This is a genomic window from Empedobacter sp. EJD.6dd, from assembly GCF_057369435.1.
On sequence record NZ_CM170667.1, the window covers coordinates 2,536,671 to 2,998,043 of the forward strand.

391 protein-coding genes, 13 tRNA genes, 3 rRNA genes, 5 pseudogenes and 2 riboswitches (1 of these 414 cut by a window edge) are annotated in these 461,373 nt (G+C 31.5%); of the genes and pseudogenes, 255 read left to right on the plus strand and 157 right to left on the minus strand.

Translation table 11 applies throughout. The features are described from left to right. On the plus strand, positions 1 to 329 hold the 3' portion of the coding sequence (locus AC2I98_RS11980; protein ID WP_486411904.1) for a hypothetical protein. 277 nt of this gene lie to the left of the window's left edge; 329 of the gene's 606 nt are visible here — the last part of the coding sequence; its start codon lies off the left edge, out of view; its stop codon occupies positions 327 to 329. 40 nt (positions 330 to 369) lie between these two features. On the opposite strand, the gene AC2I98_RS11985 is transcribed toward AC2I98_RS11980, so the two are convergent. The 5 genes from AC2I98_RS11985 to AC2I98_RS12005 form a co-directional block, all read right to left on the minus strand. Next, complete coding sequence (locus AC2I98_RS11985) at positions 370 to 1,809, minus strand: T9SS type A sorting domain-containing protein (RefSeq protein ID WP_486411905.1); 1,440 nt, start codon at positions 1,807 to 1,809, stop codon at positions 370 to 372. A gap of 130 nt (positions 1,810 to 1,939) precedes the next feature. Then, positions 1,940 to 2,422: an inorganic diphosphatase gene (locus AC2I98_RS11990; RefSeq protein WP_038336778.1), complete on the minus strand. Its 483-nt coding sequence runs from the start codon at positions 2,420 to 2,422 to the stop codon at positions 1,940 to 1,942. Between the two features lie 29 nt (positions 2,423 to 2,451). Further along, complete coding sequence (locus AC2I98_RS11995; protein ID WP_486411906.1) at positions 2,452 to 4,989, minus strand: DUF5686 family protein; 2,538 nt, start codon at positions 4,987 to 4,989, stop codon at positions 2,452 to 2,454. A 77-nt stretch (positions 4,990 to 5,066) separates the two neighbouring features. Beyond that, the gene (locus tag AC2I98_RS12000; protein ID WP_019974766.1) at positions 5,067 to 6,044 is read right to left on the minus strand and encodes a pyruvate dehydrogenase complex E1 component subunit beta; all 978 of its coding nucleotides are present in this window, start codon (positions 6,042 to 6,044) and stop codon (positions 5,067 to 5,069) included. Between the two features lie 158 nt (positions 6,045 to 6,202). Further along, complete coding sequence (locus AC2I98_RS12005; protein WP_486411907.1) at positions 6,203 to 6,457, minus strand: TM2 domain-containing protein; 255 nt, start codon at positions 6,455 to 6,457, stop codon at positions 6,203 to 6,205. 176 nt (positions 6,458 to 6,633) lie between these two features. Further along, a riboswitch (cobalamin riboswitch) is annotated at positions 6,634 to 6,808 on the plus strand. Between the two features lie 33 nt (positions 6,809 to 6,841). Between AC2I98_RS12005 and AC2I98_RS12010 the strand changes: the two genes are divergently transcribed. Together AC2I98_RS12010 and AC2I98_RS12015 are read left to right on the plus strand one after the other, a co-directional pair. Next, on the plus strand, positions 6,842 to 8,650 hold the full coding sequence (locus tag AC2I98_RS12010; protein WP_486411908.1) for a TonB-dependent receptor: 1,809 nt from the start codon (positions 6,842 to 6,844) through the stop codon (positions 8,648 to 8,650). A 4-nt stretch (positions 8,651 to 8,654) separates the two neighbouring features. Continuing rightward, entirely contained in the window at positions 8,655 to 9,740 is a 1,086-nt protein-coding gene (locus tag AC2I98_RS12015; protein ID WP_486411909.1) for a YncE family protein, read from the plus strand. 33 nt (positions 9,741 to 9,773) lie between these two features. Here the strand turns inward: AC2I98_RS12015 and AC2I98_RS12020 are convergent, their stop codons facing one another. Next, a complete protein-coding gene (locus AC2I98_RS12020; RefSeq protein ID WP_486411910.1) occupies positions 9,774 to 10,679 on the minus strand; it encodes an EamA family transporter in 906 nt (301 codons plus the stop codon). A gap of 76 nt (positions 10,680 to 10,755) precedes the next feature. On the opposite strand from AC2I98_RS12020, the gene AC2I98_RS12025 reads away from it, so the two are divergent. Further along, positions 10,756 to 11,196, plus strand: a complete 441-nt coding sequence (locus tag AC2I98_RS12025) for a nucleoside deaminase (protein WP_486411911.1) — start codon at positions 10,756 to 10,758, stop codon at positions 11,194 to 11,196. Here the strand turns inward: AC2I98_RS12025 and AC2I98_RS12030 are convergent. Beyond that, on the minus strand, positions 11,193 to 11,939 hold the full coding sequence (locus tag AC2I98_RS12030) for an alpha/beta fold hydrolase (RefSeq protein WP_486411912.1): 747 nt from the start codon (positions 11,937 to 11,939) through the stop codon (positions 11,193 to 11,195). The genes AC2I98_RS12025 and AC2I98_RS12030 overlap by 4 nt on opposite strands. 48 nt (positions 11,940 to 11,987) lie before the next feature. Between AC2I98_RS12030 and AC2I98_RS12035 the strand changes: the two genes are divergently transcribed. The 3 genes from AC2I98_RS12035 to AC2I98_RS12045 all read left to right on the plus strand — a co-directional run bounded on the left by AC2I98_RS12035 (position 11,988) and on the right by AC2I98_RS12045 (position 14,600). Beyond that, positions 11,988 to 12,467: a hypothetical protein gene (locus AC2I98_RS12035; protein ID WP_486411913.1), complete on the plus strand. Its 480-nt coding sequence runs from the start codon at positions 11,988 to 11,990 to the stop codon at positions 12,465 to 12,467. Between the two features lie 27 nt (positions 12,468 to 12,494). Continuing rightward, positions 12,495 to 13,076: a hypothetical protein gene (locus tag AC2I98_RS12040; RefSeq protein ID WP_486411914.1), complete on the plus strand. Its 582-nt coding sequence runs from the start codon at positions 12,495 to 12,497 to the stop codon at positions 13,074 to 13,076. A 90-nt stretch (positions 13,077 to 13,166) separates the two neighbouring features. Then, positions 13,167 to 14,600 carry a M28 family peptidase gene (locus AC2I98_RS12045; protein WP_486411915.1) on the plus strand — a complete coding sequence of 478 codons (1,434 nt, stop codon included), beginning with the start codon at positions 13,167 to 13,169 and terminating at the stop codon, positions 14,598 to 14,600. A 69-nt stretch (positions 14,601 to 14,669) separates the two neighbouring features. Here AC2I98_RS12045 and trxA read toward each other — a convergent pair whose 3' ends face one another. The 5 genes from trxA to AC2I98_RS12070 all read right to left on the minus strand — a co-directional run bounded on the left by trxA (position 14,670) and on the right by AC2I98_RS12070 (position 17,454). Then, a complete protein-coding gene (trxA, locus tag AC2I98_RS12050) occupies positions 14,670 to 15,026 on the minus strand; it encodes a thioredoxin (protein WP_486411916.1) in 357 nt (118 codons plus the stop codon). A gap of 236 nt (positions 15,027 to 15,262) precedes the next feature. Further along, on the minus strand, positions 15,263 to 15,898 hold the full coding sequence (locus tag AC2I98_RS12055) for a suppressor of fused domain protein (protein ID WP_486411917.1): 636 nt from the start codon (positions 15,896 to 15,898) through the stop codon (positions 15,263 to 15,265). A gap of 83 nt (positions 15,899 to 15,981) precedes the next feature. Then, a tRNA-Met gene (locus tag AC2I98_RS12060) sits at positions 15,982 to 16,054 on the minus strand. A 6-nt stretch (positions 16,055 to 16,060) separates the two neighbouring features. After that, a tRNA-Met gene (locus AC2I98_RS12065) sits at positions 16,061 to 16,133 on the minus strand. Positions 16,134 to 16,302: 169 nt separating this feature from the next. Beyond that, complete coding sequence (locus tag AC2I98_RS12070) at positions 16,303 to 17,454, minus strand: LOG family protein (protein ID WP_486411918.1); 1,152 nt, start codon at positions 17,452 to 17,454, stop codon at positions 16,303 to 16,305. A 113-nt stretch (positions 17,455 to 17,567) separates the two neighbouring features. Continuing rightward, a riboswitch (adenosylcobalamin (AdoCbl) riboswitch) is annotated at positions 17,568 to 17,716 on the plus strand. A gap of 79 nt (positions 17,717 to 17,795) precedes the next feature. Between AC2I98_RS12070 and AC2I98_RS12075 the strand changes: the two genes are divergently transcribed. Next, positions 17,796 to 18,209: an acyl-CoA thioesterase gene (locus tag AC2I98_RS12075; RefSeq protein WP_486411919.1), complete on the plus strand. Its 414-nt coding sequence runs from the start codon at positions 17,796 to 17,798 to the stop codon at positions 18,207 to 18,209. Between the two features lie 121 nt (positions 18,210 to 18,330). Further along, the gene (gene tnaA / locus AC2I98_RS12080; RefSeq protein ID WP_486411920.1) at positions 18,331 to 19,707 is read left to right on the plus strand and encodes a tryptophanase TnaA; all 1,377 of its coding nucleotides are present in this window, start codon (positions 18,331 to 18,333) and stop codon (positions 19,705 to 19,707) included. A gap of 31 nt (positions 19,708 to 19,738) precedes the next feature. Here the strand turns inward: tnaA and AC2I98_RS12085 are convergent, their stop codons facing one another. From AC2I98_RS12085 to AC2I98_RS12095, 3 genes are all read right to left on the minus strand, one after another. After that, positions 19,739 to 20,443: an SDR family oxidoreductase gene (locus AC2I98_RS12085; protein ID WP_486411921.1), complete on the minus strand. Its 705-nt coding sequence runs from the start codon at positions 20,441 to 20,443 to the stop codon at positions 19,739 to 19,741. Between the two features lie 7 nt (positions 20,444 to 20,450). Beyond that, positions 20,451 to 21,227 (minus strand): SH3 domain-containing protein, encoded by a 777-nt coding sequence (locus AC2I98_RS12090; RefSeq protein WP_486411922.1) that lies wholly within the window; start codon positions 21,225 to 21,227, stop codon positions 20,451 to 20,453. A 63-nt stretch (positions 21,228 to 21,290) separates the two neighbouring features. Further along, on the minus strand, positions 21,291 to 22,067 hold the full coding sequence (locus AC2I98_RS12095; protein WP_486411923.1) for an enoyl-CoA hydratase/isomerase family protein: 777 nt from the start codon (positions 22,065 to 22,067) through the stop codon (positions 21,291 to 21,293). Between the two features lie 254 nt (positions 22,068 to 22,321). On the opposite strand from AC2I98_RS12095, the gene AC2I98_RS12100 reads away from it, so the two are divergent. The 12 genes from AC2I98_RS12100 to AC2I98_RS12155 all read left to right on the plus strand — a co-directional run bounded on the left by AC2I98_RS12100 (position 22,322) and on the right by AC2I98_RS12155 (position 29,438). Further along, the gene (locus AC2I98_RS12100) at positions 22,322 to 23,716 is read left to right on the plus strand and encodes an anthranilate synthase component I family protein (RefSeq protein WP_486411924.1); all 1,395 of its coding nucleotides are present in this window, start codon (positions 22,322 to 22,324) and stop codon (positions 23,714 to 23,716) included. Positions 23,717 to 23,718: 2 nt separating this feature from the next. After that, positions 23,719 to 24,282, plus strand: coding sequence for an anthranilate synthase component II (locus AC2I98_RS12105; protein ID WP_486411925.1), 564 nt, complete (start codon positions 23,719 to 23,721; stop codon positions 24,280 to 24,282). A 4-nt stretch (positions 24,283 to 24,286) separates the two neighbouring features. Further along, complete coding sequence (gene trpD, locus AC2I98_RS12110) at positions 24,287 to 25,273, plus strand: anthranilate phosphoribosyltransferase (protein WP_486411926.1); 987 nt, start codon at positions 24,287 to 24,289, stop codon at positions 25,271 to 25,273. Next, positions 25,270 to 26,055, plus strand: coding sequence for an indole-3-glycerol phosphate synthase TrpC (trpC, locus tag AC2I98_RS12115; RefSeq protein ID WP_486411927.1), 786 nt, complete (start codon positions 25,270 to 25,272; stop codon positions 26,053 to 26,055). The genes trpD and trpC overlap by 4 nt, the downstream gene beginning before the upstream one ends. Next, a complete protein-coding gene (locus tag AC2I98_RS12120) occupies positions 26,052 to 26,723 on the plus strand; it encodes a phosphoribosylanthranilate isomerase (protein ID WP_486411928.1) in 672 nt (223 codons plus the stop codon). The genes trpC and AC2I98_RS12120 overlap by 4 nt, the downstream gene beginning before the upstream one ends. An 11-nt stretch (positions 26,724 to 26,734) precedes the next feature. Then, positions 26,735 to 27,919, plus strand: coding sequence for a tryptophan synthase subunit beta (gene trpB, locus AC2I98_RS12125; protein ID WP_486411929.1), 1,185 nt, complete (start codon positions 26,735 to 26,737; stop codon positions 27,917 to 27,919). Between the two features lie 60 nt (positions 27,920 to 27,979). Continuing rightward, a tRNA-Pro gene (locus tag AC2I98_RS12130) sits at positions 27,980 to 28,054 on the plus strand. A 48-nt stretch (positions 28,055 to 28,102) separates the two neighbouring features. Further along, positions 28,103 to 28,177: transfer RNA gene (locus AC2I98_RS12135), tRNA-Pro, on the plus strand. Between the two features lie 25 nt (positions 28,178 to 28,202). After that, positions 28,203 to 28,276, plus strand: a tRNA-Arg gene (locus AC2I98_RS12140). A gap of 19 nt (positions 28,277 to 28,295) precedes the next feature. After that, a tRNA-Ser gene (locus AC2I98_RS12145) sits at positions 28,296 to 28,379 on the plus strand. Between the two features lie 20 nt (positions 28,380 to 28,399). Further along, positions 28,400 to 28,474: transfer RNA gene (locus tag AC2I98_RS12150), tRNA-Pro, on the plus strand. A gap of 49 nt (positions 28,475 to 28,523) precedes the next feature. Then, positions 28,524 to 29,438, plus strand: coding sequence for a hypothetical protein (locus AC2I98_RS12155; RefSeq protein WP_486411930.1), 915 nt, complete (start codon positions 28,524 to 28,526; stop codon positions 29,436 to 29,438). A 36-nt stretch (positions 29,439 to 29,474) separates the two neighbouring features. Here AC2I98_RS12155 and AC2I98_RS12160 read toward each other — a convergent pair whose 3' ends face one another. Both AC2I98_RS12160 and AC2I98_RS12165 read right to left on the minus strand, forming a co-directional pair. Continuing rightward, positions 29,475 to 30,377: a ketopantoate reductase family protein gene (locus AC2I98_RS12160; protein ID WP_486411931.1), complete on the minus strand. Its 903-nt coding sequence runs from the start codon at positions 30,375 to 30,377 to the stop codon at positions 29,475 to 29,477. A 72-nt stretch (positions 30,378 to 30,449) separates the two neighbouring features. Further along, the gene (locus AC2I98_RS12165) at positions 30,450 to 31,607 is read right to left on the minus strand and encodes a hypothetical protein (protein ID WP_486411932.1); all 1,158 of its coding nucleotides are present in this window, start codon (positions 31,605 to 31,607) and stop codon (positions 30,450 to 30,452) included. 188 nt (positions 31,608 to 31,795) lie between these two features. Between AC2I98_RS12165 and AC2I98_RS12170 the strand changes: the two genes are divergently transcribed. The 6 genes from AC2I98_RS12170 to AC2I98_RS12195 all read left to right on the plus strand — a co-directional run bounded on the left by AC2I98_RS12170 (position 31,796) and on the right by AC2I98_RS12195 (position 41,015). Next, a complete protein-coding gene (locus AC2I98_RS12170) occupies positions 31,796 to 33,220 on the plus strand; it encodes an amino acid permease (protein ID WP_486414079.1) in 1,425 nt (474 codons plus the stop codon). 191 nt (positions 33,221 to 33,411) lie between these two features. Beyond that, positions 33,412 to 34,461 (plus strand): glycosyltransferase family 9 protein, encoded by a 1,050-nt coding sequence (locus AC2I98_RS12175; protein WP_486411933.1) that lies wholly within the window; start codon positions 33,412 to 33,414, stop codon positions 34,459 to 34,461. A 113-nt stretch (positions 34,462 to 34,574) separates the two neighbouring features. Beyond that, positions 34,575 to 35,288 carry a glycosyltransferase family 2 protein gene (locus AC2I98_RS12180; RefSeq protein ID WP_486411934.1) on the plus strand — a complete coding sequence of 238 codons (714 nt, stop codon included), beginning with the start codon at positions 34,575 to 34,577 and terminating at the stop codon, positions 35,286 to 35,288. Beyond that, positions 35,288 to 35,923: a lipid-A-disaccharide synthase N-terminal domain-containing protein gene (locus tag AC2I98_RS12185; RefSeq protein ID WP_486411935.1), complete on the plus strand. Its 636-nt coding sequence runs from the start codon at positions 35,288 to 35,290 to the stop codon at positions 35,921 to 35,923. The genes AC2I98_RS12180 and AC2I98_RS12185 overlap by 1 nt, the downstream gene beginning before the upstream one ends. After that, positions 35,907 to 37,538, plus strand: a complete 1,632-nt coding sequence (locus AC2I98_RS12190) for an ArnT family glycosyltransferase (protein ID WP_486411936.1) — start codon at positions 35,907 to 35,909, stop codon at positions 37,536 to 37,538. The genes AC2I98_RS12185 and AC2I98_RS12190 overlap by 17 nt, the downstream gene beginning before the upstream one ends. A gap of 108 nt (positions 37,539 to 37,646) precedes the next feature. Continuing rightward, entirely contained in the window at positions 37,647 to 41,015 is a 3,369-nt protein-coding gene (locus AC2I98_RS12195) for a hypothetical protein (RefSeq protein ID WP_486411937.1), read from the plus strand. A 52-nt stretch (positions 41,016 to 41,067) separates the two neighbouring features. Here AC2I98_RS12195 and AC2I98_RS12200 read toward each other — a convergent pair whose 3' ends face one another. The 4 genes from AC2I98_RS12200 to AC2I98_RS12215 all read right to left on the minus strand — a co-directional run bounded on the left by AC2I98_RS12200 (position 41,068) and on the right by AC2I98_RS12215 (position 50,648). After that, a complete protein-coding gene (locus tag AC2I98_RS12200; protein ID WP_486411938.1) occupies positions 41,068 to 43,431 on the minus strand; it encodes a TonB-dependent receptor domain-containing protein in 2,364 nt (787 codons plus the stop codon). Positions 43,432 to 43,627: 196 nt separating this feature from the next. Beyond that, a complete protein-coding gene (locus AC2I98_RS12205; RefSeq protein ID WP_486411939.1) occupies positions 43,628 to 45,730 on the minus strand; it encodes a hypothetical protein in 2,103 nt (700 codons plus the stop codon). Positions 45,731 to 45,813: 83 nt separating this feature from the next. Then, the gene (locus tag AC2I98_RS12210; protein WP_486411940.1) at positions 45,814 to 48,177 is read right to left on the minus strand and encodes a hypothetical protein; all 2,364 of its coding nucleotides are present in this window, start codon (positions 48,175 to 48,177) and stop codon (positions 45,814 to 45,816) included. A gap of 260 nt (positions 48,178 to 48,437) precedes the next feature. Continuing rightward, positions 48,438 to 50,648 (minus strand): NADP-dependent isocitrate dehydrogenase, encoded by a 2,211-nt coding sequence (locus tag AC2I98_RS12215; RefSeq protein ID WP_486411941.1) that lies wholly within the window; start codon positions 50,646 to 50,648, stop codon positions 48,438 to 48,440. 337 nt (positions 50,649 to 50,985) lie between these two features. On the opposite strand from AC2I98_RS12215, the gene AC2I98_RS12220 reads away from it, so the two are divergent. The 9 genes from AC2I98_RS12220 (at position 50,986) to AC2I98_RS12260 (ending at position 60,436) form a co-directional block, all read left to right on the plus strand. Further along, entirely contained in the window at positions 50,986 to 51,933 is a 948-nt protein-coding gene (locus AC2I98_RS12220) for an endonuclease/exonuclease/phosphatase family protein (RefSeq protein ID WP_486411942.1), read from the plus strand. Between the two features lie 28 nt (positions 51,934 to 51,961). Next, on the plus strand, positions 51,962 to 52,435 hold the full coding sequence (locus AC2I98_RS12225) for an Lrp/AsnC ligand binding domain-containing protein (RefSeq protein WP_486411943.1): 474 nt from the start codon (positions 51,962 to 51,964) through the stop codon (positions 52,433 to 52,435). A 9-nt stretch (positions 52,436 to 52,444) separates the two neighbouring features. After that, positions 52,445 to 53,188, plus strand: coding sequence for a deoxyribose-phosphate aldolase (gene deoC, locus AC2I98_RS12230; protein ID WP_486411944.1), 744 nt, complete (start codon positions 52,445 to 52,447; stop codon positions 53,186 to 53,188). 213 nt (positions 53,189 to 53,401) lie between these two features. Beyond that, positions 53,402 to 54,265, plus strand: coding sequence for a helix-turn-helix domain-containing protein (locus tag AC2I98_RS12235; protein WP_486411945.1), 864 nt, complete (start codon positions 53,402 to 53,404; stop codon positions 54,263 to 54,265). A 170-nt stretch (positions 54,266 to 54,435) separates the two neighbouring features. Then, positions 54,436 to 54,978, plus strand: coding sequence for a hypothetical protein (locus AC2I98_RS12240; protein WP_486411946.1), 543 nt, complete (start codon positions 54,436 to 54,438; stop codon positions 54,976 to 54,978). A gap of 51 nt (positions 54,979 to 55,029) precedes the next feature. Then, positions 55,030 to 55,836 carry a fimbrial biogenesis chaperone gene (locus tag AC2I98_RS12245; RefSeq protein ID WP_486411947.1) on the plus strand — a complete coding sequence of 269 codons (807 nt, stop codon included), beginning with the start codon at positions 55,030 to 55,032 and terminating at the stop codon, positions 55,834 to 55,836. Then, entirely contained in the window at positions 55,826 to 56,851 is a 1,026-nt protein-coding gene (locus AC2I98_RS12250; protein ID WP_486411948.1) for a hypothetical protein, read from the plus strand. Before AC2I98_RS12245 ends, AC2I98_RS12250 begins: the two co-directional genes overlap by 11 nt. 6 nt (positions 56,852 to 56,857) lie before the next feature. Continuing rightward, the gene (locus AC2I98_RS12255) at positions 56,858 to 59,671 is read left to right on the plus strand and encodes a carboxypeptidase-like regulatory domain-containing protein (protein ID WP_486411949.1); all 2,814 of its coding nucleotides are present in this window, start codon (positions 56,858 to 56,860) and stop codon (positions 59,669 to 59,671) included. A 39-nt stretch (positions 59,672 to 59,710) separates the two neighbouring features. Continuing rightward, positions 59,711 to 60,436 (plus strand): DUF4184 family protein, encoded by a 726-nt coding sequence (locus AC2I98_RS12260; protein WP_486411950.1) that lies wholly within the window; start codon positions 59,711 to 59,713, stop codon positions 60,434 to 60,436. Here the strand turns inward: AC2I98_RS12260 and AC2I98_RS12265 are convergent. From AC2I98_RS12265 to AC2I98_RS12275, 3 genes are all read right to left on the minus strand, one after another. After that, positions 60,414 to 61,022, minus strand: a complete 609-nt coding sequence (locus AC2I98_RS12265) for a hypothetical protein (protein WP_486411951.1) — start codon at positions 61,020 to 61,022, stop codon at positions 60,414 to 60,416. The genes AC2I98_RS12260 and AC2I98_RS12265 overlap by 23 nt on opposite strands. Before the next feature lie 94 nt (positions 61,023 to 61,116). Beyond that, on the minus strand, positions 61,117 to 62,184 hold the full coding sequence (locus tag AC2I98_RS12270; protein WP_486411952.1) for a diphosphomevalonate decarboxylase: 1,068 nt from the start codon (positions 62,182 to 62,184) through the stop codon (positions 61,117 to 61,119). Between the two features lie 14 nt (positions 62,185 to 62,198). Further along, the gene (locus tag AC2I98_RS12275) at positions 62,199 to 63,200 is read right to left on the minus strand and encodes an NAD-dependent epimerase/dehydratase family protein (protein WP_486411953.1); all 1,002 of its coding nucleotides are present in this window, start codon (positions 63,198 to 63,200) and stop codon (positions 62,199 to 62,201) included. 308 nt (positions 63,201 to 63,508) lie between these two features. On the opposite strand from AC2I98_RS12275, the gene AC2I98_RS12280 reads away from it, so the two are divergent. Together AC2I98_RS12280 and AC2I98_RS12285 are read left to right on the plus strand one after the other, a co-directional pair. Then, entirely contained in the window at positions 63,509 to 66,640 is a 3,132-nt protein-coding gene (locus AC2I98_RS12280) for a SusC/RagA family TonB-linked outer membrane protein (RefSeq protein WP_486411954.1), read from the plus strand. A gap of 11 nt (positions 66,641 to 66,651) precedes the next feature. Continuing rightward, positions 66,652 to 68,136, plus strand: coding sequence for a RagB/SusD family nutrient uptake outer membrane protein (locus AC2I98_RS12285; RefSeq protein ID WP_486411955.1), 1,485 nt, complete (start codon positions 66,652 to 66,654; stop codon positions 68,134 to 68,136). An 83-nt stretch (positions 68,137 to 68,219) separates the two neighbouring features. Here AC2I98_RS12285 and AC2I98_RS12290 read toward each other — a convergent pair whose 3' ends face one another. Further along, on the minus strand, positions 68,220 to 69,122 hold the full coding sequence (locus AC2I98_RS12290) for a CorA family divalent cation transporter (RefSeq protein WP_486411956.1): 903 nt from the start codon (positions 69,120 to 69,122) through the stop codon (positions 68,220 to 68,222). Between the two features lie 129 nt (positions 69,123 to 69,251). Between AC2I98_RS12290 and tyrS the strand changes: the two genes are divergently transcribed. From tyrS to AC2I98_RS12305, 3 genes are all read left to right on the plus strand, one after another. Continuing rightward, positions 69,252 to 70,547, plus strand: coding sequence for a tyrosine--tRNA ligase (gene tyrS, locus AC2I98_RS12295; protein ID WP_486411957.1), 1,296 nt, complete (start codon positions 69,252 to 69,254; stop codon positions 70,545 to 70,547). A 135-nt stretch (positions 70,548 to 70,682) separates the two neighbouring features. Continuing rightward, the gene (locus tag AC2I98_RS12300) at positions 70,683 to 71,075 is read left to right on the plus strand and encodes a glycoside hydrolase family 20 zincin-like fold domain-containing protein (RefSeq protein WP_486411958.1); all 393 of its coding nucleotides are present in this window, start codon (positions 70,683 to 70,685) and stop codon (positions 71,073 to 71,075) included. After that, entirely contained in the window at positions 71,053 to 72,942 is a 1,890-nt protein-coding gene (locus tag AC2I98_RS12305) for a glycoside hydrolase family 20 protein (protein ID WP_486411959.1), read from the plus strand. Before AC2I98_RS12300 ends, AC2I98_RS12305 begins: the two co-directional genes overlap by 23 nt. A 55-nt stretch (positions 72,943 to 72,997) precedes the next feature. Here AC2I98_RS12305 and trpA read toward each other — a convergent pair whose 3' ends face one another. Next, positions 72,998 to 73,765 (minus strand): tryptophan synthase subunit alpha, encoded by a 768-nt coding sequence (gene trpA, locus AC2I98_RS12310; protein WP_486411960.1) that lies wholly within the window; start codon positions 73,763 to 73,765, stop codon positions 72,998 to 73,000. Position 73,766: 1 nt separating this feature from the next. After that, positions 73,767 to 74,972, minus strand: coding sequence for an endonuclease/exonuclease/phosphatase family protein (locus AC2I98_RS12315; protein ID WP_486411961.1), 1,206 nt, complete (start codon positions 74,970 to 74,972; stop codon positions 73,767 to 73,769). A gap of 79 nt (positions 74,973 to 75,051) precedes the next feature. Here AC2I98_RS12315 and AC2I98_RS12320 point away from each other — a divergent pair, with 79 nt between their 5' ends. The 6 genes from AC2I98_RS12320 to AC2I98_RS12345 all read left to right on the plus strand — a co-directional run bounded on the left by AC2I98_RS12320 (position 75,052) and on the right by AC2I98_RS12345 (position 88,878). Further along, positions 75,052 to 77,862, plus strand: a complete 2,811-nt coding sequence (locus AC2I98_RS12320) for a carboxypeptidase regulatory-like domain-containing protein (protein WP_486411962.1) — start codon at positions 75,052 to 75,054, stop codon at positions 77,860 to 77,862. Positions 77,863 to 77,883: 21 nt separating this feature from the next. Next, complete coding sequence (locus tag AC2I98_RS12325) at positions 77,884 to 79,266, plus strand: DUF5689 domain-containing protein (RefSeq protein ID WP_486411963.1); 1,383 nt, start codon at positions 77,884 to 77,886, stop codon at positions 79,264 to 79,266. A gap of 392 nt (positions 79,267 to 79,658) precedes the next feature. After that, the gene (locus AC2I98_RS12330) at positions 79,659 to 82,682 is read left to right on the plus strand and encodes a SusC/RagA family TonB-linked outer membrane protein (protein WP_486411964.1); all 3,024 of its coding nucleotides are present in this window, start codon (positions 79,659 to 79,661) and stop codon (positions 82,680 to 82,682) included. A 13-nt stretch (positions 82,683 to 82,695) separates the two neighbouring features. Continuing rightward, the gene (locus AC2I98_RS12335; RefSeq protein ID WP_486411965.1) at positions 82,696 to 84,183 is read left to right on the plus strand and encodes a RagB/SusD family nutrient uptake outer membrane protein; all 1,488 of its coding nucleotides are present in this window, start codon (positions 82,696 to 82,698) and stop codon (positions 84,181 to 84,183) included. Positions 84,184 to 84,477: 294 nt separating this feature from the next. Continuing rightward, positions 84,478 to 87,498: a SusC/RagA family TonB-linked outer membrane protein gene (locus tag AC2I98_RS12340; RefSeq protein WP_486411966.1), complete on the plus strand. Its 3,021-nt coding sequence runs from the start codon at positions 84,478 to 84,480 to the stop codon at positions 87,496 to 87,498. Positions 87,499 to 87,510: 12 nt separating this feature from the next. After that, entirely contained in the window at positions 87,511 to 88,878 is a 1,368-nt protein-coding gene (locus tag AC2I98_RS12345) for a RagB/SusD family nutrient uptake outer membrane protein (RefSeq protein WP_486411967.1), read from the plus strand. A 74-nt stretch (positions 88,879 to 88,952) separates the two neighbouring features. Here the strand turns inward: AC2I98_RS12345 and AC2I98_RS12350 are convergent, their stop codons facing one another. The 4 genes from AC2I98_RS12350 to AC2I98_RS12365 are packed head-to-tail and all read right to left on the minus strand — an operon-like array spanning position 88,953 to position 91,782. Further along, complete coding sequence (locus AC2I98_RS12350) at positions 88,953 to 89,906, minus strand: YheT family hydrolase (protein WP_486411968.1); 954 nt, start codon at positions 89,904 to 89,906, stop codon at positions 88,953 to 88,955. Positions 89,907 to 89,908: 2 nt separating this feature from the next. Then, on the minus strand, positions 89,909 to 90,211 hold the full coding sequence (locus AC2I98_RS12355; protein WP_486411969.1) for a DciA family protein: 303 nt from the start codon (positions 90,209 to 90,211) through the stop codon (positions 89,909 to 89,911). Next, on the minus strand, positions 90,208 to 91,287 hold the full coding sequence (gene recF / locus AC2I98_RS12360; protein ID WP_486411970.1) for a DNA replication/repair protein RecF: 1,080 nt from the start codon (positions 91,285 to 91,287) through the stop codon (positions 90,208 to 90,210). Before recF ends, AC2I98_RS12355 begins: the two co-directional genes overlap by 4 nt. A gap of 21 nt (positions 91,288 to 91,308) precedes the next feature. Further along, positions 91,309 to 91,782 (minus strand): cupin domain-containing protein, encoded by a 474-nt coding sequence (locus AC2I98_RS12365; RefSeq protein ID WP_486411971.1) that lies wholly within the window; start codon positions 91,780 to 91,782, stop codon positions 91,309 to 91,311. Positions 91,783 to 91,967: 185 nt separating this feature from the next. On the opposite strand from AC2I98_RS12365, the gene hisS reads away from it, so the two are divergent. The 3 genes from hisS (at position 91,968) to AC2I98_RS12380 (ending at position 95,086) form a co-directional block, all read left to right on the plus strand. Further along, a complete protein-coding gene (hisS, locus tag AC2I98_RS12370) occupies positions 91,968 to 93,587 on the plus strand; it encodes a histidine--tRNA ligase (RefSeq protein WP_486411972.1) in 1,620 nt (539 codons plus the stop codon). 41 nt (positions 93,588 to 93,628) lie between these two features. After that, positions 93,629 to 94,549 carry a PfkB family carbohydrate kinase gene (locus AC2I98_RS12375; protein ID WP_486411973.1) on the plus strand — a complete coding sequence of 307 codons (921 nt, stop codon included), beginning with the start codon at positions 93,629 to 93,631 and terminating at the stop codon, positions 94,547 to 94,549. A 93-nt stretch (positions 94,550 to 94,642) separates the two neighbouring features. Then, the gene (locus AC2I98_RS12380) at positions 94,643 to 95,086 is read left to right on the plus strand and encodes a hypothetical protein (protein WP_486411974.1); all 444 of its coding nucleotides are present in this window, start codon (positions 94,643 to 94,645) and stop codon (positions 95,084 to 95,086) included. Positions 95,087 to 95,127: 41 nt separating this feature from the next. Here AC2I98_RS12380 and AC2I98_RS12385 read toward each other — a convergent pair. The 3 genes from AC2I98_RS12385 to AC2I98_RS12395 form a co-directional block, all read right to left on the minus strand. Further along, positions 95,128 to 95,201 (minus strand) — tRNA-Arg (locus AC2I98_RS12385). A gap of 85 nt (positions 95,202 to 95,286) precedes the next feature. Then, on the minus strand, positions 95,287 to 95,883 hold the full coding sequence (locus AC2I98_RS12390; protein ID WP_486411975.1) for an LURP-one-related family protein: 597 nt from the start codon (positions 95,881 to 95,883) through the stop codon (positions 95,287 to 95,289). A 78-nt stretch (positions 95,884 to 95,961) separates the two neighbouring features. Beyond that, positions 95,962 to 96,657: a YjjG family noncanonical pyrimidine nucleotidase gene (locus tag AC2I98_RS12395; protein ID WP_486411976.1), complete on the minus strand. Its 696-nt coding sequence runs from the start codon at positions 96,655 to 96,657 to the stop codon at positions 95,962 to 95,964. A gap of 51 nt (positions 96,658 to 96,708) precedes the next feature. Here AC2I98_RS12395 and AC2I98_RS12400 point away from each other — a divergent pair, with 51 nt between their 5' ends. The 5 genes from AC2I98_RS12400 to AC2I98_RS12420 are packed head-to-tail and all read left to right on the plus strand — an operon-like array spanning position 96,709 to position 103,011. Beyond that, positions 96,709 to 97,959 carry a lipopolysaccharide biosynthesis protein gene (locus tag AC2I98_RS12400; RefSeq protein WP_486411977.1) on the plus strand — a complete coding sequence of 417 codons (1,251 nt, stop codon included), beginning with the start codon at positions 96,709 to 96,711 and terminating at the stop codon, positions 97,957 to 97,959. 5 nt (positions 97,960 to 97,964) lie between these two features. Then, positions 97,965 to 99,833, plus strand: a complete 1,869-nt coding sequence (asnB, locus tag AC2I98_RS12405) for an asparagine synthase (glutamine-hydrolyzing) (protein WP_486411978.1) — start codon at positions 97,965 to 97,967, stop codon at positions 99,831 to 99,833. Next, positions 99,823 to 100,953, plus strand: coding sequence for a glycosyltransferase family 4 protein (locus AC2I98_RS12410; RefSeq protein ID WP_486411979.1), 1,131 nt, complete (start codon positions 99,823 to 99,825; stop codon positions 100,951 to 100,953). The genes asnB and AC2I98_RS12410 overlap by 11 nt, the downstream gene beginning before the upstream one ends. Beyond that, the gene (locus AC2I98_RS12415) at positions 100,950 to 102,197 is read left to right on the plus strand and encodes an oligosaccharide flippase family protein (protein ID WP_486411980.1); all 1,248 of its coding nucleotides are present in this window, start codon (positions 100,950 to 100,952) and stop codon (positions 102,195 to 102,197) included. Before AC2I98_RS12410 ends, AC2I98_RS12415 begins: the two co-directional genes overlap by 4 nt. A gap of 1 nt (position 102,198) precedes the next feature. Then, positions 102,199 to 103,011: a class I SAM-dependent methyltransferase gene (locus AC2I98_RS12420; RefSeq protein WP_486411981.1), complete on the plus strand. Its 813-nt coding sequence runs from the start codon at positions 102,199 to 102,201 to the stop codon at positions 103,009 to 103,011. Here AC2I98_RS12420 and AC2I98_RS12425 read toward each other — a convergent pair. The 10 genes from AC2I98_RS12425 to AC2I98_RS12470 all read right to left on the minus strand — a co-directional run bounded on the left by AC2I98_RS12425 (position 102,995) and on the right by AC2I98_RS12470 (position 112,301). Continuing rightward, positions 102,995 to 104,215 (minus strand): reprolysin-like metallopeptidase, encoded by a 1,221-nt coding sequence (locus tag AC2I98_RS12425; RefSeq protein ID WP_486411982.1) that lies wholly within the window; start codon positions 104,213 to 104,215, stop codon positions 102,995 to 102,997. The genes AC2I98_RS12420 and AC2I98_RS12425 overlap by 17 nt on opposite strands. Before the next feature lie 23 nt (positions 104,216 to 104,238). Then, positions 104,239 to 105,510 carry a protein O-mannosyl-transferase family gene (locus AC2I98_RS12430; RefSeq protein WP_486411983.1) on the minus strand — a complete coding sequence of 424 codons (1,272 nt, stop codon included), beginning with the start codon at positions 105,508 to 105,510 and terminating at the stop codon, positions 104,239 to 104,241. Further along, on the minus strand, positions 105,507 to 106,274 hold the full coding sequence (locus tag AC2I98_RS12435) for a hypothetical protein (RefSeq protein ID WP_486411984.1): 768 nt from the start codon (positions 106,272 to 106,274) through the stop codon (positions 105,507 to 105,509). Before AC2I98_RS12435 ends, AC2I98_RS12430 begins: the two co-directional genes overlap by 4 nt. Positions 106,275 to 106,369: 95 nt before the next feature. Next, entirely contained in the window at positions 106,370 to 107,599 is a 1,230-nt protein-coding gene (locus AC2I98_RS12440) for a polysaccharide deacetylase family protein (protein WP_486411985.1), read from the minus strand. Positions 107,600 to 107,627: 28 nt separating this feature from the next. After that, complete coding sequence (gene radC, locus AC2I98_RS12445; RefSeq protein ID WP_486411986.1) at positions 107,628 to 108,329, minus strand: RadC family protein; 702 nt, start codon at positions 108,327 to 108,329, stop codon at positions 107,628 to 107,630. Continuing rightward, positions 108,307 to 108,777, minus strand: coding sequence for a hypothetical protein (locus tag AC2I98_RS12450; protein WP_486411987.1), 471 nt, complete (start codon positions 108,775 to 108,777; stop codon positions 108,307 to 108,309). Before AC2I98_RS12450 ends, radC begins: the two co-directional genes overlap by 23 nt. A gap of 78 nt (positions 108,778 to 108,855) precedes the next feature. Further along, positions 108,856 to 110,538 (minus strand): glutamine--tRNA ligase/YqeY domain fusion protein, encoded by a 1,683-nt coding sequence (locus tag AC2I98_RS12455; protein ID WP_486411988.1) that lies wholly within the window; start codon positions 110,536 to 110,538, stop codon positions 108,856 to 108,858. A 67-nt stretch (positions 110,539 to 110,605) separates the two neighbouring features. Further along, positions 110,606 to 111,190, minus strand: coding sequence for a hypothetical protein (locus tag AC2I98_RS12460; RefSeq protein WP_486411989.1), 585 nt, complete (start codon positions 111,188 to 111,190; stop codon positions 110,606 to 110,608). Between the two features lie 34 nt (positions 111,191 to 111,224). Next, a complete protein-coding gene (gene rimM, locus AC2I98_RS12465; protein WP_486411990.1) occupies positions 111,225 to 111,749 on the minus strand; it encodes a ribosome maturation factor RimM in 525 nt (174 codons plus the stop codon). Positions 111,750 to 111,773: 24 nt separating this feature from the next. After that, entirely contained in the window at positions 111,774 to 112,301 is a 528-nt protein-coding gene (locus tag AC2I98_RS12470; RefSeq protein WP_486411991.1) for a 30S ribosomal protein S16, read from the minus strand. Between the two features lie 169 nt (positions 112,302 to 112,470). Between AC2I98_RS12470 and AC2I98_RS12475 the strand changes: the two genes are divergently transcribed. Both AC2I98_RS12475 and AC2I98_RS12480 read left to right on the plus strand, forming a co-directional pair. Continuing rightward, positions 112,471 to 113,070, plus strand: coding sequence for an HD domain-containing protein (locus AC2I98_RS12475; protein ID WP_486411992.1), 600 nt, complete (start codon positions 112,471 to 112,473; stop codon positions 113,068 to 113,070). Between the two features lie 41 nt (positions 113,071 to 113,111). Then, positions 113,112 to 114,704, plus strand: coding sequence for a S41 family peptidase (locus AC2I98_RS12480; RefSeq protein WP_486411993.1), 1,593 nt, complete (start codon positions 113,112 to 113,114; stop codon positions 114,702 to 114,704). 94 nt (positions 114,705 to 114,798) lie between these two features. Here AC2I98_RS12480 and AC2I98_RS12485 read toward each other — a convergent pair whose 3' ends face one another. Next, on the minus strand, positions 114,799 to 115,410 hold the full coding sequence (locus tag AC2I98_RS12485; protein ID WP_486411994.1) for a class I SAM-dependent methyltransferase: 612 nt from the start codon (positions 115,408 to 115,410) through the stop codon (positions 114,799 to 114,801). 238 nt (positions 115,411 to 115,648) lie between these two features. On the opposite strand from AC2I98_RS12485, the gene AC2I98_RS12490 reads away from it, so the two are divergent. The 3 genes from AC2I98_RS12490 (at position 115,649) to AC2I98_RS12500 (ending at position 116,992) form a co-directional block, all read left to right on the plus strand. After that, positions 115,649 to 115,903 (plus strand): hypothetical protein, encoded by a 255-nt coding sequence (locus AC2I98_RS12490; protein WP_486411995.1) that lies wholly within the window; start codon positions 115,649 to 115,651, stop codon positions 115,901 to 115,903. A gap of 74 nt (positions 115,904 to 115,977) precedes the next feature. Beyond that, entirely contained in the window at positions 115,978 to 116,736 is a 759-nt protein-coding gene (locus AC2I98_RS12495; protein WP_486411996.1) for a peptidase associated/transthyretin-like domain-containing protein, read from the plus strand. 58 nt (positions 116,737 to 116,794) lie between these two features. Next, positions 116,795 to 116,992: a hypothetical protein gene (locus tag AC2I98_RS12500; RefSeq protein ID WP_486411997.1), complete on the plus strand. Its 198-nt coding sequence runs from the start codon at positions 116,795 to 116,797 to the stop codon at positions 116,990 to 116,992. A gap of 207 nt (positions 116,993 to 117,199) precedes the next feature. Here AC2I98_RS12500 and AC2I98_RS12505 read toward each other — a convergent pair. The 4 genes and pseudogenes from AC2I98_RS12505 to hflX all read right to left on the minus strand — a co-directional run bounded on the left by AC2I98_RS12505 (position 117,200) and on the right by hflX (position 121,344). Further along, a pseudogene (locus AC2I98_RS12505) lies at positions 117,200 to 118,398 on the minus strand (IS256 family transposase). A 173-nt stretch (positions 118,399 to 118,571) separates the two neighbouring features. Beyond that, positions 118,572 to 119,579 carry an FAD:protein FMN transferase gene (locus AC2I98_RS12510; RefSeq protein ID WP_486411998.1) on the minus strand — a complete coding sequence of 336 codons (1,008 nt, stop codon included), beginning with the start codon at positions 119,577 to 119,579 and terminating at the stop codon, positions 118,572 to 118,574. Between the two features lie 175 nt (positions 119,580 to 119,754). Beyond that, positions 119,755 to 119,874, minus strand: a pseudogene (locus AC2I98_RS12515) (GIY-YIG nuclease family protein); the annotation flags it as partial. Positions 119,875 to 120,120: 246 nt separating this feature from the next. After that, the gene (gene hflX, locus AC2I98_RS12520) at positions 120,121 to 121,344 is read right to left on the minus strand and encodes a GTPase HflX (protein ID WP_486411999.1); all 1,224 of its coding nucleotides are present in this window, start codon (positions 121,342 to 121,344) and stop codon (positions 120,121 to 120,123) included. Positions 121,345 to 121,481: 137 nt separating this feature from the next. On the opposite strand from hflX, the gene AC2I98_RS12525 reads away from it, so the two are divergent. From AC2I98_RS12525 to AC2I98_RS12590, 14 genes and pseudogenes are all read left to right on the plus strand, one after another. Then, on the plus strand, positions 121,482 to 122,369 hold the full coding sequence (locus AC2I98_RS12525; protein WP_486412000.1) for a T9SS type A sorting domain-containing protein: 888 nt from the start codon (positions 121,482 to 121,484) through the stop codon (positions 122,367 to 122,369). 379 nt (positions 122,370 to 122,748) lie between these two features. Further along, on the plus strand, positions 122,749 to 123,606 hold the full coding sequence (gene hisG / locus AC2I98_RS12530; RefSeq protein WP_486412001.1) for an ATP phosphoribosyltransferase: 858 nt from the start codon (positions 122,749 to 122,751) through the stop codon (positions 123,604 to 123,606). Positions 123,607 to 123,676: 70 nt separating this feature from the next. Continuing rightward, positions 123,677 to 124,960, plus strand: a complete 1,284-nt coding sequence (hisD, locus tag AC2I98_RS12535) for a histidinol dehydrogenase (protein ID WP_486412002.1) — start codon at positions 123,677 to 123,679, stop codon at positions 124,958 to 124,960. A 111-nt stretch (positions 124,961 to 125,071) separates the two neighbouring features. Then, entirely contained in the window at positions 125,072 to 126,115 is a 1,044-nt protein-coding gene (hisC, locus tag AC2I98_RS12540) for a histidinol-phosphate transaminase (protein ID WP_486412003.1), read from the plus strand. Positions 126,116 to 126,308: 193 nt separating this feature from the next. After that, positions 126,309 to 126,665: a four helix bundle protein gene (locus tag AC2I98_RS12545; protein WP_486412004.1), complete on the plus strand. Its 357-nt coding sequence runs from the start codon at positions 126,309 to 126,311 to the stop codon at positions 126,663 to 126,665. A 40-nt stretch (positions 126,666 to 126,705) separates the two neighbouring features. Then, entirely contained in the window at positions 126,706 to 127,839 is a 1,134-nt protein-coding gene (gene hisB, locus AC2I98_RS12550) for a bifunctional histidinol-phosphatase/imidazoleglycerol-phosphate dehydratase HisB (RefSeq protein WP_486412005.1), read from the plus strand. 94 nt (positions 127,840 to 127,933) lie between these two features. Continuing rightward, a complete protein-coding gene (hisH, locus tag AC2I98_RS12555) occupies positions 127,934 to 128,512 on the plus strand; it encodes an imidazole glycerol phosphate synthase subunit HisH (protein ID WP_486412006.1) in 579 nt (192 codons plus the stop codon). Between the two features lie 122 nt (positions 128,513 to 128,634). After that, positions 128,635 to 129,354 (plus strand): 1-(5-phosphoribosyl)-5-[(5-phosphoribosylamino)methylideneamino]imidazole-4-carboxamide isomerase, encoded by a 720-nt coding sequence (hisA, locus tag AC2I98_RS12560; protein WP_486412007.1) that lies wholly within the window; start codon positions 128,635 to 128,637, stop codon positions 129,352 to 129,354. A 119-nt stretch (positions 129,355 to 129,473) separates the two neighbouring features. Beyond that, positions 129,474 to 130,226 carry an imidazole glycerol phosphate synthase subunit HisF gene (hisF, locus tag AC2I98_RS12565; RefSeq protein WP_486412008.1) on the plus strand — a complete coding sequence of 251 codons (753 nt, stop codon included), beginning with the start codon at positions 129,474 to 129,476 and terminating at the stop codon, positions 130,224 to 130,226. Further along, a complete protein-coding gene (hisIE, locus tag AC2I98_RS12570; RefSeq protein WP_486412009.1) occupies positions 130,223 to 130,834 on the plus strand; it encodes a bifunctional phosphoribosyl-AMP cyclohydrolase/phosphoribosyl-ATP diphosphatase HisIE in 612 nt (203 codons plus the stop codon). The genes hisF and hisIE overlap by 4 nt, the downstream gene beginning before the upstream one ends. Positions 130,835 to 131,013: 179 nt before the next feature. Next, a complete protein-coding gene (locus AC2I98_RS12575; protein WP_486412010.1) occupies positions 131,014 to 132,477 on the plus strand; it encodes an ankyrin repeat domain-containing protein in 1,464 nt (487 codons plus the stop codon). 29 nt (positions 132,478 to 132,506) lie between these two features. After that, complete coding sequence (locus tag AC2I98_RS12580; RefSeq protein ID WP_486412011.1) at positions 132,507 to 132,989, plus strand: DUF2271 domain-containing protein; 483 nt, start codon at positions 132,507 to 132,509, stop codon at positions 132,987 to 132,989. Between the two features lie 9 nt (positions 132,990 to 132,998). Then, positions 132,999 to 135,197 (plus strand): PepSY domain-containing protein, encoded by a 2,199-nt coding sequence (locus AC2I98_RS12585; RefSeq protein ID WP_486412012.1) that lies wholly within the window; start codon positions 132,999 to 133,001, stop codon positions 135,195 to 135,197. Between the two features lie 174 nt (positions 135,198 to 135,371). Beyond that, positions 135,372 to 136,574 (plus strand): annotated as a pseudogene (locus AC2I98_RS12590) (IS256 family transposase). A 323-nt stretch (positions 136,575 to 136,897) separates the two neighbouring features. Here AC2I98_RS12590 and AC2I98_RS12595 read toward each other — a convergent pair. Next, on the minus strand, positions 136,898 to 137,203 hold the full coding sequence (locus AC2I98_RS12595; protein ID WP_486412013.1) for a hypothetical protein: 306 nt from the start codon (positions 137,201 to 137,203) through the stop codon (positions 136,898 to 136,900). Positions 137,204 to 137,760: 557 nt separating this feature from the next. Here AC2I98_RS12595 and AC2I98_RS12600 point away from each other — a divergent pair. Further along, positions 137,761 to 138,468: a DNA alkylation repair protein gene (locus AC2I98_RS12600; RefSeq protein WP_486412014.1), complete on the plus strand. Its 708-nt coding sequence runs from the start codon at positions 137,761 to 137,763 to the stop codon at positions 138,466 to 138,468. A gap of 67 nt (positions 138,469 to 138,535) precedes the next feature. Here AC2I98_RS12600 and AC2I98_RS12605 read toward each other — a convergent pair whose 3' ends face one another. After that, a complete protein-coding gene (locus tag AC2I98_RS12605) occupies positions 138,536 to 139,243 on the minus strand; it encodes a Crp/Fnr family transcriptional regulator (protein ID WP_486412015.1) in 708 nt (235 codons plus the stop codon). Between the two features lie 75 nt (positions 139,244 to 139,318). On the opposite strand from AC2I98_RS12605, the gene AC2I98_RS12610 reads away from it, so the two are divergent. The 13 genes from AC2I98_RS12610 to AC2I98_RS12670 all read left to right on the plus strand — a co-directional run bounded on the left by AC2I98_RS12610 (position 139,319) and on the right by AC2I98_RS12670 (position 157,726). Then, the gene (locus AC2I98_RS12610; RefSeq protein WP_486412016.1) at positions 139,319 to 141,715 is read left to right on the plus strand and encodes a heavy metal translocating P-type ATPase; all 2,397 of its coding nucleotides are present in this window, start codon (positions 139,319 to 139,321) and stop codon (positions 141,713 to 141,715) included. A 97-nt stretch (positions 141,716 to 141,812) separates the two neighbouring features. Then, complete coding sequence (gene ccoS, locus AC2I98_RS12615) at positions 141,813 to 141,959, plus strand: cbb3-type cytochrome oxidase assembly protein CcoS (RefSeq protein WP_486412017.1); 147 nt, start codon at positions 141,813 to 141,815, stop codon at positions 141,957 to 141,959. Beyond that, positions 141,959 to 144,226 (plus strand): cytochrome-c oxidase, cbb3-type subunit II, encoded by a 2,268-nt coding sequence (gene ccoO, locus AC2I98_RS12620; protein WP_486412018.1) that lies wholly within the window; start codon positions 141,959 to 141,961, stop codon positions 144,224 to 144,226. Before ccoS ends, ccoO begins: the two co-directional genes overlap by 1 nt. Further along, the gene (locus tag AC2I98_RS12625; RefSeq protein ID WP_486412019.1) at positions 144,226 to 144,426 is read left to right on the plus strand and encodes a cbb3-type cytochrome c oxidase subunit 3; all 201 of its coding nucleotides are present in this window, start codon (positions 144,226 to 144,228) and stop codon (positions 144,424 to 144,426) included. The genes ccoO and AC2I98_RS12625 overlap by 1 nt, the downstream gene beginning before the upstream one ends. Then, positions 144,423 to 145,370 carry a cbb3-type cytochrome c oxidase N-terminal domain-containing protein gene (locus AC2I98_RS12630; protein WP_486412020.1) on the plus strand — a complete coding sequence of 316 codons (948 nt, stop codon included), beginning with the start codon at positions 144,423 to 144,425 and terminating at the stop codon, positions 145,368 to 145,370. The genes AC2I98_RS12625 and AC2I98_RS12630 overlap by 4 nt, the downstream gene beginning before the upstream one ends. Before the next feature lie 104 nt (positions 145,371 to 145,474). Continuing rightward, complete coding sequence (gene ccoG, locus AC2I98_RS12635) at positions 145,475 to 146,956, plus strand: cytochrome c oxidase accessory protein CcoG (protein ID WP_486412021.1); 1,482 nt, start codon at positions 145,475 to 145,477, stop codon at positions 146,954 to 146,956. 4 nt (positions 146,957 to 146,960) lie between these two features. After that, entirely contained in the window at positions 146,961 to 147,404 is a 444-nt protein-coding gene (locus AC2I98_RS12640) for a FixH family protein (RefSeq protein WP_486412022.1), read from the plus strand. Continuing rightward, entirely contained in the window at positions 147,389 to 148,105 is a 717-nt protein-coding gene (locus tag AC2I98_RS12645) for a sulfite exporter TauE/SafE family protein (protein WP_486412023.1), read from the plus strand. The genes AC2I98_RS12640 and AC2I98_RS12645 overlap by 16 nt, the downstream gene beginning before the upstream one ends. A 56-nt stretch (positions 148,106 to 148,161) precedes the next feature. Continuing rightward, complete coding sequence (locus AC2I98_RS12650; protein ID WP_486412024.1) at positions 148,162 to 149,112, plus strand: YrzE family protein; 951 nt, start codon at positions 148,162 to 148,164, stop codon at positions 149,110 to 149,112. Positions 149,113 to 149,193: 81 nt separating this feature from the next. After that, positions 149,194 to 149,775 carry a Holliday junction branch migration protein RuvA gene (gene ruvA, locus AC2I98_RS12655; RefSeq protein WP_486412025.1) on the plus strand — a complete coding sequence of 194 codons (582 nt, stop codon included), beginning with the start codon at positions 149,194 to 149,196 and terminating at the stop codon, positions 149,773 to 149,775. Then, entirely contained in the window at positions 149,775 to 156,953 is a 7,179-nt protein-coding gene (gene sov / locus AC2I98_RS12660) for a T9SS outer membrane translocon Sov/SprA (protein WP_486412026.1), read from the plus strand. The genes ruvA and sov overlap by 1 nt, the downstream gene beginning before the upstream one ends. Before the next feature lie 19 nt (positions 156,954 to 156,972). Further along, on the plus strand, positions 156,973 to 157,353 hold the full coding sequence (gene gcvH, locus AC2I98_RS12665) for a glycine cleavage system protein GcvH (protein ID WP_486412027.1): 381 nt from the start codon (positions 156,973 to 156,975) through the stop codon (positions 157,351 to 157,353). Then, complete coding sequence (locus AC2I98_RS12670) at positions 157,346 to 157,726, plus strand: VanZ family protein (protein WP_486412028.1); 381 nt, start codon at positions 157,346 to 157,348, stop codon at positions 157,724 to 157,726. Before gcvH ends, AC2I98_RS12670 begins: the two co-directional genes overlap by 8 nt. 695 nt (positions 157,727 to 158,421) lie before the next feature. On the opposite strand, the gene nadE is transcribed toward AC2I98_RS12670, so the two are convergent. Next, the gene (nadE, locus tag AC2I98_RS12675) at positions 158,422 to 159,216 is read right to left on the minus strand and encodes an NAD(+) synthase (protein WP_486412029.1); all 795 of its coding nucleotides are present in this window, start codon (positions 159,214 to 159,216) and stop codon (positions 158,422 to 158,424) included. A gap of 100 nt (positions 159,217 to 159,316) precedes the next feature. Between nadE and gldB the strand changes: the two genes are divergently transcribed. The 6 genes from gldB to AC2I98_RS12705 all read left to right on the plus strand — a co-directional run bounded on the left by gldB (position 159,317) and on the right by AC2I98_RS12705 (position 163,781). Continuing rightward, positions 159,317 to 160,366 (plus strand): gliding motility lipoprotein GldB, encoded by a 1,050-nt coding sequence (gene gldB, locus AC2I98_RS12680; protein WP_486412030.1) that lies wholly within the window; start codon positions 159,317 to 159,319, stop codon positions 160,364 to 160,366. Between the two features lie 17 nt (positions 160,367 to 160,383). Then, positions 160,384 to 160,710 (plus strand): gliding motility protein GldC, encoded by a 327-nt coding sequence (gldC, locus tag AC2I98_RS12685; RefSeq protein WP_038335027.1) that lies wholly within the window; start codon positions 160,384 to 160,386, stop codon positions 160,708 to 160,710. Between the two features lie 97 nt (positions 160,711 to 160,807). Further along, positions 160,808 to 162,124 (plus strand): TolC family protein, encoded by a 1,317-nt coding sequence (locus tag AC2I98_RS12690; RefSeq protein ID WP_486412031.1) that lies wholly within the window; start codon positions 160,808 to 160,810, stop codon positions 162,122 to 162,124. Between the two features lie 11 nt (positions 162,125 to 162,135). Next, positions 162,136 to 162,603, plus strand: a complete 468-nt coding sequence (locus AC2I98_RS12695) for a hypothetical protein (protein ID WP_486412032.1) — start codon at positions 162,136 to 162,138, stop codon at positions 162,601 to 162,603. A 102-nt stretch (positions 162,604 to 162,705) separates the two neighbouring features. Beyond that, positions 162,706 to 163,377 (plus strand): tRNA (adenosine(37)-N6)-threonylcarbamoyltransferase complex dimerization subunit type 1 TsaB, encoded by a 672-nt coding sequence (gene tsaB / locus AC2I98_RS12700; RefSeq protein ID WP_486412033.1) that lies wholly within the window; start codon positions 162,706 to 162,708, stop codon positions 163,375 to 163,377. Between the two features lie 17 nt (positions 163,378 to 163,394). After that, positions 163,395 to 163,781 carry a DUF423 domain-containing protein gene (locus AC2I98_RS12705; RefSeq protein WP_486412034.1) on the plus strand — a complete coding sequence of 129 codons (387 nt, stop codon included), beginning with the start codon at positions 163,395 to 163,397 and terminating at the stop codon, positions 163,779 to 163,781. Between the two features lie 45 nt (positions 163,782 to 163,826). On the opposite strand, the gene AC2I98_RS12710 is transcribed toward AC2I98_RS12705, so the two are convergent. Further along, positions 163,827 to 164,327: a hypothetical protein gene (locus tag AC2I98_RS12710; RefSeq protein ID WP_486412035.1), complete on the minus strand. Its 501-nt coding sequence runs from the start codon at positions 164,325 to 164,327 to the stop codon at positions 163,827 to 163,829. A 160-nt stretch (positions 164,328 to 164,487) separates the two neighbouring features. After that, positions 164,488 to 165,174, minus strand: a complete 687-nt coding sequence (locus AC2I98_RS12715; RefSeq protein WP_486412036.1) for a YceI family protein — start codon at positions 165,172 to 165,174, stop codon at positions 164,488 to 164,490. 146 nt (positions 165,175 to 165,320) lie between these two features. Here AC2I98_RS12715 and AC2I98_RS12720 point away from each other — a divergent pair, with 146 nt between their 5' ends. Continuing rightward, positions 165,321 to 166,304 carry an ABC transporter ATP-binding protein gene (locus AC2I98_RS12720; protein WP_486412037.1) on the plus strand — a complete coding sequence of 328 codons (984 nt, stop codon included), beginning with the start codon at positions 165,321 to 165,323 and terminating at the stop codon, positions 166,302 to 166,304. Between the two features lie 43 nt (positions 166,305 to 166,347). Here AC2I98_RS12720 and AC2I98_RS12725 read toward each other — a convergent pair whose 3' ends face one another. From AC2I98_RS12725 to AC2I98_RS12735, 3 genes are read right to left on the minus strand one after another with little or no spacing between them, the layout of a single operon-like run. Beyond that, positions 166,348 to 167,124: an alpha/beta fold hydrolase gene (locus tag AC2I98_RS12725; protein ID WP_486412038.1), complete on the minus strand. Its 777-nt coding sequence runs from the start codon at positions 167,122 to 167,124 to the stop codon at positions 166,348 to 166,350. 3 nt (positions 167,125 to 167,127) lie between these two features. Beyond that, entirely contained in the window at positions 167,128 to 167,853 is a 726-nt protein-coding gene (locus AC2I98_RS12730; RefSeq protein WP_486412039.1) for a pyridoxine 5'-phosphate synthase, read from the minus strand. Positions 167,854 to 167,862: 9 nt separating this feature from the next. Further along, positions 167,863 to 169,122, minus strand: a complete 1,260-nt coding sequence (locus AC2I98_RS12735) for a mechanosensitive ion channel family protein (protein WP_486412040.1) — start codon at positions 169,120 to 169,122, stop codon at positions 167,863 to 167,865. Positions 169,123 to 169,188: 66 nt separating this feature from the next. Between AC2I98_RS12735 and AC2I98_RS12740 the strand changes: the two genes are divergently transcribed. The 7 genes from AC2I98_RS12740 (at position 169,189) to AC2I98_RS12770 (ending at position 181,583) form a co-directional block, all read left to right on the plus strand. Next, positions 169,189 to 169,674, plus strand: coding sequence for a DUF456 domain-containing protein (locus AC2I98_RS12740; RefSeq protein ID WP_486412041.1), 486 nt, complete (start codon positions 169,189 to 169,191; stop codon positions 169,672 to 169,674). Positions 169,675 to 169,784: 110 nt separating this feature from the next. Next, a complete protein-coding gene (gene rimP / locus AC2I98_RS12745) occupies positions 169,785 to 170,246 on the plus strand; it encodes a ribosome assembly cofactor RimP (RefSeq protein WP_486412042.1) in 462 nt (153 codons plus the stop codon). A 14-nt stretch (positions 170,247 to 170,260) separates the two neighbouring features. After that, positions 170,261 to 171,496: a transcription termination factor NusA gene (nusA, locus tag AC2I98_RS12750; protein ID WP_486412043.1), complete on the plus strand. Its 1,236-nt coding sequence runs from the start codon at positions 170,261 to 170,263 to the stop codon at positions 171,494 to 171,496. Positions 171,497 to 171,559: 63 nt separating this feature from the next. Continuing rightward, entirely contained in the window at positions 171,560 to 174,649 is a 3,090-nt protein-coding gene (gene infB, locus AC2I98_RS12755) for a translation initiation factor IF-2 (RefSeq protein ID WP_486412044.1), read from the plus strand. 237 nt (positions 174,650 to 174,886) lie between these two features. Continuing rightward, positions 174,887 to 177,688 carry a TonB-dependent receptor gene (locus AC2I98_RS12760; protein WP_486412045.1) on the plus strand — a complete coding sequence of 934 codons (2,802 nt, stop codon included), beginning with the start codon at positions 174,887 to 174,889 and terminating at the stop codon, positions 177,686 to 177,688. A gap of 77 nt (positions 177,689 to 177,765) precedes the next feature. Continuing rightward, on the plus strand, positions 177,766 to 179,433 hold the full coding sequence (gene ggt, locus AC2I98_RS12765) for a gamma-glutamyltransferase (protein WP_486412046.1): 1,668 nt from the start codon (positions 177,766 to 177,768) through the stop codon (positions 179,431 to 179,433). A gap of 185 nt (positions 179,434 to 179,618) precedes the next feature. Beyond that, on the plus strand, positions 179,619 to 181,583 hold the full coding sequence (locus AC2I98_RS12770; protein ID WP_486412047.1) for a GEVED domain-containing protein: 1,965 nt from the start codon (positions 179,619 to 179,621) through the stop codon (positions 181,581 to 181,583). A gap of 74 nt (positions 181,584 to 181,657) precedes the next feature. Here AC2I98_RS12770 and AC2I98_RS12775 read toward each other — a convergent pair whose 3' ends face one another. Together AC2I98_RS12775 and AC2I98_RS12780 are read right to left on the minus strand one after the other, a co-directional pair. Further along, positions 181,658 to 181,939 carry a GNAT family N-acetyltransferase gene (locus tag AC2I98_RS12775; RefSeq protein WP_486412048.1) on the minus strand — a complete coding sequence of 94 codons (282 nt, stop codon included), beginning with the start codon at positions 181,937 to 181,939 and terminating at the stop codon, positions 181,658 to 181,660. Between the two features lie 25 nt (positions 181,940 to 181,964). After that, positions 181,965 to 182,837, minus strand: coding sequence for a pirin family protein (locus AC2I98_RS12780; RefSeq protein ID WP_486412049.1), 873 nt, complete (start codon positions 182,835 to 182,837; stop codon positions 181,965 to 181,967). A 363-nt stretch (positions 182,838 to 183,200) separates the two neighbouring features. Between AC2I98_RS12780 and AC2I98_RS12785 the strand changes: the two genes are divergently transcribed. Further along, positions 183,201 to 183,812 carry a hypothetical protein gene (locus tag AC2I98_RS12785; protein ID WP_486412050.1) on the plus strand — a complete coding sequence of 204 codons (612 nt, stop codon included), beginning with the start codon at positions 183,201 to 183,203 and terminating at the stop codon, positions 183,810 to 183,812. A 16-nt stretch (positions 183,813 to 183,828) separates the two neighbouring features. On the opposite strand, the gene AC2I98_RS12790 is transcribed toward AC2I98_RS12785, so the two are convergent. From AC2I98_RS12790 to hutH, 5 genes are all read right to left on the minus strand, one after another. Then, positions 183,829 to 184,098, minus strand: a complete 270-nt coding sequence (locus AC2I98_RS12790; protein WP_486412051.1) for a hypothetical protein — start codon at positions 184,096 to 184,098, stop codon at positions 183,829 to 183,831. A gap of 106 nt (positions 184,099 to 184,204) precedes the next feature. Continuing rightward, complete coding sequence (hutU, locus tag AC2I98_RS12795) at positions 184,205 to 186,184, minus strand: urocanate hydratase (protein ID WP_486412052.1); 1,980 nt, start codon at positions 186,182 to 186,184, stop codon at positions 184,205 to 184,207. 99 nt (positions 186,185 to 186,283) lie between these two features. After that, a complete protein-coding gene (locus AC2I98_RS12800) occupies positions 186,284 to 186,664 on the minus strand; it encodes a ribosomal maturation YjgA family protein (protein WP_486412053.1) in 381 nt (126 codons plus the stop codon). 1 nt (position 186,665) lies between these two features. After that, positions 186,666 to 187,217, minus strand: a complete 552-nt coding sequence (locus AC2I98_RS12805) for a hypothetical protein (RefSeq protein WP_486412054.1) — start codon at positions 187,215 to 187,217, stop codon at positions 186,666 to 186,668. 12 nt (positions 187,218 to 187,229) lie between these two features. Then, complete coding sequence (hutH, locus tag AC2I98_RS12810) at positions 187,230 to 188,777, minus strand: histidine ammonia-lyase (RefSeq protein WP_486412055.1); 1,548 nt, start codon at positions 188,775 to 188,777, stop codon at positions 187,230 to 187,232. A 99-nt stretch (positions 188,778 to 188,876) separates the two neighbouring features. Between hutH and folE the strand changes: the two genes are divergently transcribed. From folE to AC2I98_RS12850, 8 genes are all read left to right on the plus strand, one after another. Next, positions 188,877 to 189,554 carry a GTP cyclohydrolase I FolE gene (gene folE / locus AC2I98_RS12815; RefSeq protein WP_448344435.1) on the plus strand — a complete coding sequence of 226 codons (678 nt, stop codon included), beginning with the start codon at positions 188,877 to 188,879 and terminating at the stop codon, positions 189,552 to 189,554. A 17-nt stretch (positions 189,555 to 189,571) separates the two neighbouring features. Further along, the gene (gene cysS / locus AC2I98_RS12820) at positions 189,572 to 191,044 is read left to right on the plus strand and encodes a cysteine--tRNA ligase (protein ID WP_486412056.1); all 1,473 of its coding nucleotides are present in this window, start codon (positions 189,572 to 189,574) and stop codon (positions 191,042 to 191,044) included. Between the two features lie 139 nt (positions 191,045 to 191,183). Beyond that, positions 191,184 to 194,321: a SusC/RagA family TonB-linked outer membrane protein gene (locus AC2I98_RS12825; protein WP_486412057.1), complete on the plus strand. Its 3,138-nt coding sequence runs from the start codon at positions 191,184 to 191,186 to the stop codon at positions 194,319 to 194,321. 11 nt (positions 194,322 to 194,332) lie between these two features. After that, complete coding sequence (locus AC2I98_RS12830) at positions 194,333 to 195,778, plus strand: RagB/SusD family nutrient uptake outer membrane protein (protein ID WP_486412058.1); 1,446 nt, start codon at positions 194,333 to 194,335, stop codon at positions 195,776 to 195,778. A gap of 104 nt (positions 195,779 to 195,882) precedes the next feature. Further along, positions 195,883 to 197,847, plus strand: coding sequence for a putative porin (locus AC2I98_RS12835; RefSeq protein WP_486412059.1), 1,965 nt, complete (start codon positions 195,883 to 195,885; stop codon positions 197,845 to 197,847). Between the two features lie 110 nt (positions 197,848 to 197,957). Beyond that, entirely contained in the window at positions 197,958 to 198,995 is a 1,038-nt protein-coding gene (locus AC2I98_RS12840) for an alpha/beta hydrolase (RefSeq protein ID WP_486412060.1), read from the plus strand. 18 nt (positions 198,996 to 199,013) lie between these two features. Next, positions 199,014 to 200,075, plus strand: a complete 1,062-nt coding sequence (locus AC2I98_RS12845) for a DUF2891 domain-containing protein (protein ID WP_486412061.1) — start codon at positions 199,014 to 199,016, stop codon at positions 200,073 to 200,075. A gap of 86 nt (positions 200,076 to 200,161) precedes the next feature. Next, positions 200,162 to 200,458: a hypothetical protein gene (locus AC2I98_RS12850; protein WP_486412062.1), complete on the plus strand. Its 297-nt coding sequence runs from the start codon at positions 200,162 to 200,164 to the stop codon at positions 200,456 to 200,458. A 65-nt stretch (positions 200,459 to 200,523) separates the two neighbouring features. Here the strand turns inward: AC2I98_RS12850 and dusB are convergent, their stop codons facing one another. Then, complete coding sequence (gene dusB / locus AC2I98_RS12855) at positions 200,524 to 201,519, minus strand: tRNA dihydrouridine synthase DusB (RefSeq protein ID WP_486412063.1); 996 nt, start codon at positions 201,517 to 201,519, stop codon at positions 200,524 to 200,526. 32 nt (positions 201,520 to 201,551) lie between these two features. Between dusB and AC2I98_RS12860 the strand changes: the two genes are divergently transcribed. The 9 genes from AC2I98_RS12860 (at position 201,552) to AC2I98_RS12900 (ending at position 207,800) form a co-directional block, all read left to right on the plus strand. Then, a complete protein-coding gene (locus AC2I98_RS12860; RefSeq protein ID WP_486412064.1) occupies positions 201,552 to 201,767 on the plus strand; it encodes an AtpZ/AtpI family protein in 216 nt (71 codons plus the stop codon). Positions 201,768 to 201,771: 4 nt separating this feature from the next. Beyond that, a complete protein-coding gene (locus AC2I98_RS12865) occupies positions 201,772 to 202,152 on the plus strand; it encodes a hypothetical protein (RefSeq protein ID WP_486412065.1) in 381 nt (126 codons plus the stop codon). 78 nt (positions 202,153 to 202,230) lie between these two features. Then, positions 202,231 to 203,364, plus strand: coding sequence for a F0F1 ATP synthase subunit A (gene atpB / locus AC2I98_RS12870; protein ID WP_486412066.1), 1,134 nt, complete (start codon positions 202,231 to 202,233; stop codon positions 203,362 to 203,364). Between the two features lie 54 nt (positions 203,365 to 203,418). Then, complete coding sequence (gene atpE / locus AC2I98_RS12875) at positions 203,419 to 203,628, plus strand: ATP synthase F0 subunit C (RefSeq protein WP_013598300.1); 210 nt, start codon at positions 203,419 to 203,421, stop codon at positions 203,626 to 203,628. A 96-nt stretch (positions 203,629 to 203,724) separates the two neighbouring features. Further along, the gene (locus AC2I98_RS12880) at positions 203,725 to 204,219 is read left to right on the plus strand and encodes a F0F1 ATP synthase subunit B (RefSeq protein ID WP_486412067.1); all 495 of its coding nucleotides are present in this window, start codon (positions 203,725 to 203,727) and stop codon (positions 204,217 to 204,219) included. Between the two features lie 2 nt (positions 204,220 to 204,221). Beyond that, positions 204,222 to 204,782 carry an ATP synthase F1 subunit delta gene (gene atpH, locus AC2I98_RS12885; protein ID WP_486412068.1) on the plus strand — a complete coding sequence of 187 codons (561 nt, stop codon included), beginning with the start codon at positions 204,222 to 204,224 and terminating at the stop codon, positions 204,780 to 204,782. Between the two features lie 11 nt (positions 204,783 to 204,793). After that, positions 204,794 to 206,368: a F0F1 ATP synthase subunit alpha gene (atpA, locus tag AC2I98_RS12890; protein ID WP_486412069.1), complete on the plus strand. Its 1,575-nt coding sequence runs from the start codon at positions 204,794 to 204,796 to the stop codon at positions 206,366 to 206,368. A 71-nt stretch (positions 206,369 to 206,439) separates the two neighbouring features. Next, entirely contained in the window at positions 206,440 to 207,312 is an 873-nt protein-coding gene (gene atpG, locus AC2I98_RS12895; RefSeq protein WP_486412070.1) for an ATP synthase F1 subunit gamma, read from the plus strand. An 89-nt stretch (positions 207,313 to 207,401) separates the two neighbouring features. Further along, positions 207,402 to 207,800: a hypothetical protein gene (locus AC2I98_RS12900; protein ID WP_486412071.1), complete on the plus strand. Its 399-nt coding sequence runs from the start codon at positions 207,402 to 207,404 to the stop codon at positions 207,798 to 207,800. 165 nt (positions 207,801 to 207,965) lie between these two features. Here the strand turns inward: AC2I98_RS12900 and glyA are convergent, their stop codons facing one another. Next, positions 207,966 to 209,240: a serine hydroxymethyltransferase gene (gene glyA / locus AC2I98_RS12905; RefSeq protein ID WP_486412072.1), complete on the minus strand. Its 1,275-nt coding sequence runs from the start codon at positions 209,238 to 209,240 to the stop codon at positions 207,966 to 207,968. A gap of 689 nt (positions 209,241 to 209,929) precedes the next feature. Here glyA and AC2I98_RS12910 point away from each other — a divergent pair. From AC2I98_RS12910 to AC2I98_RS12985, 16 genes are all read left to right on the plus strand, one after another. Continuing rightward, positions 209,930 to 210,988 carry an anhydro-N-acetylmuramic acid kinase gene (locus tag AC2I98_RS12910; protein WP_486412073.1) on the plus strand — a complete coding sequence of 353 codons (1,059 nt, stop codon included), beginning with the start codon at positions 209,930 to 209,932 and terminating at the stop codon, positions 210,986 to 210,988. 94 nt (positions 210,989 to 211,082) lie between these two features. Beyond that, positions 211,083 to 212,243: a Na+/H+ antiporter NhaA gene (gene nhaA, locus AC2I98_RS12915; protein ID WP_486412074.1), complete on the plus strand. Its 1,161-nt coding sequence runs from the start codon at positions 211,083 to 211,085 to the stop codon at positions 212,241 to 212,243. Between the two features lie 102 nt (positions 212,244 to 212,345). Continuing rightward, a complete protein-coding gene (locus AC2I98_RS12920) occupies positions 212,346 to 213,566 on the plus strand; it encodes a bifunctional folylpolyglutamate synthase/dihydrofolate synthase (protein ID WP_486412075.1) in 1,221 nt (406 codons plus the stop codon). 328 nt (positions 213,567 to 213,894) lie between these two features. Next, positions 213,895 to 215,253: a hypothetical protein gene (locus AC2I98_RS12925; protein ID WP_486412076.1), complete on the plus strand. Its 1,359-nt coding sequence runs from the start codon at positions 213,895 to 213,897 to the stop codon at positions 215,251 to 215,253. Between the two features lie 44 nt (positions 215,254 to 215,297). Continuing rightward, positions 215,298 to 219,122 carry a carbohydrate binding domain-containing protein gene (locus AC2I98_RS12930; protein ID WP_486412077.1) on the plus strand — a complete coding sequence of 1,275 codons (3,825 nt, stop codon included), beginning with the start codon at positions 215,298 to 215,300 and terminating at the stop codon, positions 219,120 to 219,122. Positions 219,123 to 220,113: 991 nt separating this feature from the next. Beyond that, positions 220,114 to 221,632, plus strand: a 16S ribosomal RNA gene (locus AC2I98_RS12935). Positions 221,633 to 221,739: 107 nt separating this feature from the next. Beyond that, positions 221,740 to 221,813: transfer RNA gene (locus AC2I98_RS12940), tRNA-Ile, on the plus strand. 16 nt (positions 221,814 to 221,829) lie between these two features. Beyond that, a tRNA-Ala gene (locus AC2I98_RS12945) sits at positions 221,830 to 221,903 on the plus strand. A gap of 231 nt (positions 221,904 to 222,134) precedes the next feature. Next, a 23S ribosomal RNA gene (locus tag AC2I98_RS12950) occupies positions 222,135 to 224,921 on the plus strand. A 228-nt stretch (positions 224,922 to 225,149) separates the two neighbouring features. After that, a 5S ribosomal RNA gene (gene rrf, locus AC2I98_RS12955) occupies positions 225,150 to 225,258 on the plus strand. Together the 16S, 23S and 5S rRNA genes with 2 tRNA genes alongside form the textbook arrangement of a ribosomal RNA operon. A 632-nt stretch (positions 225,259 to 225,890) precedes the next feature. Further along, positions 225,891 to 227,270, plus strand: coding sequence for an NAD(P)-binding domain-containing protein (locus tag AC2I98_RS12960; RefSeq protein WP_486412078.1), 1,380 nt, complete (start codon positions 225,891 to 225,893; stop codon positions 227,268 to 227,270). A gap of 131 nt (positions 227,271 to 227,401) precedes the next feature. Next, entirely contained in the window at positions 227,402 to 228,010 is a 609-nt protein-coding gene (locus AC2I98_RS12965) for a trimeric intracellular cation channel family protein (protein WP_486412079.1), read from the plus strand. A gap of 49 nt (positions 228,011 to 228,059) precedes the next feature. After that, positions 228,060 to 228,665 carry a trimeric intracellular cation channel family protein gene (locus tag AC2I98_RS12970; protein ID WP_486412080.1) on the plus strand — a complete coding sequence of 202 codons (606 nt, stop codon included), beginning with the start codon at positions 228,060 to 228,062 and terminating at the stop codon, positions 228,663 to 228,665. Positions 228,666 to 228,667: 2 nt separating this feature from the next. Further along, on the plus strand, positions 228,668 to 229,609 hold the full coding sequence (gene hutG, locus AC2I98_RS12975) for a formimidoylglutamase (RefSeq protein WP_486412081.1): 942 nt from the start codon (positions 228,668 to 228,670) through the stop codon (positions 229,607 to 229,609). Between the two features lie 124 nt (positions 229,610 to 229,733). Then, complete coding sequence (locus AC2I98_RS12980) at positions 229,734 to 230,600, plus strand: sigma-70 family RNA polymerase sigma factor (protein WP_019975176.1); 867 nt, start codon at positions 229,734 to 229,736, stop codon at positions 230,598 to 230,600. Positions 230,601 to 230,655: 55 nt separating this feature from the next. Beyond that, a complete protein-coding gene (locus tag AC2I98_RS12985) occupies positions 230,656 to 231,495 on the plus strand; it encodes a hypothetical protein (protein ID WP_486412082.1) in 840 nt (279 codons plus the stop codon). A gap of 32 nt (positions 231,496 to 231,527) precedes the next feature. Here the strand turns inward: AC2I98_RS12985 and mgtE are convergent, their stop codons facing one another. Beyond that, positions 231,528 to 232,847: a magnesium transporter gene (gene mgtE / locus AC2I98_RS12990; protein ID WP_486412083.1), complete on the minus strand. Its 1,320-nt coding sequence runs from the start codon at positions 232,845 to 232,847 to the stop codon at positions 231,528 to 231,530. Between the two features lie 98 nt (positions 232,848 to 232,945). Here mgtE and AC2I98_RS12995 point away from each other — a divergent pair, with 98 nt between their 5' ends. The 7 genes from AC2I98_RS12995 (at position 232,946) to AC2I98_RS13025 (ending at position 238,617) form a co-directional block, all read left to right on the plus strand. After that, entirely contained in the window at positions 232,946 to 233,335 is a 390-nt protein-coding gene (locus AC2I98_RS12995; RefSeq protein WP_486412084.1) for a hypothetical protein, read from the plus strand. A gap of 60 nt (positions 233,336 to 233,395) precedes the next feature. After that, positions 233,396 to 233,989 carry a hypothetical protein gene (locus AC2I98_RS13000; RefSeq protein WP_486412085.1) on the plus strand — a complete coding sequence of 198 codons (594 nt, stop codon included), beginning with the start codon at positions 233,396 to 233,398 and terminating at the stop codon, positions 233,987 to 233,989. Positions 233,990 to 234,077: 88 nt separating this feature from the next. Then, positions 234,078 to 234,725, plus strand: coding sequence for a ribulose-phosphate 3-epimerase (rpe, locus tag AC2I98_RS13005; protein WP_486412086.1), 648 nt, complete (start codon positions 234,078 to 234,080; stop codon positions 234,723 to 234,725). A 183-nt stretch (positions 234,726 to 234,908) separates the two neighbouring features. Further along, positions 234,909 to 235,409 carry a regulatory protein RecX gene (locus AC2I98_RS13010; protein WP_486412087.1) on the plus strand — a complete coding sequence of 167 codons (501 nt, stop codon included), beginning with the start codon at positions 234,909 to 234,911 and terminating at the stop codon, positions 235,407 to 235,409. 92 nt (positions 235,410 to 235,501) lie between these two features. Next, positions 235,502 to 236,149: a DUF2306 domain-containing protein gene (locus AC2I98_RS13015; RefSeq protein WP_486412088.1), complete on the plus strand. Its 648-nt coding sequence runs from the start codon at positions 235,502 to 235,504 to the stop codon at positions 236,147 to 236,149. A gap of 23 nt (positions 236,150 to 236,172) precedes the next feature. Then, on the plus strand, positions 236,173 to 236,745 hold the full coding sequence (locus AC2I98_RS13020) for a hypothetical protein (protein WP_486412089.1): 573 nt from the start codon (positions 236,173 to 236,175) through the stop codon (positions 236,743 to 236,745). Positions 236,746 to 236,775: 30 nt separating this feature from the next. After that, on the plus strand, positions 236,776 to 238,617 hold the full coding sequence (locus AC2I98_RS13025; RefSeq protein WP_486412090.1) for an alpha-L-fucosidase: 1,842 nt from the start codon (positions 236,776 to 236,778) through the stop codon (positions 238,615 to 238,617). A 20-nt stretch (positions 238,618 to 238,637) separates the two neighbouring features. Here the strand turns inward: AC2I98_RS13025 and AC2I98_RS13030 are convergent, their stop codons facing one another. The 7 genes from AC2I98_RS13030 to lepA form a co-directional block, all read right to left on the minus strand. Then, positions 238,638 to 239,270: a CatA-like O-acetyltransferase gene (locus AC2I98_RS13030; RefSeq protein ID WP_486412091.1), complete on the minus strand. Its 633-nt coding sequence runs from the start codon at positions 239,268 to 239,270 to the stop codon at positions 238,638 to 238,640. A gap of 22 nt (positions 239,271 to 239,292) precedes the next feature. Next, positions 239,293 to 240,183, minus strand: coding sequence for a DMT family transporter (locus tag AC2I98_RS13035; RefSeq protein ID WP_486412092.1), 891 nt, complete (start codon positions 240,181 to 240,183; stop codon positions 239,293 to 239,295). Positions 240,184 to 240,245: 62 nt separating this feature from the next. Next, positions 240,246 to 241,784, minus strand: a complete 1,539-nt coding sequence (locus tag AC2I98_RS13040) for a serine hydrolase (RefSeq protein ID WP_486412093.1) — start codon at positions 241,782 to 241,784, stop codon at positions 240,246 to 240,248. A gap of 45 nt (positions 241,785 to 241,829) precedes the next feature. Then, positions 241,830 to 242,174: a DUF4260 domain-containing protein gene (locus AC2I98_RS13045; RefSeq protein ID WP_486412094.1), complete on the minus strand. Its 345-nt coding sequence runs from the start codon at positions 242,172 to 242,174 to the stop codon at positions 241,830 to 241,832. A 79-nt stretch (positions 242,175 to 242,253) separates the two neighbouring features. Further along, complete coding sequence (locus AC2I98_RS13050) at positions 242,254 to 244,263, minus strand: TonB-dependent receptor domain-containing protein (RefSeq protein ID WP_486412095.1); 2,010 nt, start codon at positions 244,261 to 244,263, stop codon at positions 242,254 to 242,256. Positions 244,264 to 244,346: 83 nt separating this feature from the next. Continuing rightward, positions 244,347 to 244,700 carry a hypothetical protein gene (locus AC2I98_RS13055; RefSeq protein WP_486412096.1) on the minus strand — a complete coding sequence of 118 codons (354 nt, stop codon included), beginning with the start codon at positions 244,698 to 244,700 and terminating at the stop codon, positions 244,347 to 244,349. A gap of 122 nt (positions 244,701 to 244,822) precedes the next feature. Then, entirely contained in the window at positions 244,823 to 246,619 is a 1,797-nt protein-coding gene (gene lepA, locus AC2I98_RS13060) for a translation elongation factor 4 (protein ID WP_486412097.1), read from the minus strand. A gap of 247 nt (positions 246,620 to 246,866) precedes the next feature. Here lepA and AC2I98_RS13065 point away from each other — a divergent pair, with 247 nt between their 5' ends. Together AC2I98_RS13065 and AC2I98_RS13070 are read left to right on the plus strand one after the other, a co-directional pair. Next, positions 246,867 to 247,646 carry a glycosyl hydrolase 2 galactose-binding domain-containing protein gene (locus AC2I98_RS13065; protein WP_486412098.1) on the plus strand — a complete coding sequence of 260 codons (780 nt, stop codon included), beginning with the start codon at positions 246,867 to 246,869 and terminating at the stop codon, positions 247,644 to 247,646. Positions 247,647 to 247,667: 21 nt separating this feature from the next. Further along, positions 247,668 to 249,344: a glycoside hydrolase family 2 protein gene (locus AC2I98_RS13070; RefSeq protein WP_486412099.1), complete on the plus strand. Its 1,677-nt coding sequence runs from the start codon at positions 247,668 to 247,670 to the stop codon at positions 249,342 to 249,344. Here the strand turns inward: AC2I98_RS13070 and AC2I98_RS13075 are convergent. Beyond that, positions 249,334 to 251,190, minus strand: coding sequence for a helix-turn-helix transcriptional regulator (locus AC2I98_RS13075; protein ID WP_486412100.1), 1,857 nt, complete (start codon positions 251,188 to 251,190; stop codon positions 249,334 to 249,336). The genes AC2I98_RS13070 and AC2I98_RS13075 overlap by 11 nt on opposite strands. A 238-nt stretch (positions 251,191 to 251,428) precedes the next feature. Between AC2I98_RS13075 and AC2I98_RS13080 the strand changes: the two genes are divergently transcribed. The 4 genes from AC2I98_RS13080 to prfH all read left to right on the plus strand — a co-directional run bounded on the left by AC2I98_RS13080 (position 251,429) and on the right by prfH (position 255,102). Continuing rightward, a complete protein-coding gene (locus AC2I98_RS13080; protein ID WP_486412101.1) occupies positions 251,429 to 251,749 on the plus strand; it encodes a magnetosome magnetite crystal formation protein family in 321 nt (106 codons plus the stop codon). 571 nt (positions 251,750 to 252,320) lie between these two features. Beyond that, on the plus strand, positions 252,321 to 253,082 hold the full coding sequence (locus tag AC2I98_RS13085; protein ID WP_486412102.1) for a hypothetical protein: 762 nt from the start codon (positions 252,321 to 252,323) through the stop codon (positions 253,080 to 253,082). Positions 253,083 to 253,084: 2 nt separating this feature from the next. Beyond that, the gene (locus AC2I98_RS13090; protein WP_486412103.1) at positions 253,085 to 254,476 is read left to right on the plus strand and encodes an RtcB family protein; all 1,392 of its coding nucleotides are present in this window, start codon (positions 253,085 to 253,087) and stop codon (positions 254,474 to 254,476) included. A gap of 5 nt (positions 254,477 to 254,481) precedes the next feature. After that, entirely contained in the window at positions 254,482 to 255,102 is a 621-nt protein-coding gene (gene prfH, locus AC2I98_RS13095; RefSeq protein ID WP_486412104.1) for a peptide chain release factor H, read from the plus strand. A 36-nt stretch (positions 255,103 to 255,138) separates the two neighbouring features. Here the strand turns inward: prfH and AC2I98_RS13100 are convergent, their stop codons facing one another. The 6 genes from AC2I98_RS13100 to AC2I98_RS13125 form a co-directional block, all read right to left on the minus strand. After that, complete coding sequence (locus tag AC2I98_RS13100) at positions 255,139 to 259,977, minus strand: DNA repair ATPase (RefSeq protein ID WP_486412105.1); 4,839 nt, start codon at positions 259,975 to 259,977, stop codon at positions 255,139 to 255,141. A gap of 86 nt (positions 259,978 to 260,063) precedes the next feature. Then, a complete protein-coding gene (locus AC2I98_RS13105; RefSeq protein WP_486412106.1) occupies positions 260,064 to 262,148 on the minus strand; it encodes a flotillin family protein in 2,085 nt (694 codons plus the stop codon). Positions 262,149 to 262,248: 100 nt separating this feature from the next. Continuing rightward, on the minus strand, positions 262,249 to 262,941 hold the full coding sequence (locus AC2I98_RS13110; RefSeq protein WP_486412107.1) for a hypothetical protein: 693 nt from the start codon (positions 262,939 to 262,941) through the stop codon (positions 262,249 to 262,251). Positions 262,942 to 262,960: 19 nt separating this feature from the next. Next, positions 262,961 to 263,155, minus strand: a complete 195-nt coding sequence (locus AC2I98_RS13115) for a DUF4177 domain-containing protein (RefSeq protein WP_486412108.1) — start codon at positions 263,153 to 263,155, stop codon at positions 262,961 to 262,963. A gap of 12 nt (positions 263,156 to 263,167) precedes the next feature. Then, positions 263,168 to 263,872 carry a PspA/IM30 family protein gene (locus tag AC2I98_RS13120; protein ID WP_486412109.1) on the minus strand — a complete coding sequence of 235 codons (705 nt, stop codon included), beginning with the start codon at positions 263,870 to 263,872 and terminating at the stop codon, positions 263,168 to 263,170. A gap of 13 nt (positions 263,873 to 263,885) precedes the next feature. Beyond that, the gene (locus AC2I98_RS13125; RefSeq protein WP_486412110.1) at positions 263,886 to 264,278 is read right to left on the minus strand and encodes a type III secretion system chaperone family protein; all 393 of its coding nucleotides are present in this window, start codon (positions 264,276 to 264,278) and stop codon (positions 263,886 to 263,888) included. 93 nt (positions 264,279 to 264,371) lie between these two features. On the opposite strand from AC2I98_RS13125, the gene AC2I98_RS13130 reads away from it, so the two are divergent. Beyond that, on the plus strand, positions 264,372 to 265,031 hold the full coding sequence (locus AC2I98_RS13130) for a helix-turn-helix domain-containing protein (protein WP_486412111.1): 660 nt from the start codon (positions 264,372 to 264,374) through the stop codon (positions 265,029 to 265,031). Between the two features lie 168 nt (positions 265,032 to 265,199). Here the strand turns inward: AC2I98_RS13130 and AC2I98_RS13135 are convergent, their stop codons facing one another. Continuing rightward, on the minus strand, positions 265,200 to 266,408 hold the full coding sequence (locus AC2I98_RS13135; RefSeq protein ID WP_486412112.1) for an acyltransferase family protein: 1,209 nt from the start codon (positions 266,406 to 266,408) through the stop codon (positions 265,200 to 265,202). 119 nt (positions 266,409 to 266,527) lie between these two features. On the opposite strand from AC2I98_RS13135, the gene aspA reads away from it, so the two are divergent. Beyond that, positions 266,528 to 267,916: an aspartate ammonia-lyase gene (gene aspA, locus AC2I98_RS13140; protein WP_486412113.1), complete on the plus strand. Its 1,389-nt coding sequence runs from the start codon at positions 266,528 to 266,530 to the stop codon at positions 267,914 to 267,916. Positions 267,917 to 267,992: 76 nt separating this feature from the next. On the opposite strand, the gene AC2I98_RS13145 is transcribed toward aspA, so the two are convergent. Then, a complete protein-coding gene (locus AC2I98_RS13145; RefSeq protein WP_486412114.1) occupies positions 267,993 to 269,135 on the minus strand; it encodes a DEAD/DEAH box helicase in 1,143 nt (380 codons plus the stop codon). 243 nt (positions 269,136 to 269,378) lie between these two features. Here AC2I98_RS13145 and AC2I98_RS13150 point away from each other — a divergent pair, with 243 nt between their 5' ends. Both AC2I98_RS13150 and AC2I98_RS13155 read left to right on the plus strand, forming a co-directional pair. Further along, positions 269,379 to 270,554 carry a trans-sulfuration enzyme family protein gene (locus AC2I98_RS13150; protein ID WP_486412115.1) on the plus strand — a complete coding sequence of 392 codons (1,176 nt, stop codon included), beginning with the start codon at positions 269,379 to 269,381 and terminating at the stop codon, positions 270,552 to 270,554. Positions 270,555 to 270,644: 90 nt separating this feature from the next. After that, positions 270,645 to 271,157 carry a hypothetical protein gene (locus tag AC2I98_RS13155; protein WP_486412116.1) on the plus strand — a complete coding sequence of 171 codons (513 nt, stop codon included), beginning with the start codon at positions 270,645 to 270,647 and terminating at the stop codon, positions 271,155 to 271,157. Positions 271,158 to 271,194: 37 nt separating this feature from the next. Here the strand turns inward: AC2I98_RS13155 and AC2I98_RS13160 are convergent, their stop codons facing one another. Further along, positions 271,195 to 272,211 (minus strand): threonine aldolase family protein, encoded by a 1,017-nt coding sequence (locus AC2I98_RS13160; protein ID WP_486412117.1) that lies wholly within the window; start codon positions 272,209 to 272,211, stop codon positions 271,195 to 271,197. A gap of 94 nt (positions 272,212 to 272,305) precedes the next feature. On the opposite strand from AC2I98_RS13160, the gene AC2I98_RS13165 reads away from it, so the two are divergent. From AC2I98_RS13165 to AC2I98_RS13175, 3 genes are all read left to right on the plus strand, one after another. Continuing rightward, positions 272,306 to 272,977 (plus strand): response regulator transcription factor, encoded by a 672-nt coding sequence (locus tag AC2I98_RS13165; protein ID WP_486412118.1) that lies wholly within the window; start codon positions 272,306 to 272,308, stop codon positions 272,975 to 272,977. A 1-nt stretch (position 272,978) separates the two neighbouring features. Then, the gene (porY, locus tag AC2I98_RS13170; protein WP_486412119.1) at positions 272,979 to 274,253 is read left to right on the plus strand and encodes a PorY family sensor histidine kinase; all 1,275 of its coding nucleotides are present in this window, start codon (positions 272,979 to 272,981) and stop codon (positions 274,251 to 274,253) included. A gap of 64 nt (positions 274,254 to 274,317) precedes the next feature. Further along, positions 274,318 to 274,746 (plus strand): PepSY-like domain-containing protein, encoded by a 429-nt coding sequence (locus AC2I98_RS13175; protein ID WP_486412120.1) that lies wholly within the window; start codon positions 274,318 to 274,320, stop codon positions 274,744 to 274,746. A gap of 54 nt (positions 274,747 to 274,800) precedes the next feature. Here the strand turns inward: AC2I98_RS13175 and AC2I98_RS13180 are convergent, their stop codons facing one another. Then, positions 274,801 to 275,448, minus strand: coding sequence for a protein-L-isoaspartate(D-aspartate) O-methyltransferase (locus AC2I98_RS13180; RefSeq protein ID WP_486412121.1), 648 nt, complete (start codon positions 275,446 to 275,448; stop codon positions 274,801 to 274,803). 71 nt (positions 275,449 to 275,519) lie between these two features. Here AC2I98_RS13180 and AC2I98_RS13185 point away from each other — a divergent pair, with 71 nt between their 5' ends. Both AC2I98_RS13185 and AC2I98_RS13190 read left to right on the plus strand, forming a co-directional pair. Continuing rightward, a complete protein-coding gene (locus AC2I98_RS13185) occupies positions 275,520 to 276,524 on the plus strand; it encodes a Gfo/Idh/MocA family protein (RefSeq protein WP_486412122.1) in 1,005 nt (334 codons plus the stop codon). Between the two features lie 71 nt (positions 276,525 to 276,595). Then, positions 276,596 to 277,486: a 3-hydroxyacyl-CoA dehydrogenase family protein gene (locus AC2I98_RS13190; RefSeq protein WP_486412123.1), complete on the plus strand. Its 891-nt coding sequence runs from the start codon at positions 276,596 to 276,598 to the stop codon at positions 277,484 to 277,486. 77 nt (positions 277,487 to 277,563) lie between these two features. Here AC2I98_RS13190 and tpx read toward each other — a convergent pair whose 3' ends face one another. After that, positions 277,564 to 278,064: a thiol peroxidase gene (tpx, locus tag AC2I98_RS13195; RefSeq protein ID WP_486412124.1), complete on the minus strand. Its 501-nt coding sequence runs from the start codon at positions 278,062 to 278,064 to the stop codon at positions 277,564 to 277,566. Between the two features lie 112 nt (positions 278,065 to 278,176). Between tpx and AC2I98_RS13200 the strand changes: the two genes are divergently transcribed. The 4 genes from AC2I98_RS13200 to AC2I98_RS13215 all read left to right on the plus strand — a co-directional run bounded on the left by AC2I98_RS13200 (position 278,177) and on the right by AC2I98_RS13215 (position 284,867). Continuing rightward, positions 278,177 to 279,358 carry a pyridoxal phosphate-dependent aminotransferase gene (locus tag AC2I98_RS13200; protein WP_486412125.1) on the plus strand — a complete coding sequence of 394 codons (1,182 nt, stop codon included), beginning with the start codon at positions 278,177 to 278,179 and terminating at the stop codon, positions 279,356 to 279,358. A 203-nt stretch (positions 279,359 to 279,561) separates the two neighbouring features. Then, positions 279,562 to 279,635: transfer RNA gene (locus tag AC2I98_RS13205), tRNA-Met, on the plus strand. A gap of 148 nt (positions 279,636 to 279,783) precedes the next feature. Then, the gene (locus tag AC2I98_RS13210; protein WP_486412126.1) at positions 279,784 to 280,836 is read left to right on the plus strand and encodes an NAD(P)/FAD-dependent oxidoreductase; all 1,053 of its coding nucleotides are present in this window, start codon (positions 279,784 to 279,786) and stop codon (positions 280,834 to 280,836) included. 158 nt (positions 280,837 to 280,994) lie between these two features. Continuing rightward, on the plus strand, positions 280,995 to 284,867 hold the full coding sequence (locus AC2I98_RS13215; protein WP_486412127.1) for a TIM-barrel domain-containing protein: 3,873 nt from the start codon (positions 280,995 to 280,997) through the stop codon (positions 284,865 to 284,867). Between the two features lie 34 nt (positions 284,868 to 284,901). Here AC2I98_RS13215 and AC2I98_RS13220 read toward each other — a convergent pair. Beyond that, a pseudogene (locus AC2I98_RS13220) lies at positions 284,902 to 286,259 on the minus strand (IS3 family transposase). A 272-nt stretch (positions 286,260 to 286,531) separates the two neighbouring features. Between AC2I98_RS13220 and AC2I98_RS13225 the strand changes: the two are divergent. After that, complete coding sequence (locus AC2I98_RS13225; RefSeq protein ID WP_486412128.1) at positions 286,532 to 288,007, plus strand: T9SS type A sorting domain-containing protein; 1,476 nt, start codon at positions 286,532 to 286,534, stop codon at positions 288,005 to 288,007. A gap of 39 nt (positions 288,008 to 288,046) precedes the next feature. Here AC2I98_RS13225 and AC2I98_RS13230 read toward each other — a convergent pair whose 3' ends face one another. Beyond that, the gene (locus tag AC2I98_RS13230) at positions 288,047 to 289,492 is read right to left on the minus strand and encodes a hypothetical protein (RefSeq protein ID WP_486412129.1); all 1,446 of its coding nucleotides are present in this window, start codon (positions 289,490 to 289,492) and stop codon (positions 288,047 to 288,049) included. 223 nt (positions 289,493 to 289,715) lie between these two features. Here AC2I98_RS13230 and AC2I98_RS13235 point away from each other — a divergent pair, with 223 nt between their 5' ends. From AC2I98_RS13235 to AC2I98_RS13255, 5 genes are all read left to right on the plus strand, one after another. Beyond that, positions 289,716 to 290,048: a 2Fe-2S iron-sulfur cluster-binding family protein gene (locus tag AC2I98_RS13235; RefSeq protein WP_486412130.1), complete on the plus strand. Its 333-nt coding sequence runs from the start codon at positions 289,716 to 289,718 to the stop codon at positions 290,046 to 290,048. 85 nt (positions 290,049 to 290,133) lie between these two features. Next, on the plus strand, positions 290,134 to 292,965 hold the full coding sequence (gene polA / locus AC2I98_RS13240) for a DNA polymerase I (RefSeq protein ID WP_486412131.1): 2,832 nt from the start codon (positions 290,134 to 290,136) through the stop codon (positions 292,963 to 292,965). A 140-nt stretch (positions 292,966 to 293,105) separates the two neighbouring features. Beyond that, positions 293,106 to 294,146 carry a hypothetical protein gene (locus tag AC2I98_RS13245; protein ID WP_486412132.1) on the plus strand — a complete coding sequence of 347 codons (1,041 nt, stop codon included), beginning with the start codon at positions 293,106 to 293,108 and terminating at the stop codon, positions 294,144 to 294,146. A gap of 6 nt (positions 294,147 to 294,152) precedes the next feature. Beyond that, positions 294,153 to 295,187: a hypothetical protein gene (locus AC2I98_RS13250; RefSeq protein ID WP_486412133.1), complete on the plus strand. Its 1,035-nt coding sequence runs from the start codon at positions 294,153 to 294,155 to the stop codon at positions 295,185 to 295,187. A gap of 16 nt (positions 295,188 to 295,203) precedes the next feature. Then, positions 295,204 to 295,938 (plus strand): GLPGLI family protein, encoded by a 735-nt coding sequence (locus AC2I98_RS13255; RefSeq protein WP_486412134.1) that lies wholly within the window; start codon positions 295,204 to 295,206, stop codon positions 295,936 to 295,938. 66 nt (positions 295,939 to 296,004) lie between these two features. On the opposite strand, the gene AC2I98_RS13260 is transcribed toward AC2I98_RS13255, so the two are convergent. The 5 genes from AC2I98_RS13260 to recQ form a co-directional block, all read right to left on the minus strand. Then, entirely contained in the window at positions 296,005 to 296,754 is a 750-nt protein-coding gene (locus tag AC2I98_RS13260; protein ID WP_486412135.1) for a class I SAM-dependent methyltransferase, read from the minus strand. A 34-nt stretch (positions 296,755 to 296,788) separates the two neighbouring features. After that, positions 296,789 to 297,598 (minus strand): type I methionyl aminopeptidase, encoded by an 810-nt coding sequence (gene map / locus AC2I98_RS13265; protein WP_486412136.1) that lies wholly within the window; start codon positions 297,596 to 297,598, stop codon positions 296,789 to 296,791. After that, a complete protein-coding gene (locus AC2I98_RS13270; RefSeq protein WP_486412137.1) occupies positions 297,595 to 298,017 on the minus strand; it encodes a BT0820 family HAD-type phosphatase in 423 nt (140 codons plus the stop codon). Before AC2I98_RS13270 ends, map begins: the two co-directional genes overlap by 4 nt. Before the next feature lie 25 nt (positions 298,018 to 298,042). Further along, on the minus strand, positions 298,043 to 299,578 hold the full coding sequence (gpmI, locus tag AC2I98_RS13275) for a 2,3-bisphosphoglycerate-independent phosphoglycerate mutase (RefSeq protein WP_486412138.1): 1,536 nt from the start codon (positions 299,576 to 299,578) through the stop codon (positions 298,043 to 298,045). A gap of 65 nt (positions 299,579 to 299,643) precedes the next feature. Next, on the minus strand, positions 299,644 to 301,845 hold the full coding sequence (recQ, locus tag AC2I98_RS13280) for a DNA helicase RecQ (protein ID WP_486412139.1): 2,202 nt from the start codon (positions 301,843 to 301,845) through the stop codon (positions 299,644 to 299,646). 164 nt (positions 301,846 to 302,009) lie between these two features. Here recQ and AC2I98_RS13285 point away from each other — a divergent pair, with 164 nt between their 5' ends. From AC2I98_RS13285 to AC2I98_RS13310, 6 genes are all read left to right on the plus strand, one after another. Next, entirely contained in the window at positions 302,010 to 302,975 is a 966-nt protein-coding gene (locus tag AC2I98_RS13285) for a KpsF/GutQ family sugar-phosphate isomerase (RefSeq protein WP_486412140.1), read from the plus strand. A 4-nt stretch (positions 302,976 to 302,979) separates the two neighbouring features. Continuing rightward, complete coding sequence (tatC, locus tag AC2I98_RS13290) at positions 302,980 to 303,813, plus strand: twin-arginine translocase subunit TatC (protein WP_486412141.1); 834 nt, start codon at positions 302,980 to 302,982, stop codon at positions 303,811 to 303,813. Positions 303,814 to 303,881: 68 nt separating this feature from the next. Beyond that, positions 303,882 to 304,628, plus strand: a complete 747-nt coding sequence (locus AC2I98_RS13295; RefSeq protein ID WP_486412142.1) for an electron transfer flavoprotein subunit beta/FixA family protein — start codon at positions 303,882 to 303,884, stop codon at positions 304,626 to 304,628. Between the two features lie 26 nt (positions 304,629 to 304,654). Continuing rightward, complete coding sequence (locus tag AC2I98_RS13300; RefSeq protein ID WP_486412143.1) at positions 304,655 to 305,611, plus strand: electron transfer flavoprotein subunit alpha/FixB family protein; 957 nt, start codon at positions 304,655 to 304,657, stop codon at positions 305,609 to 305,611. A 108-nt stretch (positions 305,612 to 305,719) separates the two neighbouring features. Further along, positions 305,720 to 306,352, plus strand: coding sequence for a bifunctional nuclease family protein (locus AC2I98_RS13305; protein WP_486412144.1), 633 nt, complete (start codon positions 305,720 to 305,722; stop codon positions 306,350 to 306,352). 18 nt (positions 306,353 to 306,370) lie between these two features. After that, complete coding sequence (locus AC2I98_RS13310) at positions 306,371 to 307,705, plus strand: MFS transporter (RefSeq protein ID WP_486412145.1); 1,335 nt, start codon at positions 306,371 to 306,373, stop codon at positions 307,703 to 307,705. Between the two features lie 65 nt (positions 307,706 to 307,770). Here AC2I98_RS13310 and AC2I98_RS13315 read toward each other — a convergent pair whose 3' ends face one another. The 5 genes from AC2I98_RS13315 to AC2I98_RS13335 form a co-directional block, all read right to left on the minus strand. Then, positions 307,771 to 308,256, minus strand: a complete 486-nt coding sequence (locus tag AC2I98_RS13315) for a dihydrofolate reductase (protein ID WP_486412146.1) — start codon at positions 308,254 to 308,256, stop codon at positions 307,771 to 307,773. Positions 308,257 to 308,322: 66 nt separating this feature from the next. Next, a complete protein-coding gene (locus tag AC2I98_RS13320; RefSeq protein WP_486412147.1) occupies positions 308,323 to 310,845 on the minus strand; it encodes a M1 family metallopeptidase in 2,523 nt (840 codons plus the stop codon). Between the two features lie 91 nt (positions 310,846 to 310,936). After that, complete coding sequence (locus AC2I98_RS13325) at positions 310,937 to 311,362, minus strand: hypothetical protein (RefSeq protein WP_486412148.1); 426 nt, start codon at positions 311,360 to 311,362, stop codon at positions 310,937 to 310,939. Between the two features lie 62 nt (positions 311,363 to 311,424). Next, entirely contained in the window at positions 311,425 to 314,025 is a 2,601-nt protein-coding gene (locus AC2I98_RS13330; RefSeq protein ID WP_486412149.1) for a zinc-dependent metalloprotease, read from the minus strand. Between the two features lie 63 nt (positions 314,026 to 314,088). After that, positions 314,089 to 314,883, minus strand: coding sequence for a thymidylate synthase (locus tag AC2I98_RS13335; RefSeq protein WP_486412150.1), 795 nt, complete (start codon positions 314,881 to 314,883; stop codon positions 314,089 to 314,091). A 44-nt stretch (positions 314,884 to 314,927) separates the two neighbouring features. Here AC2I98_RS13335 and AC2I98_RS13340 point away from each other — a divergent pair, with 44 nt between their 5' ends. Further along, the gene (locus tag AC2I98_RS13340) at positions 314,928 to 315,191 is read left to right on the plus strand and encodes a hypothetical protein (protein WP_486412151.1); all 264 of its coding nucleotides are present in this window, start codon (positions 314,928 to 314,930) and stop codon (positions 315,189 to 315,191) included. On the opposite strand, the gene AC2I98_RS13345 is transcribed toward AC2I98_RS13340, so the two are convergent. After that, entirely contained in the window at positions 315,192 to 315,926 is a 735-nt protein-coding gene (locus AC2I98_RS13345) for a DUF3667 domain-containing protein (protein WP_486412152.1), read from the minus strand. A 205-nt stretch (positions 315,927 to 316,131) separates the two neighbouring features. Between AC2I98_RS13345 and rlmB the strand changes: the two genes are divergently transcribed. Both rlmB and AC2I98_RS13355 read left to right on the plus strand, forming a co-directional pair. After that, positions 316,132 to 316,881 (plus strand): 23S rRNA (guanosine(2251)-2'-O)-methyltransferase RlmB, encoded by a 750-nt coding sequence (gene rlmB / locus AC2I98_RS13350; RefSeq protein WP_486412153.1) that lies wholly within the window; start codon positions 316,132 to 316,134, stop codon positions 316,879 to 316,881. Between the two features lie 16 nt (positions 316,882 to 316,897). Next, a complete protein-coding gene (locus AC2I98_RS13355) occupies positions 316,898 to 317,215 on the plus strand; it encodes a hypothetical protein (RefSeq protein ID WP_486412154.1) in 318 nt (105 codons plus the stop codon). A gap of 35 nt (positions 317,216 to 317,250) precedes the next feature. On the opposite strand, the gene AC2I98_RS13360 is transcribed toward AC2I98_RS13355, so the two are convergent. Both AC2I98_RS13360 and xrtF read right to left on the minus strand, forming a co-directional pair. Next, positions 317,251 to 317,697 (minus strand): exosortase F system-associated membrane protein, encoded by a 447-nt coding sequence (locus AC2I98_RS13360; protein ID WP_486412155.1) that lies wholly within the window; start codon positions 317,695 to 317,697, stop codon positions 317,251 to 317,253. Continuing rightward, positions 317,687 to 318,229 carry an exosortase family protein XrtF gene (gene xrtF, locus AC2I98_RS13365; protein ID WP_486412156.1) on the minus strand — a complete coding sequence of 181 codons (543 nt, stop codon included), beginning with the start codon at positions 318,227 to 318,229 and terminating at the stop codon, positions 317,687 to 317,689. Before xrtF ends, AC2I98_RS13360 begins: the two co-directional genes overlap by 11 nt. Positions 318,230 to 318,323: 94 nt before the next feature. On the opposite strand from xrtF, the gene AC2I98_RS13370 reads away from it, so the two are divergent. The 4 genes from AC2I98_RS13370 (at position 318,324) to gyrB (ending at position 322,027) form a co-directional block, all read left to right on the plus strand. Next, positions 318,324 to 318,770 (plus strand): GAF domain-containing protein, encoded by a 447-nt coding sequence (locus AC2I98_RS13370; protein ID WP_486412157.1) that lies wholly within the window; start codon positions 318,324 to 318,326, stop codon positions 318,768 to 318,770. Positions 318,771 to 318,776: 6 nt separating this feature from the next. Continuing rightward, positions 318,777 to 319,403 carry a 16S rRNA (guanine(527)-N(7))-methyltransferase RsmG gene (gene rsmG, locus AC2I98_RS13375; RefSeq protein WP_486414080.1) on the plus strand — a complete coding sequence of 209 codons (627 nt, stop codon included), beginning with the start codon at positions 318,777 to 318,779 and terminating at the stop codon, positions 319,401 to 319,403. A 43-nt stretch (positions 319,404 to 319,446) separates the two neighbouring features. After that, complete coding sequence (locus tag AC2I98_RS13380) at positions 319,447 to 319,881, plus strand: hypothetical protein (protein ID WP_486412158.1); 435 nt, start codon at positions 319,447 to 319,449, stop codon at positions 319,879 to 319,881. 202 nt (positions 319,882 to 320,083) lie between these two features. After that, positions 320,084 to 322,027 (plus strand): DNA topoisomerase (ATP-hydrolyzing) subunit B, encoded by a 1,944-nt coding sequence (gene gyrB / locus AC2I98_RS13385; protein WP_486412159.1) that lies wholly within the window; start codon positions 320,084 to 320,086, stop codon positions 322,025 to 322,027. Positions 322,028 to 322,092: 65 nt separating this feature from the next. Here the strand turns inward: gyrB and AC2I98_RS13390 are convergent, their stop codons facing one another. The 5 genes from AC2I98_RS13390 to AC2I98_RS13410 form a co-directional block, all read right to left on the minus strand. After that, positions 322,093 to 322,695: a hypothetical protein gene (locus AC2I98_RS13390; RefSeq protein ID WP_486412160.1), complete on the minus strand. Its 603-nt coding sequence runs from the start codon at positions 322,693 to 322,695 to the stop codon at positions 322,093 to 322,095. A gap of 59 nt (positions 322,696 to 322,754) precedes the next feature. Continuing rightward, positions 322,755 to 325,031 carry a cation:proton antiporter gene (locus AC2I98_RS13395; protein WP_486412161.1) on the minus strand — a complete coding sequence of 759 codons (2,277 nt, stop codon included), beginning with the start codon at positions 325,029 to 325,031 and terminating at the stop codon, positions 322,755 to 322,757. A 98-nt stretch (positions 325,032 to 325,129) separates the two neighbouring features. Beyond that, the gene (locus AC2I98_RS13400) at positions 325,130 to 325,852 is read right to left on the minus strand and encodes a LytR/AlgR family response regulator transcription factor (protein WP_486412162.1); all 723 of its coding nucleotides are present in this window, start codon (positions 325,850 to 325,852) and stop codon (positions 325,130 to 325,132) included. Beyond that, a complete protein-coding gene (locus tag AC2I98_RS13405; protein ID WP_486412163.1) occupies positions 325,821 to 326,579 on the minus strand; it encodes a sensor histidine kinase in 759 nt (252 codons plus the stop codon). The genes AC2I98_RS13400 and AC2I98_RS13405 overlap by 32 nt, the downstream gene beginning before the upstream one ends. 93 nt (positions 326,580 to 326,672) lie before the next feature. Continuing rightward, positions 326,673 to 328,295, minus strand: a complete 1,623-nt coding sequence (locus AC2I98_RS13410; RefSeq protein ID WP_486412164.1) for an ABC-F family ATP-binding cassette domain-containing protein — start codon at positions 328,293 to 328,295, stop codon at positions 326,673 to 326,675. A 66-nt stretch (positions 328,296 to 328,361) separates the two neighbouring features. Between AC2I98_RS13410 and smpB the strand changes: the two genes are divergently transcribed. Both smpB and AC2I98_RS13420 read left to right on the plus strand, forming a co-directional pair. Beyond that, positions 328,362 to 328,814: an SsrA-binding protein SmpB gene (smpB, locus tag AC2I98_RS13415; RefSeq protein WP_171621839.1), complete on the plus strand. Its 453-nt coding sequence runs from the start codon at positions 328,362 to 328,364 to the stop codon at positions 328,812 to 328,814. A gap of 66 nt (positions 328,815 to 328,880) precedes the next feature. After that, positions 328,881 to 330,383, plus strand: coding sequence for an OmpA family protein (locus tag AC2I98_RS13420; RefSeq protein ID WP_486412165.1), 1,503 nt, complete (start codon positions 328,881 to 328,883; stop codon positions 330,381 to 330,383). 102 nt (positions 330,384 to 330,485) lie between these two features. On the opposite strand, the gene AC2I98_RS13425 is transcribed toward AC2I98_RS13420, so the two are convergent. Next, on the minus strand, positions 330,486 to 332,117 hold the full coding sequence (locus AC2I98_RS13425) for an ABC1 kinase family protein (RefSeq protein WP_486412166.1): 1,632 nt from the start codon (positions 332,115 to 332,117) through the stop codon (positions 330,486 to 330,488). Between the two features lie 242 nt (positions 332,118 to 332,359). On the opposite strand from AC2I98_RS13425, the gene rpsA reads away from it, so the two are divergent. The 3 genes from rpsA (at position 332,360) to AC2I98_RS13440 (ending at position 335,879) form a co-directional block, all read left to right on the plus strand. Then, entirely contained in the window at positions 332,360 to 334,192 is a 1,833-nt protein-coding gene (gene rpsA, locus AC2I98_RS13430) for a 30S ribosomal protein S1 (RefSeq protein WP_486412167.1), read from the plus strand. A 188-nt stretch (positions 334,193 to 334,380) separates the two neighbouring features. Beyond that, complete coding sequence (locus AC2I98_RS13435; RefSeq protein ID WP_486412168.1) at positions 334,381 to 334,857, plus strand: Lrp/AsnC family transcriptional regulator; 477 nt, start codon at positions 334,381 to 334,383, stop codon at positions 334,855 to 334,857. A gap of 14 nt (positions 334,858 to 334,871) precedes the next feature. Beyond that, positions 334,872 to 335,879 (plus strand): EamA family transporter, encoded by a 1,008-nt coding sequence (locus AC2I98_RS13440; RefSeq protein ID WP_486412169.1) that lies wholly within the window; start codon positions 334,872 to 334,874, stop codon positions 335,877 to 335,879. A gap of 55 nt (positions 335,880 to 335,934) precedes the next feature. On the opposite strand, the gene AC2I98_RS13445 is transcribed toward AC2I98_RS13440, so the two are convergent. From AC2I98_RS13445 to AC2I98_RS13485, 9 genes are all read right to left on the minus strand, one after another. After that, positions 335,935 to 336,150, minus strand: a complete 216-nt coding sequence (locus AC2I98_RS13445; protein ID WP_486412170.1) for a hypothetical protein — start codon at positions 336,148 to 336,150, stop codon at positions 335,935 to 335,937. A 283-nt stretch (positions 336,151 to 336,433) separates the two neighbouring features. Next, positions 336,434 to 337,558 (minus strand): 3,4-dihydroxy-2-butanone-4-phosphate synthase, encoded by a 1,125-nt coding sequence (ribB, locus tag AC2I98_RS13450; protein WP_486412171.1) that lies wholly within the window; start codon positions 337,556 to 337,558, stop codon positions 336,434 to 336,436. 10 nt (positions 337,559 to 337,568) lie between these two features. Beyond that, entirely contained in the window at positions 337,569 to 339,029 is a 1,461-nt protein-coding gene (locus AC2I98_RS13455) for an LptF/LptG family permease (protein ID WP_486412172.1), read from the minus strand. Positions 339,030 to 339,032: 3 nt separating this feature from the next. Continuing rightward, positions 339,033 to 339,662 carry an outer membrane lipoprotein periplasmic chaperone LolA1 gene (gene lolA1, locus AC2I98_RS13460; RefSeq protein ID WP_486412173.1) on the minus strand — a complete coding sequence of 210 codons (630 nt, stop codon included), beginning with the start codon at positions 339,660 to 339,662 and terminating at the stop codon, positions 339,033 to 339,035. Positions 339,663 to 339,695: 33 nt separating this feature from the next. Further along, complete coding sequence (locus AC2I98_RS13465) at positions 339,696 to 342,257, minus strand: FtsK/SpoIIIE family DNA translocase (protein WP_486412174.1); 2,562 nt, start codon at positions 342,255 to 342,257, stop codon at positions 339,696 to 339,698. A gap of 176 nt (positions 342,258 to 342,433) precedes the next feature. Further along, entirely contained in the window at positions 342,434 to 343,681 is a 1,248-nt protein-coding gene (locus AC2I98_RS13470; RefSeq protein WP_486412175.1) for an amidohydrolase, read from the minus strand. 6 nt (positions 343,682 to 343,687) lie between these two features. Then, the gene (locus AC2I98_RS13475; RefSeq protein ID WP_486412176.1) at positions 343,688 to 344,359 is read right to left on the minus strand and encodes an ankyrin repeat domain-containing protein; all 672 of its coding nucleotides are present in this window, start codon (positions 344,357 to 344,359) and stop codon (positions 343,688 to 343,690) included. 56 nt (positions 344,360 to 344,415) lie between these two features. Further along, the gene (locus AC2I98_RS13480) at positions 344,416 to 345,747 is read right to left on the minus strand and encodes an amidohydrolase (protein ID WP_486412177.1); all 1,332 of its coding nucleotides are present in this window, start codon (positions 345,745 to 345,747) and stop codon (positions 344,416 to 344,418) included. A 113-nt stretch (positions 345,748 to 345,860) separates the two neighbouring features. After that, positions 345,861 to 346,721 carry a helix-turn-helix domain-containing protein gene (locus tag AC2I98_RS13485; RefSeq protein ID WP_486412178.1) on the minus strand — a complete coding sequence of 287 codons (861 nt, stop codon included), beginning with the start codon at positions 346,719 to 346,721 and terminating at the stop codon, positions 345,861 to 345,863. 144 nt (positions 346,722 to 346,865) lie between these two features. On the opposite strand from AC2I98_RS13485, the gene dnaX reads away from it, so the two are divergent. The 3 genes from dnaX to AC2I98_RS13500 all read left to right on the plus strand — a co-directional run bounded on the left by dnaX (position 346,866) and on the right by AC2I98_RS13500 (position 349,587). Further along, positions 346,866 to 347,954 carry a DNA polymerase III subunit gamma/tau gene (dnaX, locus tag AC2I98_RS13490; RefSeq protein WP_486412179.1) on the plus strand — a complete coding sequence of 363 codons (1,089 nt, stop codon included), beginning with the start codon at positions 346,866 to 346,868 and terminating at the stop codon, positions 347,952 to 347,954. Positions 347,955 to 348,085: 131 nt separating this feature from the next. Then, complete coding sequence (locus AC2I98_RS13495) at positions 348,086 to 348,598, plus strand: hypothetical protein (protein ID WP_486412180.1); 513 nt, start codon at positions 348,086 to 348,088, stop codon at positions 348,596 to 348,598. A gap of 41 nt (positions 348,599 to 348,639) precedes the next feature. Beyond that, positions 348,640 to 349,587 carry an FKBP-type peptidyl-prolyl cis-trans isomerase gene (locus tag AC2I98_RS13500; RefSeq protein ID WP_486412181.1) on the plus strand — a complete coding sequence of 316 codons (948 nt, stop codon included), beginning with the start codon at positions 348,640 to 348,642 and terminating at the stop codon, positions 349,585 to 349,587. 67 nt (positions 349,588 to 349,654) lie between these two features. Here AC2I98_RS13500 and AC2I98_RS13505 read toward each other — a convergent pair whose 3' ends face one another. From AC2I98_RS13505 to AC2I98_RS13525, 5 genes are all read right to left on the minus strand, one after another. Next, positions 349,655 to 350,143, minus strand: a complete 489-nt coding sequence (locus AC2I98_RS13505) for a TlpA family protein disulfide reductase (RefSeq protein ID WP_486412182.1) — start codon at positions 350,141 to 350,143, stop codon at positions 349,655 to 349,657. Between the two features lie 120 nt (positions 350,144 to 350,263). Beyond that, entirely contained in the window at positions 350,264 to 352,432 is a 2,169-nt protein-coding gene (locus AC2I98_RS13510) for a TonB-dependent siderophore receptor (RefSeq protein WP_486412183.1), read from the minus strand. A gap of 134 nt (positions 352,433 to 352,566) precedes the next feature. Continuing rightward, complete coding sequence (gene rsmD, locus AC2I98_RS13515) at positions 352,567 to 353,109, minus strand: 16S rRNA (guanine(966)-N(2))-methyltransferase RsmD (protein WP_486412184.1); 543 nt, start codon at positions 353,107 to 353,109, stop codon at positions 352,567 to 352,569. Continuing rightward, positions 353,085 to 353,876, minus strand: a complete 792-nt coding sequence (locus tag AC2I98_RS13520) for a DUF3822 family protein (RefSeq protein WP_486412185.1) — start codon at positions 353,874 to 353,876, stop codon at positions 353,085 to 353,087. The genes rsmD and AC2I98_RS13520 overlap by 25 nt, the downstream gene beginning before the upstream one ends. Positions 353,877 to 354,029: 153 nt before the next feature. Then, positions 354,030 to 354,629, minus strand: coding sequence for a YdcF family protein (locus tag AC2I98_RS13525; RefSeq protein WP_486412186.1), 600 nt, complete (start codon positions 354,627 to 354,629; stop codon positions 354,030 to 354,032). Positions 354,630 to 354,663: 34 nt separating this feature from the next. Here AC2I98_RS13525 and kdsB point away from each other — a divergent pair, with 34 nt between their 5' ends. The 10 genes from kdsB to AC2I98_RS13575 all read left to right on the plus strand — a co-directional run bounded on the left by kdsB (position 354,664) and on the right by AC2I98_RS13575 (position 363,387). Further along, the gene (gene kdsB, locus AC2I98_RS13530) at positions 354,664 to 355,407 is read left to right on the plus strand and encodes a 3-deoxy-manno-octulosonate cytidylyltransferase (protein ID WP_486412187.1); all 744 of its coding nucleotides are present in this window, start codon (positions 354,664 to 354,666) and stop codon (positions 355,405 to 355,407) included. Positions 355,408 to 355,552: 145 nt separating this feature from the next. Further along, positions 355,553 to 356,104, plus strand: a complete 552-nt coding sequence (locus AC2I98_RS13535) for an HNH endonuclease (protein WP_486412188.1) — start codon at positions 355,553 to 355,555, stop codon at positions 356,102 to 356,104. Between the two features lie 65 nt (positions 356,105 to 356,169). Further along, complete coding sequence (locus tag AC2I98_RS13540; RefSeq protein ID WP_486412189.1) at positions 356,170 to 356,853, plus strand: LolA family protein; 684 nt, start codon at positions 356,170 to 356,172, stop codon at positions 356,851 to 356,853. A gap of 106 nt (positions 356,854 to 356,959) precedes the next feature. Beyond that, positions 356,960 to 358,921: a site-specific recombinase Gcr gene (locus AC2I98_RS13545; protein WP_486412190.1), complete on the plus strand. Its 1,962-nt coding sequence runs from the start codon at positions 356,960 to 356,962 to the stop codon at positions 358,919 to 358,921. A 7-nt stretch (positions 358,922 to 358,928) separates the two neighbouring features. After that, entirely contained in the window at positions 358,929 to 359,372 is a 444-nt protein-coding gene (locus AC2I98_RS13550; protein ID WP_486412191.1) for a deoxycytidylate deaminase, read from the plus strand. Beyond that, positions 359,373 to 360,956, plus strand: a complete 1,584-nt coding sequence (locus AC2I98_RS13555; RefSeq protein WP_486412192.1) for a S41 family peptidase — start codon at positions 359,373 to 359,375, stop codon at positions 360,954 to 360,956. Next, on the plus strand, positions 360,957 to 361,844 hold the full coding sequence (xerA, locus tag AC2I98_RS13560; RefSeq protein WP_486412193.1) for a site-specific tyrosine recombinase/integron integrase: 888 nt from the start codon (positions 360,957 to 360,959) through the stop codon (positions 361,842 to 361,844). It begins immediately after the preceding gene. Positions 361,845 to 361,892: 48 nt separating this feature from the next. Then, entirely contained in the window at positions 361,893 to 362,408 is a 516-nt protein-coding gene (locus AC2I98_RS13565) for an NUDIX hydrolase (RefSeq protein WP_486412194.1), read from the plus strand. Positions 362,409 to 362,497: 89 nt separating this feature from the next. Continuing rightward, on the plus strand, positions 362,498 to 363,022 hold the full coding sequence (locus AC2I98_RS13570; RefSeq protein ID WP_486412195.1) for a DUF4136 domain-containing protein: 525 nt from the start codon (positions 362,498 to 362,500) through the stop codon (positions 363,020 to 363,022). Between the two features lie 5 nt (positions 363,023 to 363,027). After that, complete coding sequence (locus tag AC2I98_RS13575) at positions 363,028 to 363,387, plus strand: hypothetical protein (protein ID WP_486412196.1); 360 nt, start codon at positions 363,028 to 363,030, stop codon at positions 363,385 to 363,387. A 413-nt stretch (positions 363,388 to 363,800) separates the two neighbouring features. Here the strand turns inward: AC2I98_RS13575 and AC2I98_RS13580 are convergent, their stop codons facing one another. From AC2I98_RS13580 to AC2I98_RS13590, 3 genes are all read right to left on the minus strand, one after another. Further along, entirely contained in the window at positions 363,801 to 364,274 is a 474-nt protein-coding gene (locus AC2I98_RS13580; RefSeq protein ID WP_486412197.1) for a GNAT family N-acetyltransferase, read from the minus strand. Positions 364,275 to 364,358: 84 nt separating this feature from the next. Continuing rightward, positions 364,359 to 364,886: a hypothetical protein gene (locus tag AC2I98_RS13585; protein WP_486412198.1), complete on the minus strand. Its 528-nt coding sequence runs from the start codon at positions 364,884 to 364,886 to the stop codon at positions 364,359 to 364,361. 10 nt (positions 364,887 to 364,896) lie between these two features. Continuing rightward, positions 364,897 to 365,661: an exodeoxyribonuclease III gene (locus tag AC2I98_RS13590; protein WP_486412199.1), complete on the minus strand. Its 765-nt coding sequence runs from the start codon at positions 365,659 to 365,661 to the stop codon at positions 364,897 to 364,899. A gap of 112 nt (positions 365,662 to 365,773) precedes the next feature. On the opposite strand from AC2I98_RS13590, the gene AC2I98_RS13595 reads away from it, so the two are divergent. Then, positions 365,774 to 366,529 (plus strand): head GIN domain-containing protein, encoded by a 756-nt coding sequence (locus tag AC2I98_RS13595; RefSeq protein WP_486412200.1) that lies wholly within the window; start codon positions 365,774 to 365,776, stop codon positions 366,527 to 366,529. Between the two features lie 90 nt (positions 366,530 to 366,619). On the opposite strand, the gene AC2I98_RS13600 is transcribed toward AC2I98_RS13595, so the two are convergent. Then, positions 366,620 to 368,020 (minus strand): OmpP1/FadL family transporter, encoded by a 1,401-nt coding sequence (locus AC2I98_RS13600; RefSeq protein WP_486412201.1) that lies wholly within the window; start codon positions 368,018 to 368,020, stop codon positions 366,620 to 366,622. Positions 368,021 to 368,040: 20 nt separating this feature from the next. After that, the gene (locus AC2I98_RS13605) at positions 368,041 to 369,354 is read right to left on the minus strand and encodes a hypothetical protein (RefSeq protein WP_486412202.1); all 1,314 of its coding nucleotides are present in this window, start codon (positions 369,352 to 369,354) and stop codon (positions 368,041 to 368,043) included. A 103-nt stretch (positions 369,355 to 369,457) separates the two neighbouring features. Here AC2I98_RS13605 and proS point away from each other — a divergent pair, with 103 nt between their 5' ends. Continuing rightward, positions 369,458 to 370,936, plus strand: coding sequence for a proline--tRNA ligase (proS, locus tag AC2I98_RS13610; RefSeq protein WP_486412203.1), 1,479 nt, complete (start codon positions 369,458 to 369,460; stop codon positions 370,934 to 370,936). Between the two features lie 36 nt (positions 370,937 to 370,972). Here the strand turns inward: proS and AC2I98_RS13615 are convergent, their stop codons facing one another. Next, the gene (locus AC2I98_RS13615; RefSeq protein ID WP_486412204.1) at positions 370,973 to 371,299 is read right to left on the minus strand and encodes a hypothetical protein; all 327 of its coding nucleotides are present in this window, start codon (positions 371,297 to 371,299) and stop codon (positions 370,973 to 370,975) included. 238 nt (positions 371,300 to 371,537) lie between these two features. Between AC2I98_RS13615 and AC2I98_RS13620 the strand changes: the two genes are divergently transcribed. Further along, a complete protein-coding gene (locus AC2I98_RS13620; RefSeq protein WP_486412205.1) occupies positions 371,538 to 374,051 on the plus strand; it encodes a TonB-dependent receptor domain-containing protein in 2,514 nt (837 codons plus the stop codon). A gap of 77 nt (positions 374,052 to 374,128) precedes the next feature. Here the strand turns inward: AC2I98_RS13620 and mscL are convergent, their stop codons facing one another. From mscL to AC2I98_RS13645, 5 genes are all read right to left on the minus strand, one after another. Further along, positions 374,129 to 374,512 (minus strand): large conductance mechanosensitive channel protein MscL, encoded by a 384-nt coding sequence (mscL, locus tag AC2I98_RS13625; RefSeq protein ID WP_486412206.1) that lies wholly within the window; start codon positions 374,510 to 374,512, stop codon positions 374,129 to 374,131. Between the two features lie 31 nt (positions 374,513 to 374,543). Beyond that, positions 374,544 to 375,440: a prolipoprotein diacylglyceryl transferase gene (gene lgt / locus AC2I98_RS13630; RefSeq protein ID WP_486412207.1), complete on the minus strand. Its 897-nt coding sequence runs from the start codon at positions 375,438 to 375,440 to the stop codon at positions 374,544 to 374,546. Beyond that, a complete protein-coding gene (yidD, locus tag AC2I98_RS13635; RefSeq protein ID WP_486412208.1) occupies positions 375,440 to 375,673 on the minus strand; it encodes a membrane protein insertion efficiency factor YidD in 234 nt (77 codons plus the stop codon). The genes lgt and yidD overlap by 1 nt, the downstream gene beginning before the upstream one ends. Before the next feature lie 91 nt (positions 375,674 to 375,764). Beyond that, positions 375,765 to 376,271, minus strand: coding sequence for a thioredoxin family protein (locus tag AC2I98_RS13640; protein ID WP_486412209.1), 507 nt, complete (start codon positions 376,269 to 376,271; stop codon positions 375,765 to 375,767). Positions 376,272 to 376,329: 58 nt separating this feature from the next. Then, positions 376,330 to 376,734 carry a hypothetical protein gene (locus AC2I98_RS13645; protein WP_486412210.1) on the minus strand — a complete coding sequence of 135 codons (405 nt, stop codon included), beginning with the start codon at positions 376,732 to 376,734 and terminating at the stop codon, positions 376,330 to 376,332. A 113-nt stretch (positions 376,735 to 376,847) separates the two neighbouring features. Here AC2I98_RS13645 and AC2I98_RS13650 point away from each other — a divergent pair, with 113 nt between their 5' ends. The 3 genes from AC2I98_RS13650 (at position 376,848) to AC2I98_RS13660 (ending at position 379,090) form a co-directional block, all read left to right on the plus strand. Further along, positions 376,848 to 378,128, plus strand: a complete 1,281-nt coding sequence (locus AC2I98_RS13650; protein WP_486412211.1) for a replication-associated recombination protein A — start codon at positions 376,848 to 376,850, stop codon at positions 378,126 to 378,128. Positions 378,129 to 378,301: 173 nt separating this feature from the next. Beyond that, positions 378,302 to 378,721: a type II 3-dehydroquinate dehydratase gene (locus tag AC2I98_RS13655; RefSeq protein WP_486412212.1), complete on the plus strand. Its 420-nt coding sequence runs from the start codon at positions 378,302 to 378,304 to the stop codon at positions 378,719 to 378,721. 45 nt (positions 378,722 to 378,766) lie between these two features. Then, positions 378,767 to 379,090: a hypothetical protein gene (locus AC2I98_RS13660; protein WP_486412213.1), complete on the plus strand. Its 324-nt coding sequence runs from the start codon at positions 378,767 to 378,769 to the stop codon at positions 379,088 to 379,090. Between the two features lie 36 nt (positions 379,091 to 379,126). On the opposite strand, the gene yihA is transcribed toward AC2I98_RS13660, so the two are convergent. Further along, positions 379,127 to 379,759 carry a ribosome biogenesis GTP-binding protein YihA/YsxC gene (gene yihA / locus AC2I98_RS13665; RefSeq protein ID WP_486412214.1) on the minus strand — a complete coding sequence of 211 codons (633 nt, stop codon included), beginning with the start codon at positions 379,757 to 379,759 and terminating at the stop codon, positions 379,127 to 379,129. A 2-nt stretch (positions 379,760 to 379,761) separates the two neighbouring features. Then, the gene (locus tag AC2I98_RS13670; protein WP_486412215.1) at positions 379,762 to 380,544 is read right to left on the minus strand and encodes an alpha/beta fold hydrolase; all 783 of its coding nucleotides are present in this window, start codon (positions 380,542 to 380,544) and stop codon (positions 379,762 to 379,764) included. Between the two features lie 261 nt (positions 380,545 to 380,805). On the opposite strand from AC2I98_RS13670, the gene mraZ reads away from it, so the two are divergent. From mraZ to AC2I98_RS13745, 15 genes are all read left to right on the plus strand, one after another. Next, positions 380,806 to 381,276 carry a division/cell wall cluster transcriptional repressor MraZ gene (mraZ, locus tag AC2I98_RS13675; RefSeq protein WP_486412216.1) on the plus strand — a complete coding sequence of 157 codons (471 nt, stop codon included), beginning with the start codon at positions 380,806 to 380,808 and terminating at the stop codon, positions 381,274 to 381,276. Continuing rightward, a complete protein-coding gene (gene rsmH, locus AC2I98_RS13680; RefSeq protein ID WP_486412217.1) occupies positions 381,260 to 382,168 on the plus strand; it encodes a 16S rRNA (cytosine(1402)-N(4))-methyltransferase RsmH in 909 nt (302 codons plus the stop codon). The genes mraZ and rsmH overlap by 17 nt, the downstream gene beginning before the upstream one ends. A 7-nt stretch (positions 382,169 to 382,175) precedes the next feature. Beyond that, complete coding sequence (locus AC2I98_RS13685; RefSeq protein WP_052217625.1) at positions 382,176 to 382,535, plus strand: FtsL-like putative cell division protein; 360 nt, start codon at positions 382,176 to 382,178, stop codon at positions 382,533 to 382,535. Next, on the plus strand, positions 382,513 to 384,495 hold the full coding sequence (locus AC2I98_RS13690; protein WP_486412218.1) for a penicillin-binding protein: 1,983 nt from the start codon (positions 382,513 to 382,515) through the stop codon (positions 384,493 to 384,495). Before AC2I98_RS13685 ends, AC2I98_RS13690 begins: the two co-directional genes overlap by 23 nt. Further along, on the plus strand, positions 384,492 to 385,955 hold the full coding sequence (locus AC2I98_RS13695) for a UDP-N-acetylmuramoyl-L-alanyl-D-glutamate--2,6-diaminopimelate ligase (protein ID WP_486412219.1): 1,464 nt from the start codon (positions 384,492 to 384,494) through the stop codon (positions 385,953 to 385,955). Before AC2I98_RS13690 ends, AC2I98_RS13695 begins: the two co-directional genes overlap by 4 nt. Before the next feature lie 3 nt (positions 385,956 to 385,958). Then, entirely contained in the window at positions 385,959 to 387,200 is a 1,242-nt protein-coding gene (gene mraY, locus AC2I98_RS13700) for a phospho-N-acetylmuramoyl-pentapeptide-transferase (protein WP_486412220.1), read from the plus strand. Between the two features lie 2 nt (positions 387,201 to 387,202). After that, complete coding sequence (gene murD, locus AC2I98_RS13705; protein WP_486412221.1) at positions 387,203 to 388,537, plus strand: UDP-N-acetylmuramoyl-L-alanine--D-glutamate ligase; 1,335 nt, start codon at positions 387,203 to 387,205, stop codon at positions 388,535 to 388,537. Between the two features lie 15 nt (positions 388,538 to 388,552). Further along, positions 388,553 to 389,752, plus strand: coding sequence for an FtsW/RodA/SpoVE family cell cycle protein (locus AC2I98_RS13710; RefSeq protein WP_486412222.1), 1,200 nt, complete (start codon positions 388,553 to 388,555; stop codon positions 389,750 to 389,752). Next, entirely contained in the window at positions 389,724 to 390,830 is a 1,107-nt protein-coding gene (gene murG / locus AC2I98_RS13715; protein WP_486412223.1) for an undecaprenyldiphospho-muramoylpentapeptide beta-N-acetylglucosaminyltransferase, read from the plus strand. Before AC2I98_RS13710 ends, murG begins: the two co-directional genes overlap by 29 nt. Further along, positions 390,830 to 392,170, plus strand: a complete 1,341-nt coding sequence (murC, locus tag AC2I98_RS13720) for a UDP-N-acetylmuramate--L-alanine ligase (RefSeq protein WP_486412224.1) — start codon at positions 390,830 to 390,832, stop codon at positions 392,168 to 392,170. Before murG ends, murC begins: the two co-directional genes overlap by 1 nt. Before the next feature lies 1 nt (position 392,171). Continuing rightward, complete coding sequence (locus tag AC2I98_RS13725) at positions 392,172 to 392,903, plus strand: cell division protein FtsQ/DivIB (RefSeq protein ID WP_486412225.1); 732 nt, start codon at positions 392,172 to 392,174, stop codon at positions 392,901 to 392,903. Further along, complete coding sequence (gene ftsA / locus AC2I98_RS13730) at positions 392,890 to 394,347, plus strand: cell division protein FtsA (protein WP_486412226.1); 1,458 nt, start codon at positions 392,890 to 392,892, stop codon at positions 394,345 to 394,347. The genes AC2I98_RS13725 and ftsA overlap by 14 nt, the downstream gene beginning before the upstream one ends. Before the next feature lie 55 nt (positions 394,348 to 394,402). Beyond that, positions 394,403 to 396,241: a cell division protein FtsZ gene (ftsZ, locus tag AC2I98_RS13735; RefSeq protein ID WP_486414081.1), complete on the plus strand. Its 1,839-nt coding sequence runs from the start codon at positions 394,403 to 394,405 to the stop codon at positions 396,239 to 396,241. Positions 396,242 to 396,342: 101 nt separating this feature from the next. After that, complete coding sequence (locus AC2I98_RS13740; RefSeq protein WP_486412227.1) at positions 396,343 to 396,795, plus strand: GatB/YqeY domain-containing protein; 453 nt, start codon at positions 396,343 to 396,345, stop codon at positions 396,793 to 396,795. A gap of 323 nt (positions 396,796 to 397,118) precedes the next feature. Next, a complete protein-coding gene (locus tag AC2I98_RS13745; RefSeq protein ID WP_486412228.1) occupies positions 397,119 to 397,640 on the plus strand; it encodes a septal ring lytic transglycosylase RlpA family protein in 522 nt (173 codons plus the stop codon). A 129-nt stretch (positions 397,641 to 397,769) separates the two neighbouring features. Here the strand turns inward: AC2I98_RS13745 and mqo are convergent, their stop codons facing one another. From mqo to AC2I98_RS13760, 3 genes are all read right to left on the minus strand, one after another. Further along, a complete protein-coding gene (gene mqo / locus AC2I98_RS13750) occupies positions 397,770 to 399,245 on the minus strand; it encodes a malate dehydrogenase (quinone) (protein ID WP_486412229.1) in 1,476 nt (491 codons plus the stop codon). 120 nt (positions 399,246 to 399,365) lie between these two features. Then, entirely contained in the window at positions 399,366 to 399,860 is a 495-nt protein-coding gene (locus AC2I98_RS13755; RefSeq protein WP_486412230.1) for an RDD family protein, read from the minus strand. A 77-nt stretch (positions 399,861 to 399,937) separates the two neighbouring features. Next, positions 399,938 to 401,419, minus strand: a complete 1,482-nt coding sequence (locus AC2I98_RS13760; RefSeq protein ID WP_486412231.1) for a hypothetical protein — start codon at positions 401,417 to 401,419, stop codon at positions 399,938 to 399,940. 148 nt (positions 401,420 to 401,567) lie between these two features. On the opposite strand from AC2I98_RS13760, the gene AC2I98_RS13765 reads away from it, so the two are divergent. The 4 genes from AC2I98_RS13765 to leuB are packed head-to-tail and all read left to right on the plus strand — an operon-like array spanning position 401,568 to position 405,851. Beyond that, positions 401,568 to 402,743, plus strand: a complete 1,176-nt coding sequence (locus AC2I98_RS13765) for a 2-isopropylmalate synthase (protein WP_486412232.1) — start codon at positions 401,568 to 401,570, stop codon at positions 402,741 to 402,743. Then, positions 402,740 to 404,125: a 3-isopropylmalate dehydratase large subunit gene (gene leuC, locus AC2I98_RS13770; protein ID WP_486412233.1), complete on the plus strand. Its 1,386-nt coding sequence runs from the start codon at positions 402,740 to 402,742 to the stop codon at positions 404,123 to 404,125. Before AC2I98_RS13765 ends, leuC begins: the two co-directional genes overlap by 4 nt. 12 nt (positions 404,126 to 404,137) lie before the next feature. Further along, entirely contained in the window at positions 404,138 to 404,740 is a 603-nt protein-coding gene (gene leuD / locus AC2I98_RS13775; protein WP_486412234.1) for a 3-isopropylmalate dehydratase small subunit, read from the plus strand. Beyond that, the gene (gene leuB, locus AC2I98_RS13780; RefSeq protein ID WP_486412235.1) at positions 404,727 to 405,851 is read left to right on the plus strand and encodes a 3-isopropylmalate dehydrogenase; all 1,125 of its coding nucleotides are present in this window, start codon (positions 404,727 to 404,729) and stop codon (positions 405,849 to 405,851) included. Before leuD ends, leuB begins: the two co-directional genes overlap by 14 nt. A 79-nt stretch (positions 405,852 to 405,930) precedes the next feature. On the opposite strand, the gene groL is transcribed toward leuB, so the two are convergent. From groL to miaB, 9 genes are all read right to left on the minus strand, one after another. Further along, positions 405,931 to 407,556 carry a chaperonin GroEL gene (groL, locus tag AC2I98_RS13785; protein ID WP_486412236.1) on the minus strand — a complete coding sequence of 542 codons (1,626 nt, stop codon included), beginning with the start codon at positions 407,554 to 407,556 and terminating at the stop codon, positions 405,931 to 405,933. Between the two features lie 118 nt (positions 407,557 to 407,674). Further along, on the minus strand, positions 407,675 to 407,953 hold the full coding sequence (locus AC2I98_RS13790; protein ID WP_313360746.1) for a co-chaperone GroES: 279 nt from the start codon (positions 407,951 to 407,953) through the stop codon (positions 407,675 to 407,677). A 158-nt stretch (positions 407,954 to 408,111) separates the two neighbouring features. Further along, complete coding sequence (locus AC2I98_RS13795) at positions 408,112 to 410,358, minus strand: zinc-dependent metalloprotease (protein ID WP_486412237.1); 2,247 nt, start codon at positions 410,356 to 410,358, stop codon at positions 408,112 to 408,114. 6 nt (positions 410,359 to 410,364) lie between these two features. Beyond that, entirely contained in the window at positions 410,365 to 410,787 is a 423-nt protein-coding gene (locus AC2I98_RS13800) for a hypothetical protein (protein WP_486412238.1), read from the minus strand. Between the two features lie 107 nt (positions 410,788 to 410,894). Continuing rightward, complete coding sequence (gene secG, locus AC2I98_RS13805; RefSeq protein ID WP_486412239.1) at positions 410,895 to 411,254, minus strand: preprotein translocase subunit SecG; 360 nt, start codon at positions 411,252 to 411,254, stop codon at positions 410,895 to 410,897. A gap of 4 nt (positions 411,255 to 411,258) precedes the next feature. After that, positions 411,259 to 412,386: a tetratricopeptide repeat protein gene (locus AC2I98_RS13810; protein WP_486412240.1), complete on the minus strand. Its 1,128-nt coding sequence runs from the start codon at positions 412,384 to 412,386 to the stop codon at positions 411,259 to 411,261. A 23-nt stretch (positions 412,387 to 412,409) separates the two neighbouring features. Beyond that, a complete protein-coding gene (locus tag AC2I98_RS13815) occupies positions 412,410 to 412,919 on the minus strand; it encodes an LptE family protein (RefSeq protein WP_486412241.1) in 510 nt (169 codons plus the stop codon). A gap of 1 nt (position 412,920) precedes the next feature. Next, a complete protein-coding gene (locus tag AC2I98_RS13820; RefSeq protein ID WP_486412242.1) occupies positions 412,921 to 414,192 on the minus strand; it encodes a sigma-54 interaction domain-containing protein in 1,272 nt (423 codons plus the stop codon). Between the two features lie 114 nt (positions 414,193 to 414,306). After that, positions 414,307 to 415,752, minus strand: a complete 1,446-nt coding sequence (miaB, locus tag AC2I98_RS13825) for a tRNA (N6-isopentenyl adenosine(37)-C2)-methylthiotransferase MiaB (RefSeq protein ID WP_486412243.1) — start codon at positions 415,750 to 415,752, stop codon at positions 414,307 to 414,309. Positions 415,753 to 415,878: 126 nt separating this feature from the next. Between miaB and AC2I98_RS13830 the strand changes: the two genes are divergently transcribed. The 8 genes from AC2I98_RS13830 (at position 415,879) to AC2I98_RS13865 (ending at position 425,723) form a co-directional block, all read left to right on the plus strand. Beyond that, positions 415,879 to 416,697, plus strand: coding sequence for a hypothetical protein (locus tag AC2I98_RS13830; protein ID WP_486412244.1), 819 nt, complete (start codon positions 415,879 to 415,881; stop codon positions 416,695 to 416,697). Positions 416,698 to 416,782: 85 nt separating this feature from the next. Further along, positions 416,783 to 419,317: a type I DNA topoisomerase gene (gene topA / locus AC2I98_RS13835; RefSeq protein WP_486412245.1), complete on the plus strand. Its 2,535-nt coding sequence runs from the start codon at positions 416,783 to 416,785 to the stop codon at positions 419,315 to 419,317. Next, positions 419,317 to 420,468, plus strand: coding sequence for an arginase family protein (locus tag AC2I98_RS13840; RefSeq protein WP_486412246.1), 1,152 nt, complete (start codon positions 419,317 to 419,319; stop codon positions 420,466 to 420,468). The genes topA and AC2I98_RS13840 overlap by 1 nt, the downstream gene beginning before the upstream one ends. 107 nt (positions 420,469 to 420,575) lie before the next feature. Then, positions 420,576 to 422,015 (plus strand): T9SS ring complex lipoprotein PorK/GldK, encoded by a 1,440-nt coding sequence (porK, locus tag AC2I98_RS13845; RefSeq protein WP_486412247.1) that lies wholly within the window; start codon positions 420,576 to 420,578, stop codon positions 422,013 to 422,015. Positions 422,016 to 422,049: 34 nt separating this feature from the next. Further along, the gene (gene porL / locus AC2I98_RS13850) at positions 422,050 to 422,721 is read left to right on the plus strand and encodes a type IX secretion system motor protein PorL/GldL (RefSeq protein WP_486412248.1); all 672 of its coding nucleotides are present in this window, start codon (positions 422,050 to 422,052) and stop codon (positions 422,719 to 422,721) included. Between the two features lie 50 nt (positions 422,722 to 422,771). Beyond that, a complete protein-coding gene (porM, locus tag AC2I98_RS13855; protein WP_486412249.1) occupies positions 422,772 to 424,340 on the plus strand; it encodes a type IX secretion system motor protein PorM/GldM in 1,569 nt (522 codons plus the stop codon). A gap of 22 nt (positions 424,341 to 424,362) precedes the next feature. Beyond that, positions 424,363 to 425,265 (plus strand): type IX secretion system ring subunit PorN/GldN, encoded by a 903-nt coding sequence (gene porN / locus AC2I98_RS13860; protein ID WP_486412250.1) that lies wholly within the window; start codon positions 424,363 to 424,365, stop codon positions 425,263 to 425,265. Positions 425,266 to 425,339: 74 nt separating this feature from the next. Next, complete coding sequence (locus tag AC2I98_RS13865) at positions 425,340 to 425,723, plus strand: hypothetical protein (RefSeq protein WP_486412251.1); 384 nt, start codon at positions 425,340 to 425,342, stop codon at positions 425,721 to 425,723. Positions 425,724 to 425,891: 168 nt separating this feature from the next. Here the strand turns inward: AC2I98_RS13865 and AC2I98_RS13870 are convergent, their stop codons facing one another. After that, on the minus strand, positions 425,892 to 426,944 hold the full coding sequence (locus AC2I98_RS13870) for an endonuclease/exonuclease/phosphatase family protein (RefSeq protein ID WP_486412252.1): 1,053 nt from the start codon (positions 426,942 to 426,944) through the stop codon (positions 425,892 to 425,894). A 73-nt stretch (positions 426,945 to 427,017) separates the two neighbouring features. Between AC2I98_RS13870 and AC2I98_RS13875 the strand changes: the two genes are divergently transcribed. Beyond that, the gene (locus tag AC2I98_RS13875) at positions 427,018 to 428,076 is read left to right on the plus strand and encodes an NAD(P)/FAD-dependent oxidoreductase (protein ID WP_486412253.1); all 1,059 of its coding nucleotides are present in this window, start codon (positions 427,018 to 427,020) and stop codon (positions 428,074 to 428,076) included. An 11-nt stretch (positions 428,077 to 428,087) separates the two neighbouring features. Beyond that, positions 428,088 to 428,555 carry a hypothetical protein gene (locus AC2I98_RS13880; protein WP_486412254.1) on the plus strand — a complete coding sequence of 156 codons (468 nt, stop codon included), beginning with the start codon at positions 428,088 to 428,090 and terminating at the stop codon, positions 428,553 to 428,555. Position 428,556: 1 nt separating this feature from the next. On the opposite strand, the gene AC2I98_RS13885 is transcribed toward AC2I98_RS13880, so the two are convergent. From AC2I98_RS13885 to AC2I98_RS13895, 3 genes are all read right to left on the minus strand, one after another. Continuing rightward, a complete protein-coding gene (locus AC2I98_RS13885; RefSeq protein WP_486412255.1) occupies positions 428,557 to 428,865 on the minus strand; it encodes a hypothetical protein in 309 nt (102 codons plus the stop codon). A gap of 61 nt (positions 428,866 to 428,926) precedes the next feature. Continuing rightward, positions 428,927 to 429,148 carry a hypothetical protein gene (locus AC2I98_RS13890; RefSeq protein ID WP_486412256.1) on the minus strand — a complete coding sequence of 74 codons (222 nt, stop codon included), beginning with the start codon at positions 429,146 to 429,148 and terminating at the stop codon, positions 428,927 to 428,929. 19 nt (positions 429,149 to 429,167) lie between these two features. Then, a complete protein-coding gene (locus tag AC2I98_RS13895; protein ID WP_486412257.1) occupies positions 429,168 to 429,755 on the minus strand; it encodes a hypothetical protein in 588 nt (195 codons plus the stop codon). Positions 429,756 to 429,862: 107 nt separating this feature from the next. Between AC2I98_RS13895 and AC2I98_RS13900 the strand changes: the two genes are divergently transcribed. The 7 genes from AC2I98_RS13900 (at position 429,863) to AC2I98_RS13930 (ending at position 434,092) form a co-directional block, all read left to right on the plus strand. Beyond that, positions 429,863 to 431,779 (plus strand): ABC-F family ATP-binding cassette domain-containing protein, encoded by a 1,917-nt coding sequence (locus tag AC2I98_RS13900; RefSeq protein WP_486412258.1) that lies wholly within the window; start codon positions 429,863 to 429,865, stop codon positions 431,777 to 431,779. Between the two features lie 110 nt (positions 431,780 to 431,889). Continuing rightward, the gene (locus AC2I98_RS13905) at positions 431,890 to 432,249 is read left to right on the plus strand and encodes an AIM24 family protein (RefSeq protein ID WP_486412259.1); all 360 of its coding nucleotides are present in this window, start codon (positions 431,890 to 431,892) and stop codon (positions 432,247 to 432,249) included. After that, on the plus strand, positions 432,224 to 432,586 hold the full coding sequence (locus AC2I98_RS13910; RefSeq protein WP_486412260.1) for an AIM24 family protein: 363 nt from the start codon (positions 432,224 to 432,226) through the stop codon (positions 432,584 to 432,586). The genes AC2I98_RS13905 and AC2I98_RS13910 overlap by 26 nt, the downstream gene beginning before the upstream one ends. Then, on the plus strand, positions 432,586 to 433,098 hold the full coding sequence (locus AC2I98_RS13915) for a DNA-deoxyinosine glycosylase (protein WP_486412261.1): 513 nt from the start codon (positions 432,586 to 432,588) through the stop codon (positions 433,096 to 433,098). The genes AC2I98_RS13910 and AC2I98_RS13915 overlap by 1 nt, the downstream gene beginning before the upstream one ends. Before the next feature lie 136 nt (positions 433,099 to 433,234). Further along, positions 433,235 to 433,307 (plus strand) — tRNA-Gly (locus AC2I98_RS13920). Positions 433,308 to 433,331: 24 nt separating this feature from the next. After that, positions 433,332 to 433,415 (plus strand) — tRNA-Leu (locus tag AC2I98_RS13925). A gap of 68 nt (positions 433,416 to 433,483) precedes the next feature. Continuing rightward, positions 433,484 to 434,092: a DUF6331 family protein gene (locus AC2I98_RS13930; protein ID WP_286483761.1), complete on the plus strand. Its 609-nt coding sequence runs from the start codon at positions 433,484 to 433,486 to the stop codon at positions 434,090 to 434,092. A 52-nt stretch (positions 434,093 to 434,144) separates the two neighbouring features. Here the strand turns inward: AC2I98_RS13930 and rho are convergent, their stop codons facing one another. Then, entirely contained in the window at positions 434,145 to 435,788 is a 1,644-nt protein-coding gene (gene rho / locus AC2I98_RS13935) for a transcription termination factor Rho (RefSeq protein ID WP_486412262.1), read from the minus strand. Between the two features lie 175 nt (positions 435,789 to 435,963). Between rho and AC2I98_RS13940 the strand changes: the two genes are divergently transcribed. The 4 genes from AC2I98_RS13940 (at position 435,964) to prfA (ending at position 441,043) form a co-directional block, all read left to right on the plus strand. Beyond that, positions 435,964 to 436,377, plus strand: a complete 414-nt coding sequence (locus tag AC2I98_RS13940; protein ID WP_486412263.1) for a DUF4293 domain-containing protein — start codon at positions 435,964 to 435,966, stop codon at positions 436,375 to 436,377. A gap of 261 nt (positions 436,378 to 436,638) precedes the next feature. Next, entirely contained in the window at positions 436,639 to 438,825 is a 2,187-nt protein-coding gene (locus tag AC2I98_RS13945; RefSeq protein ID WP_486412264.1) for a glutamine synthetase III family protein, read from the plus strand. Positions 438,826 to 439,010: 185 nt separating this feature from the next. Continuing rightward, positions 439,011 to 439,844 carry a T9SS type A sorting domain-containing protein gene (locus AC2I98_RS13950; protein WP_486412265.1) on the plus strand — a complete coding sequence of 278 codons (834 nt, stop codon included), beginning with the start codon at positions 439,011 to 439,013 and terminating at the stop codon, positions 439,842 to 439,844. 107 nt (positions 439,845 to 439,951) lie between these two features. Continuing rightward, complete coding sequence (gene prfA, locus AC2I98_RS13955) at positions 439,952 to 441,043, plus strand: peptide chain release factor 1 (RefSeq protein ID WP_486412266.1); 1,092 nt, start codon at positions 439,952 to 439,954, stop codon at positions 441,041 to 441,043. Between the two features lie 54 nt (positions 441,044 to 441,097). Here prfA and AC2I98_RS13960 read toward each other — a convergent pair whose 3' ends face one another. Then, the gene (locus AC2I98_RS13960; RefSeq protein ID WP_486412267.1) at positions 441,098 to 441,634 is read right to left on the minus strand and encodes a hypothetical protein; all 537 of its coding nucleotides are present in this window, start codon (positions 441,632 to 441,634) and stop codon (positions 441,098 to 441,100) included. A 253-nt stretch (positions 441,635 to 441,887) separates the two neighbouring features. On the opposite strand from AC2I98_RS13960, the gene AC2I98_RS13965 reads away from it, so the two are divergent. Further along, complete coding sequence (locus AC2I98_RS13965) at positions 441,888 to 442,352, plus strand: Dps family protein (RefSeq protein ID WP_486412268.1); 465 nt, start codon at positions 441,888 to 441,890, stop codon at positions 442,350 to 442,352. Between the two features lie 109 nt (positions 442,353 to 442,461). Here the strand turns inward: AC2I98_RS13965 and AC2I98_RS13970 are convergent, their stop codons facing one another. Both AC2I98_RS13970 and AC2I98_RS13975 read right to left on the minus strand, forming a co-directional pair. Continuing rightward, the gene (locus tag AC2I98_RS13970) at positions 442,462 to 442,788 is read right to left on the minus strand and encodes a YegP family protein (protein ID WP_486412269.1); all 327 of its coding nucleotides are present in this window, start codon (positions 442,786 to 442,788) and stop codon (positions 442,462 to 442,464) included. Positions 442,789 to 442,910: 122 nt separating this feature from the next. Continuing rightward, entirely contained in the window at positions 442,911 to 444,860 is a 1,950-nt protein-coding gene (locus tag AC2I98_RS13975; RefSeq protein ID WP_486412270.1) for a KUP/HAK/KT family potassium transporter, read from the minus strand. A gap of 326 nt (positions 444,861 to 445,186) precedes the next feature. On the opposite strand from AC2I98_RS13975, the gene AC2I98_RS13980 reads away from it, so the two are divergent. The 7 genes from AC2I98_RS13980 (at position 445,187) to AC2I98_RS14010 (ending at position 453,897) form a co-directional block, all read left to right on the plus strand. Beyond that, positions 445,187 to 445,648 (plus strand): MarR family winged helix-turn-helix transcriptional regulator, encoded by a 462-nt coding sequence (locus AC2I98_RS13980; RefSeq protein ID WP_019976592.1) that lies wholly within the window; start codon positions 445,187 to 445,189, stop codon positions 445,646 to 445,648. Then, positions 445,632 to 448,031, plus strand: a complete 2,400-nt coding sequence (locus AC2I98_RS13985; protein ID WP_486412271.1) for a 3-hydroxyacyl-CoA dehydrogenase/enoyl-CoA hydratase family protein — start codon at positions 445,632 to 445,634, stop codon at positions 448,029 to 448,031. Before AC2I98_RS13980 ends, AC2I98_RS13985 begins: the two co-directional genes overlap by 17 nt. A 39-nt stretch (positions 448,032 to 448,070) precedes the next feature. Further along, the gene (locus AC2I98_RS13990) at positions 448,071 to 448,421 is read left to right on the plus strand and encodes a four helix bundle protein (protein ID WP_486412272.1); all 351 of its coding nucleotides are present in this window, start codon (positions 448,071 to 448,073) and stop codon (positions 448,419 to 448,421) included. A gap of 52 nt (positions 448,422 to 448,473) precedes the next feature. Next, a complete protein-coding gene (locus AC2I98_RS13995) occupies positions 448,474 to 449,655 on the plus strand; it encodes an acetyl-CoA C-acyltransferase (protein WP_486412273.1) in 1,182 nt (393 codons plus the stop codon). An 87-nt stretch (positions 449,656 to 449,742) separates the two neighbouring features. Further along, positions 449,743 to 451,545, plus strand: coding sequence for an acyl-CoA dehydrogenase family protein (locus tag AC2I98_RS14000; protein ID WP_486412274.1), 1,803 nt, complete (start codon positions 449,743 to 449,745; stop codon positions 451,543 to 451,545). Between the two features lie 498 nt (positions 451,546 to 452,043). Next, the gene (locus AC2I98_RS14005; protein WP_486412275.1) at positions 452,044 to 452,724 is read left to right on the plus strand and encodes an SIR2 family NAD-dependent protein deacylase; all 681 of its coding nucleotides are present in this window, start codon (positions 452,044 to 452,046) and stop codon (positions 452,722 to 452,724) included. Between the two features lie 39 nt (positions 452,725 to 452,763). After that, positions 452,764 to 453,897, plus strand: a complete 1,134-nt coding sequence (locus AC2I98_RS14010; protein ID WP_416402994.1) for a M28 family peptidase — start codon at positions 452,764 to 452,766, stop codon at positions 453,895 to 453,897. A gap of 1,011 nt (positions 453,898 to 454,908) precedes the next feature. On the opposite strand, the pseudogene AC2I98_RS14015 reads toward AC2I98_RS14010, so the two are convergent. After that, positions 454,909 to 456,007, minus strand: a pseudogene (locus AC2I98_RS14015) (nuclease/transposase family protein). A gap of 2 nt (positions 456,008 to 456,009) precedes the next feature. After that, complete coding sequence (locus tag AC2I98_RS14020) at positions 456,010 to 456,792, minus strand: RNA polymerase sigma factor (protein WP_486412276.1); 783 nt, start codon at positions 456,790 to 456,792, stop codon at positions 456,010 to 456,012. Between the two features lie 2,332 nt (positions 456,793 to 459,124). Between AC2I98_RS14020 and AC2I98_RS14025 the strand changes: the two genes are divergently transcribed. Beyond that, entirely contained in the window at positions 459,125 to 459,472 is a 348-nt protein-coding gene (locus AC2I98_RS14025) for a helix-turn-helix domain-containing protein (RefSeq protein ID WP_280050365.1), read from the plus strand. Positions 459,473 to 459,493: 21 nt separating this feature from the next. Here AC2I98_RS14025 and AC2I98_RS14030 read toward each other — a convergent pair whose 3' ends face one another. Beyond that, positions 459,494 to 460,333 carry a tyrosine-type recombinase/integrase gene (locus AC2I98_RS14030; protein ID WP_448352935.1) on the minus strand — a complete coding sequence of 280 codons (840 nt, stop codon included), beginning with the start codon at positions 460,331 to 460,333 and terminating at the stop codon, positions 459,494 to 459,496. Between the two features lie 215 nt (positions 460,334 to 460,548). Between AC2I98_RS14030 and AC2I98_RS14035 the strand changes: the two genes are divergently transcribed. Then, positions 460,549 to 461,250, plus strand: a complete 702-nt coding sequence (locus AC2I98_RS14035; RefSeq protein WP_486412277.1) for a DUF6994 family protein — start codon at positions 460,549 to 460,551, stop codon at positions 461,248 to 461,250. Positions 461,251 to 461,373 lie beyond the last annotated feature (123 nt).

Genomic DNA, 461,373 nt, shown 5'->3' on the forward strand with positions numbered 1-461,373 from the left:
ATTATTTTTCACCTAAAATTGTAAAAGAGGATAATCCAGCAATAAATTTAGTTGAGGATAGATGGTTTCTTGTGGAAAAAAAATATAATGGAAGATTTATTTTTCCAGTAAATATTAAAATTAAATCTTCTGAAATTAATAATTATCTTTTAGGAGTACAAACAAGTTTTGATGAAAGCTCTTGTGAAGAAAAATATTCATACTTTGATCTATTAAAGGTAAAAGAAACTTCTTATCAATATATTTATCTAATTGATAAAAAAATAAAATTACCAAAATCAACTACCTTTAAAAATGAATCTTTGAATTATATTATTTATTATAAATAAAAAGGATCTTATTCGAGAATAAGATCCTTTTCGTTTTAAATTATTTCACCAAAATCTTTGAAGATGTTTGATTCGTTTTCAGAATATAAACTCCTTTTGGTAAATTAGTTTGAACATTATTTTGTCCAATTTTTAATTCTCCTTGATGAATTAATCGTCCATTTATATCAAAAATCTGATAAGGTGATTTTTCTTTTGTATCTACAGTGAAAGTGCCATTATTTGGATTTGGATAAAGCTTAATCTTATCTAATTTTACTTCATTTGTCCCTAAAAGGCATGCATAATTAGAATAATCTACTAAGCCTAAAGCAGGATTATCAGGTTTATGAAAAATAACATTTTCTACTCTTTCGTCGGTTAAAATAGGATCCCAACAATTTCCTTTTGCAGGTATATCGTTTGCAGAATTATTGTACAACGCATAATCTACACCAGTATTTCCATTATTTTCAAATACATTATATCCATTTGTCATGTCTATATTAGTTCCATTGCCAATAATAGTGATTCCCCACAAATTTCCTTTGATCGTATTTCCTTTGATCGTAACAGAAGTCTTTGGTGCTGTAGCCGTTTGAGAAATTGAAATTCCACTTCCACCAGAGTTTGGTAAATTCTCTGTATTGTTATTTTCGATTATATTATTAATAATATTTCCTCCCGCTGTAACTCCAGTGATCGTAATTCCGTAACGATTATCTCTAATTGTATTATTTTCTATTTGTGCAAAACTAACTACATTCAATAAACTAGAAACAGATATTCCACCAACACGAGTATTTGCTCTATTTCCTATAATTGTATTATTTCTAATAATAGTTGTTTGATTTTCACCACTTGGGCCCATATTAATTTGCGGACGATTAGAATTTTCCTTGTTATTATCTTCTAAATAATTATTTTCAAATGTTAACGCCACACTTTGATTTGCGCCTGAACCTACAACTGGTGTAATGTTGTGTTTAAAAATAGAATTTTTAACAATTGGGTTTCCTCGAGAGAAATTGATTGCACCACCAGTAGATGCACCACCATATTGATATGAAACCTCAGAATCGCTCATTGTAAAAGCTTCGTTTAAAACACGAATTCCTCCACCATAAAGCATCTTAAAATGATTAAAATTTGCAACAGCAGTTTCTTCTAATCGAATACCTTTAAAATAAGTAGTTCCTGGATTATCAGACGTAAATAGAACTTCTTTCGGAGCATTGACCTCTATTTTACCTGCAACAGTAATTAATTTTCCTTCAGAAATAATCAATTTATAATCTGCATCAGATAAAAAGGTATCGTTTGCTGAAATTGTTAAATCATTTATCAATAAATAACTATTTGAAGCTTGGTCAAAAGTGATGTCATTGGTTAAGGCATCAAGATCTGCAATGCGATAAGTTTTTCCATCGTTTGGTGTTGTGTATTGCGCAAAAATAATCTGCCCTAGCAATGCTAAGGTAAGTGTAAAAGTTTTCTTCATAATTCACTAAGTATTAATTAAGATGAAATTAGTAACTTAAATTTGAATTACAAAAGGAACCTTGTTAAAAGACTTTATAAAAAATAGTCCTCAATTATGAGGACTATTTATATGAAATGATGATTATTTCTTAGTGAGCTGGCACAAAACGCTCTCTTGCGTCTTGTAATAATTGTTCTGCTTCTGCTTTATCACCGTAACCTTCGATTGTTGTTGTCTTATTTTCTAAGTCTTTATAAACTCTGAAAAAGTGCTCAACTTCTTTCAATGTATGAGGATTCATATCAGTGATGTTTTCTAATTGGTTCCAAGTTGGATCAGCAACTGGTACACAAATTAATTTTTCATCTTGTCCTTTGTCATCAGACATTTTAAGAACACCGATTGTTTTTACTTCGATTACACATCCAGGAACTGTTGGCTCTGTTAAGAAAACTAACACATCAATTGGATCTCCATCTAAACCTAATGTATTTTCAACAAAACCATAATCTGCTGGGTAAAACATTGGAGAATATAATACGCGATCAAAACGAATTCTTCCTGTTTCGTGATCCATTTCGTATTTATTACGAGATCCTCTAGGGATTTCTATAATTGCATCAAAAGTCATTGTAATATTCTTTTTTTATTATTTATTTTCTAAAAATTCCAATCTAAACCGATTGTGATGCCAAATTTACGAACATCTGGCAAATTATTATAATTTCCGCGCCAATTAAAATCAACTCGAATAGGTCTAATGTTTCCAAAACCAATGTTTTCGATTCCAAACCCGTATTCATAGTAGATTTGTTGATTAGGAGCAAAGTATTGTATTGTTGAATGGTTGATTGCTTTACTTTTTTCGGAAATATCTCCGTAAGCTGCACGTAAGAAACCAACTTCTCTTAATTTTAATTTTTTGATTAATGGAACTTTATTCAATATCCAACCATTAAAGTGATGTTCCCAGTTTAATGTTGCATATTCGTCTGTTACAAATTCATAGTAATCTAACTGAGAAAATGTCCCATAAACTTGTCCATAACTTTCATTTCCTGGTATTGCACTCATTAATGATAACGGAACACCTTGAAAAGTTTTTCCTGCTTCAATTGTTACCAAAGATTTCCCAAAAGAACCAATTAAAATTGGTTGAGTGTATAAGAATTGTAATTTATCGTATTCAAAATCTGAATTAATTACACCTTTCAATCCTTTTGTATAACGTAACATCAACGTTGGAGCAAGTGTTGTCATTTCGTAACGATCAATCCCATATTGTGAATATTTAGCACCTGGACGAGCAATTATCGAAACACTAACGCTTGAGTTTGTTAACGTTTCTTTTATTTGTCCATTTTTATCATAAGCGATTGAGAAATGTTCTGCATCAGCTGGTTTTATTAATTGATAATTTCCATCAACACGGAAAGTTACATTTTTCCAAGGTTCTATTGAAGCATATACATTTGTCAAATTATTGTTACTTAGATAAGTATTATCTCCTTGATTAATAATAGAAGAAGAAGCAAAACTACGTGTCATGATTCCGTCCGAAGACGTTAACGTAGCAGCCAATTGTTCTACATCGCGTTTTGTTCCAATTCCGACTTGAAAACGATTGTATTTATTGAACATATAACGGAAATCTGCTCCATATTTGAATTTATCATCTCCAAAACCATAAGCCAAGAAACCTTGTGCGCGCCACATATCATTTTGCGAAAAATAGGTACGAGCACCTGCTCTTAAGCGAAAACCTTCGATTTGATTGTATCCAAAAGATGAATATAAATTCCCAATATCAATCGCATTTCCAACATTGTAATATCCTGATCCAAAAATCTCTATAGCCTTTACAATATTATTAAATTTTGGAACTTTATTTAATTGTTCTAACGTTTCGTAAATGCCTTCTTGATCTTTTGTTAAAGCTTCTGGACGGCTTTCTGCCCAAAACTGATTATCTTTTTCGTTTAGTGCTGCTTTTGCAGGATCTAATTTCTCGTAATAATATGCTTCGGGATGTGTAGTATTGAAATCGTAATTGTAATAATTAACTGTTTTATGCGCAAAAATTCCTTTCGCACTTTCTTTTTTACTCAACAACGACATATCCAACATTGCATATTCTTTCTTAGGATAAAAAATAGAGTCGTTTGGTATATCATATTGTAAATTCATGAAAATATTTCGCACAAAATTTACATTCATTTCTTTCGTTGTTTCCATCACAACTTCCTTCACTGCATAAGCATCTTTTGAAATGTACAATTCACCTTTGAAAGTTAATTCACCTTCACGACGAGGATAATATTTGATACGATAAGATTCAACACCATCTACATCAACTGTGTCTTTCAATTCGTAATCATACACTGCAAAACCATCAGTTGCAATAGGACTAACGAATTTGATATCTAAAATATTCACACGATTATCATAAATATCAATATCTCTAAAAAGATTTTTTACAGTTGAGGCTACAACTTCGTTTTTCTCGAAACCAGAAGTTTTATTCGCAATTAATTCACGACGTTCTTTTGTAGAAGGTTTGTTAATACCAGAAATTTTATAAATTGATTCATTTAAAAAAGCAGGTAAATATGTTTTTCCATTGATAGAAGATGTATCAACCTTTTCAAAAACAAACTCCATCCCTTTAAAAATTTTACGTTTCATAAAAGCTGAATCGATATTACTGATATCAAATTGCAACTTTTCATATTCATCGTATTGATAATGAGGGGTCAATTTTAATCCGTTTTTCTTTTTACGTTTCCATACTTCTCGTAAAATAGCATATGCTGGATTTTCTTTCTTTTTAAGTCGTTTTTTCTTTGCCGAAATAACTGCTTCTTTCAGTTCTACTGATTGGTCATCATCAGTTTCTGTTTCATCTGCAGCTAAAAATAATTGTGCAACGAAATTGTAATCAATTTTATTTTCGATTACATAATCAGCTGTTTCGTAACCATTTTTAGAAACAACTATTTTTTCAGTATTTGATGTAGATTCAATATAAAAAGTACCATCAGAGTTTGATGTAGCACTAACTTTTAATTCTGGTAATCGAATATCTGCATAAGGAATTGGTTTCAACGTTTCAGAATCGATTACCTTTCCTTGAATTTTTACTTGCGCGTGTACAGACGCTAAAACAACTATAAAAAAAGCTGTTATATAACTTTTCATCAATAAGATTTGGTTAAAAAAATAAAGCCTAGCAAAATGCATGCTAGACTTTACAAATATAGTTGATAAATCTTATATTATTTATACATAACTGATTTTACAGCTTCTATAACATCTTTTGCATTTGGAATCCAAGTCTCGTATAAGTTTGGAGCATAAGGTGCTGATGTATCTTTAGTTGTAATACGTTTGATTGGTGCATCTAAATAATCGAATGCTTTTTGTTGTACCATATATGTAATTTCAGATGCTACTGAAGCAAACGGCCAAGCTTCTTCTAAAACTACCAAACGATTTGTTTTCTTAACTGATTTGAAGATTGTATCATAATCTAATGGACGAACTGTACGTAAGTCAATCACTTCTACAGAAATTCCTTCTTTAGCCAATTCATCTGCAGCGATATAAGCTTGCTTAATAATCTTACCAAAAGAAACTAATGTAACATCTGTTCCTTCACGTTTGATTTCAGCTTTACCAATTTCGATCGTGTATTCTTCGTCTGGCATTTCCATTTTATCTCCATACATCTGTTCAGATTCCATGAAAATTACTGGATCGTTATCACGAATTGCAGATTTTAATAAACCTTTTGCATCGTAAGGGTTTGAAGGTACTATTACTTTAAGACCTGGTACATTTGCATACCAATTCTCGAAAGCTTGAGAGTGTGTTGCGCCTAATTGTCCTGCAGAAGCAGTAGGTCCTCTAAATACGATTGGACAGTTGAATTGTCCTCCTGACATTTGATAAATTTTTGCAGCGTTATTGATAATTTGATCAATAGACACTAACGAGAAGTTGAAAGTCATATATTCTACGATTGGACGACATCCTGTCATTGTAGAACCAATAGCGATACCAGAAAAACCAGCTTCTGCGATTGGTGCATCAATTACACGTTCTGGACCAAATTCGTCTAACATTCCTTTCGAAGCTTTATAAGCACCGTTGTATTCTGCTACTTCTTCTCCAATTAAAAAAATAGATTCATCGCGACGCATTTCTTCACTCATTGCCTCTGCGATTACTTCTCTAAATGTTTTTATTGCCATTTTATGCGATTTCGTTCTTTATTATATTTTTTCCTAAAGCAAATGTAATAAAAAACTTGCGAATTATTTAAAACGAATTGATTCAATAAAAAAAATCCCAAAAATAACTTTAGATTTTTTTGGGATTAAAATATTTAAAAAAGAATGTAATTCGATTTTTAGAACCAACCTTTGTGTCCTTCTACATATATTTTGTCAAACTCTTCATCAGATTTAGTTAAATAGATAATCCCTTCGATTAATCCAGTCAAACTACCAATAGTACCACATGTTACAAGACTTAAAATTAATTGAATTGTTCCTTCTTTTGTGTAACCTAAATAAAATTTATGTACAGCAAAAACTCCTAAAATAATTCCTAAAACTCCTGCAATAAGTTTTTTCTCTGATTTGTACGGCTGATTGTTTTCCATAGTCTTAAAGTTTTTAAATAAAAAATTGTTGTTGTTGGTTACAAATTTAATTTCTTCATCTTTATTAAAAATCACTAGATATAATGATTTTGAATATTGTACAAATAAAATAAATCTGGTATTAATTTAAGGTTAACGATTTAACAATCTACTTATTATAAAATCAAACGCTTTTGTTTACATTTGCACAAAATGGTGCTCAAAGAGTGAGTTAAAAGGGAATTTGGTTCAATTCCAAAACTGTCCCCGCAACTGTAAATTCTATACACTTTTTTCTCAAATTCATTCAGAATTAAGAAGAATAAAAAGATTAGAATAAGTCAGGAAACCTGCCATAATTAACTAATAATAGAAAATGTTTTCGGAGGAAAAACAGATTTTAATATGAAAAAATTTTTTCTTTGTTTTAATTTGGTTGCAGGAATTGCTTTTGCACAGACAGATACCATCAGTTTGAAACCTTTGATTATGAATGATATTTTTCTTAAAAATCATTATCAATCTCAAAGTGTCATCAAATTAAATGATAGCATTTTAGAACAAACCCCTAATCAACTAACTCAAGTTTTACAAGCTCAAACACCAATTTATTTTAAAGAAAATGGTCGAGGAATGGTTTCTTCACCATCTTTTCGTGGAACTTTGGCTTCACACACGGCTGTCGTTTGGAATGGAATAAATGTTAATTCGCAAACTACTGGTCAAACAGATTTCAATTTATTTTCGAGCAACTCTTTTGATGGAATTCTTGTAAAACCAGGTGGTGGAAGTATAGCATATGGAACAGGTTCTATTGGAGGAACAATTCATTTATTAAATCAATTTGATTACAACAAAGGTTTTCAACAGAAAATCAATTTAGGTTACGGAAGTTACGATACATGGTCGGGAAAATATCAATTAAAATATAGTTCAGAAAAATTTAGTTCTTCGGTAGATTACGAACGAAATCAATCAGATAATGATTATAAAATTCCGAATCATATGAAGAAGAATTTGAACGGAAAATATTATTTCAATACAATTAACGCAAATTTTGGGTATAAAATTAATCCTAAAAATGAATTGAAACTTTATTCGATGATCAATTTTGGAAAGCGTGAATTTCCTTTAGTTGATACAAATTCAACACCTTCTGGATATAAAAATCAGGATTATCGTCTAATGACAGAATGGAATTTTAATCCAAATGAAACATGGCAATCGCAATTAAAATTAGCTTATATACGAGAAGAAAGTAGTTATTTTAACAATATTCACACATCTTATTCTGATGATTTACAAGTCGATAATTATCTGTTAAAATATTATTTGAGCCATCAATTGACCCATAATTTCGAGTTAGCTGTTTTGTCGGAAGCAAATTACAGTCAAGGAAGTGGAAATAATTTAAGCAAAAGCGATCAAAATTCATTCAATTTTGCATTAATCGCGAAACATAAATTATCAGAAGTATTGAAATACGAAGCGAGTATTCGTCAAGATTTTTCGGATAAATATCAAAATCCTTTCATCTATTCGTTAGGGTTCAATTATCGACCGATTAATTTTTATCAATTAAGAGGAAATGTTTCGAAGAACTTTAGAAATCCGACATACAATGATTTGTTTTGGAAAACTGGTGGTAATCCAGATTTGAAATCAGAATCAGCTTATCAGTTTGAAATTGGAAATGATTTTATCAGCAAAAACCTAAACATTCAAACCAATATTTTTTACAATAGTTTGAATGATATGATTCAGTGGATTCCAAGTCAATCAAATTCCTCTTTTTGGGTTCCTCGCAATATAAGTAAAGCTGAAACTTATGGATTGGAAGTGATTGGAAAATACAAATGGAATGCATTTTCTTTTCATACGACCTATGGATTTACCAAAACAAAAGATAAATCGAAAAACAAAGAATTGATGTATTCGCCAAATCATAAATGGACTGCGAGTGCGCAATATACTTACAAACAGTTATCTGCTTTTGTACAAAATATTTATACGAGTAAAGTCTTTACTGATTCGGAAGAAGAAAAAACAATTGATGCTTTTTGGTTAACGAATTTAGGTTTAAATTATACTATTTCACCACTTTACAACGTTTCTGTTAGAGTAAATAATTTGTTTAATCAACAGTATCAAACGCAAGAAAATCGTTGGCAACCAGGCACAAATTATACTATACAAATAAAAATAAAATTTTAAAACTATGACTAAATTTAAAGCTATCGCTCTTATAGCTTTAGCTGGAGTGTTTTTACAATCTTGTTCAAATGATGATGATGGACCAAACAATGATCCAGAAAATGGAAATTATGCGAAAGGAATTTTTATTTTGAATGAAGGAAAATATAATGCTGGAAATGCAGATATTACTTATTACGATCCAAGTACTATAGTAGGAGATAAAAATCCTTTTCAGGAAATTTTCAAAAAAGCGAATTCAAGAAATTTAGGAGATGTTGCTCAAAATATGGTTATTAAAGGAAATAAAGCCTATGTTGTGGTTAATAATTCTAATAAAGTTGAAATTGTTGACAATACAAATTTTAAAAGTGTAGCAACTATTACAGATAATATTCTTAACCCGAGATATATTGTTACTGATAATAAATATTTTTATGTTTCTAACTGGGGTGATTCACAAAATCCGAATGACGATTACGTAGCTATTTATAATTTGTCTGACAATAAATTTGTAAAGAAAATAAGTGTTTCTGAAGGACCTGGTCACATTATTGTTGACAACAATAAACTATATGTTGCATACGAAGCGAGTGGAAGAAATGGGGTTTTTGGTAAATCTGTAGATGCTATTGATTTAGATACATCTATAAAAACTAATTATCCAGTAGGAGATTCACCGACGGATATGGTAAAAGTAGGAAGTAACTTATTTGTGCTTTCTCAAGGAATTATTGATTGGGAAAAAGGGATTAATACGACTGGAGGAACTTTAACTCGAATTAATTTAACAAATAATGTTTCAACAGCTATGCCTTTTGACAAAACTGAGCATCCTGATTTTTTGATTGAAGATGGAGGATATTTGTATTACTCATTAAATAAAGATATTTATAAAATGTCTATTAATGCAGCTTCTTTACCTACAGCAAGATTATTCAAATCTACTGCAACATATATTTATGGATTAGAAGTTAAAAATAATTCAATCTATGTTTTAGATGCAAAAAACTTTGCAAGTGCAGGGAGTTTGTTAATTTATAATACTGCAGGTGCATTACAAAACGAAATAGTAACTGGAGTTGGACCAAATTCAGTTTACATTAAATAACGATTTAAGTAAAAACATAAAAAAATCCGAAAGTTAACTTTCGGATTTTTTTATGTTTTTTAATTTGAAAATTGTCTGCGAATTAAATACGATAATTGCTAAAAGTATCAAGCTGTAACCAATCATTTGCATTGGCGAAACAGCTTCTTTGTAATAGAAAATTGCCAAAACAAAATTCATAATGGGATTCAAATAGATTAAAATTCCAACTGTTGAAGAATCAATTCCTTTAACTGCAAAATTGTTCAAAAACATTGGAATTATGGTAAACAAAACAACAATCATCATAATACATTGATAAAAAATTGTTTCGGTCGGAATTGGTCCCGAAAACATAAAAATCAAAGGCAACATCAAAATCGCAACGATTAATAGTTGTGTCATTAATAGATTGAAACTATCAAAAACATTCAAACTTCTCTGAATGATGATATACAACGCAAATGTACAAGCTACAATCAAACTATAAATTAAATCTAAAAAATGACCTATAGAAAGAACGAAGCAAGCTAAAAGACTAATTCCTACAGCAATCCATTTTATTTTGGTCAAATGTTCTTTCAGAATTATAAACGCCAAAACAGTAGTAATAATCGGACAAACTAAGTAAGAAAGCGATGCCGCTTGCACACTAATATGATTCATCACAATAATAAACATCAACCAATTGGTCATCAAAATCAGCGAACCTCCAATAATTAGACTACATAATTTCTTCTGTTTCTTTTTCTCAAAAGACTTGAATAAATTCCAATCCGCTTTTATTTTATTTCGACGAAACCCAATGTTGATGATGACTAAAAAGAAAACGGAAACATACAATCTAAAAAATAAAATATCCAAAGGTGGATAATCTGCAATTGGTTTTAATCCGAAACTAAAAAATCCCCAAATAAAGTAGGTAACAATGGCTGCAATGATATATTTTGATTGATTCATAAAGTGGCGTCAATTTGTACAAATGTATCGAATATCCAAGTTGGAAATGACTATTTTTGCTTTAAATTTTATAGAAATGGAAAATCTTTTCACCGACGAATATTTTATGAGAATTGCCTTTAATGAAGCTGTAACGGCTTTCGAAAGAGACGAAATTCCAGTTGGAGCTGTAATTGTTTGCAATAACAAAATTATTGCAAAAGCGCATAATTTAACTGAAACATTAACCGATGTTACTGCACATGCAGAAATGCAAGCCATTACATCTGCTGCGAATTATTTAGGCGGAAAATATTTACAAGATTGTACTTTATATGTCACTTTAGAGCCTTGTGTTATGTGCGGTGGAGCATTGTATTGGAGCCAAATCTCGAAAGTTGTTTATGGTGCATCTGATGAAAAAAGAGGCTTTAAAGCAAAAATTGGCGAATTACATCCAAAAACTGAAATTGTATCAGGAATTATGGAAGAAGAATGTGGACAATTAATGAAAGAATTTTTTATCAGAAAGCGTTAAATAGATTTTAGAATCGATAAAACTTCATCATAATTTTCCATAAAAGCCATATGTCCTCCATCAAATTTATATAAATGAATATTAGGCAAATCTGGAATTAAAGTTAAAAATAATTCTGGATTGACTGTTTCGTCATTCATTCCTACAATAATGTAAATACCACCTTTAAAATCATACAAAATAGATGAGCGATCTGGTCGCTCGCGCATTCCTTTTAAGGCAGCACAAACTCCTTCTATTGGAGTTGTTAAAGCAATTTCTTTTACAAATTTTAATTCCTCTTTAAAATTTTCGCGATGATGATTAGCAAACAAAGCAGGCATACTAAAACTGACTAATGCATTAAAATTTCGGCGAGCGGTTTCGCAAGCTTTCAAACGTTGATTTTTCTTCGCTTCATCATCTGGCAAAGTAGACGAGTTAACCAAAACAATATTTTCTACTCGTTCAGGGAAAAGTTCAGCTAAAGCGCAAGTCACATATCCTCCCATTGAATGTCCTATAAAAGTTGCTTTTTCAATTTTCAATTCATCCAGAACATCTATTACCTCATCAGCCATCTCTTCCATTGTATAGATATCACGTAAGTTTTCAGAATTTCCATGACCAGGTAAATCAATCGTAATGATTTGATAATGTTGTTTTAAATCATTTTGTAAACGAATCCATATTTTATGATTCTCTAAAAATCCATGTAAAAACACCAAAGGCTTCCCGTTTCCTATATTTTCGTAATACAACATATAATTTGGATCAGAATTTGTAATTAACTAAAACACAAATTTACAATAATGAAAAAATATAAACCCATTATTATTCTATCCATTGCCATAGGCGCTATTTTCATTTATTGTATGACCAATAATAAACCTATTACCATGGGAGAGGTTACGAATAAAGAAATCAGAAAAGATTCTTCTGTAAAAGAAATTGCATTAGCCACTCCTGTAATTTATAATAATTCGGAATTGAAACTTATAAACGGACAAGGTGAATTTGAAATAGAAAAATTTGCGAAAGAGGATCAAATGTTTAGTTTTAGAAATGATTCTTCAAAATTTGTTTCAATTCAACTCATTCCACAAAATAATCAAGCAAATATTAGAATCAATCAAATTATTTCTCCAAATAACAAAAGTGATGGTCCTTTTGGAAGAGAAATCAATTATGATTTGACTGAAAAAGGTTTATATCAAATAAAAATTGGAGAAAGTTTAATGCAAGGAGATCCATTTGAAGGAAAATATACCTTGAAATTGCAGTTAAAATAGTTACTTTTACAACAGAATTTTGCTGTTATGAAATGGACTTTTATTGCTTTTGTTACCTTATTAACTTTTTATAGTTGTGAAGATAAATCTACCCCTACAATTTATCCAAGCAAAATTGGAGTAGATTCTGCATATAAAAATTTGGTGAAAAATGATAAACCAATTGTAGGAGATGTGATGAAAGAGGAAGAAAAACCTATGAAATCTACTAAGAAGGTAGTGAAAACTATACCTCAAAAAATTGCATCTAATACAGATAAAATTGTTCCGTTAAGCGCAAATAATACAACCGAAAATTTGGAAGTAAGTTATGCTAAAGCAAAAGCAGAACCTACAAAGTTAGCTGGACAAACCAATACATTTACGTTTAATGCTGACTCTGCAAAAAAAGTTTGGATTAAAGTTTCAGCACAAGATTCAACAGCTAATATTCGAATTAATCACATCAAAGGACCTGTCGATTCTATCAAAGGTGGACCTTTTGGAAAAGAAACTATTTTCGATTTACCTGCGCGTGGCGTATATCAATTCTCGATTTCTGAAAAACCAACAAACGCTAAACCTTATGCCGGAAAGTATAAAGTCGAGTTGAAATTATTATGGAAATAGAATTTTATTCTGTCATTTCATCTAGAAATTTTCTAAAAATTTTATCAACTATTTCCAAAATCCTTTTTAAGTTTATGGAAATACTCACACATGAAATCGAAATTATTATTCACTCTTGGTTTAATCTCAACAACCATAAGCTTATCAGCTCAAACAAATGAACAAGTCTTGAGTTTGATTAACAATGAAGTGCAACAAAATTCTGAAGCTTATCAACAATTAAAAAAAGCAACTGAAACAATTGGTCATCGTGCTACAGGAACAGAAAATGGAAAGAAAGCAGAAGAATATGCTGCAAATTTATTACGTTCTTATGGTTACGATGTGTCTTTTCAAGAATTCACTTTTAGTGGATGGAATCGTAAGAGTTTAGATCTTAAAATTAATAATCAACCAATAAAAGCGGTTGCTTTGGCTCATTCTCCTGCAAATGTTAAGCTTTCTGGAGAACTGATTGATTTAGGAAATGGACTTGAACAAGATTACAAAAAAATAGGTGATAAGGTAAAAGGAAAAATTGTTTTTGCAGCACTTGGTTTGTTAGATGGAACATCTAAAGAAATTGAAAATCTACATCGTTCCGAAAAAACTGCATTAGCAGAAAAGTACGGAGCAAAAGGAATTATTTTATTTAATCGTCCTGCTGGTGGTATTTTATTAACAGGAACAGCCTCGGTTACGGGAGATATTATTAAGATTCCTGCCATTAATATCAGTTTAGAAGACGGTTTAAAAATTAAAGAAAATCTATTAAAAGGAAAAGAAATAGCGAAAATCGAAATGAAAAATGATGTTGGACAAATGAAAGGTCGTAACATTATTGCAAAAAAAATCGGTTCGAAATTTCCAAATGAAAAAATTGTTTTAGGAGGTCATTTAGATAGTTGGGATTTAGCAACAGGAGCTATTGATAATGGTGTTGGAAGTTTTTCTGTGATTGATATTGCACGAACATATAAAAAATTAAATCTTGAAAATGATCGAACTATTGAGTTTGTTTTATTCATGGGTGAAGAAGTTGGTTTGGTAGGATCTAAATATTATGTCAATCAAGCGTTGAAAGATGGTTCTATTAATCAAATTAAAGCAATGTCGAATATGGATATGACAACAAATCCTAAGTCATATTATTCGACAATGGAAAGTAATTTACCTATTTTATCAAATTATGCAAAAGATGTTCAAAAAGTGATACCAGATTTTAAATTGAAAACATTTGCAAGTGTAGATTTACATTCCGATCATCAGCCATTTATGTTACAAGGTGTACCAATTATTGGATTATCGGATAGTCAATTTGCTAAAGGAGCTTTAAATTGTTATCACGCGAATTGCGATACTTTTGATTACGTGGAAGAAATTGGATTGAAGAATAATGTAATTTTAGAAACCTATTTATTGTATCAATTGAGTAATTTGAAAGAAATTCCTTCAAAACATTGGAATGAACAAGAGATAAAAGAAGCTTTAATCAAAGGAAATTTAGAAACTCCACTTCGTATTTCAGGCGATTGGAGATGGTAATAAATAAAAAATCCTTCAGAATTTCTGAAGGATTTTTTATTTTACTTCGGTTGAAACACAAACCTGTTTTTAAATATACTTTTTTATCACCTCAACCAATTGTTCTTTTGGTCGAGCACCACTTTGTTTCCAAAGCAACTCACTATTCTTAAAAATAGCAAACGTAGGAACTCCTTGCACTTGGTAACGTGCTGCTAAATCTTGATACTTGTCAATATCTACTTTTAGAATTTTGACATCATCACCCAATTCTTCTTTTACTTGTTGTAATATCGGTCCCATCATTTGACAAGGTCCACACCACGTTGCAAAAAAATCTAAAAGAACGGGTTTATCTGAATTAATTATTTCTTCGAAAGTCATCGTTTTTGATTCTTGTTCTTTAGTTGATTTATCTTTATTTCGATTGAATAAATTTTTAAACATTTTACTATTTTCTTCTATAAAGTTACAAAAAAAAGCACTCCCGAGAGAGTGCTTCATAATTAGCTTTACTAATTATTAACCTAACCTATGAAAAATTTATTCTACTGTTAGTGCTACTAACGTCTAGATATAATCAAAACAAATACCAAGTTTAAAATACTGACATAGTGTTTTTTACATTTAACATAATTTAAGAAATAGGCTAACGTAAATATCTTTTAATTGAATAATAATTGTTATAATTCGCAAACAAATTTTGGGTTAACTGACTTTATTTCAGTGATTACTGACATTATTTCTTCTTTAGTAGAATTAGCTTCTAATCTTTTCAATTGTTCAGCATTTAGTCCTATCATTTGAATAAAAGTTACCTTACCATGAGGCGTATCGATTTCATCTAAATCAACATCTTTGATAAAAGCCAAACCAACAATATCTGTTTCAGAATCTGAACGAATTGGACCTCCTAATGGTAAAAATTGATATTCATCAAACCAAACTTTTGTTTCGTTTACAAATCGACCCAAGTTATTCATCAACTGAACCACCCAAAACGGATCTTCACCATTATCTTCTTTTACAGGTTTTACTCGGAAAGAGAATTCAAACCCCCATTTACTAAAATCTCCACCAACACTTTCCTCAGAATAGTATAAATGTGACATACCATAACTCACCAAATGATGATAACCATTAACATCAAAAACAGCAACACCATCAATAGGGTCGTCTCCTCCTTGAAAAGACATGACTTGTGGAGAATAAAAACGAGGTTCTAAAGTTCCATAAACTTCTTTTAAACGCTTTTCTATAGCAATTCCTCCAACAGCTTGATCTGATTTATATTGTTTTTTATATTCTTCTAAATTCATCTTACAAAAATAGTTTATCCAATTCAATTCCTAAAGTTAAGACATAAAAAAAGAGAGCTTCTGTTTAGAAACTCTCTTGCTAGTAGCGAGGACCGGACTCGAACCGATGACCTTCGGGTTATGAGCCCGACGAGCTACCTACTGCTCCACCTCGCGATTTAGTAGCGAGAACAGGACTCGAACCTGTGACCTTCGGGTTATGAGCCCGACGAGCTACCTACTGCTCCATCTCGCGTTATTGGACTGCAAATATACGTTCATTATTTTAAATACCAAATGTTTTGCAACTTTATTTTATTTTATTCGGTCAGAATACAAATAAAAACCACTTAAATGTATTTAATTCAATAATTTAAGTGGTTGTAAATATTTGAAAAATATTTTGAATTAATTCTAAAATAATTTTAATCTGCTTTGATTGGTGGATGTTTTTCGATAAAATCTATTGCTAAATCAGCACTATCAGTCAAAAATAACAACTCTTTGTATGTGCGACCAGTTGCTAATTGATGCAAAACAGAATAAATTCCTGTGTCTTCTACGTATCTTTTTTTACTCAAAAAAATCATCGGACTATAATAGCCTGATGTTCCATAATGGTTTTGAGCAGCTTCCTGAAAAATCTCTTGTGTTGTCCCAGCACTTCCCGGAGCGTAAATTAATCCAAATAAACTAATCGTTAACAACATATCTTCTCTAATACTATTCGAAAAGTATTTTGCAATATTTGTTGCAAATAAATTACTTGGCTCGTGACCATAAAACCAAGTAGGAATTGCTAAACTTTCTGCCCCATTTGGATAAAATTCTAAAACTTTCTGTGCATTCGTCATAAAGTTTTTTGCTAGATATTCCGTTTTATTGTCGTCTACAAAATCTAAATCAGCCAAAATATTAATTGCATTCATTAAATCTTCATCCGAATAATTTGCCATATATGCACCTAAATTTGATGCTTCCATAATACCTGGACCCCCACCAGAAACTACAAAATATCCTTTTTCAGTTGCTAATTTTGCTGCTTTAGCTGTTTCGTTATAAAATTCAGAATTACGCGCAGTGGAATGTCCTCCCATAAAACCAACCACTTTTTTCTTTGTCATTCCGTTTTCATCATATTCTAAAATTCTACGCAAACCATCATCAATTGAAAGATCATGTAAACGCTGTGCTAATGCTTCTGAAACAGATGGATTATATTTATGTTTCTTAAAATGCTTGTAAATTTTCAAATCAATGCTTTGATCATTATTTGGATCATAACCTTGCATCAACTCTTGCCAAGTATATAATTTACCACGATATGGGTTATAAGGAATTGCTTCGAATTTCGGATAAATAAATGCGCCACGTTCTATTAAATGAATAGCTTCATTTTGCTTAAACTTACATCCTAAGAAAGATGTATTACATAAGTTATACTCTTCCCAATTTACTTTTTGACGTAAAAAACTTACATCTTGTATAACTTTATTAGTCAAATCATTTGTCTGCTCTACTAATTCGTTCCATTCGGTTAGATTATGAATTAAATCTTTGATTGGTTTTATTTTCATTTCTTAAACTTCTTACTTCATATAAATTTCGGAAGTTGAATTTACACGAATTATTCCAAACCGGCGAATTCATCAGAATAAATCTTAAAATTTCATTTTTCTAATTTATATTTGCACCATATTCGTACTCAAATTATTGGGGAATCGTGTGCAAGTCACGAACTGTCGCGCAACTGTAAATCAATTTGTTTGATAAGTCAGAGTACCAATAGTTGAGATAATCATTAAAATAAACTTTCGCGAAAAAAGTAAAATTATGTGTATGAAAACATCAAACCACCACAAAAATACATTATCACAAAAATTAATTTAAATAAAAAGTAACGTGTAAATATATGATAATGGAAGTGGACAAAACACCAAGAGAAGAGTTGATAGAACAACGTATCATCAATTCTGAAACTCGTATTTTCAAAGCTGTTTTTCCTGGAGATACAAACCACCACAACACCATGTTTGGAGGTTCGGTAATGTATTTAATGGATGAAATTGCTTTTATGACGGCAACTCGTTTTTGTCGTAAACCTATTGTTACAGTAAGTAGCGATAAAATTGATTTTAAGCACTCAATTCCTGCAGGTACTATTGTCGAAATGATAGGAAAAGTTGTACGCGTAGGACGTACAAGTTTAGATGTGCAAGTTGATGCTTATATTGAAAGTATGTATAGAGATGGACGAGATAAAGCAATCTCTGGAACATTTACGTTAGTTGCGATTAACGAAAACAAAAGACCAGTTCCTGTTATTGACTAACAACGAGCTATAGAAAAATTTAAAATCCTTTATCTGTTTGATAGAGGATTTTTTTATGTTTTTAATTAATTAATTGATAATATTCTAAAGGTTTCTTAGTTTTACACTAAACACAAAAAGAATGAAATTACCTTTTGCCGAGCCATTTCGAATAAAAATGGTCGAAGAAATTTATCAATCTACTCCCGATGAACGTGAAAAGTGGATAGAAGAAAAAGACTACAACCTATTTAATCTCGAAAGCCACAAAGTATTTATTGATTTATTAACTGATTCTGGAACTGGAGCAATGTCTGATAAACAGTGGTCTGAAATGATGACTGGAGACGAAAGTTATGCTGGTTCTCAATCGTTCCTAAAATTAAAAGAAACAATCAATACCATTACAGGTTTCAAATTTCTTTTACCTACGCATCAAGGTCGTGCAGCAGAAAATGTATTGTTTTCGGCTCTTGTAAAAGAAGGTCATGTTGTTCCTGGAAATTCGCATTTTGATACAACAAAAGGACACATCGAGTTTAGAAAAGCACATGCCATTGATTGTACAATTGATGAAGCTTTTGATAGTGAATTAATTCATCCATTCAAAGGAAATATCGATTTACAGAAATTAGAAAATGTATACAAAGAGTACGGAAAAGATAAAATTCCATTCACGTTAATCACTGTTACATGTAATTCTTCTGGAGGACAACCTGTATCGATAGAAAATATTCGTCAAGTGCGAGATTTATCAAATCAATATGGAATTCCTGTCTTTTTTGATGGAGCTCGTTTTGCAGAAAATGCATATTTCATCAAAGAAAGAGAAGAAGAATTTAAGCAAAAAACAATCAAAGAAATTGTTATCGAAATGTTTTCTTACGGAGACGGAATGACGATGTCTGCAAAGAAAGATGGTTTGGTAAATATAGGAGGTTTTATTGCACTGAATAACGAAGAGATATATAAAATTTGTGGAAATTTTGGAATTATCTATGAAGGATATTTAAGTTATGGAGGTTTAGCTGGACGTGATTTAGCTGCTTTAGCACAAGGTTTACAGGAATCAACAGAATATTCTTACTTACAATCGCGTATCAAGCAAATTGAATATTTAGGGAATAAATTAATTGAATTTGGAATTCCAATTCAGCAACCAATTGGCGGACATGCTATTTTTGTTGATGCAGTCAAGTTCTTACCAAATGTACCACGTGAAGAGTTTCCTGCGCAAACATTAGGAATTGAATTGTACAAAGAAGCTGGAATTAGAGGAGTTGAAATTGGAACTATTTTAGCGGATCGTGATCCTGAAACAAGAGAAAATCGTTATCCAAAATTAGAGTTATTGCGTTTGGCAATTCCAAGACGTACGTATTTCCAAAGTCATATGGATTATATCGCTGTCGCATTGAAAAATATTTTTGATCGTAGAAACGAAATCAATTCTGGTTATGAAATCACTTGGGAATCAGAGATTTTAAGACATTTCACTGTAAAGTTGAAAAAGAAATAAAACAAAAAAGACCTCTAATTGAGGTCTTTTTTTATTTTGTTTTCGTAGGACGAACTTCTATTTTACTTGGTAAAACATTCGGATTCATTTTTAATAAATCTACAACCATTTGACCTAAATCTTCTGGCTGAATCTTCCATCCATCTTCTGAGTTTGGTACATGATCATTAAAATTTGAAGTAACCGAACCAGGCATAATCGTAGTACATTTGATATTATAATTTCTCAAATCTAACATAGCCGCTTGTGTAAAACCAACAACTCCAAATTTCGATGCATTATATCCTGCACCATTCGCAAAGAAATTAGTTCCTGCTAAAGACGCAATCGAAATATAATAACCTTTTGACACTTTTAAAGCCTCAACAGAAGCTTTTATTGTATGAAAAACACCTGTTAAATTCGTATCAATCATCGCATTCCAATCCTCTAAAGAAAGTTCATCTACTGGAGCAAATTTTCCTAAACCAGCATTTGCAATCACGATATCCAAACGTCCAAAAGTAGAAATAATTTGTTCAACAGCATTTTGCTCATCTTCGAAATGTCTAACATCTGATTGAATTGCCAACACATTTTGATTTCCTAAATAATGACGTGCTTTTTCTACATCGTCAATATTACGACCCGAAATAGCAACTTTAAGCCCATTTTCTACTAATGATTTTGCTATTCCTAAACCAATTCCTTTTGTTCCGCCTGTTATATAAGCGACTTTATTCTCAATATTTTGCATAACTATTTTATTTTTGATTTAACCAATTCCATTTACCATCTTTTCGGTAAATAAAACCTCCTTCTTTTGCATTATCTTGATGTACATAAATCGCATCGTAGTCTAAAGTTACAATTTCATTTTTAGAAACACCATTTAAATTTCTTTTTATTCCATCTTTGTAATTTGAATAAAGTGGAGTTCCTTTTGGAATCATCATTAATGTTCCGAAATCGTAATTTGTAATTTTAAAAGGATCTTTTGCTCCTCCTAAACCATAAATTTGACTTCCCTTTTTCTGATTATCAACAATAAATAAACGTGTATTTCCTTTTGTATCAATCATTCTGTACAAATAATCTACAACGCCATCACCAAAAAAATCGCCTTTTAAAGCAAAACATTTATAAGCAGTCGCTAAATAAAACTCTTTGAAGGCGGGATGAGTAGCAATTTCTGTTTCAAACTGATTGATAAAATTTTGTTGCGTAATCAAATAACCACTAAACGTATACAAATCACCTTGCAAAGCGTTATCATTGACATCTTTATCAAGAATCAATTTAGACGAACTAACATCTAATTTCACCCAATTTCCACTTTTAGCTTTCCCGTTATCTTTGATTGAAAAAGCTTCTCCTTTTTCTAAAATTTTAACAGGATATCCATACGGTATTTTCCCAACACGTTTACTATTCGGACTTGTTCTAACAGTCAAACCTTCCTGAGCAATTACTTGATAAACTTCTTGTGAGAACACCACTGAACTTATCATTAAAATGAATCCAATAACTATTTTTTTCATGATGTAAAAGTAAAAAGCCTCAAGATATCTTGAAGCTTTTGATACATATATTTTAAATTAACTTTACTTAAAATTCGGTTTTCTTTTTTCTACAAAAGCAGTTGTTCCTTCTTTAAAATCTTCTTCTTCGAAAAGATTTCCAAAACTTTCAATTTCAATTTCAAAACCATTGTCTTTGTCCGAAGCATTAATAGCTCTAATTGCATGATGAATAGCAACAGAAGAATTTTTCGAAATCTTAGAAGCGATTTCTTTCGCACGATTGATTAGTTCTGTTTGTTCAACAACTTCGTTTACTAAACCAATCTCATACGCACGTTCTGCTGAGAACATATCTGCAGTCATAATTGCTTGCATCGCACGACCTTTTCCTATTAATTTCGGCAAACGCTGTGTTCCTCCATAACCAGGAATCAAACCTAAAGTAACCTCTGGCAAACCTAATTTTGCATTGGTAGAAGCAATACGGAAATGAGAAGCCATTGCCAATTCTAAACCACCACCCAAAGCAAAACCGTTTACAGCTGCAATCACAGGTTTCTTAGAGTCTTCGATTTTATTAAATACATTTTCTTGTCCTTTTGCAGCCAATTGCTCTCCTTGAGAACCATCAAAATTTGCAAACTCTTTGATATCTGCACCTGCAACAAACGATTTTTCTCCAGAACCTGTCAAAATAACAACGCGAACTGCCGGATCTGAATCTACATCTGTAAAAAAATTAGAAAGATCATCTAATAAATCTTTGTTCAAAGCATTTAATGCTTGAGGTCGATTTAATGTAACCAGTGCGATTTTATTTTCTACTTCAACAATAAGATTGTTATAATTATATTCCATTTTGTTTGTGTTTTTATTATTTACTCAAAAATATCAATTGTTGAAAGAACTAAAAAATTTATCAAAAAATAATTTGTTGGTTTAAAAATCCTTTCTAAATTTGTCCTCAATGAAAACATTATTCACAAATAACTGGTGGTGGTTTATCGAACAGCAAAACGTTGGTTCGTAAGACCTCTATGTAGTTATATGTAGAAAAGGCTTGTCGAAACCGACAAGCCTTTTTTTATGCTCTAAACCTAAATGTTTAACAAATGAATTTAACTTTTAACATACAGAAAGAAACTGTTTTAGCGGATTTAACGACTCCTGTTCAGCTTTATTTGAAACTGAGAGATATTTATCCAAACGCCTTATTATTAGAGAGTTCGGATTATCATTCGAAGACTGATGCGAACTCTTTTATTTGTCTTAATCCTATTGCGACGTTCAAGGTGACGAAAGGAATTGTAACTGAGATTTACGCAAATGGAGAAACAAAAGAATATGCATTGAATGGTCAAGAATTGACAGAAAAATTCAAGGAATTTACTTCTAAATTTGCTATTAAAAATGGAGAAGATTTACCTATAAATGGGTTATTTGGCTACATTGCTTGGGATGCAATTCCACATTTCGAAACGGTAAATTTTTCGGCAGAAGGAAATGAAGCAACGATTCCAGAATTCTCGTATTCATTTTATCAAAATATTGTGGTTTTTAATCACTTTCACAACGAAATTCAATTCATCGAGTACCAAAATGATGAAACAGTTTCGAAGTTTTCTGAAATTAAAAGTGTCATCAATAATAAATCAATTGTTGAATATCCTTTTAATGTCGAAAGTGAAATTCAATCAAATTTAACAGATGACGAATTCAAAGAAATGGTCACAAAATGTAAGCAATCTTGTTTTCGTGGTGATGTTTTTCAGATTGTTCCATCGAGACAATTCAAACAAAAGTTTTCTGGTGATGAATTTAATGTTTACCGCATTTTACGGTCTGTAAATCCTTCGCCCTATTTGTTTTATTTCGATTATGGAAATTTCAAAATCTTTGGTTCTTCGCCAGAAGCACAAATTATCATCAATAATAATCACGCCGAAATTCATCCAATTGCAGGAACAGTTCGTAGAACTGGAAGCCCAACTTTAGACAAAGAATTGACAGAAAAATTAATTGCTGATCCAAAAGAAAACGAAGAACATGTCATGTTGGTTGACTTGGCTCGTAATGATTTGAGTAGAAATTCAGAAGATGTTAAAGTAGCACAATACAAGGAAATTCAATATTTTTCGCATGTTATTCACATGGTTTCTAAAGTAACAGCGCAATTGGAATCTGATACAAACACAATGAAAGTTTTTGCAGATTCATTTCCTGCAGGCACACTTTCTGGGGCTCCAAAGTATAAAGCAATGGAACTATTAGATACTTACGAAAATCAAAATCGTGGTGTTTATGGTGGTGCAATTGGTTATTTAGGATTCAATGGCGACATCAACATGGCTATCGCGATTCGTACATTTGTAAGTAAGCAAAATACCCTATATTTTCAGGCTGGTGCTGGAGTTGTTTCCAAATCTGTCGAAGAAAACGAACTACAAGAAGTTAATCATAAATTAGGAGCGTTACGTCGCTCAATAGAAATCGCTCAAAACCTATAAATATGAAAATTTTAGTTATCGATAATTACGACTCGTTCACTTATAATTTAGTGCATTCGTTAAAAAAATATGCAACAGATATTACCGTTGTTCGTAACGATGGAATTTCATTAGAAGATGTTGATTTGTATGATAAAATCTTGCTTTCTCCTGGTCCTGGAGTTCCAGATGAAGCCAATTTATTGAAACCTATTATTAAAAAATACGCAGCAACTAAATCTATTTTTGGCGTTTGTTTAGGCCAGCAGGCAATCGGAGAGGTTTTTGGTGGAAATTTATTGAATACGCAAGAAGTATTTCATGGAGTAGAATCAACAATTGAAGTAATTAAAGATGATGTTTTATTTAATAATTTACCAAAAAAATTAGAAGTTGGTCGATACCACTCTTGGGTTGTTTCGAACGAAAATTTCCCTGAAGAATTGGAAATTACAGCAGTTGGTTCAAAAGGAGAAATTATGGCATTGCGTCACAAAACATACGATGTTCGAGGTGTTCAGTTTCACCCAGAATCAATTTTAACACCACTTGGAGATCAAATGATTAAAAATTGGTTAGAAGCTTAAAACAATGAGAAAATTATTAAATTTATTATTCGAAAATTATACGTTGAGCGAAGATGAAGCGTATCAAATTATGGTAGAAATTTCGGAAGAAAAATATTCTGATCTCGAATTAGCTTCATTTTTGACCGTATTCAACATGCGCAATATAACGTTAGAAGAATTAAAAGGTTATCGTCGTGCTTTGCTAGATTTATGTATCAAAGTTGATTTACCTAGACAAGCGATTGATGTTGTAGGAACAGGCGGAGATGGAAAAGATACATTCAATATTTCAACGTTGAGTTGTTTTGTTTTAGCAGGAACTGGTGAAAAAATCATCAAACAAGGAAATTATGGTGCTTCTTCTGTAAGCGGTTCTTCGAATATGTTGGATAGTTTTGGATACAAATTTTCGACCGATCAAGATAAATTGAAACGTGAATATGACAAAGTTGGAATCACATTTTTGCATGCTCCACTTTTTCATCCAGCTTTAGCTAAAGTTGCTCCGATTCGAAAAGGTTTAGCTGTAAAAACTTTTTTCAATTTAATGGGACCTTTGGTAAATCCTGTTCAGCCGAATTTTCAAAATTTGGGAACATATGATATCAAAACTGCGAGATTGTATCATTATGTAATGCAAAATTCGGGCGTAAACTATTCCATTTCGACTGCATTGGCTGGTTATGATGAAATTTCGTTAACATCGCCAACAAAAGTGTACAATAATTCGGGAGAATTTATTTTAGAAAGTAATGATTTCGGACTAAAAACTCTTCAACCAGATGATATAAAAGGAGGAAAAACAATCGAAGAAAATTCAAAAATTTTTTTGAGTGTTTTAGAAGGAAATTCAACCCAAGCACAAAAAGAAGTGGTTTTGGCAAATGCTGCTTTAGCGTTAAAAACTATTTATCCAACCAAAGATTTAATCGAATGTGTTGCAATTTCAAATGAAAGTTTAGAAAGTAAAAAAGCATTAAACATATTCCAAAAATTAATGAAACCATGAAAACGATATTAGATGAAATTGTCGCGCAAAAACGCAAAGAAATTTTAGAAAAAAAGAAAACTCAATCGATCGAAAGTTTTAGAAATTCAGAAAATTTTCTTCTTCCAGTTAAATCTGCAAAAGCTTCGATTTTGGACAAAACCAAGTCTGGAATAATTGCTGAATTTAAGCGTAAATCACCTTCAAAAGGATTTATTAATAAAGATGCTAATGTGCAAGAAGTTGTTACTGCTTACGAAAAACATGGCGCTTCAGTGGTTTCTGTTTTGACAGATGAATATTTTTTTGGAGGAAGTTTTGATGATTTACAACGAGCAAAAAATGTGTTGAATATTCCAATTTTACGAAAAGATTTTATTGTGGATGAATTTCAGATTTACGAAACAAAGGCGATTGGAGCAGATCTGATGTTGTTAATAGCCGAATGTTTAACAAAAGACGAAGTCTACAATTTAGCAAAAAAGGCAAAAGAAATTGGATTAGAAATTTTATTGGAATTACATTCAGAAGATCAATTGGAAAAGGTAAACGAATTCATTGATTTGATCGGAATCAATAATCGTAATTTAAAAAACTTTGAGGTTGATATTGAAAAATCTAAACAGATTTTAAAACAATTACCACAGGATTTGATTAAAGTTGCTGAGAGTGGAATTTCTGACCCAGAAACTGTAAAAGAATTGCGACAAGCTGGATTTCAAGCCTTTTTAATTGGAGAAAATTTTATGAAATCAGATAATCCTTCTCAAGCATTTGAGCAATTTGTAAAAGAATCAAAATGAAACGTTTTCAAGTAAAAGTTTGTGGAAATAATAACGTTGAAAATTTCAAAGAAATTGCAGCAATCGAACCAGATTATGTAGGTTTTATTTTCTACTCAAAATCGAAACGTTTTGTAGAAGATGAAGCGATTTTTGAAATTTTTCCAAACGCAGAAAAAGTTGGTGTTTTTGTGAATGAATCGATTGAAGATATTATTCAAAAAGTTATCAAATATAAATTAGATGTTGTGCAATTACATGGAAACGAAACAGCAAGTTTCTGCGAAGAACTGATTAATCAAAAACATCAACATTTATTAACCGATGAAAACTTTTTAGATTTTAAAATCTGGAAAGCAATTGGAATTCAATCAAAAGAAGATTTTCAACAATTAACCACTTATCAACAAGTTGTTGATAGTTTTGTATTCGACACAAAATCTGTTGATTATGGCGGAACAGGGCGAAAGTTTAATTGGGAATTGTTAGAAAACTATCAGTTATCAACACCCTTTTTATTAAGTGGAGGAATAGAACTTGAAGACGCTTTTCTTCTAAAAAATTTTCAACATCCAAGATGTATTGGGTTTGATATTAATAGTGGTTTCGAATCAGCACCAGGAATTAAAAAAGCTGAAGAAGTAATACAGTTCATCGATACAATTGATGGGCGAATTGAACAAAATTAAAAATAAAAAAAATGAAATACGAAGTTGACGAAAGAGGTTTTTATGGTGAATTTGGAGGAGCTTTTATTCCTGAATTATTACATCATAATTGCGAAGAATTATCGCAAGCTTTAAAAGATTATGCAGATACAAAAGAGTTCAAAGATGAATTCAATCTGTTATTAAAAGATTACGTTGGTCGCCCAAGTCCATTGTATTTCGCTCCAAATCTTTCGAAAAAATACAACACGAATATTTTATTGAAACGTGAAGATTTAAATCACACAGGGGCTCATAAAATCAACAATGCTATTGGTCAAGCTCTTTTGGCAAAAAGAATGGGTAAAACAAAAATTATTGCCGAAACTGGTGCAGGTCAACACGGTGTTGCAACTGCTACTGTTTGTGCTTTAATGGGATTAGAATGCATCGTTTTTATGGGAGAAATTGACATTGCTCGTCAAGCGCCAAATGTTGCCCGTATGAAAATGTTGGGTGCAGAAGTTATTCCAGCAACTTCTGGAAGTAAAACGTTGAAAGATGCAACAAACGAAGCAATACGCTATTGGATCAATAACCCTGAGACATTCTATATCATTGGTTCTGTTGTTGGACCCCATCCTTATCCTGCAATGGTTACGAAGTTTCAAGCGATAATTTCAGAAGAGATCAAAGCACAAATGAAAGAAAAATATGGAAAAGAAAATCCTGATTATGTGATTGCTTGTGTTGGAGGAGGAAGTAATGCTGCGGGAGCTTTTTATCATTTTTTAGATAATGAAGAAGTGAAATTAATTGCCGTAGAAGCTGCTGGTTTAGGTGTAGAATCTGGAGAAACTGCTGCAACAACTATCAAAGGAACAGAAGGAATTATTCACGGAAGTCGAACTTTATTGATGCAAGATAAAGATGGACAAATTGTCGAACCTTATTCAATTTCGGCAGGATTAGATTATCCAGGTGTTGGACCTTTACATGCTCATTTATTCAAAACTGGACGTGCAGAATTCTTAAATGCAACAGATGATGAAGCTTTAGAAGCCGCATTTATGTTAACAAAAGAAGAAGGAATCATCCCAGCGTTAGAATCTTCTCATGCTTTAGCAGCTTTAGAAAAAATTAATTTTAAAACGCAAGACATTGTGGTTCTGAATCTTTCGGGAAGAGGAGATAAAGATTTAGAAACATATATGAAAGTTTCAGAAAAATATTCTTAAAAATATTTGGTTAATTTTCAAAAATCACCTTACATTTGCACCCACGATAATGAAATCTATCGGGGTGTAGCGTAGCCCGGTCATCGCGCCTGCTTTGGGAGCAGGAGGTCGCAGGTTCGAATCCTGCCACCCCGACAAAATTTTCATCCGAAAAGATTTTATTATCAAAAAAGAAGACCGAATCGGGGTGTAGCGTAGCCCGGTCATCGCGCCTGCTTTGGGAGCAGGAGGTCGCAGGTTCGAATCCTGCCACCCCGACAGATTTAGTAATAAATTTTGGATCGGTCCAGTAGCTCAGCTGGATAGAGCAACTGCCTTCTAAGCAGTAGGTCTCAGGTTCGAATCCTGACTGGATCACACGTTTTATTAAAAACTAGGAGAGGTGCCAGAGCGGTAATGGAGCAGATTGCTAATCTGTCATCGGGAAACCGATGCCAGGGTTCGAGTCCCTGTCTCTCCGCTTTTTTTGAATGACCGAATCGGGGTGTAGCGTAGCCCGGTCATCGCGCCTGCTTTGGGAGCAGGAGGTCGCAGGTTCGAATCCTGCCACCCCGACAAAAAACCTTTGCAAAACTTGCAAAGGTTTTTTTTATACATTTATTTCATGAAAACTATTTTAGGTAATAAAGAATCATTTATATCATACACTTTTGCTTTTTTATTCATCTTAATTATGATTGCAGCCGCAATGATTTATGATGACAAAGAAATTATTTTACCTGAAGTAGCCGCTTTATCAGTCGGAATTTTAACTTTTCGCGAAAACAAATGGCTGCAAAGACCTTTTCATATTTTTTTACTCCCATCTATTACAGCTATTTTAGGATTCGGAATTAATTTTCTCCCTATTTTATTTTCATTCAAATTGGTTCTTGTTTTGATCTCGATGCTAATCGTATTAAGAGTTTTTAAAAGTCAGCTTGCACCAGCGTTAGCAACAGGTTTATTACCAATTGTAACGAATGCAGAATCTTTACTCTTTTTATTTGCACTCTTTTTATTTGTTTTTCTACTTTTCGTTTTCATAAAATTATTCAAAATAAAACCTAGCGAAAATTCTGTTCCAATCATCTATACAAGCCATAACAGATGGTTAATTGGTTTATGCTTAACATGGTTTATTCTTTGTTATTTTTGTGGTTACAAAGAGTTTTCTGCGATTCCTCCTGTTATTGTAATCGCATTTGAATCTTTAAATAATCCAACGTTAAAATTAACTGTTCGAATAAAGCGTATTCTTACAATGTTTTTGGTAAGTATGATTGGATGTTTGACAATGCATTATTTAGATAATTGGATAATAATCGGAATTATCGATTTACTTCTTGTTACAATTGTTTTGAAACTAACAGATTTACGACTTCCTCCAGCTTTTGCAATGATTATTCTTCCCATGATTATGCCAGAACAATCTTTACAGCTTTTACCAGTTGCAACATTAATCATGAGTATATTTTTTATGATTGGAATTTACATTATTCAGAAAATAGCCTATCCAAAAGCGATCGATTTTGAATAAAAAAGTCATCCAAACTTGAATGACTTTATAACTATTTTAATATGTTTCTTCGATTGATTTTACCATATTATAAATGAATTCGTTATATGGTGTTGGAATATTATATTGCTTTCCTAAATGTATGATTTCACCTGCAAATTCATCAACTTCCGAATATCTTTTTGCTTCCCGATCTTGCAACATTGATGTTTTTCCAAATTCGTCAACAATTTTCATAGTCGACTTCATTTTACTCACTTCTTCCTGCCCTATTGCAACACCATGCGCATTACCAACCGCAATAACTTCATTCGAAATTAAATCCATCAAAACATCAAGATGTTGGTTTGAACGAAATTGACCATAAGGGAACTCTAATAAAAAAGTTAATTGATTTCCCACTACATTAACTAAATATTTCGCCCATTGTGCTTTCTGAATATCATTTGACAACTGATTTGGAATTTCAGCATCATTCATTATCTGATGTAAATTGACAAGTTTATCATGGTTTACGTTATCCATTTTACCGAAAATAATTTTTCCAATACTCGAAAATGTCACACGATTCTCAATTTTTACAGCATCCATATAAGCTACTGCATTTACAACACAATCCCAGCCAAAATGCTCTGCTAAAATTCGTTCAGAAGAAATTCCATTCATCAAGCTTACAATCATCGTATTTTTACCTACAAATGGCTTCATATCATCAATTGCTTGTGGTAAGTGAGAACTTTTTACGACTAAAAATATATAATCTGGATAAGTATTATTCTCAATATTTGTGACGTAATTAAAATCATATGCTTTATTATTCACAAAAATTCGACTTTCTTGATAACGCTCTTTTCTCTTTTCATCTACAATGACATGAACAATTTCTGGATTATAGTCATAAAAACTCGCTGCATATTTTGCTCCTAAAGCTCCTAATCCAAGAAAATAAATTGATTTCATTTTTTTTGTTATTTTAAATATAAATTTAGGATAAAATCGGCAAGATTTAAGAATTTAGGTCTATGAAAAAGTTTAAGGTTGATTTTGAAAAACTTTTAATAAATCATTTGGATTGAGATAAAAATAGTAAATCATTTCTCTATGATTGATTAATCCTCTATTTGAGTCAATCATCATATTACTTTGATCAAACTCTTTTTTAAAAGCCGTAAAAAATTGATTTGTTTTTTTCCATTCATTTTTTGGAACAATTTTTTCAACAGATTTTAGGATATTTAACCTTGTAAATTGCATAGAATTTTTACCAATTGCATCGTAAATAGATATTGAATGATCAATATGATTAACATATAGATAGGTTTCATTGACCGCTAAATAATTTAAAAAAGTTTTTTGTTCATCTGTAATTTTTAAACTAGAAATAATATTCATCTCATTTCCCAGCCATTCATAGGCAGCCATCCCAACCAAGGAAGCATTTGGTGACACCCACATTGGAGGAATTGGTTCTGCATTTGCTAGTTTATTTAAAATGAGATCTGTTTTTTGATTCATCACATTCAAAATATTATTTGATGGAGCAAGACATTTCAAATTGTATCCACAATCGTAACCCAATGTAATAATCTCTTCTAATTGAGGAAAAACATCTGCAGAAGTATCATTATTAAAATGATCAAAATTCTGTAAACAATTGTCCTGATATCTCTCTTTAAAATTATTCAAATATGTATATTCTCTTTTATTTGAATTCCAAATTAGATCAAAATTAAAAGCAAATACATTAATAAATTGCATCGTTCTACTTTGAGAATTTTCATCTACAAATTTTTGATAAACTTCAACTTTTGGTGATTCTGTATCATAATCATTCATCAAAGCAATTAAAAAACGTTCGTTGATTGGAATTTTAGAGCCATATTTCTTTTGAACTGATTTTTTAAACTTATCCTTAAATTCGATAAAATATGGTTTTTGATTATCATTCAGCACAAAGAAAACTTCGAGCTCGGAGATAAGTCCAACTTTTTTTCCTAATTCGTTATTATTGTCTAACAAATAATTTTCGAAAGTTGAATAATCAATTCCTTTCTCTTTTGTTTTTTCTAAAATAGCTTCGTCAGGATATACATGTGATCCAAAAGGCAACGAATATAAAAAAGGACCATCTGCAAAGAGTTGAAATGGAATTAGAAATGTCACTAAAAATGTAAGAAGTAGTTTTTTCATAAAGTTGATTTGTATAAAATTAAAACTTATTTTTCTTCGGCTGATTAATTCTAATTGATTTAACATCAAATAAACACGATTTAAACTTTTTGAAAATATTAATCCAAACAAGACAATTCTTCAAATTGTTCTTTTTAAAAATACTTTTTACATATATTTAACAAATTAATACATCACACGTGAGTCAAATAAAAAATACCGAAGAAAAAGAATTGCAAAGAGGTCTTACAAACCGTCATATTCAATTAATAGCCTTAGGTGGTGCGATTGGAACTGGTTTGTTTTTAGGAATTGGACCTGCTGCTGTTCTCGCCGGACCGTCTGTTATTTTAGGATATGCAATTGCAGGAATTATTGCTTTTTTTATCATGCGTCAATTAGGAGAAATGGTTGTTAACGAACCTGTTTCTGGAAGTTTCAGTCATTTTGCTTATAAATACTGGGGATCTTTTGCGGGATTTGCTTCTGGTTGGAATTATTGGATTCTGTATGTTTTGGTAAGCATGTCCGAATTGACTGCTATCGGAATTTATGTTCAGTTTTGGTGGCCAGAAATACCATTATGGGCATCGAGTTTGTTCTTTTTTGTTATTATTAATGCCTTAAACTTAGGTTCTGTAAAAATGTTTGGCGAAGCTGAGTTTTGGTTTTCTATTATAAAAGTTATTGCAATTATTGCGATGATTATTTTTGGTGCATATCTATTAATAAGCGGAACTGGAGGCGAACAAGCTACAATTCAAAATCTTTGGAACAATGGTGGTTTTTTCCCAAAAGGATGGTTATCTGGAAATAGTGAAAGTGGTTTTAGTGGATTATTTGCTGCAATGGCGCTAATTATGTTCTCCTTTGGAGGATTAGAGTTAATTGGAATTACTGCTGCTGAAGCTAAAAATCCCGAAAAAACAATCCCAAAAGCTACCAATCAAGTTATTTATAGAATCTTAATTTTTTATGTAGGTGCATTAATTATTTTATTTTCTCTTGCTCCTTGGGAAACAATTACAGATAAAAGTAGCCCTTTTGTTATGGTTTTTGAGAATTTAAATCATTTAAAACTAAATCTTTTTGGTAATACCATTGATTTCTCTAAACTTATCGCAAATGCTTTAAATATTATCGTTTTAACAGCCGCTTTATCTGTTTACAACAGCTCTGTATATAGCAACAGTAGAATGTTGTATGGATTAGCTGAACAAGGAAACGCACCAAAATTTTTGAAAAAATTAAACAAAAATCACGTTCCTGTAATGGCAATTGTTGTTTCATCAATTTTTGCTGCTATTTGTATTGTAATTAATAAAGTTATTCCAGAAGATGCTTTTCATATCCTAATGTCATTGGTTGTTTCTTCTTTGGTAATTAACTGGATCATGATTTCGATAACACATCTTAAATACAGAAAACAAAAAAATATAGAACAAGTAAAAACATTGTTTCCATCTTTTTTATATCCGATGAGTAATTATATATGTCTAATTTTCTTGTTTGGAATTTTAGTAATTATGTGGTTCACTGGTCTTAAAATATCGGTAGAATTAATTCCTGTATGGTTAATCTTCCTTTATATTTCGTATCGAATTGTAAAAGCTAGTAAAAAAGAAAGTTTATAAAATAAAAATTTTCGATTAAAAGTTGGATGTTTGTTATTGTATAATGAGCTAGATGTTATTTCTGGCTCTTATTTTAGACTTGAAATCGTGTAAATATATTATTAAAATAAATTTTAATTTATTCAATAGTTTACATAGTTTCGTGGAAAATTAATTCTATATATAATTTAATTCTTTGAAACTAATAATTAATGAGTTTTAAGCGATCAGTTAATCATTATCGTCGTACAATAATGCGTCGATTAACAGGAGGAATAGGTAATCATAATTTACCAAAAGTTAATAAAGAGAAACCTCTTGAATTAAATAGAGTACTGATCAATAGACCAAATCAACGACTTGGAAATATATTATTGATTACACCGTTGGTACAGGAAATTATAAAAGATTATCCACAAGTGAAAATTGATTTGTTTGTGAAAGGTAAAGTTGCACCAATTATATTTCAAAATTACCCACAAATTGATCAAATTATTGAATTACCAAAAAAACCATTTAAAGAATTATTTCAGTATATAAAAGTCTGGTTAAAAATTAAGAAGGAGAAATATGATTTGGTGATTAATGTAGATAAAAATTCTTCTTCGGGTAGACTTTCTACATCTTTTGCTAATTCATATTATAAAATTTTTGGAAGTGAATTCGAGTTGGATTCATCTAAAGAAAATCAAATTCATCAAGCTCAATATCCAGTTTATCAGTTTCAAAAATTTAAAGAATTATTTTCTAATCATCAAGAAAATTTAAACATTCCAACTCTAAATATTCAATTGTCAGATTTGGAAATTGAGAATGGAAAAGAACTCCTTAAAAAATTAATTAAAGATCCGTCTAAAAAAACATTGGCTTTCTTTACATATGCTACTGGTGCTAAGTGTTATGATGCGGAATGGTGGACAGATTTTTATACTATTTTTTATCCAAAATATGCTGAACATTATAATTTAATCGAGATTTTACCAGTAGAAAATATTTCGATGCTTGAACATAAACTTCCTGAATTTTATAGTAAAGATGTACGAGAAATTGCTGCTGTTATGTATAATTGTGAGATTGTTGTTGCGGCAGATTCAGGTATGATGCATTTAAGTTGTGCAGCTCCTACCAAGACATTAGGCTTGTTTAAATGTGGTGATTTCTTGACGCGTTATAAGCCTTATGGAAAAGGAAATTCTGTACTATTAATAAACGACGAAGATAAACAGAATCTCTTATTAGAAATGGATTCTTTACTTTCGTAATAACTTTATTTTTAATATTTATTTCACTTTAAATCAATGGTTTAACTTGTTTAAAAAGATTTTAGTATCCTTTTATTATTTTATAACTTTGTTGTTTGAAATATTAAAAGTAAATGTCAACAGAATTCACAATAATTATTCCTATCTATAATGAAGAAGACAATTTATATAGATTGGAGGATGAGATGAATAAATACATACAAAAAGCAGTAAAATCTACCGAAATTTTACTTGTTAATGATGGTTCTAAAGATAAAAGTTTAGCTATAATAAAAGAAATTTGTCAAAGAAACGATAAATTCCATTATATATCTTTTGATAAAAACTACGGTCTATCTGCAGCTATAAAAGCAGGTTTTGATTCAGTAAAATCTAAATGGGTAGGTTATATTGATGCAGATTTGCAAACTGCTCCCGAAGATTTTAATAAACTATTAGCTCTTGCGGAGCAATATGATTTGGTGACTGGAGTTCGCGCTGATCGAAAAGACTCTTTTGTAAAAAACATGTCATCTAAAATTGCAAATTCTATTCGTAGAGCATTTACAAATGACGGAATGGATGACACAGGTTGTCCATTGAAGGTTATAGATGCAAAAAAAGCCAAAAAAATTCCAATGTTCAAAGGATTACATCGTTTTTTACCAGCTATGATTTTATTACAAAACGGAACAGTAACACAAGTTCCTGTAAAACATTTTCCTCGAATTGCTGGTGAGTCAAAATTTAATTTGTGGAACCGATTATTGGGACCATTAATGGATTGTTTTGCCTTTGTTTGGATGAAGAAAAAATACATCAATTATAAGATTCAAGAAGGAGCATAATGCCAAATTGGGTTATCATAAGCATTGGTTTTCTTGCGCAGGCGCTTTTTTCAAGTCGACTAATTTTGCAATGGATTGTTTCTGAGAAAAATAAAAAAGTACTTACGCCAAAATTATTTTGGGAAGTCAGTTTATTTGCTTCGGTTTTGCTATTTTTTTATGGCTATTTACGTCACGACTTTTCTATTATGTTAGGTCAAACATTGACTTATTATATTTATATCAGAAATATACAACTTCAAAATCATTGGAAAGAATTTCCCAGAATTGTCCGTATTTTTTTGTACATATTTCCGGCGCTAATTGTTTTATATGGTTTTAATAATGGAATTTTTGATGTAGATTTATTATTCAAAAATGAAAAAATACCGATATGGCTTTTATCTTTGGGTATAATCTCTCAGGTACTTTTTACATTTCGTTTCGTTTATCAATGGATTTATTCCGAAAGAAAACACGAATCGCAATTGCCAATGGGATTTTGGTTGATTAGTTTGACAGGATCATTATTAATCTTAACCTATGCTATCATTAGAAAAGACCCTGTATTATTTGTAGGTCATTTTATGGGATTTATCGTTTATGCTCGAAATATATTAATCAAACGAAAAGAAAAAAATGGTTCAGTGGATTAAGCAAAATTCGGTTTTATTTTTAATCATCGTTACAATTTTGATGTTATTTGTAAATCTTGGTGTTTTGCAAACAAATATTATGGAAGCTCGAAATATAATTTCAGCCCGAGAAATGGTGAATGATGGAAATTGGATTTTTACAACACTTAATAGTTTACCACGTTACGAAAAACCACCTTTACCAACATGGATTACTGCAGTTTTTGGACTTGTTTTTGGGTTCGAAAATTTCTTCTGGTTACGTGTACCTGTTGTTTTAATTACAATTTTATTGGTTGTTTGGTTTTATAAAATCTTATCGAAATTTGAACTTACAAAACAACAAGTTGTTAATTCATCATTAGTGTTAATTACGTCATTTTATGTGTTTTTCTCTGGACGAGATAACAATTGGGATATGTATACGCATAGCTTTATGATGGGAACAATTTTCTTTTTAGTAAAAGAATTTCAAGCGACTAAATTTAATTTATTCAATTTTATAGCTGCATTTTTTTTCTTAGGATGTTCGATCATGAGTAAAGGTCCTGTATCTTTATATGCTTTATTTTTACCATTTTTACTTGCGTATTTTATTGTTTATAGACAAAAGTTAGGAAGAAATCTATCTATAACTTTATTCACAATTATTTTAGGTTGTGTCGTAGGTTTTGCATGGATGATGTACGTAAAATATTTTGATGCCGAACATTTTTTAGCCGCTTCTACTAAAGAAGTCAATAATTGGCACAGTTACAATACACGTCCAATTTATTATTATTGGAGCTTTTTTACTCAATCTGGTTTATGGACAATTCCAGCTTTGATAAGTTTGATTTATCCCTATCTTAAAAATAAAGTTGCGAATAAAAAAGCCTATCAATTTGTATGGTTATGGACTATTTTATCAGTAGTTTTATTGTCAATAATACCAGAAAAAAAATCAAGATATTTATTACCTACCTTGATTCCTTTAGCGATGAATATTGGATTTTATATTGAATATTTGCGTTTAGAGTTCAAAAATATGACGAATAAAACGGAAAAATATTTTACAAATTTTATTTTTGGTTTATATGGATTCATCGGAATTGTAATCTCAATAGGTGTTTTTATTTATACAAAGGATCGATTATCCGAGTTTTTAGTTTGGTCGATTCCTTTTGCCATTGTTGGTTTAGTATTAGGAATAGCAATTCTGAAAGGGTTAAAAATAAAATCTTTTGAACAGGTTTTTTATTCAGCAGTTTTATTGATGTGTTCAGTCGTTGCATTTGGTTTTCCACTTTCTAAATTAACTTTTTCTGAAACGTTGTATTCATCTGCACAAAATCTTAAAAAATTAGAAAATCAATACCAAATTAAAACTTACGAATGGGAAGGTTTTGTTCCTGAAATTGTATTAGATTATGGTAATTCAATTCTAGCGATTAATGAAAATGGTAAAATGAATTTACCGAAACAAGCGAAATTTGGGGTTTTAGCAAACAAAGCAGACTCTACATTTATTACAAATCATTTGAAAAGTTATTCGATTAAAAAAATTGGAGTTGTCGACTTAAATCATTCATCAAAAGATCAGAAAAATTATAACGATCGAATTCAGAGAAACTATTATTTGATTGAAAAAAAGTGATTAAATTTCGAGTAAAATTTTTAGCTTAAATTTTCGTTATTCTAATAAAATCTTTTGCAGTTTCGAGTTCTATTTTTTCTATGTTTTTGGTTAGCTAACAATTTTTTGTTGGCTCAAAATAATGGGTGGAAAAATCCAAATTTTAGACAAGATTCTGTACAAACTTCAGATACAATAAAGCTTCTGAATAAAGGAGTTTTGAAAGATAAATTTCAAATTTTAGATTCTACAGGAAATCCAATTTCAAAAGAATTATATACAATCGATTTCAATCGAAATGAAGTTTATTTTGATTCTTCAATCGCGAAGCAAATGGTTAAAATTCAGTATTTTGTTAATCCAAAATTAGCCGAATCTGTTTTCTATGCAAAGAATCCCGCAATAATTGTTAACGATGAAAGACCTGTTAATATTTTTCATCAAATAGAGCCAAACGCTAATCAAGCAAATAAAGATATTTTTGATGGTTTAAATAGCAAAGGTTCTATGGTTCGTGGAATTCGTTTCGGGAACAATCAAAGTGGATCGGTGCAGTCTTCATTGGATTTGGAATTGTCAGGTAAGTTATCTGATGATATTACTGTTAATGCAGCAATTGCAGATAATAATGTTCCGATCGAATCAGACGGATACACACAAAATCTACAAGAATTTGATAAAGTTTACATCGAATTAGCCAATAAAAATTCTAAAATTCGTGCTGGACATATCGATATTAATACCAATCAAGACCGAGATTTTTTCAATCCATTTAATCAAAAAGTAACAGGTTTACAATTATCCACACAACTGAAAGACGAAAATTCGTCTACTAATATTTTTGCTTCGGGAAGTATTACGCGAGGCGAATTTATGCGTGTAAATTTTATTGGACAAGACGGAAATCAAGGTCCATATCGACTTTCTGGGAAGAATAATGAGTTATATGTGATTATTATTTCTGGTAGCGAGAAAGTGTATATTGATGGAGTTTTGTTAGAAAGAGGGGAACAAAATGATTATGTAATTAATTACAATACAGGAGAAATTTCGTTTACTTCAAATCGATTGATTACAGCTAATACGCGTATTAATATTGAATATTTGTACAATTCTCGTAATTATTCGCAAGTGTTACTTTATGGCGGTGCTGAATATGAATCGGAGAGATTAAAATTGTCAGGTTTTTTCTTTTCTCAAGGAGATTCGAAGAACAATTCACTTGGAAATGACTTAACTGATAATGAAAAACAAATCTTAGCTAATGCAGGAAATGATCCTGATAAAATGTACACAGTTTCGGCTGAAAAAACAAGTTATGATTCGAACAGAATATTATACCGAAAAGTAAATCTAAATGGTTTAGATATTTTCGAATATTCGACTGATCCGAATGACGAATTGTATCAAGTTGCCTTTACGTATGTTGGTACGAATCAAGGAAATTATCGACAAATAAATGCGAATCAGAATGGAAAAGTTTTTCAATATAATGAAGCTATTGCAGGTGTATTACAAGGAGATTACGAACCAATAAAGCAATTAATTTCTCCTAAAAAATTGCAGATTTATACGTTGAATGGTCAATATCAATTGAAAAATAATGGTAATGTTGGTTTTAACTTTGGTTTGAGTAATTATGATCAAAATTTATTTTCTTCGATTGATGATCAAAACAATTCTGGTTTAGCAACTCGTGTTTATGGTGAAAAAACATTTTCTTTCAAAAATTGGAAAATTACACCTTATGCAGAATGGAATTTTATCAACAAAAATTATAAAAGTGCAGAGCGTTTACGAGCTATTGAATTTGCACGAGATTTTAATTTAGATCAAGAATTAAGTGGTGTAAATCAGAATTTTATCACAGCAAAAATTAATTCATCTTGGAAAGAAAAATTTACTGCGCAATATAAATTCGATTATCTTGAAAATACTGGTTTGTACAAAGGTTTGAGAAATCAACTTGATGCCAATTACAAAACTGAAAAAGATGAAATTGTTGCGCAAGCAAATATTTTGTCAACAAAAGCAACGCTTCAAAATACCAATTTCGCGCGTTATATGGTGGATGGAAAACGAAAAATTGGAAATAAATTTTGGGTTGGAGCAAGAGTTTGGGGCGAAAATAATGACATGGATGATTTGACAAAAAATCAAAAATCAGATTTGAGTTTTAAATGGAATGAATTTCAATTGAAAGGAGGTTTTTCTGATTCTATTGGTCATAAATTTGATTTGACTGTTTATCAACGTCAAGATGATTCGATTCGTTTAGGAGTTTGGCAAAATATTCAGCAAAGTAAAGGAGCTATTTTTAATTCAACTTTAATTCAAAAACAAAATCATCAACTTAGTTTAAATTTCCATTACAGAAGCGTTAATTATCAATTTTTGGATGCGCCAAACGAAGATTTTATGACTGGAAACGTGAAATGGTATAAAGCTTTTTTCAATCAAGGATTGCAGTTAAATGTAGATTATGAAGTAGGAAGTGGAGTAGAACCGCAGCGAGAATTTCAGTATGTAAAAGTTTCGGATGGAATGGGAATTTACAAATGGACAGATTATAACGGAGATGGAATAGAGCAAATTGATGAGTTTGAAGTGGCAGAATTTATTGATCAAGCAAATTATATTCGTGTGTATACAAATACAATTGAGTATTTAAAAACGAATAAAAATCAATTCAATTTTACATTACGTTTTCGTCCAAAACAGGTTTTCAATACTGAAAATGAATTCTGGAATCGTTGGATGTTTCAACAAAATATTTCGGCAAGCAATTCTTTGCGTAAAGAAGGTTCGACGTTAGAATGGAATCCTTTTACCAATTCTGCGCAGATTTTAGGAAAAACGAGAAGTATTCGTTCATCAATTTTCTTTAATCAAGGGACGCAATATAAATGGTCGACGAATTTTATTTACAATCAACAACAATCTCAAACATATGTCTATACTGGTTCTGAATACCGAGATTCGGATAGTTATTTGTTGCAAACACGTTACAAAATTTTACAAGATTTAATTGCGAGTTTTGATACAGAATATATGGTAATAAACAGTGATTCGGAATTGTTTATGAGTCGTCGATACAAGTTGAATAATGTAAGATTATCTCCAAAAATCACCTATCAAACAGAGAAATCAATCGTAGCTTCGTTGTTTTATAATTATCAAAATAAGAAAAATATTTCTGGAGAAGAGCAATTAAATCAATCAGATTTGGGAACAGAATTGCAATGGAATAGTTCGGAAAAGATGAGTTTGTTGGGAAGTTTTAGTTTTATCAACAATAAATTTATAGGAAATCAAGAATCTGTTGTTGGAAACCAAATGATGGAAGGTTTGCGCGCTGGTAATAACTTTGTTTGGCAATTGCAATTGCAACGTCAAATTACAAGTTTTCTTCAATTGAATATTTCATATGACGGGCGTAAAACAGAAGAAAATAAACCGATACATACCGGAAGCGTGCAAGTGCAGGCGAGGTTTTAAAAAAAATGAAAGACGATTTTTAAGCACCGTCTTTTCATTTAATTATTATTTTCTACATTCTATTCACTTCATCTTGATTTCCAGTTTCGCGATTTTTTACTGATAATTTATTACTACCAAATTTATAATTCAATCCAATCCTAATACTTTGAGTATCCCATACATTGGCAAACTTCTGCACAATACCTTTGTTATTTTGTGATAAATATTCTTGCGCTTTAAAAATGTCTGTGACATTAAAACTGAATTCTAATTTTTTATCTAACATCAAATATTTGAATGAAAGATTGAAACGTGCATAAGGTTTTAGTTTATAATTTTGAAATGTTTCACCAAAATTCTGAAAGTAAATTAAGTTAATAAACATTGTTTTTTGTTGATTAAGTGTAAAATCGTTTGTAGAGAATAATGAACTCGACCAACCCTTAAAGCGCTGAGATGAAATAGCAACATTTGCACTAGAAAAAGAAACTTCAAAAGTATTGATACTTGTCCACCATTTTGTTGGATTTATAGTCATATTTTGACTCAAACCAAAGCTATCCGAATCCACAAAATTCATCCATACAAATGTGTTGTGTTTTGTAACTTCATCAATAATAGAAGCTTGATTTACTCCATCTCTCAAACCTGAATAATAAAGTCGTGTATCAAATTTTTTGTAACTAAATGTTAGTTCTAAATTGTGGGTGAAAGCAGGTTTTAAGAAAGGATTTCCTTCATTATAAACATATTCATTTTGAATCATTCGAAAAGGATTCAGACTCTCATAATTTGGACGATTGATACGACGCGAATAATTAATTCCTAAACTTTTGCTTTTATCAAACGTATGCATCAAATAGAAAGATGGAAATAATTTGATATAATCTGTTTTGTTGGTTTGATTATTTTCTCTCGAAAAACCTTCTGTTTGTGTTGCTTCTAATCTCAAACCAGCTTGTATTTGCCATTTTTCTCCTAGTTTTTTATTTCCATTCAAATAAATTGCTTCATTGTTTTCTTTGTATCTAAAAAGATTTGATAAATTTTTATCAAACGTATAATTGTAATTTTCGTCTGCTTGGTATGCTTCCACTAAATTATTTGATTTTGATTGAGAAAATTTAGCTCCAAAACTCCAATTAAAATTTGGTAAAGGAAGTTCAATATCAATTTTTGAAGAAAAATTCTCAATTCTATTTTCTAAATTACTTTTCCCTCCAAAAAAAGAGTTTTCAATTAGTTGATTATTTTGATAAGAATTAGTTGCATAGGTTCTATTCATTGGTGAAGAATAATTCGCATAATCTGCATCAAATGATATTTTTTTGCCTAAAGAATCTATTTTAAATTCTGAATATACATTGAACAATGATTGATTTGTTTTTCCATTTTCGAATGAATTTCCTCGGTTGGTTTGATAAATCTCATTAGCTAAATTTTTAAAAAACATTTCTTGTGGATTTTTTGAATTATTTTTCGATTGATTTATTGAAAATTTAGAGCCAATTATCCATTTTTCGGTTAATTTATAATCGATAGATAAACGACCTCCAATGTATTTATTCACATAATCTGTATATGAAATAGATTGTCTGCGCATATCTGTAAAAAATAACTCGTTGTTCCAAGTTCTCAAAAATCTACGATCACCAGCGTTTATAGAAGTTTGAATTGTCCATTTATTTTTCTGTAAATTGTACGCTGCATTCAATCTTTCTGTGTTCCGAAGCCCTCGTTGATAGGAACCTCCGATATTTGCGTTCCAACTATCTTTTTTGATTCGTTTTGTAACGATGTTAATAATTCCACTATTTCCTTCGGCTTCATATTTTGCAGGTGGCGTTGTAATTACTTCAATTTTTGAGATTTCTGATGCACTAATACTTTCTAAATAGTTTATTAAATCTGTTTGAGACATATATGTCGGTTTGTCGTCAATCAAAACTAAAACAGAATTTTTTCCAGATACTGCAATGTTATCATTTGTAACATTTAGACCTGGAGTTACACGCAATGCATCCATTGCAGTTCCGCCAGCTGTAGAAGTAGAATTTTCGACATTGAAAACGAAACGATCTATTTTACGTTCCATCACTTTTTTTTCTGCTCCTACAATAACTTCTTTCAAATTTGTAAAGGTTTTGACTTCTATTTTTCCTAAATCTTGAGAATGATTTAATTGAATTTCTTTCTGAAAAACAGTTTCTTCAAAATATATAATTTCAAATTTATAATTTGATTCTTTTGCTTCAATTGAAAACTTACCTTTTTCGTTTGTCGTTAAATTGATAATTGTGTCTTGATTAGATAAGGTAATATCAACGTAAGGAAGTGCTTTATTTTGCTCTATAACCTCACCAATCAATGTATAGTTTTGAGCAAATAGGAAACTAGAACTAAATAAGGTGATGAGTTGAATAAATGTTTTCATGTCTAATTAATTTTGAACAAATATTCTTAAAATCACAAATGTTTAATTCATCTAATCGACGAAGCCTAATATCTAATCGACGAATTGGTATAGGTGAAAAGTGTGGAACTATATAAGTTACGATTTTTTATTATTATTATTCTATTTTTCCTTCGTAGAATACGGGATTCCCTTTTTGGTAGAAACCAATTAAAAATTAATTTTTAAGAAATGGAATTGATTTATTATATCCAATAACAGTAATTTTATTTTTTTGTTCTGTTTTTGATTTTAAAGGAGAAAAATTTCCTTTTTTTGTATAAATGGCAATTGCTTCTGAAGTTATTGAATTATTAAGAATTTTAACCATAGCTATCTCATTTACATTAACAGTTTCTAATAATTCAGGACTTATAAGTGTTTCATCCAAGTAAATCTTCACTTCTGAACCAAGTATTGGACCTCTTAGGAAAATTTTGTAGTCACCGTTGTGAATATCCATATTAAAATTAGGTAAGTTTTGATCTAAAAAACTAAAAATATTAGGGTATGTATTTATTTGCGGGTAGTCTCCATTAATAAAATCAAAAATTTTTCTAGTTCCAGCTTGAAAAGCTTGACTACTTATTTTTTTGTCTAATAATTCTGTTTTTTTTCTTATATCTGACTTTAATTCAACAGTTTTTAATTGAATTTCATTGTTTTTTGATTTTTCATTTATTTCTTCTGGAGTAATATTACTCTTTGCAATTTCTATTTCTGATTTGTCAGTTACAGTGTAATTAGAAGTTTCAAATGATTTTTTATAAGGAATGAATGGGTTATTTGATTGAATATTTAGAGAAATTAAGTTATTTTTATCTTTAGTGAAATAAGAAATAGTTGTATTTCCGTATGAAATAATATGATCTATTGTAAATTTTCCTAGATTATCTGTTTTTGTTTGAATGAACTCTTTTGAACCATCATCTGTTTCAACAATTAGATTAATAATTGAATTTGATAAACTTTTTCCGTTTTGTAAAACATTCCCTGTGTAATTCAAGAAAGTAGAATCAACTTTTATTACTTTGGATGTTTTATCGAGTTCATTCCAATTAAATCTTTTCCATTCTTCGGAAATTAACAAGGCGTCTAGATTGTTCTGATTATTATTTACAAAATATTGTGAAGGATTGTGTATTTTAAAATTCATATCACTACTTAAAAATAAATCACTTAAATATTTTTTTTGATTTAATGTGTCTATTTTAGTTGATGTTTGATAAAGTTGTGAAGCATTGTCTAAATACTTTATTATTTTGTTGTTACTTTCATTTTCTTTGCAAAAAATAAATGCAAGTCTGTGTGCGACTATGTTCTGATTCTCATCAAAAATATGCAGATTCAATATCCCATTTTGATTATCATTTATAGACAGTGGCAATTTACTTGAAAAAGTTTGTCTATTATCTATGATCGTAGCTTTATAAACTAGTTTATTGTTAATAGTTCCGACAATTACATAATTGTTTAAGTTTTTATTAATTGCAGTTAATGAATAGCGTATAAAATCGGAATTTTGTTGAATAGCTAATTTTACACCATCTTTTTTAGCTAAAGGAATATCAATAATTTGCTCATTTCCATTTTCATCATTTATTTGTATTTGATATATTTTATTTGGTTCTGCGCGTAAAAAGAATGTAGCAATATTTTCGTCAAGATTATTGAATTCGACTATTTTAGTAGAAGGGTTATCTTTTTCAAAAACAAAACCTTTCCACTTTTTAGGTAAATCACCAATAGATTTTAATCGAACTGCAAATTTTGTTGTTTGTTTTTCAATAAAAGTCCCTCCTTCAGGATGAACCGAAGCATCCCATTTAATGTTTTCATTTTTGACTAATTTTAATTTAGATTTCGGATTATATATCAGAATAGGTTTGATGTATTGAAAATCTTCAGAAAAATTTGTCATATATGTTGTGTAAGCTCTTAAATAATAGACATTTTCTTCTAAATCGTCTTTTAAAGTAAAACTACCATCACTTTGTCCATTAATTATAGGAAGTAGTTTTTTATCAATTAATGTTTTATTCTTGTCATATAATTCGACAAATAGATTTGTAGAAATAGTACTTTGTTGATATCCATTAAATAATAAAGCTTTAAACCAAATATTCTCTCCTGCTATATATTTTTCTTTGTCAAAAAGAATGAAAATTTTTTCTTGCGCATAATTTTCTTCAAGATTTTTAATAGCGAAATCTAATTTTGTTTGTCCATTAGAATTAATTAATAATAGAAAAAAAAGAGTGATAACAAATTTAACTTTCATAATAGTGTTGGTATTATGAGTTAATTTATTGAAAAATAATTAAATAAAAAAACGTTTTGAGCTAATCAAAACGTTTTTTATTATTATTCTATTTTTCCTTCGTAGAACACGGCATTCCCTTTTTGGTCGAAACCAATTATAGTTAACTTATAATTACCAGGTTTGTCATTGTTAAAATACTCGATTGCTGTTTTTTCTTCTGGTACAGCAAATAAAGCAGTATTCCAATATAAAGTATTTCGAATGTCGTTGGGTACATCGTTGTAAAGCGATTCATAATCATCAAGATTAAAATAAGGTAAAGCTTTATTGTATCCACCAATTTGAATCAAGTTGTTTGCAAACATTGGCGAATTATCAACAGGAGCATCACTTCCTCTTTTCGAATAAATTGCAATTGCATTTCCAAGTAAACCTGCTCCTTTGAAAATTTTGACCATCGCAATATCTCTTACATTGATACTACTAAGATTATCAGAAGTCATTTTCATTTCATTCCAGTATATGGCAACTTCAGAATTTCTGATTTTCGGAACGCCATTAGAAACTGTCAGCCCTGCTACTCTTCCTGCTAAAAAATCTGCAATATTAGTATAACCTTCTATTGGTTGATTTTCGTTCACAAAATCAATCACTGTTTCGTTGATGCTTTGAAACATCCCACTACTTAATTCATTATTCAGCTTTTCTGTTTTCGATTTTTTATCTGCTTTTACGACAACTTCTTTTAGTCGAATACTCTTATCATTGATGATTTTGATATTCTGTTTATATGTATTTTGTTTAGCTATTTCCTCATTTGTTTTTGCATTGGACAATTCTTCTAATAAATAAGGTGTTGTAGGTAATTTAGATTTATAACTTGTGCTTTTATAATTTGGGACAACAGATAAAGTTAAGGTTCCGTTGTTGGCTGATTTTCCATTTTCTGAATTCAAGTAATAATTCATTGCCATTGGACCATAATAAAACAAATTATTCATTTCGAAATTACCTTCGTAATCTGTATCAAGTGTTGCAAAATCTTTTTCTCTATCCTGTGTTTTGTAAATTATACTTAACGATCCATTGCTCAATTCTCTACCATTATTATACGCTTTCACTTTGTATGATAAATAACGATGCTCTGTTTCAAATTCTGGTTTTATAATGTTTCCTACAATAATATCTTCCCAAACAAATCTTTTCCATTTTTCTGAAATAAGAAGTGCATCTAAATTTTCTGAGAATTTAGAACTTTTGAAATATTGTGAAGGATGTCCAATTTTAGAAGTAAAATCTCGTGTTAACCACATTGCAGAAAGTAGATTGTCTTCATCAAAATGATCTTGATCTTTGATAACAGCAGTAAAAACAATATCATCGGTTGTATTAACATCTATCGTATTTAATTCTCTTGGATTAGAATTGATTTCTGAAATAATGTTAGGTTTTTGAGCTAATTCTTTTTGATTGATAAAAATTAATCGATTGGCAACTTCTTTATCATTCCCATCAAAAATGGTGATATTTAAAATACCTTTATCATTTTCTATTACTTCTTTCGGAACTAATGTAGAAACAGTTTCTACACTTTTTACAATTTGAGAACTCATGACAAGTTCATTATTTATTGTTCCAATAATTTTATGATTCAACAAAGGATTTTCTTGATTGATACTTTTCAATTGTATCATAATATCCTTATCATTACGAGCTATTTTTAATAAAATACCTTCTTTTTTTGCCTCTGGTAAATCGATAATTTGCTCAATACCTTTTTCATCAATTATGTGTACTTGGTATGATTTTCCTTCTTCTGCTCTAAGTGAAAAAGTGGCAACATTTTCATCTAAATTATCAAAATTTGTAATTTTTGCAGTTGGATTATTTTTTTCGAATACAAAACCACTCCATTTCTTAGGTAATTCTCCATCAGATTGTAATCGAACTGCGAATTTGGTCGTTTGATTTTGAATAAAATTTCCTCCTTCGGCAACTGCTTTCGCTTGCCATTTTAGATCTTTATTAGGAACAATTTTTAATTTTGAAGTTGGATTATATATTTTTAGTTGATTGATGTATTGAAAAACTTCAGGAAAAAATGTCATGTAAGTTGTATAAGCTCTAACAAAATAAATACCTTCCTCGTTTTCTACTTTTGTATTTAAAGTTCCTTCACTTTCTCCATTAACGATTGGAACTAATTTACGATCCAACAACTTTTTTTCTTTGTCATATAATTCTACAATCAAATTTGTAGAAATTCTACTTGGTTTGTATCCGTTTAGTGTGTAAGCTTTAAACCAAATATTATCTCCAGCAATATAATCTTCTTTATCAAATAATAAATAAACTTTTTCTTGTGCATAATTTGATTCAAGATTTTTTAAAGCAGTTTCTAATTTGGACTGTGCAAAAGCAGTAATTGTACTAAAGAATAATGCGAGTAAATAAAAATATTTCATGTGAGTATATAGTTAGACAGAAATTAAATAAATCTGAATTCTTAAAATTATCATTAACTCTATTGATAAAAAAATAAAGATTTGTTAAATTTTTTCTTGAAGTTTCGTTAAAACCTAACAATGAAATCTTACAATAAAAATGATAAAGTATTAATAGCGTCGATGATATGTTAACAACTTATTAAAATCATATTTTTGAAGATAAAAAAACCTCAATCATTATGATTGAGGTTTTGTATTTATAAAGAAAAGTTGAAGGATTAGATTCCGTCAACAATTGTATTTAATGTTGCAGATGGACGCATTGCAGCAGTTGTTTTAGTAAAATCTGCTTTGTAATAACCACCAATATCTTGAGGTTTTCCTTGTGCACCAATCAATTCTTCGTTGATTTTTGCTTCGTTTTCTTGCATTGCTGTTGCAACTGGAGCAAATTTAGCAGCTAAATCTGCATCTTTTGTTTGATTAGCTAACGCTTCAGCCCAGTACATTGCTAAATAGAAGTGAGAACCACGGTTATCGATAGTTCCTAATTTACGACCTGGAGATTTATCTGTCGCTAAGAATTTTGCATTAGCCTCATCTAAAGCGTCTGCTAAAGTTTGTGCTTTTGCATTTCCTTGTGTTTGAGATAAGTGCTCTAAAGAAGCTTGTAAAGCTAAGAATTCACCTAAAGAATCCCAACGTAAATAACCTTCTTCTACGAATTGCTCGATGTGTTTTGGAGCAGATCCTCCCGCTCCAGTTTCGAATAATCCACCTCCGTTCATCAATGGAACGATAGATAACATTTTAGCAGAAGTTCCTAATTCTAAAATTGGGAATAAATCTGTTAAGTAATCACGTAATACGTTACCAGAAACAGAAATAGTATCTTTTCCTTCTCTTGCACGGCTTAAAGTTTCTTTCATGGCGTCTTTAACGTCCATGATACGGATATCTAAACCTGTTGTATCATGATCAGCTAAGTATTTTTCAACTTTTTTGATGATTTGTTGATCATGAGCTCTTCCTTTATCTAACCAGAAAATTGCTGGTGTATCAGATAAACGAGATCTGTTAACAGCTAATTTAACCCAATCTTGGATAGGAGCATCTTTTGTTTGAGACATTCTGAAAATATCAGTAGCTTCAACTTTTTGCTCTAATAATACGTTTCCGTTTACATCTTCAACTTTAATTGTTCCATTTGCTGGAGCTTGGAAAGTTTTGTCATGAGAACCATATTCTTCAGCTTTTTGAGCCATCAATCCAACGTTAGGAACAGAACCCATAGTTGTAGGATCTAAAGCACCGTTTGCTTTCATATCATCTACAACAGCTTCGTAGAATCCTGCATAAGAACGGTCTGGAATAATAGCTACTGTATCTTCTTCAGCACCATCTTTGTTCCACATTTTTCCTCCATTTCTTACTAATGCAGCCATAGATGCATCAACAATAATATCAGAAGGAACGTGGAAGTTTGTAATTCCTTTATCAGAATTAACCATTGCAACACGTGGTCCGTTTGCTAAATCAGCTTCAATAGCAGCATTGATTTCTGCTTCTTGAGGTTGACCTTTGATTTTTTCGAATAAATCTGCTAAACCATTATTTGGGTTAATGTCTAATGCTTTGAAAGTATCAGCGTATTTTACAAAAACATCTTTAAAGAAAGTTTCAACGATAGCTCCAAAAATAACTGGATCAGAAACTTTCATCATTGTTGCTTTTAAGTGAGCAGACAATAAAACATTTTTATCTTTTGCTTCTTGAATTGCTTCTTGAACGAAAGAACGCAAAGAGTTTAAATTCATTACAGAAGAATCAATTACTTCACCAGCTTTTAAAGGTGCTGCAGCTTTTAATTCTTGAACAGAACCATCTTCTCCGTAAAATTTGATTGTATATTCAGTTGCGTTTTCTAAAGTTGTTGAATTTTCAGTACCATAGAAATCTCCAGATTTCATGTATGCAACTTCTGTTTTACTATCTTTAGCCCAAGCTCCCATTTTGTGAGGATTAGCTTTTGCATAGTTTTTAACAGCTTTTGGCGCACGACGGTCAGAGTTTCCTTCACGTAAAACAGGGTTTACAGCAGAACCTAAAACTTTTCCGTATCTAGCTTTAATTGCTTTTTCATCTTCATTTTTTGGTTCAGCAGGATAATTTGGTACCGCAAAACCTTTTGCTTGTAATTCAGCAATTGCCTCGTCTAATTGAGGAACAGAAGCCGAAATGTTAGGTAATTTGATGATATTTGCTTCCGGAGTAGTCGCCAAAGCTCCCAATTCTGCTAAAGCATCAGGAATTCTTTGTTCTTCTTTTAAGAATTCTGGAAAGTTAGCTAAAATACGTCCAGCTAAAGAAATATCTGGAACTTCAATTGTAATATCAGCTGTTTTCGTGAATCCTTGAACGATTGGCAAAAATGAATGTGTTGCCAACATCGGAGCTTCATCCGTAAGTGTGTAATGAATTTTTGACATTATGTTTTAAATTTTTTTGAGACTATTGTTTAATAGTCAATTAAAATTACATCTTTTCAATTTTGATTGCAAAAACTGCAAACTTTGCAAATATACAATTTTTAGCAGATTAAATTGACCATAAATCAATCATTTACACGAATTTTAGCATAACATTTAACATGTTTTTTAATCGCTGTTCAAGTTGATAATATATTAGATAAAAATTGTTCAAGTTGATAATTTTTGAACGTTTTTTTTTTCAACTTCGTGCTTCAACTAACTTTTAAAATATTTTTAGAATGAATCAAATTTTTAAAAACATACATTCTTTCTTATTTTAGCAAAAACAATTCTTTTGAAACAAAACTTCGCGACAATAGCATTTTATAATACAGAAAATTTTTATTCTAAATCATCGGAAGAATCATTTTTGCCAAGTAATTTCATCAAATGGAAAGATAATCGATATGATATAAAAGTGAATAAAATTGCTTTTTGTATCTCGAAAATTGGCAAATTAGAAACAAAGGAATTACCTTATTTGGTTGGCTTATCTGAAATAGAAAATGATGAGGTTTTACAAGATTTGGTGCAGAATGATTTTCTTAAAGAAGGAGCGTATAAAACGTTGTTATTCGAATCTTTAGATGAGCGAAAAATAAATGTAGGGTTGATTTATCGCGAACAATTTTTTGAAGTCACAGAAAGTGAACCCATTCGATTTGTATTTAAAGATCAGTTCGATAATAAATCTTATACACGCGATATTTTGTACGTGAAAGGAAATTTAGTAGGAGAAATTGTACATGTTTTTATTGTGCATTTACCTTCTAAAATTGATAAAGAGATTAATCAATTAAAGCGTCAACATATTTTTAAAACCATTCGAAAAAGAATTAACGATTTGTTAACCGAAAATTATTCGGAAAAAATAATGGTTATTGGAGATTTTAATGATTCTCCAACAAATCCTGATTTAATTACAGAATTAAATACTCGAGCGAAACAAGAAGAGATAAACAGAAACGAATTGTTTAATCCAATGGTAGGTCTGCAATCTTATCAAAGAGGATCAATGATTTTTAAAAATCAATGGATGTTGTTTGATCAGCAACTATTTTCGAAAGGATTTTTATCTTCTCTATCAAATTTAGAATATATAAAAACAGATATTTTTGATGCCGATTTTTTAAAGAATACAGGCGGAAAATCAACAGGTTTACCATTTCGTACTTTTGTTGGTGGAAAATATTTCGGAGGATATAGCGACCATTTTCCCGTTTATACCATTTTAAAATATTAAATTTGTAGCGGTTTAATTTTTAGAAAAGGTGAGAATCCACGAAAATGGTCAAGTAGAGATTGACGGAATCGATAAGTTGATTCTGAATGCTTTTATGGATAACGCTAATATTCCTGTTTCGCAGTTGGCGAAAGAGTTGGGAATATCGAATACGGCGGTTCATCAACGTATAAAGAAGTTAGAAACTTCTGGAGTGATTGATTCTACAAAAGTTATTGTAAATCCTGCTATCCTTGGTTATTCTACGATGTCTTTTGTCGGTGTTTTTATGGACAAGCCTTCTTCTTATAAATTAGTTGTAAAAGCTTTGGAAGAAATTTCGGAAGTAGTGGAAGCTCATTTTACAACAGGTAATTATGGAATTTTTCTTAAAATTTTGAGTCGAGATAATTTACATTTAATGAATGTGTTGAATAAAAAAATTCAGCAAATTGATGGTGTAACACGAACAGAGACAATTATCTCGTTGGAGCAACCAATCGATAGACAAATAAAACTTTAATATACAAAGATGAATATTAATCAATATTTAGACTCGACGTATCTTAAAACACCTGAACAAGCAGGTATTTCGAATTCTGATACATTAGATATGGTACACAAGTTAACACAAGAGGCCATGGATAATGAGATTTATGCAGTAATGATTCGTCCTGATTATGTAAGATCAGTGCGTGAATTATTGGATGAGAAAAAATCGAATGTTGTTTTGGGAACTGTAATTGGTTTTCCTGAAGGAACTTACGATTTGAATGAAAAGTTGAGAGAAGCGCAAAAAGCGATTGCTGATGGAGCCGATGAATTAGATTTTGTAGTTAACTATGAAGCGTTCAAAAAAGGAGATAGCGATAAAGTAAAAGAAGAAGTAGAAGCTGCCACTTTAGTGGCTTTACGTGAAGGTAAAGTTGTAAAATGGATTATAGAAACTGCCGCTTTAACAGATGAACAAATTGTTGAAATTACACAACTTATTCGTGATATTGTTTTAAATAAAGTTGGAGAAGAAAATGCCTCAAAAGTATTTGTAAAATCTTCGACAGGTTTTTATAAAACAGAAAATGGAGAGCCAAACGGAGCGAATGAACATGTGATTAAGTTAATGCTTGATAATGCAGGTTCGTTACCAGTTAAAGCTTCAGGCGGAGTCCGTACGACAGAAGAAGCAAAAAAGATGATTGATTTAGGTGTTAAACGAATTGGAACATCATCTGCTTTGGCAATTGTACAAGGAAAAGAAGCATCAGGAAATTATTAATACAATATTCCTTAAAAATAAAAAAGTCTCAAATATTTTTGAGACTTTTTTTTATTCATTTAAAATAACAATACTTGTTACAATTTAATGTTTGACTTCATGAAATTCTAATTAAGTTTGCAACCCTTTTTTTATAAATTGATTTGTATCAATGTGTTTGATAAAAATTGGTCGTAATTTTGTATAACAAACATTATAAAATTGTATAGATTTATGTTGTTGAAAGATCTTAATGTTTACAATAAATTGATTTTTGATGTAGGTATAACTGCATTCGAATTGAATGATGTCGCGCAAGTAGAGGAGTTGAGAAAAGAATTTTCTATTGATGAATATTTTGGAATAATTTGGTCAGGATCTAAAAAATTTATTCACAGAATAAATGGAAAAGATTATACTATTCCCAAAAATCATTTTCTTTTTATAGCTCCAAATATCAATCAAGATTTTGTGAAACAAACTTCTCGTACAGACGCATATTATATTGTTTTTAAACAAGAATTTTATTCAAAATCAATCGAAGAAAATTTAAAGTTAGAAAACAGCACGCTTTTTTCACGCGATATTATCAATATTGTAGAAAATACAATTTGTTCTGCACCAATTTTTCATTCTAATTATTTGCATTATTTCTTCACTGCATTCGAGAATGAATTGGATATTAAATTAGCACATAATTTGTTAGAACGAATTATTATTAATGGACAAATAGAAACTGTCGATTTGCGCGCGCAATTTGTACAAGATGATTTTGATGTTGAAGTGGCTACAAAATTTAAAAAATTGGTACAAGAGAATGTAAATGAGCATAAACAAGTTTCATTTTATGTAGATCATTTATTTGTTACAAAAAGAAGATTAGATAAAGCAACACAAATTGTTTTTGGTAAATCAGCAAAAGATATGATTGTGGAAGAATTAATGAAAAATGCAAAGATTTTATTAGTCAACTCAAAAATGTCAATAAAAGATATTGCGTTAGAGTTAAACTTTCTTCAAGAGACCAATTTTACTGCATTCTTCAAGAAAAACACCGGAATTTCTCCAACTAAATTCAGACAAGTTGCTCCGAATTAAATAGTTAGAAATGTCGTTTTTCATCATTTTTTAGACTATTTTAATCTTTTAAGACAAAAAACAACTTCTAAATTTGCATCCGCATTCAAACAAATGCAGATTATAAATATAACCACTACCTGAAAAATTAACAAGTTTTTAAGTCAAAAATTTTAACAATTTATAGAATTATGAAAAAATCAGCATTCATTTTAACGATTTTCTGCGCATTAGTTTCAGGATTAGCTTTTTCACAAACAGCTCAAGCAACTTTAAATGTGAAATTATACCCAATTCAAACAATTGTAATTGGTGGTGATAACACAGTTAACTTAGAATATAAAACAAAAGATGATTATTCTAACGGTGTAACAGCAAATATGAATGACCATTTAGTAGTTTATAGTACAGGAGGTTTCGCTGTTAAAGTAAAATCTGAAAATGAAAATTTAGTTTTTACAAAAGACGGAACAACTGATAAAATTGCTGCAAATACAATTAATTTACAAGCAACTTTAGGAACAGGAAATATTTTAAATTCTTCTACATTTAGCAATGTTGTATTAGATAAATCTGATAAAAACCTGATTTCTAGTACTGTTGGTGGAACAGATTTAAAATTTAATGTAGCATATAATGGAAAAGGAAACAACGATTATGTAAACAAATACTACAACGTTGAAAATCCAAACGTTTATACAACAACTGTTACATATACAATTGAAGCACAATAATATAATTAAATAAGGAAGTAATGTTGCGAAACATTACTTCTGCTTTTTCTTATGAAAGTTCTTCGTTTTTTAACAATCGTTTCTTTAGTCGTGTTACTTTTTTCAAGTAAAGTTAATGCGCAGTCAGGAGTTTCTGTGAGTCCTCCAAGGACTTATTTTACTCTAAATCCTGGCGAGTCTGAGCGTAAAAAGATTTTGGTAACTAATGTTAGTGATGTTAATACATTAGAGTTGGCAATTTCTTTTAAAGATTGGAAGTATGATGATTTTGGAGCAAATATAGTTTCGGAACCTAATACATTACCAACTAGTAATGCAAACTGGATTACAGTTTTACCAAATAATACTCTTACACTTTTACCTAAAGAATCGAAAGAAATCGAAGTTCTTATGCAAGTTCCAGAAAAGGTAAATGCAGAAAGTGTACATACAACAATGATGTACATTACGCAGACAAATCCTGTTGCTGGGAAAAATAAAAGTGGTGAAAACATTAAAATTTCGATTCGAACTGGAGTTAAAATCTATCAAAGATTGAACATTGGACGCGAAACAAATGTAGAATTTACCAATTTTGTATATGATAAAGTTGAAAATCGTTTAGTTCTTAATATTGCCAATGAGGGAAATGTTTGGAGTGAAGGAACGATTAAAAATGAAATCATTAATCAAGAAAATGGTGAGCAAATAAAACTTCAAGATGTAGTTTTTTATAGTTTACCAAATGATAAAAGAATTGTATATATACCATTGCCAAAAGACTTTGCAAAAGGCTCGTATATTGTCACATCAACTTTGAGTTTTGAAAAGGATGATCAATTGAAAATTGCTGAATTGACTTTCTCAAATGATAAGTAAAAATTTTTTACCAACCATTTTATCAACATATATCATGTTGATTTCAATTATATCTTCTGCACAATTTACGATAAATGCACATAATAACGGTTGGGTGCAAGTGAATGGAAGTAGTGGAGTTACTGTAAACAACATTGTTACAGTACAATTGCAAATGAATGGCGCTTTAAACTATAAGAATTGGTCTTTAGTAGGTCGTGTAGTTTCGCAGATTGTAAATTCTCAGAAAAAAGAATTTCCTGTTGATAAGTTGAAGTTAAGATTTAATAATTACTCAACTTCTCAATATTATTCGGAGAATTACCCTACGATAAATCAAATAGGAGTTATTCAAAGTAATATTGCGATGGCTTTTTCACCGAATTATTTTATTCGAAACTCTCCTTTGGTTATTAATACTCCAGCTGGAAAATATGGAAGTATTATTTTAAATTATAATATTGTTATTGATCCGGGAACTTATTTAAATCCTTTAAAATCTTGGAATAATTATCCTATTCAGATGGAATTTTCATTGTTGAATGAATTTGGAAATGTTATCGGAACAAGTCCTTTTTCTATTGAAATGCAAATTAGTCCGAATGGAAATTACGAACCAGTTCCTACACTTTCTATTTCTGTTGATGGATCTGCTATAAATGGAGAATTAGTTTTTAATACCGTACAAGATTATAAAAATGGAGTTCGAAAAGAGTATCAAAATGGACTTGTAGTTTCTTCTGATACAGCTTACGATATTCAAGTTTCTTCGTTAAATCAATATTTACAGTCAAGCAATTCAGAAAATCTTCAATTAAATTCGATTAAAGTTCAGCTGAAAGATACTGAAACGAATCGACTTTCGAATGAAATTCAATTGTCAAATTATAATCAATCGTTGATTACAAATAGTACAAAAACTGCTTCTAAAAAATACAATATTATTTATTCGACAACACCTTCGGATAGTAAAATTTTAAACAGTAAACCAGGAAATTATTCCACATCGTTGTTGTACACAATTACTCCATTGTAAACCAAAATGCATTTTTTTATCAATTATTTTCGAAGCGTATTTTTTATTCTGCTTTTCATTAATAGTGGACAGAATTTACGTGCTCAAAACTTAAATAATGGATTGAAATTTAATACAGTAAAAGAAATTTCATTAGAAGATGACAACAATTTTACAGTTATTTTGCAATTAGAGAATACATCAAACGATACAATTGATGCACGTCTGGGACTGAAAATTCCAGCTTCTATCAGATCATATTCTCAGGATAATCTGAAGATAAAAATCAATCCCAACAAAAAAGCATTCATTCCGATGAAATTCACAGTCAATAAATCGCAAATGGCTGGGAAATTATCGTTAGAATTTAGCATTGTCGATTTTTTAACAAAAAAAGAAATAGGAAATTCGTCTACATCAATTATTATTCAACAAAAGCGAGTAATCAAAATTTTTCCTGTTCAAACCAATATATTTTATCGTCAAGAAGGCGATTCTATTCATTATGATTTGAAAGTAATGAATATGGGAAATCAATCAGAAAATATTTTATTGACAAATGTTTTTCCTGATTTTAGGGGAAATTTTACATCAGAAAATAAACGAGTTGATGTTCCAGCTTTTCAAGAAAAAACAGTTCGTTTCTCGAAATATGTTGACCGAGATATGATGAAAATGGAAACATTTCAGGTTAATGTTTCAGGGTATTCAACAAATAACGATTTTCTTGGAAATGCTTTTTTTACAATTCAGAATGCAAGTTCAAATCGTGTATATGTAGATCCTACGATGTTAAATCAAGCTTGGACAAATCAGTCAACAAATTATGTTCGCTTAACAGCGCGTGATATTAATTCGACAAATGCAAATTATAATTTGATGGCTCACCAAGAATTTTCGGTTGGATTGAATGAGATAGCTTATAATTTGAATTCTACTAAATGGAATGTTAATCAAGATGATGTATTAACAGATACTTGGATAAAGTATCAACGAAAAAATAAAGGAGTTTTAATCGGGTCAATTAATAATAACGATTTTGATATGCCGATTAATGGTCGTGGATTGATGTTATTTAATAATTATGATAAAAATGATAACCGAATTGTTGTAGGAACTATTGAGAAAAACTACAATTTATTGGATCATTTACATCAAGATGATTTAAAGAATAATTATACAACTTTTGCAAATGGACGTTTTTTAGTCAACGGAAAAAACGAGTTGGAAACGACTGCCTTATATGATAGAAGTTATTCTACGACAAATTTTATTTTAACAAACGGTTATAAATGGATTACGCCAAATAAATGGAGTCATTCTGTGAAATTTGGATATGGATTTTCGAAATTTGCAGATAATAATAAAGCTGAAAATTCATTATCAGCCTCAGCAAATGTTTCGGGAACAATAGGAAAGTTCGATTTTTATAGTTCCAATTATTTCAGTTCAGGATATTATCCAGGAACTAGAAAAGGTGCATTGTACCTTAATCAACGTTTGCAACGTTCGTTTTCTAAATTTTCTATGTGGACATCCTTTACATTAACGAATAACAATCCAAAATCGATCGATCCATATTTAACGAATTATACACAAGCCAATGAATCGAAAGCTTTACGTTTTGAAACTGGCATTGCATTTAAATTAGCAAAACATTTTAATTTCTCTGTTTCACCTAAATTTAATATCGAAAAATCAAATGTTTTAAATTTCGAATCCTTTACGTATACGCCAATGAATTTTAAATCAGCATACGTAAATACTTCATTTACATGGTTGTCTAATTCGCGTGTTCATCAAGTGGTGTTGAATGCTTTGGGAGGTTTTTCTGAGTTGAATGATTTGGATAAAGTTGATCCAATTATTTATGGACAATTAACTTGGAACATGAAAAGTTTTCAGTTGAATACAACTTATCAACGAGGAAGTATGATGATTGCAGAAGTTTATTCGACTAATAATTTGAATCATCAATTAGAAAGATTTAATACATCAGCAAGTTATCGTCAAAGCTTTTTCAAGAAAAGGTTAAATACAGCTTTGTCAACATATTATAATATCGACAAAAATTTCGGGAATACGTTAACTTTTGGTGCTTCAGTAGATTATCAACCAATTGATAATTTAATAATTAATACACAAGCAAATTTTAGTCAATACAATTCTAAAATGTTGTACAGTAAACAAACATATTTGCAAGTTGGGGTACAATATAATTTGCCAGCGAAACGTACAGCGACTGATGTAAAAGATGGAACATTAAACTTATTTGTGTTTTATGATTACAATGCAAATGGTATTTTTGATGAAGGTGATAAAGTAGCTGATAATCGTAATGTAAAAATAAACGATACCAATTTTATTACAGATTTGGACGGAAATGTGAAGTATAAAAAAGTGCCTTATGGAAATTATTTAATCACTCTTCCTGGACAAAAATGGTTTGCCCAAGATTACAGTATTAGTTTAAAAACCAAAACAACTTCTATTTCTATTCCAATGCAACAAACAGGTGTTGTAAGAGGTAAAATAGAATACGAATTATCTTCTAAATTAGAATATCAAGTTTCGGCGAATTTGTTTGGATTTACGTTAGTTTTTAATCATGAAAATGGACAAGTTTTTTCTGTTAGAACAAATGATCGTGGAGAATATACTGCTTTTCTTCCTGTTGGAAATTATACGTTTCATATTGCAGAAAAAAGTTTACCAGAACATGTTTATGCAAAGAAATACTTAAATAAAGTAACGGTAGAAAAGGAGCAAAATACAGAATACGAAACGTTGATACTGAAAATTAAAGAAAGAAAAGTAAACATTAAACGTTTTGGAAATTAAATAAAATATTGAGTTACTTTGTATTCAAATAAAATCTAAATGCCACTTACTTTTTGCCATCCTGCGATTGTACTTCCACTAAAAAAGATTCAACCAAAATGGTTTTCAATGACTGGTTTAATCATTGGTTCTATGTCTCCAGATTTGGAATATTTTACTCGAATGAAAATCGAAGCAACGCACAGTCATTTGTTTTGGGGAGCAATTTATTTTGATTTACCAATTGCGTTGGTGTATTGTTTCGTATTTCATCTGTTTGTAAGAAATATTTTAATCAAACATTTACCATATTTTTTAAAAGAACGATTTGCAGAGTTTTTAGATTTTGATTGGAATAATCATTTTAAGACACATTGGTTAATTGTTATAGTTTCGATTATAATTGGAACATATTCTCATCTTTTTTGGGATGCTTTTACACATGAATGGGGATTTTTTGTAAAATTGATTCCAGCTTTACAAGAAGTTTGGTTTAATAATCCGATCGAAGTAAAAGGTTATAAATTTCTACAACATTTTAGCACATTTATTGGAGCTATTTTTATTGCAATATGGATTTATTATATGCCAAAACAAAAAATCTCTCGAATAAAGTTTGATTATCAATTTTGGTTAAAAATTGTTTTTATTACAGTTCTAATTTCAATTATCCGATTTGTTTTATTTCCTGTAGAAATTATGATAGGAAATATAATCGTCGTACTTGGTATGTCAGGATTTTTGAGTTTGGTTATTTTGGTTATTAAGGAGAAAGTATTTTTTTAAGCTGCTTAGTTATTTCTGTATATGAGAATTCTCCATAATAACTACGGTATTTATTATTGTACAAAATAACAAAACTTGAACAAGGGTAATGATCTACAAAAAATGTTTTTTCTACTATTTGATTTGGATCTTTATACCAAATTAAATAATCTAAAGTTTTAATTCCTTCGTTGTTTTTAAAAATATTAATAAAATTTGTTGTAATGATTTTATTAGCTTCATTCTCTTTGAAAACTTGTATACTAGCTATATCTTTAGGATTTGCTGAACTTGAAGAATTACAACTATCTTTTCCTGGATAATAGGTAATAACTGTAGGGTATTGATTATTTATCTCAATCCCTAACTTATTACTAAGCTTTGCAATAAACTCAGTAGTATTTATTTCTCCGTTTACTGAACGAATAGGAATAATTTTTGAAATTTGTAAAGAATCGTTATAAACTTTTAGTTGATTAGCTTTTCTATTTATTTTTTGAAATTGTTTTTCTGTAATTTTATTTCCTTTTACATCATAATATTGCATTTGAGAATAGCCAATATTAGAATATAAAAGTACTAATAATAAAAATATTTTTGAATACATGTTATTGATATATTTGAAGTTAAATATATTAAAAAAAAACTAAAACAATAAAAGGTTGTCAATTATTGACAACCTTTTATTGTTTTAGAAGTGATTAAAAATTCACTTTATCTTTTATGTAATTTCCGTTTTGACAGAATGGTTTCAATTCATTTTCGATGAAGATTTCTATTGCTTCCGCATCTTGATTTGGATAAAGCAAATGTACATTTGCGCCAGCATCTAACGTAAAATACAGATGATTTCCAGTCTCACGACGGAATTCCCATAATTTTTCTAAAGCTGCAACTGTATTTGGTTTCATTAAAATGAAAGCAGGGTTCGACATCATCATCATCGCGTGTAATGTTAACGCTTCGTGTTCTACTAATTCTCCGAAAGCTTTGATATCACCAGATTTCAAAATAGGTAATAAAGCTTTTAAATTGTCATTTGCTTCTACAAAACGTCGTTCCGCATAAGGATGTCCATTCATCAAATTGTGACCAACAGTTGAAGAAACAGATTTTTGACCTTCGTGAATCAATAAGATTGTATCGTGAAAAGTTTTGAAAACATAATGAATTTCTGTGTCAGGATATTTTGTTCCAAATAAATCTGAACTACCTTCAATAAAGTCATTTTCTCCCCATTCAACCAAACCTTTGTAAGCTGAACGACAAGCACTTCCAGAACCTAAACGAGCCAAGAAAGAAGCTTTTTTTAAAGCATCTTCTTCAGATAAATTTGCGCCTAATAAATTCTCTATTTGAACTAAACATAACGCCATCGCAGACATTCCAGATGCAGAAGAAGCTATTCCAGAGCTGTGTGGAAAAGAGTTGTGTGTATGAACTTCGAATTTATAATGCTTCAAAAATGGAATGTAAGCTGTAATTCGCTCAAAAAAAGTAATGATTTTTGGTGCAAAACTTTCTTTTAATTCACCTTCCAAATAAACATCAACTTCAAAAGTGTCTGAAATTTTTGGATAAAATTTCAATTCAGTTTCTGTGTAACTATTTGTTAACGTATAACTAATTGAGCTATTGGTTGGAATTTGATTTTTCTTTTTTCCCCAATATTTTACCAACGCAATGTTAGATGGGCTTTTGGCATTTACGCTTCCAGCTTCTACTGAAAATGCGTTTGTCGAAAGTTTCGAGATGAATTGTTGTTCCATAAAACAAAAGTAAACTATTTTGTAGAATTTAGTTTTTGAAAACGAGTATAATGATAATCGACAGCATCTTTTACTGAAATAAATTCGTAATCTAATGCTTTTTTAACTTTAGAATTATCGTAATTTGTAACAGAGGTTAGCGAATAATAATTAGCTTTTGTCATATATTTTCCACCAAAAATGCGACTAAAAACAGAAAGACTTTTAATGATTTTTAATGTTGCGTTGGAAACTGTTTTTACCGAACGTTTACTGTTCATCGAAACATAATCAAAAACTTCTTTATACGTTTTATTCTCTGAAATAACTATGAACTTCTGATTGTAAAGTTGTTGATCAATTAATTCTAAGAAAATTTTAATCACATCGCGTACATCAACAAAAGCAGTTCCGCCTGAAGGTGCATAATCACTTTTTGATGAATTTTGTTGAAACAAACTTTCGCTTGCTCGTTTTGTGTCTAACGTTCCGATAATAACACCAGGATTAATAATAATCACTTTAATACCTTCTTGCGAAGCACGCCAAACTTCCATTTCTGCTCTAAATTTTGAGATAGAATAAGAAGAATGTGTTAAACTATTGTTCCAACCAGAGCGTTCATCAATCATTTTTGTGGCAGGATTCAAATCATCCATAGAAGCGATAGAGCTGACAAAGAAAAACTCTTTTATACCAGAATCAATTGCTTCGTTAACTAAAGCTTCGGTTCCTAAAATATTGGTGTTGAAAATTTCTTCTTCTTGACGTTCATCAAACGAAACAAAAGCTGCTGCGTGATAAATGGTTTCGATTCCCTGTAATAAATTCGGAAGTTCAGTAACATCTAACAAATTGCCATCAATCCAATGAATAAATTGATAAAATTGTAAAGCATTTTGTTCTGTAAAGAAATTCTCGATGGCTTTTGTGTTGGATGTTTTTCTTTTCAGAGCACGAATTGGTTGTTGCTTTTTTGCTAACTCAACTAATAAATGTGCGCCAACTAAACCTGTTCCTCCCGTTACGAAAATCATACTGAATTATAAATATCTCTTTTTCTTGAACCAAAAGTAAATAAAAATTACCACTATTAACATGATAAGTAAACAAATTAGCGACTAAAATATAACGTCAACAAAAAGGATGTTTTTTTAACAATTGAATCTTTAGAAGAAAATGTTAAACGTTGTTTAATGTTAATATTTGTTAATTTTCTTAATGCTTTTTCCCTCTCATTTTAGCATGTTTTGCTAATTTTTGTTTAATTAAATCTAAATACGAGTTAAATATTGATAAAATCTTTTTATGTCAAATATCATTGCAACATCAATATTTATTAAACATGAGAAAAAAAATAACTTCATTAAGCTTATTAACTTTCTTAGGATTTGCGTCACTTTCGTATGCGCAAACTAAAGGAATTGTTAATGATAGTGATGGCTTTCCAGAAGCAGATGTACAAATTTCTGTTAAGGGATCTAATAAGGTTTCTTACACAAACGAAAACGGAGAATTTGATATAGATGCAAAAGTTGGAGAGGTTTTAATTATCAATGGAAAAGAATATATTGTTTCGAGTAATAATTTGGGTGTTATAAAAGCTAAACCTAACGAAACGGTAGATTTGCAAGAAACAGTTGTAACGGCATTTGGTGTTCAGAAAAAAGAAACAGTTGTTGGTTCTGTTGGGACAATAAAAGCAGAAGATATAGAAAATAGACCTTTATCAAATGTTGCTAAAGCATTGGATGGTTCTGTTTCGGGAGTACAAGTTTCAACGGGATCTGGGCAGCCAGGGTCTGGATTATCTGTACAAGTACGTGGTGTTGGATCATATAATTTATCAAGTTCACCTTTGTATGTGGTAGATGGTGTTATTTATACAGGAAGTTTACAAGATTTAAATCCAAATGATATCGAATCATTGACAGTATTAAAAGATGCTGCATCAACTTCATTATATGGTGCATCAGCAGCCAATGGAGTGGTGATGATTACAACTAAGAAAGGGAAAAAAGGGAAATCGGGAACGTTTAGACTTTCGACAAACAACGGTATTGTTTCAAGAGGAACACAAGAATATAGCAGGTTAGGTGCTGGCGATTATTATGTTGCAACTTGGGAATCTATGCGAAATGGTTATATGGCTTCTAATCCTTCTAAAACTTTAGCTGAAGCAAATGCTTACGCATCAACAAATTTAATCACGAACAACCTTAAAAATAATATTTATGGTGTAGCAAATGATCAAGTTGTGGTTGATGGTAAACTTACCACATCTGATGCATTGTATGATGATTTCAATTGGCAAGATTATATTACAAGAACAGGTTCTTTTCAGAAATATGATTTTGATTATTCTGGAGGAACAGAAAATACAACTTATTTTGCTGGTTTTGGATACAATAAAGAAGAAGGATATGTGATAAAATCTGATTTCGAACGTTACAATGCCAGAGTTAATGTAGATTCTCAAGTAACTGATTGGTTAAAATTGGGAACAAATTTAACAGGTAGTTTGGTAAAATCTAATCAAGCAGATTCAAGTGGAGGATCATCTTATATCAATCCATTTTATTTTACACGTGCAATAGGTCCTATCTATTCTCCTTATTTGTATGATTCAAATGGTCAGCGAGTTTATGATTCGGACGGAAATGCAGTTTACGATGGAAACGAATCGAGAGGTAGAGGGTCAAGTGCAAGTTCTGGTCGAAATGTATTACAAGAAACATTATTAAATAATAGTGTGCAAAATACAAACTCTATCAATTCTCGATTTAATGCAGAAGTTAAATTAGCAAAAGGATTAACATTTACTTCAAATTTGGGGTACGATGTAAGAAATTATACTTTCAAAGAATATGCTAATGCAACAATTGGTGATTATGCAGGAAAAGGAGGACTTTCTAATACAACTTATAAATACCAAGGGTTAACATTTAATCAAATATTCAACTATAAAAAATCTTTTGGTTTACACAATTTTGATGCAATTTTAGGACACGAATCTTTTGAAAGAAAAGTTGATTATTCTTCTGTAACGAAAGAAAAAGAAACAATAGCAGGAATCTACGAAATGTCAAATTTTTTGACAACAACTGCAAACGAAGGTTACAATTATGTAATTAGAAAAGAAGGATATTTTGCACGTTTAAACTACGATTACAATAACAAATATATGTTATCAGGATCTGTTCGTTTAGATAAATCTTCACGTTTTTCGAGTGAAAATAATCAAGGTGTTTTTTGGTCAGCTGGTGCAGGATGGAATATCCACAAAGAAGATTTTTTGAGAGATTCTTCAATTGTAAATGAGCTTAAATTAAGAGCATCTTATGGACAAGTAGGAAACGATGGTGGAGTGGATGAAGAACCAGGTTACCAAGCAGATTTAAATCTTTATAATTTAGGTTATAATAATGGAACAGAAAGCGGAATTTTATTTGGACAACAAGGAAATAAAGATTTAACGTGGGAAACTAAAAATCAATTTGATGTTGGACTTGACTTTGGTTTATTTAACAATAGAATTTCTGGATCGATAGAATATTATTTACAAGATGTAAATGATATGATATTTGCTGTGCCAGTTCCTAATTCAGCAGGTGTTCCTGGGAATTCAGTTTATCAAAATATTGGTAAAATGAGAAACCAAGGATTAGAATTGTCTTTGAATTTTGGTATTGTTCGTAACGAAAAATTTTCATGGAATTTAGGTCTAATTGCTGCATCTAATAAAAATGAAATGATCAAGATGGCAAATGGTGCTAATGATGCAATTATTAGTGGAACAAAAAGAATTGCCGAAGGTCAATCTTTGTATGATTTCTGGTTACGCCAATGGTATGGTGTTGATTCTTCTGATGGTGCTGCATTATATGTTCAAGATTCTTCTAAAGCTGATGATGCAAATACAAGAACAGTAAACGGAACTAAGGTTACGACGAATTATGCAAACGCGCAATATGCTTATTCTGGATCTGCTTTACCAGATGTGTATGGAAGTATTACAAATAATTTCAAATTAGGAAATTTTGATGCGTCAATTATGTTAAACTATCAATTAGGAGGAAAAACATATGACAGTAATTATGCAACATTGATGAGTTCTTATCCACAAGGACAAGCAATTCATACAGATATGTTAAGAGCTTGGAAAAATCCAGGAGTTGTTACAGATGTACCTATTATGAGTACTGCAAATACAACAAACGCTTCGGCTGCAACTACAAGATGGTTAGTTAGTTCTGATTATTTATCAATTCGTACAGTACAATTTGGTTACACATTTAATCGAAAAAACCTTGAAACTGTTGGATTAAGTAATCTAAGAATATACGTTTCTGGAGAAAATTTATATTCATGGACAGCAAGAGCAGGATTAGAGCCAGCTCAGTCTTTTGATGGTACAACAACTTATCGTTATACGCCATCAAGAACAGTAAGTGTTGGATTAAATGTATCATTCTAATTAAAAACATCATGAAAAAAATAAAATTATATTTATCAACTATTGTTTTATCAACCCTATTATTTACATCTTGTAACGAAGATTATTTGGATACATCACCAACATCGTCTGTACAAGAAGAAACGGTATATGCAACTGCTGATAATCTTATGGCAGCAATTAACGGAATGCATCGCAATATGTATGTTCGTCAAAATAGTTCTCAAGGGAATAATGGGTATACAGCACAATTAATTATTACAGATGTTATGGGAGAAGATGTCGTTTTTCCTTCGACAGGTAATGGTTGGTTTGTAAGTGAACTTAGATGGACTTCTCAAAGTAATGAATCTTCTACTACATCATCATATCCATGGACATTTTGGTATGCAATGATTAGAAATGCGAATAATATTATTACTTATGGAGAAAATGCAACTGGTGATTTAGATCTAAAAGATCAAGCTATTGGAGAAGCTTATGCTTATAGAGCTTTTGCATATTTCCAATTGGTTCAATTATATGGAAAAAGATATATTGCTGGTGGCGATAACAGTAATTTAGGAATTGTATTGCGAGATAATCCAAATGATGCAGATCCAAAAGTAAGAGCTTCTGTAGAGAATGTTTACACAGAAATTTGGAAAGATTTGGAAAAAGCTCAAACATTATTAGAAGGTAAAAAAGCAACAAATACGTCTCATTTTTCTACGCAAACAATTACAGGTATAAAAGCGCGTGTGGCTTTGGTACAACAGAATTATGCAAAAGCAGCCGAATATGCTAATGAAGTTAAGAATTCTTTTGCACTTATGTCACAAGCACAATATAAAGCTGGATTTAATGATTTTTCTAATCCAGAATGGATGTGGGGAATATCAATTCAAGAAGATCAATCAGATTATTACGGAAACTTCCATGCTTATATGTCGCGTAATTTTAATTCATCTCAAATTAGAACAGCTCCAAAAGTGATGAATATTAATTTGTATAAATCTTTTCCAACAACAGATGTTCGTACTCAAGTTGTCGATCCAACAGGATTACATACAAGTTTAAATTTACCTTCTAATTATTCGAAATTTGCTTATACATCACAAAAATTCTTAGCAGAAAGTACATCAAGTCCATTGGGAGATGTGCCATTTATGCGAGTTGCAGAAATGTATTTGATAGAAGCAGAAGCTTTATATAAATTAGGAAAAGAGACTGAATCTAAAATAGTATTATCAACTTTAGAAAAAGCAAGAGATACATCTTTTACAAGTTTTACAGTAACTGGAGATGCGTATTATCAACAAATTTTACTGAACAGACGTATTGAACTTTGGGGAGAAGGTTTCAGATTTTTTGATCTAAAACGTCTTGGACAAAAATTAGATCGTACTGGAGCAAATCAAGTAACAACAGTTATCAACAATGTTTATACGATAGAACCAACTGATAACAGATGGCAATGGGTAATTCCTGTTGCGGAGATTAATTCTAATCCTTTATTAGAACAAAATCCTTCTTAAGTACATTTTTTTTATAATTTTCTCCTCATAGAGAATTTATAGCATTTTTTTCAAGGTTTTCTTAATAGAAAACCTTGATTATTTTATAAATATCTCTTTTTCTTGAACCAAAAGTAAATAAAAATTACCACTATTAACATGATAAGTAAACAAATTGGATAACCTAATTTGTAATTTAACTCGGGCATGAAATCGAAATTCATACCATAAATTCCTGCGATAAATGTTAAGGGTAAGAAAAAGGCAGAAAAAATGGTTAAAGTCTGCATGATTTCGTTCGATTTTTGACCATTTATAGAGAGATAAATTGTCAACAAACTTTGTACATCGTCTACAATCTGAGCATGCAAATGCAACATTTTTACATTTTCTTCGATCAAATCCTGCGAAGAACTTGTTCGTTTATTATCCATACGATATTCTTTTAAAGCTTCTAACGTATAATCCAATATCTTTTTACATGCTGTTGCTTCGCGTTTTATTTTGTATAAATTTTGCAGTTTTATTTTTTTAAAATCATCCGAAAAAATTAGTTGCTCCAATTGATCAACACCTTCATCCATTCGGTAAGCAGGTTGTTCATATGTTTTGATTGTTCCAGAAATAATTCGATACAAAATTCCTTTAATCGTTACTTTAGAAGGCTCTAGATTCGATAGATATTTTTTTTGAATCGTTTCAAATATATCTGTTTCCTTCTGATGTACTGTGACAATAAAATCTGAACCAATATAAATACTGATTTTGTGACTAAATTCTCGAATAATGTTTTTTAACATGCGATGTTCCTTATCAAAAAAGCGAATTAGCAAAAACGAAACATTTTGATCGTCGGATTCGTATTTTGGTAAATGCCCAGGTTCTAAACTATCTTCAATTGTTAATTTCTGAAAATTATATGTTATCGCAATTTCATTTAATTCTTCTTTGGTCGGATTATGTAAATTAATCCATTTGAACTTTTCATTTTCGAATAAGGTTTGCATGTAGTTTATATTCTAATTTTAAATAAATATATCAAATAAGTTTTTATTAGTATGATGATATTATAATCTACTGAAATATCATAACTTTGTAGCTCGTAAAAATTAGATTAAAAATACATTAGATATACTATGAATCCATTAATTGAAGAATTGACTTGGAGAGGACTGGTTCACACTATTATGCCAGGTACAGAAGAACAACTAAATAAAGAAATGACTTCTGGTTATGTAGGTTTCGATCCTACTGCAGATTCTCTTCATGTGGGAAGTTTGGTTCCTATATTCTTATTGGTTCATTTGCAACGTCACGGTCACCGCCCAATTGCTTTGGTTGGTGGTGCAACAGGTTTTATTGGTGATCCAACTGGTAAAGCAGCAGAAAGAAGTTTGTTAGACGAAGAAACATTGAATAAATATGTTGCTGGAATAAAAGCACAATTATCTCGTTTCTTAGATTTTGATACAAACAATGGTAATTCTGCTTTATTAGTGAATAACTATGATTGGATGAAAGATTTTTCTTTTATTGATTTTGCTCGTAATGTCGGAAAACACATTACTGTAAACTATATGATGGCGAAAGATTCAGTAAAATCTCGTCTTTCTTCAGAATCAAATGTTGGAATGTCTTTCACAGAATTTACTTATCAATTGATTCAAGGATACGATTATTTGCATTTGTACAAGGAATTAGGTGCGAAATTGCAAATGGGAGGTTCTGATCAGTGGGGAAATATCACAACAGGAACAGAATTAATTCGTCGTACAGTTCAAGGAGAAGCATTTGCATTTACTTGCCCTTTAACAACAAAAGCTGACGGAACTAAATTTGGTAAATCTGAAGGAGGTGAAAATATTTGGTTAGATAAAAAGAGAACATCTCCATATAAATTCTACCAATTCTGGTTAAATCAAGCAGATGCGGATGCAGAACGTTACATTAAAATTTATACATTCTTAGAAAAAGAAGCGATTGATGATTTAATCGAGCGTCACCGTCAAGAACCGCATTTACGTGAATTACAGCGTAAATTAGCAACTGAAATTACTATTTTAGTTCATGGTGTTGAAGAATTACGCAAAGCAGAAAAAGCATCTCAAGTTTTATTCGGAAAATCGACTTCAGAAGATTTAAAAGAATTAGACGGAGATACATTCTTATCAGTTTTCGAAGGTGTTCCTCAAGCAACAGTAGCAATGGCAGATATCGAAGCAGGTTTAGATATTGTAGCTGCTTTAGCTGATAAAACAAACTTCTTAAAATCCAATTCAGAAGCACGTCGCGAACTAAAAGCAAACTCAATTTCTGTAAACAAAGAAAAGGTTGCGGAAGATTTTGTGTTGACAACAGAAAATTTAATTGCAGATAAATATGTTTTATTACAAAAAGGTAAAAAGAATTATTTCATCTTGATTGTTGAGTAATTTTTTAAATAAAACATTTTCCAAAATAGAAAGCAAGCTGAATTAAGCTTGCTTTTTTATTTTGAATGTTTTGCTAGTTTCGTCGTTATTATTTGATAAAACAAGTTTATCTTAGTCATTATCAAAAATTAACACATGAAAAAAATCTTCCTTATTTTGAGTTTTCTAACTTCTACAATTTATTTGTATGCTCAAAATAATTTTATTCCTCAACCTAAACAGACAGAAATCTTTACAGGAATTTTTCCTCTAGGTCGACAAATTACTATTAATACAGACTCTAATTTTCCTGAAATTGATTATTTAATTCAACAAGTAAAATCGATAACTGGAAAAGATATTCAGAAATCTAAAAAAAATGATTTTAATAATACCATTAATGTCATGTATTTGGCTGGTCCAGAAAATCGAAGTGATGAGTACTATGAATTAGATATTAATCAAAACGGAATTTTTATTGCAGCACCAACGAATAAAGGTGTTTTTTTATGGAATTCAAACACTTTTGCAGCTAATAGAAGAACATAAAAAAGATCTTAAATTACCTTATCTCAAAATAAAAGATGAACCAAAATTCGCATATCGTGGAATGCATTTAGATGTAAGTCGTCACTTTTTTACAGTAGATGAGGTTAAAAGTTATTTAGACTATTTGGCTACTTATAAATACAATAAATTTCATTGGCATTTGACAGATGATCAAGGTTGGAGAATAGAAATTAAGAAATATCCGAAATTGACTGAAGTTGGTGCTTGGCGAAATGGGTCGCAAATTGGAGCTTATTCGGATATGAAATTTGATGATAAAAAATATGGCGGTTTTTATACGCAAGAACAGGTGAAAGATGTGGTTGCATATGCACAAAAATTACATATTGATGTGATACCAGAAATCGAAATGCCAGGACATGCACAAGCTGCGTTAGCTGCGTATCCTAATTTAGGTTGTATAAACGAGAAATTAGAAGTTTGGCAAATGTGGGGTGTTTCCGAAAATATTTTTTGTCCAAAAGAAGAAACTTTTATGTTTTTAGAAAATGTTTTAGATGAAGTAATTCCTCTTTTTCCATACGAATTTATACATATTGGAGGAGACGAAGTTCCAAAGAAAAGATGGAAAGAAAGTGCTTTTGTGCAAGATTTAATGAAAAAATTAAACATAAAAGATGAGCTTCATATGCAAAGTTATTTCATCACAAGAATGGAAAAATATATTAACAAGAAAGGAAAACAAATTATTGGTTGGGACGAAATTTTAGAAGGAGGTTTGGCGCCAAATGCAACAGTGATGAGTTGGACAGGGATAGAGGGAGGAATACACGCTGCAAAATCAAAACATAAAGCGATTATGACACCAACTTCGACGAATTATTTTGACTATTATCAGGGGAGTCCAGAAACTGAGCCACTATCGATTGGTGGAGATGTTTCGTTGAAAAAGGTGTATAATTATAATCCGATTCCAAAAGAATTGACGTCAGAAGAAGCGAAGTATATTTGGGGAACGCAAGGGAATTTGTGGACAGAATATGTATTAGATTTTCCTCACGTACAACATATGATTTTTCCGCGAATGATGGCGCTTTCTGAGGTTGCTTGGGGAACTTCTAAACCTAAAGAGTATAAGGATTTTGAGAATCGTGTGATTCAACATTTTGGTAGTTTAGATAGGAAGGGAATTCGATATAGTAAAGCAATCTATGAGGTAGCTGGAATAGCTTTGGTTAATTCAAAAGGAAATATTCAGTATGAATTGACTTCTGCAAATGAGCCAAGTAATATTCGTTTTACAATAGATGGTTCTAAGCCGTTATCTTCTTCAAATATATATTCACAACCGATTGATATTACGAAAACATCAACAATAAAATCAGCATATTTTGAGAATGGTAAAAAGATGAGTGCAACAACTTCTCAAGATTTTGTAGTAACGAAATCCACAGGGAAAAAGATTGTTTTAGAAAATCAACCATCCGAAGCTTATTCAGTTGGAGGTGCATCTACGCTGGTTGACGGAATAAAAGGAAGTGTAAAAAATCATGGGAAATCTTGGTTAGGTTTTTCGGGAAAAGATATTGTAGCTTCAATCGATTTAGGTTCCAAAGTAGAATTTTCGCAAGTACAATTATCAACATTAGATCGTAAAGGAAGTTGGATATATCTTCCAAAGTCTATTCAACTATTAGTTTCCGATAATGGAAAAGATTTTACATTAGTCAAAACTATTTCAGCTGATGAAATTGTAAAAGCGAATGGAATAATGAATATTACTTTTCCAAAACAGCATACAAAATTTGTAAAAGTGATAGTAGAAAATTATGGAATTATTCCTGATGGTTTACCTGGAGCTGGAAATAAATCGTGGCTTTTTATAGATGAAATTTCAGTGAATTAAATAAACAAAAAAGAAAGCTAAATAAGCTTGCTTTTTTGTTTAGTATGATGAGTCTTTATTTTAAAGATTCAATATAATTTTTAATTGCTTCAGAATAATTTCCTTCAGCTTTTTCTAATACACGTAAAAAAGCACTTCCGATAATTGCCCCGTTTGCAAATTGCCAAGCTTTTTCTACATCTTCTTTTGTCGAAATTCCAAATCCAATTTGATGAGGTTTTGTTAAACCTAAATTCTTAACATTTGCTAAGAAATCTTCGTTATAGTTAGATGTTGTAGCGCCAGTTGTTGCTGAATTCGAAACAATATATACAAACCCAGAAGTTGCATCATTTATTTCTTTAACACGTTGCTCAGTTGTTAAAGGAGTAATTAAAAACGTTACTTTTTGATCGTATTTTTCAAATAATGCTTTGTGCTGAGCTAAGTAAATTTCGTAAGGCATATCTGGTAAAATCAATCCAGAAACACCGCTTTCTTTACAGTTTTCTAAGAATTTTTCTAACCCAAAAGTCATCACTTGGTTGTAATAACCCATTAAGACAAAAGGTGCAGAAATTTCGTTTTTTACAGCATTTAATTGTTCAAATAAAATATCTAAAGTCATTCCATTTGCCAATGCTTTTTCGCTTGTAGCCTGTATTGTAGGTCCATCTGCTAAAGGATCAGAATATGGAATTCCAACCTCAATAATATCAACATTGTTACGGTCTAATTCTTTTAGAATAGTTGGCGTATCTGTTAGATTAGGAAATCCTGCAGTTGTGTATATTGTAATGAGGTGATTATTTTTTTGACTAAATAATTGCTCTAATTTGTTCATTTTATTTTACTTGTTTTAATAAGATCGTGTAAACAGGAAAGTGATCAGAATATCCATTTGCGCGGTAAGTATCTCCACTCCACATACGATTTGGGAAACCTTTGTACGTTCCTTCTGTCGCGATTAGATAATCTTTATTGAACACTTCTGTTTTGAAAATTTTATATGATGAATAATCTTTGTTTTTTGTTACTAACGATGAAGTAGAAATAAATTGATCAAATAAATTCCAGGCATCACGGTAAGCTAAAGTTCCAATTCCTTTTTTGTACAAAGGTAACATAGGATTGTAATATCCGTTGTCAGAAACTTTAGAAATTTCACCAGCTGGATCAAAAGTATTTTTGATACTTGGCGAAATAGGATCATCATTAAAATCTCCCATTGCGATTACTTTTGCATTTGGATTCTTAGATTTCAACTCATCAAAAATTCCTTTCATTACTTTTGCAGCTTCCATACGCGCTGGCATCGAAACTTTTTCTCCTCCACTACGAGAAGGCCAGTGATTCACTAAAAATGTAATTTCTTCTCCGTCCAACAAACCTGTTACTTGTAAAATATCACGTGTGTATTTACGTTTTCCGTCCGCATCATAATTGAAAATAGGATGAGGTCTTGAGTCAATAACTTTGAAACGAGATTTTTGATACAATAGACCAGTGTCAACACCACGTGCATCAAATGAATTGAAATGAACTACACCGTAATCATATTTTTTTAAAGCAGAGCTATTTGCTAAATCTTCTAAGATTTCTCTTGTTTCAATTTCACAAATACCAACAATAACTGGAGCAGAGTTTGTAACATCTGCGCCTAATTCGCTAATTACTTTTGAAATATTATTTATCTTCTGAAAATACTTTTGTGTATTCCATCTTTTATTTCCATTAGGTATAAATTCTTCTTGTAAAATTAATGGACGAATAATTTTCTTCCCTTTTATATTTTCATACGTATAACTTTGCTTAAATTCTTCTGTTTCGTACTTCGAAATATCAGATTCTGCTATCTGAATATGATAATTTTTATCATTATAAGGTAAAGTTCCATCAATATACCCAACCGATTTTATGGTATCAAAAATATTTTCAACATTATAAAATGCAACAGTCGCACTAGCGTATTTAGTCTGACCTTTAAGGTTTAATGTTAAAAAAAAAGTAAAAGTGATGAATAAAGTTAAAGATTTATTAATTTTAAACATATGTTATTAATTATGAATTTATTAAATTTGTTGTCCCGATTTTTAAAGATAGCTAATTTATAAATAAAAATTCGTTTGAATGAACAAATTATTGTTAAGTCTTTCATTCTTTGCTGTAACTGTTGCTATGGCGCAAGCGCAGACAAAGATTACTGGTGTAGCTAAGAATGCTGCTACTGGTGAAGAGGTTTATAACCTCACTGTACGATTGGACGGAGGTGTGGCAAATGATGCTGCAATCACCGATCGTATAGGTTATTTTCAATTTGTAGATATTCCAGATGGGACCTACAAATTACAAGTTTATGGTGTGGGCTATGACCCATATGAAAAAGAGATCACAGTAGCTGGGCAAAAAGAGCTTAACTTAGGTGATATTAAATTAACATTTAATCCAAATACAGCAGAAGTTGGAATTATTACATTAACAGATGATGAATTATCTGATGATGAAAGTTCGACAGCTTCAAATTCAGGACTTTTACAATCTTCTCGCGATGTTTTTGCTCGCGTTTCTGCATACGAATTAGGTTCGTATTGGTTTAAACCAAGAGGTTTAGATAACAAATATAATGACGTATTATTTAATGGAGTTCGTATGAACAAAATGGATAATGGACGTGCAACCTTCAATAACTGGGGAGGTCTTAATGATGTAACTCGTCGACCTGATGAATTAACATATGGAATAGAGCCCTCTAAATATGCTTTTGGAGATTTAGGTGGAGTAACAAATTTTGATACTCGACCTTCAACAATGCGTAAAGGAACAAGTTTAGCTTACTCTAACACCAATCGTTCTTACAGAAATCGTGTTATGTTAACTTATAATACAGGTTTAATGGATAATGGTTGGGCATTTATGGTTTCAGGAAGTAGACGTTGGGCCGAAGAAGGTATTATAGAAGGTACTTTTTATGATGCTTATGCTTACTATTTAGGGATCGAGAAAAAGTTTAATGAAAAGCATACCTTAAACTTTACAAGTTTTGGTGCGCCAACTCGTCGTTCTACAGGTTCTCCAAATACACAAGAGGTTGTGGATATTATGGGAATTTATTATAATGGATATTGGGGATGGCAAGATGGTGAAAAACGTAATGAGCGTGTTAAGAAAACTTTCGAGCCTATTAATATGTTAACGCACCATTGGAATATTAACAATAAGTCAAAATTAACGACAACTATTTCTTACCAATTTGGTAAAGAAAGTGGTTCTCGTTTAGATTGGTTTAATGCAAGTAATCCTTCACCAACATATTATCGTAATATGCCAAGTTATGCGTTATTTGACAATAAAAACATTAATGGAATCCCTACTGATATTCAGTTATATAACTATAATTATAAATTAGACCAATGGAGAAGTGGTTCTATTGGTCAATTGGATTGGGGAAGTTTATATGATGCAAATAGAAATGGAAGTAAAAATGGACATGCTATTTATTGGTTAACAGCTGATGTTAACGAAGATAAAACAGCTACTGCTTATACGAACTTTCAAACAGAATTAGCATCTAATATTGATTTGACAATTGCTGCATCTTATCAAAAAACAAACTCTAAATTATACAGAGAGATTCAAGATTTAATGGGAGCAGAGTATGTTTGGAACTGGGATGATTACAATACATTAGTAGAAAATGGGGTTACACGTTATTATCGTTATAATATTTTAGATAATCGTGATATATCAGTACGTGACAAAATTAGAAAAGGTGAGAAGCAAGAGTATTATTATGAAATTAATCGTGATTATGCAGACTTGTACATGCAATCTAAAATTAAAGGAAAATTTTTAGATGTTACGATAGGAATGAAAGCTGCTTTAACGAAATTTTATCGTGACGGAAAATTCCAAAATGAAATGTACAAAGATCACTCTTATGGAAAAAGTAAGACATATGATTTCTTAGACTTTGGAGTTAAGTCTAATTTTTTGGTAAAATTAGATGGACGTAACTTTATTCAAGCAAATGTAATGTATCAAACAGAAGCACCAACTTCTGATGAAATTTTTCCAAATGCTCGTATGAATGAAGTATCTGTAGAAGGAGTAGAAAGTGCAAAAATATTTTCAAGTGACATTTCGTATATCTTAAGAGCTCCACGTATAAAAGCGCGTGCAACTGCTTTTTACACGAGAACAAAAGATGAAATTGAAAAATCTTTTGGATATATTGATGGAACTGCGGATCAACTTTTCGTTTCTGAAGTAATGACAGGAGTTGGAAAGGAGTATTTAGGAACAGAATTGGCGGTTGAAGCGCAAGTTTTACCTGTTCTGACAGTTTCTGCTGTTGCTTCTATTGGTCAATATGTATACAAAGATAATCCGAGCTATAATTTATATTCGGATGAATATGGTTTGGAAGGAATACCTTATAAAAATTTGGGAACAGCTTATCTTAAAGATTATAAAGTTGCTGCAGGACCTCAATCAGGATTTTCGTTAAGTGCTGAATACCGTGATCCAAAATTCTGGTGGATAGGTGTTTCAGGAAATTATTTAATGAATAATTATGTTGATCCATCTGCTTATAGAAGAACATCACGTTTCTTTACAGATGAACATGGATATCCAGATGGAGATAAAGAAGTTATCGAGGCTCAATTAAAAGGTCTTTTAAAGCAAGAGAAGTTTTCTGATGAATTCATGTTAAATATTAATCTTGGAAAAACTTTCCGTATAGGGAAATATTCAGCAGGGATTTCAGGGACTATAAACAATGTTTTAAATAACAAGAATTATGTAACTGGAGGTTTTGAACAAATGAGAATCGGTAATTATAAAAATGCATCAGATGCAAATTATCAAAAATTATTTGGACCTAAAATGTTCTACGGAATGGGAACAACATATTTTGCAAACATTTACTTCAGATTTTAATCAACTATTAAAGAAAAAACAATGAATACAATATCAAAATTAACAATAGCAAGTCTTTTGAGTTTAGGTTTATTTATAACTCAATCTTGTGTACAAGACGATGATTATAACGTACCTCCTGTGGAATGTCCAAAGGTTGACGCGAATATATCTATAAAAGATTTAAAAGAAAGATTAACAACAGGACAATTAAATATAGACGATAAAGGAAATATCTTAGATGATTTAATTGTAGAAGGTTATGTAATTTCAGACGATGAAACAGGTAATATATATAAAACATTAATGTTGCAAAACTCTGCGACTGATGGAACCGATGGAATTCAATTTGTTTCAGACTTAACCAATCTTTATACTAAATATCCTTTAGGTTCTAAAATTCAAATTCATTTAAAAGGTCTAAAAGTAGCAAGTGATAGAGGAGCAATCAAAATAGGTTCTTCTGTTGGACAATACGATTTAAATAACTTATTAGAAAATGATATTAAATCTAAGATTTTTAGAACTTGTGATCCAGTTACCGAAATTAAACCAAGAGTTTTTACAAACATTAAAGATATTTTAAAAGAAGAGAATATCAATACTGTTGTAACATTGGAAGGTATTCAGTTTTTACAACCAGAAATTGATAAAACTTACGCCGAACAAGAGATAACAAAAGACAGAAAGCTTCAAGATAAAAAAGGTGATGAAGTTATTTTGAGAAACTCTGGTTTTGCAAAATGGTGGAAAAGTAGTTTGCCTACAGGTAGTGGATCTATAAGAGTTATAGTTTCTCGTTATAACTCTACTTGGCAGTTGTATATAAATGATCCTAATGATGTGAATTTTAATCAAACACGTTTTGAAGTAGGTGGAGGTGAAAATCCGGGCGGAGGAAATAATACAGAAGCTGCCAACTTGTTATTTAAAGGCTCAGACTTTAATAACTGGACAGACTTTACCTCTTCAATTAATGCAAATTTTGGTTTAAAAAATTATGCAACAAGTGCAGTAGGTTTAGGTAGAGATAATACAAACGCTTTACAAATTAAAGGAACACCAATAGCTAATGACTACGTATTTACAGGGTTGTTAACAAATACTTTACCTGCAAGTCCTAAGAAAATAACCTTTTATGTAAAAGGTACTTCAGGAAAATCATTGTCTTTAAATGTAAACAAATCTACAACAGGTTTTACACCATTTAATGTAGGAGATTTGTCAAATCAAGCAGTTACAATTTCTCCTGCGACAAGTAATCAATATACAGGTGCAATTGATACAAAAGGAGAATGGGTTCTTGTTACTTTAAATGTCGAAGGACTTGATATTCAAAAAACAATTAATGGAGATTTATTTTCTTTAAAAGTAGGAAAAGATGAAACATATGACTTAATCATCGATAATATCAAGATTGATTAATTTAACAATCAATTAAATAATTTTTAAGACGGCTAATTTTAGACGTCTTTTTTATTTTAATAATTATCAATTCCGTTAAGAAAATGAAAATTTTTCACGAATATTTTAACGACTTTTAGTATAAAAATACAAGGTTTTCAGAATTAATATTTTATATTATATGGTATTGATTTTTTTACTTTAAAAATAAATTAACATAAAATCATTTTTAATTTTATTAATAAACGTTAATTAATTTTTTATTTAAAAATAATAGACCTATATTATTATAAAGGTGATAAAAAAAATCATTATTCGTCTTATTTTAATAACAAGCTAATTATTTATCATTTTACTTTTTTCCATCAAATTTATTTTGCAGATTTGTTCCCCTATTTTATAAAAATAAGACTATGAGGAGAAGAATCACATCTTTGAGTTTGTTGGCTTTCTTAGGTTTAGGAACAGCTGCATTTGCTCAAGTAACGGGTGTTGTAAATGACGCGGATAATTTTCCAGAAGCGGATGTAGAAGTTACCGTAAAAGGTACGGACAAAGTTGTCTACACAGATGCTGATGGTAAATTTGATATCGACGCTAAAATTGGAGATATTTTAGTTGTTAATGGAAAAGAATTTACTGTAACTAGCAATAGTTTAGGTACATTGAAGTATGCTGCTACACAAAGTGGTCCAGTTGATTTAAGTGAGGTAGTTGTAAAATCTATATTCAACGCTCCATCTAAATCAGGTGTTACCACTGTAAAAGCAAAAGATTTGGAACAGATGAACCCATCTGTGTCTATTGATCAAATGTTAGGAGGAAAAGTAGCTGGTTTATCATCTCAAGCAATGAGTGGAGCTCCAGGTGCAACTGCTAACGTTACAATTCGTGGAGCAATTGGTTTAAATGGAGGAGTGAAATCTCCATTATATGTTGTTGATGGTACTTACATGACTGCTGCTGATGTTAATGCAATTAATCCTGCTGATATCGAAGAGGTGAAAGTATTGAAAGATGCTTCTCAATTAGCAATCTTTGGTTCTCGTGGAGCGAATGGTGTTATCATCATGAAAACAAAATCGGCTAAAAAAGGAGAGGCAACAGTAAGTTATTCATCACGTATTGGAGTTAACCAAATGGTTGATTTGCCAAACATCAACTTGATGAATGCAGAACAATTATTAAACTACCAAAATGGTTTAAGCACAATTATAAATGAGGCTGGTAAATCATTAGAATTAGGGCAAGCTCGTACACAAGAAGAGATTGCTCGTTTATCTAAAAATAACCATAAATGGTCAGATGATTTATACAAAAATGGTTTAACATCATCTCACTTCATTTCAATCAGTAAAAATGATGGTGAATCATCAAATAACTTCTCTGTAGGTTATGATAAAAACGAAGGTGCTGTACGTTATTACGACGGTTTAGAAAGAATTACTGCAACTTTTAATAACACAACGAAAGTTAAAGATTGGTTACGTTACGGGATTAATGTAAATGGATCTTATGCTACATTAGACGCTCCTCGTGACCGTGTTAATGCTCAATCTCCATTCTATAATACATTATTAAACCGTCCATACGAAACATTTTATGAAATGGATGGAAATGGTAATTATGTGTTAGATGGTGAAGGTAATCGTGTTTACAATTCTAATGCAAATTACATGGGATATCCTGTTGCAGATGAAATGGAAAAAACTGATGCGCAAACAAGATATTTACGTATTTACGGAACAGGATTTATAGAAGCTGATCTTACGAAAAATGTTTCTGCTCGTTCTACTTTTGGAGCGACTTATAACCGTACACAATACGAAAACTTCTTAAAACCTTCTGCAGTTTTATCTCAATTATTAGGTTCAGCAGGATCTAAAACAGATAGAAGTACAGATCGTTTTGATTACAACTGGCGTAATGAAGTTTCTTACGAAAATACTTTCGGAGGAAAACACCATTTACGTGTTACAGCGGCATCAGAGTACATTAACCAAAGTTTATACTCGATGACGTTATATGGTGAAGGTTTTCCTAACGATTATTTACAAACTCAAGGTTTAGCAACGTTAATCGATCAAGATTCTAATACATCAAGATGGAGAGTAACTAAATTTGGATATTTAGGAGCAGCATCTTATGATTTTGCAAACAAATATTTTGTAGATGCTTACGTTCGTCGTGATGGTACTTCTTTAGCAGGAGCTGATAATAAATATGGTACTTTTTGGGGAGTTTCTTTGGGATGGAATATCGCAAAAGAAAGCTTCTTACGTGATGTAAAAGCAGTTAGTAACTTAACACTTAAAGCTTCTTATGGTGAAGTTGGTGATGATTCTGGTTTAGCTCGTTATGCGAACATGAACTTGATGAATATCTTAGGAACTTACAATGGAAATCCATCAAGTTTTCCTACAACAAATTTAGCAGATGTTAATGCTACATGGGAAACGAATAAGAAATTTAATGTAGGTTTAGATTTTGGATTCTTCGGAAGCCGTTTAACAGGATCTATGGCTTATTTTAACGATTTAAGATCTGATTTCTTATTCAATAAACAATTATCTGCAGAAGCTGGTGGTTATACAACAACTATCAATGCAGGGGAAATCAAAACTGAAGGATTCGAGTTAGAATTAAACTATGATATCATCCGTTCTAAAAACTTTGATTTATCTGTTTATGGAAATGTGACAAGTTTAAAATACAAAGTAAACGAGTTAGCTGATGGTAACGAATTATTTGTACAAGGAGCTTACGAAAACATGATTCATTTAGAAGGTGGTAAACCATATCAATTCTACTTAGTAAGACATGCGGGTATCGATGCTAATACAGGTAAAGATTTATACTTAGATAAAGATGGAAATGTAACAGATGTTTATGATGGAGGTGATGCAGTAGCAACAGGAAAAACACCTATGCCAACATTAATGGGAGGTTTTGGATTAAATGCTAAATTCTACGGATTTGACATTAATGCAGACTTTACATACTCTGCTGGAGGATATATGTACAACAATACGTATGCTTACTTAACTGATCCTACATCTTTAGATAATCATGTTGTAGAAGCTGGTAATTACTGGTCTGCTGATAATACAAATGCAGCATTTGCTAAACCAAATACAACAGGACCAGAATATTCTACAAAATACTTAGAAAGTTCAGATTACATCGCATTCCGTAGTTTATCATTAGGGTACAATTTTACGAATTTAGTTAAAGGTACTTTTGTTAAAAACTTAAGAATGTTTGCTCAAGTTCAAAACTTAGCATTATGGACAAATTACCACGGTAATCCAATTGCAGGTACAGGAACAAGTGAAAGTAGTTCTACAACTTCTACTGGATATGTATCAAACTCTTTTACAGCGTTCTCATACCCATTAGTACGTTCTTATTCAATCGGATTTAATGTATCATTCTAAAAATTGTAACAAAATGAAAAAAAATATTTTAGTATTATCATTATTAGCTTGCGCATTAAGTTTTACATCTTGTAGTGATGATGATATCAACCAAAAACCATACGATGCTATCGAAGTTTCAGATTACTATAAAACAGAATCTGACTTTACAAATGCTTTAAATGGAGTTTATAAAGGATTTGCACAATCAGGTTATTATGCAGGATTAAGCAATGCAAGTGATATTGTTTCTGTAGGAGATATCTTAGCAGATAACTTAATTTTAGATCCTAATGGTCGTCGTGCTGGTCAAAGAGCGCATACTTGGGCTTACAATTCAAACTCTGTTCCAACAGATTTATATTCTACATCATACAATATTGTTTCAAGAGCTAATATTATTTTAGCGAATGCAGATAATTTACAAGATGGAGAATTCAAAAATAATGTAATCGCTCAAGCAAAAGCAGTTCGTGCATTAGCTCATTTTGAAGTTGCTCGTACATATGCGGAAATCCCAACACAATCAGCAGATGCTCCAAGCTCTGTAGGTATTGCTTATGTTGATGTTTACAATCCACAAGCTGCACCACAACGTGATGCTACAATTTCTGTAACTTACGATAAAATTATTGCTGATTTAGAAGCTGCAATTCCAAGTTTAAATGCAAATGACGAATCGTCTGTAATGAACAAGTATGCTGCACAAGCTTTATTAGGAAAAGTATATTTATACAAAGGAGATTACAAAAAAGCAATCGAATTTACACAACCAGTTGTTGATGCAGTTGCTCCAGCAGCAGCAGCACAATTAGCAGGTTTATGGACTTCTAAAAATAGCGATGGTGTTTTGTTTGAAATTCCTTTCGTAAACTCTAGTGATCCTACAATTGGAACAAACTATAGTCAAGGTGCAACAAACGATAATATCGTAATTGAATATGCTGTTGACAAAGATTTTTATGCATTATATAATACTGCAACAGAATCAGAACGTGTAAACGCATATTTTAAAATATTTAATCCAAAAAATCACGACAATCAAGCAGTTATCGCTGTTAATAAATATATTACAGGAACTGTGAAATTAGGATTAAATAATGGTCGTTATTCTCGTGTAGAAGAAGCAATCTTAAATTTAGCAGAAGCTCAATATTTATCAGGTGATACTGCGTCAGCATTAACAACACTTAATAAATTAAGAGATGCACGTTATACTTCTTATACAGGAGGAGAAACAGGAGCTGCTATTTTTGACGCAATTCAATTAGAGCGTCGTAAAGAATTAGCTTTCGAAAACGGAGATCGTTGGTTTACTTTAAAACGTTTACAAGGAGTAGCTGGAATTTCTTCAGTTTATACAAAAGGTATTCAACGTAAAGGAAACGGATACTTAGCAGATGGTACAGGAACTGCTTCTTCAGAATTAACATTAAAAGCTGGAGATTACAAATGGCAATTACCAATTCCACAATCTGTTTTGAATCTTAATAAAAACATGACTCAAACACCAGGATATTAATCAAGGAATTTATAACATATTAAAAAATAAGAATGGCTGTCTTTTTAGATGGCCATTTTTTTATTATCATTATTTTAAATACAATATATATTAACAAGAGATTATGTATTAAATAATATTTAAAATAATAAGAAAGAATGTTATTAATATAGGTTGTGATTTGAATAAAAAATGCTTATATTTTTAGTTAATAAACTATTTATTTAAATACTTGATAAACTAAAAATATTTCTAACTTTTTGGAAATCTTAAAAAAAAGTTAGAGTTTTGTAAAAATGTTATAAAAAATAAACTATGAGGAGAAGATTAACATCTTTGGGCGTTTTAGCTTTCCTAGGATTAGGAACAATGGCTTTTGCTCAAGTTACGGGTGTAGTTAACGATGGAAACAATTTCCCTGAGTCAGACGTAGAAGTAACTGTAAAAGGTACTGATAAAGTTGCGTACACTGATGAAAATGGAAATTTTAACATTGATGCTAAAGTAGGTGATACATTAGTTATCAACGGAAAAGAATTTAAAGTTACTTCTAACAACTTAGGTAATTTAAAATTTACTGATGAAACTAAAGAATTAGGTGAAGTTGTTGTAGTAGGTTTTGGACAAGTAAAATCTATAAAAGAAGTTACTGGTGCTACAAGTACAATGACATCTAAAGATATTGAAGACTTACCTGTTGCTTCTGTTGATAAGATGCTACAAGGACGTGTTTCAGGGGTACAAACAGGTAATGCGTCTGGGCAACCAGGAGGTATGGCTAGTGTGCGTGTACGTGGAATTTCTTCAATTAACGGTAGTACAAATCCAATTTGGATTGTTGATGGAGTTCGTGTAGCAAGTGGAGATTTGACTAGAAATAACACGACTGGTAATATCTTAGCAAGTATGAACCCTGATGATATTGAAAGTGTAACAGTATTAAAAGATGCCGTTTCAACAGCTGTATATGGTGCAGATGCTGGTGCAGGTGTAATTATTGTTACAACAAAATCAGGAAGAAAAGGAGCTGCTAAATTCAACTTCTCATCGTCTATCGGTTGGAATGATCGCGCAGTTGATACGTATAGAGGATTTACTGCTGATGAATATAAAGAATATTTAGCAGTAGGAGTTATGAATAGATATCAAGCAGCTAATCCTGGAATGTTTGATAATTTAGCACAGGCTTATGAATCATTAGCAGGAGGGGCTTTAGGAGCAAGTGTAGCTAGTGTTTATAAAGCTACAGCTGATACAAATTGGCAAGAAGAAACACAAAGAAAAGGTTTTCAACAAAATGTTGATTTTAATGTGTCTGGAGCAAATGATAAATTATCATATTATGCTTCTGCTAACTACTTTAAGCAAGAGTCTGTAATTAAAAATTCAGATTACAAACGTTTAGCATTTACAAATAAAATTTCTTATCAAGCGACAGATAAATTGAAATTATCTACAGACATTCAAATGTCTTATAGTAATTTAAAATCTTTGCCAGATGGAGGTGGTTTTGCAAATCCAATTTTATCTCAATATTTTAATAGACCAACAGATCCTGTAAGAAACGAAGATGGTTCTTATTATTGGAATCCTTCAACTGGTCGCTTATCAAATAGCCAGTTTAATCCAGCTGCTTTGTTAGATTTAAATTATAGTAAAGCTCAGACGGCAAGGATTTTCGCTAACTTTAAAGCAGAATATGATATTTGGAAAAATATTAAATATACTTTAGTATTTGCACCAGAATATATTAATATTGAAGAGGATAAATACTATAGTCCATTACATGGAGATGGTTTCACAAGAAATGGGATGAGTAATGCTTATGTAAGTAGATATTTTAATTTCAATGTACAAAATATTGTAAGTTGGAATCAAAAATACGATTTACATAATGTAGGTGTATCGTTAATACAAGAAGCATATAAAGCAGATTCTAAGTTTTTAAATGCAAGTGCTCAAAATGTAGGGTCTCCTAATCTAGAAACCTTAACAAACTTTGTTGTTCCATTAGGATACGGTGGTGTTAGAGGGGTATCTTCTCGTTGGGGATATGCAGCAACAGCTCATTATGATTATGACAAATTAATTTTAGTTGATGCTTCTTATCGTCGTGATATTTTATCACAGTTTATGCCTGGTCAAAAAGCTGGAGATTTCTGGTCTGCGGGAGTTGGAGTGGATTTAGCAAGAATAGGTGGACTTAGAAATAGTAGTGCATTATCTATGATGAAATTAAGAGCATCATATGGTAAAATTGGTAACCAAGTTTCTGCGAACCCTTATGCTTTATATTCATTTAACTCTAATTATAATGACGCTGCGGGAGCAAATTATTCAGGAGTTTTTAATCCAAACTTATCATGGGAAACTGTTAATCCATTTAACGTAGGTATTGATTTTGGATTCTTAAATGATCGTATCAAATTTTCTGCAGAATATTTTAACAAGAAAACAAAAGACTTAATTTCTAGTATTCCAATTTCTGGATCTCAAGGTATGACATCTTACGTTGATAATATTGGAGAATTAGTAAATGAAGGGTTTGAATTCTCATTAAATGCTGATATCATAAGAGGTGATCGTAATCAATTTAATTGGAATTTAGGATTTAACTTATCTACATTAAATAACGAAATCACAGAACTTTATGGTGGAGAAGTTAAAACTTCTACAACTATAATGAGAGAAGGAGAAGGAGTTCGTACATTCTACTTGAGAAAATGGGCAGGAGTTGATCCTACTAATGGAGATCCATTGTGGTATATCAACGGAAAAGACGGTGCAACAACTAACAATTATAACGATGCTGTACAAGAAGTACAAGGGTCTTTCTTAAGTAATGTATTTGGAGGTCTTAATACAACATTAGCTTATGCTGGATTCTCATTAGACTTACAATTTACATATGGATTTGGAGGTAAAATTTATGATGATTGGGCTTCTTATACTTTTAGTGATGGGCAATATACTGCAAATTATCCGGGGTATGGAAATGTAATGGGTGATTATTGGACTCCAGAAAATACAACTGCTTCTAATCCAAAACCTATTTATGGAGGAAATAAACGATCAAATGCTGCTTCAACTCGTTTTTTATATGACGCAGATTATATTCGTTTAAGTAATGCAAGACTAGCTTACACATTTGACTCTAAAATGTTACAAGGTACAGGTTTAGGATCTGTTCAAATGTATGTGATGGCAAATAATGCTTGGACACATAATTTTGATGATAGATTGAAGTTTGATCCAGAAACTAACATTGCTGGATATACAAATTTAAGTTTACCAGTATTGAAAACATTTTTATTAGGTGTTAACGTTAGTTTCTAAAAAAAAATTAAAATGAAAAAAAGATTATTAAGTATAGCATTTATAACAGCATCGATATTATCATTTAATATATCATGTAGTGATGATTTTGTTGAAAGAGAATTTCATCAAGAAGTAGAGCAAGCTCCTTTAAAAAGTTTACAAGAAGTACAAGCTTTTGTAAGAGGAGCATATGTGTCAATGAGAGCAAATACATATTATGGTGCAGACTTTTTAGCGTACGGAGAGGTTAGGTCAGATAATATGTATAGTAACTTATCAGGAGGTTATTACCAAAATATACAAAACTATACAATGTTATCAACTGACGCTTATGCTTCAGGAACATGGAATCAAATTTATGCAATGGTTGCTAAAACAAATATTGTAATTAATACTGATGTAGCAACATTATCTGGTTCAGATTTAGATCGTTCAAGAGCAACGTTTTCTCAGGGACAAGCATATGGTTTAAGAGCAATTGGTTTCTTTGATTTATTAAGACTTTATGGTCAAAAATATATTGGAGGTGATTTAGGAGTAGTTATACCTACTAAATTTGATCCAAAAGCTAAAATGGCACGTGCTACAATAGCTGAAACAGAAGCTCAAATTGATGCTGACTTTACAAAAGCATTACAATTAATGACAGCTAATACTGCTCCTACAGGATTAACTAAAACAGATTTAGGTATTCCAGCTTTAAAAGCATTAATGTCAAGGTTTTATTTGTATAAAGGTGACTATGCTAAAGTGAGAACATTAACTAATGAATTGGATGCAGCAGGTTTCGCTACTCCTATTTCTTCTGGGTTATTGAAAGAGTCATTTAACTATACATTAAATGGGGCAGCATCTAACTCTATTTTTGAATTATCAGTTGGACAAGTAGCTTCTTTAGGAACTACATCTTATGGATATAGATTAAACCCTAATGGATATGCAAATATTCAACTTAAAACGGGTGTTGTAGCTTCTTTATTCTCATCGACTGATATAAGAAAATCATTAATCAATGCAAATGGTTTTCTTACAGGAAAATACACAAATATTTCTGGGAATGATAACATCAAAATGGTTAGAAATGAAGAGGTATTATTGAATGGAGTTGAGGCTGAGCTAAATGGAGGTAGTGTAGCAAAAGCATTAACTTATTACAATACTTTAATTACTCAACGTGGTTTGACAGCTGTTTCTACAGTTACTATGGACGATCTTAAAAAAGAACGTGCACGTGAATTAATGGGTGAAGGACAAAGACAATGGGATTTATTAAGATGGGGAGATAAATCTTATGTTCCTACAACAGTAAATGCAAATCATGTTGCTTTCCCAATTCCTAGAGCAGAGATTAATATTGACGGAACGTTAATTAAACAAAATCCAGGATACGAATTATAAGATTAAATTCATATCATAATTACAAAACCTCGAAGCTTGCTTCGAGGTTTTTTTATGTTTTACAATTATTTTTTTTATTTAATAAACTCCCACGCTCTAATTTCAGCCCAAGAGAGTATATTATTCTTTAAAGGAAATCCACAATGTCCGCCATATTTAGGCATTTCGAAGGTACAGAATTTATGTTTTTTGAAGCGTTTGATAGGATAACAATCATCACCTAAAAAAGGGTCATTAGCTGCATTTACAATCAAACATGGTGTTGTGATATAATCTAAAACTGTTGCAGGAGAAGCTTTGTGGTAATAATCTTCTTTGGAAGAATAGTAATGTAAAGCTGCTGTAAAATACTCATCTACTTCATCAAAGGTTTTGATTTTATCAATCATTTCTTCGTTTAATTTTCCTGGAAACTGTTTTGCTTTTGACTTAAATTTTGGAACAAGTGTTCGTTTGAAATTTTTAAAATAAACAGTATTCGGAAACTTTTTCAAAGTATCAGCACAAGATTTTAGAGAAATTGGAGCAGAAAAAACAACAGCAGATTTTATCTTGTTCGAAACTTCATAACCTCCAAGATAATTCAAAACCAAAGCTCCACCCATCGAATAACCAATCAAATAAATCTCTTGGTAATTTTCTGCTAATGCTTTTTCAACCACGCTATGTACATCATCTATCGATCCATGATGATACAAACGCAAAGTGTTATTCATTTCTCCACCACAACTTCTGTGATTCCAAGCTAAAATATTGAAACCTTTTTCATAAAAGAAATCAGAACACGAATTTAGATATGTTCGTTTCGAATCACCTTCTAATCCATGAAAAAGTATAATAAGTTTTTCTTTATTTTCTTGAAAACGCCAATCCAAATTTAAAAAATCACCATCATCAGTTGCGATTTTTTCTCGAGTATAATTCGGAACGGGATATTTTTTGAACTTCGCAGGATAAATAGTAGAATAGTGAGAATTTCGATTTAGTAAATTAGGTTTTGGATAGCTCGAATGTTCTATATAAGGCATTTTTAATAGATTTTGACATCAATTAAAAAATCTTTTTTGATTTCTTCGTTGATGTTTGCAATAATTTTTGATTTTCCCATCATCAATTCTTGACGCATTGCAGGCGAATTAATTTTAATATACAAAACACGTTGTCTAACTTCAACACGATCTGTATATTTTTCGAAAAATTTTCCCATAACAGTTCTCCAAGCTTCTTCAGCTTTCACTTCCCAAATCAATTCTTCTTTTCCATTTTGTTTAATGAAATGCTCCAAAGCTTGACCAAGCGTTTGCTGATTACTTCGTTTTTCATACTTTTTCATAAACGGAAAACTTTACTTTCAGAATTAATTTGTTTGATGATTTGTTCTGTTCTTTCGGGATGCGTATCAGTGATAAAGATTTGTCCAAAACGTTCTTCGTTTACTAATTTAATTAATTGCGTTACACGATGTTCGTCCAATTTATCAAAAATATCATCTAATAACAATAATGGTGTAATGTTTAATGAATTTTTTATCACTTCTAATTGAGCTAATTTCAAAGCAATTAAATACGATTTTTGCTGTCCTTGCGAACCAAATTTTTTGATCGGATAGTTGCTAATCGTGAACAACAAATCATCTTTATGTATTCCAGCTGTTGAATATTGTGCCGAACGATCTTTGTATAAAGCATCTTTCAAAACCGTTTCAAAAGGCGCATCGTTTAGTTGAGAAATATATTCGATATTTACTTTTTCTCGACCTTCCGAAATTTCGTTGTAATATTTTAAGAAAGCTTCTAAAAAAGTTTGGATAAATTCTTTTCGAATTTCGTGTATTTTTTTACCTAAATGAATTAATTCTTCATCATACATTTCTAATGATGAAGCATCAAATGTATTATTGGCAACAAAATATTTTAGTAATGCATTTCGTTGAACTAAAACTTTATTGTATCGCATCAAATCTGCTAAATATTGCTTGTTTGATTGAGAAATAATATTATCCAAAAATTTGCGTCGAACTTCGCTTCCTTCCTTGATTAAATCACTATCATAAGGTGAAATCATTACCAATGGATATTGTCCAATATGATCAGAAATACGGTCATATGATTTAGAATTTCGTTTTAATTGTTTGGGTTGACCAGAACGAACCAAACAGAAAATAACATCATCTGCCTCGTTTTTATCAAAAGTTCCTTCTAACGTAAAAAAATCGCAATCAAACTGAATGTTCATCCCGTCTGAATGGTTAAGATATGATTTACTTAAAGCCAAATAATGAATAGCGTCTAACACATTGGTTTTTCCCTTTCCATTTTGTCCCACAAATGCATTAATCTTTGAAGAAAATTCGAAATTATTTTCATCAAAATTTTTGAATTGTCGCGCTTTAAGTTCTTTTAAATACATCAAGCAAAATTACGATAATTTCTAATCTTTAGAAGCATCAATTAAAATCGCTAATTGAATACATGGTTCATTCGAGCGATTGCTCCATGCATGATTTGTACCACGCTGAATAACAATATCTCCAGGTTTTAGTAACGTTTCGCCTTCATCCATAATCAAATGTAATTCGCCGGAAAGAATAATAATATAATCTAATGTGTCAGTTTGATGCATCAAAGGATGTGGTTGACCTTTTACTTCTTCTATTCCCAAATCTTTATCTGGTGGAATGCTAACATATCTAAAATAAGTTCCATTTTTAGGCGTATTTGGAAAAATAGTATTTGGAATTTGAATTTCATCTTCCAAGTTTGCAGGAGTTTGTTGTGTGCTCCAAATATCAGAAATATACAAATCTTTTAAATGTTCTTGTACGTTTGTAACGGTTTGATCTTCTATAATGACAGATTTATTGTTTCTAATTCCTGTTACAATTCTTCTTGGTATTTTATTCATTTGAGGTAGTTTAATCATAAATTTAGTAGCTTTTGAAATGATTTTATGTTAATTAAAAATTAATCTTATAATTTCTTGAACGATTTATACTGTTTTTATCATGATATCAATGATTTATTATTAAAATGTCGAGTTAAAAATCAAAATGATGTATTTTTGCATCTTTAAAAGCAAGATTTAGAAAAATGGCAATTCAAAAACCATCGATTCCAAAAGGAACAAGAGATTTCTCTCCTTTAGAAGTGAATCGTCGTCAATATATTATCAACACGATCAAAAAACACTTCGTGTTATTCGGATTTTCTCCAATCGAAACACCTTCTTTCGAGAATTTATCAACCTTAACAGGGAAATATGGTGAAGAAGGAGACCGATTAATTTTCAAGATTTTAGATTCTGGGGATTATATGAAGTTTGCTAAAGATGTCAAAGATGCAAGCAATAAAATTAATAAAATATTAGTAGAGACAGGATTTTTAAAAGAAGATTCTGAAGGAAATAAAAGTTTTTCTTTATTAAAATTAGATGATACAATTAAATATATTAATAAAGAATTTCCAGAAATTACAAAGATTTTACATGTAAAAGATATATTAGATTATATATTTCAAATGGCTGAAGAAAGAACTAAGAACTCTTCAGCGCCAGTTGATGTTAAAGATATTATTCTTGAGAAATTAGTTTTAGATAGTAAAACGTTTACTTCAAAAATTTCAGAAAAAGCGTTACGTTATGATTTAACGGTGCCTTTTGCTCGTTACGTTGTGCAGCATCAAAACGATATTACGTTTCCATTCAAACGTTACCAAATTCAACCAGTTTGGCGTGCAGATCGTCCTCAAAAAGGTCGTTTCAGAGAATTTTTTCAGTGTGATGCCGATGTTGTAGGTTCAGATTCATTGTTACAAGAAGTAGATTTTGTACAATTGTATGATTCGGTTTTTACAGAATTGAAAACGCCTGTTGAAATTCATATCAATAATAGAAAAATCTTATCTGGTTTAGCAGAAGTGGCAGATATTTCGGCTCAATTGATTGATTTTACAGTTGCTTTAGACAAATTAGATAAAATTGGTGAAGAAGCGGTAAAAGAAGAAATGCGTGGAAAAGGTATTTCTGATAGTGCTATTGAAATTTTATCACCTTTATTCTCGATGAATGGAGATTATAAAGCACAATTCGCACAATTAAAAGATATTTTGAAAACGTCTGAAACTGGGCTGAAAGGAATCGAAGAATTAGAATTTGTTTTTGAAAATACAGAAAGTATTGGTTTACAATCTGCTGAATTGGTTTTAAACTTAACTTTGGCACGTGGTTTAGATTATTACACGGGTGCAATTTTCGAAGTGAAAGCAAAAATTGGAGAGTTTTCATCATCTATCGGTGGCGGTGGACGCTACGATGATTTGACTGGAATTTTTGGTTTAAAAGATATTTCTGGTGTCGGAATTTCGTTCGGGTTAGATCGTACGTATTTGGTTTTAGAAGAAAATAATTTATTCCCAGCTTTAGAAGATTCTACGAATATTCAGGCATTGTTCATTAATTTTGGTAAAACAGAAGCTACTGTTGCAATGAAATTGGTGAAACAATTACGTCAAAGTGGAATCAATACAGAAGTTTATCCAGATGATGCGAAGATGAAAAAGCAAATGGGATATGCTGACAAAAAAGGAATTAAGAAAGTGATTCTTTTAGGCGAAAAAGAAATTGCTGAGCAAAAAGCGACAGTAAAAGATATGATTTCTGGTGAACAAACAGAAGTTGCTTTTGTTGATTTAGCGAATGCACTTTTTTCTTAAAAGTTCTATATATTTGCAAACTATTTAATTAAGAATATAAAATGAGTTTATTAACAGTTGGTACAGTTGCCTTTGATAAATTGGAATCTCCATTTGGAAAAACAGATAAAATCTTAGGTGGTGCCGCTACATATATCGGAATGGCTTCTTCTCTTTTGGGAGTAGATACAGCTATTGTTTCAGTTGTAGGAGGAGATTTTCCTCAAGAGTATATTGATTTATTACGTTCAAAAGGAATCAATTTAGATGGAATGGAAATCGTAAAAGAAGGAAAAACATTCTTTTGGGAAGGAAAATACCACAACGATTTGAATACACGTGATACGTTAGCTACAGAGTTGAATGTATTAGAAACGTTCAATCCAGTTGTTCCTCAAACTTACAAATCTCCAGACGTATTGATGTTAGGAAACTTACATCCATTGGTACAAAAAGGAGTTTTAACGCAGTTAGATCAACGTCCAGGTTTAGTAGTTTTAGATACAATGAACTTCTGGATGGATTGTGCTTGGAACGAATTAATGGATGTCATCAAAGATGTTGATGTTATTTCTATTAATGACGAAGAAGCACGTCAAATGTCAGGTGAATATAGCTTAGTAAAAGCAGCTAAAAAAATTATGACATTTGGACCTAAAACTGTTATCATCAAAAAAGGTGAGCACGGAGCATTATTATTCCAAGGAGAGCAAGTTTTCTTTGCACCAGCTTTACCATTAGAAGATGTTTTCGATCCAACAGGAGCAGGAGATACATTTGCCGGAGGATTTTCTGGATACTTAGCAAAAACAAACGATTTTTCTTTTGATAATATGAAACGTGCAATCGTTTATGGTTCTGCTTTAGCGTCTGTAACATGTGAAAAATTCGGAACTGAATCTTTAGAAGCTTTAGACAGAGAAGGATTAATTGACAGATTAAGAAAATTCCACGAATTAATGGATTTTTCAATCAACTTATAAGAATCAATTTCTTTAAAATATTTTAAGTCTTGCATTTGCAAGGCTTTTTTTATGGTTTAATTTTTGAGTAAATTGAGTTTATAAAACATAGAGATGAAAAACAAAATTATACACTTGCTAATCTTAGCTTTTTCTTCTTTACTTTCTGGAATAATGATTTCGAAAATGTCATTAATCGGAAAGATTGGAATTACCATTATTTATAATGAATACACTATTTTGAAGTCGTGGTGGAAAACAGCACTTTTATTATTTGCGATTCAGACAATTATTTTTGTCGTATTATCTATTTGGAATGCTAAAACAACCAAACGATTTAAACAATTATTGTTACCATTTATCTTCTTTTTTGTAGGGATTTTTGGGTTGATTTATACGTATCATGATTTCACAGAAACATCTCATCGATTACTAAAGAAAACCTTTCATATTGGGTTCTATATCTTTTGGTTAACCTGGTTTGGGAATTGTATTTTCTTTATGATGAAAAAGAATCAAAAATTAGAGGAAATTCCATCAGAAACAGAAGTGTATTAAAATAAAAAAGCTCATCAAAATTTGATGAGCTTTTGCTTTTGTGACCGAGACAGGATTCAAACCTGTAACCTCTTGAGCCGTAATCAAGTGCGCTATTCAGTTGCGCCACTCGGCCATTCCTGATAAGAAACTATTGTTCTTATTTTGGACTGCAAATATAAAGACTATTTTTGAATCTCCAAATTATTTTTACAAAAAAATTATCCTCTATTTCTATCACTAATTAACATCATCATAAAACTGAGTACGAAAAGAGAATCATCTTGTGAAGATTGATATTGATTTAATTTAAACTTTCGTCCAAAGAAAGAAGGTTCTTTAGAAACTTCCATAAATTCGGTACCATTCAAATCTGTCAAAACATATTTCGGATTAAAAATATATCCAGTAAAAAAACTTACAACAGGAATTTCACCAACCATTCCGTCCATCATTCTGACCATTCCGCTGCGTTCTTTTATTGTAAATACATGATTGTCATTCGCGTCATAAATATGAAAAGTAGCTGTCCAAAAAGATTTGAATGTTTTTCGTCGAGCTTTTCCAATTATATTTCCGTTTGCATCTGTAATGGTAAAAGTTTGTTGGAAATCGATTAATTTATTCGAACGTAACTGAAATAATTCTTCTTTTTTAGATGAATCTCGGTAAACTTTGATTGCATCTCGCCAAGAAAACATTTTTTCTCTTACATAAAAAATAGATTGTCCATTAGCATCAGAAACAGTAAAATCATTTGATAATGTTGCGATATTAAATTTAATATCTAAAGGAAATTTTAGGTTGTTTAAATTCATTTTATAGATTAATTATTTCGCTAAAATAGAATTTATTTCATAAAAAAAGGTTCAGAATTTCTGAACCTTTAATATATTTTACAAATATTCTTTTACTTCATTCAAATGAGTAATCGTTGGAACATCATCCATCGAAAAGTTTTCGTCTAAGCGATCAAAGAAAATTGCTGACATTCCGAATGCTTTTGCACCAACTGCGTCTGCAATCCAATCGTCGCCAATATAAATAGATTCGTCTTTTTTAGCGCCAGATTTTTCCATAGCTAAAGAGAAAATACGAGGATCTGGTTTCAAGATTTTAATTTCATCAGCATAAGTTACTGTATCAAAATAACCATTTAGATCAGAAGTTTCTATTTTACGTTTCGATACTTCGATAAAGCCGTTTGTAATGATATGTAACGTGTAATTTGGTTTCAAATAATCCAATAATTCCATCGCACCATCTACCACTTCATTATAATTGGTAATTGTTTCCATGTATTCTTCTTCGAAAATCTTTGCTAAAGCATCATTATCGATTCCTAATTTATCAAAAGCATCTTTAAAACGTCTTGCTCTTAATTCTTCTTTTGTTATTTTTTTGTCACGAATTAATGCCCAAAGTCCTTCGTTACTATCGTGATAAAATGGGTGAAACTCATCAAATGTGAAACCATAACGGTTTTCGACATCGTATTTTATATAAAGTTCTTTTAAAGCGAATTTTGCATTTTTTCTGAAATCCCAAAGTGTATTGTCAAGGTCGAAAAAAACGTGTTTTATTGTGTTCATAAATGCAAAGCTAAGGATTTTATGTAGATTTGCTGATGAAGAAAATATCAATTGAAAACGAAGTTAGAAAAATTTAAAACGAAGAATGCTAAAGGCGTTTTGTCTTTGCTTGCAGGGAACACGATTGCGCAAGCGATAATGTTTGGAGGCGGAATAATTTTAGCAAGATTGTATGGCCCTGACTCTTCTGGAACATATAATGCATTTTTGAGTTTTGTGGCAATTCTTTCTATTTTTACAACATTTCGTTTGGAGAATATATTCGTAATCTCGAAATCTACAAAAGCGATTCGAAATTTATTCACTGTTTTATTATTAGTTAGTAGCATTGTAACGATTTTGTTCTTTTTAGGCTACGCTATTTTAGAAGAAATTTTCACATTCAAAACCTCGTTATTTATTGTGTTCTTAAGTTGCGTTGCTGGATTGTTTACAGCTTGGAATAATGTGCAAACTTCATTATTTACGAAGTATAAATTTTTCAAAAGTATCTCAACAGGTGTCGTGATTAACGCGATTTTTTCAGTTATTTTTCAAGCTATTTTTTACTGGATGGGTTATAGAGAAACAGGTTTGATTTACGGAACTATTTTCGGGACAGTTTTATCTTGTGTATTTTATTTTTCGATTACGAAAGGACGATTTTCTTCGGTTGATTTTGGTTTAGCAAAGCGAACAATTTCTAAAAATAAAGAGATTATAAAGTATACGTTACCGTCAGAATCTTTGAATGCAATTGCAAATAATCTAATGACAATTTTGTTGTTGTTTTATTTTACGAAAGAGGATGCAGGTTTTTATGGAAATGCGTCTAAAGTTTTGGTTGTTCCTTTGGTTTTGCTTTCCAATTCCATGTCGAAAGTTTTCTTTCAGAAATCTGCTGGAATGATTGAACATCGTGCGCATCAATTGTATGATTTGTCGAAAAAAGTTATTCTATATAATGTCGGAGCAATCGCTGTTTTTTTGGTGTTGATGAATTCTATTGGAATTTTTATTCTCGAATGGATTCTTGGACCAGAATGGAAAGGTTTACATATCATGACATGGATACTTTCTTTTTGGATTTTATGTCGTTCTGCGATGAATCCTATTCAGCAAATTGTTGTGGTAATTAAGAAAAATCATTACGCTTTTTACTTTAATATTTACCTTGTTTTTATCACATTTATTACCTGTGTAGTTGGTGGATTAAATAAAAACATACTTTTAACGTTATCCCTATATTCTTTCTTTGCAGGATTGGGTTACTTAGTTCAACTTTATTTCGTGATGAAAGAGTTGAAACGTTATAAAAAGTAAGGTGAATGTGTGGGATTTCAGGAATATTTTCTAAACATAATTTTAGCGATTCTTCGATTGTAAATTCATTACAAGCGATAAAACATCGTGGACCAAATAATACCATACACTCAAGTTTTTTTGAAAACAAAATTCACTTCTATTCAAATCAATTATCAGATAAACGTACCCAGTTTGACTTAAGAACATCTAATGGCGTGCAAACCAATAATTGGATCGGTTTTAATCGACTTTCTATTCTCGATTTATCAAATAATGGAATGCAACCATTTTATGATGACGAAGCTAAAGTTTCATTTATGATGAATGGTGAAGTGTACAATTATCGCGAACTTAAAAAAGAATTTTTATCTGACGTTCAATTTATTTCTGATTCAGATTCTGAGGTTGTATTTAATCTATATTTAAAATTAGGAGATGATTTTGTACATCATTTACGTGGCATGTTTGCGATTGTAGTTATAGATTACAACAAAAATGAAGCTAAAGTTTGGCGAGATCGTTTTGGAATAAAGCCTCTATATTATTATTTAAATGATGAAAAATTTGTTTTTTCTTCAGAAATAAAAGGGCTTTTTGCGACAGATATAGTTCCAAAAGAAATTAATTATAAGCATCTTGCTTATACCTATTATTTACATACAAATTATTCTCCGAATACGATTTATCAACATATATTTTCTGTAGAACCTGCTACAAAATTTACTGTTAATCTTAAGACTTTTGAATCTACTAATGAAATTTATTGGCAGTTAGATTATCAAGAAAAAAAACAAAGCATTTCAAACGAAGAGTTTTTAACGGATATTAAAGAAGTTGTCAATTTAGCTTCCGTTGCTGATGTAAAACAAGCTGTTATGTTGAGTGGAGGTATAGATTCGGGATTGTTGGCTTATCAATTTGGGCAAAATAAAACAGAAATTGATGCTTTAACAATATATAATAATCAAGTTGAAGAGCAAAACGAATTAGAATTTGCTAAAAGTAATGCAGAAAATGCGGGTCTTAATTTGTTGGCTTTCGAAATTGAAAATCGAGTTGATTTATCTACAGTTCAAGAATATTGTTTAGCAGAAGAAGAGCCAAATTCTTCGCCAGAACCTGCTTATTTTTTAACTAAAAAAGCAAGAGAGAATAAGTATGTTGTTTTGCACAATGCACTAGGTCTAGATGAATTATTTTATGGTTATAGTTATTTTATTCAGGCTGAAAACATGAATAAAATTCCTTCTTTTTTAAGAAAATATTTAAAGTTTTTTTTGAAAGGAAGTAAGAAAAGAAAATACGAAGAAACAATACAATTTGGTGTAGAAGCTTTACCTTTTATTTCGAGAAGTAATTGTTCCTGGGAAGAAATAAAGGACTTTTTTAAGACAAAAGGAAGTGAAAATTGGGAGCATCCAATTGTAGAAATATTGAAAAGAGTAAAGGAGATAAATCCTAAGTTTGATAATTTACCTTTGTTAAAAAAGTTATCTTATTTAGACTTTTATTACTACATAAGTTCACATCATTCAATTCGTTCTGACATTCCTGCAATGCAAAATAAAATCGAAATGCGTTTTCCTTATTTGGATCATTTATTTGTTCAAAAATATTTTAACTGTGCAGATTTAAATAATGGTTTATCAAAAGAAAAAAATAAGCCATTTTTAAGGAAAAATGTACAAAATATTTTACCAGAAAATGTATTAAACATGCCTAAAAAAGGTTTTTCTATGCCAACAGAATTATGGTTGTCAAGTGTAGAAAACTCTTTTATTTTTTCAGAAAAAGATGATCTTTTTATAAATATTCCGAAGAAATGGTTAAGTAATCCTACACAAAAATGGTTAGTAGTATCAACAAGTTTTTTATTGAAAAATGACAACTAAGAAAAAAAATATCCTTTTTTTATCAAGTTGGTTTCCTTCTAAAAAAAACAATTTTGATGGAGACTTTGTAGAACGTCATGCAAAATCAGTTGCGTTACTGCATAATGTTATAGTTGTTTATGTATCTAATTTAGATGGAATTTCTGATGTTTTTCGTGAAGAGGAAGAAAAAGATAATTTAAAAATCATTCGAGTATATTTTCCTAATAAATCTCGATTACAAAATCAGTATCAAAAATTTAATCTTTATATAAAAGAAATAAATCGATTATCTAAAATAGATTTAATTCATGTAAATGTAACATTTCCAGTAGGGTTTGTAGCTTTATATTTTAAATTAATAAAGAAAATTCCTTACGTGATTACAGAGCATTGGACAGGTTATTTGCCTCAAGATCCTGCTCATATTTCTTTTAATAAATTATATGTAACAAAACAAATCGTTAAAAATGCATCTTTTTTACTTCCTGTTTCTGAAAGTTTAGGAAATGCAATGAAGGTTTTAGGATTAAATTGTAAAACGAAAATAATTAGAAATGTTATTGATTTTGAGTTGTTTAATATTCAAGATTTAAGAGTAGATAAAGTTGTTAAATTTCTACATATTTCAAATTTAGTGTATCAAAAAAATATTGAAGGAATAATTCGTGTTTCGGATAAATTATGGCGAAATGGATATGATTTTGAACTACATATTGGTGGGAATGGAGATTTAACATTTTTAGAAAATTATAGAAAGACAACAGAATTTGCAGATAAACTATTTCTTTTTGATTCATTAACTCAAAATGAAGTTGCTGGAAAAATGAACCAATCAAATGCGTTTGTTTTATTTAGTCGATTTGAAAATCAGCCTTGTGTACAAATAGAATCATTTGCATGTGGATTACCTGTAATCGCTTCGGATGTTGGAGGTATTAATGAAGTTTTTCCGGAAGGTTTTGGAAAAATCATAGAATCTGAAAATGAAGAACAATTGTATATTACTATGAAAGATTTTATAGAAAAAAAGATGCAATTAAAATCACCATCGGAAATCAATGAATATGCAAAAAAACATTTTTCGATGAAAAAAATAGCAGAACAATTTGATGAAATTTATACAGAAGTTTTGAAATGAAAGATTTAATCAGATTCATACAATCATTTTTGCAAAATAATGGCTTTTACGTTTTTTTATCTTTTTTGATAGAAAAATTAGTCATGTTGATTAATATTATTTTTATTGTGAAAATGATTCCGCAAGATGAATTTGGTCGAATAACACTTATTGCTTCAATTGTAGCTTTTATGTCTCCATGGAGTGGTTTTGGCTCTTTACAGGTTCTAATGAAATTTGGTGCAGGAGAAAATGATGAGCAAATAAAACAAGATTTGAGTCGTAAGTTACTGAGGAATGGAATGGTTTATCAATTTTTATTAGCTCTAATTTTTATAGCAGTTGCAAATATTTATACGCTGAAATTTGAGCAATTAGAATGGATTATTTTATTGTTTGCAATACGTCTTTTTGGAATGTTTTTTCAATCTCATTTAACAATCGATTATCGAATAAATGGAAAAAATAAGAAGTTTGCATTTCTCAATATTTTTATCAATTGTATTGGATTGTTACTAACATTTATTTTAACGATTTATTATGGCGCGATTGGTTATATGGTTTCGTTAGCGATTGCTCCATTTTTGAGTTTGTTTTTTTATTCAAAAAATATAATTCAAAAAGCTGTAAATCAGATTACTTCAATGAATTGGAAAGCAATGTGGCGATATGGTAGAATGGAATCGTTAGCTTATTTTGCGTCTGAATTATTATTTTCGATTGATATTGCGATGATTGCATTATTCATGCTTGATAAAGATATTGCTTTATATAAGGTTGCGATTATTCTTCCGATGAATTTATTATTTCTTCCGACCATTTTATTTCAAACGGATTTTCCTCGAATTATTCAGAATTGTCACGATAAAAACTTTTTGAAGTTTTATATTAAAAATTATTACAAAATCTTTATCCCTCTTGGAGTTATCATAGTTTTCGGAAGCTATTTTTTAAAGGATTGGTTGATCAAATTATTCTTTAATCAAACCTATTTATTAGGTGATAAAGTGTTTTTTATTGTAACAATTGCTGTTGTATTAGGAATGCTTTTCAGAATATTATACATTAATTTGAATAGCACAATTGGTAGATCTGATTGGAATGTTAGAGTATCCATACTTTCAATTATAAGTTTAGTAATTTTTGACGCATTTCTAATTCCTTCTTATGGAATTGAAGGAGCAGCTTTTGGCATGTTATTCACCTTTGTGATTTCAGGTTTGTATGCGTGTTATTTGTTTAGAAAGTATTTAAAAAGTATTTAAAATGTCATTTTCAAAAAAAATATCAAAAACAATAGATGGAATTCTACAGATATGTAAAAATCCATGGTTATTAAATGTTATTATCAATCAAAATGAAAACTGGGAAAAGAAAACGCCAGACTTTTATAAAAAAGGATTTAAGCAAGTTTCGCTGGATCAATTGTTTCCTAATTTTGATGGAAGATTAGATACTGTTGCGTTTTTGGATGGAGGTTCACTAATCACAGATTTATTATTGTTGAAAAATGCATGTAAAGAATTTGAGCAATGTAAATATTTTGAAATAGGAACTTGGAGAGGAGAAAGTATAGCTAATTTAACTGATGTTGCAGCTGATTTGAATACGTTAGATTTGGATATTAACGATTATAAAACGTATAATTTCACAAAAGAATATGCAAATGCACATGGTTTTTTTATTCGAAATAATTCAAAAATTAAACAACACTTAGGAGATTCTACAAAATTTAATTTTGCAGGTTTAAATAAAAAGTTTGACGTGATTTTTATTGATGGTAATCATCATTTTGATTTTGTCGTTTCTGATACTAAAAATGTTTTTGAACATTTAATTCATGAGAATTCAATAGTGATTTGGCACGACTATGGTTTTTCGCCGGAGGATATTCGATTTGAAATAGTAAATGCAATATTGAAAGGTGTTCCAAAGCAGTTTCATGATAATTTATATCATGTAGAGAATACTATGTGTGCAATTTACACACTCAAAAACTTTGATGGAAATGTCTTAAAACTTTATGATAATCCAAAGCGAATATTTTCGGTGGATTTACAAATTAAAGTTGAACAATAGAATTACTTTTTTTATGAATGTAATTTTTAAAATCATTTCCATTTGGATAAATAATCTTTCCTTTATTTTCGAAAATAATTTTTGAATTGTTTCCAAAGATAATTATCGCCTGAGGAGAAATAATTATAGGTTCTGTAATCGTTAAAGAGATATTATCTTCTATTTTTAAATTAGAATAAAAGCGTTGTGTTTTATCCCATTTTGTGTTTTCATCAATTAAAAAAGTATTTCCTAAAAAAGAATCTTCTGTAGCAAATTGAATCAAATTGGTCTCTCGAAGATTTTTATGAACTTTTAAAATTTCTGTTGGTTGTAGATAGTTTTTAGGATCTAAACCAGCCTGAGACATAATGGTGTATTTACATGCATTAGCGCTATGATATTCGTTACTATGACCCAAACCAAGACTGTGCCCAATTTCGTGAGCCAAACCGCGCGAGTCATTTACATCCCAAGCCATAGTTTCTTCAATAGTTTTATTAAATCGAACGGGATCTTGATATCTATGTGACAAATATTTTAAATATCTATTTGGTATATGAATACTAATGCTTTGTGATAAATTATTATTCGGAGATTCTGCTGCTGCAACTTCATTTAAATCAAAATCTTTACTTTTCACTTTGTACAAGCGATCATAATTATCAGCATCCATAGTTAGGTAAACATTAAGACCTTTTGGTATTGTAGGGTCTTTTGCAATTTTATCATCTAAATAAGTTAAATACCAACCTCTATAAGGTGTAATACCACTATATTTTTTTTTCTCTAAATCAGCACCACTATTTCTATAATTCCAAGCATAATTATCTTTAATTTCAATATAATTATATTTAAAACGAATTTTTGCATCAGGATAAAAGTCTTTTCCAGTATAGCATCCAGTTAAGTCTGCTGGTTGACTAAATTCACTCCACACATTATTACTAAAGTTCATGAAGTTTTCTAACGCTTTTTTTTCTTCAGGATTTTTTAAATCATAATTGCCTGTTCCATCTTCACGTTTTAATACAATGACATTAATGTGTAAAGTGATTGGTTGTAAATCGCTAGTTACAATAAAGTTTTTAATTGAGGATTGATTTGTAGGACTTAATAAAGTCGAATTTGATATCGTTTGATTGACCGGATATACCAAACCAGTTTGTTGACTAACACACGAAAACAAAGAAATTAACACTGAAAAATAAACTAACACTTTCATAAACAGAATATTTGTAAGTTAAGTTACAACTTTTTAATTTCTTCTATTGTCATCGTTTTAGATTTTAAATCGATTAATTGTTGAGCCGTTTCTCTCATCCATTCTATATCTTCATTTGTTTCCTCTTTATTTAAAATAACTTCTATTATTCCTTTATTGTTGTTCATCCATGGAAGTAAATAATAATTCAAGCCATCTTTGTAAGCTTTTTGTTGATTAAATTCTTTTCCTTGATTGGTTTGTAATGCAAGTTGTTTTACTGTAAAATAATAAAATGGTGTTAAAAATATAAGTATTGAAGGAATAGTTTTGTACTTTGGAAATCTTGTGATAAAATGACTTAATCCAATACTCAGAATAATCAAATAACTAAGGTTGAAATTTAAGAAAAATACATAATTATCACTTACTGCATATATGGTAGAAAATCCAAAAACAGGTAAAACTAAAATTATTAAAAAAAGTAGTGTTTTGTTTTTAAAGTACTCTTTAATAGGGATAAAAAATAAAGTAAAGTTTAGCCACCAGAAGTTGTAAGCTAGATAACCAAAAGCTATTATGAAGTCTTTTATATAGCTTAAAAAACCTTTTTTCAAAGAATCAGAAACCCATGATTTATCTGAAGAAGATAAGACGTTTTTTAAAGATTCGTTATTTACAATTGGATAAATGTATAGAGACGTTAGAAATAGAATAGGGATAAAAAAATAAAAGATAAATATTTTATTCTTTGTATTGTCATAGGTTAGGTAACATAAGTAAAAGTTTGAAGGAAGTAATAAAATTCCTTGTATATGAGAGAAAAAGCTAATTCCTAAAATTATCCCCGCAAATAGTATGTTTTTGTATTCTCTATTTTGAATAAATTTCAAAGCGAATAAGCAATATAAAGAAATCCAAATTAAGCAGAATGTATAAACTTCGATATTTTCTGTGTTTTTCCAGAAAGTAAAACTAAAACCGAAAGCAACAGTTCCTAATAAAGCAATCCATTTATTTTTTGTAACAAGCTCAATGATAATAAATAAAATATTTAGAACTAGAATTGCAGAAATAATATTTACCCAACGTCCAATTTCTATTGTGCTAAAAAAAGGAAATAATTTGTAAATAAGAACTGTGAAATTTTGATACAAAAAATGTGTAATAGAATACGTTTCAAAATTAAATTGATTAGCTTCAATATCCAAAATTTTCCCTGCAGAATCTCCGAAAGTGATTTTACTAAAACTACCTAAACGATAAATAATCAAGAAAAACAGGGTAATAAATAAATGGTAAATTAGTTTTTTCATAAAAAATTTTTATAACAAGTAAAATAGTTAATATTGGCTCTAAAGCTTGCATTAAATTCATTTACTCCTTTTAAACTGGATCCTTCAAAATCCAAAATAAGTTCTTTTTTCGAGTAATTTTCAATAACATGATTAATAATAAATGTATTAAGATTTAAGGATATTTTTGGATGCTTAGCATTACATAATTGAATAATTCTTGAACCAGAAAAAATGTAAAATGAACTTGCAACCGATTGTTGATGATCTGAAATAGAAATCGTCATACATTTTTCTTTTTCCTGTAATATAGTAGCAAGCTTTGCTAATTTATCAAGTTGTAAACTCTTTTTTATATTAGAGTAATAGTCATTTAATAATTGAATAAAATTATCATTTATAGATTTTTGAGAGATTGTTAAATTTTCAGGCAGTCCATTTCTTAATTCTTGTCTTCTATTTTTTCTTATCGTTTTGAGATAATTTGTGTAATTAAAATTTAAATCCAATATTTGGTTAATTCTCTTTTCTCCTTTCGGCTCAAACATTTCTGTGTTTTCTTCATTAAAATTATAAGCTCTCACTAAATTTCGATGTAATTTTTTTTCAAATAATTTGAATGTTTCTTTTGAAAAATTTTCATCATGAAAAATTCCTAATTGTTGACAATAAATAGGTTGAGCGATAAATTTTATACCAAATTTCTTTACAAAAGGTAAAGGCATCACGGCTTCATAATCATTTAAAACATAACAATCCCAATTGTTGCTAACTAAAGCATCCAAATAAAAAACTTCTGCATAAATGCGATAATTCACAGAATTATTGAGACATTCGGTGTATTTATTAACATCTATTTTTTTTCGGGAAACTCGCTTTATCATTCAAAAATACTTTCGTAAACTTTTCGCCATTCAGCCCAATCTTCAGTCAGGTTAGATTGATGGAACAATGTTATAAACGTTCCGTCAACATCTTTAATTGTCTGTTTTAGTTTTTTTAATTCCTCTATTGCTTGTTGTGGAGTTAATTTTAAGTAGTTTTTTAAGGTGACATCCATTGCGACAAAAGGATAAATTATTAACATTGTTTGTTGATTTGTTGATAAGTCAAACCATTTGAATGGAGTAGAAGTACCGGCTCTAAAACCTAATCGATGTGGAAATCCTATTGTGTAATCTTCTGTAATATCATTTATTAACAATTGTTGATAAGTGTCAGGAAAGTTCAATTTGATGAAATGTTGACGTGATAAGTTAACTTTAGAATTTGTAATTATTTCTAAACGAGAAATTTCATTGGTTAATAAAGTTGAATCTTGATTGGATTGATAAGATGGATGAATTCCAACTTTTGCCCAACTTGAAATTGTATTAATTAAATTTTGCTGAGCTTTATTTTCCCAATGATGATTTTTGTCGAACTTAGAATAATTGCCCAAAAGCCAGAAAAAAATCGTTTCTACTTGATGCTTTTGTGCTAAATTTTTTAAATAATCATATGTGTCGTATGGATCTTTTTCTTGTAGTTTCAACACATCAATTTGTTTCTTAGCTTCTCCAATATTTCCTTTTGCAATTTTTTTGAAAAGCGAACCAAATTTTATTTTTGGAGAATGATGTATATATTTCCAGGCGTAATCAACATCGTGTGTATTGATTTGTTTAAAAACTCTTTGTTTGAAATTAATTTCTGGATATTTAGTTTTTATTTTTTGTTGAATGTCTAAACAGATTTTATCAACAATTGGTTGAGAATAATCTAAATCTGAACCTAAAAATCGGTTATGTTGATCAAATTGATAAGGCTTAGCGATATATTCTTCGTAACGTGAAAGCCAATAAAAACATTTGCCTAAATCATTTAAAGTGTAATAATCAATATCTTTCCGAATATCAGTTTGCAATAAAATTTCATCAACGATGAAATTGATTTCATGTTCTAAAAATTGATTAGATATATTTATTTTTGGTAAAGTTGATTGCGAAAAATATTCAAAATCTGTAGTCGTTTTGTAGTCAATTCCAGAAAATTCTCTAAAAATAAAATCAAAAATATAATTGATCCGATTTGAGTTTTTTTCAGTGAATATGATAACTTTTGATTTCAAAATAGTTGTACAATAAAGCTTAAAGATATCAAATTAGCCCCTCATCTGCAAAAGAATAAAAATCTTTTTGCGACACAATAATATGATCTAAGACTTGAATATCTAATAAAGTTGCACCTTCTTTTATTTTTCGAGTAATTGATTGATCAGCTTGACTTGGAACAAGATTTCCTGAAGGATGGTTGTGAGATAGTATTATTGCGGTTGCCATCAGCTCTAAAGCGCGTTTAAAAATCACTCTAACATCTACTGCGGTTTGCGTAATTCCTCCACGAGAAATTTGTTCGGTTTTAATGATTCTATTTCCTTGATTAAGAAACATGACCCAAAATTCTTCGTTTGGTAAATCGCCAATTTGTTGCTGTAAAATGATCGCAGCATCTTTGCTTGAAGTAATTTTGTCACGTTCGAGGACTTCTTGTGAATTACGTCTTCTACCAATTTCCATTGCTGTAATAATTGAAATTGCTTTTGCCTCGCCAACACCTTTAAACTTGGATAAATCTTCAATAGTATACTTTGCTAATTCGTTCCAATTATTATTTGCAGAAATTAAGATACGTTTGGCTAATTCTACAGCAGATTCGTCTCGATTTCCGCTTCCCATTATGATTGCTAACAATTCGGCATCAGATAGAGATGAACGTCCTTTTAAAGCTAATTTTTCTCGTGGGCGATCATCTTCATTCCAATTTTTTATGGAGTTTTTATTCTCTAAGTAATCCGTCATCGTTTTTGCCAATTTTTATATAGGTAGAATAAAAACCGTCATGAAATTCATCACTAATCCCAAGCGCATTTTGTTCTACTTGGAAACTTTTTCCCATTGAAGTATTTCCGTTTGTGTAAATCATCGGAACTAATTCTGTTTTGTGAATACTTTTTCCTTTGGCTATAGTGTAAGTTACACGATTTGTTTCTTTTCCATTTATTATTGTAATCATTTCTGAAGGAGTAAATTCAATAACTGTTACCCGATTAGCTGGTGGTAATTGTTCGCGGCCCATTATTCCTCCAGAAAGTTTAACTAATTTCCATCTTCCAATTAAAGTTGAATTTTGTGATATTTCAGCTTTTTCAGAACTTTTTGTATTTTCTTCAGTGATTGTTTTTGTTGACTGACAACTAGATAAAGAAATAAATGCAATTAATATGAGGTAAGATATTTTAGCTTTCATGTTTAAAAATTTAAAATAAATATAATAAAAAAAGCTCGAACAAATTTGTTCGAGCTTGATATTTAAAGAAATAGATTTCTATTTATTCACTTTTGCCCAAGTATCTTTTAGCGTAACTGTTCTGTTGAAAATTAATTTTTCATCAGAAGAATCACGGTCTAAAGCGAAATATCCAATACGTTGAAATTGAAATTTATCCTCAACTTTAGCATCTTTTAGAGCAGGTTCACCAAATCCTTGTTTTACCGTCAAAGAGTTAGGATTGATAAATTGTAAAAAGTCAACATCTTTCTCTGCATCTGGCGATTCAACAGTAAATAAACGATCATATTCGCGCACTTCGATTGGAATATTTTCTGTTGCAGAAACCCAATGTAAAGTACCTTTTACTTTTCGTTTAGAAGCTTCAGTTCCACTTCCAGATTTCGTTTCCGGATCGTAAGTTGCATAAATTGTCGTAATATTTCCTTCAGCATCTTTTTCTACACGCTCTGCTTTAATAAAGTATGCACCTTTCAAGCGAACTTCATTTCCAAGAGATAAACGGAAGAATTTTTTTGGAGCTTCTTCCATAAAATCTTCACGTTCGATATAAATTTCACGTGTAAAAGGAACGATACGAGTTCCAGCTGTTTCGTCTTCTGGATTGTTTTCAATTTCTAATTCTTCAACTTGTCCTTCTGGATAGTTTTCAATTACAACTTTTACAGGATCGATTACAGCAAAAACACGTGGTGCAATTTTATTTAAATGATCACGTACAGAGAATTCTAATAAAGAAATATCTAATACATTGTCACGTTTTGCAACACCAGCTGTATTCCAGAAATTCTTGATAGATTCAGGCGTGTAACCTCTACGACGCAAACCTGAAATTGTAGGCATGCGAGGATCGTCCCATCCTGTTACAACTCCTTCTTGTACCAATTTCATCAATTTACGCTTACTTGTAATCATGTACGAAACATTCCCACGAGCAAATTCGCGTTGTTTTGGTTTTTGAGGTTGATTTGGCAACTCAACATTGTTCGCATACCATTCATATAAATCGCGGTGATTTTTGAATTCTAACGAGCATAATGAGTGTGAAATTCCTTCGATATAATCAGATTCTCCATGTGTCCAATCGTACATTGGGTATATTTTCCATGTATCTCCAGTACGGTGATGAGGACGTTTTAAAATACGATACATAACAGGGTCGCGCATGTTCATATTTGGAGAAGTCATGTCAATTTTTGCACGTAAAACATGTGTTCCTTCTTCAAACTCACCAGCTTTCATTCGTTCGAAGATTTCTAAATTTTCTTCAACAGAACGGTTTCTGTAAGGAGATTCGATTCCTGGTTCAAAAGGAGTTTTACGTTGTTCATTAATCACTTCCGAAGATTGATCGTCGATGTACGCTTTTCCTTCTTTGATTAATTGAACAGCCCAATCGTAAAGCTGCTGGAAATAATCAGAAGCATAGCGTTCTTCAGCCCACTCGAAACCTAACCATTTCACATCTTCGCGGATAGAATCTACGAATTCTTGTTCTTCTTTGTCAGGATTAGTGTCGTCAAAACGTAAGTTTACAGGGGCGTTGTAGCGCTGTCCTAAACCGAAGTTTAAGCAGATTGCTTTTGCATGCCCGATGTGCAAATAACCATTTGGTTCTGGTGGGAAACGAAAACGTAAATTTTCTTTTGGCATCCCGTTGGCTAAATCATCTTCAATGATTTGCTCAATAAAATTCAATGATTTTTTTTCTTCTTCCATTTTTTAATTACGATTGAGTTTGCAAAGGTACGAAATTGACAATAAAAATTGAGTGATTGTTTTTTGATTAAGTAAGTCTTTTTGCTTTAAATTTTTCTGCAAGTATATAAGGCTGTCTAAAACTATAATTGTCTGGAGCTATTAAATCATTTCCAAAAAATAAAAGTTTTAGATTAGGTATAGTAGGTTTGCTTATTTCTTCTATTTTGTATGTTAAATTCTCTGATTCACAAAACGATTTAAATTTATTAACTAGTGATTTCGGAAAAGTAATGAATCGTTTGTTTAAACTATTAAGATCCATCCATAAACCAGTTTCTTTTTTGAGAAAATTATGAATTTTGCCTAACAGAATTGAATCTTCATCAGGAATTTTATCTAATTTGATTGTTATTTTTTCTTCAGTATTGTGTTTAATTAGAAAATGATCTGAGTATTCTTTAATTCGAAAAAATGGGGTTAATGAACAATGAGTAAAGTTTTTAAAATCAATGACGTTTTCTGCTTTTATTTGCCATAAATATTCATAATCATCATATCGAATATGAATAATAAGTTTCATTTTAGCATTAAAAGCATCAAATTTTAATGACATCAAATGAATGTGTCCGTGGAATGGAGTGGAGTTAGTAAAGTGAATAAGTTTTTCCATTTATTGTAAAGATTAATAAACGAAAGATAATATTTTACCCCAAATAAATTTCTAATAATCCATCAGGAATATTAATAAGCATTGCTTTTTCTTCGCGATTAACTTCAAGAATCCATTCGTCAATCATCGGAATTAAGATTTCTTTTCCGTTTGCGTCTACTTCGAAATAAGCTTGTGCAGCAGAATCGTTAACAGATTTTATCGCTCCAACTTCTGTATTTGTTTGGTCGTAAATTGTGAAACCAACAATTTCGTGGTAATAAAAATCTGTTCCAGAAAGTTCTGGTAACGATTTTAAAGGTAAATAAAGTTCGCGATTGATTAGTTTATCGACTTCTTCGTCTTCAACATCTTCAAACTTTACTAATAATTTTGTGCCTTGATAAGGCTGAGAGGTTTCGAAAAAAAATGGAACCAGTGTACCATCTTTCTCGATGAACACTGCTTCCAAAGTATCGTATAATTCTGGTTCGTCCGTATCCAAGTGAATGATTAAATTACCTTTGAAACCATGTCTCTTTGTAATTTTACCTAAATAGTAGCAATCATTTTTTGTCATCTGGAATTTTTCTGAACTTAAAAATTATTCTTCTGTAGCAACTTCTTCAGTTGTACCTTCTGCTTCTTCAGCAGGAGTTTCTTCAACTTGTGCAGCAGCTTCAGCTTCCTGAGCAGCTTTTACACGAGCTTCATTAACAGCTTTTTCAGCTTCTAATGCAGCAGCTTTAGCAGCAGCAGCACCTGAAGTTAAACCGTCTTTTTTAGCTTGAACTTTTTCACCTTTAGCTTCTAACCAAGCCTCAAAACGTTTTTCAGCTTCTTCTTGAGAAAATGCTCCTTTAGCAACACCACCTAATAAGTGTTTTTTCATGAAAGCACCTTTGTAAGATAATAAAGCTTTAGCTGTATTAGTTGGCTCAGCACCAGTTTGTAACCATTTTACAGCAGAATCAACATCTAATTCTACAGTTGCAGGGTTAGTAATTGGATTGTAAGTACCTAATTTCTCGATGAAACGACCATCACGTTTTGCTCTTGAGTCAGCAACTACGATGTGAAAGAATGGTTTTCCTTTACGACCATGTCTTTGTAATCTAATTCTTGTAGCCATAGTATAACTAATTATTTTGGGAACTCGTCCCGTTTTACAAATTTGAGGTGCAAATATACAATATTTTTATAAATTATTATTTTAAAAGTGATTATTAAATTAATTCTGAAAAATCAAATTTTTTGAAACGTGAATCTGACGTATTTTTAAACACGAAAATAAATTTGAAATGAACAAGCAAGAAATACTTACTCAAACACAAGCGTACATCAAGAAAACCTTTTTAGATGAAGGGACAGGACACGATTACTTTCATATTGAACGTGTTGTGACGAATGCAAAAAAAATTTTAGAAACTGAAAATGCAGATCCTTTTTTAGTAGAATTAGCTGCTTGGACACATGATATTGGTGATTATAAATTACATGATGGTATAGATAAATCAGAAGAATTAATTCGAGAATTTTTAGAATCTATTCATGTTGAAGAACAAACAATTTTGAATGTTTTAGAAATTGTTTCTCAAGTCTCGTTTAGCAAAGGAAATAAACCAACAACTATAGAAGCGGAGATTGTACAAGACGCTGATCGTTTGGATGCGATTGGAGCTGTCGGAATTGCACGTTGTTTTGCCTATGGAGGAAGCGTAGGTAGTATTTTGTATAATCCGTACGATAATTCGAAAGACGCATCGAGTGTGCAACATTTTTATGATAAATTATTTAAACTAAAAGATTTGATGAATACAAAAACAGCGAAAGAAATTGCTTTAAATCGTCATCAATACATGGAAAACTTTATCGAAGAATTTTATCACGAAGTGAAATAAAATTGTAACTTTTTGACAATTATTTTTTAATAATATTTAAAATGAATCTAAAGTCTCTCATAGCTTATTTATCTTTTTTATTGATTTGTAGTTGTGTTTCTGTGGACAAATATAATGCTCATATTGATGAGGAGATATCAGCAAATAAGCTAAAGAAAGACCTAGATTTTGCTTATAAGAAATTAAAAAGATATCATCCGAAATTGGATATGTACCTTTCTGAAAATGAATTAGATTTTAAATTTGACAGTCTAAAAAAATCAATAGAAAAACCACTAAAACCAAATGATTTTTACATCAAGTTTTTTCCGATTTTCGAAAGTTTAGAACATGGACATACAGATATCTATCCGCTTTACAAACGATTAAATAAGAAGCAAATAAAGAAATATAAAGATTCTAAATCAGCTTTTAATGATTATAGTTTCTTTTGGAAAGATGATTCTGTCTTTTTGGTAAATGATAATAGTAAAATTAATCCAATCAACTCTGGTTCAGCATTACTTTTTATCGATAATATTCCAACAAAATTTTTGTATGATAAATATAAAAAAAGCATTTATGGAGATGGAAAAAACACTACTTTTTCGGACAATGTTTTTAATCGTACTTTTTTAAATTATGTAACCTTAGAGCAAGGGTTGAAAGATTCGGTTGAACTTACTTTTTTAATGGGAAATATGCCTATCCGAAAAAAAACATTTCGTAGCTATCCAAAACCTAAAGAAACAGTAACAAATCAACTTCCTAAAATAACCAGAGCCGAGAAAGAAGTAGAGCGAAAAGTTAGAATAAAACAAAAAAAATACGGCTATTCTAAAGATTCAAAATCGTATTCCAAAGATTTATCATTTCCTACGAATGACAGTACGATTGCAGTACTAAAAGTAACAAATTTTAGGAAAGGTAAAATACGTGAGCTATATAAAGAAGTGTTTACGGATATTAAAAATCATAAAGTAGAGAACTTGATTTTAGATCTTCGTAATAATGGAGGTGGTTACATTAAAGATGCGCACTATTTATATGCTTACTTGGTTGACGATTCTAAACCATTTTTGGGCAAAAAAATTGTAGCGAATAAGTCGTCTTTTGGAAAATCCTTGTACAACCTTTTTCCTACTTATTCTTATCCTTTGCTTTGGTTGGGTTCTAGTTATACTTACCTTTCTACGTCAAAAAACACCGAAAAGGAATATGAATTGCATATGCCATTTTCGTTTGTTAAAATTGATAAAGAATTGATTTACCATCAAAATTTGTATGTTCTGATCAATGGAGGTTCATATTCTGCTTCATCGCTTATTGCGGCTAATCTTCAGATAAAAAATCGTGCTTTTTTTGTGGGCGAAGAAACAGGTGGAGATTTTAATGGAACCGTCGCTGGTTTGATGCCAAAGTTTACGTTGCCACATTCGAAACTAAAAATGTCTGTAGGTACAGTTTACCTTTCGCCAATAGAAAAGCGAGAAGAAAAAGGACATGGAGTTTATCCGAATAAAGAGATAAAACCAACGTTAGAAAATAAAATCAAACGATTTGATGTCGAATTAAATTGGATTTTGAACGATATAAAGAAAGGAAATACGGAATATAATAAAGTTATTAAAACAGAAAATCATCTATCAGATTAAGTAGATGATTTTTTTATTTTGGGCGTTCGAGCGGGCTTTTCGTTTTAATCTTTGCTCTACAGCAAAGGATTTTCACTTCAATCCCTAACGCATTTTATTTTCTGTTGAAACTACAGAAAATAAAATTCTGTATCGTATCAAACGGAGTTGTATGATCAATTGTAAAACAATCTATTTTCTCGAAATTTTCATTAAAATTAGTCGTTAAAGAAGTTTCATCGTTCTGCTTTATTTCCAAACCACTACATTTCAATGGACCATTTGTTGAGAAAGTTCCAATAACCATATAGTTTTTAACTGCTTTTGCAACCAAATCTTGGTATTTTTTCACATCATTTTCTTCTGTTAAAAAATGAAAAACAGCTCTGTCATGCCACACATCATATTGTTCTATTGGTTCAAATTCGGTGATATCAGCAACAATCCAATTCACTTTTCCAGCTTTATCTCCCAAACGTTTTTTAGCTCTTTCTAACGCATTTGCAGAAATATCTAAAACAGAAATATTTTCATATCCTTCTTCTAATAAAAAGTCGACTAACTTACTATCTCCACCGCCAATATCAATAATTTTAGCTGATTTATCAATAGGAAATGAATGAATAAAATTCAAAGAAGTTTCGGGTTTTTCTTGTGTCCAACTAACTTCTTGAGGAGTTTTTACGTCATATATATGTTCCCAGTGCGATTTTTTATTGTCATTCATCGTTTTAATTTTGATGCAATTTCGGATTTTTATTCAAAATAAAGTGTAACAAGAATTACAAAATAGAATTTATAAAAAATACACACATCTTTTACTTAACATAAAAAGTGTTATAGATAAAAAAAAGAAACTATTGAATGCAAAATCAAATATTAAATTAACGTAATTAAATAAAAATTAAATACTTAAAAATGATTTAATTGAATTTAAAAATATACTTTAGTAAAACATTAACATTATGAAAAAATTAAGATCAAAATCTTTACTAGCTACATTACTTAGTGTGTTTACTTTAACTGTTTTATTTGCAGCATCTACAGAAGCTGATGGAGAAGGGCGTAAATTCTGGGGAAGTTCAACAGAATGTGGACCTTGTGCTCCATACAATGGGATACCAGGGAGTCAAGGAGTACAAAACTGTGTTACTAAATATTATGTTTTGTGGTTAGAAGTAAGTGAATCAACTCCTGTTACACAAAATTGCACTTCATAACAATGAATTGTAAAAAAATATTAATTATTATTATAGTTTTCTGCTCTAAATTAATTTTAGGGCAGATTTTTATTATGGAAAAAGAATCAAATTCGCCTTTAAGTTTTGTAGAAATATCTTCAGAGAATAAAATAATTGGGTATTCAGATTCTAATGGGAAATTTATATTTCCAAACGATCAAGTATTTAGAGATACTATTTACTTTAAACATGCAGAGTATAACATTGGTAATTATTTAGGAAATATTACGTTGTTAAAAAACATTTTTTTAGAAAAAAGATCGATAGATTTAAAAGAGGTTAATGTTAAACCTCTTTTAAATAAAGAATTGATTAGTATAGATCATAAAAAAGATTCAAAATTTAGTTTTAATTATGGTATTTATTATGTTAATCTTTTAAAAACTAATTATGATTTATTTTCAATAGAATCTATAGAATACTCCCTGTTAGGTAAATTAAAAAGTATAGGAGCTGTTGAGTTAACTTTTTATGAATACAAACAAAATGAACCAGGAATAGAAATTGAAGATTATAGACAAATAATTTATTCTAATGAAATTAAGAAGGGTAAATTAAAATTTGAATTAGAAAAACCTTTAATTGTGAGGGATAAAAATATTTATATAGGGATTAGACTTATAGATAAAATTGGGTTGCCAATAGGAAAAACAGAGCCATCAGGTTTAGAATTTAAGTTTATAGATGAACCAAATATTAACTGGTGGATTAAGCCAACTAATTCAACTGATAATAAAACTTGGATAAAATGGAATAAAAAAAACGCATTAATAGGTATGCAACCTAAATGGAATATAATTATTAAACATTAATATTATGAAGAAAAATAAATCTAAATTTTTACTAGCTACACTATTAAGTGTATTTACTTTGACTGTATTATTTGCAGCATCTACAGAAGCTGATGGAGAAGGACGTAAATTCTGGGGAAGTTCAACAGAATGTGGACCTTGTATTTCATATAATGACGGTTCTGGTTTAGGTGTAAATTCTTGTATTGTAAAACACTATGCATTCTTCCTAGTAGTGGATGAATATGTAGAGGTAAATAATTGCATAGCACAGTAATATTGTAGCCATATGTAATACAAAAAAATAAGTTGATTTTGACAATTGTCAAAATCAACTTATTTTTTTAGCAATTTCAAAGAAGGTGTATTAGAAGTATCCTTGTTGTCTCATTGATATTTATTTTATCTATTGATAATAGCTGTTTTTTTCTGATTATGACACTATCCCATCAAGTGTGTAAGTAGAAAAGTTAGGGCTTAGATTTTATAATCTGAGCCTATTTTCAAAAATAAGCATAAATTGGTTTAAAACAATTCCCCAATTATGGATTGGCATAGTCCATTTTTTAGAGGACTCTTTGAGTGCCAGATAAACAGACTTTAAGACAGCATCATCGGTAGGAAATGACATTTTATTTTTAGTGTATTTTCTAATTTTTCCGTTTAGATTTTCAATTAAATTAGTGGTGTAAATGATTTTACGGATTTCTAGCGGAAATTCAAAAAATACGGTTAATTCATCCCAATTATTTCTCCAGGATTGAATGGCGTACAAATATTTACTTTCCCATTTTGTTGCAAAATCGTCCAAAGCAGCTTTTGCGGCGTCTTTGTTGGGTGCTGTATAAATGTGTTTCATATCGGCAGAAAACTCTTTTCTGTCTTTCCAAACCACATATTTGCAAGCGTTTCTAATCTGATGAACTACACAAATTTGAGTTTGCGATTCTGGAAAAACAGAGCGAATAGTCTGGGTAAATCTGTTCAAATTATCGGTTGCTGTAATGAGAATATCTTCAACACCACGAGCTTTTAAATCGGTCAAAACACTCATCCAAAAACTGGAACTCTCATTCTTTCCAAGCCACATGCCTAACACTTCTTTTCTTCCCTCTCGGTTTAAACCAACGGCTAAATAAATGGTTTTATTGATGACTTTTGAATTTTCTCGAACTTTAAAAACAATTCCATCCATCCAAACAATCAAGTATAAGTCGTCTAATGGTCGGTTTTGCCAAGCAACAACTTCACTAGCAACAGCGTTAGTAATTCGTGATATTGTTGATGTTGAAATATCAAAATCGTACATCTCGCGAATCTGTTCTTCGATGTCCGAAACACTCATTCCTTTGGCATAAAATGAAATAATAATATTTTCTAAACCATCGATAATATTGTGTCTTTTGGGAACTAAAGCAGGTTCAAAACTGCCTTTTCTATCACGAGGAACCTTAATTTCTGATTCACCAAAAGCGGATTTTATTTTCTTGGAGTCATGTCCGTTTCGATAATTTCCATCTTTGCTTCTGGCATGTTTTTCATTGTCTAGATGACTATCTAGTTCAGCATCCAACATATGTTCAACTGCTTTCTTGTGCAGCTCCTTGAAGAAAGATGTTAAATCCTCTCCATTCTTAAAGGACTTGTATCCTTACTGTTTAATAAATCTTCTTTGTCGATCATAACTATGTAACGTTTAAAAATAATAAAAAGTTATCTCCGAAAAATTATTTGAGCTGTAAGGCTCATAATTTTTCAGAATAACTTTTCTTCTTACACAGTTTGTGTGATACTACCCTTTATAAGGTGCATTTTACCATTGAAACGACATATTCAAATCGGTCATTCTTTAATCTTTATTTCTCAAGACCTCGCTTGATTTGTTTGTATTTTTTAGAACGAATAATTTTGCCTTTATCTGTGATAAATAGTGCAGCGTAATCTTTTTGTTGATTGATAAGTTCTAAGCCTTTTTCTTTTCCTAGAACCATGATAGAAGTACTGAAGCCATTACACATTTCAGCATCAAGACCAATAACGGTAACACCTGTTAAACCTGTAGAAGGATAACCAGTTTTGGGATTGATGATATGAGAATAACGAATTCCGTCTATTAAAATAAATTTTTCGTAATCGCCAGAAGTGGTAACAGCAGCATTTTTCATGGCTAAAATATCTGCCATTTTATAGCGTTTGAACGGATTTGTAATTCCAATTTTCCAAGGTTCGCCATTTGGTTGATTTCCCCAAGTTGTCATATCACCAGAAGCATCTATTATACCAGCTTGTATTCCTAAACTTTGCATATAAGTTCTGGCTTTTTGTGCTGCATAGCCTTTTCCTGTTGATCCAAAACCGATTTTCATTCCGCTTAATTTTAGAAAGATTGTCGAGTTTTTTTCGTCTAAAATAATATTCTGATAATCAATTTTTTCGATTGCTTTTTTGATTTCATTTTCTGTAGGAATTTCTTCCATAGAACCATCAAACTTCCAGATTTTATCCATCGCAGCGAAGCTAATGTCAAAAGCTCCGTTTGTGATTTCAGAAAAATAAATTGCTCGTTTCGTTAAATCAAAAACTTCTCGATCAACTTTTATTGCTTTTATTCCTGCATTTTGATTGACTTGAGAAACTTGAGAAGTTGGTTTCCAATCAGAAATTAATTCTTCGATTCGAATCATTTCATCAATTGCTTTGTTAATATTTTTTTCGACTGAAATAGAATCGGTGTCAACCAATGTGATTTTGAATTTACTTCCCATCAAAATTATATCTCTAACTCCAACCGTTTGAGCATTCATCGGAGTTAGAACATACAATATTATAAAAGTGAATATATTTTTTAGAAATGAATTTTTCATTTATGTTGTATTAGGAGAAGTAAAAAGAGCTTAAAATTTCGTCTTAGTTCTCGATACAATTCTTGACAGAATCACTCGAACTGACGAAAATTTAAAACGTCATTTCGAGTGGGTTTTCAATTTGATAAAATTGAAAATTTGTATCGAGAAATAAGACGGCTTTATTTACGATAAGTTAATCAAATTTTTTCTTTACCAAGTTTGGTAAATCTTTATAACTCCCATTTATTAGTGCTTCTTTTTTTGCTTTAGACCATTTTTTTACTTGTTTTTCCATTGCAATAGCTAGATTAATATTGTAGATGTGTAATCTTCCCCTAACTAGCTACATTCAAAACTAATGATTTCCACTGATAATTACTAGAATAATCTTGTTTAAATGTTGGAAATTCTCTTGTATTCAGTTTATTTAAAGAATCAATTTCATAATTCACATTGTTATTTTCTTTATTAACACAAGATAATATCAATAAAGTTCAGAGGTAAAGCAATGTAAATTTAGTTTTCATTTTAAAAGTGTGTTTTTTTATACTTACAGCTTTTATTCCTCATCAGTTTCATCTTCATCGTCATAATACTGAAAAAGGAAATTATTATAAGGAAAACGTTTCATATGAAGTTCTTTCACTTCTTCGTAAACAGTTTTTCTTAAATCTTCTAAATTATCTTTTTCTGTAGCAGAAATAAATAAAGTAGGATAATCTGTTTTTGCCATCCAAGTACGTTTCCAATCTTCAAGCGAATAATTCTCAAATTTCTTTTCAGATAAATCATCTTCATCTTGTTTGATATAAGAAAAATTATCAATTTTATTAAAAACCATAATTGTAGGTTTCTCTTTCGATTCGATTTCAGCTAAAATTTGATTTACAGAATTTACATGATCTTCGAAACTTGCATGAGAAATATCAACCACATGAACCAATAAATCTGCTTCGCGAACCTCATCTAATGTAGATTTAAACGATTCGACTAATTGAGTAGGCAACTTACGAATAAAACCAACCGTATCTGTTAACAAAAATGGTAGATTTCCGATAACAACTTTACGAACAGTTGTATCTAACGTCGCAAACAATTTATTCTCTGCAAAAACTTCAGATTTTGACAAAACGTTCATCAATGTTGATTTTCCAACATTTGTATAACCTACCAATGCAACGCGAACCAATGCACCACGATTTTTACGCTGAGTAGCCATTTGTTTGTCAATCCCTTTCAGTTTTTCTTTCAACAAGGTAATACGATCACGAATTATACGTCTATCTGTTTCAATCTCCGTTTCACCAGGACCACGCATACCAATTCCTCCTCGCTGACGCTCCAAGTGCGTCCACATACGTGTCAATCGTGGTAACAAATATTGATATTGCGCCAATTCTACTTGCGTACGAGCATAAGAAGTTTGTGCACGCTGTGCGAAAATATCTAAAATTAATTGAGTTCTATCAATGATTTTTTTGTTCACTACTTTCTCAATATTTTTCAATTGAGAAGGTGTTAATTCATCATCAAAAATTACAGTATCAATATCATATTCTTCTACGAAAGCTGCAATTTCATCTAACTTTCCGCTTCCTACAAAAAATTTAGAATCTGGACGATCCATTCTTTGAGTAAAACGTTCTCCAACCATAGCTCCAGCTGTATAAGCCAAAAACTCTAGTTCATCCATATATTCAGCCAATTTTTCTTCGGATTGTTCACGTGTAATCAATCCTACTAAAACGACTTTTTCGTATTGTGCTTCTTTCTTTTCTAACATAAATCTCTACAAAAATAAAGTAAAGTTTTTGAAGTCAGAACACTTAGTCAAAATTCTTAACGATTATTTTCGCATTCTCCTAAAATATAATCAAATAAAATCATCATATTTGTCGGTTCAAAAAAACAATATATTATATGAAGAAAATTTTACTATTTGGAGTTTTAGCTCTTTTATCATTAAATGTTAATGCTCAAAATCAAAAAATTTCATTTGAAGAATCTGAAGGTTTTTCAATCGGAAATTTAAATAATCAAAAAAACTGGTTCAATTGGGGTTATGTTTCTGACGATCACTCAAAAATAATTAACACACTTGCAAGTGATGGTAAAAATGCGGTACAACTTATATATGATGATATAGAAGAAGGCAATTGGGGAGGAATTGCATATCCTATTGCTAAATATCGTAAATACTCCATATCAGCCGATGTCTATTTAGAAGAAATTGAAAGTTCTAATTATGAAATACTTGCTTTATACAATGAAAACAATGATTATGATTTAGTTGGTAGTTTACTTTTTTACTTTGATGGTGAAATAACTTTCGAAGACATGGAAAATAGTACTACAGTTGGCACATGGATACCTAAAAAATGGTATAATGTAAAAGCAGAAGTTGATTTAACAACTAAAAAAGTTACCTACTTTTTAGACAATAAAAAAGTAAAGGAATCTGTAATCACAAATTCGAATAAGGATATTACAGAAGTAGATTTCAATTTTGATAATTATGGTTCAGGATTTATTGTTGATAACATTAACATTATTGATTTAGAAAATTTAGGATTAACTGATAATAACAAAATTGAACTTTCAGTTTATCCTAATCCTGTAATTGATCACATTAACATCAACTCTAATGAAAAGATCGATTTTGTTCAAGTAACAGATTTAACAGGAAAAGTAATTTTAAAAGAGACAAATACAAATAAATTAAACCTTAGCCACCTTACTAAAGGTGTTTATTTAGTTAAAATCAAAACAGATAAATCAGAATCAATTCAAAAAATTATTAAAAAATAATTATTATCAAAAACGAGATACATCTGATTGTATCTCGTTTTTATTTATTCAAATACAGAATAATAAGAAAAAATAGAATATTATATTAATTATCTATTCATTTATAATTTTATTTTCTAATTTCATAAAAAAGTATTGTCAATCAAAATTTACTTTATAAATTTGTACAACAATTAAAGAAAAAATGTACACAATTCAATTCCATCATCATCACCATCATACTTGCACTCAAGCGAGCTGATTGTGATATGGACATGTGTCAAATAATATATCTAAATCCCGTTTGAGTAAATCGAACGGGATTTTTTATTTTCCATTACAAGACTTTCAGAATTTTTCTTCCTCGATTTACTCAAACTAATAATATAAAATATTAAAAATGAGTAAATTAAAAATAGCCATTCAAAAAAGTGGAAGATTAAGTGAAAAATCTCTCGAATTATTAAAAGATTGTGGAATTAAAATCTCTACAAGTAACCGAAAATTAAGAACTGATTCTTCTAATTTTCCTATTGAAGTTTTATTTCTTCGCGACGACGATATTCCGCAATATGTAGAACAAGGAGTAGCAGATATCGGTATTCTTGGTGAAAACGAAGTTTGGGAAAAAAATAAAGAAGTTAAAATTGAACGCCAACTTGGTTTTGCTGCTTGTAAAATGTGTTTGGCAATTCCGAAAGACGAAATTTATTTCGATTTAAGTTATTTTCACAATAAAAAAATTGCAACTTCTTATCCTAAAATTCTTTCAAACTTCTTTCAAGAAAAAGGAATCAATGTAAAAATTGAAGAAATTGGTGGAAGTGTAGAAATCGCTCCAAGTATCGGTTTGGCTAATGCTATTTTCGACATCGTTTCAACAGGCTCTACTTTATTAACAAACGGGTTGAAACAAGTTGAAACAGTCGTAGAATCTCAAGCAGTTTTAATTTCTAATCAAAATTTAAACGAAGAAAAACAAGCTATTTTAAATCGATTATTATTTAGAATTGAGGCGGTAAAACAATCTTCGGAAAATAAATACATCTTATTAAACGCTCCAAACGAAAAATTAGACGAAATCATTGCATTATTACCCGGAATGAAATCGCCAACAGTTTTACCACTTGCCGAAAAAGGTTGGTCATCTGTACACACTGTCATCAAAGAAGATACTTTTTGGGATATTATCGAGCAATTAAAAATCTTTGGAGCCGAAGGGATTTTGGTCTTAGAAATTGAGAAAATGATTTTATAATTTTTGATTGACGATTTACAATTTACGATTGATTCGTAATTCGTAATTCTCAAACCGTAATTCGATAAAAATGAAAACATATATCAACCCACAATATTCAGATTGGTCAACTTTGACAACTCGACCAACAAAAGAAGCACAAGATTTACAAAAAATAGTTTTAGATGTTTTTGATAAAATTCAAACAAAGAAAGATCAAGCGTTAATCAACTTTACAGAAGAATTTGACAAAGTAAGATTATCGTCGTTAGAAATTTCTGCTGAAGAAATAGAAGAAGCTAAAACGTTAATTTCCGAAGATTTAAAACAAGCAATACAATTAGCTGCATCTAATATTGAAAAATTCCACCAAGCGCAACGCGAAGAAATCAAAATCATCGAAACCACAAAAGGTGTAAATTGTTGGAGAGAATCTCGTGGAATCGAAAATGTCGGAATTTATATTCCAGGTGGAACAGCACCTTTGTTTTCAACCACTTTAATGTTAGGAACCCCAGCTAAATTAGCCAATTGTCAAAACATTATTTTGTGTACACCTCCCAATAAAGAAGGAAAAATTCACCCTGCGATTTTATATACAGCCAACTTAATCGGAATTAAAAAAATCTACAAAGTTGGCGGAATTCAAGCGATTGGCGCATTAACTTTTGGAACAGAAACAATTCAGAAAGTGGATAAAATTTTCGGTCCAGGAAACCAATATGTAACGACAGCCAAACAAGTGGCTCAAAATTTTGGTGTGGCAATCGATATGCCAGCTGGTCCAAGTGAAGTTTTAGTAATTGCTGATGAAACTTCTGTTCCTAAATATGTCGCAGCAGATTTATTATCTCAGGCTGAACACGGAATTGACTCACAAGTTATTTTGTTAACAACTAACCAGCAAACTTTAAATGAAACAATTGTCGAAATTAATGAGCAATTAGAAGTTTTACCAAGAAAAGAATTAGCAGCAAAAGCTTTAGAAAATTCGAGAGGAATTGTTCTTAATTCTATTGAAGAATGTGTTTCTTTCTCTAATATTTATGCACCAGAACACTTAATTTTTGCTTGCAAAACAGCCGAAAATTATCTTGATAAAATCATTAATGCAGGTTCTGTTTTCTTAGGAAATTATTCGTGCGAATCGGCAGGTGATTACGCTTCAGGAACCAATCACACCCTACCTACGAATGGATATGCAAAAAATTATTCGGGTGTTTCTTTAGATAGTTTTGTCAAAAAAATTACGTTTCAGAAATTAACTTCGGAAGGAATCCAGAATATCGGTCCCGCGATTGAATTAATGGCAGAAGCTGAAGAATTATTTGCACACAAAAATGCGGTGACGCTAAGATTATTAGACTTGAAATAAGTTTTTAAGTTGATAGGTTTTTAAGTGGTTAAAGAAGATAAATTCTAGAACTTTCTAATAAGACTTAAACACATAAAAACTTAAACACTTTATCACCCAAAAAAGAAAAAAATGTTCAACATCAACAACATCATTCGTCATAACGTAAAAGCAATGAAAGCGTATTCATCGGCGCGTGACGAATTTCAAGAAATAAATGACGATTTCGTTTTCTTAGATGCAAACGAAAACCCTTTCGATACTGGATTAAATCGATATCCGGATCCTTTGCAACGTAATGTAAAATCGATTTTAAGCGAAATTAAAAACTTTCCTACTGATCAGATTTTATTAGGAAACGGAAGCGATGAAGTCTTAGATTTAATTTTCCGTGCGTTTTGCGAACCTAATAAAGATAACGTCATCGCGATTTCTCCATCTTACGGAATGTACGGCGTTTTAGCCAATTTAAACGCTATCAAATACCGAAAATCCTTATTAAACGAAGAAGATTTTCAACCCAATATCAACGATATTTTCTCTAAAGTGGATGAAAATACAAAAATAATTTTCTTGTGTTCGCCTAACAATCCAACAGGAGAAATCATCAAAAGAGAAATTATTTTAGAAATTGTAAATCGTTTCAACGGATTAGTTATTATTGACGAAGCCTACATTGATTTTGCAACTGAACCATCTTGGATTGAAGAAATCAACAATTATCCAAACCTAATCGTTACCCAAACTTTATCAAAAGCCTTTGGTTTAGCCGGAATTCGTTTAGGAATTTTATATGCATCGCAAGAAATTGTAACTGTTTTAAATAAAATCAAACCACCTTATAACATCAACCAATTAACGCAATTAAAAGCGATTGAAATTTTAAGTGATTATTCAAAAATAAAGGAACAAACACAAAAAATTATTGAACAAAAAGAAGTTTTAGAAAATGCCTTAACTAAAATTTCTTTTGTCGAAAAAATTTATCCAAGTGACGCCAATTTTATTTTAATTAAAGTAGATAACGCTAACAATCGTTACAATCAATTGATAGAAAAAGGAATTGTAATTCGTAACCGTAACAACGATGATTTATGTAAAAACTGTTTGAGAATAACGGTAGGAACGGAAGAGGAAAATGGGAAGTTGGTGCGAGTGCTTAAGTGTTTATGTTAGTAAGTTGTAATGTTGTTAAGTGTTTAAGTTGAAATATATTTCAATACGAAAGTTTTTAACTTACTAACTGAAAAACGTACTAACTTAAAAACCCATTAACTTCAAAACCTACCAACTGTCCAACATAAAAACTAAGAAACTTAAAAACATTTTTCTTAACTTAATATCTATCAAATCTTAAAACCAAATAACTATGGGCTTAGTTTATGATTTAAATTTATGGAAAGAAGCGCATCAACTCGTTTTAGAAGTTTATAAAACAGTGGAAAATTATCCTAAATCAGAAATATTTGCATTATCAAGTCAAATGAAACGCTGTGCAGTTTCTGTTCCTGCAAATATTGTCGAAGGTTATAAGAAACAAACGAAAGCTCATCAAATCCATTTTTATAACATTTCAGATACATCTTTAGAAGAACTAAAATATTACTTTTTACTTTCTAAAGATTTAAATTATATAACAGAAGAAGAATTTAAAATTTTGATTAGTAAAAGTGAAGAAGTAGGAAGAATGATTGCGGGGTACATTAAACACATTCAGAATAAATAACTTAAAAACTTCAACACATAATCACTTACAAACATAAAAAATGAAAAAACTACTATTCATAGACCGTGACGGAACGTTAATCTTAGAACCAGAAGATTATCAAGTCGACAGCTTCGAGAAATTAGAATTTTATCCAGAAGCCTTTACCTATTTAGGAAAAATTGCGAAAGAATTAGATTACGAATTGGTAATGGTAACCAATCAAGATGGTTTAGGAACACCTTCAAATCCTGAAGAATTATTCTGGCCAATTCAAAATTTTGTCGTGAAAGCGTTTGAAAACGAAAGCGTAAAATTCAAAGCTATTTACATCGATAAAACATTTGTCCACGAAAATGCCCCAACACGTAAACCTGGAACAGCTTTATTAACAAAATACATCAACAATCCAGAATATGATTTAGCGAATTCGTTTGTAATTGGCGATCGAATTACCGATGTAAAGTTAGCACAGAATTTAGGCGGAAAAGGAATTTTCATTGTCAATGATGAAACTTTAGGCGCTGAAGAAATCAAAAATAACGAAGGTTTAAATGATACGATTGCATTAAAAACAACGTCGTGGAAAGAAATTTACGAGTTCTTAAAACTTCAAAATCGTACCGCATCAATTGTTCGTAACACCAACGAAACAAAAATCAAAATCGATTTAAATTTAGATGGAACAGGAAAATCGGATATATCGACCGGTTTACACTTTTTCGATCATATGTTAGATCAAATTGCACGTCACGGACAAATGGATTTAGTGATTAAAGTAGATGGAGACCTGAAAGTAGACGAACATCACACGATCGAAGATACTGCGATTGCTTTAGGTGAAGTTTTTGCGCAAGCTTTAGGAAATAAATTAGGAATCGAACGTTACGGTTTCACTTTACCAATGGACGATTGTTTAGCTCAAGCAGCAATAGATTTTGGCGGCAGAAACTGGTTAGTTTGGGAAGCTGATTTTAAACGCGAAATGATTGGTCAAATGCCAACAGAAATGTTCTATCACTTCTTTAAATCGTTTACAGACGGAGCAAAAGCCAACTTAAACATCAAAGCCGAAGGTACAAACGAACACCACAAAATAGAAGCTATTTTCAAAGCATTTGCGAAAGCAATTAAAGTGGCTGTAAAACGAGATCCAGAAAAAATGATTTTACCATCAACAAAAGGAATGTTATAATAGTTTTTAAGTGATTAAGTTAGTAAGGGTAAAATTTTGGTTAAATAGAATCTTAACTACTGCAAAACTTAACCACATAAACATTCAAAATAAAATGATAGCAATAGTAAAATATAACGCAGGCAATGTTAAATCAGTTTACAATGCGGTCACTCGATTAGGCTATGAAGCGGTGATTACAGACGATTTTGAAACCTTGCAAAATGCGGATAAAGTAATTTTTCCTGGAGTTGGAGAAGCGAGTTCTGCAATGAAATACTTAAAAGAAAAAGGCTTGGATAAAATCATCCAAAACTTAAAACAACCTACTTTAGGAATTTGTTTAGGACAACAATTGATGTGCGAATATTCAGAAGAAGGAAACACTGATTGTTTAGGAATTTTTCCGATTCAAGTCAAGTTATTTCCATCAACCGAAATCGTTCCACATATGGGTTGGAATACCATTTACGATTTAAAAACACCTTTATTTAATAACGTTGAAGATAATTCGGACATTTATTATGTGCATAGCTATTATTGTGAATTATCAAACTTCACGATTGCAAAAACAGACTATATTCTTGAATATTCGGCAGCTTTAAACAAAGATAATTTCTATGCAACACAATTTCACCCAGAAAAATCAGCAGGAATAGGAGAACAAATATTGAAGAATTTTTTATCGCTATAAGTGATTAAGTTGTAAAGTTTTTAAGTGCTTAAGTTAATCTAGAACGAACTTAACTACCTACAAACCTAATAACTGAAACACTTACAAACTTAAACACCTACAAACATAAAAACTTATAAAATATGAGAATTATCCCTGCAATAGATATCATCGACGGAAAATGCGTTCGACTATCACAAGGTGATTACGATACAAAAAAAATATACAACGATAATCCGTTAGAAGTTGCAAAAGAATTCGAGGATTATGGCATCGAATATTTACACTTGGTGGATTTAGATGGTGCAAAATCAAAGCAAATTATCAACTATAAAACCTTAGAATTAATTGCTTCTAAAACTAATTTAAAAGTTGATTTTGGTGGTGGAATAAAAGCAGATGACGACATTAGAATTGCTTTTGAATGCGGTGCAAATCAAATTACAGGTGGAAGTATTGCTGTTCAAAATTCAACTTTATTCGAGGAATGGATTGCTCAATATGGAAGTGAAAAAATCATTTTAGGAGCAGATGCAAAAGACCGTAAAATTGCAACACACGGTTGGTTAGAAACTTCTGAATTAGACGTTATTGATTTCATTCAAGAATACAAAACCAAAGGAATTGATTATGTTATTTGTACAGATATCGCCAAAGACGGCATGTTACAAGGAACTTCAAACGAATTGTATACAGAAATTTTAGCTGCAGCAGATGTTAAACTGATTGCTTCTGGAGGAGTTTCTTCCATAGATGACTTAATCAAAGTAAAAGAATTAGGTTGTGAAGGCGCAATTTTAGGTAAAGCGATTTATGAAGGACGAATCCAATTAAAAGATTTGTCTACGTTGATTAGTGGGTAAGTAAGTTAGTAAGTGGTAAAATGTTTAAGTTAGTAGGTCTTTAAATTATTTAAATATTCTAGTGAGCAACTTAAACACTTAATAACATAATCACTTCAACACTTTAAAAATTTAAAACTGTGTTAAAAAAAAGAATCATTCCGTGTCTGGACATTAAAGATGGGAGAACGGTAAAAGGAATTAATTTCGAGGGACTTCGCGATGCTGGGGATCCTGTGGAATTAGCAAAAAAATATGTGGTAGAAGGTGCTGATGAATTAGTATTTTTGGATATCACAGCAACTTTAGAAAAACGCAAAACCTTAGCCGAAATGGTCGAGAAAATTGCAGCAGCGATTAATATTCCATTTACTGTAGGTGGCGGAATCAATTCAGTGGAAGATGCTTCTGTTGTAATTAAAGCAGGTGCAGATAAAGTATCAGTAAATTCTTCTGCGGTTAAAAATCCTCAATTGATTGCAGATTTAGCAGCCCGATTTGGTTCGCAATGCGTGGTTGTTGCTGTAGATACACGTGATGTAAATGGAATACAAAAAGTCTTTGTAAACGGTGGAAAAATTGAAACCGATCGGAAAACGTTAGATTGGGTAAAAAAAGTAGAAGAATTGGGTGCTGGTGAAATTCTTTTAACCTCAATGGATGGTGACGGAACAAAAGCAGGTTTCAGGATTGATATCACAAAAGAAGTTTCCGAATTGGTAAATATTCCAGTGATTGCTTCGGGAGGAGCAGGAAAAATGGAACATTTTACCAAAGTTTTTACCGAAACAAAAGCAAGTGGCGGATTAGCGGCAAGTATTTTTCACTTTGGTGAAATTCCGATTCCAATGCTTAAAAATTATTTAAAAGAACAAAATATACCGATACGATGAAAGTCGATTTCACAAAAAGTAATGATGGATTAGTTCCAGTTATTATTCAAAATTACCTGAACAATCAAGTTTTGATGTTGGGTTATATGAACGAAGAAGCGTTTAACAAAACACAAGAAATAGGGAAAGTTACTTTTTTCTCACGTTCAAAAAACAGATTATGGACAAAAGGCGAAGAATCAGGAAACTTTCTTGAAGTAAAATCGATTGCAATTGATTGTGATAACGATACGATTTTGATTAAAGCAAAACCTTTCGGACCAACGTGTCATACAGGTTCCACAACGTGTTTTAACGAAGTTTCGAATCGTGGTTTTATTTATGAATTAGAACAAACCATTAACGAGCGAATAGATTTAGACAATGATCCAGATTCGTACACAAACAAATTATACAAACGCGGCATCAATAAAATTGCTCAAAAAGTAGGTGAAGAAGCTGTAGAAATTGTGATTGAAGCAAAAGACAACAACGACAAATTATTTTTGGGCGAAGCAGCAGATTTAATGTATCACTATTTAATTCTTCTAAAAGCTAAAGGCTTCAAATTAGAAGATGTAGAAAACATTTTGAAATCAAGAGAAAATGGACCAAGACGTCCCGAATAAAAACTATTCAATTCAAACAAGGTTACAAATTCGTAACCTTTATTTATTTTCCCAAAAAACTGATGTTTTTCAGATTTAACTAAAATTAAGAACATTCATTAGAATTATTATAAATAAAGTTTTAGATTTGCATTAATTAAAATTGGTCTAAATAATAATTATATTCTAAATTTCTATATATGAAAAAATTGTTCGTTACATTACTACTCCTATCATCATTCTTAAAAGCACAAGACAACTCGTTATTAAAAGGTGATTTTTGGAAAAGTAATCCAACAATTGAACTTGTAAAAGCTGAAATTACAAAAGGGAATAATCCTTCTCAAGCCAATGGAGGAAATCATGACGTGGTAAGTATGGCGATAAATAATGGAGCAGATATCGAAACAATTAAGTTTTTGATTGATCAACCAGGAAATAGCGTTACAAAAAACACACACGATGGTCGTCAATATATTCACTGGGCAGCAAACAAAGGAAATATAGAATTAATTAATTATTTGATCAAAAAAGGATCTGATCTTAATCGTACAGACGATAAAGGTGCTACACCATTAGCTTTTGCAGCAAGTAACGGACAAACAAATCCAGAGGTTTATAACGCTTTTTTTGTAGCTGGAATTAATCCGAAGCAAAAATACAGCAATGGAGAAACTATTTTGTTAACAGCAATCGGAAATGATAAAGATCTAAAGTTAACGGAATATTTAACTACAAAAGGATTATCATTAAAAGATGTGGATGCTGCTGGACGCACAACTTTTGATTATGCAGCTAAAAATGGAAACATCGATTTATTAAAATCTTTAGTAGCAAAAGGAGCTAAACCAACAAATGCGGCTTTAATTTTTGCTTCTAAAGGAACTCGTTTTGCCTCAACAAATTTAGATACGTACAAATATCTAATCGAAGAAGTAAAACTTTCTCCTACTGCAAAAGGTGAAAATGGAGAAACTGTTTTGCATAATATCATCAACAAAAAAGATCAAAAAGATATTGTAAACTATTTTATCGAAAAAGGTGTAGACGTAAACACTGTTGATAAAGACGGGAATAATGTATTGATGATTGCTGCTGGATCAAGTAATTTAGATGCAATTAAACAAATTTTAGCTAAAACAAAAGATATTAACACTGTAAATGCAAAAGGCGAAACGGCTTTATTTGCAGCTGTGCAAAAAGGTTCACCAGAAGTTGTTTCATTCTTAATTGAGAAAGGAGCTAAAACAAATTTTAAAGCAAAAGATGGTAATTTAGGAATTTACCTTGTGCATTCATACAAAAAAGAAAACGCAAATGAATTCTCTGAAAAACTTGCTATTCTAACTAAAAATGGCTTAAATGTTTCTGCTCCACAAGCCGACGGAAGTACTTTATACCATGCTGCTGTAGCTAAAAACGATCTTAATTTATTGAAAAGTTTAGCTTCATCAAATATAGATATTAATGCTCAAAATGAAGATAATATGACGGCATTACATCGTGCAGCTTTAATCGCAAAAGATGATACAATCTTAAAATATTTATTGTCAATCGGAGCGAAAAAAGACTTAAAAACTGAGTTTGACGAAACAGCTTATGATTTAGCTTCTGAAAACGAAACATTAAAAGAAAATAAAATTTCAATCGACTTTTTGAAATAATCGTTGTAAAATTTAATAAAATACAAAAAATGAAATCTTTAATTAAAATCACATTTGTAACACTTTTCTTAGGTTTATCAGCCTTCACTTTTGCACAAAATGCAAAATATAAATGCATGTTACAAATGTCTAATTACAAAGGATTAGAGGCTTATGTTGTGGTATCATTAATCAATCCAAGTGGACAATACGAAAAAACATTGTACATGATGGGACCAGATAAACAATGGTACAACGGTTTCAAACAATGGGATAAATTCAACAAAAAGAAAAAAGAAAAATTAAGCGGTATTACTGGTGCTTCTGTTGCTGCAGGAGATCGTAGTATCACAACGTTTGCTATCGACCAATCTAAAATGAACAAAGGATACAAATTACGTTTTGAATCTGCTGTTGAGGATGGTCAATACCACATTTCTGATGTTGAAATTCCTTTAACAACTGCAGGTATTACACAAAAAGTAGATGGAAAAGGATATATAAGATATGTAAAGTTAAGTAAAGCTCAATAAGACTTAAAAATGACTTTATCGATTTGGCGTTATGCCCATCTTGCTTTAGCAATTTTATCGTTTCTATTTCTAACAATGGCTTCTATTACAGGAGTCATTTTGGCTATTGATCCAGTTGTAGAAAAAACACAACCTTACAAAGCTGACAATTTTAATCAACTTTCTTTGGCTGAAACAATCCCTTCTTTACAGAAAAAGTATGTCGAAATCATCGAATTAAATGTCGATCACAATCAATTTGTAACGTTAGAAGGTTTTGACGAAGATGGAAATGATTTCAAACAATATATCAATCCAACAACGGGAGAGAAATTAGGCGAACCAATCAAAAAAAGTGAATTTATCGAATGGGTAACTTCGCTTCACCGCTCACTTTTTTTACACGAAACAGGTCGTTTTATAGTTGGTGTAATGTCTTTCTTATTGTTCTTAATTGCATTTTCTGGAACAATTTTAATCATCAAACGTCAGCAAGGTATTCGTCATTTCTTTGCGAAAATTAACAAAGATTTTTTTGCACAATATTTTCATGTTGCGGGCGGAAGATTATTATTAATTCCAATTTTAATCATTTCATTAACGGGAACATATTTATTTATGTTACGGTTCGAAATGATCTCAAATCCAAAAACAGAAGTTGCAGAAATTACTTCATCTGCAGATGAAAATACAAAGAAAATTGACTCGAAAGATTTTGCAATTTTTAAGGAAACAAAATTAGCAGATATTCAGAAAATAGAATTTCCTTTTGATCCAGAAGATCCAAACGAATTTTATAAAATAAAATTGAATGACCGTGAGATTTCTGTCAATCAAATCAATGGAAAAGTAGAAAACGAAACACTTTATTCAAAAGCACAAGTTTTCGAAAAGTTGAGTTTAGATTTGCACACTGGTCGTACCAATATGGTTTGGGCGATCATTTTAGGAATCGCTTCTCTTCATATACTTTTCTTTATTTATTCTGGTTTTGTAATTACGTTTAAACGTACGCGTACAAAAATCGGTAAGAATAAATTTACAGCAAACGAAGCCGAAATTATCCTTTTAGTTGGTTCAGAAAATGGTTCAACTTTAGGTTTTGCAAATAAAATTCAAAAACAAATTTTAGCAAATGGACAAAAATCGTATATGGCTCAAATGAATCAATACGAAGTTTATCCAAACGCAAAACATTTAATCATTTTCACCTCAACTTACGGAATTGGTGATGCGCCTACAAATGCAAAGAAATTTGAACATTTACTCGAAAAATTTCCACAACAACAAGAAATAAAATTCTCTGTAGTTGGATTTGGTTCTCGTGCTTATTCAGAATTTTGTGGTTATGCCATCAAAGTTGACCAATGGTTGAATGACCAAAAATGGGCAACTCGATTAATTGATTTGAAAACAATCAACGATAAATCACCCGAAGAATTTACTAATTGGGTAACTCTATTCAAAGAAGCAACAAATATTCCGTTAGCGACAACTCCAGCAATGTATGTTGGTAAAGCTCCTAAATTGAAAAATGTCAACGTAATTTCTACATCTAAAGTTACCGAACAAGATGCAACTTTTTCTGTTTTATTGGATGTAAAAGAAAAATTCAAATCTGGAGATTTATTGGCTATTTATCCAGAAAGTGATCACAAAGAACGTTTATATTCGGTTGGAAAAGTTGATAATAAATTACAATTAATCGTGAAATTACACGAGTTTGGATTAGGTTCTCAATATTTGTATAATTTAACTCAAAACTCTACAATTAAAGCGAGAATCGTAAAAAATAAAGCGTTTAGATTCCCAAATGCTTCTAAAGTTGTAATGATTGCAAACGGAACAGGTATTGCGCCTTTTCTCGGAATGATTGATGAGAACAAAAACAAAGTCGAAACGCATTTATACACAGGTTTTCGACATTTAAATCCTACTACAAAAGGATATGTGGATTTTGCAAAAAAACAAATTGAAAAGAATCATTTAACAAGCTATCACAACGCTTTTTCTCGTGAAGAAAACAAACAATATGTAATGGATTTAGTTCATCGAGATGCAAAACTCTTTGCTGAAACGTTACAAAACAAAGGAATTATTATGGTTTGTGGAGCTTTAGCAATGCAACATGATGTAGAAAAAGTGTTAGAGAAAATTTGTCAAGGACATTTAAATAAATCATTTGAAGATTTTAAAACAAACGGACAATTTTTGACGGATTGTTATTAAGATTTTTCGTCAGTTCGGTTTCTTTGACAAATACAAATTATAATTGTACACAGAATTTTTGGTAGTATCACACAAACTGTGTAAGAAGAAAAGTTATTCTGAAAAATTATGAGCCTTACAGCTCAAATAATTTTTCGGAGATAACTTTTTATTATTTTTAAACGTTACATAGTTATGATCGACAAAGAAGATTTATTAAACAGTAAGGATTTTTACAAGTCCTTTAAGAATGGATAGGATTTAACATCCTTCTTCAAGGAGCTGCACAAGAAAGCAGTTGAACATATGCTGGATGCTGAACTAGATAGTCATCTAGACAATGAAAAACATGCCAGAAGTAAAGATGGAAATTATCGAAACGGACATGACTCCAAGAAAATAAAATCCGCTTTTGGTGAATCAGAAATTAAGGTTCCTCGTGATAGACAAGGTAGTTTTGAACCTGCTTTAGTTCCCAAAAGACACAATATTATCGATGGTTTAGAAAATATTATTATTTCATTTTATGCCAAAGGAATGAGTGTTTCGGACATCGAAGAACAGATCAAAGAAATGTACGATTTTGATATTTCAACATCAACAATATCACGAATTACTAACGCTGTTGCCAGTGAAGTTGTTGCTTGGCAAAACCGACCGTTAGACGATTTATACTTGATTGTTTGGATGGATGGAATTGTTTTTAAAGTTCGAGAAAATTCAAAAGTCATCAATAAAACCATTTATTTAGCCGTTGGTTTAAACCGAGAGGGAAGAAAAGAAGTGTTAGGCATGTGGCTTGGAAAGAATGAGAGTTCCAGTTTTTGGATGAGTGTTTTGACCGATTTAAAAGCTCGTGGTGTTGAAGATATTCTCATTACAGCAACCGATAATTTGAACGGATTTACCCAGACTATTCGCTCTGTTTTTCCAGAATCGCAAACTCAAATTTGTGTAGTTCATCAGATTAGAAACGCTTGCAAATATGTGGTTTGGAAAGACAGAAAAGAGTTTTCTGCCGATATGAAACACATTTATACAGCACCCAACAAAGACGCCGCAAAAGCTGCTTTGGACGATTTTGCAACAAAATGGGAAAGTAAATATTTGTACGCCATTCAATCCTGGAGAAATAATTGGGATGAATTAACCGTATTTTTTGAATTTCCGCTAGAAATCCGTAAAATCATTTACACCACTAATTTAATTGAAAATCTAAACGGAAAAATTAGAAAATACACTAAAAATAAAATGTCATTTCCTACCGATGATGCTGTCTTAAAGTCTGTTTATCTGGCACTCAAAGAGTCCACTAAAAAATGGACTATGCCAATCCATAATTGGGGAATTGTTTTAAACCAATTTATGCTTATTTTTGAAAATAGGCTCAGATTATAAAATCTAAGCCCTAACTTTTCTACTTACACACTTGATGGGATAGTGTCGAATTATTTTTAATTATAGCATAAATTCTGTGTATAATTTTATTTCTAATTGCATAAGAACGGACATTTTATTTTTTCCTTGTTCAACTTTTCTTTCATAAACTTCGCCAAATCATTTTCCAACCTAATTGTGCTCAAAGCTGCTAAATGTAATACTTTCTTAAGTTCTTTATCGTCATTGTAGAAACTTTTGGTTTTATGATATATTGAAGAACATAACGATGCTCAAAAGATGCCACACCAGAATAACAAGCCATCTTTCGAGTAGATTTTATGTCAGAAACCTTTTGTTTTAATAATCGTTAAGGTAGCCAAAACCTTTCCTACGCCAGGCATTGTCTGTATACGTTCGTATTGATTTTTTAATTCAGCATTGTCATTACTATGGTTTAATATTTTATTTTCAATACGTTTAATTTGCTTACCTAAAGTTAAAATCAATTGTTGGTTGAGCTTTATAGTTTCTTTATCTGCAAGATTTTTAAACTGCTTAAAGTCGTGTAATTGTTGTAATAATCCTGATTTTATTATCACGCGACGTCTACATTCCGCATTAAGCAAACTATTTTTTTTGAAGCTCATTTGAAATAGAATTTCATAACTCAAGTTCCATATAATTATTCTCAATAAAAAAAGCATATTCTTTGACTATCAATTTTATCATTTTTACATCTCAAAAGACCAATACTTCGTTTCAAATGCAAAGGATTTATAACATAAAAAGACGTTTTTATTGTGCTAAGAACCTCGTACAATGCAAAATTGTAACGACCCGTATTTTCCAGTGCGATATATCAATGTTATTGTTGAAAGATTTTAAAACCTTAGTGGTTGATTTTTTATTATTATCAATTTGATAATGTCTTGATAAAATGTCATTTTTATATAAAAATCAAGTGTTAATTTACTTAAACACTTTTCTCTTTATAATAAAATTAATTATTTTAATAAATCAAATCTAATGGAGTAAAAATCTTTGATTTTTGTATCGAGAACTAAGGCGAAATAAATTGAAATTCATCTAATTTCTCGATACAAATTTTCGAATCGAAAATTCACTCGAAATGACGAATTAATTATAAAAAAAGAGTTCATAATTGAACTTTTTTTTTGTATTTTACTTTCAAAATTTATGAAGAATGTTAAACGAGATAAAATCTACTTTACATGATTTAGCAGATCCAAATAAAGTTGAAAGTGTCAGTAGATATTTTAAAACTGGAAAAGGTGAGTATGGCGAAGGTGATCAATTTTTAGGGATTACAGTTCCTAATCAACGATTGGTTGCAAAAGAATATTATCAAAATATTTCATTAACAGAAATCAAAGGTTTATTGAGTTTTGATATTCACGAATATCGTTTGGTTGCCTTGTTAATGTTGGTTGAAAAATATCAGAAATTGAAAAATGAATTTCAACAAAAAGAACTTGTCGATTTTTATTTATCACAAAGTTTACGAATCAATAATTGGGATTTGGTTGATACAAGTTGTTATAAAATTTTAGGACATTATTGTTTTAATCAAAAACGCGAAGATTTACTTTATGATTTAGCAAATTCCGAAAATTTGTGGGAAAAAAGAATTGCAGTTGTTTCGACAATGTATTATATTAAACAAAATTCACTAGAAATTGTTCCCGAAATTGTCGTAAAAAATTTAAATCATTCTCATGATTTGATGCACAAAGCAAATGGTTGGATGTTGCGCGAAATGGGAAAAATGAACGACGAAAAATTGATTCAGTTTTTAGATCAATATACATTAAGAATGCCTAGAACAACATTGAGATACGCTGTAGAAAAAATAGATCCCATTCTCAAGGAATATTATATGAAATTGAAATAACTAAAGGTTTAATGCTTTTACTTAAAGCAAAAAAGAAATCCTCTCAAAAAATGAGAGGATTTCTTTTTTATAATATCACATGACCTAATTTAGTCAGTTTTTGATGATCTAAGATTTTGATTTTTCTACCTTCAACTTCAATCAATTCATCTGTTTTGAATTCTGAAATTAATCGAATAGCAGACTCTGTTGCTGTTCCAATCAAATTTGCCATTTCTTCACGTGTCAACGAAATGTTGATAAATCCATCTTTGTCAGTTCCTAATTTTCCTTCTAATAAAATTAAAACTTCTGCTAAACGTTCGCGAACTGTTTTTTGTGCTAAATAAGTGATTGTTCTTGCATATTCACCCAAATCTTTTGCAATACGTTGCAAAATATTAAATGCTAATTTTGGATTAACTTCCAATAATTTCAAGAAGAATTTTTCTGGAATATAATAAATTTCCACAGGTGTCATTGCTGTTGCAGATGCACCAAAAACTTCTTGACTTAAAATAGAGCGATAACCGATAATGTCTCCTTCGTTGATAAAACGTAGAATTTGTTCTTTTCCATTAAAACCAATTTTGAATAATTTGGCAGTTCCCTTCATTACGCAGTAAATTCCTTTCGGTGTGTGTCCCTCTTGGATAATCTCATCTCCTTTTTTTAGGTTGAAGATCTTCTTTTCTTGCTCAAACTCCAATAATTCCTCTTTACTAAAAACCCCAAAAGACTCTGGGTTATCAAACATCGCTTTAATCGACACTACATTCTCATTAAACTCTGACATATCTTATTGTTATGACTTAATTCATACAAAGTTAACGTTAATTCTGGTAAAAGGAAAGTAATTTTGTAAAATAGTATGGAAGAGAATTGTTTTCACTGTGGTCAACGAATTGAAGAAGAGGTTATTCAGTTCGATGAAAAGGATTTTTGTTGTCAAGGTTGTAAAACGGTTTACGAGATTTTAAACGTAAATAACCTAAAAGATTATTACGATCTCAATCGTAATGCAGGTTTACGCCCTGACGGAAAAAGTAATCATCAATTTGATTTCTTAAACACTAAAGAAATCTTTGATAAAGTGGTTGATTTTTCAGATGATGGTGTTACGGTTGTCTCCTTTTATGTGCCTGTTATGCACTGTACTTCGTGTGTTTGGTTGTTAGAAAGTTTAGATACAATCAACCCAAATATCATCTCATCTAATGTTAATTTTACTCAAAAAACGGTACAAGTTACGTACCGAGATGCTGATTTAAAATTAGGTGATTTGGCAAGATTTATTACAAATTTAGGCTACAAACCTTCGATTAATCTAAAAACATTAGACAAAAAGAAAAAAAGCAAAGTCGATCGATCTTTGGTGAGTAAATTGGTAATTGCAGGATTCTGTTTTGGAAATATTATGCTTTTATCTTTTCCTGAATATGTCGAAGTTTTTGGAGAGGTAAAAGAGCAATGGTTAGATCAAAATAAAGGATATTTTCGTTGGACAATGTTTGCGTTGTCTTTACCTGTTTTCTTTTATTCATCTACCGATTATTTTGTTTCAGCATGGCAAGGGTTGAAAAACAAGTATATTAATATTGATGTACCAATTGCATTAGGAATTATCGTTATAATGTTCAAATCAACGTATGATATCATTTTTGATATTTCACCTGGTTATTTCGATACATTAGCGATGTTATTGTTTTTGATGTTGACTGGGAAATGGTTTCAACAACAAACGATGCAAGCGTTGGCATTCGATAGAGATTACAAATCGTTTTATCCTATTGCAGTTGCGAAGTTAGAAAATGGTCACGAGCAGCCAATTTTATTAGCTGATTTGAAAAAAGGTGATCGAATTTTGATTAGAAATGAAGAAATTATTCCAGCTGATGCTATTTTAATGAAAGGCGAAGCGATGATTGATAACTCGTTTGTTACAGGAGAATCTCGTTTAATTCAGAAAAATGCAGGTGATAAAATATTTGCTGGAGGAAAACAATCTGGTCACGCAATTGAGTTAGAAATTATTTCTGATGTTAATCAAAGTTATTTAACACAACTTTGGAATAATGATGCTTTTCAGAAAGAAGAATCAGAATTGAATGCTTTAACCAATAAAATCAGTCATTATTTTACCATAATCATTCTTATTATTACAGCAATTTCTGCTGTTTATTGGTATTATCATGATTCATCAAAAATTTTAGAAGTTGTAACTTCTATTCTAATTATTGCTTGTCCTTGTGCATTGGGATTGTCTTCGCCATTTATTTTGGGACATATGATGCGTATTTTCGGTAATAAGAAATTCTATGTAAAAAATACATCGACTGTCGAAAGAATGGAAAAAATTACAGATGTTGTTTTTGATAAAACAGGTACAATTACCGAAAGTGATGAGGCGCAAGTGCAATACGAAGGAAAAGAATTGTCTGAATATCAAAAACAATTGATTAAAGCCTTAATCAGAAACTCTAATCATCCCTTAAGTCGTACATTATATAAAAAGTTAAGTGTAGATGATCATTTGCCAATTTCTAATTATGAAGAGATTGTAGGAAAAGGTCAGCAAGCCGAAGTGGATGGTCATCATGTAAAGGTTGGTTCGAGAAGTTTTACGAATGCAATTTTTAATGAAAATATATTGAATCAATCTCAAGTTTTTATAGCGATAGATGGAGAAGTTTTTGGTAAATTTGTGTATACCAATCGATACCGAAATGGTTTAGATCGTTTATTGAAAGAGTTGGATGCTTATCAGTTACACGTTTTGTCTGGGGATAATGATTCTGAAAAAGAATATTTAGAAACAATTTTTCCATCCAATGCAAAATTGATTTTTAATCAATCGCCATCTGATAAGTTAGAATATATTAAACAATTAGAACAAGAAGGAAAGAAAGTATTGATGCTTGGTGATGGATTGAATGACGCTGGAGCTTTAAAGCAAAGTACTGTTGGTATTTCTATTTCTGAAGATATTAATAGTTTTTCGCCTTCATGTGATGGTATTTTGGATGCTAAAAGTTTTTCGGCAATTCCAAATTTTTTAAAGTTATCAAAGACAACGATGAAATTTGTAAAAATAGCATTTATCATCAGTTTCTTGTATAATATTGTAGGGCTTAGTTTTGCCGTTTCTGGTTATTTACAGCCAGTTGTAGCGGCTATATTGATGCCAATAAGTTCTATTTCAGTGTTAATTTTTGCGACAGCGAGTACGCGAATTGCAGATAAATTAACAAAATGGAATTTAGATTGATTTTAAATTAGACTTATACATACTGCTCTGACCAAAATCATTGTGATAAGAACTTAGGGCTTTGTAATTTTGTGGAGCTATGGGGATATTATTATTAATGATATTAGTTAGTGTCTCTTTGGGGGCAATTTTCTTACTTTTATTCTTTTTAGGATACAAGAAAGGACAGTTTGATGAAGACGAATCTCCAGCAGTGAGAATGTTAAAAGATGATAAAAAAACACAAGATAAAATCGACTCATAATGCAAATGCAGACTTTTAGTTACGACAATAAGATCGTAAAGTATTTCCTTTATGCCACATTGTTTTGGGCAGTTATGGCATTTTTCTTTGGAGTATTGGTTGCAACTTTGTTGTTTTTTCCTACGTTACCAGAATACATCTTCGGATCGGATGATGGGACAATTGGAGGAAACATTCAAGGGTTAATCAATTCACAAGGAAAACTTGGTTTTGGTAGATTAAGAATGATTCACACAACATTTGCGGTATTCGCGTTTGTTGGTAATACTTTCTTTACTGGAGCCTATTATTCAATGCAAAGATTGTTGAAAACCAGAATGTACAGCGATGTTTTAAGCTGGATTGTTTTCTGGGGATGGCAATTATTTATTGTATTATCATTTGTAACATTTATCTTAGGATACAACACTTCTAAAGAGTATGCTGAGCATGAATGGCCAATTGATATATTAATCGCGTTAGTTTGGGTATTGTTTGGAACACAGATGTTCTTAACGATTGCTAAACGTCGTGTACGTCACTTGTATGTGGCAATTTGGTTCTATATCGGAACTTGGGCTGCGATTACAATGTTACACGTTTTCAATAACTTAGAAATTCCAGTAACATTTAGTTTAACAGCACCAAAATCTTATTCGTTATATTCTGGAGTTCAAGATGCGTTAGTACAATGGTGGTATGGACACAATGCCGTAGCATTCTTCTTAACGACTCCAATCTTAGGATTAATGTATTACTTTGTGCCAAAGGCAGCTAATAGACCTGTATTCTCATACAAATTATCTATTATTCACTTCTGGTCATTAATCTTTATTTATATCTGGGCTGGACCTCACCACTTGCTTTATACAGCATTACCAGGTTGGGCACAAGCTGTAGGAACAGGTTTCTCTATCATGTTAATCGCTCCATCTTGGGGAGGTATGTTAAATGGTTTATTAACATTACGTGGTGCATGGGATAAAGTAAGAGAAAATCCTGTATTAAAATTCTTCGTAGTTGCTTTAACTTGTTATGGTATGGCTACTTTCGAAGGTCCAATGCTAGCAACAAAAACATTAAATAAAATTGGTCACTTTACAGACTGGGTTCCTGCTCACGTACACGTAGGTACTTTAGGATGGAATGGATTTATCGCATTTGGTATGATCTATTATTTAGCACCAAAATTATTCAATACAAAATTAGCATCTGTTAAGTTAGCTAACGCTCACTTCTGGATTGGTACTTTTGGTATATTATTCTGGGTAATCCCAATGTATGTTGCAGGATGGACACAAGGTTTAATGTGGAAACAATTCGCAGCAGACGGAACATTAGAATATGGGAACTTCTTACAAACAGTTACAATTCTTAAACAATGGCTATATCCATTACGTGCATTTGGTGGAACATTATATTTATTAGGTTCAATCTTAATGATTATTAATGTTTACAAAACTGTAAAATCTGGATATTTTGTAGCAAATGAAGAGGCAGAAGCTCCTGCATTGGCTCCAAAAACAGCAGCACGTACACAAGGAGAAGGTGTACACTCTTGGATCGAAAGAACACCAATCGTGTTAACAATTGGAGCTGTATTAACTTTAGCAGTAGGTGGATTAGTAGAGATTGTTCCTACAATCGTAGTAAAATCTAACGTACCTACAATTGCAAGTATCAAACCTTATACTCCATTAGAGTTAGAAGGACGTGATTTATATATTAGAGAAGGATGTAATGCTTGTCATACGCAAATGGTTCGTCCATTCCGTGATGAAGTAAAACGTTATGGTGAATACTCAAAAGCAGGAGAATTCGTTTACGATCACCCATTCTTATGGGGTTCTAAAAGAACTGGTCCAGATTTACACCGCGAAGGAGGTAAAAACCCTGATGCTTGGCATTACAAACACATGTGGAATCCACGTTCTACATCAGATGGTTCTATCATGCCACGTTACCCTTGGTTAATTGACAATAAATTAGACCGTGAGTTAACGCGTGATAAAATGAAATCTATGGTTGCATTAGGAGTTCCTTATCAACAAGAAGATTTTGACAGTATGCAAGTTTCTATGAACAAACAAGCTTTAGCAATTGAGCAAACAATCTTTAAAGATGCATCTGACTTGAAAGAGTTATATGCTAAGAAAGAAGCAGAAGCTAAACAACAAGGTAAAGAGTTTGTTCCGTTAAGAGATCGTGAGATTACAGCTTTAATCGCATATTTACAACGTTTAGGAACAGATATAAAAGCTGAACAAGTAGAGACAGCAAGTAACTAATGTTAAAATATTATAAAGAATTCCTTTCTCAGTATGAGTATGCATCTTTGTTGCAGACATTAATTCTTATAGGATTCATAGCAGTCTTTGTAACGATATTTGTAAAAGTAATGAAAAAACCAAAAGGTTATTACAAAGACAACGAGTCAGCAGCTTTAGATTTAGAACCAGAAGAGAACGAAAAAAATAATACAAAATGAGACAACGTACCCCGGCTTATATATTTATCCCATTAACGCTATTAGCAGTAATCTTAGCGTTTACAATGGTGACGCCAGTAGATGTGGTGCCAGAACCAGGTTTTCAAGGAATGATTCACAATTTACTTGAGCACTTGAAACATGTTTTTGCACAAGGAATTTTCTGGGCAGTATTAGCAGTTGCAATCGTGATGCTTTTAATCATTAATGCTTTAAACAAAGTTGTTGAAGCAGAAAGATTCAAAAGATTATCAGAAGAAGAACAACAACATTATCTTGAAGAAGGTAAAATTGGATATTTCAAAAGATTGTTCAGTAGTGCTGGTAAAAAACAATCAGATGAAGAAGAAGAGTCTATTATTTTAGATCATGGTTTTGACGGAATAAAAGAGTTAGACAACGCTTTACCACAATGGTGGTTATCATTATTCTACTTTGGTGTAGTGTTTATGGTAGTTTATGTAATGGCATATAGCTTTACAGACTTTGCTCACATGGACAAAGAGTACGAAGAAGAAATGGTCTATAAAGATACACAAGATAGTATTTGGGCAGTTGCAAATGATATTGATATCACTGGAGCTGTAAACAAATCTAACGATCCTGCAATTGTAGAACAAGGAAAAAAATTGTTTGAACAAAACTGTACTCAATGTCACATGGAAGGTGGTAAAGGAGGTATTGGACCAAACTTAACTGATGATTACTGGGTGAATCATGTAGAAGATAGTTTATTCAAAAATATTTATCACATTGTTTACAATGGATCACCACACAATCCTCAAATGCGTGCATTTGGACAACGTAAAGAGTTATCTGGATTAGCAATTGAGAAAGTTGCTTCTTACGTATATTACATCAATCAGAAAGAACCTACGAAGACAGTTGCAGAAGGTGCAGCTGCTCCACAAGGTGATTTGATGGAAGCATGGAAACAAAAGTAATTAGTCAAAATAATTACAACAAATATCATATTGAAAGAGAGCTTATTTATAAGCTCTCTTTTCTTTTTTAGTCGTAAATTTGTATATATTTAAAATTCACTATAATGAGTGTTCAAAATTCTGACCCAAAAGATGAATTTAATTTAGACGATTATTTGGATGAAAACAGCCAAATGAACGAAGATGTACGTACTTCCATTGGTACAATGGAAAAGACGGGAGAACGTAAATGGGTTTATCCTAAAAAACCAAAAGGTAAGTTTACAAATTATAGAACATATGTTAGTTATGTATTGTTAGCAATCTTAATTTTAACACCATTCTTTAAATTACCTAATGGAAATCCATTGTTCAAATTTGATGTTTTGCACAGTCAATTCATTTTATTTGGTTTTCCATTTTTTACATCAGACTTCTTCCTTTTAGCTTTAGGAATGATCACGACAATTATTTTTATCGTATTATTTACCATGGCTTATGGTCGTTTATTTTGTGGATGGGTATGTCCACAAACTATTTTCTTGGAAATGGTTTTTCGAAAAATAGAATACGCCATAGAAGGAGATAGAGCAAAACAAATAAGATTAGATAAGCAAGATTGGGACGAAGAAAAAATTCGTAAAAAATTACTAAAATGGACCATCTTCGCAATCATTTCATTTATCATCGCAAATGTATTCTTAGCTTATATTATTGGTGCTGATGCATTGTATGATGTAATAAAAGAAGGTCCTGCAGAAAATGTAGGAACATTAGTTGGATTGGTTTTCTTCTCAGCTACATTCTATTTCATCTTTGCATGGTTCCGCGAACAAGCATGTACATTGGTTTGTCCTTACGGACGTTTTCAAGGTGTATTAATTGATGCACATACAATCAATGTAACCTATGATTTTAAACGTGGTGAATCTACAGCTGGACGTGCAAAGTTCAAAAAGAATGAAGATCGTAAAGCAGAAGGAAAAGGAGACTGTATAGATTGTGGACAATGTGTTGTGGTTTGTCCAACCGGAATCGATATTCGTAATGGGATTCAATTAGAGTGTGTCAACTGTACAGCTTGTATTGATGCTTGTGATGAAGTTATGGAGAAAGTTGGTTTACCAACAGGATTGATTCGTTATGCTTCTGAAGATGATATTAAACGTGGAGAAAAATTCAAATTCACAAAACGTTTAGCAGCTTATACATTTGCATTGTTATTATTGATTGGTGCAATGACGGCTTTTCTTTTCTCACGTTCTGATGTAGAATCTAAATACCTTAAAGTTCCAGGTACAGATTATAAAGTAGAAGGAAAATATTATGTCAATCAATTTGAATATACCTTGTACAATAAAACTAACGCAGATCAAATAGTAACTGTTCAATTATTATCGCACAAAAATTCTAAAATAGAAATGTACGAAGGAGTAAATAAATTGAACATGGAGAAAGGTCAAATCATTCAAGGGAAATTCTTCTTGAAAATTCCAATGAGTGAAGTGAAGTCTTACAAAGAAAAAGTGGTGATTGGCTTAGTTAATCAAAAAGGAAAGGTAATCGATAAATACGAAACGAGCTTCTCAGCTCCATTCAAATATTAGTAATATGAAGTTAAATTGGGGACATTATGTCGCAATCGCTTTGGGATGTTTTATGATATTCATTCTATCGTTGTTATATTTTGCAGGAGATACAGGTGGAATGGTAACCGAAGATTATTATGAAAAAGAAATTCATTTTCAAGATGAAATCAATTCCGAAAAGCGCGCAAATGCTTTAGCTGAAAAACCTGAAGTACTTGTACAAGCAAATGGATTTTTATTTCAATTTCCAGCTAATACAGCTGCCGATTTTAAAGGAGATATTTATTTGATGCGAAATGATAACGAAACGAAAGACGTTAAAACAGCAATCAAATTATCGGACAGGAAAAATTTCTTAGTGCCTTCTGTTAAGTTAATAGACGGAGAATACGAATTAACATTAAGTTGGAAGGAAAATAATCAAACGTATTTGATTAAAAAGTCCATTCGATGGATTTCACAATAATTATAATAGCATTATCTATAGGTCTTACATCGTCCCTGCATTGCGTAGGGATGTGCGGACCTATTGCTTTATCCTTGGGATTAGAATCTCAAGATAAATTAAAATTTACACTTCGTAATTTGACTTATCAATTAGGACGTGTAACTACTTATACAATTTTAGGCTCTATTTTAGGATTAATTGGCGAGTCATTCTCGTTTGTAGGGTTACAAAATTACCTAAGTATCTTAATTGGAGTTTTGATGATTATTATGGTCATGATTCCGAAATTTTACGAAAATGGAGCTACTCAACTTCGTCCAGTAAATGCCTTAATGGTAAAAGTAAAAATCTCTCTTGGAAAATTTTTAATCAAAAAAGATTCTTCCTCTCTTTATATAGTTGGTCTATTAAATGGTCTTTTACCTTGCGGAATGGTTTATGCGTCGCTTACAGCTGCCATTGGTTTAGGATCTGTTTATAAAAGTGCATTATTCATGTTCTTTTTTGGACTTGGAACTTTACCTTTGATGTTTGCAACCGTTTTATTTGGAAATTTTTTATCAGTAAAACAACGCCAAACTATCTTAAAAATCTTACCAATTATCACACTTATTTTAGGGGTATTATTTATTCTTCGTGGATTAGAATTAGATATTCCGTTTATATCACCAGCCAAAGAAGCTCTTCAGCTAAATGGTATGGATGAGCATTGTATGTAGAAATTCGCAAGTGTTTTATTATTAATTGTATTTTTGAGTAAATAACAATTAACACAATGAAATTTAAGTCTGAATATATAGGAATTATTTTAGGTGCTTTATATGGCTTATTTATAAGAATTTTACTAAGTTTTGATTTTTTTGGTGATTTTGATATCGATGTATTTAATTATATATTTATTTTTGGAATTCCAATTGTAATAGGTGTTATACCAATTACTTATTCTTCTACAGAACTTTATCGATCAAAGTTAAAGCAGTTTTTTTATCCATTGTTAACTGTATTGATTTATATAATTTCTTCTATTGTAACAGGATTTGAAGATTTTATTTGTGGATTAATCATTGGTTTTCCAGGTTTAATAATTGCAGGTATAGTTGGATTGATTTGTGGAAGTCGTACAAAAGAAAAAATGAACGATAAAAAATTATATTCCATATTACTATTACCATTGTTTTTATTCCCAATTGAAAGTGTGTTTCCAGATAAGACAGAGAGTTTTAAGATAGAAAAATCAATTATTGTAAATAATCAACCAGAAAAAATATTTCCAAATTTACTAGATGTTCCTAAAATAAATAAAGAAGAATACCAGGACGGATTTTACCAATATATCGGAATTCCTCGTCCAATAGAATCTAAATCGTTTGTACAAAATAATCAATTGGTTCGTGTTGGTGCTTTTACAGATGATTTAGAATTGTATGAATATGTGACTAAATTAGAAGAAAATAAATATGTTAATTTCAAAATAGATATTTCAAAATCTAAATTGCGTCAAAAACCAACAGATCAACATGTATTGAATGGGAATTATTTTAAGTTTGAGAATATTAGTTACCAACTACAAAAAGTAAATTCAAAACAAACTAAAATTACACTTTCTTGTGAATATCAATTAACTTCTAAATTAAATTGGTATGGAAATTTTTGGGCAGAAAGTATCATTCAAGATTTTGAAATGCGATTGCTAAAATCTTTAAAACTCAAATTAGATTCTAACTAAAAATCTCAACTTCTATCCTTATAAAATAAATCGTATTTTTGACGTTATCACTTTATGTGAGATAACTAAATAAACGTCAAAATGATAACACAATTAAGAGGTAAATTAATCGAAATTTATCCAACAAATGCTGTAATAGATTGCAATGGGGTGGGATATTGGGTTAATATTTCTCTCAACACATATTCTTCTTTAGAACGCGAAGAAGCAGTAATAATTTTTACACATCAAATTTTTCGCGAAGATGCGCAATTGCTTTATGGTTTTGCTACCAAACAAGAACGAGAAATTTTTCAAAAGTTAATTAGTGTTAATGGTGTTGGTCCTGCTTCAGGAATGATGATTATTTCGACTTTATCTTCAAAAGAAATCGCAACAGCAATCGCAACAGAAGATGCAAAATTATTGCAAAGCGTAAAAGGAATCGGAGCCAAAACTGCGCAAAGAATTATCATTGATTTGAAAGATAAATTGGATCAAGATTTAATATTAGATGTTAATTCTACTTCGGTTAAAAATAAATCTAAGAATGAAGCGTTATCTGCTTTAGAAGTTTTAGGAATTCCAAAAAAATCTGCAGAGAAAATTATGGACAAAATCCTACAAGATCAACCAGATGCAGATGTAGAATTCTTAGTAAAAGAAACCTTGAAGAAAATTTAATGAAGATTCATAACGAACCAAAAACTATTCGTAAAGGCTCTACAATAGCCGCTTTGTGTTTCCTTTTTGCAATGGGAGCTATGAGCGATGTGACTGCGCAGGAAAGTGATACACTCAAGTTTCCTATGCGTGATCAAAAAGGTGGACTGTTTTTAGATAATCAAATAAAATACGATGTACACTATGATGCACTAAAGCGTCAGTATATTTTATACCCTCAAATTGGAACAAGTTTAGTTTCCGAACCGATTTATTTGACACGTCAAGAATATTTGACATTGGTTCAGAATCAAGACATGAAAAATTATTTCCGTTCAAAATCTCAAACGAATGATCAACTTTATCGTGAGCAACGTTTTGGAGATAAAGAAGGGAAAAAAGAAAGTAATATTTTACCAAGTTTTAGAATAAAATCTAAAGCATTCGAAACTATTTTTGGAGGTTCAGAAATCTCATTAACACCGCAAGGTTATGCTAATTTAGATTTAGGAGTTTTCTTACAAAAAATAGATAATCCTATGCTTTTGCCGCAAAATCGTCAAACACTTACAATGGATCTTAACCAGCGTATGCAATTGAGTATTTTGGGTAAAGTAGGTGAAAACTTACAATTGAAAGTTAATTATGATACACAAGCTGGTTTCGGTTTCGAGAATCAAATGAAACTTCAATGGAGAAAAGCATTAGGAAATAAATTAGATCCTTTTGGTGGCGAAGATGATATTCTTCAAAATATTGAGGTTGGTAATATCTCAATGCCGCTTAGTACTTCTTTAATTACTGGTGCACAATCACTTTTTGGAGTTCGTACAGATCTTAAATTTGGTCGTACAAATGTTTCGGCTGTATTCTCAGAACAACGTTCAGAATCAAAAAATATCGTTGTACAAGGTGGTGGTGTAATGACTGATTTTAAAGTTGCTGCTGAAAAATATGAATATAACCGACATTTTTTCTTAGGGCAATTTTTTAGAAATAATTATGACAAAGCTTTAGAAAATTATCCAGCGATAAATAGTAATATTAATATTCAACGAATAGAAGTTTGGAAAGTAGATAAATCTGGAGGTAATCAGCAAAGTAGACGTTCTGTTATTGCTTTACGAGATATAGCTGAAAGTAATTCTGCTCCAAATAATGATAACAATACATTATATCAAAATATTTTAGACCAAAAGTTTGGTAAAATTAGTGATGCGAGAAATTTCTTAAATTCTTATAATTTTAATGGAGAACAATTTCAGGACGGTGAAAACTTTATCGTGAATGAAAATGTTCGAAAACTTGATGCTTCAGAATTTACATTCTACCCAAAATTAGGGTACATCTCTTTAAATACACCTTTGGTTGATGGTGAAGATTTATTAGCTGTATCGTTTCAATACACTACGAGTTCAGATCCTGGTAAATTATACACGGTTGGACAAATGTCTGATCAAACAGATAAACCAATTATTGCGAAATTAATAAAACCAAATTCTGCTGTTAATGTGGCTTCGCCAATGTGGGATTTGATGATGAAAAATATTTATTCGTTAAATGCTTATGGTGTTTCGAGTGAAGATTTTATGTTGAATGTTAATTTCAAAGATAATGGTGAACAATCTTCTGGGAAATTAAATTATTTACCAAATTCAGTCGTTCAGGATCAATCGTTATTACAAGTTCTGAACATGGACAGATTGAATTCGAATGGTCAACTGCAACAAAATACAGAAAATGGTCAAACATTTTATGGAGATGGCTTATTTGATTTTCAATCAGGAATAACTATTGATACAGAAAGAGGAAATATTATTTTTACTTCTATTGAACCTTTTGGAAAATATTTAGATGGTAAATTAAAAGGTCAAAATCAAGAATACGTTTTCAATCAAATCTATAAACAATTACCAAATACGCTTTCTGGTGAAAAATTAGCGAATCGTTATACGTTAGAAGGTCGTTACAAAGGAACTGTTTCAGATGGTATTCCGTTAGGAGCTTTTAACGTTCCGCAAGGTTCTGTTAAAGTAACTTCGGGAGGAGCAACTTTAACAGAAGGGGTTGATTATACGGTTGATTATCAATTAGGGCGTGTGAAAATTATTAACGAACAATTGAAAAATTCTGGTGCACCAATTAATGTAGCATTAGAAAATCAATCGACGTTTAATTTACAGAAAAAACGTTTCATGGGAATTAATGTTGAGCATAAATTTAGTGATAAATTGATGTTAGGAGGAACATTAATTAATTACCAAGAACGCCCAGTTACACAAAAAACACAATTTGGTTCAGAGCCTGTAAACAATACAATTTTTGGACTTAATACACAATATAACTCAGAAGCTGAGTGGTTAACTCGTTTAACAAATAAAATTCCTGGAATTAAAACAGACCAAATGTCGAACATAAGCGTTCAGGCAGAGGCTGCTTATTTGATGCCAGGTGTCAACAAAGTTACAGGAGGATATTCATATATTGATGATTTTGAAGATGCACAATCTCGAATCAGTTTATTAGATGTTGGCTCATGGAAATTCGGTTCAACTCCAGGAAAACCAGCAGGATATTCGGCGTCTGGTTTTCACCCATTCTTCCCGAATGGAATGAAAAACGATGATTTATCATTTAATAATGGTCGTCGTATGTTGTCGTGGTATTCTATCGATCCTCGTTTTTATGGTCTTGGAGGTAGTTCGCCTTTAACAGATCAACAAATGTCATCGCACATGGCGCGTCGTATTAAGTTGAAAGAACTTTTTGATCAACGCGATGTTATGGCTGGAACAAATTCGTATATCAGTACATTAGATATGACATTTTATCCACAAGAACGTGGACCTTATAATATCAATCCAAATGCAACTGATACAAAGAACTGGGGAGCAATGATGCGACCTATATCTGTTTCTAACTTTAAAGATTCGAATGTTGAGTACATCGAATTTTGGATGATGGATCCTTATGCTGATGGAAAAGGAGGAGAAGGTGAGTTACTGGTTCATTTAGGAAACGTTTCGGAAGATGTCTTGAAAGATGGCGAAATGATGTACGAAAATGGAATGCCTCATTCAGGAAATGGAACAGCTACAGTTTCTACAAAATGGGGATTAACACCACAATTAAATCCTATTTTATATGCTTTCGATACAGAAGGTGCTGCACGTAGACAACAAGATTTAGGATACAATGGATTGACGGATGATGAAGAAGCGCAACGTTACGGAATTACAAGTAATAATTTAGTAACAGGTGAATTAGATCCTTCGAACGATAATTATTTATTTTTCTTGGACGATCGTTTTAGAGGTGCTTCAATTGGAAATACAGTACAAGATCGCTACAGATATTTTAGAAATCCGCAAGGTAATAATTCAACAGACAATCCTTTACATGCTTCTTCATTAGTGCCAGATACAGAGGATATTAATGGTGATTTTAATTTAGATCAAACTGAAAACTATAATCAATATACATTTAAAATTAACCGTCAAAGTTTAGAAGATCCTAATAATAAATTTATTGTAGGGAGAAAAGAAGTAGATGGAGAATTTCCTGATAAATCTGTACATAAAGTAAAATGGTACCAAGTTCGTATACCTGTTGATAACTTCGATTTAGATATTGACGGAGATGGAGTAGAAGAATTGAATAATGACGCTTCAATAGCACAAGCAGAAAGTGTACTGACAGCTGCTCGTTTTATGCGTATGGTAATGCGTGGTTTTGATGAAGAAACAACGTTACGTTTTGGTACATTTGATTTAGTTCGTTCAGAATGGCGTCGATACACAAAAAATATTTATCCTTATATCATTAGTAATCAAGAAGGATACGAAGAAGATAAAGATATTGATGATTTAGAAGTTGGAGAAGTAAGTATTGAACGTAATGGAACTGATCGTCCTCGTTATATGATGCCTCCAGGAGTTTATCGTGAACAGACTCAAGGAACAACTGGTTATCAATCTCAGAACGAAGCTTCGATGACTTTGAAAGCGAAATTTAAGCCTGGAAGTACATCAAAAGCAATTTTCAAGAATACGAATTTAGATTTGAGACGATACAAAAAAATGCAAATGTTTGTATCTGCGCAAAACTTATTAGATCGTACTTCGAATGCTGTTGATAATGGAACCAAATTATTTATTCGTGTAGGTAGCGATTATACAGACAACTACTACGAGTATGAAATGCCGTTAAAGTATACACCACAAAGTTCTGCAACAGAAAGTACAGTTTGGCCAGATGAAAACTTTATTGATCTGAATACAGATTTGTTTACAGATGCAAAAAAACAAAGGGATACGGATGGTTTCAATATATTACAACGTTTTAATTATGCATTTGATCAAGAAAATCCAAATAAAACAGTTTATGTAAAAGGTCGTCCAACATTAGGTAATGTATCTTCTATTATGATTGGAGTTCGAAATACTTCGGGTCCATCAGAAAAAGAAGTATTACTTTGGGTGAACGAACTTCGCTTAAGCGAAATTGACAACAAAGGCGGGTATGCTGCTGCTGCAAATGTACAATTCAATTTAGGAGATTTTGCCAATGTGCAAATGTCTGGAAGTACAAGTTCTGTAGGTTTTGGAGCGATAGATCAGGGACCTGCAAATCGTAATCAAGATGAATCATTGCAATATGCTTTAAATGCACAAGTAAAATTAGATAAATTCTTACCAAAGAAATGGGGGATGGAAATTCCGTTCGATTTTACAATTCAAGAAAGTTTTGTCGATCCAAAATATAATCCATTAGATAACGATATTATTTTTGATGAAGCACCTAATAAAGATAAATTAGAAAAAGTTGTCAGAACATATACTCAGTTTAAAAGTTTTGCTTTTAACAATGTTCGTAAAGTACGATCAACAAATAATAGCAATCCTGTTCGTTTTTATGATCCTTCGAATTTCTCAGTTTCGATGATGTATTCGGATAATTATTACCGAGATATATATACACAATACAACGTTAATCAGCAATTGAGAGCTTCGTTAAATTATACATATGGTTTTAAAGGAAAATCTTTTGAGCCATTTAAGAAATTGCGAGCAGTTCAACCAAAAGAAGAATCAAGTAAGTATTTACAATTTATTCGCGAGTTTAATGTTAATCCTTTGCCAACACGCTTCTCTTTCCGTACAGAAATTGCCCGTACATATAGCGAGAGACAATATCGTGATATTAGCCAATATTTAGGTGATAGCGGTGGATCTTCAAGTTTGATTCGTCCAACTTACAGTAACAATTTCTTGTTCAATTGGCAATATAATTTAGGATTTGATTTAACAAAATCATTACGTTTAGATTTAACATCTTCGACAATGACGTTGAACGATGGAACGACTTTTCAACGTGCAGATCAAGATATGATTTGGCAAAACATGTTCACTATTGGTCGTCCGGTTCAGTATGATCAGCAGTTTCAGGTAAATTATAAATTACCTTTAAAATTCTTCCCTTATTTAAATTGGATGAATATTGAAACAGGATTTACATCTAATTATAATTGGATGGCAACTTCTACAGCTTACAGAAATTTTGAAGTTGAAGGAAGACCAGTAAATTTAGGAAATGGAACAGCTCAAAATTCGAATTCAATTAACTTGATAGGAGATTTAGATTTCGCCAAATTTTATCAAGAATTTAAAGGTTACAAACGATTCGATTCTATTTTAAAAGGACGTCGTCAAGAGATTGATTCATTAAATACTGTTTACACCAATTTATTTGCTAAAAAACGTCGTACAAATAAAAAATCAGCTTACAAATTCAAACATAAATTTACAGCCAAAGATTATGGTTGGATGGTTTTATCATCATTAAAACGTGCTAATTTTACCTATAATCAACGTAACGGAGCAGTAATTCCAGGATTGTTATACGAACCAGGTTTCTTTGGTGTAGATGGTAATAATGGACCAAGTTTAGGTTTTGTGTACGGAACACAATTCGATATTAAACGTCAGTTGGTTGAAAGAGGATTGATTGTAGGTGATGAGTTGATGACAGATGCTTATCAAATTACAAAAGGAAGCGATTTTAACGCTACAGCGTTGATTGAACCTATTCCAGATTTACGAATTGATTTGAATGCAAAACGTATGAAAGATCGTCGTGTTTATCATTCTGGATTCAATTTAGCAGTCGAAAATCCTTATATAGATGAATTAACAAATCTTAATATATCAACTGTTAATATCAAAACTGCTTTTAAAGATGGTGATGCTATTTTTGATCAATTCCTGGCAAATACAAAAACTATTTCTGGACGTTTAGCGCAAAAAAGAGGAAGTGGAAATAAAGATGCAATGGAGTATTATGAAGGTTTTAATGCAAGAAGTTCTGATGTTCTTTTACCAGCCTTTTTAGCTGCAGTACAAGGAAAAGATGCAGGTTCGGCGAAATTAGGTTACAATCGTTCTATTCCTGTTCCGAACTGGCGTGTGACATATACAGGACTAAAATCTATTCCAATTGTCAATAAATATTTTGATAATGTTGAAATTTCGAGTGCGTATAATTCAACTTACACAACAACAGGAGTTCAATCTAATCCAAACTTTATGTTGGATTCAGGAATAATGAATGGAGGAATTGTTACTGGAACAGATGAAAATGGGAATTACTATACTCAAAACTTATATGGAGCAGTTACAATGATAGAATCGTTTTCGCCATTATTAGGTGTTGATTTAACTTTTCGTAACAGTATGCAATTACGTGCACAATATAACAGAGATCGTTATCTATCATTAAGTACAACAAATTATACGTATACAGAAGATTATGGATCTGAATATATTGTTGGATTTGGTTATATTTTCAAAGATTTCAAAATGAAGATTCGCTACCAAGGAAATCAAAAAACAATCAAAGGTGATTTGAATATTCGTGGAGATTTTTCGTTAAGTGATAATCAAACAACGATTAGAAAAGTAATTTATAACTTTGAGGATGTAAATAATCCAAATACGCCAACAAGTATTTATGGAGATTCACAAATAACAGGTGGACAGCGAATTATGTCATTTAAATTAACGGCAGATTATAACGTAAGTAAAAATTTGAACTTGAGATTTTATTGGGATCAGAAGATGAGTAAATATAAAATTTCAACAGCTTTTCCAATTTCTCAAATTCGTGCCGGATTTAGTGCTACCTTTACATTCGGAAATTAAAAACAATAAAACAAACAGTATGAGCATTCCAAACAATTTAAAGTACAGTAAAGATCACGAGTGGATTTCTGTAGAAGGAGACGTAGCAACAATTGGTATTACAGCTTTCGCACAAGGAGAGTTAGGAGATATCGTTTATGTTGATGTAGAAACTGAAGGAGAAACTTTAGGTCAAGAAGAAGTTTTTGGGACAGTAGAAGCAGTAAAAACAGTTTCTGATTTATTTATGCCAATTAGCGGAGAAGTAGTAGAATTCAATACAGAATTAGAAGGAGAACCAGAATTAATTAACACTGATCCTTACGGAAAAGGATGGATCATTAAAGTTAAAATTGAAGACGCTTCTCAATTAGATGCTTTATTAGATGCTGCAGCTTACGGAGATTTAATCGGTGCATAAGACAAAACAAATAATATTCTTTGCTTATGTAGGCTTGGTGTTTTATTTGACCTTGCTTCCACAAGAGAATTTCTCGAAATTAAGTACAATCAAAGAATTAGAAATTTTTTTAGAGATCGATAATTTAGATAAGATTGTACATTGTGGAATGTTTGGATTGATGACGATATTATTATTTGTCACCTACAAAATTACAACCCTACGCTTGATGATTATTCCATTTTTGATTAGTTTTCTAATCGAAATTTTACAAGGCGTTTTAACATCATTGCATCGTAGTTTTGATTTTGTCGATTTAATGGCAAATTTATCCGGAATCGCACTTGCTTACATTGCAATAACTTATTATTTACAACATAAAAAAACTCAGTAGAAATACTGAGTTTTTTGTTTATTTTAGATGTATGGAAAAAATCTATTATTTTGTTTTCTATACATTATTTGTTTTTTGGGAGAAAGTTTCAATACCCAAATTTTATTCAGAATTTAAGGCTGGTTTATCAATTATTCTAATTCAAATTTTTATATATTATTCAATAATTTATTCGTATTTAATCATTACTAATAAAGAGTTTAATTTTGATTTAAAAAATCCAATTTTATTAATTCCGCTTGGTACAATATTTTTGATTAATATATTCTTAACTAATGTTTCTTCAAAATGGAAATATTATTATCCGAAATTTGATAATCTTCAAAATATTAAAAAGATAAAATATATGAGTATAACGTGGTTGTTTATTTTAAGTATTATTGTTATGTTTTTTATTTTATCTAATAAATATAAAAGTATCTAAATATCAATCAAGAAAATGTCATTCCGACGTTTGGAGGAATCTTAGATTCTTCATTTCACTAACGCTACATTCAGAATGACATTATACAAAAGTCATGTTGAACTCGTTTCAACATCACATCAAAATAAAAAAAAGCAAACTCTCGCTTGCTTTTATATTGTATTCTAGTTATAAAAATTAATTTTGCTTACCGCTTACCGCTTACCGCTTACCGCTTACCGCTTACCGCTTACCGCTTACCGCTTACCGCTTACCGCTTACCGCTTACCGCTTACTTCATCAATTCTTCTGGAATATCACAAATAGGAATCGGAACCATTTTATGTTGATTGATTCGATTTAATCTCGAATAAATTTCGAAAACTTCTTTTTCTCGACCTTCAAATTCATCTGCAGTTTGTCCAGCTTCTTTCGCTTTCATAGCCCATTCCAATTCATCATAGTTTGCACCTAATTGATCTTCATCCGAACGATCATCTCCAAACAAACCATCCGTAGGTTTTGCTTTTTGAATATCTGTATTAATTCCTAAAAACTTTGCAATTTCATATACTTCCGATTTCATCAAATCAGCAATTGGACTCAAATCTACACCGCCATCACCGTATTTCGTATAAAAACCAACGCCAAAATCTTCGACTTTATTTCCTGTTCCCGCTACTAAATAATTATGCAAACCTGCAAAATAATACAATGTTGTCATTCGCAAACGAGAACGTGTATTAGCTAAAGCTAAATTCACTTTATCATTTGTCTCTGTTTTTGGTAAAGCCGAAACCATTGCGTCAAAAGTTGAGGTTAAATCAACTTCTATCGAATCGATTGGCGACGAAAACTTATTTTTTAACCATTCAATATGACGTTTTGCTCTATCCGCTTGATTTTTTTCTTGATGAATTGGCATTTCTAAATTAAGCAAAGGATAACCTGTCATCGCGCAAAGTGTTGAGGTTACAGCCGAATCAATTCCGCCCGAAATTCCAATCACAAAGCCTTTTTGGTGTGCTGTTTCCAAATAATCTTTTAACCAAGTAACAATATATTCTACAACTTTTTCAGTTTGCATAGTTTAATAATTTATTTCAAAGATAGCAGATTATGAAAAAAATTAGGGTTGAAAATACTACCGATTATTTTACTATTTTTGTTAGCTAAATAACCAAGCAATGAAATTTGTATATGGCTTAGCTTTTGCGAGTTTAATTTTATTTACGGCATGCAAAAAAGAGAAATCGTGGGAAGTGGATGTTAAAGAACAAAATGTTCAACTAAACATTCATGATATTAGCCAAGATTTTTTTAACGACTCTATCCCTTTGACGACTTTACGAAAAGATTATCCTTTCTTTTTTGACGCTAAAACAGCGGACGATATTTGGGAAAGTCAACGACGTAATAAAGAAGAATTGAGTATTTATGGACAATCAAGGAAGGTTTTTGGAGATTTTAAACAATTAAATCAAACGTTGACACCAATGTTTCAACGTTACCAATTCTATTTTCCAGAATATAAAATTCCAACTATTTATACCTATTCATCAGGTCTTCAAAATATAGATTATCCTGTGATGTTTAGTCAGCAATCTAGTTTAATGTTTATTGCTATGGATGCATATTTGGGACCGAAAAATAAATTGTATGATAGTATTGGCGTAGAACGATATTTGCGTACAAATTTAGATCTAAATCGTTTACCTTCTCAGGCAGTTGATGCGATTGCGAATGATGTAGTAACATTTAGCCCAAGAAATCAATTATTTATTGATAAGATGATTTACGAAGGAAAAAAACTGATTTTGCAAGATGCTTTGTTAACGGATACGCCAGATGAATATAAAGTAGGTTATACGCCAGAACAAATTCAATGGTGTATTGATAATGAAGGTCAAATTTGGAACTTTTTTGTTGAACAAAATTATGTATTCAGTTCAGATGCTTCGTTAGACAAACGATTTTTAGCATTAAGTCCTTTCTCAAAATTTAATAACGAAATAGAGCAAGATTCTCCAGGTAGAATTGCGGCTTGGATTGGTTTGCAAATTATTCGTCAATACATGAAAGAGAATCCAAAAGTAGAATTAAAAGCGTTGTTAGATGATATGGATGGTCAAAAAATCTTTAAAGATTCTAAATACAAACCAGCTTTAGAAGGGAATAATTTAGCAAATTACACAACAAAAACAATAGATGGTAAAATTTACCATTTTGCGAAATAAACTAATAAGTAGAAGTTATGAGAACAACAAATATTACAGTTGAGATTGAATTGGACGAAAATCACGTGCCAGAAAAAATGACTTGGAATGCACCAGATGGTGGAATTAGCCACGAAGAAACAAAAGCAATGTTGCTTTCTGTTTGGGATGATAAAGCAAAAGAAGCTTTACGTATCGATTTGTGGACAAAAGAAATGACACAAGATGATATGAAACGTTTCTTTCATCAGATATTAATTTCGATGTCGAGCTCTTACGAAAGAGCAACAGAGGAAAAAGAGGTTGCAGAAAGAATTGCTGCTTTTGCAGAAGAATTTGCAATTGCTTCAAAAATTAAAGGTTAAGATTTTAACCAAATAAAAACTTTAAGTCGAATTTCGTAACATTTTGGTTAGAAATTCGACTTATTTTATATCTTTAATTTTCTGACCAGAATAGTCTATGAAACAATTATTTTTTACTTTACTATTTATTACTTCTCTTCCTTCGTTTGCCCAAGAAGAATGGACAATTGAAAAGTGTATTGAATATGCTTCAAGAAATAATTTGACTGTTCAGCAGAATACCATCAACCAAGAAATATTCAATAAAAATTTAGAGTTAACCTACAATGCTTGGTTACCAACGGTTTCGGGTTATGTAGATACTAACTTTACAATCGGAACATATAATCCAACAATAGAAAAGGGATATTATCAATTTGCGCATTCATTTGGCGTACAATCGAGCATTAATATTTATAGTGGTGGAGTTGTTCAATTGAATAAAGATAAAGCTGCTTTAGAATTGGAAGCGTCGAAAGTGCAAACTGCGATGACGATAAATGATATTTCGTTACAAGTTGCAAATTATTATTTAGCAGTTTTATTGAACAAAGAATTGAAGCAAGTTGCAGTAGGGAATTTAACTATTTCTAAACAATTATTGGATCAAAATCAAAAGAAATTTAAAGCTGGAACTGTAGCTCAATCTGTAGTAGCGCAGTCCGAATCTGAAGTTGCGACTAATACAAGAGAAGTTGTAAATGCGCAGATTGAAATAGAGCGAGCGTTGTTTAACCTTGCGATGTTATTGCAATTAAATGATTACAGAAATTTTGCTGTAACAGATGTAAAGATTCCAGACAATGTTACGTCTCAATTGTATAATTTGGAGGATGTTGTGGAAACCGCTTATCAAAATCAGCCTTCTGTAAAATATAGCGAATTACAAATTGATGTTGCAACAAAAGAAACACAAATTGCACGAACATCATTGTTTCCAAAAATAACAGGAACTTTCAATTTTGGGACAAATTATCTACAGTATTTCAACAAGAGATTGCGTCAAGATGCATTCTTAGAACAATTAGGACATAACATAACGGGTGTTTTTGGCGTAGGAGTTTCAATTCCAATTTGGAATCAATATTCGTATAAGATTAATATTCAAAAAGCTTTAATCAACGAAGATTTAGCAAAGGTAGGTTTATTACAATCTAAACAAGATGTGTTGAAAAATGTTCAATCAGCCTATTTCGAAGTCAATAGTTCTTATGCGTCATATGATTCGTCGAAAGAAGCGGTGAAATATGCAAAAATTTCGTACGATTTTGCACAAAAATCGTATAATGCAGGAGTCATTAATCAATATGATTTTAATCGTTCGCGAAACGATATGATGGTTGCAGAATCGCAAATGTTGCAAGCGAAATACAATTACATTTTTAAGCAAAAAGTATTAGATTTCTACGCTGGAGTTCCAATTACGCTGGATTAGAGGTAAGAAATATGAAAAATCTTTATGTTTTTATAAGTGTGTTTCAACTATTTTCTTGTGAAGAGAAACAAAAGATTCATGAAGTTGATTTACCAATAATTAAAGAAAGTGTAATAACAATGAATTACATTTCAAATTATGATTCAATTGTCAATCGAGTAGAGTTGCATGGAGATATTGAAGCTTATTCAGAACTTTTTTATAATTTAAAAGATTCAAATTTTGAAGGAAGGACAGATACTTTAATGTATTATTCAAGAATAATGGCTGAAAAATATAACTATGAAAAAGCATATATTGATTATTTAGATGCAATTACAGAAAAATATGGAATTAATTATAATATTGGAGATTATTCCTCAATTGATATTTCCACACTTAACATGAAAGAGAAGGGTGAAATTATTATTTGGTTGGACAAAATGTTAGTTAGAAATATTATATCTGTTAATCAATACAAAGAAGTTAACATTAAATAACTTCAAATAATATAGAAAAAGTGATGAACTTTTCTTCATATCTGATAGAAAATCATCTTATCAAACATAAATCATCTAATTTTCGTGATGTATCTTTGCAGCATGGCAACAATCTTAAATTTAGAAACTTCAACAAAAAATTGTTCAGTTTCGATTGCTAAAGATGGCGTTCAACTATGTTTGGTTGAAGAAAATGATGAAAATTATGCACATGGTGAAAAGCTAAATCAGTTTGTAGATTGGTGTGTAGAAGGTGCAGAAATTACTTGGAAAGATATCGAGGCAGTTTGTGTCTCAAAAGGTCCTGGCTCTTATACTGGTTTACGTATTGGTGTTTCGTCTGCAAAAGGTTTTGCATATGGTTCTGATATTCCATTGATGGCGATTAATTCGTTGCAAATATTAGCTGAATCTCAATTGAATCAAGAGGTTGATTATATTATTCCAATGATTGATGCGCGTCGTATGGAAGTGTATACGGCTTTGTTTGATAAGCAAGGAAATCAGTTAACAGAAACTGAGGCAAAAGTAATTGACGAAACTTCTTTTGAAGAATTAAAAGGAAAGAAAATTATTTTTGTAGGTGATGGAGCAGAAAAATGTCAAGAAGTTTTAGCACATTTGGATGTTACTTTTATACAAAGTTTTCCATCGGCAAAGGATATGATTCGCGTTTCGGAAGAAAAATTTAATCAAAAATCATTTGAAGATGTTGCGTATTTCGAGCCATATTATCTGAAAGATTTTGTAGCTGGAAAAAAGAAATCTGAATAAAATAAAAAGATATAATTATGAAAAATCTTGTGTTGACAATTGCATCATTGTATGGAATGACTGCGGTTATATTAGGTGCTTTTGGTGCTCATGCATTCAAAAAGTTTTTACCTGACGAAAAATTAGCAAGTTTTGAAGTCGGAGTACGTTACCAAATGTACCACGCAATCGTATTATTAGCTGTTGGGATGTATTTCCAGTTCAATAATAGTTTAGAACGTTCTGCTGCTTGGTGTTTAATTGCCGGAACATTTGTTTTTTCTGTCAGTATCTATTTACTTTCATTTGCAGAGCATTGGAATACAAATCTAAAATTCTTAGGACCAATTACACCACTTGGAGGATTATTCATGATTATTGGTTGGGGATTATTGGCTTGGATTTTTATGAAAGGTAAAATGTAATAACATAAAAAAACCTCTCAAATTTGAGAGGTTTTTTTATGTTATTTATTCGTAATCGTCTTCAGTAAATTCAAATTCTTCGAATGTGCAATTAATTTCGAATGGAATATCTCCATCAGATTCTTCCGCAAAATCTTGTACTTCACCTTTCCAGTTAAGTGTCAAAATTCCTTTTTCATTTACACTAAACGTCAATTCGTTGTTTACGGTTTCGTAATCTTCTTCCGAAACATTTAGCGTTGTGTAATAAACTTCTACAGGTTCACCTTCTTCGTCTTCTTCCTCGGCAAAACCGTAAGGAATCGAAACTTTTTTACCATTTAATTCCTCTACAGATTCTACATCTAACGGAAAGTCGTCGATAAATAAAGAAAGTTGAGGAAATTCATTTTGTAATGAGTCTCCTTCTACATGTTCTAAGTCATCAGTGGAATGTATTTCGACCAATAAACATTTTTTATTGCCTTGAAAAACGACTTTACACAAAGATTTTTCAATATTATAATTAAATGTTTCATCCGGATGGAAGAACTTAATTGTTTTCATTGTTTTGTTAATGTATGTTATTAATTATGAGTACGAATATAATTAAGTTCAATTAATTATCACAAAAAATAGTTGAGAAATTATTATTTTTCTGAAACAAAATAAAAAAGCCATCTATCAAGGATAAATGGCTTCTATAATTTTTGTACAATTTATTAGATTATTTTGCAGCTTCTTCAGTTGCAGCAGCTGGTTTAGCTGTTAAATCTACTTGTAATAAAACTTCGTCTTTGATGATAGATCCACCTGCACCAGTGAAAGCAATTCCGAAATCTTTACGGTTAATTCCGAATTCTTCAGATTTGATTGTAACACCATTCGCATCAACAGTTACATTAGCTTTGAAAGTAACATTTTTAGGAACTCCGCGGAAGTCTAAGTTTCCAGAAATTTCTGAATTGTAATCTCCTCCTTCTAAAGCTTTAACTCCTGTAATTTCGAAAGTTGCAGTTGGGAATTTTTCAACGTCTAAGAAATCAGCAGATTTTAAATGTCCATCCAATTTTCCTTTGCTTTCTGCATCAGCATCTAAATCTTTTGATTCGAATGTAGCAAAATCAGCAACAAATTTACCTGATTCTAATACTCCATTATTTACTTTTACAGAACCTTCTTTTAATTTTACAACTCCGTAGTGTCCTTCTTCTGGTTTGTTGATATCGTCAAAAGTTTTTCCACCTTTCCAGTTAACAACAGATGTAGCTGTGTCTACAGAAAATTCAGCAGCACCTTCAGTTGCAGTAGCTCCTTCTTGAGCTTCAGTTGCAGCTTTAGTTTCAGTTTTTCCTCCACAAGATGTTAATGCAACAGCAGAAACAACAGCTAATCCTAAAAATAATTTTTTCATATCTCTTTTTTTAATTTTTTTTACAAAACTATCATATAAATTGATAGTAGGTATTGATTTATATCAATAAATGAAATGATTCATCAATTATTTAATATTGAATAATTCTAAATACCTTAGCCAAAAATAAGAAAATTTATTCAATCGTGCTAAACGTAAAACAACTCAGTTACAATTATCCAGATTTCGAAGAAAAGGTACTCGATCAAATTAACTTTGAAGTGAACAAAGGAGAAGTGATTAGTATTATTGGTGAAAGTGGAAGTGGAAAATCTACTTTACTAAAGTTGATTTATGGTTTATTCGATTTTGATGAAGGAGAAATTTTTTATCACACAAAAAAATTGCGTGGTCCTGCTTATAATATCATTCCAGGTCATAAAATGATGAAATATGTAGCGCAAGATTATGATTTATTAGACTTCGTTACAGTTGGTGAAAATGTAGGAAAATTCCTGAGTAATTTTGATTTAGAGCTAAAACAAAAACAAATAGACGAAGCGTTAAATGTGGTAGAAATGTTAGAATTTAAACATATTTTACCGAACAAATTAAGTGGAGGTCAACGTCAGCGCGTTTCTATTGCAAGAGCTTTGGCGCAACAACCAGAAATTTTGTTGTTAGACGAACCTTTTTCTAATCTCGATCAAACATTAAAGTTGACTATTCGAGAAAAAATTATGGATTGGTGTAAAGAGCATCAAATAACTGTAATTTTTACGACACACGATTTGAATGATGCATTTTATACGTCTGATAAAATTTTGGTGTTACAGAATGGAAAAATGATTCAGTTTGATGAGGTAGAAAATGTGCGCGAATTTCCTGCGACAGAATATGTAGCAAAACTTTTTGGCTATGTAAATGTAATTGATGGAAATAATATGCTAAAGTTTGAATATCCAACTACGGTTAATAAAATTAATGGAATAGGAATTATTTATCCAGAAGGATTAGAGATTGACGACAATGGTGAAATGGAAGGAATAGTTATTAATAGTAAATTTCAAGGTCGAGATTATTTGATTCTATTTTCTTATAGAAACTTGGAGTTATATGCTTATTATGACTTTAAACTTGAAAAAGGAACTGTAATCAAATTTAATTTAAGATCATACTCAATAATATAGAAAAAAAGCGAAATTCTAACTTCGAATTTCGCTTTTCTTATTACTATTTATTCAACAAGAAATCTAAAACTTCTGTTGTGAAATCTTTCGGATTTTCGGCATGTAACCAATGTCCTGCATTTGCAATTTTCTTGATTTCTGCATTTGGAAAACGCTCTTTAATAATCATTTCATCTTCTGGCATGATATAATTTGATTTTGCGCCACCCAAAAATAAAGTCGGTCCATCAAATTCGCCTTTCAGCAATTCAGAACCAATCATTTCTTGGTAAAATTTCTCCAAAATAGCTAAATTGAATCGAAATGCGTATTTTCCATTATCAGCATGATAGACGTTTTTCAATAAAAATTGACGAACTCCAATTTCTGGGATATATTCTTCCAATGTTTTTTCTACATCTTTTCGAGTTTCAACTTGATCAAAATCGACAGATTTCAATGCTTTGAAAATCGCATTATGATGAGGTTGATAGGCTTTTGGTGCCATGTCAGCTACAATCAAATGATCTAAACGATTTTGATGAATCATCGCAAAATCAATCACAATTCTTCCTCCAAGTGAATGTCCTAATAAATGCGCTTTTTCGATAGAATTTGCATCCATATAATTGACAATATCTTGCGTCATCGCAGCTAAAGAAGAATCTTCGTTGTGGAAACTACGTCCATGATTGCGCAAATCAATTAAATGTGTTGTAAAATATTCGCCAAAATGTTTTCCTAATGTGCTCCAATTATCTAATTGTCCAAACAGACCATGAAAAACCAATAAATGTTTTTCACCAGAGCCTACAATTTTACTATGTAAGATTTCTGCCATTTTCTACAAATTTGCTAATTCAATTTTACGTAAATAAGCTTGAATTGTATTTTCTAAACCTAAATATAGAGCCTCTGAAATTAACGCGTGACCAATTGAAACTTCTGAAATTTGTGGAATTTCACGAATAAAATATTCGATATTATCTAAACTCAAATCGTGTCCAGCATTTACAGCTAAACCATTTTCGATGGCTAATTTTGCAGTTTCTTTATATGGATTGATTGCTTCAAGATTTCCTAAACCAAATTGTGTTGCAAATTCTTCTGTATACAACTCGATTCGATCAGCACCAGTTTTAGCAGCAGCTTCTACCAAAGCAGGGTTTGGATCTAAGAAAATAGATGTTCTGATTCCAGCTTCTTTAAAAGTCTTAATCACATCAGTTAAATAATCAAAATGCTTTATCGTGTCCCAACCAGCATTCGATGTAATTGCATCTTCTGCGTCTGGAACTAAGGTAACTTGTTCTGGTTTTGAGTTTAAAACCAATTCCATAAAACTATCAACAGGTTTTCCTTCGATATTAAATTCTGTCGTAACAACAGGTTTCAAATCATACACATCTTGGTAACGAATATGACGTTCGTCTGGACGTGGATGAATCGTAATTCCTTGCCCTCCGAATTCTTGAATTTTGATTGCCGCTTCTACAAGATTTGGCGTATTGCCACCACGCGCATTACGAATAGTGGCAATTTTATTTATATTAACACTTAATTTAGTCATGATTTTATATTATAATTTTTTAATATCAGAAAGCGAAATGCTTTGCATAATTTCTAAGTCAAATTTACGACAAGCAGTTAATAAATGGTCGAAAATATCAGATTGAATTCTTTCGAATTCTAAATTATTAGCCGAAGTAGTAAAACATCCAATTTCTAAAGGCATTCCGAGTGGCGAAACGGGTAATTGTTTCACCATAATTGAATCATTCTGAGAAACAGTTTTTAAACTCTTTAAATAGTTTTCAACATATATTCTAAACACACCAATATTCGTTAAGTTTTTTCCATTGATATCAAGGTCAGAATTTTCGATATTTTGATTAAAAATTGAAATTTCGTAACGTTTTTGTTGAATATAATGATGAATTAAAGTAATATTTTCGAAACGATTTAACATTTCTTCATCACAAAATTTAAACGAATTTACATTAAATGAAACCGAACGTTTTATTTGTCGAGTTCCTGTTGCTAGCATTGCCATGTGGTTGGTGACTTGCGAAGAAACCAAATCGACTGTTGGTACAGTTGCAATAGATTTGTCGAACTTTTCTATTTTTACTAAGTTAATATTAATTTCTTTTACAGTTCCTTCTATATCTCCTTTAGAAATGGTAATCCAGTCGCCAACTTTTACAATTTTAGAATAAGAGATTTGTAAACCAGAAACAAAGCCAAAAATAGCATCACGAAAAATTAATAAAACTGCTGCTGTTAGTGCTCCAAGAACAGTTATAATTGTGTTTTTGTCAACAGTAAACAAAATCATTATTCCTGAAATAATAGAGAAAAATGTGATGATAAATTTCAACATTTGTCCAAAAGTTCGCACACCAATTGTTGTATAACTATTTTCTTCGTTGTACACATCGATAATTGTATTGATGACTCTGAAAATAAGTTGAGTAAAGACAATAAGTGAAATAAGTTGAGTTATACGTTGAACGACATAAAAAATATTGCCATCATCTTTGAATAAAATAACATTCATACTTAGTGCGAAACTGATTGGTATAAGATGAATAGTAGATACAAAGACTTTGTTTTTGTATAAAAATTTTAGCCAATCATTTTCTGTGAAATTCTTTAGTTTCTTTAGAAGTGGAAGTATAATTGCTCTTAGCACAAAATCTAAAATAAAAAGAATAGCTATCCACGCAACAATTTCTAAAAAAGTGAAAAGATTTTCGGATAAATCAATTTTAAAATGTTGATTGAAAAAATATTTTACACCATCAGAAAATTCTTCATAAAAAGATTTATCTTGCATAAGCTGTTAATTGAGTTGAAATAGATTTGTTTGTACAAAGTTACAGTTTTAAAAATATTATAAATAATGGATAATGATAGTATACTAAATCTTATAAGTGGAATTTTACTGATTGTTGGCTTAGTTGGTACGGTTTTACCCGTTTTACCAGGAGCTCCTTTGGCTTTGGTTGGATTGTTGGTGTTTAAATTTAGTGGCGATTGCAGTTACAATTGGGGAACGATAATTATTGCAGGACTTTTTGTTTTGATCGGTGCTCTGCTAGATTATTTGTTGCCTGCTTATATGACCAAAAAATTAGGAGGGACCAAATATGGAATTTGGGGTTCTATTGTTGGTTTAATTATTGGATTATTTTTCCCACCAATTGGTTTTATTTTAGGTCCATTTCTTGGTGCGTTATTAGGAGAATTAATTTTTAGCGCAGCCACACCAAAAGTAGCTTTAAAATCAGCATTTGGTTCATTCGTAGGATTTATTTTAACAACAGGTTACGATATTATATTAACATTAATATTTATCGGAATATTTGTTTACCAATTGATGAATTAATCAGATTAAATGATTGAAATTAGGTCAATAAAAAAAAATGACCTATATTTGCAGAGAATTTAAAGAAATAAATGGAGGAGGGCTGGTTATAGCTCTCTTTTTCGTTGTATATGGATTCAAGTAAAGTAAAACAGCTGATAGACGAAGCGATCGCGGAAAATCCGTCATTGTTTCTAATCGATTGGAGAATCACTCCTGATGATAAAATTATCATTTTAGCAGATGGGGATGAAGGTCTTTCAGTCGAAGAAATTGTAAGAATAAGCCGATATGTAGAGCACAATCTTGATAGAGAAGAGTGTGATTTTGCATTAGAGGTTTCTTCTCCTGGAGTAGGTAGTAACATAACTATACCTCGTCAATTTGCCAAAAATATAGGTCGAACTTTAGAAGTGACTTTAAATGACAAAGTGATGGAAGGTGAAATTGTAGAAACCGATGAAGAAGGTGTAACAATTTTTTGGGAAGCACGCGAACCAAAACCTTTAGGAAAAGGAAAAATTACAGTAGAACACGAAGAAAAAATAAATTACGCTGACATCAAGAAAGCGATTATAAAAGTCACCTTTTAAAAAATTAAAGTTTAATGGACAATCTTGCATTAATTGAATCTTTTGGAGATTTTAAAGACGATAAGAACATCGACCGTATTACGCTTATGGCCATCTTAGAAGAAACCCTAAAAAGTGTTTTGAAAAAGAAATATGGTACTGATGATAACTTTGATATTATTGTAAATCCTGATAAAGGAGACTTAGAGATTTGGCACAACCGTATCGTTGTAGAAGACGGTTTTTCTGAAGACGATGCAACAGATATTGAATTATCTGAAGCACGTAAAATAGAGCCAGATTTCGAAGTAGGTGAAGAAGTATCGGAAAAAATTCCGATTGAAGCATTAGGTCGTCGTGCAATTTTAACTTTACGCCAAACATTGGTGTCAAAAGTAATGGAGCATGATAACTCTAATTTATACGAGAAATTTAAAGGATTAATTGGAGAAGTTGTTACAGGAGAGATTCATTATGTGCGTCACAAACAAGTGATTATCATTGATGATGAACAAAATGAAATGATTTTACCAAAAGAAAATCAAATACCATCAGATTTTTTTAGAAAAGGAGATACATTACGTGCTGTCGTAGATGATGTAAAATTAAGAGGAGCAAAACCTCAAATTATTTTATCTAGAACATCACCAAAATTCTTAGAGAAATTATTTGAACAAGAAATTCCAGAAATTTTAGACGGATTAATTACAATCAAAAATGTAGTTCGTATCCCTGGAGATAAAGCAAAAGTAGCAGTAGAATCTTACGACGATCGTATCGATCCAGTAGGAGCTTGTGTTGGAATGAAAGGATCTCGTATCCACTCTATTGTTCGTGAATTACGTAACGAAAACATCGACGTAATTAACTACACAAATAATTTAAGTTTATATATTCAACGTGCTTTAAACCCAGCTAAAATATCGAATATAGAAATTAACGAAGAAGAAAACAAAGCCTTAGTTTACGTAAACGCAGACGAAGTATCGAAAGCAATTGGTAAAGGTGGATACAATGTTCGTTTAGCTTCTAAATTAGTTGGAATGGAAATTGATATTTTCAGAGAAGGAGCCCAAGACGAAGATGTAGAATTATCAGAATTCTCAGACGAAATCGATGCATGGGTAATCGAAGCATTTAGTGCTATCGGGTTAGATACTGCCAAAAGTATTTTAGAACAGGATGTAGATGACTTAATCAAGCGTACGGATTTAGAAGAAGAGACAATCTTAGACGTTATCCGTGTCTTAAAAGAAGAGTTTGAAGATTAATTCATACTCAAGTCATAAACAATTCATACATTTGCAAAATTAAAAATAAGAGATTAGCTTCATATGTCGGAAACAATAAGATTAAGTAAAGTATTAAAAGAATTAAATATATCAATAGATAGAGCTGTTGATTTTTTAGAAGGGAAAGGACAAACTGTGGACAAAAACCCAAACTATAAAATCGATGTGCCGACTTATGATATTTTAGTTAATGAGTTCCGATCTGATGCTAAACAAAAGCAAGCTTCCGGTGAAGTAGTCATTAACAAAATTTCGGATATAAAAGCTGCTGAGAAGAAAGAAGCAGAAGCAAAAGCTGCAACTGAAAAACCAGTAGAAAAGAAACCAGAAATTATAGAAACGACGAAAGTTGAATTGGAAGGTCCAAAGACTGTTGGTAAAATAGACTTAGATGCACTAAAACCAAAAGCCAAAGACGTAAAAACGGAGGTGAAGGAAGAAGTGAAAAAAGAAGAAATCAAGAAAGAAGAAGCTCCAAAAGCTGAACCAAAAACAGAATCAAAAGAGGAAGTAAAAGGTCCGAAAGTGATTAAAGTGATTGATCTTGATAAAATAAATAATACAGGTAAACCTAAAAAACAAGATTCTCCAGCTCCTAAAAAAGAGCAAGCAGAACCTAAAAAGGCGGAAGCACCGAAGGCGGAAGTTAAAAAAGAGGTGAAGAAAGAAGAACCTAAAAAGGTGGAAGAGGTTAAAAAGCCTGAAGTAAAAACGGAAGCGAAGCCTGAAGTGAAGAAAGAAGAAATTGAAGAAGTAGCAGCAGTAGAACCTCAAAAAATTGAAACTGTCTACACAAAATTAGACGGACCTAATTTTACAGGAGCAAAGATTGACTTATCTAAATTTGATAAGAAAAAACCTGACGATAAGAAAGGGAATCAAAAAGGTGGAAATAACGCTGCTGATAAGAAAAAGCGCAAACGTATCCAGAAAAACGTTAAACCAGAAGATGTAGCAAAAGCTGGTGAGAACGGTGGAAACAATAACAATCGTCAAGGTGGAAATAACAACCACGGAGGAGGAAATAATAACAACCGTCAAGGAGGAAACAACAACCACGGAGGAAATAATAACAACCGTCAAGGACAAGGTGGTGGAAATCGCCAAGGAGGACAAGGTGGTGGAAATCGTCCAGCTGGTCAAGGAGGAAATCGTCAAGGAGGACAAGGTGGTGGAAACTTTAGAGGTGGAAACAACCGTGGACCAAGAGTACCTCAAGTAGAGCTTTCTGACGAAGATGTTAAAAAACAAATTAAAGACACTTTAGATAAACTTACCAATAAAGGAAAGGGATCTAAAGGGGCTAAACACAGAAGAGATAAACGTAAAGAACGTCGTGAGTTTGCTGAGCAAGAGCAAGAAGCAATGGACATGGACAAAACTTTACATGTAACAGAGTTTGTAACAGTTAACGAATTAGCATCGTTAATGGATGTTTCTGTTACAGAAGTTATTTCAGCTTGTATGTCATTGGGAATCATGGTTACCATGAACCAACGTCTTGAAGCAGATACAATTCAATTAGTTGCTGATGATTTCGGTTTCGAAGCAGAATTTGCTAACGCAGAAGAAGAAATCTCAACTGAAGAAGAAGAAATCGATAACGAAGAAGATTTAGTAACTCGTGCACCAATCGTAACTGTAATGGGACACGTTGACCACGGTAAAACATCTTTATTAGATTATGTTCGTAAAGCGAATGTAATTGCAGGTGAGTCTGGAGGTATTACACAACATATTGGTGCGTACAACGTAACATTACCAAGCGGTAAACGTGTAGCATTTTTAGATACACCAGGTCACGAAGCCTTTACAGCGATGCGTGCTCGTGGTGCTCAGGTAACGGATATTGCAATTATTGTGATTGCTGCCGATGACCAAATCATGCCACAAACACGTGAGGCTATTTCTCACGCTCAAGCAGCAGGTGTACCAATGGTATTTGCGATCAATAAAGTAGATAAACCAGCGGCTAATCCAGAAAAAGTAAAAGAGCAATTAGCTCAAATGAACTTATTAGTAGAAGATTGGGGAGGAACTTATCAATCTCAAGAAATTTCTGCTAAATCTGGTTTAGGTGTTGATGATTTATTAGAAAAAGTTTTATTAGAAGCTGAAGTATTAGATCTTAAAGCAAATCCAAAACGTAAAGCATCTGGTACAGTTGTAGAAGCTGCATTAGATAAAGGACGTGGATACGTTTCAACAATTATTGTACAAACAGGGACATTACATATTGGAGATTATGTTTTAGCAGGATCTCACCACGGTAAAGTACGTGCAATGTTAGATGAGCGTGGAAACAATATCAAAGTTGCAGGTCCATCTACACCAGTTACAATTTTAGGTTTAGCAGGTGCGCCAACAGCAGGTGATAAGTTTAAAGTTTTTGAAGATGAACGCGAAGCGAAACAAATTGCATCTCGTAGAGATCAATTACAACGTGAGCAAACTATTCGTACTCAAAAACACATCACACTTGATGAGATTGGACGTCGTATTGCTTTAGGAGATTTCAAAGAATTAAATATTATCTTGAAAGGAGACGTGGATGGTTCTGTAGAAGCATTAACAGATTCATTACAAAAGCTTTCAACAGAAGAGATTATCGTAAATATCTTACACAAAGGAGTTGGGCAAATTACAGAATCTGACGTATTGTTAGCATCTGCATCAGATGCGATTATTATCGGATTTAACGTTCGTCCTGGAGTTTCTGCTCGTGATATTGCAGATAAAGAAGAAGTTGAAATTAGAACTTATTCTATTATCTATGCAGCTATCGAAGAGATCAAAGAAGCGATGGAAGGTATGTTATCTCCAGAGTTGAAAGAGCAGGTAACAGGTAATATTGAGGTTCGTGAAACATTTAAAGTAACTAAAGTTGGTACTATTGCAGGATGTATGGTAATTGATGGTAAAGTTTACAGAAACTCTAAAATCCGTATTATTCGTGATGGTGTTGTAATCCACGAAGGTGAATTAGCTTCATTAAAACGTTTCAAAGACGATGTAAAAGAAGTAAACAAAGGTTATGAATGTGGTCTTAATATCAAAAACTTCAATGATATTCAAGTAGGTGATATTATCGAAGCATACGAAACAATCGAAGTTAAAAAGAAATTGAAATAATCAATTTTGTATAAATAATTTAAAAGGAGCTCAATTTGAGCTCCTTTTTTTATGAATTAACTTTTATATCAATTAATACTCTACTTGTTTAGTAGAATTAAATTCTAAGATATACTATCTTTCTAGAATAATATTTGCATTTAACAGTTAATTAAAGTTTTCTTTTATTTTATTTAAAATAGACTTGTTTTATAATCTATAAAGTCTATAAATTTGCTAGACTTTAAAATTAAATGAATGAACAAGAAAATAGACTCGCTCAAAAAAATATTTTTATTTACTTCATTATTCGGAGGAACATTTTTATTTGCCCAAACAAAAGTCTCAGGTACAGTTGAGGATATAAATGGTCCAATTGATCATGCAACTGTAAATGTAAAAGGAACTAATATCTCAACAACTACAGATGCAAATGGATTATATCAATTTGTTCTTGAGCCAGGGAAATACGAAATCATTGTTTCTAAAATAGGAGAACCAAGTTCATCACAAACGATTAATGTGATTGATGAGAATGAAGTTTCTTTGGATTTCTTTTTACAACCAATCAATTCGGAAACGGATCTTAGCGAAGTTGTTTTAATTGGTTCTCGTAGTGTTGGTCGTACCCAATTGGATTCGTCAACACCAATCGATGTGATCGATATCAAAGAGGTGACAAAAGATGTTGGGCAAGTTTCTTTAAACCAAATCCTAAATTATGTTGCGCCTTCTTTTAGCTCAAATACACAAGTTATTTCAGATGGAACAGATCATATCGATCCTGCTTCTTTAAGAGGTTTAGGACCAGATCAGGTTTTGGTTTTGATCAACGGAAAACGTCGTCATACGACTTCGTTGGTTAATATTAATGGATCTTTTGGGAAAGGTTCTGTCGGTACAGATTTAAATGCGATTCCAACTTCTGCCATCAAGCGAATAGAGATTCTTCGAGATGGAGCGGCAGCACAATATGGTTCTGATGCGATTGCTGGAGTAATTAATATCGTGTTGGAAGATTCGACGGATAAATTACGTGCATCGATTTCGTATGGAGGAAATCTTTCGAAAAATGCAGAAGACAATTTTGATGGAGAAACGTTTCAAGCAAATGTAAATTATGGAGTAAAAGTTGGCGAAAAAGGCGGGTTTGTAAATGTTGCTGGTTCTTACGACAAACGTCAACCATTCAATCGTCAAAAAGAATTTACAGGAACAATTTTTTCTGATTACAATCGACCAGATTTATACCCAAATCCAACGGGGAAAGATATTACAGATGAAGAATTAGCTCGTCGTGGTGAAACACGAGCAGATTATGTTTCGCGCATTGGACAGTCAAAAAATGAAGGAGGAGCAGTGTTTGTTAATTCACTTTTCCCTGTTTCTGATAAAACGGAAATTTATGCTTTTGGAGGTTTAAATTATCGTTCAGGAGAATCGGCAGCTTTTCGTCGACAGCCAGCACAGTTACATCAAACAGTTGCGTCAATTTATCCAAATGGATTTTTACCACTTATTCAAACCAATAATTATGATCGTTCTTTAGCTGCAGGAATTCGTAGTGAAATTAACGGTTGGAAAGTTGATTTTTCGAATACATATGGAAATAACACCATCGATTTTGGAGTTAAAAATACAGTAAACGCATCGATGAAAGATTCGTCTCCAACATCTTTCGAAGCGGGTGGATATCGCTTTACTCAAAATACAACCAATCTAGATTTTACACGTTTTTTTGATGATGTTTTAGCTGGAATTAATGTTGCTTTTGGAGGAGAATTTCGTTACGAAAATTATCAAATTGTAGGTGGAGAAGAAGCTTCTTATGCAAATTATGGAAAAGTAAGACAAATTGGTGTAGACGGTAATGGAAAACCAATTTATATTCCAGATTTTAATGGAAATATCAATACATTATTTGCTGCAAACGGGACAGCTTTAGCTGGAGGAGCGCAGGCATTTCCTGGATTTTTACCAGCGAATGAAGTTAATGCAAATCGTCATTCTGTAGCTGCTTATTTGGATACAGAATTCAATTTTACGAAAGAATTTTTAGTTGCAGCAGCACTTCGATATGAAGATTATTCAGATTTTGGGTCGACACTAAATGGAAAAATTTCGACACGATACAAATTAGGAAATTATGTCTTAAGAGCTGCAGCAAGTACTGGATTTAGAGCTCCATCATTGCATCAATTATATTTTAGTGCAACGTCAAGTGTTTTCCAAGATGGTGTAATTTCTAATTCAGGAACATTTACAAACGATAGTCGCGCAGCGAAATTATTAGGAATTCCACAATTGAATGAAGAAAAATCGAAATCAGTTTCGGCTGGAGTTACAGCAAATTGGGGAAAATTTAAATTGAGTGTTGATGGATATTTCATCAGAATTGATGATCGCGTAATTTATACAGGAGCATTTACGGGAAGCAATTCGCCATCAGCTTCTGCTCAAGACAAAGAAATTTATGAATTGTTGCAACAAGCAAACGCAACTTCTGCTCGCTTTTTTGCGAATGCAATTGATACCGAAACAAAAGGATTGGATGTTGTTTTGACGTATCAAGATCGTTTGGGTTCAGGAAAACTGCGTGGAGATTTATCGGCAACTTTTAGTAAAACAAATGCAGTTGGCGATGTACACGCCTCAGATTTATTGAAAGGAAAAGAGTCAACTTATTTTGATCGTTCGAGTAGAATTTATTTAGAATCTGCAGTTCCTCGTACAAAAGTTAATTTATCGTTGAATTATTCGCTTGATAAATGGAATGTATATTTACGTAATGTGTATTTTGGAAAAGTAGATGCCGCAACAAATACAGTAGCAGATGCACAAACATATAGTGCGAAAGTTGTTACAGATTTGAGTTTTGGATATGCATTCAATAAAAATATTTCGGTTACAATCGGAGCTAATAATTTGTTTGATATCTATCCTGATGAAACTAATATTGGAGGAAATAGAGGTGCTGGATATTTTGTGTATTCACGTACAGGACAACAATTCGGTACAGGAGGTAGATTTGCCTTTGTTCGTTTATCATTAAGTTTATAATTGAAATAGTTTATTATTTTTTACCAAATCTTTGTCGCTATTGATAGAGGTTTGGTAATTTTGTTTAAATCGATTTTATGAAAAAAATATCATTTATAATAATTTCGTTCTTCGCCATTATTCAACTAAATGCGCAAGAATCTTATAAAAATGGAGTTGTTGTGACAGCTCATCCCGAAGCTTCAAAAGTTGGAGTAGAAATTCTTAAAAAAGGAGGAAATGCAATTGATGCTTCTGTTGCGGTTCAGTTTGCTTTGGCTGTTGTTTACCCAAATGCAGGAAATATTGGTGGTGGCGGATTTTTAGTTTATCGCGATGCAAAAGGAAAAACAGACGCGTTAGATTATCGTGAAAAAGCACCTTTAAAAGCTACCGAAGATATGTATTGGGACAAAGAAGGGAATGCAATTACAAATCTTAGTTTGTATGGACAATTTGCTGCAGGTGTTCCAGGGACAGTAGATGGAATGGTAAAAGCGCATGAAAAATATGGAAAATTAAATTGGAAAGAATTAGTTCAGCCAGCTATTAATTTAGCTCAAAAAGGATTTAAAATTACAAAGCAACAAGCGAGCGAATTGACAAATAAGCACAATGATTTTGTAAAATATAATTCAAAAACGAATGCTTTAACGTCTAAATCATCTTGGAAAGAAGGCGATTTACTAATTCAAAAAGATTTAGCTAATACGTTAAAATTAATTCAGCAAAAAGGTCGAGCTGGTTTTTATGAAGGAAAAACAGCTGATTTAATTGTAAAAGAAATGAAACGTGGGAATGGAATTATTTCGCACGAAGATTTAAAAGAATATCAATCGGTTTGGAGAACGCCAGTTTCTGGAAATTATAAAGGTCTTAAAGTGATTTCGATGCCGCCGCCTTCAAGTGGAGGAATTGCGTTGGTTTCGTTATTTCAATCAATCGAAGATTATCCAATTAATAAATGGGGATTTCAGGCAGATTCTACAATTCAAGTGATGGTAGAAGCAGAACGTCGCGTTTATGCAGATCGCGCAGAGCATTTAGGTGATCCAGATTTTATAAAAGTTCCGCAAAAACAATTATTAGATAAAAGTTATAATGTGAATCGAATGAAAGATTTTTCGTTTGATAAAGCAACACCAAGTTCAGCAATCAAAGCGGGTGAAATAATCGGTAAAGAATCGATGGAAACGACGCATTATGTGATTGTTGATAAAGATGGAAATGCGGCTTCTGTAACCACAACGTTGAATAATTCGTACGGATCTTTGGTTGTTGTAGAAGGTGCAGGTTTTTTGTTGAATGATGAAATGGATGATTTTTCTGTAAAACCAGGTACACCAAATTTATACGGTTTAGTAGGAGGAAAAGCAAATGCGATTGAACCTTCGAAAAGAATGTTAAGTTCGATGACGCCTTCTATTTTAGAAAAGGATGGAAAATTATTTATGGTTGTGGGAACACCTGGAGGTTCTACAATTATTACGTCTGTTTTTCAAGCAATTGTAAATGTTGTTGATTTCGGAATGACGATGCAAGAAGCTGTTGCTGCACCAAGATTTCATCATCAATGGTTGCCAGATCAAATCGATTATGAGCCAAATGCTATTTCAGAAAATGTACGTGAATCATTAAAAGAAAAAGGTTATATCTTGAAAGAACGTAAACCTTACGGACGAGTAGAAGGAATATTAGTCAACACAGACGGAACATATCAAGCAGGGGCAGATCCGAGAGGAGATGATAAAGCTATTGGGTATTAATTCTTTAGAATATAAGAATTTTATATATAAATCGTTGTTTTTGTTTAAAAAGCTTTAAGTCAACACTTAAAGCTTTTTAATTTTAGAAAATATATTTGAAATTCATGAATTATAATTATGTGTAATTTTTAATTTATCATATATTTTATTTGCTTTGAAATATCAAAATACACAAAAATAATTATATGATAAGACACTTTATTTTAGAAAAATCGTTAGCCTTATTATTTTTTTCATCTTCCTTATTTGCTCAAAAGATGGAATTTAAAGGTTTAGATAAACCAGGTACAGCTATTAAAGGAATTACTAATAATGGTTTTGCTGTAACACCTATGTATACGTATGATTATAAAATAAACCTTTTAACTCCTAAGGATAATTCAATTACAAATTATTCGCATATCAATAATAAAGGAGATATAATAGGGTCAAGTTTAATTAATAACCTTCCAACACCAGTTTTTAAATTAGCAGGTACAAGTGAATGGGTGTCTACAGGACTTTTTCCGGATTTTACCAATCAAGATGGATTGACAGTTTACGCGATTAGTAGCAATGGTCGATTTATTTCTGGTCAAATGAAAAATGTACCATTTGTTTATGATGTTCAAACTAAAGAATTGACAAATTTAATTCCTATGGGATATAAATTTGGTGCTGGATATAGTGTGAATAATGATGGAACGACGGTTGGTTGGCTTGATGCAGATATAAACGGCACTTTTAGAGAATTAGCGGTTATGAAGAAGGGGCAACCTGTAGAAATTATTCTACAAGACTATGCGGTACCTCTTAATAATCACATTTGGCATATAGAAGATAATGGTATAGTTGTAGGTGAAGTAGGTTTAAAGCCATTTATTTACAATTTAAAAACAAAAGAATATAAAATTTTAGATTTACCAGCTAGTTATAGAACAGCCATTTTTACTTATTCTTCAAATGGAGTATATGTTGGTTATGCTCAGAATATGATTACAGATAGAGATGCGATTATTTATCATGAATCTTTTGGTAATCAACCTAAATTAATCAAAGATATATTAATAGAACAAGGTGTTGAAATAACTATTCCAGGAGGTAAATTAGGATTAGCGAATGTTGTTTCTGAAAATGGAGATTTTATTGGTGGAAATGAAATTGGAAATGGAAATATTGCATCAGGTTGGATTTTGAAACTGAATGGTTATTTAGATACAAAAGAATGTCATATTAATGTGCCATCTGATATAGAAGTTCAAAGTAAATTGGGTGATATTTCTGCTGTAGTAAATTATAAAGTAACGACAGATTGCCCTGAAAATAAATTAGTTTTAGTAAGTGGATTAGAATCTGGTAAAGAATTCCCTATGGGATTAACAACTGTTGCTTATAATTTAGTAGATGCAGATGGAAAAGTGATTAACTCTGCTTCATTTAAAGTTTTGGTGAAAGATTCTTATTGTACTCCAAGATTTACAGCAATTGTAGAACCAATATCAATGGTAAAAATAGGAACGATAGATAATGTAAGTTCTAATTATATAACAGCGAACGAAAACGAATATTTCTTGGAACAATCTACCGATTTAGAACAAGGAAAAGAATATGTAATAACAGTAGCTGGAAATACAAATGGTGTAAATGAAACAAGTGAATTTGTAGTTTATTTTGATCTTAACCAAGATGGAGTTTTTACTCCTGATAACGAAGGGTTTTATATTGGTAATATTACTGGGTCGACAGGTGGAGATGGAAAAACTGTTACAAAAACAATACAAATACCAGAAAATGCAAAATTAGGTAAAACACGTATGCGTGTTATGAAAACGTATCGTTTGGTTCCAGACAACCCTTGTTCAACTACTTATGCTTATGGTCAAAGTGAAGACTATACAGTGAATTTTATTTCAAACTTAGGAATTACAGAAGTGAATTCTAATTCTGCTAAAGTTTATCCAAACCCTGTAAAAGATATATTAACGATTAATGATGATTTAATTATTAAAGAAGTAAAAATAATCAATATTGCAGGACAAGAAGTTTATTCAAAACAATTAAATAAAGTTAATCCTACTATCAATTTAGCGCATTTAACAAAAGGAGTTTATGTTATAAAAATTGTAAATTCTAAAGGGATTACTACTACCCAAAAAATTATAAAAAACTAAATTTAAATTTTTTGATTAATTAACACTAATAATTTAAAAAAGGCTATTCAAATTACGAATAGCCTTTTATATTTTTAAGATAAAACGTCTCTAATTTCAGGATTTTTATCAAACTGAGCTTTTGCGAAAGGACATAAAGGGATTACTTTTATATTATTATTTCTAGTCCAATCTACTAAGGCTAATAAAGCTTTTTTTCCAACACCTTGTCCGCCATAAGCTTCGTCAACTTCTGTATGATCGATAATAATTTTATCATCTCCAGCCCAAACATATGCCATTTCTCCTGCTTTTTTTTTGCCATCTAAAACGACAAAAGCTCCATTTTTTTTATCATCAATTTGTTTAATTTCCATCTAATATATTTTTTAAGTTGAATATTTAATCTTCTAAAGTACCAAATTTTCCGTTATTGTAATCGTCAAAAGCTTCGCGAATTTGCTCTTGCGTATTCATTACAAATGGACCATAAGATGCGATTGACTCATTTAGAGGTTCTCCACTCAAAATTAATACCACACTATTTTCTGTTGCTTCGATTGTAAAATCTTCTCCTTCGTTAGTAAACAATAACAAATGATCTTTTGGAACAATTTCTTGCTCATTCACTTTTACTTCACCTTCAATAACCAATAAAACTGTATTGTAATGTGCTGGGAAACTAAAATTCGCTTTACCATCTTCATTCAATTTTGCATTCAACATATTAACAGGAGAAAAAGTAGATGCAGCACCTTTTGCTTGGTTATATTCACCAGCAATAACTTCTACAAATCCATTTTCTACCTCAACAGTTGGAATATCTTTGTGTGAAATTGCCTGATATTTAGGCGCACTCATTTTATCTTTCGCAGGTAGATTTATCCATAGTTGAACCATCTGAAAAATTCCACCTTTTTTGTAAAACTCTTCTGCATGATATTCTTTGTGCAAAACTCCTGATGCAGCTGTCATCCATTGCACATCACCTTGGTGAATTGTTCCACCTCCACCAGCACTATCATGATGAGAAACACTACCTTGATAAGCAATAGTAACTGTTTCGAAACCACGATGCGGATGTACGCCAACACCTTTTGGTTTATCTGTTGCAGGAAAATTGAATTTAGAATTGTAATCTAACATAATAAATGGATCCATTCTTTTCATATCTAAATGATAACCACTTGGAATAAAATTGTGAACTCTAAATCCATCTCCAACGAAATGAGGCTCTCTTGGAGCGATAACTATTTCAATGTTTTTTGTATTCATAATGATTTGTTTTATATGTTTTTTATTTTCTTATACAAAGTTACGAACCTAATAAATTGATTGTCTTGATGTAGGTTAAGAAGTTGGTAACGTATTAATTAACATAAGTTAATGTGTTTTTTTGAATTTTTATTATTGATTAATTGTTAAATTAATAATGAAAACTTTAATACTTAGTTGTGATTTTGTTGTCAAAGTTAATTCGTTATAATTCATATAATTGTTTAGAAATTAATAGTACTATGAGAAAATATTTATTCATCATTCTTTTTGGTGTTAGTTTTTACTTATTACTTATTTGGTCAAGACAATACATATCGTTTTTTGTATAATATCCATCAAGAAACAATTTTTAATGATGAAATGAAGAAAAATACGCCAAAAGATTTTTTGCCAGAAATAGTAAATGCGTTTAATGAATCTTATGAGTTTGAAGTGTTAGCTTCTAAAAATTATTCTTTTGTCAAATTAATAGAGAAAGTAAAGAACTCTCAGAATGATGCAGTTCGAATTTATCCAGAACCAAATTGGTTACTAAACGATTTTGAACATAATAAATCGTATGAATTTGCTGAGTATGGTGATACGTATGTAGTAGATTCTATTAAGATAGAAGGTTTGAAACCTACAAAGGAAATGAAAGAAATTTTAGGTTTACAAGCAAAGAAATTTATCTTCGAAAATGATGAGTTTTACTACGAAATCTGGTTAGCAAAAATGAATGGAATTACGGTAAGTCCTTATTATTTTCAGTTTAAAAATTTTGTTGTCGTAGAATTATTTAAAAAGTTTAAAAAAGTTGAAGAAGGTGGTGGGAAGATGGAAAAAAGATATCTTTTGAAAGAGATCAGTCAAGAGAAAAAGCCTACAGATTTTATTAAATTAATTCCTAAAAAAGTACTTACTCCAAAAGAACTTCAAGAGAAAATTGATAAAATTAATCAGATGACAGAAAATAATGAAGTAGAGAAATAATAATTAAAAAAGCATCTCAATCGAGATGCTTTTTTATTGTTCCATTAGAATGATAAGTATTTCCATCACATTCCCATTCGTGAGAAATAATCGTATCTTTTTTGTGGATATTAAACGTTAATTCACCTTTTCTTTTGATGATTGTATCTCCAATATTTATTTCATTTCTATAGATAGCCCACCAACGATTTTGTTCATTACAATCACACTTTTCGTTTGTATAAGGATTTCTTCCATCCATTGCTAAATTTCCACTGGTACCCAAATCTTTATTCTCAACTATCATTAAACATTTGCTATTTTTTCTTTTTATGAAAAAAGCTTCACAATTTGATTGTTGATGGCAAGAGGAAATTAGAATTAGAAAGGTTAGAATTATAAAATATTTCATTTTACAATAATTCTTCATCAACGATGTTAGGAAGCGTCACTTTTAATAAAGGTTCATCTTCCATTGCACGTTTTATCGCGAAAATAGCTTCTTCATTTCTAGCCCAAGATCTACGAGCAATTCCGTTGTTCACATCCCAATGTAACATTGATTTTAAACGGTTTTCAGCATCAGAAGATCCATCTAATAACATTCCAAATCCACCATTGATAACTTCTCCCCAACCAACGCCGCCGCCGTTATGGATAGAAACCCAAGTTGCACCACGGAAACTATCTCCAATCACATTATGAATCGCCATATCAGCTGTGAATTTTGAACCATCGTAAATGTTAGAAGTTTCGCGGAAAGGAGAATCTGTTCCAGAAACATCATGATGATCACGCCCTAAAACAACTGGTCCGATTTCTCCTTTCGCAATAGCATCGTTAAATGCTTTTGCAATTTTGATACGTCCTTCTGCATCGGCATATAAAATACGAGCTTGCGAACCAACAACTAATTTATTTTCTTGTGCACCTTTTATCCATGTGATATTATCTTGCATTTGTTGCTGAATCTCTTTTGGAGAATGTTGCATGATTTCTTCTAAAACTTGACAAGCAATTTCATCTGTTTTTTGTAAATCTTCTGGTTTTCCAGATGTACAAACCCAACGGAATGGTCCAAATCCGTAATCGAAACACATTGGTCCCATAATATCTTGTACATAAGACGGATATTTGAAGTCGATTCCGTTTTCTGCCATTACATCAGCTCCAGCACGAGAAGCTTCTAATAAGAAAGCATTTCCGTAATCGAAGAAATATGTTCCTTTTGCTGTGTGTTTGTTAACCGCATCTGCATGACGACGTAACGTTTCTTGAACTTTTTCTTTGAATAATTTAGGATTATCAGCCATCATTTGATTAGCTTCTTCAAATGATAATCCAACTGGATAATAACCACCAGCCCACGGATTATGTAATGAAGTTTGATCTGATCCTAAGTCAACGTAAACATTTTCTTGATCAAATTTTTCCCAAACATCCACTATATTTCCATCATAAGCAATTGAAACAACTTCTTTATCAGCTTTTGCTTTTTGTACGCGAGTAACTAATTCATCTAAATCAGAAATTACTTCATCTACCCAACCTTGTTCGTGACGTTTCCAAGTTGCAGCAGGATTAACCTCAGCAGTTACTGAAACAACACCAGCAATATTCCCGGCTTTTGGCTGAGCTCCCGACATTCCTCCAAGTCCAGCTGTTACAAATAATTTTCCAGCTGTTCCGTTATCATCTATTTTACGAGATCCGTTTAAAACTGTAATTGTCGTTCCGTGTACAATTCCTTGCGGCCCAATGTACATATAACTTCCAGCTGTCATTTGTCCGTATTGAGAAACACCTAAAGCATTCATTTTTTCCCAATCATCTGGTTGCGAATAATTCGGAATCACCATTCCGTTTGTTACCACAACGCGAGGAGCATTTTTATGTGATGGAAATAATCCCATTGGATGACCAGAATACATTACCAATGTTTGTTCGTCTGTCATTTCAGACAAATATTTCATCGTTAAAAGATATTGCGCCCAGTTTTGAAAAACAGCACCATTTCCTCCGTAAGTAATTAATTCGTCTGGATGTTGAGCAACCGCTGGATCCAAATTGTTTTGAATCATTAATTGAATTGCTTTTGCCTGATTGCAACCGCCTGGATAATCATTAATCGGACGAGCAAAAATTTCGTAATCTGGTTTAAGACGATACATATAAATACGTCCGTATAATTCTAATTCTTCTTTAAAATCAGGAATTAAAGTTGAATGATGTTGAGGTTCGAAATAACGCAAAGCATTTTTAAGAGCTAACTTTTTCTCATCATCAGATAATATTTCTTTACGCTTTGGCGCGTGACTTACATTTTGATTTCTATCTTTTTTTGTAGGAAGGATAGAAGGAATTCCTTGTTTTATTTGTTCTTTAAAAGTCATTTTTTTGTGCGTTTATTAAAGTTTTATGTTAAACGTTATACGTTTTCTTGTCATTCTGAGCTTGTCGAAGAATCTTACTAATGCAAAGCCGAAATAAATTCAGCTTGACAAGTTTTTCTTTAAATCTTTATCAATAAAAAATAATAGGACAAAACCTATAAAATAGCATAGTAAATCGATCCACGAAAAAGAAGTCCCGATAATTATTCGAGCCGCTTTGTTATGTCCTAAACCGATTATTTCTACAAAATTGAAATACTGTAAAACTTCAACTACAAAAGAAAAAATCAATGTAAAAATAGCGATGTTAATTGCTTTTGTATTGATGAAAGCTTTAATGAAATAATATATAAAAATTACGACTAAAATATCACCAACAAAAGGACGAATGATTCTGTCTTTGATGAAAAGTGCAATTATAACTTCTATGAAGAAAAGAATACTTGCAATTAAGAAAGATTTTTTATCAAATTTAAACATGTTAATTCCATTTATCTAGTTTATTAAAAGCTTCTAAAATTTGTTGTTGTGCTTTTTGTGGAAGTTGATCAAAATTATTTGACTTTTTAATTTGTCCTTTTTGATTTTCTTCAATAATGAAAATACTATTGTTGTAAAGGATAAAATATCCAACAATAAACCTTTCATTGGTTTTTAAATCTTCTTCACTAAAAGCAGTATAAGCAATTCCATTTTTATTGTCATCGGTAAAGAAACCTCCGCGTTTTCCCCAAATAAAAATTGTGTTATCACTTTTACGTTCTCCTGTTATATTTTGTTTCCATTCGGTACCATCTTTTTTATATTCTTGAATATAAATTACATCTGGTGTAATTCCTTTTTCTGGTTTCGAATAAACAATACAAAATTTTTTATTTCCCATATCAACACGAAAACCTTGAATTATTCGACTGCCTTGATGAGGTAAAAATTCAAATTCTTCTGGTTTACTATCGCCAAAAGTTGTTGTTTGTGCTTGTAAAATAAAGGATGTTACAAAAAAAATGAATAGGATTAGGTGGTTGGTTTTCATGTTATATTGATGTTAGAAACTTAAAATTAACTTCTTGAAATCTTCAGTTTGTAATAAATCGATAATATCATTGATATCATCACCAATTAAGCGATCATCTTCTAATTTTGGACAAACCGAACGAACTTTTGCAAAAACTTCTTCTAAGAAAACACTTGTTTTACGAGGTCTTCTAAATTCTAAACCTTGACAAGCGTACATCAATTCAATCGCTAAAATACGTTCTACATTGTCTAATACTTGGTTGAATTTTCTTCCAGAAATACTTCCCATCGAAACATGATCTTCTTGTCCCAAAGACGTTGGAATACTATCTGCAGAAGCTGGGAAACATAATGTTTTGTTTTCTGTACAAAGTGCAGCAGATGTATATTGAGGAATCATGAAACCAGAATTTAAACCAGAACTTTCTGTCAATAATTTTGGTAAACCATATTTTCCTTCGATTAATAAATATTGACGACGATCCGAAATATTTCCTAACTCAGAAGCTGCAATTGTTGCATAATCTAAGACCATTGCTAATGGTTGTCCATGGAAATTTCCTCCAGAAATAGCTTCTTCATCCGAAACAACAATTGGATTGTCAGTAACAGAATTTAACTCGATTTCAGCCAATTCTTGCAAATGAAAAAATGCATTACGCGAGGCACCATGAACTTGAGGCATACAACGCAACGAATAAGGATCTTGTACACGACCGCAATCTGCATGAGAGAAAGCAATTTCAGAACCTTTTAATAAATTACGCATTCGCTCTGCAACCATCATTGTTCCTTTAAAAGGTCGAACTTGGTGCAATTCTTCTTCGAATGGACGAGGAGAACCTTCGTAAGCTTCTAATGATAAAGCACCTGCAACGTCAGCTAAATTCAATAAATATTCAAATTTTTCTAATCCGTTTAATGCATGAGATAAAATGAATTGTGTCCCGTTGATTAATCCCAAACCTTCTTTCGCAGAAAGATGCAAAGGTTGTAAGTTGTGTTTGGTTAATGCTTCTTTTGTTGTGACAATTGTATCACCATCCCAAACTTTTCCTTCGCCAATTAATGGTAAAAATAAATGCGATAATGGTGCTAAATCTCCAGATGCTCCAACTGAACCTTTTTCTGGAACGACTGGAATAATATCTTTTTCAACCATTAATAAAATTCGTTCCACAACATCTAATGTTACACCCGAATATCCTTTTGATAAAGCATGTGCTTTGGCAATTAACATGGTTCTAGAAATTTCTTTCTTGATCGGATTTCCTACACCAACTGCATGACTGATTAATAAATTGTGTTGAAGTTGACGTGTTTCTTCTTCAGATATTTTTGTGTCGCAAAGTGGTCCAAAACCAGTATTTATTCCATACACAGTTTGTCCAGAAGCAACTATTTTAGCAACATTTTGTTGAGATTTTAAGATTTGTTCTTTACTTGCTTCATTTAGTTCAATTTCGATATTTCCTTCTTTGATTCCTTTGTAATCCTCAAACGAAAGAAAATCGATACCGTAAGTTTTCTTGATCATTTTTTCGAATTTGTGATACTTCAAAGATAATCTTTTCATTGATTTGATAAAAGATAGAAATCATTTCAGTAGGAATAATTGAGTTTTGATAAGGTTTTATAACACTATCTTTTATAAATTTGCTAAAATTTTTATGTAATGTGTGATAAACATCTTCATGACGAAATGGGGGACGACCATATGTCAGCAAACTTAGAAACGCCTTTGAGAGCTGATGCATTTGAGTTGTCTGCTGAAGAAAAAGTGGAAAAGATAGAAGCGGATTTCCGTAACATCATGGAAACTTTAGGCTTAGATTTAACAGATGATAGTTTGAAAGGAACGCCAAAACGTGTTGCGAAAATGTTCGTAAAAGAGATTTTTGGTGGTTTATTGCCAGAGCGTAAGCCTGGAATGTCAACTTTCGAAAATAAATATAACTACAATCAAATGTTGGTTGAAAAAGATATCGTGGTTTATTCGACTTGCGAACATCACTTTTTACCAATCGTTGGACGTGCACATGTTGGTTACATCTCAAAAGGGAAAGTAATCGGTCTGTCTAAAATGAATCGTATTGTAGAATATTATGCAAAACGTCCGCAGGTACAAGAGCGTTTGACGATGCAAATTGTGAAAGCAATGCAAGAAGCTTTGGGAACTGATGATGTAGCGTGTATTATTGATGCAAAACACTTGTGTGTGAATTCGCGCGGAATCAAAGATATTGAATCAAGTACAGTTACTGCTGAATACGGTGGAGCATTTAAAGATAATGAGCAATTAAGAAAAGAGTTTATTTCGTACATCGGAATGAAAACTACTTTCAATGTTTAAAATATAAATCCTATAAAATGGTAAAAGAAAATCAATTAAAATTACATAATTCCTTAACGGGACAGAAAGAAACGTTCGAACCAATTAATCAAGATAATGTTGGAATGTATGTTTGTGGACCTACCGTTTACAGTAATGTGCATCTTGGAAATGTGCGTACATTTATGTCGTTTGATATGATTTATCGTTACCTAAAATTTTTGGGTTACAAAGTTCGTTACGTTCGTAATATTACTGATGCTGGGCATTTAACAGATGACGGAAATGTAGAAAATGATCGTTTTGTAAAACAGTCAAAATTAGAGAAATTAGAACCAATGGAAATCGTACAAAAGTACACAGTAGATTTTCATAAAGTTTTAGAAAAATTTAATTTACTACCTCCAACAATAGAGCCTACTGCAACGGGTCATATTTTAGAACAAATTGCTTTAGCAGAAAAATTAATCGATTTAGGATTAGCTTACGAGGTAAACGGATCAGTTTATTTTGATGTAGAAGCATATAACAAAAAAGGACTTAATTATGGTGAATTGAGTAACCGTAATATCGAAGAACTAATCAATAATACAAGAGATTTAGACGGACAAGGAGAGAAGAAAAATCCAGTAGATTTTGCACTTTGGAAAAATGCTTCGCCTGCTCACATCATGCGTTGGGCTTCGCCTTGGGGAGATGGTTTCCCGGGTTGGCACTTAGAATGTACGGTGATGAGCACAAAATATCTTGGAGATTTTTTCGATATTCATGGAGGTGGAATGGATCTTAAATTTCCGCACCACGAATGTGAAATAGCTCAAGCAAAAGGCTCTAATGGTCATGAACCTGTAAAGTATTGGATGCACGCCAATATGTTGACGATGAATGGTCAACGTATGAGTAAATCGACAGGGAATTACATTTTGCCAATGCAATTAGTAAATGGTGAAAATGATTTCTTCGAAAAAGCATTTCATCCAAGCGTCGTTCGTTTTTGTTTCTTACAAGCGCATTATCGTAGTGTTTTAGATATTTCGAATGATGCAATGTTAGCTTCAGAAAAAGGATATAACCGTTTGGTTGAAGCATTAAAAACATTAGAAACAATTACACCAAAGAAAACTTCTACCGTTAATATTGATGAATTAGAAGCTAAATTATACACTGCAATGGATGATGATTTCAATACACCTATCATGATTGCACATTTATTTGATGCTGTTAAAATGATCAACTCGATCAAAGATAGTTTCGAAAATATTACTGCAGAAGATTTAGAACGTTTGAAAACGATTATGAATGGATTTGTTCATGATGTTTTAGGTTTAGATACAGAGGCTGTAAACGAAAGTTCTGATAAATTAGATGGTGTTGTAAAAATGCTAATCGAAATGCGTAATCAGGCTCGTGTGGATAAAAATTGGGCTTTATCTGATCAAATTAGAGATCAATTAAGTGCATTAGGTATCCAATTGAAAGACGGAGCTGAAGGAACTTCATACTCTTTTTAAGAAAGATTTATAAAATATTTAACCCACTTAGAAATAAGTGGGTTTTTTGTTTATGCGTTATTTTATTTAACAAATAATTTAGATATTTTAAGTTTTTTTTCTCATATTTGTAATAATTAGCACTAAAAATTAACATAATATGAGGAGAAGATTTACTTCTTTGGGCATTCTATCAATTTTTTTGATGGGAGGGTTAGCATTTGCTCAAGTTAAAGGAGTCTTAAAAGACTCGAATGGATTTCCAATGGAAGAAGCAGAAGTAATTGTTACGAGAACAGGTACTTCAGTTTTTACAGATGGAAATGGAAATTTTAATATAGATGCCAAAGTAGGCGATACATTAAAAATTATTGATTCTAATGGTGAAGAAAAAACAATTAAAGTTACTTCTACAACATTGGGAGATGTAAAATTTACATCAAAAGCTGCGGATAATATTGAATTAGGAACAGTAAATATTATTGGAGGAATTAAATTAGATCCTGCACAAAAAGTTGGTTCTTATACAATTGTATCGAAAGAAAATTTTGAAAGTACTCCAGTATCTTCTATTGATGAAGTGTTGAATGGACGTGTTGCAGGTCTTAATTATTCCACAGCAAGTGGAGATCCAGGATCTTCTAATATGATTTTAATTCGTGGAGTTGGTTCTATTTTAGGTACTCCAAATCCATTATACGTTGTAGACGGAATTGTTGTTGGTAAAGGAGCAGATAATGCTACATTAATGGAATCTTGGAATCCTTTATCTTCAATCGATCCAAATATGATTGAATCTGTAGCAGTTCTTAAAGACGCTTCTGCTACGGCTTTATATGGTGCTCGCGGAGCAAATGGAGTAATTGTTATTACTACGAAAAAAGGTAAATTCGGACAAACGCCTCGTTTTAATTTTTCATCAGATATGGCAATACAAGATATTGCATTTGATAAAATTAAAATGATGAATGCCAGCCAATATCATCAATATGGAGGGCAAAATTATTTTAATAGCCAATATAATCCAGACGGTACTCCTAGATTTTCTGAAAATGATAAACCAATTACATTTGCTAATGTAGCTGAAGCTGAAGCATATTATACTAGAACATTAGATAAAAATTGGGATGGTAAAGAAACAGATTGGAGAAAGGCTGTACAGCGTAATCAATCTTTTGTAAATACGTATAATTTTTCTGTAGCTGGAGGAACTAATGGTATTTCTTATCGTGCAGGTGTTACTTACTATAAGAATAAACCATTAATTCAAACAACTGATTTTGATCGTAAAAGTGCAATCTTAGCTTTTGATCATAAGGTTACAGATAATCTTAAATACGGATTCTCTTTAAATTATACAGGCGTAGATCGTAGATCGATTTCTGATGCAAATGCCTCTGCAAATCCATGGTTGTCTTCTTTATTTATTCCGACAAGTAAACCTATTTATAATCCAGACGGATCGTACAATCAAAAAGATCTTGGAGGTGTAACAGAAGGGTTTAATCCAATTGGGATTTTAGAAAATAATTATTCTAAAGGTAAAGTTCACACATATTTAGGTTCATTTACTGCAGAATATAAGTTTTTAAATAATTTTTATTTTAATACTGTTTTTGGAGGACAAAGACAACAAATGAGAGAAACGTATTGGTGGGATCCAAGATATGGAGACGGTATTGCCAATGGTGGTGCATTACAGCTAGGTGAAACAGGTATTTGGGATATGAATTTTACAAATACGTTGTCATTTAGAAAAAAGTTTAAAGATGTACATGATTTAGATTTCACAATTGGTTCTGATTATCAGGATCATGAGTATAAAAATAGATACAAAAGTGCATTGCAATTTACAGAGCCTATTCCAGATTTTTCATATGGAAACCCAGATACATTCAATGATATTTTTACTGGTCCAGGAACTTTCTATAAATGGAGACAAGACTCTTATTTCTCTAAATTAAGTTATATTTATGATAGTAAATATACCATTGCAGGACAAGTTAGATACGACAGAATTTCTGTTTTACCAAAAACAAATAGAGGTGGAGTTTTTTGGTCTATTGGAGGTAGTTGGAATTTAGGTAAAGAAGAATTTTTAAAAGAATCTTCAGTTATTAATAATCTTGTTTTAAAAGCAAGTTATGGTAGATTAGGTAATGTTCCATTTGCTGATACATGGGGAAGACAGTATGATATGTATACGTTAGTAGCAACATCAACTAATCCTTTGTATGCGTATGGAAATGATTATTATTCTTATTTATCTTCTGCTGGTAATCCAAATTTAGATTGGGAAATATCTAAACAATTAGATGTAGGTTTTGAATTAAATTTATACAAAGATTTATTAGGAATTACATTTTCATATTACAATAAAAAAACTGACGGAGCATTATTCTATGCCACTACAATGCCAGAAGCAGGTAGTCCAGGAGATTATTTTGCAAATGTAGCAGATATATCGAATAAAGGATTCGAGCTTACATTAAATAGTACACCGATTCGAAAAGATTTCGTATGGAATATTAACTTAAATGCTTCACGCAATATTAATAAAGTTGATAAACTAAACATCGATCAAAGTATTTGGGAGTACAATCTAAATGCATTATCAGAAGGTAAATTATTAGGTGAATATTACACATGGTTGTGGGCTGGTCCAAATAATGATCCTAATGTAGGAGAATTAGGAGTAGGTTCGTGGTATACAGATGCTACAAAAACAAAAACAACAACTAATAAAAGTCAAGCAGAAAGAGTTTGGTTAGGTAAATCAGCTTTTCCAAAATATATGGCTGGGTTTTCAAATTCATTCTCTTATAAAGGTTTAAGTTTTAGTTTCTTAATGACTGGACAATTTGATTTTTATGTTCACAACGGATTCCACTCATTTTTTATAAATGACGGAAATGTTGATAACAGAAACCAAATAGTTGATGCAATGGATTATTGGACGCCAGAGAATACAGGCGCTGCAAATCCAAAACCACAATTGAATAATCCTAATGGAAGTAGGTTAGAATCTGATCGTTGGATAAGAAAAGGAGATCATATTCGTCTAAAAGAAATAAAATTAGCTTATTCTTTTGGTGATAAATTTAAACAACAAACAGGTGTCAAAAATTTAACGATTTATGCAAAAGGATTCAATCTTTGGACGTATGCTTTTGATAAAGGATTAAATTTTGATCCAGAATCAATCGTTAACGCATGGTCTTTCCAAGGAAAAGGAGTTTTTAATTATACGACACCAATTATAAAGAGTGTATCGTTAGGAATGTCTATTGATTTTTAAAAATTTAAGAAATGAAAAAAACACTAATATTAATAACATCTATATTATCTTTAGGATTATTTAATTCATGTGGAGAAGATATTCTTGACTTGAAACCTCCTTATGAAGAAGTTTTAGAAGACGCAATAAAAACAGAACAGGATGCCTATAGATTTTTACTAGGAGGATATTTAAAAATGTCATCAAGTTCTTTATATGGATCAAATTTATTCTTTTACGGAGATCTATTAGGAGATTCTTTTTTTAGAAGTAACACAAACTTTTCGGGGTTTTCAAATGTTATTCAAATGAATTATGATCCAACTAATACGGGAGAAATAAATTTTTATCGCTCTGCTTATGATGTAATTCAAAGCGTAAATTTTGTAATAAATAACGAATTACCAGATTCTCAAACAAATCGACAATATAAGGCAGAAGCTAGTTTTTTGAGAGCTTATTCATATTTTACATTATTGAATTATTATTCATCTTCTCCAAAAAGTGGTCAAAATCAAGAAATTGGAGTTCCAATAGCAACTTATCCTTATAATGGGGATGTGAAGAATCCTCGTGCTTCAGTTTCAGAAATTTATACAATGATAATTAATGACTTAAATTATGCTGTAGAAAATTCGTCGGAAAAACCTGAGTCTAAAATTTACGCAAGTAAAACTGCAGCAAAGTTATTGTTATCTCGTGTTTATTTGACAAGACAAGCAAGTGGAGATGCTCAATTAGCATACAATTTATCAACCGATATTGTAACTGCATCTGAAGCAGGTAATTCTTCATTTGTTTTATTAACAAATGAAACAGCTTATGATAATTATTTTTCTTCAAGTAATGACTTAGTTTCAGAAAATCAACCTGAAACAGTTTGGGAATTAGATTTAAATCCTCAAAACAATCCTGGAGTTAACAATGCTCTTAGTGTGTATTATAGTAGAACAGGTGGTAGAAGATCTATGTTGGCAAAAGCTAGTTTATATTCATCATTTGCAACTACAGATATTCGAAGAAAATTGTTTACAACACAAAGTGCTCCAACAACAGATAATCCACAAGGAGTTTGGATTAGAAAACATGAAAGACCTTCAAGTTTAGGTAATTACATGAGAAACACTAAGGTTTTAAGAGTGTCAGAAGCATATTTGAATCAAGTAGAAGCATTGTATCAGTTGGGTAATAATGCTCAATCACTTATTAAACTTAATGAATTTGCATTAAAAAGAAAAGGTAATACTTATACAGGTACTAATTTATTAAATGATATATTAACTGAGAGAAATAAAGAGTTTTTTGGTGAAGGTCAACGTTTTTTAGATTTGAAACGTTATAATTTACCACTAAATAAAGGGACTAACTGTCCTGGGAATTGTGATGTTCCTGCAGGAAGTAAGCTTTTTGTTTTTCCATTTTCAATAAATCAAATTGTTTTAAATCCAAATGCTGTTCAACATCCTCTTTGGAAATAAACAAAGTATTAAATATTTTTTACAACATTAACCCACTTAGAAATAAGTGGGTTTTTTTGTATCTCTCAATTTTAGATTACTTTTGTAAGGATTTATTCAACAGGATGAAAAAAACAATCATTGGTTTATTTTTATTAGGAGCTGTTATAGCGCAAGCTCAAGAAGATTCTATAAAAATTTTAAAACCATTAAAGGGATCATCAACAAATGATTCTGTTACATATTTTAAAACTAAAATCGAAGATTATAAGTTTTGGACAAATGGTAGAAAGCCAGAAGTTATTGATACAACATTAAATATCAAAAACTATTATAACCAAAATTTTATAAGACGAGATGCGTTTGGGAAATTATTCTTTCCAAATGTAGGTGGAGTTGTAGTGGATCTGGAGTATCAGAATTCGCCTTTCAATGCGTCCATGTTGCCGACTGGTAAAAAGTACAATTATTACTATGCCAACGATATTAAATATTATGATGTTAAAACACCTTACACCGAATTTATTTATGAAAATGGTGTAAAAGAAGGTAACTTTTTGTCTTCTACATTTTCACATAATATCAATAAGCAATTCAATTATACATTTCATTACCGAGGGTTAATTTCGGAAGGTCGTTATAAGCATGAAAAAGCACAAAATAATACATTTGTTTTTTCATCAAATTATAAAACAAAATCAGAACGTTTTAAATTGTGGTGGAATTATGCTGCGCAGAATTTTAAGAATAACGAGAATGGAGGAATACAAGATATAAACGATTTTATTTTCCAAGATCAACGAAGAATGACAAATGTTCGTAATATTCCTGTTAATTCTCAAACAGCAAAATCTGAATTTGATGCACGTCGAGTTGAATTGAACGCTTCGTATGGTATCTTAAAAAAGATGAACGAAAAAGATTCTACTTTTTATAATCCGATTGAATTAAAGAATAAATTTTCGTACGAAAAACAAAAATATAGATACGAAGATTCTTCTCCTAATGGAGATTTATATTCAACGCCTTTAATTACTGGACTTGCTAATAAAAATAAAAAGAGCTTTACAGATTTGTCTAATACGACAACTGCTGGTTTTCAGTGGACAGATCGTGTGAAAATAGAAGCTGGAGTTAAGTTACAAAGTTTAAGAGTATTTTCAGAAGAACCTTTAATTGCAAATAAACTTGATGATAAAGGGAATGTGATTTATGATATCAATAATCCAAAAGAAATAAAAGAAAATCTTTTTGGAGTTGTTGGAAAAATTGATTTCGATTGGAATGAAAAGTTGAAACTTTATGGTAATGTAGAATATCTTCAGTCTGATAATTATAATAGTGTTTACAATGTAGATGCTGTTTTAGATATCACACCATTAGAAGGATATACATTGAGTGCCGGAGCGGTTATTCAGTCCAAAATTCCATCGCTAAATGCTATTTATAACCAAAGTTTCTTTGCAGATTTTAACTATGCGAACAAGTTTGAGACAGAAAATGTTCAAAATATATTTGCGAAATTAAAGTTAGATAAAGTTAATACAACAGTAGAAGCCTCAATTTATAATCTTGACAATAAGGTCTATTTAGATTCTGATCTTGTTTACAAGCAATTGGCTGATAATATCAATTATTTCAAGATAAAAGGTGAAAATCATCTACGTTTCGGAAAGATTAATTTAGTTTCGACAGCTCAATATCAAAAAGTAACGAAAAACGAAAATATTATGCCTTTGCCAGATTTCTTAATCAGAGAAACATTGTATTGGCAAGGTGAATTATTTAATAAAAATGCTCAATTGCAAGCAGGGATTAATGCAACCTATTTTACGAAATATAATGGATTACGTTACATTCCAATTCTAAATGAATTTGCGCTACAAGATCCAACTAGTGTACAAGAAATTGGAGGATATCCTATTTTGGATGTTTTTATCAATTTCAAGGTTCGTAATATGCGTTTCTATATTCGTGGCGAACATATTAATGCTTCCTTTACAAAGGAACCAGATTATTTTGCTGCGCCAAATGTACCTTACAAAGATTTTAAATTTCAACTTGGGTTGAAATGGAATATTTTTAGTTAACAAGATTTTATCATTTATACAAAAAACGACTTCAAGATGAGGTCGTTTTTTCTGTCTAAAATCATTTGTATAGAATAATTCTAAATAACTAATTTTAGAAAAAATTAGACATGAAGAAAATACTATTTTTATTTTGTTTGACATTTGCTCAAATTAGTTTTTCACAAGAAAAATTATCTATTGCTGAAATTCAAAAAATAAATTCAAAAATTTTAAATACTGAACGAGAAATTTGGATTCATCTTCCAGACTCTTATCAGAACGCTAAATTACAAAAAGTCGATTATCCAGTAATTTATGTTTTAGATGCTGAAGCTAATTTTATTTTTTTAACAGGTGTTGTTGAAAAGTTTCAAAATGGATTTTATCCCGAAATGCCCGAATCTATTATTGTAGGAATAACAAATAAAAATGGTGATAGAGCAAAAGATTTCACACATATAAACGATGTTAATTTTTTGAATTTTATCTCAACAGAATTGTTTCCTTTTATGAAAGCAAATTATCGCGTAAATGATTTTCGTTTATTAATTGGTCATTCACTTGGTGGTTATTTTGCATTGAAAACGTTGTACAATTATCCCAAAACTTTTAATGGATATGTAGCGCACGATCCAAGTATTTGGTTCAATAACAAAGAATTGTTGACTGTTTATCAAAATGTAGATAAACACAATTTTGAGAATCGTTTTTTGATGATAACTCAAGTTGGTGAAAGTCAAAATACAGACCAATTGCGAGATCATTATCAAAGTATCAAGAAAGTTGATGAAGTTTTGAGAATTTCTGAAAATAAATCACTTAACTATCATTACAAACAATATATAGACGAAGAACATGGTTCTGTTCCGATGATTGGCTCGATTGATTATCTACGTTGGCAATTTGATGGATATCGTATTAATATTAAACAAATACCAACACAACCAAGCTTAATAAAAGAGTCTTTTGATGAGATTTCGAAGAAACTGTATTACAATTTTCAACCAACGGAAAAATATATAAACAATGTGGCAAATTATCTGGTCAAACAAAAGAAAAATGATTTAGCCAAACAGTTTTTTGAACAAAATGTGAAAAATTTTCCTGAAAGTTTACAAGCGAAGGAAGAGCTTCAGAAATTCTTAAATTCGAATAAAAATCAGTAATTTGGTCAAAATAACTTCATGAAAAAAATACTCTATCTTACAATTTTAACGACAACGACTTCTTTTGCACAAGAATTACACGTTGATCAAGCGAAAAAGATTTTCGATTTACCAACTCATTGTATTTCTGTTGAATATCCGAATAAATTAGGAAATGTTTTGGGAAGTGATCAAGATTTGAAAACTCCAAAACAGTTGCGTCCAATTTTTTATGGATGTTTCGATTGGCATTCTTCTGTGCATGGATTTTGGTCTATTGTAAAATTGATGAAAGATTTCCCTGAATTAGATCAAAATAATCAAGTTAGAAATGAATTGAATCAATTGATTAAGCCTGAGAATGTTGCTGTCGAAATGGCTTTTTTCAATGATAAAAATAACAAAAGTTTCGAGCGTACGTATGGTTGGGCTTGGTTGTTACAATTGCAAATGGAATTGAATAATTGGCAAGATAAAGATGCGCAAGTTTGGGCAAAAAATTTAAAACCTTTAAGTGATTTGATTATTGTTCGTTACAAAGAGTATTTACCAAAATTAGTGTATCCAATTCGAACAGGAACGCATGATAACACAGCATTCGGATTGAGTTTAGCGATAGATTATGCGCGTTCTGTGAATGATAAATCGTTTGAAAAAGTGATTATTGAAAACGCAAATCGTTTATATAAAAAAGATACGAAATGTAATATTGCTTTCGAGCCAAGTGGTTCTGATTTTTTGTCGGCTTGTTTGGAAGAAGCATTAATTATGTCAAAAATTCAACAAAATGATGATTATAAACAATGGTTGAAAGGATTTTTGCCACAGTTATTTAAAAAGAATTTTGATTTAAAACCGGGAGTTGTTTCTGATCGTTCAGATGGACATTTGGTCCATTTAGATGGTTTAAATTTTAGTCGTGCAACAGCTTTATATCAAATTGAACATAAATTACCAGAGTTAAAACAGTTGAATAAAATTGCTCAGAATCATCTTAATTATTCTTTAAACAATATAACAAATGATGATTATATGGGAAGTCATTGGTTAGGAACTTTTGCACTTTATGCCTTAAAAACAAAGCAAGAAACTCAAAATTAGCTATTAATAGGGATTTTATAACGATAGAATTGCGTCTAAATTTGTTTCAAACAAAAACTAATAAGAAACACTATAAAGAACATTCTATGAAAAAATATTTTTATATCGTTATCGCTGTATTAGGAGTTGCAGCTTTTGGATTTAGTCAATATCAAAAGAATCAATTGGAAGATCAGTTGGCTAAGACAGGAAAATGTGTAGAAGGTGTTGTGGTTGAAACAAGTGGAACGTTTAAACGTCCAAAAGCAACTATTCAATATCCCGTTAATGATGAAGTTTATGAAGTTACTTTACGATCGAGAGCTGATGTGGATGAAGTAGTGTTAATGAAATTCGATACTTTAAATCCAGAAGAAGTGATGATTGTAGATAATTGTAATTAATTATAGTCTCATGTTTAAATGAAAAATCCACCAAGTAATTGGTGGATTTTTTTATGTTAATGAAATTAATTTATTTCTAATGTTGGAATAAATTCTTCTTCAATTTCTTTGAAAGTAGCAACCAAATCGACTAAATTATCTAGTGTAACTAACTTTGTACGATAAGGTTTGAAATTCGGAATTCCTTTGAAATAATTGGTATAATGCATACGTGTTTCTAAAACTCCTGTGCGTTCACCTTTCCATTCAACTGCCCAATTTAAGTGGTTTTTGGCAGCTTCCATTCGTTCAACAATTGTTGGTTCTGGTAACAACTCTCCTGTTTCACGATAATGTTTTATTTGCTCAAAAATCCAAGGGTAACCAATCGCAGCACGACCAATCATTACACCGTCTACACCGTATTTTTCTTTGTATTCTATTGCTTTTTGAGGCGAATCTATATCTCCGTTTCCAAAAATAGGAATTTCGATATTTGGATTAGCTTTTACTTTTGCAATCGGTTCCCAGTCTGCCGAACCCTTATACATCTGTGTACGTGTACGACCATGAATTGACAAGGCTTTGATGCCTGTTTCTTGCAAACGTTCTGCGACTTCATAAATGTTTATCGAGTCAGAGTCCCAACCCAAACGAGTTTTTACAGTAACAGGTAAATGTGTACTTTCAACAACAGATTTTGTTAAACGTACCATCAAATCTATATCTTTTAATACTCCAGCTCCAGCGCCTTTACAAACAACTTTTTTTACAGGACATCCAAAATTGATGTCAACAATATCAGGTTGAACTGTCTCTACAATTTTAGCTGACATCGCCATGGCTTCTTCGTCTCCACCAAAAATTTGAATACCAATTGGACGTTCGTAATCAAAAATATCTAATTTTTGACGACTTTTTATTGCATCACGAATCAATCCTTCAGAAGAGATAAACTCTGTATACATCAAGTCTGCACCATGCATTTTGCATAAGCGACGAAATGGCGGATCACTCACATCTTCCATTGGTGCAAGCAATAAAGGGAAGTCTGGTAATTCTATGTTTCCTATCTTTACCACGAAATAATTTTTTGCAAAATTACATAAAACTTATGAAACAAGATCGAAAGACCGAAGGTGTAAATCAATATTTAAAGTTTTCTGCGATGGGAATACAGATGGCTGCTGTGATTGCTTTGTTTGCATGGTTGGGAACTTTTTTGGATAAAAAATTCGAAACAGACAAACCATTATGGACAGCTGGCTTATCTTTGCTGGGAGTTTTTGCAGGATTATATTTGATGTTGAAGCAATTACCAAAAAAATAATTAAATGATTAAGAAATTTATTCTTTTAGCACTTTCTTTTATTGCGATGGTTGCTATTTTTTGTGGTATTCATTACGGAATTGTTACATATTTTAATTTTAGCGAAAATTCGCTAATTATTCCAAAAATGTATTTGATTATTGGATTAATTACACTGATAATTTTTCAAGTTGGTTGTTTTGTCAAGATAAAATTTCCAGAATACGTTGGTTTTGCCTTTATGGGAGGTATGATTGCTAAGATGGCAATCGTTTTAGCTTTGATTGTTGTGAATGAGCAAATTAAATTGAATGTTGTGCAGTTAATTATAAGTTATTTCGTAATTTTGCTTGCCGAAGTTTTAGTGTTTATTCGCTTAATTAATTTAAAGTTAAAAAAAGTTTAATGATTTTTAGCATTTGACTTTGGTAAGTGGTTAATTTACTATAATTTTGCACGCAATTTAGAAACAAAGGAATTATACATGAAATTTTCAGCGTTATTAGCGTTTTTATTACTTTTCAATTTCGGTTTCGCTTCTACAGCGGTTCCGCATGAAAGTCTTCCAAAAACGTTTGAGGAGTTAATTAAAAGTGAGCAAACAAAAAGCCAAGAAGAAGCTGCTAAAGTGAAATCTGGCGAATCTACATTTAATCCAGTGCCAGGTATTATGCACCACATTGCTGATGCTCACGATTGGCATTTATGGGGAGAAGGTGAAAAAAGTGTAGGAGTTTCATTACCAGTTATTTTATGGGATAATGGGTTACATGTTTTTATGTCTTCTAAATTTCATCACAACGAGGCAGTTGCAGAAAGTAATGGAAATTACTACATCAACTTCCACGAAAAAATCTACAAAACAGATGCACAAGGAACAATCATTCCTCATGTAGATGAGAAAGGAGCTGTTCATTTAGAAAACGAAAAACCATTAGATTTTTCTATTACGAAAAACGTAGCGTCAATGTTATTATCTTTCGTGATTTTAATCTTAGTTTTCTCTGCAGTAGCATCTAACTACAAAAAAGGAAATATGGTGCCAAAAGGTATCGCAGGATTCATCGAGCCAATTATTATTTTTGTTCGTGATGAAGTAGCGATTCCAAATATTGGAGAGAAAAAATATGCGAAATTTATGCCTTATTTATTAACGTTATTTTTCTTTATTTGGATCAACAATTTATTAGGATTGTTACCAGGTGCAGCTAACGTTACAGGAAATATCGCAGTTACATTTGTACTAGCATTAATTGCATTAATCGTGATTAATTTCTCAGGAAACAAAGCTTACTGGGGACATATGTTATGGATGCCAGGAGTTCCAGTTCCAGTAAAATTAATATTAGCTCCAATTGAGTTAATCGGGATTATTACAAAACCATTCGCCTTAATGATTCGTTTATTCGCGAACATTACAGCAGGTCACATCATCATTATGTCGTTAATTTCGCTAATCTTTATTTTCCAAACAGAAGCTATGGCAGGTGGATCTATTCCATTAGCATTATTTATCTACTGTTTAGAGTTATTAGTAGCGGCATTACAAGCGTTCGTATTCACAATGTTAGTTTCGTTATTTATCGGAACAGCAGTAGCAGAACACGATCATCATTAAGAATAGAATATAAAAAACAATAAAATAATTTTTTAATAATTAAATACAATTATCATGACAGGAAGTATTGCAGCAATCGGAGCTGGTTTAGCAGTTTTAGGAGTTGGTTTAGGTATCGGTAAAATCGGTGGATCAGCTATGGAAGGAATCGCTAGACAACCAGAAGCGGCTTCAAAAATTCAAACAGCTATGATTATCGCAGCAGCCTTAATCGAGGGTGCAGGTTTATTCGGTATCGTAGTTGCGTTATTAGGTAACGGATAATATTTGAATTTAAATTAGCTTCAATAACGGTTGGTTGTTGAAGCTAATTCATTAAAAAATTAATTAGTAAAAAATAAAATTTAATACATACACACAATGGATTTAATTACACCTTCAGTTGGTCTTATTTTTTGGACTGCGGTAGTATTTATCATCTTATTAGTATTGTTAAGATCATTAGCGTGGAAACCAATTTTATCTGCAGTTAAAGAACGTGAACAATCTATCGAGGATGCCTTAAACGCAGCTAAAAAAGCGAAAGAAGAGATGGCTTTATTAAACGCTCAAAACGAGAAAATCATGAAAGAAGCTCGTGCTGAACGTGATGCAATCTTGAAAGAAGCGCGTGAAATGAAAGAAAATATCATCAACGAGGCGAAAAATTCTGCAACTGTAGAAGCTAACAAATTAATTGAAAACGCTAAAGCAGCTATCCAAAACGAAAAAGCGTCAGCTATGGCTGATATCAAAAATCAAGTTGGACAGTTGTCAATTGAAATTGCTGAAAAAATCTTAACAAAAGAATTGTCAGACAAATCTGCACAAGAAGCTTTAGTTAATGACGTTATTGATCAAGTAAAATTCAATTAATCATGGCAGGATTCAGAGCAGCACATAGATATGCTAAAGGTTTAATGGAATTTGCAAATGAAGCAAACCAAACAAACGTAGTGTATGCTGAAATGAATGATGTTCGCAAAATCATAAAAGAGAACGATGATTTAAGAATTTTCTTAAATTCTCCAGTGATTGATGCGAAGAAGAAAGAAGCTGTGTTGAGCGAGATTTTTAAATCTTTATCAAAAACTTCTCAAACATTCATTTCATTAGTCGTAAGACATGGTAGAGAAAATATCTTGTCTAAAATTGCTGATCAGTTTATCGCATTATACGATCAAGCAAATAACATTGTAACAGCAGAAATCACTTCGGCAGTACAATTGGATCAAAATACGATTGATACAATTATAGCAAAAGCAAAACAAACTTTAGCTGTAAATAGTCAAGTAAAAGTAGAGAACAAAATAGATGCATCTTTAATTGGTGGTTTCGTTTTAAAAATCGGAAACAATCAAGTAGATTCATCTATCAAAACTAAGTTAGCTACATTAAAAAAAGATTTTTCGAAAAACGAATACATTCCTAAATTTTAAATATTTCAGAAATGCCAGAAATAAATCCAGCTGAAGTTTCAGCTATATTAAAACAACAACTTACAAGCTTTGATTCATCAGTTGAATTAGCAGAAGTAGGAACCGTTCTAACTGTTGGGGATGGTATTGCTCGTGTTTACGGGTTAGACAATGCTCAATACGGAGAATTAGTAGAATTCTCAAACGGGTTAGAAGGAATGGTACAAAACCTTGAAGAAGATAACGTAGGTATTGTACTTTTCGGACCTTCAAAAGGAATTAAAGAAGGTGATACAGTAAAACGTACAAACAAGATTGCATCTATTAATGTAGGTGAAGGAATGTTAGGGCGTGTTGTTGATATGTTAGGAAATCCAATCGATGGTAAAGGACCAATCGAAGGACAATTATATGAAATGCCTATCGAGCGTAAAGCTCCTGGGGTTATCTTCCGTCAACCAGTAAACGAACCATTACAAACAGGTATCGTTTCTATTGACTCGATGATTCCAATTGGACGTGGACAACGTGAGTTAATCATTGGTGACCGTCAAACAGGTAAAACATCTGTTGCTTTAGATGCAATCTTAAATCAAAAAGAGTTTTACGATAGAGGTGAAACAGTTTTCTGTATTTATGTTGCAGTAGGACAAAAAGGTTCTACAGTAGCAGGAATCATGAAAACATTACAAGACCACGGTGCAGATAAATATACAGTAGTAGTTGCTGCTAATGCATCTGATCCAGCTCCAATGCAAGTATATGCTCCTATGGCAGGTGCTGCAATCGGTGAGTTCTTCCGTGACTCTGGTCGTCCAGCGTTAATTGTTTATGATGATTTATCTAAACAAGCCGTTGCATACCGTGAGGTGTCTTTATTATTACGTCGCCCACCAGGACGTGAAGCATATCCTGGAGACGTTTTCTACTTACACTCTCGTTTATTAGAGCGTGCTGCTAAAGTTATTAAAGACGATACAATTGCAGCTCAAATGAATGATTTACCAGAATCTATGAAAGGTATCGTAAAAGGTGGTGGTTCTTTAACTGCATTACCAATTATCGAAACTCAAGCTGGTGACGTTTCTGCATATATCCCAACAAACGTAATTTCGATTACAGATGGACAAATCTTCTTAGAGTCTGATTTATTCAACTCAGGTGTTCGTCCAGCGATCAACGTAGGTATCTCTGTATCTCGTGTTGGTGGTTCTGCACAAACAAAACCAATGAAAAAAGTATCTGGTACATTAAAATTAGACCAAGCACAATACCGTGAGTTAGAAGCTTTCGCGAAATTTGGTTCTGATTTAGATGCTGCAACAATGAATGTAATTGGAAAAGGTGAACGTAACGTTGAGTTATTGAAACAAGATGTTAACTCTCCAATCGCAGTAGAAGAGCAAGTAGCAGTTATTTTTGCGGGTACTAACGGTATGTTGAAAAACGTTCCAGTTAATCAAGTGAAAGAGTGGCAAGCTGATTTTGTTGAGTTAATGCGCAACAAATATGCAGACACTTTAACATCTATCCGTTTAGGTAAATGGACTGATGAAATTATTGATGTATTGAAGAAAGTTATTACAGAAACTACTTCTAAGTACTAAGAAATATATAAACGGAACTTAGAGGTTTCTAATCTCTAAGTTCTTTTTAATCCTTCATCTCAAATAGAATTATGCCAAATTTAAAAGATATACGTAACCGAATTACTTCTGTAGGTTCTACAATGCAGATTACAAGTGCTATGAAATTAGTATCTGCTGCTAAATTGAAACGCGCTACAGATTCAATCGTTCAGTTACGTCCTTATGCAGATAAATTACGTGAACTTTTACAAAATGTAAGTTCTACTTTAGAAGCTGAAGTAGGAGGAGCATTAACAGAGGAACGTGAAGTTAATAAAGTACTTTTAGTCGTTATTAACTCAAACAGAGGTTTATGTGGAGGATACAACTCGAGCATCATCAAAAAAGTAAATGCTTTATTGGCTGGTGAATTGGCTGGTAAAGAAGTAGAGCTTTTAACAATTGGTAAAAAAGCAAACGATACTTTTAGTAAAACACAAACTATCTATAAAAATGCATCAAGCATTTGGGATAATTTAAACTTTGCAGATGTAGCAGAGATTGCGGATGATTTAGTTGCTAAATTTGAAGAAGGTCAATATGATCAAATAAGAATCATTTACAACCAATTTCAGAATGCAGCGGTTCAAATCGTTCAAAATGAACAATTCTTACCAGTTGTTTTAGAAAAAACTGAAGACGAAGCTAACAACTCAGCAGAGTTAGATTACATCTTCAATCCTTCTAAGGAAGAAATCTTAAAAGATTTAATCCCTCAAACGTTAAAAACGCAATTATTCAAAGCTGTATTAGATGCTAACGCTTCTGAGCACGGAGCACGTATGACTGCAATGCATAAAGCAACAGACAACGCGAGCGAGTTACAGAAAAACTTAAAGATCCAATACAACAAAGCACGTCAAGCTGCTATTACAAACGAAATCTTAGAGATTGTTGGTGGTGCAGAAGCGTTGAATGCGTAAGTAAAAACGACTTATCTTATTTTAAATACAAAAAGCAATCTCCATAAGAGATTGCTTTTTTTGTTATATTGCTTTTATAAATTCGATAGATGAAAAAACTTATCATCCTTTTACTAATTATTAATTTCTTTTCTTGTATCGAAAGAAATACAACAGATACAATTGAAGCATATACGCTTTGGAGCGGAGAAAAACCTTCGAATGAAGTAAAAGTAATCAATGCTAAATATTGGCAATCTCCACATTTTACACTCGAGTATATTATGTATATGGAATTAAAAACCACGAAAGAATGGAGAAAAGAATTTATTAAACAAAACAATTTAATAGGTTCAGATTCAAAAGAAGAACTTGTTGATAAACCTATTTGGTTTAAGCCTTCTGATGATTTTAAACTTTATTTGCTACATGATAGTTTGAGTTCTAATTCTAGATATTACATAGATACCATAAACAATCATTTTTATATTTACGAAATACAATTATAGAAGTCTATAAAAACGTCGAGTGATTTCAATTAAAACGTCGAGACATTTTGATCAAAACGTCGGGTGATTTTATACAAAATGTCCCGACGTTTTTATAAGAAGCACAAAAGCCTTGAACAAAGTTCAAGGCTTTTTATAATTTAAATGCTATGATTTACTTTATAATTACTTCATTTGAAATAATGGACGAGACGACATGAACTCGTTTACACGATCTGCAACTCCATCAATAATCTCTTCATTATCGATGTTCATTAACACTTCGTCAATAAAGTCAGCAACTGTTTGCATATCCGCTTCAACTAAACCACGTGTAGTAACAGCCGCAGTACCTAAACGAATACCAGACGTTACGAAAGGTGATTTATCATCAAAAGGAACCATGTTTTTATTACAAGTTATCTCTGCTAATACCAATGCATTTTCTGCTTGCTTACCAGAAATACCTTTATTTCTTAAGTCGATTAACATACAGTGATTGTCTGTTCCACCAGAAACGATATTATAATCTTTCGCAACCAATGCAGCAGCTAATGCTTTTGCATTCTTCACAACTTGTACAATGTACTCCATATATCCATCAGATAAAGCTTCTTCGAAAGCAACAGCTTTAGATGCAATAACGTGTTCCAAAGGTCCACCTTGCGTACCAGGGAAGACAGCTCCATTCAAAATCTGAGACATCATTTTAACTTCACCTTTCGGAGTAGTTAATCCCCAAGGATTTTCGAAGTCTTTCCCCATCATAATTACTCCACCTCGTGGTCCTCTTAATGTCTTATGTGTCGTTGTTGTTACAATATGACAGTGAGGCATTGGATCATTTAAAATACCACGTGCAATAAGACCTGCTGGGTGAGAAATATCTGCTAATAACAAAGCACCAACTTCGTCAGCTACTTCGCGGAATTTTGCATAATCAATATCACGAGAATAAGCAGATGCACCACAAATAATCATTTGAGGTTTCTCTTTACGAGCTGTTTCTGCCATTGCATCATAATCAATTAATCCTGTCTCTTTGCTAACTCCATAGAAAGAAGTTTGGTAAGTCATTCCCGAAAAGTTAACCGGAGAACCATGTGTTAAGTGGCCACCATGCGATAAATCGAAACCTAAGATTTTGTCTTCAGGTTTTAAGCAAGCCAAGTAAACAGCTGCATTTGCTTGAGAACCTGAGTGTGGTTGTACGTTTGCATATTCTGCATTAAACAACGCTTTCAAACGATCAATTGCTATAGTTTCTACTTCATCTACCACTTCGCAACCGCCATAATAACGTTTTCCAGGGTAACCTTCTGCATATTTATTAGTTAAAACAGAACCCATTGCCTTCATTACATTGTCAGAAACAAAGTTTTCCGAAGCAATTAATTCAATTCCATTTAATTGTCTTTCCTTTTCTTCTTCGATCAAATCAAAGATTACATCATGTGCCATGTTTATTGTTTGTATTTAATTTATCAAATATAAGATTTTAAGATTAGATTTAAAATCAAATAATATCTAAAATATTCACAATTTGGGCGTTCCCTTCGGGCGGGCTTTTCATTACAATCTTTTTTTAGATCGACTTCGACAAGCTCACTCATCCAAAAAAAGGATTTCCACTTCAATCCCTAACGCACTTTAAGTAATCTATTATAAGTTTTGAGTAATGAGTCATTATTTTTTCTATTTAAAAACAATATATTTATTCTAATTCTTTAAAGGAGTCTAACTAATCTATACAGAAGATTTTTAATCTATAATATTATATTTATTAATAGTTTCATATAACAAATTTCACTTATTCATCTAATTTTCTTTTATTAAGGATTTATAAAAAATGGTATTTAAAGCTTTGACGTTAAAAAATTGAATAAGCGAAGAATATAAATGATTTAATGAACGTATGTGAATTTTTAAATCATTTCCGAAGCGTTGATAATTTTTAGTCAAAGATTTATAACCTTGATTTTTTTGTGCTGAGTCTATCGAAGTATTGTTTCGTTTTTTCATCAAGGAAAAAATGAAAATAAAAAGAGTTTAAATAGTTGTATTACTTTTCAGATATTAAACTAAAGAGTTAATATAACTATACTAATAAATACTCACCAACTATCAAATTCTCTCATTAAATTTACCTCATGAAAAATCCTACTTTTTGTATTGGTTTGATGTCTGGGACCTCTTTAGATGGTTTAGATATCTGTTATGTTCGTTTTAATGACGAAACTTCTTTTGAAATTCTTCAGGCAGAAACTATTCATTACACATCGGTTTGGCGAATAAAATTAACAGAGGCATACCAATATTCTGCAATGGATTTATGTGAATTAGATGTTGAATTTGGTTATTTCTTGGGAGATCAAGTGAAAGAATTTATGGGAAAACATCAGATACAAAAGGTTGATTTTGTTTCTTCGCATGGTCAAACGATTTTTCATCAGCCCCAAAAATCATTTACTTTACAAATAGGAAATGGAGCAGCAATAGCTTCACGTTGTCAACAAAAAGTGGTGTGTGATTTTCGTACACAAGATGTTATTTTAGGTGGACAAGGTGCGCCTTTGGTTCCGATTGGTGACGAATTGTTATTTCGTCAATATGATGCTTGCTTAAATCTTGGAGGATTTTCTAATATTTCCATGAATCGTGACGGAAAACGAATAGCGTTTGATATTTGCCCGATTAATATTGTTCTGAATCATTATGCGAATCAATTAGGTTTTGATTATGATAAAAATGGCGAGCTTTCTCAACAAGGAAATATTAACCAAGGTTTAGTCGAAGAATTAAACGAATTGAATTATTATAAAGAACCTTATCCAAAATCTTTAGGATTTGAGTGGGTAGAACAAACGTTTTTAACAATTGTTGATAAGTACGAGATATCTGTAGAAGATAAGCTGAGAAGTTGTGTAGAACATTTCGTAGTTCAAATCGAAAGTATACTTTCTTTTTATGATATCAACAATGTGTTAATAACTGGAGGAGGAGCTCGAAATGTATTTTTTATTAATCGATTACGAGAATTGTCAGCTGTTGAAATCATTATTCCTTCTGACAACCTAATTGATTTTAAAGAAGCTTTAATCTTTGCTTTCTTAGGTTATCGAAGAATTAATAACGAGATCAATTGCTTATCTTCAGTAACAGGGGCAACTAAAGACCATTCTTCTGGGATTATTTATGAAATCCTTTAAATAATATCATTAATGATAATTTAAGCAGTATTATCTTGTTAAGATTAGGCAGTTAAAAACGAGTTCATTATTTTTACCAATCAAAATAAATAAAATGATTGTTTCTAAACTCTTTAATAAGTTTTTTCATAGCCAAACTTCAGGAGGAATATTATTGATATTCTGTACTGCTTTATCTTTATTATTAGCCAATTCACCGCTTGCCGAATCGTATGATTCTATTTGGCAGATGAATATGTTTGGACATTCATTTGCCCACTGGATCAATGATGGATTGATGGCAATTTTCTTTTTCTTAATTGGATTAGAATTAAAACGAGAAGTTTTTGTTGGAGAATTATCCGATACAAAAAAAGCAATTCTACCTGTCTTTGCTGCGCTTGGAGGAATGTTGATTCCTGCTTTTATCTTCTTTTTAACAAATAAAGGTACAGATACAATACATGGTTTTGGAATTCCAATGGCAACAGATATTGCGTTTGCCGTAGCAATTATTACGATGTTAGGAAAGCGAGTGCCGTTATCATTAAAAGTATTTTTGACAGCTTTAGCTGTGATAGATGATTTAGGAGCAATTGTAGTGATTGCATTATTTTATCCAAATCCTGAACTACCATTAGATTTTACACAATTCGGAATTGCTATCGCAGTATTATTAGGTCTTTTTGCTTTAAATAAATTAAAAGTAAAATCGATGATTCCTTATATTATTGGAGGAATAATTGTTTGGTGGTTTATGTTGCATTCTGGTATTCACGCAACTATTGCGGGTGTTTTGGTAGCATTTACAATTCCATTTGATAAAGATGACTCTAGATCGCTTTCTGCTAAAATGGAGCATGTTTTGCATATTCCAGTTGCGTTTATTATTTTACCTTTGTTTGCTTTAGCAAATACAGCAATTACGATAGATGGAGGAGGATTAGCACATTTTAGCATACCTCTGGCAACAGGTATTTTCTTAGGATTAGTTGTTGGTAAACCAGTTGGAATAACATTATTTACATGGATTGCAGTAAAATTAGGTTTGTGCGAATTGCCTACAGCAGTTAATTTTAAACGAGTTTTTGGAGTTGGTATTTTAGGCGGAATTGGATTCACGATGTCAATATTTGTTTCGATGTTAGCATTTAACGACCCAAGCTATATAAATGAAGCTAAATTAATGATTCTTGTCGCATCATTAACGGCGGCAATTGTAGGATTTGTAACGTTAAAAATCTTATTAACAACAAAACAAGATTATTCAGATTAATTAAATCATTTTAATAAGACAAAACAGAATCGAATTTTTCTTAGGAAGAATTCGATTTTTTTATTTGTAGAGATTGTATCTTCGTATAAAATTTTTGAATAAATGAGAACGTATCAAGAAACAATCGATTGGTTGTTTACAAATTTACCAATGTTTCAGCGTGTAGGAGCATCTGCAATGAAAGCAGATTTAACGAATATTACTGCTTTGTGCGAATATTTAGGAAATCCACAGAATAAGTTTAAAACTGTTCATATTGCTGGCACAAATGGTAAAGGAAGTACGTCTCATATGTTGGCTTCTATTTTTCAGGAAGCTGGTTATAAAACAGGTTTAACAACTTCTCCACATCTCAAAGATTTTAGAGAACGCATTCGTGTGAATAGTGTAATGGCTAATGAAGAATTTGTAGTTGATTTTGTGAATAAACACGAACAAAAAATTATTGATCAACAGGCTTCTTTTTTTGAAATTGCAATTGCAATGGCATTCGAATATTTTGCACAACAAAAAGTTGATATTGCGATTATAGAAACAGGTTTAGGCGGACGATTAGATTCAACAAATATTATTTTGCCAGAACTTTCTGTTATTACAAATATTGGTTTAGATCATACACATTTTTTAGGCGATACATTAGATAAAATTGCTTTTGAGAAAGCAGGAATTATAAAACCGAATACAGCGGTTGTAATTGGAGAAACAACTACTGAAACGAAACCAGTTTTCATGAAGGTTGCCCAAGAACGAAATGCAGAAATTATTTTAGCAGAAGAAAAGCATTTTCAAGATTTACCTTCTGATTTGAAAGGTTCTTATCAAATTAAAAATAAACGTACTGTTTTAACTGCAATAGAGAAATTGCAAAAACAAGGCTGGAAGATTTCCACTGAAAATATCACCAATGGATTATTGAATGTAGTAAAAAATACAAATCTTCGTGGGCGTTGGGATATTTTGTCTCATAAACCACTCATTGTTGCCGATACAGCACATAATCCACACGGATTAGTAGAAGTTTCGAAACAAATAAATGAACAAGCCTATAATCAATTGCATTTAGTTTTGGGATTTGTGAACGATAAAGATGTTTTGTCTATCCTAAATTTCTTTCCCAAAAAAGCAACTTATTATTTCTGTGAGCCAAATGTTCCTCGTAAATATGATATTGATGAATTGTATAAAATAATTCCAGAAGAAATAAAAGACAAACATTTTTTTGATTCTGTAGAAAAAGCATTGAATGCTGCTAAGAAAAATGCATCAGAAAATGATATGATTTATATAGGTGGAAGCACTTTTGTTGTGGCAGAAGTAATTTAATTGTAAAATAAAAAAAATAAGTATAATACCCGTCAACTCCGCATGAACAGCGGAGTTTTTATATTTTTTTAACGAATATTAATTATTGTTTAATTGTTAAAAAATTATTATTCAATATTTTAAAATTTATTTTTCTTAAATTTATGGTGGTTTAGTTAACAAAAAATTTATGAAAAAAGTTTTACTTGCTCTAACATTTGCAATGTCTATTGCGTACGTTAAGGCATAAGTAGGTATTGGAACGGACAGTCCTAAAGCTACTCTAGATGTTGTAGGAGCAAACACTTCGACATCAGTTGATGGAATTATAATTCCAAGAGTAACAAGAGTGAAAGCGATAGATATGGTTGGTAATCCAGCAAGCACTCTTGTAGAAAATTCTACATTAATCTATGTAAATGATGTAACAGGGTATACTAATACAGATACAAGTGTTGCGAGTGAAGTAGATTTGACAGGTTTTTACTTCTATAAAAAATCTGCTTCTAAATGGAAAAAATTACCTGATTACGATCAGATTATTACTATGGTTGAAGACAATTCGTATTGGTTAGCACAAGCGTCTACGAGCTCTCCAAAAGGTGAAAGTGAATCTAAAAATGAAAATGAATCAAATAGAGAAGCAAAAGCAGGGGCAACTAATATTGTCGAAGTTGATATTTATCAAAAAGGTAAAGTAGGGATTGGATATAGTGACGCCTATGGAATTGATTTTGGTAAATATAATACACAAAAGCAATTAGAGGTAGGAGGTGATTTTAGAACTTCACATTACGTTGAAGATAAAGTTAATACAGCTAATAGTAGTTATTTCGGATTTGAAACCAATAGTATTGCTTTGCCACAAGAATATGCAGTTCGGGGAAATGTTATGTACAGTGCTGCGACTAAAGATCTTGAAACGTATAGTGACTTTGAAAAAAAATATGATGGTAATATTTTAATACAAGCTAAAGATGAAGTATACTCACTTTCAAGAACAGGAGCTCTTTTGGATGCTAATGGAGCAAGTTTTACCGAAGTTCAACAAAATTCAAAATCATTTATACAATTTTTAGGAAACTCAAAAGGTATTCAGAATCAAATTCGAGAACAAAGGTCTATTTTATTTACTAAAAATATTTATCAGATAGGAATTGACGCACAATTTCCTGCCCATGAATCTGATGTTACATTTGGTTTAGATTTTGTTAAAGGAAATTTTTTTTTAGGGAATTCTGCTAATCGTTATTATTTTCCAAATACAAAAGGTACAATAGGACAAACTCTAAGATTGGCTGATAGTAATGGGAATTTAGAATGGGCAGCTTCTACATCTTCAAATGCAGCACCTCAGTTTTTCTATATGCCATCTATTTTATTGCCTACAACTTCATCAGGTACGGCAGGTACATATGTAACAGAAGCTAATGGTGTTTTTACAGTTGATTTATATGCTGTTTATAAACAACAATTTGACAATCCTATAAAGAGTTCTAACGGTGCTTCGACTGGTTTAGCAGGTTTTGTATTGGCGAGAGATAAATATGAATATCATATTACTTATGCAGATGGTAATGTATTTCCTCATGCAGATATCATTTTCTCTACAACAGCCGGAGAGGAAGGGAAATTGACATATAAAGTGAATCCAAATGCAATAGTGCAAAATGGATCGTTTATGAATATTGTATTAAAGGTAAAGTAATTAACAACAGTTAATCAAAATTTTAATCTTTAAACAAATACAATATGAAATTTAATATAAAAAAATATCTCTTTAGCCTTTTAGGTTTATTTATTTTACAACAAATCGACGCTCAGGTTATATTTAAAGAAGATTTTGGGCAAAGTTCTGTTCGTATAGAATCTCAATATGTTCCAAAAGGAGGAGCAGATAGTAATTTAGGAAAATTTGATCATGGTTCGTCATTTTATGAATTTGCAAAAATTATTAAAACAGATCCTTGGGATAATAGTAAAAATCAATGGTCAAATTTAATATCAGATGGTTATTATGCAGTAATTGATCCAAGAAAAATTTATAATGATTTGCCTAGTGGAAAGCCATCTTGGGCAACTTGGTGGGTGAGTAAACAAGATCATACAGGTAATGCTAACGGTGCGGCTTTAGTTGTAAATGCAGGTCAAGTGCTTAATCAGTTTTATAGAAGAGCCGTATCTTTACAAAAAGGTAAAACTTATAAGATATCTGCATGGATAATGAGTAGTGGTACTCAAAGTTATCCAAAGTTAACTTTTGAAGCTCAAAATATTGTAACAGAAGCTTCTTTGGGTAAATCTGATATATTAACTATAAATGCTGGTAGTGTTTGGCGTCAACTTTCTTGGAATTTTAAAATACCTAATAGCGATGATTGTGGAAATATTGCTATTGCTTTGCGTAACCAAAGTAATGTAACAGGTGGAAATGACTTTTATCTGGATGATATAGTGCTGGAAGAAGTAGTTGATGCTAGTGCAACTACGATTAGTTGTGGGGATTTAGCAAATTTTGATAATTTGATAAAACCAACCGATGATATTTATAAATGGGGAACAACTGGAAATATAGCTTCTTCTAATGATAAAGTATCTGTGAATAGTGTTATGGTAACGCCTGTTTTTTCGGGTACAGGTAAAAATGCTACGGTTTCACAAATAGGAAATTGGCCTACTGGTATTACATTAGATCCCTTAACAGGTGAGGTGAAAGTGGCAGCAGGAACTACAATGCCTACACAACCGTTAGAGTATCAAATTTGTAATTTAATTGGAGTTTGTAGTAAGGCGAACATAACATTTGTACCTTTAGAAGAGAATTTATCAATAACAGGAACTGTAACAAATCAATGTGATTATAATGGAAATGCTAATACGTATACATTAACAATCAAAAATAATCTTTCCGTACCATTTGTAGCTTCTGCTTCAGAAAGATTAGAAATAAAATTTAACATAAATGATGCTTCTGGGGATAATCTCAAACGTCCTGCATTATTACTTTTAGAAACATCTAAAATTCACGAAACTATTTGGAATTATACCGTTTCTAATGGTAATCATAGTTTTGTTTTAATTAATGGAACTACAATACCCGCAAATGGAAGTATACAACTTACATTCGATAAAGATTGGAATACAATTTCATCAATAGAGGAATTCAGAAAATCATTAGATATAGAAATGAAAGTATCTAAATCTTCTGGAGATAATATAGATAAAGATTTATCAGATAATAAATTTTTTATTTCAGTTTTCAAACCCTCTGCATCAGGAGATGTACCAAACTTAACAACGAAAGTTAGTCAATATCAAAAAATAACTGTTGGTGAAGCTGCTGGTTTAGGCGAGAATACAGATGGTTATACCTTTTATACAATGATTAATGGTGTAGAAACAGAGATACCATCTAATTATTTAATTCCAACAAATGATAAAGGAACATCGTTTAGTTTTACATATAAAAGTGAATGTAAAACTTTTAGAGCTTCTGTTACAGTATCAGTAGGATTTAATAATCCAGGAACTATATCAACAGCTTCTGGAAGCTTAGTAAATTCCCTTGATGCATGTTTTGGAAATTCTGTTATTATATATAATAATTCTGATGCAGTGAGCGAACCTGCTGGGAAAACTTTTACATATTCTTGGGAAGTAAGCAAAGATAATGGAGTAACATGGTTGCCTATTTCCTCATCAGATGATAATTATGAAAATAGTCAAACGAAAGAGTTGACAATTTTAAACTTGCAAGAAAACTTACAGTTTCGAAGAGTAGCAAAATTAGTCGACGAAAATATTTCATCAGTTAGTAATGTAATTACTGTCAATGCTTTAAAAAATGAAATAACAATTGCGAACAAAAATTTTAGCATTCAAAAAGGTAATTCTATTAAAATTCCTTCAATATCGACTTCTTTTCCAAGTAATATTACGATTAAAGATCACCAAGGAATTTTAAGAAATGTTGGAGATGATATTGTCTTTTCTACCGAGGGTGTTTATACAATTACCGTAGAAGCTTCTCGTACTGATGCTGCAAGTTGTGTAGTAAAAGAAGTTATTGTTGTTGACGTTTATGATTTATCTGTTTGTAATAAGGTAACAGATAAAGTAATGGTAAAAACAGAAAGTTGGTCAACAGTACCTGTAATTATAATTCCTGGTTGGGTTGATAATCGACCTAATGCAATAGATACAGATTTATCAACATATTCTACAATCACAATTCCAATTGGTGCATTAGGATTAGGAACTACGTGGCAAAATGTTCGTTTTGATCATACAGTTACAAAAGGAACTCCTTTAATTGTAAAAATTGGACAAGAATATAGTGCTTTACAAGTAGGAGGAGGTGTTACGATACAAGCATTAGATAAAAATGGTAAGACAATTGGACCTTTATTAGCCGCTGGAGATGGTGCTTTATTAGATTTATTGGTTGGAGATAATGTATTTGAATATAAATTTATTCCAAAAGATAATAATGGTAATTTAATTGATTATTCTGGAGTAAGAGTTATTGTGGGGAGTACATTAGGGATTGCAAATAATGCTAAATTTTTTGGTGCTTATTATGAAAAAGATACTACGATAGATTTAAATAATCCAACTTGTTCTACAGGAAAAATAGCAGCGGGAGCAAGTAAGCCAAGTGGATATCCTCATACTAATGTTACTTTAAATCCTATGGTAGACGATGTTCTTTGGGGAGTAGAAGATATAGGATTAGGTGTGGCAAGTTCGCTTGCATCTATTGTTTATCCTTATTTAGCTGCTGATAATGATTTGGATACGTATGCCATTTTTAATAAATCTGTAGCTGCATTAAATAGACAAAAACTTACAGTAAAATTTAATCAAGTAGCACGACCTGGTGATCAAGTTCGGATATTGATGGGAGGTTTTGAAGTTCCAGTTTTAGATTTGAGCTTATTAACAGATATAAAAGTTCAACGATATTTAGGTGATGTTAAAGTTGGAGCACAAATAGATGGAAGTCAATTTAAAATTCTCGATCTTAATTTACTTGCTTTATTAGGTTCAGTAGGAAATAGAAAAGCACTTATCGTTGATGCGATTAGTCAGCCTTTTGATCGTGTAGAAATATCATACCTAAGTACTGTTCAAGTAGGTTTACTTGGAGATTATACCTATATATATGATGTAGCCTTAAAACCAAATATTGCATTTGATGGGCAATTACCAAACAATCCAGATGGAACGGTAAATACAACACAGCTTTGTGCATTAGATTTTTTAAGAGTTGAAAAACCAGATCTATGTTCAGATTATGAAATAGCATTTGCTTATGCTAATAAAGACGCGCAAGGAAATGTCATTAGTTTTACTGATATAACAAACTCAGGTTTAACAAAAGTTAGTGAAACGAACACAGAAGCGAAGTATCAATTCAATTCTATTCACGGTTTACATACAGACAATCTTTACTTAAAAGTTAGAGTCCATAGACAAGGTTGTCCTTTTGGAGATTATCAATATATAAAAGTTAACATAGTAAATTGTCAACAAGCAATCGTTAACCCAGTTCTAAAATTGGGAGCTACAAAATAAACGATTCACAAGTATTTTATAAAGACTATCCATTATTGGGTAGTCTTTATTATTATATATAGCTTTCGCTTTTAGCCGAATTTTTCCCGAGTAGTTACCTATAAAGTATCCCTTTTGCTTTTCTTTCCAAAAAGAAAAGCAAAACGTCTAATCATTTCTTGCGGTGAAAACGCACTTTTGCGTAATAAACCAACCTTATTTTCCTTGTCATTTCGAGCTTGTCGAGAAAACTGGTAGTTATTTTAGACTATAATAAAGATGTTTTTTCTTATTTAACGAAATTCCAAAATGCCTTTTTGTTGAGTTTTTGATTTGCTTGTGCTGAGTATATCGAGGCATTGATTCTTTTTGTATCAAGAAAAAATGAATATATGTTCTTTTATATTATCCAATTTTCTACTGAACCTCTACAATCTTTCCCTCGTATTTCAAAAATTGTCAATCAAAAATATCCATTCTCACTACTCAAAACTCACCACTCATCACTTTTATCAAAAAATATTTCGCGTCATAACAGTCAGTTAGGGTTAAAATGTAAATTAATTGTAAAATGCGTTTGGAAAAACGAGAAAAGGGTGCGTATATTTGCAATCCCAATACGAAAGACGAGTAGTATTGTAGTTGACATAGTAAGACTAAAACGATCAAAAAATCATTAAAAATAAATTTTGTTAGTTTTAAAAATAAGTTTTACTTTTGCAACCGCAAATAACGAGAGTAATTGCGATGAGAAGTAAATTGACTTATTAAAATAAAAACTTTAAATTTTTTAAAATAAAATTTGGTAGTTAAGAAATAAGTTTTACCTTTGCAACCGCTTACTGCGACAGCGATGTTTAAGTAAGTTTGAAACTGAGAAGTTCATTTGAAATTATAATATATACAGAAGAAATAATAGCCGAATAATAACGAAGTCAATCCTTGAATAATGGAGCTATAGGAAATTCGAAGTTGTAAAAACAGAAGTCTTTTAGACTAAAAAAAATAATTTACAATGGAGAGTTTGATCCTGGCTCAGGATGAACGCTAGCGGGAGGCTTAACACATGCAAGCCGAGGGGTATAGTTCTTTCGGGAACTAGAGACCGGCGCACGGGTGCGTAACGCGTATGCAACTTGCCCTACTGAAAAGGATAGCCCTTCGAAAGGAGGATTAATACTTTATAATAGAGATTATGGCATCATAATTTTTTGAAAGATTTATCGCAGTAGGATAGGCATGCGTAAGATTAGTTAGTTGGTGAGGTAACGGCTCACCAAGACGATGATCTTTAGGGGGCCTGAGAGGGTGAACCCCCACACTGGTACTGAGACACGGACCAGACTCCTACGGGAGGCAGCAGTGAGGAATATTGGACAATGGGTGGAAGCCTGATCCAGCCATCCCGCGTGTAGGATGACGGCCTTATGGGTTGTAAACTACTTTTATCTGGGGATAAACCTACTCACGTGTGAGTAGCTGAAGGTACCAGAAGAATAAGCACCGGCTAACTCCGTGCCAGCAGCCGCGGTAATACGGAGGGTGCAAGCGTTATCCGGATTTATTGGGTTTAAAGGGTCCGTAGGCGGATTAATCAGTCAGTGGTGAAATCCTATCGCTTAACGATAGAACTGCCATTGATACTGTTAGTCTTGAGTAATGTTGAAGTTGCTGGAATGTGTAGTGTAGCGGTGAAATGCTTAGATATTACGCAGAACACCAATTGCGAAGGCAGGTGACTAAACATTAACTGACGCTGATGGACGAAAGCGTGGGGAGCGAACAGGATTAGATACCCTGGTAGTCCACGCCGTAAACGATGGATACTTGCTGTTGGGTTTTCGGATTCAGTGGCTAAGCGAAAGTTATAAGTATCCCACCTGGGGAGTACGTTCGCAAGAATGAAACTCAAAGGAATTGACGGGGGCCCGCACAAGCGGTGGAGCATGTGGTTTAATTCGATGATACGCGAGGAACCTTACCAAGGCTTAAATGCATAATGACGTTATTGGAAACAGTAATTTCTTCGGACAGAATGCAAGGTGCTGCATGGCTGTCGTCAGCTCGTGCCGTGAGGTGTTAGGTTAAGTCCTGCAACGAGCGCAACCCCTATCATTAGTTGCCAGCGTTTAAAGACGGGGACTCTAATGAGACTGCCGGTGCAAACCGCGAGGAAGGTGGGGACGACGTCAAGTCATCACGGCCCTTACGTCTTGGGCTACACACGTGCTACAATGGTAAGTACAGAGGGCAGCTACTTGGCAACAAGATGCGAATCTCTAAAACTTATCTCAGTTCGGATTGGAGTCTGCAACTCGACTCTATGAAGCTGGAATCGCTAGTAATCGCATATCAGCCATGATGCGGTGAATACGTTCCCGGGCCTTGTACACACCGCCCGTCAAGCCATGGAAGCTGGGGGTACCTGAAGTCGGTGACCGTAATAGGAGCTGCCTAGGGTAAAACTGGTAACTAGGGCTAAGTCGTAACAAGGTAGCCGTACCGGAAGGTGCGGCTGGAACATCTCATATTTAGAGAACGACGAATTTTCTTCTATTAGTTAGAAGATTGATTTTGATTCGGCTTTTTATTCTGTACTGTATATATAAATATAGACCACTCTTTAAGAGTATTAAAGAGTCTCATAGCTCAGCTGGTTAGAGCGCTACACTGATAATGTAGAGGTCGGCAGTTCGAGTCTGCCTGAGACTACTAAATAACATAAAGAGGGGGATTAGCTCAGCTGGCTAGAGCGCTTGCCTTGCACGCAAGAGGTCATCGGTTCGACTCCGATATTCTCCACGATTTTAATTTGAGAATTATTTAATTAGCTAATTAGCAGATTATCATATTTCCGAATTAACAGAAGAGTTCATTGACATTATTAGAAACAGATTATAAATTTATTTATAATCGCATACAATCAAAAACAAACAGATTTAGAAATAGATCAAAGTTTTATAAAGGTATACAATTAATCAAAAAACGAGTAAGATTAACATAACCGCTCAATAATATGACGGTTAAATCGAGAAAAAAGTTACAAAGGGCGTACGGCGGATGCCTAGGCTTTGAGAGGCGATGAAGGACGTGATAAGCTGCGATAAGCTTCGGGGAGTGGCACATACACATTATATCCGAAGATTTCCGAATGGGACAACCCGGCATGTTGAAGACATGTCACTCTAATTTATTAGAGAGCGAACGTTGGGAACTGAAACATCTAAGTACCAATAGGAAAAGAAATCAATTGAGATTCCGTAAGTAGTGGCGAGCGAACGCGGATTAGCCCTAAAGACTTTATAAGGATAACAGAATAACCTGGAAAGGTTAACCGTAGAGGGTGATAGTCCCGTAGGTGAAATTTTTATCTAGTTGATAACGAGTAAGGCGGAACACGAGAAATTCTGTCCGAATATGGGAGGACCATCTTCCAAGGCTAAATACTCCTCAAAGACCGATAGTGAACTAGTACTGTGAAGGAAAGGTGAAAAGTATCTCGAATAGAGAGTTGAAATAGAACCTGAAACCGTACGCCTACAAGCGGTCGGAGCACGTAAGTGTGACGGCGTGCCTTTTGCATAATGAGCCTACGAGTTAATGTTGCTGGCAAGGTTAAGGACTTCAGGTCCGGAGCCGTAGCGAAAGCGAGTCTGAATAGGGCGCTTAAGTCAGTAGTATTAGACGCGAAACCTTGTGATCTACCCATGGGCAGGTTGAAGCTTTGGTAACACAAAGTGGAGGACCGAACCGGTTGACGTTGAAAAGTCTTCGGATGACCTGTGGGTAGGGGTGAAAGGCCAATCAAACTAGGAAATAGCTCGTACTCCCCGAAATGCATTTAGGTGCAGCGTTTAGTTAAGTATATTAGAGGTAGAGCTACTGATTGGATGCGGGGGCTTCACCGCCTACCAATTCCTGACAAACTCCGAATGCTAATATATGTTTCTAGGCAGTGAGGGCATGGGTGCTAAGGTCCATGTCCGAGAGGGAAAGAACCCAGACCATCAGCTAAGGTCCCCAAATATATGCTAAGTTGAGAAAACGCGGTTGGATTGCATTGACAGCTAGGATGTTAGCTTGGAAGCAGCTATTCATTTAACGAGTGCGTAACAGCTCACTAGTCGAGCGATCCGGCATGGATAATAATCGGGCATAAGCATATTACCGAAGCTATGGATTTGTACTTATGTACATCTGGTAGGGGAGCATTCTAACGGCGCAGAAGTCACCTGGTAATGGGTGGTGGAGCTTTTAGAAAAGAAAATGTAGGCATGAGTAACGATAAAATAAGTGAGAAACTTATTCGCCGTAAGACTAAGGTTTCCTCAGCTATGCTAATCAGCTGAGGGTTAGTCGGGACCTAACACGAACCCTTTGGGGGTAGTGGATGGCAAACGGGTTAATATTCCCGTACCTGCACTCAATAAAAGTGACGAATGATTGTAGGAGGTGCGTACTGACGGAATAGTACGTTGAACCTACGTAAAGTAGGGATAGTACACGAAGGTTTCGGCTGGAGTGATAATCCTCTGAACATTGTTCCAAGAAATAGCGAGATGTGCAGCCCGTACCGTAAACCGACACAGGTGGTCGAGGAGAGTATCCTAAGGCGCTCGAGCGATTCATGGTTAAGGAATTAGGCAAAATAGACCTGTAACTTCGGGAGAAAGGTCGCTGACAGCAATGTCAGCCTCAGTAAAAAGGCCCAGGCGACTGTTTATCAAAAACACAGGACTCTGCAAAATAGAAATATGACGTATAGGGTCTGACACCTGCCCGGTGCTGGAAGGTTAAGGAAGGAGCTTAGAGGTAACTCGAAGGTTTTGACTGAAGCCCCAGTAAACGGCGGCCGTAACTATAACGGTCCTAAGGTAGCGAAATTCCTTGTCGGGTAAGTTCCGACCTGCACGAATGGTGTAACGATCTGGGCACTGTCTCAACCATGATCTCGGTGAAATTGTAGTATCGGTGAAGATGCCGGTTAATCGCAACGGGACGAAAAGACCCTGTGAACCTTTACTATAGCTTTGTATTGACTTCGGGTAAATAATGTGTAGGATAGGTGGGAGACTATGAAGCAGTATCGCTAGGTATTGTGGAGTCATTGTTGAAATACCACCCTTTATTTACTTGGAGCCTAACTTCCATTTGGAAGGACAGTGCATGGTGGGTAGTTTGACTGGGGTGGTCGCCTCCAAAAGAGTAACGGAGGCTTTCAAAGGTACCCTCAGCACGCTTGGTAACCGTGCGTAGAGTGTAATGGCATAAGGGTGCTTGACTGTGAGACCTACAAGTCGATCAGGTGCGAAAGCAGGACATAGTGATCCGGTGGTTCCGTATGGAAGGGCCATCGCTCAAAGGATAAAAGGTACTCCGGGGATAACAGGCTAGTCTCCCCCAAGAGCTCACATCGACGGGGAGGTTCGGCACCTCGATGTCGGCTCGTCACATCCTGGGGCTGGAGAAGGTCCCAAGGGTTGGGCTGTTCGCCCATTAAAGTGGCACGCGAGCTGGGTTCAGAACGTCGTGAGACAGTTCGGTCTCTATCTGTTGTGATCGTTAGAAGTTTGAGCGGAGTTGACTCTAGTACGAGAGGACCGTGTTGAACAAACCTCTGGTGTATCAGTTGTGCCGCCAGGTGCACCGCTGAGTAGCTACGTTTGGAAGAGATAAGCACTGAAAGCATATAAGTGCGAAACTCGCCGCAAGATTAGACTTCTTTAAAGGGTCGTTGTAGACTACAACGTTGATAGGCTATAGATGTAAAGGCAGTGATGTCATAGTCGAGTAGTACTAATTACCCATAGACTTTTTCGAAAGTACGAATCAGAGATAGTTGGTAGCAATACCAATAAAAATTAAATTAAAGATTAAATACTAACAAATGATTTAATCGTCATAGAGAAGGTTAGTTAATCTTATTTGGATTAAAACATGTAATACCAAAGATTGTGTGAAGGCTTTACGCCTAAAGCTTTAAGCTTAATGCCTAGAGCTTCTGATAATGTCAACATATAATAGGAACTAATACCTATTTAAAAATATTAGGGTGACTATAGCTGCAGGGCTCACCTCTTCCCATTCCGAACAGAGAAGTTAAGCCTGCCTGCGCCGATGGTACTGTTACTTACGGGAGAGTAGGTCGTCGCCAGTTTTTATAAAGATCCTCAAGATTTATTTCTTGAGGATCTTTTTTTGTTTACACTTTTTTAGGATGTAAAATGTACAGTTTAAAAAGTAATAAGAGCAATTACTTCTCAAGATTTTAATTTTGCTTAAATCTTAAATCTTAAATCTCAAGCCGCGTTAGGGATAGAAGTGGAAATCCTTTTGTTTGTTGATAATAATTATCTTAACCAAACAAAAGATTGTAAGGGATAGCCCGACCGAGCTAAACGAAATTCGAATGCTTATTAGCGAGAGAACGCCCAAAATTAATTTAACTATAATTATAAAATATTATTTATTATTTAGATATACGCTTTAATTATTCTATAATTACAAAGGATAAAAGATTTCTTCTTTTTAATTACTTTCTTCAGTTGATTAATTTGTCAATCAGTCTAAAAAATGCTAACTTGAAGAAATAATATATTTGGATAAGTTTTAGTTATTTATCAGGAGATTATCCATTTCTTATATACGCATAACATTGCGTATTCTATTCTGTTTTTACACATTTTATGTAGGTTATATATCTATATTCAGGTCGTTTCAGACAAAAAAAATCAATTACTATCATAAGGATAGGCGAGTAGTTCATACAAGTTTAATTAAAAACAATTCATGGGTTTAAAAGTAGGCATTATCGGTGCTGGACCAAGCGGTTTAGCAATGTTAAGAGCATTTGAGTCAGAAGAAAAAAAGGGTAACAAAATTCCAGAAATTAAATGTTTTGAGAAGCAAGACAACTGGGGAGGAATGTGGAACTATACTTGGCGTACAGGTGTAGGTAAATACGGAGAACCATTGCATGGTAGTATGTATAAATATTTGTGGTCAAATGGACCAAAGGAATGTTTAGAATTTGCAGATTATACATTTTCTGAACACTTTGGGCAAACAATATCTTCTTATCCACCAAGAGAAGTATTATTTGATTATATAGAAGGCAGAATTAAACAAAGTAATGCACGAAAGTACATTCAGTTTAATACAGTTGCTAGGTGGGTAGATTATATTGAAGAAAAGAAACAGTTTCGAGTTGTTTTTGATGATTTAAAAAAGAACGAAACATTCATAGAATACTTCGATTATTTGGTTGTTGGAACAGGACATTTTTCTACACCAAATATGCCTTATTTTGAAGGTATAGAGAATTATACTGGAAATATAATGCATGCCCATGATTTTCGAGGTGCAGATCCATTTATGGATCAAGAGATATTATTGATAGGTAGTAGTTATTCTGCAGAAGATATTGCTGTACAGTGTTACAAACACGGAACAAAATCTGTTACAATTTCTTATCGAACAAATCCTATTGATTGTAAATGGCCAGAGGGAATTAATGAGTTACCTATGGTTACTCATTTTGAGGATAAAACAGCATTCTTTAAAGATGGTACATCCAAAGAATTTGATGCTGTAATTATGTGTACAGGTTATCAGCATAAGTTTCCATTCTTACCTGATGACTTGCGTTTGAAAACCAAAAATTGTTTATATCCAGAAGGGATGTATAAAGGTGTAATATCTGATGTAAATGCTCAATTATTATTTCTGGGTATGCAGGATCAATATTACACATTTAATATGTTTGACGCGCAAGCATGGTTTGCACGAGATTATATTTTGGGACGAATTAATTTACCATCAAAAGAAGATATTCAGAATGATATTAAAAAATGGATTGATTATGAAAGCAAATCTATAACTGCGGACGATCACGTAGATTTTCAGACTGATTATTTGAAAGATTTAATTCATTTAACCGATTATCCAATGTTTGACTTGGATAAGGTAGCAAATATGTTCAAATCTTGGTTGAAAGATAAAGAAGAAAATATCTTAACATATCGTGATAAAACGTATACATCTGTAATGGATCAAACAAAGGCAGAAAAACATCATACACCATGGATGAAAGAGCTGGATGATAGCTTAGAACGTTATTTGGAAGAAGATCTAATTGAAGAAAAACAAGTAGAAAAAACAAATCATTAATATTCGCAAAAAGACTAACAAATTTGTTAGTCTTTTTTTTATCTTCGATTGTATATTCATAAACATTATTTAATCAAGAAAAGTGTTTATTTTTGATCGTACCAAACACAATATGATTTAATACAATAGAAATGGAAATTCAATATTTTTTCGAATTATTTGGAACACTTTTTTTCGGAATTTCAGGTGCTTTAGCAGCCGACGAAAAATCGGGGAATGATTGGTTTGGTGTCACTTTTATTGCGTTCTTAACTTCTATTGGAGGTGGTACTATTCGTGATATTCTTCTCTCTGTAGAAATTATGTGGATTAAAGATGTTAATCTTATATATGCCGTTACTCTTGGCGTTATTCTTGCCGCAATTTTTTATAAACCTTTACTCAAACTTCGTAAAACATTTATGCTTTTCGATACCTTAGGTATTGCATTGTTTACAATAGTTGGTTTAGAAAAAGCTCTTAATCTTGGTATTCATCCTGTAATTGCTCCAGTAATGGGAATGTTTACAGCCGTTTTTGGTTCTGTTATTCGGGATATGATGTTGAACGAAGTTCCAATCATTTTCAAAAAAGAAATTTATGCTTTTGCATGTTTATGTGGAGCAATTATTTATTTGATTTTGTGGGAATTGGATATCAGTCGTAACATTAATTTCTTTGTTTCTGGAGGTGTAATTGTTGCAATTCGTTTAGCTGCAATTAAATACAATTTATCATTACCGAAGTTTAAAAGTCATTAGTTTACAGATTCGAAATCCTTTAACTATCTTTGCGAATTAAATTCTATACATGGAAATTCAATATATTTTTGAATTATTCGGAACGGTTGTGTTTGCTATTTCTGGCGCTTTAGCTGGAGATGAAAGACAAAAGCATGATTGGTTCGGAATAGCTTGTTTCGCTTTTATTACAGCCGTTGGTGGTGGTACTTTACGCGATTTATTTCTCAATAGTTATCCGCTAGTTTGGATAAATGATATGAATGTAATTTACGCAGTTTTTGCTGGAATTTTGTTAGCAGGATTATTTTTTAAATATTTTTCAAGATTAAGAATAACATTAATGCTTTTTGATACATTAGGTATTGCATTGTTTACCATAGTTGGTTTAGAAAAAGCACACTCTTTGGGCGCAAACAATTTTATTTCTGTGATGATGGGAATGATGACAGCCGTGATGGGCGGAATGTTACGCGATGTTTTAATGAACAGAACGCCAACAGTTTTTGTAAAAGAAATTTACGCAATGGCATGTATTGCAGGTGGAATAATGTATTTGGTTTTTGATAGTTTCGGATTAGATCGAAATATAAATTTTATTATCTCAGGAGCTATTATTGCTGCAATTCGTATTGTAACTGTGAAATATAAATTGTCTTTACCTAAATTTTATTAATCATGCAAAAAACACCATTTAATCAAGAAAATTGGACAGGAAGAATTGATTCTGAAGACGGAGAATTAGGTTTAAGAATTCATCAAGTCATCACTGATTATGATAAATTTGAATCATCATCTGTTCAACCAAAAGTTATCCTAGGATTTTGTTCAGAAGAAGGAGTAGAAAGAAATAAAGGACGAATTGGCGCTAAAAATTCGCCAGATTTGATTCGAAAAGCTTTAGCAAATTTACCTTTACACTTTTCTAAAACAGATTTTATTTTTGATGCTGGAAATATTATCTGCGATGACAAAGATTTAGAAACTGCTCGAAAAGAACAAATTAATCAAGTTGATAAAATTATTCAACAAAATCATTTTCCGATTGTAATTGGTGGTGGACACGAAACAGCTTTGGGAGATTTTTTGGCTCTAGCAAAATCACATAAAAATATTGGAATCATCAATCTTGATGCGCATTTTGATTTGAGAACGCCAAATCCGCAATCTACCTCTGGAACGCCTTTTTATGAAATGGCAAAGTTCTGCAAAGAAAACGAAATAGGGTTTAATTACATTCCAATTGGTATTCAAGAATTGGGAAATACAAAAGCATTATTCAATCGTGCAGAAAATTTAGGTGTTAATTTTATCATGGCAGATGAAGTACATTTTAATTTAAATAAAGTGTTAGAAGATCTTAAACTTGTTATTAAGCAATTTGATGCGCTTTATGTGTCATTAGATATGGATGTTTTTGATGCAGCTTATGCGCCAGGTGTAAGTGCAACGACAATTAATGGTTTGACACCTTTTCAGGTAAAGTATATTTTGAAAGTTTTAATGAATTCGAACAAAGTCAAAATTTTTGATTTAGTCGAGTATAATTCGCTTTTTGATGTTGATAACTCCACAGCGAAACTCTCTGCACAAATGATTTACGAAGTTTTAAGACATTAATTATGAAATAATTTACAATATTTTGTAACCTTTTTCTGTTATCTGCGTATACATATATAGAGGTGTTGATAAAACATCAAAAGAAATCGATAATAATCATTAATAATAGGAGGGTTTTAGTTAAATGAGACAGCTTAAAATTACAAAGCAGGTAACGAATCGTGAAACTGCGTCGTTGGATAAATACTTACAAGAGATTGGTAAAGTAGATTTGATTACAGCGGAGGAGGAAGTAGAGTTAGCACAACGTATCAAAGCAGGAGATCGTGTTGCCTTAGAAAAATTAACAAAAGCAAACTTACGTTTCGTAGTTTCTGTTGCGAAACAATACCAAAATCAAGGATTAAGTTTACCAGATTTAATTAATGAAGGAAACTTAGGTTTGATTAAAGCTGCGCAACGTTTTGACGAAACGCGTGGTTTCAAATTTATCTCGTATGCAGTTTGGTGGATTCGTCAATCGATCTTACAAGCATTAGCAGAGCAATCTCGTATCGTTCGTTTACCATTAAATAAAATTGGATCAATCAATAAAATTAATAAAGCGTATGCTTTATTAGAGCAAGAACACGAACGTGCGCCATCTGCAGAAGAAATTTCTGAAGTATTGGATATGTCTGAAGGTGATGTAAAAGAGTCGATGAAAAACTCTGGTCGTCACGTATCAATGGATGCTCCATTAGTAGAAGGAGAAGATTCTAACTTATACGATGTATTAAACATTGGTGAATCTCCATCTCCAGATGTACAGTTGATGATCGAATCTTTACGTGTAGAAATTGAACGTGCATTACAAACTTTAACGCCTCGTGAAGCTGATTTAATTCGTTTATACTTCGGATTAAACGGTCAACATCCAATGACGTTAGAAGAAATTGGAGAAACGTTTGATTTAACAAGAGAACGTGTTCGCCAAATTAAAGAAAAAGCAATTCGTCGTTTAAAACATACTTCAAGATCTAAGATTTTGAAAACTTATATCGGACGATAAATCATAAAGGAAAGCAGCTAATTAGCTGCTTTTTTTATAATAAGACAACACTTATATGAAGAACATTATTTTACTATTTATTTTTATACTTTTTTCTAACAGTTTATTCGGTCAAAATAAAATTGATCAAAATTTAGTTGGATTTTGGAAATCTACAATCTATCCAACAAAAAATGATCCCGTAAAAGGAAATGCTTTTATTGATAGAAAGGCTGATGGAACATTTACATTATTTTTAGAGTTGATTTACAATAATGATTCGATCTATGCGAAAGAAGTCGGACATTGGAACACGAATAATGATCTTTATACAGAAATTGGAGAAGAATATAATGATGAGTTTTCTTACAAGATAAATCAAAATCAAGTCAATTTTAAAATAAAAAAGAAGAAACAAACTTTAGGTTTTCGATTAGAAAAATTTGATGAAGAAAGATCATCAGATCAAACAAGTTATTATGAAGAGCAATATTCTATATTCAAAGCAAAATCTATGCAAAAATTGATGAATATGAGCGATAAAATAAATGGTTTTTCGCATGATTCTTCAGATGGTGTACAGGATAGTAGATTAGTCGGTATTTGGGAAGGTTCGGAAAAGGATAATCAAATAGAAGGAGTATCAAAAGAATGGACAATGACACGAAATGCTGATGGAACTTTTATATTAGATTTTAGAGTAAAATCGAAAGGAAATAAAGTTAAAAGTCATATAGAGAAAGGAAAATGGTGGGTAAAAGATAATAAGTTTTACGAATACCATGAAGATTCTGATATGACTGATGTTTATACTTTTGAGGTTTTGAATGTAAATCAAATAAATTTTAAAGTTTTTGATTTATCATTTGAGCAGAATAATAATAATTATGAGTTTATTGATACTCGAAAAAAATAAAATAAATCCAGCCAATTGGCTGGATTTATTGTTTATAATAATTTACCGCTTAATAAGATTGCAGCAATTGTAAAATAAATAATTAGTCCAGAAACGTCGACTAATGTAGCTACAAATGGAGAAGATGCAGTTGCAGGATCAAAACCTACTTTTCTCAAAATAAAAGGTACTAAAGATCCAGAAAGTGTTCCCCATAAAACAATCACAATTAATGATAAGGCCACTGTTAATGCTACATATAACCAATATTCTCCATAACTATAAATTCCAGTTTTTTGCCAAATTAAGATTCGGATAAAACCCACAAATCCTAGAATTGCACCTAAGATTAATCCCGAAGCAAATTCTTTTTTCATTACATACCACCAATCTTTTAGCTTTAATTCGCCCAAAGCCATTGCGCGGATAATTAGTGAAGCTGCTTGAGAACCAGAATTTCCTCCACTCGAAATAATTAAAGGAACAAATAAAGCCAAAACAACAGCTTTTTCTATTTCTTGATCATAAAAACTCATTGCCGAAGCAGTAAACATTTCGCCAATAAAAAGAATAACTAGCCATCCTGCTCTTTTTTTGATTAGTTCTGCAATTGGTGTTTTTGTATACGAAACATCTAATTCCTCCATTCCTCCAAATTTCTGAATATCTTCGGTATCGCGCATTTTCATTCGATCCAAGATATCATCAAATGTTACAATGCCGACCAATACATTATTTTCAGTAACAATTGGCATAGCAGAACGATCATATTTATCAAAAACTTCTAAAGCCTCTTCTAAAGGCGTTGTTGTTTTGATGGATACAAAATTATGATCAATCAAATCTTCTACTTTTGTGTCTTCATCTGCCAAAAGAATTTCACCAATTTTTAAATCATCAATTAATCTATTTTTTCCATCAACAATAAAAATATAAGTCAAAGTTTCCGCTTTTTTTCCATATTTTTTGATATGAGCCAAAACTTGTTTTATAGTATAATATTCTTTTACCTGAATGTAATTTGGCGTCATTAATCTCGCAATAGAATCCTCGTTGTAGCCAATTAAATTCAGTGCAATTACACGCTCATCTGGATTTAAAAGATTGATAGAGTGTTTAATTAATTCGTCTGGAAAATTTTCAAAAAGTTCTGTTCTATCATCAGGATCTAAATTATTTAAGACTTCAGATAAATCTTCATCTGTCAAACTTTTCACAACTTCATGCTGAATATCGGGTTCAAAATAGGAGAATACTTCTACTTTATCATCATTAGAAAGTGTATAAAAAGCAATATTTCTACTCTTTATGTCCAATGCAGTCAATTGCTCTGCAATATCTGCTGGATGTTGATTAAGCATTTTATTTTCCATAAATTTGTTTTTTTTTATCCCAAGTCGCAAATTAAGTCTTTTTGAGATGAGAAGAAGTATAGATTGGCTACTTTTAAGCTAATTTTAATATAGAAATTATGATGAATAAAACAGATCAAAAACAAATGAAAGAATTTATTAAATCTATGGATGTAGATGACAGATTCGTTGGAATTTGGTCTGGAACTGATCATGGAAAATTTTTTAAGGGTGAAACAAACAGTTGGTTGGTGAATAGAAAAGCTGACGGTACAATGACCGTCAACTTTAAGACGATTTATAGTGATGATCGCGAAACTTTTTCTGAAGACGAAGGCGTTTGGTGTGCTATTGGCGATGAATATTACGAGTTTAGAGATTCTGATGAGATGGCAGATATTTATACTTATATTTTTATGTCAAAAGATTCTATTCATTTTATTATCAACGAAGAATTGAAAGAAGAAGAACCTTATAACTTTATTGATAATAGAGTTTTTCTTGATTAAAAATAATTTTTCACTCACATTTTTTCTGTTATATTCGTATTGTATTAATTAACACTGAAAATGAAAAAACTATTATTTACTCTCTTATCATCAACTTTACTATTTGCCCAAGAAAAAGCTACCGATTTATTTAATACTAATATCAGTTTTATTGGAATCGGAATTCAATATGAGAAAGCGTTAAACGAAAATTTTACTGCTGTAGGAACTTTAGATTATCTTGGCGGATTTTCTTATTCGAGCGATTCATATTATGGAGGTAGTGATTTTGATTATATTTTTACAACTCGTTTTGCTTTAGAAGGACGCTATTATTATAATTTTGATCGTAGAATTGGTAAAGGAAAAAACACAAAAAATAATTCTGGAAATTACATTGCCATAAAAGGAGATTTTATTCCGGATTGGTTAACAAGTACAAATAAGGACAATGTTACAGTGAATCCACAAGGATCGATCACATTTAATTATGGATTGAAACGTTCTTTTGCTCAAAACTTTTTTTATGAGTTTTACACAGGATTAGGACTTTCTCTTTATCAAGATGAGTATTATTACTATTATGATACAGTAAATAATAGTAGAAAAAGTAAGAAAGAAATGACTACAGGAGCTGCTTTAGATTTAGGTTTCCGAGTTGGATATAATTTCTAAAAATATAAATCGTTGAATTTTCAACGATTTTTTTATTTCCTTACCTTTGCACCACAAAATACAAACAAACAAACAAATTAAAAAGATTATGCCAATAGTAGCGCCATCAATTTTAGCGGCCGATTTCGGGAATTTAGCAAAGGATATCGAAATGGTGAATAATTCGCAAGCAGAATGGTTTCATTTAGATGTAATGGACGGAGTTTTTGTTCCAAATATTTCGTACGGAATGCCAATTATCGAAAAAATTAATTCATTAACAGACAAAGTTCTTGATGTACATTTGATGATTGTTGATCCAGATCGTTACATTTCGACTTTCAAACAAGTTGGGGCAGATATTTTGACTGTACATTACGAAGCGTGTACGCATTTACATCGTACACTACAAGTGATAAAAGCAGAAGGAATGAAAGCTGGAGTTGCGTTAAATCCACATACGCCAGTTTCAGTTTTAGAAGATGTAATTAACGATTTAGATTTAGTATTAATCATGAGTGTTAACCCAGGTTTTGGAGGACAAAAATTCATTCAAAACACGTACAATAAAGTTTCTAAATTAAAACAAATGATTACGGAAGCAAATGCAAATGTTATCATCGAAATTGATGGAGGAGTTGGAGTTCATAATGCATCAAAATTGGTTGAAGCTGGTGCAGATGCTTTGGTAGCTGGTTCGGCGGTTTTCAATGCTGAAAATCCAACAGAATATATAGCTGAATTGAAAAAAGCATAAGAATATAATCTTATAAATAATTTAAAACTGAATCAGAAATGATTCAGTTTTTTTGTTGGAGCCATTATGATTTATATTTTATTGAAAAAAAGAATCTTGTTAGATTCCTCAAATAAGGAAAGAATTTTATCGATGAAATCAATACATTTACTAATTCTCTCATTAAATATCTAACTTTGTAAAATGAATTTCTCTAAAGACAAACCGAAAAAGATTTTTACGATTGATGAAATCAAAGATAAAATGGCAAAATATTGTCTTTACCAAGATCGTTGTCATTGGGAAGTTGAAAAAAAACTGCGTGAATTTGATTTGATACCCGAAGCAAAAGACGAGATTATTTTTAAGTTAATTCATTATGGATTTTTGAATGAAGAGCGTTTTGTTCATAGTTTTGTTCGAGGAAAAGTAAATCAGAAAATGTGGGGAAGAAATCGTCTTCGTCAAGAATTAAAAATGCGACAAATTGATCAGAAATTGATTGAAAAAGCATTTAAAGAAGAAATAGATTTAGATAAATATTGGAATAATTTAGTGCATTTAACGCAAAAGAAGTTTAGATTATTAACCTCTGAGCGCGAATCATTCAAGAAAATAAATAAAGTAAAAGCATATTTAGCCTACAAAGGTTACGAATTTGACTTGATGAATGATGCCATCGAAATGGTAAAATCAGATGATTAACAATTCATCCTATAAAATCGACAATTCAGTCAATATTTTTTAAAATTTAGAAACCTCATAATTATTTTTATTCCATAATTAATCAACACATTATGGAAAATTTTATCAAAATCATTATTTACATTCATGCATTTTTTGGAGGAATTGGTTTAGTTGCTGGTACCGCAGTTATGATCATCAAAAAAGGCAATTTACTTCATAAGAAAGTCGGGAAAATATTTTCTGTAGGTATGTTAGTTAGTTCAATTCTTTCGTTAATTATTTGTGCTTTTCCAAAACATCACAATTCATTTTTATTAATGATTGGAATTTTTACAATTTACATGATTTTGATGGGAAACAGAATTTTAAATTACAAACGAAAAAATTACACAAATAAATTAGACAAAATCATTTCAGGAACAATGTTAATTACCTCATTTATAATGATTGTTTTTGGATTACTTCCTCTTTTTACTGCAAAAGGAATTGGAGTACTTAATTTGATTTTTGGAATTTTAGGAACATTTATGTCTTATCGAGATTTTATTTTTTATAAAAATCCAGAAAATTATAAAAAATGGACAATGAGTCATGTTGGGAAAATGGTTGGTGCTTATATTGCTTCTGTTACTGCGTTTTTGGTTGCTGGAGCTGGTTTTGGTGATAATATTTATTTTTGGATTGTGCCATCAATTATCGGGACAGTTTATATTTTTTCGTGGTCAAAAAAACTAAATAAAAAAGTTGCAGTGAATTGATTATCTTTAATCAAAACACTTTTATGAGGTATATATATTTAATCTTATTACTCATTCTTTTTGTTCAATGTGAAAAACCAAGCAATCAATCATCTAAAGGTTGGGACAAGAAGAATGAAATAAAATCGGCTTCAGTCTTTAAAGATGAGAATGTAAATGAAGCTATTGAACAAGCCATAGTTATTGCAAAAAATAATCATATACCAATTAGAACAATCTCTCTCTTTTTCGCAAAAGAAAAATTTTATTTATATGTTTCTTCGGCTGGAAATGATTGTTCAATAGGAAATTATTATACATTACCAATTACTATTCAAAATTCAGATTATACTATTCTATTAGATAAAAATGAAGTATTAGATGAATATATTGATATCTCAAATTTAAATTATATTCCTTTAGATAAAGAAAAAATAACATTCTGCTGCGAAATAAAAGGTTACGCTTTTCGATTTCATAAAGATGAGGAAGGAAAGTATCAATTAAGAGAATTAGAACATTTTTATAATTATACGAATGATTTTGTTTTAGAAGAAGATAAAAAATATTTTCCTATTCAATACGAGGAAATTCCAGAGCCAGAACCATCAAAATAATTCATATATTTCATCAACCAATTCATAACTATGCGAACAAAATATTTTAGTTTACTATTTATTGTAGGATGTTTATTTGTAACTAAAGCACAAAAAAAAGTTACTTCTTCTGAGAAAAAGATGGAATGGTTTCAAGATGCTAAACTTGGAATTTTTATTCATTGGGGAATATATTCGGTTGATGGAATTTCAGAATCCTGGGCTTTTTTCAATAATTATATCAACCATGATAATTATATGAAACAGTTAAATGGTTTTTCAGCGTCAAATTATAAACCAGAAGAATGGGTGAAATTAATTGAAAATTCTGGTGCTAAATATACCGTAATTACGACAAAACATCATGATGGTGTTTCGCTTTGGGATACAAAAGCTGAAAATGCAATTTCTATAAAAAATGATGCGAAAGCTAAAAAAGATGTATTATCACCTTTTATTACAGCGCTCAAAAAAACAAATCTAAAAACAGGATTGTATTTTTCGTTGCCAGATTGGAGTCATCCAAATTATGATGTCAATACACGGACTAAAACACGTTACAAATTGTCTGATGATTCTACTCGTTGGAATAAGTTTATTCATTATTATCAATCTCAATTAAATGAACTTTCTTTAGCCTATCAGCCAGATTTGATATGGTTTGATGGCGATTGGGAACATACATCTGATGAATGGAATGCACAACAAACTTTACAAAACTTAAAAAACTATAATCCAAATATTATTATTAATTCTCGATTAAATCATCATGGTGATTATGAAACACCAGAACAAGGTGTACCAGTCGTTGCGCCAAGTTTTAATTATTGGGAACTTTGTTATACGATGAATGATTCGTGGGGATATCAACCATTTGATGTCAATTACAAGACACCGAATATGATTGTTCGCACTTTAGCTGATGTTATGAGTATGGGTGGAAATTTATTAATTGACATAGGTCCTAAGGAAGATGGTACAATTCCAAATGAGCAAAAGAAGATTTTAGAAAATTTAGGAAGATGGACAAAAAAGCATTCACAAGCAGTTTACGGAACACGAAAAGGGTTGCAAGCAGATTATTACAAAGGAAAATCGGCTCTTTCTAAAGATGGTAAAAAATTGTTTCTTTATTTAGAAGAAGCAAAAGATTTTACAAAAATATATGGATTAAATTCCAAAATAATTTCAGCAAAAATAATAGGAGATTCGAACAGCAAAGTTTCTTTTAATCAAGATCAAGAAGGAAATGTTCAACTTAATTTTCATCATGTAAATTTTGATCAAGATGTGACAGTTGTAGAATTGAGTTTTAATGAAAGTTTGAAATTAAAAACGAAAATTAATACAAAAAAATCTACTTTATCAGATGTTTTAGAAGAAAAAGAAACGAAACTTGCTGCTTACGAAATTGCATATCAGTTAAACAAAGGGAATAATCTGCTTACAAATTCTGGATTAACTTCTGATGGAGAAAATATGAAAATGAATACTTCATCTAAAACAAATCAGGAACTATTAAATTGGGTTTCAAAGTCTGCCGAAGCATTGTACGAAACAACGGAAGGAATTCCTGCAGGGCATTATTCTGGTATGAGTGCGCTGTCAAAAGATAAACAAACATTGTATCTTTTTGTAGAAGGAACGCCAACTGGTCCAATTGCTCTAAAAGGAATAAAGAATAAAATTTCTCGAATTCGTATTGTAGGAGAAGGCTCTATGATTAGTCATAGTATTTATAATAAATTGTATTGGAGTCCAATTCCTGGAATTGTTTATATCGATGTGCCAAAAGAAAGATTAGATAAAAATCTTACTATAATTGCGGTTTTATTAGATGGACCAATCGATCTTTACAGAGAAAAAGTAGGTGCAATTGAAAGTAATTTGTAAATATTAGAAAACTTTGTTTTCTAATATTTACCTAATTCCTCTTCAAAAGCGGCTAAATAATTTGCTAAATGTAAACCATCTACAAAACCATGATTTGCTTCTACAGAAACGGGCATGTACATTTTGTCTTGTTGCGTATATGCTTTTCCAAAAATAATTCGTGGAATAGATTCACCTGTTCCAAAATTAGTAGGTTGTACTAAACCTGTAAATCTCGACCAAGGAAAAGTTGAATGACGAACCAAACCAATTGTAATTTCTTCGTTTTTGATATGTAAACCAACCGAATTTTCTACACTTTGTATTTGCTCTTGAAGTTGCGCATTGAATACATCAAAATCTTCTGTAAAATTCATTAATGCAAAGCCGAAAGTACCATCTTTTCGACCAATTGTAGTCCCACAATCTAAATGATCGTAGACATAAATCTCATCATCTTCAATGCGGTATTTAAACTCATTAATTTTATTTTCTGCAAGCATTGAACAATGTAAATAAACTGCAAAAAATGAAAGATTATTTGCTTTTGCAAATTGATATGCTTTCGAACATTCAACCTCAGCAACAACACCAACATACGGATTATCCATTTTCGAGAACATATTAAAATGTTCGATTCGATTCCAACCTTCAGGATTAAATTTCTGTTTCATTGACGCAAAGTTAAAATAGGATTTACGATTTTTTCAATCTTTTTTGTTGATATGCATCACCCACAACATTTAATGTTACACCTAAAATAATCATGAAAATTCCTAAAGCTAAACTCAAAGAAAAATTTTCTCCAAAAATCATGACACTTACAGCTACTGCAACTACAGGTTCTGATGCTCCAAGAATGGATGTTGCAGTTGAACCAATATTTTTTATGGCATATATTAATGCAATGCTCGAAATGACTGTTGTAACAAATGCGAACGTAAAAAAGTTGAATGTTAATTCTAACGATGGTAAAATGAAAGATTCGTTGAAGAAAATCATTTTCGTAGCATAATAGAGAGTTGTGAATAAAAATGAGTAAAAGCTTAATGTAAAACCTTTTATATCTCTTACTTTCGATTTGTTAACAGTGATGATATACAATCCATAACCCAACGCACTAATAAATACAATTCCTAATCCGATTGGATTAAGCTCGAATTTACCTTCTTTAAAACTTAATAAAACAACACCCGTCAATACAAAAACAATCGCAATAATTGTAGATATCGTAATTTTTTCTTTGAAGAAAACAGCCATGATTATAGCTACGATTAATGGATAAACAAATAATAAAGTAGAAGCTATACCGGCAGATAAATAATCGTATCCTAAAAACAACGCATCTGCAGAAATTCCGTATAATAATCCTAAAATGATTAAAACTGGAATTTGTTTAAGTTCTATTTTGAATGATTGTTTTTTGATTAATAAATAAACACCAACTATCAGAGCAGAAAAAAAGAATCGATAGAATAATGTTGTGTCCATCGAAAAATTTGCTCGTTTTATGGGTAAGATAAATAATGGAATTAATCCATAAGAAATGGACGAAATTAATCCATATGCGTAACCTTTGAATTTCATTTTTAATAGAAAAAACGAAGTTCGAAATTCGAACTTCGCAATTGATTAGTATTTAATAAAATTTATTTTCTTGTAAAATCTAAATCATGGAAATCGTAACTGAAATCTGTCATAGGAGAAATTGCTTTCATTGTGAAACCAGACATTTTTCCATCTTTAATTTCTGCATAAACATATGCATCAGCATGAAAATAACGATTGTACCATTTTATAGCATATATATTCTCTTTATAAAAGTACATTTCTCCAGTCAATTGAGGCGAACGTTTTGATTCGAAAATTAATTTTCCTTTCTTTTCATAAATTTCAACATCGCCAAACCAATTGTCCTTATATGTTCCAACCAATGATTTTACATCAGTTTTGATTGATTTATTTTTTTGATTAGCATCAACAGTTTTCCAAACTTCGTCTGTAATTCCGTCAGCTTCTGCTACACGAGATTTCATCAAATCATCATAAAATTTCACCCAATCTTTTTCGGGATTTCCTAAATAATAATCTTTAATTGTATTCGAAACCGAATTAAATGCCACACCAGCTTGTTGATTGGTTAATACAACAATTCCTAAATTAAGTTGTGGGTACCAAATTGTTTGCGTTACAATTCCTTCTAATCCTCCTGTGTGTGAAACCTCTAATTTTCCGTTATAATCTTGCAATTGCCAACCTAATCCGTATGCTTTAAATAATGAGTTGTATGGTGGAGTAGTACGATTTGGCTGAATCGTTTGTGGCGTCATCATTTCTTGCATTTGTTTTTCAGAAATAAGTTGCTTTCCGTTTACTTTTCCTTTATTCAAATTAAATTGTAACCATTTTGCCATATCATCTACATTCGAATATAATCCTCCAGCTGCATCTAAAACAGTGTTAGTGTAACGGTCAATCACTTGTAATTTACCATCAATAGGAACGTGCGGGTCAATTGCATTTTTCTTATTTTTAACCAAATTCCAGTTTGCTGCGGTATTTGTCATACCAATAGGTTCTATTAATCTTTTTGTAACAAAATCTGTCCAAGATTGCCCCGAAACGCGTTCTATAACAAGTCCTGCAATAATATATAATAAATTATCGTAATCGTATTTTACACGAAAATCGGAAACAGGTTTTAGAAACTGAATATTATTGATAATATCTTTTGGAGTAAAATTGTGTCCATCTGGCCAAACCATTAAATCTCCAGCACCCAAACCTAATCCACTGCGATGTGTTAATAAATCACGAATAGTAAATTCTTTTGTAACGTAATCGTTATACATCTTAAATTCGGGAATATGTTTGATGACTTTATCGTCCCATTTTATTTTTCCTTCATCAACTAAAATAGCCAAAGATGCTGCTGTAAACGCTTTTGAATTTGAGGCAATACCAAAATTAGTATTAGATTGAACTTTCTCTCCAGTTTTGATTGATTTTACTCCATATCCTTTTGAGTGAACAATTGTTCCATCCTTTATTACAGCAACAGACATTCCAGGAACATCAAATGTTTTCATGGCTTTTTCTGTTACCTGATCGATTGTTTGATTTGAAATATTTTGTCCAAAAGCCAAAAAAGAAGCCAATGTAAGTGTTGATAAAAGTATATTTTTCATGTTGAATTTGAATAAACACGAAGTTAAAGACTTTAATCGGTTTTATTATAAATCTCCTAAATGAGTTGATTTAAAACCTTCAAATTTTTTGAGACCAAAACCTAAAAAACGATCGAATGCAGTATGAGCTGAAAAAATAAATCCAATTATTAAGCACCATTCAATATGCAAAAAGTAACCGATAAGAATCAATGTAATTGTCGTAAAATAATTATGAATAAAATTATAGGATATTGCCCCAATTTTATTTCCGAAAAGGTAACCTAACATAAAAATATCGGGAGCAAGAAAAAGAATTGCAAACCACATCCATGATAATTTTAACAGACTATATAAAATGATAAAAAAAATGAAGAAGGCAAGTTGTTCTAATTTTAGGATAGTTTTCATGTGATTGGAATTTAATTTATTAGTGTAAATATTTCACCAATTGTTACAAAAAAAACCGTTCATTTGAACGGTTTTTTACTTAGAATTTCATGTTGATGTTTAGATTAAAACTTCGACCTCTTTCTAAAATTCGCTGTTTGGTATTATCAGAATAAGTTCTGTTTAAATGTTCTGAATAAGCTTTGTCAAACAAATTACTTATTTCAAAATTGATAAAAATATTCTTTGTTAAAGTATAATTGGTATCGATATTAAAAACAGAGAATTGCGGTGTTTTTAATTCTCCAAAATCTTGAGCAATACGATTTTGTTTTGAAGAATAATGATAGGAAATACCAAAATTGAATGGTGAAAAATCGGCTTCCACTTTCCATTTTAAATTAAATGGTGCAATTTCTGGTAAAGGAATTTTGTCTACTAAATTTTTAGCATAGGTATATGCAAAAGCAATATCTGTGTTGAAACGTTCTAGAAACTGCCAATTTACGCGCGACTCGATTCCAGTTTTATACGCTTTTTTGATATTTTGCATTTGTCGAACACCAGGGCTATGCATTGAATTAGGTTTAATATCATCCCGAATAACGCCTGAAATATAATTTTCTAAATACGAATAAAATAAATTGGATTGAATAAATAATTTATCATTCTTATAAGTATAAATTAAATCGGCTTGATTGTTTATTTCAGCCTTCAACAGAGGATTTCCAACAACTTCGTAAGCATCTGTTCCAACAACAAAGCGATTAATATATCGTTCCGTTAAACTTGGACTGCGCTGACCACGACCAATCCATATAGATACATCATTTTTAGAATTTAAGTGTTGTTTATATCCAAAACTGATACTGTTATTAATATAGTTTGATTTCATTTTTCCGTATAAGGTCTCGAAAAGTGGAGACATTTCATTTGCATTAGCTTGATTAAAATCTAATCGATACGAAGCAATAAATTTTGCTTGATGAAATTGATGCGTAAATTCTGTAAACCAACCTATTTGATTGATTTCTGAATCTTGCCAAGATGAACCATTTTTATTCATCATCATAGAAGACATTTTTGCACTAACATTTTTGGCTTCTTCGTGCTTGAAATCTAAACCAGAAAATAAATAATTTTTCTTCCAATTAAATTTAGATTCCATTCTTCCACCAAAAGTTGAAGATTTTACATTCGAAATCATACTTTTATCTGGCGTTCCCATCGAATGATGAACTGTTGATAAATAAGAATTAAACTCGATTTGTTTTAGAATAGAATGATTAAACATTGTTAAATGTTTTAATTGAAACATCCATGTTTTGTCGTAAATCAAATCCATTTTCAAGGCAGCGAATTCTACATCTCTCCCTTGATTTGTATTAACTTGCAACGTTGTGAAATTAGTGTCATTCCATTTTATTGTACCTTTTGTACCGACATTGTACCGAAGAAAAGCAGAAGGTACTTCGTTTTGATTTCCGTCTTTGTATCGATTGCCTTTTTGATAAGAACCAAAAAAAATCCAAACCATTTTTTTAGAAGATAGTTCGCTCAAAAGTTCATTTCTAAAAATTTTTCCATTGCTTTCAAAACCAGTTGAAAATCGATTTTTTAACTGAATTTTTTCTGTGAATTTGGGTTGAATAGTTGTAAAATTGATCGTTCCTCCTAACGCTGTTCCATATCTAAAATTGTATGGACCTTTATAAATTTCTGCATCTTGAATCATATTCATATTTACTTGCGAAATTGCAGGATCCATTCTACTTGGGCAAGCATTTATTGCATTTGCAGCACCATCAATCACAACATTTAATTGTTCATATTTAAAACCTCTCAAAACAGGATCAGTTGCAAAATTACCGGCTTTTTTAATTCCTGAAATTTCTGGAATTGTTTTCAAAAAACTACCTGCATCATGATTGAGTAAATGTGAATAAGTAACGTTTATTTTTTTAGAATCTGAAGTTATATTTTTCTTAGAAATTTTGACCATTTCTAATTCTGTTACACTTGTAGAATCATTTTCAATCGTTTGTGCATACGAGTTTATGGCAAATACAAATGCCATAAGACATAGTAAAGTTGTTCTATTCTTTTTCAATGTTATATTATTTAAATTATGGTAATAGGGTATCTGGTCTGATAAAAAATTATATCAAACCTAAAAAAGGGATTAAATTTAAATTAACAATTGGGAGGAATATCTGGAATAGAATAATACATTTTTCTAATCGAATATTCTTGATCAGAATAGATCATTTTAGAAGAATTTTCGATAAATAAATTTGAATGAAGATTTTCGTGATTTGTTGGAATGTAAACAATATCAATAAAAATTTTTGCAGTTAGCGAACTAGACTGTGTTGTGTCTGTCTTCTTACTCAATAAACATTTTCCGTTACACATCATTTCAGGCTTTTCTTGATTTTCACAAAGTAGTTCGTAAATATCTCTATTGATTTCGTAGTCGATGACCAGCAACGAATTCTGAAAACTACAAATCAGTACAATTGATGTAAATAATATTGAAAATGCCAATTTCATTCAGAACAAAAGTAAGTCATAATTCATATGAAATAAATTATAATGAAATGATATTTATCAAAATAGGAAATAAAAAAACCACTCAAAAGAGTGGCTTAAATATGATAAATTATTTCTTAATCATTTAATTTCAAAACAGCTAAAAAGGCAGATTGTGGAACTTCTACACGTCCAATTTGACGCATTTTCTTCTTACCAGCTTTTTGTTTCTCTAATAATTTACGTTTACGAGAAATATCACCACCATAACATTTTGCAGTAACGTCTTTACGTAAAGCTTTGATAGTTTCACGAGCAATAATTTTTGCACCAATCGCTGCTTGAATTGGAATATCGAACTGTTGACGAGGAATTAATTCGCGTAATTTCTCACACATTTTCTTTCCAATATTATACGCATTATCAACGTGAATTAAGGCAGATAAAGCATCTACAACTTCACCATTAATCATAATATCAACTTTTACCAATTTCGAAGCTTTCATTCCTGAAGGTGCATAATCGAAAGATGCATAACCTTTTGAAATAGATTTTAATCGATCATAAAAATCAAAAACAACCTCAGCCAAAGGCATATTGAAAATCATTTCTACTCTATGTTGAGTTAAATAATTTTGAGATTGTAATTCACCACGCTTCTCGATACATAAACTCATTACAGGACCTACAAATTCAGATTTTGTAATGATAGCAGCTCTAATAAATGGCTCTTCAACACGGTTTAATCCTGATGGATCTGGCAATTCAGATGGATTATGAACGGCAATCATTTTTTCTGGATCTTTCTCTAAATAGGCTTCGTACGAAACGTTAGGAACAGTTGTAATAACAGTCATGTTAAACTCACGCTCTAAGCGTTCTTGAATAATTTCTAAGTGTAACATTCCTAAGAATCCACAACGGAAACCAAATCCTAAAGCAGCAGAAGATTCAGCTTCAAAAGTTAATGAAGCGTCATTTAAACGAAGTTTCTCGATAGAAGAACGTAAATCTTCATAATCTTCCGTGTCTACAGGATAAATACCAGCGAAAACCATTGGTTTTACTTCTTCGAAACCATCGATAGCTTCAGCAGCAGGATTGTCAACCAAAGTAATTGTATCTCCAACTTTAACCTCAGAAGCTTCTTTAATTCCAGAAATAATGTAACCTACATCTCCGGTTTTAATATTTTTCTTCTCAACTTGGTTCAATTTTAATGTTCCAATTTCATCAGCACCATATTTTTTACCAGTTGCCATGAATTTTACTTGGTCACCTTTTTTGATTTCTCCATTTACTACTTTATAAAAAGCTTCAATTCCACGGAAAGGATTGTAAACAGAGTCAAAAATTAAGGCTTGTAATGGAGCTTCAGGATCTCCAATTGGAGCAGGAACTTTCTCAATAATTGTGTGCAACAATTCTAATACTCCTTCACCTGTTTTTCCAGAAACACGTAAAACATCTTCTGGATCACAACCAATTAAATCTACAATATCATCTGTTACTTCTTCTGGATTTGCAGAAGGTAAATCGATTTTGTTCAAAACGGGAATAATCTCTAAATCATTTTCTAACGCTAAATATAAGTTAGAAATGGTTTGAGCTTGGATACTTTGTGCAGCATCTACAATTAACAATGCTCCTTCACAAGCAGCAATCGAACGAGAAACCTCGTAAGAGAAATCCACGTGACCAGGAGTGTCAATTAAATTTAAAATATATTTTTCACCATCTTTTTCATATTCCATTTGAATCGCGTGCGATTTAATTGTGATACCACGTTCGCGTTCCAAATCCATATCGTCTAATGTTTGGTTTTGCAACTCACGATCAGAAATCGTGCCTGTTACTTGTAATAAACGATCGGCCAAGGTACTCTTACCATGGTCAATATGGGCGATAATACAGAAATTACGGATATTTTTCATACTCTTCTTGTCGAATAGGCAAAAATAATCTTTTCCACTCAGACTGCAAGTATTTTGAAAAATATTATGAATTATATTTTAACGATTTAAGATGAAATTCAGTTTGAATGAAAGCATATAAAATAAATTTCTAAAAAAAATAGATTTATTTACTTCGAAAATAAAACAATTCATTCAATTTTAGTATTGAAATTAAGGTAGTTAATATTTCGTTCAAATTTCTATCTTTACTAAAATCAAATTCTTTATGAAGCCAACTTTTATTATTTTCTCTCTTTTTATTTCCATAGTTCAAGTTTCTGCTCAAATGGTTAGAACGTTGAATAATGAAAATTGGTTATTTCAAAAGAAAGGTGATGTAAAATGGTTAAATGTTACTATTCCAGGTTCTGTACATACAGATTTGATATTAAATAAATTGATTTCTGATCCTTTTTTAGATTTAAACGAATCAAAAGTTCAATGGATAGAGAAAGAAGATTGGATATACAAAACTTCCTTTGATTTAACTGATAATGAATATAATGCTCAGAATATTCAATTAAAATTTAATGGTTTAGATACATATGCATCGGTATTTTTGAATGGAAAATTAATTCTCGAAGCCAATAATATGTTCAGAATTTGGGAAGTTTCTACTAAAAATCTTCTTAAAAAAAGAGGTAATACATTAGAAATTTATTTTAAATCTTCTTCTAATGAAGGAAAACGTTTAGCAAATTTACTTCCATACAAATTACCAGAAGGAGAACGTGTTTTTACTCGCAAAGCGCAATATCAATATGGATGGGACTGGGGACCAAGATTGGTAACAGCAGGAGTTTACAAACCGATCCAAATTATTTCTTGGAATAAAATTAAACTAAATGATCTTTCATATGTAATTGTTGATTTAAATAAAGACAAAGCAAAAGTAAAATTCAATTTCACTATTTTATCTGAACATAATTCGATTACAGAAATAGAATTTAATCAACGTAAATATCAAAAAAAAGTATCAAAAGGAATTAATCATCTTACAATATAAGAAGAAATTGCTCAGCCTAAATTGTGGTGGCCAAATGGAATGGGAAGTCCTTTTTTGTATGACTATAATTTTAAGATTCGTCAAGGAAAAGAGGAAATTTATAAGAATTTAAAATTTGGATTGCGAAAAATAGAATTGGTACAAGAAAAGGATGAGGTTGGAAGTAGTTTTTATTTTAAAATAAACGGAAAACCATTGTATATAAAAGGAGCGAATTATATTCCGCAAGATAATTTTGTAACTCGAGTTTCAAAAAATAAATACGAAAAGCTTATCAATAGTTCGATTCAAGCGAATATGAATATGCTTCGTGTTTGGGGAGGCGGAATTTATGAAGATGATATTTTTTATGAATTATGCGATGAAAAAGGTTTGTTGGTTTGGCAAGATTTTATGTATGCATGTGCTTTTTATCCTGGCGATAAAGATTTTTTGAACAATGTAAAACATGAAACCATAGATCAAGTGAATCGATTAAAAAATCATACGTCGATAGCGCTTTGGTGTGGAAATAATGAAATTGATGAAGCGTGGCATAATTGGGGATATCAAAAACAAATGGGATGGTCGAAAACCGATTCATTATCTATTTGGAATGATTATCAAACTACATTTCATCAAATTATACCAGGTGTTTTAGATTCACTTTTACCAAAAAATGAAAATCGTTATTGGCCTTCATCACCTTCGGTAGGTTGGGGAAAAAAGGAAAGTTTAACACAAGGAGATTCTCATTATTGGGGTGTTTGGTGGGGAATGGAACCTTTTGAAATGTATGAAAAGAAAGTTCCTCGTTTTGCTTCTGAATATGGTTTTCAAGGAATGCCAACTATTTCTACTATAAAAAATATGTTTTCGACAAATGATACGTTGAGTTTAAATTCTAAGATTGTTTCTACACACCAAAAACATCCAAAAGGTTGGGAAACAATTAATGAATATTTGCAACGAGATTATGTAGTTCCAAAAGATTTTGTATTGTATAATTATACTTCTCAATTACTACAAGCACGCGGAACTCAGATTGCAATAGAAGCGCATCGTCGAGCAAAACCGTATAATATGGGCAGTTTATATTGGCAATTAAATGATGTTTGGCCTGTCACTTCTTGGTCGTCTTTGGATTACTATGGGAATTGGAAAGCCTTGCATTATCAAGTGAAAAGAAGTTTTGAGAATGTTCTGATTTCTGTAGAAAAGAAAGAAAATCATTATTCAGTTTATATTATAAATGATTTATTTGAAAATTTAAAAGGAAATTTAAAAGTTTCTATTCAAGATTTTAAAGGAAAACAAAGTTGGCAACAAGCGAAAGAAATTTCTGTACTAGAAAATTCTTCAACTGTCGGAATTGTGTTAAACAATGAAATATTAAAAGGAAATAATCCAAATAACATTTTTTTGAAGATTGAATTTCAAACCAAAAATGAAAAATATACCTCTAATTATTTCTTTGTTAAACCAAAAGATTTGATTTTAATTCGACCGATACTTTCAATCAAAAAAATCAATGATTCAGAATTCGAAATTTCGTCTAATGTTTTAGCTAAAAATATTTATTTATTAGATGATGATAATGAATTTGATGACAATTTCTTTGATTTGATTCCAAACGAAAAAAAGATTATTTCAGCTAAAAATCCAATCAAAAATTTGAAAACGTATTCACTATTTGATACCAAAGAAATTACGAAATAATCTGATGAAAAAATAAATTTAATTCTTCATCTTTAGATAAACCAAACTTTTGTTTTAAACGATATTTGGTCATACGAACACTTTTTGGCTCGATATTAAGCAAATTCGCAATTTGTTTGGTATCCATACCAAGATAAATGTATGAACAATATTTCATATCCAAAGGAGTAAGCTTCTGTTTTGAGTGAGCGCTTAATGTTTTGAAAAAATTTGGATGTAATTCTTGAATACGAAATTTTGTTCCTTCAAAATCATTGTCCATCATATTTTCTTCTCGAATAACTTGTTTAAGATTGATTGAAGAATCGTTTTTAATTTTGTCCTTCAAATCTTTCAACACATTATTTTTATGCTCCAAATGCAGTTGACTTGCCAAAACTTCATCCTGTAATTTTTGTTGTTGCAAAGTCAATAAATCTTGTTCTGCTTGCAAACGTGCTTGCTCTTCTTCTTGTAATTGCAATTTCAAATCAGCTTCATGTTTTTCTGCATTCAACTGATTTTCTCTTCCAACAGAATAACGTAATCTAAAATGATAGGATCTAAACATAAAAAAAACACCAATTAAACCTAAAACTCCCAAACAGATATATAAAATGCGTTCTTTTTTTAAACTTTTATTTTTTGCTTCAAGGTTTTTAAGCTCAACTTCTTTTCTTTCAGATTGAAATTGTGCTTCTAATTTTTTTGCAGTTTCAGCCTGATCTTGATTGTATAATTCGGTTGAATATTCGGTTGCTTTTTTTTGATATTCGAATGCTTTTTGATATTCTCCTTTTAACTTATAGAGATCTGCTAATTCGGTTGAATTACTTAATAAAGCATAAAAATCTTTGATATTTTGAGTGTACAAAATTTCATTTGCTTGAAGCAAGTAAGTTTCAGCTAAATATAATTGATTTGATTCAATTGCAAGTTTGCTTAAAATCCCTAAAGCACCAGCCGAAATATTTTGAGAATTAGGAATGTTTTTACACAATTCTACAATTTTCAAACAATTGGTTTTAATTTCTTCTTTTATATGCGAAGATTGATTTGGATTATATAATTCGTAATCAGAAAGATTTAGTAGCGCAATAGCATAATTGTATTTGGTAACTTTTGAAGGATTTTGTTGACTAATTAAAACCGCTTTTTTACTTATTTCAATTAATTTTTCAAAATCTTTTTGATTTTTTGTTTCATGATACCTTAATGATTGCGCAACTCCTAAATTAGCATAAGTTGTCACCAACAAATTTTTATCACCAGAATCTTCTGCATATTTTAAAGATTTTTCTGCATATAGAATTGAGTTTTTTGCATCATTTAATGTTGCATGAATTCCATATAAGAGATAATTTGATTTTGACTTTAAAATAAATTCATTTGGAGTTTGTTCCAATTGCGAAATAAATTGTTGAACCGTTTTTTGTGATTTTGTGTAGTCACCTAAATTCAGTTGATGATAAGCTACAAGATACTGATAATAAGCTTTAGGAAGAAAATCTGTCGATTCTTTTGTGATTTTTTGTATCGTATCAAGTGATTTCTGCGCTTTCTCAAATTGTTGTTGATTTTCATAAATAACACCCCGCTGCACATAAGCTTTAACCAATTCTAACTGATTATTTTCTTTTTTTGCTAAAATAATTTGTTGATTGATATAATAATCGGCCTTTTTATATAGGTCTGATGTTCGACTATATTCAGAAAGTTTGTTTAGTAGCTCAAACTTGTCTTTTGACGAAATATTTTTTTGTTTTAATTCTATTTGTAAGCTATCAACGTAATTAGTTTGCGCAAACAATTGATTGCTTTGTAAGCAGATTATGAATAGAGTAATAAATCTTAGGAAGGTTTTCATACTTCAAAAATCGTAAAAATCTTACTGAATAAAAAATTCAGTCTATAAAAAATTTAGAAATACTAAAATTTAAATAATTGATTGATAATAATGTATGTAATTCTGTAGTCAATCTGTAGTTGTTTCGTTTTTTGGTTGTAGCTACTAAGTAGTAAGCAAGTTCTTTGATTATTTTTTGATTTATAACAAATTTGTATCAGAAAATTATTCAAAAGCATAATCAACAAAAATTATAACAATGGACAACAAAACATTATCAATCGTATCATACATCACTTTAATCGGATGGTTAATTGCTTATTTTGTAGGAAAAGATAAAGCAGATGATTTATTAAAATTTCATTTAAAGCAAAGTTTAGGACTAATGATTTTTTCTTTTCTTTTACAAATTGTTTTAATAATTATTATTTCAATAACAGGAATTGGAATGTTAAGTATAATAAGTTTTATTATTCCTGTTTTAATTGTTATCGGAATTATTAACGCTGCAAATGGTGTGAAAAAACCTTTACCAATTATTGGAGCAATGTTAGAAGATAAATTTGCTTTTATCGGATAAAATTTCTCAACTAAAACTAAACAGTTTTTTTCATAAATTCTTTTTTGGGATGGAAAGTATTATCTGAAAATCCCAAATTTTTCATTCAAGCATTTACTTTTATATATAGAAGACATAATAAATACCTAACCAACTAAAATCATAACGTTAATCCCATAATTAACAAAGTATAATAGCACATTATGTCTTCGAAAGAAAGAGATTGTTTTTTAGCAATCTCTTTTGTTTTTTCTCCCTATTATTAGTGAAATTTAATTTAAGATTTGGAAAATTGAATTTTATTGACTTAAATTTGCACTGATAAAAATCATAAGTTTAACTATTAATACCGAAGAATAAAATGTTCAATCAACGTACATATCAAAATTCAACTGTTGCAAACGCTTTTGCAATGTGTATTCTTCGTGCTATAAATTCGTAAATAATTTACTTTACATATTCTAAAGCCCGAAGATATCTTCGGGCTTTTCTTTTTTATTCTACTTCAGAATAACTCTTAAATTTTTCCGAGGAGGAAATAGTTAGCACTAACTATTTCAAAAACATGATTTGTTAACAAATAATCCATGTTATGGAAGATTTAATATTCTTTTTTACTCGATTACGTTCAAAAAGAGAGAAGAAGAGATTGATAAAAACAGCAAAAGAAAAAAATGTAAGAAATAAATATAAACGTCAAAAAGAAATTTTTCTTGAACAAAAGAATATTCAGCTTGTTCCTTTACAAGAACCTTATCAAAAAGGTTTTGAACGATATTTTGTATTGAGAGAAGATATTAAAAATGAGAAAGAAATTAATTTTTTTACTCAGCTATTAAAGAAAATTAATACCTCTCAATTTTCAGATACCAGAAAGTTTGTCAAGAAAAGGAAACGATATGGCAAAAAAGTTTATGTTCCAAGAATTCAAAATTTGAAACAATTGCAACCGTATGAATTTTCGGGTTCACATTCAATTTTGAATGATGATGAACGTCGATATTTTGCATGTATTCAAGTTTATGATCCTGTGTTGAAGCGTTTCAAAGGAATTTATGAATTTCTTCAACCTTGGCGATTTCGATTAATCATCAAACCAAATATGATTACGCATTACAAACCACTTGATATTGATTTGAAGCGTGAAGAAGCGCAAATCGATCATTTTTTTGACAATTATAAAAATAAATCTTTGATGTATAAGAAAATTATAGGCAAAGGCTATTCTTATCATCGAAAACCAAAATTGAAACATCCTTTTAGGAAAAGGAAATTTTTTAACAATAAAAATTCAGCATTAAAAATTGCTGAAGTACTGATGAATAAAGAACATCAGTTATCTAAAAGACATTAATCATGGGAAATAAAATCTCTGGAAAGGACTTTATAAAATTAGGCTTTCCAAATAATAATTCGATTAATATTGTTTTAGGACAAATTCATCGATACAGAAAAAAAGAAAAGAAACAAACGATATTAACAGAAGCAAAAGAAGTATTACTTGAGCCTGAGAAATATGTAGGTCATGGTATTTGGGGAAAAGTAGCAGAAGGCTTGATAAAACCTGTTGAAGTTAGATTGCAAGAATTAAAAACAACACGTTCACCTTTCTCTATTTTTGGAGAAAACGAAATCGATGAACAGGCAAAATTTCAGTTATATGATGCTTTAAAATTACCAATCTCAGTAAAAGGAGCTTTGATGCCAGATGCACATTCGGGTTATGGATTGCCAATTGGTGGAGTTTTAGCAACAGACAATGCTGTGATTCCATATGGAGTTGGTGTAGATATTGGCTGTAGAATGAGTCTTTCGGTTTATGATTTACCAGCAAGTTTTCTGAAAGGTAAATCACACCAATTGATTCAAATTTTACAAGATCATACCAAATTTGGAATGTATGAAACACATAAAATAAAAGTAGATCATGAAATTTTTGAACGATCAATTTTTGATGAAATTCCACTTTTGAAAAGTTTAAAAACAAAAGCATATCAACAATTAGGAACTTCGGGTGGTGGAAATCATTTTGTGGAATTTGGAATTGTAAAATTAGATGAGGTAAAACCAGAATGGAACTTGATTCCAAGAGAATATTTAGCAGTGCTAACACATAGCGGTTCGCGTGGTTTGGGCGCCAATATTGCAAAACATTACACGTATTTGGCGGCGAAACAATGTCCGCTTCCAAAACAAGTGCAACATCTGGCTTGGTTAGATTTGGATACGCATGATGGGCAAGAATATTGGGCTGCGATGAATTTTGCAGGAGAATATGCAAAGGCTTGTCACGATGATATTCACCGAAGAATTGCAAAAGCATTAGGAAAAAGAGTTGTTTTTAATATTGAAAATCATCACAATTTTGCATGGAAAGAAATTGTAGATAATGAGGAACGAATAGTTCATCGAAAAGGTGCAACACCTGCAGGGAAAGGAGTTCTTGGAATTATTCCAGGTTCTATGACTGCGAATGGTTATATCGTAGAAGGTTTAGGAAATGAATTGAGTATTAATTCGGCATCGCATGGTGCTGGACGAAAAATGTCTCGTGCGAAATGTAAATCCACGATTACCAAAAGTTTTATGAACTCGCAATTGAAAGATGCAGGAATTGAGTTGATTGGTGGAAGCGTAGATGAAGCGCCTTTTGCGTACAAAAACATAAAAACTGTAATGAGTTTGCAAACTGAACTGGTGAAGGTCTTAGGAACTTTTACACCGAAAATTGTACGAATGGATAAATAATGATGATGAAAAAGATAATTCAAATCACATCTGGAAGAGGTCCTGTAGAATGTAATTTTGTGGTGACCAATGTTTTCAAACGTTTTTCGGAAGTATGTATAAATTCTGAGATTAAGTTTAATATAATTGAAAGAGAATTGGATAAAGATTTTCATCAACTTTCATCTGTTATTATAGAACTTGAAGGAATAGATTTAACGAAGTTTTTAAAATCATGGATTGGAACAATTTTATGGATTGGAAAAAGTCCGTATCGTAAATCTCATCAACGGAAAAATTGGTTTATAGGTTGTTTTGAATTAGAAATGCCGAAAGAATATTCAATCAATTCAAATGAAATTGTTTACCAAACGATGCGAAGTTCAGGAAATGGAGGACAAAATGTGAACAAAGTAAATTCTGCTGTTCGTGCAATTCATCAACCATCTGGAATATCTGTTGTTTCGATGGATTCACGTTCACAACATCAGAACAAAAAAATTGCAACAACTCGTTTGTTATTGAAATTACAAGAATTTGAAACGAATAGAATCAAAGATTTGATTCAAGAAAAATGGAACAATCAAACTTCTATAGAAAGAGGAAATCCTATTAAAACATTTCGAGGAGAAAAGTTTGTTGAATAAATGAAAACCGCTCATTATGAGCGGTTTTTTTTGATTCTATTTTTTCAAGATTGCTTGGATAATTCCTTCCAAATTCTCATTGAATTCGAGCAGTTGAGCAAAAACTTTGTCGTCTTTATTCAGACCACCATGTTTGTTATTTTTAACAAATGTTGCTTTAATTGTCTCCCAACGATTTTTTTCTTCAGCAGTTATCAATCCTGCAATTTCTTTTAATCGTAACAAATTCGATTCTGTATCTGTTGTCAACGTTTGTGATTCACTTTCGTAATGCGCTAAAATCGTTTCATTAATTTCTTTTTCGTTCATCATTGGAACTATTTTCGAAACCAATTTCGACATATTTCTGTACGAACCTTGCATTTTGAAAGGAGGTTCTGTCCTATAATCATCTTGCATTGCAGCACTCGAAATATAATTTTGATTAACTTTTACGACAATATTTCTAATCTTAATCACATGCTTTAAAACGGCAATAAAATCATCAATTTCTTGCTTCAAATAATTACCTTCCAAATCTGGCAATTGTTCTTGATTTTCTGTTGCAAAATTTACAAGTTTATAAAAATCACTCAAACTTTTAGATGCAATTTTTTCTAAATACGGATTGTCTCCTGTTGCATTTTCAATCAAACTTAAATTGAACAACGCTTCGGTATCACCAATTACATCACCCAAATTATAAACATCAGCCCGATTGGCTAACATATCAGGAATCTGAAATTTCGATCCACTTTCAGTATATGGATTTCCAGCCATTACGATACAAAAACGCTTTCCACGTAAATCGTAAGTTTTACTTTCACCTTCAAAAATTCCATCAATTTTGCGCTGTCCATCCGCTAACGAAATAAATTTCTGTAAAAATTCGGCACTCAAATGTTGAATATCGTCTAAGTACAACATCACGTTATCTGCCATTTCGAACGAAAGATTAATCTTTTTTAATTCTTCTCTTTCGCCTGAAGTTTTCGCTTCAATCGGATCAATTGACGTAATAGTATGCCCAATCGTTGGGCCGTTCACTTTCACAAAATGTAAGCCCATTGTCTTGGCTAAATATTCCATCAACGTCGTTTTTCCATAACCTGGAGGAGAAATTAACAACAACATTCCCATTCGAGCAGTACGTTTATTATCACCTGCTGTTCCCAATTGTTTAGCTAAATTATTTCCGATTAAAGGAAAATAAACTTCGTTGATTAATTTATTTCGAACAAATGATGTTAAAACTTTTGGTTCAAATTCAGTAATTTTTAAATCCTTTTCGTATGATTTCGAAATTTCTTCTTTTAACTTTTGGAATGATTTAAAATTTGGAACATCGACGTTTGTGAAATGTTCTAATTTCGAAATAAGTTCATGATAATTTTGTGTATAAATGCCATCAATTATTACGGCATGATTTCCTTTTAAATCGTCAATTATGATAGATGAATTTCCATTTGTTAACTGAAATTTATCTTTAGAAAACAATAACATCGTTGCTACTTCATTTACAACATTTCTGTAAGTTGAAAAATTTTCATTTTCATCGATAAAAGAATGAATCCAGTTTTCGATCAAGTAAAATTTTTCTGTGAATGAAAATTGTTGATCATTAATCAATGTATTAAAATCATCCGAATTTTTATTTTTTTCTAAGTAATTGATAAATTCTTTTCTGAACATTTCAGCTTCATTACTCATCGAAAAAGCTTGATATTTCGTAAAAGTTCTAAATAAATAATTGGCAACTTTTTCTGAGGTTGTGATTGTTTTATCCCATTCAGTTTCCCAATTTTCAAAAAGCTCTTTGATTTCATTTAGAATATTTTCAAAACGATTTGAATTCGGAAAATTTTTCAAAATTAATTGAGCTGAATTAATCATCGCATTCAATTTATCTTGCAACTTTTGTTCTAAAGAATACCAGAAAATTTGAGCAGTTGTACGAGTTTGAGCATCAAATTGTAAAACATCTAATTTCGAATTAATGTTTACCAATTCAGTAAAAATTCGAAGTGCATCAAAATTGTGAACACCTTTTATATAACCTTCAGAATAATTTTGTTCAATGATTTGATTGATAAATTTTTCAGCATCAAAATCATTTTCATTTCTCGCTAAAAAAGCTTGATAAGCTAAATATTCAGCACGATAAATCAATTGATTTTCCGAAACAAATTCTTGGTTCCAAATATCTTGGTAACGATAAATTTCATCGTTTTTAACTTTTTGATAGAAACTTGTTCCAGTTAAATGATAAAATAATTCGTTGTTACGATTCAACAATGTCAATGCTAATTGCTGTGTATTTACCGTGAATTTATTTTGCCCAAGCGCAATAATATTTTGTCCATCAACAAAAAGTTCGGTTTTGTCACGTAAAACACGAAGCGTATCTTCTTGCGATTTTTTTAAAAGATTTTCAAGGTTTTCAGCTTTCGAAACATCTTTCAAATCCTTTAATTCTTGAATGATTTGACGCATTTTATCAATCATCAAATCCGAAGAATAAAACGCTAAGATTTCTTCTTTTTCAGAAAAAGTTTTGGATTTATTTTCGATATTTTTCAAAACGCGCAAACCAATTTGCTCTAATGAATTGGTGCGTTTGTTAGTTTGTTCAACTAATTGTTCGCGCTTCGAATTGAACGCTTTGATAATTTCGTCGCGTTTATCTGCAATTTTTAAGGCGAAGTCATCAAAATCAGAAAATTTACTTTCTAATTCTTCAAGCTGAACAATGATTTTTGTATTGTATTCTTCTGTTTTTTCGGCAGTTGTTGATAACTCTAAAAAGTTGACCACACTTTGCTCCAACAACGTAATTTGAGCAGAAAATTCTGCAACAGCTTCTTTACTTTTTAAAGCAGAAGTTTGACGTGTTAATTGTGCACGAACTTCGTTAAGCGAAGCAAAAATAACCGAGATTTTCTCAATGATTTTTGTTGTTTGCGTTGCGTCTTCAATTTTTAAACTGTTCAGAATATCAATCAATAATTCTAATTCTGAAGCAATTTTAAGACAGGCTTCTTCGATAACTTTCGCATCAATAACTTTCTCGATAGAAGCTACTAAATTTTTCTGTTCAGCAACTTTTTCTTCGTACGGAATTAGTGCTTCATCTAATAAAAGAAACTCAATTGTTTTGGTTGATAAATTTTCGTTTACCTTTTGCAATTGATTTTCTAATTCTTGAACACGCTCTAAATTGATATAACGAATTGAACGTAAATCAATAACTTTTCCTTGAATTTTACGCGCTTCAGCTAAATGTTCAACCAATAAATCCAATTGATTGTAGGTTGTACTATTTACTTTGAAAACGATTTCTTCTATCGATTCTTCCGTTTTTTCTAAGGTTTCTTGCGCAAATTTTTTCTGAATTTGAACTTTTGCAAATTCATCAATCGCTGTATTGGCAACTGTTTTAATTTCTAATAAAGGAATCGCAAGCTCAAAAGTATCTTTGTCATTGATCCAAAAATATCCATCAACAATATTATTCGCTTTTTTTACAATGTCCTCGTATAAACCTTCGTACGAATCTTCTTTGTTGATTAATTGAATAACCTCCTGAGATTCAGCCATTGCTTTCACAATGTCTTTGTTTCCAATTTTATATAATGGATGATTTGTTTTCTCTGTGTTTTCAATCAAACGTTCAACATAAGGTGTTTGCCAAATTTGAACTTGATGATGTCTTGTCGCTTCTTCTTCGGTGCGGAAATAAATTAAACTCCCATCTTTAAAAATCGTAAAACCATTGCAAACGATAGGTGTTTCCACGGTTTGTTGAATGATATTGTACGATAAAAGAATGTATGTATTGGTATCTTCTTGATTGAAAATGTACATAAAATCTTCTCCGTTTGGAGAATTTACACGACGGAAAAATTGAAAATGCTCTAAATTATTATTATCGAAAAGATGATATGTTCCGTTTTGTAAATAATAACCATTCGAAAAAATTAAACCTTGATTATCGGGTAACAAAACTGCCGCATCTAAAAGTGCAGGAATGTTGATAACTTCTTTGGTGCGAACATTAAAAATATAGGCTCTGAAATCCTCTTGAAACGGTTTGATTTTAACCGCAATTAGATTTCCTAAATCAGCATAATAATATTCGGCATCATCTAATTGTTGATCTAAATGTGTCACTTTTTCAGTGAAAATTCCTTTTCCAGAATCCGTATTATCTTCAATTTTAAACGTAATATCGCCGCCAATCGCTTCGATAAAAATTTTATCTAAAATAGAAATATGCGGAAATTTCCCTAATCGACGATCATCGATAGACGTTTTTTGCCATTCGAAATCAAATTGATCTGCTTTTTTTACTTCGTGAATACTGCGATCGTCTTGATAAATTAATTTTCCGTCTTTGATTAACCATTTAAACGCTTTTAAATCTTGTGCGCTTTTACTAGTTTGGAAAACCATGTACAGATAATTATCTGTTCTACGAAATTTAGAAAAGATAGAATCGCGGTAATATTTATATAAATTCTGAAAATCGGTAAAGAAATTTTGGTCATTAATTAGGTCGAGAGGTTGAGGAATAAATTGATTTTCTTGAAACAGATAAATACTAAAAACATCGCTCAACTGAATGTCTGTACGTAAACCGAAATGCACGTTGTACCCAAAAATACACAACTTATCGAATGCGATAATTCCACGAGCAACGCATGTATTTTCTGTCGTAATTCTTTGGTTTGCGCTTAATGCAAAATTGGTAGAATTGAAGACTTCTTTTCGAGCATCATTCAATTTCGTTAATCTTTCCGAAAGAAAATCTTTTTGTGTAAGAAGTCTTTTTCGGATGATTTCGTACGCGCCTGCATCAAGCGTTTCGGTAACGTTAATATTTTTTTCTTCTTGCATTAAATTAAAATCTAAAAGGTGATTAAACGTTTAATTAAGAGCGATTTAATGATAAAATTCCAATCACTCTATTATTGTTTAATAGATTAACCTATTTTCTTGTTTGAAACGCCTAACTGATTTGCAATTCCGAAAAGAGAATTTATAAATCCAGTATCTTCGTTATTTCCAGAAGCTGTTGCCGCTTGCTGTAATTTAATTAATGCAGCAGTAATTGTTAAGTTTTTGATGTCGTTTGATGAGATACCATATTTATCGGCAAGACTTCTTACTTTGCCAGCTAAATCACCTCCGCCATCTTCGTCAATTAATGCATTTTTTATATCTGTAGCATGTTTAGAATTGTTAATTAAATGATCAAATCCTTTTGCATTAGAAACTTGTTTGACAATATTTTCGAAGAACATTGTTTCTCCACCAACAATATCAATTTTCGCTGATTTCAATGCATTTGATAATACCTCAGCTTGTGCTCCTGCAATATCTTTTTGAATGTTGATATGAGCTAATTCAATATCTTTTTCTTTTTGTAATTGAAGTTTGAACTCTTCGTGCTCTTTTCCAACGCCGTCCAATTTCTTCATTGCTTCTGCTTTTTCTTCGATTCCTTTTGCTTCTGCTAATGCTTTTTCACGAACAACTTCTGCTTGCGCTAAACCTTCTTTACGCATTGCTTCTGCTTTTTTCTCGATTACAGTTGCTTCTACAGTTCCTTGTTTTTCTTCTGCTTCTGCTTTTGCAACCATTACTTCAGCTTCTGATAAACCAATTGCTGCTTCTTCTTTTGCCTGTGCTTCTGCAATAATTTTACGAGCTTCTGCTTCTTTCGAAGACGCTTCTTTTTTAGCTTCCGCATCAATTAATAACTCTTGTGCTTTACGTTCTGCAACTTGTTTTTGAGCATCTGCTTCGATTACTTGACGAGCTGCTTCTTGTTCTGCCGCAATTTTAGCAGCTTCAGCAGCTTTTACAGTTTCAATTAATCGCTCTTCAGCTTCTTGAGATGCAGCAATAATTCCAGCTTGTTTCTTACGTTCAACCTCACGATAAACCTCAACATCTTTTACACCTTGCTGCTCTTCGATTACGCCTTTTTCTAACAAAACACGTTCTTTAATTACGCCTTGAATATTTTTCTTTTCAACCTCTATTGATCTTTCTTTATCAATCTGAGCTAAAGTCACAATACGCTCACGTTCTGTTTGCTCTAATGCACGATCTTTTTCTACACGTTCCGTTTCGATGGCATCAGTACGAACTTTATTTTTTTCTGCGATAATAATTTGACGCAATTTATTTTCTTCTTGAACTGCTAATTGCTCTTCTGTTGTAATACGAACAGATTCAGCTTTTAGACGTTCTTCTTCACGAACTTTTGCAATTTCTGCTTCTTCGCGTGCTTTTATATTTTCGATTTCTCTGCGTTGACGCTCTTCTTTTTCGGCTAATTGACGCTCTAGTTCTAAGATTGCTTCGCGCGCTTCTACATTTTGTTTTTTGATTACTTTTTCTTCTTCACGACGAATTAAATTGGCATTCATATTCTGTTGAGCTGTTAATTCTGTGATTTTTTTAATCCCTTCAGAATCTAAAATGTTATCTGGGCTTAAAAATTGTAATTCAGTTTGTTCTAAGTAATCAATTGCACAGTCATCTAAAATGTATCCATTCAAATCTGTTCCGATTATATTTAAAATTTCATCTCTAAATTCACGGCGAGCTTCGTATAATTCGATAAAATCGAACTTTTTTCCAACCGTTTTTAAAGCTTCTGAGAATTTAGCTTCGAAAATACTTTTTAATGTTTCTGGTTCTGATGCTCTTTCTGTTCCTAAATTTTGAGCAACATTGATAACATCATTTACTGATTTATTTACGCGTACAAAAAATGCAACTTTGATATCTGCACGAATGTTGTCTTTACAAATTAAACCGTCGTGTTGTTGACGAGCAATATCAATTTTCTTAATCGAAATGTCCATAATTTCCATCTTATGAAAAACTGGAATTACGTACATTCCTTTGTTGAAAGCAACTTGCGAACCGCCAACACCAGTACGAACGATGGCTTTTCCTTGCGGAACTTTTTTATAGAAAACACTTAAAACTACGATGAAAGCAATAAAGATGAAAACAATCACTCCGACTGCTAAAAGAATAAAATTTGTCATGAGATTTTTTTATAAGTTTTGATTGATTTAGTTAATAATTAAGGTTAGTATATCTTCGATAATAAACGAAATAAATTGAAAGATTAGTATCATGATTGGGTTAAATATTGTTTAAAGTAATGTGTTTAATGACTAAATAATAATGATTTGAAGGAGATTCATCTGTAATAATAATGGTATCTCCAAAATTTATTTCTTCACCAGTTTGACTTTTAATATTAAGTGTAATAATATCTTTATCGACTTGAAATTCAGCAGAACCTATTTTATCTCCTGTGATTTTAGACTTCGATTTTCCAACTCTTCCGATAAAATCAGTTTCTTCTTCTCCGTGATAACCCAATTCCGCATATACTTTTACAAGTGGTTTTGTAACCCAATGCATCATAAAGTACGTGATGATGAAGACTGGAATTAAAACTAGAACCGAGTAAAGACCTAATTTACTTAATCCAAAAACAATTGAAGAAATAATGGTAATAACCCAACTGATAAATTTGAACAACGTGATAATGACCATTAACGGAACTTTACCAACATTGATAAATTCTAAGCATTGCGCCCAAAAACCTGGTTCGTGATGCACGTCAGCATCAGCATCATGGTCAGCGTCTATTTCGTGATGCGCATCAACATCATTGATGTCTCCAATATGAAAATCAGAATCTGTTCCGAGATCAATTCCGTCACCAGCTAACAATTGAAACACCCAATAGACAAGAGAAAACCCCATTAAAATGGTCATAATTCCATTTGCCAATGGATTAAAAAGTAGGTCTAAAATTTCAGTCATTTAGTGTTAATTTTTAGTGTTAAACTTGTCTCTTAAAGGTAAAATAAATTCTGTAAGTTATTCCATTGTTCGATAATGGAGTTGAAGAAGTTAATTCCCATCCTTCTGCTCCATATTTATTTAATAATTTATCTAATGATTCTTGATCGATTGTAACTTTGAAAATACCTTGTTCAGCTTTAATTTCGATTGTTTTGTATTCAAATTTTGCCATAAAGAATTAATTTTATTCTTGATTTTTTGATTGAATCTTAAGTTTTAAAGCTTCTAATTCATTTTGAATTAAATCTCCTTTTAGCGTGTCATTAATTTCATCATCAGCCGATTTCGAATCTTTTGACATACTTCCGTAAGCTTGCGCAAGCGCTTCGTCTTCTTCTACTTTGGCTTTCATACGCTCTAACATACTAATTGTGCTATTCGCATCAATTTTTGCCATTTGTTTATTCACTTGTTTTGTAGCGTCAGCAACTTTTACACGTGCTTTTAACGTAGTCAATTCATTTTCCCATTTATTAATGTTGAATTTAAGAACCTCAACATTTTTATGCACTTCATTAGCAGATTTTTCGTGAATGATAACTTGATTTTCTAATTCAGTTATTTCTTCTAACAATTGATTTTTCAAGCCCAAAGCTTCTTTCGCTAAATTCTCGGCTTGTTCAACTGTAATTTCATTTCGTCCAGCTTTTTCTAATAATAGAATTGCTTTTCGTTCGTAATCTGCGGCTTCTTCTTTCTTTTTGTCCACACTATTTTGCGAACGAATTGCCATTGCTTTTACTTTTGCATAAGCTTCTAATGATTGATTAAGATCATCGCGCATTTCACGAATTCCTTGTTCAGTCATTTTAATTGGGTCTTCCATTTTTTCGACAACAGAATGTATTTCTGCTTGTCCAATTCTAAAAATACGTTTAAAAATATTCATAGTGATGTTGTTTTTATTGTTTAGAAAATTCGATTAATTGAGCAGAATATTCGCTCATCAATAAACTCAAAGAGTTTAACGTTGCTTCAAATTCGTTTTGATCAAGATTCGCAATTTGAAGTGTGTAACGATAAATAACTTTGTTTCCGTCTTCTGTTATTGCAAAAGCACCATGAATGATATCGCGATTTTTCATCAACAACGCTTTTAGCATATCCAGATTATCATTTGTAATTGTAAATAAATACAACTCGAAAATGATAACGGGCGGTGCAATTCCTACAATCAGATTTTGAACACCATCCAATAAATTTTCAATCATAAAAACACCATCTTTTTCATCTTTGTAACTGATGGTGTAATTTATGTTTTGAATAAAATTTTCAATCTTCGAAAAATAATTCATTTTGTTGTTATTAGTGTTTTTTGTAATTTGTTTCCATAAAATTAAACAATTTGCTAAAATAATTAGCAAATAAAAATGTTAAAATTTTAAATAATGACGAAAATAGGTGAAAATATAAAGAAATTAAGACAAGTTAAGAACTTAACTCAACAAGCTTTTGCTGATTTATTTGAAGTTAGTAGAGGAAATATTTCGTCTTATGAAGAAAAACGTGCTGAACCAAAAATAGAAACTATTTTTCAAATTGCTAAATATTTTAGCATACCTATTAATCATTTGATTGAAAAAAACTTGACAGTTAACGAAATATTACATTTTGACAACTATTTTGAAGAGGCTGATGCTTTGCGAAATGTTAAAAATTTGAGCGCAATTCCTTTTTTATCAAGAGAAGTAATTCAGTTAAAAAAAGAATTATTTTCGAATATAGAAAACTATCCGTCGATTTATTTTCCAATCTATAATTCGCATCAATTTATTGCAATAGAATATTCTTCGAATATCGCTTCACCTATCGATTTTAATGAAGAGGAATCTGCTATTTTATTTTTTGAACATTTGGAAGTGGAGCGTTTACATTTGGTAAATGATAAGTTTGGTTTGTATTTGAATGATGATGAAATTTTTGTAGGAAAGTTTATACAACAAGACAATCAATTGATTTTGGAATTAAATCAATGGAAGCAAATTATTTTTGATGTTGAAGAAATTCAGCATTTTTACCAGTTTTATGCAGTTTATAAAAAGGTTTAATAATTTTATTATTAGATATTCCATATATTAGATGTTTCGACTCCGTTTTACTCGCTCAACATGACAAGAAAATGAAATATAGGCTGATAATTGATGTCATGTCGAGGAATCGAGACATCTTTACTAAAAACTTATTTCACTTGACTTATAACTTATACATAAAACTTTTTACACCTTAATATAAATTTTCTTTTTATCTAATAAATACGCTAACCACCAAAAGAAAGCCAAGAAAATTAACGAATAAACAAATGAACCGATTTCTGGAATTCCAGGAATTTTAGCACAAATATTTTCGTAAAACCAACCTAATGGAGAAACGAATTTAATTTCTCCTTTATCATTTATACCAGCTTCAATTCTGATTAAACCTAATAATCGAGGTAATAATCCGCTCAAAACAAAGATGAACAAAGGATTTTTTCCAAAAACATCAAAGAACTTCATTAATCGATTTTTAATCCCTAAAATTTCGATGAACCAAATCATTGATCCGATTGTCAAAATTGCTAAACCAGTTGTGTTGAAAACATATGAACTACTCCAAACCTTTTTGTTGTACGGAAAATCCCATTGCCAAACGTAGCCAATCGTCAGTGCAATTGTTCCTAAAACAAATAAACCTGCCAACATTTTATATTGCGAATTATCTGTTGTTGGTAAAGGACGATTTAACCAATTGATATTTCCTTGTTTTTGAATATAATCACCAACTAAATACCCAAATAAAACTTGAGGAATAGTAGAAATTGTACTGTAAATACCTTCTGGATCGAATGGAATTCCTTCTCCTTTATAAATATGAGCTAAACCAAGTAATTGATTATCGATTTTGGTTCCAATAAAACTTTCTAACGAATAAGGATCTGAAGTTCCTAAACTAAAAGTTAAAATCCAATACAAAATAAGAATAGCGCAGCTGATCCATAAAACTTGTTTTTGTTTAAAATAGAAAGCAATAATCGAAGCAAAAAAATACGCAATAGCAATTCGTTGTAAAACGCCCATTATTCGAATTCCACTTTCTTCCGAATCTTTCCAAGCTTTAAAAATAAGTTCGTTGTTATCCCATTTCAAAAAAGGCCACCAATTGATAAATAATCCAATTCCGAAAATTATAATTGTTCGTTTAATAATTTTTTGCCAAAAAATCTGTTGAGGTTGTTGTTGCAATTTTGGAATCACAAAAGCCATTGCATTTCCTACCGCAAATAAAAAGAAAGGAAAAACTAAATCTGTTGGCGTACATCCGTGCCATTGCGCGTGCTCTAATGGATCGAACATAAATGACCAAGTTCCAGGGTTATTGACCAAAATCATTAAGGCGACAGTTGCGCCACGAAAAACGTCCAACGAATAATATCGAGCTGCTTTCATCTCTTTTGTGTTAATGTTTTAAAGATATATCTTTTTTGAAATTTTTAGCAATCCGTGTTTAGATTTTATCCTATAATAATTCATACCTTTAATCAACAATAACAAACAATCTATAAAGAATGAGAACGGAGTCAGATTTATTAGGAGAATTACAAATTCCTGAAACTGCTTACTACGGAGTGCAAACGCAACGAGCGATAAATAATTTTAAAATTTCAAATAATTATTTGTCTCATTATCCAGAGTTTATTAAGGCTTTAGGTGTGGTTAAATTAGGAGCTGCAGAAGCAAATCATGAATTAGGAATATTATCGAAAGAATTATTTGATGCAATTTCTTTTGCTTCGAATGAGTTAATTGCTGGAAAATATACAGAACAATTTCCGATTGATATGATTCAAGGTGGTGCGGGAACTTCTACGAATATGAATGCGAATGAAGTAATTGCAAATATTGCATTAGAGCATTTAGGAAAACAGAAAGGAGATTATCAATTTTGTTTACCAAATGATCATGTGAATTTATCGCAATCTACGAATGATGCGTATCCATCAGCTTTGAAATTAGCTTTGTTTAATATGAATAAACCGTTGGTAGAGGCTTTGACAAAGTTGTACGGAGCTTTTGAGAAAAAAGCAAAACAATTTGAACATGTTATAAAAATGGGACGAACGCAATTACAAGATGCGGTTCCAATGACATTAGGTCAAGAGTTTGAAGGTTTTTCAAATACATTAAAAAAAGAGGTTGATAATTTAAACCGAATTGCTGCTGATTTATTAGTGATTAATATGGGAGCAACCGCTATTGGAACAGGTTTGAATGCCGTTCCTGGTTATGCGCAATTGTGTACAACAAAGATTGCAAAAATTATGAACGAAGATGTTTCGTTGGCAGATAATTTAGTTGAAGCGACTTCGGATACAAGTTCTTTTGTAGATTATTCGTCTGCTTTAAAACGTCTTTGTGTTAAGTTATCTAAAATTTGTAATGATTTGCGTTTGCTAACATCAGGTCCAAGAACAGGTTTGTTCGAGATTAATTTACCTCCAAAGCAACCAGGTTCTTCGATTATGCCGGGAAAAGTAAATCCAGTAATTCCAGAAGTGGTGAATCAAGTTTGTTTTAAAGTTATTGGAAATGATTTGACGATTACAATGGCAGCCGAAGCGGGACAATTACAATTAAATGTAATGGAACCAATTATTGGTTTTTCTATTATGGAGTCAATTCAATATCTAACAAATGCAATGAATACGTTGCGTATTGAATGTGTGGACGGAATTACTGCAAACGTAGAACATTTGAAAAATGAAGTACAAAATAGTATTGGAATTGTAACAGCGTTAAATCCTTATATTGGTTACAAAGCAAGTACAAAAATTGCGAAAGAAGCTTTAGAAACGGGAGGAAGTGTATATCAATTAGTTTTAGATCATGGTTTGTTGTCTAAAGAGCGATTAGATGAGATCCTTGATCCTAAAAATATGCTTGGTCCGCATATTTAGAAGTAGTGAGTTAATAGTTATGAGTAATGAGTTCGGAGAAAACTTAGAACTTATTACTCATAACTTAAAACTTATTTTAGTAACCGTATAAATCTACTTCATCAGTTGGAAGTAAATCTACTTTTTTACCCATTTTTTTCTGAATGATTTTGAAATGATGCAAATCTTCTTCAGTTATCAAACTAATTGCTTTTCCGTTTGCATTTGCACGACCAGTACGTCCAATTCGGTGTACATAATCTAAAGGCGATCGAGGTAATTCGTAATTAATAACTGTTGGCAAACCTTCGATATGAATTCCACGTCCAATCAAATCTGTAGCAACCAAAACACGAACATCACCTAATTTAAAATCTTCTAAATTATCCATTCTCGCTCCTTGCGATTTCTTACTGTGAACAGCCATTGCAGAAATTTTATTCTTTTTTAGTTTCTCAACCAAATTATCTGCAGTTCGTGTCGAGGAAACAAAAATCAATACTTGTTCTAAGTTTTCAGATTTAATTAAATATCTTAAAAATGGACCTTTTGTTTCGGCATCAACTTTATAAGCTATTTGCTCTATTTGCTCCAAATCAATTTCTTGTTTTTTGATTTCAACAACAAGAGGATCGATGTTTAACGTAGATTTTATCTCATCAATTTTATCATTTAATGTAGCAGAAAATAGAATTGATTGTTTCTTTTTCGGAACACTTTTCAAAATTCTATTCATCTCATCACCAAATCCCATTTGAAACATTTTGTCTGCTTCATCAATCACCAAATATTGTAATTGATCTAATGATAAAGCATTATGATCCATCAAATCCAATAAACGACCAGGAGTTGCAATCAAAACTTCAGTTCCATATAAATTCTTCATTTGTGGATTAATCGAAGTTCCACCATAAACAGCTTGTGTTTGTACTTCGCGACGTAAAGCAGTTTGTAATCCTGCAAAGGTTTGCTCAATTTGAACGGCTAATTCGCGAGTTGGAACTAAAATTAACGCTTTCACAGCACGAGATTTTTCGTACGATTGATGTTGAATTTTTTGTAACAAAGGCGCAACAAAACACAAGGTTTTTCCAGAACCAGTTTTTGCAATTCCCATTACATCTTTACCTTTTAAAATAGGCGGAATGGTTTCGGTCTGAATTTCAAAAGGTTTTAAAAATCCAAGTTTTGTAATTGCTTTTGATAAATATGGTGATAATCCTAAATTTTCGAATGACATATATTGATATAAGATTACAAAGGTAGAGATTAAATTTGAATGAAATTTTAGGAATAATTACTCGTTTAATCATTTTTAATCGTGATGAAAATGAAAGTTTTAAAATCATTTCTGAAATATTTCTAAAAATCTTTTTTGAAACAGTCAATTTTTTGAAATAAAGACTGAAAATAGAAATAATTTCTGTTTAAAACTTTATTAAAAGCTTTTAGCTTAATAAAACTATCGTTAACTTTGATTCTTATGAAAAAAGATCAGTCGAAGATAATTCGTGAGCAAGCACCTAGATCTGCTACTCGCGAGCATTCAGTTCCATTATATTTAACATCAAGTTTTATTTTTGATAGCGCAGAACAAGGGCGTGCAATTTTTGCAGAAGAAGAGCAAGGTATGGTTTATTCGCGTTATGCAAATCCTAATACAACCGAGTTTATTAACCGAGTTTGTGCTTTAGAAAAAGCAGATGCAGGTTTGGCTTTTGCTTCGGGAATGGCTGCTGTTTTTGCATCTTTTGCATCGTATATAAAAAGTGGAGATCACATTGTGTCAAGTCGTGCAATTTTTGGGTCAACACATCAGTTAATTACACAATTGTTTACACGTTGGGGCGTAACCTATACATATGTAGAAACTGCGGATATTGAAGATTGGGAAAAAGCGATTCAGCCAAATACAAAAATTGTATTCTTAGAATCACCTTCAAATCCAGGATTAGAATTATTCGATTTAGAGGCTTTAACAAAATTGAAAGAAAAACATCCCCATGTAATTTTTGCAATTGACAATTGTTTTGCGACGCCTTATTTACAACAACCTTTAGAATTTGGGTTTGATTTATCAATTCATTCTGCAACAAAATACATGGATGGACAAGGTCGTGTTTTAGGTGGAGTAGTTGTAGGAAAAGAAGAATTAATCAATGAAATGATGTTTTTTATTCGTCATACAGGTCCAGCAATGTCTGCTTTCAACGCATGGACTATTTCTAAAAGTTTAGAAACGTTACCACTACGTATGGATCGTCATTGCGAAAATGCGTTGGCTTTGGCAGAAGCATTGGAAAATCATCCAGAAATAGCTGATGTAAAATATCCTTTTTTACCATCACATCCGCAATATGAATTAGCGAAGAAACAAATGAAAGGCGGTGGCGGAATTGTAACCTTTGAAGTAAAAGGTGGAAAAGAGCGTGCATTTCAATTTATTGATGCGTTAGAAATGATTTTGTATACATCAAATTTAGGAGATTCAAGGTCTATTGCAACTCATCCAGCAACAACAACTCATGCTAAATTATCAGATGCAGAGCGTGCAGACTTAGGAATTATGCCAGGTTCTATTCGTTTATCAGTAGGCTTAGAGGATAAAATAGATATTATTGAAGATATTCTACAAGCCTTAGAAAAAAGTAAAATTTAAAATATTGATAATGTATTAATTGGAAATAATTTTTAAAAATTTATCCATTTCAGCACGGACTTTGCTTATGTAAAATGAAAAGTTTAGAATATGAAGAAGTTTTTAATTTTTGGTTTTGCGTTATGTGCTTTATCAAGTTATGCGCAACATAGACCGAATGATGGAAATGATAGAAATGTTGATGTTTTAATTGAAAGATCTGATTATTACGGAATATCAAATAGTCAAAAAAATAAAATAATTGCCTTAAAAAGACAAGCAAGTAAAGATTTCGAAAGAATAGGAAGAGATCGCAGTATAGCTGGTTATGAAAAAGGAAGAAGAAAACGTGAAATTTCTATTCAATTACAACATGATATAGATAGAATTTTAAACGATTCTCAACGATATAAATGGTCAAACTCACATTATGACAATGATTATTATAAAGATCGTATAGATGATAGATTAGATCGTTTGGAAGATGAATATGAAAGAGATATCAAAAGAATAGAACATCGCTATTCGTACGATAAAAACTTGATGAAACGTAAAAAAGAAATCCGAAAAGCAGAATACAAGCGTGCAAAAGAGCGTTTGAAAAATGTGAAAGATTACTATTAAAATAAAAGGATCCAATAATTTATGGATCCTTTATTTTTTATATTGATTTGATAAAATTCTCTATTTGTTCTTCTGGAGTTGCCCATGAAGTAACTAATCTTATCGCAGAATTTTCTTCATCTATTTTTTGCCAAATATAAAATTCAAAATCTTGCTGTAATTTTTCGATAACAGTATTTGGTAGAATTGGAAAAATTTGATTAGAAGATGGTTCAGTTAAAAAATTGTAACCATTTACTGAAATAGCTTGTGCTAATTTTTCTGCCATGTGGTTGGCGTGTTTTCCCATTTCGAAAAATAAATTATCTCGAAACATTTCCGAAAACTGAATTCCAATCAAACGTCCTTTCGCTAACATTCCACCTTTTTGCTTGATGTGATAACGAAAATCTTCATTCAATTGTAAATTGTTAATCACAATGGCTTCTCCCAAAAGAGCACCATTTTTTGTTCCGCCAATATAAAAAATATCCGTTAAGTTAGCCATGTCTTCTAAAGTCAAATCGCATTTAGAAGAAGTTAGAGCAGAAGCTAAACGTGCTCCATCTACAAATAAGTATAAATTTTTCTCTTGACAAAAATGATAAAGATTTTCTAATTCAGCTTTCGTGTACACGCTACCTATTTCTGTAGAATTAGAAATATAAACCAATTTAGGTTTTACCATATGCTCGTCAGTGTGCGTATTGAGAACAGTTGTAATTTGCTCAGGCGTTATTTTTCCGTTATTTGTTACAATTGTATTTACTTTATGTCCCGTTGCTTCAATTGCGCCAGTTTCGTGAACCGCAATATGTCCACTTTCTGCTGCAATTACAGACTCGTGAGGTTTTAGAATAGATGAAATAACAATTAAATTGGCTTGAGTTCCACCAGATACAAAATGAATAGCAGAATCCCTTTTTATATGTTTTGTAATTAATTCTCGCGCTTCATTACAAAACTCATCTTCACCATAACCAATACTTTGTGTCGAATTGGTTTCGACTAATCGGTTCAAAATAGAAGGATGTGCACCTTCGCTGTAATCGTTTTTAAAACTATATTTTTTCAAAATTGAAATCTTAAATTTTGAGAATAAAAGTAGGAGTTTTCCTAATTCTTTCCTATTTTACTATCTATTTTTACCAATTATTAAAACTGAAGTTATGAAGATTTTAGTCGTAGAAGATGAAATTAAATTGCAAGAAACGATTGTTGAGTTTTTAGAAAACGAAAAGATGATCGTAGAATCTGCGGACAATTATGAGCAAGCCTTAGATAAAATAATTTCATTTGATTATGATTGTATTTTGTTGGATATGATGTTACCTGATGGTGATGGAATGTCGTTGCTAAAGGAATTGAAGAAACTTCATAAAGAAACATCAGTGATTATTTTGTCGGCAAAAGATTCAGTTGATGATAAAGTAGAAGGATTATTGGTTGGGGCGGATGATTATTTGGCAAAGCCATTTCATTTTGCTGAATTATTGGCGAGAATAAAAGTTGCTTTTCGTAAAAATCTACAAAAAGGTGAAGATATTTTAAGTTATAAAAATATTCAAATTTTTTCAGAAGATAGATTGGTAAAAGTTAATAATATTGAGCTGAAATTAAATAGAAAGGAATACGATTTGCTATACTATTTTATGTTGAGACCCGAACGAGTTTTTCAGAAAACAACACTAGCAGAAAGTGTTTGGGGAGATCATATTGAGATGTCAGATAATTTAGATTTTATTTATTCACAAATAAAAAATCTAAGAAAAAAAATGAAGGATGCAAACTCCGAAGCCGATTTACAAGCAGTTTATGGAATTGGTTACAAGTTGATTTAAGATGAAAATATCACTAAAAAATTATACGTTTCGTTACCTAACGTTTTGGCTAATTATAGTTATTGCGATTTGGGCATTTCTTTTTCATTCCTTGATTTTGGATGAGGTTTATGATAATGTGGATGATGGATTAAAAAATCAAAAAATTGAAATTATACGAGAAGCTTATCGCGATCCAGATTTACTAAATACAAACGAATTTGGACTAAGTCAGTTCAAAATCTCTAAAGTTGATCAGAGTAAATATGATGAAACGAATCATTTTTCGAATGAATTAGTTTATATGGGATATGATGATGATATGGAACCTTACAGAGTGTTGAGAACGGGTTTTTATGACAAAGAAAATCATCCATATGCGTTAGAAATTAGAACATCGACAGTTGAAGAAGATGAGTTAATTTATGATTTATCACTTTCTTTGGTTGCCCTATACTTTTTTATTTTGATTAGTATTTTATTGATTAATCATTTTGGATTAAAAAAAGCATTCAAACCATTTGGTCAAATAATTTCTCAACTAAGAAAATATGAAGTGGGAAACAACGAAAAACCAAAGATTGTCGAAACAAATGTAAAAGAGTTTTCGTATTTGCAGAATGAGATTGAACGAATGATTAATCGAAACGATGAGGTTTTTAATTCGCAAAAATTATTCATCGAAAATGCTTCACATGAATTGCAGACACCTTTGACAATTGCATTGAATAAACTTGATTTATTAATCGAAAATTCTGATTTACCAGAAAAAGAAATGTTGAGTTTAGTGGATACAAAGCAAACACTTTGGCGAATGGTGAATCTTAACAAATCGTTGTTGATGCTATCGCGAATTGAGAATAATCAATATAAAAATAATGTTGAGGTTAATTTCACGAATTTGACAAAAGATTTGATCGAAGATTATGAATCGATTATAGAAATAGAAGAAATCAAATTAGAAACTGATTTCAAAGCAGATTTTATTGTTGACTTTAATGTTGATTTGGCGCGTGTTTTAATTTCAAATTTGATCAGAAATGCGATAAAACATAATAACGAACAAAAAATTATTAAGATTGAAAGTGATTCAAATCAATTGATTATTTCAAATACAGGGAAAAATTTGACATTAGATTCGAATATTATTTTTAATCGATTTTATAAACAAGGAATGAGTGAAGGAAACAATGGTTTGGGGCTTTCTATCGTCGATACGATTATAAAAAATCAACAAAATTTAAAGCTAAACTATCAATACGAAATACCTTTTCATCAATTTATTTTAAAAAGGTAAATTATTCCTAAATCTTTCCCAATTCACTTTGCAACTTTGTCTTATAATAATAAAATCAAACAATATGAAAAAGTTTTTAAGTGTAATCATGTTAAGTGTAATGTTGGTTTCATTTGCTCAAGATAAACTAATAAAATATCATCAAGTTCCAAAAACTGGTCAACAATTTATTAACAAACATTTTGGTGCAAAACAAGTTGGTTCTGTGATGTTAGATGACGATTTTTTTTCGAAAGAATATAAAGTGTATCTAGCAAACGGAACAAAAGTAGAATTCGATGGAGATGGTTTTTGGAAAGAGGTGAATGGAAATAGAAATGCCATTCCAACAGGATTTATTCCAGCTAAAATTTCGAATTATGTGAAAAGAAGTTTTCCGAATACTACAATCACAAAAATTGAAAGAGATCGAAACGAAATCGAAGTAAAATTGAATAATGGACTTGAAGTGAAGTTTGATAAAAACGGAAATTTCAAGAAAATTGATGATTAATAAAAAATATTCAAATAATAAATAAATCCAACTCAATTGAGTTGGATTTATTTATTATTTATCTCTACTTTCTAACATCGGTACAAATTTGAAATCTCCAAATTCGTAATGTTCAAATTGATCTTCTGATAAACGTATAATCACAATCATTCGTTGCGATTGTTCACCAACTGGAATCACCATTATTCCACCAATATTCAATTGTTTTTTTAATTCTTCAGGAATTTCTGGTGCGCCTGCTGTCACAATAATTTTATCAAAAGGTGCAAAAGAAGGCAAACCTTTGTAACCATCTCCGTAGGTTTGATAACGCGGTTCGAAATTGATTTTTTTCAACATGATTTTCGAAAAATCAAATAAATCTTTTTGACGTTCTATCGTAAAAACTTCAGCGCCTAAAGCAACCAAAACAGCTGTTTGATATCCAGATCCCGTTCCAATTTCTAACACTTTTTCATTTCGCTGAATGTCTAATAATTGTGTCTGAAAAGCAACTGTAAAAGGATGTGAAATTGTTTGTCCTGCTGCAATAGGAAATGCTTCGTCGCGATAAGCGAACTCTATAAAAGCGCTATCTAAAAATAAATGTCTCGGAACTAAATTTATAGCTTCCAATACGTTCTCATCTTCAATTCCTTTCGAGCGCAACAAATCAACCAACATTTTGCGTCGTCCTCTGTGTTTAAAATCGTCTACCGACATATTCCAAAATTTTTACAAAAATGCATTAAATACAACTTATTCTCATTAATTTTAACGGCAAAATCTACCAAATGTTAAAAGTAGGAGTGATCGGTGCTGGGCACCTTGGAAAAATCCATTTAAAGTTATTAAATCAATCGGAAAGATACGAATTAATTGGCTTCTTTGATTCTTTTGAAGAAAATGGAAAGAAAGTTGAAGCTGAATTTGGGTATAAATACTTTAATTCGATGGACGAATTAATCGATGCTGTTGATGTGATTGATATTGTGACACCAACATTATCGCATTATGAAGTAGCATTGAAAGTGATCGAAAAAAACAAACATTTTTTCATCGAAAAACCAGTTACGCATACCTTAGAAGAAGCAGATCATTTGTTGAAATTGACAAATGAAAAAGGACTTAAAGCGCAAGTTGGACACGTAGAACGTTTCAATCCTGCATTCACAGCGGCTGCACCTTTTATCGAAGAGCCATTGTTTATCGAAACACATCGTTTGGCAGAATTTAATCCTCGTGGAACAGATGTTCCTGTGGTTTTAGATTTGATGATTCACGATTTGGATGTGATTTTATCAATTGTAAAATCTGAAATCAAATCAATTCATTCGTCTGGAGTTTCGGTAATTAGTGATACGCCTGATATTGCAAATGCTAGAATTGAGTTTGAGAATGGTTGTGTGGTAAATGTTTCGACATCGCGTATGTCAATGAAAAATATGCGAAAAATGCGTGTTTTTCAACGTAATGCGTATATTTCAATTGATTTCTTGACGAAAAAGACTGAAATTATCAAAATGCACAAAGCACCAGAAAATCCAAGTGAATTTGCAATGATTTTGGAAAATGATAAAGGAGATCGCAGAGAAATTTGTTTTGAACATCCAGAAGTTTTACCAAATAATGCAATTTTGGATGAATTAGAAAGCTTTGCAGATTCTATTGTGAATAATTCACCAATCAAAGTTTCGTTGCAAGATGGACGAAATGCATTGAAAGTTGCATTGGAGATTATTGCTTATTTTGAAAAAGAACAGCAAGTCATCAAAAATCAAACAATCGAGAAAGAATAATCGAAGTACGGATTTCGCAAAACGCAAAACGAATCTCGAAAAATAAATAATAAAAACAAACATACAAAAAGATGAAAAACATTACAGTTATTGGAGCTGGAACGATGGGGAATGGAATTGCTCACGTTTTTGCACAATCAGGATTTGCAGTAAATTTAGTTGACGTTTCTCAAGATAGTTTAGATCGTGGATTAAAAACAATTGCTGGAAATTTGGATCGTATGATCGCGAAAGAAAAAATTTCTGAAGAAGATAAAACAGCTACTTTAAATAATATTACAACTTTTACAGATACGGCTGAAGCAGTTAAAAATGCAGATTTAGTTGTAGAAGCAGCAACAGAAAATTTAGATTTGAAATTAAAAATTTTCAAGCAAATTGACGAAGCAGCGCCTGCAAATGCAATTTTAGCGTCTAATACATCTTCTATTTCGATTACAAAAATTGCGTCTGTAACAAGTCGTCCAAAACAAGTGATTGGAATGCATTTCATGAATCCAGTTCCGATGATGAAATTGGTCGAAATTATTCGTGGATATGATACGACAGATGAAGTAACGAAAGCGATTATGGAAATGTCGGAGAAATTAGGTAAAATTCCTGTAGAAGTGAATGATTATCCTGGTTTCATCGCGAATCGTATTTTAATGCCAATGATTAACGAAGCAATTTACTCGTTATACGAAGGTGTTGCGGGAGTAAAAGAAATTGACGAAGTCATGAAATTGGGAATGGCACATCCAATGGGACCATTACAATTAGCTGATTTTATTGGTTTAGATGTTTGTTTATCAATCTTAGAAGTATTATACGACGGATTCAAAAATCCTAAATATGCGCCTTGTCCATTGTTAGTAAACATGGTAACGGCTGGTAAAAAAGGAGTAAAATCTGGAGAAGGATTCTATGATTACTCAGAATCGAAGAAAGCAGAAAAATTAGCTGCTCAGTTTGCGAAGTAATTTATTTTACATAAAATAGTCAAACTAAAAAAGCGTTACTTTTCGGGTAACGCTTTTTTGTTTGATATGAATCTTGATTATTTAATCGCCGCTAAAGCATGTTGATAATCTGGTTCTTGACCAATTTCTGGAACTTGTTCAGCATAAGCCACCTCTCCGTTTGGATTAACAACTACTACAGCACGAGATAATAAACCATTTAAAGGTCCATCAACCATTTTTACACCATATGCATTGGCAAACTCTTCATTTTTGAAATCAGATAGAGTTACCACGTTATCTAAACCTTCTGCAGCACAAAAACGAGATAAAGCGAAAGGTAAATCTTTCGAGATACATAATACCACTGTATTTGGTGCAGAAGAAACTTCTTTATTAAAAGTTCTTACAGATTGTGCACAAACTCCTGTATCAACACTTGGGAAAATATTTAAAACAACATTTTTACCTGCATAATCAGCTAAAGTTTTATCGCTTAAATCTCCTGCTGTTAAAGCAAAGCTTGGAGCTTTTTCACCAACGATAGGTAAATTTCCTCCGGTATGAATAGGATTTCCTTTGAATGTAATTTCAGCCATAATTTTTTTGTTTTATTCTAGATTTTTAATGATTAAAAGTAATAAAATTATACGGAGAATAAAGTATCTTCGCATGAATAAATTATTACATTACACATAACTCACAATTATTATGCAACTTTCAAAGCGTTTACAAAATTTGAAACCATCTGCAACAATTGCAATGTCTGCAAAAGCAAGAGAATTAAAATCACAGGGAATCGATGTGATTAGTTTAAGTATTGGCGAACCAGATTTCAATACTCCAGATTTTATTAAAGAGGCTGCTAAAAAAGCAATCGACGAAAATTATTCAGGATATCCTCCAATTGCAGGATATGCAGATTTGAAAGAAACAATTTGTAAGAAGTTTAAGCGTGATAATAATATAGAATATTCTCCAAACCAAATTGTTGTTTCTACAGGAGCAAAACAATCTATTTATAATGTTTTACAGGCAATTGTAGATGAAGGAATGGAAGTAATTATTCCTACACCTTATTGGGTTTCTTATTCTGATATAGTTGAATTATCAGGAGGAACACCAGTTTTTGTGGAAGGAACTTTAGAAGCCGATTTCAAAATTACACCAGCTCAATTAGAAGCTGCAATTACAGATAAAACTCGTGCTATTATTTATTCTTCTCCATGTAATCCTTCAGGATCTGTTTACACAAGAGAAGAATTGAAAGGTTTGGCTGAGGTTTTAGCGAAATATCCAGATGTAATTATTATTTCAGACGAAATTTATGAACACATTGTTTATGGTGAAAAAAATGTATCGATTGCATCTTTTCCAGAAGTTTACAATCAAACTGTAACCATAAATGGATTAGCAAAAGCATTTGCGATGACAGGTTGGAGAATTGGTTTCATTGGAGCACCAGCTTGGTTGGCAAAAGCTTGCGAAACATTACAAGGACAAGTAACTTCTGGAGCAACATCAATTGCTCAACGTGCAGCAATTACAGCTTTAGAAGCAGATCCGAGTTCTGTACAATATATGGTTGATGCTTTTGCAGAACGTCGCGCATTAATGTTAGGTTGGGCAAAAGAAATTCCTACATTCAAAGTAAACGAGCCAAAAGGTGCTTTTTATTTGTTTCCAGATGTAACGGCTACTTTCGGAAATACATATAACGGAGTTACAATTAACAATGCAGATGACTTGGCTTTATATTTATTAGAACATGCACAAGTTGCAGTTGTTTCTGGTTCAGCTTTCGGATCTAAAAATTGTATTCGTATGTCGTATGCAGCTTCTGTAGATGAATTGAGAGAAGCAATGACACGCATTAAAAATGCTTTAGCATAAGTTGAAAAGCATTCAAAATATCAAAATCCTCAAGTTTTTCTTGAGGATTTTTTTGTTGTATAAATTTTATTAAAAAAAATAATCGAAACAACTTTCAATATTTCAATCAATTAGCCTATTTATGCGACTTTTTCTTAAAAATATTTCAAAAAAGATTTGTTTTAATCGAAAATAACCTCTTATATTTGCACCACTAAAAACAAGGCGAGGTAGCTCAGATGGTTAGAGCGCAGGATTCATAACCCTGAGGTCGGCAGTTCGATTCTGCTCTTCGCTACAGCTTAAAAGACAAATTCATAATTGAGTTTGTCTTTTTTTATTTTCGATAAATATTATTACACTTCTGATGATAATCATCGATTAATCTCTTCAAATTCATTAAATTTGCATTCAATTTAGCAACGTTCTAAATAAAATTCAAAAAAATGATTCAAACAGATATAGTTATTATCGGAGCTGGGCCAACTGGTCTTTTTGCCGTTTTCGAAGCAGGTTTATTAAAAATGAGATGTCATATTATTGATGCACTTCCTCAACCTGGAGGGCAATTGACAGAATTGTATCCAAAAAAACCAATTTTTGATATTCCTGGTTATCCTTCTGTTGGTGCAGGTGAATTGATTGACAACTTAATGGAGCAAATCAAACAATTTGAGCCAGGTTTTACATTAAACGAACAAGCTGCAACAATTGATAAGCAAGAAGACGGGACTTTTATTGTAACAACAAATAAAGGAACGCAAATACAAGGAAAAGCGGTTGCGATTGCTGGAGGTCTTGGGTCTTTTGAGCCTCGTAAACCAATTATCGAAAACATTGAAGCATACGAAGAAAACGGAGTAGAGTATTTTGTGAAAAATCCTGAATTGTTCCGTGATAAAAAAATCGTAATTGCTGGTGGTGGAGATTCTGCTTTGGATTGGTCTATTTTCTTGGCTGATGTTGCTGTTGAAGTTACGTTAGTACACAGAAGAAATGAATTCCGTGGCGCTTTAGATTCTGTTGATAAAGTAATTGAATTGAAAAAAGCTGGTAAAATCAACTTAATCACGCCTGCAGAGATTACAGGAATTAAAGGTGATGGAAAGGTAGAAGGTTTAGTTATTGAGAAAGGAGAAGAAACTTTCGAGATCGAGACAGATTATTTTATTCCACTATTTGGTCTTTCTCCAAAATTAGGTCCAATTGCCAACTGGGGATTAGAAATTGAGAAAAACGCGATCAAAGTAAATAATGCATTAGATTATCAAACAAATATCGAAGGTATTTACGCGATTGGTGATATCAATACTTATCCAGGAAAATTGAAGTTGATTTTATGTGGTTTCCACGAAGCAACGTTAATGTGTCAGTCTGTTTATAATAGAATGAATCCTGGGAAAAAATTTGTATTGAAATATACAACAGTTTCTGGAGTTGACGGTTTTGATGGAACACGTAAAGAAGCTGAGAAAGCAGTCGTTAAGGCGATTGATTAAGCAAAATAAAACTTTTATAGAAATATTTTTTAAACCTTTTGCATTTTATGTAAAAGGTTTTTCCTTTTTTATGACATGATTTAAAATCATCTTATTAAATTTAATTCTCATCGAAAACTCACACAGAAAAATTTTTTATGAGAAAAAATTACTTAAAAATGTTAAAAGATAAGCGTCTTATTTTAGCTTTAACTTTTCCATTTTTGTTTACACTTACAAACGCGCAACAAATTCAAAAAACAAGTCAATCTACTCAACAAGTTGTAAAAAAGATTGTCAGAGCGCAGCAAATAAATTCAACAACAATAGAAATTATTAACGAAGATAATCAGCGTACAACGTTTGATTTTTATGGGAATAATATTTTCAGGTTGTTTAAAGATATTAATGGTGGAATAATTCGTGATCCACAAGCAAAACCAGAAGCGCAGATTTTGGTAGATCAACCAAGAAAAAAAGTCGAAAACTTAACATTAAAAGATAGTTCTTCTGAAATTAAAATTTCAACAAATGAACTTGAAATTTCAATCAATAAAACCACTTCATTATTTACAATTTACAACAAAAAAGAAAATCGAGTTGTTGTACAAGAAATAAAACCTGCTGATTTTGAAGAGAAAACAGTTTCAATCTTTTTAAAAGAAAATCCGCAAGAATATTTTTATGGAGGAGGAGTTCAGAATGGGCGTTTTTCTCATAAAGGAAAAATCATTTCAATAGAAAATCAAAATAGTTGGACAGACGGTGGAGTAGCTTCGCCTACGCCTTTTTATTGGTCGACGAATGGTTATGGAATGATGTGGTACACCTTTAAGAAAGGAAAGTATGATTTTGGAGCAAAAGAAAAAGGTATTGTAGAATTATCGCATGATGAAAACTATTTAGATGTTTTCTTTATGTTAAATAATGAGCCAAAAGCATTGTTAAATGATTTTTACCAATTGACAGGAAATCCAGTGTTATTACCAAAATTTGGGTTTTATCAAGGACATTTAAATGCGTATAACCGTGATTATTGGAAAGAAGATGAAAATGGAATTCTTTTCGAAGATGGAAAAAAATATAAAGAAAGTCAGAAAGATACAAATGGAATTAAAGAATCATTGAACGGAGAATTAGGAAATAATTACCAATTTTCTGCTCGTGCGGTTATTGATCGTTACAAAAAACATGATATGCCATTAGGTTGGGTTCTTCCTAATGACGGTTATGGAGCAGGTTATGGACAAACTTCTACACTTGATGGAAATATTCAGAATTTGAAATCTTTCGGAGATTATGCGCGTAAAAATGGAGTTGAAATAGGTTTGTGGACACAATCAGATTTACATCCAAAAGATAGTGTTTCGGCTTTATTGCAAAGAGATATTGTAAAAGAGGTGAGAGATGCTGGCGTTCGTGTATTAAAAACAGATGTAGCTTGGGTTGGATATGGATATTCATTCGGTTTAAATGGAGTTGCAGATGTTGGTCATATTATGCCTTATTATGGAAATATGGCACGTCCTTTTATTATTTCGCTAGATGGTTGGGCAGGAACTCAGCGTTTTGCTTCAATTTGGTCAGGAGATCAAACAGGAGGAGTTTGGGAATACATTCGTTTTCATATTCCAACGTATATCGGTTCTGGTTTATCTGGGCAACCAAATATCACGTCTGATGTAGATGGTATTTTTGGTGGAAAAAATATCCCAGTTAATGTGAGAGATTTCCAATGGAAAACTTTTACGCCAATGCAATTGAATATGGATGGTTGGGGTAGAAACGAAAAATATCCACAAGCAATGGGAGAGCCGGCGACTTCAATTAATCGTTTTTATTTGAAATTGAAATCAGAGCTAGTTCCTTATGCTTATTCTATTGCAAGAGAATCTGTAGATGGTTTACCACAAATTCGTGCGATGTTTTTAGAATATCCGAATGATTATACTTTAGGAACTTCTACACAATATCAATATTTATATGGTTCAAACTTTTTGATTGCACCAATTTATCAAGCGACTAAATCTGATGATAAAGGAAACGATTTAAGAAACGGAATTTATTTACCAGATGGTTTATGGGTTGATTATTTAACGGGACATCAATTTGATGGAAATCAGATCATTAATAATTTTGATTCTCCGCTTTGGAAATTACCAATTTTTGTAAAACGTGGTGCAATCATTCCGATGGCAAATCCGAATAACAATGTACATGAAATCAATCAAAATCATCGTATATATGAAATATATCCGTACGGAAATTCAACGTTTACTGAGTATGATGACGATGGGAGAACAGAAGCTTATAAAACAAATGAAGGTGTAACGACATCAATTTCACAAGAATTAGTTGGAACGAAAGCACAAGTTATTGTTCAGCCAAGTGTTGGTTCGTATAAAGATTTTGTCAAAGAAAAATCGACAGAATTTAGAATTAACACAACATCTAAACCTTCTAAAATTGAAGTAAAAGTTGGAAATAAAAAGGTAAAATTAACAGAAGTACATTCAATTAAAGAATTAGAATCTAAATCGAATGTTTTCTTCTATGATGCAAAACCTAATTTGAATCAATTTTCGACTTTAAATTCTGATTTTTCAAAGGTTGAAATGATTAAAAATCCAGTTTTGAGAATTAATCTTGAAAAAGTTGATGTAACAAATTCAGCGAATCAAATCATTGTTAATCTTTATGGATACGAATATAATCCTGTAAATGAGTTATTGAAAAATGCAGGAAAATTAAGTGTTCCACAACAAGTTGAAGTAACAGAAAATAATCGAAAAGCATATACATTGACACCAACTTGGAATAAAATTGATAATGCAGATTATTACGAAATTGAATTTGAAGGAAGAAAATATTCAACAATAAAAGATACTTCGTTATTGTTTGAAAATCTAAAAGCAGAAACACCTTATGCGTTTAAAGTAAGAGCGGTGAATAAAGATGGTGTTTCGGATTGGGCGAATTTAAATGCCATCACGAAAACAGATCCATTATTGTATGCGATTCGTGGATTGAGTGGAGAATTATCTGTAGAAAGTCAACCAGGAGAAACAATCAAAGCTTTGTTTGATTACGATGAAGGAAATATGTGGCACACGAAATGGGGGCAAAAAGCAATTCCATTCGAGTTGATGATTGATTTAAATTCTGTTAATCAATTGGATAAATTGCAGTATTTACCAAGAATTAGTGGAGGAAATGGAAATGTCTTGAAAGGAACTATTTATAGCGGGATGAGTAAAGATGACATGACGGAAGCTGGTAAATTTGAATGGAAAAATACAGATGATGTAAAAGAATTCAAGTTCGATAAGCAACCAACTGCACGCTATGTGAAGTTTGTGATTGATGATGCTGTTGGCGGGTTTGGTTCTGGTCGAGAGTTATATGTTTTCAAAGTTCCAGGTTCAGAAAGTTATATTCCAGGAGATATTAACAATGATAGATTGGTTGATGCAAATGATTTGACTTCTTACACAAATTATACAGGATTACGTTTAGGTGACAGTGATTTTGAAGGTTATGTGAGTAAAGGAGATGTGAACAAAAATAACCTGATTGATGCTTTTGACATTTCTAATGTAGGTGTGCGTATGCGTGGAGGAGTGAGCAAAGATAAGATTGAAAAAGTGGATGGAAATATTACAATTTCAACTGCGAAACAAGCTTATTCGGAAGGCGAAACAATCGAAATTAAAGTAAAAGGAACAGGTCTGAAATCTGTAAATGCGTTAAGTTTTGCATTACCTTACAATCAAGCGGATTATGAGTTTGTAAGCATTGAGCCAATTAATATGAAAGAAATGGAGAATTTGACAAATGATCGTTTGCATACAAATGGATCAAAATCGTTATATCCAACTTTTGTAAATATTGGAAAGAAACCTTTTGTAGAAGGAACTTTAGATTTATTTGTGATTAAATTAAAAGCAAAGAAAAATGTAAAATTCAATTTAAAACCAATTGATGGTTATTTAGTAGATAAAAATCTAAATTCGAAACAGTTGTTTAAATTGTACGTTGTCAAAATAATTTAGACACCTCTTTCTAAAAATTAAGAGAGTGTTTGGTTTATAAATTTATTATTTTTTCTTGAAAATACAACTGCCTTCTTTTTGCAATTGTTTGTTGTTTAATAATTGCTCTTTGTTCCAAAATTTTATCTGCTCTACCAAAATAAACATCCGAAGGTGTAAGGTTGTTCAAAGCCTCATGATACCTAGAATTGTTATAATTTTCTACAAACTTATTTAGAGCTTCTTTCAGCTCATCAGGATGATAATAATGATCTAATTTCACTACATTTTTCATTGTTCTATGATACCTTTCGATTTTTCCTTGTGTTTGTGGATGTAGTGGTTTTCCTCTTACATGCTTCATTTTTTGCGTATTTTTCAAGTAATCTTTTAATTCACTTGACACATAACAAGGTCTATTATCCGATAATAATTTTGGTTTCTGTTTCGTCTTTAATTTCGCTTTTTCAATTGCTGTTTTTACAGTTCTTTTCACATCTTCAGCTTTCATGGAGCTACACAATTCCCAATGAATAATATATCGACTGTAATCGTCTAAAATTGTGCTCAAATAATACCATCCCCATCCAATAATTTTAAAATAAGTAAAATCGGTTTGCCACATTTGATGAACAAAATTTGTTTTATCTTTAAATTCATTCGCTGCTACAATTAAAATATGATTGGGAGCAGAAATTAAATCTCGTTGCTTCAATATTCGATAAACACTCGATTCTGAAATATAAATTCCTAATTCATCAGTCATTTTGAAAGCCAGTTCTCTAGCAGATAACTCTGGATAATCTAGAGCTAATTCTACAATTAAATCTTTCTGAGATTCAGGAATACTATTCCATTTTCGATGAATTGAATGGCGTTTAGATTCTAAACCTTCAAAACCATTTTCTAAATAATTTGAATACCATTTATAGAAGGTGCTTCGGGCAATTCCAAACTCCTCTAAAGTTCGTTTAACCCCAATTTCTGATCGAGTTACAATCTGTATGATTTCGTGTTTTTCACTTGCTGATAATCGCATATATTTCTTGAATTTTGTCTTTAATCCAACGAATCCAAGGTTTTTTTTACGATATCATAGCGAACAACTAAATCAGCTACAATCTCTTTTAAACGCTGATTCTCTTTGCGTAAATCACTTACATCATCACTTGTTGCTTCTCGTGTAATATCTCCAGACAATCGTTTTTTACCAGCTTCTAAAAATTCTTTATTCCACTTATAAAATTGAGATTGTGAAATAGCATATTTGCGGCAAAGTTCAGCTATTGAAATCTCAGCACGTAAGGCTTCCATCACAATTAAAATCTTTTGTTCCGCTGTAAATATTCGTCTTGTGTTTTGACGAATATCTTTTACAAATTTTTCAGGAGTTTTCTTTTTTGAATTTGCCATAATTAAAGTTAATGCTTTTTAAAACACTAGCTTAAATTTTAGGTCTTAGATGTCCACTTTTTGCTGACGATTTACAAGGATTTGATGAATCAAAAATTTATCTTAATGCTTCTACAAAAGAGACAGGAAAAGAACTATATACATTTAATAAAAACACAAACCAAATAGAGTTTTATGGAGATATCAATGCCAGACCTGGAACTTATCCGAAACGTTTTTATAATGTAGGAAATAAAGTTTTTTATGAAGGAAATTACGAAGGTTACAATCATTTGTATGTTTCTGACGGAACTTTAGAGGGGACAAGTGTTATCAAGTCGGAACTAACAGGTATATTAGGTGGAGGTCTGAGAGGTATAGAGTTTAAGGATAAATTTTTATTTGCAGGAGTAAGAAAAGGTTCTGGTCAAGAATTGTGGGTAACGGATGGAACAAATGATGGTACTTATGAAATTGAAATAAATACCATAACTGGAGGAGATATAAATGGTTTCGGAAGTTTTATAGCGAAAACTCCTACAAAAGTTTATTTCAAAGGTTTTGTACCAGATAAAGGTTCCGAAATATGGGTGACAGACGGTACAAAAGAAGGAACTAAAATGGTAAAAGATTTAGCTTTAGGTTCAGCGTCACCTAATCTTAGTATTCCTCAAAATGTGACTGTTGGAGAAAAATTATATTTCACTGGTTTAGAATATAAGAATAATGATTACCGTTCTGTTCTTTTAGAAACAGATGGAACAGAAGCAGGAACCAAGAGAATAAAAGAATTAACAGATTATTGGAATTGGGATTCTCATTACAATATAAAAATATTTGATGCTGATGAACAAAATCTTTATTATTCTAAGTATTATGTAGCTCCTTATGGAGAAGAAAGTTTATCTGGAACTTATATTCATAGAATGAATCTGAATGATCTAAAAGAAGAAAGGCTTTATAGATTTTATTCTCATTACAATATGATTTCAGTAAATAACGAAAACTTTTACTTTTCTGAATATGTAGATAATCAATTTAATTTTGTTAATTTCAATAAAAACACAGGAGAGAAAAAAACTATTTTAAAAAGTGTATCTTCAGATTTTGGTTATATTACAACTTGTGGAAATTATTCTATTATAGCTGATACAGATTTTTCTGGTCATGTAGGTAAACCATATTTTTACAATCATAATAATGGCAAAGTAGAACGAATTTTTAAAAATGATTTTGCTTCATCTTCAAAAAATAATATAGCGTGTGTAAATGATAATATATTAATTAATTATTCCGACTATATGGATAATAGTAATAAAAAATTAGTAAGTATTAAAGAGGATAAGATAATTGAGTTCCCGTTAAGTCTAGATAATTCTACTAATATTAATTCTTATTTAAGCACTGAAATGATTTATAATACTGGATTAAAAAAACTTTTTATTAATCCGAGTAATGTAGACAACGAATTGGCTGTAGCAGATTTTTATCTTGAGAGTTTAAGTACAGAAGAAGTAGAAGGAAATAGTAAAGATCTAAATTCATTAATATTGTATCCAAATCCTGCAGAAAATGAAGTTAATGTAAAATCGCTTTCATATATTCAAACTTTAACAATAATAGATTTTACAGGTAAAATTTTAAAAGAGCAAAAAGATATTAATCAAAAAGAAATTAAACTAAATATTTCTGGACTAAAAAAAGGTATTTATATCATTCATGTAAAAACAGAAAATGAAACGAAGTCTAAAAAGTTAATTATCAAATAAACGTAAAAAAACTCATTCTAAATTCAGAATGAGTTTTTTTTAATCACAAAAACATTCTTCTCTGCTTCGACGTTTTGCTTCATTATCCCAAAAAGGATAAAATTTCAACCCAAAATAAAAGTTGGCAGAAGTTAATCTTTTCTGCTTAAAAACGATTGGAATTGCATTGTCACTGCCCAAAATAAGTGGACCAATTCTTATATAACCACCAAACGTTACATTTTCATAATCATAGATAGAAAGAGAAGGTCCGATTCCAAAACCATCTTTCTGTATAGTGTAAGAAGTTTGTAAAATATTTGTTCTTTTTAAACTATTTTCAAAAACTGGAATTCGTTGCATCCAATTGAAATTTAAATAATGATTTTCGATGATTTTTTTACTCAAATTAAGATGCAAACTTGTTGGTAAACCGATCGAAAAATTATTTCCAGTTTTTGATTGCGTTTCATCACCATAAACTTCTTTGCTTAAAATTTGTAAATATTGATCAATATTTTCAAATTCGATGTCATCTAAATTAGGATTATTTTTTATTTGAACTTTTTGCGAAGGATTATAAAAATGATGATTATCTCCTCTGAATTTAACCAAACCAACATCTAATAAATTAGCTGAAAATTTAAAGTCATACAACTCATCATTTGCTCTTCTTTTTACATAAGAAATTCCTAAATCTACACCAATTCCATTTCCTCTGTTTCGTACAACATATTTATCTCGATCAAAATCATAGTTGGTCGAATATCCTGCTTCAATATCATAATTTGAGGCATAAATATCTGCATCAGGATTGTCTATTGTACTCGTTAAAGTTGGTTCAGCTTCAAGTTTTATTGCATTTTTACTTTTGATATATGCACCATCTAAACCTAAAAGATATTTGATATTTGCACCAACAATTAATTCAGATGAACTTGTTGTGAACAAATTTGTAGAAAGATTTAGACCTAATTCTGCCCAATTCATTGCATTTGTTTTTGTTGGATCAAAATAATATTCTTTTGGTTCAATTTCTTTTTGATTACTAAAACGAAAATAATTATTAAGCTCTTTTACTGAACCTTGTGTTCTTAGTCGTGTAAAAATGCCTAATCTAAATGATTGATCATTTATTTTCTTTTTAAAAGAAACTGAAGGTCCCATGATATCATTTTCTAAATGATAAGAAACAAAGTTTTTTGTTGTAAAATCTATAATATTTGAATGAGTATCACCTCTAATTCCTGCTTTAATATTTGCTGATTTGGTTTCGCCTTTTAATAAACCCAATACATTTTGATCAGATACATAGACATAGTCATTTGTCAATAAAATATCTTCTGAGATAATATTGATATCCCATTTATTAGGATTAAAATAAGGAGTGGTAGGAGAAAATATTGATCCATTAATTCCGCTATATTGATCATTACTAAATGATAATATATTTTGTCCAAAACAAAGCATAGAACAAAGCGCAGGAGATAATAAAAGTTTTCTCAAATGATGTAATTTTCATAAAATTAAGAAAAATAGATTATAAATAATTAGGGTTTTCCGTATATTTTCGTCTGTATAGATATTGCTATTTTTTTATTATTAATCCCTAAAATATATGTCTTGTAATAGGTCTTATTTAAAATTAGTATTAAATATCAACCAATGAATCATATTCTTTTTTGAAAGACAAACAATCCGTATTTTTGTGTATCTTGAAAAAAGACTTATGGCAGATATAAAAATTACAATTATAGACAGAGAAGGTATTTCGCATGAAGTTGATGCGCCAACGGATATGAATATGAATATCATGGAGTTGGTTCGTGCATACGAATTAGCACCAGAAGGAACCGTTGGTATTTGTGGAGGAATGGCAATGTGCGCATCATGTCAATGTTATGTGTTAACACCAGAAATTCCTTTGCCAGAAATGAATCCCGATGAAGATGCAATGTTAGCAGAAGCTTTCAATGTAAAAGAAAATTCGAGATTAGGTTGTCAGTTACATCTTTCTGATGATATGGATGGATTGGTAGTTGAATTAGCGCCAGAATATTAAATACAGTGTATTGCGGTTAGCGATTTGCGTTGTGTAAACATTTACATCGTATTCCGCTTATCGCGTTTCGCATAACGCAAAATATATGAATCAATTAGATAAAAGACTTTTTTTGTTAGATGCTTATGCTCTTATTTTTAGAGGATATTATGCATTTATCAAAAATCCACGAATCAACTCAAAAGGTTTCAATACATCGGCAATTATGGGATTTACCAATTCTTTGTTCGATGTTATTCGTCGTGAGCAACCAACACATTTAGCAGTTGTTTTTGATGTTGGTCAAGCAACAGTTCGTACCAATGATTATGCAGAATATAAAGCAAACCGAGATGAAACACCAGAAGCGATTCGTCAAGGAGTTCCATATATTCAAGATATTTTACGCGCGTTAAAAATTCCAGTTCTTTTCGCCGAAGGTTACGAAGCAGATGATGTAATCGGAACTTTAGCTCAAAAAGCAGAAAAAGCTGGTTATACAACCTATATGGTAACGCCAGATAAGGATTTTGCGCAATTGGTAACGGATAAAATTAAAATGTATCGTCCAGCCGCAAACGGTAAAGGAGTTGAGATTTGGGGAATTGAAGAAGTCAAAGAAAAATTTGAAATTGATGACCCAATTCAAGTGATAGATTATCTTGGAATGATGGGTGATGCTGTAGATAACATTCCGGGTTTACCAGGTGTTGGAGCGAAAACAGCGAGTAAATATCTGAAAGAATTTGGATCTCTTGAAAATCTTTTAGCGAATACAGATAAATTAAAAGGGAAAGCTAAAGAAAAGATTGAAGAGAACAAAGAGCTTGGAATTCTTTCGAAAAAATTAGCAACGATTATTACAGATGCGCCAGTCGAATTTGATGAAGAAGATTTAACGGTTTGTCCTCCAGATATAGAAAAAGTGACAGAACTTTTTACGGAGTTAGAATTCCGTAGAATGTTAGAAACAGTTTATAGAATTTATGGGTTGGACGCTTCGGGAATTATCAATGAAGCGCAAGAAGAAATTTCAATTGCAAGTCAAGAAAGTTCTAAACAATCTGCGCAACAATCTTTGTTTGATTTTACTTCAGATGAAGAAATTGTTCCTCAAAATTCAGCTTTTACTGATATTAATTCAACCAATCATTTGTACCAATTAATTGATACAAAAAAAGGAAGAGATATTTTGTTACGAAATATTTTAAAGCAAAAAGAAGTGACGTTTGATACAGAAACAACTTCTTTGGATGCTTTAGAAGCAGAATTGGTTGGAATTTCATTTTCTTGGGAAAAAGGAAAAGGATATTATGTGCCTTTTTCAACAGATTTTGAAGAAACAAAAGCAGTCATCAATGAATTTAAACCATTTTTTGAAGATGAATCAATTTCGAAAATTGGTCAAAATCTAAAATATGATATTAAAGTTTTAAACAAATATGACATTGTTGTTTTAGGTCAAAATTTTGATACGATGATTGCGCATTATTTGATTAATCCAGATATGCGTCACAATATGGATGTGTTGTCAGAAACATATTTGAGTTATCAACCAGTTTCAATCGAAAGTTTGATTGGAAAAAAAGGAAAGAATCAAAAGAATTTCCGTGATGTTCCGTTGATGGAGCAAACAGAATATGGCGTAGAAGATTCTGATATTACAAATCAGTTGAAAAATCTTTTCGAACCAGAATTAATCAAAGCAAATACACACAAATTATTCACTGATCTTGAAATGCCATTGATGCAAGTTTTGGCTGATATGGAATTGGAAGGTGTTAATTTGGATGTTCCGTTCTTGAAAGAACTTTCAGTTAAACACGAAGCAAAATTAAGAGAATTAGAAGCAAAAATTCAGGAAGATGCTGGAGAAGAGTTTAACCTTAATTCTCCAAAACAATTGGGAGAGATTTTGTTTGATAAATTGCAATTAGATCCAAAAGCGAAAAAAACTAAAACTGGTCAGTATGCAACTGGAGAAGAAATTTTATCGAAACTAAAAGATAAACATCCAGTTATCAACGATATTTTAGAGTATCGTCAATTACAAAAATTAAAATCGACTTATATTGATGCATTGCCAGAATTGGTGAATCCAAAAACTGGTCGCGTGCATACAACTTATGTGCAAACGGTTGCTGCAACGGGACGTTTGTCTTCTGTGAATCCGAATTTGCAAAACATTCCGATTCGTTCGGAAGCTGGACAGCAGATTCGAAAAGCATTTGTTGCAAGAGATGAAAATCATGTGATTATTTCTGCCGATTATTCGCAAATCGAATTGCGATTGATTGCACAAATGTCGCAAGATCCTGCAATGGTAGAAGCGTTTAAACATGGTGAAGATATTCACGCTTCTACAGCTGCAAAAGTTTTTAATGTAGCTTTGGATGAAGTTACTCGCGAGCAACGCAGTCAGGCGAAAACAGTTAATTTTGGAATTATTTATGGTGTTTCTTCGTTCGGATTGGCGGAGCAAGCTAATATTTCGCGAAAAGAAGCCAAAGCATTGATTGATGCCTATTATGAAACGTATCCAACGTTGAAAGCATATATCGAAAAGCAAGTTGAGGTTGCGCGTGAGCAAGGTTTTGTAGAAACATTGATGGGACGTCGCCGTTATTTGAAAGATATCAATTCGAGAAATGCTGTAGTGCGTTCGCATGCTGAGCGAAATGCTGTAAATGCACCAATACAAGGAACTGCGGCTGATATTGTAAAAATGGCAATGATTCAAATTCAAAAAGAATTGAAGAAAAATTATCAAACCAAAATGATTTTGCAAGTGCATGATGAGTTAATTTTTGATGCACCAAAAGATGAGGTTGAAAAAGTTTCTGAATTAATAAAATCTACAATGGAAGCTGCTATGCAAATGGATGTTCCATTAATAGCCGAAGTTGGTGTTGGTGCCAATTGGTTAGAGGCTCATTAGAAAAATATTATTTACAATAATTATAAAGCGTTACTTTTTAGTGACGCTTTTTTTTGTTAAAATATCTATAAAATATACTGATTAACAAATTCTTAACGAGATTAAAATATATCTTTAATTCATTATTGATTTTATACTATATGAAAAGACTTATACTATTTTTTACATTTTTTACGATTTGCTTAAATGCTCAAATTGTAAATTTAAGAATATTAGATCTTTCTGATAATTTACCACTTGACGATGCAGATGTATATTTCAAAAACTCAACAAAGAATTTTGTATCGGATATGCAAGGAAAAGCTATTGTTGATTTGAGTAATGTTATGCAAAATGATCAATTAATAGTTTCAAAAAAAGATTATCAAGATGCGATCATTAACGTTTCAGAATTGAAGCCAGAAATGATTATCAAACTCGAAAAAGTATCCGAAGTTGAGTTGAAAGAAGCTTTTGTAACGAATTTGAAAGCGGAAGATATTTTGAAAAAAGTAATTGAGAATTATGATAAAAACTTTAATACAGAACAGCATTTTTATAAAATTAATTTTAAACGTGATGCTGTTGTAGATTCTGTAAATAGAGATTTAATTGATGTTGATTTACAATTTCGTTTCAAAAAAGGAAATGTAAAAATACTTTCAAATAATGTTGTTAATGAAAGAATCATAGGAGAAGGTTCAGTTCAGAATAGGACATATAGCATGTATCAGTATTTCAATCATATTTCCCTTTTAGAAGTTACGAAAAGAATGTTAAATAGATTTATTGAAAAATATTATGATAATGAACGTGTGCAAATTTCTAAATATGCAGATAAATATATGTATGAGATTGAGTTTAGCAATCAACAATCAAAAGTGGTGAATTGGTTCTTAATAGACAAAGAAACGTTTGCGATTGTAGAACATAAAACAAAAATGGAAAATGTAGAATATAAAAAAAGTAATGATATTGTAGTTTATTATGATATGATTTTTAAATATCGACCTTATCAAGGAAAATGGATTTTGAAAGAAACTTCGTCAACATCTAGTACGCTTCATTTGGATGAAGAAAAAAATCAGCATTTATTCGATGTTAAAGTAAATTTAGAAGTAAAAGATTTTAGCACACAAGCATTTCCAGAATTCAATAAATATGTCAATGAAAAAATGGATATTCGAAAAAGCTTTAAATAATACTCTATGAAAAAATTATTTTACTTATTTACATTGTTTGCGATTTGTGTTAATGCTCAAATTGTAAATATAAAAATATTAGATCTTTCTGATAATTTACCACTTGATGATGTAGATGTATACTTTAAGAATTCAACAAAGAATTTTGTTTCGGATATGCAAGGAAAGGCTATTGTTGATTTGAGTAATGTTACGCAAAATGATCAATTAATAGTTTCGAAAAAAGATTATCAAGATGCGATCATTAACGTTACTGATTTGAAATTTGAATTAACTATTAAACTCGAGAAAGTATCCGAAGTTGAGCTGAAAGAAGCTTTTGTAACGAATTTAAAACCTGAGGATATTTTGCAAAAAGTTTACGATAATTATGACAAGAATTTTAAGGTTGATGAATATTATTTCTTAGTCAATTTTCAACAAAATTTATTATTTAACAATACCTATCAAGATTTTATTGATGCAAATTTACAATTCAAATTCAAACGTGGTGATTTGAAAATCAGGTCGAAAGGAGTTGTAAATAATGAAATAAAAAGTGGTTGGCAACCAAATACAAATATTAAATTATCTGAATATTTGAAGAGTTATTATTTGAAAGATGTTTATATTCAGTCATTTGTGAATAAATTAAATGAAAAGTCTTTTTTAGAAAGTAATTTGACACTAACAAAATATGCTGATTCTTTTGTTTATGAAATTCATTTAAAAATAAATTCAACTGATTATTATTTAACTATTGATAAGAAATCATTTGCGGTCATAGAGTTTTCTTTACTATCTTATAATCGTGATAAAGAAGTTTCACCGAATAATTTTTTACGTGAAGGAAAAGTTTTTTATAAATATCGTCCTCATAAAGGGAATTGGGTTTTGAAGGAAACATCTGCAATTTGGAATGTGACGTACGAAAAGGAAAATGAAAAAACTGATTTAGATATGAGTTTTAATATAATTGTGAATGATTATAGTTTAAAACCATTTCCAGAATTCAATAAATCAGTTAACGAAAAAATGGATATACGTAGAAGTTTTAAGTAATAAAAAACAGAATAAGATGAAAAATATAATCGTAGGAATTGCCTTATTTTTAGGAATCAGTCTTTTAGCTCAGTCAGAAAAAGAAAGTATACGAGCGACGTATAAAGCTGAATTTATTTTTGATTATGAACAATCGAAAGATATGTTTCCGAAAAATTTACAACCAGCTTTTAAATCGGCAATTGCTCAAGGTGTTTTTGTTGATTTTATTTTAGAAAGTAATAATACGTTATCGGTTTTTAAACCTGATGTGAAACTGAATAATGCACAAGACGAATCAAATATTATTGTTCAAGAAGTTCTGTCGTCAGAAAAAAATCCGTTGTACAAAGATTTTTCTAAAAATGAGTATTATAAACAATATGATATCAATGTGAAATCTTATTTGGTTAAAGAAAAATTACTTGATTTTAATTGGCAATTAACTAAGGATAAATCTGTAATTAATGGTTATAATGTGATAAAAGCAATAGGAGAAGATAGAGATGGAAACAAATTTACAGCTTGGTATTCGCCAGAAATAAAATATAAAGATGGTCCGTATTATTTCGCAAATTTACCAGGTTTGATTATGCAAGTAGAAATTGTAACGCCTTATTTTAAAACAATTTTTAAGATCAATCAATTGGAAATTTTAACAAAAAAACTTGATATTTCTTTGCCAACAAAAAGTAAAATGGTAACATTTCAAGAAATGCAAGATGAATTAAATTCGATGAGAAAATCTTCAAACGAAGGTGTTGAAAAATAGTTTTTAAAATAAAAGCGTCATCCAGAAAAGGTAACGCTTTTTATTTTGACTATTTTTAGAGAGAAATTATACTGCTGGTTTTCTTACAACTGGTAAAATTTCACCTTTTTCTAAACAATATTTTTGGACATCTTCCGAAGGTATTTGTTTGGTATAATCAACTTTTTCAACAAGAAATCCAACATCTTCTAAACGCTTGTAGTAATCTAAACCATAGACACGAACGTGATCATATTGTCCAAATTTTTCTTTTCGTTCTTCTTTTGAAGTTACGGTAGGATCTTCATACGTAACGTCTCTTTGATAAGAAATCGGGACTTGAAAAATACCCCAACCACCAGGTTTCATGACACGAAATAACTCACTCATTGCTTTGTGATCATCAGGAATATGTTCTAACACGTGATTGCAAAAAACAATATCAAATGTATCATCTCCAAAAGGTAAATCGCAAATATCAGCTTTTACATCAGCCAAAGGCGACTCGATATCACTTGTAATGTATTCAAGGTTTTTCATTGCTCGAAAACGCTTGATAAAAGATTGCTCTGGTGCAATGTGTAAAACTTTTGCTTTTTCTGTAAAAAAAGATGTTTCGTTTTTTAGGTATAACCACATTAAACGGTGTCTTTCCAAAGAAAAAGTTCCTGGAGAAAGTACATTGTCGCGTTGTTTTTCATAACCATAAGGCAACAAACTATAATAACCTTGTCCGTCGATTGGATCTACAAAACGATTTCCTTTCATAAACCAAACTAAAACAGGACGTATAATATAACTACCCTGTATCAATAATGGACGAGGTAGGATATTCATGATTTTTTTTAAAAGCTTTTTCACAAAAGTTTTCTTAGGGTTTGAATAAAAATGGTTTTTCTTCTTCAGATACAATTCCTAATGCATCGTAAATGAATTGATAAGTCGATAATAATTTTGGTTCGCCATCTACGACACAAACATCGTGTTCGAAATGAGCTGAATATTGGTCATCTCGTGTAGTAACCGTCCAGCCGTCTGGATGAAAGAAAACTTTTTCTGTTCCCATATTTACCATTGGCTCAATTGCTAAAACCATTCCTTCTTCAATTTTTTTACCAGATCCTCTACGTCCATAATTGGGAACTTGAGGTTCTTCGTGCATTTTACGACCTAATCCATGTCCTACCAATTCACGAACAATTCCGTAACCTTCTTTTTCACAATGTTGTTGAATAGCGAAGCCAATATCACCAATACGATTACCTTTTTTCATTTGCTCAATTCCTTTGAACATTGATTCTTTTGTAATAAGAAGTAATTTTTCAGTTTCAGCATCTATTTCACCAACTGCGAATGTATAGGCATGGTCACCATAAAAATCGTTCATATAAACACCACAATCTACAGAAACGATATCTCCTTCTTTTAAAGGTTGATCGTTTGGAATTCCATGAACAACTTGTTGATTAGGTGAAATACAAAGGTTTTTTGGGAAATCATACATTCCTAAAAATGCAGGGTATCCGCCATTGTCGCGAATAAATTCACCACCTAATTTATCTAAATGATTGGTTGTAACACCAGGCACTACTTCTTTTGCTAATATACCCAAGGTTTTGGAAACCAATTGAGCACTTAGGTACATTAGTTCTAATTCTTCTTTACTTTTTAAATGTATCATAATCCGAAAAATCCTCTTTTCTTTTTCTTCTCAGGAGTTTTTTGTCCATTAGCGTGTACATTTAATTCAATCTTTTTTGTAATGATTTGATAAACGTCACTCCATCCTGGGAAACCTCCTAAATTTCTGTCGTCGATAAAGATATCGGCATTTATTTTTCTACTTTGTGTATGTTTGTCGAAATCTTCTCCTTCAAAACTATTGTTGATTGCATAAAACTCAATTCCATTCTTTTTACAGAATTCTACAGCCTCATCTAAGTATTTACCACTACGATAAGTCCATAAAGTAAGGCGATATCCATCGTTTTGTAATTGTTTCAACGTTTCGAAAGCAAAGATTTTTGCTTTACCAATTTCTGGATATTTGTCATCGACAACAGTTCCGTCAAAGTCAACTGCAATAATTTTATTAATCATGTTTGTAAGTTTAAAGTTATTTAGGTTATTTTTTATGAACAATAATATTTCCTGTCATTTCTGTTGGAATATTAATTCCCATCAAAGTTAAGATAGTTGGTGCAATATCACCAAGTTTACCATGTTCAACATTCCATTCAATCTCTTTTTGAGCTAAAATAAATGGAACTGGATTTGTTGTATGTTGCGTATTTGGTGAACCGTCTTCGTTCATCATAAAATCAGAATTTCCGTGATCAGCTAAAATAATAACATTGTAACCATGTTCTAACGCCGCATTTACAATTTTTTCTGCACAAGAATCTACTACTTCAGCAGCTTTTATCGCTGCAGACATTACACCTGTATGACCAACCATATCCGTATTAGCAAAGTTAAGACAAATAAAGTCTGCTGATTCTTTTTCTATTTCTGGGACAATTGCATTTGTAATATCGTAAGCCGCCATTTCTGGTTTCAAATCATAAGTAGCAACATCTCTTGGAGAAGCACAAAGAATACGAGATTCACCCACAAAAGGCTCTTCGCGACCTCCATTAAAGAAGAATGTTACGTGTGGATATTTTTCTGTTTCGGCAATACGAATTTGTTTACGACCTGCATTAGCAATCACTTCTCCTAATGTATTTACAATATTTTTTTCATCAAAAATTACCGCAACTCCAGTATATGTAGCATCATATTCTGTAAGTGTGATGTATTTCAGATTCAACTTATGCATACCAAATTCAGGGAAATCTTTTTGTGTTAAAACTTCTGTGATTTCTCGACCGCGATCTGTTCTGAAGTTGAAACAAATGACAATATCATCATTTTCGATTTTAGCTTTTGGTTGACCATTTTCATCTGTTATAATAATAGGTTTGATAAACTCATCCGTTACGCCTTCATTGTAAGATGCACGAATTGCTTCCAATGGATTTGTCGTTGTTTCACCAACTGCATTTACCATTGCATCGTATGCTAATTTTACACGTTCCCAGCGTTTATCACGATCCATTGCATAGTAACGACCAGTAATTGAAGCAATTTCTCCTGTAGATTTTGTCATGTGATTCATCAATTCTGAGATAAATCCTTCTCCAGATTTTGGATCGGTATCACGACCATCTGTAAAAGCATGAACAAAAACGTTGCTATTTAGTCCTGATTGATTTGCTGCATCTAACAAACCTTTCAAATGATTGATATGTGAATGTACACCTCCATTAGAAACTAAACCGATAAAGTGTACTTTTTTATTGTTGTTTAAAGCATATTGAAAAGCATCTTTCAGAATAGGTTCATTTTGTAATGTTCCATTTTCTGCTGCCATATTGATGCGAACTAAGTTTTGAAAAACGACACGTCCAGCACCTAAATTCATATGTCCAACTTCCGAATTTCCCATTTGTCCTTCTGGTAAACCTACAGCTAAACCAAATGTATCTAATGTAGAATGTGGAAATTTTTCGAAACAACTATCGATGAAAGGTGTATTTGCTTGAGCGATTGCGGAAACAGCAGGATTTGGTCCAATTCCCCAACCATCTAAAATCATTAATATTGCTTTATTGTTCATTTTCTTGTAATAATTAAGCCCAAAGATAACATTCCTTGGGCTAAAAGTTTATTTTTTTATGAGGTTTAATTTGCGACTTCGCTGATAAACTTTATACGCATTAAACGTAATTCTTCTTCATCATAATCGTCACCAAATTCTTCTAACAATGATGTCATTGAGTCTGTATCAGCTTCCATTAAGAAATCATAAATTTCTTCTTGTTGATCTTCATCTAAAACATCATCAATGTAATAGTTGATATTTAGTTTTGTTCCTTGGTAAACAATACTTTCCATTTCTGAAAGTAAATCGCTCATTGACATGTTTTTTGCTTCAGCAACATCTTCTAAATTCAGTTTTCTATCTGTTGATTGAATGATATAAACTTTGTGACTTGATTTGTCAGCAACTTGTTTAATCACCATATCTTCCGGACGAATGATATCATTGTCTTTTACATATTGAGCAATAAAATCAACAAATTCTTTCCCGAATTTTTGTGCTTTTCCTTCTCCAACACCAAATACATTTGTTAACTCTTTAACTGTTGTAGGATATTGCATTGTCATATCATCTAAACTAGAATCTTGAAAAACTGCAAATGGAGGAATATTATGTTTTTTAGAGATTTTTTTACGTAAATCTTTTAACTGTTTCAACAAAACATCATCAAAAGCAATAGGAGCAGAAGAAGTTTCTTCTTTGTCAAAGCTACCTTCTGATAATAGTTTTTTGAAATCAATATCTTCTGCAATTTCAAAAGAAGTAGGTTTTTTGATAAATTCTTTACCTTCTTTAGTTACTTTTAAAACACCATAAGATTCGATTTCTTTTTCTAATAAATTACGAACAATTAATTGACGTAAAATAGATTTCCAATAATAATCTTCTTTTGTTTTTCCAATTCCAAAGAAATCTTCAGAACTCAAATTATATGATTTTGTAATTGATGTTTCTTTACCAACAATAACATTTACAACGTCATTTAATTTTAATTTCTGACTCGTTTTTTGAACAATATCTAATGCTATTATTGCATCATCTTTTGCTTCGATCATTTTCTTAGGATTGCGCATGTTGTCATCCATGTTTGCACCTTCACCGTTTTTGTCGTCAAACTCTTCACCAAAATAGTGTAATAAGAATTTACGACGCGACATAGACGTTTCGGCATATGCAACAACTTCAGAAAGTAATTGCATACCAACCTCACGTTCTGCTACAGGTTTGCTTGCTAAGAATTTTTCTAATTTTTCAATATCCTTATAATCGTAGAATGCAATACAAATACCTTCTCCGCCATCGCGACCTGCACGACCAGTTTCTTGGTAATAACTTTCTAACGATTTTGGCATATCATAATGCATTACAAAACGTACATCGGGTTTATCGATTCCCATTCCGAATGCAATTGTAGCGACAACAACGCTTGCATCTTCCATCAAAAACATATCTTGATGTTTGCTACGTGTTTTGGCATCTAAACCTGCATGATAAGGAATAGCATTGATTCCGTTTACTTGTAAAAGTTGAGTGATTTCTTCAACTTTTTTACGACTTAAACAATAAATTACCCCAGATTTACCTTCGTTTTGCTTGATAAATTTGATGATTTGTTTGTCTTGATCAACCTTTGGACGGATTTCGTAAAATAAATTTGTACGATTAAAAGAATCTTTAAAAACTTTTGCGCTTTGCATTCCCAAAGTTTTCTGAATATCTTCTTGTACTTTAGGTGTTGCTGTTGCAGTCAACGCAATAATTGGTGCATCACCAATTTTGTTAATAATTGATTTTAGGTTACGATATTCTGGTCGAAAATCGTGTCCCCATTCAGAAATACAGTGCGCCTCATCAATTGCAAAAAAAGAAATCTTCACCGATTTAAAGAAATCGATGTATTCTTCTTTTGTCAAAGATTCTGGTGCAACATATAACATTTTCGTTACTCCATTTTTGATATCCGTCATCACAGTTTTTGTTTCTGACTTATTCAAAGATGAGTTTAATACGTGCGCAATTCCATCATTTTCAGAAATTCCACGTATAGCGTCTACTTGATTCTTCATTAAGGCGATTAAAGGTGATACAATAATCGCGACTCCATCTGACATTAATGCCGGTAGTTGATAACATAAAGACTTACCTCCGCCAGTTGGCATCAAAACAAATACATCTTCTTTATTTAATAAGCTTGTAATGATTTCGTGCTGCTGTCCTTTAAATTGGTCGAAACCAAAATATTTTTTTAGGTAAGATGTTAAGTTTTTCGAAGTGGCTTCCATCTACACAAAAGACTAAAATTAATATTATAAATTAAATAGTTCCTATATTTGATAACTCTTAAATATACACAAAATTTTGATATGATTTATATATAATTGAGTGTAAATAAAAAAGGAGAGTAAAAGTACGACAAATTTTAAAAATAGACAATAGAAATTTTATTGTGAAAAATTCAGAATTAATACAAATTGCTCAGGAGGTTTTTAGAGAAGAAATTCTTGAGCTCGAAGCGATAGCTTCTCGTATTAGCGACTCTTTTGTTGATGCGGTAAATGCGATATATAATACGCAAGGAAAATTGGTAGTTGTTGGAGTAGGAAAGAGTGCACATATTGCAAATAAAATTGTAGCGACATTAAATTCTACTGGTACTCCGAGTCAATTTTTACATGCAACAGAAGCTATTCATGGCGATTTGGGTCTTGTGAGACCAGAAGATATTGTGATTTGTATATCAAAAAGTGGAAATACGCCAGAGATTACTTATTTAGCTCCTATCTTAAAACAATATGCTGCTGTTTTGATTGGATTGACATCAAATTTGAAATCAGAATTAGCAAAAAATTCAGACATCGTTTTAGATGTTAATATCGATAAAGAAGCTTGTCCTGTTAATTTAGCACCAACAACTTCTACAACAGCACAATTGGTAATGGGAGATGCATTGGCGGTAGCTTTAATGAAAATGAGAGCGTTTACGCAAAATGATTTTGCAAAATATCATCCAGGAGGAGCTTTAGGAAAAAGATTATTATGGACAGTTGAAAATATTGTTGATCCAGAAAGAAAACCTTTTGTAAATCCAGATTCTTCGATAACTGAAGTAATTAATTCGTTGACTTCTGGTCGACATGGAATTACGGTTGTTTTAGATGATGATAAAATTGTAGGTGTTATTACAGATGGAGATTTACGTCGTATGTTGTTGACGAATGAAACTTTCACTCACTTAACAGCAAAAGATATAGCATCAATGAAGCCGAAAACAATTCAAAAAACTGAAAAAGCGAGAGAAGCTTTAGCTATTCTTCGACATAATAGTATTGGACAATTGGTAGTCGTTGATGAAAAAGATCATTATTACGGAATTTTGGATATTCACTCAATTTTAAACGAAGGAATCGAATAAGCGTATGGCAAACAATACAAAATCTAGTATGTCTTTTTTAGCTCATATAGGAGAGTTAAGAGGACATTTGGTTCGTGCAATATTATCTATTATAATAACATCTATTGTCGTTGCGATTTATTGGGATGAATTAGTGGATCATGTAATCATGGCACCTTTAAAATCAACTTTTCCAACATTTGATATTTTTAATCAATTTGGAGAATTAACAGGTTTTGGTAAAATTTATACTGAATCGTTTGATATCTCAAAAGATTTAACAAATCTTAATCCATCAGGACAAATTACATCTCAGTTTTTTGCTGTAATAGTTTGTGGAGTTATTTTAGCTATACCATATGTTATTTACGAAATATGGCGTTTTGTAAAACCTGCCTTGAAAGAGTCAGAACGAAAATATGCTGGTTTTACCATTTTTGCAGTTTCGTTTTTCTTTGTAACAGGTGTGTTATTTAGCTACTATATGCTGTTACCATTGTGTACACAATTTTTATTTACATACGATCCTTTTGGTGTAGGAAATACATGGACATTGCCAAGTTATATCGACTTATTTGTTCAATTATTATTATCGATGGGGGTTATGTTCTTAATGCCAGTTTTTGTTTATTTCTTAACAAGTATTGGAATCTTAACACCTAAATTCTTAAAAGAATATCGTAAACACGCATTTATTGTTGTATTAGTGATTGCCGCTGCGATTACACCTAATGATGTATATAGTATGGTATTAGTTACAATTCCACTTTGGTTATTGTATGAATTGAGTTTAGTGATCTCTAATTCAGTTTATAAAAAACAGTTGAAAGCTAAAAGTAACGACTTAGTAAAGAATTAACAATGTTATGCTTGCATAATAAAATAAATTAGTTATTTTTACATAAAAGAAAAAGTAAACACAAAATTATGAAGATATTAGTTTGTATTAGTAGTGTACCAGATACTACAGCAAAAATCAACTTCACAGCTGACGGAAAATTATTTGATAAAAATGGCGTTCAGTTCGTTATCAACCCGCATGATGAATTTAGTTTAAATAAAGCAGTAGAATTACAAGAAAAACAAGGAGCTATTGTTACAATTTTAACGGTAGGAGATGCAACTGTAGATCCAGTTATGCGCAAAGCTTTAGCAATCGGTGCAAATGATGGAATTCGTATTGATGCTGACGCACGTGATGATTTCTTTGTAGCTACTCAAATTGCAAAAGCGGCTAAAGATGGTGGTTTCGATTTAGTATTGACAGGAAAAGAATCTATTGATTACAATGGAGGTTCTGTACCAGGATTGGTTGCAGCGATGTTAGATTATGGTTTTGTAAACGGATGTATTGGTCTTGATGTAGAAGGTTCTTCTGCAAAAGCTGTTCGCGAAATTGACGGAGGAAAAGAAACTGTAGAAGTTGCTTTACCAGCTGTTATCGCAGGACAGAAAGGTTTAGTAGATGAAGCGGCTTTAAGAATTCCAAATATGCGAGGAATTATGCAAGCGCGCACAAAACAAATTAATGTAGTTGCTCCAGAAGCAACGGAAACGAAAGTTGAAGTTGTTGGTTATGTAAAACCTGCTGAAAGAGGTAATGTAACATTAATCGACAAGGACAATGTAGCAGAATTGGTAAGATTATTACACGAAGAAGCTAAAGTAATCTAATTATTCACCTAAAAAGAAATTAAAAAATGGCAATTTTTGTTTACGCAGAGTCACACGACGGAAAATATAAAAAAGCAGGATTAGAAGCAGTTTCTTATGCAAAAGCTACAGCTGACGTTGCAGGAGATACTGTAATAGCAATCGTTTTTGGAAATGCTGCTGCTGACGAATTATATAAATACGGAGCATCTAAAGTAGTTAAAGTTGATAATGCAGCTTTAGCAAAATTTGATGCTAATTCTTATGCAAAAGCTTTAGCTGAGGTTGCACAAGGAGAGGTTGTAGTTTTACCTTCTACAAACGAAGGAGCTACAGTTGCACCAGTTTTAGCATACAAAACAGGAGCATCTTTGGTAACTAATGTAGAAAAAGCGCCAACTGCAGTTTCACCATTTACAGTTGCTCGTAAAGCATTTTCTGGAAAAGGAATTGAAACAGTTGCAGTTTTAGGAAAAGTAGTAGTAACAGTTTTACAGAATGCATTTGGAGCAAAAGAAAACGCAGTTTCTGGTTCTGAAGAATCAGCTTCAGTATCGGTTTCTGATTCAGATGTAAAAGTAAAAGTTGTTTCAACAGAAATGGCTTCTTCTGATAAAATCGATTTGAAAGAAGCTGATATTGTAGTTTCTGCAGGTCGTGGAATGAAAGGTCCAGAAAACTGGGGAATGATCGAAGATTTAGCAAAAGTTTTAGGAGCAGCTACGGCATCTTCTAAGCCAGTTGCAGATATTGGTTGGAGACCTCATTCTGAGCACGTGGGACAAACAGGAAAAGCAATTGCGCCAAATTTATATATCGCAGTTGGTATCTCAGGAGCTATTCAGCATTTAGCTGGAGTTAACGGATCTAAAACAATTGTTGTAATTAACAACGATCCAGAAGCGCCTTTCTTCAAAGCAGCAGATTATGGAATCGTAGGAGATGCTTTTGAGATTGTACCTAAATTAACAGAAGAGTTAAAAAAATATAAAGGTCAAGCTTAATCATTTTAAGATTATAAATTCAATCCGAATCATTTACGTGATTCGGATTTTTTTTATTCATTAAAAAAAGATTAAATATTCGTCAGTTTTTCATAGATTTACGCCCAAATGGACAATTTAATTAGATTAAATATTAAGGGAATTTCTTACAGTCAAACTCAGACCGGAGCATATGCTTTGATTTTAGAGGAAAATGTAGGAGGAAGAAAGTTGCCAATCATTATTGGTAGCTTCGAGGCACAATCAATCGCATTAGCTTTAGAAAAAGATATTAACCCACCTCGTCCATTAACTCACGATTTGTTTGTATCATTAGGAAAAGAATTTCGTTTGAATGTTGATTCAATTTATATTTATAAATTAGAAGACGGCGTTTTCTATTCAAACATTGTTTTTTTGAATGAAGACGGAAATCGTGCTGAAATTGATTCGAGAACTTCTGATGCCATTGCACTAGCAGTTCGTTTCAATGCGCCTATTTATGCCTATGAGAATGTTGTAGAAAAAGCTGGAATTCATTTGGACGTTATTGAAGAAGAAGAAAATATACGTCGCGCAGCAAATAACTTCGAAGATGATTTGGATATCTTAGCTGGTTTAGAAAGTGATTTGTCTGATATCAACGAATACGAAGGTTGGACAAAATCTGAACTTGAATCTGAGATGGAAAAAGCTGTGAAGAATGAAGACTACGAATTGGCAGCTCGCCTTCGTGATCAAATAGATAACATGGAAAACTAATAACTATTTCAAATAATTATGTCTGTAAAGCTTAGACTTACAATTATGAGTTTCCTTGAGTTTGCGGTATGGGGAGCATACCTTACTTCGATGGGAAATTACTTAGGATCAGTTGGCTTAGGTCCAAAAATTGGTCTTTTTTACGCGATGCAAGGTATTGTATCGATTTTTATGCCCGCCATTATGGGTATTGTAGCGGATAGATGGATTCCTGTTCAACGTTTGTTGGGATTAAATCATTTATTGGCTGCTATTTTTATGTTTGCTGCTGGTTATTACGGAATGACTGCTGGAAACAATGTAGATTTTACAACAATCTTCGCACTTTATTCGGTTAGTGTGGCGTTTTTTATGCCAACAATTGCCCTTTCTAACTCAACAGCCTACACTATTTTAAAACAAAATAATTTAGACACGATCAAAGCTTTTCCACCAATCAGAACATTTGGTACAGTTGGGTTTATCGTAGCTATGCTTTTTGTTAATTTCTCTGGATTTAAAGATGGCGTTTTTGGATTTAATTTTTCAAATGATCCAACATTCGTTAGTTTTCAATCGAATTATTATCAGTTCTTCGTTTCGGGAGTTTTAGGAGTTATATTGTTTTTATATAGCTTTGTTTTACCTAATTGCCCAGTGAACAAAAGTTCTGAAAAACAATCTATTTCGGATGCATTTGGTTTAAAAGCTTTTGCATTATTCAAGGATAGAAAAATGGCAATTTTCTTTGTGTTTTCAATGCTTTTAGGTGTTTCATTACAAATTACGAATGGATATGCAAATCCGTTTATTACAACCTTTAAAGACGTTCCGGAGTACGCAGGAACTTGGGGAGCAAGTAATGCAAATGCATTAATTTCGTTATCTCAGGTTTCAGAAACATTATGTATTTTATTAATACCATTTGTGTTAAAACGTTTCGGAATTAAAATCGTTATGTTGATGGCAATGGTAGGCTGGGTATTACGTTTCGGATTATTTGGATTAGGAGATCCAGGTTCTGGTGTTTGGATGTTCATCTTATCAATGATTGTTTATGGAATCGCATTTGATTTCTTTAACGTATCAGGTTCATTGTATGTAGATAAAGAAACTAACGAAGAAATTCGTTCTTCTGCGCAAGGGGTTTTTATGATGATGACCAATGGTTTTGGAGCTACAATAGGAATGTTGATTGCGCAATATATTGTAAATCATTATGTATTTAGTCAAACTGACTTAGTAGCTCAAGTAGACGGATGGAGACATTCTTGGTTTATTTTTGCTGGATATGCATTGGTTGTGACAATTCTTTTCGCAATTGTGTTCAAGTATAAGCATAATCCAAACGAAGTTGAGGAAATAAAACATTAATTTGTTAAAATACAATATTTTGAAAGCAAGAATTTTTATTCTTGCTTTTTTATGTAAACAGTTTTTTAAGCTTTTTTATACGTGACAAATGAGTAAGCGTATGGATGCTTTTCATCTTTTTTGAAATTTTCTCGTTCCACTTCTTCCCATTCATCTGTATCAATTTCTGGAAAATAAGTATCTCCATCAAATTCGTGATGAACTTCTGTAATGTATAAAACATCTGTAAATTCCATGGCTTGTTTATAGATATTTCCGCCACCGATGATATAAATATCTTCATCTTTTTGTTGTGCAATCTCTATTGCTTTTGATAGAGAAGAAGCAATTTCTATACCTTCTGTTTTCCAGTTTTGATCTCTCGTTACAACAATATTCGTACGATTTGGCAAAGGTCGACCAAGTGATTCAAACGTTTTGCGTCCCATAATAATTGGATGACCAGAAGTTAAACTTTTGAAATGTTTTAGATCATTTGGTAAATGCCAAATTAAATCATTCTTAGCACCAATTACGTTATTGCTTGCTTTTGCGACTACAATGTATATCATAAGTTATCAGGTAAAAAAAGCTATCCTTTTTGAGGATAGCTTAACAAATATAATAATTTTATCGAATTATTTCATTTTATTAACAGCATCTTGTAATTGAGTTATCTGTTTTTCTCCAGCCGCATTTTTTACAGTTTTCTTCAACTGAATTGCTTTCTCAGCCATCATTTTAATTGCTTGAGCAGCTTGCGGATTTTGATCTTTTAAGTAATTAAAATATCCTGTGTAAGTTTTTGCAATTGCAGAAGTAGCTTCTGGTGTATCGTTTGTCATAATCCAATTAAAAGCCTGTTCTGCAGTTTTACCTTTTTCAGGATCTTGAAATTTTACAAATTCGAATAATCCAGCAGATTCTGCAATCAAAATAGCTTTGTCTAATTGATTATTCTTAATCCAAGTTGGAACTAAGGCTATAGCTAAATCTCGCGAACCTTTTATTACATCATCATCAACATTTGCTGTTAATTCATTTATTTTTGATGGATTGGTTTTTAAAATTCCAGTTAACGATGCTCCTTGAACACTAAATGAAGGGCTTTTTAATGCTTTCTCGAAAATTGTTGCATCATAAATATTCGCATCATTCAAAGCAGTTAAAGCAGTAGCTTGTACCAATGTTTTAGGATCATTAGAAGCTAATTGTTTTAATTTTGAAGAAGCTTTATCCATCATTGGTTTCGATTTTGTATCCAATTTATGAATCGCATAAATTCTTAAACCATCAAATGAATCATCTAACGCATTAATCAACGCATCAGCCGCTTTTGGATTAGTTGCTTGCGCATTTGCCATTGCATCGATTGCTAAAAGACGAGTTGTATAATTTCCTTTTCCAGCTTTATATTGCGCAATAAAATCTTCAACAGGTTTTTTATCCTCAATATCAGCTAATAAAACTTGATCTGCATTTGGAATAACTACTTCAGGTTTTTGATTCGCAGTAAATTCAAAAACGGTTTCCGCTTGTTTTGGAACCCAAACTTGTTGACGAGTTGTTTTTCCATTTTCAACAATATCTATCGCAAAAGGGAACTCAAACAATTTTGAAGCATCTTGACGAACAACAACTTTTACTTTTTTATTCGCTGAAGAATAATCTGAAACAACTGTTAATTTTGGGTGACCATTTTCGTAATACCATTGATTGAAAAACCAATTTAAGTCACGACCAGAAACTTCTTCCAAAGCCAAACGCAATTGTGTAGCTTCTGCCTTTCCGTATTCATTATTTTTCAAATATTTGTTCAAACCTTTGAAGAAAGCGTCATCACCTAAGAAATTTCTTAACATATGTAAAACAATTCCACCTTTGTTATATGAAACGCCATCAAACATATCTTCGCGAGAATTGTAGTGAACTCGAACTAAATTTTTCGTTGGTCCATCGCCTTGCTTGTAACCAAACATTTCGTTGTAACGATGTTCATCAGCTTTTTCTTTTCCGTATTTATGTTCAAACCATAAATATTCAGAATAGTTTGCAAAAGATTCATTAACGGTTAAATTTCCCCAACTTTCAGCTGTTACTAAATCGCCAAACCAATGGTGAAACAATTCGTGTGCAATGACATATTCTGCTGTATTTTCATCAATTAACTGACCAGCTTTTTGTTGAACTCCATCATGAAATAAAGATGCAGTTGTATTTTCCATTGCTCCAGAAACATATTCGCGAGCCGTCATTTGAGCGTATTTGTCCCAAGGATAAGGATAGTTTAATTTGTCAGAAAAGAATTGAATCATTTCTGGCGTATTTCCAAAAATTTGTTTTGCAACATCTTTGTAAGCAGGTTCTACGTAATAATCAACATTAATATTTTTCCATTTATCGTTGATTACCGCATAATCTCCAATTCCGAAAAAGAATAAATAAGGCGCATGTTTTTTATCAAATTTCCAATAATCTGTTTTAGTTCCATTCGAATTTTTCTTCGAAGATTTCATCGTTCCGTTTGATAATGAGACATATTTATCAGGATATGTTAACGTAATTTCTTGCGAAGTTTTTTGATTTGTTTTATCAATTGTCGGGAACCAACAAGAAGAAGATTCAGTTTCTCCTTGTGTCCAAACTTGTGTTGGATAATTTGGTCGATCACCTTTTGCATTGATAAAATAAACACCTTTTGCATCGTTTATGGCCGCACTTCCTTCTTGTTTTACTTCGTTTGGACGCGCTGTATACTTAATATAAAGTGTATATTCTTGATCTTTTTTATATTCTTTATCCAAATCGATGATTAATTGTAAATCGTCGTATTTGTAATTTAATTTTTTCTTTGTAGTCCCATTTACTAAAGAAACCTCGTGAATCAACATTGCTTTCGCATCTAACGTAACTTTAGAAGTCGCGTAGAAATGAGGTTTCAACGTTACCCAAGCTTCACCTAAAACGTATTCTTTTGCATAATCAAATTTCAAATCTAATTTAGTATGTACAAGATTGTTTATTCGTTCTGCTTCTGCACGATAAATATCTAATTTATTTGTTTGGTTTTCATTGTAACTCGGCGGTGGCGTCATGACTTGTGCATAAGTAAGACTTGATATAATAAAGGCTGATGAAAGCCAAAGTATGCGTTTTTTCATTCTAAATATTTTATGTCTATTGGTTGATAATTTCCTCGAAAAGTTACAAAAAAAAGCCTCCAATTTGGAGACTTTAAATGTTTTTTATGAATTATTTCTTAATTTCTTGAAACTTATAAGTTGAATTTGAAACTGGAATTTTGTAGAATTTTATTAAATTTTCTTGATTAGAAGTTGATTCAATGCTGTTGTCATAAACTTTTTCATATAAAATTGTTGAATTCTTGATATCGATAATATTAATATCTGTTTTCATATTAGATACAAGAAGATATTCTTTTGCGAAATTAATATCTCCGATTGGGACTCCTGGCATACGGGTTGCATTTATTGGACCTAATGTTTGACCAAGTTCGGTATCATTTTTAATTGTAAAAATAGAATCAAAGTTCTCTAAAGAATTTTCTTTAAGTTCTAATATTAAATTGCTATGATCATCAAAATTATCTTGATAATTAACTTTAGTTGTAATACAACTTATAATGAATAAAGAAAATATAGGAATAATAGCTTTCATAATTTTGGTATTTATAAATTACAAAACCCATTAAAGAATGGGTTTTGTAAGAGTTATTAAAATTATTTGATGATTAACTTTTTAGTTTGAGTTGTATCTCCATCATTGATTTTTACAATATAAACACCTTTTGGTAAATTTGTCGCATTAATTGCTTGATCGATTTTATTTCCTGCGACATTGTAAGTATTTGTTAAAACAATTTGTCCAGCAAGATTAATAATTTCTGTTGTTACCTTGTTTGTTTTTGTTGTCATACGAATATTGAAGTTTCCATTTGTAGGATTTGGATAAACAAATAGTTCGTTTTGTTTCGTAACGTCAGAAACTGCTAATTTAGATGTTTCACGATGACATAACTCTACTCCAATTTTATTTACAGTACCTATATTCCCTACACCTAAATCTAAAAGACGTAACAAATAATTACCATTAGCAGGTTGATCAATGTAACGATTATAATCAAGACCTCCAGTAATTACAGCATCTTTTATACCACAATTATCGAAAGTACCCGCTCCGAATCTATTAAATTTATGAACTAGATCAGGGTTAGAACAGCTTTGATACCATGCATATTGGTAAAATTGATCAACACCAATTTTTGCGAACATGAAAACAATTTCTTTTGAGTTTGCATGTGTGATATCTGTGATAAGTGAAAAATCTTCTATATTTTTAGTTTCACCTGAAACTGGTATTGTGATTGATGTTGTTCCGTAAGTTCCTCCTGAAGCATCTTTCATTGTAATAGGTGTTGTCGCCATGTATTGGTTACATGATAAAGTTACTTCATAACCAATTGCGATAAAAGGACTAGCTGCATAATAAATATTACCAATAGCTTCTATGATTATATTTGCTTTTTCAGCAGTAACTCCATTTGGTAAAGTAATACTTGCTTGACCATTATTTGGAGTTGATTCTACTAATGTTGTAAATGTTTTTCCTTCGTCAGTAGTTAATTTTATTTTAACATTTTGAGTATTGATAACTCCAGCATTTGTACCGGCTACATCCCAAGTTAAATCAAATTTTTCGCCTGATTTGAAAGATTGATTAAGATTAATATTATTGATTTTGAATGGACCATCTTCTGTGATAGTTACAATAGCTTTATCAGAATCTATTTGTCCTCCACCTTGTTTATTATCTCTTACTTGTAAAACAAAATTCATGTCTTTTGCAACATCAGAAACAGTATTCCAAGTTGAATATAATTGACTGTTAAGTACATTGTCTAATGGTGGAAAGAATTTTTCAGGATTTGTAGAGTGTTCATATACTCTAAAGTTTGCACCATCTTTGTTTTTACTACTTGGATTTTTGAAGTTAGCACCAGTAAAAGATGTTAAAGGATCTGATTGCTCCCAAGAATAAGTAAGTTTATCATTGTCAACATCAGTTGCACTTCCAACTAATCTAAAAGCTGTCCCTTTTGGAATAGTATAATCTTTTCCAGCATCAGCAACAGGAGGTGTATTAGTGCTAACTGTTGTAGTACCACAAGTTTGATTAGCTAAATAATTATTAATTTGCTCTAAATTGTAATGATTAAATTGAGAGATAAATGTATTTTGAACATCGTGCGTTCCCGTAACACCAGGATATCCCATTACAGTAACACCACTTCCTATTTCTCTATTTGCCATATAGCCTTCATTTCTTGCGTGCACATGATTAGCTCCAAATTGGTGTCCCATTTCATGAGCTCCAGCTACTGAAAAATTGAAACCTTCTGGACCTTGATCGATGTAACCAATGTAAGAAGAGCCTTTTTTGCTATTATTACATACGCTTCCTATTGCTCCAGCATTACCTCCTCCAATTAGATTAGTAAATAAAATACCTATGTCATAATTATCAGATCCAATATTAGCATCTAATTGTTTTTGAACTTCTACGTTTAATCCAGTTGTTTTAAAAGGGCTAGTCGCAGCAGTTAGGTAAGTAACTTTGTCTAAATTATCAGCTAATTGAAAAGAAATAGATAAATCATTCTCATAGATAGGTAATATATAGGTTAAAGATTTTGTTACTGCAGCAATAGAAGTTTCTAATGTAGGTTCTTCAGTTCCAGAGAAAAATTTATTGTATTGATAGTCAGTTGCTATTGCAAGTTTGTATTTTCTATAAGTCGTAGGGTTATTAATTGCTTTTGATTGAGCATTTGAAGTCGAATTATCTTGCTCAATATTTCCACAATTAAAGTTTTTTAGACTAGGTAGATTTTCACTATCTATTAATTCATATTTACCTTCAGTTTTTTCAATAATATATTTATCTGAAGAAGAATAAACGATAGCATTTATTCCTTGACTAGAAGAATAACCTAAACTGATTTTCTTCAAAGGATCCGAAGTAGAGAAGCCATAATATGATTTAATAGTAGGAAATTGCTCCTTCATTTTATCATTTAAAAGTTCTCTCTCTACTAAAATAAATCGTTCATATTTTCCTTTGTTGGTTGGAATAGTAACTTCTAGCTTAGAGTTTCTGCTTAAAGCTGAAGAGGCTAATTGATTTTCTACATTTTTTAAATCTACAAATGTCTTTTTTGAATTTTTTATAGAAGTATCTATTCCTTTATATGGCGTTTCTTGTCCATAAGAAGTTATTGACAATGTTGCTAACATTGCGACAATAAATAAATTTTTTCTCATATTAAAACGTGTTATTTTTTTAATTAAACGAAAAAAAATAGAAAAAGGTATTAGAAAAAGAAATTAAATTGCTACAATTCCTTTAATATGAGGATGAGCTTGATAGTTTTCTAATTCGAAGTCTTCGTATTCAAAATCAAAAATGTCTTTTACATTAGGGTTGATTTTCATTGTTGGTAACGGGTAAGTTTCGCGAGTTAACTGTAATTCAACTTGTTCGAAATGATTTTTGTAAATATGCGCATCTCCAAACGTATGTACAAAATCACCAACTTCTAACTCACAAACTTGCGCAACCATCATTTGTAATAATGCATACGACGCAATATTGAAAGGTACGCCTAGGAAAATATCTGCACTACGTTGGTACAATTGTAACGATAGTTTACCATTATTCACATAAAATTGAAAAAATGCATGACAAGGTGCTAAAGCCATTTGATCTAATTCACCAACATTCCAAGCAGAAACAATAATTCTACGTGAATCAGGATTATTTTTAATTTGATCAATAGCAACTTTTATTTGGTCAACAACTTCGCCATTTGGTTTTCCCCAATAACGCCATTGATGTCCATAAACAGGTCCTAAATCTCCATTCTCGTCTGCCCATTCATTCCAAATTCTTACGCCATTATCTGTTAAATATTTGATATTCGTATCACCTTTCAAGAACCACAACAATTCGTAGATAATCGATTTTAAATGTAATTTTTTAGTCGTAACCAAAGGAAATCCTTCTGATAAATCGAAACGCATTTGGTAACCAAAAATACTTTTTGTTCCTGTTCCTGTTCTATCTTCTTTCAAAGAACCTTCTGCCAAAACCTTTTTACATAAATCGTGATATTGTTGCATTTCTCATTATATTTAACCTTTCAAATTTAGTGATTTTTTTTAGAATGAAGATTAGTTTAATTCTTACAATTTTAGTGCTTTTTATGTTTTTTGCTTCGTATAGTAAATCAGATTTTGGACGAAAAATTGCGCAACATTTTTATTTTCAAACTTTGTTTAATGTTGTTTTAGTGGTTGTTTTTGTCTCAAAAATAATTCACATCAAGCTAAATCTAATTTCGATGATTTCGCTGATTGTCTTAGGTTGTATGTTATATATGAGTCTTCCAAATTATTTACAACAATTGAAGAGAAGGATAGGTAGATAGTTAATTTTTTATCAGTATATCATAAATTGTTGTAATAAATGCTGCAATGATTTGGAATGTAAAAAAACCAATTAGATATGAAAAAAATGCTTTTATAAAATTTTTAAAACTCTTTTCGTAAAACAATGATATAGCCCAACTAATGTATATAAACATGGTTATAGTAATAATTGTGTTATAAGTAGAAAGAGAAAAATCAAATAATTTATTTAAAGACAAAATAATCGTTAGGAAAAGCATCGCTTCTGCCATATATAAACAAACCATTACAAATGTTTCATAAAAATTATATCGATGTTTTCTAAATAATAATTTAGTCCATAGCGTTATAGGTAAAAGCATTAATAAATTTGAATATCCATAATTATTAGAGACCCAATTTATAAATTTAATGTACGTAGAATCCCCATAGATTTTATTTTGCTCTTCACTAATAATTAAACTTATGCCTAAATATTGAGAAACAAATGTGTAAATAAATGAGGATAAAATAAGAAAAGCAATTGGTTTTGTAATTTGATTTCTATTAACAGTTAAATAATTTATTACAGTTTTACCAGGTCTTATTGCTAATTCTTTAAATGTAAAAATAAAACCTTTCTCAAAACCAATAAGATTTAAAAATTCTTGAGCAGCATATTCACGATCTATCCTTTTTAATTTGGTTGGATGCCCACAATTTGAACAAAAATTATTTGTTGCAATTTCATTACAGTTTTGGCAATATTTTTCCACTTTAATCTTTTTTTCTAGATGCTAATTCTTCAGTAGTAAGTTTTGAATAGTTTAGGTGTTTCATCTAAGTGATTTTGATAATTTTTTTTAGTTTAGATAGTGAAATTACATAAAAATATAAGTTAAGTAAAATATTTATGAAAAATAGTCAACCTTTTGTACTTCAAATTATTCACAATTATATAAAAGCATTATCTTTGCAGTTATGAAAAACGAAGCAGGGATTTTTGGTTTAAGACCAGTAATAGAAGCGATTGAAGCAGGTAAAACAATCGATAAAATTTTTATTCAAAAAGGTTTACAAGGTGAAATTTTTTCAGAATTGAGAAAATTAGTTACCGAATACGAAATTCCTGTAAGTTATGTACCTGTAGAAAAACTAAATCGTTTTACAGGAAAAAACCACCAAGGAGTTTACGCATTTGTTTCTCCAATCGAATTTGATTCAATCGAAAATGTATTACCTCAAATTTGGGAACAAGGAAAAACACCTTTTATTTTAATTTTAGATCGTGTTTCTGATGTTCGTAATTTTGGTGCAATCGCTCGTACAGCAGAATGTGTAGGTGTTGATGCAATTATTATTCCTGCAAAAGGTTCGGCTTCTGTAAATGCAGATGCTGTTAAGACTTCAACAGGAGCTTTATATAATATTCCAGTTTGTAAAGAAGGAAATTTAGTTAATGTAATTAAGTATTTGCAATCAGCTGGAATTTCAATTTTTAGTGCATCAGAAAAATCAGCAGAATTTATTTATGATGCAGACTTCTCTGTTCCTGCAGCAATTGTGATGGGAAGTGAAGAAGATGGAGTTTCTGATTCTATTATTAAAATTTCAGATAAAATTATTAAATTGCCTATGGCTGGACAAACAGCATCATTAAATGTTTCCGTTGCAGCGGGAGCAATTTTATACGAAGCTGTTCGTCAAAGAATGTTACAAGATTTATTTTAACCAAAACATATAAACTATGACCTATTCTACACTTATTGGAGTTTTATTGATCGCGATTAGCGTGGCAATGTACTATTTTACGAATTTAGATGTCTCAAGATTATTTGCAGACAAAGAATTTTTAGTCGGAATAACAGGAGGTGCTGGAGTTGGATTTATACTTGGTGGATTCTTAGGTTGGTTGTACAAATACAAGGCTGTAAATAAAGCGAATGCAAGAATTGCAGACGAAGAAAAACGTAAAGTCGCAGAACAAAAAGCACAAGAAGCGGCTGCGAAAGAGCAAGCTAAATTAGATGCTCAACAAGAAAAAGAAGAATCAGGATTATTGTGAAGTATAATCTGTAAGAGATAAAAAAACGGTCGAAATTAATTTTCGACCGTTTTTTTATGTTGTATTTCTTGGTAATAAAAACAAGGAATCAAAATTAATAAAAACATGGGTTGAATAAGAAATCTTCTAATGTAGAAGAAAACCATTTCGCCAGAAGAAAATTGTGTTGAAATAAGGTAATTGTAAATCGGTAAAAGAATGATTAATCCAATAATCATAATAATGATTGAGAATTTTACGTAACTCTTTTTCCAGAACATAAACCATACAATTAGAACAGTTAAAAGAGTATTGATTAAGTAACGAACCATTACACTTGCATTTAATTGAGCCATATCTAATTTAGGAAATTTAGAATGTCCAACAAGATGAAAGTATTGAATAAATGGATCATAAAATAATATATCTTCAAACTTTCTGACCAAAACTAATCCAAAAACTAATAAAGCTGCAATTCCGTATCGTAAGTATTTATTCGGCATTTTGTTTATTGTATTTTGTTACGAAAAATTTAATCCAAACAATCCATAGAATAACGATAGATCCATAAATTATTGCTGGAAATAAGTAATCATGTGCCATTTTTCCGTATTCGTTGTGGTATCTAAAAATATAGTTTAGTAACATAATTCTCGAAATATTCATCACAAATAATATTGCTAATCCAGATAAAATAAACAAAGAAGTTTGTTTGAAATTAGTATAAAAAGCAACAATAAATGAAATGAAAATAATTAAAATAGAAATTGCATTACATCCTTCATTTACAATAGAAGCAACTTGTCCGTCAACAACTAATCGCATCCAAGGTTGATGATCTGCAATGTTAGAAAAGGAATAAAAACCAAACTTATTTAAGAAAAAAGCAGTAGTATCTGAAGTGAATTTCGTAAACGGATCTGGTATATTATGCGGTAAATATTGATCTAAATATAATTTGTAAATCAAACTAAGAATAATATAAGTTCCTAAAAATCGGGCAAGGAATAACAATAACGGTTTAAATTCTTTCATTAGGTTAAAAATATCAAACAAATATAAATGAAAATCATCATCTTTTGATTAAGTAATGATTAATCAATAAATTTGCTTTCTAAGATTTTAAAAAATGCAAAATTTACATAAACGCGTAGATGTCATTATTGACAGCGAAATATCAACAGAAGATAGATTGCAAAAGATTTGTCAATTGTTAAGTGATGAAGTAGAATATTACAATTGGGTTGGATTTTACTTTAAGAATGGAGATAAAAACGAGCTAAAACTTGGTCCCTATGTTGGTGCAGCAACAGATCACACAATTATCCCTTACGGAAAAGGAATTTGTGGACAAGTTGCAGAATCTAACGAAACTTTTGTTGTACCAGATGTGTATGCGCAAGATAATTATTTAGCGTGTTCAATAGAAACAAAAGCAGAAATTGTGATTCCAATCTTCAAAAATGGAGAAAATATTGGGCAAATCGATATCGATTCTCATACGATAGATCCTTTTACAGAAGAAGATATCAAGTTGTTGGATTATGTGTGTTTACGTGTTTCAGAAATTATTTAATAGATGATTGAAATTATTTTAAAATATTTTCCAGACTTAACTGAAAAACAAATCGAACAATTTTCTAAAGTTGGGGATTTGTACAAAGAATGGAATGATCAAATAAATGTGGTTTCTCGCAAGGATATCGACGAAATTTATACAAATCATATTTTACATTCGTTGGCAATTGCTAAAGTAATGGAATTTGCGGATGGTTCTGATGTTTTAGATGTTGGAACAGGAGGTGGTTTACCAGGAATTCCGTTGGCTATTTTATTTCCTAATGTTAATTTTCATTTAGTTGATTCTATTGGGAAAAAAATAAAAGTGGTACAAGGAGTTGTGAATGGTTTAGGTTTAACGAATGTAAAAGCGGAACAAAAACGTGCAGAAGAGTTAACAGATAAATACGATTTTGTGGTTTCTCGTGCTGTAACAGCAATGCCAAAATTCGCAGAATGGATTCGTGGAAAATTTAAAAAAGAAGCGATTAATCCTTTTCCTAATGGATTGTTATATCTAAAAGGAGGAGATTTAACAGAAGAGTTAGCAGATTTTCCAAATGCTGTTTTATTTGATATTCAAAACTTTTTTGACGAGGATTTCTTCGAAACGAAAAAAGTCGTTTATTTAGAAAAGAAAGATATTTAAATACTTGAAATTAAATTGATAACATTTGTTAAATCTATTATTTGTGAAAAAATATTTTAAAATTATAGTATCATTTTTCATTTTATTTATTTTAAATAGTTGTAGTTATGTATCGTTTTTTTATGTTCAGAATTTTAAAAATGAGGATGTAAAAATTAATATTAAGTTTGATAATATTATTGATGAACATATATCAAATAATATTCCTTCACTTTTTACAAGTAATGTTAAAAATGTGAAAGATTTTAATAATGATGTCAATAAAACAAAATTAGAATATACAAAGATTGACGAAAGAACAATTTCTGTTGTTCTTCCTAAAAATTCAATTACAAAAATTGATAACGCGGTTAATAAAAAAACGAATGTAAAAGAAATTGTTATTTACACCAATAATCAATTGATTGAATTAGGTGAAAAAGAAATTTTAAAGAATTCGAAATTTAAAAAATGGGGGATTATATATTGTTTAAAATAAATATTTTACAATATAGTATTTTAAAAAAAATAATTAAAAAACCGAAATCAATTTGATTTCGGTTTTTTATTTTAACAATTATTGAATTAATCCCGAAAATGAATCTTAAGCGTTATTTTATCCAATACTTTAAGTTCTTTTTAAGAGGTTTTCTCGTCAAAATTCACTATATTTGTTTGTTTTAAAAAGTTAGAGACATATTATGAGTAATAACACATATACGGCGGATAATATCCAAGCGTTAGAAGGAATGGAGCATGTACGTCTTCGTCCATCGATGTATATTGGTGACGTCGGAGTTAGAGGATTACACCACTTAGTTTACGAGGTTGTTGATAACTCTATTGATGAAGCTTTAGCAGGATACTGTGATACAATCAAGGTAACAATTTTAGAAGGAAACTCGATTCGTGTCGAAGATAACGGACGTGGTATTCCTGTCGACTTACATAAAAAAGAAGGAAAATCTGCATTAGAAGTTGTAATGACTAAAATTGGTGCAGGAGGTAAGTTTGATAAAGATACTTATAAAGTTTCTGGAGGTTTACACGGTGTTGGAGTTTCGTGTGTTAATGCACTTTCTAACCATTTATCGGCAGAAGTTTTCAAAAACGGAAAACAATATATTCAAGAATATTCGAAAGGTAAACCTTTGTATGATGTAAAAGAAGTAGGAACTACTGATAGAAATGGTACTACAGTTACTTTTACACCAGATGATACAATTTTCCAAGAAGTAAGAGAATATAACTATTCTACTTTAGCTAATCGTTTACGCGAATTAGCATTCTTAAACAAAGGAATTAATATCGTATTAGTTGATGAACGTAACAAAGATGCAGAAGGAAATCCTGTAACAGAAACTTTTCATTCTGAAGAAGGATTGAAAGAATTTGTTGAGTTTATCGACGGTAGCCGCGAATCTATAATGGATAAAGTTATCTTCATGGAAGGTGAGCGTGATGGAATTCCTGTCGAGGTTGCAATGCGATACAATACGTCGTATAACGAAAATGTACACTCATATGTAAATAATATTAATACACACGAAGGAGGAACGCATTTATCAGGTTTCCGTCGTGCGTTGACGCGTACATTAAAAAAATATGCCGAAGAAAACTTTAATCTTGCAAAAGAAAAAGTAGAAATTGTTGGTGATGACTTCCGCGAAGGATTAACAGCAGTTATTTCGGTAAAAGTAATGGAGCCTCAATTCGAAGGTCAAACAAAAACAAAATTAGGAAACTCAGAAGTTTCTCCTGCGGTTGATAAAATTGTAGCAGAAATGTTAACGAATTTCTTAGAAGAGAATCCAGCTGAGGCAAAAATAATTGTTGATAAAGTAATTTTAGCAGCAAAAGCTCGTCAGGCAGCTAAGAAGGCTCGTGAAATGGTACAACGCAAAAATCCAATGGGAGGAAGCGGATTGCCAGGGAAGTTAGCAGATTGTTCTTCTCGTAAACCAGAAGAATCTGAGTTGTTCTTAGTCGAGGGAGATTCTGCCGGTGGAACAGCAAAACAAGGTCGTGATCGTCATTTTCAAGCAATTTTACCATTACGTGGTAAGATTTTGAATGTTGAAAAAGCGATGGCTCACAAAGTTTTAGATAACGAAGAAATCAAAAATATTTATACAGCTTTAGGTGTAACAATCGGAACTGAAGAAGATTCTAAGGCACTTAATATAACAAAATTACGTTATCATAAAGTTGTAATTATGACCGATGCCGATGTCGACGGTTCTCACATCGCGACATTAATTTTGACATTCTTCTTCCGTTATATGAAAGAATTGATTGAGCAAGGACATATTTTTATTGCAACACCACCTTTATATTTAATTAAAAAAGGAGCGAAAGCAGAATATGCTTGGGACGAAAAAGATCGTGAACGTTTAACAGCTGAATTCTCTGCAGATGGTTCAGGAAAAGGTGTTACAATTCAACGATACAAAGGTCTTGGAGAAATGAACGCGGAGCAATTATGGGATACAACGCTTAATCCAGAACATAGAACATTACGTCAAGTAACAATTGATAATGCGACAGAAGCAGATCGCGTATTCTCTATGTTAATGGGAGATGATGTACCGCCTCGTCGTGAGTTTATCGAGAAAAATGCACATTACGCAAAAATTGATGTTTAGTCAGTTTTTGAAATGATAAAAACAAATAAATCCAGCTTTTTTAAGGCTGGATTTATTAGTTTATATTATTTTATTCCAAATTTTAGTACCATCCAATGTTTAGAATGATTTCTTACTAAGTCATTTTTTATTTTCTCATCTTTAGAATATAAGTATTTATAGACTTTTAAAGGAATAGAATTTGGAAAACTTTTAAGACTTGATTCAATTAAATTTGCAGATTCTTTTAACTGATTGTCTGAATTTAGAGCTTCAACTTTATAAATTAATACAATAATGGGAATGTCATTATAGGTATTTCTAATTTCTTCTTGTAAATCATTTATTAACTCTAATTGAAATTTTGGATCTGGTAAATTTCCAACAGTAACAGCGTCACTAATATTATTTTGATATGCTATAAACATATTCAAAATTTGTTTGTTTTTTGAATCTTTGTTTGCATAAAAATCTGTTATTTTCTTTAGTGTTTCGGGCTCAATACCTCCTGCATCTGATTGTAACATTTCGTCATAAAAATTGTTAAGAAGGTTATAAACAGTTTTATCATCTTTATCAATTTTAGAATCTTTTTTTAATTCTTTAATAAAACTATTATATGCTTCAGTCTTTTGGGCAAATAAATTCGATGATACAATTATAAAGAAAATGATTACTATTTTTTTCATGTTTAATTTTATTGCTAAATGTTTTAAGTAATATTTTCTACTAATATAAATATTTTACTCTATTCCGAAATAATCAATGTTGTTGGTACATTCGAAATCCAAATACTTTTTGTTTCAATCAGGTTTTTCCAGCTTTCCATACTAATCATCATCAAATCCATTTCATCTAAAAACTCTTTATCCAATTGTTGTTTGTACGATAAACTGATATGATTTGGCGCAATATTTTCGATACTACGAATAATTTCTTTCACTTCTGAATGACGTTTGGTATAACCGCTAACATCTACAATAATAATTTGCGATTCGCTGTTAGAAATTAATCGTTGAGCATATTTTAATAAATCAGCATCTTTATTTCCAAAAAGCGGAAGAAATACTTTTTCAGCTTTCGTAAAGTTTTTGTATAAAACTACACCAACTGGAACGGTTGATTTGTTTAATAATTGTTTCGTTCTTTCATTAAAAACTGAATGATCAAACATATTTTCTTTTCCAGTAACTTGACCAATTAAAATATCTGGATCGATAATTTTAGTTGTGAATCCTAAAATATTTCCCAATAAAGTTCCTGAGTAGATTGAGTTTCTAACACCCATTAACATCAAATCGTAATCACCCTTTTGCGCAACATCTACTGTGTCATAAACCATATCTGTAGAGACTTTAAACATTGTGGTAACATCTTGATGTAATTCTTCAGAAACTTCTATAATTGGTTCGAATATTTCGTTTTCTCTTTCTTCTAGATTAAAATGTTGTACTTCGCTACTTTTCATCACATGAATTGCTGTTACAAGCGAATTATCATCTTGGTTTTTGATAAAACTATTTGCTATACGTAACAATTCGGCACCTTTTTCGGGTGTTTGAAAATCAATTAATATTTTATATTTCTGACTTTGACTAATTTCAGTCAATTCATTTTCTGTTTTTTGTTTTCTAAAAATCCAATTGATTAAATCTAATGCAGGACCAGTCATAAATGTTGTTACCAATGCCATAATTACCATCATAGCAAAAATTTCTGGTGTTAGAACACCTAAATCATAACCAATATTCAGAACGACTAACTCCATCAAACCTCTAGTGTTCATTAAAGCTCCAATGGTTAAACTATCTTTCCAATTTTGACCAACGAACTTGGCGGCAATTGCACTTCCGACGAATTTTCCTGTTACAGCAACTAGGATGATTAATCCAGCAGTTTGCCACAAATGTGGGCTATCTAATAAACCAATTTGTGTTCTTAAACCAGTAAAAACAAAGAATAATGGAAGTAATAAAACCAATGAAACATCTTCGATTTTTTCGATGAATAAGTTTCTGAATTTAATATTTTCAGGCATGATTGTTCCAGCTAAAAATGCTCCAAATAATGCATGAATTCCGATAATCTCACTTAAATAAGAAGAAATAATTAAAACCAAGAAAAAGATTCCGATAATAGGTTTTGTAAGTGTTGTTTTACTCGAATGTACATCTGCAATACGTTTTAGGAATGGACGAACAAAACGAACCATTGCTATAACGTAAACTATTGTTAATAAAATAACATAAATAGAACTAACGAAAGAACCAGCTTTAACGATGGCAATTACAGCAGCCAATAAACACCAAGCAGTAATATCATCAGCCGCAGCACATGTAATAACAATAGAACCTAAACGAGTTTTACTAATTCCACGTTCTTGTACGATTCTTGCCAAAACTGGAAAGGCTGTAATACTCATAGAAATTCCTATAAATAAGGCAAATGATAAGAAGTTTATTCCTTCTGGAGCAAATTCCATGTAAATTAATCCAGCCAAAGCGAGACCAAGTGTAAATGGAATGATGATACTTGCGTGACTAATGACAATAGCATCTTGTGCATTTTTCTTTAAGACTTTCAAATCTAATTCCATTCCGATGACATACATGAAAAGAATTAAACCAATTTGACTGATAAATTCTAAATTTCCTAATGATTCTTTTGGAAAAAGATCTCCGAAAAATTCAGGAAAATGCATTCCAATAAATGAAGGACCAAGGAAAATTCCAGCTATAATTTCTCCAATTACTGTAGGTTGTCCAATTTTATTAAAAACCCATCCAAAAACTCTTGCAGTAAATATAATGGTCACAATCTGTGCTAATAAAATAGCAAGCGGATGTCCAATGTTATGTGTAATGCTGTTGATGAAATCGTTGAAATAATTACTTCCACTTGCAGCATTTATTACATGTTTTCCAGCTTCCATTTCTTCGGCTTTTATCACAATAAAATACATCATTAGTGAACAAAGTAGAATTGTTACGATATAAAAAATTGAATTTCTTGTCGATTTTTTCATGGCGTTAATTTTCCACAAAAATCAGAAAATAATTTCCAGTAAAATGACAACTTTTATTAAATTGAAGTAAAATGTAATGAAATGGATTTTTTTTGTAATCAAATGGAAATTTGGTTGATAAAATTAGTCTTATAAACTTCACTTAATACCAAATTGATTTCTTTGTTTTCCCTTGATAAAACATCTAATGTAACGTTATCTGAATGAAAATATTTGATGTGATGTAGACTTATAATTTCACGTTTATTAATGCGTACAAAATCTTTTTCGGGTAAAATGTCTGACAATGAATCAAGTGTAATATTTTTCAAGATTAAAAACGATAAATTTTGATAGTATACTACCTTGTCGCGACTATCAACAGTAGAAGTAGTGATGTAAAGAATTTGATTGAATTGTAATAAGATTTTTCCTTTGTCCGAATTTAATTGAACAAAATTATTTTGTACAGAAACACTGTTTTGTAAACGTTTTTTTACTTTGTCAATAGCTTGTTGTAAACGCTCTTTTTTGATTGGTTTTTGAATGTAATCTGTCGCATCCAAATCAAAAGCATCTATTGCATATTCTTTGTAAGCTGTAGAAAAAATAAAAGGTTTTTCTTTTAACAAATTAGCAATTTGCAACCCATTTATTTTAGGCATTTCGATATCTAAAATACAAAAGTCAAAATCTAAATTTTCAAATTCATTGATAAATAATTCTGGATCAACGTAAGCTTTTACAACTTCGATATCATCAATTTGTTCGCATAACATTTTTAGGTATTTCAACCCAAGAATTTCATCGTCAATTAGTATGCATTTTAGTGTAAAACTCATGTAAATTTATTTTTAAGTTGGCAACAAAAATATCTTGTTCAATAGTTTTAGAAAGAGAGAAGTTGTCTCCATAAACCATTTTCAGTCGATGTTCTAATGATTGACTTCCATGTCCACCAGTTTCTTTTTTCAAACTATTTTTAGGGGATATTTTATTTATGACTTGAATTTGAAATGATTTATGATTCAGTTCAATCATAATTTTTATAAATGAATTGGCTTGTTGAAAATCGGTATGTTTGAAAGCGTTTTCAATAAAATCAATACTAATTAAAGGTAAAATAATTTTTTCTTGATAATAAGGTGAGTTTTCATCAATCTTCGTTTTTACTTGAAAGTCAAACAAAGGCGAAACTTTTACTTTATTAATTTCTATAAAGTTTTTCGTAAAATCTATTTCATCTTTTATAGTAACAAAGCTGTCTTTACTTTCGTATAAAATATAATCTAAAACATTCGCTAATTTATCAATTGTATAATAGGTTTGATAAGCATTTGACTGAATTGAATTTAATATATTTTTAAATAAATGTGGATTAAGTTTTGCTTCGTATGATTCCAATTTTAATTCATCAACTTTTGTGGATAAATTATCCAAACGCTGCGTTTGTTCTTGATTTAATTTTTTCTCGGACTTTAAAGAATTGATCAAATAGGTAATCATAATGATTAGAAAAATAATCAATGCAATAATGAGATAAAGTAATATTGTTGGAAGTTGAATCATATGTTAAATGCTAACTCAAAGATAGAATATTTTAAACAAAAAAATCCAGAAAGTAGAACCTTCTGGATTTTTAGAAATATTGTGAAAGAAATCTTAAGCGTAATATTTAGCTTTTAATTCTTTTACTTTTGGATCATCTAAGAATTCATCATACGTCATATAACGATCGATGATTCCGTTTGGAGTTAACTCGATAATACGGTTACAAGTTGTTTGAATCAATTCGTGGTCATGAGAACCCATTAAAATTGTTCCTTTGAAATTAACCAAAGAGTTATTTAATGCTGTAATAGATTCTAAGTCTAAGTGACCTGTTGGTTCGTCTAATAATAATACGTTTGCACGTAATAACATCATTCGAGAGAACATACAACGCATTTTTTCACCTCCAGATAAAACAGAAGATTTTTTCAATGCTTCGTCTCCAGAGAATAACATTTTCCCTAAGAAACCACGCATAAATTCTTCGTGACGCTCTTCATCAGAATCTGTATATTGACGTAACCAATCTACCAAGTTGATATCTTCTTTAAAGAAATCAGTATTATCTAATGGTAAATATGCTTGTGTTGTTGTAATACCCCAAGAAAAATCACCCGAATCTGGTTGAGCTTTCCCTGAAAGAATTTCGAAGAATTGAGAAACAGCTTTCGAATTACGAGAGAAAACACCAATTTTATCACCTTTTTTAAGGTTGATGTTTGCTTCTTTAAATAAAACTTCTCCATCTACAGAAGCAGATAAGTTGTTTACCTCTAAGATTTGATCACCAGCTTCGCGAGATTGTTCCCAAATAAGTGCGGGATATCGACGAGATGAAGGTTTGATATCTTCGATATTTAATTTCTCGATCATTTTCTTACGAGAAGTTGTTTGCTTCGCTTTTGCAACGTTAGAAGAGAAACGAGCAATGAAATCTTGTAATTCCTTTTTCTTTTCCTCTGCTTTTTTGTTTTGTTGCGCACGTTGTTTAGCAGCTAACTGAGAAGATTCGTACCAGAATGTGTAGTTACCAGAGTATAGATTTAATTTAGAGAAATCTAAATCACAGATATGAGTACAAACGGCGTCTAAGAAGTGACGGTCGTGCGATACAACAATTACTGTGTTTTCGAAATTACCTAAGAAATCTTCTAACCATTGAATTGTATTAACATCTAATTCGTTGGTAGGCTCATCTAAGATTAACACGTCAGGATTTCCAAATAAAGCTTGCGCAATCAAAATACGAACTTTTGCTTTATTATCTAAATCTCCCATTAACGTATAATGCATATCAGAATCGATTCCTACATTAGATAATAATGTAGCCGCATCAGATTCTGCATTCCATCCGTTCATTTCTTCGTAAACAACGCCTAATTCTCCTGCTTTGATACCATCTTCTTCAGAAAAATCTTCTTTTGCATATAAAGCATCCATACGTTCTTTAATATCGTATAATACTTTATTTCCACGTAAAACAGTATCCAATACTGTGAATTCGTCATATTTAAAGTGATTCTGCTCTAAGACAGACATTCGTTTTCCCTTCTCTAAACTAACCTGTCCAGAAGTAGGATCGATTTCACCAGATAATATTTTTAAGAAAGTAGATTTTCCTGCTCCATTGGCACCAATTATCCCGTAACAGTTGCCATTTGTAAATTTTATATTAACTTCGTCGAAAAGAACACGCTTTCCGAATTGAAGCGATAAATTAGAAACATTTAACATAATTTTTGGTATGATGTTTGTTTGACCTTCCGGCAAAGTTACAAATTTTAATTGGAATAAAATAAAGTGCAGAAAGAAGTTACGATTAAGAATAAACGTGCAAGGTTTGAGTATGAATTATTAGATTCATATGATGCCGGCATCCAATTGTTTGGGACTGAAATAAAATCTATCCGAATGGGAAAAGCCTCAATTACTGAAAGTTTTTGTCAAATGAAGGATGGAGAACTCTATATCATTAATATGTTTATAGACGAATATGATTGGGGAACCTACTTTAATCATAAAACAAGACGAGACAGAAAACTTTTATTACAAAAATCTGAGTTGCGAAAATTAGAACGCAAAACAAAAGAGACTGGATTAACGATTGTAGCAACAACGCTGTATATAAACAATAAAGGGTTGGCAAAATTGAAGATCTATTTAGCAAAAGGAAAGAAACTTTTTGATAAAAGAAACACAATAAAAGGAAAAGATTTGAAAAGAGATTTGGATAGAATGATAAAGAATTCTTAAATTTGTCTTATAATTGTATAAAAATTATATAAAATTAAATATATTTAAAACGCTAAATATTTGATAATGAAAAAGTTTAATCTATTATTATCTGCAGTAGCATTATTCGTAGCGGGTAATTCTTTTGTAGATGCTCAAAATTCTAAGAATCCTTGGGCAATTACAGTTGGTGCTCACGCAGTTGATCACAACTCGGTTACTGGTCCATTCAACCAGTATTTCAAAACAGATAATTGGGATATCGTTCCTCCTTTATCTAAATTATCTATTATTCGTAACTTAAACAGATCTTTTGATGTTGATTTAACTGCTTCTGTAGGTGAAGTTGACAACAATAGATTACGTATCAAAGATGAATTATTCATCAATGCTGGTTTAGGTTTACGTTATAAATTAGCTAATGGTTATATCTTGAATGAAGATTCTTGGTTTGATCCATATATCCGTGTAGGTGCTGGTTACCACAGATATGATTACACAGGATTACAATTCCCATTAACTGCTTATTATGGTAATGGAGATGGAAATGAAACTTACCAATTAACTGAAGCTGAAGATTTAGAGAAAAATCATTTTGTAGCATCTTTAGGAGCTGGAATTAACTTTTGGTTTACTAAAAACTTCGGTTTAAATGTTGCTTCTGATTATAACTGGTTACCAGCTTATGGAGGAAACAACTATTTTGACTTCTTCCAACATACAGTAGGAGTTACTTTCCGTTTCGGAAAACAAGATAGAGATAATGACGGAATCGTTGATGACGAAGACGCATGTCCAGATACTCCAGGTATTGCTACAGGAGATCCTGCAACAAACGGATGTCCAGATACTGACGGAGACGGAATCTTCGATAAAGATGATGCTTGTCCTGAAACTCCAGGTTTAGCTGAATTCCAAGGTTGTCCTGATACAGATGGTGATGGTGTTCCAGATAAAGATGATGCTTGTCCAGAAGTTGCTGGTCCAGTAGAAAACAACGGATGTCCTTGGCCTGATACAGATGGTGACGGAATCTTAGATAAAGATGATGCTTGTCCTAACGAAGCTGGTTTAGCTCAATTCCAAGGTTGTCCTGATACAGATGGAGATGGTATTCCAGATAAAGATGATCAATGTCCAACTGAAAAAGGACCAAAAGAAAATAACGGATGTCCATGGACAGAAGTTCACGTAGCTAAACGTTTATCTAACATCTTATTCGAGTACAACTCTGATAAAATTGTTCCTTCTTCTTACGAAGATGTAAAAGTTGCAGCTCAAATTTTAAATTCTGATGATTTAAAAGCGAAAAGTTTCTACATCGATGGTCACGCTGATCAAAGAGGTAAAGATGCTTACAACAAAGCTTTATCTTTAAAACGTGCTAAAGCATTAGTTAAAGTTTTAGGAGAAAGAGGTGGAGTTGATACAAGCCGCTTAACTGCTCGTGGATTAGGAGAGTCTCAATTATTATGTACTGAGGAAACAGAAGAGTGTTACCAAAAGAACAGACGTGTTGAGGTTTTACCAAAAACTGCAACAGTTACAGAAACTAAAGTTGTAAAACCAGCTACAAAAAAGAAAAAATAATTTCTTAAAATAGCTTACAATAAAAATAGCCACCTCATTGAGGTGGCTATTTTGTTTATTAATGAGTATGAATTTTATTAAAACAACTATTTAAATCTTTATTTATTTTTTCTTGAAGACTAAAATAATAATGCATCCAGCTGTAAAAACAGATAATAAATAACCAATCCAAGAAAGTAATGGCATATCTAAAATCATTGGACGAACGTTAGTGTTAGCTAACATACTTGCACCAATTCCAAATGCTAATGTTAAGATAGCTAATACAAGTTTATTGATACTATCTTTGATTAATTTTTGGATATTATCTATTTCATCTATCTTAAAATTAAGCGCTAATTTATCGTTGTTTACTTTTTCAATTAACTTTAATGTATCTTCAGGTAAATCATTAATTAAATCCTGAATATCTTTAAAATTATCAATCGCTTTTTTACTCAAATATTTTGGATGAAATTTCTGACGTGCTAATTTTACAGCATATGGTCGCATAGAACGTTGTACATTAAGATCTGCATCTAATTGTTGACCAATTCCTTCAATAAGCGCAATTCCTCTCAATAAAATATAAACATATTCTGGTAATAATACATGATTGCGATGTAGAATATGATTGAATTTTTTGATGATAACTTGAACTTCTATCGTATCAACAGTATTGTATTCTAAATAATCGAAAATATCAGCAATATCTCGCTCCAGTTGTTTATCATTTTCGATATAATGTTTGATGGCCATTTTTTTTAGTGAACGAACAATACGTTTCGGATTTTTTAAACCAAAATCAATTACAACGTTTTCTAACGCCTCTTTTTCGTTGATTGCTAAAATCCCCATAGAGCCGAAATCAATAAAAGCTAATCTGCCGTCTTGTAAAATGAAAATATTACCAGGATGCGGATCGGCATGAAAAAAACCATCATCTAATAATTGTTTTAAATAAATATCAAATCCTTTTTGCACGATTTTTTTTGGATCAAGTCCTAAAGCTTCTAATTGAGCAACATCATTTACCTTAAAACCTTCAATAAATTCCATGCAAAGAAAATTATTGTTGGAATAATCTTCGTACGTTTTTGGCACATAAACATCTTTACTGTTTTCGAAATTTTTCCTAAAACGTTCGATGTTTTGAAATTCATTGGTTAGTGAAAGTTCTTTTAGAATAGAGTTTTCAAATGATTTTTCGATTTCAGAAATGAATAGTTTTTGTAGTTTCTCGTATTTTTTTTCTAAAAAATGAACAATATCTCGAATCAGGGCTAAATCGGACTCAATTATTTTCTGAATATTAGATCGTTTTACTTTGAAAACAACTTTTTCTCCATTCAATAAAGTTGCGCGATAAACTTGCGAAATACTTGCTGCCGCAAAAGGTTGTTCTTCTATAAAAAGAAAATGCTCGTCAGGCTCAATTCCAAATTCATCTCTAATTTTTTGCTTGATATCGATTTCTTCTGGCGGAACATTATCTTGTAATTTTTTTAATTCTTCAACTAAAGATTCAGGTACCAAATCTTTTCGATTGCTTAGTAATTGACCAAATTTTATATAAGTAGGACCAAGTTCTTCCAAAGCCATTCTGAAACGTTGGTTAAAAGAACTATTGAAAAATTCTGTGTTTTGATCAGAATGAAATAAATCGTTTCCGCGAGAAAGAATTTCTTCGAAACCGTATTTCGAAACTATTTTTACGATTTTTGAGAATCGTTTTATTTTCTTTAAACTATCCATAAAATTGAGATTCGATTACAAGTTACGAATAAACAAGTGTGTAATTTGTTTATAATATCTTAAATTTCTTTGAGTTGAAGCTAAAAATATTCTAAATAATTAAATATTATTGTTTATCTTTGCACTCGCTAAAATGATTTAGGAATCAAGCGATTAATTATTAAGTTAAACATCTCTCGATCATTTATTTGCATTTGAAGATTCCGAAAATAAAAAAGATTGAGATACAAATTTTTAGAATTATGTCTAAAGAAACAAAACAAGAGGAAGTACAAGAAGTTGTATTAAACACTCCAGTATTAGATGCGTCTGCTAATGCAAACGTAGCGCCAGAATCATTTGATTGGGAATCTTTCGAATCAGGATTAAACGAAGAAGATCGTAAAGAAAAAGCTGAATTAGAGCAAATGTACGATACAACTTTAGAAGACTTACATGAGAATGAAGTATTCAAAGGACAAGTTGTACGTATTACAGATAAAGAAGCTATCGTTGACATCAACTTCAAATCAGAAGGTGTTATTTCATTAAACGAATTCCGTTACAACTCAGACTTGAAAGTTGGGGATATCGTTGAAGTAATGGTTGATCAACGTGAAGATAAAAATGGACAATTAATTTTATCTCACAAAAAAGCTCGTACATTAAATGCATGGGATGCTGTTAACAAAGCACACGATTCTCAAGAAATCGTTAACGGTTACATCAAAGCTCGTACTAAAGGAGGTATGATCGTTGACGTATTCGGAATTGAAGCTTTCTTACCAGGTTCTCAAATCGATGTTAAACCAATCCGTGATTACGAACAATTCGTAGGAAAAACTATGGAATTCAAAGTTGTTAAAATCAACCCAGAATTCAAAAACGTAGTAGTTTCTCACAAAGCGTTAATCGAGGCTGATATCGAAGTTCAGAAAAAAGAAATCGTTGCTCAATTAGAGAAAGGACAAGTATTAGAAGGTGAAGTTAAAAACATCACATCTTACGGTGTATTCGTAGACTTAGGAGGTGTTGACGGTTTAATCCACATTACTGACTTATCTTGGTCTCGTATCAACCACCCATCTGAAATCTTAGAAGATGGACAAAAAATCAACGTTGTAATCTTAGATTTCGACGAAGATAAATCTCGTATACAATTAGGTATTAAACAATTAGAGGCTCATCCATGGGACGCTTTAGATGCTGATATCAAAGTTGGTGATAAAGTTAAAGGAAAAGTAGTTGTTTTAGCTGACTATGGTGCATTCGTTGAGGTTGCTCCAGGTGTAGAAGGTTTAATCCACGTTTCTGAAATGTCATGGTCTACTCACTTACGTTCTGCTCAAGATTTCGTAAAAGTAGGTGATGAGGTTGAAGCAGTAGTTTTAACTTTAGATAGAGAAGAAAGAAAAATGTCTTTAGGTATCAAACAATTAACTCCAGATCCTTGGACAGATATTACAACTAAATACCCAGTAGGTTCTACTCACAAAGGTAAAGTTCGTAACTTCACTAACTTCGGTGTATTTGTAGAATTAGAAGAAGGTGTTGACGGATTAATCTACATCTCTGACTTATCTTGGACTAAGAAAATCAAACACCCATCAGAATTCTGTGCGGTTGACGATATCTTAGACGTAGTAGTTTTAGAATTAGACGTAGAAGCTCGTCGTTTATCTTTAGGTCACAAACAATTAACTGAAAACCCATGGGATCAGTACGAAGCTAAATATGCTGTAGGTACTACTCACACAGGTGTTGCAGTTGACGTATTTGACAAAGGTGCTACAGTTCAATTCGAAGATGCTGACGTTGAAGCTTTCGCTCCAGCTCGTACATTAGAGAAAGAAGACGGATCTCGTATCAAAAAAGGTGAAGAAACATCTTTCAAAGTTATCGAGTTCAATAAAGAATTCCGTCGTGTAGTAGTTTCTCATACAGCAACTTTCCGTGAGGAAGAAGTTAAAGCTGAAAGAACTTCTAACAACAATAACAACAACAACAATTCATCTAACACTATCGAAACTTCTACATTAGGAGATATCGATTCATTAGCAGAATTGAAAAAGAAAATGGAAGAAGGAGGAAACTAATTCTCTAACCGAAATTTTTAAATAATATAAGCTGTCCAGTAATGGACAGCTTTTTTTGTGAATAATGGTTTGATTACTGATGATAAAACTGAATTTAATTTATACTTTAAAATAATATAAAGAATAACATACTATTATTGATATATTTTTTGAATATTATTCAAAATAGTCTTAATTTTGTAATCGAAATGGAAAAAATAGAATTTAACTTAGATGCTACTGATTTGAAAATCATGCGATTAATGCAAGATAATGCACGTATTAATAATGCAGACATCGCAAGAGAATTGGGAATGGCACCTTCTGGAATATTAGAGCGCGTAAAAAAGCTTGAGAATAAGCAAGTTATTTTAGCTTATCACGCAAAAATAAATCCAATGGCAGTTGGACAAAAATTACTTTCGTATATGTTTATCAAAACCGTTGATATTATCGGTGATGAAACAGTAGGAAGACAACTTGCCGAAATTCCAGAAGTTTTAGAAGTTCATGACATTGCTGGAGAAGATGGGTATCTAATTAAAGTAAGAACTTCTGATAACCAAGGTTTGGTAGAATTGATGCGTCAACATTTAAGTAAAATTGGCGGAATTACTTCTACACGAACAACTATCGTTTTACAAACAATAAAAGAAGAACAAAATATCGTTATACCAACGAATTAAAAAATTGAGATTGAATGAAAGGGAATCAACCAAGTAAGTGGCTGATTATTGCAGCGTATTTCGTGGTTTATGTCGTTTGGGGATCAACTTATTTTTTTATAGATAAGGCTTTACATAGTTTTAGTCCGTTTATTTTGGGCTCGTTTCGTTTTATTGCGGCGAGTACAATGTTAATGGGTTATTGTAAGTTGAGGGGTTATAAGATTTGGGATAAACAAATTGTAAAACAATGTATGTTTACAGGTTTTATGTTATTGTTTATTGACATGGCTGGTATTATTTGGTCCGAACAATTTTTGCCAAGTGGTATTGTTGCAATTATGGCAGCATCTGCTGCAATTTGGTTTATTGTTTTAGATAAACCAAGATGGAAGCAAAACTTTTCAAGTATACCAACTGTTTTAGGTGTTTTATTAGGTTTTGTAGGCGTCTTAATGTTGTTTTATGAACAAACAACAACTGTTCATGCTGATGCTGATCAACAATTTTTAAACATGATTGGATTAATTGTTTTAATTTTTTGTTCAATAGCATGGACGTTAGGATCATTGTATTCAAAATATGTAACTGATAAGCAGAAAAAAGAAGTTACACAACCAAAAGAAGAATTGAATATTATGGTAAAAACAGCTTGGCAAATGATTACAGCTGGCGTTTTGTTCAATACCGTAGCAATTTTTAATGGAGAGTATGCGAATTTTAGTTTTGCGAATGTTGCTACAGAAGATTGGTTAGCGATGGCTTATTTAACAACTTTTGGCTCTATTCTTGCTTTTGGTTCTTACGTTTGGTTGTTACAATATCGTCCAGCTGTAGAAGTTTCTACATATGCCTATGTTAATCCAATTGTAGCTGTTGCATTGAGTTATTTTTTTACAGATGATGTCGTAACTCATTTGCAGATTTATGGATTAGCCGTAATTTTGTTCAGTGTTTTGTTAATGAATTGGAATTTATACAAAAACACGAAATTAGTTCAAAAAATTCTGCATTTTGTTTCTCGTAAACATTATGCGCATTAAATATTATGATGATTAATAATAAGAAAGCTTCTCGATTTCGAGAAGCTTTTTTTATTTAGCATATAATATTTTCAAAATTTATTTGATTTGAAATTTCAAATTCTTTGGCTATGCATTCGAATAAATCATCGTGAAAAGTGATTACATAATGATTTAATGAATTCCATTTATCTTCATTAAAGTATGGATGATTTTTATCGATTTGTTTTAGTTCTTCGATCCATTTAGAATTCTTTATTAAGTATATATCAGTTGAGTTGATTCCATACATTTTATAAGGATGAAAACAAAGTGTTTCACTTCCAGGAAAACCTATTTTATAAATGTGATGATTAAGAAATTTTAAAGTGATCGAATCACAATTTTCGTCATCAATTCTAAAATTTAAATAAAGATTGTTATAGTCTGATACTATTTTAGGAGAAGGATATCCATTGTTAATAATAAATCAGTTTCCATTTTTTCAATTGTCATAATAGTTATTTAAACGTAAATCTATAAAAAAAAAGCAGCTCTTTTCAGAACTGCTTTGGTATATGGTGATGAATTATTTTTTACAATTTTGTACATTTTACAATCTCTAAACCGTATTGTGTAGTATGAGGTTCTTCGATAGTTCGTGTAATCAAATTCATTTTTTGGATACCTAAATCTTTGATGATTTGAGAACCAATTCCATGATCTTTTTCGTCGGCTGGTAAAACACCCGATTTTGATTTTCCTTCAGAAAAACTTTTAAAAATCTCTAATTTTTGTTCTACTAATTCAGAATTTTGAATGTTATTAATAAAGATAACAACTCCTTTTTCTTCTTCGTTGATAATGTTCATAGTTTTTTCTAACAATGGCGTTTCACCATTCTGTAATGCACTAAACAAGTCATAGTAACTATTTGTTGATTTTACACGCACAGGAACAACATCGTCTTTTGTCCATTTTCCTTTTTTCAAAGCAAAGTGAATTTGGTTGTTCGTTGTTTGTTGATAAGCAACTAAATCGTAATCTCCAAATTTTGTTTTTGCAGGAAACTCTTCGATACGTTTTACTAATGATTCGTTTTCTAATCGGTAAGCAATTAAATCTTCAATCGAAACGATTTTTAGATCAAATTTCTTCGCAATTTCTAATAATTCAGGAAGACGAGCCATTTCGCCATCTTCTTTCAAAATTTCAACAATACATCCAGCGGGATAATGTCCAGCCATACGCGCCAAATCTACGGCAGCTTCTGTATGTCCCATTCGAACTAAAACACCTCCGTCTTTGGCAATTAATGGGAAAATGTGTCCTGGTTTTCCTAAATCATCTGGATTTGTATTTTCGTCAATTAAAGCTTGAATAGTTTTAGAACGATCCGAAGCCGAAATTCCTGTTGTACAACCATGTCCTTGTAAATCGACAGAAACTGTAAAGTTAGTTTCGTAAATTGCTGTATTGTGACCAACCATAAGATCTAAGCCTAATGCTTTACATCTTTGTTGTGTAAGTGGTGTACAAACCAATCCGCGTCCGTGCGTCACCATAAAGTTGATTACTTCTGGTGTAGCAAATTCGGCGATACATAGGAAATCTCCTTCATTTTCACGATCTTCATCGTCAACTACAATGATAACTTTTCCTTGTTTTAAATCTTCTAAAGCTTCTTCAATTGTGTTTAATTGAGATGATCTATTTTCCATTGTTTTTATGTTATTGATAACGAGAATGCTCCTCGTTTTTGTTTGTTTTCTTAAACTTACTAAAGTATTTTACAATAGGATCGATATATAAGCTGATGTTAAATAATTCTGAATCTTGGTTTGCTTTGTAACAGAAAAGTAATGAGAATGGAAGTGCAATTATATTTGCAGCCCAAGCAGCAATTGTTGGGTCTAAATTTCCATTTTTGGACATATTTTCTGCCGAGAAATTCAAGATGAAATAGATAACAAAAATAATAATCGAAATAATTACAGGCATTCCAATTCCTCCTTTTTTTACAATTGCACCAAGTGGAGCTCCAATTAAAAAGAAAATAATACATGTTACTGCGTACGAAAAATTTCGTTGATAATGAATGTTTACTTTCGAGTATAATTTTTCACGACCAATAATTTCTTGTTCAGAAAATAACATGTTTTCTTGATCTCGATTAACCATTTGTATTGATTGATTAAGAATTCTGTCACGGTCTTCAACAGAATATTCTTTCAGATCGAAAATCATTTTTGTTTGAACAGAATCTACTTCTTTCATTTTGTTGAAATAGTAGTAATTCTGAGTAAACATATTAGTTTTTAAATCTTTGTAATACTTTTTATAATCTACATTTAACGAATCAATCAAATGTCGTAAACCTTTTCCGTCTAAATATTTGTACGAATTTCCTGGATCTTCATCTTTTCCAGAATTTAAAATATCTGTTATATCAATGTAATAATTTAAAGTATCAAATTTAGTGTATTGATTTTCTTGACGTAATCGTTGTTCTAAGTTCTTATTTTTGATGTTATCTGTATAAGCAATTCCATCAAAAAGCTCCATTTTCAGATAATGATTATCGTTTTTATCTGGTGCAAGATTTCCTCTTTTCGCAATAATTGTCATAGCATCTTCTCCAGAAGCAGCATTTTGATGTACAAAAACATCTTGTAACTTCTCAGAATTTTCTCCTGAAACTTTATTAATTTTCATTTGGAAACCTGGCACAGTTTCAATAAAAACACCTTCTTTCATACTTACCGTTGGTTTGGTTTGTATGATATTGAAATACATGGTGCGCGCTTTTTGTTGCGAATAAGGCATTACTTTATCACCGAAGAAATATAATCCAATTGACATCAATAAGACGAGAGAGAAAAGTGGACCTAGAATTCTTGTTAATGAAATTCCAGATGCTTTCATTGCTGCTAACTCATATCGTTCGCCAAATCCTCCCATTGTCATAATAGATCCTAGAAGAATGGTTAGCGGTAATACAAGTTGCACAACATTAATTCCTAACCAAAAAAGTAATTCTGTAATAGTGTACCATTCTAAACCTTTTCCAACAAATTTTTCCATTTGTTGCCATGCAAATTGCACAATAAAGATGAAAAATAAAACACTAAAAATGAAAAAAAATGGACCTAAAAAGGTCTTAATTAAATACCAGTCAAGCTTTTTTAACATTGATTATAATTGAGTAATAATATAGCCTTGCGACTTATATTTCTTTTGGTCAAAGTTAAAGTAACTTTTGTGAATAAGTAAATTTTGAACGTAATCTTTTACAACAATAGATGTAGTATCTCCATTTTTACCATATTCTTTGTAATCATAGATTTGATTATTCGCTGTGTTTACTCCTAAAACTGAATATTTAATTGTTGAAGTTTTTGTTGGCGTCAATTTTATATACTGAATAGTTTTTCCTCCTACAGTTTTTTTGTCAGTTAAGGCATAATTAAAATCTGTTCGATAAGTATTCAATACTTTTGTTGGTGTCAAGAAATCATCCGTATTCGATGCGTCAGAAATTGTAACTTCTTTGTCATCTTTTGCAATCGTATATAATTTTGTTCCAGTAAAAATTTGGTTGATATCACCAACATTCAAATTAAATTTCTGTTTCATAGAGAAAACTTCACCAGAACGATTTGTAGCTTTTCCATTTGTAGTATTGCTAAAATCAAATTTAATGTAATACGAGTTTGCATTCGTATAATTGGCGTAAACTTTGTCTAAGATTTGTTTTGCTGATTGAGCATTTAATGTTCCAACCCCTACTAATAAGAGTATGAAAGAATAGATTATCTTTTTCATACAATTTAATTTTCTATCTGTTTTTAATAAATTTTAGTTCAAATTATTCAACAACTGTTCCAAACTCATGTCATCCTGAATCAATACTTGTCTTGCTTTACTTCCTTCGAAAGGACCAACAATACCAGCAGCTTCTAACTGATCAATTAATCGTCCGGCACGGTTATAACCTAATTTTAATTTTCGTTGTAATAAAGACGCGGAACCTTGTTGATTCATTACAATCAAACGTGCAGCATCTTCAAATAAAACGTCGCGATCTGATAAATCAATATCTAAATTAGAGCCACCATCTTCACCAACATATTCTGGTAGATGTAAGGCATCTGGATAACCACGTTGTTCACCAATAAATTCTGTAATTTTATCTACTTCTGGTGTGTCAACAAAAGCACATTGTAAACGAACCAAATCATTTCCTGTTGTAAATAACATATCACCTTTACCGATTAATTGATCTGCACCAGGAGAATCTAAAATTGTTCTCGAATCTATTTTTGATGTTACACGGAAAGCTACACGCGCAGGAAAGTTGGCTTTGATAGTTCCTGTAATTACATTTACAGATGGACGCTGTGTCGCAACAATCAAATGTATACCTACCGCACGTGCTAATTGAGCCAAACGAGCAATTGGTAATTCAACTTCTTTACCAGCAGTCATGATCAAATCTGCAAACTCATCCACAATCAAAACAATATATGGTAAGAATCGATGTCCAGCTTCAGGATTTAATTTACGTTCTTTAAATTTCGCGTTGTATTCTTTGATATTACGTACAAAAGCATTTTTAAGCAATTCGTATCGATCATCCATTTCAATACAAAGTGAATTCAATGTGTTAATTACTTTTGCATTATCTGTAATGATTGCTTCTTCTGCATCTGGTAATTTAGCTAAGTAATGACGTTCGATTTTTGAGTAAAGTGTAAGTTCTACTTTTTTTGGATCGACCATTACAAATTTTAATTCTGATGGATGTTTTTTGTATAATAATGAAGCAATAATTGCATTTAAACCAACCGATTTTCCTTGTCCAGTTGCTCCTGCCATCAACAAGTGAGGCATTTTAGCTAAATCAGCTACAAAAGTTTCGTTCGTAATTGTTTTACCAAAAGCAATTGGTAATTCCATATCCGAGTTTTGAAATTTTTGCGAAGCAATTACAGAATGCATCGAAACCATAGACGGATTAGAGTTCGGAACTTCGATACCAATTGTTCCTTTTCCAGGAATTGGTGCGATAATGCGAATACCAAGCGCAGCTAAACTTAACGCGATATCATCTTCAAGATTTTTGATTTTAGAAATACGAACTCCAGCTTGCGGAACAATTTCGTAAAGTGTTACAGTAGGTCCAATTGTCGCCGTAATTTGTGAAATACCGATTCCGTAGTTTCCTAAAGTTTCGATAATTTTATTTTTGTTTGATTCTAATTCCTTTTGATCGATTAACGTATTTCCATTGTCATATTTTCTTAGCAACGAAATAGGAGGGAATTGATAATTTGGTAAATCTAAACGTTGATTATATTCGCCTTGCTCTTTAACCAATCGAGCAGATGTAGCTTCAAATTCTTCCTCTTCGTCAATTTGTTGAACTTTTAATTCTAAATTATTTGATGCTTGTTCTTCTGTCGTTTTTGGTAGAGGAATAATTTCATTTTCTTCGAAAGTTGGAGCAAAATCAACTTCGTTATTTTCCTCTTCGTCATCAGTGTCTTCAATAACTAATTCAGTTATATTGAAAGGAGTTTCTTCTATTTGTTCCTCTTCTTGCGGTTGATTAATTGTAAACTCTTGTTGAAAAGATTCGTTTGGAGTAACTTTATGTGACTGAATGGTATCTTTCTCGTTATTCTCAACTAAATCCAATTCTTCTATCAAATCTTTTTCTTGTAGCTTTTCAGCTTCTTGATTGAATTTATTGATTTTTTCTTGTTCTTCTTTTTCTTTGCGTTTTCTTAATTCAAGTTGCTCTTTTTTGATACGTGCTTTTTCTCTTTCAATACGTTCAAGTTCTTTTTGTTTTGCACGTTCTTCCATTTTTGCTTGGATTGATTGATACGTCATTTTGAATTGAATAACACAATATATCAATAGGCTAACAAAAAGTAATAATATTACGCCCCATTTTCCAATAAAACTATTTAAGAAATCATTTACCTCGAATCCCATTACGCCAGAAAGTAAATGTTGATCAGGAAAAATACAACCGAAAAAAATCGGAAGCCAAATCATAAAGAAAATACTTTGGTAGAGAGTTGTAAAAGGTTTAATTTTTTTCCAATTCGTTGCAACTTTAATTCCTAATAAGATAAAGAAAATTGGAACAAAAAAGGAAACAACTCCGATTCCTTGTAAAATAAATGTTTCGCCAAGTAATGCGCCAAATTTACCAAAGATGTTTTCGGCAGTTTCTGATTTATCTAATAAGTCAGAAATTTGACTCTGATCCATTAAACCATTGAAAAAATATGATAAAAATGATACGAATAACAATAAACCAAGTACTAAAAAAATAATACCTACAATTGTTTTTATGATTTGTTTTTTAGGAGTTTTGGGAGTTTCCTGCGTGTTTTTTATAGCCATTTTAGGGTTGAGTATAATTGGAGCAAAAATAATAAATCTTTGTAAGACGAATCTAACGAAAAGTATTTAAATTTACTAAAATCGCAACGAGTTTTAACTCAATTAGCTATATATATTTTATTAATTGAAATAAAAGACAAAAAAATCGCTTTCAAACGAAAGCGATTTTTGTATGCTTAATCTTTTTTCCAAACCAAGTTTCCTTTATGTGCTAACGCAATAGTTGGAGACATGCGGGCAACGGCTTCGGCAGAACAACTTGCATCAATTAAAACGATATCTGCAACATCGCCAGCTTTTGGCCATTGTTGGTTCCCTTTGTTATCTAAAGGCGTGATATTTTTTGTCGCAAAACCTAAGTTTCTTGATAAATCATATTCAGTTTCTAAACCATATAATTCAGAAATTAAATTGACTTTTTGCAACATGTTTCCCGTTCCAAATGTACTCCAGTAATCTTGTACGTTATCGTTTCCGATTAATACTTCAACGCCATGTTTTACCAAAGTAGGAATTGGCATGGCTACTTTATTACGGAAAGGAACTGAAGAAACAATTCCGACTTTTGCTTCGGCTAATTTTTCTGAGATAGCTTGTTCTTCACTTTTTGATAAATGGGCTAAAGCAAAAGCGTGACTGACGTATGTTTTTCCTTTTAAAACAGGGTTTTTCATCGTTAATTCAGCCAAATATTCAATGGTGCGCATTCCTTCTTTACCGCTATCGTGTAAATGAATATCGATTCCTTTATTGTTATCTAACGCTAATTGAACTGTGAAATCTATCGCTTTTTCGATGTTTTTGTCAATGCTAAAAGGATCTAATCCTCCAACAAAAGCAACGCTTTTTAATTGTGCAGCTTCTTTCATCAACGGAGCAGAATCGGTATAGTATAAACCGTGTTGAGGAAAAGCAACCAACTCGGCACTGAATGTTTCTTTCTTATTTTCTAAGGCTTTTTCTAAATTTTCTAAAGATTTTAGCCCAGAGGTTGTATCAACATTGAAATGAGTTCGAGCGAAAGTAGTTCCGTAATGTTGTAATAAATTGATTAATTGCTCGCCACGTTCAACAGAAGTTTTTAGTAAATCTGGAATAATTTCTTGCTCATACGCAATCATATCCGCAACTGTTCTACGTTTTGGCGAAAGCGCTTGCCAAGGTAAACCGTACAATGTTTTGTCTAAATGCACATGCATGTCCTTGAAGGCAGGAAGCATTAACAATCCTTTTGCATCTATTGCATCTGTTAATTGAGGATTATTCGTACTTACTTTTGAAATTTTTCCCTCTTTTATTTCTACAGAAAATAAATCGGTTTTAGTTCCTATAATACCAGATTCATCTTCAATAAAACCTGTTTCTAATCGTACATTTTTTAAGGTGTAATTGCCTTTTGCACGAGCTGTATAATTATTTTGCATGATAATTTATGATTTAATAATGGCTACAATTTCTTTATAGCCTCTTTGTTGTGCATGTTGCAAAGGGGTTACTCCGTCGTGATCTGGAATGTCCATTTTTGCACCTGCATCTTTTAATATCTGAACAATTTGTTGATATTTTTTGCTTCCGTCACCCAAAACAATCGCTTCCATCAATCCTGTCCAACCCAAACGATTCACATGATCTATCGGATAATTTTTGGTATTGGCTAATAATCGTACTGTTTCTACATGTCCGCGCTCGCAAGCAGGAATTAAGGCAGAACCATTGTAACGATTAAACACATCAAAACGAGCACCGTTATCTAAAAATAGTTTCACTAATTCTGTTTGCCCACTTGCACCCGCATACAAAAAAGCACTGTCTTGGTTATCGGCTTGCTGATTAACATTTGCACCATGTTTCACCAATAATTTTGCCATTTCGATATTCGATTTATTGGTTGCAATTAACAATAACGAACGTTTGCTACTATCGGTACTGTTAACATCTGCACCATTTTCTAATGCTTTTGAAGCAGCTTGTATATCGTCGTTTTTGACTGCTTTTACAATATCTTTTTCGTTCATAATTTCTGTAGCTGAATCTTCTGTTGGTGTTGAATGACACGCTGAAGCTGTTGTCATCATTAACATTAAAATAAAAACTGATTTCATAATGATATATAGTTTGAATGAGTTGAATGGACGAAAATTTTGAGTTACGAACTCAATTAATACACAATATTTCCTTTTACGATTAACGATCGTACCGGCGATATTCTCGAAACCGCTTCTGCAGAACAACTTGCATCAATCAAAATGATATTAGCATCGTCGCCTTCTTTTGGCCATTGTTGTACACCTTTATCATTCAACGGAATTGGTCCTGCTGTAGCTAATTTTAGCATTCTTGATAAACCAAATTCAGAACTTTGTCCATACAATTGCGCCGCAAGATTTGCTTTTTGTAAAACGCTTCCTGTTCCCATTGTGTTCCAATAATCAACAATACTATCGTTACCCGTCATTACCGTTACACCATGTTTTAATAATGTTGGAATTGGCATTACCAAACTACCAAAAGGAATTGTAGAAACAACTCCAATTTGCGCTGCACCTAATTGTTCGGCAACAGCTTCTTGTTTTACTTTATCTAATGTTGCTAAGGCAAATGAATGACTTAAGAATGTTTTTCCTTTTAATTGAGGATTTTCGTTTACTTTTTTGATCAAATAATCAATTGTATCATGACCAGATTTTCCTGATTCGTGTAAGTGAATATCGATTCCTTTGTTATGATCTACCGCTAATTGAACCGTTGCATCCATTGTTTTTTCAATAGCTCCGTCCACGTTTGTAGGATCTAAACCTCCAATAAAATCAATGTTCATTTTAGCAGCTTCTTTCATATAAGGCATCGAATCTGTGTAGAATAAACCGTGTTGAGGAAAAGCAACCAATTCAGCTCCAAATGAATCTTTTTTGTTCGCCAAAGCAATTTCTAAATTTTTCAATGAATCTAATTTAGAAGTAGGCTCGATATTTACGTGGCTACGCGCATATCCTGTTCCGTACGATTGTAATAATTCGATCAATTTTTCTGCTTTGTATGTTGATTTTGTCAACATTTCTGGCAAAACTTTTTGCTCCAATTCAATCATTCCTTTGATACCTCCAGAACGACGAACCGCGCGCCATCTATCCGCATACAACGTTTTATCTAAGTGAATGTGCATATCTTTGAAAGATGGTAACATCAACAAACCTTTCGCATCGATCGCTTTTGCATTAGGCTGATTTGCGCTAATTTTTTTGATTTTTCCATTGGCAACTTCAACTGTAAAAAGATCTGTTTTTGTTCCAATGATTTCATCATTTTCATATTCGAAACCAGTTTCTAATCTTACATTTTTCAATGTAAAATGTCCTGGTTTTGTGACGTCTTTTTTATCTAATTGAAAATCGGGTGCAGCTTGCAAAAATCCTGGTAAAAGTGAAAATCCAGCTAAACCTAATGCCGAATTTTTAAGGAAATCTTTGCGAGATATATTGTTATTGCTCATAGTTCATTATTTTTTGTAGTACAAAGTACCTGATATTATATGAATTGAACTATCATAAAAACTGCTTATTCTTGTAGAATTTATAATAAGCAACGTTTTATAGACTGAAAATACTATTTTTGATCGCGAAATTCGGTTGGTGTAACGCCAGTTTGCGCCTTGAAAAAGTTCGAAAAATAAGCATGATCTGTAAAACCTAATTCGAAAGCGATTTCTTTTATCGAAAGATCGCCCGATTTTAAAAGTCGTTTGGCTTCTATCGAAACTCGTTGCTGAATGAGTTGTGTGGCAGAAACTTTTAAATTTTTCTTGCAAAGAATATTCAAATAGTTGGCTGAAATATGAAGCTTTTCGGCATAAAAAGCCACCGATTTTTCTTCCTTGTAAAATTCATCAATCAACATATTAAATTTCGCTAACCGAGGATTGGATTGATACACTTTAAATTCCGTAAAAATATGTTCGGCTTCTTTACTTACAATCGCTGCAATAACTGCCGCGCGCGCATTGATTAAATGCACCAATGAATCATCTGTTTTTAATTCTTCTTTAATTGCATCAAATTCGTACATCAATCGTGTAAAAGCTTTATCCGATAATTTGATAACGGGATGATTTTGATAATTGGTAAACGAGAAACGGAAAAAAGGTGCAAACTGCTCAAAAAAAACGCGTTCTGCCATCAGTTGATAACCAATTGTACCATCATTTATTTGCCATTTGTGCATCTGTCCAGGAAACAAAACATGTACTTCTTTATTACCAATTGGATAATCTTTAGAATCGATGTTATGTGTACCAGAAGCTTGATCGAAAAGTATAATGACAAAAAAATCGTGCTTGTGAGGTTTATCTATATGTCGTTCTCCATGCAATTCATTAAACAATAATTCGTCTCGACCAACAAGTTGTCCTTTTCGAAAACCTTGTATGCTGATAATAGGCACTGAATCTTGATTATTGGAATTTTGCATCTTCAGGAATTATTTAAACCTTCATGAAAACGTCTAAATTAATTAGAATTTTCATTTGTGAAATTTATAAAAAAAATCGGAATTATGACTTGAGAAATGAAAGAATTTTTATTAGAAACTTAAAACTATTATATTTGCATTTGTATGGAAAATTTTGTTGTTTCAGCCAGAAAATATCGCCCACTAAATTTTGAAGATGTAGTTGGACAATCGTCTATTACAAATACTTTAGAGCAAGCGATAAAGTCTAATCAATTGCCGCAAGCGCTTTTGTTTTGTGGACCAAGAGGTGTTGGAAAAACAACATGTGCTCGAATTTTAGCACGCAAAATTAACGAAGAAAATGGAGTAGAAGGCGATCAAGATTTTGCTTTCAATATTTTTGAGTTGGATGCGGCTTCTAATAATTCGGTTGATGATATTCGAAATTTAATTGATCAAGTACGTATAGTTCCTCAAATTGGAAAATATCGTGTGTACATTATTGACGAGGTTCATATGTTATCGACAGCGGCTTTTAATGCGTTTCTTAAAACGTTGGAAGAGCCACCTGCACATGCGATTTTTATTTTGGCAACTACAGAAAAACATAAAATTATTCCTACGATTCTTTCTCGCTGTCAGATTTACGATTTCAAACGAATTGGAGTTGAAGATATCAAAGGACATTTAAAAAATGTTGCAGAAAAAGAACAAGTAACATTCGAAGATGACGCGTTGCATTTGATTGCTCAAAAAGCAGATGGAGCTTTGCGTGATTCGTTGTCTATTTTTGATCGAATGGCGACTTTTACGAATAAAAACTTGACGTATTCTTCTGTTGCAGAAAACTTGAATGTATTGGATTACGATTATTATTTCAAGATGACAGATGCGTGTTTGGAAAATGATATTCCACAAGCAATGTTACAATTGAATGATATCTTGAACAAAGGTTTTGATGCGCATCTTTTTATTTGTGGTTTAGGAGCACATTTCCGCGATTTATTGATGGCGAAAACAGCTAATACGGTAAGTTTATTAGAAGTAGGTGAGCGCATAAAAGCTAAATATTTGGAGCATGCACAAAAATGTTCTGCACCATTTTTATTTGGTTCGATAGAGATTTGTAATGAAGCAGATCTAAATTATAAATCGAGTAAGAATCCTCGTTTAACAGTAGAAATTGCTTTGATGCAATTAGCTTCTTTAACCGCAGAAGAAAACGGTCTTAAAAAAAAAAGTATAGGATAGTTCCACCAACGTTTTATTTATCTGAAGAACAACAAGTTTCTAAAGTTGTAGTTCCACCTATTCAGCAAAATAATGCGGTACAACAAAGTGAACAAGCTCAATCTCACGTAAATTCTAATGTTAAGAAAGCATTGATTTCGGAAGAAGTTAAAGAATATACGCGTGCTTCAAAACCAATTAGAACAAATGGTAATTCATCGTTTAGTCTTAAAATGGCTTTGCCAGGTGCGAAAGTAGAAGAACATCAAGAAGAAATTTTACGAGATGATTTACCACGAGAAAAATTTACACTAGATCAAGTAAAAGAAGGTTGGAAGAGATTTTTGGATCGATTAAAAATCGAACATAATATTCCGTCTTATAATGCGTTGATGACAACGGAGCTTGATTTGGAAGGTGATGAAATTATTTTTGAATTTACTTCGCATTCGTCGGAACAAGAATTTGATGAATACCGAGATCGAATTAGAAATAGTTTGAGAGTGTTTCTTAAAAACCATTATTTTGGAATCCAAATTAAGTTTTCGGAGAAAGAAGCAACGAATCATATCTTATCGAAGAAAGAGAAATTTGAGAAATTATCAGACAAAAACCCTATTTTGTTAAAATTAAAAGAAGAATTTGGGTTAGATTTGTATGATTAATGAAAGTTTCTTATTAAACTTGCAATAAATTTTTATAAATAATGAAAAAAGTTCTTTTAGGGATTTTTGTTGTTGCGTCGTTAGTGTCTTGTAACAAAGGAAAATCTGTAGACAAATTAGAAAGCGAAGATCAAAAAGCTTCTTATGCTTTCGGAACTGGTCTTGGTGAGCAAATCAAAGGTCTTGGAGGACGTTTAGTTGAGACTGATAGTATCAACTACGATCAATTAGAAAAAGGGATCAGAGATTATTTAAAAGCTGGAAAAGAGGGTAGAGAATCTTACGCGATTGGACAGCAAGTTGGTCAACAAATTGAGACGGTTATTAACCAACAACAATTAGATCAAATGGACAAGGATATTATTGTTCAAGGGATTATGGATGTTGTACGTCACAAAAAATTGTTGATTACACAAGAAGCAGGAATGGGAATTTTAGATACGTATGCAAAAAATCACCAACAAAACTTGGTAAAGAAAAATGCAGACGAGTCTAAAAAATTAGTAGACGAGAAGAAAAAAGCTTCTGGTGCTAAAACGACTGCTTCAGGATTAGTTTATGTTGTAGAAAAAGAAGGAACAGGTGCTAAACCAAACATTAATAGTATTGTTAAAGTAAAATATACTGGTAAAATTTTAGCTACTGGTAAAACTTTTGATAGTACAGACAAAAATCCAGAAGCAAAAGGAGGTGTAGAATTTCCTTTGAATCAAGTTATTCCTGGATGGTCAGAAGGTTTACAATTAATGTCTAAAGGTGGAAAATACAAATTCTATATCCCAGCTAACTTAGGTTACGGTGAAATGGGAGCTCCAGGAGGACAAATTGGACCAAACCAAGCATTAGAGTTCGAAGTTGAATTAGTAGACTTTAAAGAAGGTCAACCAGCTCCACAAGGTCAACCAGGTACGCAAGGACAAGGTTTATCAGAAGAGCAAATTAAAGAATTACAAAAACAATTCGAAGCTCAGGCTCAACAAGTTAAATAATCTTAGATTATATATAAACTAAAAATCCCACTCGATTGAGTGGGATTTTTTTATGATTAATATTTAATTATTTCAAATAATTAAATATTTGATTTGCTTCTACAGAACCTTTTTTGGTTGTAACAAGGTTTTTCTCTTTGTCAAACAAATAGAAAGTAGGAATTGATGTTGGTTGAAAAATAGGACCAAATTCGTAATTAGAATCGTATAATAATTCTACATTTTTATTGTCCAAAAATTTTGGAGCGTGCTCTTTTAAGAATGGTAAAGCATCTTTTGCTTCGTACTCAGAAACTAAAATAATTTGTGTATTCTTGAAATGTTCTTCGTAATTATTACTAAAATGATTTAATGCTAATTGGCAATGAATACATGTTGGCGAGTATAAAACGATCAAAGTTTGTTTTCCTTTTTTGATATCTTTTGAATTAAAGATTCCATCTGATTGCATTTTTACAAAAGAAAATTCTGGAATTGATTTTAAAGTATTATCAGTTTGAGCGAATGTGAAAATCGAACAAAAGAATATCAATAAAGCAGTAAGTTTTGTTTTCATGTTTTTAAGAAAAATTTTGACGGAAGTTAATCAATTCTATCCAAAATAAAAACGACAGTTTATAAAACTGTCGTTTTCCTATTATTAAAATGCTATAAATATATTTAAATTCTGAGAAAATTAGAATTTGAAATTAACTTGTGCAGCCATATTGAAGGGATCAATTTGGTTGATGTAACCTCCACGGTAATATGAATTGTATCCAAGTTGATTTGTGATATTATTAAAGAACAAACGGAAATCGAATCTTTTCATTGAATAACCGACTTGCGCATTTAAAGTATAATAATCTGGTAATAAAAATGGTTTACTTCCTCCGTAGAAATTTCCATGTGCATCACGATCTAAACTTTGTTCGTTAGATGGTCTTGATCCAACATAATATACACCAGCTGAAACTGTAAATCCATTTAAGAAATTGTTTTCAATAAATTTATATTGAACCCAAGCATTTGCAGTGTTATATGGTGCGTTAGATGGCATTGAATCTTCAACATATTGTGGAGATTCGTGGTAACCAGCATCTAAATAAGCATACCCTAACATCACTTGTAAATTTGGTAATGGACGTCCAGCAACTTCAAATTCAATTCCCTTTCGTCTTAAATTTCCAGCTCTTTCATATAAACCTGTTGCAACTTGATTCTCGTATGTTTCGTACGTTAAGTTATCATTGTTCATATTAAAATATACTACGTTTGCACGTAAACGATCGTTAAACCATTGTGTTTTAATACCAACTTCAACTTGATCTGTAACAGATGGTCCTGCTTCGCTACCGTCAGTCATAATGTTTAAAGCAGAACGTAAACTTGTATTTGTTGCATAAGTTATGTAAGCATTTACATTTCTCCAAGGAGAAACAACTAATCCAACAACAGGATCTACAACACCGTCATGATTGTCGATTAAGTAACTATATCTTAAACCTCCAACAAATGTGATTAAATCTTTATATGATAAATGATGTTGTGTCATAAATCCATAAGAATAACCTCTTGATAAATTTGTTTTGTCTTTGTTCCAAGCTAATTTAGCTTCTTGTTCTGGTGTTAAACTGATTGAATGATTAATATCTTTGAAAACATCAATTTGATCAAGTGTTGTAATTCCATCTGCAGTTCTTGTTTCTAAACGATTAACAGTATAATCATAACCAGCTTGCCAATTCCATTTGAAATCACCAAAAGTCATGTTTTTACCAATCAAATCAATTTGTAATGTAGAGTTTCTATCATCTCTAAAAGAACGTCCTAACCCACGATTTCTAATATTGTAAGCTGTACTTCCTTTTGGTAAAGCTAAAGTTGCACCCAATTGATCGCTGTTATAGAAATTGCTAAAGTATGCTACTCTTGCACTAATATTATTTGTTAATTGTCTTGTAAGACGAGCTGCGTAAGAATAGTTTTTAATTTCAGTATTATCAATGTCATAACCCATAAACTTATCTCCGATATCGTACAATGCTTCTGTAAGGTTATCACCTAAGTTAATTGTTCCGCGATCTGGAGTTTTATCTCCTTTGTAATAATCAAATTCAGCAACAAATTCAGTTTTATCATCTATTTTCCAAGCCATAGAAGGATTAACATAGAAAGAATTGCTATTAACTACATCTCTATAACTATCACCATTTGTATATGAACCTGTTAAACGGAAAGCTAAATTTTTATCTTCTGTAACAGTACGTTGAATATCATAAGTAGAACGGAAGGTATTCCAACTACCATATTGTGCAGAAATATGACCTTGATTGATGTAACGAGGTGTTTTTGTTGTTACATTAATTACACCACCAGCAGAACCTAATCCATTTCCAATTCCTTGCGTAACTGCAGCAGAACCACGAATAACTTGAATAGATTCAACACCTGCCATATCAATAACAGCAGAACCAGTACGGAAATCAGAATCCATACGAACTCCATTTTTTAATACAGGAACCCCTCTATATCCACGAATTGACATTGATTCGCGAATACCTCCATAGTTTCCAAATAAAGTAACACCAGGTACATTACGAGTTGCATCTGTAATGGTTTGTGCACCTTGTTCTTCAATCAATTTTTCTGAAATGATAGAGATTGATTGCACTTGATCTTGTGGATTTGCAGGGAAACGTGTTATTGTTTCTAATCCTCTTTGATTTTTATTGCGATCTCCAAAAATTTCAACTTCTTGAAGATTACTGATAGAATCATTTTTTTCTTTTTTAGTTTCTTGTGCAAAAACTGCAGAGAAGCTTAATAAAGAAATTGTAGCGAGTAGAAGTTTATTTCGTTTCATATATTATCTGTATTTATTCTAAATAAAATTAATACCGCAAATTTAATTAGACTTAGTATAAATAAAAAAAAGAAATCGGCTGATAGATATCATCTATTAGCCGATTTTGTTAAATATTTTAAGAAAATTCGCTTTTACTCGAAGAAAGTGAAATGTACGTTTCCGTATTTTTTGTGTTGTACAAAGTTTGGATGATCCTCAAAAGATAAACTCGATGGATGTTCTAAAACGAAGTTTCCACCTTCTTCCAACCATTGATTGTTTAATACTAGATCTGGGATTTTTTTGAATGTAGTTTCGTCTAAATCGTATGGAGGATCAGCAAAAATGATATCAAATTTTTTGATAGGTTGTTTATCCAAATATTTAAGTACATCACTTTTTACAGTTGTAATGATTTCATCTAATTTTAATTGCTTTGCAGTTTCGTCCAAAAATTTTACACAACCATAGAAGTTATCTACTGAAGTTACTTTTTTTGCTCCACGCGAAGCAAATTCTAATGAAATACTTCCAATTCCAGAGAATAAATCTAAAACTGTAATTTCGTCAAAATACCATTCGTTGTTTAAAATATTAAATAAAGCTTCTTTCGCGAAGTCTGTTGTAGGGCGCACCGGCAAGTTATTAGGTGCAGTGATTCGTTTTCCTTTTAATGTTCCTGAAATGATTCGCATTCGAATAATTTATATAAAGTAAAATATTGTCCAAGTTGTTTGTCTTCTTCGTTAAACGAAATATAACGCACATATTTTTTTAAGGTTTCGTAATAATCTGGTGAGTTTAAAATGTCACCAAAAGCATGTAATGAAACTGTATTTGGGCTAATATTTAATTGATTTAATGTATACAATATGTAAAACAAAAAGTCTTCTTTGGTTTTTGTTTCAAATAGATTATAAAAAATAAATTCTCCATTGCTTAACACACAAATTTCTAATTTTTGATGCATTAAATTGATATAAATTTCATCATTCTTTGAATTGATCATTCCATAATCAATTAAGAATTTTCCAGAATGATACAAACGCGCATTTTGCAAGTTAGGTAACGAAAGTAAAATATCTTTCAGCGGATAATGAATATTGTAGATAATTGATGCATCTACATTTTCTAAAGGACAATCTATCGCTAATTTTATAGGACTATGATTAGAAAGTGACAACAATTCTTCGAAAGGTTTGTGCGAAAATTGGTTTGGAACAACGTTAATTGTTGTCGACAAAAAACAAATATGCACATGTTCGTACTCTTGTAACAAAGTTAAATTAGAGCGCAATTCATGTTCAATTTCAATCTCTGTTTTGTTAAGATTTGTAAAATCTACCGAATAGTCATAAACATCCGAGAACGAAGTCGATTCCCCGTCGGTTGTTTTGGTAATATAACTAAGCATATCGTGTGATAGTAAAATCGCTAACGAACGTTGAGTTGTCTTTGACATAAATTTTTCTTTATCCTTGAATTTTTAACTCGCTGATTAAGATGTAAATCAATCCTAATGAAATCAAAAATAACAAAATTTTGAAAGCAATCTTCATACAGAAAATTTATTTCGGTAAAGATAGTATTAATATTTAACAAAAAAATTTGATAATTAGTCGAAAATTCTCCTAACTAAATAGGCAGAATAGAATAGGTTTTCTCGAAATAAAAACTTTATTTTCTCTTTGTTAGATCTTATCATAGATGTTTTTGTAGGAGAACTAAACCCGTTAATATGATTATCTTTTACTAAAATCATTGCTCTTTTCATATGCAAAGGATCACTTACTATTAGAGCTGTTTTATACTGCTGAGAATCCATAATCACTTTTGCATATTTAAGATTTTCATCCGTAATAGTAGACTTTTCTTCAGTTAAGATATCATTCGGATTTATATTATTTTTTATAGCATATTTCTTAGCAATTTCAGACTCAGAATATCGTTTATTTTTAGCTCTTCCTCCTGTGAAAATAATTTTTTTTACAATTCCTTTTCTATATAGAATAATTGCGTGATTAATTCTTTCTCTAAATACATTTGATGGTTCATCTTGCGAAATTCCTGCTCCTAATACAATTACAACATCACTTTTTTGAGTGAAATCTTTTTGACTAAAAGTATAAATTGAAATAAAATTATAGATATAGAAGAATAATATGAATAAAAAAATCCATTTAAGAGTAGATTTAAGAGGAAATCGAGTTTTCATTCTTTAAATTTACAGAAATTTGAAATAAAAAGTAGTGAAAAAAATAGCCGTTATTCCAGCACGATATGCAGCTTCTCGTTTTCCAGGAAAATTGATGCAACAATTGGGAGATAAAACAGTCATTCGAATGACATACGAAAATGTGATTGCAACTAATTTGTTTGACGATGTATTTGTGGTAACAGATTCAGAATTGATTTTTGATGAAATAGTTAATCATAATGGTAAAGCGATTATGAGTATCAAAGAACACGAAACTGGAAGTGACCGAATTGCAGAAGCAATTGAAAACATTGAATGTGATATTATATTGAATGTGCAAGGCGACGAACCTTTTGTGAACAAAAAAGCGTTGGCAGATATTCTTACTTCTTTTGATGGAGAAATAGGGAAAACGGTGGATGTTGCGACATTAAAAGAATCTATTTCGAAAGAAGAAGAAATCAATAATCCAAACTTTGTAAAAGTGGTAACAGATATAAACGATTTTGCACTTTATTTTTCTCGTTCAACAATTCCTTTTGCTCGCGAAACCAATTTTACACCAAACTATTTTCGTCATTTAGGTATTTATGCGTTTAGAAAACAAGCTTTATTGAATTTTGCTAAATTATCCATGCGTCAAAATGAAAAAGCAGAAAAATTAGAACAATTACGTTATTTAGAATACGGAATGAAAATTAAAGTAATCGAAACCGAATCGATTGGAGTTGGAATTGATACCCCAGAAGATTTAGATCGTGCTAAAAAATACTTATCCACTATTGTTAAAAAATAATCTATAAACTTATTATCATTTATCTTTGCCCTATAATCAATGATACTGCTATATGAAAATGAAATAATTAAGTTAATTAATCTTAAAATAATTATTTCGGTATGAATGTTGTTGTGTAATGTAGAAATAAGTTAAAATAGTGATTATGAGTGATTCATGGAAAGAATACGAAGCAGAAGGATTAATTGAGAAAAGATCTTTTTTAGTTTCAAAAGATGGTCTTGTTAAAAAATTATATACAGGACAGGATAAATATAAAATTTTAGAAGGAGCTATCAACAATGGTTATCGTGCAATTTGGGTAACTAAAGCTGATGGAAAACGTACTGCAAAATACGTACACAAAATGGTAGCTGAGACGTTCTTACCAAACAAAGAAAATAAAGAATATGTTGTGCATTTAGATCATAACAAATTGAACAACGCGGTGGATAACTTGCAATGGGCAACTTTGGATGAATGGAAAGAACATAACAAAGATTTATTTAGAATGATGAAAGGACGTTCTCGTTTAGACAGCATTCCGAATAGTAAATTAACAGAAGCGCAAGTTATTCGTTTAAAAAAGAAATTAATCGATCCAAATAGAAAGACTAAGATTTCTACTTTAGCAAAGCAATTTAATATTTCTCAAGGACAAGTTTATCGCATTTTAAGAGGTGAAAACTGGTCGCACATAGAAGTTAAAAAAGACTAAAAGCCGTTATTTCATAATAGAACTTTAAATTAGTTTTTATATCTTGTTCAACAGATTCTAAAAAAATGAAAAAAGTTCTTATGTTGAAATTGACATTTAGTATGCTTATATTTTCGTTATTTTCTGTTTCTGCTTTTGCGCAAGATGCAGATAAAATTATCGAAAATCATATTCAGAAAACAGGAGGAGAAGCAGCTTGGAATAATTTAAATAGTATTATCCTAAAAGGAGAAGCAATTATAAATGTAGGAGATTCTTATTCCATGATTGTTTATCATCAGCGTCCATATAATAAAAAAGTGGTGTTTGTGATGAATGGAAAAGAAATCTTGAATGAAGGTTATGATGGTAAAATAGGATGGACATATAGCGAAGTTGCTAAGAAAAATGTCGCTGTTAAAGATTATAAGCCAGATTCTTTTGACTCTGATGTTCTGAAATACAAACAAAAAGGATTTAAGGTAAAATACTTAGGTATTGATAAATACGATCAAAATAATAGTTGTTACAAAGTAGAATTAACAAAAAACACCAATTCAACAGTTTATTGTTTTGATAAAAATTCATATGAAATCGTAATGGAGAAAAATAAAGATGAAACGCTTTATTACTCCAACTTTAAAACATACAATGGATTATCTTTCGCTACCAAAGTTGTAGGCAAACCTACTGAGGGAGGAGAATATGTGATAAAATTTAATGACATAAAAATCAACCCAGCAATCGATAAGAAACATTTTAAATTCTAAATAAAAAAAGTGATTCAAATAAGGATCACTTTTTTATTTCTATTAATTTATACTGCTTAGGTAGTATAAGTTTTTTACTTTTGTCTCTAAATGAAGAAATTAAAATATGGCTTTAGATTCTATATTTGATCAAAATAGAAAGTACGAGAAGAGCTTTTTGCTAAGATTGTTAGAAAAAGCAAGAAAGGATTATCCAGATTCAATTTCTTTTATTGATGACCTAATCTCAAAACTTCAAAATAACATAACCTACCGATTAATTTTTCGAGAAGAACTTCAAAAAACCTTCGGAAAAATTAATATTGTAAGCTATTTGGTGGATAGCGGAATTCATTTAGAAGATAATTTATTATCAATTTTCCGTAAGAAAATTATGGATTCTCTTTTACCAGATATTGAAGATAACAATGAGTTGACTTCTGTAGTGAACGAAATTTTTTATAATTCTAAAAACTTACAAGCAATTCGAATAATTCCTCGTGATAGATGGAAAAAACTTTTCGAAGTTTTATATCAAGATATCGAACCAGAGAATTTTAAAGGAAATGTAAATAATATTCAAAATCAATTATTACAAGCAATTTCTATTCTTACAGTTCGTATTACTGGAGGTTTTTCGGATAAAGAAATGATGCGTTATAGTAATGAGGTAAATTATTTAGATAATCCTTTCTCTAAACTTTCAATGCAGATTAGTAACATTATCGAAAGTCCACAAGCTGGATTTGATATGTTAGAAATTAAAGAAAGTATATCGAAGTGTAAGCATTTATTAAATGATATTTTAACGCAAAAAGATTATAAAGGAATTTCGTTGAAAGTCGCGTCTAAGATTAACCGTTTACAACAACAATTGGTTCGTTTACAAACGATTCTAAATAGCTTTAACGAACTGAAATTGCACGGAATAATTTCGTTTTATAGTCTTGCGACTAAGAAATGGGTTGAATTTTATGCACCAAAGAACTTTATGAGTAATCAATTAGGTTCAACAGTGTATCTGATAACTTTTTTGGTGACATATCATAACGGAATTACGGGAGAAAAGTACATTACCCAAACAGCAAAAGAATACAATAAAATGTTCTGGACAGCTTGTGGAGGAGGTTTTATAGTTTCTTTCTTATGTTTTATCAAAACAGGAATTGGAAATATACACGATACTTCGCCTTTATTCAAAGCATTTTTCTTCAGTATAAATTATGCGGTTGGTTTTTGTACTATTTACCTTACACATATGACACTTGCAACGAAACAGCCTTCTATGACAGCGGCTCGTCTTGCACGTTCATTGGTTCCAACATCAGGATCAGAATTAAATGTAAAAGATTTTACCACCTTATTTGCACAATTGGTAAGAAGTCAAATGATTGCTTTCTTAGGAAATGTTGTGGCAGGTTTTGTCGTTTCATTAGGAATATTTTATTTGTTGAATCAAATTTTAGGATTTGAAGTAATCAAATATTCTAAAGCTTATCATTATTGGGAAGAAGTGGTGACGATGGATTGGCATATTTTTTACTTTGGAGCAATTGCTGGAGTTTTCTTATTCCTTTCAGGATTAATTTCAGGAATGACAATTAATAGTCAACGTTTTCATAATATTCCAGAACGTATTTATAATCATCCAATTCTTAAAAAATCGTTTTCAGAACGTAGAAGAAGAAGAATTTCGAATTGGTTCGAAAAAAATATGGGTGGTGTAGTCGGAAATGTAGCATTTGGTTTTATGATGGGATGTGCCTTTTTGATAGGAGATTTTACAGGACAACCTTTTGACATACGACACATTACTTTCGTTTCAGGAAACTTCGCTATTGGTATTGGAGGAATGGGGTACCATTTTGATATTGGACCAATGATAATTGGTTTTATTGCAATTTTTATGGTAGGATGGAGTAATTTCTTGGTTAGTTTTATCTTATCATTGTTAATGGCGATGAGGTCTAATAATATTCCTTTTTATAAGATTTTTACGATGATTTCTCATACATTAAAAGCATTTTTCCGAAATCCATTACCATTTTTTGTTCCACCTCTTTGGACAAAAAGAAAAGAAGAAGCTTAATAAGAAAATGGAAACAAATTTAGAAAAACAATTACGTTACGATAAAGCTTATCTTAAAATGGCTTTTGAGTGGGCTAATCTTTCTTACTGCGAACGAAAAAAAGTTGGTGCAATTATTGTTAAAAATCGAATGATTATTTCTGATGGTTACAATGGTACACCAAGTGGTTTTGAGAATAAATGCGAAGACGAAGCAGGTAATACAAAATGGCATGTTTTACATGCAGAAGCAAATGCAATTTTGAAATGTGCAACCTCTACGCAGTCTGCAGAGGGCGCAACATTGTACATTACACTTTCACCTTGTACAGATTGTAGTAAATTAATTTTACAAGCTGGGATTAAACGCATAGTTTACATTCAGCAATACAAAGATTTGTCAGGATTAGAGTTTTTAGAAAAAGCAGGAATTACTATTCAGCATATTACAGAAGAAGAATTATACAGTTAAATGAGAAGTTTTTTCAAAGTTATTAATATCATATTGGTTGTGATGATTATTTTCTTGATCGGTTTTATGGTTGGGAAAAAATACGACTTTGCGTTCGATGAAAACAAGGATATTGTAGGTTTGCAATATTCAGATAACGAACAAAAAATTCGTCGATTAGTTTCTTTGATAGACAACGAATATGTAAACGATGTAAATTCTGATAGTTTAGTTGATGATGCTATAAACTATATGGTTGGTAAATTAGATCCACATAGTACTTATATTGACAAAGCTTCTGTGCAAAAGGCAGAAGAACAGTTGAAAGGAGAATTTGTTGGAATTGGCGTTCAATTTAGAATGTTAAATGATACAATTGTTATTGAAAGAACACTTCCTGGAACGTCTAATTATGGTCAGCTTCAATTTGGAGATCAATTAATTGCTGCAGATAATCAATCATTGATAGGAAAAGACAACAAAACGATAGAAAGTTTATTGAAAGGTAAAAAAGGATCAGAAGTTCAGATTTCTGTTATCAGAGATCAAAAACCACTTTCTATTACGCTAAATCGTACAATTGTTCCGTTGCCAACAGTTACAGGTAAACATATGTTGACAAATGACATTGGTTATTTAAAATTGACTCGCTTTTCTGAAAATTCAGCAAATGAAGTTCATCAAGGATTACAAGATTTATTGGATCAAGGAATGCAAACTTTGGTATTCGATTTACGCGGAAATCCTGGTGGAATAATGCATATAGCAGAAGAAATTGCCGATGAATTTTTAACGAAAAACGAATTAATTGTATATACACAAGATAAACAAAAACGAAAAAAATATATTTACGCAACGAACAAAGGTCTTTTCGAAAAAGGAAAAATTTATGTTTTGATGGACGAAAATTCTGCTTCTTCGAGTGAGATAGTTGCAGGAGCTTTACAAGATTACGGACGCGGAATTATCGTTGGTCGTCGTTCTTTTGGAAAAGGTTTGGTTCAGCGAGAAATTAATTTAGGTGACGATACCAAAGTTCGTTTAACCGTTGCAAACTATTACACTCCTTCTGGTCGATCTATTCAGAAACCTTTCGATAAAAAAACTGCTAAATATAGCGACGATTTATACAAACGATTAAAATCAGGAGAGTTATACAGTAAAGATTCGATTAAAATCAATAAAGAATTAGAGTTCACTGCACCTTCAGGTAAAAAAGTTTATGGAGGAGGAGGAATTATTCCTGATGAATTTGTTGCATTAGATACAAACTCAGTAGCGAATTGGTTGTATTATAACCAAGATTCAAATTATTTTGAGGACTTCTTATTCAAGAAAATTTATTCAATTCACGATTTCTTTATGTTTCATAATGAAACAATTTATCTAAAATATTTTAATGCAGGAATGTATAGAAAAGAGTTTTTAGGTGTTTTAGGAATTTCTTCAAATGAGTTCAATCCAATTTATTCACCAACTGTTGATAACTACATGAAAGCGACAATTGCGGGAAGTTTATATGGTTCGCGTGCATTTTATCAAGTTTGGATGCCAGAAGATGAAATGATAAAGCGTATTTTTGAACTTGAAAAAATAACGAAGTAAATGCTGTGGAAAGATGCTTTGTATGACTATCAAATGTATCTGAAATTAGAAAAAAGAGTTTCTGTCAATACAATTGAAGGTTATCTACGCGATATTCAAAAATTAATTAATTATTCAGATAAACAACCTTTGGATTATTCACAAGATGATTTGAGGGATTTTGTACACGATTTTGCGTCGAGTGATTATAGTGTTCGATCGCAAGCGCGAGTAATTTCTGGACTAAAAAGTTTTTTTGGTTACCTACAACTCGAAGATTTTAGAGAAGATAATCCAACTTCTTTGCTCGAAACACCAAAAATAGGAATGAAACTTCCTGATGTACTTTCGGAAAAAGAAATTGATAAAATGACCGAGGTTATTGATTTATCAAAACCAGAAGGACAGCGCAATCGTGCGATTATAGAAGTGCTTTATGGCTGTGGTTTACGCGTTTCAGAATTGATTAATCTTAAGATTTCTGATCTATTTTTTGATGAAGGATTTATTCGTGTGATTGGAAAAGGAAATAAACAAAGACTGGTTCCGATAAGTGATTATACGATAAAATATATTAACTTGTACAAGGATAGTATTCGTATTCACATTCCTATACAAGTTGGATTTGAAGATTTTTTGTTCCTAAATAGACGAGGTAAAAACCTTACACGAGTGATGATTTTTACAATTGTCAAAGAATTATCGATAATAGCAGGTGTTAAAAAAACAATTAGCCCGCATACATTTCGTCATTCTTTTGCAACTCATTTGTTGAAAAATGGAGCAGATCTTCGTGCAATTCAGTTGATGTTGGGACACGAAAGTATTACGACTACAGAAATTTATACGCATGTTGATCAAGAATTTATTCGAGATGCTATTATTAAATTTCACCCAAGAAATAAGTAGTTTAATCATCCTGAATCTGTTTCAGATTTTACATTAAATAGAAAAGAAATGATAAAATCATTCAAGTTTTGTCCCAATTGTGGACATACGATCGATCACTTTGACTTTAGAAAAATGACATGCAACAATTGCGATTTGGTCTATTATCAAAACGTAGCTGCTGCGGTGGCGGTTATTCTAAAAAAAGAAAATAAAATTTTGTTTACTGTTCGTAATAAAGAACCAAAAAAGGGAATGTTAGATTTGGCTGGAGGTTTTACAGATCCAGATGAATCGGCAGAAAGAACTTGTCAGCGCGAAATAGAAGAGGAGTTGGGGGTTGTAATTTCGATCGAAAATTTCAAGTATTTTTTATCTCAACCTAACACATACGAATATAAAGAAGTTCCTTATAAAACATGCGATTTAGCTTTTATTGCCGATTTTCCTGATGAAGAAATTATTCTTGAAAAAGATGAAATTGCTGAAGTAAAATGGATTGCTATTAACGAGATTAATTTAGATGATATAGGTTTCGATTCATTAAGAAAAGTAGTTGAAACATATATAAATTCTTTGAAATAATTCACATGATGTGATGTTGAAGTAAGTTCAATCTTACGCGATTTATTAACTTGAACTCGTTTCAGGTTCTCATCATTAAAATATTAACAATGAAAAAAATACTTTTATTAAGTGCTATTTTCCTAACAATAGTTTCGTGTAGCACGCAGAATGTAGCAGTAGATTATGACCGAGATTTTGATTTCGAAACTAACAAAACATACGTTTTTTCTCAAACTGGGAATTTAGGGTTGAATGATTTAGATTCTGCTCGATTATTTTCTTCGATAGAAAAAGGAATGTTGTATAGAGGTTTTCAGAAATCGAATGATGGTAATTTAATGGTTGATATTAAACCGGAAGAGTTTGTTTCGAAGCAGCAAAATTCTAATGTAGGTGTAGGAATGGGAACAGGTGGTTATGGATTTGGTGGAGGAATTTCTGTCGGAATTCCGATTATGTCTCAAAAATTAAATCAAAACTTTACAATTTCTATGTTTGATGAAGGTCGTTTAGTTTGGGAAGGAAAGCTTAAAATTCAAATGCCACTGAAAGCTTCTCCAGAAGTTCGTGCAGCAAATATTCAGAAAGGAGTAACGAAATTATTACAAAAGTTTCCCCCTAAAAAGAAATAAACTGAATGAATATTTTTAGAAAATATATGTATAGTGACAATGAAAATTCAATACTTTGGATGATTCCAATTATATTAATCTATTGGTTTTTTATTATCATTTTTAATGAGATTCAATATTTTCTTTATAGTATTTTTTTAGGAGGATTTTTAATTCTCGTATTTTTTAAAAAGTTATCTAAATATTCAATTCAAAAGAAAATAGTTTTAAGTTTAACCTTTTTAGTTATTATAAATATTTTCGTAGCAGGTGTTTTTTCTTTATCTCCTAAGTTGAAAATTATTGATTTTAAATTTTTAAATCCTGATTGGGTAGAAGTAGAAAATAATAAAATTACTGACTATAAAGCTTATTGGGTATATTGAACGAGAGGTTCAAGTTACGAAACAGCGGATGTTTCCTACATTTATAATAATTTTTATACGAGTACTGAAGAAAAAGTAGTTCACAGGGATAATTATTATTTTGATTTTAGAGATTCTGATGTAAGGATAAAAGAGATTAACGAATACATTGGTGAAAGGGTTTTAAATCGAGATTATTTGATCATGAATTCTTTAAAAGATCCGAAAGTAAGTAAATTATTTATATCAACAGATTGGATTAATTTAAAATATTCTGTCTTTTATTATATTGTTGTTAATATATCTTGCGTAGTTGTTTTTCCTTTTTCATATTTTATATATATTATATATAAAAGGAAAAAGAGGTTAAATGAATTTCAAAAAAAATATAAAGAAACCTTTAAAAAATAAATTTTAAAGGCTTTTTTTATATCTTATAATTTAAAAATCAATTCGTTTTCTTCTGATTGCTGAAGTTTAGATTTTTGTAAAAGTTTTAATGTTTCGGGTTGATTCGCATTTGCTTTTGCAGCAATTTTATCTAATTTCAATTCATTTTTTGCGTAATCTACAATGGCGTTCAAAATTTCTGTTCCGTAACCTTTGTTTTGAAATTTTCGTTTTAAACGAATGTTAATTACAGCACCATATTTTGTTTGACGCAAACCACCCCAACCAACAAATCGACCACTTTTTTTCTCATGAACACCCCAAAGGCCAAAACCATGCTCTTGGTAATGTTTTTCCATACTTTCTATAAAAAACTTCGCTTCGTCTTCAGATTTATAAGGTTTTTCGTTAACGATTTTCATCAATTCTTTGTCCGAATTCATTTGAAATAATTCAAATGCATCAATTTCGAAAAACTCTCGTAATACCAAACTTTTTGTTTCGCAAATAACTTTCATTAAAACTTTTTAGTTCTTGCAAAGTTACTTTGATTTAGAGAATAAAAAAAGTCTTACATTTTTGGTGTAAGACTTTTTTATAACTTATTTTTTAGTTCCGGTTTTTGCTGGAGTTGTTGTTTTAGGAGGCGTTGCTGTTGCATCCGAAACTTTTTGATTAATCTCTTGTGTTAAGATTTGTCTTTTTAGATTAAAGATTTCTGTATCTTTTTGGTCAATCTTTGCGTCCAAATCTTTTACTTTTTGAGTCAAATCAGCAACTTGTTTTTCTTTTTCGTTTAATTGAGTATAGAAAAGTTTTGATTTTTCTCCAGAACTATTCAAGGCTGAATACAATTCTTGTAAATTAGTATCATGCTCTTTCTGAGCCATTCTAATCATAGCTTGCGCATTGGTCAAAGCTGTATCTTTGATGTATAATTCGCTTTTAGCTTTTGCTAAATCTTTTTCAAGAGTTTCGATTTTCAAATTAGCTAATGTCAAATCTTTAGATGTGTTTGATTGACCGTCTAATGCTTTGTAGTAGTTAGCTTCCAATTCTTGGTGTTGTTTCTGAGGAACGCAACTTGCAATGGCAAAAAGTGTTAAACAACAAAGTACAATTTTTTTCATTTATATAATCTTAAACGTCTAATTCTAATAAAACGGGACAATGATCAGAATGTTTTGCTTCTGGTAAAATAGTCGCACGTGTCATATTTTTTTCTAATGTATTACTCACCATATTGTAATCAATTCTCCAGCCTTTGTTATTGTTGCGTGCATTTGCACGGTAAGACCACCATGAGTAATGATGAGGTTCTTTGACAAAATAACGGAAAGAGTCAATCATATTACATTCATCAAGAAAAGCAGTCATCCACTCTCTTTCTATAGGTAAAAAACCAGAAACTTTCGCATTACGAATAGGGTCGTGAATATCGATTGCTTCATGACATATATTATAATCACCACAAATTACAATGTTTGGATGAGAGATTTTAAGTTCTTTGATGTAATCTTTAAAATCTTCGCAAAATTGTAATTTAAAATCTAATCTATCAATATTTGTTCCGCTTGGTAAGTATAAACTAATGACAGAAACATTATCAAAATCAAGTCTCAAAACGCGACCTTCTCTGTCAATATAATCTATTCCAGTTCCTATTTGTACGTGATTTGGTTTTAGCTTAGAAAAAATAGCGACACCGCTATATCCTTTTTTCTCTGCAGCATGCCAATAAATGTGATAACCTAAATCTTCGAAAGGTTTTGTATCCACTTGTTCTTGCATTGCTTTTGTTTCTTGAATACAAAAAACATCTGGTTGTGCAGCCTCTAACCATTCAACCAAACCTTTGGTCATCGCAGCGCGAATTCCGTTTACATTGTAACTGATGATTTTCATAGTTAGCGAAATTACTAAATATTTGTATGGATTGATTTAGAAATTTGAATAAAGTGAATATTTTTTGTAACTTTTTTGAAGTTATTGCGTCTTAATAATAAAAGACATCAATATGAAATACATTTTTCTTCCAATTATCATATTCAGTTCGTTAGGATTTGCGAGTTGTTCGGTAGATTTAAATTCTAAATCACCAGTATCTAATTATTTAGATCGAGTAGATGCAAGTAGTAATACTGTTACAGAAGTGCGAAAGATCTCTTCTTTTGAAGGAATCAGTGTAAGCAGTGCAATAAGCGTGACTGTTTCTGATGGGAATTATAATGGTGAAATTTCTGTTGAAGCACCAGATAATATCATGAATAGAATCACGACTGAAGTAAAGAATGGTGTTTTGGTTATGAAAATTAATGGAACTGTAAATTTAAAAAATGCGTCTATTAAAATTAAATTTCCACATCAAAAATTACGCTCGTTTGATCTTTCAGGAGCAACCAATGTAACTGTTATTCCAACTCAAAAAGTAGAAAAATTAGCCGTGGATTTATCAGGAGCAAGTAATTTGAAATTAGATGTAGTTTCTAATAGTATTTCTGTTGATAATTCAGGTGCATCAAGTATGAAAATATCTGGAAATGTACAGGATTTAAACATTTCGGTTTCGGGAGCTTCTTCTTTTATAGGAAAAGAATTGAAAGCAGCGAATGTGGTTGTTGATTGTTCAGGTGCAAGTTCTACAACAGTGTGGGCTGTGAATAGTTTAACTGCTGATAGTTCTGGAGCGAGCTCTGTTCGTTATGTTGACGAAAATGGCTTGAAAACTAAAGTAAGTACTTCTGGAATGTCTTCTATAAAAAGAATAAACTAATAGTTTTTATTTAAACTATGCTCAGTTAATATTTAGTACATTAAAAAATCGGATGAATTTCATCCGATTTTTTAATATCTATTTTTTTTTTTAGAATTGCCAACCTAATGTCAATAAGAATAAATTGTTGTCTAATTTAACTTTAGGAGCATAAGTATTCGGTAAAGTAACAAAGTTGTTACTTGTGTCAATATAATCTGTTCCTCCAATTAACTGTTGGTATTTTTGTGTTTGATACTGGTAAGCAGCATCAATATAGAATCCTCCAAAATCATATCCTAAACCAAAACTTGCACGGTTGATATCTCCTTGAAATGCTTTCGATAAAACAGCTGAATTTGTTACGATATTGTTTTCGTTTGCTAAATCGATTGTGAAATCTTTGTACGGAGAAGTTACATAGTTATAACCTGCTCTTACTTTGAAACGATCGATACGATATTCGGCACCAACTCTAATTTCACTTGAGTTTTTCACGAAATCATTGATGAAGTTGTTTGAAGCAGAAAAGCTGTTTGCTGGTTTTAATTTGGTATCATTGTTCATGTGATACGTATAATCAGCACCAAGTGATAAATTTTTACCAACTACAAATCCTAAACTTCCTACAAAGCGTCCACCACGTGTCATATCATAATCAGAAGAATACATATAATAAGAATCAACACTTGTTGATGTGCCATTATTAATAAAATTTGCTGCGTAATAATCTTCTGCAATGTTGTACCAAACTGGAGAATGGTAAGCTGCACCTAAACGTACATTGTGATTCACTTTGTAAATCGCACCTAAAGAGATAGAGAATCCTTGTCCAATTTCACTATAGGGAGCGCCATCTGCATTGTAAACATAGGTTTGACCATTGTTGTCATCACGTTCCGCATATTGTTCGAAACCAGAATAATTGGTTTCATGAAAGTTTAAACCAAAACCTAAGTAGACTTTATCATCATAACTTGTACCTAAGTTAACCGAGAATTTCGATTTGTATCCGTCAATATCTTTAATGTAGCCATTAAAAGTTCCGTCTGGATTAGAAAATTTAATTCCTTCATTCGTTCCAATTGTTGAATAATTATCTAAACGTTGATTTAGATAAGCTACACCAACTGTAAAACGATTCCATTTTGAAGCTTCATTTGCAAAAACGAATGTTCCTCCAAATTGTTGGAAATCAAAATTGCTTTCAGATTCTTTTAATTTTGTTCCGAAGGTAGTCGTGTTGTTAAATGTAGAAACACCAGCTGTCACTTGTACATCAGAATTAATTGCAACACCTAATCCAGCAGGATTTTGTTCTACTGAATTGATATCACTACCTAAAGCACCAACAGCTCCACCAACACCAATATATTTTGCATTTCCACTATTTATATCTTGTGAATATAAATTAATAGCATTTGTAGAATATTGAGTTTCGTAACCTTTACCTTGTTGTGCAAAAGCCAATGCACCAACTAAGGTGCAAAGGCTTGTTATTATTTTTTTCATTATTTATTATCTAAATCAAATTATCTTCTTCCGCCACCACGAGATCCACCGCCTCCCATGCTTCCACGAGAACCACCTCCCATGCTTCCGCTACTCATACTGCTTCCTCTACTTGGAGCAGGAGTTGAGTAAGTAGGACGAGAATTGTTCATGCTACCTCTATCATAGCTTCTGCTTGGTTGTTGGTATTGTTGTGCTTCTCTTGTTGGTCTTGTGTTGTAAGTTGGCTGTTGAGTTTGAGCTGGTCTAACTTCACGAGTTGGACGAGTGTTCATTTGGTCTTGATTAACAGACGGTCTTACTTCTCTAGTAGGACGTGTACTGTTCATTTGACTTTGATCAACACTTGGTCTAACTTCACGAGTTGGACGAGTCGTATTGTTTTGTCCTTGTCCAACAGATGGTCTTACTTCTCTAGTAGGACGTGTACCATTCATTTGACTTTGATCAACACTTGGTCTAACCTCACGGCTTGGTCGTGTAGTCGTGTTATTGATGTTACTTCCTCTTGAAGGTCGAATACCATTTGAGATCTGATTATCTCTATTAAAACTACCTATTGGACGAGTAGAATTAATCGTATTGTTTAAACGACCACCATTTCTGTAGCCTGGTTGAGAGTAAATTCCTCTTGGACGATTATATCCGTAATATCCATTGTAATAACCTGGATATCCATACCAATTATTCCATCCATAGTAACCACCATAGTAAGGTCTGTTCCATCCCCAACCATAGTATCCGTTGTACCAAGGATCATTCCAACCCCATCCGAAAGAAATTCCAAAACCATTTCCGTACCATCCTCCATACCAAGGATTGTAGTATCCCCAACGATAAGGATTATAGAAACCTCCCCATCCGTAGTTATACCAAGGATAATTGTTCCAAATGTTAATTTCTACACCATCATTTCTTCCCCAGTCATAATTACTAGATCCGTTTAAAGAAAGTGTATAATCATTGTTTCCAAAATAATTATATCCTCCTAAACCGTACCCGTTAATTTTAACTTTTGTTGTAGATTTGTCAGAAGTACCATTTTGTGTACTGTCCGCATCGTCTTGGTAATAAAATTGTTCAGCTCCATTTCCTTCAGCATCAAAGTAAGGACTACCAATTTTTATTTCACCAGGATTATCTTGTTCACCTTGCTCAGTACCATATTGTGGTTGAGCTTGTTGATATGTTTTATCTGTTTTCGGGTTATAATAAACACCGTCGCTTTCGTAACCACTTGGCTGATAAGTCGAACAAGATGAAATTCCTAAGGCAGCTACCACAATTAGAGTAGTTGCAGAAATTTTATTAGAAATTTTATAAACTTTGTTCATAATTATAAATTTACATCGTTTGTAATAATTAAATTTGCATAAATTTAAAGGCAATAATAATGCCAAGTAAAGATACGAAACTTATCAACAAATATAAAAGATTATGGCAAAATTAACAACTCGTGCTGAGGATTATTCTAAGTGGTACAATGAGCTTGTTGTAAAGGCGAATCTAGCTGAAAATTCGAAAGTTAGAGGTTGTATGGTGATTAAACCTTATGGTTATGCTATTTGGGAAAAACTACAAGCAGAATTAGACAAAAGATTTAAAGAAACTGGTCATCAAAACGCTTATTTCCCCTTATTTGTTCCTAAAAGTTTATTCGAAGCCGAAGAAAAAAATGCAGAAGGTTTTGCAAAAGAATGTGCTGTAGTTACACATTATCGATTAAAAAATGATCCTGACAATAAAGGAAAATTGATTGTTGATCCAGAAGCAAAATTAGAAGAAGAATTAATTGTTCGTCCAACTTCAGAAGCAATTATTTGGAGTACATACAAAGGTTGGATTCAATCTTATCGTGATTTACCAATTCTGATTAATCAATGGGCAAATGTTGTTCGTTGGGAAATGCGTACACGCTTGTTTTTAAGAACAGCCGAATTTTTATGGCAAGAAGGACACACAGCTCACGAAACCAAAGATGAAGCAATTGCAGAAGCGCAACAAATGCAAGAAGTATATGCAGATGTGGTAGAGAATTTTATGGCAATTCCAGTTGTAAAAGGAAGAAAGTCAGATTCTGAACGTTTTGCAGGAGCAGATGATACATATACAATCGAAGCATTAATGCAAGATGGTAAAGCTTTACAAGCTGGTACATCTCACTTTTTAGGTCAAAATTTTGCGAAAGCTTTTGATGTAAAATTTGCAAGTAAAGAAGGTAAGCAAGAATATGTTTGGGCAACTTCTTGGGGAGTTTCTACTCGTTTAATGGGAGCATTAATTATGACACATTCAGATGATTTAGGATTAGTTTTACCTCCGAAATTAGCACCAATTCAAGTTGTAGTTGTTCCTATTTATAAAACAGAAGAGCAATTAGAAGAAATTCGTCAAGTGGTTGATAAATTTTCATCAGAATTGAAAGCGAAAGGAATTTCGATCAAATTTGATGATGATGATAAAACAAAACCAGGTTGGAAATTTGCAGAATACGAATTGAAAGGTGTTCCTGTACGTATCGCAATTGGACCAAAAGATTTAGAAAAAGGTCATGTTGAGGTTGCTCGTCGTGATACGTTAGAAAAACAATTTATTGCGTTGGATAATGTATCAACTGAAGTAGAAAAATTGTTAGAAGAAATCCAAGCGAATTTATTCAATCGTGCTGTAGATTTCCGAGATACTCATACAACAGAAGCTTCAACTTTTGAAGAATTCAAAGATATTATTGAAAATAAAGGTGGATTTGTTTCAGCTTTATGGGACGGAACAGAAGAAACAGAAGAAGCTGTGAAAAATGCGACGAAAGCAACTATTCGTTGTATTCCTCAAGCTTTCGAAACTCCAACAGAAGGAGTGGATGTTTTTTCAGGAAAACCTGCAAAATATAGAGTTTTATATGCGAAAGCGTACTAAATTTTAGAAAAAATATATCAAATAAAAAAGGAGCTATTAATTAGCTCCTTTTCTATTTTGATGTCTTTTACTGTGTAATTCTTTTAATGTCGCTCGCTGTTCTGGCGTAAAAACATTATTTATTTCATTAAATTCTTTTTGACGAACTTCTTTCATTTTCTTTTTCAATTCCAGTTTTTCGTCTTTGTAACTATCTTCGATTTGTTTGATTTTGATTACTTGCGCATCTGTCAAGTTCAAATCTTTTTTTAATTGTTGTAATTTCTGCTCTCTCGATCCTTCATTTCTATCTTGAGCCGAAGCAGTTGTTAAAGTGAAAGCAATTAATCCCAAACCTAAATATTTATAAAATGCTGTTCTCATAATTATCAACTTTTTTTTGTTTATTTATTCTTAAGACTATAAAAAATGAAAAAGGTTTAAAATAGATTTTGTTAAATTTTTTTATTGAAAGAAACAATAACTTATAAAAGATTGTAACAATACATAATTTACTTCGACAGATTCTTTTTGAATATTTTTTATTTAGAATTAAACCTTTTAAAAAAAGGTTTGTCTAATAAGTTGTAAAATTTAAAACTACAAAAAGAAAATTGAACAAATGAGGTTAAGAAATTTATTTGCTCTGGTTTTTATTTGTATTTGTGCAGGATTGAATGCACAAGATCTTTTAAAAATCAGGGGTAAAGTCTTGTCAAGTGACAACAAGCCCGTGGAGTACACAACCATAACGCTTGAAAGTACAGAGGATGGAGTTGTAGCAGAAGGTGCTACAGATGCAAAAGGAGATTTTGTTGTCGAAGCAAAAGCTGGAGATTATATTTTGGTGATAGAGCCAATGGGGTATGATGCGATAGAAAAGCAACTAAATTTAACATCGGCATTAGATTTAGGAACTTTTACAGTAAAAACATCGCAAACAGTTTCGTTAGATGCAGCTGTTGTAACAGCGGAAAAACCAATTTATAAAGTAGAATTAGATAAAAAAGTCTACGACATGGCGAATGATCCTATGTCGCAAGGACAATCTTTGTCTGATGCTTTAGCAAATGTACCATCTGTACAAGTAGATGCAGAAGGTAATGTTTCGTTAAGAGGAAATGATAATGTAAAATTCTTGATTGATGGAAAACCATCGGGAATGTTAGGCGTTTCGAGTGTAGCAGATGCTTTAAAAAATATTCCAGCTGAAAATGTAGAACGTATCGAGTTGGTTACAAATCCATCTGCACGTTACGAAGCTTCGGGATCTGCAGGTATTATTAATATTGTATTGAAAAAAGGTTCGAATACAGGTTTTAATGGTTCTGTAACATTGAATGGAGGAATTCCAACAATGGTAGGAGGAAATGTAAATTTAAACTACAAAACAAAAAAGTATAATATTTACACGACTTTAGGTTCTCGATATGCAGATCGTGCAGGAGAAGGAGAAGTTTTCACTACATACTTTGATAGAAACTCTACTAATATCACAAGTTTTAGAGGAACGAATCGTGACAATGATCGAATCAGAAGAAATTACAATATTCGATTAGGTGGTGAATATTACTTAGATGATAAAAATACTATAGGATTATCTGCTGGTTACCGTTACAATAATGGAAACAACAATGCTTTGGTAAATTATAATTATTATGATACAGCAATGAATTTTTTACGTAATGAATATAATGTTCAAGACGAAAAAGAAATTGAGAATAACTTTGATGCAGATTTTAATTATAAACATGAATTTGATAAAAAAGGTCACGAATTTGTATTTACTGGACGTGTTTCACTTCAAAAAGAAGATGAAGATGGAAATGTGTTAAATTATAAAAATGCAAACGATATTTCATCAAGAGTTACAGATAATTTAGAAGATCAAACAACTGTTGTCTTAACAGCAGATTATGTTCGTCCTTTTGGAGAAAAAGGTAAATTTGAGTTAGGTGCTCGTGCTGATTTTAATAACAATAAAACAGATAACAAAACATTTAACGTTACGCCAACTGGTTTAGTTCCAGATAACAGTTTCTTTGCAAACGTAGATAATCAACAAAATGTATTTGCGGCTTATGCACAATACGGAAATGCAATTGGAGAGAAGTTTCAATACTTTGCAGGTTTACGTATGGAGAGTTCTGACATGGAAATTAAAAACCATACATCAAACGAAAAAATCTCTAAAAAATACACAGATTTATTCCCGACGTTAACATTAAATTACAAGTTTACAGATAAAAATGAGCTGCAATTAAGTTATTCGCGTCGTGTACGTCGTCCAATGGGATTCATGTTAATGCCTTTCTTTTCTGCAACAGATGATAGAAATGTTAGAAATGGTAACCCGGATTTAAATCCAACATATACAAACTCATTCGAGTTATCTTATATTACAACAGTTGGTAAATTGATGGTGACACCAAGTTTATTTTATCAAAGAACAACTGATGTAATCAATCAATTTCAACGTCAATATACTAAGTTAAATATTTCTGATAATACATTACAAGATGTATTTGTTACGAAGCCAATCAATGCTGGTGACGAAGATCGTTACGGTTTAGATTTAACAGCGACATATAAGCCAGCTAAATGGTGGAATTTAATGTTTAATGTTAATTTATTTGGTTACAAAAGAACAGGATACTACGAAGAATATAATGAAAGTATTGATAAAGTAACAGGAGAAACAATTACAAAATTAGATTCTCAGGATTTTTCTGGAGATGGATTTAGTTCACGTGGACGTTTATCATCTAATTTTACTTTACCAGCTGATTTCAAAATTCAGGTTGCTGGGAATTATATGGGAAGTATGAAGACGGCTCAACAAAAAATTGAAGATAACTTGTCTATGGATTTCTCTTTATCAAAAGATTTATTCAATAAACAAGCAACGTTATCATTCAATATTCGCGATGTATTCAATTCGAGAAAAAGAGAGTCTACAACATACGGAATTGACTATACAAATTACGAAAGTATGCGTTGGATGAAACGCTCTTTCAACTTATCATTTACATATCGTTTTAAGAAAACGAATGAAAAGGAGAAAAATAGACAACGTCCTGATGGAGAAGAAATGGGTGGAGAAGAAATGCAAATGCAAACACAATCTCCTTCTTAATAGTTATAGAAATCGAATAAAAAAAAAGGTTGTCCAATTTTGGACAACCTTTTTTTGTTTATTCAATCAAGCAAAAATTAAGATTTGTTTTTTAACAAGTCACGAATTTCAGCTAATAATTCTTCTTGTGTTGGACCAGCTGGAGCTTCTTCTACTGGAGCTTCTTTTTTCAATTTGTTGATTCCTTTAATCATCAAAAATAAAGCAAAAGCTACAACTGTAAACGAAATAGCAGCAGCTAAAAAGCTACCATATTTAATTGCAGTTCCAGGAATAACCAAAGCAGCTAAATTTTCGGCATGAATAGCTTTTAAAGCTGGATTTAAAATTGCAGGTGTAATAATATCTTCTACCAAAGAAGTTACAATTTTACCAAAAGCACCACCGATAACTACACCGACAGCAAGATCAATAACGTTGCCTTTTACAGCAAACTCTTTAAATTCTTTAAAAAATCCCATAAGTTTAAATTTATTTCAAAGTTTATAATATTTATTTTGGTTGATTTGTATCTAATCTATTTTTTGATGAGATAAATAAGTAGATTCCAATTAACATAAAAGGAATACTTAAAATTTGACCATTGTTTAGTCCAATATTTAAAGCTTGAGCAACAGCTTCTTCTCCTTGATTTTCTTTATAAAATTCGACAACAAATCGTATTAAAAATAATAAAAATAAGAATACTCCTAACATGGCACCCAAATATTTTCTTTTATCTGTTTTATTGTACATATAAAGCATGATAAATCCTAAAATGACATAACCAATCGCTTCATAAATTTGAGCTGGGTGACGAGGAATTACTTCTCCATAGCCCAAACTTTGTTGATGAAACTTTACTGCCCAAGGTAAATCTGATGCTTTTCCTACAATTTCAGAATTATAAAAATTTCCAATTCGAACAGCTGCTCCACCAAATGGAACCACAACTGCCATCCTATCTAATAACCACAAAACATTGCGGTGTAAATATTTTCTACTAAATAAATAAGATGTTAAAATAACTCCTAATGCAGCTCCGTGACTAGCTAATCCACTAAATCCAACAAATTCATAATCTTGTAATAATCCAAAGAAAGCACTTTGCCCTGGTGCATGTTGAACAGGTAAAAATACTTCGATAGGTCTTTCTATAAAAGCTGCTGGGTCATAGAATAAATATTCACCTAGTCTTGCTCCTACAATTGCTCCTATAAACGTGTATAAAAATAAAGGATCAAGTAATTCTTTTTTCTGATTCTCTTTTTTGAAAATATTCGACATCAAATACCAACCTACTACAAAGGCTACTATCCAACATAAACTGTAAATATGTATTTTGAATCCTGCTATTTCAAATAAATAAGGTTTTGGATCCCAATCGATAAACGAAATTAAGTTAATCATTAATTTTTCTTTTTAGGTACAGGGTCGTATCCATGTCCTCCCCAAGGATGACAACGACCAATTCTTTTAGTTCCGAGCCACAAACCTTTCAATAAACCATGTTCTTTTAGCGCTTCTATCATATAAGACGAGCAAGTTGGTTGATATCTACAATTGCTTCCCATCCACGGAGAAATTGCTAATTGATAAAAACGAACCAATAAAATAAATGGTTTTATTAAAATATTGTTCATCTCGCAAAGTTAATCAATAACAGAAATAAAAAAGAATCAATCCAAAAGTTTTGTCCTTTGCAGATTGATTCTTATATTTTTATAGTTAAACCTATTTTTTAATATAACTTGCAGGATCTAAAGCTTTGTACGACCAGTTTTGTAAAAACTCTAATACAACTTTCGGATCATGACCTTTCGTTTCCTTACTTTCTAAATAAGCAGAGTTTTGTGTATGAATTAAGTTTCCTTTGTCATCTAAAATAACAAAAACTGGAAAACCAAAACGCTCAGGATGTTTTAAAGCAGCCAACGTTTCTTCGTTTTTATTTTTAGGAGAATAATTCACATGAACTACCTCATAATTATTGGCGATGTAATCTTTTATTTCTTGATTTTCTTTTGTCAATTTATCAAACATCATGCACCAAGCACACCAGTTTCCACCAACTTGTAATAAAACGTGTTTTTTTTCAGCAGAAGCCTTTTGTACTGCATTCGCAATATCTACTTTCGGGTTTGCTTCTTCATTATAAATTTTTGGCTTTTCTGTTTGTTGACCAAATGCAAAACTTAATGAAAGTATCATTAAGCTAAAAAACATTGTTAATTTTTTCATTTCAAATTCTAAATATTCATTCGAATTTACAATAAAAAATTATGCCGAAAACGTTTTTCTACGAATTAATAATATTGTAGCATAAATTTAGTTTTTCTTGAACTGAATTTATTTCTCCATTTTTTTCATTCTTTTTGATTTGATTAATTAAATTGATTGAGAATTTAGATTCAAATTCTAATCGATCTAATTCAATTTCATAAAAATTAATTTGATGATGAATCTGGTTAAAGTAGTAATTTACCAAATCGGTATACATCAATTTAAGTTCTTGATTAACTTTGATAAACTCCACAAATTCTTGCACTTCAATCAAAAATTCAATCATTTTTTTGTTGATTTCTGATTGTTTATCTTTTAGTTCAATCTTTTTCAAATAATCAGTTGATAAAGCAATTTTATCACCCAAAAGTTGGTGCTTTCTTGTTAAAATTAAAGCACATTCTAACGCTTTCTTCATCATTTTAATTTTTATTCTATTACAAAGAAAATAAATCTAAATGCCAAAATACGTCGCCGAAAAAATCATTCATTTTGACAAAACATTCGCTAACTTTGAAATCTAAATAGGATTTTATGAATGCGCCTTTAGCTGAAAGAATGCGTCCAAAAACGCTCGAGGAATACATTAATCAGAAACATTTGGTAGGAAATAATGGTCCTATAAAAATGATGTTGCAACATGATATGATTGCTTCGATGATTTTTTGGGGACCTCCAGGGACTGGTAAAACAACGCTTGCTCAATTGATTTCCGAATTGACAGATCGTCCTTTTTATACCTTAAGTGCTATAAATTCTGGTGTAAAAGAAGTGCGCGAAGTAATAGAAAAGGCAAAGAATCAGAATCTATTTTCAGGAACAAAAAATCCTATTCTTTTTATTGATGAAATTCATCGTTTCAATAAATCGCAACAAGATAGTTTGTTAGGTGCTGTTGAAACAGGTTTGGTAACATTGATTGGTGCAACAACCGAAAACCCTAGTTTCGAAGTTGTTCCTGCTTTACTTTCTCGAGCGCAAGTTTATGTATTAAAACATCTTGAAAAAGAAGATTTAATTGATTTAATAGAACGAGCTGTAAAAAAAGATACGGTTTTATCTAAATTAAATATTGAATTAGTTGAAACAAATGCATTATTAAGATATTCGGGAGGTGATGCAAGAAAACTGTTGAATGGTTTGGAGTTGGTGATTAATAGTTTTTCTCCGATAGATAAAATTATTATCAACGATGAAATTGTTCATGAACGTATTCAGCAAAATTTAGCACGTTACGATAAAACAGGTGAGCAACATTACGATATTATTTCGGCATTTATCAAATCGATTCGTGGATCAGATCCAAATGGAGCTGTTTATTGGTTGGCACGAATGATAGAAGGTGGAGAAGATTTAAAATTTATTGCACGTAGAATGTTAATTTCAGCCTCAGAAGATATTGGTAATGCAAATCCAACAGCGATGATTTTGGCAAATAATACATTTCAGGCGGTTTCAGTAATTGGTTATCCAGAATCTCGAATTTTATTAAGTCAGTGCGCTGTTTATTTAGCAAATTCACCGAAGAGCAATGCAACATATTTGGCAATTGGTAAAGCGCAACAAATAGTAAAACAAACTGGAGATTTAGCTGTTCCGTTGCATCTGAGAAATGCACCAACCAAGTTGATGAAAGATTTGGATTATGGAAAAGAGTATAAATATTCACACGATTTTCCAGGAAATTTTGCTGAGCAAGAATTTTTACCAGATGAAATTTCGGGAACTACTTTTTACGAACCTGGAAATAATAAGCGTGAACAAGTAGATAAACAATCTCTTAATCAGAAATGGAAAGGGAAATATGGATATTAAAACAAAAATCTCAGTTAATCATTTATTAACTGAGATTTTAAGGTTTGGTTGATTTTTTGGTTTAGATTGGTTATAATCTATGTTATAAGGTTGGTATAAATAATATTGCAAGTACTGTGCCAAAAAGTTAATAAAATATAAAAAAAGACTTAATAAATTGTAAAACAAAGTAAATGAAACAAATACAAATTATAAACGGACCTAATTTAAATTTACTTGGTGTACGTGAACCAGAAATTTATGGAACACAAACATTTGAAGATTTCTTTATTGAAATAAAAAAGCAATTTCCAGATGTTTCATTGCATTATTATCAGTCAAATCACGAAGGAGATATAATTGATAAATTGCATGAAGTTGGCTTTAAATATGATGGAATAGTTTTAAATGCTGGTGCATATACGCATTATTCGTATGCAATTGCAGATGCAATAAAGGCAATTACAACAAAAGTTATTGAGGTTCATATTTCGGATATTTATGCACGTGAAGATTTTAGAAAGAATAGTGTTACAGGAGAAAGTTGTTTAAAAATAATTTCAGGAAAAGGATTGCCTGGTTATATAGAAGCTGTTAATGATTTTGTGAAATAATTAATAATCATTATCTTAACATTATATAAAAAAAAACTATTACCTATGAAGAAAATTATTTTAGGAATATTTGCAGGTTTTGCACTTATTGGATGTAATGCAAAAGCAGATAAGAATAATGCGGAGCATAAAGCACAAGCAATGACTGCATGTGAGCAAGCGGCAATTACGCCAGGAATGTCGGTAGCTAAACAGGGTTTGATTAAGAAATATTGTGATTGTTCAACGGATAAAATGTTAGATGAATTTACTTATTCAGAAATGTTACAAATGAATAGTCCGTCGAAAGAGTTACAAGATCGATTGATGAAAGTTATTGAACCTTGTATGAATGATTTGAAAACTAAATCTGCTGAATTGGGAGAATAAAATTAAAAAAGTCGGAACATAGTTCCGACTTTTTAATTAATATTTCTTTTTATATTTTTCTTTATTGAACTCATCAACAAGCTTTTCATTCAGGCTATCTATATATCCAAGAATTTCTAGTTTACCAATTTGGCTGGTTGCAGAACTTACAAATATTTTTGGTAATTCTTCCCAAGTTTTCAATAGTTCATTTTTATAATGATTCAGATTTTTTTGCATCTGAGAACTTGTTAATTTATCCAATTTTGTAAAGACTATAGAAAATGGAATTTGTTTTTTTCCTAGCCATTCCATAAACTGTAAATCGATGTTTTGCGGAGTGTGACGAGAATCTATCAATAAAAATACATTGACTAAATTTTCTCTAAATTCAATGTAATCATAAATCATTTTATTAAAACCTCCACGGACTCCTTTTGGTGCTTTTGCGAAACCATAACCAGGTAAATCTGCCAAATACCAAGTATCATCCATTTCGAATGTGTTGATAAGTTGCGTTTTTCCAGGAGTAGCAGAAGTTTTAGCTAAAGCTTTTTTGTTGGAAATCATATTGATTAAAGATGATTTTCCAACATTAGATCGCCCAATAAATGCATATTCTGGTTTGAATGGCGGTGGGCAATCTGTATATTTTTGCGAACTTGTTACGAATTCAGCTTTTTTGATCATAATTATGCTTTAGTGGCTGGGTCTAATTGTTTTTCGATTAGCCATTTATGTAAAATCTCGTTGAATAATTCAGGATGTTCCATCATTGGAGCATGACCACATTCATCAATCCAAAATAACGAAGCATCTGGTAGTTCTTCATTAAACTCAATAGCAACTTCTGGAGGAGTTACATTATCTTGTTTTCCCCAAATTAAACAAACAGGCATTTTGATATCTTTTAAATCATCTTTCATGTTAGATTTAATAGCATCTCTTGCAATATATAAAGTTTTGATTGCTTTATTTCTGTCATTTACAGTGTCAAAAACATCGTCTACAATTTCTTTTGTTGCAACATTAGGATCGTAAAAAACTTCGCGTGTTTTACGTTCTACATATTCATAGTTACCACGTTTCGGATAAGTTTCTCCAAAAGATTTTTCGTATAAACCAGAACTTCCTGTTAAACAAAGTGCTTTTACAAACTCTGGATGTCTATGGCAAACCATCAAACCTATGTGTCCACCTAAAGAATTTCCGACTAAAATAGCTGGCTCCTTTACGATTTCCTCTACAAACTTTGCAACATGCTTTGCAATGTTCTTGATATTTGTACTAATCACAGGAAGCGAATATATAGGTAATTCTGGAGCGAAAACCTTGTATCCTCTTGCTGCATAAAAACTTGTAAGTGAGCTAAAATTGCTAAGTTCACCCATCAAACCGTGAAGTAAAACAATTGGTTGTCCTTCTCCTTCTTCTATGTAAGAGAACTTATCTTTTTTCTTTAAGCTAAAAAACATTTACTCGATATTAAGTCGACAAATTTAATTAATTATATTTTTTAAATAGTGCTTTATCTAAAAAACTTTAACATTCTGATTTTCTATTCATCAAAACAAGGTCTATATAAATGCTAAAACATGAAAAAAATAAGGTATTTGCGTTATAAAAATCCTAACTGTTTGATACTAAATTTTAAATTGTTGATAACTATTTCAATAAAAGTGGTAAAAAATGGTAATAAGTGGTAATTTTTTTTCTATTTTTGAAAAAATTCTATCATGAATTCATTAATTGGAACATATGAGTGTAAGGTAGATACAAAGGGGAGGCTCCCATTACCAGCGGGTTTGAAAAAACAATTGGCTGATTGTATGGAAGATGGCTTTGTGTTGAAAAGATCTGTGTTTCAAAATTGTTTAGAACTGCATCCAATGAAAGAATGGGAAAAAGTGATGAATGATTTGAATAAATTGAACCGATTTGTGAAAAAAAATAATGATTTCATTCGAATTTTTACGGCTGGATTAAAAATTGTCGAAGTTGATACAACTGGAAGGTTACAAATTTCAAAAGATTTAGTGAAATTTGCAGAAATTAATAAAGAAGTAGTTTTGAATTCTTCTGTAAATATGATCGAAATTTGGGATAAAGACAAATACGAAGAGTCGATTAATGTAGATGATTTAGATTTTGCTGCTTTGGCAGAAGATGTAATGGGAAATTTAGGTGAAGATGAGCGAGTATCATAATCCAGTATTATTAAAAGAAAGTGTTGACGCATTAATAATTAATGAGTCGGGTATATATGTAGATTGTACGTTCGGGGGTGGAGGACACTCGCGTGAAATATTAAATCGTTTAGATCAAGATGGGAAATTATTTTCATTTGATCAAGATGTAGATGTAATTCGTAACAAAATTGACGATAATCGATTTGAGTTAGTTGAGCAAAACTTTCGATTCTTGAAAAATAATTTAAGAATTCGTGGGGTAAAACAAGTAGATGGTGTTTTAGGTGATTTGGGAGTTTCTTCTCATCAATTTGATACGCCAGAACGTGGTTTTTCAACTCGCTTCGATGGAGAGTTGGATATGCGAATGAATCAAAATGCAAAACTTTCTGCAAAAACAATTATTAATGAATACGAAGAAGAAGATCTTGCTCGTGTTTTTTATGATTTTGGAGAGTTGCAAGGTTCATATCGTTTGGCGAGAGAAGTTGTGAAAGCAAGAGCAGATAAAGAAATCAACACAATTGATGAATTGAAACAAATTTTTTCTTTCATTCCAAAAATGAAAGAAAATAAATTTTTCGCTCAAATGTTTCAAGCTTTACGTATAGAAGTGAATGATGAAATGGCTGCTTTAAAAGATATGTTGACGCAATGTGGAGAGGTGATAAAACCTGGTGGACGTTTGGTGATTATTTCTTATCATTCATTAGAAGATCGTTTGACGAAACGCTATATGAAAAACGGTATGTTTGAAGGTGAGCCAGAGCGTGATATCTATGGGAATTGGTCAGCTCCATTTAAGCCTTTGCAGTCAAAGGTGATTGTGCCAACGCAAGATGAAATAAATGAAAATCCTAGAGCGCGTAGTGCGAAAATGCGTATTGCAGTTCGAAACGAGGATGAATAAATAAGAAATGGCAAAAAAGAAAAAAATATTACCAGAGAAAAAAACTTTCACAGGTTTGTTGAGGGGTGAGTTTTTAATTAAAACTGGCTCGGAACAAAATTGGAAGTTTATGTTGTATTTGGTAGGTTTAGCTTTTTTGAGTATTTCGAGTTCGCATTTAGTAGATCGAAAAGTAGTTCGTATCGCTGAATTGCAAGATAAAGTTGAAGATTTAAAATCTCAATATACAGATAAGCATCGCGATTTGATGCGTATGCAATTAGAAACAGAAATCTTAGAGCGTACAGCAGTGTATGGTTTAAAGATTCCAGATAAACAACCTTATTATATAGTAGACAAAGTTTATGACGAAGTCAGCGAAAAATAAAAACAATATTGTCATCAAAGGATGGGTGTTTGCCGGCGCGCTTGCGATTTGGGCCATCTTTATTATTGTTTTTATGTTTCGAATTAATATTATAGAAGGGGTTGAATTAGAGCGTTTTGCTGAAAAGAATAATTTTAGGCTAGATACAGTTACAGCAGAACGTGGTAATCTGTATGCTTCCAATGGCGCTTTGATGGCTACTACTGTTACAAAACATAATATTTATGTGGATTTATCAGTAATCAAAGACGAATTATTCAAGACTGAAATGCATAATCTTGCTGACTCTTTAGGTAAGATGTTTACAAAATCACCTTCTTATTTTTACGACAAATTTTCTACAGAGCGTAAAAAGAAGAATCGCTACATGATGTTGGTTAAAGATTTGAATTATGAGGAGTATCAACGAATCAAAAAATTTCCAATTTTTAACAAAGGTCAAAACAAAGGTGGATTTATTCATGAAACTGAATCAAAAAGAGAATTAATTGTTCAAGATATTGGTGTTCGTACAATTGGATACGATGATCAACGTGGAAAAGTTGGATTAGAAGGAGCTTATTCTGATTTGTTAAGCGGTATAGAAGGTCGTCGTTGGGAACAATTTATGGGACGCGGTAAATGGAAACCAATGAAGAGTTGGGAGCAAGAACCACAAGCGGGTTCATCTGTTTACACAACAATTGATGCTGACTTACAAATGGTAGCGTACGATGCGTTGTATAAACAACTTTCTGAATTCGAAGCAGAACATGGAAGTGTTGTAGTGATGGAAGTTCAGACGGGTAAAGTTCGTGCAATTGTAAATTTATCTCGTAAAAAAGACGGAACATACATTGATGATTATAATTATGCCGTTGGTGAAGCTGCAGAGCCAGGTTCAACTTTTAAAACAGTTTCGTTGCTTGCTGCAATGGACGATGGGTTTATTAATAAAAACTCAACAGTAGAAACAGGTGGTGGAAGTTATAAATTCTATGGTCGTACAATTACAGATACTCATGGTTATGGAACGTTAACTGTAGATGGAGTAATGAAAAAATCATCAAACATCGGAACGGCAAAAATCATTAATAAATTTTACGGAGAAAATCCAAAAGCTTTCTTCGAAAAGATGGATAAATGGAATATGACAGCTCCACTTGGAGTTGATATTCTTGGAGAAGGAAAACCAATTATGCATCGTCCGGATAGTAAATCGTGGAGCAATATTACATTACCTGTAATGGGATATGGATATGGTTTACAATTAACTCCAATTCAAATTGTTACTTTTTATAATGCTGTCGCAAATAATGGTAAAATGTTGAAGCCATTATTCATGGATAAAATTACACGTAAAGGTGAGCCTGATAAAATATTCGAGCCAGTTGTTTTGGTTGATCAATTAACTTCTTTGGAAAATGTAAAACAAATGCAAGAAATGCTTCGTGGTGCAGTAGAACAAGGAACAGGTCGTATTATTAGTAATAGTAATTATGATATTGCTGGTAAAACAGGGACAGCTCGTGTTGATTATTGGAAGAAAGATGGTAAAGGAATGCAGTATCGTGCTTCGTTTGCGGGGTATTTTCCAGCAGGAAAACCAAAATATTCTTGTATCGTTGTCGTGCATAAACCAAATACAGCCAAAGGGTTTTATGGAGGTAGTGTAACGGCTCCGGTTTTTAAGAAAATTGCCGATTGGGTATATTCAAAAACTCCCATACCTTTGCCACGCGATTTAGTAAAAAAGAACGCGGTGAAAGAGTTTAAAAAAGGAGATAATATTAATGTTAGCGAATCTAAAAATATAGTGCCAAATGTTACTGGTCATACAGGATCTAAAGCAATCCCGGTATTAGAAAATTTAGGTTTAGATGTACAATATTCAGGATTTGGAAAAGTGACAAATCAATCCATTCCTGCGGGAACAAGATTTAAGAAGGGTGAGACAATTTATTTAATGTTGGAAGGATGAGAAATTTAGTTGATTTATTATATAAAGTTTCCATCTCAGAAACAATTGGTTCAACAAAAGTTGAAATCAATAATATTCAATTTGATTCAAGAAAAGTATTAAACGATGATGTTTTTGTCGCTGTAAATGGAGTTACAGTTGACGGTCATCAGTATATAGAAAAAGCAATTAATTTAGGTGCTAAAGCAATTGTTTGTGAAATTTTACCAGAAAATTTAGTTGAGGGAATCGTATATGTAAAAGTTGAAAATTCAACAATAGCATTAGGGATTTTAGCTTCTAATTTTTATGGAAATCCAACAAAAGATTTAAAGCTTGTTGGAGTTACAGGGACCAATGGGAAAACAACTACGACAACATTGTTGTACGAATTGTTTACAAAGTTAGGGTATGCTTGTGCATTAATTTCGACAATTAAAATTGTGATTGATGGTGAAGAGATTCTGTCTACGCATACAACGCCAGATATTTTAACATTAAACAGAATGTTTCGTGAAGCGGTGGATAGAGGATGCGAATTTGCTTTTATGGAAGTTTCTTCGCACGGTATTCATCAAAATAGAATTGCAGGTTTGCATTTCGAAGTTGCTGGATTTACGAATATCACACACGATCATTTAGATTACCACAAAACATTTGCAAATTATCTTACAGCAAAAAAGAAATTCTTCGACGATTTACCAAAAACGTCAACAGCAATTTCTAATGCAGATGATAAAAACGGAAAAGTGATGCTTCAGAATACAATGGCAACAAAAAGATTGTATGCGCTAAAAACTGATGCAGATTTTAAAGGAAAAATTATTGAACATCAATTTGATGGAATGCAATTAGAATTCAACGGAAAAGAATTCTGGACATCATTAATTGGTCAGTTCAATGCATATAATTTATTATTAGTTTTTGGTGTAGCTTCTGTTTTAGGGCAAGATGAATTAGAAGTTCTAAAAGCTTTGAGTACACTTGGAAATGTTGATGGTCGTTTTCAGACTTTCAAAACAGAATCAGGAATTATCGTCATCGTAGATTATGCACATACGCCTGATGCATTAGAAAATGTTTTGAATACAATAGAAGGAATTCGTACTAAAAACGAAAAACTAATAACAGTAGTAGGTTGTGGTGGCGATCGTGATAAAACAAAACGCCCAGAAATGGCGGATATCGCGAGCGAAAAATCTAATCTTGCTATTTTTACATCAGATAATCCAAGAACAGAAGATCCAGAAGAGATTCTTCGTGAAATGGAAGTTGGTGTGAAAGCGCAATATTATAATCGCACCCTGAAGATTACAGATCGAAAAGAAGCTATAAAAACAGCGCTAAAAATGGCCGAACCAAAAGATATTATTTTGATTGCGGGAAAAGGTCACGAGACGTATCAAGAAATTAACGGAGTAAGAACACATTTTTCTGATGTAGAAATTGCATCAGAGTTGAGTAAAATATTGAACAAATAAAGAATGTTATACTATTTATTTGATTATTTAGAAGGTATCCATTTTCCAGGAGCGCGTATGTTTCAATACACGTCTTTTCGTGCGGGAATGGCAATTTTGTTGGCAATGTTCATCAGTTTGTTTTACGGAAAACGAATCATTAGTTATTTACGTAAAGAACAAATGGGTGAAATTGTTCGTGATTTAGGTTTAAAAGGACAAATAGAAAAAGCGGGAACGCCAACAATGGGTGGATTAATCATCATTATGGCAACACTAATTCCAACTTTACTATTTGCAAGGCTAGACAATATTTACATCATCATTTTGTTGATTTCAATGATTTGGTTAGGTGTAATTGGGTTTTTGGATGATTACATCAAAGTGTTTCGTAAGAACAAAGAAGGTTTAAAAGGTAAATTCAAAATTTTAGGACAAGTAGGTCTTGGAGTTGTTGTTGGATTAATGCTTTATTTCAGTCCTACAGTTACAGTAAAACATCAAGAAAATAGAGTAAAAGTTCCTGCAGGAACTGAGCAAATAGAATACAATCGACCAATTAAATTTGGTCCAGAAGAAAAAACGTTAGAAACAACAATGCCTTTCGTAAAAGGAAATGAATTTAACTATTCGGATATTTTATTCTGGATGGATGCGCAAGATCGTCCAACATGGGCAGTTGCAGCTATTTTCATTTTTGCGGTAATTTTTATTATTACGGCAGTTTCGAATGGTGCAAATTTAACAGACGGTATCGACGGTTTAGCAGCTGGTAGTTCCGCTGTAATTATGGCGGCGATTGCCATGTTTGTTTTCGTTTCGGGAAATATCATGTTCGCAGATTATCTGAATATCATGTTTATTCCTCGTTCCGAAGAAGTATTAATTTTCTGTGGTGCATTCCTTGGAGGTTTGATCGGATTTATTTGGTACAATACCTATCCAGCGCAAGTATTCATGGGTGATACAGGGAGTTTAACAATCGGAGGTGTAATTGCAGTTTTAGCAATTATTGTTCGTAAAGAATTATTACTGCCAATTTTATGTGGAATATTTTTCGCAGAAAGTTTGTCAGTAATGTTACAAGTGTCTTATTTCAAGTACACGAAAAAGAAATTTGGTGAAGGTCGTAGAATCTTTTTGATGTCTCCTTTACATCACCATTTTCAGAAGTTAGGTTATCACGAAAGTAAAATCGTGGTACGTGCCATTATCATCGGAATCATTTTAGCGGTAATCAGTATTATTACCTTAAAGATTAGATAAAAATGAAAAGATTAGTCGTTTTAGGAGGAGGAGAAAGTGGCGTAGGAACAGCTATTCTTGCGAAGAAAGAAAATTTTGATGTTTTTCTTTCGGACATGGGACAAATAAAAGACAATTATAAACAACTTTTAGAGGAGCACGAGATTGCTTATGAAGAAGGTCAGCATACAGAAGATTTAATTTTGAATGCAGACGAAATCATGAAAAGTCCAGGGATTCCAAAGAAAGCAGCGCTAATTCAGAAATTAGAAGCGAAAGGAGTTTCAATCATTTCTGAAATTGAATTTGCGTCTCGTTACACAGATGCAAAAATTATTGCGATTACAGGATCTAATGGAAAAACAACAACAACAAGTTTGATGTTCCATATCCTAAAGCAAGCTGGATTAAATGTAGGATTAGGTGGTAACATCGGAAAAAGTTATGCTAAATCTGTAGCAGAAGACAACTTCGATTATTATGTATTAGAAGTGAGTAGTTTTCAGTTAGATGATATCAAAACAGATTTCAAACCGCATGTTGCAATTTTGTTGAACATTACACCAGATCATTTAGACCAATATGACTATCAATTTGATTTGTATGCGAAGTCTAAATTCAGAATTACTGAAAACCAAGATGAAAACGATTATTTTATCTACAATTTGGATGATCCAAAAACAATGGAGATGATTGATCAGATTAATATTCGCGCTCATCGTAAACCGTTCACAATGATGGATGCAACAAATGAAGCATACGCAAACAATGAATTGTTCCGTGTGAACGATTCGAATGGTGATTTTACAATGTTAGTAAATGATTTAGGATTAATTGGTAAACACAATGTTTCTAATTCATTGGCTGCGGCAGTTGCTGCAAATATTATAGATATTAATAACGAGGAACTAAAAAAGAGTTTGTCTGATTTTAAATCGGTTGAACATCGTTTAGAACCTGTTTTAACAATCGGAGGAATTGATTTTATCAACGATTCTAAAGCGACAAACGTAAATGCAACATATTTTGCTTTAGAAAGTATGACGAAATCAGTTGTGTGGATTGTTGGAGGAACTGATAAAGGAAACGATTACAACGAAGTTTTACCTTTCGTAAAAAAGAAAGTGAAAGCAATAGTTTGTTTGGGTGTTGATAACACTAAAATTGTTGAATTTTTCAGTCCGTATATCGATACAATTGTTGAAACAAATAATATGGAAGATTGTGTTGCGCAATCATATAAATTAGCAACAAAAGGAGAAACGGTTTTACTGTCACCAGCTTGTGCAAGTTTCGATTTGTTCAAAGGTTACGAAGATCGTGGAGATCAATTTAAAGAAAACGTACGCAAATTATAATAACACAACTAACCAATGTCTAAAATCGTACAAAAATATTTTAAAGGCGATAAACCGCTTTGGGCTTTCATTTTATTGTTAGCACTATTTTCGTTCTTACCTGTTTATTCGGCAAGTTCTAACTTGGTTTACACAGTAGGTTCGGGAACTATTTTTGGACACTTAGCAAAACACGCTGTGATTTTGTTGATTGGTTTATTCATTATTTACGGATTACAACGTGTAGATTATCGTTGGTTTGGTTTATTTGCTTTAAGTGCGGTTGTTTTACTTTCAGGAGTTTTAGCGATAACGCTCGTGCAAGGACAGACAATTGGTGGTGCAAATGCAGCACGTTGGTTAACGATTCCTGGAACTGGAATTGGGATACAACCTTCTATGATAGCATCTCAGGCATTATTGATTTATATCGCTCGTTATTTGACAAAAAATAGAGACAAAGAATATACGTGGAAAAATACAGCAATACCATTGTTCCTACCAATTATTGTAATTGTAGGATTAATCTTTCCTTCTAATGGATCAACAGCGTTGATGTTAGCTGGAATGTGTGGAATATTGTTGATTATCGGTGGTTTTCCATTCAAATATTTATTTACAATTGCTGCAACAGGATTAATTCTTGGTGGTGGTTTTGTTTGGTTAGCGTTGTCTCGTCCAGATTTGGTTACAAATTCTCGTGTACACACGTGGATGTCTCGTATCGAGAAATTTAATGATGATTCTGGATTAGAAAGTTATCAAGTATTACACGCTAAAGCAGCTATTGCAAGAGGATTGAATGAAATGGCTGGACCAGGGAAAAGTGTTTTCAAACAAACTTTACCTCAATCATCTTCCGATTTTATCTTTGCAATTATTGTTGAAGAATATGGTGCAATTGGTGCAATTTTATTAATCGGAATTTTCCTTTTGATATTAATTAGAATCTGTATCATCGCCTCCAAAATCCATACAATATTTGGTACGTTACTTGTATTTGCAGTGGGCTTACCAATTATTATACAAGCCATGGTAAATATGGCGGTAGCGGTTAATTTAATTCCAGTTACTGGACAACCATTACCAATGATTAGTTACGGAGGAACATCCATTTGGATGACCTGTATTTCATTTGGAATTATTTTGAGTGTAAGTACTCAAATCAAATCGCAAGAAGAATTAGAACAAGATAGAAAAGTATTAAGTGAAGAATACATCGAAGACATCGCCTAGAGTTTTAATTAGTGGTGGAGGAACAGGTGGACATATTTATCCAGCCATTGCAATTGCAGACGAAATAAAACGTCGTTTGCCTGATGCACAAATTTTGTTTGTAGGAGCAGAAGGAAGAATGGAAATGGAAAAAGTACCAAAAGTTGGATATGACATAAAAGGTTTACCAATTTCTGGATTTGATAGAAGTAATATGAAAGCGAATTTAAAGTTTCCTTTCAAATTGATAAAAAGTTTAAGTCTTGCAAAGAAAATTTACAAAGATTTTCAACCAGACTTAGCAGTTGGTACAGGAGGATATGCGAGTGGACCAATGTTGTGGGTAGCGGGAAGCAAAAATGTTCCGATTTTATTACAAGAACAAAATTCGTTTCCAGGAGTTACCAACAAAATTTTGAAAAATAAAGCCAGTGCAATTTGTACAGCTTATGAAGGAATTTCGCAGTTTCCACAAGAAAAAGTGTATTACACAGGAAATCCGATTCGTGCTGAGATTTTTCAAAATTTACCTTCAAAAGCAGAAGCAATTTCAGCTTTTGGATTAGATCCAGAAAAACCAACTATTTTATCAGTTGGTGGTTCGCAAGGATCAAGAGCAATGAATAACGCTTGGTTAGAAAACCTTAACGAATTTGTTGCAAGTGGCGTTCAGTTGATTTGGCAAACAGGAAAGTTAGATTATCAAAAAATCAAAAATTTGGTTGGAGATAAATATCCAACGATTCATGTAACCGAATTTATTTACAACATGAAAGATGCGTATGCAGCTTCGGATATGATTGTTTCTCGTGCAGGAGCAATGGCAATTTCGGAATTGTGTATTGTTGGAAAAGCAACAATTTTGCTTCCATTACCAACAGCGGCAGAAGATCATCAAACCAAAAATGCACAAGCATTGGTAGAGAAAGATGCTGCTATTATGGTGAAAGATGCAGATGCAAAACAAAATTTGGTCAAAGAAGTAATTGCTTTGGCAAACAATGAAGAATTAAAAAATAAATTATCTCAAAACATCAAGCAATTAGGGAAACCGAATGCGACAAAAGAGATTGTAGATATATTATTGAATTTATTATAATGAATATTTTAGATAAAACATATTATTATTTCATCGGTGCAGGAGGAATCGGAATGAGTGCGTTGGAACGTTTCTTCAAATCAATCGGTAAAAATGTTGCAGGTTATGACAAAACTCAAACTGAACTTACTACTGAATTGATTGCTGAAGGAATTGATATTCATTTCGAAGATAACATCGAGTTAATTCCAGTAGGAATTACACCAGAAAATACGTTGGTGATTTATACGCCGGCGGTACCAAAAGATCATTCAGAGTTAAATTATTTTTTAGTGAATGATTTTAAAGTCATGAAGCGTTCTGAAGTGTTAGGTGAAATTACCAAACATACATACAATATTGGTGTTGCAGGAACACATGGAAAAACGACAACTTCGTCTATTTTAGGACATATTCTAAAAGTTGCAGATTTAGAAAGTACAGCATTTTTAGGTGGTATTGCAGAAAATTACGATTCTAATATCATTCTAAATGGTTCTAAATATACCGTTGCAGAAGCAGATGAGTTTGACCGTTCATTTTTACGTCTTTCTCCAAAATTAGCTATCATAACAAGTGATGATGCGGATCATTTGGATATTTATGGAGAGAGAGAAGAAGTAAAAAAATCGTTTCAAGAATTTGCAGCAATTGTCGAAGAAAAATTATTTGTTCGCAAAGGGTTAAATTTTGACAATGCTTTTACTTATGGTGTTGAGGAAGATGCAGATTATAATGCGCATAATGTAAGAATTATTGACGGACATTATGTTTTTGATGTAACGACTCCTCATGGAGAAATGCAAAACATCGGAATTTTGTTGCCAGGTCATCATAATATGGAAAATGCTCTTGCAGCATTGGCCGTAGCAGAATATTTAGGTATTTCTCTAGAGAAAATAAAAGAAGCTTTAGCAAGTTTTGTAGGGGTAAAAAGACGTTTTAATCGTTTTGAAATAAATGGAAAAGTTTATATTGACGATTATGCGCATCATCCAACAGAATTAAACGCAGCAATTCTTTCAGTTAGAGAGTTATATCCAGGTAAAAAAGTGTTAGGTGTTTTTCAACCACATTTATTTACACGTACAAGAGATTTTGCTGAAGAGTTTGGACAAAGTTTATCGCAGTTAGATAGTCTTATTTTATTAGATATTTATCCTGCAAGAGAGCTACCAATTGAAGGAATTACGTCAAATTGGTTGTTAGAAAAAGTAGATTTAAAAGAAAAAATAGTATCTTCATTAGAAGATAGTTTAGCAAACATCAAAAAACAAGATTTTGATGTGTTATTAACTGTTGGTGCAGGAAATATTGATACAATTGTTAAACCAATAAAAGAATGGTTAAGTGAAGCGTAAATTGAAAATCATAAAAGTGATTTTTGGAGTTGCCTTGCTAATCGGTTTGATTAGTTTTACGGTGATTAAGAATGCTTCGCGTACCGTGAAAAAATTAGACGTGGCATTTGTTCAGCCCGTTGATAATTATTTCATCAATGATGAATCGATTCGAGATATTATCAATAAAGATGGAAAAGACATTATGAAACAATCCTTGAGAGAGGTTAATGTAAAAGACATCGAACAAAAAGTAAGTGAGAGTCCCTTTGTGGATTCTGTACAGGTAAGTAAAGATATAAACGGACATTTACGACTTGATATAAAAGCGAATACAGCAGTTGCTCGAGTGAAAACGTTGACAAATGAATTTTATTTGACATCTAAAGGTGAAAAAATGCCTTTATCTAAATTAAGTTCAGCGGATGTAATTCTAGTTTCTGGTGATGTAAAACCGAGTGAATATGAAGATTTGAGTAAATTTGTACAAGCTTTAAAAGCTGACGATTTATTAAAAAATCATATCATTGCCATTCAAAAAGTAGGACAGCGTTCATTTAATTTAATTGTAAATACAGGAAACTATTATATAGAATTAGGAACACTCAACAACTTTGAACAAAAGTTACATAATCTGAAGTTGTATTATAAACAATACATTGATTTTATAGGAACAGAAGATTATGAAAAATTGAGCTTGAAATTTGTAAACCAAGTTGTAGCAACCAAACGAATAAAAAATGGAAAACAATAGTAAGATTGCAGTTGGACTAGACATCGGGACTACAAAGATTGTAGCACTTGTCGGACGAAAAAATGAAAATGGAAAAATCGAAATTCTTGGACACGGACAAGCGAAAAGTTTGGGTGTACACAGAGGCGTTGTGAATAATATTACACAAACCATTAATTCGATAAAAGAAGCAATTGATAAGGCTGAAAAATCTTCAGGAATCAAAATTACTGACGTAACAGTTGGTATTGCAGGCCAACATATTCGTAGTTTACAACATAGTGATTACATTACTCGTACCAATTCAGAAGATGTGATTGATGATAATGATTTAAAATTATTAACGAATCAAGTTTACAAATTGGTAATGTTACCAGGAGAAGAAATTATCCATGTTCTTCCACAAGAATTCAAGGTTGACAACGAAGGAGAAATTCGCGAACCAATTGGTATGTATGGAAGTCGTTTAGAAGCTAATTTCCATGTAGTAGTTGGACAAGTTTCATCTATCCGAAATATTGCACGATGTGTAAAAGCAGCAGGTTTACGTTTGGCAAGTATCACATTAGAGCCTATTGCATCATCAAGTGCTGCACTTAGCGAAGAAGAAAAAGAAGCTGGTGTTGCGTTGATTGATATAGGTGGTGGAACAACTGATATTGCAATCTTCAAGGATAATATCATTCGTCACACATCTGTTATTCCATTCGGAGGAAATGTGATTACAGAAGATATCAAAGTTGGATGTTCTATCATTGGAAAGCAAGCCGAAGCTTTAAAAGAAAAATTTGGTTCTGCTTGGCCAGGAGAAAATAAAGAAACAGAAATTGTATCGATTCCTGGATTAAAAGGACGCGAAGCAAAAGAAATATCATTAAAAAGACTGTCACAAATTATTCATGCACGTGTGCAGGAAATTTTGGAACAAGTATATTTGGAATTGAAAAACTACGGTTGCGAAGATCAAAATAAAAAATTGATTGCAGGAATCGTTTTAACAGGTGGTGGATCTAAATTGAAACACATTCGTCAGTTAACGGAATATGTAACTGGAATGGATGTAAGAATTGGATACTCTAACGAACATATTGTTGGTGCTAAAGCAGAAGAAATTAGCGGACCAGAATATGCAACATCTGTAGGTTTATTAATGAAAGGTTTAGAAGAGTTAGCGGAGAATTACCATAACGAAATCTATGAAAAACCAGTAATTAATAACTTAAATAACCAAGAAGAATTAGAAATTGGAATTCATCCATCTCAACCAAAACAAGCTAATGCTACTGCTGAAGTTGTGGTGGAAGTAGAAGAAGAAATCAAAAAACCTAAAAGGGAAGAAATAGTGGACGAATTCTTGGATCAAGAAATTGGTGATAGAAAAGAAACTAAATCTAAGCCTGAAAAGAAAAACTTCTTTTCGAAATGGACGGATAAATTTATCCAAATGATCAACGAAACTGAATAATAAGAATAAACTAGAATAAATTACGAACCAATTTAATAAGAAGAATATGAGTGATATGTTAACAGGAGATATTGTGTTCAACTTACCAAAGAGCCGATCTCAAGCTATCAAAGTAATCGGAGTAGGTGGTGGAGGTAGTAATGCCGTAAACTACATGTTTGAACAAGGAATCGCAGGTGTAGAATTTGTGATTTGTAATACGGACTCACAAGCATTAGCAAACAGTCCTGTACCAACAAGAATTCAGTTAGGTCAAGCGATCACTGAAGGATTAGGAGCTGGTGCAAATCCTGAGGTAGGAGAGCAATCTGCTATCGAAAGTATGGATGATGTAAAAGCTGTATTAGACGAAGGAACTAAAATGGTATTTATTACTGCCGGAATGGGTGGTGGTACAGGAACCGGAGCAGCGCCAGTAATTGCTGGTATTGCAAAAGATATGGATATTTTGACAGTAGGTATTGTAACAGCGCCATTCTTTTTCGAAGGAAGAATGAGGTTGGAACAAGCCGAAAAAGGTATCGAAAAATTAAGACAAAACGTAGATTCATTGATTGTTATCAACAATGATAAATTACGTGAGTTATACGGAAACTTAGGTTTCAAAAACGGATTCTCTAAAGCTGACGAAGTTTTAACAACTGCAGCAAAAGGAATTGCAGAAGTTATTACACAACACTATGCAATGAATATCGATTTACGTGATGCGCGTACAGTACTTAAAAATTCTGGTACAGCTATCATGGGATCGGCACAAGGTTCTGGTGAAAACAAAGCGAAAGATGCTATTTCTTCTGCCTTAGATTCTCCATTGTTAAACAACAACAAAATTACAGGTGCACGTAACGTATTGTTATTGATTTTATCTGGTAATAACGAAATTACAATGGATGAAATCGGAGTAATTAATGATTATATTCAACAAGAAGCTGGTAATAGTGCAAATATTATCATGGGTATTGGTGAAGATTTAGATTTAGGAGATTCTATTTCTGTAACTGTTGTTGCAACTGGTTTTCCAACAGAAGATCAAGCTTATACAGGAAAAGAAGAACAAAAAATTGTACATACATTAGAGGAAGAACAACCTATTAATAAAACATTATCTGTTGATCAACCTTTTGTGAATCGTGTTAAACCAATGACGTTAGATTTTGGACGTTCTGCAGCTTCTCAACAAGCTCCACAAACGCCTCAACAAAATCAAGCACCAGAAGCTCCGCAAAACAATTATCGTCAAGCAGATATAAATCAAAATTTTCAACAACAATCATATCATAACACACCAGAGCAATCTTTTGAAGAAAATAATGCTCCAAAACGTTATGTTTTAGATGATATTGAAGATGAGCCTGTACAGGAAAAACGTTCTTACGATGATTTCGAACCACGTTTAAAATCTGATTTTAATCGTCCACAAGAACAAACAAATAATGTAAATAACAATCAAACATATAATTCATATTCTAATCCAGTAGCTTCGGAACAGTCAAATTATCCACAAAATAATTATACTGGTTACCAAGCTCCGAAAAACGATGGAAATGTAGAGCCAATTCAATCTAACATGTCACATTCAACAGCCTCACAAGCAGAACAAGTGCAAGTTGCTGTAGATCCATTTAGTCAGCCAATAGAGCAATCAACTGATCCTGAATTGAACAATATGATTGAAGAGAGAAGAAATCGTTTGAAACAATTTAATTTTAAATTTAACAACACGATGACAAATTCTCAGGTAGACGAGTATGAAGCAATTCCTGCGTACAAGCGTCAAGGATTGAATTTATCTGATCGTAATGATAATCAATCTTCTGATTTTTCTGTAGGAACAAATAGTAATAACGAAACGCAAATTCGTCCAAACAATTTTCTACACGATAACGTAGATTAATAAACGATCACTCGTAAAAAATATTCTTATTATAGAAAAGGTTCATTGCTTTTGCGATGAGCCTTTTTTTGTCTTAAATTTGTAGTCTAAAAGCAAAAATCATGAATTTAGAAACTCAAATAATGGCACAGTTAAAAGAAGCAATGAAAGCTAAAAATACTGTTGCTTTAGAAGCTTTAAGAGCTGTAAAATCTGAATTATTATTGGCAAAAACATCTGGTGCTAATGGTGAATTATCAGAAGATCAAGAAATTGCTTTATTACAAAAATTAGTAAAACAACGCAAAGAGGCTGCCGAACAATTCGAAACAAATGGACGCGCAGAATTAGCAGAAAAAGAATTGGCACAAGCAGAAGTAATTCAACAATTTTTACCTGCTCAATTAACAGACGAAGAATTAACAGTTGCAATTACAGAAATTATTGCAGAAGTTGGCGCTACTTCTCCAAAAGATATGGGAAAAGTAATGGGAGCTGCATCTTCTAAATTGGCTGGTAAAGCAGAAGGAAAATTGATTTCGGCTAAAGTAAAAGATATTTTAGCTAGTTTATAATTGATTTTTAAATCTTTAAAAATTAAGAAAAGGTAAAGTTTTGTAAACTTTACCTTTTTTGTTTCTTTATTTGATAAATTTCTTCAAATTATACAAAACGATTAATCATTGATTATTAATGTTATATCAGATTTAAATAAATAATTGCCAAAAAAATTGGGATTCAATGTTTATTTTAACATTAAATTAACAAATCGCTGTAAGCATCTAAATTAGCAAAGCACAAGAGATTTTAGAATTAAAAATCAATCGATTAGAATAATTCTAAATAAGAAGCTGTTTATACCCTTAAATTTGCAAAGTAAATCAGAAAAATCTAAAGGATGACGAAAAGCATTACAGCGTTTATAGCAATGTTAATGATTTTTCCAATAGCAAATGCTGATGGTAAAATTTTTAAGGATTCTGGTAATAATGACACAATTATTATGCCAGCTTCTGAGAAAAGATTTAGTAACGATATTGATAATGATACCATCAAAGAAGATACATTATCAGTTGAAGATGAAAAGTTGGTTGGAGAACTTATCGAGAATAGTGCTCGAAAAATCTCGACAGGAGTTGTTTCTTGGTATGGAGACAAATTCCACGGACGCAAGACAGCTAGTGGTGAAACGTATGACAAACACGAACTAACAGCTGCCCATAAGTCTTTACCATTTGGTACGAAAGTAAAAGTTACGAATATCAGAAATGGTAAATCTGTAGTTGTCGAAATCAACGACAGAGGTCCATACGCTAAATCTAGAGTTTTAGACTTAAGTCAAGCTGCATTCAGCGAAATTGGTCACACCAACACAGGGGTGATGCAAGTTGAATACGAAATTATCAAAAGCGAAGACTAATAACAAGACTAAGATGTTCAGAAAAAAAATTAAAAGGTTTGAGAATTTATTTTCAAACCTTTTTTTATTTAAAACAAAAAAATCCTGATAAATGACTATCAGGATTTAATATATGTTGTAAGACTAATCTTAATCTAAAATTTTAAGAACTTTAGTTGTACGTGCTCTTGAAGCTTCAACTAATTCAGCTTGTGCTAAATCTTCACCATAAGAAGGAATCATTGCTTTGATCGCTTCGTTCCAATTATTTTTCATCAAATCTGGGAAACATTGTTTCATCAAGTTCAACATTGCACTAACAGATGTAGATGCTCCTGGAGAAGCTCCTAATAAGGCAGACATAGATCCATCTTGAGATGTAACGATTTCTGTACCAAATTTTAAAGTTCCTTTTCCATCTTGTTTTTCGATAACTTGTACACGTTGTCCAGCAGTCTGTTCAAACCAATCTTCTAATTTAGCTTCAGGTAAATATTCTCTTAACTCTTCTACTTTTTTAGCCTTCGATAACATAACTTGTTCAATCAAGTATTTTGTTAAATCGATATTGTTTAAACCACAATTTATCAAAAATCCAACATTACCTAAATTGACAGATTTAAATAAATCGCAGTTAGAACCATATTTTAAAAATTTTGTAGAAAATGTTGCAAACGGACCAAATAATAATGACTGTTTTCCATCAATAACACGTGTGTCTAAGTGTGGAACAGACATTGGAGGTGCTCCAAGTTTTGCTTTTCCATATACTTTTGCATGATGTTTTTTGATTACTTCTTCGTTTTGACAAATTAACCATTGTCCACCAACAGGAAAGCCACCAAATTTTTTCGATTCTGGAATTCCAGATTTTTGTAACAATAAAATTGCTCCTCCACCTGCTCCAATAAATACAAAATCTGCATTTAAAGCTTTATTATTTCCAGATTTTAAATCCTTTACTTTTACAGCCCACTTTCCGTTATCAAGACGAGTTAAGTCTTTTACTTCGTGTTCTGTTTCTAATGTAATTTCATTTTTATCTTGTAAACCTTTAAAAATTTGACGAGTTAATTCACCAAAATTTACGTCAGTTCCCAAGTTCATATGCGTTGCAGCTACTTTTTCGTTCCCTTTTCTACCATCAACAATTAATGGAGCCCATTCTTTGATTTTAGAAACATCTTCTGAATATTCCATATCCTTGAATAATGGATGTTGAGATAACTTTTCGTAGCGTTTTCTCAAGAAATTAACATCATCATCGCCCCATACAAAAGACATGTGTGGAGTAGGACGCAAGAATTTTTCGGGAGAAGAAACGTAATTATTTTCGACTAAGTAAGACCAAAATTCTTTAGAAGTTTCAAATTGTTTTGCAATATTAATTGCTTTATCAATATTAACCACTCCATCTTTGTCCATTGGTGTATAATTCAATTCACAAAAAGCAGAGTGACCTGTTCCAGCATTATTGAAAGCGTCAGAACTTTCAAATCCAATCTTATCTAATTTTTCGAAAACAGAAATCTTAATATTCGGATTTATTTTTTTAAGAAGTATGCTTAGGGTAGCACTCATGATACCAGCACCAACTAATACTACCTCTTGAGGTTGTTTTTCCATTTCTCAAAAATATATTTACATTGCAAAGGTATTAATAAATAGCCTTTTTTGCGAAATTATACGCAGAAAAAACAATGATTTTTTACATAAATTATTTTGAGTTGGATTTTTTTTTCATTTTTAATTGTTAGAAATATCATTTGTTTCTGTATTACCAATACTTTCAATAGTGTCTTTACTTAATAAATCAGCTTCAAAAGCTTTTTTATTGACAACTGTAGTTTTTGTTATTGAGTCATGCCAACCATTTTCACCTAAGAAACTAAATGCTTCGAAAGGAATTACTCGACATAGGCTTCTCATAAAAAAATCTTTTGTAGTAGGAGTTGAACCATCTATCATAACCACTTTTGTTCCTGTAATTAGTTTTCCTATAGTTCGTCCTTTTGTTAGTATTTCTAAAGTTGAATAATAAATAATAACACATATAAGTCCGATAATATTATAGAAAAAATCATTTTGAGGTAAATTAAAACCTAAAGTCATTGATAATATTCCTAAAAGAATACCAATTAAAAAAGTAAAAATTAGAAAACAAATTATATCTATAATATAATTGATAAAACGTTTTCCTTTGTCTGCTTTATGTTCGCCTACGATGTAATCTTGATACATAACGATTAATGTTAATTAGTTGTAAATATATAATAAACATGAAATTAGTAATAATATTTTATGAGAAAGAAATAAGTTTATATTTTATCTTCCATCCATCGTCTAAGGTTGATGTAATTGGTGTTTCTACGTAATAAACTTTGATTATCCGAATCTCTTAAAAAATCATCTAATTCTCGGAAGGCTTTTACTTTTTCATTTGGATACAAGTCATTCAATTCAATAAAAAACAAACTAATTTTTCGCGTAATAATGTTACTATTTTTCATCTTTTTACAAAACTGATGCGTTTTATAAGAATAGGTATCCAATTCTTGATCGTTTCCAGAATCATACAAATTCATCATAATCAAAACCAATGTATAAAAATGTAAATCTTCTTGAATAGTCGATTCACTATTGATGATTTTTTGGCAGTATTTGAACGAATTATCCCAATCTTTATTTAGAAAATAGTAGGCAGCAATTTTTAGATAAAGTACCAAAATATGGTGGTTATCAATTTTATGGTAATGCGATTTAATTTCGCGTAAAATATCTTTTATTAAAAAAGGACTGATGTTTTCTTTTGGATTGATAAAAAAATAATTCAATTTACTATTGAATTTATTGATAAACCAAAGCGCTTCTACATTATCATTCTGAGGTAAAATGTCGTAAACTGATTCCAACTTATCAAACCAAAATTTAAATTCTTCAGAATTTTTTTTCAGGTATAAAATCTTTAATAAATAGCTATTTCCTTTAATAAACCAAACCGGATGACTAAGAATACGTTCTTTTTTTTCGTAGAATAATTCTACCCATTTTTTCGAAAATTCATAAGCAGAATCTAAATTCTGTGTCAACATCGATAACCAAACATTTGCTTTATAAAACCAAAGCTTTTCTTTGAATTTTAGGCGTTTGAAATTAATATTTTGTGTTTCGGAATCGAAATAATTTTGAATCTTGTCTATTTCTTCTTTGTCTTTTGCATATCCATTTTCGAGTAAAATACTATACAATTTCAACGATAAATTAGATAATTTACTTGCTTGTAAATTCTGTAAACTCAACTCTTCCGATTGTTTTATCAATTGGTCTGCGCGCCCATAAATACTACGTGTTATAAATTGTGATTCTATAATTTTCTCAAGCTCTAAAATGTCATATGCAATTGCTTTTTCATCAAAATCTAATGCTTGAGATTTGGCTTTGTCTAACATTTTGAGACTTTGTTTGTGCAATCCTTTTTGATATAAAATGGTAGCAAAATCAAACTGTTCACGTATTTGCATTCTCGAATTTTGTTGAGAAGGATTCATTCTCAAACTAATTAAAATTTGTTTGTATAAATGTGCTTTTAGATTTGATAATTGTTGTTTTGTTGTAATTTTTTTCTTTAAAATAACATTTTCATCATACTCTTCTAATTTGTCTAAAGCATCAAATAATAATAAAAATTTTGCATCTGCATTTATCTGCAAACGGTTAACGTAAAGCTTAAATTGGCGTTTTTCAGAGCGATTTAAAGACTTAATTAAACTAAAAAGAGAATCTTTATTATGATTTGACATTGTAATGAAATTGAATTTAAAATATTGGTAATAAATGTTTTAAATTAATTAAAACATCTTTAAGAATTGTAAAAGGTATTTTGTTTTAGAAATTTAAAGTTAGCACAATTTTAATTTTACATCACAATAACAATCAAAACAAATTGCTATGAGTGCTGAAAAGATTCAAATTTTTGATACGACGCTAAGAGATGGAGAGCAAGTACCAGGTTGCAAACTAAACAAAAAACAAAAGTTAGAAATTGCTGCGAGATTAGATGAATTAGGAGTGGATGTGATAGAGGCTGGTTTTCCAATTTCAAGTCCAGGAGATTTTGAAGCGGTAAATGCAATTTCGAGATTGGTAAAAAATGCAACAGTATGTGGATTAACTCGCGCAAACAAAAAAGATATTGAATCTGCTGCTAAAGCATTACAATTTGCAATTAAACCAAGAATTCATACAGGTATCGGTACTTCCGATTCTCATATTATTCATAAATTCAATTCGAATAGAGAAGCAATTATAGAAAGAGCTGTAGAAGCAGTAGCTTATGCAAAAACGTTTGTAGATGATATAGAGTTTTATGCCGAAGATGCAGGAAGAACAGATAATGCTTTTTTAGCGCAGGTTTGTGAAGAGGTGATTAAAGCTGGTGCAACAGTGCTTAATATTCCAGATACGACAGGTTATTGTTTACCATTTGAATACGGAAATAAAATAAAATATTTAAAAGATCACGTTCAAGGAATTGATAATGTTATCATTTCTTGTCATAATCATAACGATTTAGGTTTAGCTACTGCTAATGCGGTTGCAGGAGCTATTAATGGAGCACGTCAAATTGAATGTACGATTAATGGAATAGGTGAACGTGCAGGAAATACAGCTTTAGAAGAAATCGTTATGATTTTTAGACAACACAAAGAACTTAATTTTTATACTGATATTAATGCTCAAATGTTAACAGAGTTAAGTCAATTAACTTCTGAAACTATGGGAATGATGGTACAGCCAAATAAAGCGATTGTTGGATCGAATGCATTTGCACACAGTTCTGGAATACATCAAGATGGTGTGATTAAAAATAGAGAAACATACGAAATTATTAATCCAGCAGATGTTGGAGTAAACGAATCATCTATCATTTTAACGGCTCGTAGTGGACGTTCTGCTTTAGCATATCGTCTAAAAGATATTGGTTTTGATACAACTAAGAATGAATTAGATGTTTTGTATGAACATTTTTTAGAAATAGCAGATTCAAAGAAAGAAGTAATAAAAGAAGATTTAATTGGATTAATGCATCAATTTAATCAAACAACACAAAGAAGATTTGCATGAGAACATTGTTTGACAAAGTTTGGGACGCACACGTTGTAAGCCAAGTAGAAAACGGACCGCAAGTTATTTATATTGATAAACATTTAATTCATGAAGTTACAAGCCCACAAGCTTTTGCAGAATTAGAGGCGAGAAATATACCAATTTTTAGACCAGATCAAATTGTTGCTACAGCCGATCATAATGTGCCAACAATTAATCAAGATCAGCCGGTTCGAGATCCTTTATCAAAACAACAATTAGAGCAACTAGCGATTAATTGTGAAAAAAATAATATCGAATTTTATGGCTTAGGACATCCATATCAAGGAATTGTTCACATTATTGCTCCAGAATTGGGTGTTACGCAACCAGGAATGAGCATGGTTTGTGGAGATAGTCATACATCAACACATGGTGCTTTCGGAGCAATTGCATTCGGAATTGGAACAAGTCAAGTGGCACAGGTTTTTGCAAGTCAATGTTTATTGATTAACAAACCAAAATCAATGCGCATTAAGGTAAACGGAAAATTGAATCCGAATGTTCAACCAAAAGATGTGATTTTATACATTATTTCTAAAGTTGGAACAAATGCTGGAACTGGATTTTTCTGCGAATATGCTGGAGATGTTTTCGAGAATATGACGATGGAAGGACGTATGACAGTTTGTAATATGTCGATCGAAATGGGGGCTCGTGGTGGAATGATTGCGCCAGATCAAACAACTTTCGATTATTTAAAAGATAAGCCATTTGCACCGAAAGGTGAGGAGTGGGAACAAAAAGTAGCGTATTGGAAAACGTTACCAAGTGATGCAGATGCTATTTTTGATGAAGAAATAGAATTTGATGCAGCTGATATTTATCCGATGATTACGTTTGGAACAAATCCTGGAATGGGAATTTCTGTAAAAGATATGATTCCTTCAAAAGATTCGTTAAGCGATAATAAAAAAGAATCGTTTGAAAAAGCGTTGAAATATATGGGCTTCCAAGATAATCAATCGATCATCAATCATCCAATTGATTATGTGTTTATCGGAAGTTGTACCAATGCTAGAATCGAAGATTTGCGTCAAGTTGCAGATTATGTGAAAGGAAAACAACGTAACGAACATGTAACGGCGTGGATTGTTCCGGGATCAAAACAAGTAGAAAAACAAGCAATAGAAGAAGGTTTGGATAAAATTTTTGAAGCTTCTGGATTCAAATTACGCGAACCAGGTTGTTCAGCTTGTTTGGCGATGAATGACGATAAAGTACCAGAAGGAAAATATTGTGTATCGACTTCCAACAGAAATTTTGAAGGTCGTCAAGGACCAAATTCAAGAACATTATTAGCAAGTCCTTTAATTGCAGCAGCAGCAGCAATTCACGGAAAAATTGTTGATATCAATTAAAATTATTTCAAAATGGATTCAATCAATCAACTAAAATCATCGGCAGTTCCGATTAAAATAGAAAATATAGATACAGATCAAATTATTCCAGCTCGTTTCTTGAAAGCGATTAGTAGAGAAGGTTTTGGAGATAATTTATTCAGAGATTGGCGATTTAATCAAGAAAATGAGAGAATTAATGATTTTCCGTTAAATGATTCAAAATTTGAAGGAAAAATATTAGTTGCAGGGAAAAATTTTGGTTGTGGTAGTAGTCGCGAACACGCCGCTTGGGCAATCAAAGATTATGGATTTGATGTTGTGATTAGTAGTTATTTTGCAGATATTTTCAAAGGAAATGCACTGAATAACGGAATTTTACCAATCGTTGTTTCAGATGAAATTTTAAATCAAATCTTTGAAATCATCGACCAAAATCCTTCAACAGAATTTGAAGTTAATTTAGAAAATCAAACCTTAAAAATTCAAGATCAAACCATCAACTTTGATGTTGATTCTTATAAAAAAATCTGTTTATTAAATGGATATGATGACATTGATTTTTTAATCAGTCAAAAAGATAAAATAGAAACTTACGAACAAAACCATAAATCTTTACAACATGAAATCGCATAAAATTGTAGTACTTTCTGGCGATGGAATAGGACCAGAAGTCGTTTCGGAAACAATAAAAGTTCTGAAAGTCGTTGAACAAATTTTTAAATATAATTTCGAATTTGAGGAGGCTTTAATTGGAGCTATAGCAATTGACGAAACGGGAAATCCTTTGCCTGATGCGACATTGCAATTATGTAAAGATGCAGATGCGGTGTTGTTTGGTTCTATTGGAGATCCAAAATATGACAATAATCCGAACGCTAAAGTTCGTCCCGAACAAGGTTTGTTAAAGCTGAGAAAGGAACTTGGTTTATTTGCAAATATCCGTCCAATCAAGGCTTACGAATCTTTGTTGGGGAAAAGTCCATTGAAACGTTCGCACATCGAAGGAACAGATATGGTTATTTTTCGTGAGTTGATTAATGGAATTTATTTTGGAGAAAAATTTACAGCGCAAGATGGTTCGCATGCGTATGATACGTGTTCGTACAATAGAAAAGACATTGAGCAAATTACACATTTAGCTTTTCAGGAAGCAATGAGACGTCGCAAAAAAGTAACGTTGGTAGACAAGGCAAATGTGTTGGACACGTCTCGTTTGTGGAGAAAAGTTGCGATGGATATTAGCCAAGAATATCCAGAAGTTGAATTAGATTTCTTGTTTGTTGATAATGCAGCGATGCAATTAATTATCAATCCAAAACAATTTGATGTTATTTTGACAGAGAATATGTTTGGCGATATTATTTCTGATGAAGGAAGTGTAATTGGAGGAAGTATAGGTTTGTTGCCTTCGGCTTCTATTGGTACAGAAAATGCATTGTTCGAGCCTATTCATGGTTCGTATCCACAAGCAAAAGGAAAAGGAATTGCAAATCCTATGGCTTCTATTTTGAGTGCCGCAATGATGTTGCGTTATTTAGGATTAGAAGAAGGTGCGAAAGCAATAGAAAATGCAGTGGAAAATGCGATTAATAATTTGATTGTAACTTCAGATTTAGATGAAACGAGCGATTATTCGACATCTGTTGTAGCAAATTATATTGCGAAGATATTATTGAGCGATCATGATCATCATTCATATTTCAATTTTGAAAATGTATTGATGGGAAAATCGACGATTATATAGTTTTTATTATTTATGACTTAATGAAAAAGCCATTCAGATTTCTGAATGGCTTTTTCTATATCAATTAATGAGTTGATGATTACATCATCCCTGGCATTCCTCCACCCATTGGTGGCATAGCAGGCTCATCTTTTTTAATTTCTGTAACAACAGCTTCAGTTGTGATTAACATACCTGCAACAGAAGCAGCGTTTTCTAATGCAACACGAGCAACTTTAGTTGGATCAATAACTCCAGCTTCGATCATGTTTACATATTCGTCTGTTTTAGCATTGTATCCAAAATCTCCTGTTCCTTCTTTTACTTTTGCAACAACTACAGAACCTTCACCACCTGCATTGTGAACAATTTGGCGTAATGGTTCTTCAATAGCACGCGTTACAATTTTAACACCTGTCGCTTCGTCAGCATTTGAAGTTTCGATTGTTAAGTTAGATAAAGCTCTAACAAAAGCAACACCACCTCCAGCAACGATTCCTTCTTCTACAGCAGCACGAGTTGCGTGTAAAGCATCATCAACACGGTCTTTGATTTCTTTCATTTCAACCTCAGAAGCAGCTCCAACGTATAATACAGCAACACCTCCAGCTAATTTAGCTAAACGCTCTTGTAATTTTTCGCGGTCATAATCAGAAGTTGTCGTTTCTACTTGTGCTTTAATTTGGTTCACACGAGATTTAATTTGCTCAGCATCTCCAGCACCATTTACTACAGTTGTATTGTCTTTGTCGATAACTACTCTTTCAGCAGTACCTAACATTTCTAAAGTAGCCGTTTCTAACGTAATTCCTTGCTCTTCAGAAATAACTGTACCTCCTGTTAAGATTGCGATATCTTGTAACATTGCTTTACGACGATCACCAAATCCTGGAGCTTTAACAGCAGCAATTTTTAATGAACCTCTTAAACGGTTAACCACTAAAGTAGCTAAAGCTTGTCCTTCAACTTCTTCAGAAATGATTAAGAATGGACGTCCTGATTGAGCAACTGGCTCTAATAAAGGTAAGATTTCTTGTAAATTAGAGATTTTTTTCTCACATAATAAGATGTAAGGATTCTCTAATTCAGCAATCATTTTATCTGCGTTTGTAACAAAGTAAGGAGATTGGTATCCACGGTCAAATTGCATTCCTTCTACAACGTCAACATAAGTTTCTGTTCCTTTAGCTTCTTCTACAGTGATAACACCTTCTTTACCAACTTTAGAGAAAGCTTCTGCGATTAATGTCCCGATTGTATCATCGTTATTTGCAGAGATAGAAGCAACTTGTTTGATTTTTTCAGAAGAATCACCAACTTCTTGAGATTGCTCTCTTAAGTTTGCAACAATTCCAGTAACCGCTTTGTCAATCCCACGTTTCAAATCCATTGGGTTTGCACCTGCAGCAACATTTTTCAAACCTTCGCGAACGATCGCTTGAGCTAAAACAGTAGCAGTAGTTGTACCATCACCAGCAACGTCGTTTGTTTTAGAAGCAACTTCTTTTACCATTTGTGCACCTAAATTTTCGATTGGATCTTCCAATTCGATTTCTTTCGCTACAGAAACTCCATCTTTTGTTACGTGTGGAGCACCGAAAGATTTTTCTAAAACTACGTTACGACCTTTTGGCCCTAATGTTACTTTAACTGCATTTGCTAATGCATCAACACCTCTTTTTAAAGCGTCTCTTGATTCAATATCGAATTTAATATCTTTTGCCATTTTTATTTATTGTATTATGTACGATGTAAAATGTACAAAGTACTTGGTTTTGTTAAATTTAAATTGTCCGAAAATCTAATAATACATTTTACTTTATACAATTAGACTTTTTACATTTTTAAATGATTGCTAAAATATCAGCTTCACGCATGATTAAGTAATCTTTGCCTTCTAATTTTAATTCAGTTCCTGAATATTTTCCGTAAAGTACTTTATCTCCAATTGTAACTGTCATTGGCTCATCTTTTTTACCATTACCAACAGCAACTACAATACCTTCTTGTGGTTTTTCTTTTGCTGAATCTGGAATGATAATTCCTGAAGCTGTTTTAGTTTCCGCTGGAGCAGGCTCAATAACCACTCTATCTGCTAATGGTTTAATGTTTAATTGTGACATATTTGTATTTTTTATTTTTCTAAAATTGATGATTTTTAATCAACGAAAAACGTGCCAATAGCCAATTTCTGCCATTATGGATAAGTTAATTGTAATGAGAAAAAATAAAAATGCCAAGCTGTCAGACAACTTGGCATTTTAAGTAATTTTAAAAAGGATTATTTTTTAATAATAATTTTTTTAGTGAATTGTTCACTTCCAGTTTCAATAGAAACAATGTAAACACCATTTGATAAATTTGATAAATTGATTTGTTGAGATTTAGAAGAGTTTAATTTACTTACATAAACTGATCTTCCAGCTAAATCTGTAACGGTAATTTTACCTGATGTAAATGATTTAGCAAAATCTAAATTGATAATTCCATTTGAAGGATTTGGAGAAATTGTAGCTAAATCTTTTGTATTTATATCCGAAGTAGCTAATTTATCAGAAATATCAAAGTTTGCACTATTTACAGCCAAGAAAACATTATCAATTGCCTTTATCATAATACGAGCTTCTTTCGTTAATTTGATATCAGAAGGAACGATGAATTCATATTTTCCATTATTTGGAGTTGTTTCTGCTAAAACATAGTCAAAGTTTTTACCTCCATCTACAGATAATAAAATCTTCACATTTTGTGTATCAATTCCATTTGCATCTGTTCCTGCAACATCCCATGTAATGGTAGCTGGTAAATTATATGCCCAATATTCTGTAGTTCCTTGTGAAGTAACTTTAAATGGACCAAAATCTTTTACTGTTAATACTACATTTTTACGATCGGTTTGTCCTCCTTTAGGATTGTTATCTCTTACTAATAGAGAAAAACTTAATCTTCTAGCAACGCTTGGTATAACTTCCCAAGTCATAGGATTAGGATTTGTCTCAAATGTTAACTTTCCATCAACGATAGCTTGTAAATTAGGAAAGTATCTATATCCTTCAGTTTTTGGATTAAGAGATCTAAAAGTTGGTCCTCCTGTATTAGTAGAAACTGGTGGTTGTGTTGCAATTTGATTATCAGTTTGCTCCCAGTTGTACGTTAAAGCATCTCCATCAGAATCTGTTGCTGTAGCTTCTAACATAAATGCTGTAGAGTGCGGAATATTGTAAGATAATTTACTTATTTCGATAATTGGCTCATTATTTCCTGAATCTGTATTTACAGAACAACTTCCTGATGTTGAGGTAATAAAAGAATAAATGTTATTAACACTTACAGTAGAAAAATATGGGTCACTATTATTTTGAACATTTGGAGGACAAATTCCAGCATATGCCATAATTGTACTTCCACTTCCTGGTTCTACTGCTGTTGAATTAGAGCGATTTCCAGAACAAGAGTTATTAAATGTATGTGGAGCGCCAAATTGATGTCCCATTTCATGAGCTACATAGTCAATATAGAAAGGATCATTTATTGGAGCTCCCAATCCTGTTACACCACCAGCTTTAGATGTACTACAAGGGCTTCTTAAATAAGCGACTCCACCGCCACCAGTTGAAAAAACGTGACCGACATCATAATTATCGAATCCAATTTCTCTATCTAAAACAGTTTGGTTTTCAGATAACATAGTTCCTCCGTTATTATTTGTGTATTCATCAGTTGTAATAAAAACAATTTTATCATTGTTTTCTACTAATTCCATTGTTACACCAAATTCTTTTTCGTAGACACCATTTACTCTAGTCATCGCGACATTCATTGCAGAAATAACCGCTGCTAATTTTTGTTCGTTAGTACCAGAAGATAATCCTGCTCTGTTGATATGGTATCTAGAATATTCTATTGTTGTAGCAAGAGCTAAACGGTATTTTCTCAATTTTCCATCATTAGCAGTTTTATTGAAAGAGGTATTATTTGTAACTTGATCAATTAATTTTTGTTGTTGTACATCATCAGTATGGCAAGTGAAATTAATATTGTCATCCACATTTTTTCTGCCATAAGAGATATATGTAGATAAGTCTTCTGTATATGCGTCTATATAAGAAACGTCATGTCCTTTTTGAATCATAGCACTAAAACCATGATATGGTGAATAACTGAATCGAATTGTAGATTTACCATCGACAGATTTTCCTACATAAGATTTAATTGTATTAAATTTCTCTTGTAGTTTAGGAGCCATAATAGATGCTTCTTCTACCAGATATTTTGTGATTTCTCCATTTTCATTTGGAATGTTCACTAACTTTCCTTGATTGCTACCTTTATTTGCAATAGAATTTAAATCGTTTATTAAATTAGAAACATCTAATTTGAATAATTTATATTCTTTTGGTACTGTAGATCTTTCAACTAAATTTGTTGGTTGAAAGTTTTTATTCTTTAGTTCTTGCCAATGATTACTCTGTGCAAAAACTGAACTTCCACCCATAAGTAGAGATAAGATAATAAATTTTGTTTTCATAAATTTTTAATATTCAAGTGTTAAATAATTAATTTCTTTCGGAATTTCAATAAATAATAAGTTAATAGATTTATCTGCTTGATCTTTAACTTCTTTTAATTTTAAAACATTTTTTTTGGAAGTACTTGTTAATTCTAAAATTTCATATCGTTCAATATCATCTTTACAAATAACAGCAACGTTTTTGTTTGAAAAGTCAATTATTTCTAAAGGAGCATTTCTTTCACCTGGAACAACTAAAGAAAGTTGAAGTTCATTAAAGTCTTTTGAATTTGTGAAAATTTGAATATTATTTTTACAACCTTTTCCATAAAATGCTGTCCTAAAAACATTCAGGTCATTTTTAGAAATAGTTTTCAAAATTTTTTGTTGTCCGCAACCGATAAAAAATAAAGATATTAATGTAATTAAGAAGTAATAATGCTTCATATTCAGTGTTTAAGACTAAATTATGAATAAAAATTTAAATAGAGCAAATAAAAAAGCGAATCATTCAAATGATTCGCTTTTTTATTTGTTTATATTTTTTTAAAAAATTACTTAGCAGGTTGTGAAGGCTGAGCTGGTAATTGATTTTGACTTGCTCCATTTGCAGCAGGTTGTGCTGGTAAATTATTAGCTGGTGCCGTAATATTTTGTTTAATAGGTTTTATTGCATTTGGATTTTCGTGTGATACACTTGCTCCAATAATTAATACAATAACAGCGATAAATAATCCCCAAGTTGTATTATCTAAGAATTTATTTGTTCTTTGAACTCCAAACATTTGGCTTCCTCCGCCACCTCCGAAGGTAGAAGATAATCCTCCTCCTTTAGGATTTTGAGATAATACGATTAGTACTAATAATACACATAAAATCATGATGACAATCATGAAAAACTGAAATAGTCCCATTTTATTATTTAGAGTTTTTTAAATTTTCAATTTCTTTAATTCGATTTGCAAATAAACTATTTTTTTCTGGATATTTCAAAATTAATATCTTATAAGCTTTAATTGCTTTATCATATTTTTTTTGCTCAATATAAATTTGAGCTAATGTTTCGGTCATTAAATCCGAATATTCTTCTGTGCTTTGAACAAAATTAGATGGTGTATTGACTGGTGTTATATCCGTTTTTTTCATTGGAACAATTTTCGGATTCTTCTCCAAAAAGTCATCAATCAATTTATATTTTATTTCTCTTTCAGCAATTTCTTGTTCTTCTTCAATTTCTTTTTGGCTTTTCGATTGAGAAGGAACTTTTTTTAACCAATCTGTAAAAGAAAACGTCGATTCAGTCTCATTATTTTGTACTAATTCTACTTTTTCTTCAATTATTTCTGGTTCAGATTCTTTAATTACTTCTTCTTTTTCAGACAAACTTTCTACAATATCTTCTTTAAAATCATTTTTCACAATTTCAGGAATTTCTTGTTTTTTAGGTTCGTGTATTTCAATTCCAGAAGTTTGTTGAACAGCATTTTCGATATCATTTTCAGAAGTTTCATCTTCTTTAATAGTAGAATTTTCTACAACTTTATTGGTGATTTCTGCAACTTCATTCAATTCTTCATCCGAAATAATATCAATGACATGATCCGTTCTTAACTCTGACTCTTCTGTGTCATTTTCGATCATTTCATCCACAATATCGTTGTTAATTTCATCAACAATTTCCGTTTCGTTGTTTGATTCAACTTCTTTTTCTTCGATACTATTAGAAGTAGAACTTTCTATAACTGGATCAGGAATAATTTCATTTTCAATTGATTCTTCTACTTTTTCTAATGCAAAAGTTTCAGTTTCTTTTTTAATTGGTTCCGAATTGATGTAATGATATAAATCAACACGATTACTACTGTGAATTGAAGTTTTGTTTAAATAATCCTCAAAAGAAGGATGATTTTCTTTTTTTAAACCATAAAGTAACAAGGCGCGCAATGTATAGAAATATGGATATTTTTCTACTTCTTTTTTTAGAAGTGGAATGTCCGATTTCTCGACTTCGTACGGATGTGCTACTAAATACTCAATTCTGGTCATTGCTCAAATATAAGGTTATTTTTTTACCAATCCATCGCAATCGACGCAAAAACTTGGTCGCGAATATCATTAATAATTAACGGAACAATTGACGATTCTACAGTACTTAACATTGCGTTTCCGTCGTACAATTGAAATGCAGAAAATGTTCTGTCATAACTTTTTGACTCGTCTTTATTGTTGATATATCGAACTTTCACATAAATCGTCAAACGGTTTTTTGCAGCAATATCATTCGACTGAATTGCTTCTGGAGCAACATCATATCCTGTAATTTCACCTTCGATAATTAAGTCGGAATTTTCGTTTGAATTTAATTTCAATTTAGTTCTACTTCTAAAAATATCCTGAATTGCAATTGTCAATTCTTGACTTAAAGTAGGGTTTTGTTGAGGTGCATAATTCGGAAAAGTTGCCACGTAAATTGTGTTCCAATCTGGTTGAATTGCAGCTCCAGAAAGAGAATAACTTATACAACCTGTTAAACTGAAAATAGCAAAAATGCTAAGGACGAATAGTTTTATTTTGTTCATATTACAAATGATATTGTTTGATTTTTCGGTACAATGTACGCTCAGAAATTCCTAATTCGTCAGCTGCCATTTTACGTTTTCCTTTATGTTTTTCTAATGCCAATTTGATCATTTCCTTTTCATTGTCTTGTAATGAAAGTGATTCTGGTTCTTCAATTGGACTTACGTCATAGACATCGTTTGAATAATCGTATTGTGGTTGTTGAAAATTTGGTGTCTGAGACGTAGGAGTTGTCGAAACTAAATTATATTGATTTGGAACAAAATCATTTTCAGGTTCGTTTTGGTCTTGATAAACACGTTGAATTAGTTCTTGTGTGTTGCCGTTAAAATCATCTGCATCTTTGTGTTTAATCAAATCTAATGTTAATGCACGCAAATCATTCAAATCTTTTTTCATGTCCAATAAAACCTTGAATAATAATTCACGCTCCATAAAATCTGAAGAATTTCCGTCTTTCGATTTATTTGTAACCGTTAACATTGTTGAATTATTCGGTAATAATTCCATTATTTTTTCTAATGAAATTACACGGTCTTTTTCCACGACAGAAACTTGTTCAGCGAAATTACGTAATTGACGTACATTTCCTGGCCAAGGATAATTCGCAATATAATTTTGTGCTTCTGGCGATAGCTCGATATGCGGCATTCTATATTTATTTGCAAAATCTGAAGCAAATTTTCGGAACAATAAATTGATATCTTCTTTTCGTTCGCGCAATGCCGGAATATCTATTTGAACTGTGTTTAATCGATAATATAAATCTTCACGAAATTTACCTTTTTCAACAGCTTCTTTCAGTTTTACATTTGTTGCAGCAACAACTCGAACATTAGTTTTTTGAAGTTCCGAAGAACCTACTTTCATAAACTCACCCGATTCTAAAATACGTAACAAACGTACTTGTGTTGCTAAGGGTAATTCTCCAACTTCATCTAAGAAAATTGTTCCACCATCAGCAACTTCAAAATAACCTTTTCGAGTTTGTGTTGCACCTGTAAAAGCTCCTTTTTCGTGTCCGAATAATTCAGAATCAATTGTTCCTTCTGGAATTGCACCACAGTTTACAGCAATGTAATTATTGTGCTTGCGAGCAGATTGATTGTGAATAATTTTCGGAACAAATTCTTTACCAACGCCACTTTCCCCGATAACAAGAACAGAAATGTCGGTAGGTGCAACCTGAATAGCTTTTTCTAAAGCACGATTTAAGGCTACATTATTTCCAATGATTCCAAAACGTTGTTTGATTGTTTGTAAAGAATCCATGTTTTATTTTTTTAGGTTGTCAAGTTGATTTTTTTTCAACTTCTCATCATTCTATTCTGGATGAAATATTAGGAAGGATGATTTATCAAAACACCCTTCTTAATAATTTATTTTTTAAGCCTCAACCATTTCACCAATTAATGTTGCAGTTGTACAGCTATTTGCTTTTACGTTAACGAAATCACCAATTTTAGTTCCTTCTACTTTAGGGAAAACCAAAACGGCATTTTGTGTATTACGTCCGTACCAGAAATTTTCGTCACGTTTAGAGTTTCCTTCAATCAAAACTTCATGTACTTTACCAACATAACCATTCATACGCTCTGCAGAATGTTTTTGTTGCATTTCGATGATTTCTTGTAAACGACGTTTTTTGTCTTCAGGTAGAACATCATCTGGCATTTTTTTGTGCGCTGGTGTTCCAGGGCGTTCTGAATAAGCGAACATATAACCGAAATCATATTTCACATATTCCATTAACGACAAAGTATCTTGGTGTTCTTCTTCTGTTTCTCCACAGAAACCTGCAATCATATCGTGAGATAAAGCACAATCTGGAACAATGCGACGAATTTTATCAATTAATTCGAAATATTCTTCACGGGTATGTTGACGATTCATACGCTCTAAAACAGTTGTAGAACCTGACTGAACTGGTAAGTGTATATATTTACAAATGTTTTTGTGTTTCGCCATCATTTCTAAAACGCCTTCTTCCATATCTTGTGGATTAGAAGTTGAAAAACGTAAACGAACAGTTGGAAATTGCGTTGCAACCATGTCTAATAATTGTGCAAAATCTACAGCAGTCGCTTTCTGAATATCAGTTGCATTTTTGAAATCTTTTTTTGGTCCTCCTCCATACCATAAATATGAATCGACATTTTGACCTAAAAGAGTAATCTCTTTGTAACCATTTTCGGCTAATTCTTTACATTCGTTCAAGATAGAATGTGGATCACGAGAACGTTCACGACCACGAGTGAAAGGAACAACACAAAATGTACACATATTATCACAACCACGAGTAATTGTAACGAAAGCTGTAACACCATTTCCACCTAAACGAACAGGAGAAATTTCTGCATAAGTTTCTTCTTTTGATAATTGAACATTTACTGCATCACGTCCGTCTTCAACTTCATTCAATAAATTTGGTAAATCGCGGTAAGCGTCTGGTCCAACAACAATATCAACTAAATGTTCTTCTTCAAGAAATTTATGTTTCAAACGCTCAGCCATACAGCCTAAAACTCCAATTTTAAGACTTGGATTTTGTTTTTTAATGGCGTTTAAAGTTCCTAAACGTTTGCGAACTGTTTGTTCTGCTTTTTCACGAATAGAACATGTATTTAAAAGGATTAAATCTGCTTCGTCAACTTTTTGTGTCGTTTGGTAACCCTCATTATTTAGAATAGATGCAACAATTTCACTATCTGAGAAATTCATTTGACATCCGTAGCTTTCTAAGAATAATTTCTTTGTAGCATTACGAGTAGGAGCAGTCATCAAAGCTTCTCCCTGTCTTGTTTCATCTATATTTTTTTCTTCTGTATGCATTCTGAAATGTATATATTATCGTGCAAAAATAATAAAACTATGTGACATATTGGCAGTAAAATTTTCTTTTGCATTTTATTAACATTTTGTAGATTTACGGAAACTAAATACTAAGAATTTACAAATATGGATAAAAAAGTACAAGAACGAATAGAAGAAAAGCTTCAAAATGGTTTCCAATTGAAGTCTGGACAAATTGTTGAAAAAGCATGGAGCATTTTTTCTGGAATTGCAGGTTATGCAATTTTAGCATTGATAATTTATGCAGTCACATCATGGGTTATTAATATGTTAGTTGGACTTATTTTTCCAGTTACTTTTGACGAAGAAGAAATTCAAGCTGTAGCTAATAGTGGAGACCCAAATGCAGCAATTGAAATGTATAAAGAAATATTTACAAATACTTCTACGATTATTTCAGTTTTTGCTACGAATATTTTATCAGCTGTGTTATATCCTATTTTATTTAGTATTTATACAATGGCTTATAAATATGATTTTAATAAAAATCCTGAAGTAAGTGATATTTTTATTCATTATAAAGACGGGAAATTTTTAAATCTTTTCCTTGTAACATTAGTAGTTCAAATTGTTGGTAGTATAGGATTTATGTTATGTCTTGTACCAGGTTTTATAGTATATACAATGTGGATGTTAGCTGTACCATTAATTATTTTTGCGTCAGCTGATTTAAAAGAAGCATTGAATTATAGTATGAAATTAGCTTTCAAAAATTTTGGAAGTTTCTTTGTTGTTTTATTATTAGGAATAGCAATAATAATAGTTGGTTTTATTTTATGTTGTATTGGTCTTATTCCTGCAATTCCACTTGTATATGTAATGATGTATGTATTGTACAAGGAAGTAGTTGGTTTTGATGATGAACAATCAGAAATAGAACAAATCGGAACAGATATTTACAAAGATAATCCTTACATGAAATAGATAAAATTATGGAGCAGTTGAAAATCATTTTTGGCTGCTTCGTTTTTTTGTTATTAATTTTGCAGAAATTTTTTAAGAAAACAATATGTCTAAAAATCTCGTTATTGTTGAGTCCCCAGCAAAAGCTAAAACCATTCAAGGTTTTTTAGGTGATGATTTTATCGTGGAATCAAGTTTTGGTCACGTAGTCGATTTACCTAAGAAAGGAATGGGAATCGAAATCGAGAATCATTATAAGCCAATATACGAAGTGACACCTGATAAAAAGGACGTTGTAAGTAAACTAAAAAAATTGTCTTCGAAAGCCCAAACAATTTGGCTAGCATCCGATGAGGACCGCGAAGGAGAAGCAATTTCTTGGCATTTGTATCACGTTCTTGGATTAGAAAAGAAAGATACGAAACGTATTGTTTTTAACGAGATTACGAAAAAAGCGATTCAGCGAGCGGTAGAAAATCCACGTCAAATTGATGAAAATTTGGTTGATGCACAACAAGCTCGTCGAGTTTTAGATCGATTAGTTGGTTTTGAAATGTCGCCTATTTTATGGAAAAAAATCAAACCAGGTTTATCTGCAGGTCGTGTTCAATCAGTTTCTGTTCGATTAATTGTAGAACGCGAAAAAGAAATTCAAAACTTTGTTCCAGTTTCGTCATATAAATTCATTGCAATTTTCGAAACAAATGAAGGAAGAACATTAAAAGCAGTTTTAACAAAAGAATTTTCTACGTTAAAAGAAGCCGAAGATTTCTTAGAAACATGTGTAGGAGCAGATTTTAAAGTAAATGATTTACAGAAAAAACCAGCAAAACGTACACCTTCAGCACCATTTACAACATCAACTTTACAACAAGAAGCTTCACGTAAATTAGGTTTTTCTGTTTCGAGAACAATGCGTGTAGCGCAGCAATTATACGAATCTGGACATATTACCTATATGAGAACGGATAGTGTAAATTTATCTGATGATGCATTATCTTCGGTAAAATCTGAGATAGAATCTGCTTACGGAAATAAATATGTTGAGATAAGAAAATACAAAAATAAAAACTCATCGGCACAAGAAGCGCACGAGGCAATTCGTCCAACGCATTTCGAAAATCATTCGATTAATGCTGACGATTCAATGCGTAAATTATACGAATTAATTTGGAAACGTACGGTTGCTTCTCAAATGGCAAATGCCGAATTAGAGCGCACAATTATTGATATCGACAACAACAAAAACAACTTTACTTTTCAAGCAAAAGGAGAAGTAATTGTTTTTGATGGTTTCTTAAAAGTATATCAAGAATCGCATGATGACGAAGATGCTGATGATGACAAAGTATTGTTGCCGAGCGTAAAAGTAAATGAGCAATTAAAAGCTGATGAAATTAACGGTACTGAACGTTTCTCTCGTCCTGCAGCTCGTTATACAGAAGCATCTTTGGTGAAAAAATTAGAAGAATTAGGAATTGGTCGTCCTTCAACTTATGCACCAACAATCTCTACAATTCAAAATAGAGGTTATGTAGAAGTAGGCGAATTAGATGGTCAAGAACGAAAATATAATACCTTAACGTTAATCGATAATCAAATCAAAAAAACGCAACAAAAAGAAATTTTTGGAGCAGATCGTCGCAAATTAATGCCAACTGATATTGGAATTGTGGTAAATGATTTCTTAGTTGATTATTTTAAGAATGAATTAGATTACGATTTTACAGCTCGCGTCGAGAATAGTTTTGACGAAATTGCCGAAGGAAAACTAAATTGGACAAAAATGATTGATGAATTTTATACAAAATTTCATCAAACAGTAGAAGATGTTCAAGAAAATGCTGATCGTGCAACTGGAGAACGCGAATTAGGAATTGATCCAACTTCAAGTAAAAAAGTACATGCACGTATCGGTCGTTTTGGTCCTATGATCCAGATTGGAGAAGCAGAAGACGAAGAAAAACCACGTTTTGCTAGCCTTCAAAAACATCAATCGATTCATAATATTACATTAGAAGAAGCGTTAAAATTATTCGAATTACCAAAAACTTTAGGTGAATACAAAGCGCATGAAGTTGAGGTGAATATAGGACGTTTTGGACCTTATGTAAAGTTTGATGATAAATATATTTCGATTCCGAAAGAAGAAGATCCAATGGATTTATCATTTGAACGTGCGGTAGAATTAATCGAAGAAAAATTAAAAGCAGATGCTCCAATTGCGCAATACGAAGGGCATGATGTAACGAAAGGTAAAGGTCGTTTCGGACCATTTATCAAATGGAGTGAATGGTTTATCAATGTTCCAAAAAAATACGATTTCGATCATTTATCACAAGCTGATATTATCGAATTGATTGAAGATAAAAAACGTAAAGAATCTGAACGTGTTGTTCGCGAATGGGCAGAACAAGAAATTCGATTAGAAAAAGCACGTTGGGGACGTTTCAATTTAATTCAAGGAAAAATTAAAGTTGAATTGCCAAAAGAAACTAATCCAGAAGCGTTGACATTAGCTGAGGTAGAGAAATTGATAGAAGCTGCAAAACCTGTAAAGAAGACAGCAGCAAAGAAAGCTCCAGTAAAAAAAGCAACTGCTAAGAAAGCCACAACTAAAAAAACAACGACTAAAAAGTAATGTACAAGGACTTTTTAAAACCAGTTTCTGAAGAATTACAAGACTTTGCAAAGTCTTGTAATTCTTTTGCGTTAGGAACATCAGTGAAATTTCGTGAAGATATTCTTGAGTCAGAAGAAAATTCGAACGATAAAATTGCAATTATTGGTGTGACAGAATCTCGTTCAAAACAAAATGATTTGATCGAAGATGTGGATTTTAGTCTTATTCGTACACAATTGTATGAACTGCAAATGGGAAATTGGTCGATAGATTTGTACGATTTTGGTGATGTAAATTACTATGATGATAAACATGAAACCGAAAAAGTTTTTAAAGAAGTTGTAAACGGATTAATTCGAGCAGGCTATAGCGTTGTTATTTTGGGTGGGAATCCAAGTTTAGGTTATCAACAATACCGTGCTTATGATGAACTTGTTGATAAAGTTTATTTCTTAACAATCGATCATAAGTTGCGTTTAGGAAAAGATGAAACGCAAACAACAGAAAATAATTATCTAACAAAAATTATTTCGAACGAACCTTTTAATTTACTTGATTATACAAATATTGGTTTTCAAACGTATTTTGTAGCGCAAGAAAAATTGGATTTGTTGGATCAATTAAATTTTGAAGCAGTTCGTTTGGGAGTAATTTCCGAGAATGTAAGAGAAATTGAACCTTATTCGAGAGATGCAAACGCAGCGTTAATCAATCTTTCGAGTTTACAAGGTTCAGATTTTTTATCTTCAAAAAATATGACACCAAATGGTTTTACTTCGCGCGAAATTTGTGCGTTGACAAGATATTTGGGATTCAGCAATAAATTGACTTCACTTTACGTTTGTGATTATATCGAAAACTACAAAAAATTAGATCATTTATTGCTAGCACAAATGATTTGGTATTTTATTGATGGAAAAAATCATCGTCCTGAGATAAAAAGTTTTGACGATACACAATATTTTGAGAAAATTTTTGTTCCTACAGAAGGGTATAATTATATTTTTTATCGAAATATAATAACTAATCAAATGTGGATCGAAGTTGATAATACTGTTGATGGTGAAAGAAAATTTGAAATCATTTCGTGTTCAGACAAAGATTATGAACAAGCCCTGAATGGTGAAATACCAAACAGATGGTGGAAGTATTTCAAAAAATTTTATTAAAAAATAAAGAACAATTATAAAAATCAATTAATAAAATGCCTTAATTTGTAGCCTTATTAATTGAGAACTAAAGTATAAAACCTGTATAAAAATAAATCTATAACAGAATGAATAGAATTTTGGTAAGTGCATTGTTGCTATCTCTTTCTTTATCATCATGTAAAATGCTGAAGAACAGAGGGAGTAGTGATAGAAATGATGGACAGATAGTTTCGAAAACATCTTCGGCTTGGACGCCAGTTCGTCCAAAAGGAATGGTTCCGATTCCGAGTGGATCGTTTGTTTTAGGACAAACCGATTATGATTTTACAAAAACAAATGACGCTCCAGTAAAAACTGTTACTGTTACAGGTTTCTTTATGGACGATACAGAAATTACAAATTCTGAATATCAGATTTTTGTAAATTATGTAAAAGATTCTATTGCTCGTACAGCATTAGCTAACAAAGCTGAAACTTTAGGTTTTGACCCTATGAACCCAGCTGCAGATAACGATGGAATAGGAAGTTATGCATATGTTTCTGGTTCTGCAGATGGAGAAGGAACCCCATATGACGAATATCTTAAGAATAGTAATACAGGTAGAGATGGACAATCTTTAGATTCTAAGAAATTAAACTGGAAACAGCGTTTAGAATGGGATAAATATAAATATCCAGATGTTGATTACGCAGAAGTAATGGAAGGAATGTATTATCCACCAGAAGAGCGTATGAATGGAGAAAGACGTATTGATACGCGTAAGTTAAACTATTCTTATGTGACAGTTGATCAAACTGCAGCAGCTAAGAAAAAAGGAACTTTCCGTGTAGATTTTCGTAAAGAATTTAGTTTAAATATTTATCCAGATACAACAGTTTGGGTAAGAGATTTTAACTATTCTTACAATGATCCAATGCACCAAGATTATTTTTGGCATAAAGCATATGCTGATTATCCTGTAGTTGGTGTAAATTGGAATCAAGCAACTGCTTTTTGTGATTTCCGTACAAGATATCACAATACTGCTTTGAACAATAAAAAGAAAAGAGGAAGTCAAGTTAAAGTAATTAGCTACCGTTTACCTACAGAAATTGAATGGGAATATGCAGCTAAAGGTGGATTAGAAAATGCACCTTATCCTTGGGGAGGTCCTTATTTAACAGATGATAGAGGATGTTATTTAGCGAACTTTAAACCAAAACGTGGAGATTATTTAGAAATTAACGACGGAAAGAAAACAGGATATATGTATACTGCTCCAATCAAAACTTTCAAAGCGAATGGATATGGTCTTTATGACATGGCTGGAAATGTAGCTGAATGGACTAGCTCTCCATATAACAGATCTTCTTACACAATGTCTTCTTCATTAAACCCATCTATTACGATGTCAGGAGAAGTTAACAGAAGTGTTCGTGGAGGTTCTTGGAAAGACGTTGGATACTTATTAATGGTATCATCTCGTGACTGGGAACATAAAGATTCTGCAAGAAGTTTCATCGGATTCCGTACAGTACAATCATTCCCAGAAGGATCAAAAGTAAATTTTAGAAAAACCAAATAACCTATCTTTAAAACAATAAATAAAAAGCACTCATATGGCAGTACAAGCTTCAAAACAAGAACGTCTTACAAATTTTTTGTACAATTTCTTTGCCGCAGTAGTAATTATCGGGGCATTATGTAAAATTACACACACAAATTTAGGACCTATATCAGCAAACTTAATCTTAACAATCGGATTAGTAGCTGAAGCATTCGTTTTCTTTTATTCAGCATTTTTTGATAAACCTCAAGGAAGTTATGATTGGGAAAAAGCTTATCCAGAATTATTAAATGGCGAACCAGTACAAAGAAAAACGGCTGCTGTTGCAACTGCAGGAAATAATTTAACTGCTGAGTTAGACAAAGTTTTAGCAGACGCCAAATTAGATAAAGAAGTTTTCGAAAGATTACGCGGTTCTTTAGATAAATTTGGTTCAGCTGTTAATGAATTAAATACAACAACATCAGCTGTTGCATCAACAGAACAATATAGTAACGAAATTGCAAAAGCATCTACAAACATCAGTCAATTAAATGCAGTTTATGCTGAGCAAATCGTAAATAGCCAAAAACAAGTAGAATTAAACAAACAATTTATCGAAGAAATGCAAAAATCTTCAGGTAGTTCAGAGCAATTCTTAAAAGAAATGCAAGAGCTTTCTGCAAACATTAATGCATTAAATAAAGTATACGGAGGTATGCTTTCTGCAATGAAAAATAACTAATCATTGTACTGATAAATTAACTAAATTATTCATTAATTCTATAAATTATTATGGCAGGAGGTGGTAGACTAACCGGACGTCAGAAGATGATTAACCTGATGTATCTCGTGTTCATTGCTATGATGGCGTTGAACGTGGATCGTGAGGTTTTGAGATCTTTCGAAACGATAAATACTTCTTTAGAGTCGACTACGACTTTGACGAAAACAAATAATGATACCTTTTATGGTCAAATTGATCTAAAAGCAAAGGATGATCCAACTTATGCAAAAACGCAAGCAGATGCGGCAGAGGTTAAAAAGCAAACAAATGATTTTGTTGCTTATATTGATGGATTGAAAAAAGAATTAGCTGGTGCTGATTTTGTATCAGGTTCAGAAGATACAGATTACAACTCATTAGCAAATACAGAACCTATTGTTTCTTTATTTTTCAAAGGAAAAGGAGGGGATAAAGGAAATGAAAAAGCACAAGAGTTTACAGGAAAAATTGATGGTTTCAGAAATTTCTTGATGAATTTTGCCAAACAAAGTCCTGATGCTAAAAATGCAGAAGCTCGTATCAACGAATTTTTTGGTACAAATCCAAAAACTAAAAATCAGAGTTGGGTTCAAGAAAAATTTTATGATCAACCAATGGTTGCTTCGTTAACGAATTTATCAAAAATGCAAATGGATGCTCGTACAGAAGAAGGTAACTTAGTAAGAGCATTATTATCAGGTAAATTAGAAGAGAAGATTGAATTGGATGCTTTCCAAGGTTTATTCTTATCTCCAGGTGTTGTTAAAGTTGGTGACGAAGCTGTACTTAATGTAGTTTTAGGTGCTTATGATAATTCTATCAAGGGATCTGTTTCTACAAGTGTTGGTTCTGCTGCTGTTGTAGATGGTAAAGCTTCTATTAAATTAAATACATCTGCTGTAGGTTTACACACTTTAACAGGTAGTATTTCTTATGTAGCGAATGGACAAACTAAAACAGTAAATATTGCACCTTCAACATACCAAGTTGTAGCACAAACATTAGATAAAAAAGCTGCTGAGATTATTGAGAAAGACCCAACAGGAGGTTCTATCGTTGCAGATAATTTACGTGTTGTTTATCGTGGAGTATCTAACCCGATTTCAGCAACAATTAATGGAGCAAATGGACCAGTTAGTTTAAATGCTTCGTCAGGAACAGTTTCTGGTGCAGGAGCTAATAAATGGAATTATTCTCCAGGCGGAGGAAATGAAGTTACGTTTACTGCTACTACAAAAGCAAGTTCTGGTAAAACATTATCAGTTCGCGAAACGTTCCGTATCAAACCAGTTCCACCAGCACGTGGTGTAATTTTAGGAAAAACAAGTCCTGGTATTCCAGATAATGGAATTGCAGCACAAACAATTCGTGTAGATTGGCCAGATTTCTTATTCCCTATTACTGGTGAAGTAACATCATTTAATGTAAAAGTACCTGGGCAAGTAACATCTCGCGTTACTGGAAATAAAATGTCTGGTGCTGCAGGAGTAATTTCGAAAGCGAAAAAAGGAGATATAATTGGTGTATTCGACATTAAGTACCGTACAAATTCAGGTGCTACAGGTGAAGCATCGTCAATTGCGATTCAAGTACAATAATTAAAAAGTAAAAAATAACAATATGAAGTATCTTTTGTTTGGTTTAATGAGTTTCTTCTCAACCCTTACAATGGCGCAAAATGTTCTTAACGCTGTTTCGCCAGAACAGTTAAGAAGAGATCGCGAAAATAAAACAAGAGTTGATGAAGCAGGTGATACGGTAAGTACAGCGCAAGATCCAATGAAATACGGTTTTATTGAGGATAAAGACGTTTTATGGTCGAAAGTAGTATGGGAAGTTATTGATTTAAATGAGCGTTTAAATCAGCCATATTATAGATCTGGTGACGAATTAGTTCAAAATTCTAAATCGTTATATGATGTTTTAGTTGATGGAGTTCGTAGCAAAAAGATTAGAGAAGTATACGACGATGAGTACTTTCAGACTAAAATGAGTTTCGAGCAGATTATGGCTCGTAATGAGAAAAAAGATACACAGCAATATTACTTTGATATGAAAGCTGCGGGAGAAACACCTGATGATGCGGCTATCTTTAATTATAAAATAAAGTCTGATGATATCAAAATGGTCAAAACGAAAGGTCTTTGGTACATTGATCGTCGTTTAGGAGAATTAAAATATCGTTTGTTAGGATTAGCAATTATGGGACCTGATGCACAATCATTAGGAACAGAATTTGCGGATGGAGCGTTCGTAGATTTATTTTGGATCTGGTATCCAGACGCACGTAATGTGTTGGTTAATGCAACAGTTTTCAACCCAAGTAATTCTAATTCGGCAATTACATATGATGAAATGTTAAATGCAAGACGTTTTAGTTCTGTTATTTATAAAGCGCAGACGATGTATGGTACGAAAATGATTGATGATTATATTCCAAATGACTCTAAAGGTCAAATTGAAGAGCATCACAAAATTAGAAATTCGATTATTCAGTCAGAAGCTGATTTATGGAATTATTAATTAAAAGTTATAAAACAAAAAATCCAGTCAATTGACTGGATTTTTTGTTTTCTTTATAAAGTAAAATAACAACTATGAAAAATATTATCATTTTAGCATCTCTTTTTATTTCGATGAATAGTTTTGCTCAACAAAAAACTCTTTCTAATTCTATTAAAAAATCAACGACTAAATTAGAGCAAAGTCAAAAAAGATTGTCTTTAAGAGAATTTGTAGAAAATATTTATATTACTTCTTTAAATACCTTCGAAGCAAAAAGAATACTGATGAATGTAGATGAATTAATTGTTGTTCTAAAAAATGAATTTGGTAAATTCGAATCAATTAAATTGAAAGAATTGAATGGTATTTCTGTAGATGAACTACAATCTTTCGAATATAAAAAGGATAAATATACTGAAGCACTTTATGGTGCGAATGGTGAACAGTTTGGAATTGTAATCTTACAATTGAAATAAAAAAAAACTCCAGTATATACATTGGAGTTTTTTTATAAATAGTTTAATTCTTTTACAATAAGATTTCTCAAATTTAGTTATTTCTTAAAATCTAAAATCTAAAATCTAAAATCTAAAATCTAAAATCTAAAATCTAAAATCTAAAATCTAAAATCTAAAATCTAAAATCTAATTCGCATCGCCTTTTTCAATTCCTTCCTCTATTTTTTCTTCAACTTCAACTTTTTCCTCAGCATCAAGTTTTATTTCACCAGACGTATCGTCATTTCGTAAAACAACTTTAATACTGATAGGAAAATGATCCGATCCAATATTTGGTTCTCTAATCATTTCTATCAATCGAAACTGAGAACTCAAAAAATAATGATCCAAAGGCCAACGTAAAAACCAATGATGTGCATGAAAAGTATTGAACATTCCACGACCACGCCTCGGATCTAAAAGTTGAGAAGTTTTTAAAAATAATCTCGTAGTTCTACTCCAAGCGACATCATTCAAATCACCAAAAACAATACACGCATTTCCATATTCTTTGGCTTGTTTTCCAATTATCAAAATTTCAGCATCTCGTTCGGTGCTTTCTTCGTTTTCTTGAGGAACTGGTGGTGTTGGATGTAAACCATATAAGCGTATAAGTTGATTATTATATTCAATATCAGCAATGATAGAAGGAATTTCTGTACTTATAAGATAATTAATCTGTTGATAACGAATTGGAAGTTTAGAATAAAACAATAATCCATAAGTGTTTTTCAATGGAACTTCAATTTTATAGGGAAATTCATTTGTAGCTTCTCTTATTTGTTCCATCCATTCTGTATTTGTTTCCAATAAAAAAACAATATCTGGATTTCTTTTTTTGATTAATTCTACCAAATTTTGATACTTAGTGTTGTCTTGTAAAACATTATAGACAAGTAAATTTAGAGGAGCTTCATTTGTTCTTAATTCAACCTGATCAATCATTTTTTTTCCAAATGGAGTATATGGTATGATGAGCCATAATAAATATATCGCAGCAAAAATTAAACATGCAAAAATGCTGATGTTAACAGAAGTTTTATCAACAAAAATAAAAAGAATACTTGCGATGAGAATTAATATAAATTTTTGAAATCGAGGATAATCAAAAACTCTTACCGACCAATGTGTATGTTTTATAAACGGAATAATAACCGAAAGTATAATAAGACAAGAAAAAATGGTGTAAAAGATTTGCATAAAAAGGTTGATTTTAGGAATAAAGATAAGTAAAACCAAAACATTATTTAACTTTGTAACCAAATTTTAAAAGTTGAATAAAGTAGAGTATATCATCGTTGGTCAAGGCGTTGCAGGAAGTTGTATGGCGATGAAATTGTTGCAAGAAAAAAAGTCGTTTATCGTTATTGATAATCATTTTCATAAAGCATCAGCAATTGCGGCTGGGATTTTCAATCCTGTTGTTTTAAAACGTTTTTCAATTGTATGGAATGCGACGCATCAAATTAATCGTTTACGAGAAGTTTTTGGTGAATTCGAGCAATTATTGAATAAAAAATACATCTACAATTTTCCAGTTTATCGAATTTTTAATGACGAGCAGGAGAAAAAAACTTGGTTAAAAAAGGCGACTGCTCATCCTGATTTAATTGATTATTTAGCCACAAATACAGATCAACTGACAGATTTTTCTTCTATTCATAATCCAATTGGTTCGGGTGAAGTTTTGCACACTGGTCGAGTTGATTTAACAAATTTATTGAGTGATTTTGAAAATTACTTAACCGAAAATAATTTGTTTTTAGATGAAACATTCGATTTTGAAGCATTAAAAATAGATGATAATACAACGAGCTATAAAAAAATCGAAGCAAATAAAATAATTTTCGCAGAAGGTTATAATATTTTGAATAATCCATATTTCAGTAATCTTCCCATAATTGGTGTAAAAGGTGAGGTTTTAAAAATTGAAACAAAAGCCAATTTACCTGAAGCTGTTGTAAAAGGGAAAGAATTTTTGATGCCTTTAGAAGGTAATCAATATTTTGTTGGTGCTACTTACGATAGAGATCATGTGAATTACGAAATTACTGAAGAAGCAAAAGATTATTTGGTAAAAGGAGTAAAACAGTTTTTAAAAGAAGACATAAATGTTATGGAGCAACATGCTTCTATTCGTCCAACAGTTGTAGATCGTCGACCGATTATTGGTGCACATCCAACATATCAACAATTGATTTGTTTGAATGGTATGGGAACACGTGGAACAATGTTGGCACCAGTAATGGTAGATGATTTGTACGATTTCTTAGAGCGTGATCAGCCAATTGATAAAGAAGCTGATATTGCACGTTTTTATGATCGATTTTAAACCTATTTTCAATGAAAGATTTTAATTTAAAAATATTTACACTTCAACTTGTTGCCAGTATATTGTTGTTTTTAGGAATTCAACAATTTTATGTTTTGGCAGAATTAGATTTGATTGAATTAATACATTCTATGGGAAAAGATAATTTTGCCTTTTTAGTTCGAAAAAGTGACGAATTCGGAATTAGTGCAAAACTAAAACATTTAGCTACAATGAAAACAATTTTAAGTTTTATCGGAATTGTTTTGGCGTATATTTTATGTTCTGTCATAAATCACAAACGAAATTACAATTGGAAAATAGCAGTAATTATAGTTGTAATTTGTTTTCTGATTTATCAATTTAGATTAATAAATCTTCCATTAAATTTTATACCAACCAACAATTTAGCCTTAGCTTATTTTGTACCAGCAACTTTTTCGATTGTAATCAGTTTTGTTTTGTATTTTTTGAGTTACAAAATCAAGGTAAAGAACTAATTTAGTTAAGTAAATTTGCAAGTAAATTAGATACGCCATGTAGGAAAAAACTTGGTAAATCAGTCGATTTATTTGGGTTAGAAATATCATAATTCACTTTTCCAAAATTAGGATTGTTAAGATCTATTTTTCTATTGAAAGGAATCAGTTTTAAATCTTTTTCAAGATTTGTATGATAAATAAAACTATTAAATTGATTAAAATTAGTTGTTTGTTTACTACTCAAAGAATCAATTTTCAAAATGAAATTTTGAGAAAATGATAATGTAGTCATCATAACTAAAAATAACAATACGATATAATTTTTCATAACAACTTGTTTATATTTAGCTAAATATACATTTTTTATTTTTTACAAAAACCAAAATAGATTAATATTTTATTCTACAATTAGCTTCAATTTTTTTAGCTTCTTGTATAAAAGTTAAAGCTAATTGTTCGTCATCAATATCTATTGTTATTTTTTCTCCATTTAGTAATTTGTCTACATTACTTTTTGCAGTTTTTAATGAAAGTCTTAATAATTCAATTTGTAAATGAGTTAATGAAACTTTCTGAAACCCTTCATTCCAGCTATCAATTATTATTTTCATTAGAGCAATATTTATAAAATCAAATAAATTCTTCAAGAAATTTTAAATCTATGACTGAGTTTGAAGGATTATTTTCATCATAATATAAGATTGTATTTTTTTTTAGTTTGAAAATTGTTTGGGTAGATTTAGCATTAAAAGGTAAAGTAAAGTCTTTGTAATACTTTTTATAATCAACTTTGTATTCTACAATTATTAAGGAACCCTTTTTGATGTGTTCATTTGAGTTAAAACAATTAACAATAGGGAATAAACTTTCTTTTATGATTTCAAGATCAAGGTTAGTATTTTCATCAATTTCAATGATTTTTTTTATTGATTTTTCAAAATCAACGATGATTGTTTTACCTTTTTCAACTAAAATTTTTGCATTACTATTTGTTACAATTTTTTGATCATTTTGTTTTTGTCTATCATAAAATATTTTAACAAATGTTGAAATGATGTATGGAATAATTAACGCAATTGCAAAAGGAAGAAAGATAGGATTACTAGAAGTTCGATAAATACCTTTAGAATATATACCATATCCCTCAATTCCTAACAAAAACAAACCTATTATAAAAATAAAAAGGCATATCAAATGTATTTTTTCTAATTGCTTCATCAGAGTAGATAGATTTAGAACTAAAAATAAATCATTTTTTTAAATAATCACATAAAACCTTCATCTTCTAAATTTTCATCTAACAAAAAACATTGTATTTTTGCAAAATGTTATTAGTACAAAATTTAGGAGTTTATTTTGCGGGTAGATATTTATTCGAAAACGTTTCGTTCCGCATCAACAAAGGAAACCGTGTTGGTTTAGTAGGTAAAAATGGAGCTGGAAAATCTACGTTACTTAAAATTTTAGCCAAAAGCCAACAATCTTCAGAAGGAGAAGTTGTTTATGAAGGAGACGTAACAATTGGGTATTTATCGCAAGATATTGATTTTGTACAAGGACGAACAGTTTGGCAAGAAGCAGATTCTGCTTTCGAACAATTGGTTGAAATTCAAGAACGTATCGATTTTGTGAACAAAGAATTAGCCGAAAGAACAGATTACGAATCAGATGAATACGGAAAATTAATTGAAGATATTTCACATTTAACAGAACGTTTCGGACTTTTAGGAGGTTACACGAAAGATGCAGAAATCGAGCAAATTTTAATTGGATTAGGATTCAAAAATTCAGATTTTCATCGTCCAACAGAAGAATTTTCTGGAGGATGGAGAATGCGAATTGAATTAGCAAAACTATTGTTGCAAAAGCACGATGTAATGCTTTTAGATGAGCCTACCAATCACTTAGATATCGATTCGATTATCTGGTTAGAAGATTTCTTAAAAGATTATCCTGGTGCAGTTGTATTGGTTTCGCACGACCGTCAATTTTTGGACAACGTAACCAATCGTACAATCGAAATTGCGAATCGTCATATTTCTGATTTTAAAGCGAATTATACACGTTACTTAGAGTTGCGTGAAGATCGTCGCGAAAAATTAGAGCAAGCACAGAAGAATCAAGAGCAGATGATTAAGCATACGGAAGATTTAATTTCAAAATTCCGTGCAAAAGCGAACAAAGCTTCTATGGCTCAGTCATTAATAAAAAAATTAGATAAAATAGAACGTATCGAAATTGAAAATGATGATGTTACTAAAATGAATATCCGTTTTGTGGATGCTATTCAACCTGGTAAAATTATTTTCGAACTAGATGATGTAGGTGTTGCTTTTGGTGATCATCAAGTTTTTGATCATGTTTCTTTTTATGTCAATCGTGGAGAAAAAGTAGCTTTTGTTGGTCAAAATGGTCAAGGTAAAACGACTTTATCACGTGCCATTATTAATGAACAAGATTATTCGGGAAAAATAAAACATGGACATAATGTCGAAATTGGATATTTTGCTCAAAATCAAGCACATGTTTTAAATGATAAATTAACTGTTTTAGAAGAAGCAGAAAATTCAGCAACAGAAGAAACACGTAAACATGTTCGCGATTATTTAGGTGCATTTATGTTTGGTGGTGATGCTGTGGAGAAAAAAGTTTCGGTGCTTTCGGGAGGTGAGCGAAATCGTTTAGCATTGTGTAAATTGTTGTTGCGTCCATTCAATGTATTAATCATGGATGAGCCGACGAATCACTTGGATATTGTTTCAAAAGAATTATTGAAAAAAGCTTTGCAAAAATATACTGGAACATTGATCTTGGTTTCTCACGACCGCGAATTCTTAGAAGGTTTAGTAGATAAAGTGTTCGATTTTCGTAATGGACAAGTGAAAGAATATCTTTCTGGTATTGACGATTATTTGGCGCAAATTAAAGCTGGTAACTTCCGTGAGGTAGAGAAAGGAAATTCTTTAGCTGCTCCAAAGGAAGAGAAGCCGATTGAGGTTAAAATAGAGCAAGCCAAACGTGTTCTATCATTCGAAGAAGAAAAAGAGCAGAAACGTCTTAAAAATAGATTATCACGAATAGAAACGGAGATTTCAGATTTTGAAACGAAGATTGCGGATTTAGAAAATAAATTACACGCAGGTTCTCAAACGCAGCAAGAATTGGATAAATACGCAAATTTGAAAAATGATTTAGACAAGAAAATGTTAGAATGGGAAGAAGTTTCGGAACAGATTTTCTAAAATTATAGTTGTTCAAAAATAATACAAAGTGTCGTAGTTTTACGACACTTTTTTTATGCAAAAAAGTCTATCTTTAAAAGATGAATAACAAACCTTAAATGAACCAAATTATGAGTGAATATACAATTAGTCAATTTATTGATAAAACGAAACAAAATGATGCTGAACACGATTATTTCGAATTAGAGAAACCACAAATGTTGGAGATTAATTTGAACAATCAAGCTGTATGGACAAAAGCTGGAAGTATGGTAGCATATACAGGAAATATCAAGTTTGAAAGAGAAGGAATGCTTTCGGGTGGACTTGGGAAATTTTTAAAGAAAACATTGACAGGAGAAGGAACAAAGTTAATGAAAGCCGAAGGTTCTGGTCGTTTGTATGTTGCAGATTCAGGAAAAAAAGTTCAGATATTACAAATGAACAACGAATCGATTTGTGTGAATGGGAAACGATGTTTTAGCTCATGATCAATCTCTTAAATCGGATATCACGATGTTGAAAAGTATTGCTGGAATGATGGCAGGAGGATTATTTCAAGTCAAATTATCTGGTGCAGGAATGGTTGCAATTTCTACGCATGGCGATCCATTAACGTTGTTAGTAACACCTGAAAATCCTGTTTTTACAGATCCTAACGCGACGGTAGCATGGTCAGGAAATTTATCTCCAGAGTTGAAATCAAATGTGTCATTCAAAAGTTTATTAGGAAGAGGAAGTGGAGAAGAATTTCAAATGAAATTTTCTGGTAATGGTTGGGTTTTGATTCAACCATACGAAGAAGTTTATTTTCAAGAAAGTAAATAATGTATAAACAATCATTTGAATCAATTATATCTGTAGAGCCAAGAATTTTAATTCTTGGCTCTTTGCCTGGAGATTTATCATTGGAAATCAATCAGTATTATGGTCATCCTCGTAACCGTTTTTGGAAGATATTATTCGAGATTTTTAATCATGAATTTTCAGATGATTATGAAATTAGAAAGCAACTTATTTTAGCGCATCATTTGGCTCTTTGGGATGTTGCTCATTCAGCAGATCGAAAAGGAAGCATGGATGTGGATATGAAAAATGAAATTCCGAATAAGATTGAAGATTTGTTGATAAAATATCCCACAATTGATAAAATAATTTTCAATGGAAAGAAAGCAGAGCAACTATTTTGGAAATATTTTGATAAAAAATCATCTATAAACTATATTTCTTTACCAAGTACAAGTCCAGCAAATGCTCAATTTACCTATCAAAAATTAGTAGATGTTTGGAAAAAAGCAATGATTTTGGATGAGTTTACCGATACTGAAATGAATTTATAAAAAAAATGTAAAAATATTTTTGAGTATAAAAAATTTACGATGAGAAACTTAGCTTTTTATGTGAAATAATTATGAAAAAAATGTTTCCTAAAAGTTTTGTAATTAAAAAAGCTGTTCTATATTTGCACTCACAATCGCGGGAATAGCTCAATTGGTAGAGCGTCAGCCTTCCAAGCTGAATGTTGCGAGTTCGAGTCTCGTTTCCCGCTCTGACTTCTTTCTTAGAAGTGGATGCCTTGGTGGTGGAATTGGTAGACACGCAGGACTTAAAATCCTGTGTCCATTAGGACGTGCGGGTTCAAGTCCCGCCTGAGGTACAAAAAAGCTCAAGAATTTATTTTCTTGGGCTTTTTTTGTATATCTTTATTTTTATAAATTAATTTGTATGACTCTAATAAAAGAAATACAACAAAGTTTTGAAGATTCTGAAGTAGATAAAGCATATTATTTATTAAATAACATAGATTTCTCTAAGCTTTCCAATGAAAAACGTATTATTCAAAGTTCTTTAATTCAACTTTCTCAAGGAAAAATTGATTCTTTGTATATGTTTCTTAAATTAATTTATAAGAAAGAGAAGGATATTATTCAAGCAGCTGTATTTTCAAATAAAAATATTCATTGTATTGATGATATTAAGATTGATGAAGATAAATACATAAAATGGATACCTTTAGAAAAGGATATTAAGTCTATTAATATTGATAATTTATTAGTGAAAACTTATAGCTTTTGGGAATCACTTTCTACTGAATGTGTTTTTGAGTGTTGTGGAATAAGTGCTTGTGATTTTACTTCCGATACAATAAGTAAAACTGTTAAATCTTTCGATGTTGAAGAACTTTTAATAAATTTTAATGATCTAATTATAGAAATAGAATCATTTCAAAATAATGAAATTTATAGTAATTATCTAAATCAATATTTTAATAAAGATGTGTTTTTAGAACTAGTTCAGCATATTAAATTTCAGATAGAATTAAATCTTCAATAAAAAAACCATCTAAATTGCTTTAGATGGTTTTGAATTTATGTTAAGAACAATTTTAACCGTTCATAGAAATTAAAAACTCTTCGTTGCTACGAGTGTTTTTAATTCGTTGATGTAAGAAATCCATTGCTTCAACAGGATTCATATCTGCTAGCATATTTCTTAAAACCCACATGCGTTGTTGAGTTTTATCGTCTAATAATAAATCATCTTTACGCGTAGAAGAACTTACTAAATCAATCGCAGGGAAAATACGTTTGTTCGAAATCTTACGATCCAATTGTAATTCCATGTTACCAGTTCCTTTAAATTCTTCGAAAATAACTTCATCCATTTTAGAACCTGTATCAATCAATGCAGTTGCGATAATTGTAAGAGAACCTCCATTCTCGATATTACGTGCAGCTCCAAAGAAACGTTTTGGCTTGTGTAATGCATTTGCATCAACACCACCAGATAAAACTTTACCAGATGCAGGAGAAACCGTATTGTAAGCACGAGCAAGGCGCGTAATAGAATCTAATAAAATCACTACATCATGTCCGCATTCTACCATACGTTTAGCTTTTTCTAAAACGATATTTGCAACTTTTACGTGACGATTTGCTTCTTCATCAAACGTAGAAGCAATTACTTCTCCGTTTACAGAGCGTTTCATATCTGTTACCTCTTCTGGGCGTTCGTCTATTAATAAAACAATCAAATATACCTCTGGATGATTCTGTGCTATTCCGTTCGCAATATCTTTTAATAAGGTAGTTTTACCAGTTTTTGGTGGTGCTACAATCATACCACGTTGACCTTTACCAATTGGTGTAAATAAATCAATTACACGATTTGATAAAGATTTTGAATTACTTAGATTGAATTTTTCATTTGGAAAAAGTGGAGTTAAATGTTCAAAAGCAATACGATCGCGTACATAATCTGGTGTACGACCGTTAATTTCTTTGATTTTGATTAAAGGAAAATATTTTTCTCCTTCCTTTGGAGGGCGAACTTCTCCTGTAATTGTATCTCCTGTTTTTAGTCCAAATAATCTAATTTGAGATTGAGAAACATAAACATCATCAGGAGATGATAAATAATTAAAATCTGATGAGCGTAAAAAACCATAATTATTATCTGGTAAAATCTCTAAAACACCTTCTGTTTGAATAATTCCATCAAATTCGTAATTCGCAGCGCGATACTTATTTTTTTGATTTTGATGATTGTGTTGATTATTATGTTGAGATGGTTCGTTTTGATTACGATTATCAGATGGATTATTTTTCTTCTGATTGTTATTCTTTTTCAGATCTTGGCTTTTATTAGCACGTTCCTGAAATTTATTAACACGAGGGTTATTTTCTTCTTTTTTTTCTGTTTCGGTAGAAGTATTTTCTACTTTTTCAGTTCTTTTTTCTTCGACAACAACCTCTTTTTGTTGAACTTCTGTATCTGAAGATTGAACTCTTTTTCGTTTTTGTTTCTTTTCTTCAGTTGGTTGATTTTCAGTCTTCTCTTTCTTCGTAGGTTTAGATTCAGCCTTTGTTTCAACGCTTTCTTCAGCCTTAGGTTGAGTGTTAATATAAGCTACAACAGCGTCTAATAACTCACCTTTTTTTAATTTCTTATACCCATCGATTTTTAATTGCTCTGCAACTTGTTGTAAATCTGGTAATTTGAATGATTTTAATTTTTCGATATCAAACATAATCCTATAATGAAGGTATTAATGTGTTTATATTTTTTTTATTCAATAAAGTAATTGGGAATCATAACAATAGAATTGTTACAAAGCGAATAAATTTGAGATTTATTAATGCAATAGTACGAATAATTATAAAAAATCAAAAAGTTTTTTTACATTTGTATTCGAAATTTAAGAAATGATTCAAAGAAAGCAAAGTATATATTTATTCTTAAGTGGAATAATTTCGAGTATATTCGCCATGAATTTTGATAAGCTGTTTGATATTCCATTAAAATGGTTACAAAATCCGGAGAAAGGGGATTACATTTTTTCGTTAGCCTTTTTCTCATCAGCTTTAATTTCATTTTTAACCATTATGTTTTTTAAAAAACGTAACCTACAAATAGGTTTAGGATGGTTAAACATTATTTTGAATGTTTTATTAATTGGTTCTTTTGTATATTGTCTATTAACATTACCTGGAGAAGGAAATTCTGAGAAAGGTATTTGGGCATTAGTTCCTTTAGCTTCGATTGTGCTTCTGTCAATTGCCAATCGTTTGATTAAGAAGGATGATGATCTTGTAAAATCAGTAGATAGATTCAGATAGACCAAAAACTTTTTATATTATGAGTGTCTAAAAGCAGTTTCAACGTGTTGAAACTGCTTTTTTCGTTTCTGATTATTCCATTTCAATATTAAATAAAAATTAATTTTGATAATTATATTAAATAAATAAGCTTAAAACAGGGGTGTTCTGAGTTTTTGTTGATTAAAATAAATTACACCCCCTAAAAAAATAGGGGTTATTTAATTTTGTGTTTATTTTTTATTTATTTTTGTGTGATAAAACAACACAAATTATTTCTTTATGACATCATTTCGTTTTGAAGCTTTAAAAGCAGCAAGCAATCGAACACCAGTTAGTGTTCCAGAATTAGGTAAAAAATCTGATATTTTTGCAAGTAATGTATTTAATGACAAAGCAATGCGTCAGCATTTAACTTCTGAAGCATACAAAGCAGTTCGTTCTGCAATGGATCATGGTACAAAAATCGACCGTAAAATGGCAGATTTTGTTGCTTTAGGGATGAAAGAGTGGGCGATGAGCAAAGGTGTAACACATTATACACACTGGTTTCAACCATTAACAGGAACAACAGCGGAAAAACATGATGCTTTTTTCGAAACTTCATTTGGAGGTGGTGATCCAGTAGAAAAATTTAGTGGATCATTATTGGTTCAACAAGAGCCAGACGCTTCTTCTTTTCCAAACGGAGGGATTCGTAATACTTTCGAAGCAAGAGGATATACAGCTTGGGATCCAACATCTCCTGCATTTATTTTCGGTACAACTTTATGTATACCGACAGTTTTTGTTTCGTACACAGGAGAAGCTTTAGATAATAAAGCTCCATTATTAAGAGCGCTTTTATCAATAGATGAGGCAGCTACAGAAGTTGCGAAGTTTTTTGATAAGAATGTGAAGAAAGTTATACCAACTTTAGGTTGGGAACAAGAATACTTCTTAATTGATGATGCTTTGGCAGCTTCTCGTCCAGATATTTTACAAACAGGAAGAACATTGTTAGGACATGTATCAGCGAAAGGTCAACAATTAGAAGATCATTATTTTGGATCGATTCCTTCTCGAGTATTAAACTATATGCGCGATTTAGAGAACGAATGTATGTTGTTAGGTATTCCTGTGAAAACTCGTCATAATGAGGTAGCTCCGAATCAATTTGAGTTGGCTCCTATTTTCGAAGAAACAAATTTAGCAGTTGACCATAATTCTTTATTGATGGATGTGATGCAAAAAGTTGCAGAACGTCATCATTTCAAAGTATTATTCCATGAAAAACCATTCAAAGGTGTTAACGGATCAGGAAAACATAATAACTGGTCGTTAGCAACGGATACTGGAGTGAATTTATTAGCCCCAGGAAAAACACCAAATAGTAACTTACAGTTTCTAACGTTTTTTATTAATACAATAAAAGCGGTTTCAATCTACGAAGAATTATTGCGTGCTTCAATCGCTTCTGCTTCTAATGATCATCGTTTAGGTGCAAATGAAGCGCCTCCAGCAATTATTTCGATATTTATTGGTCAACAATTGACAAAAGTATTGGAAGAATTAGAAGGTGTTTCGACAGGGAAATTATCTCCAGAAGAAAAAACAGATTTAAAATTAAACGTTGTTGGGAAAATTCCAGACGTTTTATTGGATAATACAGATCGTAATAGAACTTCACCATTTGCTTTTACAGGAAATAAATTCGAATTCCGTGCTGTTGGATCGACTGCAAACTGTGCAAATGCAATGACAACTTTAAACGCAATAGTAGCAAAACAGTTGATTGATTTCAAGAAAGAAGTTGACACATTGATTGAAAGTGGTTTAAAGAAAGATGAAGCGATTTTCAATGTATTACGAGAATATATTAAGGAAACAAAAAATATTTTGTTCGAAGGAGATGGATATAGTAAAGAATGGGAAGAAGAAGCTGCACGTCGCGGATTATCAAATCATAAAACAACTCCATCTGCTTTAAAAGCAAAAATTTCTCAAAAATCGTTGGATTTATTTGCAGAAGTAAATGTAATGAATAGTACAGAGGTTGAAGCACGTTATGAAATTGAATTAGAAGAGTATATCAAGAAAATTCAGATTGAAGGGCGTGTGTTAGGAGATATTGTTAGAAATCATATAATTCCGACTGTTTTTAAATATCAAAACTTGTTGATTAAAAACATTAGAGGATTTAAAGATATATTTGGAAATGATTATGAACAATATGCAAGTGAACAAATCATGATTTTAAAGAAAATTTCGATGCATGTAAACGAATTAAATGCAAAATTACATTTGATGATGGATGCACGTAAAGAAGCAAATGTAGTAGAATCTTTAGAAGAAAAAGCACATGCTTATTGTGATAAAGTAAAACCATATTATGATGAAATTCGTTATCATGCAGATAAGTTAGAACTAATGGTAGACAACGAATATTGGGTTTTAACAAAATACAGAGAGTTGTTATTTACACGTTAATATTAAGTGCTAAAAATACAAAACCGATGATTTTTCATCGGTTTTTTTATTTGATTGATTTTTAGATATTTATTTTGAATGGTTCTAAAATGTGATTTTCGTCACACTTATATTGATGTTTGTTGCGGTTTTTTTATATGTTTATGTAATATTTAATATTAATTAACACTAAAAATGAATTATTTATGAAAAAATTTTTATTTTCTTTACTAACGGTAGCAGCAGTTTCTGCAAATGCGCAAAATGTGGTTTATTTTGAAGATTTTAACTCTGCAACGGTAGCTAATCCTCCTGCAGGATGGACTTTTGAAGATATGGATGGAGATGGCTATAATTTTGGAGATATGTATTTTGTTCCAAACACAACAGGGCAACCATCTACACCTATCTCTTTAATATCAAGATCTTGGCAGGTCAAACCTTTAACTCCTGATAATGCAGCTACATCACCATTAATTGATTTGACAAATGTTACTGGACCTATTAAGTTAGAGTGGAAAGTAACAGCAGCTGGAAATAGAGCTTGGAATAGTGAAAATTATTCAGTTTATGTACATACTTTAGAAGATGTCTATGAAGCAGTTTTAGAAACGCCTGTTTTCACAGAAACATATGATGGGGCAGGTGGTTTTCCAGGTGTTCAAACTAAAAATGTTGATATTTCTTCTTTTGCAGGAAAGAGTGTTTTTATAACATTTAGACATCATGATGTAACAGATATGGATTTTCTTTCTTTAGATGATGTAAAAGTAACAGGAGAAACATTAGGAGTAAGTGATTTAAATAAATCTAAAGTATCTCTTTATCCAAACCCAGTTCAAGATGAGTTTAAATTGAATTTAAGTCAAGCTTATACAGCTTCTAAAGTTCAAGTTACTGTAACTGATTTAACAGGTAAAAAAGTTAAATCATTCTCAGCAGGTGAGGCATATGATGTTTCTGATTTAGGAAAAGGAATATATATTGTAACAGTTACAGATGGAGTGAATAAATTTACTCAAAAAATTGTAAAAAAATAATTTTAATCAATTGTATAATACAAAACCGATGATTTTCATCGGTTTTTTTTTATTCAAATTTTCTGAATCCCCTGAGTTATTGTATCTTTGCAATCCAATAAAAGTATATGGCAGATTTAGGTCTATTAGATAAATTAAGAGCAATTAAACAACGTTTCGATGAGGTAGCTGATTTAATCATTCAACCAGATATCGTGACAGATCAAGCTCGTTATGCGAAACTGAACAAAGAATATTCAGATCTTAGAGATTTCGTAGAGATTCAAAAAGTATATGAAGGTTATATCAATGCTATTGAAGAAGCTGATGAAATTATCAATGATGGTTCTGATGCAGAAATGGTTGAGTTAGCCAAAATCGAAAAAGATGAAGCGATCAATGCAATTCCTGCTTTGGAAGAAGAAATCAAAATGATGTTGATTCCTAAAGATCCAGAAGATGATAAAAACGTTATTGTTGAGTTACGTTCGGGTACAGGTGGTGATGAAGCAGCAATTTTTGTAGAGGATATTTACCGTATGTATTCAATGTATTTTAAAGAAAAAGGTTGGAAACATGAGGTATTGAATACTTCTGAAGCATCTGGAAAAGGATACAAAGAGTTAGTGATGCAAGTTGAAGGAAATGCTGTTTACGGAACTATGAAATACGAATCTGGTGTTCACCGTGTACAACGTGTTCCTGAAACAGAGTCTCAAGGGCGTGTACATACTTCGGCAATTACAGTTGCGGTTTTGCCAGAAGCAGAAGAAGTAGATGTAGTGATTAATCCAGCTGATTTAGAATATCAAACAGCTCGTTCATCTGGTGCGGGAGGACAAAATGTAAATAAAGTTGAAACGAAAGTTCAATTAACACATAAACCTTCTGGAATTGTAATTGTATGTCAAGAAGCGCGTTCACAGCATAAGAACCGTGAAAAGGCTTTACAATTATTACGTACAAAATTGTATGAAATCGAGTTTGAGAAGAAACATTCAGAGCGTTCTGCTCAACGTAAATCATTAGTATCAACTGGTGACCGTTCGGCTAAGATTCGTACATACAACTATCCGCAAGGTCGTGTAACAGATCACCGTATTAATAAATCAATTTACAATTTGGATAACTTTATGAACGGAGATATTCAGGAAATGATTGATGCACTGAAAATGGCAGAAAATGCAGAAAAATTAAAAGGAACAGAAGAAGATTTTTAATTTTTTTAGTTAATAATATAAAATCCATCTCAATATTTTTGAGATGGATTTTTTTTATAATCCTATCGAAACTCCCATGAATGGTTGAAATCCACTCGAAAATATACTTTCGTTTTCTTTATATAATACATTGTACATAACACCAGCCTGAAATCTAACTGGTCCACTTGATTGATAACCGCCTCCAAGCCATAAAGCAGATTCATCTAAAGTTGCTTCATAGATGTTATTGTAATAAAGCGTGCGATCATTGTATTTTTGTTTTCCTGAATAATACATATAATTCGCTCTCAAAAATATGTTTTCGATTGGAAAGAAGTTGATATATGGACCTACATTAAATAAATTTAATTTAGCATAATCATCTTTTGCATATTGATAACCAGCTGTGGCACCAAGTTCTATATTGTTTGCGACCATATAACCCACACTTGGTGAAATATTAAAACCAAAATAGCTGTTATTACCAAAAGATAGTCCAAGTCCACCACCAAATCGCCAATTGTTATTAATGGGTTGATTTTGATTTATTTGAGCATAAATGGCACTACTTAGGGTTAAAGAAATGATAAATAAAAGGAACTTTTTCATAGAAATTTAATTAATTTTTAACTTTTAAGAATGGCTTTATTTGAAAAAACCACTATAAATTTGTCCTATCAAAAATAATAATTCTGTTTTTAACTAAACATCATTATTTATTTTAAGTTGTAACGAGTCGTTCATAGTTTTTAATTATAAAAGAATAGATATTAGATTTAGAAAATCTATGATATAAATCTTTTCTGGTTTTATCTTTGCAGTAGTAAAGTTAATCAAAATAGACAATATAAAATTTAAACAAATGAAATTATTATCGCCAGAAAAAAAACAAAAGATTGCTGATATTTTAATTAAATTATTAGCAGACGAACATATTTTATACTTAAAAACAAGAAATGCACATTGGAATGTAGAAGGTCCAGATTTTCAAACAATACATGTGTATTTTGAATCGTTGTATAACGAGTTACAAATTGTCATAGACGATGTTGCCGAGAAGATTCGTCAAAAAGATGTTTACGCACCAGCAACAATGACAGAGTATTTGCAGTTAGCTCATTTGTCTGAAGCAAGAAAAACAGAGAACAAAAATAGTTTGAGTTTTATTGCTGATTTGCTACACGACCATGAAGTGATTATTGACTTTTTGGCACAAGCTGTAGTAGAAATTGAAGAGTTCAATGATATTTCAACTTCGGATTTCTTAGTTGGATTATTGGAACAACATCAAAAAACTGCTTGGATGCTTAGATCGCATCTAAAATAAAGTTGAACATTATTTTACTTCATAAGTTTTTAGTGTTAATTCATATTAGTGTTAATTAGGTTGAGCCTTGGATTTATCCAAGGCTTCAGCTTTTTATAGAAGTTCATGTTTATCCCTCAACTTCTTTTACTTCTGCTTCTAACGCATTTGTTTTTACAGACGCAATTCCATTTTTAGCACCAGATTCTGTTTCGTACGATTGGCTTGTTCCAATAACTTGTCCGTTCGTAGCTTTTAGATTAAAATGCCATTTACCAGAAGCGCCTTCTTTTAATTCGAATTTGGATTCGTCTTGCGAATTTTTACGAACAGATTCAATTCCGTTTTCACAACTTGCTTTTTGCTTGTATCCTTCGCTTGCTAAAATATTTTGTCCATTTTTAGCTTTCAAACGAAAACGATATTCTCCTGCTTTGTCTTGATAAATTTCAAACATAATGAATAGAATTTTAATAGTTTATGATAAATATAAATGTATAAAATTTATTTGATAGTTTGAATGAAGAAAATTATATCAATAAAAAAATCCTGAAAATTAATTTTCAGGATTTTTCAATTTTATTGAATTCTTTTCAAATCATCAACATTATGTTTGTGCATGTACAAAGGAATATGTTCTACGACAACATCGTTTTTCTCTAATCCAAATGATTTAGGAATATTGAATTCTATTTTCTTTAAAATGTAATATACTTTTAAGGTAAAGAATTCTTTCATGCTTAATTTTGTTTCAATTGAAGGGAATTTTTCTATTAATACGAACTTCATATCAGGATCTTGGTTGTATTTTTTCAAGCAAGGATTTAGATATTTCAATTCCAATTCACCATTTGCATACATATCATTAATTACTTTTTTGATGTATTGTTCTGTTTTTGGTTGAACTCTAAATCCGATATTAAACGTAATTCGATATATTTTTTGATCTACAATTGGTAGAATTTTATAGTTTAATGTATAAGGTTCACTATCTCGACTAATATTCACAAACCAGTATACATCTGCACGTTTTGGACGTTTTGATAAAATAGATTGAATACTATATTTCTCAATATTTTTTGGGTTGGTTGATTTTGTTAAATAAAATAAGAAAGTAGAATATTTATTGACTGTTTTATCTTCGCTCAATTCAGTTAAAACATTGGCGTAACGCTTAATTTTAACGAACTCAAGATTACGAGAATTAAGGATCTTTCCATAGAAACTACAATACATTACGACAAAGAATAGCCATCCCATTAACAATGCTAAGTATCCTCCGTCTACAAATTTCACAACGTTTGCAACAAAGAATGATGATTCAATCGCAACAAAAATTGATAGAATCGCAACGATAAAGACTTTGTTGAATTTCGTATAATAATTAAGGTAATAGGATAATAAAAAGGTTGTCATTAACATTGTGACGGTAATTGCGAGTCCGTATGCGGCTTCCATGTGAGAAGAATCTCGGAAGTATAAAACAATAAATACACAACCTGCCCACAACATAAAATTGATTGTTGGGATGTATACTTGGCTCTTGTGTTCGTTTGGTTGAATGATTAATGTTCTTGGCCAATAACCTAAGTTAATCGCTTCGTTAATCAATGTAAAGGATCCCGTAATTAAAGCTTGTGATGCGATAATAGCAGCTCCTGTAGCAATACAAATCCCAGGGATTAAAAACCAGTCGGGCATCATTTCGTAAAAAGGATTTCTTCCATCCATCATTGGATCATCTTGATGCATTAACCATGCAGCTTGTCCTAGATAGTTCGCGACTAGACATATTTTTACATAAATCCAACTGATTCTAATATTTTTACGGCCACAATGCCCTAAGTCAGAATATAATGCTTCGGCTCCAGTTGTACATAAAAAAACAGCTCCAAGAATCCAAAATCCATGTGGATAATTCATCAGAAGATTGTACGCATAATACGGATTAAGCGCTTTTATAATACTTGGATGATGCACAATATGTAAAACACCTAATCCTAAAAGCATTGTAAACCAAAGAACCATAAATGGGCCAAATATTTTACCTACTTTATTTGTTCCAAATCGTTGAAAGAAAAATAGCATCGAAAGAATAAAAATAACGATAGGTATAGTCGGAAGGTGTTCTAATCCGTTTAACATTCGAAGTCCTTCTACAGCAGAAGAAACAGAGACAGGAGGAGTAATAATTCCATCGGCGAGAAGAGCAGAAGCGCCAATAATTGTAGGAATAATCAGGTTTTTACCTTTTTTCTTGATAAGCGAGTATAACGAAAAAATACCTCCTTCGCCATCGTTATCTGCTTTTAGTGTCAACCATACATATTTGATAGAAGTCTGAAAGCACAAAGTCCAAAAGACACAAGAAACGCCTCCGTAGACAATGCTCTCTTCAATCACGCGAGTCTCGCCAATTATCGCTTTCATTACATATAAAGGACTTGTTCCAATATCACCGTAAATGATTCCAAATGCGATTAATAGCGTTGCCGCTGTTACTTTGTTCATCGTATGGTTTGATTCCATAAGCAGTATTTTAAAATTTCTACGAATGTATGTCGTTGAAAAGAGATTAAACAATCTTATTTATTTATAATACAAAACCAACATTATACTTATTTTCGATACTAATTATAGCGTATTTTTACACTACTGCAGTCGGTTTTTTATTAATGGAATAAATTTAAGTATTATTTAATCATACTATTTATTTTATTAATCATAATTTAAAGTTACATTTCATTGAGAAATAGTAAATTGAATCATTATTTGTTAAACAAAATTAAATTTTAAAACTTTATTATGCTTGCATAATAAAAAAAAGATTATATTTGTTATACATACACTAAAATATGTTAAGAGAAGATTTAACGATAGATTATTTATTGCGTTCAACATGGTTGTCAGTTCAGAAAATGTATAATGAGCAAGCTGGTGCTTACGATTCTACAATGGTGTATGCCTTTACATTATTATCAATAGATCCGAAAGGAGGTACGCCAAGTACGTCGCTAGGACCAAAGATGGGAATAGAGCCAACAAGCTTGTCGAGAACATTAAAAAACTTAGAAGCAAGAAATTTTATCGTTCGAAAACCAAATCCAGAAGATGGGAGAAGTGTGTTGATCACTTTGACTGAAGAAGGATTAAGAATGAGAGATATTTCAAAACATTTTGTTTTGCAATTTAATGAATCAATTAATAATCACATCGAGCCAGAGAAAATGCAAATTTTCTTGGAAGTGATTTATAAGATTAACCAATTAATATCGGACAAAAAAATATTTAAAAACAATTATGAGAAGACACGTTAAACACGTAACTGTATTAGGATCAGGAGTGATGGGGTCTGGTATTGCATGTCATTTTGCAAATATCGGAGTCGAAGTCTTGATGTTAGATATGGTTCCTCGCGAGCTTACACCACAAGAGCAAGCGAAAGGACTTACTTTAGAGAGTAAAGTAGTTCGTAACAGAACTGCTCAAACTCACTTAGATGCTGCTTTAAAAAGCAATCCTTCACCAATTTATGACAAAGCATTTGCTTCTCGTATAACTGTAGGGAATTTTGATGATGATTTCGAGAAGATTAAAAACTCGGATTGGGTAATAGAGGTTGTGATCGAAAGATTGGATATTAAACAATCTATTTTTGAGCGTGTAGATAACTTCCGTAAACCAGGAACTTTAGTCACTTCTAATACTTCTGGTATTCCAATTCATTTGATGGCTGAAGGTCGTTCAGATGATTTTCAGAAACATTTCTGCGGAACGCATTTCTTCAATCCGCCACGTTACTTAAAATTATTCGAAATTATCCCAACTCCTCAAACAGATAAATCTGTTGTTGAGTTTTTCCAAAACTATGCATCTTTATTTTTAGGTAAAACACCAGTTTTATGTAAAGATACGCCAGGTTTTATCGGGAATAGAGTAGGAGTTTACTCGATGGCGAAAGTGATGGAATTGGCGCAAGAAATTGGATTAACGATTGAAGAAGTTGATACTTTGACAGGTTCTATTTTGGGTCGTCCAAAAACGGGAACATTCAAATTGGGTGATTTGGTTGGTTTGGATACAGCATATAATGTAACAAAAGGTTTACAGCAAAATGCGCCAAATGACGAAATGATCCAAGGTTTGAAAGATTCAAAATTCTTGGATTTCTTAATCGAAAATAAATTCTTAGGAGATAAAGCGAAAAAAGGTTTCTATTATAAAGAAATTGATAAAGAAGGGAATACCAATCGTTTTGCCTTAAATCTTGATACGTTAGAGTATCGTCCAATGGAACGTGCAAAAGTTACAGCTGTAGAAACTGCTAAAAATGCAGGATCTATGCGTAATAAATTAGGTGTTTTATTGAAAGATTCTGGTAAGGCTGGAGAATTGATTCGCAAACATTTTGCTTCATTATTCGCTTACGTTTCTCAACGTGTTCCAGAAATTACAGATGTACTTTATCCAATTGATGACGCTTTAAAAACAGGTTACGCTTGGAAATATGGTCCATTTGAAACATGGGACTTGGTTGGGTTACAAAACGGAATTCAATTAGTAGAATCAGAAGGTTTCAAGGTTTCGGATTGGGTAAAAGAATTAGCTGCTTCAGGTGCAGATTCTTTTTATAAAATCGAAAATGGTAAGAAATTATTCTATAATCAATCATCAAAACAATTCGAATTAATTCCAGGTCAAGATGCATTTATTATTTTAGATAACATCAGAAAAACAAATGAAATCTGGTCAAACCAAGAAATATCTATTCAAGATTTAGGAGATGGAATCATCAATATTGAGTTCCGTTCTAAAATGAATTCTCTTGGAGGAGGAGTTTTACAAGGAATCAATAAAGGAATCGAGTTAGCAGAAAAAGATTATCGTGGAGTTGTAATTGGTAACCAAGGAGATAATTTCTCTGTTGGTGCTAATTTAGCCATGATTATGATGATGGCTGCTGAGCAAGATTGGTGGGAATTGAATATGGCAATCAAAATGTTCCAAGATACAATGATGCGTGTTCGTTATTCATCTATTCCAGTTATTGTTGCTCCTCACGGAATGACGCTTGGTGGAGGTTGCGAAATGTCAATGCATGCGGATAAAATTGTAGCTGCTGCCGAAACTTACATTGGTTTGGTTGAGGTTGGAGTTGGATTAATCCCAGGTGGTGGAGGTTCGAAAGAATTTGCGCGCCGTGCAACTGAATTCGCTTTAAAAGATGATGTAAAAGTAAATCATTTACGTGATAATTTCATGAATATCGCAACTGCGAAAGTGGCAACTTCAGCTTATGAAGCGAAGAATATGGGAATTATTCGTGAGCAAGATATTGTTGTAGTAAATGCCGAACGTCAAATTGCAGAAGCGAAGAAACATGCAATTATTATGGCAGAAGCAGGTTATACACAACCAATTCAACGTAAAGTAGAAGTGTTAGGAAAAGAAGCAATGGGAATGTTCTATGTTGGAACAGATTCTATGGTTGCTGGACGTTTTGCTTCGGATCATGATCGTTTAATTGCGAATAAATTAGGATATGTAATGACAGGTGGTAATTTGTCTGAATCAACTTATGTTTCAGAACAATACTTGTTAGACTTAGAGCGCGAAACATTCTTATCTCTTTGTGGAGAAAGAAAAACATTAGAGCGTATTCAGCATATGTTAAAAACAGGTAAACCGTTGCGTAATTAATCTTTGTATTAAGTAAAAAGTAAATTGTAAAAAGTATTTATGCATGATTTTAAAGAATTGATCGTTTGGCAGAAAACAATGAGTTTTACAAAAAGATTTTATGAGATTACATCAAATTATCCAAAAAGTGAAATTTATGGTTTAACATCTCAGTCGAGAAGAGCTTGCATATCGATTGCTTCGAATATTGCAGAAGGTGCTGGTAGAAATTCAAATGCTCAATTTATTAATTTTCTAAACATAGCTTTAGGTTCGTCATTCGAATTAGAATGTCAAATTATTTTAGCTAAAGATTTAGAATTTATTCAAAAAGGAATTTCAGAAGAGTTGTTGAGTGACTTAAAACATATACAAAATATGTTAGTGAAATTAATTCAGAATTTTAATTAAATACTTTGTACATCTTACATCTTACATGATACAATCTAATACTTTTAAAAAAATGAAACAAGCATATATAGTTACAGGATATAGAACAGCTGTAGGAAAAGCACCAAAAGGAACATTGCGTTTTACGCGTCCAGATGAAATGGCTGCTACAGTAATCAAGCGTTTAATGCAAGATTATCCAACTTTAGATCCAACACGTATCGACGATCTAATCGTTGGATGTGCAATGCCAGAGGCAGAACAAGGATTGAATATGGCACGTCTTATCTCATTAATGGGATTAGACACAGACAAAGTTCCAGGTGTTACAGTAAATCGTTATTGTGCTTCAGGATCAGAAGCAATTGCTTTGGCGGCTGCTAAAATTAGAACAGGAATGGCAGAATGTATCATTGCTGGTGGTGCAGAATCGATGTCGTATATCCCGATGGGAGGTTACAAACCAATTCCAGAAACAGATTTAGCGAAAGATCATCCAGATTATTATTGGGGAATGGGATTAACAGCGGAAGAAGTTGCAAAAGAATTTAAAGTGTCTCGTGAGGATCAAGATTTATTTGCATTCAATTCGCATCAAAAAGCATTAAAAGCAAATGCTGAAGGAAAATTTGCATCTCAAATCGTTCCGATTGATGTTGAATTTAATTTCTTAGATGATAAAGAAAAAGTTCAAACCAAGAAAATAGATTTCAAAGTGGACGAAGGTCCTCGCGCTGATACGTCTATTGAAGGTTTAGCAAAGTTACGCCCTGTATTTGCACAAGGAGGATCTGTTACTGCTGGTAACTCTTCGCAAATGTCAGACGGAGCTGCTTTCGTAATGGTAATGTCAGAAGACATGGTAAAAGAATTAGGTCTTGAGCCAGTTGCTCGTTTAATGGCGTATTCTACGGTTGGCTTAGCACCACGTATTATGGGAATGGGACCAATGTTCGCTATTCCGAAAGCGTTGGAACAAGCAGGTCTTAAACAAGAAGATATCCAATTAATTGAATTGAATGAAGCGTTCGCTTCGCAATCTGTTGCGATAATGCGCGAGTTGAATCTGAATCCTGATATTGTTAATGTAAATGGAGGTGCAATTGCTTTAGGACATCCATTGGGATGTTCTGGAACAAAATTAACCGTTCAATTGTTACATGAAATGGAAGCGCGTAAAGCCAAATATGGAATGGTTACCATGTGTGTTGGAACAGGTCAAGGGGCAGCTTCAATTTTCGAATACCTAAAATAAAACACAGAATTGAGAGGTTAGATTATAGATTTCTGATTTATCTAACTTCTCATTTCTAAAATCTAATATCTAAAACAACAAAAAAATATGTCTACAAATCCAAATAGATTAATAGGAGGTCAATACTTAATTAAAGATGCCTCTTTTAACGACATCTTCACTTACGAAGATTTATCAGAAGAACAACAAATGATTTTGCAATCAGCAAAAGAATTTATCGATAAAGAAGTAGTTCCGAATAAACACAAAATCGAGAAAAAAGATTATGCGTTAATTGAAGAATTAATGCGTAAAATTGGTGAATTAGGATTATTAGGAATTTCTGTTCCAGAAGAATACGGTGGAATGGGAATGGGATTCGTTACTACAATGTTAGTTTGCGATTACATTTCTGGAGCGACAGGGTCTTTAGCAACAGCTTTCGGTGCACATACCGGAATTGGTACAATGCCAATCACTTTATACGGAACAGAAGAGCAAAAACAAAAATATTTACCAAAATTAGCAACAGGAGAATGGTTTGCTTCATATTGTTTAACTGAGCCAGAAGCAGGTTCTGATGCAAATTCGGGAAAAACAAAAGCTGTTCTTTCTGAAGATGGAAAAGAATACATCATCACAGGTCAAAAAATGTGGATTACAAATGCTGGTTTTGCAGATTTATTCATTGTTTTTGCACGTATCGATGAGGATAAAAACATCACTGCTTTCATCGTAGAAAAAGATAAAGCGGGTGCTGGTTTTTCTTTAGGAGAAGAAGAAGATAAATTAGGAATTGTATCTTCATCAACACGTCAAGTTTTCTTTAATGAAGTTCGTGTTCCAGTTGAAAATCTTTTAGGAGAAAGAAACGGAGGATTTAAAATCGCAATGAATGCATTGAATGTTGGTCGTATCAAATTAGGGGCGGCATGTTTAGATGCTCAACGTCGTATTTTAGATTATTCTTTACAATATGCAGCAGAACGTAAACAGTTCAATACATCAATCAATACATTTGGAGCAATCAAAGAAAAATTAGCTGATATGGCTGTTTCTGCGTTTACTTCAGAAGCGGGTGCTTATCGCGCGGCAAAAGATGTGGAAGATGCAATCGAAGATAATATTGCGAAAGGAATGCCACATAACGAAGCCGAGTTAAAAGGTATCGAAGAATATGCAATTGAAGCTTCTATTTTGAAAGTTTGGATTTCTGATGCAGCTCAAGTTTCTGCCGATCAAGGAATTCAGATTTACGGAGGAATGGGGTATTCGAAAGAAATGCCAATGGAAGCAGCTTGGAGAGATGCGCGTATTTCGAGAATTTACGAAGGAACTAACGAAATCAATACCTTATTATGTGTATCGATGTTAGTAAAACGAGCATTCAAAGGAAAATTAGATTTAATGTCTCCTGCAATGAATGTGGCGAACGAATTAATGTCTATTCCATCGTTTGATGTTCCAGATTATTCAGAATTATTTGCGCAAGAAAAAGAAATCATTGCAAATCTTAAGAAATCGTTCTTTATGGTTGCGGGTTCTGCTTTGCAAAAGTTTGGTGCAGAATTAGAGCAACACCAACAGTTGATTATTGCTGCTTCTCGTATTATGCAAGAAATTTATATGGTTGAATCGGCGATGTTACGTGCAGAAAAAATTGCAAATGTAAAAGGTGCTGATGCGGCGAAGAATGCAGAAAAATTAGTTCAATTACAATTATTCAAATCGGTAGAAATTATTAAAACAGAAGCTACTCGCGGTATCGTTTCTTTCACAGAAGGAGATGAGCAACGCATGATGTTATCTGGTTTAAGAAGATTTACACGTTACAACGAATATCCAAACGTAGTTAACTTAAAAACTGAAATTGCAGATTTGTTAATCAAAGAAAATAAATACACTTTCTAAGTATATTTTAAATACAAATTATTTAAAGCAGTCAATTTATTGACTGCTTTTTTATTTTTAATATGTTGAAATATAATTTGGTATATCATTTGATGATTCTAGAGTAAGTACTAGTCTTTATATAAGTTAGTTGAGTTTTCATGGTACTTAAGTTTTAGTAGAGAAAAGCCTCAGTTGTTCCCAATTGAGGTTTTTTTATGCCTTGAGGTTAAAGTTTATTCATTAAAAATAAGAGAGTTAAGTCGATATTTCTTAATGAAATACTTTTCGAAAGAAATGATTTGAAGTAACTTTAATTCAAATTAATAACCAAAAAACAAAGCTTATGATAATTAATGCAGCAATTCTTACGTTGACCATGTTTGCAACATTTAGTATTATGTGTCTAGTCAAATTAGATGAATTAAAAAAAATAAAATAAAACAACAAAACTCCATTTATAGAAATGGAGTTTTGTTGTTTTATAAAGTTATATTTACTTCAATTAATACATTCGAAATGAAAAAGAAGCTAATTGTTTTAACGGGAGCTGGAATTAGTGCTGAAAGTGGAATTTCTACTTTTCGAGATGCCAATGGTTTGTGGGAAAATCATGATATTATGGAAGTCGCTTCGATTGAAGGTTATCAAAGAAACCCAAAATTGGTTCAAGAATTCTATAATCAACGTCGAAAACAATTATTCGATGTTGAACCCAATACTGCGCATCATTTCTTGAAAGAGTTAGAAAATGATTTTGAAGTTGTAATTATCACTCAAAATGTAGACGATTTGCATGAAAGAGCAGGTTCTTCTAAAATAATTCATTTGCATGGCGAATTGAGAAAAGCGCGAAGCGAAAAAGATGAGAATCAAATTATTGATTGGAATAAAGATATCAAACTTGGAGATTTGGCTGAAGATGGAAATCAACTTCGTCCGCATATTGTGTGGTTTGGCGAAATGGTTCCGGAAATAGAAAATGCGATTAATGAGGTTTTAAAGGCAGATATTTTGGTAATTATTGGAACATCGATGCAAGTGTATCCAGCTGCTTCGCTCAAAGATTATGCAAAAACAAATGTCCCAATTATCTATATCGATCCATCAGATACCTATACCAATTCATCTATTACGCATATCAAGAAAAAAGCAACAGAAAGTATCGAAGAATTAAAAACTATTTTGAATAATTTTTAATCTTTTACGTTTTACTGTTGATTAATTAATTTAGAGAATATGAAGTATATATTTCTACCATTATTTGTTTTTTCTATTAATGCGGCTGCACAAGAGTTAAATCCGTTTTATCAATCGATAGTAGATCAAGTTAAATATGATTCTGTTCATCAAAAGCTACAAAAATTTCAAGATTTCGGAATCAAAACTGTCGGTTCTTCTGCGCATAATAATGCTTTTGATTGGTTGAAATCTTATTATATTGCATATGGCTATTCAAACATAGAGCAGCAATCTGTAAATGTTTTTGGAAATGTTGGAAATAATTTAATCATAACTAAAATTGGAAAAAAATATCCTGATAAATTTATTATCATCGATGGTCATTATGATACATTAAATGGACCTGGAGCGAATGATAATGGATCGGGAACGGTTACTTTATTAGAAATTGCTCGATTAATTAAAGATATCGATACTGATTATTCGATCAAGTTTATTCATTTTACAGGAGAAGAACGCGGTTTAATAGGAAGTCAGACATATGTCAATCAAATTGCAGTTCCTCAGAATTTAAACATTAAAGCTGTTCTGAATATTGATGAGGTAGGAGGAGTGGCGAATAAAGTAAATTCAACAATTGTTTGTGAGCAAGATGAAAGTAATCCAACATCAAATAATGCAGCTTCTTCTGATTTGACTAATCAAATGTCGAATATTTTTCCCTTGTATACAACTCTAAAAACTGAAATTTCGAATGCTTATAGTTCCGATTATATGCCTTTTCAGGCAGTTGGTTATCCAATAACTGGACTTTTCGAAAAAAATGAAACGCCTTATGCACATACTGCTCAAGATATAATAGCTAATTTAGATTTGAATTATTTGACAGAAGTAGCGAAAGGAGCTTTGGCGACTATATTACATTTTTCTCAAGCACAAGAGAAGTTGACTACAACAGATCACACTATTTCAACTTTGCAAGTGTATCCAAATCCAGTAAAGAGAAACCTTCATTTTTCGCAGATTTTAAAGCAACCTACAATTTCTATATATAACGAAACAGGAATACAGGTCTATGAAAACAAGTTTCGAACAGCTGTTTCACAGATAAATTTAGAACATCTTACTTCTGGCGTTTATTTCGTTAAAATAAATTCGAATCAACATAGTTTTAAGATTTTAAAGAAATAAATTGTTACTCCTTATTTATGTAATAAATTGACTTTTTTAGTTGAATAGTTACTTTTTTTGTCTAAATGGTAATCAACCTTTCGATACACGAGCACCGAACAAACCATACGGAATGGATATACAATGGATACAGAATGCATATAGCGTGGATACACAACCGATACAGAAAAAATGCATTTTAGTGCATACAACCTCCATTTAGGTTAATGGATAATCAATTAGGTTCATTATTCGTCACTTCTAGTTAATTTGCTTGTCTAAGGGTTAATTTTACATCGTTGTTGTGCCCCATCAAGAAGAATACCGAATAAAAAATGAATATTCTAACCACAATAGAAACATAGGTTTTATTAAGTTTTACGTTCTACGCTTAACGTTTTACGGATTTTATCATTCTGAGTTTATTTCAGAATAGCATCAAATGATACTTATTTTAGAGGTTTGAATCGTCTTGGTCATTGTGCTGAATATCAAGTGGAAATACTGTTTTTGGTCATGTGTTCTTACGATTTAAATGATTCTCAAAGGTTATTTTGGTAATCTACTTCATTTTATATTTGTATTCAAAAAGTGATTTTGTGTTATTTCGAAGCCTTGAAAATTCCAGCCTCTCACAAATACATAATGGATTTTACTTAATACATTATAAATATTACATAGTACAACACTAAAATCTACTTTTTTAAATGAAATTTAAAGATTATCATTGCTCAAATGACGAGTTTAAATTCATTGAAACTTTAAAAATGATATCCTTTTGTTTTCCACTAAACATTTTTTTGTATAAAAAACAACTTGTCAATTATTACAACCCCTGAACTACAAAAATCTTTTACATACATTCTACTGCCACTATGTTGCCTTTATCCTGCCTTTATGTTGGGAGTATCTAGCAAGTATCTGTAGATGAAAAAAAATTGGCCCTTGCGTTATATATGTTGTTTATATTTAGTGAGTGTTTATTATCAACCTCACCTTACGGGTGTACAATCACCCTCAAAAATTATATTTTTAAGCTGTTATAAGCTCAATTCCTGCTTTATCTGCCTTATATTTTATTTTGGTCATCAGTTTATAATAACTCCAATTTCTCAGTACAAAATCTTCTTCTTTGGCCAGCTCTATCTTTTCTTCTTGATCCATTAAAATAAGTGTTCCTGCTTTATTATTTACACAAAAATCAATTAACTTTCTGCTGTAAACATGTAGTCGATGATGCACATAATTTTTTTCTACTTGACTCATTTTATCTAGCGCTTTTAGTTTCCTCGTTTTTCCTTTGCCCGATTTTGCATAAGTTGCCCCAATTTGTATTCGTTTACGGGACGCTTGTATCGCTAACCTTCGGTATAGAAACTCTTCTTTGGTTCCTATAGTAAGCCGAGATTTTCCTATTTTTACAACCAACGGATATTCTAAAGAGAGGGAAGCTTCTGCAATAATTTCGGGTTGTAATTGATGATTTTCTTTTTCGATCTCAACAACAGCTAACCAAAATATTTTACTTTTTTCTAACTTTATTTGTGATGTACAAAGTTTAATTTCTCCGCTTACCACTTGTTCCAATAACCTTTTATTACTTGTAAAATCTTTTCCCAAAATAGGTTTTGAATGGAAGTTGAAACAACCGAAAACAAAAACATTTTTTCTCAGGATTGTAAGAGAAGCTACGTATACTTTCTGCTCCAAAAGGAAATGCCATATCTCGTTTGAAGTTTTTTAACGAAGCTTCTCCTTTCCAATATCTTTGAGAATCTTTGTTGTATGAACTGTGGAGTCTATTATTTAAACAAGATAATATATTGGTTGGAATTTCACCTTTAAAACGGTCTGATAGCACACGATAAGTGGTACTCATTTGCGAATTTTTTAATATACCCTCTGCATCTTTCTTCTCGTCCATTAATTTATATTTAACACCTTCAGAGAGGTACAAAAAATCTTTCATCATTTCTTGTAAATACAAATGAGAAACAATCAAATTAGCGGCTTTAAAACATCTGTTTTGCCATCTATAAAGCTTGTCTAATGCCTCTTTGCGTTCTTCTTGAGTTGGTAAATCGATAAGTATTTGTATTTTTCGAGTGAGTATTAAAGTAGATTTTTCCATGATCAATAGTTTAGGGATTGAACTTTGTTTTGTTGAGTGAATTTATAAGCGACTATAAATTCATTGTGTACCTCTTTTTGAGACAATTGTAATGCTGAAGCTATTGTTGAAAAAGATTGTTTATGCTCACATCGAAGTTTTAAAATCAACGATTGTGTTTCAGATATTTGATTTTCCTTCTCTGCTGTAGAGACTGTTTTGGTTTTAATAATTAATTTATCTTGGTGACTTAAAATCTTCTTAAGATCATCAATAGCATGTTTAATTTCATTACTGGTTTCTTTGATTCCTCTTCCCATTGCTTTAGCAATCGCTTTGTATTGAAATCCATGTTTTAAACAGAGTTCAATCAAATGCTTTCTTTCAGCACTTAATAAGGGTAATACTTTTATAATTTGATCAAAATAGTGCTGTTGTGTTTCTTGTTCGTTTAGGTTTTGAATGTTATCTGCGGAATCATATCCAGCCAAATAACTTTGATAATTCTCATAACTTTCTAGTGAACTTACAGTTCTAAAAAACTTATTCTTCGGTTTAGCAAAATGCGAATAGCAACTGTATTTCATAACATATCTCAAAAAGAAAAAGATATGATCAGGAGATTCCATCTTTTCGCGATATTCCCATAATTTTAGAAATGCATCTTGTACCAAGCATTCTATTACAAAATCATCCTCAATTATTTGTTTACCAAACCAAAAGATTCGTTTATTGTACCTGACATAAATACGTTCGAAGGCAGTAGAATTACCTTTTTTTAATAATTCAAATTCTTTTTCTAGCATAATAAAGGTGGTTTTATTTATGTTTTACGTGATACGTATGACGTTCTACGTTTTTACATAGTTTTTAAATTCAACATTAGTTTTAAAAGTCACTCTTTTTCCTGTACATCGCGCCAACTTTGTTTTTGGGAAAGGGTTTTTTGTTTTTTATTTCAAATTTGTTCTTTACTTTCATTTTTTTATTCATTACTTATCTATTTTTATTGTCGGTATTCATATGCCCTTCGGGGAAGCTCATCCAAAAAACGAAACAAAAAAAGATGCCGACAGTAGTCTCTCAATGATTCAACTAAATAAATTATTTCCATAAAGTTGATAACTCACTTCGTTCAAACACCTCAACTTTTTTATTCCAATAATTTAGAGTTGAATTGCATTTCGATTCTAAATCGTCGGATTTTTAACTCTTTTTTCAAAACTCAAATCCTTTTTTAAAACGGGCACTGAGGCATTCGAAGTGCAGAACCGTATCCAATATGTCATTTCGGGGTATTGAGAAATCTTTCTATCACTTTTTTATTCATAGCATATCTATTTTAATTATAGGTATTCACATGCCCTTCGGGGAAGAGAGCAAAAAAGTAATCAAAAAACTCTTGGCCGTAAACCTCTCTACTCAAAATGTTTTCACTCCACTAAAGATTTAAAAAAAACTATGGGCTAAAATCTTTTTAACGTTGTACTCAAACATTTTCTTAACGTGAGAGTTTTAATGCCAGTTTCTTAATCCTTTTTTAATATTCAAATTCGTTATCACTTTTAACAACGGATTTTAGAGTCGACATACGATTTGCAGACGAGCTTCAATCCATTGAAACAAGCGTAAAAAAGATTAGTGAGCGTATGCGAAACATTTAATCTTTTTAGTGCGTGAAATGGGAATTGAACGTCGAAAATCGCGGTCTTGATTTTTTTTGTTCGTTTTTTTATCAAGGAAAAAACGAATGTAAAATACTTTCTATCACTTTTTTATGAGCAAAAAAGTAATCAAAAAACTCTTGTCCGTAAACCTCTCTACTAAAAATGTTTTCACTCCACTAAAGATTTAAAAAAAACTATGGGCTAAAATCTTTTTAACGTTGCACTCAAACATTTTCTTAACGTGAGAGTTTTAATGCCAGTTTCTTAATCCTTTTTTAATATTCAAATTCGTTATCACTTTTAACAACGGATTTTAGAGTCGACATACGATTTGCAGACGAGCTTCAATCCATTGAAACAAGCGTAAAAAAGATTAGTGAGCGTATGCGAAACATTTAATCTTTTTAGTGCGTGAAATGGGAATTGAACGTCGAAAATCGCGGTCTTGATTTTTTTTGTTCTTTTTTTTATCAAGGAAAAAACGAATGTAAAATACTTTCTATCACTTTTTTATTCATAGCATATCTATTTTAATTATAGGTATTCATATGCTCTTCGGGGAAGAGAGCAAAAAAGTAATCAAAAAACTCTTGTCTTTGATTTTCGACGCTCAAAATAAGTTTCAGCCATTGAATGTTTTAAATCATTTGCTACGCAAATAGTAAAACATTTTAACCATTTTCTTCAACTTTTTGACACTCGCCTCCAAATCATATGACATTTTTTTAATCCTTTTTCAAATACATAATACATTCTACTTTTTACATAGTACAACTCTAAAATCTCAATTCTCATATCTAACATCTAATCTGTACATCATACATTTAACTCATTACTTATAACTCATTACTTACAACTTAAATCAGGTAGTAGCCCCAATAAATTTGGAAAATGGCAATAAAGGATTTACTTTTAATGTGCGAAAAAAAGAGTATAACCTAACTGTCAAAGTCTCATTACCGAGGCTCAGATAGAGAGCGAGTAAAGAAAGGGGAACCTTTTCTTTACGTTCCGTTAAATGTTATAAAACGGAGAATTGTTCTTTAAAAGAATGGTTAAAACGAACAGACTTTGTCTGGTGGTTTTTTACGGATGAATGGAATTTGTTTCGTTCTCATTTTGTGTTGGGTTTTATGGAACGATGTTTCTCGTGTATGAAGATATACTAGCAAAAAAAAGCAAGGCGGCTTCACACTTTAGAGTCAAGGGCGACCAAACCCTACTTATAAAACTTTCGATTTAATAAGTCACTATCTAAAGCATATGTGAAAACCGCCCATGCCGTATACGAAAGTACAAAACTTTTGAGACATGGAGCGATTTCACGATACTCTCGATAGTAAAATTGGTCGTTTTGACTCGAGATTCATCGTTTAATTATGACTATTAAAAGTCTAATTATCAATTCGCTTATACAAATATAATAATATTATTTTAATATCCAACAAGTTGGATAAACAACTTTTATTAAATGAAGAAATTATTTGATTTTGAAACTACTCAATTTGACTTTGACTTGATAAATCACGTGAAAAATCTTAGGAAGGAACATGGATTTACTAAAGATGAACTCAGTTTAAAAATGGGGGTTGCTAAATCTTTTGTTGGGAATGTAGAATCTGCTACACAGAGACACAAATACTCAACCCGTCACATCACTCTTTTAGCAAAAGCATTCGGGTACAAAAATATTGGTGAGTTATTAAACTTTCCAATTCCACAATACGACAGAATTAAAGTTACGGTAGAACAGACTTATAATGAGGCAGGCACTAAAGTATTGAAAAGTGAAGTGGTGAAGGTTGTTGAGATAAAATAATATGTTAGATTTTACAAATTATCACAAAAAATCTAAAGGACTTGGTGTCGATTTTTTATCAATATCTGTAATGTGCGTATAAATCATGGTAGTTCTAATGTCGTTATGACCTAATAATTCTTGAACTACACGAACATCAATTCCACTTTTTATAAGATGAGTAGCATAGGAATGTCTTAATGTATGTACGCTGCCTTTTGATAAAACGCCAGCTTTACTCATGGCGTTTTTTAAAATTAATTGGACACTTCTTTCACTGTATTGATCGCCTTTTGCGCCTTCAAACAAAAAGTCTTTAGGTTGATAAACCTTATAGTATTCTCTCAATAATAGCAAAAGTTTATTTGGCAAAGCAACTATACGATCTTTGTTACCTTTACTTTGACGAATAAGAAGTAAATTACTTTCCGATTTTATATCTGCAATTTTTAAATTTATCAATTCGCTTAGTCGCAATCCACAGCTATAGATTATTGTAAGAATAGCTTTATGTTTTAAATTTTCTGTTGCATTTAATAAATTTCGTACTTCTTCTTGAGAAAAGAAAGTTGGTAATTTATTAACTTTTCGTTTTGGATAAAGATAATTTAATTCGATTTTCTGATTTTCAATTAATTCAAATACTTTTTTAATTGCCCCAACCAAAGAACGTTGATAGGAAACACTGATATTTTCTTGAGTTACTTTTGTATTGATAAACAATTCGATTTCTGAAATAGGAATTTCATCTAATCTATTGTATTTTTCCATCTGCTCTAAGAAAACTTGAGCGTAACCACAATACGATTTTATGGTATTGTTTGCATATCGTTGTAATTTTAATCGATTTTGCAACGTTTTTAGAATTGTTTCGCTATCCATACATTCATTATTACATTTTACATCAAATTACTTCGTGATACATGAATTTTGTTTTAGTAAGTGTCTAATTTACAAAAAAATAATTATATTTGTTTTTAATTTTACGAAATGCGGATATAGATGATCTTTTACGAAACAAAAGCTAGATCAGTTTCGTGAAAAAACAATGTTACCTGCAATGCATCCAAAAATTGCGTATAATACTGAAACGTTAAATGATTGAAATCGACATAAATTTTGATTTTAGAAAAGATAGCCTTTGTGGCGATCCAGATTCTGATAGTCCAAAACTTTATGAAATTCATAAATTCTTATGGAGTAAAAAGCTTCCTTCTAAACAATCAATCTTATTTGAAACATTAAAAATCGGTGGTAAATTCGGCAGAATTGTTTTAAAAAATAATTTAATTGATAATCTTTCTAGCGATAGAATGTGTCCTCATTTTGTTGGTAAATACAAAGGTCGATTTGACGATTGGTTAACTGAAAAAGAAAGAGAAGATTTTAAACACATTGCAAGAACAATTGGAGGACATATTGTTTTTCCTGCACATAAGAAAAATGGCTTCACAATTAATCAAGCTAGAGGTGTAAACCGAAAAATAAGCGATAGATTTGACTTAACACTTGAATGTATTAGATTATTTTACTTGAATGAACAAAGTCCACTTTATAATGCAATTAGTCGATATGAAGATTTTTTCAAACTTTTCGTAAACTTTGAAAATTACATAAACTTCTTTTTACTTCAAGATTTTGTAACTGAAAATTACGAAGTAAAATTTTGTCTTCCATTTGACAATTTTGAACGTTCTCCTTTGCCACAAAATATTGAAGAATATAAGTCTTATAAGGACGAAACAATCGACAAAATCATTAAAAGAAACAAACGAATAAAAAATATGCACAGCAGGTAACATCGGCTTGGCAAAATGCGGGGTTAAGTGCAAAATTGAACTTCTCTCCTATTTTATCCGCCAAAAGCTGTTTGCTTTTGTTTTTTTATTAAATTTACCAAAAGGCTCACAGCTTTGGCTACG

Excerpts from the sequence above, each read along its gene's own strand:
- AC2I98_RS11985 (WP_486411905.1), bottom strand. The coding sequence starts at position 1,809 with ATGAAGAAAACTTTTACACTTACCTTAGCATTGCTAGGGCAGATTATT.
- AC2I98_RS11990 (WP_038336778.1), bottom strand. The coding sequence starts at position 2,422 with ATGACTTTTGATGCAATTATAGAAATCCCTAGAGGATCTCGTAATAAA.
- AC2I98_RS11995 (WP_486411906.1), bottom strand. The coding sequence starts at position 4,989 with ATGAAAAGTTATATAACAGCTTTTTTTATAGTTGTTTTAGCGTCTGTA.
- AC2I98_RS12000 (WP_019974766.1), bottom strand. The coding sequence starts at position 6,044 with ATGGCAATAAAAACATTTAGAGAAGTAATCGCAGAGGCAATGAGTGAA.
- AC2I98_RS12005 (WP_486411907.1), bottom strand. The coding sequence starts at position 6,457 with ATGGAAAACAATCAGCCGTACAAATCAGAGAAAAAACTTATTGCAGGA.
- AC2I98_RS12010 (WP_486411908.1), top strand. The coding sequence starts at position 6,842 with ATGAAAAAATTTTTTCTTTGTTTTAATTTGGTTGCAGGAATTGCTTTT.
- AC2I98_RS12015 (WP_486411909.1), top strand. The coding sequence starts at position 8,655 with ATGACTAAATTTAAAGCTATCGCTCTTATAGCTTTAGCTGGAGTGTTT.
- AC2I98_RS12020 (WP_486411910.1), bottom strand. The coding sequence starts at position 10,679 with ATGAATCAATCAAAATATATCATTGCAGCCATTGTTACCTACTTTATT.
- AC2I98_RS12025 (WP_486411911.1), top strand. The coding sequence starts at position 10,756 with ATGGAAAATCTTTTCACCGACGAATATTTTATGAGAATTGCCTTTAAT.
- AC2I98_RS12030 (WP_486411912.1), bottom strand. The coding sequence starts at position 11,939 with ATGTTGTATTACGAAAATATAGGAAACGGGAAGCCTTTGGTGTTTTTA.
- AC2I98_RS12035 (WP_486411913.1), top strand. The coding sequence starts at position 11,988 with ATGAAAAAATATAAACCCATTATTATTCTATCCATTGCCATAGGCGCT.
- AC2I98_RS12040 (WP_486411914.1), top strand. The coding sequence starts at position 12,495 with ATGAAATGGACTTTTATTGCTTTTGTTACCTTATTAACTTTTTATAGT.
- AC2I98_RS12045 (WP_486411915.1), top strand. The coding sequence starts at position 13,167 with ATGAAATCGAAATTATTATTCACTCTTGGTTTAATCTCAACAACCATA.
- trxA (WP_486411916.1), bottom strand. The coding sequence starts at position 15,026 with ATGTTTAAAAATTTATTCAATCGAAATAAAGATAAATCAACTAAAGAA.
- AC2I98_RS12055 (WP_486411917.1), bottom strand. The coding sequence starts at position 15,898 with ATGAATTTAGAAGAATATAAAAAACAATATAAATCAGATCAAGCTGTT.
- AC2I98_RS12070 (WP_486411918.1), bottom strand. The coding sequence starts at position 17,454 with ATGAAAATAAAACCAATCAAAGATTTAATTCATAATCTAACCGAATGG.
- AC2I98_RS12075 (WP_486411919.1), top strand. The coding sequence starts at position 17,796 with ATGGAAGTGGACAAAACACCAAGAGAAGAGTTGATAGAACAACGTATC.
- tnaA (WP_486411920.1), top strand. The coding sequence starts at position 18,331 with ATGAAATTACCTTTTGCCGAGCCATTTCGAATAAAAATGGTCGAAGAA.
- AC2I98_RS12085 (WP_486411921.1), bottom strand. The coding sequence starts at position 20,443 with ATGCAAAATATTGAGAATAAAGTCGCTTATATAACAGGCGGAACAAAA.
- AC2I98_RS12090 (WP_486411922.1), bottom strand. The coding sequence starts at position 21,227 with ATGAAAAAAATAGTTATTGGATTCATTTTAATGATAAGTTCAGTGGTG.
- AC2I98_RS12095 (WP_486411923.1), bottom strand. The coding sequence starts at position 22,067 with ATGGAATATAATTATAACAATCTTATTGTTGAAGTAGAAAATAAAATC.
- AC2I98_RS12100 (WP_486411924.1), top strand. The coding sequence starts at position 22,322 with ATGAATTTAACTTTTAACATACAGAAAGAAACTGTTTTAGCGGATTTA.
- AC2I98_RS12105 (WP_486411925.1), top strand. The coding sequence starts at position 23,719 with ATGAAAATTTTAGTTATCGATAATTACGACTCGTTCACTTATAATTTA.
- trpD (WP_486411926.1), top strand. The coding sequence starts at position 24,287 with ATGAGAAAATTATTAAATTTATTATTCGAAAATTATACGTTGAGCGAA.
- trpC (WP_486411927.1), top strand. The coding sequence starts at position 25,270 with ATGAAAACGATATTAGATGAAATTGTCGCGCAAAAACGCAAAGAAATT.
- AC2I98_RS12120 (WP_486411928.1), top strand. The coding sequence starts at position 26,052 with ATGAAACGTTTTCAAGTAAAAGTTTGTGGAAATAATAACGTTGAAAAT.
- trpB (WP_486411929.1), top strand. The coding sequence starts at position 26,735 with ATGAAATACGAAGTTGACGAAAGAGGTTTTTATGGTGAATTTGGAGGA.
- AC2I98_RS12155 (WP_486411930.1), top strand. The coding sequence starts at position 28,524 with ATGAAAACTATTTTAGGTAATAAAGAATCATTTATATCATACACTTTT.
- AC2I98_RS12160 (WP_486411931.1), bottom strand. The coding sequence starts at position 30,377 with ATGAAATCAATTTATTTTCTTGGATTAGGAGCTTTAGGAGCAAAATAT.
- AC2I98_RS12165 (WP_486411932.1), bottom strand. The coding sequence starts at position 31,607 with ATGAAAAAACTACTTCTTACATTTTTAGTGACATTTCTAATTCCATTT.
- AC2I98_RS12175 (WP_486411933.1), top strand. The coding sequence starts at position 33,412 with ATGAGTTTTAAGCGATCAGTTAATCATTATCGTCGTACAATAATGCGT.
- AC2I98_RS12180 (WP_486411934.1), top strand. The coding sequence starts at position 34,575 with ATGTCAACAGAATTCACAATAATTATTCCTATCTATAATGAAGAAGAC.
- AC2I98_RS12185 (WP_486411935.1), top strand. The coding sequence starts at position 35,288 with ATGCCAAATTGGGTTATCATAAGCATTGGTTTTCTTGCGCAGGCGCTT.
- AC2I98_RS12190 (WP_486411936.1), top strand. The coding sequence starts at position 35,907 with ATGGTTCAGTGGATTAAGCAAAATTCGGTTTTATTTTTAATCATCGTT.
- AC2I98_RS12200 (WP_486411938.1), bottom strand. The coding sequence starts at position 43,431 with ATGAAAACATTTATTCAACTCATCACCTTATTTAGTTCTAGTTTCCTA.
- AC2I98_RS12205 (WP_486411939.1), bottom strand. The coding sequence starts at position 45,730 with ATGAAAGTTAAATTTGTTATCACTCTTTTTTTTCTATTATTAATTAAT.
- AC2I98_RS12210 (WP_486411940.1), bottom strand. The coding sequence starts at position 48,177 with ATGAAATATTTTTATTTACTCGCATTATTCTTTAGTACAATTACTGCT.
- AC2I98_RS12215 (WP_486411941.1), bottom strand. The coding sequence starts at position 50,648 with ATGTCAAAAATTCATTACACACTTACGGATGAAGCTCCGATGTTGGCA.
- deoC (WP_486411944.1), top strand. The coding sequence starts at position 52,445 with ATGAATATTAATCAATATTTAGACTCGACGTATCTTAAAACACCTGAA.
- AC2I98_RS12235 (WP_486411945.1), top strand. The coding sequence starts at position 53,402 with ATGTTGTTGAAAGATCTTAATGTTTACAATAAATTGATTTTTGATGTA.
- AC2I98_RS12240 (WP_486411946.1), top strand. The coding sequence starts at position 54,436 with ATGAAAAAATCAGCATTCATTTTAACGATTTTCTGCGCATTAGTTTCA.
- AC2I98_RS12245 (WP_486411947.1), top strand. The coding sequence starts at position 55,030 with ATGAAAGTTCTTCGTTTTTTAACAATCGTTTCTTTAGTCGTGTTACTT.
- AC2I98_RS12250 (WP_486411948.1), top strand. The coding sequence starts at position 55,826 with ATGATAAGTAAAAATTTTTTACCAACCATTTTATCAACATATATCATG.
- AC2I98_RS12255 (WP_486411949.1), top strand. The coding sequence starts at position 56,858 with ATGCATTTTTTTATCAATTATTTTCGAAGCGTATTTTTTATTCTGCTT.
- AC2I98_RS12260 (WP_486411950.1), top strand. The coding sequence starts at position 59,711 with ATGCCACTTACTTTTTGCCATCCTGCGATTGTACTTCCACTAAAAAAG.
- AC2I98_RS12265 (WP_486411951.1), bottom strand. The coding sequence starts at position 61,022 with ATGTATTCAAAAATATTTTTATTATTAGTACTTTTATATTCTAATATT.
- AC2I98_RS12270 (WP_486411952.1), bottom strand. The coding sequence starts at position 62,184 with ATGGAACAACAATTCATCTCGAAACTTTCGACAAACGCATTTTCAGTA.
- AC2I98_RS12275 (WP_486411953.1), bottom strand. The coding sequence starts at position 63,200 with ATGATTTTCGTAACGGGAGGAACAGGTTTAGTTGGCGCACATTTATTA.
- AC2I98_RS12280 (WP_486411954.1), top strand. The coding sequence starts at position 63,509 with ATGAGAAAAAAAATAACTTCATTAAGCTTATTAACTTTCTTAGGATTT.
- AC2I98_RS12285 (WP_486411955.1), top strand. The coding sequence starts at position 66,652 with ATGAAAAAAATAAAATTATATTTATCAACTATTGTTTTATCAACCCTA.
- AC2I98_RS12290 (WP_486411956.1), bottom strand. The coding sequence starts at position 69,122 with ATGCAAACCTTATTCGAAAATGAAAAGTTCAAATGGATTAATTTACAT.
- tyrS (WP_486411957.1), top strand. The coding sequence starts at position 69,252 with ATGAATCCATTAATTGAAGAATTGACTTGGAGAGGACTGGTTCACACT.
- AC2I98_RS12300 (WP_486411958.1), top strand. The coding sequence starts at position 70,683 with ATGAAAAAAATCTTCCTTATTTTGAGTTTTCTAACTTCTACAATTTAT.
- trpA (WP_486411960.1), bottom strand. The coding sequence starts at position 73,765 with ATGAACAAATTAGAGCAATTATTTAGTCAAAAAAATAATCACCTCATT.
- AC2I98_RS12315 (WP_486411961.1), bottom strand. The coding sequence starts at position 74,972 with ATGTTTAAAATTAATAAATCTTTAACTTTATTCATCACTTTTACTTTT.
- AC2I98_RS12320 (WP_486411962.1), top strand. The coding sequence starts at position 75,052 with ATGAACAAATTATTGTTAAGTCTTTCATTCTTTGCTGTAACTGTTGCT.
- AC2I98_RS12325 (WP_486411963.1), top strand. The coding sequence starts at position 77,884 with ATGAATACAATATCAAAATTAACAATAGCAAGTCTTTTGAGTTTAGGT.
- AC2I98_RS12330 (WP_486411964.1), top strand. The coding sequence starts at position 79,659 with ATGAGGAGAAGAATCACATCTTTGAGTTTGTTGGCTTTCTTAGGTTTA.
- AC2I98_RS12335 (WP_486411965.1), top strand. The coding sequence starts at position 82,696 with ATGAAAAAAAATATTTTAGTATTATCATTATTAGCTTGCGCATTAAGT.
- AC2I98_RS12340 (WP_486411966.1), top strand. The coding sequence starts at position 84,478 with ATGAGGAGAAGATTAACATCTTTGGGCGTTTTAGCTTTCCTAGGATTA.
- AC2I98_RS12345 (WP_486411967.1), top strand. The coding sequence starts at position 87,511 with ATGAAAAAAAGATTATTAAGTATAGCATTTATAACAGCATCGATATTA.
- AC2I98_RS12350 (WP_486411968.1), bottom strand. The coding sequence starts at position 89,906 with ATGCCTTATATAGAACATTCGAGCTATCCAAAACCTAATTTACTAAAT.
- AC2I98_RS12355 (WP_486411969.1), bottom strand. The coding sequence starts at position 90,211 with ATGAAAAAGTATGAAAAACGAAGTAATCAGCAAACGCTTGGTCAAGCT.
- recF (WP_486411970.1), bottom strand. The coding sequence starts at position 91,287 with ATGTATTTAAAAGAACTTAAAGCGCGACAATTCAAAAATTTTGATGAA.
- AC2I98_RS12365 (WP_486411971.1), bottom strand. The coding sequence starts at position 91,782 with ATGAATAAAATACCAAGAAGAATTGTAACAGGAATTAGAAACAATAAA.
- hisS (WP_486411972.1), top strand. The coding sequence starts at position 91,968 with ATGGCAATTCAAAAACCATCGATTCCAAAAGGAACAAGAGATTTCTCT.
- AC2I98_RS12375 (WP_486411973.1), top strand. The coding sequence starts at position 93,629 with ATGAGTTTATTAACAGTTGGTACAGTTGCCTTTGATAAATTGGAATCT.
- AC2I98_RS12380 (WP_486411974.1), top strand. The coding sequence starts at position 94,643 with ATGAAAAACAAAATTATACACTTGCTAATCTTAGCTTTTTCTTCTTTA.
- AC2I98_RS12390 (WP_486411975.1), bottom strand. The coding sequence starts at position 95,883 with ATGAATTTAAACAACCTAAAATTTCCTTTAGATATTAAATTTAATATC.
- AC2I98_RS12395 (WP_486411976.1), bottom strand. The coding sequence starts at position 96,657 with ATGAACACAATAAAACACGTTTTTTTCGACCTTGACAATACACTTTGG.
- asnB (WP_486411978.1), top strand. The coding sequence starts at position 97,965 with ATGTGTGGGATTTCAGGAATATTTTCTAAACATAATTTTAGCGATTCT.
- AC2I98_RS12410 (WP_486411979.1), top strand. The coding sequence starts at position 99,823 with ATGACAACTAAGAAAAAAAATATCCTTTTTTTATCAAGTTGGTTTCCT.
- AC2I98_RS12415 (WP_486411980.1), top strand. The coding sequence starts at position 100,950 with ATGAAAGATTTAATCAGATTCATACAATCATTTTTGCAAAATAATGGC.
- AC2I98_RS12420 (WP_486411981.1), top strand. The coding sequence starts at position 102,199 with ATGTCATTTTCAAAAAAAATATCAAAAACAATAGATGGAATTCTACAG.
- AC2I98_RS12425 (WP_486411982.1), bottom strand. The coding sequence starts at position 104,215 with ATGAAAGTGTTAGTTTATTTTTCAGTGTTAATTTCTTTGTTTTCGTGT.
- AC2I98_RS12430 (WP_486411983.1), bottom strand. The coding sequence starts at position 105,510 with ATGAAAAAACTAATTTACCATTTATTTATTACCCTGTTTTTCTTGATT.
- radC (WP_486411986.1), bottom strand. The coding sequence starts at position 108,329 with ATGACGGATTACTTAGAGAATAAAAACTCCATAAAAAATTGGAATGAA.
- AC2I98_RS12450 (WP_486411987.1), bottom strand. The coding sequence starts at position 108,777 with ATGAAAGCTAAAATATCTTACCTCATATTAATTGCATTTATTTCTTTA.
- AC2I98_RS12455 (WP_486411988.1), bottom strand. The coding sequence starts at position 110,538 with ATGGAAGAAGAAAAAAAATCATTGAATTTTATTGAGCAAATCATTGAA.
- AC2I98_RS12460 (WP_486411989.1), bottom strand. The coding sequence starts at position 111,190 with ATGGAAAAACTTATTCACTTTACTAACTCCACTCCATTCCACGGACAC.
- rimM (WP_486411990.1), bottom strand. The coding sequence starts at position 111,749 with ATGACAAAAAATGATTGCTACTATTTAGGTAAAATTACAAAGAGACAT.
- AC2I98_RS12470 (WP_486411991.1), bottom strand. The coding sequence starts at position 112,301 with ATGGCTACAAGAATTAGATTACAAAGACATGGTCGTAAAGGAAAACCA.
- AC2I98_RS12475 (WP_486411992.1), top strand. The coding sequence starts at position 112,471 with ATGAACAAGCAAGAAATACTTACTCAAACACAAGCGTACATCAAGAAA.
- AC2I98_RS12480 (WP_486411993.1), top strand. The coding sequence starts at position 113,112 with ATGAATCTAAAGTCTCTCATAGCTTATTTATCTTTTTTATTGATTTGT.
- AC2I98_RS12485 (WP_486411994.1), bottom strand. The coding sequence starts at position 115,410 with ATGAATGACAATAAAAAATCGCACTGGGAACATATATATGACGTAAAA.
- AC2I98_RS12490 (WP_486411995.1), top strand. The coding sequence starts at position 115,649 with ATGAAAAAATTAAGATCAAAATCTTTACTAGCTACATTACTTAGTGTG.
- AC2I98_RS12495 (WP_486411996.1), top strand. The coding sequence starts at position 115,978 with ATGGAAAAAGAATCAAATTCGCCTTTAAGTTTTGTAGAAATATCTTCA.
- AC2I98_RS12510 (WP_486411998.1), bottom strand. The coding sequence starts at position 119,579 with ATGAAAAATTCATTTCTAAAAAATATATTCACTTTTATAATATTGTAT.
- hflX (WP_486411999.1), bottom strand. The coding sequence starts at position 121,344 with ATGTTAGAAAAGAAAGAAGCACAATACGAAAAAGTCGTTTTAGTAGGA.
- AC2I98_RS12525 (WP_486412000.1), top strand. The coding sequence starts at position 121,482 with ATGAAGAAAATTTTACTATTTGGAGTTTTAGCTCTTTTATCATTAAAT.
- hisG (WP_486412001.1), top strand. The coding sequence starts at position 122,749 with ATGAGTAAATTAAAAATAGCCATTCAAAAAAGTGGAAGATTAAGTGAA.
- hisD (WP_486412002.1), top strand. The coding sequence starts at position 123,677 with ATGAAAACATATATCAACCCACAATATTCAGATTGGTCAACTTTGACA.
- hisC (WP_486412003.1), top strand. The coding sequence starts at position 125,072 with ATGTTCAACATCAACAACATCATTCGTCATAACGTAAAAGCAATGAAA.
- AC2I98_RS12545 (WP_486412004.1), top strand. The coding sequence starts at position 126,309 with ATGGGCTTAGTTTATGATTTAAATTTATGGAAAGAAGCGCATCAACTC.
- hisB (WP_486412005.1), top strand. The coding sequence starts at position 126,706 with ATGAAAAAACTACTATTCATAGACCGTGACGGAACGTTAATCTTAGAA.
- hisH (WP_486412006.1), top strand. The coding sequence starts at position 127,934 with ATGATAGCAATAGTAAAATATAACGCAGGCAATGTTAAATCAGTTTAC.
- hisA (WP_486412007.1), top strand. The coding sequence starts at position 128,635 with ATGAGAATTATCCCTGCAATAGATATCATCGACGGAAAATGCGTTCGA.
- hisIE (WP_486412009.1), top strand. The coding sequence starts at position 130,223 with ATGAAAGTCGATTTCACAAAAAGTAATGATGGATTAGTTCCAGTTATT.
- AC2I98_RS12575 (WP_486412010.1), top strand. The coding sequence starts at position 131,014 with ATGAAAAAATTGTTCGTTACATTACTACTCCTATCATCATTCTTAAAA.
- AC2I98_RS12580 (WP_486412011.1), top strand. The coding sequence starts at position 132,507 with ATGAAATCTTTAATTAAAATCACATTTGTAACACTTTTCTTAGGTTTA.
- AC2I98_RS12585 (WP_486412012.1), top strand. The coding sequence starts at position 132,999 with ATGACTTTATCGATTTGGCGTTATGCCCATCTTGCTTTAGCAATTTTA.
- AC2I98_RS12595 (WP_486412013.1), bottom strand. The coding sequence starts at position 137,203 with ATGAGCTTCAAAAAAAATAGTTTGCTTAATGCGGAATGTAGACGTCGC.
- AC2I98_RS12600 (WP_486412014.1), top strand. The coding sequence starts at position 137,761 with ATGTTAAACGAGATAAAATCTACTTTACATGATTTAGCAGATCCAAAT.
- AC2I98_RS12605 (WP_486412015.1), bottom strand. The coding sequence starts at position 139,243 with ATGTCAGAGTTTAATGAGAATGTAGTGTCGATTAAAGCGATGTTTGAT.
- AC2I98_RS12610 (WP_486412016.1), top strand. The coding sequence starts at position 139,319 with ATGGAAGAGAATTGTTTTCACTGTGGTCAACGAATTGAAGAAGAGGTT.
- ccoS (WP_486412017.1), top strand. The coding sequence starts at position 141,813 with ATGATATTAGTTAGTGTCTCTTTGGGGGCAATTTTCTTACTTTTATTC.
- ccoO (WP_486412018.1), top strand. The coding sequence starts at position 141,959 with ATGCAAATGCAGACTTTTAGTTACGACAATAAGATCGTAAAGTATTTC.
- AC2I98_RS12625 (WP_486412019.1), top strand. The coding sequence starts at position 144,226 with ATGTTAAAATATTATAAAGAATTCCTTTCTCAGTATGAGTATGCATCT.
- AC2I98_RS12630 (WP_486412020.1), top strand. The coding sequence starts at position 144,423 with ATGAGACAACGTACCCCGGCTTATATATTTATCCCATTAACGCTATTA.
- ccoG (WP_486412021.1), top strand. The coding sequence starts at position 145,475 with ATGAGTGTTCAAAATTCTGACCCAAAAGATGAATTTAATTTAGACGAT.
- AC2I98_RS12640 (WP_486412022.1), top strand. The coding sequence starts at position 146,961 with ATGAAGTTAAATTGGGGACATTATGTCGCAATCGCTTTGGGATGTTTT.
- AC2I98_RS12645 (WP_486412023.1), top strand. The coding sequence starts at position 147,389 with ATGGATTTCACAATAATTATAATAGCATTATCTATAGGTCTTACATCG.
- AC2I98_RS12650 (WP_486412024.1), top strand. The coding sequence starts at position 148,162 with ATGAAATTTAAGTCTGAATATATAGGAATTATTTTAGGTGCTTTATAT.
- ruvA (WP_486412025.1), top strand. The coding sequence starts at position 149,194 with ATGATAACACAATTAAGAGGTAAATTAATCGAAATTTATCCAACAAAT.
- sov (WP_486412026.1), top strand. The coding sequence starts at position 149,775 with ATGAAGATTCATAACGAACCAAAAACTATTCGTAAAGGCTCTACAATA.
- gcvH (WP_486412027.1), top strand. The coding sequence starts at position 156,973 with ATGAGCATTCCAAACAATTTAAAGTACAGTAAAGATCACGAGTGGATT.
- nadE (WP_486412029.1), bottom strand. The coding sequence starts at position 159,216 with ATGCAAACTGAAAAAGTTGTAGAATATATTGTTACTTGGTTAAAAGAT.
- gldB (WP_486412030.1), top strand. The coding sequence starts at position 159,317 with ATGAAATTTGTATATGGCTTAGCTTTTGCGAGTTTAATTTTATTTACG.
- gldC (WP_038335027.1), top strand. The coding sequence starts at position 160,384 with ATGAGAACAACAAATATTACAGTTGAGATTGAATTGGACGAAAATCAC.
- AC2I98_RS12690 (WP_486412031.1), top strand. The coding sequence starts at position 160,808 with ATGAAACAATTATTTTTTACTTTACTATTTATTACTTCTCTTCCTTCG.
- AC2I98_RS12695 (WP_486412032.1), top strand. The coding sequence starts at position 162,136 with ATGAAAAATCTTTATGTTTTTATAAGTGTGTTTCAACTATTTTCTTGT.
- tsaB (WP_486412033.1), top strand. The coding sequence starts at position 162,706 with ATGGCAACAATCTTAAATTTAGAAACTTCAACAAAAAATTGTTCAGTT.
- AC2I98_RS12705 (WP_486412034.1), top strand. The coding sequence starts at position 163,395 with ATGAAAAATCTTGTGTTGACAATTGCATCATTGTATGGAATGACTGCG.
- AC2I98_RS12710 (WP_486412035.1), bottom strand. The coding sequence starts at position 164,327 with ATGAAAACAATTAAGTTCTTCCATCCGGATGAAACATTTAATTATAAT.
- AC2I98_RS12715 (WP_486412036.1), bottom strand. The coding sequence starts at position 165,174 with ATGAAAAAATTATTTTTAGGATTAGCTGTTGTTTCTGCTGTTGCATTA.
- AC2I98_RS12725 (WP_486412038.1), bottom strand. The coding sequence starts at position 167,124 with ATGGCAGAAATCTTACATAGTAAAATTGTAGGCTCTGGTGAAAAACAT.
- AC2I98_RS12730 (WP_486412039.1), bottom strand. The coding sequence starts at position 167,853 with ATGACTAAATTAAGTGTTAATATAAATAAAATTGCCACTATTCGTAAT.
- AC2I98_RS12735 (WP_486412040.1), bottom strand. The coding sequence starts at position 169,122 with ATGCAAGATAAATCTTTTTATGAAGAATTTTCTGATGGTGTAAAATAT.
- AC2I98_RS12740 (WP_486412041.1), top strand. The coding sequence starts at position 169,189 with ATGGATAATGATAGTATACTAAATCTTATAAGTGGAATTTTACTGATT.
- rimP (WP_486412042.1), top strand. The coding sequence starts at position 169,785 with ATGGATTCAAGTAAAGTAAAACAGCTGATAGACGAAGCGATCGCGGAA.
- nusA (WP_486412043.1), top strand. The coding sequence starts at position 170,261 with ATGGACAATCTTGCATTAATTGAATCTTTTGGAGATTTTAAAGACGAT.
- infB (WP_486412044.1), top strand. The coding sequence starts at position 171,560 with ATGTCGGAAACAATAAGATTAAGTAAAGTATTAAAAGAATTAAATATA.
- AC2I98_RS12760 (WP_486412045.1), top strand. The coding sequence starts at position 174,887 with ATGAACAAGAAAATAGACTCGCTCAAAAAAATATTTTTATTTACTTCA.
- ggt (WP_486412046.1), top strand. The coding sequence starts at position 177,766 with ATGAAAAAAATATCATTTATAATAATTTCGTTCTTCGCCATTATTCAA.
- AC2I98_RS12770 (WP_486412047.1), top strand. The coding sequence starts at position 179,619 with ATGATAAGACACTTTATTTTAGAAAAATCGTTAGCCTTATTATTTTTT.
- AC2I98_RS12775 (WP_486412048.1), bottom strand. The coding sequence starts at position 181,939 with ATGGAAATTAAACAAATTGATGATAAAAAAAATGGAGCTTTTGTCGTT.
- AC2I98_RS12780 (WP_486412049.1), bottom strand. The coding sequence starts at position 182,837 with ATGAATACAAAAAACATTGAAATAGTTATCGCTCCAAGAGAGCCTCAT.
- AC2I98_RS12785 (WP_486412050.1), top strand. The coding sequence starts at position 183,201 with ATGAAGAAAAATACGCCAAAAGATTTTTTGCCAGAAATAGTAAATGCG.
- AC2I98_RS12790 (WP_486412051.1), bottom strand. The coding sequence starts at position 184,098 with ATGATAGTTGAGAATAAAGATTTGGGTACCAGTGGAAATTTAGCAATG.
- hutU (WP_486412052.1), bottom strand. The coding sequence starts at position 186,184 with ATGACTTTTAAAGAACAAATAAAACAAGGAATTCCTTCTATCCTTCCT.
- AC2I98_RS12800 (WP_486412053.1), bottom strand. The coding sequence starts at position 186,664 with ATGTTTAAATTTGATAAAAAATCTTTCTTAATTGCAAGTATTCTTTTC.
- AC2I98_RS12805 (WP_486412054.1), bottom strand. The coding sequence starts at position 187,217 with ATGAAAACCAACCACCTAATCCTATTCATTTTTTTTGTAACATCCTTT.
- hutH (WP_486412055.1), bottom strand. The coding sequence starts at position 188,777 with ATGAAAAGATTATCTTTGAAGTATCACAAATTCGAAAAAATGATCAAG.
- folE (WP_448344435.1), top strand. The coding sequence starts at position 188,877 with ATGTGTGATAAACATCTTCATGACGAAATGGGGGACGACCATATGTCA.
- cysS (WP_486412056.1), top strand. The coding sequence starts at position 189,572 with ATGGTAAAAGAAAATCAATTAAAATTACATAATTCCTTAACGGGACAG.
- AC2I98_RS12825 (WP_486412057.1), top strand. The coding sequence starts at position 191,184 with ATGAGGAGAAGATTTACTTCTTTGGGCATTCTATCAATTTTTTTGATG.
- AC2I98_RS12830 (WP_486412058.1), top strand. The coding sequence starts at position 194,333 with ATGAAAAAAACACTAATATTAATAACATCTATATTATCTTTAGGATTA.
- AC2I98_RS12835 (WP_486412059.1), top strand. The coding sequence starts at position 195,883 with ATGAAAAAAACAATCATTGGTTTATTTTTATTAGGAGCTGTTATAGCG.
- AC2I98_RS12840 (WP_486412060.1), top strand. The coding sequence starts at position 197,958 with ATGAAGAAAATACTATTTTTATTTTGTTTGACATTTGCTCAAATTAGT.
- AC2I98_RS12845 (WP_486412061.1), top strand. The coding sequence starts at position 199,014 with ATGAAAAAAATACTCTATCTTACAATTTTAACGACAACGACTTCTTTT.
- AC2I98_RS12850 (WP_486412062.1), top strand. The coding sequence starts at position 200,162 with ATGAAAAAATATTTTTATATCGTTATCGCTGTATTAGGAGTTGCAGCT.
- AC2I98_RS12860 (WP_486412064.1), top strand. The coding sequence starts at position 201,552 with ATGAAACAAGATCGAAAGACCGAAGGTGTAAATCAATATTTAAAGTTT.
- AC2I98_RS12865 (WP_486412065.1), top strand. The coding sequence starts at position 201,772 with ATGATTAAGAAATTTATTCTTTTAGCACTTTCTTTTATTGCGATGGTT.
- atpB (WP_486412066.1), top strand. The coding sequence starts at position 202,231 with ATGAAATTTTCAGCGTTATTAGCGTTTTTATTACTTTTCAATTTCGGT.
- atpE (WP_013598300.1), top strand. The coding sequence starts at position 203,419 with ATGACAGGAAGTATTGCAGCAATCGGAGCTGGTTTAGCAGTTTTAGGA.
- AC2I98_RS12880 (WP_486412067.1), top strand. The coding sequence starts at position 203,725 with ATGGATTTAATTACACCTTCAGTTGGTCTTATTTTTTGGACTGCGGTA.
- atpH (WP_486412068.1), top strand. The coding sequence starts at position 204,222 with ATGGCAGGATTCAGAGCAGCACATAGATATGCTAAAGGTTTAATGGAA.
- atpA (WP_486412069.1), top strand. The coding sequence starts at position 204,794 with ATGCCAGAAATAAATCCAGCTGAAGTTTCAGCTATATTAAAACAACAA.
- atpG (WP_486412070.1), top strand. The coding sequence starts at position 206,440 with ATGCCAAATTTAAAAGATATACGTAACCGAATTACTTCTGTAGGTTCT.
- AC2I98_RS12900 (WP_486412071.1), top strand. The coding sequence starts at position 207,402 with ATGAAAAAACTTATCATCCTTTTACTAATTATTAATTTCTTTTCTTGT.
- glyA (WP_486412072.1), bottom strand. The coding sequence starts at position 209,240 with ATGGCACATGATGTAATCTTTGATTTGATCGAAGAAGAAAAGGAAAGA.
- AC2I98_RS12910 (WP_486412073.1), top strand. The coding sequence starts at position 209,930 with ATGAAAAATCCTACTTTTTGTATTGGTTTGATGTCTGGGACCTCTTTA.
- nhaA (WP_486412074.1), top strand. The coding sequence starts at position 211,083 with ATGATTGTTTCTAAACTCTTTAATAAGTTTTTTCATAGCCAAACTTCA.
- AC2I98_RS12920 (WP_486412075.1), top strand. The coding sequence starts at position 212,346 with ATGAGAACGTATCAAGAAACAATCGATTGGTTGTTTACAAATTTACCA.
- AC2I98_RS12930 (WP_486412077.1), top strand. The coding sequence starts at position 215,298 with ATGAAATTTAATATAAAAAAATATCTCTTTAGCCTTTTAGGTTTATTT.
- AC2I98_RS12960 (WP_486412078.1), top strand. The coding sequence starts at position 225,891 with ATGGGTTTAAAAGTAGGCATTATCGGTGCTGGACCAAGCGGTTTAGCA.
- AC2I98_RS12965 (WP_486412079.1), top strand. The coding sequence starts at position 227,402 with ATGGAAATTCAATATTTTTTCGAATTATTTGGAACACTTTTTTTCGGA.
- AC2I98_RS12970 (WP_486412080.1), top strand. The coding sequence starts at position 228,060 with ATGGAAATTCAATATATTTTTGAATTATTCGGAACGGTTGTGTTTGCT.
- hutG (WP_486412081.1), top strand. The coding sequence starts at position 228,668 with ATGCAAAAAACACCATTTAATCAAGAAAATTGGACAGGAAGAATTGAT.
- AC2I98_RS12980 (WP_019975176.1), top strand. The coding sequence starts at position 229,734 with ATGAGACAGCTTAAAATTACAAAGCAGGTAACGAATCGTGAAACTGCG.
- AC2I98_RS12985 (WP_486412082.1), top strand. The coding sequence starts at position 230,656 with ATGAAGAACATTATTTTACTATTTATTTTTATACTTTTTTCTAACAGT.
- mgtE (WP_486412083.1), bottom strand. The coding sequence starts at position 232,847 with ATGGAAAATAAAATGCTTAATCAACATCCAGCAGATATTGCAGAGCAA.
- AC2I98_RS12995 (WP_486412084.1), top strand. The coding sequence starts at position 232,946 with ATGATGAATAAAACAGATCAAAAACAAATGAAAGAATTTATTAAATCT.
- AC2I98_RS13000 (WP_486412085.1), top strand. The coding sequence starts at position 233,396 with ATGAAAAAACTATTATTTACTCTCTTATCATCAACTTTACTATTTGCC.
- rpe (WP_486412086.1), top strand. The coding sequence starts at position 234,078 with ATGCCAATAGTAGCGCCATCAATTTTAGCGGCCGATTTCGGGAATTTA.
- AC2I98_RS13010 (WP_486412087.1), top strand. The coding sequence starts at position 234,909 with ATGAATTTCTCTAAAGACAAACCGAAAAAGATTTTTACGATTGATGAA.
- AC2I98_RS13015 (WP_486412088.1), top strand. The coding sequence starts at position 235,502 with ATGGAAAATTTTATCAAAATCATTATTTACATTCATGCATTTTTTGGA.
- AC2I98_RS13020 (WP_486412089.1), top strand. The coding sequence starts at position 236,173 with ATGAGGTATATATATTTAATCTTATTACTCATTCTTTTTGTTCAATGT.
- AC2I98_RS13025 (WP_486412090.1), top strand. The coding sequence starts at position 236,776 with ATGCGAACAAAATATTTTAGTTTACTATTTATTGTAGGATGTTTATTT.
- AC2I98_RS13030 (WP_486412091.1), bottom strand. The coding sequence starts at position 239,270 with ATGAAACAGAAATTTAATCCTGAAGGTTGGAATCGAATCGAACATTTT.
- AC2I98_RS13035 (WP_486412092.1), bottom strand. The coding sequence starts at position 240,183 with ATGAAATTCAAAGGTTACGCATATGGATTAATTTCGTCCATTTCTTAT.
- AC2I98_RS13040 (WP_486412093.1), bottom strand. The coding sequence starts at position 241,784 with ATGAAAAATATACTTTTATCAACACTTACATTGGCTTCTTTTTTGGCT.
- AC2I98_RS13045 (WP_486412094.1), bottom strand. The coding sequence starts at position 242,174 with ATGAAAACTATCCTAAAATTAGAACAACTTGCCTTCTTCATTTTTTTT.
- lepA (WP_486412097.1), bottom strand. The coding sequence starts at position 246,619 with ATGAAAAATATCCGTAATTTCTGTATTATCGCCCATATTGACCATGGT.
- AC2I98_RS13065 (WP_486412098.1), top strand. The coding sequence starts at position 246,867 with ATGAAGCCAACTTTTATTATTTTCTCTCTTTTTATTTCCATAGTTCAA.
- AC2I98_RS13075 (WP_486412100.1), bottom strand. The coding sequence starts at position 251,190 with ATGAAAACCTTCCTAAGATTTATTACTCTATTCATAATCTGCTTACAA.
- AC2I98_RS13080 (WP_486412101.1), top strand. The coding sequence starts at position 251,429 with ATGGACAACAAAACATTATCAATCGTATCATACATCACTTTAATCGGA.
- AC2I98_RS13085 (WP_486412102.1), top strand. The coding sequence starts at position 252,321 with ATGGAAGATTTAATATTCTTTTTTACTCGATTACGTTCAAAAAGAGAG.
- AC2I98_RS13090 (WP_486412103.1), top strand. The coding sequence starts at position 253,085 with ATGGGAAATAAAATCTCTGGAAAGGACTTTATAAAATTAGGCTTTCCA.
- prfH (WP_486412104.1), top strand. The coding sequence starts at position 254,482 with ATGAAAAAGATAATTCAAATCACATCTGGAAGAGGTCCTGTAGAATGT.
- AC2I98_RS13100 (WP_486412105.1), bottom strand. The coding sequence starts at position 259,977 with ATGCAAGAAGAAAAAAATATTAACGTTACCGAAACGCTTGATGCAGGC.
- AC2I98_RS13105 (WP_486412106.1), bottom strand. The coding sequence starts at position 262,148 with ATGACAAATTTTATTCTTTTAGCAGTCGGAGTGATTGTTTTCATCTTT.
- AC2I98_RS13110 (WP_486412107.1), bottom strand. The coding sequence starts at position 262,941 with ATGACTGAAATTTTAGACCTACTTTTTAATCCATTGGCAAATGGAATT.
- AC2I98_RS13115 (WP_486412108.1), bottom strand. The coding sequence starts at position 263,155 with ATGGCAAAATTTGAATACAAAACAATCGAAATTAAAGCTGAACAAGGT.
- AC2I98_RS13120 (WP_486412109.1), bottom strand. The coding sequence starts at position 263,872 with ATGAATATTTTTAAACGTATTTTTAGAATTGGACAAGCAGAAATACAT.
- AC2I98_RS13125 (WP_486412110.1), bottom strand. The coding sequence starts at position 264,278 with ATGAATTATTTTTCGAAGATTGAAAATTTTATTCAAAACATAAATTAC.
- AC2I98_RS13130 (WP_486412111.1), top strand. The coding sequence starts at position 264,372 with ATGACGAAAATAGGTGAAAATATAAAGAAATTAAGACAAGTTAAGAAC.
- AC2I98_RS13135 (WP_486412112.1), bottom strand. The coding sequence starts at position 266,408 with ATGAAAGCAGCTCGATATTATTCGTTGGACGTTTTTCGTGGCGCAACT.
- aspA (WP_486412113.1), top strand. The coding sequence starts at position 266,528 with ATGAGAACGGAGTCAGATTTATTAGGAGAATTACAAATTCCTGAAACT.
- AC2I98_RS13145 (WP_486412114.1), bottom strand. The coding sequence starts at position 269,135 with ATGTCATTCGAAAATTTAGGATTATCACCATATTTATCAAAAGCAATT.
- AC2I98_RS13150 (WP_486412115.1), top strand. The coding sequence starts at position 269,379 with ATGAAAAAAGATCAGTCGAAGATAATTCGTGAGCAAGCACCTAGATCT.
- AC2I98_RS13155 (WP_486412116.1), top strand. The coding sequence starts at position 270,645 with ATGAAGAAGTTTTTAATTTTTGGTTTTGCGTTATGTGCTTTATCAAGT.
- AC2I98_RS13165 (WP_486412118.1), top strand. The coding sequence starts at position 272,306 with ATGAAGATTTTAGTCGTAGAAGATGAAATTAAATTGCAAGAAACGATT.
- porY (WP_486412119.1), top strand. The coding sequence starts at position 272,979 with ATGAAAATATCACTAAAAAATTATACGTTTCGTTACCTAACGTTTTGG.
- AC2I98_RS13175 (WP_486412120.1), top strand. The coding sequence starts at position 274,318 with ATGAAAAAGTTTTTAAGTGTAATCATGTTAAGTGTAATGTTGGTTTCA.
- AC2I98_RS13180 (WP_486412121.1), bottom strand. The coding sequence starts at position 275,448 with ATGTCGGTAGACGATTTTAAACACAGAGGACGACGCAAAATGTTGGTT.
- AC2I98_RS13185 (WP_486412122.1), top strand. The coding sequence starts at position 275,520 with ATGTTAAAAGTAGGAGTGATCGGTGCTGGGCACCTTGGAAAAATCCAT.
- AC2I98_RS13190 (WP_486412123.1), top strand. The coding sequence starts at position 276,596 with ATGAAAAACATTACAGTTATTGGAGCTGGAACGATGGGGAATGGAATT.
- tpx (WP_486412124.1), bottom strand. The coding sequence starts at position 278,064 with ATGGCTGAAATTACATTCAAAGGAAATCCTATTCATACCGGAGGAAAT.
- AC2I98_RS13200 (WP_486412125.1), top strand. The coding sequence starts at position 278,177 with ATGCAACTTTCAAAGCGTTTACAAAATTTGAAACCATCTGCAACAATT.
- AC2I98_RS13210 (WP_486412126.1), top strand. The coding sequence starts at position 279,784 with ATGATTCAAACAGATATAGTTATTATCGGAGCTGGGCCAACTGGTCTT.
- AC2I98_RS13215 (WP_486412127.1), top strand. The coding sequence starts at position 280,995 with ATGTTAAAAGATAAGCGTCTTATTTTAGCTTTAACTTTTCCATTTTTG.
- AC2I98_RS13235 (WP_486412130.1), top strand. The coding sequence starts at position 289,716 with ATGGCAGATATAAAAATTACAATTATAGACAGAGAAGGTATTTCGCAT.
- polA (WP_486412131.1), top strand. The coding sequence starts at position 290,134 with ATGAATCAATTAGATAAAAGACTTTTTTTGTTAGATGCTTATGCTCTT.
- AC2I98_RS13245 (WP_486412132.1), top strand. The coding sequence starts at position 293,106 with ATGAAAAGACTTATACTATTTTTTACATTTTTTACGATTTGCTTAAAT.
- AC2I98_RS13250 (WP_486412133.1), top strand. The coding sequence starts at position 294,153 with ATGAAAAAATTATTTTACTTATTTACATTGTTTGCGATTTGTGTTAAT.
- AC2I98_RS13255 (WP_486412134.1), top strand. The coding sequence starts at position 295,204 with ATGAAAAATATAATCGTAGGAATTGCCTTATTTTTAGGAATCAGTCTT.
- AC2I98_RS13260 (WP_486412135.1), bottom strand. The coding sequence starts at position 296,754 with ATGAATATCCTACCTCGTCCATTATTGATACAGGGTAGTTATATTATA.
- map (WP_486412136.1), bottom strand. The coding sequence starts at position 297,598 with ATGATACATTTAAAAAGTAAAGAAGAATTAGAACTAATGTACCTAAGT.
- AC2I98_RS13270 (WP_486412137.1), bottom strand. The coding sequence starts at position 298,017 with ATGATTAATAAAATTATTGCAGTTGACTTTGACGGAACTGTTGTCGAT.
- gpmI (WP_486412138.1), bottom strand. The coding sequence starts at position 299,578 with ATGAACAATAAAGCAATATTAATGATTTTAGATGGTTGGGGAATTGGA.
- recQ (WP_486412139.1), bottom strand. The coding sequence starts at position 301,845 with ATGGAAGCCACTTCGAAAAACTTAACATCTTACCTAAAAAAATATTTT.
- tatC (WP_486412141.1), top strand. The coding sequence starts at position 302,980 with ATGGCAAACAATACAAAATCTAGTATGTCTTTTTTAGCTCATATAGGA.
- AC2I98_RS13295 (WP_486412142.1), top strand. The coding sequence starts at position 303,882 with ATGAAGATATTAGTTTGTATTAGTAGTGTACCAGATACTACAGCAAAA.
- AC2I98_RS13300 (WP_486412143.1), top strand. The coding sequence starts at position 304,655 with ATGGCAATTTTTGTTTACGCAGAGTCACACGACGGAAAATATAAAAAA.
- AC2I98_RS13305 (WP_486412144.1), top strand. The coding sequence starts at position 305,720 with ATGGACAATTTAATTAGATTAAATATTAAGGGAATTTCTTACAGTCAA.
- AC2I98_RS13310 (WP_486412145.1), top strand. The coding sequence starts at position 306,371 with ATGTCTGTAAAGCTTAGACTTACAATTATGAGTTTCCTTGAGTTTGCG.
- AC2I98_RS13315 (WP_486412146.1), bottom strand. The coding sequence starts at position 308,256 with ATGATATACATTGTAGTCGCAAAAGCAAGCAATAACGTAATTGGTGCT.
- AC2I98_RS13320 (WP_486412147.1), bottom strand. The coding sequence starts at position 310,845 with ATGAAAAAACGCATACTTTGGCTTTCATCAGCCTTTATTATATCAAGT.
- AC2I98_RS13325 (WP_486412148.1), bottom strand. The coding sequence starts at position 311,362 with ATGAAAGCTATTATTCCTATATTTTCTTTATTCATTATAAGTTGTATT.
- AC2I98_RS13330 (WP_486412149.1), bottom strand. The coding sequence starts at position 314,025 with ATGAGAAAAAATTTATTTATTGTCGCAATGTTAGCAACATTGTCAATA.
- AC2I98_RS13335 (WP_486412150.1), bottom strand. The coding sequence starts at position 314,883 with ATGCAACAATATCACGATTTATGTAAAAAGGTTTTGGCAGAAGGTTCT.
- AC2I98_RS13340 (WP_486412151.1), top strand. The coding sequence starts at position 314,928 with ATGAAGATTAGTTTAATTCTTACAATTTTAGTGCTTTTTATGTTTTTT.
- rlmB (WP_486412153.1), top strand. The coding sequence starts at position 316,132 with ATGAAAAACGAAGCAGGGATTTTTGGTTTAAGACCAGTAATAGAAGCG.
- AC2I98_RS13355 (WP_486412154.1), top strand. The coding sequence starts at position 316,898 with ATGACCTATTCTACACTTATTGGAGTTTTATTGATCGCGATTAGCGTG.
- AC2I98_RS13360 (WP_486412155.1), bottom strand. The coding sequence starts at position 317,697 with ATGCCGAATAAATACTTACGATACGGAATTGCAGCTTTATTAGTTTTT.
- xrtF (WP_486412156.1), bottom strand. The coding sequence starts at position 318,229 with ATGAAAGAATTTAAACCGTTATTGTTATTCCTTGCCCGATTTTTAGGA.
- AC2I98_RS13370 (WP_486412157.1), top strand. The coding sequence starts at position 318,324 with ATGCAAAATTTACATAAACGCGTAGATGTCATTATTGACAGCGAAATA.
- gyrB (WP_486412159.1), top strand. The coding sequence starts at position 320,084 with ATGAGTAATAACACATATACGGCGGATAATATCCAAGCGTTAGAAGGA.
- AC2I98_RS13390 (WP_486412160.1), bottom strand. The coding sequence starts at position 322,695 with ATGAAAAAAATAGTAATCATTTTCTTTATAATTGTATCATCGAATTTA.
- AC2I98_RS13395 (WP_486412161.1), bottom strand. The coding sequence starts at position 325,031 with ATGAAAAAATCGACAAGAAATTCAATTTTTTATATCGTAACAATTCTA.
- AC2I98_RS13400 (WP_486412162.1), bottom strand. The coding sequence starts at position 325,852 with ATGAGTTTTACACTAAAATGCATACTAATTGACGATGAAATTCTTGGG.
- AC2I98_RS13405 (WP_486412163.1), bottom strand. The coding sequence starts at position 326,579 with ATGATTCAACTTCCAACAATATTACTTTATCTCATTATTGCATTGATT.
- AC2I98_RS13410 (WP_486412164.1), bottom strand. The coding sequence starts at position 328,295 with ATGTTAAATGTTTCTAATTTATCGCTTCAATTCGGAAAGCGTGTTCTT.
- AC2I98_RS13420 (WP_486412165.1), top strand. The coding sequence starts at position 328,881 with ATGAAAAAGTTTAATCTATTATTATCTGCAGTAGCATTATTCGTAGCG.
- AC2I98_RS13425 (WP_486412166.1), bottom strand. The coding sequence starts at position 332,117 with ATGGATAGTTTAAAGAAAATAAAACGATTCTCAAAAATCGTAAAAATA.
- rpsA (WP_486412167.1), top strand. The coding sequence starts at position 332,360 with ATGTCTAAAGAAACAAAACAAGAGGAAGTACAAGAAGTTGTATTAAAC.
- AC2I98_RS13435 (WP_486412168.1), top strand. The coding sequence starts at position 334,381 with ATGGAAAAAATAGAATTTAACTTAGATGCTACTGATTTGAAAATCATG.
- AC2I98_RS13440 (WP_486412169.1), top strand. The coding sequence starts at position 334,872 with ATGAAAGGGAATCAACCAAGTAAGTGGCTGATTATTGCAGCGTATTTC.
- AC2I98_RS13445 (WP_486412170.1), bottom strand. The coding sequence starts at position 336,150 with ATGTATGGAATCAACTCAACTGATATATACTTAATAAAGAATTCTAAA.
- ribB (WP_486412171.1), bottom strand. The coding sequence starts at position 337,558 with ATGGAAAATAGATCATCTCAATTAAACACAATTGAAGAAGCTTTAGAA.
- AC2I98_RS13455 (WP_486412172.1), bottom strand. The coding sequence starts at position 339,029 with ATGTTAAAAAAGCTTGACTGGTATTTAATTAAGACCTTTTTAGGTCCA.
- lolA1 (WP_486412173.1), bottom strand. The coding sequence starts at position 339,662 with ATGAAAAAGATAATCTATTCTTTCATACTCTTATTAGTAGGGGTTGGA.
- AC2I98_RS13465 (WP_486412174.1), bottom strand. The coding sequence starts at position 342,257 with ATGGCTATAAAAAACACGCAGGAAACTCCCAAAACTCCTAAAAAACAA.
- AC2I98_RS13470 (WP_486412175.1), bottom strand. The coding sequence starts at position 343,681 with ATGCAAAATAATTATACAGCTCGTGCAAAAGGCAATTACACCTTAAAA.
- AC2I98_RS13475 (WP_486412176.1), bottom strand. The coding sequence starts at position 344,359 with ATGAAATCAGTTTTTATTTTAATGTTAATGATGACAACAGCTTCAGCG.
- AC2I98_RS13480 (WP_486412177.1), bottom strand. The coding sequence starts at position 345,747 with ATGAGCAATAACAATATATCTCGCAAAGATTTCCTTAAAAATTCGGCA.
- AC2I98_RS13485 (WP_486412178.1), bottom strand. The coding sequence starts at position 346,721 with ATGCAAAATTCCAATAATCAAGATTCAGTGCCTATTATCAGCATACAA.
- dnaX (WP_486412179.1), top strand. The coding sequence starts at position 346,866 with ATGGAAAATTTTGTTGTTTCAGCCAGAAAATATCGCCCACTAAATTTT.
- AC2I98_RS13500 (WP_486412181.1), top strand. The coding sequence starts at position 348,640 with ATGAAAAAAGTTCTTTTAGGGATTTTTGTTGTTGCGTCGTTAGTGTCT.
- AC2I98_RS13505 (WP_486412182.1), bottom strand. The coding sequence starts at position 350,143 with ATGAAAACAAAACTTACTGCTTTATTGATATTCTTTTGTTCGATTTTC.
- AC2I98_RS13510 (WP_486412183.1), bottom strand. The coding sequence starts at position 352,432 with ATGAAACGAAATAAACTTCTACTCGCTACAATTTCTTTATTAAGCTTC.
- rsmD (WP_486412184.1), bottom strand. The coding sequence starts at position 353,109 with ATGCGAATCATTTCAGGAACATTAAAAGGAAAACGAATCACTGCACCT.
- AC2I98_RS13520 (WP_486412185.1), bottom strand. The coding sequence starts at position 353,876 with ATGTCAAAGACAACTCAACGTTCGTTAGCGATTTTACTATCACACGAT.
- AC2I98_RS13525 (WP_486412186.1), bottom strand. The coding sequence starts at position 354,629 with ATGAAAACTCGATTTCCTCTTAAATCTACTCTTAAATGGATTTTTTTA.
- AC2I98_RS13535 (WP_486412188.1), top strand. The coding sequence starts at position 355,553 with ATGAGTGATTCATGGAAAGAATACGAAGCAGAAGGATTAATTGAGAAA.
- AC2I98_RS13540 (WP_486412189.1), top strand. The coding sequence starts at position 356,170 with ATGAAAAAAGTTCTTATGTTGAAATTGACATTTAGTATGCTTATATTT.
- AC2I98_RS13545 (WP_486412190.1), top strand. The coding sequence starts at position 356,960 with ATGGCTTTAGATTCTATATTTGATCAAAATAGAAAGTACGAGAAGAGC.
- AC2I98_RS13550 (WP_486412191.1), top strand. The coding sequence starts at position 358,929 with ATGGAAACAAATTTAGAAAAACAATTACGTTACGATAAAGCTTATCTT.
- AC2I98_RS13555 (WP_486412192.1), top strand. The coding sequence starts at position 359,373 with ATGAGAAGTTTTTTCAAAGTTATTAATATCATATTGGTTGTGATGATT.
- xerA (WP_486412193.1), top strand. The coding sequence starts at position 360,957 with ATGCTGTGGAAAGATGCTTTGTATGACTATCAAATGTATCTGAAATTA.
- AC2I98_RS13565 (WP_486412194.1), top strand. The coding sequence starts at position 361,893 with ATGATAAAATCATTCAAGTTTTGTCCCAATTGTGGACATACGATCGAT.
- AC2I98_RS13570 (WP_486412195.1), top strand. The coding sequence starts at position 362,498 with ATGAAAAAAATACTTTTATTAAGTGCTATTTTCCTAACAATAGTTTCG.
- AC2I98_RS13575 (WP_486412196.1), top strand. The coding sequence starts at position 363,028 with ATGAATATTTTTAGAAAATATATGTATAGTGACAATGAAAATTCAATA.
- AC2I98_RS13580 (WP_486412197.1), bottom strand. The coding sequence starts at position 364,274 with ATGAAAGTTATTTGCGAAACAAAAAGTTTGGTATTACGAGAGTTTTTC.
- AC2I98_RS13585 (WP_486412198.1), bottom strand. The coding sequence starts at position 364,886 with ATGAAAAAAATTGTACTTTGTTGTTTAACACTTTTTGCCATTGCAAGT.
- AC2I98_RS13590 (WP_486412199.1), bottom strand. The coding sequence starts at position 365,661 with ATGAAAATCATCAGTTACAATGTAAACGGAATTCGCGCTGCGATGACC.
- AC2I98_RS13595 (WP_486412200.1), top strand. The coding sequence starts at position 365,774 with ATGAAATACATTTTTCTTCCAATTATCATATTCAGTTCGTTAGGATTT.
- AC2I98_RS13600 (WP_486412201.1), bottom strand. The coding sequence starts at position 368,020 with ATGAAAAAAATAATAACAAGCCTTTGCACCTTAGTTGGTGCATTGGCT.
- AC2I98_RS13605 (WP_486412202.1), bottom strand. The coding sequence starts at position 369,354 with ATGAACAAAGTTTATAAAATTTCTAATAAAATTTCTGCAACTACTCTA.
- proS (WP_486412203.1), top strand. The coding sequence starts at position 369,458 with ATGGCAAAATTAACAACTCGTGCTGAGGATTATTCTAAGTGGTACAAT.
- AC2I98_RS13615 (WP_486412204.1), bottom strand. The coding sequence starts at position 371,299 with ATGAGAACAGCATTTTATAAATATTTAGGTTTGGGATTAATTGCTTTC.
- AC2I98_RS13620 (WP_486412205.1), top strand. The coding sequence starts at position 371,538 with ATGAGGTTAAGAAATTTATTTGCTCTGGTTTTTATTTGTATTTGTGCA.
- mscL (WP_486412206.1), bottom strand. The coding sequence starts at position 374,512 with ATGGGATTTTTTAAAGAATTTAAAGAGTTTGCTGTAAAAGGCAACGTT.
- lgt (WP_486412207.1), bottom strand. The coding sequence starts at position 375,440 with ATGATTAACTTAATTTCGTTTATCGATTGGGATCCAAAACCTTATTTA.
- yidD (WP_486412208.1), bottom strand. The coding sequence starts at position 375,673 with ATGAACAATATTTTAATAAAACCATTTATTTTATTGGTTCGTTTTTAT.
- AC2I98_RS13640 (WP_486412209.1), bottom strand. The coding sequence starts at position 376,271 with ATGAAAAAATTAACAATGTTTTTTAGCTTAATGATACTTTCATTAAGT.
- AC2I98_RS13645 (WP_486412210.1), bottom strand. The coding sequence starts at position 376,734 with ATGATGAAGAAAGCGTTAGAATGTGCTTTAATTTTAACAAGAAAGCAC.
- AC2I98_RS13650 (WP_486412211.1), top strand. The coding sequence starts at position 376,848 with ATGAATGCGCCTTTAGCTGAAAGAATGCGTCCAAAAACGCTCGAGGAA.
- AC2I98_RS13655 (WP_486412212.1), top strand. The coding sequence starts at position 378,302 with ATGAAACAAATACAAATTATAAACGGACCTAATTTAAATTTACTTGGT.
- AC2I98_RS13660 (WP_486412213.1), top strand. The coding sequence starts at position 378,767 with ATGAAGAAAATTATTTTAGGAATATTTGCAGGTTTTGCACTTATTGGA.
- yihA (WP_486412214.1), bottom strand. The coding sequence starts at position 379,759 with ATGATCAAAAAAGCTGAATTCGTAACAAGTTCGCAAAAATATACAGAT.
- AC2I98_RS13670 (WP_486412215.1), bottom strand. The coding sequence starts at position 380,544 with ATGTTTTTTAGCTTAAAGAAAAAAGATAAGTTCTCTTACATAGAAGAA.
- mraZ (WP_486412216.1), top strand. The coding sequence starts at position 380,806 with ATGAATTCATTAATTGGAACATATGAGTGTAAGGTAGATACAAAGGGG.
- rsmH (WP_486412217.1), top strand. The coding sequence starts at position 381,260 with ATGAGCGAGTATCATAATCCAGTATTATTAAAAGAAAGTGTTGACGCA.
- AC2I98_RS13685 (WP_052217625.1), top strand. The coding sequence starts at position 382,176 with ATGGCAAAAAAGAAAAAAATATTACCAGAGAAAAAAACTTTCACAGGT.
- AC2I98_RS13690 (WP_486412218.1), top strand. The coding sequence starts at position 382,513 with ATGACGAAGTCAGCGAAAAATAAAAACAATATTGTCATCAAAGGATGG.
- AC2I98_RS13695 (WP_486412219.1), top strand. The coding sequence starts at position 384,492 with ATGAGAAATTTAGTTGATTTATTATATAAAGTTTCCATCTCAGAAACA.
- mraY (WP_486412220.1), top strand. The coding sequence starts at position 385,959 with ATGTTATACTATTTATTTGATTATTTAGAAGGTATCCATTTTCCAGGA.
- murD (WP_486412221.1), top strand. The coding sequence starts at position 387,203 with ATGAAAAGATTAGTCGTTTTAGGAGGAGGAGAAAGTGGCGTAGGAACA.
- AC2I98_RS13710 (WP_486412222.1), top strand. The coding sequence starts at position 388,553 with ATGTCTAAAATCGTACAAAAATATTTTAAAGGCGATAAACCGCTTTGG.
- murC (WP_486412224.1), top strand. The coding sequence starts at position 390,830 with ATGAATATTTTAGATAAAACATATTATTATTTCATCGGTGCAGGAGGA.
- ftsA (WP_486412226.1), top strand. The coding sequence starts at position 392,890 with ATGGAAAACAATAGTAAGATTGCAGTTGGACTAGACATCGGGACTACA.
- ftsZ (WP_486414081.1), top strand. The coding sequence starts at position 394,403 with ATGTTAACAGGAGATATTGTGTTCAACTTACCAAAGAGCCGATCTCAA.
- AC2I98_RS13740 (WP_486412227.1), top strand. The coding sequence starts at position 396,343 with ATGAATTTAGAAACTCAAATAATGGCACAGTTAAAAGAAGCAATGAAA.
- AC2I98_RS13745 (WP_486412228.1), top strand. The coding sequence starts at position 397,119 with ATGACGAAAAGCATTACAGCGTTTATAGCAATGTTAATGATTTTTCCA.
- mqo (WP_486412229.1), bottom strand. The coding sequence starts at position 399,245 with ATGGAAAAACAACCTCAAGAGGTAGTATTAGTTGGTGCTGGTATCATG.
- AC2I98_RS13755 (WP_486412230.1), bottom strand. The coding sequence starts at position 399,860 with ATGTATCAAGATTACATCGTAGGCGAACATAAAGCAGACAAAGGAAAA.
- AC2I98_RS13760 (WP_486412231.1), bottom strand. The coding sequence starts at position 401,419 with ATGTCAAATCATAATAAAGATTCTCTTTTTAGTTTAATTAAGTCTTTA.
- AC2I98_RS13765 (WP_486412232.1), top strand. The coding sequence starts at position 401,568 with ATGAGTGCTGAAAAGATTCAAATTTTTGATACGACGCTAAGAGATGGA.
- leuC (WP_486412233.1), top strand. The coding sequence starts at position 402,740 with ATGAGAACATTGTTTGACAAAGTTTGGGACGCACACGTTGTAAGCCAA.
- leuD (WP_486412234.1), top strand. The coding sequence starts at position 404,138 with ATGGATTCAATCAATCAACTAAAATCATCGGCAGTTCCGATTAAAATA.
- leuB (WP_486412235.1), top strand. The coding sequence starts at position 404,727 with ATGAAATCGCATAAAATTGTAGTACTTTCTGGCGATGGAATAGGACCA.
- groL (WP_486412236.1), bottom strand. The coding sequence starts at position 407,556 with ATGGCAAAAGATATTAAATTCGATATTGAATCAAGAGACGCTTTAAAA.
- AC2I98_RS13790 (WP_313360746.1), bottom strand. The coding sequence starts at position 407,953 with ATGTCACAATTAAACATTAAACCATTAGCAGATAGAGTGGTTATTGAG.
- AC2I98_RS13795 (WP_486412237.1), bottom strand. The coding sequence starts at position 410,358 with ATGAAAACAAAATTTATTATCTTATCTCTACTTATGGGTGGAAGTTCA.
- AC2I98_RS13800 (WP_486412238.1), bottom strand. The coding sequence starts at position 410,787 with ATGAAGCATTATTACTTCTTAATTACATTAATATCTTTATTTTTTATC.
- secG (WP_486412239.1), bottom strand. The coding sequence starts at position 411,254 with ATGGGACTATTTCAGTTTTTCATGATTGTCATCATGATTTTATGTGTA.
- AC2I98_RS13810 (WP_486412240.1), bottom strand. The coding sequence starts at position 412,386 with ATGACCAGAATTGAGTATTTAGTAGCACATCCGTACGAAGTCGAGAAA.
- AC2I98_RS13815 (WP_486412241.1), bottom strand. The coding sequence starts at position 412,919 with ATGAACAAAATAAAACTATTCGTCCTTAGCATTTTTGCTATTTTCAGT.
- AC2I98_RS13820 (WP_486412242.1), bottom strand. The coding sequence starts at position 414,192 with ATGGATTCTTTACAAACAATCAAACAACGTTTTGGAATCATTGGAAAT.
- miaB (WP_486412243.1), bottom strand. The coding sequence starts at position 415,752 with ATGCATACAGAAGAAAAAAATATAGATGAAACAAGACAGGGAGAAGCT.
- AC2I98_RS13830 (WP_486412244.1), top strand. The coding sequence starts at position 415,879 with ATGGATAAAAAAGTACAAGAACGAATAGAAGAAAAGCTTCAAAATGGT.
- topA (WP_486412245.1), top strand. The coding sequence starts at position 416,783 with ATGTCTAAAAATCTCGTTATTGTTGAGTCCCCAGCAAAAGCTAAAACC.
- AC2I98_RS13840 (WP_486412246.1), top strand. The coding sequence starts at position 419,317 with ATGTACAAGGACTTTTTAAAACCAGTTTCTGAAGAATTACAAGACTTT.
- porK (WP_486412247.1), top strand. The coding sequence starts at position 420,576 with ATGAATAGAATTTTGGTAAGTGCATTGTTGCTATCTCTTTCTTTATCA.
- porL (WP_486412248.1), top strand. The coding sequence starts at position 422,050 with ATGGCAGTACAAGCTTCAAAACAAGAACGTCTTACAAATTTTTTGTAC.
- porM (WP_486412249.1), top strand. The coding sequence starts at position 422,772 with ATGGCAGGAGGTGGTAGACTAACCGGACGTCAGAAGATGATTAACCTG.
- porN (WP_486412250.1), top strand. The coding sequence starts at position 424,363 with ATGAAGTATCTTTTGTTTGGTTTAATGAGTTTCTTCTCAACCCTTACA.
- AC2I98_RS13865 (WP_486412251.1), top strand. The coding sequence starts at position 425,340 with ATGAAAAATATTATCATTTTAGCATCTCTTTTTATTTCGATGAATAGT.
- AC2I98_RS13870 (WP_486412252.1), bottom strand. The coding sequence starts at position 426,944 with ATGCAAATCTTTTACACCATTTTTTCTTGTCTTATTATACTTTCGGTT.
- AC2I98_RS13880 (WP_486412254.1), top strand. The coding sequence starts at position 428,088 with ATGAAAGATTTTAATTTAAAAATATTTACACTTCAACTTGTTGCCAGT.
- AC2I98_RS13885 (WP_486412255.1), bottom strand. The coding sequence starts at position 428,865 with ATGAAAAATTATATCGTATTGTTATTTTTAGTTATGATGACTACATTA.
- AC2I98_RS13890 (WP_486412256.1), bottom strand. The coding sequence starts at position 429,148 with ATGAAAATAATAATTGATAGCTGGAATGAAGGGTTTCAGAAAGTTTCA.
- AC2I98_RS13895 (WP_486412257.1), bottom strand. The coding sequence starts at position 429,755 with ATGAAGCAATTAGAAAAAATACATTTGATATGCCTTTTTATTTTTATA.
- AC2I98_RS13900 (WP_486412258.1), top strand. The coding sequence starts at position 429,863 with ATGTTATTAGTACAAAATTTAGGAGTTTATTTTGCGGGTAGATATTTA.
- AC2I98_RS13905 (WP_486412259.1), top strand. The coding sequence starts at position 431,890 with ATGAGTGAATATACAATTAGTCAATTTATTGATAAAACGAAACAAAAT.
- AC2I98_RS13910 (WP_486412260.1), top strand. The coding sequence starts at position 432,224 with ATGGGAAACGATGTTTTAGCTCATGATCAATCTCTTAAATCGGATATC.
- AC2I98_RS13915 (WP_486412261.1), top strand. The coding sequence starts at position 432,586 with ATGTATAAACAATCATTTGAATCAATTATATCTGTAGAGCCAAGAATT.
- AC2I98_RS13930 (WP_286483761.1), top strand. The coding sequence starts at position 433,484 with ATGACTCTAATAAAAGAAATACAACAAAGTTTTGAAGATTCTGAAGTA.
- rho (WP_486412262.1), bottom strand. The coding sequence starts at position 435,788 with ATGTTTGATATCGAAAAATTAAAATCATTCAAATTACCAGATTTACAA.
- AC2I98_RS13940 (WP_486412263.1), top strand. The coding sequence starts at position 435,964 with ATGATTCAAAGAAAGCAAAGTATATATTTATTCTTAAGTGGAATAATT.
- AC2I98_RS13945 (WP_486412264.1), top strand. The coding sequence starts at position 436,639 with ATGACATCATTTCGTTTTGAAGCTTTAAAAGCAGCAAGCAATCGAACA.
- AC2I98_RS13950 (WP_486412265.1), top strand. The coding sequence starts at position 439,011 with ATGAAAAAATTTTTATTTTCTTTACTAACGGTAGCAGCAGTTTCTGCA.
- prfA (WP_486412266.1), top strand. The coding sequence starts at position 439,952 with ATGGCAGATTTAGGTCTATTAGATAAATTAAGAGCAATTAAACAACGT.
- AC2I98_RS13960 (WP_486412267.1), bottom strand. The coding sequence starts at position 441,634 with ATGAAAAAGTTCCTTTTATTTATCATTTCTTTAACCCTAAGTAGTGCC.
- AC2I98_RS13965 (WP_486412268.1), top strand. The coding sequence starts at position 441,888 with ATGAAATTATTATCGCCAGAAAAAAAACAAAAGATTGCTGATATTTTA.
- AC2I98_RS13970 (WP_486412269.1), bottom strand. The coding sequence starts at position 442,788 with ATGTTTGAAATTTATCAAGACAAAGCAGGAGAATATCGTTTTCGTTTG.
- AC2I98_RS13975 (WP_486412270.1), bottom strand. The coding sequence starts at position 444,860 with ATGGAATCAAACCATACGATGAACAAAGTAACAGCGGCAACGCTATTA.
- AC2I98_RS13980 (WP_019976592.1), top strand. The coding sequence starts at position 445,187 with ATGTTAAGAGAAGATTTAACGATAGATTATTTATTGCGTTCAACATGG.
- AC2I98_RS13985 (WP_486412271.1), top strand. The coding sequence starts at position 445,632 with ATGAGAAGACACGTTAAACACGTAACTGTATTAGGATCAGGAGTGATG.
- AC2I98_RS13990 (WP_486412272.1), top strand. The coding sequence starts at position 448,071 with ATGCATGATTTTAAAGAATTGATCGTTTGGCAGAAAACAATGAGTTTT.
- AC2I98_RS13995 (WP_486412273.1), top strand. The coding sequence starts at position 448,474 with ATGAAACAAGCATATATAGTTACAGGATATAGAACAGCTGTAGGAAAA.
- AC2I98_RS14000 (WP_486412274.1), top strand. The coding sequence starts at position 449,743 with ATGTCTACAAATCCAAATAGATTAATAGGAGGTCAATACTTAATTAAA.
- AC2I98_RS14005 (WP_486412275.1), top strand. The coding sequence starts at position 452,044 with ATGAAAAAGAAGCTAATTGTTTTAACGGGAGCTGGAATTAGTGCTGAA.
- AC2I98_RS14010 (WP_416402994.1), top strand. The coding sequence starts at position 452,764 with ATGAAGTATATATTTCTACCATTATTTGTTTTTTCTATTAATGCGGCT.
- AC2I98_RS14020 (WP_486412276.1), bottom strand. The coding sequence starts at position 456,792 with ATGCTAGAAAAAGAATTTGAATTATTAAAAAAAGGTAATTCTACTGCC.
- AC2I98_RS14025 (WP_280050365.1), top strand. The coding sequence starts at position 459,125 with ATGAAGAAATTATTTGATTTTGAAACTACTCAATTTGACTTTGACTTG.
- AC2I98_RS14030 (WP_448352935.1), bottom strand. The coding sequence starts at position 460,333 with ATGGATAGCGAAACAATTCTAAAAACGTTGCAAAATCGATTAAAATTA.
- AC2I98_RS14035 (WP_486412277.1), top strand. The coding sequence starts at position 460,549 with ATGATTGAAATCGACATAAATTTTGATTTTAGAAAAGATAGCCTTTGT.